At 62.0% G+C, this 450399-nt stretch carries 452 protein-coding genes, 7 tRNA genes and 3 pseudogenes (2 of these 462 running past the window's edge); 249 read left to right on the forward strand and 213 right to left on the reverse strand.

Going from position 1 to position 450399, the window contains the following annotated elements:
• Together aroB and SZ64_RS04100 are read right to left on the reverse strand one after the other, a co-directional pair.
• Positions 1–293 carry the start of a 3-dehydroquinate synthase gene (gene aroB / locus SZ64_RS04095; protein ID WP_054529648.1) on the reverse strand. Its footprint begins 814 nt before the window's first position, so only the first 293 of its 1107 coding nucleotides appear in the window; the start codon lies at positions 291–293; its stop codon lies beyond the left edge, outside the window.
• Positions 284–853: a shikimate kinase gene (locus SZ64_RS04100; protein WP_054529649.1), complete on the reverse strand. Its 570-nt coding sequence runs from the start codon at positions 851–853 to the stop codon at positions 284–286. Before SZ64_RS04100 ends, aroB begins: the two co-directional genes overlap by 10 nt.
• 96 nt (positions 854–949) lie before the next feature.
• Between SZ64_RS04100 and SZ64_RS19010 the strand changes: the two genes are divergently transcribed.
• The 5 genes from SZ64_RS19010 to SZ64_RS04120 all read left to right on the forward strand — a co-directional run bounded on the left by SZ64_RS19010 (position 950) and on the right by SZ64_RS04120 (position 6352).
• Positions 950–1084 (forward strand): hypothetical protein, encoded by a 135-nt coding sequence (locus SZ64_RS19010; protein WP_277813734.1) that lies wholly within the window; start codon positions 950–952, stop codon positions 1082–1084.
• Entirely contained in the window at positions 1081–2916 is a 1836-nt protein-coding gene (locus SZ64_RS04105; protein WP_054529650.1) for a hypothetical protein, read from the forward strand. Before SZ64_RS19010 ends, SZ64_RS04105 begins: the two co-directional genes overlap by 4 nt.
• Positions 2917–2920: 4 nt before the next feature.
• A complete protein-coding gene (locus tag SZ64_RS04110; protein WP_277813748.1) occupies positions 2921–3814 on the forward strand; it encodes a tyrosine recombinase in 894 nt (297 codons plus the stop codon).
• A gap of 10 nt (positions 3815–3824) precedes the next feature.
• Positions 3825–4766, forward strand: a complete 942-nt coding sequence (locus SZ64_RS04115; protein ID WP_054529652.1) for an acetyl-CoA carboxylase carboxyltransferase subunit alpha — start codon at positions 3825–3827, stop codon at positions 4764–4766.
• 104 nt (positions 4767–4870) lie between these two features.
• Positions 4871–6352 carry a M48 family metalloprotease gene (locus tag SZ64_RS04120; protein ID WP_054529653.1) on the forward strand — a complete coding sequence of 494 codons (1482 nt, stop codon included), beginning with the start codon at positions 4871–4873 and terminating at the stop codon, positions 6350–6352.
• Positions 6353–6461: 109 nt separating this feature from the next.
• Here the strand turns inward: SZ64_RS04120 and SZ64_RS18165 are convergent, their stop codons facing one another.
• The gene (locus tag SZ64_RS18165) at positions 6462–6629 is read right to left on the reverse strand and encodes a Flp family type IVb pilin (RefSeq protein ID WP_082384427.1); all 168 of its coding nucleotides are present in this window, start codon (positions 6627–6629) and stop codon (positions 6462–6464) included.
• Between the two features lie 99 nt (positions 6630–6728).
• Positions 6729–6923 carry a Flp family type IVb pilin gene (locus tag SZ64_RS04125; protein WP_054529654.1) on the reverse strand — a complete coding sequence of 65 codons (195 nt, stop codon included), beginning with the start codon at positions 6921–6923 and terminating at the stop codon, positions 6729–6731.
• A 32-nt stretch (positions 6924–6955) separates the two neighbouring features.
• On the opposite strand from SZ64_RS04125, the gene SZ64_RS04130 reads away from it, so the two are divergent.
• The 4 genes from SZ64_RS04130 to folE all read left to right on the forward strand — a co-directional run bounded on the left by SZ64_RS04130 (position 6956) and on the right by folE (position 8936).
• Positions 6956–7447, forward strand: a complete 492-nt coding sequence (locus SZ64_RS04130) for a (deoxy)nucleoside triphosphate pyrophosphohydrolase (RefSeq protein ID WP_082384428.1) — start codon at positions 6956–6958, stop codon at positions 7445–7447.
• A 45-nt stretch (positions 7448–7492) separates the two neighbouring features.
• Positions 7493–7569, forward strand: a tRNA-Arg gene (locus SZ64_RS04135).
• A 213-nt stretch (positions 7570–7782) separates the two neighbouring features.
• Entirely contained in the window at positions 7783–8274 is a 492-nt protein-coding gene (locus SZ64_RS04140; RefSeq protein WP_054529655.1) for a hemerythrin domain-containing protein, read from the forward strand.
• A gap of 86 nt (positions 8275–8360) precedes the next feature.
• Entirely contained in the window at positions 8361–8936 is a 576-nt protein-coding gene (gene folE, locus SZ64_RS04145; protein WP_054529656.1) for a GTP cyclohydrolase I FolE, read from the forward strand.
• Positions 8937–9020: 84 nt separating this feature from the next.
• Here the strand turns inward: folE and SZ64_RS04150 are convergent, their stop codons facing one another.
• Entirely contained in the window at positions 9021–9500 is a 480-nt protein-coding gene (locus SZ64_RS04150; protein WP_054529657.1) for a peroxiredoxin, read from the reverse strand.
• A 184-nt stretch (positions 9501–9684) separates the two neighbouring features.
• Here SZ64_RS04150 and SZ64_RS04155 point away from each other — a divergent pair, with 184 nt between their 5' ends.
• The 9 genes from SZ64_RS04155 to trxA all read left to right on the forward strand — a co-directional run bounded on the left by SZ64_RS04155 (position 9685) and on the right by trxA (position 23129).
• The gene (locus SZ64_RS04155; RefSeq protein ID WP_156313464.1) at positions 9685–10143 is read left to right on the forward strand and encodes an S-adenosyl-L-homocysteine hydrolase; all 459 of its coding nucleotides are present in this window, start codon (positions 9685–9687) and stop codon (positions 10141–10143) included.
• 135 nt (positions 10144–10278) lie between these two features.
• Positions 10279–11691, forward strand: coding sequence for an adenosylhomocysteinase (gene ahcY, locus SZ64_RS04160; RefSeq protein WP_054529659.1), 1413 nt, complete (start codon positions 10279–10281; stop codon positions 11689–11691).
• A 108-nt stretch (positions 11692–11799) separates the two neighbouring features.
• Positions 11800–14142, forward strand: a complete 2343-nt coding sequence (locus SZ64_RS04165) for a PAS domain-containing sensor histidine kinase (RefSeq protein ID WP_054529660.1) — start codon at positions 11800–11802, stop codon at positions 14140–14142.
• Positions 14139–14582: a tRNA (adenosine(37)-N6)-threonylcarbamoyltransferase complex ATPase subunit type 1 TsaE gene (tsaE, locus tag SZ64_RS04170; protein WP_054529661.1), complete on the forward strand. Its 444-nt coding sequence runs from the start codon at positions 14139–14141 to the stop codon at positions 14580–14582. Before SZ64_RS04165 ends, tsaE begins: the two co-directional genes overlap by 4 nt.
• Positions 14579–15550, forward strand: a complete 972-nt coding sequence (locus SZ64_RS04175; RefSeq protein ID WP_054529662.1) for a phosphotransferase — start codon at positions 14579–14581, stop codon at positions 15548–15550. Before tsaE ends, SZ64_RS04175 begins: the two co-directional genes overlap by 4 nt.
• On the forward strand, positions 15547–16263 hold the full coding sequence (locus tag SZ64_RS04180) for a nucleotidyltransferase family protein (protein WP_241772978.1): 717 nt from the start codon (positions 15547–15549) through the stop codon (positions 16261–16263). The genes SZ64_RS04175 and SZ64_RS04180 overlap by 4 nt, the downstream gene beginning before the upstream one ends.
• Complete coding sequence (gene addB / locus SZ64_RS04185; protein WP_054529663.1) at positions 16256–19276, forward strand: double-strand break repair protein AddB; 3021 nt, start codon at positions 16256–16258, stop codon at positions 19274–19276. The genes SZ64_RS04180 and addB overlap by 8 nt, the downstream gene beginning before the upstream one ends.
• Complete coding sequence (gene addA / locus SZ64_RS04190) at positions 19276–22731, forward strand: double-strand break repair helicase AddA (RefSeq protein WP_054529664.1); 3456 nt, start codon at positions 19276–19278, stop codon at positions 22729–22731. Before addB ends, addA begins: the two co-directional genes overlap by 1 nt.
• Before the next feature lie 77 nt (positions 22732–22808).
• Positions 22809–23129, forward strand: coding sequence for a thioredoxin (gene trxA / locus SZ64_RS04195; protein WP_054529665.1), 321 nt, complete (start codon positions 22809–22811; stop codon positions 23127–23129).
• Between the two features lie 36 nt (positions 23130–23165).
• Here the strand turns inward: trxA and SZ64_RS04200 are convergent, their stop codons facing one another.
• Both SZ64_RS04200 and argJ read right to left on the reverse strand, forming a co-directional pair.
• Positions 23166–23972: an inositol monophosphatase family protein gene (locus tag SZ64_RS04200; RefSeq protein ID WP_054529666.1), complete on the reverse strand. Its 807-nt coding sequence runs from the start codon at positions 23970–23972 to the stop codon at positions 23166–23168.
• Positions 23969–25195 carry a bifunctional glutamate N-acetyltransferase/amino-acid acetyltransferase ArgJ gene (gene argJ, locus SZ64_RS04205; protein ID WP_054532081.1) on the reverse strand — a complete coding sequence of 409 codons (1227 nt, stop codon included), beginning with the start codon at positions 25193–25195 and terminating at the stop codon, positions 23969–23971. Before argJ ends, SZ64_RS04200 begins: the two co-directional genes overlap by 4 nt.
• A gap of 80 nt (positions 25196–25275) precedes the next feature.
• Between argJ and SZ64_RS04210 the strand changes: the two genes are divergently transcribed.
• The 22 genes from SZ64_RS04210 to SZ64_RS04300 all read left to right on the forward strand — a co-directional run bounded on the left by SZ64_RS04210 (position 25276) and on the right by SZ64_RS04300 (position 39527).
• Positions 25276–25983, forward strand: coding sequence for an energy transducer TonB (locus tag SZ64_RS04210; protein ID WP_156313466.1), 708 nt, complete (start codon positions 25276–25278; stop codon positions 25981–25983).
• Between the two features lie 91 nt (positions 25984–26074).
• Positions 26075–26347: a hypothetical protein gene (locus SZ64_RS04215; RefSeq protein ID WP_054529668.1), complete on the forward strand. Its 273-nt coding sequence runs from the start codon at positions 26075–26077 to the stop codon at positions 26345–26347.
• A 106-nt stretch (positions 26348–26453) separates the two neighbouring features.
• A complete protein-coding gene (secA, locus tag SZ64_RS04220) occupies positions 26454–29201 on the forward strand; it encodes a preprotein translocase subunit SecA (RefSeq protein WP_054529669.1) in 2748 nt (915 codons plus the stop codon).
• Between the two features lie 80 nt (positions 29202–29281).
• Positions 29282–30160, forward strand: coding sequence for an SMP-30/gluconolactonase/LRE family protein (locus tag SZ64_RS04225; protein ID WP_054529670.1), 879 nt, complete (start codon positions 29282–29284; stop codon positions 30158–30160).
• 15 nt (positions 30161–30175) lie between these two features.
• Positions 30176–31363: an MFS transporter gene (locus SZ64_RS04230; protein WP_054529671.1), complete on the forward strand. Its 1188-nt coding sequence runs from the start codon at positions 30176–30178 to the stop codon at positions 31361–31363.
• 65 nt (positions 31364–31428) lie between these two features.
• Positions 31429–32160 (forward strand): methyltransferase domain-containing protein, encoded by a 732-nt coding sequence (locus tag SZ64_RS04235; RefSeq protein WP_054529672.1) that lies wholly within the window; start codon positions 31429–31431, stop codon positions 32158–32160.
• 199 nt (positions 32161–32359) lie between these two features.
• Positions 32360–33835, forward strand: coding sequence for a DNA cytosine methyltransferase (locus SZ64_RS04240; RefSeq protein ID WP_156313471.1), 1476 nt, complete (start codon positions 32360–32362; stop codon positions 33833–33835).
• Positions 33819–34016: a hypothetical protein gene (locus SZ64_RS04245; protein WP_054529674.1), complete on the forward strand. Its 198-nt coding sequence runs from the start codon at positions 33819–33821 to the stop codon at positions 34014–34016. Before SZ64_RS04240 ends, SZ64_RS04245 begins: the two co-directional genes overlap by 17 nt.
• Before the next feature lie 763 nt (positions 34017–34779).
• The gene (locus tag SZ64_RS04250) at positions 34780–35013 is read left to right on the forward strand and encodes a hypothetical protein (RefSeq protein WP_054529675.1); all 234 of its coding nucleotides are present in this window, start codon (positions 34780–34782) and stop codon (positions 35011–35013) included.
• A 127-nt stretch (positions 35014–35140) separates the two neighbouring features.
• Entirely contained in the window at positions 35141–35431 is a 291-nt protein-coding gene (locus SZ64_RS04255) for a hypothetical protein (RefSeq protein WP_054529676.1), read from the forward strand.
• An 86-nt stretch (positions 35432–35517) separates the two neighbouring features.
• On the forward strand, positions 35518–35712 hold the full coding sequence (locus SZ64_RS04260; RefSeq protein WP_054529677.1) for a hypothetical protein: 195 nt from the start codon (positions 35518–35520) through the stop codon (positions 35710–35712).
• Positions 35709–36002: a transposase gene (locus tag SZ64_RS19015; RefSeq protein ID WP_054529678.1), complete on the forward strand. Its 294-nt coding sequence runs from the start codon at positions 35709–35711 to the stop codon at positions 36000–36002. The genes SZ64_RS04260 and SZ64_RS19015 overlap by 4 nt, the downstream gene beginning before the upstream one ends.
• Positions 36002–36238 carry a hypothetical protein gene (locus tag SZ64_RS18485; protein WP_156313475.1) on the forward strand — a complete coding sequence of 79 codons (237 nt, stop codon included), beginning with the start codon at positions 36002–36004 and terminating at the stop codon, positions 36236–36238. The genes SZ64_RS19015 and SZ64_RS18485 overlap by 1 nt, the downstream gene beginning before the upstream one ends.
• A gap of 114 nt (positions 36239–36352) precedes the next feature.
• Positions 36353–36658 (forward strand): hypothetical protein, encoded by a 306-nt coding sequence (locus SZ64_RS04270; protein ID WP_054529679.1) that lies wholly within the window; start codon positions 36353–36355, stop codon positions 36656–36658.
• A complete protein-coding gene (locus SZ64_RS04275; RefSeq protein WP_054529680.1) occupies positions 36655–37329 on the forward strand; it encodes a hypothetical protein in 675 nt (224 codons plus the stop codon). Before SZ64_RS04270 ends, SZ64_RS04275 begins: the two co-directional genes overlap by 4 nt.
• On the forward strand, positions 37326–37712 hold the full coding sequence (locus SZ64_RS04280; RefSeq protein ID WP_054529681.1) for a hypothetical protein: 387 nt from the start codon (positions 37326–37328) through the stop codon (positions 37710–37712). The genes SZ64_RS04275 and SZ64_RS04280 overlap by 4 nt, the downstream gene beginning before the upstream one ends.
• Positions 37702–37890: a hypothetical protein gene (locus SZ64_RS04285; RefSeq protein WP_054529682.1), complete on the forward strand. Its 189-nt coding sequence runs from the start codon at positions 37702–37704 to the stop codon at positions 37888–37890. The genes SZ64_RS04280 and SZ64_RS04285 overlap by 11 nt, the downstream gene beginning before the upstream one ends.
• Positions 37887–38420 carry a hypothetical protein gene (locus SZ64_RS04290; RefSeq protein ID WP_156313477.1) on the forward strand — a complete coding sequence of 178 codons (534 nt, stop codon included), beginning with the start codon at positions 37887–37889 and terminating at the stop codon, positions 38418–38420. Before SZ64_RS04285 ends, SZ64_RS04290 begins: the two co-directional genes overlap by 4 nt.
• The gene (locus tag SZ64_RS04295) at positions 38417–38725 is read left to right on the forward strand and encodes a hypothetical protein (protein WP_156313479.1); all 309 of its coding nucleotides are present in this window, start codon (positions 38417–38419) and stop codon (positions 38723–38725) included. The genes SZ64_RS04290 and SZ64_RS04295 overlap by 4 nt, the downstream gene beginning before the upstream one ends.
• Positions 38726–38741: 16 nt before the next feature.
• Positions 38742–38897, forward strand: coding sequence for a hypothetical protein (locus SZ64_RS18490; protein WP_156313481.1), 156 nt, complete (start codon positions 38742–38744; stop codon positions 38895–38897).
• The gene (locus SZ64_RS18495) at positions 38890–39132 is read left to right on the forward strand and encodes a hypothetical protein (RefSeq protein WP_156313483.1); all 243 of its coding nucleotides are present in this window, start codon (positions 38890–38892) and stop codon (positions 39130–39132) included. Before SZ64_RS18490 ends, SZ64_RS18495 begins: the two co-directional genes overlap by 8 nt.
• Positions 39129–39527 carry a type II toxin-antitoxin system HicB family antitoxin gene (locus SZ64_RS04300; protein WP_054529685.1) on the forward strand — a complete coding sequence of 133 codons (399 nt, stop codon included), beginning with the start codon at positions 39129–39131 and terminating at the stop codon, positions 39525–39527. Before SZ64_RS18495 ends, SZ64_RS04300 begins: the two co-directional genes overlap by 4 nt.
• A gap of 306 nt (positions 39528–39833) precedes the next feature.
• Here the strand turns inward: SZ64_RS04300 and SZ64_RS04305 are convergent, their stop codons facing one another.
• The 50 genes from SZ64_RS04305 to SZ64_RS04520 form a co-directional block, all read right to left on the reverse strand.
• Positions 39834–40631: a hypothetical protein gene (locus tag SZ64_RS04305; protein WP_054529686.1), complete on the reverse strand. Its 798-nt coding sequence runs from the start codon at positions 40629–40631 to the stop codon at positions 39834–39836.
• A 1-nt stretch (position 40632) separates the two neighbouring features.
• The gene (locus SZ64_RS04310; RefSeq protein ID WP_054529687.1) at positions 40633–41010 is read right to left on the reverse strand and encodes a hypothetical protein; all 378 of its coding nucleotides are present in this window, start codon (positions 41008–41010) and stop codon (positions 40633–40635) included.
• Between the two features lie 3 nt (positions 41011–41013).
• A complete protein-coding gene (locus SZ64_RS04315) occupies positions 41014–41202 on the reverse strand; it encodes a hypothetical protein (RefSeq protein WP_054529688.1) in 189 nt (62 codons plus the stop codon).
• Between the two features lie 13 nt (positions 41203–41215).
• The gene (locus SZ64_RS04320; protein ID WP_054529689.1) at positions 41216–41593 is read right to left on the reverse strand and encodes a hypothetical protein; all 378 of its coding nucleotides are present in this window, start codon (positions 41591–41593) and stop codon (positions 41216–41218) included.
• On the reverse strand, positions 41593–42228 hold the full coding sequence (locus tag SZ64_RS04325) for a lysozyme (RefSeq protein ID WP_054529690.1): 636 nt from the start codon (positions 42226–42228) through the stop codon (positions 41593–41595). The genes SZ64_RS04320 and SZ64_RS04325 overlap by 1 nt, the downstream gene beginning before the upstream one ends.
• Complete coding sequence (locus tag SZ64_RS04330) at positions 42221–42463, reverse strand: hypothetical protein (RefSeq protein ID WP_054529691.1); 243 nt, start codon at positions 42461–42463, stop codon at positions 42221–42223. The genes SZ64_RS04325 and SZ64_RS04330 overlap by 8 nt, the downstream gene beginning before the upstream one ends.
• A 10-nt stretch (positions 42464–42473) precedes the next feature.
• Positions 42474–42848 carry a hypothetical protein gene (locus SZ64_RS04335; protein WP_156313487.1) on the reverse strand — a complete coding sequence of 125 codons (375 nt, stop codon included), beginning with the start codon at positions 42846–42848 and terminating at the stop codon, positions 42474–42476.
• A 122-nt stretch (positions 42849–42970) separates the two neighbouring features.
• Positions 42971–43600: a hypothetical protein gene (locus SZ64_RS18500; RefSeq protein ID WP_156313489.1), complete on the reverse strand. Its 630-nt coding sequence runs from the start codon at positions 43598–43600 to the stop codon at positions 42971–42973.
• Positions 43600–44985: a hypothetical protein gene (locus tag SZ64_RS04340; RefSeq protein ID WP_054529693.1), complete on the reverse strand. Its 1386-nt coding sequence runs from the start codon at positions 44983–44985 to the stop codon at positions 43600–43602. Before SZ64_RS04340 ends, SZ64_RS18500 begins: the two co-directional genes overlap by 1 nt.
• On the reverse strand, positions 44985–45377 hold the full coding sequence (locus SZ64_RS04345; RefSeq protein ID WP_054529694.1) for a hypothetical protein: 393 nt from the start codon (positions 45375–45377) through the stop codon (positions 44985–44987). The genes SZ64_RS04340 and SZ64_RS04345 overlap by 1 nt, the downstream gene beginning before the upstream one ends.
• A 3-nt stretch (positions 45378–45380) precedes the next feature.
• The gene (locus SZ64_RS04350; protein WP_054529695.1) at positions 45381–45908 is read right to left on the reverse strand and encodes a DUF4376 domain-containing protein; all 528 of its coding nucleotides are present in this window, start codon (positions 45906–45908) and stop codon (positions 45381–45383) included.
• Positions 45909–45921: 13 nt separating this feature from the next.
• Positions 45922–47937, reverse strand: coding sequence for a hypothetical protein (locus SZ64_RS04355; RefSeq protein WP_054529696.1), 2016 nt, complete (start codon positions 47935–47937; stop codon positions 45922–45924).
• On the reverse strand, positions 47937–51596 hold the full coding sequence (locus SZ64_RS04360; protein ID WP_162225073.1) for a phage tail length tape measure family protein: 3660 nt from the start codon (positions 51594–51596) through the stop codon (positions 47937–47939). Before SZ64_RS04360 ends, SZ64_RS04355 begins: the two co-directional genes overlap by 1 nt.
• Positions 51597–51697: 101 nt before the next feature.
• Positions 51698–52417, reverse strand: a complete 720-nt coding sequence (locus SZ64_RS04365) for a hypothetical protein (RefSeq protein ID WP_156313491.1) — start codon at positions 52415–52417, stop codon at positions 51698–51700.
• Positions 52418–52632: 215 nt separating this feature from the next.
• Positions 52633–53094 carry a hypothetical protein gene (locus tag SZ64_RS04370; protein ID WP_054529699.1) on the reverse strand — a complete coding sequence of 154 codons (462 nt, stop codon included), beginning with the start codon at positions 53092–53094 and terminating at the stop codon, positions 52633–52635.
• Entirely contained in the window at positions 53091–53672 is a 582-nt protein-coding gene (locus tag SZ64_RS04375) for a hypothetical protein (RefSeq protein WP_054529700.1), read from the reverse strand. Before SZ64_RS04375 ends, SZ64_RS04370 begins: the two co-directional genes overlap by 4 nt.
• Before the next feature lie 2 nt (positions 53673–53674).
• Positions 53675–54007: a hypothetical protein gene (locus SZ64_RS04380; RefSeq protein WP_054529701.1), complete on the reverse strand. Its 333-nt coding sequence runs from the start codon at positions 54005–54007 to the stop codon at positions 53675–53677.
• Between the two features lie 269 nt (positions 54008–54276).
• A complete protein-coding gene (locus SZ64_RS18505) occupies positions 54277–54567 on the reverse strand; it encodes a hypothetical protein (RefSeq protein ID WP_156313493.1) in 291 nt (96 codons plus the stop codon).
• Between the two features lie 30 nt (positions 54568–54597).
• Entirely contained in the window at positions 54598–54750 is a 153-nt protein-coding gene (locus SZ64_RS18510) for a hypothetical protein (RefSeq protein ID WP_156313495.1), read from the reverse strand.
• 17 nt (positions 54751–54767) lie between these two features.
• Entirely contained in the window at positions 54768–55559 is a 792-nt protein-coding gene (locus SZ64_RS04385) for a hypothetical protein (protein ID WP_054529702.1), read from the reverse strand.
• A gap of 32 nt (positions 55560–55591) precedes the next feature.
• Entirely contained in the window at positions 55592–56773 is a 1182-nt protein-coding gene (locus SZ64_RS04390) for a hypothetical protein (RefSeq protein WP_054529703.1), read from the reverse strand.
• Between the two features lie 17 nt (positions 56774–56790).
• Positions 56791–57000, reverse strand: a complete 210-nt coding sequence (locus SZ64_RS04395) for a hypothetical protein (RefSeq protein ID WP_054529704.1) — start codon at positions 56998–57000, stop codon at positions 56791–56793.
• 23 nt (positions 57001–57023) lie between these two features.
• Positions 57024–57503, reverse strand: a complete 480-nt coding sequence (locus SZ64_RS04400) for a hypothetical protein (RefSeq protein ID WP_054529705.1) — start codon at positions 57501–57503, stop codon at positions 57024–57026.
• The gene (locus SZ64_RS04405; protein ID WP_054529706.1) at positions 57496–57834 is read right to left on the reverse strand and encodes a hypothetical protein; all 339 of its coding nucleotides are present in this window, start codon (positions 57832–57834) and stop codon (positions 57496–57498) included. Before SZ64_RS04405 ends, SZ64_RS04400 begins: the two co-directional genes overlap by 8 nt.
• Positions 57835–57836: 2 nt before the next feature.
• Positions 57837–58343, reverse strand: a complete 507-nt coding sequence (locus SZ64_RS04410) for a hypothetical protein (protein ID WP_156313497.1) — start codon at positions 58341–58343, stop codon at positions 57837–57839.
• A gap of 12 nt (positions 58344–58355) precedes the next feature.
• On the reverse strand, positions 58356–59369 hold the full coding sequence (locus SZ64_RS04415; RefSeq protein ID WP_054529708.1) for a major capsid protein: 1014 nt from the start codon (positions 59367–59369) through the stop codon (positions 58356–58358).
• Positions 59370–59402: 33 nt separating this feature from the next.
• On the reverse strand, positions 59403–60086 hold the full coding sequence (locus SZ64_RS04420; protein WP_054529709.1) for a head decoration protein: 684 nt from the start codon (positions 60084–60086) through the stop codon (positions 59403–59405).
• Between the two features lie 27 nt (positions 60087–60113).
• Positions 60114–60677, reverse strand: coding sequence for a hypothetical protein (locus tag SZ64_RS04425; RefSeq protein ID WP_054529710.1), 564 nt, complete (start codon positions 60675–60677; stop codon positions 60114–60116).
• Positions 60678–60694: 17 nt separating this feature from the next.
• The gene (locus tag SZ64_RS04430; RefSeq protein ID WP_054529711.1) at positions 60695–61615 is read right to left on the reverse strand and encodes a S49 family peptidase; all 921 of its coding nucleotides are present in this window, start codon (positions 61613–61615) and stop codon (positions 60695–60697) included.
• A complete protein-coding gene (locus SZ64_RS04435) occupies positions 61612–63327 on the reverse strand; it encodes a phage portal protein (RefSeq protein WP_054529712.1) in 1716 nt (571 codons plus the stop codon). The genes SZ64_RS04430 and SZ64_RS04435 overlap by 4 nt, the downstream gene beginning before the upstream one ends.
• Positions 63327–63572 (reverse strand): gpW family head-tail joining protein, encoded by a 246-nt coding sequence (gene gpW, locus SZ64_RS04440; protein WP_054529713.1) that lies wholly within the window; start codon positions 63570–63572, stop codon positions 63327–63329. Before gpW ends, SZ64_RS04435 begins: the two co-directional genes overlap by 1 nt.
• Positions 63573–63623: 51 nt before the next feature.
• Positions 63624–65159 (reverse strand): SGNH/GDSL hydrolase family protein, encoded by a 1536-nt coding sequence (locus tag SZ64_RS04445; RefSeq protein ID WP_054529714.1) that lies wholly within the window; start codon positions 65157–65159, stop codon positions 63624–63626.
• Complete coding sequence (locus SZ64_RS04450) at positions 65159–65464, reverse strand: hypothetical protein (protein ID WP_054529715.1); 306 nt, start codon at positions 65462–65464, stop codon at positions 65159–65161. The genes SZ64_RS04445 and SZ64_RS04450 overlap by 1 nt, the downstream gene beginning before the upstream one ends.
• Positions 65465–65469: 5 nt before the next feature.
• On the reverse strand, positions 65470–67638 hold the full coding sequence (locus SZ64_RS04455; protein ID WP_054529716.1) for a terminase gpA endonuclease subunit: 2169 nt from the start codon (positions 67636–67638) through the stop codon (positions 65470–65472).
• Entirely contained in the window at positions 67622–68272 is a 651-nt protein-coding gene (locus SZ64_RS04460; RefSeq protein ID WP_054529717.1) for a hypothetical protein, read from the reverse strand. The genes SZ64_RS04455 and SZ64_RS04460 overlap by 17 nt, the downstream gene beginning before the upstream one ends.
• Before the next feature lie 121 nt (positions 68273–68393).
• Positions 68394–69026, reverse strand: coding sequence for a hypothetical protein (locus SZ64_RS04465; RefSeq protein WP_156313499.1), 633 nt, complete (start codon positions 69024–69026; stop codon positions 68394–68396).
• 88 nt (positions 69027–69114) lie between these two features.
• Entirely contained in the window at positions 69115–69330 is a 216-nt protein-coding gene (locus tag SZ64_RS18515) for a hypothetical protein (RefSeq protein WP_156313501.1), read from the reverse strand.
• Positions 69327–69515 (reverse strand): hypothetical protein, encoded by a 189-nt coding sequence (locus SZ64_RS04470; protein WP_054529719.1) that lies wholly within the window; start codon positions 69513–69515, stop codon positions 69327–69329. Before SZ64_RS04470 ends, SZ64_RS18515 begins: the two co-directional genes overlap by 4 nt.
• Complete coding sequence (locus SZ64_RS04475) at positions 69512–69721, reverse strand: hypothetical protein (RefSeq protein ID WP_054529720.1); 210 nt, start codon at positions 69719–69721, stop codon at positions 69512–69514. The genes SZ64_RS04470 and SZ64_RS04475 overlap by 4 nt, the downstream gene beginning before the upstream one ends.
• Complete coding sequence (locus SZ64_RS04480) at positions 69718–70311, reverse strand: hypothetical protein (RefSeq protein ID WP_156313503.1); 594 nt, start codon at positions 70309–70311, stop codon at positions 69718–69720. Before SZ64_RS04480 ends, SZ64_RS04475 begins: the two co-directional genes overlap by 4 nt.
• A complete protein-coding gene (locus SZ64_RS04485; RefSeq protein ID WP_054529722.1) occupies positions 70304–71128 on the reverse strand; it encodes a DUF1376 domain-containing protein in 825 nt (274 codons plus the stop codon). Before SZ64_RS04485 ends, SZ64_RS04480 begins: the two co-directional genes overlap by 8 nt.
• On the reverse strand, positions 71128–71541 hold the full coding sequence (locus SZ64_RS04490) for a hypothetical protein (protein WP_054529723.1): 414 nt from the start codon (positions 71539–71541) through the stop codon (positions 71128–71130). The genes SZ64_RS04485 and SZ64_RS04490 overlap by 1 nt, the downstream gene beginning before the upstream one ends.
• Positions 71535–72017 carry a hypothetical protein gene (locus tag SZ64_RS04495; protein ID WP_054529724.1) on the reverse strand — a complete coding sequence of 161 codons (483 nt, stop codon included), beginning with the start codon at positions 72015–72017 and terminating at the stop codon, positions 71535–71537. The genes SZ64_RS04490 and SZ64_RS04495 overlap by 7 nt, the downstream gene beginning before the upstream one ends.
• The gene (locus SZ64_RS04500) at positions 72014–72472 is read right to left on the reverse strand and encodes a hypothetical protein (RefSeq protein ID WP_156313504.1); all 459 of its coding nucleotides are present in this window, start codon (positions 72470–72472) and stop codon (positions 72014–72016) included. The genes SZ64_RS04495 and SZ64_RS04500 overlap by 4 nt, the downstream gene beginning before the upstream one ends.
• 140 nt (positions 72473–72612) lie before the next feature.
• Positions 72613–73200: an HNH endonuclease signature motif containing protein gene (locus SZ64_RS18175; RefSeq protein WP_082384430.1), complete on the reverse strand. Its 588-nt coding sequence runs from the start codon at positions 73198–73200 to the stop codon at positions 72613–72615.
• Between the two features lie 35 nt (positions 73201–73235).
• Positions 73236–73751 (reverse strand): hypothetical protein, encoded by a 516-nt coding sequence (locus SZ64_RS04505; protein ID WP_054529726.1) that lies wholly within the window; start codon positions 73749–73751, stop codon positions 73236–73238.
• Between the two features lies 1 nt (position 73752).
• Positions 73753–74361 carry an HNH endonuclease gene (locus tag SZ64_RS18180; RefSeq protein WP_162225074.1) on the reverse strand — a complete coding sequence of 203 codons (609 nt, stop codon included), beginning with the start codon at positions 74359–74361 and terminating at the stop codon, positions 73753–73755.
• A 1-nt stretch (position 74362) separates the two neighbouring features.
• Positions 74363–74623, reverse strand: a complete 261-nt coding sequence (locus SZ64_RS18720; protein ID WP_162225075.1) for a hypothetical protein — start codon at positions 74621–74623, stop codon at positions 74363–74365.
• Positions 74624–74635: 12 nt separating this feature from the next.
• Positions 74636–75055 (reverse strand): hypothetical protein, encoded by a 420-nt coding sequence (locus tag SZ64_RS04515; RefSeq protein ID WP_054529728.1) that lies wholly within the window; start codon positions 75053–75055, stop codon positions 74636–74638.
• Positions 75048–75272, reverse strand: coding sequence for a hypothetical protein (locus SZ64_RS04520; protein ID WP_054529729.1), 225 nt, complete (start codon positions 75270–75272; stop codon positions 75048–75050). Before SZ64_RS04520 ends, SZ64_RS04515 begins: the two co-directional genes overlap by 8 nt.
• Positions 75273–75348: 76 nt before the next feature.
• Between SZ64_RS04520 and SZ64_RS04525 the strand changes: the two genes are divergently transcribed.
• The 3 genes from SZ64_RS04525 (at position 75349) to SZ64_RS04535 (ending at position 76970) form a co-directional block, all read left to right on the forward strand.
• Positions 75349–75603, forward strand: coding sequence for a hypothetical protein (locus tag SZ64_RS04525; RefSeq protein ID WP_054529730.1), 255 nt, complete (start codon positions 75349–75351; stop codon positions 75601–75603).
• A gap of 46 nt (positions 75604–75649) precedes the next feature.
• Positions 75650–75913, forward strand: coding sequence for a hypothetical protein (locus SZ64_RS04530; protein WP_054529731.1), 264 nt, complete (start codon positions 75650–75652; stop codon positions 75911–75913).
• A 370-nt stretch (positions 75914–76283) separates the two neighbouring features.
• Positions 76284–76970: a helix-turn-helix transcriptional regulator gene (locus SZ64_RS04535; protein WP_206742896.1), complete on the forward strand. Its 687-nt coding sequence runs from the start codon at positions 76284–76286 to the stop codon at positions 76968–76970.
• A 450-nt stretch (positions 76971–77420) separates the two neighbouring features.
• Here SZ64_RS04535 and SZ64_RS18520 read toward each other — a convergent pair whose 3' ends face one another.
• Positions 77421–77801, reverse strand: a complete 381-nt coding sequence (locus SZ64_RS18520) for a hypothetical protein (protein ID WP_156313508.1) — start codon at positions 77799–77801, stop codon at positions 77421–77423.
• Positions 77802–77820: 19 nt separating this feature from the next.
• Here SZ64_RS18520 and SZ64_RS04545 point away from each other — a divergent pair, with 19 nt between their 5' ends.
• The 16 genes from SZ64_RS04545 (at position 77821) to SZ64_RS04610 (ending at position 86183) form a co-directional block, all read left to right on the forward strand.
• Positions 77821–78180 (forward strand): hypothetical protein, encoded by a 360-nt coding sequence (locus SZ64_RS04545; RefSeq protein ID WP_054529734.1) that lies wholly within the window; start codon positions 77821–77823, stop codon positions 78178–78180.
• A complete protein-coding gene (locus SZ64_RS04550; protein ID WP_054529735.1) occupies positions 78177–78539 on the forward strand; it encodes a hypothetical protein in 363 nt (120 codons plus the stop codon). The genes SZ64_RS04545 and SZ64_RS04550 overlap by 4 nt, the downstream gene beginning before the upstream one ends.
• Positions 78536–78796 (forward strand): hypothetical protein, encoded by a 261-nt coding sequence (locus SZ64_RS04555; protein ID WP_054529736.1) that lies wholly within the window; start codon positions 78536–78538, stop codon positions 78794–78796. Before SZ64_RS04550 ends, SZ64_RS04555 begins: the two co-directional genes overlap by 4 nt.
• Positions 78789–79118 carry a hypothetical protein gene (locus SZ64_RS04560; protein WP_054529737.1) on the forward strand — a complete coding sequence of 110 codons (330 nt, stop codon included), beginning with the start codon at positions 78789–78791 and terminating at the stop codon, positions 79116–79118. The genes SZ64_RS04555 and SZ64_RS04560 overlap by 8 nt, the downstream gene beginning before the upstream one ends.
• On the forward strand, positions 79115–79279 hold the full coding sequence (locus SZ64_RS18525; protein WP_156313510.1) for a hypothetical protein: 165 nt from the start codon (positions 79115–79117) through the stop codon (positions 79277–79279). The genes SZ64_RS04560 and SZ64_RS18525 overlap by 4 nt, the downstream gene beginning before the upstream one ends.
• The gene (locus SZ64_RS04565; RefSeq protein ID WP_054529738.1) at positions 79272–80222 is read left to right on the forward strand and encodes a phage Gp37/Gp68 family protein; all 951 of its coding nucleotides are present in this window, start codon (positions 79272–79274) and stop codon (positions 80220–80222) included. Before SZ64_RS18525 ends, SZ64_RS04565 begins: the two co-directional genes overlap by 8 nt.
• The gene (locus tag SZ64_RS04570; RefSeq protein WP_054529739.1) at positions 80219–80401 is read left to right on the forward strand and encodes a hypothetical protein; all 183 of its coding nucleotides are present in this window, start codon (positions 80219–80221) and stop codon (positions 80399–80401) included. The genes SZ64_RS04565 and SZ64_RS04570 overlap by 4 nt, the downstream gene beginning before the upstream one ends.
• Positions 80398–80790: a hypothetical protein gene (locus SZ64_RS04575; RefSeq protein ID WP_054529740.1), complete on the forward strand. Its 393-nt coding sequence runs from the start codon at positions 80398–80400 to the stop codon at positions 80788–80790. The genes SZ64_RS04570 and SZ64_RS04575 overlap by 4 nt, the downstream gene beginning before the upstream one ends.
• Before the next feature lie 14 nt (positions 80791–80804).
• Positions 80805–81602, forward strand: a complete 798-nt coding sequence (locus SZ64_RS04580; RefSeq protein ID WP_054529741.1) for a hypothetical protein — start codon at positions 80805–80807, stop codon at positions 81600–81602.
• An 11-nt stretch (positions 81603–81613) separates the two neighbouring features.
• Entirely contained in the window at positions 81614–82189 is a 576-nt protein-coding gene (locus tag SZ64_RS04585; RefSeq protein ID WP_054529742.1) for a 3'-5' exonuclease, read from the forward strand.
• Complete coding sequence (locus SZ64_RS04590) at positions 82189–83211, forward strand: recombinase RecT (protein WP_054529743.1); 1023 nt, start codon at positions 82189–82191, stop codon at positions 83209–83211. The genes SZ64_RS04585 and SZ64_RS04590 overlap by 1 nt, the downstream gene beginning before the upstream one ends.
• The gene (locus SZ64_RS04595) at positions 83208–83435 is read left to right on the forward strand and encodes a hypothetical protein (RefSeq protein WP_054529744.1); all 228 of its coding nucleotides are present in this window, start codon (positions 83208–83210) and stop codon (positions 83433–83435) included. The genes SZ64_RS04590 and SZ64_RS04595 overlap by 4 nt, the downstream gene beginning before the upstream one ends.
• Positions 83435–83653, forward strand: a complete 219-nt coding sequence (locus SZ64_RS04600) for a hypothetical protein (protein WP_054529745.1) — start codon at positions 83435–83437, stop codon at positions 83651–83653. Before SZ64_RS04595 ends, SZ64_RS04600 begins: the two co-directional genes overlap by 1 nt.
• A 506-nt stretch (positions 83654–84159) precedes the next feature.
• Complete coding sequence (locus tag SZ64_RS04605) at positions 84160–84852, forward strand: DNA methyltransferase (protein WP_054529746.1); 693 nt, start codon at positions 84160–84162, stop codon at positions 84850–84852.
• Positions 84849–85025 carry a hypothetical protein gene (locus SZ64_RS18530; protein ID WP_156313512.1) on the forward strand — a complete coding sequence of 59 codons (177 nt, stop codon included), beginning with the start codon at positions 84849–84851 and terminating at the stop codon, positions 85023–85025. The genes SZ64_RS04605 and SZ64_RS18530 overlap by 4 nt, the downstream gene beginning before the upstream one ends.
• A gap of 3 nt (positions 85026–85028) precedes the next feature.
• Positions 85029–86183 carry a tyrosine-type recombinase/integrase gene (locus SZ64_RS04610; RefSeq protein ID WP_054529747.1) on the forward strand — a complete coding sequence of 385 codons (1155 nt, stop codon included), beginning with the start codon at positions 85029–85031 and terminating at the stop codon, positions 86181–86183.
• A gap of 76 nt (positions 86184–86259) precedes the next feature.
• On the opposite strand, the gene SZ64_RS04615 is transcribed toward SZ64_RS04610, so the two are convergent.
• Positions 86260–86334: transfer RNA gene (locus SZ64_RS04615), tRNA-Asn, on the reverse strand.
• A gap of 86 nt (positions 86335–86420) precedes the next feature.
• Positions 86421–87209: an NAD kinase gene (locus tag SZ64_RS04620; protein WP_156313514.1), complete on the reverse strand. Its 789-nt coding sequence runs from the start codon at positions 87207–87209 to the stop codon at positions 86421–86423.
• Positions 87210–87340: 131 nt separating this feature from the next.
• Here SZ64_RS04620 and SZ64_RS04625 point away from each other — a divergent pair, with 131 nt between their 5' ends.
• On the forward strand, positions 87341–88672 hold the full coding sequence (locus SZ64_RS04625; RefSeq protein ID WP_054529749.1) for a GGDEF domain-containing phosphodiesterase: 1332 nt from the start codon (positions 87341–87343) through the stop codon (positions 88670–88672).
• A 14-nt stretch (positions 88673–88686) separates the two neighbouring features.
• On the opposite strand, the gene mfd is transcribed toward SZ64_RS04625, so the two are convergent.
• From mfd to SZ64_RS04640, 3 genes are all read right to left on the reverse strand, one after another.
• A complete protein-coding gene (gene mfd / locus SZ64_RS04630) occupies positions 88687–92166 on the reverse strand; it encodes a transcription-repair coupling factor (RefSeq protein WP_054529750.1) in 3480 nt (1159 codons plus the stop codon).
• A gap of 144 nt (positions 92167–92310) precedes the next feature.
• Entirely contained in the window at positions 92311–92571 is a 261-nt protein-coding gene (locus SZ64_RS04635) for a succinate dehydrogenase assembly factor 2 (RefSeq protein ID WP_054532082.1), read from the reverse strand.
• A gap of 13 nt (positions 92572–92584) precedes the next feature.
• Positions 92585–92989, reverse strand: a complete 405-nt coding sequence (locus tag SZ64_RS04640; protein WP_054529751.1) for a host attachment protein — start codon at positions 92987–92989, stop codon at positions 92585–92587.
• Between the two features lie 123 nt (positions 92990–93112).
• Between SZ64_RS04640 and recG the strand changes: the two genes are divergently transcribed.
• Positions 93113–95170: an ATP-dependent DNA helicase RecG gene (gene recG, locus SZ64_RS04645; RefSeq protein ID WP_054529752.1), complete on the forward strand. Its 2058-nt coding sequence runs from the start codon at positions 93113–93115 to the stop codon at positions 95168–95170.
• Positions 95171–95326: 156 nt separating this feature from the next.
• Here the strand turns inward: recG and SZ64_RS04650 are convergent, their stop codons facing one another.
• On the reverse strand, positions 95327–96208 hold the full coding sequence (locus SZ64_RS04650) for a hypothetical protein (protein WP_054529753.1): 882 nt from the start codon (positions 96206–96208) through the stop codon (positions 95327–95329).
• Positions 96209–96423: 215 nt separating this feature from the next.
• Here SZ64_RS04650 and SZ64_RS04655 point away from each other — a divergent pair, with 215 nt between their 5' ends.
• Together SZ64_RS04655 and SZ64_RS04660 are read left to right on the forward strand one after the other, a co-directional pair.
• Complete coding sequence (locus SZ64_RS04655; RefSeq protein WP_054529754.1) at positions 96424–97665, forward strand: lipoprotein-releasing ABC transporter permease subunit; 1242 nt, start codon at positions 96424–96426, stop codon at positions 97663–97665.
• Positions 97658–98344 (forward strand): ABC transporter ATP-binding protein, encoded by a 687-nt coding sequence (locus SZ64_RS04660; protein WP_054529755.1) that lies wholly within the window; start codon positions 97658–97660, stop codon positions 98342–98344. Before SZ64_RS04655 ends, SZ64_RS04660 begins: the two co-directional genes overlap by 8 nt.
• Positions 98345–98409: 65 nt before the next feature.
• Here SZ64_RS04660 and SZ64_RS04665 read toward each other — a convergent pair whose 3' ends face one another.
• Positions 98410–99027: a Yip1 family protein gene (locus SZ64_RS04665; protein WP_082384437.1), complete on the reverse strand. Its 618-nt coding sequence runs from the start codon at positions 99025–99027 to the stop codon at positions 98410–98412.
• A gap of 131 nt (positions 99028–99158) precedes the next feature.
• Between SZ64_RS04665 and dnaE the strand changes: the two genes are divergently transcribed.
• Positions 99159–102629 (forward strand): DNA polymerase III subunit alpha, encoded by a 3471-nt coding sequence (gene dnaE / locus SZ64_RS04670; protein WP_054529756.1) that lies wholly within the window; start codon positions 99159–99161, stop codon positions 102627–102629.
• On the opposite strand, the gene SZ64_RS04675 is transcribed toward dnaE, so the two are convergent.
• The gene (locus SZ64_RS04675) at positions 102626–102955 is read right to left on the reverse strand and encodes a hypothetical protein (RefSeq protein ID WP_054529757.1); all 330 of its coding nucleotides are present in this window, start codon (positions 102953–102955) and stop codon (positions 102626–102628) included. The two genes, dnaE and SZ64_RS04675, sit on opposite strands and share 4 nt — an antisense overlap.
• 70 nt (positions 102956–103025) lie before the next feature.
• On the opposite strand from SZ64_RS04675, the pseudogene SZ64_RS04680 reads away from it, so the two are divergent.
• Positions 103026–104611 (forward strand): annotated as a pseudogene (locus SZ64_RS04680) (long-chain fatty acid--CoA ligase).
• A 94-nt stretch (positions 104612–104705) separates the two neighbouring features.
• Here the strand turns inward: SZ64_RS04680 and SZ64_RS04685 are convergent.
• The 5 genes from SZ64_RS04685 to SZ64_RS04705 all read right to left on the reverse strand — a co-directional run bounded on the left by SZ64_RS04685 (position 104706) and on the right by SZ64_RS04705 (position 110109).
• Complete coding sequence (locus SZ64_RS04685; RefSeq protein ID WP_054532084.1) at positions 104706–105788, reverse strand: PA0069 family radical SAM protein; 1083 nt, start codon at positions 105786–105788, stop codon at positions 104706–104708.
• 160 nt (positions 105789–105948) lie between these two features.
• Positions 105949–106773, reverse strand: a complete 825-nt coding sequence (locus SZ64_RS04690; RefSeq protein ID WP_054529758.1) for a hypothetical protein — start codon at positions 106771–106773, stop codon at positions 105949–105951.
• A 230-nt stretch (positions 106774–107003) separates the two neighbouring features.
• On the reverse strand, positions 107004–107531 hold the full coding sequence (moaB, locus tag SZ64_RS04695) for a molybdenum cofactor biosynthesis protein B (protein WP_054529759.1): 528 nt from the start codon (positions 107529–107531) through the stop codon (positions 107004–107006).
• 56 nt (positions 107532–107587) lie between these two features.
• Positions 107588–109348: a lytic transglycosylase domain-containing protein gene (locus SZ64_RS04700; RefSeq protein WP_082384438.1), complete on the reverse strand. Its 1761-nt coding sequence runs from the start codon at positions 109346–109348 to the stop codon at positions 107588–107590.
• Between the two features lie 2 nt (positions 109349–109350).
• Positions 109351–110109 carry a hypothetical protein gene (locus SZ64_RS04705; protein ID WP_054529761.1) on the reverse strand — a complete coding sequence of 253 codons (759 nt, stop codon included), beginning with the start codon at positions 110107–110109 and terminating at the stop codon, positions 109351–109353.
• 91 nt (positions 110110–110200) lie between these two features.
• On the opposite strand from SZ64_RS04705, the gene SZ64_RS04710 reads away from it, so the two are divergent.
• From SZ64_RS04710 to SZ64_RS04745, 8 genes are all read left to right on the forward strand, one after another.
• Positions 110201–111847 carry an electron transfer flavoprotein-ubiquinone oxidoreductase gene (locus tag SZ64_RS04710; protein WP_054532085.1) on the forward strand — a complete coding sequence of 549 codons (1647 nt, stop codon included), beginning with the start codon at positions 110201–110203 and terminating at the stop codon, positions 111845–111847.
• A gap of 56 nt (positions 111848–111903) precedes the next feature.
• Positions 111904–112335, forward strand: coding sequence for an endonuclease domain-containing protein (locus SZ64_RS04715; RefSeq protein ID WP_054532086.1), 432 nt, complete (start codon positions 111904–111906; stop codon positions 112333–112335).
• Positions 112332–113138, forward strand: coding sequence for a 4-(cytidine 5'-diphospho)-2-C-methyl-D-erythritol kinase (locus tag SZ64_RS04720; RefSeq protein ID WP_054529762.1), 807 nt, complete (start codon positions 112332–112334; stop codon positions 113136–113138). The genes SZ64_RS04715 and SZ64_RS04720 overlap by 4 nt, the downstream gene beginning before the upstream one ends.
• Entirely contained in the window at positions 113108–113863 is a 756-nt protein-coding gene (locus SZ64_RS04725) for an N-formylglutamate amidohydrolase (protein WP_241772979.1), read from the forward strand. The genes SZ64_RS04720 and SZ64_RS04725 overlap by 31 nt, the downstream gene beginning before the upstream one ends.
• A 134-nt stretch (positions 113864–113997) precedes the next feature.
• Positions 113998–115854 carry a dihydroxy-acid dehydratase gene (gene ilvD, locus SZ64_RS04730; RefSeq protein WP_054529764.1) on the forward strand — a complete coding sequence of 619 codons (1857 nt, stop codon included), beginning with the start codon at positions 113998–114000 and terminating at the stop codon, positions 115852–115854.
• Positions 115855–115952: 98 nt separating this feature from the next.
• Positions 115953–116333 carry a hypothetical protein gene (locus SZ64_RS04735; RefSeq protein WP_241772980.1) on the forward strand — a complete coding sequence of 127 codons (381 nt, stop codon included), beginning with the start codon at positions 115953–115955 and terminating at the stop codon, positions 116331–116333.
• Positions 116317–117705: an NAD(P)H-hydrate dehydratase gene (locus tag SZ64_RS04740; RefSeq protein WP_054529765.1), complete on the forward strand. Its 1389-nt coding sequence runs from the start codon at positions 116317–116319 to the stop codon at positions 117703–117705. Before SZ64_RS04735 ends, SZ64_RS04740 begins: the two co-directional genes overlap by 17 nt.
• Positions 117702–118907 carry a class I SAM-dependent RNA methyltransferase gene (locus SZ64_RS04745; protein ID WP_054529766.1) on the forward strand — a complete coding sequence of 402 codons (1206 nt, stop codon included), beginning with the start codon at positions 117702–117704 and terminating at the stop codon, positions 118905–118907. Before SZ64_RS04740 ends, SZ64_RS04745 begins: the two co-directional genes overlap by 4 nt.
• Before the next feature lie 7 nt (positions 118908–118914).
• Here SZ64_RS04745 and SZ64_RS04750 read toward each other — a convergent pair whose 3' ends face one another.
• From SZ64_RS04750 to SZ64_RS04770, 5 genes are all read right to left on the reverse strand, one after another.
• Positions 118915–119373 (reverse strand): surface-adhesin E family protein, encoded by a 459-nt coding sequence (locus tag SZ64_RS04750; protein WP_054529767.1) that lies wholly within the window; start codon positions 119371–119373, stop codon positions 118915–118917.
• A gap of 149 nt (positions 119374–119522) precedes the next feature.
• Entirely contained in the window at positions 119523–120308 is a 786-nt protein-coding gene (locus tag SZ64_RS04755) for a hydrolase 1, exosortase A system-associated (RefSeq protein WP_054529768.1), read from the reverse strand.
• Positions 120305–120970 (reverse strand): hypothetical protein, encoded by a 666-nt coding sequence (locus SZ64_RS04760; RefSeq protein ID WP_054529769.1) that lies wholly within the window; start codon positions 120968–120970, stop codon positions 120305–120307. Before SZ64_RS04760 ends, SZ64_RS04755 begins: the two co-directional genes overlap by 4 nt.
• Positions 120971–120991: 21 nt before the next feature.
• Positions 120992–121273 carry an acyl carrier protein gene (locus SZ64_RS04765; RefSeq protein WP_054529770.1) on the reverse strand — a complete coding sequence of 94 codons (282 nt, stop codon included), beginning with the start codon at positions 121271–121273 and terminating at the stop codon, positions 120992–120994.
• Positions 121274–121316: 43 nt separating this feature from the next.
• Positions 121317–122261 carry a GNAT family N-acetyltransferase gene (locus SZ64_RS04770; RefSeq protein WP_082384715.1) on the reverse strand — a complete coding sequence of 315 codons (945 nt, stop codon included), beginning with the start codon at positions 122259–122261 and terminating at the stop codon, positions 121317–121319.
• A gap of 76 nt (positions 122262–122337) precedes the next feature.
• Here SZ64_RS04770 and SZ64_RS04775 point away from each other — a divergent pair, with 76 nt between their 5' ends.
• The 13 genes from SZ64_RS04775 to SZ64_RS04835 all read left to right on the forward strand — a co-directional run bounded on the left by SZ64_RS04775 (position 122338) and on the right by SZ64_RS04835 (position 139236).
• The gene (locus tag SZ64_RS04775) at positions 122338–123864 is read left to right on the forward strand and encodes an acyl-CoA ligase (AMP-forming), exosortase A system-associated (protein WP_054529772.1); all 1527 of its coding nucleotides are present in this window, start codon (positions 122338–122340) and stop codon (positions 123862–123864) included.
• On the forward strand, positions 123861–125087 hold the full coding sequence (locus tag SZ64_RS04780; protein ID WP_054529773.1) for a pyridoxal-dependent decarboxylase, exosortase A system-associated: 1227 nt from the start codon (positions 123861–123863) through the stop codon (positions 125085–125087). Before SZ64_RS04775 ends, SZ64_RS04780 begins: the two co-directional genes overlap by 4 nt.
• A 202-nt stretch (positions 125088–125289) precedes the next feature.
• Positions 125290–125928: an XrtA/PEP-CTERM system exopolysaccharide export protein gene (locus tag SZ64_RS04785; protein WP_054529774.1), complete on the forward strand. Its 639-nt coding sequence runs from the start codon at positions 125290–125292 to the stop codon at positions 125926–125928.
• A 19-nt stretch (positions 125929–125947) separates the two neighbouring features.
• A complete protein-coding gene (locus SZ64_RS04790) occupies positions 125948–127468 on the forward strand; it encodes an XrtA system polysaccharide chain length determinant (protein ID WP_054529775.1) in 1521 nt (506 codons plus the stop codon).
• An 11-nt stretch (positions 127469–127479) separates the two neighbouring features.
• Positions 127480–128553, forward strand: coding sequence for a capsular biosynthesis protein (locus SZ64_RS04795; RefSeq protein ID WP_054529776.1), 1074 nt, complete (start codon positions 127480–127482; stop codon positions 128551–128553).
• Position 128554: 1 nt separating this feature from the next.
• Entirely contained in the window at positions 128555–130183 is a 1629-nt protein-coding gene (locus tag SZ64_RS04800; RefSeq protein ID WP_241772981.1) for a preprotein translocase subunit YajC, read from the forward strand.
• Positions 130184–130215: 32 nt separating this feature from the next.
• Complete coding sequence (locus SZ64_RS04805; protein WP_054529777.1) at positions 130216–131415, forward strand: XrtA/PEP-CTERM system-associated ATPase; 1200 nt, start codon at positions 130216–130218, stop codon at positions 131413–131415.
• A 37-nt stretch (positions 131416–131452) separates the two neighbouring features.
• Positions 131453–132325 (forward strand): XrtA system polysaccharide deacetylase, encoded by an 873-nt coding sequence (locus SZ64_RS04810; protein ID WP_054532089.1) that lies wholly within the window; start codon positions 131453–131455, stop codon positions 132323–132325.
• On the forward strand, positions 132322–133380 hold the full coding sequence (locus SZ64_RS04815; protein ID WP_054529778.1) for a FemAB family XrtA/PEP-CTERM system-associated protein: 1059 nt from the start codon (positions 132322–132324) through the stop codon (positions 133378–133380). The genes SZ64_RS04810 and SZ64_RS04815 overlap by 4 nt, the downstream gene beginning before the upstream one ends.
• Entirely contained in the window at positions 133377–134615 is a 1239-nt protein-coding gene (locus SZ64_RS04820) for a TIGR03087 family PEP-CTERM/XrtA system glycosyltransferase (protein WP_054529779.1), read from the forward strand. Before SZ64_RS04815 ends, SZ64_RS04820 begins: the two co-directional genes overlap by 4 nt.
• Entirely contained in the window at positions 134602–136167 is a 1566-nt protein-coding gene (gene xrtA / locus SZ64_RS04825; RefSeq protein WP_241772982.1) for an exosortase A, read from the forward strand. Before SZ64_RS04820 ends, xrtA begins: the two co-directional genes overlap by 14 nt.
• 11 nt (positions 136168–136178) lie before the next feature.
• Positions 136179–138077 carry an XrtA/PEP-CTERM system amidotransferase gene (locus tag SZ64_RS04830; RefSeq protein WP_054529780.1) on the forward strand — a complete coding sequence of 633 codons (1899 nt, stop codon included), beginning with the start codon at positions 136179–136181 and terminating at the stop codon, positions 138075–138077.
• A 199-nt stretch (positions 138078–138276) separates the two neighbouring features.
• On the forward strand, positions 138277–139236 hold the full coding sequence (locus SZ64_RS04835; RefSeq protein ID WP_082384439.1) for a crotonase/enoyl-CoA hydratase family protein: 960 nt from the start codon (positions 138277–138279) through the stop codon (positions 139234–139236).
• A gap of 101 nt (positions 139237–139337) precedes the next feature.
• Here the strand turns inward: SZ64_RS04835 and zapE are convergent, their stop codons facing one another.
• The 3 genes from zapE to SZ64_RS04850 are packed head-to-tail and all read right to left on the reverse strand — an operon-like array spanning position 139338 to position 141683.
• Positions 139338–140456, reverse strand: a complete 1119-nt coding sequence (gene zapE / locus SZ64_RS04840) for a cell division protein ZapE (protein ID WP_054529782.1) — start codon at positions 140454–140456, stop codon at positions 139338–139340.
• Entirely contained in the window at positions 140456–140893 is a 438-nt protein-coding gene (locus SZ64_RS04845; protein WP_054529783.1) for a GFA family protein, read from the reverse strand. Before SZ64_RS04845 ends, zapE begins: the two co-directional genes overlap by 1 nt.
• Before the next feature lie 4 nt (positions 140894–140897).
• A complete protein-coding gene (locus SZ64_RS04850) occupies positions 140898–141683 on the reverse strand; it encodes a succinate dehydrogenase iron-sulfur subunit (RefSeq protein ID WP_054529784.1) in 786 nt (261 codons plus the stop codon).
• A 168-nt stretch (positions 141684–141851) separates the two neighbouring features.
• Between SZ64_RS04850 and SZ64_RS04855 the strand changes: the two genes are divergently transcribed.
• Genes SZ64_RS04855 through SZ64_RS04865 form a run of 3 tightly spaced genes read left to right on the forward strand, consistent with a single transcriptional unit; the run spans position 141852 to position 144251 of the window.
• Positions 141852–142487 carry a class I SAM-dependent methyltransferase gene (locus SZ64_RS04855; RefSeq protein ID WP_054529785.1) on the forward strand — a complete coding sequence of 212 codons (636 nt, stop codon included), beginning with the start codon at positions 141852–141854 and terminating at the stop codon, positions 142485–142487.
• Positions 142488–142512: 25 nt separating this feature from the next.
• Positions 142513–143802, forward strand: coding sequence for an aconitase X catalytic domain-containing protein (locus SZ64_RS04860; RefSeq protein WP_054529786.1), 1290 nt, complete (start codon positions 142513–142515; stop codon positions 143800–143802).
• Entirely contained in the window at positions 143799–144251 is a 453-nt protein-coding gene (locus SZ64_RS04865; protein ID WP_054529787.1) for a DUF126 domain-containing protein, read from the forward strand. The genes SZ64_RS04860 and SZ64_RS04865 overlap by 4 nt, the downstream gene beginning before the upstream one ends.
• A gap of 18 nt (positions 144252–144269) precedes the next feature.
• Here the strand turns inward: SZ64_RS04865 and SZ64_RS04870 are convergent, their stop codons facing one another.
• Complete coding sequence (locus SZ64_RS04870; RefSeq protein ID WP_054529788.1) at positions 144270–145547, reverse strand: amidohydrolase family protein; 1278 nt, start codon at positions 145545–145547, stop codon at positions 144270–144272.
• A 4-nt stretch (positions 145548–145551) separates the two neighbouring features.
• Positions 145552–148365: a ribonuclease E/G gene (locus SZ64_RS04875; RefSeq protein ID WP_054529789.1), complete on the reverse strand. Its 2814-nt coding sequence runs from the start codon at positions 148363–148365 to the stop codon at positions 145552–145554.
• 348 nt (positions 148366–148713) lie between these two features.
• Here SZ64_RS04875 and SZ64_RS04880 point away from each other — a divergent pair, with 348 nt between their 5' ends.
• From SZ64_RS04880 to SZ64_RS04910, 7 genes are all read left to right on the forward strand, one after another.
• Positions 148714–149808, forward strand: a complete 1095-nt coding sequence (locus SZ64_RS04880; RefSeq protein ID WP_347230254.1) for an N-acetylmuramoyl-L-alanine amidase — start codon at positions 148714–148716, stop codon at positions 149806–149808.
• Positions 149809–149860: 52 nt separating this feature from the next.
• The gene (locus SZ64_RS04885) at positions 149861–152389 is read left to right on the forward strand and encodes a transglycosylase domain-containing protein (RefSeq protein WP_054529791.1); all 2529 of its coding nucleotides are present in this window, start codon (positions 149861–149863) and stop codon (positions 152387–152389) included.
• A 39-nt stretch (positions 152390–152428) separates the two neighbouring features.
• On the forward strand, positions 152429–152977 hold the full coding sequence (locus SZ64_RS04890; RefSeq protein ID WP_054529792.1) for a redoxin domain-containing protein: 549 nt from the start codon (positions 152429–152431) through the stop codon (positions 152975–152977).
• Between the two features lie 100 nt (positions 152978–153077).
• Positions 153078–154205 carry a peptide chain release factor 2 gene (gene prfB, locus SZ64_RS04895; RefSeq protein ID WP_054529793.1) on the forward strand — a complete coding sequence of 376 codons (1128 nt, stop codon included), beginning with the start codon at positions 153078–153080 and terminating at the stop codon, positions 154203–154205.
• 29 nt (positions 154206–154234) lie between these two features.
• Complete coding sequence (locus tag SZ64_RS04900) at positions 154235–154948, forward strand: methyltransferase domain-containing protein (RefSeq protein ID WP_054532091.1); 714 nt, start codon at positions 154235–154237, stop codon at positions 154946–154948.
• 27 nt (positions 154949–154975) lie between these two features.
• Positions 154976–156382 (forward strand): nitronate monooxygenase, encoded by a 1407-nt coding sequence (locus tag SZ64_RS04905; RefSeq protein WP_054529794.1) that lies wholly within the window; start codon positions 154976–154978, stop codon positions 156380–156382.
• Positions 156383–156401: 19 nt separating this feature from the next.
• Positions 156402–157118, forward strand: coding sequence for an alpha/beta hydrolase (locus SZ64_RS04910; RefSeq protein ID WP_054529795.1), 717 nt, complete (start codon positions 156402–156404; stop codon positions 157116–157118).
• Here SZ64_RS04910 and SZ64_RS04915 read toward each other — a convergent pair.
• The 3 genes from SZ64_RS04915 to SZ64_RS04925 form a co-directional block, all read right to left on the reverse strand.
• Positions 157108–157503 (reverse strand): cupin domain-containing protein, encoded by a 396-nt coding sequence (locus SZ64_RS04915; RefSeq protein WP_054529796.1) that lies wholly within the window; start codon positions 157501–157503, stop codon positions 157108–157110. The genes SZ64_RS04910 and SZ64_RS04915 overlap by 11 nt on opposite strands.
• Before the next feature lie 39 nt (positions 157504–157542).
• Positions 157543–158841: an ammonium transporter gene (locus SZ64_RS04920; RefSeq protein WP_054529797.1), complete on the reverse strand. Its 1299-nt coding sequence runs from the start codon at positions 158839–158841 to the stop codon at positions 157543–157545.
• A gap of 144 nt (positions 158842–158985) precedes the next feature.
• Complete coding sequence (locus tag SZ64_RS04925; RefSeq protein ID WP_054529798.1) at positions 158986–160014, reverse strand: D-glycerate dehydrogenase; 1029 nt, start codon at positions 160012–160014, stop codon at positions 158986–158988.
• Positions 160015–160102: 88 nt separating this feature from the next.
• On the opposite strand from SZ64_RS04925, the gene SZ64_RS04930 reads away from it, so the two are divergent.
• Positions 160103–160573: an SH3 domain-containing protein gene (locus SZ64_RS04930; RefSeq protein ID WP_054529799.1), complete on the forward strand. Its 471-nt coding sequence runs from the start codon at positions 160103–160105 to the stop codon at positions 160571–160573.
• A 24-nt stretch (positions 160574–160597) separates the two neighbouring features.
• On the opposite strand, the gene SZ64_RS04935 is transcribed toward SZ64_RS04930, so the two are convergent.
• Together SZ64_RS04935 and SZ64_RS04940 are read right to left on the reverse strand one after the other, a co-directional pair.
• On the reverse strand, positions 160598–160972 hold the full coding sequence (locus SZ64_RS04935; protein ID WP_156313522.1) for a hypothetical protein: 375 nt from the start codon (positions 160970–160972) through the stop codon (positions 160598–160600).
• Positions 160973–161064: 92 nt separating this feature from the next.
• Complete coding sequence (locus SZ64_RS04940) at positions 161065–162261, reverse strand: acetyl-CoA C-acyltransferase (protein WP_054529801.1); 1197 nt, start codon at positions 162259–162261, stop codon at positions 161065–161067.
• 168 nt (positions 162262–162429) lie between these two features.
• Between SZ64_RS04940 and SZ64_RS04945 the strand changes: the two genes are divergently transcribed.
• The 24 genes and pseudogenes from SZ64_RS04945 to SZ64_RS05055 all read left to right on the forward strand — a co-directional run bounded on the left by SZ64_RS04945 (position 162430) and on the right by SZ64_RS05055 (position 183972).
• Positions 162430–163812 carry a coniferyl aldehyde dehydrogenase gene (locus tag SZ64_RS04945; protein WP_241773089.1) on the forward strand — a complete coding sequence of 461 codons (1383 nt, stop codon included), beginning with the start codon at positions 162430–162432 and terminating at the stop codon, positions 163810–163812.
• A gap of 147 nt (positions 163813–163959) precedes the next feature.
• The gene (locus tag SZ64_RS04950) at positions 163960–164334 is read left to right on the forward strand and encodes an NADH-quinone oxidoreductase subunit A (protein ID WP_054529802.1); all 375 of its coding nucleotides are present in this window, start codon (positions 163960–163962) and stop codon (positions 164332–164334) included.
• Positions 164325–164879 (forward strand): NADH-quinone oxidoreductase subunit B, encoded by a 555-nt coding sequence (locus tag SZ64_RS04955; RefSeq protein WP_054529803.1) that lies wholly within the window; start codon positions 164325–164327, stop codon positions 164877–164879. Before SZ64_RS04950 ends, SZ64_RS04955 begins: the two co-directional genes overlap by 10 nt.
• Before the next feature lie 2 nt (positions 164880–164881).
• Positions 164882–165496, forward strand: a pseudogene (locus tag SZ64_RS04960) (NADH-quinone oxidoreductase subunit C); the annotation flags it as partial.
• 14 nt (positions 165497–165510) lie between these two features.
• Positions 165511–166098 (forward strand): hypothetical protein, encoded by a 588-nt coding sequence (locus SZ64_RS04965; RefSeq protein WP_054529805.1) that lies wholly within the window; start codon positions 165511–165513, stop codon positions 166096–166098.
• Complete coding sequence (locus tag SZ64_RS04970; RefSeq protein ID WP_054529806.1) at positions 166095–167312, forward strand: NADH-quinone oxidoreductase subunit D; 1218 nt, start codon at positions 166095–166097, stop codon at positions 167310–167312. Before SZ64_RS04965 ends, SZ64_RS04970 begins: the two co-directional genes overlap by 4 nt.
• Positions 167309–167659, forward strand: coding sequence for a nuclear transport factor 2 family protein (locus tag SZ64_RS04975; protein ID WP_054529807.1), 351 nt, complete (start codon positions 167309–167311; stop codon positions 167657–167659). The genes SZ64_RS04970 and SZ64_RS04975 overlap by 4 nt, the downstream gene beginning before the upstream one ends.
• Complete coding sequence (locus SZ64_RS04980; RefSeq protein WP_054529808.1) at positions 167659–168327, forward strand: NAD(P)H-dependent oxidoreductase subunit E; 669 nt, start codon at positions 167659–167661, stop codon at positions 168325–168327. Before SZ64_RS04975 ends, SZ64_RS04980 begins: the two co-directional genes overlap by 1 nt.
• Positions 168327–168467 carry a hypothetical protein gene (locus tag SZ64_RS18725; RefSeq protein WP_162225043.1) on the forward strand — a complete coding sequence of 47 codons (141 nt, stop codon included), beginning with the start codon at positions 168327–168329 and terminating at the stop codon, positions 168465–168467. Before SZ64_RS04980 ends, SZ64_RS18725 begins: the two co-directional genes overlap by 1 nt.
• On the forward strand, positions 168464–169774 hold the full coding sequence (gene nuoF, locus SZ64_RS04985; RefSeq protein WP_054532093.1) for an NADH-quinone oxidoreductase subunit NuoF: 1311 nt from the start codon (positions 168464–168466) through the stop codon (positions 169772–169774). The genes SZ64_RS18725 and nuoF overlap by 4 nt, the downstream gene beginning before the upstream one ends.
• On the forward strand, positions 169771–170556 hold the full coding sequence (locus tag SZ64_RS04990) for a hypothetical protein (protein WP_054529809.1): 786 nt from the start codon (positions 169771–169773) through the stop codon (positions 170554–170556). Before nuoF ends, SZ64_RS04990 begins: the two co-directional genes overlap by 4 nt.
• The gene (gene nuoG, locus SZ64_RS04995) at positions 170556–172565 is read left to right on the forward strand and encodes an NADH-quinone oxidoreductase subunit NuoG (protein WP_054529810.1); all 2010 of its coding nucleotides are present in this window, start codon (positions 170556–170558) and stop codon (positions 172563–172565) included. The genes SZ64_RS04990 and nuoG overlap by 1 nt, the downstream gene beginning before the upstream one ends.
• A complete protein-coding gene (gene nuoH / locus SZ64_RS05000; RefSeq protein ID WP_054529811.1) occupies positions 172562–173608 on the forward strand; it encodes an NADH-quinone oxidoreductase subunit NuoH in 1047 nt (348 codons plus the stop codon). The genes nuoG and nuoH overlap by 4 nt, the downstream gene beginning before the upstream one ends.
• Positions 173605–173991 (forward strand): hypothetical protein, encoded by a 387-nt coding sequence (locus tag SZ64_RS05005; protein ID WP_082384442.1) that lies wholly within the window; start codon positions 173605–173607, stop codon positions 173989–173991. The genes nuoH and SZ64_RS05005 overlap by 4 nt, the downstream gene beginning before the upstream one ends.
• On the forward strand, positions 173988–174473 hold the full coding sequence (gene nuoI, locus SZ64_RS05010) for an NADH-quinone oxidoreductase subunit NuoI (RefSeq protein ID WP_054529813.1): 486 nt from the start codon (positions 173988–173990) through the stop codon (positions 174471–174473). The genes SZ64_RS05005 and nuoI overlap by 4 nt, the downstream gene beginning before the upstream one ends.
• A gap of 15 nt (positions 174474–174488) precedes the next feature.
• Positions 174489–175106, forward strand: coding sequence for an NADH-quinone oxidoreductase subunit J (locus tag SZ64_RS05015; protein ID WP_054529814.1), 618 nt, complete (start codon positions 174489–174491; stop codon positions 175104–175106).
• A 46-nt stretch (positions 175107–175152) separates the two neighbouring features.
• Complete coding sequence (gene nuoK, locus SZ64_RS05020) at positions 175153–175458, forward strand: NADH-quinone oxidoreductase subunit NuoK (RefSeq protein ID WP_054529815.1); 306 nt, start codon at positions 175153–175155, stop codon at positions 175456–175458.
• Between the two features lie 6 nt (positions 175459–175464).
• A complete protein-coding gene (gene nuoL, locus SZ64_RS05025) occupies positions 175465–177510 on the forward strand; it encodes an NADH-quinone oxidoreductase subunit L (RefSeq protein ID WP_054529816.1) in 2046 nt (681 codons plus the stop codon).
• Positions 177510–179042, forward strand: a complete 1533-nt coding sequence (locus SZ64_RS05030) for an NADH-quinone oxidoreductase subunit M (RefSeq protein WP_054529817.1) — start codon at positions 177510–177512, stop codon at positions 179040–179042. Before nuoL ends, SZ64_RS05030 begins: the two co-directional genes overlap by 1 nt.
• Positions 179042–180505, forward strand: a complete 1464-nt coding sequence (gene nuoN / locus SZ64_RS05035; RefSeq protein WP_054529818.1) for an NADH-quinone oxidoreductase subunit NuoN — start codon at positions 179042–179044, stop codon at positions 180503–180505. The genes SZ64_RS05030 and nuoN overlap by 1 nt, the downstream gene beginning before the upstream one ends.
• Before the next feature lie 9 nt (positions 180506–180514).
• Positions 180515–181237 carry a biotin--[acetyl-CoA-carboxylase] ligase gene (locus tag SZ64_RS05040; protein WP_054532094.1) on the forward strand — a complete coding sequence of 241 codons (723 nt, stop codon included), beginning with the start codon at positions 180515–180517 and terminating at the stop codon, positions 181235–181237.
• A complete protein-coding gene (locus SZ64_RS05045) occupies positions 181237–182031 on the forward strand; it encodes a type III pantothenate kinase (RefSeq protein WP_054529819.1) in 795 nt (264 codons plus the stop codon). The genes SZ64_RS05040 and SZ64_RS05045 overlap by 1 nt, the downstream gene beginning before the upstream one ends.
• Positions 182028–183674: a ribonuclease J gene (locus SZ64_RS05050; protein WP_241772983.1), complete on the forward strand. Its 1647-nt coding sequence runs from the start codon at positions 182028–182030 to the stop codon at positions 183672–183674. The genes SZ64_RS05045 and SZ64_RS05050 overlap by 4 nt, the downstream gene beginning before the upstream one ends.
• A gap of 4 nt (positions 183675–183678) precedes the next feature.
• Positions 183679–183972: a DUF1467 family protein gene (locus SZ64_RS05055; RefSeq protein ID WP_054529820.1), complete on the forward strand. Its 294-nt coding sequence runs from the start codon at positions 183679–183681 to the stop codon at positions 183970–183972.
• Between the two features lie 10 nt (positions 183973–183982).
• On the opposite strand, the gene SZ64_RS05060 is transcribed toward SZ64_RS05055, so the two are convergent.
• Positions 183983–186448, reverse strand: a complete 2466-nt coding sequence (locus SZ64_RS05060) for a hypothetical protein (protein ID WP_054529821.1) — start codon at positions 186446–186448, stop codon at positions 183983–183985.
• Between the two features lie 68 nt (positions 186449–186516).
• Between SZ64_RS05060 and SZ64_RS05065 the strand changes: the two genes are divergently transcribed.
• The 4 genes from SZ64_RS05065 to SZ64_RS05080 are packed head-to-tail and all read left to right on the forward strand — an operon-like array spanning position 186517 to position 190435.
• Positions 186517–186825 carry a hypothetical protein gene (locus tag SZ64_RS05065; RefSeq protein ID WP_054529822.1) on the forward strand — a complete coding sequence of 103 codons (309 nt, stop codon included), beginning with the start codon at positions 186517–186519 and terminating at the stop codon, positions 186823–186825.
• 53 nt (positions 186826–186878) lie between these two features.
• Positions 186879–188078, forward strand: coding sequence for a hypothetical protein (locus SZ64_RS05070; RefSeq protein WP_156313524.1), 1200 nt, complete (start codon positions 186879–186881; stop codon positions 188076–188078).
• 37 nt (positions 188079–188115) lie between these two features.
• Positions 188116–189063, forward strand: coding sequence for a hypothetical protein (locus tag SZ64_RS05075; protein ID WP_054529824.1), 948 nt, complete (start codon positions 188116–188118; stop codon positions 189061–189063).
• A gap of 4 nt (positions 189064–189067) precedes the next feature.
• Entirely contained in the window at positions 189068–190435 is a 1368-nt protein-coding gene (locus SZ64_RS05080) for a HAMP domain-containing sensor histidine kinase (protein WP_054529825.1), read from the forward strand.
• A gap of 5 nt (positions 190436–190440) precedes the next feature.
• Here SZ64_RS05080 and SZ64_RS05085 read toward each other — a convergent pair whose 3' ends face one another.
• From SZ64_RS05085 to gltX, 3 genes are read right to left on the reverse strand one after another with little or no spacing between them, the layout of a single operon-like run.
• On the reverse strand, positions 190441–190941 hold the full coding sequence (locus SZ64_RS05085) for a hypothetical protein (RefSeq protein WP_054529826.1): 501 nt from the start codon (positions 190939–190941) through the stop codon (positions 190441–190443).
• Positions 190942–190994: 53 nt separating this feature from the next.
• Complete coding sequence (locus SZ64_RS05090; protein ID WP_054529827.1) at positions 190995–192281, reverse strand: citrate synthase; 1287 nt, start codon at positions 192279–192281, stop codon at positions 190995–190997.
• A 12-nt stretch (positions 192282–192293) separates the two neighbouring features.
• Positions 192294–193736, reverse strand: coding sequence for a glutamate--tRNA ligase (gltX, locus tag SZ64_RS05095; protein WP_054529828.1), 1443 nt, complete (start codon positions 193734–193736; stop codon positions 192294–192296).
• 28 nt (positions 193737–193764) lie between these two features.
• Here gltX and SZ64_RS05100 point away from each other — a divergent pair, with 28 nt between their 5' ends.
• Positions 193765–195984, forward strand: a complete 2220-nt coding sequence (locus SZ64_RS05100; RefSeq protein ID WP_054532096.1) for a ComEC/Rec2 family competence protein — start codon at positions 193765–193767, stop codon at positions 195982–195984.
• A gap of 6 nt (positions 195985–195990) precedes the next feature.
• On the opposite strand, the gene lexA is transcribed toward SZ64_RS05100, so the two are convergent.
• The 6 genes from lexA to SZ64_RS05130 all read right to left on the reverse strand — a co-directional run bounded on the left by lexA (position 195991) and on the right by SZ64_RS05130 (position 200973).
• Positions 195991–196683, reverse strand: a complete 693-nt coding sequence (gene lexA / locus SZ64_RS05105; protein ID WP_054529829.1) for a transcriptional repressor LexA — start codon at positions 196681–196683, stop codon at positions 195991–195993.
• Positions 196684–196753: 70 nt separating this feature from the next.
• Entirely contained in the window at positions 196754–197950 is a 1197-nt protein-coding gene (locus SZ64_RS05110) for a molybdopterin molybdotransferase MoeA (RefSeq protein ID WP_054529830.1), read from the reverse strand.
• A gap of 4 nt (positions 197951–197954) precedes the next feature.
• Entirely contained in the window at positions 197955–198431 is a 477-nt protein-coding gene (gene moaC / locus SZ64_RS05115; protein ID WP_054529831.1) for a cyclic pyranopterin monophosphate synthase MoaC, read from the reverse strand.
• 164 nt (positions 198432–198595) lie between these two features.
• Positions 198596–199384 (reverse strand): indole-3-glycerol phosphate synthase TrpC, encoded by a 789-nt coding sequence (gene trpC / locus SZ64_RS05120; RefSeq protein ID WP_054529832.1) that lies wholly within the window; start codon positions 199382–199384, stop codon positions 198596–198598.
• Between the two features lie 15 nt (positions 199385–199399).
• Positions 199400–200392, reverse strand: coding sequence for an anthranilate phosphoribosyltransferase (gene trpD, locus SZ64_RS05125; protein ID WP_054529833.1), 993 nt, complete (start codon positions 200390–200392; stop codon positions 199400–199402).
• A complete protein-coding gene (locus SZ64_RS05130) occupies positions 200389–200973 on the reverse strand; it encodes an aminodeoxychorismate/anthranilate synthase component II (RefSeq protein ID WP_054532097.1) in 585 nt (194 codons plus the stop codon). Before SZ64_RS05130 ends, trpD begins: the two co-directional genes overlap by 4 nt.
• 152 nt (positions 200974–201125) lie before the next feature.
• Between SZ64_RS05130 and SZ64_RS05135 the strand changes: the two genes are divergently transcribed.
• Positions 201126–201935: a hypothetical protein gene (locus tag SZ64_RS05135; protein WP_156313526.1), complete on the forward strand. Its 810-nt coding sequence runs from the start codon at positions 201126–201128 to the stop codon at positions 201933–201935.
• Here SZ64_RS05135 and SZ64_RS05140 read toward each other — a convergent pair.
• Genes SZ64_RS05140 through SZ64_RS05150 form a run of 3 tightly spaced genes read right to left on the reverse strand, consistent with a single transcriptional unit; the run spans position 201932 to position 206198 of the window.
• Positions 201932–202714, reverse strand: coding sequence for a phosphodiester glycosidase family protein (locus SZ64_RS05140; RefSeq protein ID WP_241772984.1), 783 nt, complete (start codon positions 202712–202714; stop codon positions 201932–201934). The two genes, SZ64_RS05135 and SZ64_RS05140, sit on opposite strands and share 4 nt — an antisense overlap.
• Positions 202715–202740: 26 nt before the next feature.
• Positions 202741–204258 carry an anthranilate synthase component I gene (gene trpE / locus SZ64_RS05145; protein ID WP_054529836.1) on the reverse strand — a complete coding sequence of 506 codons (1518 nt, stop codon included), beginning with the start codon at positions 204256–204258 and terminating at the stop codon, positions 202741–202743.
• 5 nt (positions 204259–204263) lie between these two features.
• A complete protein-coding gene (locus SZ64_RS05150; protein WP_054529837.1) occupies positions 204264–206198 on the reverse strand; it encodes a SurA N-terminal domain-containing protein in 1935 nt (644 codons plus the stop codon).
• 209 nt (positions 206199–206407) lie between these two features.
• Between SZ64_RS05150 and tpiA the strand changes: the two genes are divergently transcribed.
• From tpiA to SZ64_RS05165, 3 genes are all read left to right on the forward strand, one after another.
• Positions 206408–207166 carry a triose-phosphate isomerase gene (tpiA, locus tag SZ64_RS05155; RefSeq protein ID WP_054529838.1) on the forward strand — a complete coding sequence of 253 codons (759 nt, stop codon included), beginning with the start codon at positions 206408–206410 and terminating at the stop codon, positions 207164–207166.
• 110 nt (positions 207167–207276) lie between these two features.
• On the forward strand, positions 207277–207681 hold the full coding sequence (gene secG, locus SZ64_RS05160; RefSeq protein ID WP_054529839.1) for a preprotein translocase subunit SecG: 405 nt from the start codon (positions 207277–207279) through the stop codon (positions 207679–207681).
• A 131-nt stretch (positions 207682–207812) separates the two neighbouring features.
• Positions 207813–209444, forward strand: a complete 1632-nt coding sequence (locus SZ64_RS05165; RefSeq protein WP_054529840.1) for a CTP synthase — start codon at positions 207813–207815, stop codon at positions 209442–209444.
• A gap of 81 nt (positions 209445–209525) precedes the next feature.
• Here the strand turns inward: SZ64_RS05165 and SZ64_RS05170 are convergent, their stop codons facing one another.
• Positions 209526–209996 carry an Hsp20 family protein gene (locus SZ64_RS05170; protein ID WP_054529841.1) on the reverse strand — a complete coding sequence of 157 codons (471 nt, stop codon included), beginning with the start codon at positions 209994–209996 and terminating at the stop codon, positions 209526–209528.
• A 175-nt stretch (positions 209997–210171) separates the two neighbouring features.
• On the opposite strand from SZ64_RS05170, the gene grxC reads away from it, so the two are divergent.
• The 5 genes from grxC (at position 210172) to SZ64_RS05195 (ending at position 213356) form a co-directional block, all read left to right on the forward strand.
• A complete protein-coding gene (gene grxC / locus SZ64_RS05175; protein WP_082384444.1) occupies positions 210172–210435 on the forward strand; it encodes a glutaredoxin 3 in 264 nt (87 codons plus the stop codon).
• Positions 210436–210456: 21 nt separating this feature from the next.
• Positions 210457–211299, forward strand: coding sequence for a carbon-nitrogen hydrolase family protein (locus SZ64_RS05180; protein ID WP_054529842.1), 843 nt, complete (start codon positions 210457–210459; stop codon positions 211297–211299).
• The gene (locus SZ64_RS05185; protein ID WP_054529843.1) at positions 211296–211772 is read left to right on the forward strand and encodes a DUF1178 family protein; all 477 of its coding nucleotides are present in this window, start codon (positions 211296–211298) and stop codon (positions 211770–211772) included. The genes SZ64_RS05180 and SZ64_RS05185 overlap by 4 nt, the downstream gene beginning before the upstream one ends.
• A 40-nt stretch (positions 211773–211812) precedes the next feature.
• Positions 211813–211889 (forward strand) — tRNA-Arg (locus tag SZ64_RS05190).
• Positions 211890–212006: 117 nt separating this feature from the next.
• A complete protein-coding gene (locus SZ64_RS05195) occupies positions 212007–213356 on the forward strand; it encodes an aldehyde dehydrogenase family protein (RefSeq protein ID WP_054529844.1) in 1350 nt (449 codons plus the stop codon).
• 95 nt (positions 213357–213451) lie between these two features.
• Here the strand turns inward: SZ64_RS05195 and SZ64_RS05200 are convergent, their stop codons facing one another.
• From SZ64_RS05200 to SZ64_RS05210, 3 genes are all read right to left on the reverse strand, one after another.
• Entirely contained in the window at positions 213452–214438 is a 987-nt protein-coding gene (locus SZ64_RS05200; RefSeq protein ID WP_054529845.1) for a zinc-dependent alcohol dehydrogenase family protein, read from the reverse strand.
• Positions 214439–214460: 22 nt separating this feature from the next.
• Entirely contained in the window at positions 214461–215390 is a 930-nt protein-coding gene (locus SZ64_RS05205; protein WP_054529846.1) for an SDR family NAD(P)-dependent oxidoreductase, read from the reverse strand.
• Positions 215391–215541: 151 nt separating this feature from the next.
• Positions 215542–218766 carry a TonB-dependent receptor gene (locus tag SZ64_RS05210; protein ID WP_241772985.1) on the reverse strand — a complete coding sequence of 1075 codons (3225 nt, stop codon included), beginning with the start codon at positions 218764–218766 and terminating at the stop codon, positions 215542–215544.
• Between the two features lie 805 nt (positions 218767–219571).
• On the opposite strand from SZ64_RS05210, the gene SZ64_RS18535 reads away from it, so the two are divergent.
• Both SZ64_RS18535 and SZ64_RS05220 read left to right on the forward strand, forming a co-directional pair.
• Positions 219572–220378, forward strand: coding sequence for a hypothetical protein (locus SZ64_RS18535; protein WP_156313529.1), 807 nt, complete (start codon positions 219572–219574; stop codon positions 220376–220378).
• The gene (locus SZ64_RS05220; protein WP_156313532.1) at positions 220329–220925 is read left to right on the forward strand and encodes a helix-turn-helix domain-containing protein; all 597 of its coding nucleotides are present in this window, start codon (positions 220329–220331) and stop codon (positions 220923–220925) included. The genes SZ64_RS18535 and SZ64_RS05220 overlap by 50 nt, the downstream gene beginning before the upstream one ends.
• Before the next feature lie 42 nt (positions 220926–220967).
• On the opposite strand, the gene SZ64_RS05225 is transcribed toward SZ64_RS05220, so the two are convergent.
• Positions 220968–221540: a hypothetical protein gene (locus tag SZ64_RS05225; RefSeq protein ID WP_054529850.1), complete on the reverse strand. Its 573-nt coding sequence runs from the start codon at positions 221538–221540 to the stop codon at positions 220968–220970.
• A 242-nt stretch (positions 221541–221782) separates the two neighbouring features.
• Between SZ64_RS05225 and SZ64_RS05230 the strand changes: the two genes are divergently transcribed.
• The 6 genes from SZ64_RS05230 to SZ64_RS05255 all read left to right on the forward strand — a co-directional run bounded on the left by SZ64_RS05230 (position 221783) and on the right by SZ64_RS05255 (position 227018).
• Positions 221783–222784 carry an aldo/keto reductase gene (locus SZ64_RS05230; protein WP_199797066.1) on the forward strand — a complete coding sequence of 334 codons (1002 nt, stop codon included), beginning with the start codon at positions 221783–221785 and terminating at the stop codon, positions 222782–222784.
• A 70-nt stretch (positions 222785–222854) separates the two neighbouring features.
• Complete coding sequence (locus SZ64_RS05235) at positions 222855–223166, forward strand: septum formation initiator family protein (protein WP_054529851.1); 312 nt, start codon at positions 222855–222857, stop codon at positions 223164–223166.
• A 272-nt stretch (positions 223167–223438) separates the two neighbouring features.
• Positions 223439–224449, forward strand: a complete 1011-nt coding sequence (pdhA, locus tag SZ64_RS05240; RefSeq protein ID WP_241773090.1) for a pyruvate dehydrogenase (acetyl-transferring) E1 component subunit alpha — start codon at positions 223439–223441, stop codon at positions 224447–224449.
• Between the two features lies 1 nt (position 224450).
• Positions 224451–225806: a pyruvate dehydrogenase complex E1 component subunit beta gene (locus SZ64_RS05245; protein WP_054529853.1), complete on the forward strand. Its 1356-nt coding sequence runs from the start codon at positions 224451–224453 to the stop codon at positions 225804–225806.
• A gap of 57 nt (positions 225807–225863) precedes the next feature.
• On the forward strand, positions 225864–226520 hold the full coding sequence (locus SZ64_RS05250) for a hypothetical protein (RefSeq protein WP_054529854.1): 657 nt from the start codon (positions 225864–225866) through the stop codon (positions 226518–226520).
• 36 nt (positions 226521–226556) lie between these two features.
• Positions 226557–227018 (forward strand): EF-hand domain-containing protein, encoded by a 462-nt coding sequence (locus tag SZ64_RS05255; protein ID WP_054529855.1) that lies wholly within the window; start codon positions 226557–226559, stop codon positions 227016–227018.
• A 43-nt stretch (positions 227019–227061) separates the two neighbouring features.
• On the opposite strand, the gene SZ64_RS05260 is transcribed toward SZ64_RS05255, so the two are convergent.
• Together SZ64_RS05260 and trmFO are read right to left on the reverse strand one after the other, a co-directional pair.
• Positions 227062–227814 (reverse strand): outer membrane beta-barrel protein, encoded by a 753-nt coding sequence (locus SZ64_RS05260; RefSeq protein WP_054529856.1) that lies wholly within the window; start codon positions 227812–227814, stop codon positions 227062–227064.
• Between the two features lie 146 nt (positions 227815–227960).
• Positions 227961–229313: a methylenetetrahydrofolate--tRNA-(uracil(54)-C(5))-methyltransferase (FADH(2)-oxidizing) TrmFO gene (gene trmFO, locus SZ64_RS05265; protein WP_054529857.1), complete on the reverse strand. Its 1353-nt coding sequence runs from the start codon at positions 229311–229313 to the stop codon at positions 227961–227963.
• 67 nt (positions 229314–229380) lie between these two features.
• On the opposite strand from trmFO, the gene SZ64_RS05270 reads away from it, so the two are divergent.
• Positions 229381–230061 (forward strand): lysoplasmalogenase, encoded by a 681-nt coding sequence (locus SZ64_RS05270; protein WP_054529858.1) that lies wholly within the window; start codon positions 229381–229383, stop codon positions 230059–230061.
• Positions 230062–230093: 32 nt separating this feature from the next.
• Positions 230094–230483 carry a VOC family protein gene (locus tag SZ64_RS05275; protein WP_054529859.1) on the forward strand — a complete coding sequence of 130 codons (390 nt, stop codon included), beginning with the start codon at positions 230094–230096 and terminating at the stop codon, positions 230481–230483.
• Positions 230484–230489: 6 nt separating this feature from the next.
• Here the strand turns inward: SZ64_RS05275 and gyrA are convergent, their stop codons facing one another.
• Positions 230490–233243, reverse strand: coding sequence for a DNA gyrase subunit A (gene gyrA / locus SZ64_RS05280; RefSeq protein ID WP_054529860.1), 2754 nt, complete (start codon positions 233241–233243; stop codon positions 230490–230492).
• 274 nt (positions 233244–233517) lie between these two features.
• Between gyrA and SZ64_RS05285 the strand changes: the two genes are divergently transcribed.
• Positions 233518–234945, forward strand: a complete 1428-nt coding sequence (locus SZ64_RS05285) for a hypothetical protein (RefSeq protein ID WP_054529861.1) — start codon at positions 233518–233520, stop codon at positions 234943–234945.
• Between the two features lie 81 nt (positions 234946–235026).
• Here the strand turns inward: SZ64_RS05285 and SZ64_RS05290 are convergent, their stop codons facing one another.
• Both SZ64_RS05290 and SZ64_RS05295 read right to left on the reverse strand, forming a co-directional pair.
• Positions 235027–235737 (reverse strand): NYN domain-containing protein, encoded by a 711-nt coding sequence (locus SZ64_RS05290; protein WP_054529862.1) that lies wholly within the window; start codon positions 235735–235737, stop codon positions 235027–235029.
• A 36-nt stretch (positions 235738–235773) separates the two neighbouring features.
• On the reverse strand, positions 235774–236427 hold the full coding sequence (locus SZ64_RS05295; RefSeq protein ID WP_054529863.1) for a carbonic anhydrase: 654 nt from the start codon (positions 236425–236427) through the stop codon (positions 235774–235776).
• Between the two features lie 57 nt (positions 236428–236484).
• On the opposite strand from SZ64_RS05295, the gene lipA reads away from it, so the two are divergent.
• Both lipA and SZ64_RS05305 read left to right on the forward strand, forming a co-directional pair.
• Complete coding sequence (gene lipA, locus SZ64_RS05300; RefSeq protein WP_054532100.1) at positions 236485–237420, forward strand: lipoyl synthase; 936 nt, start codon at positions 236485–236487, stop codon at positions 237418–237420.
• Positions 237420–237881 (forward strand): type II toxin-antitoxin system RatA family toxin, encoded by a 462-nt coding sequence (locus SZ64_RS05305; RefSeq protein ID WP_054529864.1) that lies wholly within the window; start codon positions 237420–237422, stop codon positions 237879–237881. Before lipA ends, SZ64_RS05305 begins: the two co-directional genes overlap by 1 nt.
• Here the strand turns inward: SZ64_RS05305 and SZ64_RS05310 are convergent.
• Genes SZ64_RS05310 through SZ64_RS05320 form a run of 3 tightly spaced genes read right to left on the reverse strand, consistent with a single transcriptional unit; the run spans position 237842 to position 240076 of the window.
• On the reverse strand, positions 237842–238339 hold the full coding sequence (locus tag SZ64_RS05310) for a CinA family protein (RefSeq protein WP_054529865.1): 498 nt from the start codon (positions 238337–238339) through the stop codon (positions 237842–237844). The two genes, SZ64_RS05305 and SZ64_RS05310, sit on opposite strands and share 40 nt — an antisense overlap.
• 2 nt (positions 238340–238341) lie before the next feature.
• Entirely contained in the window at positions 238342–238911 is a 570-nt protein-coding gene (locus SZ64_RS05315; RefSeq protein ID WP_156313534.1) for a hypothetical protein, read from the reverse strand.
• A 10-nt stretch (positions 238912–238921) separates the two neighbouring features.
• Positions 238922–240076, reverse strand: a complete 1155-nt coding sequence (locus SZ64_RS05320; protein ID WP_054529867.1) for a bifunctional 2-C-methyl-D-erythritol 4-phosphate cytidylyltransferase/2-C-methyl-D-erythritol 2,4-cyclodiphosphate synthase — start codon at positions 240074–240076, stop codon at positions 238922–238924.
• A gap of 77 nt (positions 240077–240153) precedes the next feature.
• Here SZ64_RS05320 and dusB point away from each other — a divergent pair, with 77 nt between their 5' ends.
• The 7 genes from dusB to hflX all read left to right on the forward strand — a co-directional run bounded on the left by dusB (position 240154) and on the right by hflX (position 249438).
• Positions 240154–241182 carry a tRNA dihydrouridine synthase DusB gene (dusB, locus tag SZ64_RS05325; protein WP_054529868.1) on the forward strand — a complete coding sequence of 343 codons (1029 nt, stop codon included), beginning with the start codon at positions 240154–240156 and terminating at the stop codon, positions 241180–241182.
• 104 nt (positions 241183–241286) lie between these two features.
• Positions 241287–242228 (forward strand): ATP-binding protein, encoded by a 942-nt coding sequence (locus SZ64_RS05330; protein WP_241772986.1) that lies wholly within the window; start codon positions 241287–241289, stop codon positions 242226–242228.
• 16 nt (positions 242229–242244) lie between these two features.
• On the forward strand, positions 242245–243660 hold the full coding sequence (locus tag SZ64_RS05335) for a sigma-54 dependent transcriptional regulator (protein ID WP_054529870.1): 1416 nt from the start codon (positions 242245–242247) through the stop codon (positions 243658–243660).
• Between the two features lie 72 nt (positions 243661–243732).
• Positions 243733–245949 carry an ATP-binding protein gene (locus SZ64_RS05340; protein WP_054529871.1) on the forward strand — a complete coding sequence of 739 codons (2217 nt, stop codon included), beginning with the start codon at positions 243733–243735 and terminating at the stop codon, positions 245947–245949.
• Between the two features lie 28 nt (positions 245950–245977).
• Positions 245978–247360: a sigma-54 dependent transcriptional regulator gene (locus tag SZ64_RS05345; protein WP_054532101.1), complete on the forward strand. Its 1383-nt coding sequence runs from the start codon at positions 245978–245980 to the stop codon at positions 247358–247360.
• Positions 247361–247558: 198 nt separating this feature from the next.
• Positions 247559–248122 (forward strand): RNA chaperone Hfq, encoded by a 564-nt coding sequence (gene hfq / locus SZ64_RS05350; protein ID WP_082384445.1) that lies wholly within the window; start codon positions 247559–247561, stop codon positions 248120–248122.
• 26 nt (positions 248123–248148) lie between these two features.
• A complete protein-coding gene (gene hflX, locus SZ64_RS05355) occupies positions 248149–249438 on the forward strand; it encodes a GTPase HflX (RefSeq protein ID WP_082384446.1) in 1290 nt (429 codons plus the stop codon).
• 17 nt (positions 249439–249455) lie between these two features.
• On the opposite strand, the gene mazG is transcribed toward hflX, so the two are convergent.
• The 10 genes from mazG to SZ64_RS05405 form a co-directional block, all read right to left on the reverse strand.
• On the reverse strand, positions 249456–250211 hold the full coding sequence (gene mazG / locus SZ64_RS05360; RefSeq protein ID WP_054529873.1) for a nucleoside triphosphate pyrophosphohydrolase: 756 nt from the start codon (positions 250209–250211) through the stop codon (positions 249456–249458).
• Positions 250212–250468: 257 nt separating this feature from the next.
• A complete protein-coding gene (locus SZ64_RS05365; RefSeq protein WP_054529874.1) occupies positions 250469–251236 on the reverse strand; it encodes an MBL fold metallo-hydrolase in 768 nt (255 codons plus the stop codon).
• Positions 251233–252009 (reverse strand): TatD family hydrolase, encoded by a 777-nt coding sequence (locus tag SZ64_RS05370; RefSeq protein ID WP_054529875.1) that lies wholly within the window; start codon positions 252007–252009, stop codon positions 251233–251235. The genes SZ64_RS05365 and SZ64_RS05370 overlap by 4 nt, the downstream gene beginning before the upstream one ends.
• Positions 252009–253559, reverse strand: coding sequence for a methionine--tRNA ligase (metG, locus tag SZ64_RS05375; protein WP_054529876.1), 1551 nt, complete (start codon positions 253557–253559; stop codon positions 252009–252011). Before metG ends, SZ64_RS05370 begins: the two co-directional genes overlap by 1 nt.
• Positions 253552–254514 carry a hypothetical protein gene (locus SZ64_RS05380; RefSeq protein ID WP_054529877.1) on the reverse strand — a complete coding sequence of 321 codons (963 nt, stop codon included), beginning with the start codon at positions 254512–254514 and terminating at the stop codon, positions 253552–253554. The genes metG and SZ64_RS05380 overlap by 8 nt, the downstream gene beginning before the upstream one ends.
• Positions 254511–255149: a dTMP kinase gene (tmk, locus tag SZ64_RS05385; RefSeq protein ID WP_054529878.1), complete on the reverse strand. Its 639-nt coding sequence runs from the start codon at positions 255147–255149 to the stop codon at positions 254511–254513. Before tmk ends, SZ64_RS05380 begins: the two co-directional genes overlap by 4 nt.
• The gene (locus SZ64_RS05390; RefSeq protein WP_241772988.1) at positions 255146–256303 is read right to left on the reverse strand and encodes a D-alanyl-D-alanine carboxypeptidase family protein; all 1158 of its coding nucleotides are present in this window, start codon (positions 256301–256303) and stop codon (positions 255146–255148) included. The genes tmk and SZ64_RS05390 overlap by 4 nt, the downstream gene beginning before the upstream one ends.
• 30 nt (positions 256304–256333) lie before the next feature.
• On the reverse strand, positions 256334–257362 hold the full coding sequence (locus SZ64_RS05395) for an SPOR domain-containing protein (RefSeq protein ID WP_082384447.1): 1029 nt from the start codon (positions 257360–257362) through the stop codon (positions 256334–256336).
• Entirely contained in the window at positions 257346–258422 is a 1077-nt protein-coding gene (locus SZ64_RS05400; protein WP_193391511.1) for a lytic murein transglycosylase, read from the reverse strand. Before SZ64_RS05400 ends, SZ64_RS05395 begins: the two co-directional genes overlap by 17 nt.
• A gap of 76 nt (positions 258423–258498) precedes the next feature.
• The gene (locus tag SZ64_RS05405) at positions 258499–259353 is read right to left on the reverse strand and encodes a hypothetical protein (RefSeq protein WP_054529881.1); all 855 of its coding nucleotides are present in this window, start codon (positions 259351–259353) and stop codon (positions 258499–258501) included.
• 205 nt (positions 259354–259558) lie between these two features.
• Between SZ64_RS05405 and SZ64_RS05410 the strand changes: the two genes are divergently transcribed.
• Positions 259559–259648: transfer RNA gene (locus SZ64_RS05410), tRNA-Ser, on the forward strand.
• An 11-nt stretch (positions 259649–259659) separates the two neighbouring features.
• Here the strand turns inward: SZ64_RS05410 and SZ64_RS05415 are convergent.
• The 5 genes from SZ64_RS05415 to SZ64_RS05435 form a co-directional block, all read right to left on the reverse strand.
• A complete protein-coding gene (locus tag SZ64_RS05415) occupies positions 259660–260202 on the reverse strand; it encodes a flavin reductase family protein (RefSeq protein ID WP_054532104.1) in 543 nt (180 codons plus the stop codon).
• Between the two features lie 12 nt (positions 260203–260214).
• A complete protein-coding gene (locus SZ64_RS05420; protein ID WP_156313538.1) occupies positions 260215–260742 on the reverse strand; it encodes a hypothetical protein in 528 nt (175 codons plus the stop codon).
• Positions 260743–260768: 26 nt separating this feature from the next.
• Positions 260769–262181, reverse strand: coding sequence for a dihydrolipoyl dehydrogenase (gene lpdA, locus SZ64_RS05425; RefSeq protein WP_054529883.1), 1413 nt, complete (start codon positions 262179–262181; stop codon positions 260769–260771).
• A 6-nt stretch (positions 262182–262187) separates the two neighbouring features.
• Positions 262188–262565: an acyl-CoA thioesterase gene (locus SZ64_RS05430; RefSeq protein ID WP_054529884.1), complete on the reverse strand. Its 378-nt coding sequence runs from the start codon at positions 262563–262565 to the stop codon at positions 262188–262190.
• Positions 262566–262758: 193 nt separating this feature from the next.
• On the reverse strand, positions 262759–264036 hold the full coding sequence (locus SZ64_RS05435; protein ID WP_054529885.1) for a pyruvate dehydrogenase complex dihydrolipoamide acetyltransferase: 1278 nt from the start codon (positions 264034–264036) through the stop codon (positions 262759–262761).
• A gap of 149 nt (positions 264037–264185) precedes the next feature.
• Between SZ64_RS05435 and SZ64_RS05440 the strand changes: the two genes are divergently transcribed.
• On the forward strand, positions 264186–264638 hold the full coding sequence (locus tag SZ64_RS05440; RefSeq protein ID WP_054529886.1) for a universal stress protein: 453 nt from the start codon (positions 264186–264188) through the stop codon (positions 264636–264638).
• Positions 264639–264796: 158 nt separating this feature from the next.
• On the opposite strand, the gene rnr is transcribed toward SZ64_RS05440, so the two are convergent.
• The gene (gene rnr, locus SZ64_RS05445) at positions 264797–267115 is read right to left on the reverse strand and encodes a ribonuclease R (RefSeq protein WP_082384717.1); all 2319 of its coding nucleotides are present in this window, start codon (positions 267113–267115) and stop codon (positions 264797–264799) included.
• Positions 267116–267300: 185 nt separating this feature from the next.
• On the opposite strand from rnr, the gene SZ64_RS05450 reads away from it, so the two are divergent.
• Entirely contained in the window at positions 267301–269328 is a 2028-nt protein-coding gene (locus SZ64_RS05450) for a M3 family metallopeptidase (protein WP_054529887.1), read from the forward strand.
• A gap of 18 nt (positions 269329–269346) precedes the next feature.
• On the opposite strand, the gene SZ64_RS05455 is transcribed toward SZ64_RS05450, so the two are convergent.
• The 8 genes from SZ64_RS05455 to radA all read right to left on the reverse strand — a co-directional run bounded on the left by SZ64_RS05455 (position 269347) and on the right by radA (position 277262).
• A complete protein-coding gene (locus tag SZ64_RS05455) occupies positions 269347–269934 on the reverse strand; it encodes a DUF805 domain-containing protein (protein ID WP_054529888.1) in 588 nt (195 codons plus the stop codon).
• Positions 269935–269960: 26 nt separating this feature from the next.
• Positions 269961–271502 (reverse strand): proline--tRNA ligase, encoded by a 1542-nt coding sequence (proS, locus tag SZ64_RS05460; protein WP_193391512.1) that lies wholly within the window; start codon positions 271500–271502, stop codon positions 269961–269963.
• A gap of 55 nt (positions 271503–271557) precedes the next feature.
• A complete protein-coding gene (gene phaR / locus SZ64_RS05465; protein ID WP_054529890.1) occupies positions 271558–272127 on the reverse strand; it encodes a polyhydroxyalkanoate synthesis repressor PhaR in 570 nt (189 codons plus the stop codon).
• A 74-nt stretch (positions 272128–272201) separates the two neighbouring features.
• Complete coding sequence (gene alr / locus SZ64_RS05470; RefSeq protein WP_241772989.1) at positions 272202–273266, reverse strand: alanine racemase; 1065 nt, start codon at positions 273264–273266, stop codon at positions 272202–272204.
• Positions 273244–274875: an MFS transporter gene (locus tag SZ64_RS05475; RefSeq protein ID WP_054529891.1), complete on the reverse strand. Its 1632-nt coding sequence runs from the start codon at positions 274873–274875 to the stop codon at positions 273244–273246. The genes alr and SZ64_RS05475 overlap by 23 nt, the downstream gene beginning before the upstream one ends.
• Positions 274876–274921: 46 nt before the next feature.
• Entirely contained in the window at positions 274922–275356 is a 435-nt protein-coding gene (locus tag SZ64_RS05480) for a hypothetical protein (protein ID WP_054529892.1), read from the reverse strand.
• A gap of 1 nt (position 275357) precedes the next feature.
• A complete protein-coding gene (locus SZ64_RS05485; protein WP_054529893.1) occupies positions 275358–275885 on the reverse strand; it encodes a CvpA family protein in 528 nt (175 codons plus the stop codon).
• A 12-nt stretch (positions 275886–275897) separates the two neighbouring features.
• Positions 275898–277262 (reverse strand): DNA repair protein RadA, encoded by a 1365-nt coding sequence (radA, locus tag SZ64_RS05490; RefSeq protein ID WP_054529894.1) that lies wholly within the window; start codon positions 277260–277262, stop codon positions 275898–275900.
• Between the two features lie 71 nt (positions 277263–277333).
• On the opposite strand from radA, the gene SZ64_RS05495 reads away from it, so the two are divergent.
• Positions 277334–279655: a patatin-like protein gene (locus SZ64_RS05495; protein WP_054529895.1), complete on the forward strand. Its 2322-nt coding sequence runs from the start codon at positions 277334–277336 to the stop codon at positions 279653–279655.
• Here SZ64_RS05495 and SZ64_RS05500 read toward each other — a convergent pair.
• The 3 genes from SZ64_RS05500 to dnaK all read right to left on the reverse strand — a co-directional run bounded on the left by SZ64_RS05500 (position 279645) and on the right by dnaK (position 283251).
• Complete coding sequence (locus SZ64_RS05500) at positions 279645–280112, reverse strand: low molecular weight protein-tyrosine-phosphatase (RefSeq protein WP_347230255.1); 468 nt, start codon at positions 280110–280112, stop codon at positions 279645–279647. The genes SZ64_RS05495 and SZ64_RS05500 overlap by 11 nt on opposite strands.
• Positions 280113–280127: 15 nt before the next feature.
• On the reverse strand, positions 280128–281258 hold the full coding sequence (dnaJ, locus tag SZ64_RS05505) for a molecular chaperone DnaJ (protein ID WP_054529896.1): 1131 nt from the start codon (positions 281256–281258) through the stop codon (positions 280128–280130).
• A gap of 73 nt (positions 281259–281331) precedes the next feature.
• Positions 281332–283251 (reverse strand): molecular chaperone DnaK, encoded by a 1920-nt coding sequence (gene dnaK / locus SZ64_RS05510; RefSeq protein WP_054529897.1) that lies wholly within the window; start codon positions 283249–283251, stop codon positions 281332–281334.
• 164 nt (positions 283252–283415) lie between these two features.
• Between dnaK and SZ64_RS05515 the strand changes: the two genes are divergently transcribed.
• Positions 283416–283922 (forward strand): copper chaperone PCu(A)C, encoded by a 507-nt coding sequence (locus SZ64_RS05515; RefSeq protein WP_054529898.1) that lies wholly within the window; start codon positions 283416–283418, stop codon positions 283920–283922.
• A 155-nt stretch (positions 283923–284077) separates the two neighbouring features.
• On the forward strand, positions 284078–284413 hold the full coding sequence (locus tag SZ64_RS05520; protein WP_347230256.1) for a vgr related protein: 336 nt from the start codon (positions 284078–284080) through the stop codon (positions 284411–284413).
• Here the strand turns inward: SZ64_RS05520 and SZ64_RS05525 are convergent.
• On the reverse strand, positions 284410–284685 hold the full coding sequence (locus SZ64_RS05525; RefSeq protein WP_054529900.1) for a hypothetical protein: 276 nt from the start codon (positions 284683–284685) through the stop codon (positions 284410–284412). The genes SZ64_RS05520 and SZ64_RS05525 overlap by 4 nt on opposite strands.
• Before the next feature lie 184 nt (positions 284686–284869).
• Between SZ64_RS05525 and SZ64_RS05530 the strand changes: the two genes are divergently transcribed.
• Together SZ64_RS05530 and SZ64_RS05535 are read left to right on the forward strand one after the other, a co-directional pair.
• Positions 284870–285547, forward strand: coding sequence for an isochorismatase family cysteine hydrolase (locus tag SZ64_RS05530; protein WP_054529901.1), 678 nt, complete (start codon positions 284870–284872; stop codon positions 285545–285547).
• Between the two features lie 47 nt (positions 285548–285594).
• The gene (locus SZ64_RS05535) at positions 285595–285993 is read left to right on the forward strand and encodes a hypothetical protein (RefSeq protein ID WP_054529902.1); all 399 of its coding nucleotides are present in this window, start codon (positions 285595–285597) and stop codon (positions 285991–285993) included.
• Between the two features lie 10 nt (positions 285994–286003).
• Here the strand turns inward: SZ64_RS05535 and grpE are convergent, their stop codons facing one another.
• The 3 genes from grpE to SZ64_RS05550 are packed head-to-tail and all read right to left on the reverse strand — an operon-like array spanning position 286004 to position 288348.
• Positions 286004–286573, reverse strand: a complete 570-nt coding sequence (gene grpE, locus SZ64_RS05540; RefSeq protein WP_054532108.1) for a nucleotide exchange factor GrpE — start codon at positions 286571–286573, stop codon at positions 286004–286006.
• An 18-nt stretch (positions 286574–286591) separates the two neighbouring features.
• A complete protein-coding gene (gene hrcA, locus SZ64_RS05545; protein WP_054529903.1) occupies positions 286592–287635 on the reverse strand; it encodes a heat-inducible transcriptional repressor HrcA in 1044 nt (347 codons plus the stop codon).
• Between the two features lie 56 nt (positions 287636–287691).
• Complete coding sequence (locus SZ64_RS05550; protein WP_162225044.1) at positions 287692–288348, reverse strand: DUF6438 domain-containing protein; 657 nt, start codon at positions 288346–288348, stop codon at positions 287692–287694.
• Here SZ64_RS05550 and rph point away from each other — a divergent pair.
• Entirely contained in the window at positions 288308–289021 is a 714-nt protein-coding gene (gene rph, locus SZ64_RS05555) for a ribonuclease PH (RefSeq protein WP_054529905.1), read from the forward strand. The two genes, SZ64_RS05550 and rph, sit on opposite strands and share 41 nt — an antisense overlap.
• Positions 289018–289644 (forward strand): RdgB/HAM1 family non-canonical purine NTP pyrophosphatase, encoded by a 627-nt coding sequence (gene rdgB / locus SZ64_RS05560; protein ID WP_054529906.1) that lies wholly within the window; start codon positions 289018–289020, stop codon positions 289642–289644. Before rph ends, rdgB begins: the two co-directional genes overlap by 4 nt.
• 13 nt (positions 289645–289657) lie before the next feature.
• On the opposite strand, the gene SZ64_RS05565 is transcribed toward rdgB, so the two are convergent.
• A complete protein-coding gene (locus SZ64_RS05565; protein ID WP_054529907.1) occupies positions 289658–290173 on the reverse strand; it encodes a CAP domain-containing protein in 516 nt (171 codons plus the stop codon).
• A gap of 45 nt (positions 290174–290218) precedes the next feature.
• On the opposite strand from SZ64_RS05565, the gene hemW reads away from it, so the two are divergent.
• Positions 290219–291370: a radical SAM family heme chaperone HemW gene (gene hemW / locus SZ64_RS05570; protein ID WP_054529908.1), complete on the forward strand. Its 1152-nt coding sequence runs from the start codon at positions 290219–290221 to the stop codon at positions 291368–291370.
• Complete coding sequence (locus SZ64_RS05575; RefSeq protein ID WP_054529909.1) at positions 291367–292266, forward strand: tyrosine recombinase XerC; 900 nt, start codon at positions 291367–291369, stop codon at positions 292264–292266. Before hemW ends, SZ64_RS05575 begins: the two co-directional genes overlap by 4 nt.
• On the opposite strand, the gene SZ64_RS05580 is transcribed toward SZ64_RS05575, so the two are convergent.
• On the reverse strand, positions 292267–292533 hold the full coding sequence (locus SZ64_RS05580; RefSeq protein ID WP_054529910.1) for a DUF1294 domain-containing protein: 267 nt from the start codon (positions 292531–292533) through the stop codon (positions 292267–292269).
• 132 nt (positions 292534–292665) lie between these two features.
• On the opposite strand from SZ64_RS05580, the gene SZ64_RS05585 reads away from it, so the two are divergent.
• A complete protein-coding gene (locus tag SZ64_RS05585; protein ID WP_054529911.1) occupies positions 292666–294096 on the forward strand; it encodes a hypothetical protein in 1431 nt (476 codons plus the stop codon).
• 154 nt (positions 294097–294250) lie between these two features.
• Here SZ64_RS05585 and SZ64_RS05590 read toward each other — a convergent pair whose 3' ends face one another.
• Positions 294251–294856, reverse strand: coding sequence for a DedA family protein (locus tag SZ64_RS05590; protein WP_054529912.1), 606 nt, complete (start codon positions 294854–294856; stop codon positions 294251–294253).
• A gap of 149 nt (positions 294857–295005) precedes the next feature.
• Between SZ64_RS05590 and SZ64_RS05595 the strand changes: the two genes are divergently transcribed.
• On the forward strand, positions 295006–295755 hold the full coding sequence (locus SZ64_RS05595; protein WP_054529913.1) for an SDR family oxidoreductase: 750 nt from the start codon (positions 295006–295008) through the stop codon (positions 295753–295755).
• A gap of 17 nt (positions 295756–295772) precedes the next feature.
• Here SZ64_RS05595 and gshB read toward each other — a convergent pair whose 3' ends face one another.
• The 3 genes from gshB to rsmI are packed head-to-tail and all read right to left on the reverse strand — an operon-like array spanning position 295773 to position 297964.
• Positions 295773–296729, reverse strand: a complete 957-nt coding sequence (gene gshB / locus SZ64_RS05600; RefSeq protein WP_054529914.1) for a glutathione synthase — start codon at positions 296727–296729, stop codon at positions 295773–295775.
• Between the two features lie 39 nt (positions 296730–296768).
• Entirely contained in the window at positions 296769–297119 is a 351-nt protein-coding gene (locus tag SZ64_RS05605; RefSeq protein ID WP_054529915.1) for a YraN family protein, read from the reverse strand.
• On the reverse strand, positions 297116–297964 hold the full coding sequence (gene rsmI, locus SZ64_RS05610) for a 16S rRNA (cytidine(1402)-2'-O)-methyltransferase (protein WP_054529916.1): 849 nt from the start codon (positions 297962–297964) through the stop codon (positions 297116–297118). The genes SZ64_RS05605 and rsmI overlap by 4 nt, the downstream gene beginning before the upstream one ends.
• Positions 297965–298000: 36 nt before the next feature.
• Between rsmI and SZ64_RS05615 the strand changes: the two genes are divergently transcribed.
• Together SZ64_RS05615 and parE are read left to right on the forward strand one after the other, a co-directional pair.
• A complete protein-coding gene (locus tag SZ64_RS05615) occupies positions 298001–299152 on the forward strand; it encodes a penicillin-binding protein activator (protein WP_054529917.1) in 1152 nt (383 codons plus the stop codon).
• A gap of 57 nt (positions 299153–299209) precedes the next feature.
• A complete protein-coding gene (gene parE / locus SZ64_RS05620; protein WP_054529918.1) occupies positions 299210–301216 on the forward strand; it encodes a DNA topoisomerase IV subunit B in 2007 nt (668 codons plus the stop codon).
• A gap of 33 nt (positions 301217–301249) precedes the next feature.
• On the opposite strand, the gene SZ64_RS05625 is transcribed toward parE, so the two are convergent.
• On the reverse strand, positions 301250–302236 hold the full coding sequence (locus SZ64_RS05625; RefSeq protein WP_054532109.1) for a TerC family protein: 987 nt from the start codon (positions 302234–302236) through the stop codon (positions 301250–301252).
• Between the two features lie 91 nt (positions 302237–302327).
• On the reverse strand, positions 302328–302510 hold the full coding sequence (locus SZ64_RS05630) for a DUF465 domain-containing protein (protein WP_054529919.1): 183 nt from the start codon (positions 302508–302510) through the stop codon (positions 302328–302330).
• Positions 302511–302792: 282 nt separating this feature from the next.
• Between SZ64_RS05630 and SZ64_RS05635 the strand changes: the two genes are divergently transcribed.
• Positions 302793–304082, forward strand: a complete 1290-nt coding sequence (locus SZ64_RS05635; RefSeq protein WP_054529920.1) for a serine hydrolase — start codon at positions 302793–302795, stop codon at positions 304080–304082.
• A gap of 2 nt (positions 304083–304084) precedes the next feature.
• Entirely contained in the window at positions 304085–304927 is an 843-nt protein-coding gene (locus tag SZ64_RS05640; protein WP_054532110.1) for a MoxR family ATPase, read from the forward strand.
• 32 nt (positions 304928–304959) lie between these two features.
• Here the strand turns inward: SZ64_RS05640 and SZ64_RS05645 are convergent, their stop codons facing one another.
• Positions 304960–305706 (reverse strand): glutathione S-transferase family protein, encoded by a 747-nt coding sequence (locus SZ64_RS05645; protein WP_054529921.1) that lies wholly within the window; start codon positions 305704–305706, stop codon positions 304960–304962.
• 240 nt (positions 305707–305946) lie between these two features.
• Here SZ64_RS05645 and SZ64_RS05650 point away from each other — a divergent pair, with 240 nt between their 5' ends.
• Genes SZ64_RS05650 through SZ64_RS05660 form a run of 3 tightly spaced genes read left to right on the forward strand, consistent with a single transcriptional unit; the run spans position 305947 to position 310596 of the window.
• Positions 305947–308511, forward strand: a complete 2565-nt coding sequence (locus SZ64_RS05650) for a TonB-dependent receptor (RefSeq protein WP_054529922.1) — start codon at positions 305947–305949, stop codon at positions 308509–308511.
• A gap of 7 nt (positions 308512–308518) precedes the next feature.
• Positions 308519–309367 carry a hypothetical protein gene (locus SZ64_RS05655; protein ID WP_241772990.1) on the forward strand — a complete coding sequence of 283 codons (849 nt, stop codon included), beginning with the start codon at positions 308519–308521 and terminating at the stop codon, positions 309365–309367.
• A 47-nt stretch (positions 309368–309414) separates the two neighbouring features.
• Positions 309415–310596, forward strand: coding sequence for a VWA domain-containing protein (locus tag SZ64_RS05660; RefSeq protein ID WP_054529923.1), 1182 nt, complete (start codon positions 309415–309417; stop codon positions 310594–310596).
• Between the two features lie 12 nt (positions 310597–310608).
• Here the strand turns inward: SZ64_RS05660 and SZ64_RS05665 are convergent, their stop codons facing one another.
• A complete protein-coding gene (locus SZ64_RS05665) occupies positions 310609–311811 on the reverse strand; it encodes a DUF1343 domain-containing protein (protein WP_054529924.1) in 1203 nt (400 codons plus the stop codon).
• A complete protein-coding gene (locus SZ64_RS05670; RefSeq protein WP_054529925.1) occupies positions 311808–312356 on the reverse strand; it encodes a DOMON-like domain-containing protein in 549 nt (182 codons plus the stop codon). Before SZ64_RS05670 ends, SZ64_RS05665 begins: the two co-directional genes overlap by 4 nt.
• 104 nt (positions 312357–312460) lie before the next feature.
• Between SZ64_RS05670 and tyrS the strand changes: the two genes are divergently transcribed.
• The 5 genes from tyrS to SZ64_RS05695 all read left to right on the forward strand — a co-directional run bounded on the left by tyrS (position 312461) and on the right by SZ64_RS05695 (position 317160).
• A complete protein-coding gene (gene tyrS / locus SZ64_RS05675) occupies positions 312461–313693 on the forward strand; it encodes a tyrosine--tRNA ligase (RefSeq protein ID WP_054529926.1) in 1233 nt (410 codons plus the stop codon).
• A gap of 156 nt (positions 313694–313849) precedes the next feature.
• Positions 313850–314155 (forward strand): PilZ domain-containing protein, encoded by a 306-nt coding sequence (locus SZ64_RS05680; RefSeq protein WP_054529927.1) that lies wholly within the window; start codon positions 313850–313852, stop codon positions 314153–314155.
• Between the two features lie 106 nt (positions 314156–314261).
• Positions 314262–315542 carry an MFS transporter gene (locus tag SZ64_RS05685; protein ID WP_054529928.1) on the forward strand — a complete coding sequence of 427 codons (1281 nt, stop codon included), beginning with the start codon at positions 314262–314264 and terminating at the stop codon, positions 315540–315542.
• Complete coding sequence (cysK, locus tag SZ64_RS05690; protein ID WP_054529929.1) at positions 315539–316456, forward strand: cysteine synthase A; 918 nt, start codon at positions 315539–315541, stop codon at positions 316454–316456. Before SZ64_RS05685 ends, cysK begins: the two co-directional genes overlap by 4 nt.
• 2 nt (positions 316457–316458) lie before the next feature.
• Positions 316459–317160, forward strand: coding sequence for a dienelactone hydrolase family protein (locus tag SZ64_RS05695; RefSeq protein ID WP_347230257.1), 702 nt, complete (start codon positions 316459–316461; stop codon positions 317158–317160).
• A 75-nt stretch (positions 317161–317235) separates the two neighbouring features.
• Here SZ64_RS05695 and SZ64_RS05700 read toward each other — a convergent pair whose 3' ends face one another.
• The 5 genes from SZ64_RS05700 to SZ64_RS05720 form a co-directional block, all read right to left on the reverse strand.
• Positions 317236–317568, reverse strand: a complete 333-nt coding sequence (locus tag SZ64_RS05700; RefSeq protein ID WP_156313540.1) for a hypothetical protein — start codon at positions 317566–317568, stop codon at positions 317236–317238.
• Positions 317569–317759: 191 nt separating this feature from the next.
• Complete coding sequence (locus SZ64_RS05705) at positions 317760–319565, reverse strand: acyl-CoA dehydrogenase C-terminal domain-containing protein (RefSeq protein WP_054529932.1); 1806 nt, start codon at positions 319563–319565, stop codon at positions 317760–317762.
• Positions 319566–319597: 32 nt separating this feature from the next.
• Positions 319598–320077: a MerR family DNA-binding transcriptional regulator gene (locus SZ64_RS05710; protein WP_054529933.1), complete on the reverse strand. Its 480-nt coding sequence runs from the start codon at positions 320075–320077 to the stop codon at positions 319598–319600.
• 31 nt (positions 320078–320108) lie between these two features.
• Entirely contained in the window at positions 320109–320492 is a 384-nt protein-coding gene (hisI, locus tag SZ64_RS05715; protein WP_054532112.1) for a phosphoribosyl-AMP cyclohydrolase, read from the reverse strand.
• 365 nt (positions 320493–320857) lie between these two features.
• Complete coding sequence (locus tag SZ64_RS05720) at positions 320858–321616, reverse strand: ComF family protein (RefSeq protein ID WP_054529934.1); 759 nt, start codon at positions 321614–321616, stop codon at positions 320858–320860.
• Positions 321617–321669: 53 nt separating this feature from the next.
• On the opposite strand from SZ64_RS05720, the gene SZ64_RS05725 reads away from it, so the two are divergent.
• Positions 321670–322419: a methyltransferase domain-containing protein gene (locus tag SZ64_RS05725; protein ID WP_054529935.1), complete on the forward strand. Its 750-nt coding sequence runs from the start codon at positions 321670–321672 to the stop codon at positions 322417–322419.
• A 126-nt stretch (positions 322420–322545) separates the two neighbouring features.
• On the opposite strand, the gene ppdK is transcribed toward SZ64_RS05725, so the two are convergent.
• The 3 genes from ppdK to SZ64_RS05740 form a co-directional block, all read right to left on the reverse strand.
• The gene (gene ppdK, locus SZ64_RS05730; protein WP_054529936.1) at positions 322546–325209 is read right to left on the reverse strand and encodes a pyruvate, phosphate dikinase; all 2664 of its coding nucleotides are present in this window, start codon (positions 325207–325209) and stop codon (positions 322546–322548) included.
• A 61-nt stretch (positions 325210–325270) separates the two neighbouring features.
• Positions 325271–327466 carry a glycine--tRNA ligase subunit beta gene (gene glyS, locus SZ64_RS05735; RefSeq protein ID WP_054532113.1) on the reverse strand — a complete coding sequence of 732 codons (2196 nt, stop codon included), beginning with the start codon at positions 327464–327466 and terminating at the stop codon, positions 325271–325273.
• The gene (locus SZ64_RS05740) at positions 327463–328374 is read right to left on the reverse strand and encodes a glycine--tRNA ligase subunit alpha (protein ID WP_054532114.1); all 912 of its coding nucleotides are present in this window, start codon (positions 328372–328374) and stop codon (positions 327463–327465) included. Before SZ64_RS05740 ends, glyS begins: the two co-directional genes overlap by 4 nt.
• 130 nt (positions 328375–328504) lie before the next feature.
• Here SZ64_RS05740 and SZ64_RS05745 point away from each other — a divergent pair, with 130 nt between their 5' ends.
• The 7 genes from SZ64_RS05745 to SZ64_RS05775 all read left to right on the forward strand — a co-directional run bounded on the left by SZ64_RS05745 (position 328505) and on the right by SZ64_RS05775 (position 334734).
• Positions 328505–329422: a TraB/GumN family protein gene (locus tag SZ64_RS05745; protein ID WP_054529937.1), complete on the forward strand. Its 918-nt coding sequence runs from the start codon at positions 328505–328507 to the stop codon at positions 329420–329422.
• A complete protein-coding gene (locus SZ64_RS05750) occupies positions 329419–330306 on the forward strand; it encodes a TraB/GumN family protein (RefSeq protein WP_162225076.1) in 888 nt (295 codons plus the stop codon). The genes SZ64_RS05745 and SZ64_RS05750 overlap by 4 nt, the downstream gene beginning before the upstream one ends.
• 139 nt (positions 330307–330445) lie before the next feature.
• On the forward strand, positions 330446–331057 hold the full coding sequence (locus SZ64_RS05755; protein WP_054529939.1) for a 50S ribosomal protein L25/general stress protein Ctc: 612 nt from the start codon (positions 330446–330448) through the stop codon (positions 331055–331057).
• A 92-nt stretch (positions 331058–331149) separates the two neighbouring features.
• A complete protein-coding gene (gene pth / locus SZ64_RS05760; RefSeq protein ID WP_054529940.1) occupies positions 331150–331719 on the forward strand; it encodes an aminoacyl-tRNA hydrolase in 570 nt (189 codons plus the stop codon).
• A 145-nt stretch (positions 331720–331864) separates the two neighbouring features.
• Entirely contained in the window at positions 331865–332125 is a 261-nt protein-coding gene (locus tag SZ64_RS05765; protein ID WP_054529941.1) for a PEP-CTERM sorting domain-containing protein, read from the forward strand.
• A 155-nt stretch (positions 332126–332280) separates the two neighbouring features.
• Positions 332281–333381 carry a redox-regulated ATPase YchF gene (gene ychF, locus SZ64_RS05770; RefSeq protein ID WP_054529942.1) on the forward strand — a complete coding sequence of 367 codons (1101 nt, stop codon included), beginning with the start codon at positions 332281–332283 and terminating at the stop codon, positions 333379–333381.
• Between the two features lie 111 nt (positions 333382–333492).
• The gene (locus SZ64_RS05775; protein WP_054529943.1) at positions 333493–334734 is read left to right on the forward strand and encodes an ectonucleotide pyrophosphatase/phosphodiesterase; all 1242 of its coding nucleotides are present in this window, start codon (positions 333493–333495) and stop codon (positions 334732–334734) included.
• Between the two features lie 9 nt (positions 334735–334743).
• Here SZ64_RS05775 and SZ64_RS05780 read toward each other — a convergent pair whose 3' ends face one another.
• Positions 334744–335139 (reverse strand): MerR family DNA-binding protein, encoded by a 396-nt coding sequence (locus SZ64_RS05780; RefSeq protein WP_054529944.1) that lies wholly within the window; start codon positions 335137–335139, stop codon positions 334744–334746.
• A gap of 45 nt (positions 335140–335184) precedes the next feature.
• Here SZ64_RS05780 and SZ64_RS05785 point away from each other — a divergent pair, with 45 nt between their 5' ends.
• Genes SZ64_RS05785 through SZ64_RS05795 form a run of 3 tightly spaced genes read left to right on the forward strand, consistent with a single transcriptional unit; the run spans position 335185 to position 337786 of the window.
• Positions 335185–335937 carry a glutaredoxin gene (locus SZ64_RS05785; protein ID WP_054529945.1) on the forward strand — a complete coding sequence of 251 codons (753 nt, stop codon included), beginning with the start codon at positions 335185–335187 and terminating at the stop codon, positions 335935–335937.
• A 20-nt stretch (positions 335938–335957) separates the two neighbouring features.
• Entirely contained in the window at positions 335958–337331 is a 1374-nt protein-coding gene (locus tag SZ64_RS05790; protein WP_156313544.1) for a hypothetical protein, read from the forward strand.
• A 5-nt stretch (positions 337332–337336) separates the two neighbouring features.
• Positions 337337–337786: a MaoC family dehydratase gene (locus tag SZ64_RS05795; RefSeq protein ID WP_054529946.1), complete on the forward strand. Its 450-nt coding sequence runs from the start codon at positions 337337–337339 to the stop codon at positions 337784–337786.
• A gap of 25 nt (positions 337787–337811) precedes the next feature.
• Here the strand turns inward: SZ64_RS05795 and SZ64_RS05800 are convergent, their stop codons facing one another.
• Positions 337812–338303: a hypothetical protein gene (locus tag SZ64_RS05800; protein WP_054529947.1), complete on the reverse strand. Its 492-nt coding sequence runs from the start codon at positions 338301–338303 to the stop codon at positions 337812–337814.
• Positions 338303–340156 carry a DNA mismatch repair endonuclease MutL gene (gene mutL, locus SZ64_RS05805; protein ID WP_054529948.1) on the reverse strand — a complete coding sequence of 618 codons (1854 nt, stop codon included), beginning with the start codon at positions 340154–340156 and terminating at the stop codon, positions 338303–338305. The genes SZ64_RS05800 and mutL overlap by 1 nt, the downstream gene beginning before the upstream one ends.
• A 187-nt stretch (positions 340157–340343) precedes the next feature.
• On the opposite strand from mutL, the gene SZ64_RS05810 reads away from it, so the two are divergent.
• The 7 genes from SZ64_RS05810 to SZ64_RS05840 all read left to right on the forward strand — a co-directional run bounded on the left by SZ64_RS05810 (position 340344) and on the right by SZ64_RS05840 (position 347356).
• Complete coding sequence (locus tag SZ64_RS05810) at positions 340344–341393, forward strand: rod shape-determining protein (RefSeq protein ID WP_054529949.1); 1050 nt, start codon at positions 340344–340346, stop codon at positions 341391–341393.
• Positions 341394–341457: 64 nt separating this feature from the next.
• Entirely contained in the window at positions 341458–342345 is an 888-nt protein-coding gene (mreC, locus tag SZ64_RS05815; protein WP_054529950.1) for a rod shape-determining protein MreC, read from the forward strand.
• On the forward strand, positions 342342–342914 hold the full coding sequence (locus tag SZ64_RS05820; RefSeq protein ID WP_241772991.1) for a rod shape-determining protein MreD: 573 nt from the start codon (positions 342342–342344) through the stop codon (positions 342912–342914). Before mreC ends, SZ64_RS05820 begins: the two co-directional genes overlap by 4 nt.
• Positions 342915–342919: 5 nt before the next feature.
• A complete protein-coding gene (gene mrdA, locus SZ64_RS05825) occupies positions 342920–345037 on the forward strand; it encodes a penicillin-binding protein 2 (RefSeq protein ID WP_054529952.1) in 2118 nt (705 codons plus the stop codon).
• Complete coding sequence (rodA, locus tag SZ64_RS05830) at positions 345037–346155, forward strand: rod shape-determining protein RodA (RefSeq protein ID WP_054529953.1); 1119 nt, start codon at positions 345037–345039, stop codon at positions 346153–346155. The genes mrdA and rodA overlap by 1 nt, the downstream gene beginning before the upstream one ends.
• Positions 346156–346540: 385 nt before the next feature.
• Positions 346541–347137 (forward strand): hypothetical protein, encoded by a 597-nt coding sequence (locus SZ64_RS05835; protein WP_156313546.1) that lies wholly within the window; start codon positions 346541–346543, stop codon positions 347135–347137.
• A gap of 143 nt (positions 347138–347280) precedes the next feature.
• Positions 347281–347356: transfer RNA gene (locus tag SZ64_RS05840), tRNA-Lys, on the forward strand.
• A 62-nt stretch (positions 347357–347418) separates the two neighbouring features.
• Here the strand turns inward: SZ64_RS05840 and SZ64_RS05845 are convergent.
• Both SZ64_RS05845 and SZ64_RS18540 read right to left on the reverse strand, forming a co-directional pair.
• Entirely contained in the window at positions 347419–349254 is a 1836-nt protein-coding gene (locus tag SZ64_RS05845) for a DUF262 domain-containing protein (protein WP_054529955.1), read from the reverse strand.
• Between the two features lie 229 nt (positions 349255–349483).
• On the reverse strand, positions 349484–349678 hold the full coding sequence (locus SZ64_RS18540; protein WP_156313548.1) for a hypothetical protein: 195 nt from the start codon (positions 349676–349678) through the stop codon (positions 349484–349486).
• A 423-nt stretch (positions 349679–350101) separates the two neighbouring features.
• Here SZ64_RS18540 and SZ64_RS05850 point away from each other — a divergent pair, with 423 nt between their 5' ends.
• The 3 genes from SZ64_RS05850 to SZ64_RS05860 all read left to right on the forward strand — a co-directional run bounded on the left by SZ64_RS05850 (position 350102) and on the right by SZ64_RS05860 (position 351504).
• Positions 350102–350722, forward strand: a complete 621-nt coding sequence (locus SZ64_RS05850; protein WP_054529956.1) for a hypothetical protein — start codon at positions 350102–350104, stop codon at positions 350720–350722.
• Between the two features lie 193 nt (positions 350723–350915).
• Positions 350916–351134: a hypothetical protein gene (locus tag SZ64_RS05855; RefSeq protein ID WP_054529957.1), complete on the forward strand. Its 219-nt coding sequence runs from the start codon at positions 350916–350918 to the stop codon at positions 351132–351134.
• Between the two features lie 79 nt (positions 351135–351213).
• Complete coding sequence (locus SZ64_RS05860; protein WP_054532116.1) at positions 351214–351504, forward strand: hypothetical protein; 291 nt, start codon at positions 351214–351216, stop codon at positions 351502–351504.
• Positions 351505–351669: 165 nt separating this feature from the next.
• On the opposite strand, the gene SZ64_RS05865 is transcribed toward SZ64_RS05860, so the two are convergent.
• Genes SZ64_RS05865 through SZ64_RS05880 form a run of 5 tightly spaced genes read right to left on the reverse strand, consistent with a single transcriptional unit; the run spans position 351670 to position 355562 of the window.
• Positions 351670–353433: a bifunctional DNA primase/polymerase gene (locus tag SZ64_RS05865; RefSeq protein WP_054529958.1), complete on the reverse strand. Its 1764-nt coding sequence runs from the start codon at positions 353431–353433 to the stop codon at positions 351670–351672.
• The gene (locus tag SZ64_RS19020; protein WP_277813736.1) at positions 353430–353561 is read right to left on the reverse strand and encodes a hypothetical protein; all 132 of its coding nucleotides are present in this window, start codon (positions 353559–353561) and stop codon (positions 353430–353432) included. Before SZ64_RS19020 ends, SZ64_RS05865 begins: the two co-directional genes overlap by 4 nt.
• 20 nt (positions 353562–353581) lie before the next feature.
• The gene (locus tag SZ64_RS05870) at positions 353582–353767 is read right to left on the reverse strand and encodes a hypothetical protein (protein ID WP_054529959.1); all 186 of its coding nucleotides are present in this window, start codon (positions 353765–353767) and stop codon (positions 353582–353584) included.
• 36 nt (positions 353768–353803) lie between these two features.
• Entirely contained in the window at positions 353804–354430 is a 627-nt protein-coding gene (locus tag SZ64_RS05875; RefSeq protein ID WP_054529960.1) for a hypothetical protein, read from the reverse strand.
• Positions 354417–355562, reverse strand: a complete 1146-nt coding sequence (locus tag SZ64_RS05880) for a site-specific integrase (RefSeq protein WP_054529961.1) — start codon at positions 355560–355562, stop codon at positions 354417–354419. The genes SZ64_RS05875 and SZ64_RS05880 overlap by 14 nt, the downstream gene beginning before the upstream one ends.
• Positions 355563–355952: 390 nt before the next feature.
• Here SZ64_RS05880 and SZ64_RS05885 point away from each other — a divergent pair, with 390 nt between their 5' ends.
• The 4 genes from SZ64_RS05885 to SZ64_RS05900 all read left to right on the forward strand — a co-directional run bounded on the left by SZ64_RS05885 (position 355953) and on the right by SZ64_RS05900 (position 360459).
• The gene (locus SZ64_RS05885; RefSeq protein WP_054529962.1) at positions 355953–356804 is read left to right on the forward strand and encodes a hypothetical protein; all 852 of its coding nucleotides are present in this window, start codon (positions 355953–355955) and stop codon (positions 356802–356804) included.
• Between the two features lie 241 nt (positions 356805–357045).
• On the forward strand, positions 357046–357711 hold the full coding sequence (locus tag SZ64_RS05890) for a hypothetical protein (protein WP_054529963.1): 666 nt from the start codon (positions 357046–357048) through the stop codon (positions 357709–357711).
• Positions 357712–357725: 14 nt separating this feature from the next.
• Positions 357726–359429: a hypothetical protein gene (locus tag SZ64_RS05895; protein ID WP_156313551.1), complete on the forward strand. Its 1704-nt coding sequence runs from the start codon at positions 357726–357728 to the stop codon at positions 359427–359429.
• Between the two features lie 409 nt (positions 359430–359838).
• On the forward strand, positions 359839–360459 hold the full coding sequence (locus tag SZ64_RS05900) for an outer membrane beta-barrel protein (protein WP_162225078.1): 621 nt from the start codon (positions 359839–359841) through the stop codon (positions 360457–360459).
• Between the two features lie 85 nt (positions 360460–360544).
• Here the strand turns inward: SZ64_RS05900 and SZ64_RS05905 are convergent, their stop codons facing one another.
• The 3 genes from SZ64_RS05905 to SZ64_RS05915 are packed head-to-tail and all read right to left on the reverse strand — an operon-like array spanning position 360545 to position 362236.
• Entirely contained in the window at positions 360545–361312 is a 768-nt protein-coding gene (locus SZ64_RS05905) for a hypothetical protein (protein WP_156313552.1), read from the reverse strand.
• Positions 361312–361677, reverse strand: coding sequence for a DUF6152 family protein (locus SZ64_RS05910; RefSeq protein WP_156313553.1), 366 nt, complete (start codon positions 361675–361677; stop codon positions 361312–361314). Before SZ64_RS05910 ends, SZ64_RS05905 begins: the two co-directional genes overlap by 1 nt.
• Before the next feature lie 55 nt (positions 361678–361732).
• Positions 361733–362236, reverse strand: coding sequence for a flavin reductase family protein (locus SZ64_RS05915; RefSeq protein ID WP_054529968.1), 504 nt, complete (start codon positions 362234–362236; stop codon positions 361733–361735).
• Between the two features lie 114 nt (positions 362237–362350).
• Between SZ64_RS05915 and ribB the strand changes: the two genes are divergently transcribed.
• From ribB to SZ64_RS05935, 4 genes are all read left to right on the forward strand, one after another.
• Positions 362351–363661, forward strand: a complete 1311-nt coding sequence (gene ribB / locus SZ64_RS05920; RefSeq protein ID WP_054529969.1) for a 3,4-dihydroxy-2-butanone-4-phosphate synthase — start codon at positions 362351–362353, stop codon at positions 363659–363661.
• A complete protein-coding gene (ribH, locus tag SZ64_RS05925; RefSeq protein WP_054529970.1) occupies positions 363661–364080 on the forward strand; it encodes a 6,7-dimethyl-8-ribityllumazine synthase in 420 nt (139 codons plus the stop codon). Before ribB ends, ribH begins: the two co-directional genes overlap by 1 nt.
• Complete coding sequence (locus SZ64_RS05930) at positions 364077–365003, forward strand: aldo/keto reductase (protein ID WP_054529971.1); 927 nt, start codon at positions 364077–364079, stop codon at positions 365001–365003. Before ribH ends, SZ64_RS05930 begins: the two co-directional genes overlap by 4 nt.
• Before the next feature lie 230 nt (positions 365004–365233).
• Positions 365234–365845 (forward strand): hypothetical protein, encoded by a 612-nt coding sequence (locus SZ64_RS05935; protein ID WP_156313554.1) that lies wholly within the window; start codon positions 365234–365236, stop codon positions 365843–365845.
• 33 nt (positions 365846–365878) lie between these two features.
• Here SZ64_RS05935 and SZ64_RS05940 read toward each other — a convergent pair whose 3' ends face one another.
• Together SZ64_RS05940 and eno are read right to left on the reverse strand one after the other, a co-directional pair.
• Positions 365879–367951 (reverse strand): M13 family metallopeptidase, encoded by a 2073-nt coding sequence (locus tag SZ64_RS05940; protein ID WP_054529973.1) that lies wholly within the window; start codon positions 367949–367951, stop codon positions 365879–365881.
• Positions 367952–368094: 143 nt separating this feature from the next.
• On the reverse strand, positions 368095–369381 hold the full coding sequence (gene eno, locus SZ64_RS05945; RefSeq protein ID WP_054529974.1) for a phosphopyruvate hydratase: 1287 nt from the start codon (positions 369379–369381) through the stop codon (positions 368095–368097).
• A gap of 167 nt (positions 369382–369548) precedes the next feature.
• Here eno and SZ64_RS05950 point away from each other — a divergent pair, with 167 nt between their 5' ends.
• From SZ64_RS05950 to SZ64_RS05970, 5 genes are all read left to right on the forward strand, one after another.
• Positions 369549–370082, forward strand: a complete 534-nt coding sequence (locus tag SZ64_RS05950; protein WP_054529975.1) for a hypothetical protein — start codon at positions 369549–369551, stop codon at positions 370080–370082.
• Positions 370083–370122: 40 nt separating this feature from the next.
• Entirely contained in the window at positions 370123–370542 is a 420-nt protein-coding gene (locus tag SZ64_RS05955; RefSeq protein ID WP_054529976.1) for a phage holin family protein, read from the forward strand.
• A complete protein-coding gene (locus SZ64_RS05960; RefSeq protein ID WP_054529977.1) occupies positions 370539–370898 on the forward strand; it encodes a hypothetical protein in 360 nt (119 codons plus the stop codon). The genes SZ64_RS05955 and SZ64_RS05960 overlap by 4 nt, the downstream gene beginning before the upstream one ends.
• Positions 370891–371322, forward strand: coding sequence for a hypothetical protein (locus SZ64_RS05965; RefSeq protein WP_054529978.1), 432 nt, complete (start codon positions 370891–370893; stop codon positions 371320–371322). The genes SZ64_RS05960 and SZ64_RS05965 overlap by 8 nt, the downstream gene beginning before the upstream one ends.
• Positions 371323–371412: 90 nt before the next feature.
• On the forward strand, positions 371413–371640 hold the full coding sequence (locus tag SZ64_RS05970; protein ID WP_054529979.1) for a DUF4170 domain-containing protein: 228 nt from the start codon (positions 371413–371415) through the stop codon (positions 371638–371640).
• A 227-nt stretch (positions 371641–371867) separates the two neighbouring features.
• On the opposite strand, the gene greA is transcribed toward SZ64_RS05970, so the two are convergent.
• The 4 genes from greA to carA form a co-directional block, all read right to left on the reverse strand.
• Positions 371868–372335 (reverse strand): transcription elongation factor GreA, encoded by a 468-nt coding sequence (greA, locus tag SZ64_RS05975; RefSeq protein WP_054529980.1) that lies wholly within the window; start codon positions 372333–372335, stop codon positions 371868–371870.
• 124 nt (positions 372336–372459) lie between these two features.
• Complete coding sequence (carB, locus tag SZ64_RS05980; protein ID WP_054529981.1) at positions 372460–375786, reverse strand: carbamoyl-phosphate synthase large subunit; 3327 nt, start codon at positions 375784–375786, stop codon at positions 372460–372462.
• A gap of 124 nt (positions 375787–375910) precedes the next feature.
• Positions 375911–376426 (reverse strand): hypothetical protein, encoded by a 516-nt coding sequence (locus SZ64_RS05985; protein ID WP_156313555.1) that lies wholly within the window; start codon positions 376424–376426, stop codon positions 375911–375913.
• The gene (carA, locus tag SZ64_RS05990) at positions 376423–377586 is read right to left on the reverse strand and encodes a glutamine-hydrolyzing carbamoyl-phosphate synthase small subunit (protein ID WP_054529983.1); all 1164 of its coding nucleotides are present in this window, start codon (positions 377584–377586) and stop codon (positions 376423–376425) included. The genes SZ64_RS05985 and carA overlap by 4 nt, the downstream gene beginning before the upstream one ends.
• A gap of 157 nt (positions 377587–377743) precedes the next feature.
• Here carA and SZ64_RS05995 point away from each other — a divergent pair, with 157 nt between their 5' ends.
• The 4 genes from SZ64_RS05995 (at position 377744) to SZ64_RS06010 (ending at position 383886) form a co-directional block, all read left to right on the forward strand.
• A complete protein-coding gene (locus SZ64_RS05995) occupies positions 377744–378196 on the forward strand; it encodes a GatB/YqeY domain-containing protein (protein WP_054529984.1) in 453 nt (150 codons plus the stop codon).
• Between the two features lie 63 nt (positions 378197–378259).
• Positions 378260–380173, forward strand: coding sequence for a DNA primase (gene dnaG / locus SZ64_RS06000; RefSeq protein ID WP_054532117.1), 1914 nt, complete (start codon positions 378260–378262; stop codon positions 380171–380173).
• A gap of 11 nt (positions 380174–380184) precedes the next feature.
• Positions 380185–382191: an RNA polymerase sigma factor RpoD gene (gene rpoD / locus SZ64_RS06005; RefSeq protein WP_054529985.1), complete on the forward strand. Its 2007-nt coding sequence runs from the start codon at positions 380185–380187 to the stop codon at positions 382189–382191.
• 66 nt (positions 382192–382257) lie between these two features.
• Positions 382258–383886 (forward strand): GMC family oxidoreductase N-terminal domain-containing protein, encoded by a 1629-nt coding sequence (locus SZ64_RS06010; protein ID WP_054529986.1) that lies wholly within the window; start codon positions 382258–382260, stop codon positions 383884–383886.
• Here the strand turns inward: SZ64_RS06010 and SZ64_RS06015 are convergent.
• Positions 383843–384262, reverse strand: coding sequence for a nuclear transport factor 2 family protein (locus tag SZ64_RS06015; RefSeq protein WP_054529987.1), 420 nt, complete (start codon positions 384260–384262; stop codon positions 383843–383845). The genes SZ64_RS06010 and SZ64_RS06015 overlap by 44 nt on opposite strands.
• A gap of 96 nt (positions 384263–384358) precedes the next feature.
• Between SZ64_RS06015 and rpiB the strand changes: the two genes are divergently transcribed.
• The 6 genes from rpiB to rpsD all read left to right on the forward strand — a co-directional run bounded on the left by rpiB (position 384359) and on the right by rpsD (position 388516).
• Entirely contained in the window at positions 384359–384799 is a 441-nt protein-coding gene (gene rpiB, locus SZ64_RS06020) for a ribose 5-phosphate isomerase B (protein WP_054529988.1), read from the forward strand.
• Between the two features lie 5 nt (positions 384800–384804).
• Positions 384805–386115: a serine hydroxymethyltransferase gene (glyA, locus tag SZ64_RS06025; protein WP_054529989.1), complete on the forward strand. Its 1311-nt coding sequence runs from the start codon at positions 384805–384807 to the stop codon at positions 386113–386115.
• Positions 386116–386126: 11 nt separating this feature from the next.
• Positions 386127–386603: a transcriptional regulator NrdR gene (nrdR, locus tag SZ64_RS06030; protein WP_054529990.1), complete on the forward strand. Its 477-nt coding sequence runs from the start codon at positions 386127–386129 to the stop codon at positions 386601–386603.
• A complete protein-coding gene (locus SZ64_RS06035) occupies positions 386593–387327 on the forward strand; it encodes an RNA methyltransferase (protein WP_054529991.1) in 735 nt (244 codons plus the stop codon). Before nrdR ends, SZ64_RS06035 begins: the two co-directional genes overlap by 11 nt.
• A gap of 95 nt (positions 387328–387422) precedes the next feature.
• Positions 387423–387701 carry a hypothetical protein gene (locus tag SZ64_RS06040; protein ID WP_054529992.1) on the forward strand — a complete coding sequence of 93 codons (279 nt, stop codon included), beginning with the start codon at positions 387423–387425 and terminating at the stop codon, positions 387699–387701.
• Positions 387702–387901: 200 nt separating this feature from the next.
• Positions 387902–388516 carry a 30S ribosomal protein S4 gene (rpsD, locus tag SZ64_RS06045; protein WP_054529993.1) on the forward strand — a complete coding sequence of 205 codons (615 nt, stop codon included), beginning with the start codon at positions 387902–387904 and terminating at the stop codon, positions 388514–388516.
• 122 nt (positions 388517–388638) lie between these two features.
• Here the strand turns inward: rpsD and SZ64_RS06050 are convergent, their stop codons facing one another.
• The 6 genes from SZ64_RS06050 to SZ64_RS06075 are packed head-to-tail and all read right to left on the reverse strand — an operon-like array spanning position 388639 to position 394386.
• Positions 388639–390261: an NAD(P)/FAD-dependent oxidoreductase gene (locus SZ64_RS06050; protein ID WP_054529994.1), complete on the reverse strand. Its 1623-nt coding sequence runs from the start codon at positions 390259–390261 to the stop codon at positions 388639–388641.
• Positions 390261–390440, reverse strand: a complete 180-nt coding sequence (locus tag SZ64_RS06055) for a hypothetical protein (protein WP_054529995.1) — start codon at positions 390438–390440, stop codon at positions 390261–390263. Before SZ64_RS06055 ends, SZ64_RS06050 begins: the two co-directional genes overlap by 1 nt.
• Before the next feature lie 55 nt (positions 390441–390495).
• On the reverse strand, positions 390496–391617 hold the full coding sequence (tgt, locus tag SZ64_RS06060; RefSeq protein WP_054529996.1) for a tRNA guanosine(34) transglycosylase Tgt: 1122 nt from the start codon (positions 391615–391617) through the stop codon (positions 390496–390498).
• A 53-nt stretch (positions 391618–391670) separates the two neighbouring features.
• A complete protein-coding gene (locus tag SZ64_RS06065; RefSeq protein ID WP_054532118.1) occupies positions 391671–392627 on the reverse strand; it encodes a DUF481 domain-containing protein in 957 nt (318 codons plus the stop codon).
• Between the two features lie 20 nt (positions 392628–392647).
• A complete protein-coding gene (locus SZ64_RS06070) occupies positions 392648–393439 on the reverse strand; it encodes an ABC transporter permease (protein ID WP_054529997.1) in 792 nt (263 codons plus the stop codon).
• A complete protein-coding gene (locus SZ64_RS06075) occupies positions 393436–394386 on the reverse strand; it encodes an ABC transporter ATP-binding protein (protein ID WP_241772992.1) in 951 nt (316 codons plus the stop codon). Before SZ64_RS06075 ends, SZ64_RS06070 begins: the two co-directional genes overlap by 4 nt.
• 238 nt (positions 394387–394624) lie before the next feature.
• Between SZ64_RS06075 and SZ64_RS06080 the strand changes: the two genes are divergently transcribed.
• Entirely contained in the window at positions 394625–396490 is a 1866-nt protein-coding gene (locus tag SZ64_RS06080) for an EAL domain-containing protein (RefSeq protein ID WP_082384451.1), read from the forward strand.
• A gap of 27 nt (positions 396491–396517) precedes the next feature.
• On the opposite strand, the gene queA is transcribed toward SZ64_RS06080, so the two are convergent.
• The 5 genes from queA to SZ64_RS06105 form a co-directional block, all read right to left on the reverse strand.
• On the reverse strand, positions 396518–397552 hold the full coding sequence (gene queA / locus SZ64_RS06085; RefSeq protein WP_054529999.1) for a tRNA preQ1(34) S-adenosylmethionine ribosyltransferase-isomerase QueA: 1035 nt from the start codon (positions 397550–397552) through the stop codon (positions 396518–396520).
• 40 nt (positions 397553–397592) lie between these two features.
• Complete coding sequence (locus SZ64_RS06090; protein WP_054530000.1) at positions 397593–398288, reverse strand: peptidylprolyl isomerase; 696 nt, start codon at positions 398286–398288, stop codon at positions 397593–397595.
• Positions 398289–398384: 96 nt separating this feature from the next.
• Positions 398385–398897 (reverse strand): pantetheine-phosphate adenylyltransferase, encoded by a 513-nt coding sequence (gene coaD, locus SZ64_RS06095; RefSeq protein WP_054530001.1) that lies wholly within the window; start codon positions 398895–398897, stop codon positions 398385–398387.
• Positions 398898–399806, reverse strand: coding sequence for a polyprenyl synthetase family protein (locus tag SZ64_RS06100; RefSeq protein WP_054530002.1), 909 nt, complete (start codon positions 399804–399806; stop codon positions 398898–398900). It abuts the gene before it with no gap.
• 3 nt (positions 399807–399809) lie between these two features.
• On the reverse strand, positions 399810–400067 hold the full coding sequence (locus SZ64_RS06105) for an exodeoxyribonuclease VII small subunit (RefSeq protein WP_054530003.1): 258 nt from the start codon (positions 400065–400067) through the stop codon (positions 399810–399812).
• A gap of 97 nt (positions 400068–400164) precedes the next feature.
• Between SZ64_RS06105 and purL the strand changes: the two genes are divergently transcribed.
• Entirely contained in the window at positions 400165–402324 is a 2160-nt protein-coding gene (purL, locus tag SZ64_RS06110; RefSeq protein WP_054530004.1) for a phosphoribosylformylglycinamidine synthase subunit PurL, read from the forward strand.
• A 33-nt stretch (positions 402325–402357) separates the two neighbouring features.
• Here the strand turns inward: purL and SZ64_RS06115 are convergent, their stop codons facing one another.
• Entirely contained in the window at positions 402358–403224 is an 867-nt protein-coding gene (locus SZ64_RS06115) for a Coq4 family protein (RefSeq protein ID WP_082384452.1), read from the reverse strand.
• 49 nt (positions 403225–403273) lie between these two features.
• Positions 403274–404155: a phosphoserine phosphatase SerB gene (gene serB, locus SZ64_RS06120; protein WP_054530005.1), complete on the reverse strand. Its 882-nt coding sequence runs from the start codon at positions 404153–404155 to the stop codon at positions 403274–403276.
• Here serB and miaA point away from each other — a divergent pair.
• The 7 genes from miaA (at position 404148) to SZ64_RS06155 (ending at position 412409) form a co-directional block, all read left to right on the forward strand.
• Entirely contained in the window at positions 404148–405107 is a 960-nt protein-coding gene (miaA, locus tag SZ64_RS06125) for a tRNA (adenosine(37)-N6)-dimethylallyltransferase MiaA (protein WP_054532120.1), read from the forward strand. The genes serB and miaA overlap by 8 nt on opposite strands.
• A 347-nt stretch (positions 405108–405454) precedes the next feature.
• Positions 405455–407203, forward strand: coding sequence for a biosynthetic-type acetolactate synthase large subunit (ilvB, locus tag SZ64_RS06130; protein WP_054530006.1), 1749 nt, complete (start codon positions 405455–405457; stop codon positions 407201–407203).
• A gap of 12 nt (positions 407204–407215) precedes the next feature.
• Positions 407216–407731: an acetolactate synthase small subunit gene (gene ilvN, locus SZ64_RS06135; RefSeq protein WP_054530007.1), complete on the forward strand. Its 516-nt coding sequence runs from the start codon at positions 407216–407218 to the stop codon at positions 407729–407731.
• Positions 407732–407854: 123 nt separating this feature from the next.
• Positions 407855–408874, forward strand: a complete 1020-nt coding sequence (ilvC, locus tag SZ64_RS06140) for a ketol-acid reductoisomerase (RefSeq protein ID WP_054530008.1) — start codon at positions 407855–407857, stop codon at positions 408872–408874.
• Positions 408875–409047: 173 nt separating this feature from the next.
• Positions 409048–409698, forward strand: a complete 651-nt coding sequence (locus tag SZ64_RS06145) for a YceI family protein (protein ID WP_054530009.1) — start codon at positions 409048–409050, stop codon at positions 409696–409698.
• Between the two features lie 354 nt (positions 409699–410052).
• The gene (gene leuA / locus SZ64_RS06150) at positions 410053–411735 is read left to right on the forward strand and encodes a 2-isopropylmalate synthase (RefSeq protein WP_054530010.1); all 1683 of its coding nucleotides are present in this window, start codon (positions 410053–410055) and stop codon (positions 411733–411735) included.
• Positions 411736–411842: 107 nt separating this feature from the next.
• Positions 411843–412409 carry a rhomboid family intramembrane serine protease gene (locus SZ64_RS06155; RefSeq protein ID WP_054530011.1) on the forward strand — a complete coding sequence of 189 codons (567 nt, stop codon included), beginning with the start codon at positions 411843–411845 and terminating at the stop codon, positions 412407–412409.
• 8 nt (positions 412410–412417) lie between these two features.
• Here the strand turns inward: SZ64_RS06155 and SZ64_RS06160 are convergent, their stop codons facing one another.
• The 4 genes from SZ64_RS06160 to SZ64_RS06175 all read right to left on the reverse strand — a co-directional run bounded on the left by SZ64_RS06160 (position 412418) and on the right by SZ64_RS06175 (position 418484).
• Positions 412418–414418 (reverse strand): S9 family peptidase, encoded by a 2001-nt coding sequence (locus SZ64_RS06160; RefSeq protein WP_054530012.1) that lies wholly within the window; start codon positions 414416–414418, stop codon positions 412418–412420.
• Positions 414419–414656: 238 nt separating this feature from the next.
• The gene (locus SZ64_RS06165) at positions 414657–416123 is read right to left on the reverse strand and encodes a carotenoid oxygenase family protein (protein WP_054530013.1); all 1467 of its coding nucleotides are present in this window, start codon (positions 416121–416123) and stop codon (positions 414657–414659) included.
• A 168-nt stretch (positions 416124–416291) separates the two neighbouring features.
• Positions 416292–418100: a VWA domain-containing protein gene (locus SZ64_RS06170; protein WP_054530014.1), complete on the reverse strand. Its 1809-nt coding sequence runs from the start codon at positions 418098–418100 to the stop codon at positions 416292–416294.
• Between the two features lie 186 nt (positions 418101–418286).
• The gene (locus SZ64_RS06175) at positions 418287–418484 is read right to left on the reverse strand and encodes a hypothetical protein (RefSeq protein ID WP_054530015.1); all 198 of its coding nucleotides are present in this window, start codon (positions 418482–418484) and stop codon (positions 418287–418289) included.
• A 146-nt stretch (positions 418485–418630) separates the two neighbouring features.
• Between SZ64_RS06175 and SZ64_RS18200 the strand changes: the two are divergent.
• A pseudogene (locus SZ64_RS18200) lies at positions 418631–418753 on the forward strand (IS5/IS1182 family transposase); the annotation flags it as partial.
• On the opposite strand, the gene SZ64_RS06180 reads toward SZ64_RS18200, so the two are convergent.
• On the reverse strand, positions 418750–419307 hold the full coding sequence (locus tag SZ64_RS06180) for an MOSC domain-containing protein (protein WP_199797068.1): 558 nt from the start codon (positions 419305–419307) through the stop codon (positions 418750–418752). The pseudogene SZ64_RS18200 and the gene SZ64_RS06180 overlap by 4 nt on opposite strands.
• 203 nt (positions 419308–419510) lie before the next feature.
• Here SZ64_RS06180 and SZ64_RS06185 point away from each other — a divergent pair, with 203 nt between their 5' ends.
• Entirely contained in the window at positions 419511–420482 is a 972-nt protein-coding gene (locus SZ64_RS06185) for a nitronate monooxygenase family protein (protein ID WP_054530016.1), read from the forward strand.
• Positions 420483–420488: 6 nt separating this feature from the next.
• Here SZ64_RS06185 and SZ64_RS06190 read toward each other — a convergent pair whose 3' ends face one another.
• Together SZ64_RS06190 and SZ64_RS06195 are read right to left on the reverse strand one after the other, a co-directional pair.
• A complete protein-coding gene (locus SZ64_RS06190; protein ID WP_054530017.1) occupies positions 420489–420962 on the reverse strand; it encodes a hypothetical protein in 474 nt (157 codons plus the stop codon).
• 148 nt (positions 420963–421110) lie between these two features.
• Positions 421111–421602 carry an NAD(P)H-dependent oxidoreductase gene (locus SZ64_RS06195; RefSeq protein WP_054530018.1) on the reverse strand — a complete coding sequence of 164 codons (492 nt, stop codon included), beginning with the start codon at positions 421600–421602 and terminating at the stop codon, positions 421111–421113.
• A gap of 63 nt (positions 421603–421665) precedes the next feature.
• Here SZ64_RS06195 and recJ point away from each other — a divergent pair, with 63 nt between their 5' ends.
• From recJ to SZ64_RS06250, 11 genes are all read left to right on the forward strand, one after another.
• Entirely contained in the window at positions 421666–423465 is a 1800-nt protein-coding gene (gene recJ, locus SZ64_RS06200; protein WP_054530019.1) for a single-stranded-DNA-specific exonuclease RecJ, read from the forward strand.
• Positions 423466–423535: 70 nt separating this feature from the next.
• Positions 423536–423610, forward strand: a tRNA-Glu gene (locus SZ64_RS06205).
• A gap of 74 nt (positions 423611–423684) precedes the next feature.
• A tRNA-Glu gene (locus tag SZ64_RS06210) sits at positions 423685–423759 on the forward strand.
• Positions 423760–423858: 99 nt separating this feature from the next.
• The gene (locus SZ64_RS06215) at positions 423859–425046 is read left to right on the forward strand and encodes an ATP-binding protein (protein ID WP_054530020.1); all 1188 of its coding nucleotides are present in this window, start codon (positions 423859–423861) and stop codon (positions 425044–425046) included.
• An 85-nt stretch (positions 425047–425131) separates the two neighbouring features.
• Positions 425132–426178 carry a substrate-binding domain-containing protein gene (locus SZ64_RS06220; protein WP_054532122.1) on the forward strand — a complete coding sequence of 349 codons (1047 nt, stop codon included), beginning with the start codon at positions 425132–425134 and terminating at the stop codon, positions 426176–426178.
• A gap of 15 nt (positions 426179–426193) precedes the next feature.
• Positions 426194–427579, forward strand: a complete 1386-nt coding sequence (pstC, locus tag SZ64_RS06225; protein ID WP_054530021.1) for a phosphate ABC transporter permease subunit PstC — start codon at positions 426194–426196, stop codon at positions 427577–427579.
• Entirely contained in the window at positions 427572–428822 is a 1251-nt protein-coding gene (gene pstA, locus SZ64_RS06230; protein ID WP_054530022.1) for a phosphate ABC transporter permease PstA, read from the forward strand. The genes pstC and pstA overlap by 8 nt, the downstream gene beginning before the upstream one ends.
• Positions 428823–428848: 26 nt before the next feature.
• On the forward strand, positions 428849–429604 hold the full coding sequence (gene pstB, locus SZ64_RS06235) for a phosphate ABC transporter ATP-binding protein PstB (protein ID WP_082384721.1): 756 nt from the start codon (positions 428849–428851) through the stop codon (positions 429602–429604).
• Complete coding sequence (gene phoU, locus SZ64_RS06240; RefSeq protein ID WP_054530024.1) at positions 429604–430293, forward strand: phosphate signaling complex protein PhoU; 690 nt, start codon at positions 429604–429606, stop codon at positions 430291–430293. Before pstB ends, phoU begins: the two co-directional genes overlap by 1 nt.
• Before the next feature lie 85 nt (positions 430294–430378).
• Positions 430379–431068, forward strand: coding sequence for a phosphate regulon transcriptional regulator PhoB (gene phoB / locus SZ64_RS06245; protein ID WP_054530025.1), 690 nt, complete (start codon positions 430379–430381; stop codon positions 431066–431068).
• Between the two features lie 127 nt (positions 431069–431195).
• Positions 431196–431645, forward strand: a complete 450-nt coding sequence (locus SZ64_RS06250) for a nuclear transport factor 2 family protein (protein ID WP_054530026.1) — start codon at positions 431196–431198, stop codon at positions 431643–431645.
• Between the two features lie 31 nt (positions 431646–431676).
• Here the strand turns inward: SZ64_RS06250 and SZ64_RS06255 are convergent, their stop codons facing one another.
• The 5 genes from SZ64_RS06255 to SZ64_RS06275 all read right to left on the reverse strand — a co-directional run bounded on the left by SZ64_RS06255 (position 431677) and on the right by SZ64_RS06275 (position 439888).
• Positions 431677–435126 carry an error-prone DNA polymerase gene (locus SZ64_RS06255; protein WP_054530027.1) on the reverse strand — a complete coding sequence of 1150 codons (3450 nt, stop codon included), beginning with the start codon at positions 435124–435126 and terminating at the stop codon, positions 431677–431679.
• Positions 435126–436793, reverse strand: coding sequence for a DUF6504 family protein (locus tag SZ64_RS06260; RefSeq protein ID WP_054530028.1), 1668 nt, complete (start codon positions 436791–436793; stop codon positions 435126–435128). Before SZ64_RS06260 ends, SZ64_RS06255 begins: the two co-directional genes overlap by 1 nt.
• Positions 436690–437427: a hypothetical protein gene (locus SZ64_RS06265; protein WP_054530029.1), complete on the reverse strand. Its 738-nt coding sequence runs from the start codon at positions 437425–437427 to the stop codon at positions 436690–436692. Before SZ64_RS06265 ends, SZ64_RS06260 begins: the two co-directional genes overlap by 104 nt.
• 83 nt (positions 437428–437510) lie before the next feature.
• Complete coding sequence (locus tag SZ64_RS06270; RefSeq protein WP_054530030.1) at positions 437511–438323, reverse strand: arylamine N-acetyltransferase; 813 nt, start codon at positions 438321–438323, stop codon at positions 437511–437513.
• A gap of 14 nt (positions 438324–438337) precedes the next feature.
• Positions 438338–439888, reverse strand: coding sequence for an amino acid permease (locus tag SZ64_RS06275; RefSeq protein WP_054530031.1), 1551 nt, complete (start codon positions 439886–439888; stop codon positions 438338–438340).
• A gap of 238 nt (positions 439889–440126) precedes the next feature.
• Between SZ64_RS06275 and panB the strand changes: the two genes are divergently transcribed.
• Positions 440127–440996 (forward strand): 3-methyl-2-oxobutanoate hydroxymethyltransferase, encoded by an 870-nt coding sequence (panB, locus tag SZ64_RS06280; RefSeq protein ID WP_054530032.1) that lies wholly within the window; start codon positions 440127–440129, stop codon positions 440994–440996.
• Positions 440997–441008: 12 nt separating this feature from the next.
• The gene (locus SZ64_RS06285) at positions 441009–442061 is read left to right on the forward strand and encodes a DUF475 domain-containing protein (protein ID WP_054530033.1); all 1053 of its coding nucleotides are present in this window, start codon (positions 441009–441011) and stop codon (positions 442059–442061) included.
• A gap of 52 nt (positions 442062–442113) precedes the next feature.
• On the opposite strand, the gene SZ64_RS06290 is transcribed toward SZ64_RS06285, so the two are convergent.
• The 6 genes from SZ64_RS06290 to SZ64_RS06315 all read right to left on the reverse strand — a co-directional run.
• Positions 442114–443091, reverse strand: coding sequence for a bile acid:sodium symporter family protein (locus SZ64_RS06290; RefSeq protein WP_054530034.1), 978 nt, complete (start codon positions 443089–443091; stop codon positions 442114–442116).
• A 204-nt stretch (positions 443092–443295) separates the two neighbouring features.
• Positions 443296–445065, reverse strand: a complete 1770-nt coding sequence (locus tag SZ64_RS06295; RefSeq protein ID WP_054530035.1) for a tetratricopeptide repeat protein — start codon at positions 445063–445065, stop codon at positions 443296–443298.
• Between the two features lie 25 nt (positions 445066–445090).
• Positions 445091–446467, reverse strand: a complete 1377-nt coding sequence (prsR, locus tag SZ64_RS06300) for a PEP-CTERM-box response regulator transcription factor (protein WP_054530036.1) — start codon at positions 446465–446467, stop codon at positions 445091–445093.
• Positions 446467–448599 (reverse strand): XrtA/PEP-CTERM system histidine kinase PrsK, encoded by a 2133-nt coding sequence (gene prsK / locus SZ64_RS06305; protein WP_054530037.1) that lies wholly within the window; start codon positions 448597–448599, stop codon positions 446467–446469. The genes prsR and prsK overlap by 1 nt, the downstream gene beginning before the upstream one ends.
• On the reverse strand, positions 448599–449984 hold the full coding sequence (locus SZ64_RS06310) for a TIGR03013 family XrtA/PEP-CTERM system glycosyltransferase (RefSeq protein WP_054530038.1): 1386 nt from the start codon (positions 449982–449984) through the stop codon (positions 448599–448601). The genes prsK and SZ64_RS06310 overlap by 1 nt, the downstream gene beginning before the upstream one ends.
• 157 nt (positions 449985–450141) lie before the next feature.
• Positions 450142–450399, reverse strand: partial view of a hypothetical protein gene (locus tag SZ64_RS06315; protein WP_054530039.1) — the 3' portion only. 240 nt of this gene lie beyond the right edge of the window; the window shows 258 of its 498 coding nt (coding positions 241–498); its start codon lies off the right edge, out of view — the gene reads right to left on this strand; it ends in the stop codon at positions 450142–450144.

Consider the following 450399-nt stretch of genomic DNA (forward strand, 5'->3'; position numbering starts at 1 on the left):
TCGCCGCGTTCCACTTCTTCCGTCAGCAACCAGTCGATAGTGCGCGAAAGCCCGTCCCAGCTCTTGGTCGCTTCGCCCGGATCGAGCACCAGCCAGCGCGGTTCCTTGCCCGCCGCCGTCAGCGATGCATCGACTGCCGCACGCCAGTGCTTCTCCACATTGGCATCGGTGACGATGGGCACGCGCTGCTTGCGCAGCATCGCGCCGCATTCCTGCGCCACATTGGCCAGCAGCCCGCTGCCGACGCGCACTTCATAGGAACGTCCCGCGAGTTCGACGGGGATCACAGCCATTGTTCGATACCTTTGAGAATACGCTGCACGGCCTGATGATGGGGGCCTGCTTCGCTCATCACATGGATGGGCGCCTGCGAGTAGAAGGGTTCACGCTCTGCCTTAAGCCGCGTGAGGATTTCGTGCGGATCGCCATTGCGTAGCAGGGGCCGGGTGTCCTTGCGGCCGACGCGCTCCACCAAAGTATCCGTATCGCAATCGAGCCAGACGCAGATCGTCTTGTCGAGCAGCAGCTGGCGCGTCTCGTCATTGACGAAAGCGCCGCCGCCCGTGGCTATGATGCTGGGGCGGTCGGCGGCAAGCCGGGCGATCACGCGGCGTTCCCCGTCGCGGAAATAGGGCTCGCCAAAGCGGGAGAAGATTTCGCTCACGCTCATCTGCGCGGCTTTTTCTATTGCTTCGTCCGCATCGATGAAGGGCAAGTGCAGCAAAGTGGCCAGCTTGCGGCCCACTGTGGACTTGCCGACGCCCATCATTCCCACCAGCGCGACCGGACGGTCGATACGCGCGGCCAGTTCCTCGATCTCGGCGTCGCTGGGCATGGGTTCGGGTTTGGTCATTGCCGCCTTGCCTATAGATGGGCTAACCGGCAGCGCAAGCGCCGCGCGAACCTTGCGCGCGGCTTGGTGTAGCTGGCGAGGACGCGACCATTGGCCATGAGTTCCAGGGGGTTTGTTGCAGCATTGGCGGTGATCGTGTTGCTGGTGCTCGCCTTGGCCTGGTACGACGGGGGCGAACAGCCATTGCGGCAGATCAGCCAGCCCGTGGCCCTGCCGGGAGATTTCAAGTGAAGCGCGCCCTTCTGATCGGCGCCGCCGCGCTGGTGTTCACCTCCGGCATCGCGCTGGCCGCCCCTGAATCGCTGCTCCCTCCGGGTTTTAACCGGCCAACGCCTACGCCCGCGGCGCGTCCGGTTGCCCCGGTTGCCGTACCCACCATTGTATCGCCGCAGGCGCCTGCTGCGCCGAGCGTATCCTCCCCCGTGGTCCAGCCGCTGCCCGGTGTGACGACGGGTGAGGCTGGAACCGGCGGCTTGCCCGCAAATTTCCCCTCGATCGCCGAGATCGAGAAGATGAGCCCCGACGAGATCGACGAGCTGCTGGGCCTCAAGCCGAAATTCGACATTCCCCCCGGTGCGCGCCGTTCGCTGCAGCGTGTGGGCGTGATCTCGCGCGATGAAGGTGGCTTTCCCGCGCGGGCCGTTGCCGGGCAGCCGGGCGCACTGGTGCGTGCCGCGCTGGACGGGACGAGGCATCCGCTGCTTTCACGTTGGGGCCACATCCTGCTGCGCCGGACGCTGGCGAGCAGGCTTGATGCGCCGCAGGGGATGGACCCGGTGGAATTCGCCGCCCTGCGCGCCGCCGCGCTCAACCGAATGGGCGAAGGTTATGCAGCCCGCGCGCTGGTGCAGGATATCGATTCGTCGAACTATAATTCCGCGCTCACCAACGCGGCCTTCGATGCCTATCTGCTGACCGGCGATATTGTCGGCCTGTGTCCGGTCGCGCGGCTGAAGGGCGACATCCGCAAGGATGGCGAATGGAAGATGGTGCAGGCCATCTGCCGCTCCTTCGCCGGAGACGGGCGTCAGGGCGCGCGCGAACTGGATCTCGCTCTGTCGCGCGGAACCGCCCCGGCAATCGACGTGCTGTTGGCCAAGCGTTACGCGGGTGCCGCCGGCGAAGGCGGCCAAGCCGTGAATATCGAGTGGGACGAGGTCAAGGAACTCAATCCCTGGCGCTATTCGCTTGCCGTCACGCTCGGCCTCGAAGTGCCGGCCAGCCTGCGCAGCGGCGCAGGAGGATGGTACGACCGGATGGGCGCCGTATCGCCCGCGCTGCCGCTGGGCATTCGGGCCGATTCGGCGGACAAGGCCGCAGGCGAGGGCATCCTGTCCAGCTCCGCTCTGGTCGATCTCTATTCGCAGATCTACTCCACGCCTGAAGTGGGCGGGGATGCCGCACAACGGGCGGGCCTGCTGCGCGAGGCCTATGTGGCGGCCGATCCGGCCGACCGGATGCAGGCCATGCGCGACCTGTGGGGCGGAACCTCGCCCGATTACGGGCGGCTCGTCCTCACGGCTTACGCTGCGGCCCGCGTCAGCCCCAGCAAGGATTTGGAGGCCGATGCGCCGCTGCTGATTTCATCCATGCTGGCTGCCGGACTCGATCGGAACGCGATGCGCTGGGCCTCGGTCGTGCCGCAGGGCAGCACTGGCTGGGCCTTGCTGGCACTGGCGCAACCCCGGCGCGAGGGTGCGGTCAGCCAATCCGCAGTCGATTCCTTCTTCGATGACGATGGCAGCAGTGGCCAGCGTAAGTCGCAATTCCTGCTGGCGGGCCTTGCGGGGCTTGGGCGGCTTGAGAGCGGTGACGCGCGCAGCCTTGCCGGTACGCTGAAGGTCAATCTCACGCGCGAAAGCGCCTGGAGCCGCATGATTACCCGCGCTGCCGATGCGAATAATCCCGCTTTGGTCTCGATGCTCGCAGGGCTGGGTATGCAGGGCGACAAGTGGGACATGATGACGGCGCGCCAGCTCTATTTCATTGTCCGCTCGCTCAACCGCGTCGGCCTCTCTGCCGAAGCGCGGATGATCGCGGCAGAGGCTGTCGCACGGGGCTGATGCCATCGCCGGGGAGATAGAATCCTTCCTGGCCATGCTCGCGGCAGAGCGTGGCGCGGCGGCCAATACGCTGGCGGCCTATCGCCGTGATCTTGAGGGCGCGGAAGAATTGCTGGGGGATCTTGTGGTGGCCGACAGGGATGCTCTGGCATCGCTCGGTGCCCGTTGGGCCTTGCTCGCGCCCGCAACAGTGGCCCGGAAAAGCTCCGCCCTGCGGCAGTTCTATGGCTTCCTGCAGGATGAAAGGCTGAGGTCGGACGATCCATCGCCGGCCCTGCCGCGCCCGCCCGCCCGCAGGCCGCTGCCGAAAATTCTGAGCCATGAAGAGGTGGATCGCCTGTTCTCCTGCGCGGAAGAAGAGGCGGAGAGCGGCCGAATGGAGGCTGTCCGCCTGCTGACGCTGCTGGAACTGCTTTATGGCTCCGGTCTGCGCGCGACGGAGCTTGTTTCCCTGCCGCTTTCCGCCGTTCCGCGCGATGCGCCATTCCTGACCGTCACCGGCAAAGGAGGCGTTTCGCGTATGGTGCCGGTTTCCAACCGGGCACGACAGGCACTGTCCCGCTGGCTTGAGGTGAGGCAGGGGGAAGGGCGTTACCTGTTCCCGTCGCGGGCCAAGCATCTCAGCCGCATCAGGCTGTATCAGATGCTCAAGGAACTGGCGGTGCGGGCAGGGCTGGCGCCGGAGAAGATCAGCCCGCATGTGCTGCGCCATGCCTTTGCCACCCATCTGCTTGAAGGCGGCGCGGATCTGCGCGTTTTGCAGACCCTGCTGGGCCATGCAGACATCGCCACGACCCAGATTTACACCCATGTGGATGCCGCAAGACTGGTCGCACTGGTGAATGAACGCCATCCTCTCGCCCGCGCCCCTCTTGCCCGAAAGCGTCAGGGCGACTAGCGCAGGGCGCATGATTTCCTATCTCGAATTCGAAAAGCCGGTCGCCGCGCTCGAAGCCCGCATTGCGGAGCTGCGCGCCGCTTCCGAAGGTGACGAGGTCGATATTTCGGCCGAGATCAAGCGGCTTGAAGCCAAGAGTGCGGAGCTGCTGGCCAGCACTTATGCCGCGCTTACGCCTTGGCAGAAGACGCAGGTGGCCCGCCACCCGATGCGGCCGCATTTCAAGGACTACGTCGAACAGATCTTCGACGATTTCGTGCCATTGGGCGGGGATCGTTATTTCGGTGAGGACGAAGCGATTATCGGCGGCTTCGCCACTCTGGATGGCCGCAAGGTCATGCTGATCGGCCACGAGAAGGGCCATGATACGCAAAGCCGCATCCGGCACAATTTCGGCATGGGCAAGCCCGAAGGCTATCGCAAGGCGGTGCGCCTGATGGAAATGGCCAGCCGCTTCGGCCTGCCCGTGGTGACACTGGTGGATACGTCCGGTGCTTTCCCGGGAATCGAGGCGGAAGAACGCGGCCAGGCGGAAGCCATCGCCCGTTCGACCGAGGCCTGCCTTGCGCTGCAGACGCCGATGGTTGCGGCCATCGTGGGCGAGGGCGGTTCCGGCGGGGCGGTTGCTTTGGCCAGTGCCGAACGCGTGCTGATGCTGGAACATGCCGTCTATTCGGTGATTTCGCCCGAAGGCTGCGCTTCCATCCTGTGGCGTACGGCCGAAAAGGCCCCGCAGGCAGCCGAAGCGATGAAGATGACCGCACAGGACTTGCTGGAACTGGGCGTGATCGACCGGATCGTGGAAGAACCGGTGGGCGGCGCCCACCGCGATCAGCGTGAAGCTGCCCTCGCCCTTGGGGCGGCAATCGCGCAGGAACTGGACGTTCTGATCAAGAAGAGCCCGGCAGCCCTGCGCAAGATGCGCGAGGATCGCTTCCTCAAGATCGGCTGATTTGCCGCACGCTTGCCCGGGCGCATGCTTGCATGGCGGCGCCGGGCAAAGCACAATGCCTTCCGTGTTGGAGCGGCCATTCGAGCCGCACGGAGGAGCATTTCATGTCTGCATTCGCGAAATTCCGCGCCCGATCCACAGCGCTGGCCGGGGTGGCCAGTCTTGCCCTGACGGGCTGCATGGCCGGCGGGCCGATTGCCTCTACCGGCAGCCCGATCACCCAGACGGAGGCCCAGCAGGGCGCAGAGGCGCATCCGCAGATCGTTTCTGAATTCGGCGGGGCGATGAGCGGCGCACAGGCCGATTATATCGGCGGGATTGGCCAGAACATCGCTTACCAGTCAGGCCTTGGCAATTCGCCGGGCTCCTTCAAGGTGACGCTGCTCAATTCCTCGGTGAACAACGCTTTCGCGATTCCCGGCGGCTATGTTTACGTCACGCGCCAGCTCGTGGCGCTGATGAACAACGAAGCGGAACTGGCGGCGGTTCTCGGCCACGAAGTGGGCCATGTGGCGGCTCGCCATTCGGCCAAGCGCCAGCAGACGGCGCAACAGAATGCGCTTCTTGGCGCGATCGGGCAGATTCTTTCCGGCGTGCTGTTGGGCGATTCGTCGCTGGGCAAGCTGGGGCAGCAGATTTCCAGCACCGTGCCGGAACTCGCCACGCTCAAATATTCGCGCGGACAGGAACTGGAGGCCGATGGGCTGGGCGTGCAATATCTTGGCACTGCCGGCTACGATAAACGCGCCATGTCCACCCTGCTGGCCAGTCTGGCGGCGCAGAATTCGTTGGATGCGCAATTGCAGGGCAGGGATGCACGTATGCCCGAATGGGCATCGACTCACCCCGATCCGGCCTCTCGCGTCCAGAACGCCCAGCAACTGGCTGGTGCGGCTAATGGTGGGGCTACGAATCGGGATACGTTCCTCACTCGCATCGGCGGCATCGTTTATGGTGACGATCCCCATCAGGGGGTGATCGAGGGCAGCCAGTTCATCCATCCCGACCTGCGGCTGAGCTTCTCTGCTCCGCAGGGCTATTACATGGTCAACGGTGCGGCGGCGGTCTCGATCAACGGCAATAGCGGGCGCGCGCAGATGGCGGGCGGTTCCTATAGTGGGAATCTGGAGACCTATGTACGTCAGGTCTTCCAGAAACTGGGCGGAACGCAGCAGACCCTTGCGCCGCAAAACCTGCGGAAGACTACGGTGAACGGCCTGCCTGCCATGGTTGGCACGGCACGGGTGCAAAGCGGTGAAAGTCAGGTGGATGTGGTTGTCTATGCCTATGAATTTTCAGGCAATCAGGCATTCCACTTCGCGGCCATTGCCCCTGCCGGGCAGGCGGCTGTGTTTGATCCGATGTTCGCTTCGATGCGGCGGATCAGCGCGAGCGAGGCGGCCTCCGTCACTCCGCGCAAGGTGGAAGTGGTGACCGTAAGGAATGGCGACACGATTGCCTCTCTGGCGAACCGGATGGCCTATAGTGACGCGAAAGAAGCGCGCTTCCGCGTGCTGAACGGGCTTGCCTCGGGAGATACGATCAAGGCCGGTCAGAAGCTGAAAATCGTGGTGAAAGGCAGCTGATTTCCGCCATTCCTTGCCAGGCTGCGGTAGTTTGGCAACGTCCGCGCAAGACAAATGAAAAGGGCGGCAGGTTTCCCTGCCGCCCTTTCCGGAAAATTGTGAAATGCGATTACTCGCCCTTCATCTTCGTTTCGACGGTGCCGAAGGTGGTGCTCAGCTGGTTGCCCAGCGAACCCATGGCGGTAACGGCAGCAACGGCGATCAGAGCAGCGATCAGGCCGTATTCGATGGCGGTGGCGCCAGCTTCGTCGCGCAGCAGCTTGTTGATGAACTTCATGGCTAGTCTCCTGGTTCAGTCTTCGGACCCGGGCCAACCCCACATGACTGGTTCGGGCAGTTTGTGATTACGTATCAAAGGTTGAAAAAGAGCTAATCCCTAGTTTGAAGAGCCCCCCATCGCGTTGGTTGCGGTCTGGCTCATCTGGCCCCACAGCCCCCCACTGCCAGCACCTACGCCTTGCAAGGCGCCGACAATCGCAATGACAATCAATGACACGATCAGTCCGTATTCGATGGCAGTAGCCCCCCTGGCATCAGCCAGGATTTCCTTGATCAGAATGGCTCTGTTCATTTCAGGTTACCCCCGTCCAATTCGGACTGACCATGCTGGTTTCGCAGAACAGTCCTAACGAAAGGTTTCCAGTGAACTCACTTCTGCAAAAAAATCCGACATGGATATTGGTTGTGGCTGCCGCGATTGCCGGAGAGGGGGTGGGGAAGGACGGCTGCGTGCTGATGCATAAACGCCCGGAGGGTAAACACCATGGGGGGCTGTGGGAGTTCCCCGGAGGCAAGGTAGAGGCCGGGGAAACCCCGGCATTGGCCTTGATTCGCGAGATTGAGGAGGAACTTGGACTCATCCTGGACCCGGCCGGGATGGCGCCTGCCGGTTTCGCCGAATCCATTCCTGAAGGTGCGAATCCAGCAATTGTCATTCTTCTTTACACTGCATCCCGTTGGACGGGGGAACCGCATGCCTATGAAGGCGGGGGCTGGGGCTGGTTCACGCTGGATGAGGCAAAGGCGCTGAACAAGCCGCCTTTGGACGTGGTTTTGCTCGATGGTTTGATCGAACTGAAAAAAGGTGTCGGATAGGGATTGCCAAGTATGAATCATCCCCCTATTGGGCGCCCTCCAAGCGCGCCCGTAGCTCAGCTGGATAGAGCATCAGACTACGAATCTGAGGGTCGGACGTTCGAATCGTTCCGGGCGCGCCAATAAACAAAAGGCCATCCCAGCAAGGGGTGGCCTTTTGTTTATCGGGCACCAGCCAGCCATCCGGAACGCCTGGAATTCGAACGGGCGATCTCTTTTCAGAATCGCGCGTGACGCGATTCCCCGCAGCCATGGCACGCTTCCCCGCGCGAGACGGAACGCCGCCCCGCCGCGATCGGTTTTTCCTGCACTGCAACAGCACAGAGAGGAAAATGATGGCTACCGACATCGACATCTTCGACCGCCTCAAGCAGGATCACGATCTTCATCGCGACCTTCTGGACCGCATTGAGCAGACGCATGGCGAGAGCGCAGAGCGTGCCGAGCTGTTCGAGCGCCTGACGCTTGAACTGAAGGGCCATGCGTCAGCGGAAGAGCAGGCGCTCTATTCAACCATGATGCGCAAGCCCGAGACCACCGACGAAACCCGCCATTCGGTTGCAGAGCATCACGAGATCGAGGAAGCGCTGAACGACATTGCCGCCACCGATATGGCCAGCGGCGCGTGGCTGGTGAAGTTCCGCCAGCTCAAGCACGATTACCTCCATCATATCGACGAGGAGGAGGAAGAGCATTTCCCCGACTTTGCCGAGCACCTCACCCGTGATGACGAGGTGCATATGGAAGAAGTGTTCGAGCGTCGGAAGTCCGCCGAAAAGGCTCAGGCCGAGGTGACTCCCGAACGCAAGGAGGATGCAAAGGAATAGGGGGCACTTGGCTAATCGGCTCAAGACTTCTAACGGACTTGCCATGGCGCTGCCTCTTCATGGCGCGCTTGGCAGGACGTTGAAGCATGAGCACCAAACCCCCCGTACCCGAAGAGGTGCAGGAAGCCATCCGCACGTTGATCCGCTGGGCGGGCGACGATCCAACCCGCGAGGGCCTGGTAGACACGCCCCAGCGCGTAGCACGCGCCTGGAGAGAGTATTGCGAAGGCTATAGTGACGATCCCGGCATCCACCTTTCCCGCGTGTTCGAGGAAGTGGGCGGCTATGACGAGATCGTGCTGCTGAAGGACATTCCCTTCCAGTCGCACTGCGAACACCATATGGCGCCGATCATCGGCAAGGCAGCGATCGCCTATCTGCCGACGGACCATGTCGTAGGCATTTCCAAGCTGGCCCGTGTGTTGCACGGTTATGCCAGGCGCCTGCAGGTTCAGGAACGCCTGACTGCCGAAGTGGCGGATTGCATCGAACGCCACCTCAAGCCGCGCGGCGTTGCCGTGGTGATCGAGGCGAGCCATTCCTGCATGACCGCACGCGGTGTGCGCACGCCCGGTGTGGGCATGGTGACCAGCCGCGTGACCGGGGTGTTCCGGAAGGATCAGCGCAGCCGTGAGGAAGTGCTCAAGCTGATGGGCTATTGATCCCCCCACGGGCATAGCTTTGCCCCAACGAAAAAAGCCCGCCTGTGAAGGCGGGCTTTTTCTTTGTCGGCCTGTGGCGGCTGCTCAGAGCTGGCCGAGGAGGTATTCCGCGCTGGAGACGTTGAAGTCGCCCGGTGCTTCGACATTCAGCTTTTCGACCACGCCGTCATTCACCAGCACAGAGAAGCGCTGGCCACGCGTGCCCATGCCGAAGCCGCTGCCGTCCATGGTAAGGCCGAGAGCCTTCACGAAGTCGCCATTGCCATCGGCCAGCATGGTCACGGCGTCGGAACCTGAAGCCTTGCCCCATGCGCCCATCACGAATGCGTCGTTCACGGCAGTGCAGGCGATCTCGTCGATACCCTTGGCCTTCAGTTCTTCTGCCTTTTCGACATAGCCCGGAAGGTGCTTGGCCGAGCAGGTGGGGGTGAAGGCACCCGGCACCGAGAACAGCGCGACCTTCTTGCCAGCGAAATATTCGCCCGACTGCACAGCTTCGGGACCGTTCGCAGTCACCTTCACCAGCTTAACGTCAGGCAGCTTGTCACCCACTGAAATCGTCATCTTGAATCCCTTTCCAGAGCCTTTTCCGTCCTGGGCGCGGGGATAGGCCGCAAGGGACGGGGCGCGCAACCGGGACTTTCTTCGCCGATGGTTAATTTCGCTTCACGACGCATGTTGAAGATCGGGTAAACGCGGTGGGCGACCTTTCGCCACAGCGGATATTTCCGCGAGTGGAGACAGGGCAATGAAACAGAACGGATGGGTAGCGGCGGCTTTGTCCGTCGCGGCACTCGTCGCTCCGGTAAAGGCGCAGGCCGCGCCGGGCGACGATGCGGAAAAAGTGCGGCGGCTGGACATCATGCTGATGGTCAGCGCTTTGCGTTGCCGGAACACGGCCGATGGCTTTCAGGACGATTACAATCGCTTCTCGTCCGAACATCTCAATGAACTCAATGCTTCGGCCGGCACGCTCAAGCGTAGTCTGGAGGCTCGCTATGGGGCAGCGGGCGCCAAACGCGAACTCGACAGGATGAGCGTCAGCATGGCCAATGCCTATGGGCAGGGGCACCCTTGGCTTGGTTGTCATGAACTGAAGGAAGCCACGCAAGGCCTTGCCGGAAACCACGCGCCGGGGGCGCTGCTTTCCGCTGCCGAAGAACTCCTGGGCGACAGCGGACGCTCATCGCTGGTGGCGGGATACTGACCGCTTCATCGATATTCCCCGAGGCCGGACTTTACCTCCGGTCCCTGCAGCGTCTAAGGGCGGCTTCCTAAGGGATGCCGCCCTCTTTTTCTTCGCGGCGCCCAGCCTTGTGTTCAAGACCCGGGAGAACGTGCAGTGGCGACCAATGTTGCGGAGATTACCGGCGATTACGTCGTGAAGGATATTTCGCTTGCCGATTATGGGCGGGCCGAAATCGCCATCGCCGAGACCGAAATGCCCGGCCTGATGGCCCTGCGCGAGGAATATGGCGCATCGCAGCCGCTCAAGGGCGCGCGGATCACCGGTTCGCTCCATATGACGATCCAGACCGCGGTGCTGATCGAAACGCTGGTCGCGCTTGGTGCCGATGTGCGCTGGGCCACCTGCAATATCTTCTCGACGCAGGATCACGCTGCCGCTGCAATTGCCGCAGCAGGCATTCCCGTCTTCGCGATCAAGGGTGAAAGCCTTGCCGAATATTGGGATTACGTCGGCAGCATCTTCGACTGGGGTGAAGACACCACCGCCAATATGATCCTCGATGACGGCGGCGATGCCACCATGTTCGCCCTGTGGGGCGCACGCGTCGAGGCTGGTGATGAGCTGCCCGAACCGGCCAATGCGGAGGAAATCGAATTCCAGCGCGCGCTGAAGGCCTTCCTCAAGGCGCGCCCCGGCTATCTCACCGAAACCGTGAAGGCTATTCGCGGCGTTTCGGAAGAAACCACCACTGGCGTCCACCGCCTCTATCACATCGCCAAGAACGGCAAACTGCCTTTCCCGGCGATCAATGTGAACGACAGCGTGACCAAGTCGAAGTTCGACAACCTCTATGGCTGCAAGGAATCGCTGGTCGACGCCATTCGCCGCGCCACTGACGTGATGCTGGCAGGCAAGGTCGCCTGCGTCGCCGGCTTCGGCGATGTGGGCAAGGGCTCGGCCGCCTCGCTGCGTCAAGGCGGCGCTCGCGTGATGGTCACCGAAATCGACCCCATCTGCGCCCTGCAGGCCGCGATGGAAGGCTATGAAGTGGTGACGATGGAAGACGCAGTGAAGCGCTGCGACATCTTCGTCACTGCTACCGGCAATGAAGATGTGATCACTGCCGAGCATATGAAGGCGATGAAGCCGATGGCGATCGTCTGCAATATCGGCCACTTCGACAGTGAGATCCAGATTTCGGCACTCGATAATTACGAGTGGACCGAGATCAAGCCGGGCACCGATCTGGTAACTTTCCCGGACGGCAAGCAGATCATCGTGCTGGCCAAGGGCCGACTGGTGAATCTGGGTTGCGCCACCGGCCATCCCAGCTTCGTGATGTCCTCCAGCTTCACCAATCAGGTGCTGGCGCAGATCGAACTGTTCACCAAGGGCGATGATTACGCCAATCAGGTCTATGTGCTGCCCAAGCATCTGGACGAGAAGGTGGCGGCGCTGCACCTCGAAAAGCTGGGCGTGAAGCTCACCACGCTTACCCCCAAGCAGGCCGACTATATCGGCGTGCCGAAGGAAGGGCCGTTCAAGCCCGAGCATTACCGTTACTGATCCTGTTCGGAGCGGCGGGGTAACCCGCCGCTCCCCAGATCGCTATCCACAGGGCGTTTGCCTGCGATACCATTGTAATCGCGGCCTGCCGGGCATAGCGAAGTCCCCATGGAATTGAGCCCGACCGCATTGGCCCTGCTCGGCCTGCTGCTGGCTGTGTGGACGCTTGGCGCCGCGTTGCTGGTGCTGCGCGCCAATGCGGCTGCACGCGGTGCGGAAGGCGCGCGGCGGGCCTCCAAGCGGCTCGCCCGGATGGTCGACGAATCGCCTGCCGTGCCCATGCTCGTGCGCGCGGATGGGCGGATCGAGGCGCCGGAGCGGCTCGCATCCTGGCTGGGGCTGGACAAGGTGCCCGGCTATCTCTCCGAACTGGATGCGCGGCTGCACGGCTTGGCGACCGACCAGTTGGCGCAGCTCGATGCGAATGTCCGCCGTGCCCAGAAGACGGCGGCGCCGTTCCACATGGTGGTCACTCCGCGAGGCACGACGCGCAGCTTGGCAGTGCAGGGCCATCTGGCCGACCCGGCTGTGTCTCCCGGCGGCGCGGCCTTGGTCTGGTTCTTCGACTTTTCCGACAGCCAGAGCGAGCTTTCGCGCCTCCGTGCCGAAGTCTCCCGCGCGCGGGACGATTTCGCCGCGCTGGTGGGCCTGATCGAGGCTGCGCCCATGCCGATGTGGTTCCGTGGGCCGGACATGAAGCTGCAATTGGTCAATTCGGCGTATGTAGATGCCGTCGGGGCTGCGAATGCCGATGCGGTGGTGGATGGCCAGGTAGAACTGATCGAATCGGTCGACGGGCTGACAGCGGCGCAGGTCGCCGGCCAAGCCCATGCGAAGGACATGCCGATTGAGCGGATCGTCTCCGCCACGGTCAATGGCCAGCGCCGGGCGTTGAGGGTCAGCGATCTGCCCTTGGGCGAGGAAGGCGTTGCCGGTTACGCCGTCGACATTGAAGACATGGAAGAACTGAGCCGCGCCTTCAAGGCGTTCAGGGAGGCACAGGTTTCCATGCTCGATCAGCTAAGCGTGGGCGTGGCGCAGTTCGATGGCAAGCGGCTCCTTACTTTTGCGAACCAGCCCTTCCAGCGCCTGTTCAAGCTGCCCGGATCGATTGCGATCGACCCGCCCGATTTCGACCGCTTCCTCGACATTGCTCGAGACGCTCATCGCGTTCCCGAAACTCGGGACTTCCCGGCGTGGCGGCGCGAGCTGGGATCATGGTTCGCTGCGGGTGCGCCGAAGGAAGATGCCTGGCCTCTGCCGGACGGCACTCATCTGCGCATGGTTGCGCAGCCCATGCCCGATGGCGGCATGGTGCTGGTCGCAGAAGACCGGACGGAGCAGCTCGCCTTGTCCGCAACGCGCGATACCTTGCTTCGCACCCGGACGGCCACTTTCGATTCGCTGTTCGAATCGCTGGCCGTGTTTGCGCCAGACGGGCGGCTGCAATTGTGGAATCGACGCTTTCTGGCGGTTTGGGGGCTGGAAGGCGAATTCCTCGATGCCCATCCTCATGTGGAGGCATTGCTCGGGCAATTGCGCAATCGTCTTGCAAGGCCGGGGCAGGCCGACGCGATTGGCGACGTCGTCCGTGCGGCCACGCTGGATCGCAAGCAGAAGGGCGGCCGCGTCTCACTGGCCGATGGGCGCACACTGGAATTCGCTGGTGTTCCTCTGCCAGACGGCAACGGCCTGCTGACCGTGCTGGACATCACGGATTCGCAGAAAGCGGAAGCTGCCCTGCTGGAACGTAACGCAGCGCTGGAAGAAGCGGACGCAGTGAAGACGCGGTTCCTGGCCAATATGTCCTATGAATTCCGCACTCCGCTCACCTCCATCGGTGGCTTTGCCGAATTGTTGCAGAGCGGCGTTGCGGGTGACTTGTCGGATCAGGGCAAGGAATATGTCTCAGCCATCCTCGAATCGGTTGCGCGACTGGGAGAGCAGATCGAGAACGTGCTGGACCTGTCGCAGAGCGAGGCCGGTATGCTGCCGCTCGATCTCGTGGATCTGGACGTGTTTCCCTTCCTCACCGGCGTGGTGCGCGACCGGGAGGGGGCGATCACCGGCAGGGGCCTGTCGCTCGAATTGCGTGGTGACCGTTCGGCGGGTCGGGTCAAGGCGGACAAACGCCGGCTCGGCCGCGCGGTCGGGCATATCGTTGACAATGCCATCGCCGCTACGCCCGAGGGCGGGAAAATCCTGGTCGATCTCTCGCGCGGCAAGAACGGCGTTCGGATCGTCGTATCCGACAATGGCGCAGGCATGACGCAGGCAGAAGCCGCGCGGGCGCTTGAAGGGTACAAGATCGCCCATGACGGGAAAACCGTTGAGCGTCGCCAAGGCCTTGGCCTGCCGCTTGCCCGGCAATTGATCGAGGCACATGGCGGGAAGCTTTCCCTGCTGTCCGAAAAGGGCGCGGGAACCACTGTGACGATCAGCCTGCCGTGATCGTGGACCTGCCCGATCTTGCCGCGATGGAGGCATTCGGCGCGCGGATTGCCGGACATTTGCGCGCGGGGGATGTCGTTGCGCTCACGGGCGGGCTGGGGGCAGGCAAAACTACTCTCGCCCGCGCGATCATTGCGGCATTGGGGCATGAGGGCGAAGTGCCTTCGCCCAGCTTTACGATCATCGAAACCTATGATCCGCCTTCGGTTCGTCTGCCCTTGGTTCATGCCGATTTCTACCGTCTGTCCCGGCCGGAAGAGGCGGAGGAACTGGGGCTGGAGGATTATCGAGAGGGCGCTGCAATGATCGCCGAATGGCCCGATCATGCGGGCGGCTTCGGTCACGAGCCGGGTTGCCTTTCCATCGCGCTGGAAATTGCGGGTGAAGGGCGCAAGGCCGTTGTCGAATCCGGGGCAGATTGGGTAGGGCGAGTTCCATGAGCCTGCCTGTCGGTATTGAAGAATTCCTCGCCAGCGCAGGCTGGCAGGGTGCGTCCATCGAACCCCTGCCGGGGGATGCGAGTTTTCGCCGCTATTTCCGCATTCGCAATGGCGACAAGGCCGCGATGCTGATGGATGCTCCACCGCCCAATGAAGATCCGGGGCCGTTTCTGGATGTTGCCCATTGGTTGACCGGCCATGGCCATCGGGCACCGGCAATCTATGCCGAAGATCGAACGCGCGGCCTCGTGCTGCTGGAAGATTTCGGCGCGGATCGTATGCGGGACTGGCTCGATCTCAATCCTTCGGCGGAACTGGAAACCTATCGCGGCGCAATTGACGCGCTGGTGAAGCTGCATCGCTCGCCGCCGGGGCCTTTCGATCCCTATGACATGGCGGTCTATCAGCGCGAGGTCGGCCTGTTTCCCGAATGGTACTGCCCCGCTGCCGGGGTGGAAGTTGACGCGCAATCCTATGCCGCGGCGTGGGATGAAGTCATGGCGCCGGTGTTCGCGCGGCAGACGCCCGGCGTTACGGTGCTGCGCGATTATCACGCGGAAAACATCATGCTGCTGCCGCAAGGGGAGCAGGGCCTGATCGATTTTCAGGACGCGCTGGTGGGCCATCCGGCCTATGACATTGTCTCGCTGCTGCAGGATGCCAGGCGCGACGTGTCGCCGCAGCTGGAGCAGGCGATGCTCGATCATTATCTGGCGCAGGTGGATGCCGGGCCGGAATTTCTGGCCGACTATGCCCGTCTCGGTGCGCAGCGGAACGCCAAGATCGTGGGTATCTTCGCGCGCCTCTGGAAGCGGGACGGCAAGCCGCGCTATCTGGCCTTCATCCCGCGTGTATGGGAGGCGCTTGAGCGTGATCTCGCTCATCCGGCGCTGGAACCTGTCGCGCGGTGGTTCGATGCCAATATCCCGCCGGAAATACGGGAAAGGCGCGGGGGAGGGTTGGGTTGACCACACTCGCAACCGACACGGCGATGGTGCTCGCGGCCGGGCTCGGCAAGCGTATGCGCCCGCTTACCGCGACTCAGCCCAAGCCGATGGTGCGGGTGGCGGGCAAGGCGCTGATCGATCATGTGCTGGACCGTTTGGGCGCCTCTGGCGTCACGAAGGCGGTGGTCAACGTCCACTACCTTGCCGATGCGCTGGAAGCCCATCTGCAGGAACGCGCGTTGCCCAAGGTCACCGTGTCTGACGAGCGCGGCTTGCTGCTCGAAACCGGAGGCGGGATGGTGAAGGCGCAGGCACTGCTGCCCGACCCGTTCTTTTCGGTGAATGCCGACAATATCTGGCTCGACGGGCCATACGATGCCTTCCGCGAATTGTCGGAAAGCTGGGACCCGGACCGGATGGATGCCCTGTTGCTGCTGGTCCCGCATACAGGGGCCTTCAATTATCGCGGCAAAGGCGACTTCCAGATGGACCCGCTCGGGCGGATCAGTCGCCGCCGTTCGGGCCGTATCGCGCCCTTCATCTATAGCGGCATCCAGTTGGTCTCGCACAGGCTGTTGCGAGACGCGCCAGAAGGACCGTTTTCGACCAATATCCTGTGGAACCGGGCCATCGAGGAAGAGCGGCTCTATGGTCTCTGCTTTGCCGGGCAGTGGTTTGAAGTGGGGGAACCGGGGGCCATCGCGCCAACCGAATCCGCGCTGAAACGTGGCTGATCGGCCCGGACCAAGCGTCTATTCCATTGCTGCCCATCGCGGGTTTGCCGATGCGCTGGTGGCAGGCCTTGTGCCGAGATATTCCGAAGGAGACTTCGGCCTTGCCCGGTTGACGCTGCTGCTGCCCAGCCGCCGCGCGATCCGCACGGTGACCGAGGCATTCATCCGCCACTATGGCGCGCAGGAAGGCCAGACCGGCCTGCTCATGCCGCGCATGGTTGTGGTTGGCGATCTCGATCTGGACGAGGCGCTGGGCGCATTGTTCGATCCCATCGGGGAAGGCGGGGACATCCCTCCCGCCGCCGATCCCACGCGCCGCTGGCTGCGTCTGGCCGAACTGGCGCGGGAGCATGGCGGAGATGCAGTGGGCAAGGGTGCCGCCACTCTGCGCCTCGCGACCCAGATGGCGCAGGCGATAGACCGCTTGTTGGTAGAGGAAGTCGCGCCGGAGCAATTGTGGAGCGACGCGGTTCTGAACGTCCTCGCCGATCTGTCCCATCACTGGACCCGCAACACGCGCCTGTTCGCAACCGTGCAGCAATATTGGCTGGCGGAACTGGGCGTGCGTGGGGAAGTGGATGCGGCGGCGCGGCGCAACATGCTGTTCCGGGCCGTGGCGCGCCGGTGGCGGGAAAAGCCGCCCGCCAGGCCAATTGTCGCGGCAGGCGTGACTAGCGCGGCACCGGCACTTGCGCGGCTGCTGAAAGTGATTGCCGGCCTGCCGCAGGGGGCGGTGATCCTGCCCGATCTCGATCTGTCGATGGACGATGCCGTTTGGGGCGAACTCGGATGTGCAGGCGCGCCGCAGGAAGTGGGCGGGCCGGTTTTTGCGCGCGGGGATGCAGTGTCTCACCCGCAATATCACCTCAAGCTGCTGCTCAACCGTATGGGCGTGGCGCGCGGCGAGGTGCAGCAGTGGCACCGCGCGGGCACGGGCAAGGGCCCGCCCGAGCGCACTCACGCCATTTCAAGCGTGTTCCTGCCGCCCGAGGCAAGCAAAAGCTGGGCGAGCCTTCCAGCCGAAGCGCGCCGCCTGACCGGGGTGCGGATCATGCAGACCGCCAATCCGGAAGAGGAAGCGCAGGCCATTGCCCTTCTGGTGCGGCAGGCATTGGAAGAGCCGGAAAAGCGCGTGGCCGTCGTTACGCCGGATCGCAGCCTGGCGGGGCGGGTTGCGGCCCATTTGCAGCGCTGGAACATTGCGGCAGACGATACGGCAGGCCGTGCCCTGTCGCAGACGGCGGCGGGCCGTGTGTTGCTGCTGCTGGCGGAAATCATGGGCGATCACGCCGCGCCGGTGCCGCTGATGGCGCTGCTCGGCCATCCGCTGGCGGGGGCAGGGGAAGGGCGCCCGGCATGGTTGGACCGCGCCCGCGCGCTGGAACGCGAATTGCGAGGGCCGCGCCCCGAACCGGGGCTTGCCATTCCGCGCCGGATCGTCACCCGGCAGGCCGAGAGAGACCCCGGTGCGCTGGCATGGTGGGAAGGGATCGAGGCAGCGCTTGCGCCCTTGCTGGAGCTTGGTGCGCGCGAAGATGCGCCGCTGGCGGAACAGCTCGACGCTTTGGCGACTGCTGGTGAGGCCCTGTGCGGAGAAGGCCTGTGGGCGCGCGAGGATGGCCGCTCGCTGGCCGCTCTGGTGGAGGAACTGCGCTTCCATGCCCGCGATGTCGGCACCGTGCTGGCGCCGCAGGATCTGCACGCGGTCCTGCGCGAAAGGATGGACGCCGTGGCGGTACGCCCGCCATGGGGCGGCCATTCGCGCGTGGCGATCTACGGCCTGCTCGAAGCGCGCATGACTCGCGCCGAACTGGTGATCTGCGCCGGGCTGAATGAGGGAAGCTGGCCGCAGATACCGGCACAGGATGCCCTGCTCGCCCCGGCAATCCTGCGCGCTCTGGGTGTGCCCGCCGCTGATTTCCGCATCGGCCTTTCCGCGCATGACCTTGCCGGCATGCTCGGCGCGCCCGAAGTGGTGCTGAGTCGGGCGGAGCGGGACAGTTCCGGCCCGGCGATCCCGTCGCGCTTCCTGCTGCGGGTGGAGGCACTGCTGGGCGAGCGGTTGCTGGCCGATCATCGCGAAACGCAGGCAGTGGAGCTTGCCCGAGCGCTGGACGCCGCGCCGCGTGCCCCCGCCTATGAACGGCCATTGCCGATGCCTTCCGAGGCTCAACGCGTAGTGCCGATCAGCGTCACCGCGCTCGACCGGCTGCGGGGCGATCCCTATCAGTTTTACGCCAATGCCATCCTCAAGCTGCGCCGGATCGACGCACTGGATGCCGAACCCACGCCTGCCTGGCGCGGCGATGCAGCACACAAGATTCTAGAGGCATGGCATGAAGAGAAGGGCGAGCTTGCCCCCATTGCAGAGCGTGTGCTGGAACAGATCAACGCCCATCCGCTGATGCGCACTCTCTGGCGCCCGCGACTGATGGCCGCGCTGGAATGGATCGAAGCGGAAGTCGGGCGGATGCCTGAACGCGAAGTTGCGGCCATTGAGGCATGGGGCGAAATGCAGGTGCGGGGGGTGACGCTGAAGGGCCGGGCAGACCGGATCGACCGCTTCCCCGACGGCACTCTGGCCATTGTCGACTACAAGACCGGTTCGCCCCCATCGGGCAAGATGGTAGAGGAAGGCTTCGCGCTGCAGCTCGGCACCTTGGGCCTGATGGCTGCTGCCGGCCGCATCAAGAACAAGGATGGTGCCGTGATCGAGGGGGAACCGACCCACTTCGAATATTGGTCATTCGGCAAGAACCCCAAGAGCGAGACCGGCTTCGGCTATCGGCAGGAGCCGATAAAGGAAGGCCGCCGCACGACGGGCCTGTTGCGCGAGGAGTTTCTGGAGCGGACGCAGGATTACCTTCACGACGCGCTGGATCGCTGGATTTTGGGAGACGAGCCTTTCACCGCGCGGCTCAATCCCGACCTGCCCAATTATGGCGAATATGATCAACTGATGCGCCTGGACGAGTGGATGGGGCTGGAAGACGACAGCGGAGAGGGCGCCTGATGAGCGGCAAGGTCTATCCGCTCAAGGGCAATCAGGCCCATGCCGTCGATCCGGAAAGGACCGTCTGGCTCTCTGCCTCGGCGGGGACGGGCAAGACGCAGGTGCTTTCGGCCCGTGTGTTGCGCCTGCTGCTGCAACCCGATGTCCAACCGTCCGAAATTCTGTGCCTTACCTTCACCAAGGCAGGTGCGGCGGAAATGGCCGTGCGGGTCAATGAGGTGCTCGCGGGCTGGGTCCGCATGGGCGAAGTGGAACTGGCCGAGGACCTCAAGGCTATCGGCGCGGATTTCGGCAGCGATACGATAGCCCGTGCCCGCACACTGTTTGCCAGCGTACTTGATTGTCCGGGCGGGGGTTTGCGGATCGATACGATCCACGCTTTCGCACAATGGTTGCTCTCTGCCTTTCCCGAAGAAGCGGGACTGACGCCCGGAACCCGCGCGATGGAAGATCGCGAGCGCAGCCTGCTGGCGCGCGAAGTGCTGGCACAGATGCTGCTGGATGCAGAGGGACGGGGCGACAATGCGACGCTGAAGGCGTTGGAGGACCTGTCGCTCAGGAAAGGCCCCGATGCGGTCGAGGCGTGGTTGATGACCTGTGCCGAAGCGCGCGAGGCTTGGTTCGGCCCCGGCGCCTGGGCCCCGCCGTTTCGTGACAGGCTGAACCTGCTGCTCGGCCTGCCTGCCGATGCGAGCGAGGCCGATCTGGCTGCTCTGTGCACCGATGCCCGGTTCGACACGCAATCCCTGCGTATGTGCATGACAGCGCAGGCGGGGTGGAGCGCCAAGACCGGGCAGGAAACCGCCGCCGCAATCGGCGCATGGCTGGCTGCCAGCCCGGCTGAGCGAGCCGAGCGGCTTGGCGATTTGCAGAGCGCCTTGTTCACCCAGAAGGGCGATCCGCGCAGCCTCAAGCAGATGCTTGGGATCGAGCCGGCCTATTCCGACTATGCCGCCCGTGTGGCGGAGCGGATTGCGGAGGTCGCCCAGTTCAAGGCAATGCTGGCGCTTGCCGCATGGCTGCATCCGGCCCTTGCGCTCGGCCGGACTTTCGCGCTCGCGTGGGACGAGGCGAAGAACCGCGAAGGCCTGATCGACTTCGACGATCAGATCCGCCGGGCATCCGATCTGCTCGGCCGGTCTGAGCTGTCGGAATGGATTCGCTACAAGCTCGACCGGCGTTTCGACCACATATTGGTGGACGAGGCGCAGGACACGAATGAAGCGCAGTGGAACATCATCAACGCGCTGACGGGTGATTTCTTCGCGGGGCTGGGCCAGCACGATGACAAGATGCGCACCCTGTTCGTGGTGGGCGACTACAAGCAAGCGATTTTCCGTTTTCAGGGCACCAGCCCGGAGAATTTCGCCAAGGCGCGGGAGCGGGTGCGGGCGGCGCTGGCAGGCGCAGTCGCCAATGCGCAGGAAGTGCGCGGGGCTACGTCTGCACGCGAATTGCTCGATCTCGGCTTGGGCCAGAGCTTCCGCACATCTCAGAAGGTGCTGTCCTTTGTGGACGAGGCGATTGGCGCCATTGGTCACACCCGCTTCGGCCTTAGGGACGAGCCTGAGCGACATATCGGGGACGACCGGCCCGGCCTTGTCGCAATGTGGCAGCCGGTCATGTCCACCGCAGACGATGCCGGGGAAGAGGAAGGCGAGCAAAGCTGGGTTTCCAGCGCCGAACGCCGCATGGCAGGCAAGATCGCGCGGCAGGTGAATGCCTGGCTCGATCACGGCTTCCCGCTGGCCAAGGGGCGCCACCGCAATGCCGGGCCGGGCGACATCATGGTGCTGGTGCGCAAGCGGCGGGAACTGGCTGGGCTGATTGTCGCGCGTCTCTATGCGGCAGGCGTGCCAGTGGCGGGGGTGGACCGGCTGAGGCTGGGCGCGCCGCTGGCAGTGAAGGATTTGATGGCGGCGCTGCGCTTCGCCGCTCAGCCGCTCGACGATCTCAATCTTGCCAATCTGCTGGTCTCTCCGCTGGTCGGATGGAGCCAGCAAGACCTGCTCGACCATGGCTGGCGCGAGGATGGCAGAGTGCGGCTCTGGGCGCATCTGCGTGCTTCGTCGGAACCGTTCGTGCGCGCCACGCTCGTCCAGCTGGGCGAATTGCTGGCCCGCGCGGATTACGAGCCGCCACAGGCGCTGCTGCACTGGATTCTCGTGGGGTCGTGGCAGGGGCGGAGCAGGCTGGTCGCCCGGCTTGGGCGCGAGGCGAACGATCCGATTGACGAATTGCTCAATGCCGCGCTCGCCTATGCCAGCGCGCTGACGCCCAGCCTGCAGGGCTTCATCCAGTGGTTCGACGCGGGCGAGGGCGAGTTGAAACGCGAGGCGGGTGCGAGCGAGGGGCTGGTGCGGGTGATGACCGTCCATGGCTCCAAGGGTTTGCAGGCGCCGATAGTCATTCTGGCGGATGCGGCGGGCAATCCGGATACTTCGCCGCCGCGCGGGCTGGAACTGACCGAAGAACTGCCGGGCGGGGATGGGCGCGTGTTGCCCCTGCCGGGCCTCTCCGGCGAGGAAAAGGCCGGGCGCATCGCCGAAGCTGAAGCGGCAGCCGCCGCCGCCGAACGCGAGGAACATTGGCGCCTGCTGTATGTCGCCATGACGCGGGCGGAAGAGGCGCTGTTCATTGGCGGCGGCTTGGGCAGCCGTGAGGAAGAGCCTGCGCCCGATAGCTGGTATGCCCAGCTTCGCCCCCTCTTCACTGAAGACGGGATCGAAGATCGGGTATGGGGTCAGCGCTGGGAACTGGGGGCACTGCCGCCACCGGTTGCGGGTGGCGCGCCGGTAATCGCACCGGAGGCGGTGGTTGCATTGCCAGATTGGGCCATTCGCCCGGTCGGCCCGGAACCGCGCCCGCCACGCCCGCTCGCGCCATCTTCTGCTGGCGAAGACCTTGGCCCGATGCCTCCCTTGCCGCCTGGCGCGATGCAGGATGCGGCCCGACGTGGCACGCTGATACATGCGCTGCTCGAACGTCTGCCAGAACTTGCTCCAGATTTGCGTGCGGATGCCGCACGGCGCTGGCTCGCCCGGCAGGCGGCGGAGCTTGGCGAGGAATTGCGCGAGGAAATGGCGGTTGCCGCACTGAAGGTGCTGGATACGCCGGACTGGGCGGAGATATTCTCTCTTGCTGCACTGGCCGAAGTGCCGTTGGCCGCGACAGTTGAGGGGCGGGTCGTTGCGGGTACGGCAGACCGGCTGCTGATCACTCCGAACCGCGTCATGGTGGTCGATTTCAAGACTGCCGCCCGGCCGCCGCGCAGCCTTGAGGATATTCCGCTCACGACCCTCCGCCAGATGTCGGCCTATGTGGCGGCGCTGGAGGTGATCTATCCGGGGCGGGAAGTCGGCGCGGCGGTGCTCTATACGCAGACACCGCAGCTTTTTGCCTTGCCAGCCGAGCTGCTGGCCGAGCACAAAGCCCACTTGTCCCCAGCGCAGTAATCCTTTCCCTGCGGGGGCGTTGCCTTCGTGCAGGGGCTGCCTAAATTACACATCAAAGACGTTTCAGGAGAATCCCGATGGCTACCAAGGCCGTTACCGACGCCAGCTTTGCTGAAGACGTGATCAATTCCGACAAGCCGGTGCTGGTCGATTTCTGGGCCGACTGGTGTGGCCCCTGCAAGATGATCGCCCCCGCGCTGGAGGAAATCAGCGAAGAACTGGGCGAACAGGTGACCATCGCCAAGATGGACATCATGGAAAACACCGAAACCGCCAGCGCCTTCGGCGTCCAGTCGATCCCGCTGATGGTGCTGTTCAAGGGCGGTCAGCCCGTGGCCCACAAGCTGGGCGCCGCACCGAAGAGCCAGCTCAAGAGCTGGATCGAAAGCGTTCTGTGATGTGAACTTCCCCTCCTCGAAAGGGGAGGGGATGGATCAGGCCCCTAGCCGATCCATCAGGCCGGCAAGCTCGTCCCACAGGGGCGGGCTCGCGGCACCCAGCAGGCCCTTGCGGCCATCGTCCACGCGATAGGGCGAACCATCGGGCCGCGCAGCTTTGCCGCCCGCCTCATTGAGAAACAGTACGCCGGCCGCATGGTCCCATGGCAGAGTGCGCTCGAAGATCGAGACGTCATTCTCACCCAGAACCAGGCGCGGATATTGCTCCGCAGCGCAATAGGGCACGTCGACGCAGCGATAATGGGGCGAAACCTGACCGTGCACCGCCTCGCGACGGGCCGGGTCCATGAAGATCAGGGAGATCGCCGCAACCGGCAGGGCTTCACCCGTTGGCCGGGCGTGGACTTTCTCGCCATTCACGAAGGCGCCCTTGCCGCGATGGGCCACGCAGAAGCGGTCTGTCAGGACATCGTAGATCCAGCCCGTGTGGCATTCACCGCCTTCCGCCATGGCCAGCAATATGCCGAACGGTGGCTTGCCCTTGGCGAAGTTGCGGGTGCCATCCAGCGGATCGACGATCCAGCAGGGGCCGGAAAGCCGGTCCATCACGGAAGGGTCTGCATGGGCGGCTTCCTCGCCCACGATGGGCAGGCCAGGAATGATCTTCGCCAGGCCTTCCGCCAGCAATTCTTCCGAGAGGTGATCGGCCACGGTGACGACATCGTCCGCCGCCTTGGCCGTCACCTGATGATCGGCCAAGGTCTGGTAATGAGGCAGGATCGCCCTTTGCGATACGTCGCGCAGCAGCGCATGGATCGCGCTGTGCAACGCGTCTGGCGTCATGAACGATAATCCGCGTTGATCGCGATGTAGCCGTGGGTGAGATCGCAGGTCCACACGGTAGCGCGGCCTTCGCCCAGCCCGATGTCGACCGAGATGTCGATTTCGCGGCCCCGCAGATGCTCGGCAACCGGGGCTTCGTTGTAATCGGCGAGGGGCTGGCCGTCCTTGGCCGCCCACACACCACCGAAACCGATGGAGAGCTTGTCGCGGTCGGCAGGCTCGCCCGCCTTGCCCACGGCCATGACTACGCGACCCCAATTGGCATCTTCGCCTGCAATCGCGGTCTTGATCAGGGGGGAGTTAGCGATGGCCAGGCCGATCTTGCGCGCGCTTTCGTCCGAAATTGCGCCGGTTACATCAACGGTGATGAACTTCTGCGCGCCTTCGCCGTCGCGCACCACGAGGTGCGAAAGCTGGCGGCAAACGTCGAGCAGGGCAGCGGCGAAGGCATCCGCGCCGGGGCTGTCCGGCCCGGTCAGCACATCGTTGCCGGCCTTGCCGGTGGCGAAGGCCAGCACCGTGTCGCTGGTGGACGTATCGCTATCCACCGTGATGCAGGAGAAAGTCTGCAAATTCGCGGCGGAAAGCACTTGCTGCAGGAAGGCGGGTGAAACAGCCGCATCAGTGAAGATATAGCCCAGCATCGTCGCCATATCGGGTGCGATCATGCCGCTGCCCTTGATGATGGCGGCCAGCGTCACAGTCTTCCCGCCAATCACGGCCTGCGCCATCGCGCCCTTGGCGAAAGTGTCGGTAGTGGCGATGGTGTTGGCTGCATCTTCCCAGCTGCAGGCATCCGCGCCCAGAACTGCCGCAACGCCGACCTGCGCCTTGTCCTTGGGCAGAGGGACGCCAATTACGCCAGTGGAGCTTACGAACACTTCCGCAGGAGCGCAGCCGAGATGGGTGGCAACCTGGCCCATGATCTGTTCCACGGCCTCGCGCCCGCGATAGCCAGTGAAGGCGTTGGAATTGCCGGCATTGACGATCAGCGCGCGTGCCGTGCCTGCCTTCACCTGTTCACGGCCCAGCTCGACCTCGGAAGAACAGCAGATGTTCTTGGTGAACACACCGGCCACGGCAGTGCCTTCCGCCAGTTCGGCATAGGTCAGGTCGCAGCGGCCCCAATCCTTGTATCCCGCGCGCGCGACGCGCAATGTCACGCCCGCTATCTGCGGCATGTCGGGGAAAGGCTTGGCGAGCGGCGAGGTTTCAAGTTCCATGATCGCCGCCATTAGGTGCCGTGCAAGGCGCGGGCAAGCGCATCGTTGCCTGCAGGGCTGCACGCCACTATGCAGGCCGCATGGGGGAGAACCACAAGATTGCCGTCGCTGCGCTGTTTGCGGTCATTTCATCTCAGGCGCTCCATGCTGCCGAGGAACAGGATCTTATGCCGCCTCCGGTTCCGGTGATGCCGGCCGTTCGGTTGGCCCCTCCCGCGCCGCTTGCGCCAGCGGGCAATGCGCAGCCGCCCAAGCCCATCACCCCGCCGAACAGGTGGATCGGCGAGGACGATTATTTGCCGATTGCAGTGCGCAACGGCACGGAAGGCACGGTTCCCGTTCGCCTGACCGTCGATCCTGAAGGTTTCGTTTCGGGCTGCCGGGTGCTCGGCACCAGCGGCAGCGCCTTGCTGGATGCCTACACGTGTGAATTGCTGCCGGAACGGGCGCGTTTCGAACCGGCGCGTGATCGTGATGGCAACCCCACTGTTGGTTATTGGTCTACCCGGGTGATCTGGCGAATGCCGCCCCGGCCGCCTGCTGATGAATTCGCCGAAGCCCCGCATGACTTGATCGTGAGTTACAGCTTCGAAATGGGTGAAGACGGGGCGGTTTCGCGCTGCCGGTTGGAACTGGCATCGGAACGCACGCGCTTGCGCGACATCTGCCCCCGTGCTGCGCGAATTCCGCCGATAATTGACAAGGATGGCAATCCGGTGCGCAAGCGCGTGACCGTTACTCTGACGACGCTGCTGAGCGATCCTGACGAGCCGGAAACCGGCGAATAGGGCGCAGCGAGGCAGCACGAGCAGGCAGGGAATGACCTCTATCAATCCGGGCCACTGGACGGGCGGCAAACTCGCGACTATCTTGCGACCGATGCTCAAGCGCATTTTGACCCTTTTTGCGATCCTTACCGGGCTAGCCGCCGTGGCGGCCCCGGCACAGGCGCGCATGACTGCGCTGGACGGCCTGGAACTTCATGCCGCTGGCGACAGCATCGTCAAATGCGCGGATAAAAGCGTTGCGCAGCAGATACTTCCGGTCGAACGGATCGGGGAGCGCAAGCCGCAGGTGCCGGGATGCCGGCCCCCTGTCATCACCATCGTGATCCCTACGGTTCAGCTTCAAGCTGACCGTGCGCGCGAATAGCGCCAGCTATCTCATAGCCTAACAGCGACCCTGCGGCGCATTCGGCGCGTGCGGGGCTTTCCATCCGGCATGCCCGGATTCCCGATACAGCTTACAGGAACCTTCCATGATCGGCTCCATTGCCAAGGCAATTTTCGGCTCGTCCAACGACCGCTACGTCAAATCCCTCGACAAGATCGTCCGCCAGATCAACGCGCTTGAGCCGCAGCTCGAGGCTTTCACTGACGAGGAACTGCAGGCGCAGACCGAGAAGTTCCGCCAGATGCTGGCTGGCGGACAGACGCTGGACGACATCCTGCCCGAAGCCTTTGCCACGGTTCGCGAAGCATCGAAGCGCGTGCTTGGCATGCGCCATTTCGATGTACAGATGATCGGCGGCATCGTGCTCCATCGCGGTGAAATCTCCGAAATGCGCACGGGCGAAGGCAAGACGCTGGTTGCCACGCTCGCCACTTATCTCAACGCGATCGAGGGCAAGGGCGTCCACGTCGTGACCGTGAACGACTATCTGGCCAAGCGCGATGCGGAATGGATGGGCCAGCTCCACCGCTGGCTGGGCCTGTCGGTGGGCGTGATCGTACCCAATATCGGCGAGTTCCAGCGCCGCGAGGCCTATTCCTCCGACATTACCTACGGCACGAATAACGAATTCGGCTTCGATTACCTGCGTGACAACATGAAGCATGAGCGCGGCCAGATGGTGCAGCGCGCCTTCAACTTCGCAATCGTGGACGAAGTCGACTCCATCCTGATCGACGAAGCACGTACGCCGCTGATCATTTCCGGTCCGACCGAAGACAAGTCCGAGCTTTACGTCGCCATCGACAAGGTCGTGAAGACGATCCCGGCCGAATGGTACGATTTCGACGAAAAGGCCCGCAGCGTTTCGTTGACGGAAGAGGGAGCGGAAGAAGTCGAAAACCTGCTGGTTGCAAGCGGGTTGCTGGCGACGGACAATCTCTACGATGTCGAAAACACGCAGGTGGTTCACCACCTCGATCAAGCTCTGAAGGCCAATGTCGTGTTCAAGCGCGACATCGATTACATCGTTAAAGACAACAAGGTTGTCATCATCGACGAATTCACCGGCCGCATGATGGACGGACGCCGCTGGTCCAATGGCCTGCATCAGGCGGTGGAAGCCAAGGAAGGCGTGAAGATCGAGCCTGAGAACCAGACGATGGCCTCGATCACGTTCCAGAACTATTTCCGCATGTATCCCAAGCTGTCGGGCATGACCGGCACCGCCGCCACCGAAGCGGCGGAATTCTATGATATCTACAAGCTCAACGTGGTGGAAATTCCCACCAACGTTTCGGTGAAGCGCATCGACGAGGAAGACGAGTTCTACAAGAACACGCAGGACAAGTTCCAGGCGATCGCCAAGCTGATCCGCGAGAAGAACGAGACCGGCCAGCCCGTGCTGGTGGGCACCGTTTCCATCGAAAAGTCGGAACTGCTGTCGGACTTCCTGCGCAAGGAAGGGGTGGCGCATAACGTGCTGAACGCCCGCTTCCACGAAAGCGAAGCCCATATCGTGGCCCAGGCGGGCCGTCTGGGCGCAGTGACCATCGCCACCAATATGGCCGGTCGCGGCACGGACATTCAGCTGGGCGGCAACCTTGAATTCCGCGCGGAAGATGAATTGCAGGACATGCCCGAAGGGCCGGAACGCGACGCCGCCATCGCCCGGATCAAACAGGAAATCGCCGCTGAAAAACAACAGGTGCTGGATGCCGGCGGGTTGTGCGTGATCGGTACGGAACGCCATGAAAGCCGCCGTATCGACAACCAGCTGCGCGGCCGTTCGGGCCGTCAGGGCGACCCGGGCCTGTCGAAGTTCTACCTCTGCCTTGAGGACGATCTACTGCGCATCTTTGGGCCGGACACGCTGTTTGCCCGCATGATGAATTCGAACCTCGCCGATGGTGAGGCTATCGGCTCCAAGTGGCTCTCCAAGGCAATCGAGACGGCGCAGAAGAAGGTCGAAGCGCGTAACTACGACGTGCGTAAGCAGGTCGTGGAATACGACAACGTGATGAACGACCAGCGCAAGGTGATCTACGAGCAGCGCGCCGAGATCATGGACAGCGAAACCGTGGACGACGTGGTGATCGACATGCGCCACGAAACCGTCAACGCGCTGGTGGCCGAAGCCTGCCCCGTTGGCTCCTATCCTGAACAGTGGAACATCGCTGGCCTGAAGGAACGCGTGGCCGATGTGCTGGCGCTCGATGCCCCGCTCGATGCGTGGATGCAGGAAGATGCGCTCGAACCGGAACTGATCGAACAGCGTCTGGTCGAAATGGCCGATGCACAGATGGAAGCCAAGGTTGCCGCTTCAGATGCGTCGATCTGGCGCCAGGTGGAAAAGCAGGTTCTGCTCGACCGGCTCGATCATCACTGGAAGGAACACCTCGCTACGCTCGACGCGCTGCGCCAGGTGGTGTTCCTGCGCGCCTATGCGCAGAAGCAACCGATCAACGAATACAAGCAGGAAGCCTTCGGCCTGTTCGAACGTATGCTGGAAACCATCCGCGAGGACGTGACCCGCATCCTGATGACCAGCGAATTGCGCATCGCGCCTCCGCCGGCCGAAGACCTGCCGGAACTTCCCTCGTTCCTCACGGGCCATATCGATCCATTCACCGGCCTTGATGACAGCAATGACGGCGATGGCTCTGCCGGGCAGGAGGCCATGTTTGGTTCGCTGGCGGGCGCTCCGCGTGCGGCTGTCGGCCCCGGCGGTGCTGCAAGCGAAGATCCGTATCGTGCGATGAATGTCAGCCGCAACGCACCGTGCCCGTGCGGTTCGGGCAACAAGTACAAGCATTGCCACGGCGCCATCGCGTGATTTCAGGCGCGGAAGGCGTCTGCGGACGCTTGCTGCAATTGTAACACCTGTTATGGTTCCTTCACGGGAGTGGAGGAACCATGCAGATACGGAAAATCGATCTGCCGCGTTGCAAGGTGGGCGAAGGCCCCGTGTGGGACGTGGCCGAGCAAGCGCTTTATTACATCGACATTGTGGACCGGAAGGTCTTCCGGTGGGATCCGGCCAGCGGCGATCACCGCGCGTGGGACGTGCCCGACATGATCGGATCGATGGCCTTGCGCGGCAAGGGCGTGAAGCCTGACGGGGCGATTGTCGCGCTCGTCACCGGCATCCATTATCTCGATTTCGCCAGTGGGGAGGTTTCACCCTTCGCGCTGATGGACCCGGCCAATCCGGAACTGCAGCTTGCCGATGGCAAGGTGGACCGGCGTGGCCGCTTCGTGTTCGGCACCAGCCATCGCGCGATGAAGGAGCCTGCGGGCGGCCTGTGGTCGCTGGGCACGGATGGGCGCCTGACGCAGCTGGATGGCGATATTCACTTGGGCAATGGCCCATGCTGGTCGCCTGACGACAAGGTGCTCTACCACGCCGACAGTCTGCGCCACATAATCTATGCCTATGATTACGACATAGAAACCGGCGCGGCGACTGGCCGCAGGGAGTTCTTCGAAACCTCGGCCTATGGTCCGATCCCGGATGGCGCCACCGTCGATACGGACGGCAATATCTGGGTGGCGATCTGCGAGGGCGGGGTGGTGCTCTGCCTTTCGCCCGAGGGGCAGGTGCTGAGGGAAGTGAGATTCCCCACCAATATTCCGGCAAGCTGCATGTTCATGGGGCCGAAGCTGGATCAGCTGTTCGTGCCGACGATTGATCCCGGCTTCCTTGGCAGGCCGTCCGAACCCGATGACGGGGCGAGTTTCCTGATCGAAGGGCTGGGGGTTACCGGCATTGCCGAGCCGCGTTACGGCGGCTGACGGGAGCATATTACAATGATCGACCGGCGCATGTTCCCGCTGATGTTCGCGGTGTTCATCAACATTGCGGGCTTCAGCCTGATTCTTCCGCTGCTGCCCTTCTACGGCCCGCTCTTCGGCGCGGGCGCCTTCGAAGTGGCCTTGCTCTTTGCGGCCTACAGCCTCGGCAATGTGTTCGGGGAAATCTACTGGGGCCGCCAGTCCGACCGATGGGGCAGGCGGGCAGTGCTTGTCTTCACCACCACTGGCGCGGCACTGACCTATGTTGCCTTTGCTTTCGCCCCGGTGCTGTGGCTGGCGATCGCGATCCGCATCGTCAACGGCTTCTTCGGCGGCACGCTCAGCGTCGCGCAGGGCTTCCTGGCCGATGCATCACCTCCGGAACAGCGGGCCAAGGCAATGGGCCTGTTCGGTTCTGCCTTCAGCCTGGGATTTGCCTTCGGCCCGGTGATCGGCGGCGTGTTTGCCGGGGCGGGCACATCGCTGGCCGATTTTCGCAGCCCGATCCTGATCGCGGCGGGGCTTTCGGCCATTGCGGCGATCTGGTCGCTAGTGGTTCTGCGCGATGTGAACCCGCCAGCAGGCAAGGCGCGGCCGCTGCCGAAATATAGCGAGGGCTTTGCCTATGTGCTGACCAGCCCGCTGCTGTTTCGCCTGTTTGTGATCTCCTTCTTCGGGATTGCCGCCTTTGCCTCCAGCGAGGCGGTCTATGGCCTGTGGAGCGAGGCCAATTTCGGGTGGACCGCGCGCGATCTGGGCTTTGCCTTCATCGCGATCGGGCTGGGCGGCCTCGTCGTGCAGCTATTCCTGCTGCATCCGCTGGTGGTGCGCTTTGGGGAAGGGCGCGTGATTACTGCCGGGTTGCTGGTGATCGCTGCCTCCATGTTGCTGCAACCGATCCTGCGCGATCCCTATGTGGCGGTTGCGCTGATGGGCATGTTGATGGTGGGGCATAGCCTTGCCTTCCCGACGGCAGGGGCGCTCACGTCGCGGACCGCGCCGGTGGAGCGGCAGGGAAGTGTGATGGGGCTGATCATGGCCTCCAACGCCTTTTCGCGCATCGTCGCGCCGCCTGCCTTCGGCCTGATCTACGAAAAGGCCGGACATGACGTGCCGTGGTTGGCCGGTGCGGCGATGATCGTGCTGTTCGCAGTGCCCTTTGCCATTCAGCTTGCAGGCCTTACCAAGAGGCGCGCTGCCTGACGGCCGGGATGGAACTACACGCTCCTCTCCGGCGTTGGGCTGAAAGACCATTGAGGGAGAGAGCCGTGAAGTCATCCATTCTGGCCGGCATTGCCGGTATCGCTCTGGCCGTTTCGGCCGCAGGCGCCGCGCAGGCGGAAACCAGCGCGGCAGCCGTTGCTGCGGTTGCCGATGCGGGCCGTCCGGCAGCCGACACGGCTCGCGATGCGGATCGCAAGCCGGGCGAGATCGTCAGCTTTGCTGGCGTGAAGCAGGGCGACATCGTGGCGGAGATTGCGCCGGGTGGCGGCTATTACACGCGTATTCTGGCGAAGACGGTCGGCCCGCAAGGCCATGTCTACGCCATGATGCCCAGCTTCTTCGCCAGCCGCCCCGGCGGGCTGGATGCAATCAACAAGCTGGCGGAAGAATATGGCAATGTCACTGTAGTGGTGGCCGATTTCGCCGATTTCACGCTGGAGAAGCCAGTGGACCTCGTCTGGACCACCGAGAATTACCACGACATGGCCAATGGTAATATCGCCGGGATCAATGCGTCGGTGTTCAAGGCATTGAAGCCCGGCGGTATCTATTTCGTGGAAGACCATTCCGCGCCCGGCACAGGTGTGTCGGCAACCTCCACGATTCACCGGATCGATCCGGCTGCAGTGAAGGAACAGGTTGCGGCTGCAGGTTTCAAGCTGGAGGCGGAATCGGACCTGCTGGTCAATCCGGCCGATCCCGGCAATATCAGCCCGCGCGATGTGAAGCCGGGCGTATCGACCAAATTCGCCCTGCGCTTCAAGAAGCCGGGCTGATCTGCACATCTGGCAGCAACCAAAGGAAAAGGGGCCGAAAGGCCCCTTTTTTATTACCCTGAAGGGTAGTGGCTCCCCGAGTAGGACAGGCACAAAATAGATATTTCAACGCCTTAGCGTTGTCTCACCCGCCTAAGCTCCCCACGGAATCCTGCGGCACCCCGAGTGGAATGTCTCACCGGAAATGGGGGAATTCGTGATGGGTTTGATCGTCGATAATTTCGCAGGTGGCGGTGGCGCCAGCACCGGGATCGAGGCCGCGCTGGGCCGGGCCGTGGATATCGCCATCAATCACGATGAACAGGCGATCCGGATGCACGAGGCCAATCATCCCGGTACCGTGCATATCCGCAACAACATCTGGCAGGTGGACCCGCGCGATGTGGTGCGACAGGCTGCCTCAAGCAGCGGCGCGGTAGGCGAGAATGGGCTTCCGCCGGTGGACCTCGCGTGGTTCAGCCCGGACTGCAAGCATTTCAGCAAGGCCAAGGGCGGGAAGCCGCGCGACAAAGGTATTCGCGATTTGGCCTGGGTGGTGGTGCTGTGGGCCAAGCGGGTGCGCCCCGCGCTGATCCTGCTGGAAAACGTGGAAGAATTCCGCACCTGGGGGCCGCTGTGCGAGCAGGGTTTCCCGATCAAGGAACGCGCCGGCGAGACGTTCGAGAAGTGGTGCAAGGAGTTGCGCAAGCTCGGCTACAAGCTGGAATTCAAGGAACTGCGCGCCTGCGACTATGGCGCGCCCACGATCCGCAAGCGGTTCTTCATGGTGGCGCGGTGCGACGGCAAGCCGATTGTCTGGCCCAAGCCGACGCATGGCAAGCCGGATAGCGCCGATGTGCAGGCGGGTCGGTTGAGGCCGTGGCGCACGGCGGCGGAAATCATCGACTGGTCGATTCCGTGCCCCAGCATCTTCGAGCGCAAGAAGCCTCTGGCCGAAAAGACCCTGCGGCGCATCGCGCACGGCATCATGAAATTCGTGGTGAACAACCCCAAGCCGTTCATCGTGCCACTGACGCATCACGGCAGCGACGGGCGGGTTTATGGGCTGGGCGATCCCCTGCAGACCGTAACGGCGGCTCACCGGGGCGAAATGGCGGTGGTGGCGCCGCATATCACCAAGTTCAGGGCTGGGGCGGTGGGCCATGGCGCAGACGAGCCGCTTTCAACCGTGGCCACCACGGGTTCGCAGCAGCGCGTCGTCACCAGCAACCTGATGAAGCTGCGCGGCACGAGAGATAGCCATATTCGCAGCAGCGCCGAGAGCGTGGAAGAGCCGCTGAGCACTATCAGCGCCGAGGGCACGCACATGGCCGAAGTGCGGGCCTTCCTGATCAAATATTACGGCAACGAGCAGGACGGCCACGGGCTGTCCAACCCGCTCGGCACCGTGACTGTGCGGGATCGTTTCGGGCTGGTGACGGTGACGATCGAGGGCGAGGAATACGTCATCGTCGATATCGGCATGCGGATGCTGACCCCGCGCGAGTTGTTCAACGCGCAGGGCTTCCCGCCTGACTACATCATCGACGTGGACGCCACGGCCCGCCCGATCACGAAAACCGCCCAGGTGGCCAAGTGCGGCAATTCGGTGTGCCCGCCGCTGGCCGAGGCGCTGGCCCGGGCGAACTGGCACGAGGCGGTGGAAGCCGAGAGGGCCGATGCCCAAGCCGCCTAAGGCCTGGTCGCGCCGCCCAGCGCCGGCACCGTGGACCCCGGAGGAAGATGACAAGATCCGCGAGATCACGCGCATCGGGCTGGGCAGCCATTTTTACGAGAGCGCGCTGCCTGGCCGGTCGTTCAGCGAGATTATTGAGCGGCGGCTGCAATTGGCTGAGCGAGGAGTGAAAAATTCTTGAGGAAGATGTGGAAGTGGCCAACCCGGACCGAATTGCAGGCCTTGCTGGATTATGATCCATCGACGGGGGCGCTGACATGGCGCGCTCGCGGAGGGAAGTTCTCTTCCAGATGGAACGCTCGCTACGCGGGAAGGCAAGCCGGGACAAAAACCCCTGAGGGCTATGTTGTCGTCAAAATCAATGATCGCAATCATGGGGCCCACAGGGTCATTTGGGCTTTAATCCACGGCTGCTGGCCAGACTGTATCGATCACATCAACGGTGATGGAACGGACAATCGTCTCTCCAATCTTAGGGCAGTTAGTAGAGCGATCAATCAGCGTAACCAGAAGCGACATCGATCAAACACTTCTGGCCGAACAGGCGTTCACTGGTTGGCGTCCCACGAGAAGTGGATTGCTCACATCAAGATTGATGGTCGCTCGATTCATCTTGGGCGCTTTGACGACAAAGATTCTGCCATTGAGGCTCGTATAGTCGCAGAAGAGAAATTCGGATTTACTGGAAGACAGTAACTTCAAACTGAATGAAATATTTGAGAAATGGTCAGGGGTAAAAAATGAGGTCCCTATGCGCTTTTCTTGACCATCTTCTACAGGGAGGACCCGCGCTTTTCTGCGCTTTTCTTTCAGTTTACTGTTGCATGTCTCGCTGATTTGACTATGTAGAAGCGCATCGGACGTGCCGCACCGATCCCGCAAGGGCTGGCAAATGGAAGGAATGACAGATGCTTTCACACTCTCAACAAATCGAGCGTTTCGGAATGACAACGGCAGAGGCGCACGCGATCCGCGACCGCGCGCAAGCGCTCCCTGGCCTCAATATCGCAGCCGCCCGCAATGCCTGGCGCGAGCTGCTGGAAGATATTCGCGGCTTGAATGATGGCCCGCATCCCGAAGCTATACGCCTTCATATGCTCAAGGCCATTTGCGACGGGGCAGGGATCGCAGGCGCGAAGGATGCGGCGCGCCAGTTCGCCGGTTTGGTGGCCGCCTGACATGCCCGCCGCCGCAACAGTCCTATTCACCCTCGCGGCCATCGTGGCGCCCGTGTGCGTGGCGCTCGACCTTTACCGCGCTGTTCAACTCTGGCGCCTGTTGAGCGCCTAAAGGGAGGCTTGAGCCATGCCTTACAACTGGACCGAAGAGGAAGCAGAGATAGCCCGACTGGGCGCGATTGCTGACGCGATAGAGGTAGCGGGTTGCCGCGACCTTGGCGACGGGGTGGAGCGTTGCGACGGTGAGCCCGGCGATATGTGGAGCGTTTACTTCCACTTCACCCCCGAATGGGCGAACGATCCGAACGAGTTGCGCGGGGCCATGTGCATCGCCGACCGCAACACATTGAAAGAGGCGGAATCCTATGCGGCCCAGCTGGCGGCCCGCTTTACCCTTCCGGTCAACCTCTTTGTATAGCCGAAACGGGGCGCCGTTGTGCGCCCCGTCGCGTGGGACCTGTCCGCCCCGCGCCCGATGATGGCAGGACATAGGGAATTGAGACGATGACACGCGAATTCACGAAAGCCGAGACGATGGCAAGGTTTGTTAAAATTGACGCTTTTGAAGGTAAGTTCTGCGTTATGATCGCTTTTGATGATGATATGGATTGCCTTGTTTTTGGCAGCGCCAAACGGGCGAAGGAAGAAGGCGAGCGCATGGCTCGCCTTCACTCGTGCGAGTTGCGAGTTGCATTATGAGCAAGTCCTCCATCAGCACATTCGAGTTGTTCCAGCGGTTCCCCGATCAGGAAAGCGCCCGTCTCTATTTCGAGGCGGCGCGCTGGCCTGACGGGGCTGCCTGCCCCGCCTGTGGCTCAAGCGCTCAATGGCCCACTGTCGATCCGGAAGACCGCCTATTCTGGCACCCGGAGCACGATGGCGAGGAATTCACCCGCGAAGAGGTGCTAGCGATCATTGGAACGCCGAAGCGCTGCACAAGAACGGCTGAATTTGACTTTGGTGCCCCTGTTCTGGCGGAGGCAGCATAATGACAAGGCAATCCGATATTATACCGCCAGAGCCTCCCCGATGGATCATCCGCGAAGGTTGCAGCGTCGCTATGCTGCGTCGGCCTGATTATGCCAGCGCCATGGAACGAGCGCGATATATCGGCTTCACCGATCCGGAAAAGGTGCGCTTGATTGACAATGGCGAGGATTGGAAAGCGATATGGGAGGCTGAAAAGGCGTTGGCGACAGGGCAGCCAATCAAGTTTCCTGCCTGACCCCCTACCGGTGAAATCCAGCGGCCGTTGCGACGCATACTCTACCCGTGATACCAATGCGGCGCCGGACATGCTCGCCCGGCCGCTGAACAGAGCAAGAGGAAGGAAATGACGATGACCGAAGAACACTGCCAGACTTGCGGTAAGGCATGGCCGATTCACCAACTCGACGCCAAGCCGCTGCTGTTGAAGCGCCGCCCCGGCTTCAAAGGCTGGATCATGCGCCGCCTGCAACTCTGGATGTTGATCAACGCCCAGGATGAGGGCGCTGAATTCGACTATCTGGAAGGGCCCTGCTGTTACGGTCCGGGATATGTCGAGGCTGAGCCAGATCCATCAGGCGAAGTCACGCGCAAGCAATGGATTGAATTGGGCCGCGAGGTAGACAACGCAGCCCTTAGCTTCGCGTTCAAGCCATGACGGCTCCAACCGAACTCTGCCAGCTCGCCAGCACATGGGCGGGATCGATCCTGCCCGGTGGCTGGATGGCCGAGGAAAAGCGTGACGGATGGCGCGCGCTCTACATGCGCGGCCTTGATGGCAAGCCCAGGCTCTACACACGCAACGGACACCCTATCGAGGGAACCGGGCACATCGTCCACCGTCTCGGCCTACTCGAGCGCGTCGCGGGCCAACCCTTGGTGATCGACGGCGAATTTCAGGTCGATGGCACGCTTGATGCGACCAAACACTGGTGCGAACGCGGATGGCGTCACGGAGGCGAGGCGGGCCTGCTCTACGCCTTCGACGTGGTGCCCATGGTCAATTGGGTGCGAGGGGGCTGGGAATGGCCACAGGAGCGCCGCAAGGCATGGCTGCAGAGCCTTGCCGCCCAGGTCGAGGCCGACGCCTCGTTGCAATGGGAATGGCGCCCCGGCAGTCGCGGCGCGGACGAGGGCCGGGAAGCGGTCAAGGTCTTGCCCCATGGCTGGGCATTCGGCGTGCATGACGTGCGCGACGCGGCTTGTCGGGTATGGGGATCAGGCGGTGAGGGGATCATGCTTAAAGACCCGGCTGCGCCCTATCTGCGCAATCGGAACGGCGCGTGGCAGAAGGTCAAGCGCGTGGAGCAATTCAGGAGGGCAGCGTGAGCGATTATCGTCAATTTCAGGACGCCCTGCTTAGCCGCATGAGTGATGCTTTCGGAATCCGATATGATTTGCTGGCGGCAGATTATCGGGCCTGTAATCCGACCATCACCGGAAAAATGCTGCGCCTTGCGATGATTGGCGAGCCGAGAAAATGGAAACGTGCTTGGCGCCTATACTTTCAGGCCAACGGCAAGAATGTAGCACGCTCGCCATTTTCGCAGGCAATTGCCGATCTTCGCTTCGAAATTATGAAGCGCCGAATGCATCAGATGCACATGCGTGTTTACGAACAATGGCTTGCCGAGAAACACGCCACCCTACCGGCTCAATCCAACACCACCCCTACCGAGGCAATCAGCGGAGGCGCGATCGATGCAGCTTAAGGGCAAATACCGGATCGTCATCGAGGGCGACACCGATGTGTTCGATCAGGGCGGCGCCGACCCGCGCCTGATCGGATACCTGATGCAGCGGCTGATGTGCGGCCATGAGGCGCATATGCCGGAACTCAAATACTGGAACATCACCGTGCGATGCGAGGAAGGGGAGGTAAGTTCGTGAGTGGCATTATTGAGGAGAATGAGACGGTTCAGGCACAGGCGGAAGCGTTGTGGGCGCGGATCTCTGGTGCGCTTGAGAAGGTATCGATGGCTTCCGCCAGTGCAGCAGTGGCCAATCCTAATGCGGTCCAGCTCATTCTAAGCAAGGCGGAAAAGAACCTCATTCGTGTTGCCACACGCGACCAAGGCGTGCCGGGGTTCGATGAGGTGGAAATCCCCCAGCCGCGCGGCCCTACCGTATGTTTCAGGGGAAGGATGCTGGCCGACACGCAATGGACCACGCGCGGCACAGATCCGCTGCTGATCTCGCTGGAGCTATGGGAGACGGAGGCCGGCGCTCTGGTGGCGGCTGCATTCAGCGAACCGGCAGGGCGCGAGGACGGCTTCGAGGACTGCCGCGTGCTGGTCGTGGACCCTACCGCTGATATCCAGGCCGCGCATTTCGCGGTGATGGAGCATTTCCAGTGGGCCGACCGGGCCAGGTCCATGGTACGCGAACTCGGCTGGGATTTGCGGCAGGAGGTGGCGTGATGTGCTGGGATTGCTGGACGCAGGAGGGCTCGCCCAAGCTGAACACCCCTGAAATCGTGCAGGCCGCAGCCATGGCGGCCGAACTCAACGAATTCGGAGCGCTGCACATCATCCTTGCCGACTTCAATATCGATGATGATGACATCGCGTTCTGCAGGTCACTTGCGGATGAACTGACCGAAGGCGACGCGAGGTTTCTCGACCTGTTTGAGCCAATGAGCATTGAAGAAAGGGCAAGCTGTTTAGGGCTTGCTGATGGCTATTGGGAGGTGCGTGATGTTCCTGATCCGAGCAACAACCGTTGAAAACGGTCTTAAGACCATGTGGGTCGCCTACGCGAAGAGCGAGGCCAATGCCGAACACATCGCGGGAATGTATCGCGCGACCGGGCATGACGATGTCCGCATCCGCGACCTTGAGGCCGAGGACGACTTCATCGCCATCCCGCGCCTTGAGAGGGAGAAGGGAAATGGGTGAAGCCAGCAAAGCCACTCAGGCTGTTCAACGTGCCTTATGCGGGTTTGGAATGGTCGAAATGGATATGAACGAGGTTGCAGGAAAAATCGGAGCGGCGCTTTCCCGAGTAGGTGCTGCAATTGAATGCGTCGGGCTTGATGAGTGCGAGCATCTCGATGAGACTGAAACAACTGCACCACCCCTATCCCGGCTTACCGAAGCGGGAAGGGGCCCTACCGGGGGAATTGAGCCGTGATCTACCACTTCGCCATCGTCCATAAAGATCCGGGCTCGGCCTACGGCGTGACGTTCCCCGGCCTGCCCGGATGCTTCTCCGCAGCCGATACGCAGGACGAGATCGTGCCGAACGCGGTCGAGGCGCTGGCGCTATGGCTTGAGGGGGAAGGGGAGCGCGTGCCCATTGGGCTCGACGAGGTGCGCGCGACACACGCCGATGATCTGGCAGCCGGAGCGTTCATCGTCTCGGTGCCGCTGATCCGCAACAGCGGAAAGATGGTGCGGGCCAATATCTCGATGGATGGAGGGGCGCTTGCGGCGATCGATGCCGCTGCAGAGGAGCGCGGGCTTACCCGCAGCGCGTTTCTGGCTCAGGCCGCGCGTAATGAGATGGCTGGGGGAGTAGTCAAGTAATTCTTGACGACTGCTGCTGGTTGCTGCGGGCCGGTCGCTACTCCGGCTCCTATCGTAACGCTATGATCACTCGCGCTATTGTCAGTCTCAGAATGGCGCCATTTCTAACATCAGCCAGCCCCGGGATATATGGCCCAAGGGCGGGAATTGCACCCGCGTTCTCCATTCCTGCGCTTCTGCCTTTCAGCGCCGCCGCAGCACCGCCCCAATACCATCGCACCCCTACCATGGCAAACAAGGGCGGCGCGCGTGCCCGTCACGCCGCCCCTGCCTCGCACCGAGGGGGAGAGGAACCCTCGGCCGATCTCAGGCCACGGAAAGGATCTGGAACTCCTGCACCATGTAGAGCGGGTGGCGGCTGCCTCGCGCGAAGGGCGGCTTTTTCATGCGGCCCAGATAGCTGTGCGCCTGCCGCGCGGTCGTGGCAGTTGGATTGAAGCAGAGGTAGACCGGCCTGCGGATGCCCAGCTTCTCCATCATGGGGCGGAACTTCGCCTCCATCTCGGTCCGCGTCTGCCATCCCAGCGTGAAATTGATGACGCGGAAGATCAGGCCATCGGTGTCGGCCGGCACGCCCCATTCCGTGAACCCGGCATTGCCCAGATCCTCCACGCCCTGCTCATAGTCGAAATTGTAGTAGTGGCTCGGCTCGATCTTCTCGCCCAGCACCAGCATCGATGCTTCGAAATCGCCGGTATGGCCAGTGACGTCGATCCGCCACCACGTCGCGGTTTCCACCGCGTCCAGTTCCAGATGGCTGTGGTAGAGCCCGTCCTCGCGCGTGATCGATGGGCTGATGAAGTCCAGCGCCGTGCTGTCATAGGGCGCGCTCGAACCGTCAACATCGTCTTGACTGTTGCCCAGCCGCAGACGGATCTTGGTGCCGGGCAAAGCGTTGGCCAGCATCACGGAGCAGAAGTCGATCGCCTTGGCCGTGCTGAAATTGCCCCGAGCCCAGACATTGCTTGCGCCGCTGGTGCGCCAGGTCAGGCCCTGATCGATATGACGGCCGAGGAACTTTGCAGGATGGCCACCGCGCGCATTGCCCGTGACGACATTTTCCAGTTCGAGCGGAACGACGAAGAAGGGTTTCCGGATCGTCATGTCAGCCCCACACCATTGCGGCGGAATCCTGCTTGGCGAAGTCGAAGCCGAATTCCGCGATCAGCACCTTGCGGCTCACATCATGCCGGTCAGAGGTGAGCCATCCATTCGGGATCGTTCCGGAGGTGTAATCAATCGCGGCCATCTCGTCGGTCCCGTTCATTTCGGCCCGGAAGCGTCGGCGCCCGATAACGCCCAGCAGTGCCTGCCTCTCATCGGCCATGATCTGCGCATCTGCAGTGCTGTCGAAGAACGTCTCGACCGGGTCTTCGCTTTCGCGCGCTGAATTGCCGAACGCGGCGCGGACATCGGCATCCTCTGAAACGACCTTGCGGTATTCCTCAAGGATGAATCCGATGCGGGTAGGGGTTGCGGGCATGGTTCAGAATACTCCCAGGAACTTGTGGCGGCTTCGCTTCACCGCCTCCCGGTCCCTTTCTTCACATCGTTCCACGATGCCCACGGCTGCGCGGTATCGGTCGTTTGCCTTGTCGAGCTGGCCGGTCTGCGCATCGCCAAAGGCGATCCAGTCGCCCACCGTTTCGCCCTGCGGAAGATCGGCGCCGGGCACTCCCTGCCGCCATTCATCGGGCAGTAGCGTGCTGCAGGCACTCGGGGCGCTCACGATAGGCGGCGCGCTTACACAGGCTGCGGATGCCAGCAGCATGGGCAGCAGGATCAACCGGCGCATTGGCACCGGGGGCATTGCGAATGTCATGGGCGTTCTCCCGCGTAAGGGCGTCTGTGGCGGCCTCTCCGGCCATTTGGGTGCCGATGGTGTTAACGGCGTCGTTTCCGCTCTGGATGGCCGCCTGAGCGGTGTTCTTACCCAAGCGGGCCTCGGTCTTGGCGGTGGCCCCGCCCAGCAGGGTGGAAACCAGCCACCAGATGCCGAGAGCGAGCAGCGCAGCAACGATGGCCCAGGCGATGGGTTTGCGCAGCAGAGTGGCCAGCCAGGTCATCACAGCACCCCCAGCCCTTCGCGGCAGACCTTCGCCTCCCGCGCGCGACGGGCGACAAGGCCTTTGACCACCCTGCCACCAGCCTTGTTCCACCACGTTATCGCGGCGCAACCACCGGATAAGTCACCAGCATTGAAGCGCGCCCTGGCAGTAGATTTGCAATAGCCGCTCGTCCCCACATTGTAAGCGAGTGAAACAGCGGCAAAGCGAGGACCTTGGCGTTGGCGCTCGGCAACCGGGCTGTCAGAAAGCGCAAGCCCAGGCGTGCAGGCCATCACGGCGCTGGCGTGTTTCACCAGTTCCTCTTCCAGCATGGCCGAGCATTCCGCCTCGGTGAAGGTCTTGCCCTGCAGCAATGGCTTACCGCGCCAGGTGGTGATCCCATCGCAGGCAGTGGGCACGCCCACCATGTCCAGATAGACCTTCAGGTACTGCTTGCCGGAAAGGTGGCGGATCTGCAGTTCCCCGCTATCAGCCACAGTCGCATCCACTTTCCGGCCGCTTTCTTCCTGCGGCACTGCAATGCCCAGCGCCACGGCCACGGCGGCACCCACGATGGATGCGAGCGTGATCTTGCCTTTCCGGGCAGCAGAGGCGCCCACAGGCAGATTGGTTTCAGCGGGGGCCTTAGCCATCGTTCGCGCCTCCTTGCTTCCACAGCCGCGCGAGCGTGGGGATAACGAACACCACCAGCGAGACGCCCGCGGCCAGCGCCGTGCGCCAGATGCCGTTCGGCAAGAAGCCGATCAAGCCCAGCAGCAGGGTAGGATGCGCGGTCAGCACACCGGCCACGATTGCGGCAATTGCGGCGATGCGGATGCTCCAGAAGCGCCACCAGCTGTGCGCTTCATCGATCAGCCATTTGCTCATTGCGTTCTCCTTAAGGTTGGCCGGCGCCGGGTGTGTGGCCGCCAAGAATTGCCCAGACGGTAGCTCCGGCACCAACGAGCCACGCCAGCGCTGGACTGCGCATGATCGCGCCCCAGACGCCCTTTTCCCCGGCGCGCGCAGCTTCCTTCAATTCGAGCGCGTGAACCTTGCTGCTGACCAGTTCGATGGCGGTGCGGTTCTCGGAACTGATCTGGGCAGAGGCGCGGATATCACTGCGAAGTCCGCCGATGGCTTCGGACAGCACCGAATGTTGATTGCCCATGTCGCGGGCCAATCCGTCCAGTCTGGCATGCACCCGGTTGATGGCTGTCGAGAGATCCGGATCATTCAGCATGCCCGCCTCCATCGCGCGCGGATTGCTCAACGCCCAGCTTCTGCTGGAACGCCTTGGGTTCGATCATCATGTCAGGTTTCCCTATCTCGGGCGGATTGCGATGGTTGCCGCGCACCAGCCGTTGTCGGCATGATGTGCGGACAATTTTTCGGTCAGTTCGGAACAAGACCCTGCAGAATACCGGTCGTGGCAGTTGGCGTTCCACCAATGGTGAAGGTCACGCTGCCAGTAGCACCAGCAGGAAAGTCCTTCTTATAGACCGAAACTGGCGGACCACCGCTCCTGACACTATTGACGAGTTCCCAAGAGGCGTCAGGTGGAGCGTGCGTCCCGGTTAATCCGGTCGATGCAATGTGAGCCAGAACCGTTCCGGCCTTGGAAAGCGTTATGCCTGGAATGACAAGAGACCCGGTTCCTGTCCTTGTTCCGGCAGTCCCTATCGCGTCATGGTTGGCGTTGCGGAACACGCAGCCAATCATGTTCTTGTTGACTGATGCGCCATAGGTGAACGTGTTCGCGGATGGAGGATAGGGCGAGGTACTGATTACGAGATCGCAGGTCTGGTTTGTCTCAAGCCGTTCCGTCCATCCACTGGGCGGCGTCCATCCAGATCCACCAGTTTCAGGAGCGAGCGAGGCAATGAGAAGATCGCCAGTGGCAGCACCGCTACCGTAACTTCCGTTGATCGTTGTTCCAGCAGCTGTATTTGAACCGGTGGAAATCAGTTCGACACCATTGGACCGCCCGGCAAAACCCTCGAACACGCAGTTCTGCAACAGCATCAGCTATCGTCCGCCGCGTCAGTGGTCAGGATGATCCGGACGCCCAGCAATTTCGCATCGGCAGCGAGCGTATCGGAACCGTTGGCCGCATCGCGGTAGAACTCGAACACCACCATGTCGCCGTTGGCCGGAGATCCGCCCACCGTAATCGCGGAGGATTGCGCCGACACCATCACGTCATTGGCCGCCGTCACGCCATCGGTCACGCTTTGCGCCGTGCCAAACGCGGCATCGATCGGATCGTCATCGGAGATCGCCACGGCGCGGCAGGCCCAGACGACATTGCCCGTTGTCGTAGCGGTCCAGATATATTGGACCTTTACCGTTCCCTTGTCCCAACGCTTCGGCATCAGGAACCGGATCTGCGCGTATTCCGCGGTCGATGCGTCGAAATCCAGCGTCTCGACCATGATCTTGTTGGTCGTGGTTTCGCTCGAACCTACAGCCGGACCATTCGTGGTGCGGCGAGTCATCGCAGTGGCCGGGATAGGGATCTCGTGAACGCCATCGGCAAAGACATATTGCCGCGTCGCGCCGTTCATGCGGTGGAACCGGCCCGCAGTGGTTGCCCATTCGTCGCCGTCCGCTGGCGATGATGGCGCGGCGCCGGCAGGCATATTGGCCGACGCGCCACCGCTCGCGGATGCCACCATGCCGAGCTTGCCTTCCATGGTGCCGCCCGATTTCAGCAGGGCATTGCTGTTCGGCAGCAGGCCGATGGTCCAGTCAGAGCGAGTACCGGAACCTGCCGATGACGTGACATTCACGGTCAGCGCGTCGGTGCCTGAATTATAGGCAGTGATCGTGCCCACCATGTAATGCGTGGTCGGATTGGCATTGCTGGTGATCACGACGCCTTGGCCCGACACGAAGGCCGCATCTGCCGTGAGCGTGAATCCCTTCGATCCGGTGCCGATTGCCACCGAACTGGTCGAAGCTGCCGTCAGCGCGGCAACCGCCGAAGCCGCCGCTGCTGCAGCGCTATTGCTTGCAGCCGTTGCGCTCCCGGACGCGGCCGTTGCAGAGCCGGCCGCTGCCGTGGCGCTGGCCGCAGCAGCTATCGCGTCATCATTCGCATCGGATGCGGACCCAGCGGCCGCGCTGGCCGAACCGGACGCGGCCGTTGCAGAGCCGGCTGCCGAAGTTGCCGAGCCAGCAGCAGCCGTTGCGCTCCCGGCTGCCGCCGTAGCGCTGCCAGCCGCTGCCGTAGCGCTGGCCTCTGCTGCATCCGCAAAGGTTTCGACGCCATCGGCGCTGGCCTCGGCTCGCGCGGCTTGCCTCGCAGCCTCAGCGACGTTCTCGCCCAACTTGACGACAGGGCGCCCTTCGCTGTTCCGGGCAAGGATGATCGGACCGCCGCGGGCGGAAAGCAGTGCGGCAGCCATCAGTCGCCCACCCCGGCCTGCACCACGAATGCGCCTTTGCAGATCAGGCGTTGCGGTGCACCGCTTGGCGTTACCAGCAGGTCATAGACGAATGAGCCTGCGCCTAGCGTTTCCATCGATGCTTCATCGATCTGGACCCGAAGGGTGGTTGCACCGACCTGCGCACCCTGTTCGTTGACGTAATTGGCGTCGTAGGACGCCGAGACGCCCTCGGACCCGGCAGCAGCGCCCGTAACGGACTTGGACGGGCTGACGCCTTCGGCAGAGGCAATTGCGAAGACATAGGTGCCCCCGCTCAGGTTCTGGCCTTCGATGATGAAGTCCCCGTCACCGGTGGCGCCTCCCCAGGGCACGCGCTTGGACGGCACGGTGATGTCGTGTTCCCAATACATGGCTTACTCCGGCCAACCTGTGTTGATGTCGATGAGGTCGAGCGCGGCCAGATCTTCCGCCGCCTCGATGCTGGAGCGCAGGGCCTGCCGATAAGCATGGCAGGCGTCAGAGTGGGCAAAGACTTCGGCGCAGATCAGGGCCGCGTCCTCGGCGCTGAGCGATACGATGGAATCGTCCGCCATGGTCCAGTCAATGGCGCGGGGCAGGGCGGCCAGCCGCTCGAAGGCAGCAAGGCTTGCCTCGCTGGTCTGCACGCGCCCAAAGCTGGTTTCGCAACCGTTATGCAGGGCTTTGGTTGCGCAGCGCTTTGCCTGCTGCCACTTGGCCGCCTTGGCCTCTTCCAGCGTTGGGACGCGCGCGACCACCGATCCGGTTTCGGGATCGACCTTGAACGCGGCCATGTCGTGGGTGCCCAGAACGGCCCCGACATCGCCGCTGGTATAGGTGGCGAAATCCTCCAGCATCTGTGCTGAAACCTGGGCGAACATTTCCCCGGTCTGCTTGTTGTAGAGGGTGGCTTGAATGCTCATTACGTCTCCCCGCTCACCGCTTCGCCAACTGGCACTGCATCGCAGTGATCAGCACGCTGGTGAGGTCATCGGAATTGATCTGGATGGTGTAGGTATTGGTAGATCCTGCGACCGGGCTGGTGTCGGTCCAGATCCATGTGGACATGCCTTCGGCATCGACGATGTCTATGTCCGGCGTCCCGGAAAGCGCAGTGACGCCGTTGCGCATGCAGCGGAACGTCGCATGGTCATTGCTGCCGCCATTGCGCTGCAGCACCATCGAAACCCTGATCTGCACCTGCTGCGAACCATCGGCGGCGGGCGTAACCGCGACAGAGGCCGCAACCCCTCCCGGTGAAATGGTCTGATACGTGCCGGTCGATGTCACGGACCAAGCTGTGCCTGAATAATAGCTGGTCCCGGCCGTGATGGCATTGTCCTGAACCGCGCCGGTCCCGACATTGTCGTCCTTGATCGTACCGTCCGGGTTCGACGTATTGTAAGGCCGTTGGTCGGCCAGCATCGGATAGGGATTTTCCCAGACGTAATTCGTCGCTCCGGGCTGCTTCTGGCCGAAGCACGCCCAGACCGGCGTGTCGCCCGCGGGCAGGCTGCCGTAATCGTCCACCCAGCCGCTCGGCACCCCGCTGCTGTCCGCTGGCTTCGCGGGCTGCGTGGCATTCTTGCGATAGACGATGTTGGTGATCACCCCATCCAACTGGCCGCTCATCAGCGCCCAATAGGTGGCATTGGGAGGCTCATGGCCGCTCGACGGCGTGGTGTTGATGTAGAGATATTTCGCGCCGTTCGGCAGGCTGACGTAATTGCCTTCGCGATAGGTCGTGCTGGCGTTGAACGCACCGAGATCGATCAATTGCGCGGTGAAGGCGATCTCGCTGGTGGTATGAACGCGCCAGGCCCGGTTCGCGCCCATCGTGGTCTTGGCATAGGGCGTGCTGACCGACTTCTCTTCGATCTTCTTGACCACGGGCAGGGCACGGCCCCGGCCTTCCAACACCACCTGTTCGGGCTGATCCAGCGCGATGCGCGCGGTGAATAACTTGCCCGCGAACGACACCCCGCTCTGCGCGTTGCAGGCCAGCGCGAGTTTCGCGGCGATCTGGCGGAACGTGGTTTGCTGTGTCAGCACAAGATTGATCGGGCGCGGCACTGCTGCGTCCAGCCCGTCGAGAGAGGCAGTTTCGAGCAGGTCCGCATCGATGCCGGCGATGGTGGCGAGCGCCTTGATGATCGCTCCGGTATAGCGCGGCGTGGAAGTGCCGACCTTGTGGCCCTTGATGTCACCCGTGATCACGCCATAGGCCGGGGCGCCCAGCCGGATCATGCCAGCGGCAAGGCAAGTGGCGTATTTCCCATTGGCGACGGTGGCCGCGACCAGTGCGGAATAGGTGCTGTAATTCGCCACGGGCGATCCGAAGCTGCTGCCGCGCTCAAACAGTTCGGTCAGTTCCTCGATCGCACCGTAGGCGCTGAACTGATAGACGTTGTTCACCGCATCGATCAGCACCGGCTCGACGTTCTTGGCATGGCCGATCACCAGCGGCTTGACCCGGTTTTTCAGGTCTGCCGAGCCTTCCGCACCGGTTGTCCCGGCATATTCCAGCGTAAGGACATCTTCGTCGAACGGCTCGGTATCGACCTCGGCCGTCAGCGTCAGCTTATCGTGGGTCCGGTCCTGCGCCGTAACCTTACCGGCGAATACCCGGCGCCACGGCCATGTCTCACCGGCTGCACCTGCGAAGATCTCCACGCCGGCACCGGCCCAGACCAGCGTGTTGATCCAGTCCATGTCCTCGCGCAGCCGGTCCAGCGCCAGCGCAAATTCCGCTGCACCGGTAGAGACGGAAGTAGACAGGTCGCCATCGAACAGTCGCATGGCAAGGGAAGGGGCCTTGGTGACGGCGGGATACCAGGTCACATCGCCAAGGCCGGTTATCTCGCGCAGGTTAGCCGTGCAGGCGCGCACCGTCACGCGCCCCCCGTCCGCGGGATATAGCGGAGTGACCCGGATCAGGCAGTGCTGGACCATCAGAAGTTCGACACCTTGGCGCTACCGCTGCCGCTGGCCAGCAGGGCGGTGAGATTGTCGAGCCGCACATTGGTGGCACCGATATTCTGGTTCACAGCGGCAAGCTGCGAATTGGTGGTGTCGATCCCGCTCACGATGGCCGAATTGTCATTCACCGGCACGGCGCTGGTCGAACTGGGGTCGGACCGATTCTCTGCCGCTTCCAGCGCGGTGCGGGTCAGGGTGGTGACTTCGTTGAGCAGGTCGAAATAGGGCTGCTGCGAGCCGTAGATTTCGCGCTCGATTTCAAGCAGCGTGCGCGCCGCATCAGCGAAGTCGTCGTAAGCCGTGGTGTCGCCAGCAGCGACCCGGGCGGCGAGGGCGTCATATTCGGCCTTGGCCAGTGATTCCCTTTCACGGAGCGAGAGGGCCGAATTGTTGACCGTCAGATCGTCCAGCAGCGATTGCATCGAGCCGACGACCGCTTGAGTAGCTTCCTCGATCGCCTTGGCCCGCTCGATGCCATAGAGTTCTTCGAGCTGGGCATATTCCTCGGCGCTGGCGCCTGCCTCGGCAAAGATCTCGCGCAGGCGGTCGAATTCCTTCTCCACCTCGTCAATCGCGGCGCCTACAGGGTCCTTGTAGGCCTTGAGCCGGGTGAAGACGCTCTGAAAATCGAGAACCTTCTGCAGTGACTTTTCGAGGTCATCGCCAAGCATCAGAAGCCGCTCTTCCGATGCCGTCAGCCCATCGATCACGCCGTCCTTGATAAGATCCATGATGGCATATCGGATCGCGGCGGCCTGATCCTGGCCGAAGTCGATCGCGCCATCCTCGATCTTGGTCAGGTTGCGGCCCGTTGGATCGACGCGCCAGCTATCCTTGCGGATACCGATAGAGACTGCACCGGCAGCGGAATTGACATCGGCACCCAGCGCTTCGGCAATGCGCTCGATCGAATCCAGCACTGAGTTCGCACCAGTCGTTGCGGCCTGGATGCGATCGTCATTGCCGCCATAGGTGCTGGTGATGTCGGCGCCGTTAATCGTGACGGTGCCCTTTTTGATCCCGCCAAGGATCTTTTCGAGGATTCCTCCTGCAATGGCTCCGATGATGTCGCCTCCGGGGATTCCCGTCAGGGCGCCAAGGGCCCCGCCGATCTGGGAGCCGGTCTGGCCAAGCTCGATACCGAACGCGCCGGCGAGGCCAGACACCATGGTTCCAGTCTGTGCGCCCTTGAGTGCAACATCCAGAGCGTCAGTGATGCCTTCGGGAAGCCCTTCGATCCCCTTGAGCGCACCAAGGATTGCGCCGACATCGCCAGCCGTGGAATAGCCGTAGAGTGCGCCGGACATGACACCCTGCAGGCTGGTGAAGAACTTGACCCCGAAGATCTCGTTGAGGCCGTCGAGTGCTGGTGCGACGATCTTCCGGGTAAGCTGTTCGAAATACTGCTCCGGCGTCAGCGACATCACGGAACCTTCGACGACGATGGCATTGCCGTTGTCGTTGGCCGGGACTGTGCCTGCCGCTTTCAGGCTCTCGACGAAAGCTGGACCGAACTCCTGCTCGAAGGTCATTGCAGTCGTGGCGGAAGGATTGAGAACCTTCTCAGTCGCGACCGCTAGCGCGTCGGCAAAGTCAGAGGCTGCGCCGCCCGCCCGCTTCGTTTCGCTGGCCAGGAAGTCGTTGGCGCTCTTCACACCGAACTCGCCCTTCACGAACTGGTCGAGTTCTTCGAGTGCGGGCCCGAAGATCTTGTCTACGAGGACCTTCGATTGAAGGTTGGAAAAGATCTTGCCGAAATTGGCGATTGAGCCTTCCCCGGAGAAGATGCCTTCCAGCTCGCCGCGGATGCTTTGCGTCGTTGAGAGGTAGGCGCCGAGCAGGTCGCGCTGCTTTTCCAGTTCCTTCGTGCGTGCATATTCGTGCGCCGCGACGTCTGCCACTTCCTGCTTCATGTCGGGATACATTGCGAGCAGCTTGGCGAGGGCTGCTGCTTCGTCCTTGCGCCCGTCCGTGATGAGTTGCTGCACCTGGGCGCGAAGGGCCTCTTCGGTGCCGAGTTGGCTTTCCAGCGCCCAGATGGCCTGCAACTGTGCGGCTTCGGCTTCCTGCCCTGCCGCGAGCAGTTCAGCGATTTGCAGGCGTCGCTCGGATTCCCGCGCCATGTCTTCGAGGGGCCGGACAAGTGCCTCCTCAACGGTCCGCTTTGCCGTTTCGGCACTCGCGATGGTCTGCTCGAAGTTCGGAGGCTTCCGTTCGGCAAGGTCGGCTATGAGCGCGTCCAACTGGCGGGTCGCCTGCGCGGCCTGGTCGATCAGGCGTGGCTGCTCGTCGAACCGCTCGTTGATCCGGGCGATCGATTCCGCGGCGCGGTCGCCGAAGTTCTCCAGCCGCTCGGCCGCGCGCGCTGCACTGGTGTCAGGCTTGCTGGGCCGATCCTTTTTCTGCGACTGATCGTAGGCCTTGAGCGCAGCGTCTTTCTGCTGCGTGACCTTGAGCAACTCGCGCTCATAAGTGGTCTGATCGATCAGGTTGCGCTTGCGGCGTTCATCGAGGCGGGCCTGCTGCTCAGAGAAGCCGATCTCGATGTTGTAGCGCTCATCCGTGGCCCGCTTGATCCGCTCGGTTCCCGCAGCCACGCCGGCGCTGGCAAGTTCCTTTTCCGCTGCGGCAATGGCGGCTTCGACGCGCGAGATATTGGTCTGCTTGAGCTGGTCACCGGTCACGACGACGCCAGGAATGCCCATGCTGGCACCGGAGACTTCACCGAAGGAACTGGCCGGCGTTGCCTGCAGCCTCGCCAGTTCCGCTTTGGCCTCCTTGAGGATCGCCGCGGCCTTGCGTTCCGTGGCGATGATGGCGGCATAGGTCAGCGCCGTGCTGCGATCCTGAGCCTTGTTGTATTCCTCGACCACGGCAGTGAGGCTGGCATAAGAGTTCCGGGACAGGTCCAGCCGATCGGTCAGCAACTCCATGGCGCCGGCTGACTTGTCGGCCGCCTCACCACTCTCGAAGAGCTTGGCCACAAACGGGCCCAGAATGGCTGTGGCCGCGAAGATGGCTGCGCCCCATGGACCGGAAAGGAACGTGGCAAAGCGACCGATTGAGGCTTGTGTGGCGTTGGCGCTGCGTTCCAGACCTGAAAGCGCGAAAGCCGCCTGCGGTGCTTGCTGAGCGAAGATCAGAAAAGCGTTCGTCCCAAGCTGGGCCTGAACAACAACATCCTGCAATTGCTGGCCGAGTTGCACATAGGCGGTGCGACTGGCGCGAATGGAGTTGATGACGTTTTGTTGTTCGGTAGTTCCTTTTCGCGTCGCTTGCTGGACCAGATCAGTTGCGCTTTTCTGACGGTTCAATTCCTGCTGAACGAGACTGGCAGCCCGAGCGTGCGCCTGCGCGGCTTGAGATGCACGTTCCTCTTCCTGCCAGAGCGCCTTTGTTGCCTGGATCGCCTGCCGGGTTTCCTGCGAATAGAGGCCTTCCGCTTGTGCTGCTCGCACCGTAGCCTCATAGACCTCCCTTGCTGCTGTGGCACGTTGCATCTGGGCCTGAGCCGCTGCATTGAGTTGATCGACACCGAGATCAAGGCTCCCGGCTGAATTGCGATTAACCGACAATGCGCGGTCCAGAATATCGCGCGTCTTCTCGGAAAAGGCGTTCAGTTTTCCGCTCATTCCACCAAGAATGCCGTCAACTTCTGCAAGAGCGGCTTGTTTGGCTTGGGGATTTTCTTCGTGCTGCATTTTAAAAATGAGCGGGAATACTGAATCACTCATCAGCGCGCAGTCCTTCCAAGAGCATCGAGATAGATTTGCGGCAGTTTTTGGCGGATGGCATATCTGACCGCAGCAATGTTCACGCGAGCGGAGCGGGAAGTCCTTGGAATGCCGATGAAGGCGACGAGGAACTTCTTCTCGATCTGGCCCTTGCGCAGAGTCCCTCGGCGGGTCAGCGACCGGGCGCTGCGCTTCCTTCCCGCAATATTGACGCCCACGTTCTTCACCACCAGCAACGGATTCCCGTTGACGGATGGAACAATCTCAAGAGGCCCAATCTTGCTGTCGAAGCCCCCATCTTTCCATTTTTGCGGAGTCATGCGGTATCGCCCGGTGACGCGAGGAATGTCGTCAGTTGCGATCCAGAGCCAGCGGCTCCGCACAGGCTTGATATCGGCGCCTTCCGTGTATGCCTCGATGGCACCTACCGTCCGGTCACTCTTGGTGCGGACATAGACGATGCCGGAGGTTGAGAACCCGCCTCCGCTCTGGCGATGCACAGTGCCTTTCCTGTAGTCGGAAGTCGCTTCAATGGCCTGCCCAAGGCGTCCCAGCCGCCCGCCTTGCATGGCGCGACGAGTCTCAGTCTTGCCCAGTTGTGCAGCACGCTCCGAGGCTATCAGTGCAGCAGCCTCCCTGCGGCGATCAAGCAACTGCTGATACTGTCGGTATGGTCCCAGATATTTCCCCAGAAACACCTGAACCTTCATTCCCGCCATCGCGTCGTTTCTCCAAATAAGAAGGGGCGCCCAGATGGACGCCCCTTCGGGGTTGGTTGCCGGCCAAGACGCTCCGCGCCTCGCCGCACCTTGCCGGACCTTAACGGGCCTGGCCTGGCCTCAACATGCCTGCCTTACCGTAACCCGCCATGCCTGAACGCGCCTGGCCACACCGTGCCATGCCTCGCCTGACCATACCTGCCATGTTTCGAGCCCTATTTGGCGGCCCGAGCCTCATCGATTGCGACAAACACGTTCGCCAGTTCAACAAGCTCTGCGTAGCGATCCCGCCACGCCTCCAACTCCCTCAGCGCGCCCAGCAGGACTTGTCGGCGCAGTTCTGGATCAGCCATCGCATGCGAGACGGACGTGTAGCTTCTGTCTTCGTCGCGAACGACCGACACAAACGCTCTGATCGGCTTTGACTCGTTATGGTCAACCACCGCCTCAATGGAGCGGATAAGATATCTGGCCTGCTCGATGCGGTATGCGTTTGCCGCTGCAGCGTCGTTCCACTGAAATTCAGAGTGAAGCGGGTTTTGTTCATCGCGAGCAGCCTCGATAACCATTTCGCTTTCAAGGCGGCCGTTGTTCCTAATGCGAATACGTTCGAGTTCTTCACCAGCAATTTGAGCATCTATCCCAATGCGAGCGCCCGATTTCCATTGGTATATCATTGCTCATCTCCGCCACCTACATGGAACCGACCATAAGATCCGTTCCGCTCCGGCCTCCATTCACCAATTCCGATGGCGAAGCCTGCGGTATTGAGCAGGTTTGCGATTTGCTCGGAGCTGATCGCATTTGCATTGAACTTGACTGTTACCGGCATTCGCCAATTCGGAAATTCCGGACGGTAACGAATATCAGCCGTGCCCATGCCGATACGAACCATATCCTCCCGAGGCCGCGGCTCTCCAATTACGGGCAGCATTTCTGCATCGATATGGAATGCCCCGCGGGCCTCAGTCATTTTCATATCAACGAAGCGGCATGCGGAAACCATCGCGGATTTCACGCCGATGGCAGGGAACCCGTAGGCACCAGTCTCAGTGCGATAGAAGCACGCTTCATAATCGGCCTCAGGATCCTTTGCCTCCTTTGCCTGCTTGGCCTTCTTCATCTGCTTTTCCAGCATCTGACGCTTGGCCTTCTCGCTCCAGGCATGAACAATGAGCGGGCTATCCCCGATCAGCATAAGCATGATTGTCTCGATCCGCAGAGCGGGGAGGGTGATTTGCTTGGCTTCGGCCATATTTACGCCCTTCGATCAGATACGGCGCCGGCAGGCTCGTTTAGCTGACTTTCCAGATACTCACGAACCGCGGCCACCTCATTGATGGGTCCGATGCTCTGGTCGATGTCATACACGGGATGAAGAATACCTATTTTAGGCTCTCCAACATCATCAGCCGCGATGTCGGGATCGTCATCTTCAAGGTCAAAGTCTCCATCGATGATGTCGATCAGGTCGATGGCGACTGTTATGAACGCTTCAAGCTGTCGCCGCTTGAAGCGAGACAGCACTTGTTCCACCGGCGAGGGCTGTGGATTCAGCACGCTCAAAGCTGTAATGGGCAATGAAGCCATGACGTTGCTCCTATTAAGCACGTTGTGGTTAGGGCGGCTTGAGAGGTGCGAACTCTCTTGCCGCCCGAACTTTATGGCGTTATAAAACCATCATGTCAACACTTGGTAGCGCTAACAAACCAAAAAAGATGGGGCGGCCCGCGGTGGACTCCGAGGCTGTGAACGTTCGCTTTGAACGATCCTTATTGGACTCAATTGATCAATATCGACGGAAACAGGACGATCTTCCGTCTCGTCCAGAAGCCGTGCGGAGACTAGTTCAAAAGGCCTTACATCTGGAACCGAATGATTGCCTTTGATGTATTCGGCGTGCCCTCTTCAATAGGCACCTCGCAGAAAGCCGTGCTTCTCAGAGGTGTGCCAAAGCTATTTTTAGCATCATATTCGATTGTGACAGAAACGTGCGGGTTTTCGTCATCATCGAAGCGGTACGATGAAGATTTGATGCGCTCGTAGGTAGAGGGGGCCTTAAGGCCATTTTTTATTTCGTCTTCGCATGCTGTTACGGCACGGTCGCAGCCAGAAAGCAAAAACGCAAAGACAAGAATCCCCCACCTCATTTGCTTATCTCTCCATGCCCAGCACCGGAGTCAATCCCTCCGATTTGTTCGCGCCCTTGCTATGGCATCCCCGATCGTGGCGAAGGCATCGAGCAGCACGCAGGGCTGATCGAGCATCGCGCCGCCATCGGGATAGACATAACCCGCCATGCCGCGATCACAGCGGGAATGGATTTTCAGCAAGTCGAAGTGTTCCCGCCTCAGTCGCTCGCGCGGGTTTTCTTCGAAGTGGCCCGCGCCGTCGATGTCCCATCCGGATTGGCCCCAGTCTTCGAATTCTGCTGGGGACTCTCGGACGGCGACGGCGATGCGCAGTTTTTTGCCTCTTCCTCGTCAAGGAACATGCGCGTGGCGCATTTCCCCAGAAGTTCGGCCCATGACAGGCCGGGCTTGAGGCCGTGCTTTTCTTCCAGTTTGGTGAGCGCAGTTTCGATCTGGCCGATGCTGTCGATGTCCAGATAACGGCGGTCGATCACCGGTTCGATATCCAGACCGGAGAAGGTCTTGACCGTAACCGCAACCATGGTTTCGAACGCCATCTGGCTGGCATAGGCGTTGCGCGCGATCATCTTGCCGAGCGGGCGCCATTCCTTGGTCAGGTCCCGGTTGAGGTCGGTGACCGCGGCTTCGATCACCGGGTCATAGGACCAGACGAGTTTGGGATCGTCCTTCTTCTGCAGGTCGAAATCCTCGCGGGCCTGCCAATAGGCTTCCAGCTTCCCCCTGTTCTGTTCGAACTGCTCCGAGCCCCACAGGACTTCGAGCCCGCGCAGGGTTTCGGCGCGAACTTCCTGCAGGGAATGACGCATGGCGCCGACTTCCACGATCAGGTTTTCCCGGAAGCGCTTGTCGCGTTCCGTGCAGGCCCGGAGAATGAATTCGGGCTTGGTGTCCAGCTTGCCCTTGTCGTGAAGCTCGGCAAACCGGGAAGGGGTGAAGGCAAGCGTCTCGCTCGCCTCCACCGGGACGATATTCTGCGCATCCTGGGGCACAACAGGATTCCTTTACGGTTAGGGATTGAGGATCAGAACGGGAAGACCAGGCAGATGCCGCGATCGATGGCATCCACCAGCAGGTCGCCGCTTTCCATGATGAGATCGCCGCCCATGTCGGGGCTGGGATGGGCAAGGCGGACCTGCGGCGCCAGCACCTGCACAATCGCGCCGGCCGCAGTGCCATACTGCGCCCAGAACGGATAATAGGCCTGCGCCTCGGCCATCGCGAGCGTGTCGATCACGGACTTGAGATAGCGCTGGCGGGTCTGCGTGATCCGGGCCGTGCTGGCCGTGACCTCCGGAGCATCGGAGCCATCGGCCTGGTTCGGGTTCGGCGGGTTGGCGCTGGTCAGGCCGAGATCGATGGTGAAGGTCGAACCGCCCACCGGGATGCGGTTCAGCATCATATTGCCGTCCTTGAACAGCGGCACGGCGCCGAGTGCAGGGATGGCCGGAGTTGCTTCGTCGGCATAGTCATCGAGAATGCCTTCGACCGTGATCTGCAATTCGGGATAGGCGGCCTGGTCGCGCGTGCTGGTCGGGAAGACGAGCTGGGCGGAAGTGACGCGCACGTCCTTGAGGTCGTAGCGCAGGCCATCGAGCCAGAACTGCATGGACAGATACGGCGGGTCGCTGGAATCGACGCTGCGCATGTAGCCGATGAAGGTCGGGATCTGGTAGTTGGCCGCAGGTGCGCCGCCCAGCGTCTCGGGCAGATGCGCCGACTTCGTGCCACCGATGTAATCGATGATCTGAGTGAGCTGGTTCTTGTAGCCCGAGCCATTATCGGAAAGGACCAGCGGGAAGCCCTTGTAGGTATCGTCGGTCGTTCCGGCACTCGAACCCAGCACAGCCACCGTAGTGGTGCTGCTCCCGACCGCTTCGGGCGAAGACGGAATCGCCGTGGCGTTGCGCACCTCGGCAAATTTGCAGGCCTGCATCAGGTAACCGAATGGCCAGTCATTCGCGGAGGGCAGCGCCGAAGGCGGCCGGATCTTCACGTTGAAACTGAACGCCTTGCGCGAGCCTGCGACTGCCGGGGCATTCTTGACGATCGAGCCGGTGTATTCGTCATTGTCCACCGTGATGGGGGTGAAGCTGGGACGAAGCTGCGAAACCGGGATCAGTTCGCCGCTATCGGGTTCGTCGAAAGTGCCCTGTGCCGCCTGCAGCGTCACAGCGACGGCGGAATTGTTGGTCTTGCCAGCCATCTATGCTGTCCTTTCTTTCAGGAATCGCCATCCGCCTTTTCGGCGGGGGCAGGGGTGGGCTTGGTCGCCTTGGTGGCGGGCTTTTCGGTTTCGGGGGTGGCCTTCGGCTCGACGTAGCTCGTCGCCTTTTCCAAGGCCTTTGCCGGGTCGGTTCCCTTCGCGAGAGCGTCGTGAAGCGCGCCCACGTCCACGCTGCCGCTGGGCAGCGGGGGCAGTTTATTGGTCATGTCAGAAGTCCTCTGCTTGAGGGTCAGAAACTCGCCCCGGCATGGCCGAGGATAGTGAAGGGGTTCCCGCGCGCGGTCAGGTATTGCAGGCGGAACTGCAGCGAGATCGCGGAAATGTCGCGGCGCTGGCCGTCGCCCGTCGCAGCGTCGATTTCCTGCATGTCCTGCAGCATCCCGCCAAGCGTCCGGTCCGCGGCCAGGGCGGTGAGGGCATGGGCAAGCCCTTCGCGGGCTCGCTTGGCCTTGATCACGCCGGCCTCCCGCGCCACGGCCTCGACATCGAGGGTCAGGGTGTTGAGGGTCTGCGCGCCCGGCTCGAAACTGTTGTCGTAATCCGGCCCCATGGTGCGGATCACAAGCGCGAGGATATCGTCACCCTCAATCGCTACATCGATGGGCTGGTCCGTGAGGATGGACCATGCCGACAAAGCGGCATAGTCGCGTAGGACCTCGGCAGCGGCGGCCTCCACCTTCGATACGGCTTCATCGACCGGGTCAGCCACTCATCGTCTCCACGTCGAATTCCCAATGGGTGCCGGCTTCGTCCTGGCCCACGTTGACGGGGCGGAAGGTCTTGCCCGGCATTTTGGCCAGCATCAGGCGGCAGGTGCCGCCCGGCTTTGCCGGCACATCGCTCTTGAGCAGGGACACGCGGATCGCCTGCACGATGGCCTGTGAGACCTCGAATGATCGCGTTGCGTCCTGATACTCCACCCGCGCCTTGACCGCGCCATAGGAGCCGCCTGCGGGCTGATACTGGATAGTCTCGTAAAGGAAGTCCCGGCAGGCCGCGTCGAGCCTGCCGGTCCAGTCATCGAGATTGGGAGTGGCCATGCCTATTCCGAAGTCGGCGGGGCATCGTCGGCGCCGACGCCGATGGAAGATGGATTGGCCAGATCATGCGCCAAATCCCCTTCGGGAATTTCCAGCGGCTCACCGTCCTCGCCCAGAACCTGCGCAAGGTCAGCCTCAGCCATCTTGGCCTCGATCTGCTCGACGCTCCACCGCGGGCCGGGGTTCTTGCCGAACATGGCGTGATAGGCCTTACGCGCCGCTGCGAGCGGACTGGCAGGCTTTTCGGCCTTGGCGGGCTTCGCCGCGCGCTTGGCCTTGGGCTTGCTGCCACCGGCCTTGCCGTCGCCGTCATGGTCGAGTTGGGGCTTGTCGGTGGTAGGCTTGGCCTTCTTGGCCCGAAACAACTCGTCCAGCGCATCGACCGGCACTTTCGGGAAGCGACTTTCTTCCTTGGGGCTGTCCGGATCGCCATGGAACTGGCCGTAGGGGCTGGTGACGGTGAAGGCCTCAAGGGCCTCCACCGTTTCCATGTCAGGGAACTTGGGCACGTCAGTTCTCCCTTATTCGTTGCCCTGCAGCAGCGCGTTGGGCGTGGTACAGAGGTGCAGGCAATAGCTGGCCACCGAGAGGTCAGCATATTCGTTCGCCACGGTCGGATCGGGAACGATCATGGAGTAGCGCTCCAGACCAAGGGTGTTGACGAAGTCGAAGCCCTCGGCCGGCGAATAGACGGCCTGAAACACATTCGGCACGCCGCGGGGGAAGATCTTGCACTTGTCGCTGGCGATCGCGATGGTCGAGTTATCGTCGGTACCGCGATAATTGATCCAGCGAACGCCCCAGGCCCGGACTTCGTCAAAGACGTTATCCTGCAACAGGGTGCGCGCCGCTTCGGTCTGCAGATAGGTGGCGCGGTATTCAGCGTTTTCCTGCAGCTTGTCGAAGAAGCTGTCACCGCACAGGGCAACGATTTCCATGCCGGTCGTGGCGCGGCCGCCCAGCGCGCGAATGATGGGACGCTTGACGTTCTCGGCAATGAACTTCTTGACGCCGGTTTTCGCGGCCCAATCGAAGTTGATTTCGCTGCCCTGTACGACGCCGAACTCGTCGTAGAAGTCGTAGATCTCGGTATCGTCGGCATCGAGCAGGATACCGTTGATGGCCGAAAGCATGTGGCGTTCGATCGTTGCAGACAGATCATTATCCAGCAGCATCTGACGCCGGGCGATTTCCGTCTGCACCGCTTCGAGTTCGGTTTCCGAACCGAATGCACGGATGCCCTGCAGTTCGTCGGCCAGAATGCGATCTTCTTCGGCCAGGCGCACCGTAGCGAAGTTACGCACATTCCGGCGATCCTTGGAACGGCGGCTCTTTGCCGAACCGCGCTCCGTCACCGGAATGATTTTCAGGGTCTGCCCGCGCTTCTCGATGAAGAAGTCCTTGGTGCGGATCGGAGTGGGAGTGAAGAGATTCAGGCTACGCAGGAAGCCCGGGACCGTTTCCATGTCCTGAATCGCAGCAGTCATGGAGAGCGCCGAGAATGCGTCCTGCTTGAACACGTTCATGCCGATCATGGCGATGTTACCTTTCTGAAAAGAGGGCCGCGCTTACGAGCGCAGAATGATGCCGAGAGCGGCAAGCTGAGTGATGGCCTTGGCCTTCTCATCGGCAGTGATGTCGGCGGGCCACACCAGAAGCCGGCCATTCACCTCGGCATCGCGCGTGACGGCAACCGCATCAGCGCCAGCAGTGGTGCCCACGACCGGACCGTAAAGGATGCCAGCCGCGATCTGCGAGCCATCCGTGCCGTCCTGGTCATACGCCTCATATTTGAGGACGGATTCGCCATCGAGATAGGCCACGTTGATCGGGATGATGTCGCCCACCAGCCAATCGTTCGAACCATCGGCCACGGTGATGTTGATCGAGCGCGTGCCGTTATAGGCCGTGCCGATCGTCAGAATGCCGTCGATGGTACCATCAGGCTTGATGACCTTGAACTTGCCCGTTGCGCCCGTGGCGGTGCATTCGAGCTGCCAGTCACCCGGCATCGCGCCAGCATCGGCGGTGGCGGCAGAAATCGTGCCATTGCCAACAGTGCCGCCAACGCCGGAAAAGGGCGTGCCGACAGTGAGAGTGGGGGTGCCGGTTTCAACAGCGCCAAGCACAGTGCACGCCTTGACGGTGGTGGAATTGTCGCCCGTCAGCAGAATCTGCTCGCGAGAACGGCGGCCCGGCGCTTCGCTGACGATGAATTCGCCAGTCCGCGGAGTTTCGGTAAGAGTCGTCATTTTCTCAATCCTTTCGGAACTGGAGGGTTACTTCCGGCCTGCCAGCTTGGCCGCCTTCGCCACAGCCTTGCTCCAGCCGTGATTTTCCTGGGCAACGGGTTCGCCCGATCCCGGCGCATCGCCCGTGTCGGGATTGCCGCCTTCGCGCATCTGGCTGAGCATCTGCTGGCCTTCATCGGCGCTGGCTGCCGGCGTGAGTTTCGGCAGCATCGCCACGATGGCCTCGGCCTTCATGTCAGAATTGCCGATCAGTTCGGCCGCCGCCATTTCGCGGCCCTTGACGTGTTCGCTGGCGAAAACATCGGTCACGCGCTGGCGCTCTTCGGCCCGCGCCTTCGACACCGCATCGGCCATGGCCTCAGCGGTCACAGTGCCGGCCGGTGCTGCGGCCTGCTGTTCCTGGTCCTTCATATTGGTGTCCTTCTTTTTGCAGGAGCCATTGGCTTCTTCTTCATCGTCATCCTCCAGATCGTCCGGATCTTCGCCGGGCTCTCCTTCGGGCATTCCATCAGGGTCGCGCATCTGCGCGCGCGGCATCTCGGCCTGGCCGCGCATGACGCCGCCAAGCCCGCCGAAACGGGGCTTGCTCATTGGATTGTCCTCGGGTGTCAGGCCGCGACGCGGCCCAGTTCGTACTGCAGGAGATCCCAGGCCTCAGCCTCGGACATCACGCCATCGACCAGCCCGAGTTCAAGGGCATCGCTGCCGCTGAACAGATCGCCTTCAAGGCCATCGACCTGATCGAAACTGAGATTGCGCCCCATGGCGACGAGGCTGCAAAAAATGTCGTGCGTCTCGTCCACCATGGACTGCAGCTTGGCGCGCGCCTTGTTGTCCAGAGGTTCGGCGCCAGTCATGCGCCCCTTGCGCGGCGCGCCGCGGATAACGCTCACATCCATGCCGTTCTTGTCGAGCGCCTTCGAGAAGTCGGTGAACATGATGTAGGAGCTGATCGAGCCCGTAATCATAGTGCGCGGGCCATAGACCCGGTCGCATACCGACGCGACGGCGTAGGCCGCGCTGGTGGCCTGTTCATTAATGAATGCCCAGATGGGCTTGGTGCCGCCTTCGCTCTGCGTTGCCCTGGCAATTTCCTCGCAGAGCGCGAAACAGCCCGCTACCTCGCCGCCCGGACTGTCGATGTCGAACCAGATCGCGCGGATTTCGCTATCGGCCAGCGCGGCGCGGAACTTGCGCGCAATGCCATCGTAGCCCGTCATGCCGGACGTGGGATCAAGCCAGCCGAACTTGTGAACCAGAGTGCCGCTAACCGGGATTACGGCAATGCCGTCATCGGCATGGTAGGGCTTCCAGTTGTCATAGTCGCGCCGGGCATCGCCGGCGAGGGCGACCATATCCGTCGCACCCAGCGTCGTGGCATCCAGCCGCTCGAAACTGCCGACGCCGAGACGTTGATGAAGCGCGGCAATAATGACCTCGGCCTTGTGTTCCGTGATCATCAGCGGGACGTTGAAAACCCGCTGCGACAGCATGGAAAGCTGGCGGCAGGGCTCGGCACGCTTCTTCATGCGTCTTCCCTCGGTTGTTTGCCCAGCGCGGCCTGATCGGCGTTATCGGGGTTGTCCTGAGCGTCACTGCCAGCATCGCCCGCGCCGGTTCCGCCTTTCGCCTTGAGCGCCTGATAGGGATCGAGCCCATATTTCTCGCGTGCCTTGGCCTCGCGCGACTGCCGGAACAGTGTCTTGTCCAGCGACCGGCCCTGTTCATTGGCGATCGAGGAAGCGTCGGTAACGCCCATGTTGTAGAAGAACTCGTTGGCCTGCCCTTCCTTGAGCGGATCGACAGTCCCCCGGCCCGGCCCCATCCATTCGCAGAGCGTCAGGGCGTTGCGCCACTTGTAGAAATTGGTCTTGCGGCCCGGCACCGGAATGATGCCCTTGGCCACGCCTTCTTCGAGCAGGGCGAGGTAGATCGGGGTGCAGAATGCCTGCGTGAACAGCCAGCGGTCATGCAGCAGGCCGCGCCAGATCTCGTTAAGCATGGCGCGCGCGCTCGAATAATTGATGTCGGCCCAGTTCTGCGACACCTGGGCATAGGACAGGCCAAGATTGGCAGAGATGGCGCGAAGCCCTGTGGCCTGGAAGTCCGGGTAGTTGCCGCTGGGATGCTCGGCCCGCTGAAAGTTCAGCTTCTCACCGGGCAGGCCATGGAACATCCGAACGCCGTTCAGGCGCACCGGGTTCTGCATGCGATAGGCCATCTGGACCTGCAGCGCCGAAGCCGAACCATCGCTGCCACTGGTCGGGGCAAGCGCCGCCGCAATATCCTCCGTCGCGGCCGGGCTCTCAACCCAGCCAGCCATCACCGAATTGAGCAGCGCCGCTTCGATCTCGGCGTCATCATAGCGATCGAACATCTTGATGCGCTTGATCGCCGCGACGAACTGGCTGATGCCCCGGCGCTGGTCTGCACGGTTGCGCTTGAAGGCGTGGACGAAGATCGGGCGGCCCGTGCGACCGTAGAACGGCACGCGCGACCATTTGAAATTGCCGGTCGCGCCGGACTGGATCGATGAGGGATGCGATACCCGGACATGCGCCGCGACGGGGGCCTTGTTCGAATTGTATTCGATGCCATCGACCAGCGTGTTGCCGTTGGTCAGCCTGGTATTGTCGGCCGCACCGTTCGGATTGGTGATGCGGTCGGGATCGATCACTTCGACGCAGGTTTCCCATTGGGCAAGCACGCGCGGGCCGGTCGGGGGCAGCATCTTGATAACGGCTGCTGCTTCGCCATCGTTCCACCAGTGGCGATAGGCCAATTCGACCATGCCGCCGAATTGCAGCGTCATTTCCGCATCGCACAGCTTGCGAGGATCGCGAGCCCACAGCTCGAATTCCTGTTCGACCTTGCGGGACCATTCATCGGCCCAATCCGGGGTCTGGCCTATCAGTTCAAACGCCGGCATGGCTTCGAGACAGAGATTGGGGCCAACAACGGCCTCGGCGCGCCGATCCGATGCCCCGGAAATGATCGGGTGATTGCGCACCAGATCGCGGGCGCGGCGCTTCACCATGTCGCGCGAGGTCAGAACCTCGTCGAGCCCAGCGGACAGGGGAGGGGACCAACTTCCCATTTCGCGGCTGTCGTAGCTCGCCGCGTCATAGGTGCGACCACCGCCGATACTCGCCATCATGGCAAGGGCGCTGCTGTTGACAGCGGTGAAGGAACTATCCCCACGCACGCGAAACCGCGGCTTTTCCGAAACAGCCTGTGTCATCAGTAGTAGAATCCTATGGCGGAGCGGCGGGGTTTGCCTGCCTCGGCGTTCACGGCTTCCTGATATTCCCGCTCAAGGTTCAGTATCGCCGTGTCGAGTTCTTCGAGCGAAACCGTAGCAAGGCGCATCCGTCTGCCGTCGCGCGACACATCCTCGATGCGTTCGCCTTTGAGCAGCGCGCTGCGAGCGGCGCGGGTATCGGCAAGATCCGCCAGAATTTCGGTCGTGGTGCGCTGGGTTGTCATGTCAGCAACTCTCCGCGTTGGACAGGCCCACGCCAGATTCGGTGATGGGGGTCATAGCCAGCCCTCTTCACGCATCGCACTTTCAAATGCGTCAGCCAGGATGCTTTGACCGGCCTCGTTCAGATGCTGGTTATTACTGGAACTGTGCCACCCGTTGTCGCCCTGAGTGTAGATGCCGTCGATGATTAGTTGGCGCATCCACTCATAAAGATCGACGTAGACCGCGCCCGCTGCCGATGCTGCCGCCTGCTGCTTGGTGCGCAGAGTAGCATTGCGGGCCAGTTCAGTATCAACTGTGTCGCCTCCGCTGGTCCAATTCCAGTAATGGTTCCCGGCGATAAGGATTTTAGAACAGCCCTTGCTCTGCGCATAAAGGGCTAGTTCTGTGAGGTTCTTCTGCGTGTCGATTGCAACCGCAGTGCCAGTTGCGGGCGCGCCGCCTGAAAGTGCAGAGGCAAGCGTGATGGTGTCACCCGATACAGATAGAATTTGCTTCTGCTCGCCGCCAACTGTGATCCAGCCGTCTGCCTTGTAATAGCTGCCTTTGCCAGTCTCTATGGCAAATGTCGTGTCAGTCGGAGTAGGCGATGCCTGCACCGTCCCTCCCGTCGATACATCATTTGTGCCGCCATAGATGATGACAATGTCGGGAGTTCCGTCAGCGATGATCTCGGTGCGGCGATTCATCATCTCGGCAGTGCTGTCGCCCTGCACCCCGGCGTTGATTGCATGAACGATACGCTCAAGCCTATCATTTAGTAGTGCCGGGTAGGCTTCGTCTTGCGTAACGTCAGCAACTACACCATGCGTCAGGCTATCGCCAATACAGGAAAGACTTAGCATGAACGGCCAGCCTGCCTTGGCCACCTCCTTCGAAATTGCCCGGTTCAAAACGATCAATGAGCGCTGATCGCCTTTTTGGGGATAGCTGTTAATAGCTCCAACTGTATTAAACGGATCGGCGCCGATGCCGTTATAAGCGGGCGGCGTGGCATTGGCGTTTAGGGCGGTGGCGTTGGTGGTTTTGACCACATCATCAACGACAACGAACGTGCCCGTGGGGCCGCTGGAGATGACGTAGGTAAACCATCCGCCTGCGGTTATGACGTTGTTTGCCGTGACGTTGGCTGAACTCCCGCCAAAGCCTACACTCGCCGTGAGATCGTCTGATCCAGCTAGAGCTATCACCTGCAAACGATCATTGCCTCCGGGGTCGATACCGAAGATTGTTCGCTGCCCGGCGTCGGTTGCGGCGTCGAAACGCACCTCGCCTGCAATAGTGATTTGAGTATTGCTGTAGGGCCATGAGGCCGCCGCGAGACGCGCAAAGTTTGAGGCGTCAAAGTGCGCCCCGTCCGTGCCATTGGTGAGCAACCCAGTTATTACCAGCTTCCCCGAAACTGGGCCGCGATAATTGTTCGCGCTGGTCGTGTGATCTTCCACCACCATCTGCGCCGTTTCAAAGTCAATGGCGAAGCCTTCTTCATGTCCGATGCTAAACAGCCTTTCGGGGCTAAAAATGCCCCGCCCCAACCCGACGCCAAAACCAGTCAGGCCGCGCAAGCCTCTGAAACCGAATGAAGACATTAGGCGGTCTTGATCGCCAGTTTGGTGCCGGGCGTGACCCAGAAATCAGCTTGCTGTTCAGCCGCGATCGGAAAACTCGTCGCATCGGCCACAGGCGCCGTTCCGAATTCGACGACAATCGGGACAGCGGGAATGATGGTAATCGCGTTGGTCGCAGCGTTGAACTCGATTGGAGTAGCCGAGCTGGTACCGGTTGCTTCGACATGCTGCTTGGCCGTGAAGGGCACGTTGCGCAGGCCGAGATGCGGCACAGCCGGGTGGCTGATTGCCTTTGTCATCTCGAAGATGCGGACGTTGTTTGCCATATCACCTATTCCTCGCTCTGGTTGAGTGCCTGATCGAACAGCGCAAACGCGCTTGCCCCGCCTGCTTTGACCTCGCCCCCGGTGGTCTTTGGATCACCTCCTTCCGGCAGGAGGGGCACAGGCCGCGCCCAGACGGGCAGGCGGGCCTCATCGGTCCAGATGTTCTTCTCATTGTCGGGCCGCAGCATCAGCCGGGCCGCCTCGTTGTACCCATAGAGGTCGAGGCTTTCGTTCGGGCCGCTGCGTTTCCACTTCCCGTCGATCAGCGTCTCACCGAAGAACTGATCGATGTAGAAACCTTCCAGCTCGCGCGGGAAGGCGCATTGGCCCGGCTTCGGAGCGCCGTCGCGGCCCGGCCTGACAGCCAGGCGTTCCAGCGTCAGTTCCTTGGCCCGGTCGGCCCCGATATTGTATTCCAGCGTCACCGGTTCGACCGGCTTGCCGTTCTCGTCCTTGTCGACCTTGCGCGGGTCGCTCAGGATCGGGCGCTTGCCGGCGAAGCCCTTGACCAGCTTTACCTTGGACCATCCGCCCCAGGCATAGCCCTTGCGCATGGCGCGACGGGCAAATTCGCGGGCCTTCCACGTCACGTTGCCGTCGCCGCTATCGATGCATGTCACCGCGACGGGCAGGGCCAGGTCCGGTCTGCCTTCGATGGGGAAGCGCCGGGCAACCACCATGTCGAGCAGGACGGACCAGTCATCGATGTTCCCGGCCAGATTGATGTCACGCCAGATTCCATCGCTGTGGAGCCGCTGACGCAGCGTCTGGCGATCGATCAGCCATGACCGGGCTTCGAGATCCCAGCCCAGCCACATCACGTCGAAATAGCGTCCGCCCGTATCCACCGCAGCGGTTACGAAGCGGACGCCTTCCGGGATCGTGCCCCGGTCGTAACCGGCTTCCCTGACACGATCCTTGAGGACCTTTGCCGAGACGCCGCCCGTAGTGGCCGCGCCTTCGAAGATTTCCCCCAGCGCCTTGCTGAGGAATTCCTTGAGTACGGACACGTCCTGCGTCCGCTCGAACTTGATCAGCGCGGCTTCGTACTCACGGGCCAGCTTGCCCACCGTCACCGATTTCAGCAGCAGGCCATGCACCCAGAAGCCGTGCGTCTCGGTGTCGGCCATTTCGCCCAGAATGCCTTCGACCGCGTCGAAGGTCTGGCCCCGGTGCAGCCAGCCAAAGGTGCCGTTCTTCTCGCCCTCGCGCAGCGCCTCATCCACCATGGCGCGGCGCTGCACATCGCTCAGTTTTGCCCCGCAATGGGGGCAGAGCATGTGGGCACTGCGTTCCGCCAAATCGATCCTCGCGTCATTGGAGAGGTTCGCGTTGCGGTTCCATGTCAGCTTGAATTCCGGGATCTCGTCCCAGAACTTCGTGGCATAGGCCGCGGCATATTTCCGGCACCGCTTCGCCGCGCAGCGCATCACGTAGATGCCCCGGCTCGAATCCTCGAAACAGGCCGCTACGCCACTGGCCCAGCCAAGGTCGGGGTGCGACATGATCGCGCCCTTGCGCCGGCTGCCCAGCAGCTTCTGGCGCCCATCCATCTGAGTCTTCGGCGTTGCGGCGTATTTTTTGGCCCAGGCGTCCGGTTCGTCCATTTCCATGAACACCGGCTGCCGGTTTCGGAACGTCGAATCCTTGGCGCTGAGCCATTCGACGGGATAGCCGTTGATGCGCTTGAACGTGTCGGTATTCTCGCCCCGTTCCTTGCCGACGCGGGCGGAAAGGTCCGGGTTCAGGTCGAACATCGGTTTCACGACATTGCGGCAGTAATCCGTCACTGCCTCATCGCTGTTCAACACCCACGACACATGGCCCATGGGACCGAGCCGGATCATCTTGAACAGGTAGTTTTCAGCAATTGCCGTCCCGCCGCTGCGAGACGGTTTCGGCATCACCAGCACGTTGCACTTGGGGTTGTCCAGCGCGTGCATCGGCCCGACATTGTAGGGCGTCAGCCAGCGGTCATACCGCACCACCGCGCCGCCCTCCGCGCCGGGCAGGAGGCGGTATTTCTCTGCGCAATCGACGGTGCTGATCTGCTCCGGTGGCTGGTATAGTTCCAGCGCTTCACCCAGCAGATCGAGCGGGTCTTTCAGGAATTCCCCGGCCGCAAGCGCCTTGACCTGGCGTTGCAGGCTTGCCGGGCTAAGCAGCGCCTCCATTCAGGCCGCTTTGCCCCATCTCACCGAGACATTCCTTGGCCGCCCGCTGCTGGGTAAGCATAAGCGAGCGGAAAGCATCTTCGACCGAACTCCTGATTTCTGCCGGCCATTGGCCGAGCGGGTCCATTTTCTGCACGGCCTGCAATCCAGCATCCTGCATCGCGGCGAACATCTTGCGCGTCGCCGTCGCGGCCTTCGTCGCGTCGATCAGGCGCCCCTGGCGCTCCTGCGCGTCCTGAACCTGTATCGACAGGCTCACCATCTCGCGGGTCTCGCGAATGTCGAAATCGTCCGGCACCGCCTCAAGCGCAGCGCCTCCCGCGATGTCCTTCATGGCGCGAGCCTTGGCCGATGCTGCATCGCGCTCGGCTTCGAAATGCCGGATCAGGAACAGGATCGTGGCGCGCGGTTCGAATTCCCATTCGATCCCGTTGCCACCGCGAACGAAGCAGCCTGCCTGTTCCATTCCGGGCACGGTATCGCACCAGCCCCGCAGGACGGGGCGGCTCACGCCCAGCAACCGCATCATCGGCTCGAAGCTGAGCTTTTCACCGCATGCGATCTGGCGCGCATTCTCGATTGCGGCATCAAGCCGTTTCAGCCTGGCAGTGAGCGATGTAGCGTTGCGGGCCATCCGTCAGAAAGTCCCGTAATTCTGCCGTTTTTTGGGCATGAAAAACCCCGCGCGGGGCGGGGCTGTCCGCTCTTGGCGGATTTGTAGATTTCGGAAAAGATGTGCTGAATTGGTCCCCATGTCAATCCTCGCCGTCACCGGCACGCTGGACAAGTCGGACACCGAAGTCCTGATAGAACCTTACCAGTGCAGTAGCAAGCGCGCTGAACAGCTTGGTTTCCTTGCCATTTCGGCAGGTTCCTGCGCGGGCTTTGCGCGGTGAATTATCTTCAAGAACGATCGCCTCGAAGAACTTGCGGTGACGGGGTTTGAAGATATCCCGCGCTGCCCGATATTCCTCGCGGGCAACTGCTTCCCATTCGGCAATAGGCATCCGCGTTGAGGGCGCCATTACGCGGCCCGGCATTGTTCCCTGGATTCCATATCGAGCAATTGCGACACGGCCATCAAGGCCAGTCAATTCATAGATCTCCCTGTAGCGCTTACAGGCCATCATGGCTTCGAAACTCAGCTTTCCGTCCGAGCAGAGCCTGACCACGACAGGGACGGCAAGCCGCTTGACGGTCTTGATGACCCGCACCGTGCCCTTGGGCTGCTTGGGAATGAATGCCGTTGTGTCGGCCTTTTCCAGCCACTCCTGCGTAGGTTCGACCACGGTTCCAGCCAGGTTGACGAACACGCCTTCCCTGACCTCCATCTCCGCCTGTTCGCGAAACGCCTCACGGTTGCGGTCGGCCTTGTCGCGCGCCAGCATGTCGCTGACCCTGCGCCGCTCAGCGGCTTGTTCCGAACGGATGCGGCGCAGGGTTCCGGCAGGTGATTTCTCTTTATATTCAGTCACTTCAAACCTTACCCTTATCCAAACCGTAAGCTTTCACGGCCAATAGATCGAGCTGCTTCTGGTCAGTCCAGTTAGACAGCCACGCCCGGTTGATCAGCACGATTTCGCCGTCACTGGCGTCGTAGGCCTCCTTGGCCTTGCGCAGGGCATTGGCCGGGTCAGGATCGCGCATCGACCCGGCAAAGCGTCCCAGAGATGATCGGATAGGGCCGCTCACCAGCACGTTCCCTTGAGGCGCTTCACGAAGGCCTTGCGGCGCTTCTCGGGCAGTTTGGCGGCGTACCGCAGCCCGGCCTTGGGGTTGGGCTTCATCAGCGCGTCGAGCCGGGCCCTAACCTCGGCCTTGCGCTGCTCGGCTTCGCTGCGCACAGGCGCACCATCGGTATGATCCGGGGTTTTCATGCGATCCTCGTCAGCAGTTCGGCGCGATAGGCCAGACCGATCCGGTTCAGCGCTGCGAACCCGTCATACATCCCGAAGCCGCGCGTCACGGTGAAGTGATCCGGAACGTCATAGGCCGGGACAAGCATTCGGCCCTGAGCATCCTCTGTGGCACCCAGGAGCGCCGCGTCGATCAGGTCCGGTTTCAGGAGTTGGGGCAGGTTCATGCAGCACCTCCATCGCGTTCGCTGGGGAACCTGTCTCCAAGCGCGGCCTTGATCTGGCCGAGGCTTTCCGGATTGCCCAGAGCGACCGGACGGCGAAGATACCGGACGATCTCGCCAGCCTCGTTCTTCTCCGGCAGGACATAGCCCTTGTCCGCGGCGTGATGCTTCCAGCGCTCCGGCAGGGCGTCGATCTGGGCCTGCTCCATCTCGCCCCATTTCAGGGCCCGCATCGCGTCGTCGTATCTGGCCTGGATTTCGTTATCGTAGAGCGATCGAGCGTAGCGCTTCGACTTGGCATCACGCCGTTCCCAGCGAGAGATGATCTCAACGCACTCAGGCGGCGAGGGCATGAACTTGCAGTGGTTCAGCGCATGATCGCGCAGGAAGCGGATGGCCGGCTTCGGATATTTCCCCAACACATGGACGTAGGCGGCGATGAGCAGTTCGCCGGTCACAACGCCAGCCTGCTTCCGAGGGAGAACGGTCAGCATCCGAAGTTCTTCCTCCAGCGCAGCCGGATCGCAGGGAGGATATTCCGGCAGGTCATATTCCGCCACCTTGCGCACCGCTGCGAGGTCCGCGTCACTCAAGCGCTTCGGAAGCGCCCGCAGCGCGTCGAGCAGCGATCCGGTTGTCGAGAGCGATCTCAAATCCGTCTCGGTTGTCGTAACGGGAAGATTGGCCTGTTCCATTGTTCCGATCCTTGAGAGGGTAAACGTCAGTCCAGTTTTTCAGGGTCGATTGGTCCAGCACGGCGCCGGGGTCGCACCCCGAGGTTCGCAGTTCGTCCAATTTCCCGATGAGCATCTTCGCTGCCCGAGCGGTGGGCATCTTGCCGAAGCGCTTCCGCATCTCGATGAACCCGTTCCACGGCTCAGTCGGAATCCACTCCGGGATCTCCGGCCAGTCCTTCCCGCGAGATTTCTTCGTGGGGGATATAGGGGGGGAAGATACGTTAGTATCTTCTATGTGGTTGTGGTTGTGGTTAGTTGAAACGGTCGTTGAAGCATCCGTCGCAACGCCCGTTGAACCTAAGTTACTGTTTTTTCTGTCATCAGGCTTGGACTTGCGGCTTTTGCTACGTGCACTGCTAAGTCCTGCGTCTCTGGCACTTCCGACCCTACTTAGGGCGTTAGTTACCTCCACATCTGCCTTCGAATTGCGGATCTGGCCGTCGCGGATGTAGAGCTTTCCGCGCTCCATCAGCACCTTCTTTATCCGCTTCCAGACGCGCAGATCGACCCGGCACCACCCGGCAATGAAGTGGTCATCGTCAGGCAAATTCCCGTCGCGGGTGTAGATGAGATCCAGAACGGTGTTGTAGGCACCGCGCTCCTCAAGGGTGAGTTCCATCATCCCGTTGAGGGCTGCATCTGGGTCGCGTTTGTACCATTTGATCTGGCCCATCAGAGAACCCTCCACCGCTTGCAGCCAAGGCGATCATGGCGGTGATAAGGGACGCCGCAGGCGATGCAGGGATCGCGGGTCTGTATGACCGGTGCGGCTTCCTCTTTGACCTGCGCTGGAGGTCTTTCCGAGCGATCACGCGGCACATGGTTCTTTGACTTGGGGACCACAGGCTTTCCGGTCCGTTTGCCCGTTTCCAGAACGGTCACAACACGCCGATTGCTGATGATCTGAACCTTGATGCGCTTTGCGATGACCAGCTTGGAGAACAGCTTCTGGACCTGCTCCGAACTGGTCAGCCCGATCGCGTCGGCAAGGCCTGTGTTACCTTCAAGAACGGTTCCAGCATCGGCTACGGCTTCGATATGGCGCAGCAGCAAATTTTCATGGGCCAAGGTGCCATAAACTACCATTGCTCCACCGCCTTGCGCACGTCATTGCCAAAGCAGGTCAGGTAGGGCCCCTTCACGGCAACGAGGCCGGAAGACCACATCTGCGGTGCCATCTTATCGCTGACGCGCCAGCAGCCAGAATTTTCAGGGTCCTTGCTGCGCCAGGCCTCTAACAGAGCGAGGACGATATTGTCCGGCAGGGTGTCAGCGAACCTTTCAGGATCGGGGAAACCGGGCTCGGAAAACTCGACCAGCAGGCTGCGCAGATAGTCAATCTCGGCCCGGCGCATCGCCTTGTCTTCGCTGCTTTTGAGGCGGTGTAACCGTTGCGGACGACGCTCGTGGGCAATGCAGCCCTCGATGTAGGTAAGCGGTATCGTCTCGCTGTAATGGTGCCGGGTGAGCTTCTGGATCTTTCCGGCGTCGCTGATGTAGGTCGCGAGATGCGCGGCGTAGCCCTGCGGGCTGACGTGATCGAGGCTTTCGTAATGGCTCACGACACAACCTCCAACGGAGGCAGCAGGATGTTCTCCATGCGCCAGGGTGGTGTGATGTGTTCATGGAAGACCAGCGCGAAGTCGCAGATTCCGATCGCGTCTGCCTCGTCGTAATTGCGCGGCGCGAAGCCGAGCTGTTTACAGCGCGACAATGTATGTTGCTTTAGAGCATCTCTGGCCGAGACCTTCTTGCCCGTCCGCTCACGTTTCGCCCGTGCTCTTCGCTGAGTGTCCTTGACGAGGTCGGATGTTACAAAATCTTTCCGCCAGGTAGAGACGTTAATGGCGTAGACGCGGCATCCGTAGGCGTGCGCAAAACTCTCGACATGAGCAGCAAGGCCAGACGCGAGGGAAAGTGCGCGAAGATTTGTATTGCCGTTGAGGTTTGCAGGCAAAATTGCCTGCTCATAGTAGATCACATCAAACCCTGCCGCAGCGTGCAGTTCGGCAAGCATTTCATGACATTTGGTGAAAACCCCGCCGTCAGTTGTGAATTCACTGCCGAGCCGCTGACTGCCGTATCTGGGGGCCAGCCAACCCTTGTGCCAGACACACCATCCTGTGTTCGACTTGGAAAGGTCGAGAGCTAAGAGCCTCATGCCGCTCGCCCATGGTTAGGATGAAAGCCATGCTCGCGTTCAGCCGCTCGACGTGCTGCAATCGCGTCGATCTTACTGGTGAAGTAACCAAGGTGAATGCGTCCAGTTTCTGATTTAATCTCTGCTCGCCACTTTCCCGCATGACGAGCCCAATAGACGCCGTGTGCGCCAGAGCGGTTGCTGGCCAAGAGACGGCGGTTTTTCGTGTTGGTTCGACGCGAGACCATCCGCAAATTTTCCAAGCGGTTGTCGCATCGGTCGCCGTTGATGTGGTCGATTTCTGTTGGCCATTCTCCGTACACGATTGCCCAAGCGATGCGATGCGCGAGGAAGCCTGTGCGCCCCATTATCGGACCCGCCTGATAACCGTGGCTGCCGCAAGTTCGGAATGTCTCCTTCCCAGCAAACTGAGAGTTCCACGCCTGGCGTTTGGAAGGTGGTGCATCCGGCCAGCTATCGGCAGTCCTTGCCAACCAATACAGCTTTCCCGTCTCCGGTTCATAACGGAGCAAACGCCGAAGCAGTGCTGGGTCGATCTGGTTTATAGGCTTGGTCAAAATCTCGCCCCCGGTGAATGTCGCCATCGTCGGGATCGGCCGAAACCGATCCCTCGGGGGCGTCACTCAGCAGCTTCGGCTTCACCGGCTGCATCCGCTTCGGCCTGTGCCGTCTCGGTGCTGGGCCGGTTCTTCTGGGCCGCCAGTTCTTCCTCGCTGGCCTCGAATCCGTCATCGGCCGGCTTGCCATGCAGGGTTGCCAGCTTGGGGCGTTCGCGTTCGCCGGTGGGAATCACCTCGTTACCGTCCTCGCCATTGGCGAGCGTCACGAGATCGCGGGGCAGGAACAGCTTGCGGTGTTTCAGGCCTTCGCTGAGCGCCAGAAGCATATGATCGCGCTTGGCGTCTTCCTGATTTTCGAGATGGACGATGAAATCCAGCACCTTGCGCGGGAAATGGCATTCGTCCTTGATCAGGGAATAGGGATCGCTCAGGTCGCCGCGCAGTTCCGCGAGCCGGGCCTGCTTGGCCTTGATCTGGTTGTCGTAGATCTCAAATGCCCGCTCGGCATCGGGCCGCGAATATTCACCGCTGATGCCGGCGCCTTCGCCGTCTTCCTTCCTGGCTGCACTGGCCATGTTATTCTCCTTTCGCTTTCAAAGTTTGCGTGAGCCAACCCCACGACTTTCCTTCTGAGATTTGCTGAATTGCAGCCTTGGTCACGCCAAACTGCGCGGCAATTTTGGACAGTGAAGTTGTGCCGATGAGGCACCAGATTGCTCTGACATCGTTCTCGGTAAGCTTGGATCGATCAGCCTTTTCACCACGAGCATCTGTTCCATGGATGAGGCGGTCAGCTTGATTTTCCGATGGAGTTGCCCAGCGAACATGCTTTGGGTTCACGCAACCAAGATGGCCATTTCCGCAGGAGTGCGCTGCAACGTGCGATGAGGTTGGAGGCGGACCGTATTTTATCTCGCAAACCAGTCTGTGAACGCTCCAGTGCCTTCCTCCGAAGGTAATCTGGCCGTAGCCACGCCCGTACTTTGAGAACGGCCAAAAAATGCAGTCATTGGAGTAGTTGAGCAGCACACTCTCAATCATGTATGCCGATGGGGCGCCGAGTGTTCGTTTATCGTGAAGCGCGTCTCCATAACGCCTCCACGCCGCATAATGCTTACGGCAGAAGCCCTTCGCATCGTGAGAGGTGGGGCAACCATCCACAGAGCAGACTTTGTTTGCTTTCATTTCAGGCGGCCTTCTCGGCGCGCTTGCGGCGATTGGCCTCGTCAGCCTTGATCCGGGCCGCTTCGCGCTGTTCGCGTGCCTTGCGGCCGATTTCAGCATCTGCGCGGAACTGGACGAATTGCGCTTCAAGGCGTCCGAGCTGGCGGGCGCGATCCTTGAGCAGGGCGCGCATCTTGATCCGATCATTGATCAGCCAGACCAGCACTATGATCGAGACAGCATAGGCCGCGCCGAGTATCAGAATTGCGGTAGTCGCTTGCATCGTTCCCTCCATTCAAGGTTTCACGGCCACCAACCGGGCCGCCTTCGCGTCCAGTTCGGCGTCTTCGTCTTCGGTGATTTCACGGCCGCCTGGGCTGTCAGGGTGATGGGCTTTCGCCTTGTGGTGCAGGTAATCCTGCATCGCCTCGCACAGCTCGTCGTGATCGAGTTCTTCCGGCACCGTGATGATGCGCCTCGTGTCGGGCAGCAGCAGCGACAGAAGATCGTCGGGCAGGATGCCGATCAGGGAAAACAACGCTGAAACCGGCATGACGGCCGGATCGCGTGAACCGGGTGCGGGCAAGTAGGAAAGCAGCGTGGCGTAAGGGATATCGCTGTCCAGCGCCGTGGCCTTGAGCGAGATACCGCGACGATCGATCTCGCGGCGCACCGCAAGCTGGCGCTCGCGTATGATCGTAGAACTGTCAGCCATGATCCTGTTGCCCCGCGCTGCTATTTCCAGCGTCATGAAAGGAGTAATCAGAAAGGCCGGGGCCCGCTGTTTCAGCGATGTCCCCGGCCACGCGACCCGCGGGCTCACCCGCATCGATCGCCGCGCGCCGTTTCGCGCCGGCGAAGAACGCGGCGCACAGCGCAGTCGTGATGAAGCTGACGCCAAGGGCGATGAATGTGATTTCCGGCCAATTCATATGGCGGCGCCCTTGCTTGACACAGGGACGCCGCCCTCCATCGTGACGTTGCGACACGACGATGGAGATTCGAGACATGAATTATCAGGACGAGTGGGACCGCAATCCGAACGGCACCTTCCAGCATCATCCGCTGACGGGCTTCCAATCGTCAGTCGGGGGCCTAGCGTTAGTGTGGCGGGTGGAATGGGCCGAGGCTCGCGGCGCGAAACGTCCACGCGCCAGAAGTGTCCAGGTATCGGTTCCGATCGAGGACGCGCGCCGGATTGCGGAGCGGATTCTGGAATCCTGCGATGCTCATCTGCCGGGCTTGCCGAAGGGGAGTGCATAGCCATTTGTGCCGCCACCGAGTTGCGACACAACGATGGAGACTGGATATGGATGAACTTGCCCAACAGGTCGCGGAACTCAGCGCCAAATGCTCGGCCTATGAACTGGTCCTGCTCGATCTCATTTTCAGCACATGGCCGCTTGAAGCCCACCGCAACGAGCGCAGGGAAAGCACTTGCCGCGCACTTGAAGCGCAAATCGAAAAGGCTGACCCTAACAGTCATTCCTACCTCCTGCTGCAGCGCGCTTTGGCAACGATCGAGGACTTGTTTCATACGCCCGGGCCACCTCGGACCGCAGAACAGCCATGATCGCGCGGAACCTATTGCGATCAGCCTCGATTGGGATCGGGCGAGAGGTCATGCCGCCCGCGAAGCCTCTGGTTGCTGCGCAGGATATATGTCCGGGCGCCATTCATGGCGCGGAATCCCAGTCACTTCCTCAGCCCTAAGGACATGCTCAGCCGGAAGCTGGCTTCGCTTCCTGATCCAATTGGAAATGTTTTGCTGGCTCGTGCCGATCGCCACAGCGAACTTGCTCTGGTTTCCCTCGAAAGGGGGTGCGGCCAATGCGCGTTGAAGGACGGTTTCAGTCATGACCCGGCTTGATACAACCGAGTTGTTATCAGGACAACCCTTTTGTGGAGGTGGTCGCGGCCCGAATTTTGTAGAATGCGAGGCCATGAAACTTCCCGACAATCCAGGAGAAGCCGGTCGCTGGTGTCAGAAAGAGCGTGATCGTAGAAAGATGTCTGCTGCTGATCTGGCAGCTCGCATCAACGGCCTAGCGCTTGAGGCAGGAGATCCGTTCAAACTCTCTCAACAGAACCTCTCGAAGTTCGAGCAGGGCAACAACAAGCGCATGCCGCCGTGGACCCGATTCATCATACCGGCGCTGCAGGCAGCAGATGGAGAAACTAGCGAAGACCCTCACCTGCATATGGGTTTGGTGGACGCGAGCGTGGAAATTCAGGTTTTGCCAACGTGGGCAGGCATGGGAATGGGCGGAACAGGTGATGATGATCCCGGCCTAATGTCCTTCTCACGAGATTTGATTGAACGTGAGTTGAAGGCTTCCCCGCAAGCACTGCTCGCAATGGCTGTTGAGGGCAATTCGATGGAGCCTGAGTTCTTTGGCGGCGATGTGCTGCTGGTGGATACGCGGCGCCGATCACTCGCCCAGCCGGGAGCGTTTTGCCTGTGGGACGGAGATGGGCACGTAATCAAATATCTCGAAAAGGTGCCTGGGAGCGATCCTCCCCTGATTCGTGTAATCAGCCGCAATTCCATGTATCAGGCCCATGAAAGGTTGGCTGACGAGATCAGCGTTATCGGGCGGGTTGTATGGTTCGGCAGGCGGATTTTATGAGGTGTGCATGGTGAGCAGGATAATCGTTGCAGCAACCTCTCTGCTGATGGTGTCAGCCTGCTCGTCAGCAGCTGAGCGCGCGGAAAGGCGTTTCGAAATCGCTGAAAAGAATGGGATTGATCCTCGGGACGCTTGCCGCGCCGCCGGCGAGGCGAAGCAGGAATGGCTGAACCAAGGCAATGAGCGGGAATACCAGAGGTGGATGATTGTCGAATACAATGCATGCTCTAAACTGCGGTAAATCCCATCTCCGCGCGCCTCGGTTGTTGATCTCGGCGTGAGTAACAAAATAGTTGTTGACCACATAACAACCGGATTGTAATTGCCGTCTCCGAAAGGAGATGGCGATGCACGACTTCCCCCCCCGCAACCGAAGGCGCCGTTCCCGATTCCCGCGGCGCTGTGCAGTGTCATCTCCTTTCACTTCGGCTGAGCAGACCGCACTGGCACTCAGCTATCCGGCATTGGGTTCTGGCTGGCTGGATCCGGCAGACGGAGAATGCCCTTCTGATATTTCCCGGACGGGACCTGAAAATGCAGGTTCATCCCACCTTCTATCTCGATCGTCAGGATCTCGGCTCCTTCTTGTGGAGAAGCCTGGAGGGCAAGTGATCGGACTATTGGAGGCTGGCAATTATGGCCCCCTCCATTCCGCGCCGCATCTGCGAGCGCCATCTGCACGACATTCTGCAAATGCTCGGCAATATGCAGCGGGAGGCGAAGAATGAACTCTTCGCCATCACTCCATGCGCATTTCACTAGGATATGCGAGCCGTCCATTGCTGCCGCTGCACCAAGCACGGCTGATACCGGATACACTTCTAGGTCCATTTCCGAATCCTCTTCGTCGTTGTCTGGAAGCACGACGATAGGCGAAGCCGGGGAGGGACGGGACAGCGCTCTCCCCGGTGGAGCCATTCCCGGCGCGGTTCCCGGAATTGATCCGGTCGATGGCTGGGTTCTCGTCGAGGACGAGGAGCAGGACGGCGACGGCTTCTGGCGCCCGGTCTATGACGCGGTGCGCGGCGATGAACGCCAGCGCCTTGGCGTCTCCCGCTGGCGCTTCACGCCTACTCAGGCCCGCTTTGCATGGATGGTGCGCAGCGGCTTCCCGATGATGTTCCGCGCCCCGAGCGGGTGCCTTGCTCCGTTCCATGACGAAGTGATCGACGCGGCCATTGCGGCTGCGGCACTGGGAGAGGCGGCATGACCGCGCCCCACGAACCCACGCTGCGCCGCGACAACGCCCTGACCGCCGATCAGCGCATCACGCGCCGGGCCCACCTGAAATGGTGCTGCGACCGCGACGAGGCGATTGAGCCAGAAATTCAGAAGCACAGGCCGGGCAACCCGGCCGCCGCGCGCACCGGTGCCCCGGTGCAACAGCATGGAACGGGGGCGATTTCGTTTCACCCGAGGGGGGCTTGCTCGACGCGCTCCCGTTCCATTCTGTCCCTGTGGACCGTGGTTCTCGTCTTTGCGGCCTTCCTGCTGCTGACCGATCCGGTCGCGGCGGGGATTGGCGCCGTCATTGCCGGCGAGATCGCGCCGGGCGGGAGGGTCAAGTGACGCCCGCAATCCGCCGCCGCGCGCTTCCTCTGGTTGCTATTCCGCCGATCCGTTGTGGCGGAAGGGTTCGCCCCATCGATCGCCGCGCCCCGGAGGGGCCACGCTTCACCATTATCGACAATCAGGCCGAGATCGTGCCGCAGGTGATCGCTGAGCGCGCCCGGCGCGAGGCGGCGCTGATCCCCGATGAAATCCGCTTTGCCGCCTACGCCGCCGATGAGCGCAGCCCGTGGGCGTGGGAGAACCGCTTTGGCTGAATTCTATATCGAGACGAACAGCTTTGCTGCTCCGTTTTTGTCCGATCCAGGTCACACCTATGTTGACGCTGAAACTCCCGAAGACGCGCTGCTGCGCGCTGCAGCAGAATATTCGCATCCCTTCGGCCTCTATGCGGCTGCGGCATATTCCTCGGCTGACGCCAAGAACAAGGGCGAGAAGCCGCTTGCACGCTGGTTGAGCAACCACGCGAAAGCTCTTGTCGGCGTCACCGGCATGATCACGTCTCTTCGTCCCGGCCTCATCGAGATCAACGGCGAGAAGGTCGAAATCGAAGATCCCAAGGGTGGGTCTGTCGAATGACGGCCGGGTCTGAAACCCCTTGGCCGGAAACCGTCCAGCGCGAGGCCGATGCCGAACCGGCGCGCCCGGTGCTGGTGATCGGCCTCATTGCGGGCGCGATCACGCTGGGCCTGATGGCGGAATACTTCCTGGGCAAGATCTGGGGAGGTCGCCGTGGCTGACGGAACCGCGATCGAATGGACCGATGCGACGTGGAACCCGGTCACGGGCTGTAGCGTCACATCCCCGGGCTGCACGAACTGCTACGCCATGAAACTGGCGGGAACGCGGCTGCGCAATGTCGCGAGCCGGGCGGGGCTGACACGGCCGAGCAAAGCCGGGCCGGTGTGGACCGGAGAGGTTCGCTTCAATGAGGCTGAATTGCTCAAGCCGCTGCGCTGGCGCCGGCCGCGCAAAATCTTCGTCTGCGCGCATGGCGATCTGTTTCACGAGAACGTGCCTGACGAATGGATCGACCGCGTTTTCGCGGTGATGGCTTTGTGCCCGCAGCACACGTTCCAGGTGCTCACGAAGCGCAGCGCGCGGATGGCAAGTTATTGTGACAGGATTACTTCTGCGACCGGAGCTGGTGCCATTGCTGATATGATGGGCTCGCTGGGCGGATCGTCAGGCGCGCAAGCAGATTTTCTCATGCGCCAAGCGGAGAATTCGTGCCTCCCTAACGTCTGGCTTGGCGTCTCGGTTGAGGATCAGGCGCGGGCAGATGAGCGCATTCCTTATTTGCTGGATACTCCTGCTGCGGTGAGGTTCCTTTCCATGGAACCACTGCTTGGGGCGGTAGATCTCGCGAATATTGAATATCACCCTGGGTTCTTCATCAATTGCCTGACCGGTGAAGACGTTGATGGCACATGGCCATGCGTACATAAGGTCAATTGGGTCATCGTCGGCGGCGAAAGCGGTCGCGCAGCCCGCATAATGCATACCGATTGGGCCAGGTCCCTACGCGATCAATGCGCTGCCGCTGGCGTGGCGTTCTTCCTGAAACAGCTTGGCGAATATGCACCCCGGCGTGGGCCGCACGGCATGGAAATGCAGCGCGTCGGCAAGAAGAGCGCCGGCCGCCTGCTGGACAACGTCGAGCACAGCGAGTTCCCGGAATGACGGACCGCCAACCCCTCCACCCCATCGACGACACGGCCCGCAACGGCAATTTCCGCCTGATCGGCAACGGCAGCGAGCAAGCCGTCGCGCGTTGGCGTGGGCGCTGGGAATACGCCAGCGGCAGGCCCGTGGCGTTTGAGCCAACCGGATATGTCGAGACGGGGGAGGGCGCGAAGTGACCCGCTCCACCACCCCCTACGCCGAGCGCACCAGTCGCCCCGTCATCGTGGAAGGCGCGCTCGAAGTCGAACGCCCCGTGGCGGGCTTCTACCGCATGAAGCTGCGCAGCGGCGGCGTGCTGGCCGGAATCCGCATCTGGTACGGCCCGCCGCACGACCCGGACACTGGTGAAGTGCTGGACCGCTCCTGGCGCTGGCAGGCCGAGGCCAATGGCGAGCCGATCGACTTCGACGACGCCTGGCCCAAGTGCGGCGGCTCACCGATCACCGAGCAGGAATACCGCCAATACTGCGGCAAGCAGGTCTGGGCCCGCGATCACGCCCCCAAGTCGGCCTTTGCCGATCCGAAGCGCCGCTACGACCCGCTCACCGCTCCACTGCCGTTCTGACGAAAGGAAACGCCGTGCCCATCACCAAGCCCGCCATCGCTGAACCCGAAGCCCCGCTGCCCGGCGAAAACCCCGTCAGCGCAGGCATCGGGCACAATCAGCCCCCGCCCGAAGAGCAGGTGAAGATCGATTTCCGCGAGGGCATGATCGAGAAGCACCCCCAGTTCGAGCAGCGCATCGCTGATTTGCGCGCCGGCGCTGACCGTGCCGTGGTGGATACCGCCGAAAAGGCCGCGCTGGCCGGTGATCTGGTGAAGCAGATCCGCGCCATGGAAGGCGCAGTCAACGATACGCACAAGACCGTCAAGCAGCCCTATCTCGATGCGGGGCGCGTGGCGGATGCCGAGAAGAACCGCCTGCTGGCTGATCTGACCGAAGCGAAGAACATCATCACGGCGAAGCAGACCGAGTTTCTGCGCGTCGAGGAAGCGAAGCGCGAGGCTGCGCGCCGCGCCGAGGAAGCGCGTGCCCGTGCCGAAGCCGAGGCGGCAGCCGAGGCCGAGCGCCAGCGTGCCGCAGCCGAAGGGCAGGGCGATGTTGAGGCCATGGAAGCCGTCGAGGTCGTTGCCGCGCCGGTGGTGATCCCCAAGGCCCCTGAGCCGATCCGCAGCGCGGATACCGGCGTCATCGTGTCGGGCCGCAAGGAATGGCAGAGCCAGGTCAACGACTACACGCTCGCCGTGATCGAGGTCCTTGATGACGAGGGCGTCCGGCAGGCCGTCGAGAAGGCCGTCGCGCGCCGCGTCAAGGCCGGTGTCCGCCAAATCGCAGGTGTCCACATCTGGCAGGCCACGAAAGCCGTCACTCGCTGAGGGAGGAAAGCATGTTTCTTGTATTCGACACTGAAACCACCGGGTTGCCGCTCTGGAACGAACCGAGCGATGATCCCCGTCAGCCACATGTCGTCGATCTGGCTTGCAGCCTGTTCGACCGCAGCGGCGTGGAAATCGACAGCTTCGATGCCATCATCAATCCTGGCATCGAGATCCCGGCTGACATGGCAGCGATCCATGGCATCACGACCGAGATTGCCCAGTCCGAAGGTATTGCCCCGGACATGGCCCTGACCCGGTTCCTGAGCCTGATCGATGAAGCCGAAGTCGTCATTGGTCACAACGTCAGCTTCTACATTCGGATGATGCGGATCATGGCGGCGCGTGTGCGCGGCGAAAAGTGGGATAATCCCCGCCCGACCTTCTGCACCATGCACCGCAGCACCAGCCACTGCAAAATCCCCAGCCCGCGCGCCCGGCATGAACGGGATTACAAATGGCCCTCGCTGGCAGAGACGATCCGCCACTTCTTTGGCGAGGAACACGCCAACGCTCACCGCGCTCGCCCGGATTGCGACGCAGCGGCCCGCATCTTCTTCCACTTCCGCGAGAAAGGACTTTCCTGATGGGAAACGCACGTTCCATGGCCGTAGCCACCGCCAACCGTGAAATCGAAGAGAGCCAGCAGCGCGCCATTGCGGCACGGCAGGCTGAGCAGAAGCCGCGCAATGCCCTTGAGGCGATGGCGGTTAAGCTGAAAATCTCTCCCCAGGCGCTGCAGAAGACCCTGCGCAGCACGGTATTTTCTGCCTGCCGGAGCGACGAGGAATTCTTCGCCCTTGTCGTGGTGGCTAATGAATACGGCCTCAATCCGCTGCTCAAGGAAATGTATGCCTTCCCGGCCAAGGGCAGCGGCATTGTGCCGATGGTTTCGGTCGATGGCTGGATCAGGATTATGAACGAGCATCCCGCATTTGACGGGATCGAGTTCGATTATCACGCCGACGAGAAGGGCGGCATCGAAGCGATCGAGGCGATCATCTATCGCAAGGATCGCCAGCACCCGGTCAAGGTCATCGAATATCTCGAAGAGTGCAAGCGCCCCACCGATCCATGGAAGACCGCACCGCGCCGCATGCTGCGCCATCGTGCGCTGATGCAGGGCGCGCGCGTCGCCTTCGGCTTCTCCGGCATCTTTGCCGAGGGTGACGAAGAAATCGAGGTCGGCAACGTCATCGACATCACTCCGCAGGCCCAGACCATGCCCGACCGTAAGACGCTGGGCGAGGAACTTGGCGATGAGATCCCGAACTTCGACCGCAACACCGGTGAACTGGTCGAGGACACGCAGACCGATGCGCGCGGCATGACCGAGGTTGACGAGGAAACCGCGCGCCAGGCCGATACCGGCGAATGGCAGGAAGGCCGCGCCGATGAGGACATGGGCGAGGCTCATTCCGATGCTGAGGAAAGCCCCTCCGATGCGAAACTGCGCCAGATCCGCGAGAGCATCGCGGCGGCAAAGAACCTCGCCGGCCTCAAGCACGTCGATAACGAGTGGGTGAATGCCCGCGCGGTCTATGACGACGACACGGCGCGCGAGGTCGATGCGGCCATTGCCGCCAAGTGGAAGGAGCTGGGCCAGTGAGCAGCTTCATTCGCCGCATCCAGCGGCAGGTCATGCCGTCGCACAAGGTCCACGCCAGCAGGAACTGGAAGGGCGAGGTTCGCCTCTATGCCAACCCGGCCCGGAAGAAGTTCTTCAACGGTCGTGGCAGCAAGCTCGGCGTCAGCAATCCGAAGGATACCGCCCTGCTGGCGCGTCAGGCGCGCGAAGCGAAGCGCGCCGCTGCCCGGAAGGGGAAGAGCTGATGAGCAGCTTCGGACAGCCGCTCAAGATCAGCTTCCGGGCAACCGGTGAAGGCTATGTCCTCTGCGAGCGCAAGAACCAGGCGGGCAAAGAGGTCGAGCCGATCCGGTATTACTCATACTCCAGCGTCCCTGAGCGCGGCGCCCTCGCTCCCGAGAAGTGGGACGAATACGTCGCCGCTTTCAAGGAAGAGTTCGGCATCGACAGGAATCAGGCCTGATGTCCGGCGCGGGAAAGATGATCACATGGCGCGTGCCTGTCCTTCGCGGACTTGATCCGGATCTACGGCGGGCACGCCTGCTCGCGGCCAGGACCTACGCACCCGGCTCTGTCCCGCGCCATGGCATTCTCGGCGGCTTCTGGGACGGTGGGAAAGTCGTCCGTCACTTCCGGGGCAAGGACTGATGCGGTGCGGCCGAACCCCGGACATTGCCCACCAGAGGCGCAAGGCAAGCGTGTGCATGTCATTCTCCGGAATGGCTACGACACGCGCGCAAAAGAGCCTGCTGGCTGGGCCGCGACGGACAAAGGAGCCTGCCGCTGGACGCTCACGGGCCACCCCTTCGACATTAAGGAATTTGAGGTGATCGGATGACCAGTCACGAACAGTTCGACAATGGCCTTGCCGAAGCGCTCTGGTGGTTTCGCGGCTTTGCGGCCGCCCAGCCGCTTGACAAGTTCGGCCGGCGTGCTGAGCCTCGCTGATCCGCTGCCGGGGGAATTCTGATGGAAGAGGCCATCACCATCGGTCAGGCAACCCTCTATCTCGGTGACGCCTACGCCATCAGACCAACGCTGGGCCGCATGGACGTGGACGTGATGGACCCGCCATATCGCTTCAACGCGGTCGGGGCCGGGAAATTCCGGGCCGCACGTCAGGCAACGCACATGCTGATCGCGGAAGGCATGGACAAGGGCTTCGATCACAGCATCATCAATCCGCTGCTGTGCGGGTCTTGCATCGTGTTTTTCCATCCCGACCAGCTTCTGGATCTGGGCGACCACCTGCGCGGAAACTTCCGCCGAATGGTGCTGTGCCAATGGATCAAGGAAAACCCGGCTCCGCACCGGAACAAGAACTACATCTTCGACAGCGAGCCCTATTTCCATGCCTGGAATGAAGGCTTACACCCGGTTGGCGCCCATGAAGACATGCACCGCTATGTCTTTGCGCCGGTGGCGCCTTCGAAGATCTACGATCACCCGACCGTGAAGCCTGACCGCGTCATGGCGAAGATCATGGCGAACGTGAACGGCCAGACGATCTGCGACCCTTTCATGGGCACAGGCAGCACCGGCGTTGCAGCGATCCGGGCGGGCAAGCGCTTCTACGGCATCGAGAAGAACCCCAAGCACTTCGAGACAGCTTGCAACCGCATAAGTGCAGCAGTGGCTGAGATGGAGGCGAGGGCGGCATGACAGCGCCGGCGCGCATCACCCAGGCCGACATTGACCGTGCCACCAAGGCTGTAGTCACGGCAGGGATTCCGCGCGCCCGCATCGTCATGGATTTGGTGAACCAGAAAATCGAGATCATCATCGGGGAGGCGCCGAACGATTCGCCGGCGCGCAACCCCTGGGATGATGAGTAGCGCATGGGCAAGCACTTGAAGTCGAACGCCTTCCTCCCCCCTCACGTCTCGCGGTTCAAGAGCCAGCACGGCTCCGAACGCTTGCGATTCCGCAAGAAGGGCCTCAAGGGCGGCTATTTCGTCGCACCGTTCGGCAGCAAGGCGTTCTGGGCCGAATACGATGCGTTCCTAAACCCTATCGAAGATGCGGCTCCGGAGACTCCGAAGCAACGCGCCGCACCGGGCACGCTCAATGACCTGGTCAATCGCTATCTCGCCGTGCCGGAAAGGCTTGGCCCATCCGATGTGACACAGGCGAAGATCCGCGCCGTGATCGAAGACTTCCGGGCGGGGCGGGGCGATAGGCCCGTGAGCCTCGTTACGTTCGAGGCGATCGACAAGATCGTTGCCAAGAAGATGATCAAGACTGGAACAGGCAATAAGGCCAAGGGCGGCATCCACGCCGCACGCAAACTCCGCAAGGAATTGATTCGCCTGTTCGATTTCGCGGTGAAGAGCGGTTTCTGCGAGAAGAACCCGGTGCGCCTCTCCGAAAAGGTCAAGCAGCCACGCGGTGAGAAGTCCACCGGCTTCCACTCATGGACCGAAGCGGAGATCGATCGATTCCGGGCGCATCACAAGCTGGGCAGCCGCGAACGTCTCGCCATGGAACTGCTTCTATGGACCGACCAGCGCCGCTCCGATGTCGTGAAGATGGGTAAGGCTCAGATCCGCGACGGGCGTATTCCGATCACGCAGGAAAAGACGGGTAAGGTTCTCTGGGTTGCGATGGCTCCGCAATTGCTCGAAGCGATCGTTGCTCTGCCGCCCGAGCATACGAGCCCGTTCTGCTTCCTGATGACGAAGCGCGGCAAGCCTTTCACGAAGGAAAGTTTCGGCAACTGGTTCAAGAAGGCCTGCATCGCTGCAGAGCTTCCACACTGCACCGCACATGGCCTGCGCAAGGCGACGTTGCGGCGCATGGCGGAACTTGAAATGGCCAACAAGACCATGAAGTCGCTGAGCGGGCAGACTCGTGACGAGACGTTGGCCCACTACATCGAAAGCGCGAACCAGAAGAGGCTGGCAGACAATGCCATAACCGCCCTGGCGCGGTGGGAAATGCACTCCCGAGAGGGAGAGAAAACGGATGAATATCGCTTCACTGCGAACGACTAGAATGTCTCACCCTCGTTTTAGGTGAGACATTCCGTTCACTGTGAGGCACAGAAAACGGAGGTTTCTGTGGTAGTAGTGGCTCCCCGAGTAGGATTCGAACCTACGGCCAAGTGATTAACAGTCACCTACTCTACCGCTGAGCTATCGGGGAGCAGCCCTGACGGGCAGGAGTGGGCCTATATGCAGGCCGGCATGGTTTGGCAAGCGGCCAAAAACAAATTTTATGCAGGTTCTTGCTCAGGCGATAAATTGTTCGGCGACAATGCGTTCGTCCAGGCTGTGGCCGGGGTCGAACAACAGGGTCAATTCCTTGTCTCGCGCGATTTCAAGATGCACCTCCGCAATGTCGCGCACTTCCTTCTGATCGGCCACTGCTGCCACGGGCCGCTTGTCCGGGTCCAGGACGCGCAGGCTGATCCGGCTGCGATCGGGCAACAAGGCGCCGCGCCAGCGGCGGGGCCGGAAGGGGCTGATCGGCGTAAGAGCCAGAAGTTGCGAATCGAGCGGCAGGATCGGTCCGCTCGCGGAAAGATTATAAGCGGTCGATCCGGCGGGCGTGGCCACCAGTACACCGTCGCAGACCAGTTCCTCGATCCGCACCTTCTCGTTCACGCTCACTTCGATCTTCGCCGTCTGGCGTGTCTCACGCAGCAGGGAGACTTCGTTGATGGCGTAATGGACCTGCGCTTCGCCGGAACGGGTGAACGCCTCCATGCGCAGCGGATCGACCGCCACGGCGCGCGAGCGGTTGATCCGCTCCACCAGCTTCCTGCCGCTTCTGAACCGGTTCATCAGGAAGCCGACCGTCCCGAGATTGAGGCCATAGGCGGGCAGCACGCGGCCCCCGTCGATCATCTGGTGCAGGGTTTGCAGCATGAAGCCGTCACCACCCAGAACCACCACAGCCTTGGCTCGCTCCATCGGCACCCAGTCCACGGCAGCGGCCAGCTCTCGCGCGGCTTCCTGAGCCTGCGGGGTGTCCGATGCCACCATGGCAAGTGCCGAGTAGGCATGTCCCTGGCTCACGATTTATTGTGCCTCCGGCTGTCGCAACGTTCTTCGTTGTGCAATTGGCTTCAACCTATGAAGCCGCAAAGACATTTGCAATCGCAAGGGTGCGAACGAATTCCTAACCATGGCGCATTAGGGCAAAGCTGATGCCAAGCGATTTAACGGAAGTGCTGGACGACAATCGCGATACGCTGACCGGCCTTGTCGGCTCTGACGGTGCGCGTGCGCGCATCGTGGCCTGGCAACAAAAGGCGGTGCTGGAAGGTGAGACGGCGCCGATCCATGCGCTGATGCTGGGCCTCCGGAGGTTCGACACAGTGAACCTCGCCTATGGTGAGGCAGCGGGAGATTCCGCCCTCGTGGCTGTTGCCGCGCGCATCCTGCGCTTTGCCGCCGATGAACTGGCGGGCGAGTGGGTGGTGGCGCGCATGGGCGGGGGCAATTTCCTGCTCGCCGCAAATGAGCCGTGCAGCCGCGAACGCTGGCAATGGCTGGCGGAAACGCTGGCGGAGAGCGTTTCCCGCCCGATTGCCAACCCAGTTGGGGCCGGCACCTTGCGCCTTTGGCCTCGCATCGCGCTGATGCGCACGCTCAAGCAGGAAAGCGCCGATGCCGTGTTCGGCCGTCTTGCCGAAACGCTGGAGCGGGCGCGGCAGGAAACCGGGCGGCGGGTCGTGTGGGTCGATGGCGATGTCAGCATTGCCGGGCGCAGCGGCGCGCAACTTGAGGCGGACCTTCTGGCTGCGCTGGACCGCGATGAGATCGAGATTCTCTATCAGCCGCAGTTCCGCGCCGATGATGACGAATTGGTCGGGGCCGAGGCTCTGGCCCGTTGGGAACATCCCCTGCTCGGGCGGATCGGGGCGGGCGCATTGTTCGCCATTGCAGAGCGGGCGGACCATGTCGCCCAGCTATCGCGCCACATCGCGGCGCGCGCCGTGGCTGAGGCGGCCCATTGGCCCGATCCATTGCGCCTGTCGCTCAATGTCACTCCGGCAGACCTTGCCGTGGGCAATTTCGCGGACGACATTGCCGGTGTGGTGAAGGCTGCGGGCCTGTGCCCGGACCGGCTGACGCTTGAGATCACCGAACAGGCCCTGCTGACCGATCTTGACCGTTCGGCGCAGGCGCTGGGCAGGCTGGTGGAACTGGGCATCCGCATCGCGCTGGACGATTTCGGCGCGGGCTTTTGCAACTTCCGCTATCTCAAGATTCTACCGCTGCATTACCTCAAGCTCGACCGGACGATGGTGGACGGGATCACTGACGATCCGCGCGATCTGGCAGTGTTCCGCGGCATCCTCGCCATGGCACATGCGCTGGAACTCGACGTGATCGCCGAAGGCATCGAAACGGAGGATCAGCGCCGCCTGATCGCGGCGGAAGGTTGCGCTTCCTATCAGGGGTTCCTGCGCGCCAAGCCAATGGACGTGGCGGAATTCCGCCTGTTCGCGGCGAGCCATTCTCCCCTTCTCTGACGGGGGAGGCCGGATCACCCAGCCTTCTTTGCCCGCTTCACGATACCTGAAAGCCCCTTGGTAAGCTGATAGAGGCCGTTGAGGCGCGACTTGGGATCGCCCCAAGCGCGTTCGATCACCAGCTTCATATCGGGCCGCAGGCGTGCCGTGCCCTGCAGGCGCTCGACATAGGCAAGCAGGCCCGCGGGATCGGGGAACGTATCCTTGTGGAACGTCACCAGCGTGCCGCGCGCCCCAACGTCCACCTTGGCGATATTGGCGACGATGGCCTGCTGCTTGATCTCGATCAGCTTGACGAGGTTCTCGGTCGCCGACGGCAGGGGGCCGAAGCGGTCGATCATTTCGGCCGCCAGCGAATCCAGCTCTTCCTTGCCCTTGGCGTCGTTCAGGCGGCGATAGAGCGCCATGCGCACGGCAAGGTCTGGCACGTAATCGTCGGGGATCATGATCGGGGCATCGACCGTGATCTGCGGGGAGAGGCCGCTGCTGTCGCGCTCCAGCCCCATGTCGCCGGCCTTGGCGGCGAGGATCGCGTCTTCCAGCATCGACTGGTAGAGTTCGAAGCCCACCTCGCGGATATGGCCGGACTGCTCGTCGCCCAGCAGATTGCCCGCGCCGCGAATGTCCAGATCGTGGCTGGCAAGCTGGAAGCCCGCGCCTAGCCCATCGAGATCGCCCAGAACCTTCAGGCGCTTTTCCGCGACTTCTGACAATTGCTGGTCCTGCGGATGGGTGAGATAGGCATAGGCGCGCAGCTTTGACCGGCCTACGCGGCCGCGCAGCTGGTAAAGCTGCGCGAGGCCGAAGCGGTCCGCCCGGTGAATGATGATCGTGTTGGCGCTGGGAATATCCAGCCCGCTCTCCACGATGGTGGTGGAAAGAAGTACATCATAGCGGCGCTCGTAGAAAGCGGCCATGCGCTCTTCCACTTCGCGTGCACCCATCTGGCCGTGGGCGGAGATATATTTCACTTCCGGCACCGTCTTGTGCAGCCAGTCCTCGATGTCAGGCAGGTCCGCGATGCGCGGCACGACGATGAAGCTCTGCCCGCCGCGATGATGCTCGCGCAGCAGGGCCTCGCGCATCACAACTTCGTCCCATTCCATCACATAGGTGCGCACCGCCAGGCGATCGACCGGCGGGGTCTGCATGGTAGTGAGTTCGCGCAGCCCGCTCATGGCCATTTGCAGAGTGCGCGGGATCGGCGTGGCAGTGAGGGTGAGCATGTGGACGTCGGCCTTCAGTTCCTTCAGCCGTTCCTTGTGTTTCACGCCGAAGCGCTGTTCCTCGTCAACGATCACAAGGCCGAGGCGTTTGAACTCCACCTGCTTGGCGATGATCGCATGGGTGCCCACCACTACGTCCACCGTGCCGTCTTCCAGCCCGTCGCGCGTTTCGGCCGCTTCCTTGGGCGGTACGAGGCGGGAGAGGCGGCCGATTTTGAGCGGGAAGCCGTTGAAGCGGGCGGAGAAGTTCTCGAAATGCTGGCGGGCAAGCAGGGTCGTAGGCGCCACGACTGCCACCTGCTGGCCTTCCATCGCGGCCACGAAGGCGGCGCGCAAGGCCACTTCGGTCTTGCCGAAACCGACATCGCCGCAGACCAGCCGGTCCATCGGCTTGCCTTCCGCAAGGTCGTTCAGAACGTCCTCGATGGCGCGTTCCTGATCTTCCGTTTCCTGCCAGGGGAAGCGTTCGACGAACTGGTTATAGCCGCTCTCATCCGGCACCAACGCAGGGGCCTTGCGCAGGGCGCGCAGGGCAGCCGTGCGCAGCAGTTCGGCTGCGATGGCCTGGATGCGTTCCTTCAGTTTGGCGCGGCGCTTCTGCCATGCTTCGCCGCCCAACCGGTCGAGCGGCAGGGCCTCGTCTGAAGAGCCGTAGCGGGTGAGGACGTCGATATTCTCGACCGGGATGTAGAGCTTATCCCCGCCGGCATATTCCAGCATCACGCAGTCATGTTGGCTCTTGCCGACGGCAATGGCTTCCAGCCCGAGATATTTGCCGATGCCGTGTTCGATATGGACGACCAGATCCCCGGCATTGAGTGCTGAGAGTTCGGCCAGAAACGCGTCGGCATCCTTGCGGCGCTTGCGGCGGCGCACGAGGCGGTCGCCCAGCATGTCCTGCTCGGTGACCACTTCCATTTCAGCATTGGCGAATCCGGTTTCCAGCGGGAGGACCACCGCGACCGGCTTGCCCTTGGCGGCGATGCCAAGCGCTTCCTGCCAGCTGTCGGCAAGGCTCGGTTCGGCGCCCTGTTCGGCAAGGATCGAGGAAATGCGCGCGCGCGAACCTTGGGAATAGGCGGCGATCAGCGGTTTCCTGCCAGCCTTGCCGATGGTGTTGAGGTGCTTGGCCACAGCCTCATACACATTGTCGCCCCGGGCGCGTTCGGGCGCGAAATCGCGCGCGCCGGAAAAGGCGAAGTCGATCACGCCCGCGCTTTCGGGCTGGGCGAAGATATCGCTCCGGTGGACGGGCCAGCCCGACAGGTGCCCGGCAAATTCGGCACGCGAGAGATAGAGCGCATCGGTGGCCAGCGGGCGATAGGAACCGGCCGCCTGCCCGGATGCTTCGACGCGGGCCTGATGATAATCTTCCACATCGCCCAGCCGCTCGTCGGCGGAACCCATGGCGCCCGTGTCGATCACGATCACATCGTCTGCGGAAAGATGGTCGAACAGGGTGGCAAGCTTGTCCTCGAACAGGGGCAGCCAATGCTCCATGCCGGCAAGGCGGCGCCCGTCGCTGACGGCCTGATAGAGCGGATCGCCCGTGGCATTGGCGCCGAACATCTCGCGATAACGTGTGCGGAAGCGCTTCACGGTGTCCTCGTCCAGCAGGGCCTCGCTGGCAGGAAGCAGCAAGTGGCCTTCCACGATGCCGGTGCTGCGCTGGGTTGAAGGATCGAACAGGCGCAGGCTTTCCAACTCGTCCCCGAAGAAATCGAGCCGCAGCCCGCCTTCGAAGCCCGAGGGGAAGATGTCGAACACCGATCCGCGCACTGCGAATTCGCCTGCGTCGATCACAGTGTCGGTACGGGAATAGCCCTGCCGCTGGAGCAGGGCGATCAGGCTTTCATGCCCGATCTGCATACCCGGCACGATCTCGCGCACGGATTCGCGAATGCGGAACGGCGTCAGGACGCGCTGGAGCAGGGCGTTGACGGTAGTGACGAGCAACTGCCCGTTCTTCTTGCCCCGCTGCAGCTTGTGAAGCGCGGACAGGCGCTGCGAACTGATGGAGAGGGCAGGGCTGGCACGGTCATAGGGGAGGCAGTCCCATGCCGGGAATTCGATGACTTCCAGTTCGGGGGCGAAGAAGGCCGCCGCATCCGCCACTGCGCGCATGGCCGCATCGTCGGGGGCGACGAAAACGGCTCGGCCCTTTGCCGCGCGCGCAAGGTCCACCAGTACCAGCGGCTGTGCCCCGCGCGCGATGGAAGCGAGCGTCAGGGGCGTTTTGGCGGAAAGGATACGTTGGAAATCGGGCATTTTTCAGCAAATCCGTCTGGTCAGCGCACGCGCGAAAACCCGTTTGCGCGTTTTGGGTGCGCAAACGGGTTCTGCGAAATCTGCTGCTCCCCTAACCGGGTGAGCCGGAAATGTCGAATGCCCTGCGGCCTTTGCTGCAGGAAGTCAGATCTTCACGTAATCGATCATCTGGAGCTGGCGCATCATCGGGCCGGCATATTTTTCCGGCACGGGCTGCGCTTCCAATGCCCAGGCCATGATCTCCACATCATCCTCGTCAAGCAGCGTCTCGAACCAGCCGAGCGCTGCCTCGTCCCAACCGGCATGATGGCGGTCGAAGAAACCGCCGATCATGTAGTCGGCCTCGCGCGTGCCGCGATGCCAAGCACGGAACTTGGCACGGGCAAGACGGGATTCGAAGGTCATGGCGCCGGGCATTTTACTTGGCCTTCATCGCTTCGAGGATGTCCTCGGGCTTGTGGCCAACCAGATCCTTGTGGAACTCGCCCAGCAGGGCATGTTCGGTCTGCTTGTGATAATGCTTGCGCAATTCGCCCAGAGTGCGCGGCGCGGCGAAGACCACCAGCTTTTCGATCTTGTGGCCAAGCACCTGGCTGTTGAGCCATGCGGCAACGCCTGCGGCGTGAGCGTCTTCTTCCTGAAGGCTGGCCTGGGGATTGCCCGCGCTGGAATAATGGCGGCCGCCCGATCCGTGATTATGCTCGTCGAGCTTGGGGGAAGGCAGGGCGGTCAGTTCGGGTTCGGCTTCATTGCCGCTGTTGCGATAGAGTTCGAACTTCGATCCGTCGGCCAGAGCGATAACGGCACCATGGGGCAGCAACATTCAGCTTCTCCTCAAAACATTGGCCCCCTCGGGGGGCGGTTGCCATATGGGCATCTGATCCAGCCAATTTAATGCGCTGTGTCAAATCTGGCGAATTTTCCGTCATTGGGGCAAGGAGCATCAATGCGGCCCGACCAGTTAAACCCGCTTTTCGTCGAATCCGATGCCCTCGATGGCGTCGGACCCAAGCTGTTCAAGCCGTTGGAAAAGCTCGGCCTGGCGCGGGTGAAGGACATTGCCTACCATCTGCCGGAGCGTTTTGTGCTGCGCCATGCGGTGGACAATCTCGATCAGGCGAGCGTAGGCGAACAGATCGTTGTTGCGCTTACTCCGGTGGATCAGCGTGCCTCGGCCGGGCGCGGGCCTTACCGGGTGATGGCACAGGATTCGCTCGGCAATATCTGCGCGCTGACCTATTTCGGCCGAGCCTCCTACACGGCGCGCAAGCAATTGCCGCTGGGGGAGAAGCGCTGGATCGCGGGGCGGCTCGATCAATATGGCCAGATGCTTCAGATCGTCCACCCAGACCATGTGGAGGAAGAAAGCAGCCGCCTCGCGGGCAAGCTGGTGGAGCCGGTCTATCGCCTGGCCGAAGGGCTGACCCAGCCGCGCGTCGCCGGGCTGGTGGCGCAGGCTTTGGCCCGAGCGCCGGAACTTCCCGAATGGATCGAGCCGAGCCTGCTCGAACGGCAGAAATGGCCTGCATGGCGCGATGCGCTGATGCTCGCCCATAAGGACGAACATGCCGCCGCGCGGGACCGGCTCGCCTATGACGAATTGCTCGCCAGCAGCCTTGCCCTGATGCTGGTGAAGGAAAGCAACCGCACGAGGCGCGGCCAGCCCCTGCAGGGCAATGGTTCGCTGCGGGCGAAGCTGCAATTGCCCTTCGGCCTGACCGGCGCGCAGAAGCGCTCCATTGGCGAGATCGAAGGGGACATGGCGCAGGGCCACCCGATGCTGCGCCTGCTGCAGGGCGATGTCGGCGCGGGCAAGACAGTGGTGGCGCTCGAATCCATGCTGGTGGCAGTGGAAGCAGGGACGCAGGCGGCCATGCTGGCACCCACGGAAATCCTCGCGCGCCAGCATTTCGAAACGATCCGCCGCCTTGCCGCGCCCACGGGAGTGAATGTCGCGCTGTTCACCGGGCGGGACAAGGGCAAGGCGCGCGAGAGTATCCTGATGGGGCTGGTCGATGGCAGCATCGACATCGTGATCGGCACCCATGCGATCTTTCAGGAGGCGGTCGCCTATCGCAATCTCGGGCTGGTGGTGATCGACGAACAGCATCGCTTCGGGGTCGGCCAGCGCCTGATGCTGACCCAGAAGGGCAGGGTGACGCCGCATTGCCTTGCCATGACGGCCACGCCGATTCCCCGCACGCTTACGCTCGCGCAATATGGCGAGATGGACGTTTCCCGCCTCGACGAGATGCCGCCGGGCCGTCAGGCGATCGACACGCGGGTCGTGTCAATCGACCGGATCGCGGACGTGGTCTCGGGGATCGAACGGCATATTGCGGGCGGGCAGCAGGCCTATTGGGTCTGCCCCATGGTGCGCGAGAATGAAGGCGAAGACCTTGCCGCGGCCGAGGCGCGCTACGCGTCGCTCAAGGAACGTTTCGGCGACGCGGTCGTGCTGGTGCACGGGCAGCTGAAGCCGGAACTGAAGGACGCGGCGATGGAACGCTTCGCCAGCGGACAGGCGAAGGTGCTGGTCGCCACGACGGTGATCGAAGTGGGCGTGGACGTGCCCAATGCCACGCTGATGGTGATCGAACAGGCGGAGCGGTTCGGCCTTGCCCAGCTTCACCAATTGCGTGGCCGGGTGGGGCGCGGTTCGGAAAAATCGGTCTGCCTGTTGCTGCGCGGGGCGGAACTGTCGGAGACGGCCAAACAAAGGCTGGCCCTGATGCGCGAGACACAGGACGGCTTCCGCATTGCCGAGGAAGACCTTGAGCTGCGCGGCGGCGGCGAGTTGCTCGGCACGCGGCAATCGGGGGAATCTGCATTCAATGTGGCTACGCTCGACCAGATTCAGCGCCTCCTGCCGCTTGCCCATGACGATGCTCGACTGCTGATCGACCGTGACGGCGGCCTTGCCAGCCCACGCGGGGAGGCGGCGCGACTTCTGCTCTATCTGTTCGAGCGGGACTGGGGCGTGCAATTGCTGCGGGGCGGATGATACCGGCCCGTGCTCAAAATCCGCCCGTCCTGAGCCTGTCGAAGGACGCGCACGACAGTTGACCCGAGGCGCGATGGTCGTTTGCGCGCTTGGTGTTTTGACTGGGCCGAAGTTGGCGCGCGTCCTTCGACAGGCTCAGGAAGGGCGGATGTGGCGCTACTCCCCCACCACATTCCCCTTCGTCGCTTCCAGCGCAATCGGCCCCACCAGCGACGCGATAATCGGCGCGCCGCCGGGAATGTCCGCCCGGCGCGCATCCATGCGCATTTCGTTCATGGCGATATGGGCCGTGACATGGCGCGTGAAGGGCAGCACGGTGCCTTCGCCCCAGTCCTGATGGACGATGTCGAATTCCAGCGTGTCGTTCTCAATGCGGAAATTCTCCAGCGCGCCAAAGGTGTAGGGATTGTCACAGCGCCCACAGGCAAGGCCGAACAGGCGCTCGCCATCTTGGCGGATCAGGAAATATTGCTTGTTCATGCCCACGCCGAAACCGAGCCACACGCCCTCGACGTCATTGGCAGAAATCGTCCGCCATGGTGACGGCTGCTGGTAGGGCGCTGGCGGCGGGCTGCCAGGGCCGGATGGCTTGAGTACAGGAACGGGCGGTGCGTCAGGCGGCAGGACGGAAACCGGATATGGCCCGGCATCGGGGCCGCGCGGATCCTTGATCGTCTCTTGCCGGAAGCTTCGCCCGCCGGTTGTCCCGGTGACGATCAGCTTGCCATTCTCCAGCCGCGCCGTGGCCTTGGTCTGGCCGTCAGGGCCGCCGTCCGCCTTCAAATGGCGGATGGTGAAGGTAATCCCGCCATCCTCGCTGAATGCGCCTTCCAGCGGGGCGAGGGTCGTCGCATCGGCGCATTGGGTGCAATAGACGCCGGTGACCTTCTCGCCCCGGATCACGAACTGATAGATGTGACTGTCTGCCCCATCGGTGCGCCAGCCGCCGCGATAATAATCGGCATTTTCGGCCGCCGCACCGGTTGCACAACCAAGCGTGATCGCCAGCCCGAAGGCGGCTTTCCTTCCAATGATCATCGGCCTCTCCCAAGCCCTTTCGCGCAGGATAGGCCGAGAGAGCCGGATTGCCTACTCCTTGTCGAAAGGGCGAATGGTGCGGTTTCGGGCAATAATTCGACCAACCGCCAACAAGGCGGGCCGGGCGTTTTCCCGTCGGGCCTTTTCCATTGCCTAGGCAGGGGCGCGCTTCTAAACCCCGGCCACTTGGACGGAAACAACGCAAAGCTACACGCTTGATCCTCTCGCCTTTCGAATGGACCATCGCCAAGCGCTACATGCTGCCCGGTAAGGGAGAAGCATTCATCGCGCTCGTGGCCGGCATCAGCCTTGTGGCGGTGATGCTGGGCGTTGCCGCGCTCGTCATCGTGATGAGCGTGATGAACGGCTTTCGTGCCGAATTGCTGGACAAGATCGTCGGCCTGAATGGCCATGCGATCATTCAGGCCTATGGCGGTCGGCTGGAAAACTGGCAGGACGTGCTGAAGGAAGTCCGCAAGACGCCCGGTGTCGTGCGTGCCTCTCCGCTGATCGAGCAGCCGCTGCTGGTCACATTCAACGGCCGTGTCGAAGGCGTGCTGGTGCGCGGCAATACCCAGCAGGATATCAACCGGCTGGAATCGCAGAAAGTATCCGGCAGCCTTGCCCAGCTGCGCCCCGGCGCCAGCAAGGTGGCCATCGGCGCAAGGCTCGCGGAAAATCTCGGCGCGCGGATCGGCGATACGATCACCATCATCAATCCGGCCGGGCGGGCCACCCCCTTCGGTACGGTGCCGCGCCAGATTGGCTATGAAGTGGGCGCCATCTTCGAAGTGGGCGTCTACGATTATGACGAGAAATTCGTCATCATGCCGATGCAGGATGCGCAGACCCTGCTGTTGATCGGCGACACGGTCGGCATGATCGAGGTGAAGACCGTCGATGCCGACAAGGTGACCGAAATTCTCGCGCCTGTTCAGCGCCAGCTGGCCGGCGTGGCCGTGATTTCTGACTGGAAGACAATCAACGCCAGCCTGTTCGAGGCGCTGGCGGTGGAACGGGTGGCGATGTTCGTCGTCCTGTCCATCATCGTGCTTGTCGCAGTGTTCAATATCCTGTCCTCGCTCATCATGCTGGTGCGCGCCAAGACGCGGGACATCGCGATCCTGCGCACCATGGGCGCCACGCGGACGAGCATGCTCAAGATCTTCGTGACGACCGGCTTCGTCATCGGCGCGATGGGCACGCTGGCCGGATTGGTGCTGGGCTTCGTGTTCCTGTTCTTCCGCCAGTCCATCGTGCGCGGGATCGAGATTATTACCGGGCAGAACCTGTGGGATCCCTCGATCCGCTTCCTGACCGAACTGCCCAGTCGCACCGATCCGGGCGAAGTGATCGGCATCAGCGTGATGGCCTTGGTGTTCAGTTTCGTCGCTACGCTCTATCCGGCCTTCCGCGCCGCCAATACCGATCCGGTACAGGTGCTGCGCTATGAGTAATGCCCATATGATGCCCGTGGTCCAGCTGACCAACCTTACCCGCAGCTTCGAACAGGGCGGCGTGAAGATTGACGTTCTGCGCGGCGTGAACCTGGCGATCCAGCCGGGCGAGATCGTGGCGCTGCTTGGCCCTTCCGGTTCGGGCAAGTCCACCATGCTGCAGGCTGTGGGTCTGCTGGAAGGCGGCTTTGGCGGGCGGATCGAGATCGCGGGCAACAATGCCAGCGCGCTTCACGGCGATCAGCGAACGGGCCTGCGTCGGGATTACATCGGCTTCGTCTATCAGTTCCACCACCTGCTGCCGGACTTCAACGCGCTGGAAAACGTCACTTTGCCGCAACTCGTGGCCGGCAAGAGCCGTGCGGAAGCGGAAGGGCGCGCGCGCGAATTGCTTACTTCGCTGGGGCTGGGCGCGCGGCTGGAGCACCGGCCTAGCCAGCTTTCGGGCGGTGAGCAGCAGCGCGTGGCGGTTGCCCGCGCATTGGCCAATCGGCCGAAAGTGGTGCTGGCGGATGAACCCACCGGCAATCTGGATGAGACCACCGCCGACAAGGTGCTGACCGAATTCGTCAAGCTGGTGCGCGGCGAGGGCAGTGCGGCGCTGGTGGCGACCCATAACGAACGGCTCGCCATGGCGATGGACCGCGTGGTGCGCCTGCATGACGGCGTGCTGGAATAGGGCCTGAAGGATTGGGTCTGAAAGGGAGCCTCCCGCAAGAAGCCCCCCTTCACTGAATTTCCGCCTTAGAGCATCATCCCCGGCGAAACGATGGTCGCAGCGACCATGTTGAGCACGATCGAGACGACAATCGCGGCGAGTACGGTAACCGCGATGTAGCCGCCCGCCTTGTCCTGCGGCACAGCCATTACCGGCGTGGCGCCCAGGAACAGCACATAGATGCTGTAGATACCGCCCACGATGGCGGCGATGCCGCCCAGCATCGGAATGATGCTGAGGAAGCCTGCAACCCATGCCGCCGTCAGCGAATAGGCAACCAGCTTGAATGCAGAGCCGAAATCATCCTTGCCGCCGAATTTGGGGCTGAGGAAATTGGCCACGAAGCTCACCACGAACAGGGCGATCACCGATTGTACCAGGCTGGAAATCGCAATGCTCAGCGAGAAGCCGAGGCTCGGCCTGAAGGTGACGATCACCGCGTTGTAGCCGAACAACTGACTGCCGACGAAGCTGCACAGCGCACCAATGGCGATCAGCGGCAATGCGTATTTGATAAGGATGCCCTGGGTGTCACCAGGTTCGGCCGCGACCGTTGGCCATTCTTCTTTGGGTTTCAGGATCATTGCCTTCGCACGTGCGATGAGCGAGGCGGTATTTTCGGAACTCAACGGATTATCCGACATGGCCAGTCTCCCCTCGGTAGCCGGGCGGCGAGTGGACCCTGTTTTGCGAGGAATCGCAAGCCGAAAGGCTTTTCCCCAGCATGTCTGTCACCGGTCTTGATCGGCGGTGCGCGGTTGCTACCTCTGTCTGCATGGCATTCGCTCCCTTCGTTCCTTTGCGGGTCTTCTCCTCTTTCTCCATGCTGGAAGGGGCCATTGATCCCAAGGCTATCGCCAAGCTGGCGAAGGAACGGAAATTCCCGGCTATCGCCATTTGCGATCGCAACGGGCTTTACGGCACGGTCGCCTTCGCCGGGGCCTGCCGGGAACAGGGCGTGCAGCCGATTATCGGCACGCTGCTGGGCGTTATCCGGGAAGACGGGAAACAGGTCGATTACCTGCCCCTGTTCGCGCAGGATACGGATGGCTGGAACAGCCTGTGCCACCTCGTCAGCCGTGCCCATCTTGACCGTCCGCTGGAACTGGAACCGCATGTCACCTTCGCCGATCTGGCCGCGCATAATGCCGGGCTGATCGCGCTTACCGGCGCTGGCGAAGGCGGGATGGCCCGCCTGTTTGCTGACGGGAAGGCCGAAGCCGCATGGGAATATGGCCAGCGACTGGAGGAATTCTTTCCCGGCCGCCTCTATATCGAACTGGCCCGCCGCGGCGACCCCGTGGAGGAAGCAGCCGAAGATGCGCTGGTGGACTATGCCTATGCGCGGGGCCTGCCACTGGTGGCGACTAACCCCGCCAATTTCGCAGAACCAGCCTTCCACGCCGCGCATGACGCGATGTTGTGCATCGCGCATTCCACCCAGATCGACGCGCCGGACCGGCCACGCTCCGCGCCAGAGGCCTTCGTCAAATCGGCCGAGCTGATGGAGGAGGAATTCGCGGACCTGCCGGAAGCGCTGGCCAATACGCTGACTATCGCCCGCCGCTGCGCCGTCGCGCCGCCAAAGCGCAAGCCGATCCTGCCCAGCCTTGCCGGCGACAAGGAAGGCGAAGCGCGGATGATGGCGGAAGATGCCCGGCGCGGCCTTGCCGCCCGTCTCGAGCCTTATGAGGACCTCACCGAGGAACAGCGCAAGGTCTATGACGAACGCCTCGAATTCGAGATCGACGTCATCAATCGCATGGGCTTCGGCGGCTACTTCCTGATCGTTGCCGACTTCATCAAATGGGCGAAGGAAAACGGCATTCCGGTGGGGCCGGGGCGCGGTTCGGGCGCAGGCTCGCTGGTGGCATGGGCGCTGACCATCACCGATCTCGATCCGATCAAGCTGGGCCTGCTGTTCGAACGCTTCCTCAACCCGGAACGCGTTTCCATGCCGGACTTCGATATCGACTTCTGCGAAACGCGGCGCGGCGAAGTGATCCGCTATGTGCAGCGGAAATATGGGCACGATCACGTGGCCCAGATCATCACATTCGGTAAGCTGAAAGCCCGCGCCGTGCTGCGCGATACGGGCCGCATCCTGCAGATGAGCTATGGCCATGTGGACCGGCTGTGCAAGATGGTGCCCAACCATCCCACCGATCCGTGGCCGCTGCCGCGCGCGCTGAACGGCGTGGCCGAGTTCAAGCGCGAATACGATTCCGATCCGGATGTGAAGCGCCTGATCGATCTGGCGATGCAGCTGGAAGGCTTCCCGCGCAATTCCTCCACCCACGCGGCGGGCGTGGTGATCGGCGACCGGCCGCTGGCGCAGCTTGTACCGCTTTATCGCGATCCGCGTTCGGACATGCCGGTGACGCAGTTCGACATGAAGTTCGTGGAGGATTCCGGGCTGGTGAAGTTCGACTTCCTCGGCCTCAAGACCCTGTCGGTTTTGCGCAAGGCGGTGGACCTGCTTGCCCGGCGCGGGATCGAGGTGAATCTCGATACGCTGCCGTGGGATGACAGGCAGGTCTACGAACTGCTCCAGCGCGGTGACACGGTGGGCGTGTTCCAGCTGGAATCGGAAGGCATGCGCCGCACTCTGGCGGCGGTGAAGCCGACCAATTTCGGCGACATCATCGCGCTCGTCTCGCTCTATCGCCCTGGCCCGATGGACAACATCCCGCTGTTCGGCAAGCGCAAGAACGGCGAGGCGGAGATCGAATATCCGCATCCCAAGCTGGAAGGCATCCTGTCCGAAACCTACGGGATTTTCGTCTATCAGGAACAGGTGATGCAGGCCGCGCAGATCCTCGCCGGATACTCGCTCGGCGATGCCGACCTTTTGCGCCGCGCCATGGGCAAGAAGATCCAGGCCGAGATGGACACCCAGCGCGCCCGCTTCGTGGAAGGGTGCAAGGAAGTATCGGACATCGACAAGGGCAAGGCCAACGAGCTGTTCGATTTGATCGACAAGTTCGCCGGCTATGGTTTCAACAAGTCCCACGCGGCGGCCTATGCGCTGTTGTCCTACCAGACTGCATGGCTGAAGACCCATTATCCGCATGAGTTCTATGCGGCCTCCATGTGCTTCGACATGCACCAGTCGGAAAAGCTCTCCGTCTTCGTGGATGATATGCGCCGGAACAAGATCGAGGTCGCCGGGCCGGACGTGAACACGTCGGAAGCGGAATTCTCGGTCGATCAGACGCATGAAGGCCACGCCGTGCGCTATGCGCTGGCCGGTATCCGCAACGTCGGTGAAAAGGCGATGGATGCCCTGGTGGCGGAACGGGAGGCAAATGGCCCGTTCGAAAGCCTGGAAGATCTGTTCCGGCGCATGCCGCCCGGGGCGATGAACCGCCGCCAGCTTGAAGGGCTGGCAGGGGCGGGGGCCTTCGATTGCCTTGAGCCGAACCGCGCCAAGGTGCTGGCCAATGCCGATATGCTGCTGGCCGTGACCGATGCCGCCAATCGCGAGCGGGAGAGCGGGCAGGCCGGGCTGTTCGGCGGCGAAGGCCATCAGGAGCAGGCCCTGCGCCTCGTCGAAACTCCTGCATGGCCCAAGGCCGAGCAGATGGCGAAGGAGCGGGAGAATTTCGGCTTCTACTTCGCCGCGCACCCGGTGCAGAGCTATCGCGAAGTCGCTTCGGCCAATGGCGCCCGCTCTTTCGCTAGCCTGATGGAAGGCGGTGTTCCCGGTGGCGGACGGACTACGGCTGTGATGGCCGCGATGGTGGAAGGCGTGAACCGGGGCCGCACGCGCAAGGGCAACGATTTCGTCCGGGCGGACTTCTCCGACAGTTCGGGCCAGTTCAGCGCCGCCTGTTTCGAGGAAAGCCTTGTCGAGCCGTTCCAGAAATGGGCGGCGGACGGCACTTGCGTGCTGCTGACGGTGGAACTCGATGCGCCCAGCCCAGACGAGCCGCCGCGCGTTACCGTGCGCGGCGCGCGGCCACTGTCCGAAGTGACCGGCTCCACCCGCATGATGCTGACGGTGGAGATCGAGACGGAGGATGCGCTGCGCCAGCTCGGCCTGGCGCTGCTGCCGGGCAATCCGGGCTGCGGCGAAGTGCTGGCGCGGCTCGATGCCGGGCTTGAGAGCAAGCCGCTGCTGCGCCTTGGCCGCGATTTCGCCCTGGATGGCGAGCTGGTGGAACGGCTTTCCAGCATCGAAGGCCTGACGGTCAGCGATTTCCGGCCGCAGGGCGGGCGCACCAATCTGCGGCTTGTCGCCTAGTCTTCGGCCCGATCTTTCCGGAAGATCCCGCTCAGCCGCGCGCTGAGCATCAGGATGGTGGGCACCATGCCCGTGTTCACCAGATCCTTGGCGCTTTCTCCCCACATCAGGGGGCAATCGTTCGCATATTGGTCGAGCAGGTCCAGCACCTCCCCGAAGGCGGCCACCAGCAGCACCGCCAGCAACGGCTTCACCTGCCATGCCTTCCAGCGGAAGATCAGGCAGGCGCCGAAGAAAACCACCAGCGAAACATAGATATGCAGCGCGTCCTTCGCGAGGCCGGTCACGTCCACAAGGGCAAGTTTGGCCTGCTGAACGGCGCTCATTCCGCGCCCGTGCCTTCGATTGCCATGGCGTGCAAGCACAGGCATGAAGGCGTGGGATGAGGAGAGGCAAATGCTGGGTGAAATGCAGGATTGGGAACTGCGCGTCAGTGCCCTGATCGACCATGCAGCGCGGGAACATGGCGCGCGCGAAATCGTCAGCCGCTGGGCCGATGGCAGTGAGACCCGTTCCAGCTGGGCCGGTGTGCGCCACGATGCGATGCGGCTGCGCCAGGCGCTGGCCCGGCTTGGCCTTGCACCGGGGGACCGGGTGGCGACGCTGGGCATGAATCACCTGCACCATCTTTCCGCCTTTTACGGCATCACCGGGGCAGGGCTGGTGCTCCACACGATCAACCCCCGCCTGTTCGATGACCAGCTGGAATATATCGCCAACCATGCCGAGGCGCGGGTGCTGTTCTACGATGCGGCCTTCACGCCAATTGTCGAACGGCTGAAGGACAAGTGGCTGACAATCACCCGCTATGTCTGCTTCGACGATGGCGACTATGCCGCGCTGCTGGATGGCGAGGATGGGCAGGGCGAATGGGCCACCGGGCCGGAGCGGGAGCCGTGCCACCTGTGCTACACCAGCGGCACCACCGGCCATCCCAAGGGCGTGCTCTATACGCACCGTTCCAGCGTGTTTCATGCCGTCAGCGCCTTGCAGCCCGCCTTGCTGGCGATCGAGCCGAAATCGGTGATGCTGCCGGTCGTGCCGATGTTCCATGCGGCCGCATGGGGCCTGCCATGGTCCTGCGCGGCGGCCGGGGCCAAGATGGTGATGAGCGCCACCAACGATGCGGCGGGGCTGTGCGAGCTGATGCGGCGCGAGAAGGTGACGCATTCGGCAGGTGTGCCGACAGTGTGGCTGGCCATGTTCAAGCATCAGGAGGAAACGGGCGAGAGCCTGCCTCATCTGCAGCAGGCCATCATCGGCGGCGCGGCTGCGCCAAGGGCCATGATCGCGCGGCTGATGGAAGCGGGCATGCGGGTGACCCATGCCTGGGGCATGACCGAAACATCGCCCATCGGCACGACCGGGGCGGAGCCTTCCAATTGGGACGAGCTGAGCTTCGAGGACAAGGTTTCCGCACAGGCGCTGCAGGGCAGGGTGCCCTTCGGCGTGAAATGCGCTGCGTCGATCTGGGCGACATGCAGACCGAATTGCCGCGTGACGGCAAGACGGCGGGCGCCCTTCAGGTGCGCGGGCCGTGGGTGGTGAAGCGCTATTTCCGGGGAAGTCACGATGCCGTGGGCAGCGATCTGTGGTTCGATACCGGCGATGTCGGCATCATCCACCCGGACGGCACGCTACAACTGACCGACCGGACCAAGGATGTGATCAAGTCCGGCGGGGAATGGATCAGTTCGGTCGATCTGGAGAATGCGGCCATCGCCCACCCCGCCGTGGCCGAGGCCGCCGCCATCGGCATTCGCCATCCCCAATGGGACGAACGGCCCATTCTGGTGGTGGTGCGCAAGCCGGGCCACCATGTGGATGCGGCGGAAATCCGCGAGTTCCTGAGCGGCAAGGTCGCCAAATGGTGGCTGCCCGACGCGGTGGAATTCGTGGAGGCGCTGCCCCATGGCGCCACCGGCAAGATCAGCAAGAAGGATTTGCGCGAGCAGTTCAAGGATTACGTTCTGGCGGGGTAGCTTCAATCCCTTCGTCATTGCGAGCGGCGAAGCAATCCAGGGCGGATCGCGCTGAGCCATGGATTGCTTCGCTACGCTCGCAATGACCGGTTTCTTACCCGAACAGGTCCATCTGCCCGTCCAGTGCGGGTGGGCGGAAGCTTGTGCAGTCAAGCCGAGTGTAATCCTGCGCGATCCCGGCGCGCTTCACTGCCAGCCGGAAACGGTCCCGCATCAGAGAAGCCCATGCACCTTCGGGCCGGAAGCGTTTGAAAAAGCGGGCATCATTGTCCTTCCCGCCGCGCATGGATCGCACGATGGACATCACCTTTTCCGCCCGGTCCGGGAAATGCGCATCCAGCCATTCACGGAAGATCGGCGCGACTTCATGGGGCAGGCGCAGCATGATCCAGCTTGCCGAACCGACGCCCGCCTGCGCCGCGCGGGCAAGGATCGCCTCCATTTCCCCATCGGTGATGGCCGGGATCACCGGGGCGACCGAAACATGGGTGGGCACGCCTGCCTGAGACAGCCGGGCCAGCGCCGCCAGCCGCTTTTCCGGAGAGGCCGCGCGCGGTTCCAGCGTGCGGGACATGCGCGGATCGAGGCTTGTGACCGAAATTGATACGGAAATCAGTTTCTTGCTGGCCATATCTGCAAGAATATCGAGATCGTACAGCACTCTGTCGGATTTGGTGGTGATCAGCGCAGGATGGCGCGTTTCCAGGCAGACCTCCAGCACTTGCCGCGTGATCCGGTATTTCGCCTCTATCGGCTGATAGGGATCGGTATTGGTGCCCATGGCAATGGGCTGCACCTTGTATCCCTTGCGCGCCAGCGTCTGCCGCAACAGCCGCGCCGCATCGGGCTTGGCATAGAGCTTCGTTTCGAAATCCAGCCCGGGTGACAGGTCCAGAAAGGCGTGGCTGGGCCTGGCATAGCAATAGGCGCAGCCATGCTCGCAGCCGCGATAGGCATTCACCGAACGGTCGAAGGCAATGTCGGGCGAACTGTTGAAGGTCAGGATCGTGCGCGGATGTTCTTCCGTCACTGTCGTGCGCAGCTTCGGCGGCGGCCCGTCGATGCTCTCCGCCTCGTCCCGCCAATCCCCGTCCGCTTCCCGCGCGGGCAGGTTGAACCGCCGCGAAAGCACGGAAGACCGGGCACCGCGGCCATTTGCAGGGGAAGGGGCGGGCATCGGGAATGCATAGAACATATGCGGAACATTGGCAAGGCGCGCCACCGCAGGAACTCGTCATCCGCTCGTGCAGAGCCTGTCGAAGCATGGGCGAAAAGCACGCCCGAGCCGCAATATGGGCGCGTGGCCTTCGACAGGCTCAGGCTGAGCGGAAGTCATACTACACGGCCTGCCTTTGTGCGCTCAGGCCCAGTCCCGAAGTTGACAAGGTTGACACTGTGCTGAGCAAAGAAGCCGAGCCTCGCAGGCGCCGGGGTGAGGCCGCTTCAGCGCAGGCGGCGGCCACGGCCGCGCTGCCACGCGCGAACCATTCGTCCCAGCGGGCGCCAGCCTCCGTCGCGGCCTCTTCGCCGGCAGCCCAGGCGGCATCTTCGCGCTGTTCGAGAGTGTCCTCGGGATAATAGCCATCCCGGCGCTCTTCCTCGTCGAACTCGCCTTCGCCGTCGGGCTGCTCGATCGGGGTCCGATAGGCCTCGCTCCAGGCGCGTTCGCGGGCCTTGGAGATGAAATCCTCGCGGGAAGGCGGCAGCGGATCGTCGGGCGATGCAAGGGAACTCTCCCCTTCAGCCAGCGCGGCCAGTAATTCCTGGAAGCGGGCCGCGTCACCTTCGCCCGGAGATTGTTCCACCAGCCGGTCGAGCCGGGCGAGGTGGGCCAGCAGCAGGCGCGTATCGTATTTGCGCCGCGTGCCGACCATTTCGCCGCGATACCAGATTTCTTCCTCCACCCCGTCCAGCGCGCGGCAGGCAAGCTCGTCCGAACCAGCCTCGCGCGCCAGCACCAGCGCGGCGGCCCAGCCCCGCGCGAACAGCGCATCGCGCCGCCTCAGGCGATAGGCTGCCTCTGCCGACATGCCGGCGGCCGCACAGGCCCCGCGCACGGTGCCTTTGGTGGCCAGATGGTCGAGGAATTTGATCTTGAGCGCCCCGCTCCACCCGTCCTTGCGGGCGGGGTGGGCCGTGCCGGTGAATGCCGTGAAGTCCATGATCCGCGTCTCCCGATGAGAACAAACAGCGAATCAGGGCTATTATGCACGATACGGCGTGTAGGACAGCACTTTGTTTGGGGGAGGGCTGCCCCCCTCATTCGTCATCCCCGCGCAGGCGGAGATCCAGTGGCGACCTGCGAGCTGGATTCCCGCCTGCGCGGGAATGACGAAGACTATTTTATAGATACTTGGCAGGCATATGTGAGAATGAATCTTAACTCGCCCGCTCACTTCTCCCTGAGGCGAGGCATCAGTTCCACGAAGTTGCAGGGCCGGTTCCGGCTGTCGAGCTGCTCGGCCAGAATGCCGTCCCATCCGTCTTTCACGGCGCCGTTCGATCCGGGCAGGGCGAAGACATAGGTTCCGCGCGAGACCACGGCGCAGGCGCGCGATTGCACGGTGGAAGTGCCGATCGTGTTGTAGCTGATCCAGCGGAACAATTCGCCGAAGCCGGGAATGTCCTTTTCCTTCACGCGGTCCAGCGCCTCAGGCGTCACGTCGCGGCCGGTCAGGCCGGTGCCGCCGGTGATGATTACCGCGTCCACGCTCTGGTCGTCGATCCAGTTGTTGAGGCGCGCCGTGATGATGCCGACATCGTCCTTTTCCAGCTCGCGGCTGACGAGCTTGTGGCCGGCCGTCCTGATGCGGTCCGCCAGAATGTCGCCCGACGTATCTTCATCTGGCCCGCGCGTGTCGGACACGGTGAGCAGGGCGATATTGATCGGCTTGAAGGTGCGTGCGGGATCGACCGCCATGGCATTGGCCCCCTGAATGTGATTGGCCTGCCGGGAATTCCGGCCGGATTGCTGAATCAGTCGCGTTTCGCGGAAAGCCAGACGCGCCCGTTCTTGGGCTGGCCCGGGAAGAGCGGCCACTGGCCTTGCGCCAGGGCAACCCGGCTGGGCGAATCGCTTTCCGCCTGCCGCTCATACATCCAGTAATTGCGCATCACGATGGCCACGTAGCCGCGCGTTTCCCAATAGGGGATGGATTCCATGTAGAGTAGCGGATCGCCCTGATCGCGCACTTCGCTGTTCCAGCGGGTCACGGGGCTGAGGCCGGCGTTATAGGCGGCCATGATCTTGGGCAGCTTGCCTTCCGTGGCGGAAGAATCGCGAAGCATTTCAAGGTTCTGTTGGCCAAATGCGAGATTGACCCGAGGATCGTCGAGATCGACGGCAGAGGCCGAGAGATTGAGGCGCGGGGCATGTTCGCGCACGGTGATCGGCGTGATCTGCATCAACCCGCGCGCATTGGCCGGGCTGACGGCGCTGGTGCGGAAGTTCGATTCCTGCAGTGCATGGGCATAGGCCAGCGCGGGATCGACTTCCCAGCCCGTAACCGGCATCCACTTGGGCGCCGGATAGGCGGAGGCCGGATCTGCCTTGCCGCCCGAAGGCGCATTGTTGGCCATGAACAATTGCGTGGAAGGCAGGCCCAGTCCGCGCGCCAGGCGGGAAAGCGGCTCGTAATCGGCGGCATCGCCGATCTTGGCCTGATGGATCAGCAATTCGCTGGCCAGATCGTCCCGCCCGATTTCGGCCAGTTCGATGGCCATGCGGACGTTTTCCTTGCCCTGCAGCCGGTCCCAGTCCTTCTGGTTGAAGTCGGGCTTCGCGAAGCGGTCGGGCAGGGTCATGCCCAGCTGTTCGGCCGCCAGCATGCCATAGAGCGTTTCGTCGGAACGGGCGGCCGCGCGCAGGTGGCTGCTGGCCTTTTCAGGCATACGGCAACGCACGGCGGCACGATTGGCCCAGTAATGGGCCGCTGCGGTCAGTTCCGGATTGGTGCTGCGCTGTGCGGCATTCTCGAAACCGAACAGCGACGTGGTGCAATCGTTGAGGCGCCATGCGGCAAGGCCGGTCACCCAATGGCCTTCGGCCACCCACGGCCCGGCACCATCCACGATAGTGAGCGACAGGGCCAGCGCATCGCTGTCGCGGTTTTCGATGTAATAGCTCCACGCCACGCGCTGGCGCCATTCGGCGCGAGCTTCGGGGCTGAGCTGGGCATCCACGCTGCCCAGTGCCTCGCGGGCGCCATCGGGATCGTCATTGGTGATGCGGTCCAGAATGCGGCTCTTCACCGCTTCGGGCATGGTGCCATCGTCAATCGCGCCGGGGCGGATACGCTTGGGGATGGAAGGCTGGCGATAGAGGCTCTGCGCGCTGGGCAAAGCGGGCGCGGCAGCAAGGCCGCGCTTGAGGCCCAGCTTCGTCATGCGATCGGCCTGCGGCAGCAATGCGCCGTCCTTCAGCCAGCTTTCGATCTGCGGCAGTTCCACCTTGGGGGATTTTGCCGCGAGATAATATTCGGCCAGCGCCACCTTGTGGAGCGGCCCGTCCTTGCGCTGGGCAAAGAGATCCTGGACCTTCTGCCAGTCTTCCTTGTCGATCGCCGTGAAGACTTCGGTGTAATATTCCCGGTCGGACTGGGGCAGCAGAGTGGGCACATTCCGGCCCGTGGCATGGGCGTGGAAATATTCGATGCTGTCCGCCATCGCCGGAGTAGCGCAGGCGAGCACCGTCGCGCCTGCCAACAGGGCCAAGGCCTTGCGTGTAGTGCGAGCCATATTCAGTTCGAGCCGTCCGTCCAATCGAGCCATCGCTGCCAGAAACCGGCCCGTGCATTCGGGCGCGCCAGCAGAAAATCGAGGCTCCGCTCCGCCAATAGCGGAAAACTCGCGCCCTGATGGTTAATATTCCGCAAAAATGCAGGGTTTTGCGCCGGATCGTGGCCGAACAGCGGCAAGATGTCGCGCCCGAAGGCGATGACGCGGCGCGGCTTAGCCAATGCGATGTGGTGCAGGGTGACTGCGCCCAACCCGTCCGCCTTGAGCGCGGGCCAGTCGGCGGCCGGAGTATGGCGGGCAAGGGCACTGGCGAGATAGACCTCCGCCGGGTCAATCCCCGCCGCGCGCAGGAAGCTGGACAGAAGCCTGCCGCGCGCGCCGGAAAGCAGGGTTTCGGCATCCTCCGCCTCAGGCTCGGGCACCAGCACCATCAGGCTGGCCCCGGCGGCACCGCGCGGCGCGATGCGCGGGCGGGCGCCTCCGATGTCGAGACTCGGCTCGGCCAGCCACCATTCGGCAAAGGCTTCCAGCGTTTGCGGCCATTGCGCCTGATCTCCGCCGATGACGGGGCGTTTCGCCACGGGTTCGGCAACGGGCATGGCGATGGGCGGGCGCACCGGCGTGTCGGGCGCTTCCTCTTCCGGCTCGCGCAGCCAGACTTCCGTAGCGTCGGCAAAGTCATGGTCCACGCCTGCTTCGCGCCACCAGTCCTGTGCGGCGGCGATCTGCTGGGCCAGAGTGAGGGGAAAGCGCGTGTCCATATCTTGGCGGCCAGTCTTGACCTCGCAGCCGCCAGCAATCAAGGCTCCTGCGCTCACGAAGACACAAGTTTCGATCAGGGAACGCCGGGAAATGAGCGAACGCGAATCCATGCCTTATGACGTTGTGGTGGTTGGGGCCGGCCCTGCCGGGCTTGCCGCCGCCATCCGTCTCAAGCAGCTCGCCCCGGATGCGACGGTCTGCATCCTTGAAAAGGGTTCGGAAGTCGGCGCCCATATTCTCTCGGGCGCGGTGGTCGATCCCAAGGCGCTGGACGAGCTGCTGCCCGACTGGCGTGACGATGGCTGCCCGATGGCGGAAGTGCCGGTGACCGACAATTGGCACTGGGTGCTTACTGCCGGCAGCAAGCTGGACATGCCGCACGCCATGATGCCCCCGCTGATGAGCAACAAGGGCTGCTATACCGGATCGCTGGGCAATCTGTGCCGCTGGCTGGCCGAAAAGGCCGAGGCACTGGGCGTGGAAGTGTTCCCCGGCTTCCCGGCCTCTGAAGTTCTGTTCGACGAGAGCGGCGCGGTGATGGGCGTCGCCACGCAGGACATGGGCGTGGCCAAGGATGGCAGCCACAAGCCGGACTATCAGCCGGGCATGGAACTCCACGCCAAATATACTCTGTTCGCCGAAGGCGCGCGCGGCCACCTGACCAAAAGGCTCAAGGCGCATTACGACCTTGAGCGCGATTGCCAGCCGCAGGTCTATGGCCTGGGCATCAAGGAATTGTGGGACATTGCGCCTGAAAAGCACGTGCCGGGCCGGGTGATCCACACGCAGGGCTGGCCGCTGAGCGAAAGCGGCAGCTGGGGCGGTGGGTTCCTTTACCATCAGGCGAACGGGCAGGTTGCGCTCGGCTTCGTCACCGCGCTCGATTACGCGAACCCCTACGTCTATCCCTTCGAGGAATTCCAGCGCTGGAAACAGCACCCGGAAATCCGCGCCGTTCTAGAAGGCGGCCGCCGCGTTTCCTATGGCGCGAGGGCGATCAACGAAGGTGGCTGGCAGTCCGTGCCGAAGCTGGAATTCCCCGGCGGCGCATTGATCGGCTGTTCGGCAGGCTTCGTGAATGTGCCGCGCATCAAGGGCAGCCACACCGCGATGAAGAGCGGGATGCTGGCTGCAGAGGCGATTGCCGAGGCTTTCCAGACGGGCCGCCAGAATGATGAGCTGTCCGGTTATGGCGCGGCCCTGCGCCAGAGCTGGATCGCCAGGGAACTGGAACTGGTGAAGAATGCCGAACCGCTGGTGGCGAAGTTCGGCGGCACTGTGGGCACGGTGCTGGCAGGCGCGGACATGTGGCTGCGCACGCTGGGCATCCGCCTGCCGTTCACCATGGAACACCATACCGATGCCTCCGCAACCGGAGAGGCGAAGAACTACAAGCCTATCGCCTATCCCAAGCCCGATGGCGTGATCAGTTTCGACCGGCTTTCCTCCGTGTTCCTGTCGAACACCAATCACGAGGAAGACCAGCCCTGCCATCTGAAGCTGAAAGACCCGCAGGTTCCGGTGACCGTGAACCTGCCGGTCTATGCCGGGCCTGAGGCACGTTATTGCCCAGCGGGCGTGTATGAATTCGTGGGCGTGGAAGAAGGCAATCCCAGCCTGGTGATCAACGCCCAGAACTGCGTCCACTGCAAGACCTGCGACATCAAGGACCCGACGCAGAACATCGAATGGGTAACGCCGGAAGGCGGCGGCGGTCCGAATTATCCGAATATGTGAAATCCTCCCCCGCCGGGGGAGGGGGACCATCCGCAGGATGGTGGAGGGGTACAGGCGTGATCACCGGACCTCGCGACACGGTCAAACGCGCACGCAAATTGCGCAGTGAAATGACCTTGCCTGAGGCGATGCTCTGGCGGGAAATGCGCAAACGCCCGCAAGGCTTGAAATTCCGCCGGCAGCATCCGGCAGGGGATTACGTGCTGGATTTCTATTGCGCAGCGGCCCGTCTGGCGATCGAGGTGGACGGTTTCGCCCACGCCGGGATACGTGCCGCGAAGGCGGATGCCGCCCGGTCCCATTTCCTCAGGTCGCAAGGTGTTGCTACATTGCGTGTCCCGGCGAAGGCTGTGCTGGACGATCTCGGGGCGGCGATGGAGCGGGTAGTTGGGGTTTGTTGTGACAGGATTGGTGCTTCGATGACCCCACATGTGCCCCTCCACCATCCTGCGGATGGTCCCCCTCCCCGGAACGGGGAGGATTTGTGAAAGAAACCGCCTACGCCAAGATCAATCTCGCCCTGCACGTCCGGCGGCGGCGGGAGGATGGGTATCATGAGCTGGAAACGCTCTTCGCCTTTGTCGATGCGGGGGATGAACTCACCGCGCGGCAGGCGGAGGAGGACAGCCTTGTCGTCACCGGAGAGTTCGGCGGGGTGCTGACCGAACCCTTCGACAATATCGTTGCTCGCGCGCTGGGCACCTTGCCGCGGGCCGATGGGCTGGCGATCAGTCTGGAAAAGAACCTGCCGGTCGCCGCCGGACTGGGCGGCGGGTCCGCCGATGCCGGGGCAGTGTTCCGTCTGGTGGAGCGCACGCACGGCCTGCCGGACGACTGGCGGCAGCGGGCCGCGCGGCTGGGCGCCGATGTGCCTGCCTGCGTGGAAAGCGTGACCTGCGTGGGGCGCGGCACCGGGACGCAGCTGGAACCCGGCCCGGCCGATCTTGCCGGAACCCCCGTGCTGCTGGTCAATCCGCGCATTCCGCTGGCCACCGGGCCGGTGTTCAAGGCATGGGACGGGCAGGATCGCGGGCCTATGCCGGAAGGCAGTGCGCGCCAGATCGCGCTGGAAGGGCGCAACGATCTGGAGGCGCCTGCCATCTCGCTCTGCCCCGAAATCGCCGATGTGTTGCGTGATCTTGAAGCCACAGGCCCATGGCTGTCGCGCATGTCGGGCAGCGGGGCGACCTGTTTTGCCCTGTTCGACAGCCCGCAGGCCTTGCGCGATGCGGCAGAGCGGCTAGCGCAGGAACATCCGCAATGGTGGCGCATGGAAGGCAGGCTGCGATGATCGAGGAAGAAGCTTACCGGATTTTGGGCACTCCGCGTTTTGGCGGTATCCTCGTCATCTCGGACCATGCTTCGAACCTCGTGCCCGCTGACATAGACCTCGGCATCGATCCGGCGCTGATGAACGATCATATCGCCATCGACATCGGTGTTGGCGCGGTGGGCGAGTTGATGGCACAAAACCCCGGCATCGCCGCCTTTCAGGGCAATGTCAGCCGCCTGGTATGCGACTTCAACCGGGACGAGGATTCCCTCGCCAGCGTTCCGGAAGTGAGCGACGGGGTGGAAATACCCGGCAATCGCGGCGGGGTGCACGAGGCGCGGCTGGCGCGTTTCTATCGCCCCTATCACAGTGCACTGGCCCACCTGCTGGTGGAAACGCCGCCATCGCTGATCCTTTCGCTCCACAGCTTCACGCCCCAACTCGCCAGCGATCCGCACAGCCATCGCCCGTGGGATTGCGGGGTGCTGTACAATCAGGATGACCGGGCATCGCGCGTGGCCATTCCCCTGCTGGATGCCGAAGGCCTGCATGTTGGCGAGAACGAGCCCTATTCGGGCAAGATCCTCAATACGACGATGAACGTCCATGCCGAGGCGGAGGGGCGGCCTTACTTCGGTGTCGAAATCCGGCAGGACAAGGTAACTACTTCCGCCCAGCAGGAAGAATGGGCCGAGCGGCTGGTGCGTATCTGCAACCGGGTGGCGATAGCCATTGGGGAATGATCCACCCTTGTCACCCCGAAACCAGTCCGGGGTGACAGCAAGAGGGGCGCTGCCCCCACTTTGTCCATTTTCTTCTTCGGCTCGCTCGCTACCTGAAGTAGAGCGCCTGCAAACCTGACTTCGGAGCCTTTGTCATGCCTGCCTATCGTTCCCGCACTTCCACCCATGGCCGCAACATGGCGGGCGCGAGGGGGCTGTGGCGTGCCACCGGCATGAAGGACAGCGATTTCGGTAAGCCGATCATCGCCGTGGTGAACAGCTTCACCCAGTTCGTGCCGGGCCATGTGCACCTGAAGGATCTTGGCCAGCTGGTCGCCGGGGAAATCCATGCGGCGGGCGGTATCGCCAAGGAATTCAACACCATCGCCGTGGATGACGGGATCGCCATGGGCCATGACGGGATGCTCTATTCGCTCCCCAGCCGCGACCTGATCGCGGACAGCGTGGAATATATGGTCAATGCCCATTGCGCCGATGCGATGGTTTGCATTTCCAATTGCGACAAGATCACGCCGGGCATGCTGATGGCTGCCATGCGCCTCAACATACCCTGCGTGTTCGTTTCCGGCGGGCCGATGGAAGCGGGCAAGGTCGTAGTGAAGGGCAAGGAAGTCGCGCTCGATTTGATCGACGCGATGGTCGCCGCGGCGGACGAATCCTACACGGATGAGGAAGTCGCCACGATCGAGCGTTCGGCATGCCCAACCTGCGGTTCCTGCTCGGGCATGTTCACCGCCAATTCGATGAACTGCCTGACCGAGGCGCTGGGCCTTTCGCTGCCGGGCAACGGTTCGCAGCTGGCCACCCATTCGGACCGCAAGCAACTGTTCGAACGCGCCGGTCGCCTCGTGGTGACGCTGGCCAAGCGCTATTACGAGGAAGAGGACGAAAGCGTCCTGCCGCGCGCCATTGCCAGCTTCGAAGCGTTTGAAAACGCGATGAGCCTGGACATTGCCATGGGCGGTTCCACCAACACCGTGCTGCACCTGCTGGCTGCCGCGCAGGAAGCAGGCGTGGACTTCACCATGGCCGATATCGACCGGCTGAGCCGCAAGGTGCCCTGCCTCTCCAAGGTCGCCCCGGCCAAGAACGACGTCCATATGGAAGACGTGCACCGCGCGGGCGGGATCATGGCGATCCTTGGCGAGCTTGACCGCGCCGGGCTGCTGCACACCGCGCTGCCCACGGTCCACAGCCCGACGCTGGGCGATGCGCTGGCCGATTGGGACATCCGTCTCACCAACAATCCCATGGTGCAGGAATTCTACAAGGCTGCACCGGGCGGCGTGCCGACCCAGACCGCCTTCAGCCAGAGCCGCCGCTGGGACGAGCTGGATACGGACCGGGAGAGCGGCGTGATCCGTTCGGCCGAACACGCTTTCTCCAAGGATGGCGGGCTTGCCGTGCTCTATGGCAATATCGCGCTGGAAGGCTGCATCGTGAAGACGGCGGGCGTGGACGATTCCATCCTGAAATTTTCCGGCCCGGCAAAGGTTTTTGAAAGCCAGGACGCTTCCGTCACCGCGATCCTTACCGGCCAGGTCGAGGCGGGCGACGTTGTCGTGATCCGTTACGAAGGGCCGAAGGGCGGGCCGGGCATGCAGGAAATGCTCTATCCCACCAGCTATCTGAAGTCGAAGGGGCTGGGCAAGGCCTGCGCCCTCATCACCGATGGCCGCTTCTCCGGCGGTACGTCGGGCCTGTCCATCGGCCATGCCTCGCCCGAAGCGGCGGAAGGCGGCGCCATCGGGCTGGTGGAAACGGGCGACATGATCGAGATCGACATCCCCAATCGCACGATCCATCTGGCCGTGACGGACGAGGAACTCGCCCATCGCCGCGCCAAGATGGAAGCGAAGGGCGCTGCTGCATGGCAGCCGGAAAAGCCGCGCGAACGCCGCGTTTCCGCTGCGCTGCAGGCCTATGCCGCGATGACCACCAGCGCCGCGCGCGGCGCGGTGCGGGACGTTTCGCAGCTCAAGCGGGGGTAACTCGCATGCGTGCTTCGACAGGCTCAGCACGGGCGGAGTTGGGATATTCCATCCAACATCCGTTCGCCCTGAGCTTGTCGAAGGGCGCGCTCCTCGCAATGACGATGCTTTTGTCCGCCTGTTCCCCCGAAGCCGCGGAGAAATCTCCCGCGGCGACCGAGGAAGCGAAGGCGGCCCCGACGCGCTCGGCCAGCGGCAATGAACTGATCGAATGTGCCATCGGCGGCGCGCAATGGTTCCTGCGCGAATGCGAGGTGGAGAAGGGCTCGGCCGAGGACGGTTCCCGCATCCTGATCGTGCGTCATCCCGATGGCGGTTTCCGCCGCTTCACTGTGTTGACCGATGGGCGCGGGCTGGAACCTGCCGACGGTGCTGAACAGGGCGAGGCGGCTCTGGTGGACGGGCGGCTGGACATGCGCGTCGGCGATGATCGCTATCGTTTCCCCGCTACGGTGAAGCCCGATGCGCAGGGCCAGTGACCAGATATTGACCGTCGCGCAGATGCGCGAGGCGGAAGAGGCGCTGATCGCAGCGGGAACCAGCGTGGATGCGCTGATGCAGATCGCCGGGCGCGGCGCGGCAGAATGGGTCTGGCGGCTTGGCTGGCCCCGGCCAGTCACTGTGCTGTGCGGCCCCGGAAACAATGGCGGGGACGGCTATGTGATCGCCGAGACCCTGCGCGAACGCGGCATGCCGGTGACGGTAGTCGCGCCGCTGGCCCCCGCGACCGACGCCGCCCGCAATGCCCGTGCGCTCTATCGCGGCGAAGTGCGGGACGCTGCCGATGGCGTAAGGGGCAGTGTGCTGGTCGATTGCCTGTTCGGCAGCGGACTGGTCCGGCCGCTGGGACAGGATTTGCTCGATCTGCTGCGCGGGCTGGCGGACAGCCATCCGCTGCGCGTTGCAATCGACCTGCCGAGCGGTGTTGAAAGCGATAGCGGGCGTCCGCTCAACGATGGTCTGCCCGATTACCGGCTGACCGTCTCGCTCGGCGCGTGGAAATATGCCCATTGGACCATGCCCGCCGCTGCCCTGATGGGGGAGCGCAGGCTGGTCCCCATCGGCGTGGCGGAAGTCCCCGGTGCGGCGCATCTGCTGGCTAAGCCGCAGGTTCACGCGCCTGCCGCCGATGCCCACAAATATACGCGCGGCCTGCTGGCGATAGTCCCCGGTGCAATGCCCGGTGCGGGCCTGCTGGCGAGCGAGGCGGCAATGCGGGGCGGGGCGGGCTATGTCCGGCTCGCTGCCGCGCAGGCGCCGATGGGCACGCCGCCCGATCTGGTGACCGATCCGCAGGCGCTTGCCGATCCGCGCCTTTCCGCCGCACTCGTCGGTCCAGGGCTGGGCCGGGGCGAGGAGGCGCACCGACTGCTGGGCGAGGTGCTGGCGCGCGAAGTGCCCATTGTGCTCGATGCCGATGCGCTGATGGTCCTTGCCCCCGCCATGCTGGCCGGACGGCGAGCGCCGATCGTCGCCACGCCGCATGAGGGCGAACTTACCCGGCTCGCCGTGAGTTTTGGCATTGCGGCACAGGGCAAACGCGCCGTGGCGCAGGAACTGGCGCGGCGCACCGGAATGGTCGTGATCGCCAAGGGGCCTGACAGCCTGATCGCCGCGCCCGATGGCCGGGTGGCGATTTCCCGCCCCGCGCCAAGCTGGCTTTCGGTGGCAGGCACGGGCGATGTGCTGGCGGGCCTCGTTGCCAGCCGTCTTGCCACCGGTGCCGATCCCTTCGTGGCCGCCTGCGAGGCGGTGTGGCTGCATGGCGAGGCCGCGCGCCTTGCCGGGCCGGTTCTTACGCCATCGGCACTTGTCACACATATCCCGGCCGCCTACGCGGCCTGCCTGTGACCGAAACCGAAGAAATCATTCGCATCGCCGCCAAGGGTGACGGCATTACCGAAAGCGGCCGCCATTCGCCTTTCGCGGCGCCCGGCGATCTGCTGCATATCGATGGCACGCTGGAACATGGGCCCCACCATGTCGATCCGGCCTGCCGCCATTTCGGCCCCTGCGGCGGTTGCCAGTTGCAGCATGTCGATGACGCGATGCTGGCGGCCTTCGTAACCGACCGGGTGGTGAACGCCGCCCAATCGCAGGGCCGGGGGCTGGTGGCGGATCATGTGCTGCCCGCCCATCTCTCGCCGTCTTACAGCCGCCGCCGGGCGACGTTGCATGCCGTGAATGGCGGGGGCAGCCCGCTGATCGGCTTTCATGAAAATGGATCGCACCGGATCGTCGGAATTTCCGAATGCCCGGTGCTGGCGCCCGAACTGTTCGATGCGGTGAACAAGCTGCGGCGCCTTCTGGCCCAGCGCAAAGGCAAATATGCCGTCGATATCGAGCTGACGCTGGCCGAACAGGGCGTGGCCTGCGGGCTGAAGGGCCTGAGCTTCGAAGGGCTGGCCGATGCCGAAGCCCTGCTGGATTTCGCCCGTGAAAGCGGCTTTGCCCGCCTGACCGTGGATGAAGGCTATGGCCCGGAGGTCCGTTGGGAGCCTGCCCCGGTCACGGTGTCGCTCGGCGGGGTATCCGTGCCGCTGCCGCCGGGCGCGTTCCTTCAGGCGACTGCCGATGGCGAGGAGGCACTGACCTCCTGCGCGCGTGAATGGCTGGACGGTACGAAATTCGTGGCCGATCTGTTTTCCGGCCTCGGCACCTTTGCCTTCGCGCTGGCAGGCCCGGCCAAGGTGCTGGCGGCGGAAGCTTCGCGCGATGCCTTCCTGGCGTCCAAGGCAGCGGCGGCCTCTTCCGGCCGTCCGGTCCATGCCCTGCATCGCGACCTGTTCCGCAACCCGCTGCAGCTTGACGAGTTGAACCGCTTTGGCGCCGTAGTGCTCGATCCGCCGCGGGCCGGTGCGCGTGAACAGGTGAAGCTGATCGCGGACAGCACCGTGGAACGCGTCGTCTATATCAGCTGCAATCCGTCAAGCTGGGCGCGTGACGGGGCGCTGCTGGCCGAGGGCGGTTACAGGCTGACCCATCTGCGCCCGGTCGGCCAGTTCCGCTGGTCAACCCATGTCGAACTGGCCAGCCTGTTCGTGAAAGGCTGATCCGGCCTCACTCGCCGTAATAATACATGTATTCCCAATATTCGTCCGCCGCGGCGAAAGGATCGGAATAGCTCATGTCAGCGCGCTCGCCATTGCAGGCCACGGCATTATAGGCCGCGCCGATCGTGCCATCGGCAAAGGTCTGCCAGGCTGTATCGAGCGGTTCGGGGGCCAACATCGCGTGGTCCATCCCATACGCGTCCATTCGCAATTCGCGCACCTTGTGATTGGTGCAATCCAGCTCGATCTGGCTCTTGGTGTAATAGGCCTTGCCGCTGGTGCCCATGCCAAGATCGAAACCCTGGAATACCATCATTGTCTTGTTGCTGCCGACATTCTGGATGCTGTCTACGTCGGCATAGACGATCACGGCGTCAGACACGCCCACTTCATTCCACGCCTCGGCCATGGCCGGTGTCGTGAGGAACGTTGAGGCAGTAAGGCCGATGAGAAAACTGGCGCGCATTCGAAATCACTCCGCAGAAGAGATGGGGAGCGACTCGTTCCTGTTTGCATTTGCCCCGTTCACCACAAAATCGCACTAAATGCCCACGCTGCAAGGGTGAATCGCGATGGGGTGTTCACTAACAGAAAATTTCATTCCTCAGCGGGGCATCACCTCTGTGAGGCAGCAGCCAGCGCTTCCAGCAACTGCGCGGTGAGCCACTGCCGGGAACCGTCTTCCACGAAAGCATGCGTCGCATTGTGGCAGCGGCGAATGCGTGGATCGCCATTGTCCCAACTTGCCGCAAAGATCTGTGCCGTGCGGTCACGCTCTGCCAGCAGGATCATGGCCGGGCCATGGAATGCGGCCAGCCCGGCGGCCACATCCTGCGCCAGCGTGGTGGGGGCGGGCCGGGGGCGCAAGGCTTGCCCGATGCCGCGCAGCAGCTTGCGCAGCGAAACCTTGCCGGTCAGCAGCCGGGCGATCTCCTTTGGATTGCGCAGTTTTTCGGAATAGCGCGCACGGATCGCCTCGGGCGGCGGGGCGCCATCGTCGGCCTCGATCGTCCAGGGGTTAGCCAGGACGAGGGCGTTCAGCCCCGCACCACAGGCCAGCATCAGCGCGCTTGCCCCGTCGCAATTGCCGAAGCCGACAATGCGCGTGATCTGCGGCGCAGCCTGACGGAAGGCGGCAAGGGCGGCGGCGATGTCGGGCGCGCTGGACAGGAAGCCGCCATTTTCTCCCTCGCTATCGCCCACGCCGCGTCGGTCGAAGCGGAATACGGGATAGGTTTCGGCGGCGATGCGCGTGGCCAAATGGGCCTGCCCGGAAAAGGCGCCCGCGCGCGTCTCGTTCCCGCCGGTTACGATCAGCAGGCCGGTGGTGCCGGGCGCATCGTCCAGCGTGCCGGTAAGCCGCGCTTCCTCGCAAGTGAAGGTCAGGTGCCGCCGGGTCAAAGAGACATTCCCATGGTGAGGAAGGCGGCCAGCATATCGGCCTGTGCGGGGCTGTAGCCGGGTTCTGCGCGCAGCCACGGGGCGGGGCCGCCGATGGTCGGCTGGCCAAGATCAACCAGCCGCCCGCTATCGGGCAGGCGCGCGGCCTCCAGATCGCGGATCATCGCGGCGCCGAGCCGGTAGCCGGCCAGTTCCAGCCCCTCTTCGCGGCCGATCTCCATCAAGCTCTCGCTCGTCTCGCTCACCCATGCCTCACGGGCGGCGATAGTGCGGGCGCGCAGCATCGCGCGCAGGATATTCGCCCCGCCGGTGGGGGCATAGCGCCAGCCGGGGAGCGCAGGCGGCGCAAGAATGGCGGAAGCGCGCACTGTCAGCAGGTGGGTCGCGCCGAAATGGGCTGCGGCGGCAGTGGCAGCCGCGCGCCAGCTTGCCAGCGTCTGTTCCTCCAGCGGGGCAAGGCTTTCGTTACAGCCGTGCAGATCGGGCAGGAAGCTGTCGATCCCGGCCCCGTCCAGCCGCCGCATGGTTTCCACCAGCGTGTGGCGCGTCTTGTTCGCCTCGTCGAACAGGGGCGTCAGGATCAGCAGGCGGCCTTTGCGGCCCGCGTCGATGGAGAGGGCATATTCCTCGCCGCCTGAGGGGCTGGGCCAGGAGGCGATCATCGCGCGCAGGCCATCCGGAGATCAGCCGTTTCCGCGCTTGCTTTCGGCAAAGGCCAGCAGCGCGCCGTAGTTTTCCAGCATGTCGCCATCGACTTCATCGTCGTCGATCACGATGTCCAGCCGATCCTCGATTTCGGTCAGCAGCCCGGCCACGGCCATGGAATCGAGTTCCGGCAAATGGCCGAACAGGCCGGTGTCGGCGGAGAACCCATCAACCCGCGAATGATCTAGCCCCAGCACGTCGCACAGGATTTCGCGCAGGATTGCGTCGGTCTGGCCAGCGGTGTCGGTGGAACTGCTCATCGCGTCTTTCGTCGGGGTGGTAAATGCCTGTTAAGCCCCAGCCTTAGTTCCTGCGCAGCAGTTTGCGCAACCCCGCGCGGACAAGGCGGGGCCAGCAGGCCGGATTGCCGGGACGCAGGCATTCGAGGCGATAGCGCTTGCGCGTCTCTTCCATCCACATGTTCTTATAGGGATCGTTGCCCGTCCCGAAATCCACGATTTCCACCTGATCCGTATCGATCACCCGTTCGAACAGGGCTGCGGTAAGGACAGTGCCGGCTGAAAGCGGAACTGCCTCTTCTACATGGGCCAGCTTGTGGATGAAGGCAGTGCCAGCTTCCACGGTCCAGAACTGGGCGGCCAGTGGCCTGCCTTCATGACGCGCGATGCCCAGCCGCAGGCGCCCGGCGGCGCCTTCCTGTTCGGCAAAGCGGCGTAGCATGGCGGGCTTGCCCTCGGCGGGCTTCCAGCTTGCGGAATAGATTTCCTGATAGGCGCCCCAGGCTGCAGGATCGAAGGCGGAATGAATTTCCACTTCCAGCTTCTTCGCCTTGCGTTTCAGCGTGGTGCGCAAGGGGCCGGGGCGGGATGCGAGATAGGCCTGATAGCTGCGACCGGAAAGGCGCAGGATGTGGTTGGTGTCGCATTCCTGTCGTATAACAACCCAGCCGGCAGCGCGGAACGCGGCGGCAAGCATGGTGGCGCTGCGATCCTCATCGGGCAGGGGCCACAGCACCATGCGACTGTTTTTCGTGGAAAGATCGCGGGCGATCGCCTCCAGCAATGCGGGCTGATTCGCACCCGGGGTGGCAAGTGGCCGCCACAGGAAACTATACCAGTTGGCCAGCGGCACCAGCGTGCCCCCCTGCTGCATAAGCGGCAGGGCTGCTGCATGGCTGCCTTCTGCCGCCAGCGCGATAAAGGGACGTAAGCCGCCTTCCTCTTCCAGCAGCGTAAACCATTCGACCCGGTCGAATGGTGCCGCGCTGGCAAGATCGAGTGCTTGCAAGACGTTAACCCTGTCGTGATAGCTGACCGCGACCAACCCAATGCTTCCCCTGTGTGGAGCCCCAGCCGGAGCCCCGATGCCTGTTGCCGCTGATCCGATTGCCAAACCGCTCGATCACCTTGCCCTGTTCGGCAAGGATGAAGCGATGGCGCTCGTTCTCCGGCAAGGCGGCCTTAACTACAAGGCCTTAAGGGAGCGTATCTCTCTGCTGGCCGCGTGGCTGGCGGACCGGGTGCCGGAGAAGGGCGCCCGCGTGGCAAGCTGGGCGGCCAAGGGCGAATTGACCTGCCTCATGCCGCTGGCGGCAGCGCGGGCAGGGCTGGTGCATGTTCCGGTCAACCCGCTGCTCAAACACGCGCAGGTCGCCCACATCCTTGCCGATAGCGGTGCGCATTTGCTGATGGGCAATAGCGCGCGGCTTGCCAGCCTTGGTGCGGGCGACGTCCCGGCAGGGTGCGCTCTGGTGGAAGAAGGGCAGGTCTGGGCAGAAGCAGAGGCTCTGGGCGGATCGCTCGGTCCGTCGCAGGCCGATCCGGGCGAACTTGCGGCGATCCTCTATACCAGCGGCTCCACCGGCAGGCCCAAGGGCGTGATGCTCAGCCATGCCAATCTCTGGCTCGGCGCGGTGAGCGTGGCGAATTATCTCGGGCTTGAGGCGGATGACGTAGTGCTGGGCGTGCTGCCGCTGTCCTTCGACTATGGCCAGAACCAGCTTCTTTCCGCGTGGCGCGCCGGGGCGAGCGTGGTGCCTATCGACTATCTCACCGCACGCGACGTAGTGAAGGCATGCGCGAAGCATGGCGTGACTACGCTGGCCGCCGTTCCGCCTCTGTGGGTGCAATTGGTGGAACTGGACTGGCCGCGGGATGCTTCCGCTCCCTTGCGGCGCCTGACCAACAGCGGCGGGGCTTTGACAGTGGAACTGGTGCAGCGCCTGCGCGCGATCTTTCCGCAGGCGCGCCTGTTCCCGATGTATGGCCTGACCGAAGCCTTCCGTTCGACCTATCTCGACCCGTCGCTGGTCGATACGCACCCCACGTCCATGGGCAAGGCAATCCCCTTTGCCGAAGTGCTGGTAGTGGGCGACGATGGCGCAGTGACAGCACCGGGCGTGGAAGGCGAACTGGTCCATTGCGGGCCGCTGGTGGCGCAGGGCTATTGGCAGGATGGCCAGCGCACAGCCGAACGGTTCAAATCCGCGCCTGCCGGATCGGCCTATGGCGGCATGGCCGTCTGGTCGGGTGACCGGGTGGTGCGCGATGCGGATGGGCTGCTCTATTTCGCCGGACGGCGCGATGCCATGATCAAGAGTGCAGGCAACCGCATTTCCCCGCAGGAGATCGAGGAAGCGGCGCTGGCTACCGGACTGGTGGCCGAAGCGGTCGCGCTGGGGGTTCCGGATGAAAGGCTGGGTCAGGCCGTCCATCTGGTGGTCCGCCCGAAGGCGGACGCAGAGGATGCGCAGGATCGGTTGCCGCGCCTGCTGGCACAGGAATTGCCCAATTTCATGCAGCCGCGTGCCTATCACTGGCGCGATGCCATGCCGCTCAATCCCAATGGCAAGATCGACCGCACGGCCTTGCAGCAGGAGCTTGCCGCATGAAGCCGCTCGGCCCCATCCCCGCTGGTTTCGAGATACTCGACGGCGAACTTGCCCTTGGTGGCAGGACGGCCAGCGCGCTTGTGGCGGAAGCGGGGGGCACGCCGTTGTTCGTCTATTCGCGTGATCGCATTGCCCGCCGCATTGCCGATCTGCGCGCCGCCATGCCGGAGAGGCTGGCGATCCACTATGCGGTGAAGGCCAATCCCTTCGCCCCGCTGCTTGGCGCAATGGCTGGCCTTGTGGACGGGTTCGACATTGCCTCTGGCGGTGAACTCGCGATGGCTCTTGCCGCCGGGATCGCGCCGGAAAAAGTCAGCTTTGCCGGGCCGGGCAAGCGCGATGACGAATTGGAAGCCGCCATCGGCGCGGGCGTGACGCTCAATCTCGAATCCGAGAATGAAGCCCGCCGGGCGTTGGCGATTGCAGAACGTCTGGGCGGGGTGCCGCGCCTTGCCATCCGGGTGAATCCCGATTTCGAACTGCGCGGTTCCGGCATGAAGATGGGCGGGGGTGCCAAGCCCTTCGGCCTCGATGCCGAGCGGGTTCCGGCCCTTGCCCGAGAATTGATCGCGGCCGGGGCTGACTGGCGCGGGTTGCATATCTTCGCGGGCAGTCAGGCGCTGGATGCGGAAGCCCTGATCGAGACGCAGGCCAATGTGCTGGACCTAGCCGCGAGGCTCTCAGGGGAAATCGGCGCCCCGCTGCCCAAGCTGAACATGGGCGGTGGTTTCGGCATTCCCTATTTCAACGGCGATGCACCGCTGGACATCGCCGCCATCGGGGCGGCACTGCGCGACCGTTTCGGATCGCTGCCGCCACTGCTGGAACAGACGCATTTCTGCATCGAACTGGGCCGCTATCTGGTGGGTGAGGCAGGCGTCTATCTGACGCGAATCGTGGACCGGAAGGAAAGCCATGGGCAGACCTATCTGATCACCGATGGCGGGCTGCATCACCAGCTCGCCGCTTCGGGAAATTTCGGCACCGTGGTGCGGCGCAATTACCCGCTGGCCATTGCCAATCGTTTCGGAATTGACGCTACGGAAGAGGCGAATGTGGTGGGGTGCCTGTGCACTCCGCTTGACCGTCTAGCCGATCAGGCTGCGCTGCCGCGCGCGGATGTGGGCGATCTGGTGGCCGTGTTCTGTGCCGGTGCCTATGGCGCCAGCGCCAGCCCGGCGATGTTCCTGGGTCAAGGGCCTGCACGAGAGATGCTCGTTTAACCTTTCCCCGCCGCCAGTCCCCATTCGGGACAGCGGCCCGAAAACCCTCCCAAAGCCGGGCATTTGCGCCTTTGGATAACGAGATGTTCACCCTTTTCGGGGAAGACGCAGGTTGGATCCAGGGGTCATGTGCACGGGGCGGGAGAGCCTTTCTTGCGCGCATGGCCAAACGAGACACCCGGTTTTCCGTGGGGACGTATCGATGCGTATGAGTGTGTTTGCCCGCATGTTTCTGGGGCTGGCCATGGCCAGTCTCTCTCTGGCCGGTTGCGCCAGCAGCGGCCCCAGATTGCCCCCGGCCCAGTTCGTGGCCATGCAGGAAGGGCCGGGCGAGGAATATGTGATCGGCCCGCTCGACGAACTGACCATCCATGTCTGGCGCAATCCGGAACTGGGCGCGAAGGTGCAGGTCCGCCCCGACGGGCGCATCACCACGCCGCTGGTTTCCGACATGCCCGCCGTGGGCAAGACGCCATCCATGCTGGCCGAGGACATCCGCCTGCAACTTTCGCAATATATCACCGATCCGCTGGTTTCGGTGATCGTGAACCAGTTCGCGGGCACCTTCAGCCAGCAGGTGCGCATCGTGGGTGCCACCGAGAAGCCTGCCTCCATCCCCTATCGCGCGAACATGACCCTGCTCGACGCGATGATCGCGGTGGGCGGCCTGTCGGAATTCGCCAGCGGCAATCGCGCCAAGCTGGTTCGCTTCGACAAGGAAACGGGCAAGCAGCAGGAATATGCCCTGCGCCTGTCAGACCTGCTCAAGAAGGGCGACAGCAAGGCCAATGTCCTCCTGATGCCGGGCGATGTGATCATCATCCCCGAAAGCATGTTCTAAGGGCAGGGCTGCGCACGGCATGAACGCCATCGTCGAAGAAATCCGCGCAGCGCTCTGGTCGGTCTGGAACCGGCGATGGCTGGCGTTGGCCGTTGCCTGGGGCCTGTGCCTCGTGGGTTGGCTGGCCGTGGCCATGGTGCCCAATGCCTATGAATCCAAGGCCCGGATCTTCGTTCAGCTGGACGATGTTCTTGCGCAGCAGATCGGCATCGGCACCGGCAGCCGCAAGAAAGACATCGAACGCGTCACCCAGACGCTGACCAGCGCGGTGAACCTTGAAAAGGTCATCCGCTCCACTCGCCTTGGCGAAACAGTGACCACTCCCCGCCAGATGGAATCCGCGGTGGAGAAGCTGGCCGAAACGATCACGGTAAAGAACACCGAGGAAAACCTGTTCGAGATCACCGCCGAAAGCGGGCGACGCGATCTTTCCGATGGCGAGAACGCGCAACTGGCTCAGGACGTGGTGCAGAAGCTGATCGACATCTTCCGCGAACAGAATCTGGGCGGATCGCGCGGGGAAATGCGCGAGACCATCGACTTCCTGGATCAGCAACTGGCAGACAGGCAGAAGCAGCTGGAAAAGGCGGAGCAGGAACGGCTCGCTTTCGAGGCATCGCACCCCGAACTGATCGGCGGCGCGGCGGCAATCTCGCAGCGGCTTGAATCGACCCGAGCGGAAATGCGCAGCGTCGATGCAGATCTTGCAGCGGCGCAAAGTGCGCTGGCGGCCACGGATGGGCAACTTGCGGGCACTCCTCGCACGATTGTTGTGCCCGGGCAGGTCGGTGGTGCGGCGGGCGCGCTGATGCAGGCCGAAGCCAATCTGTCCGATATGCGTGCCCGGGGCCTGACCGACAGCCACCCGGACGTGATTTCGATCGAGAAGCAGATAGCGTCGCTGCGTCAGCAGGCAGCGCGGCAGGGCAATGCGGGCGGCATGCCCAACCCGGCCTATTCCTCGCTGCAATCCATCCGCGCAGAACGCATTGCCAATGTCCAGGCGCTGCAATCGCGCAAGGCGGCGCTTAATTCGGAAATCATGCAGATCACTGCCAACCAGTCGCTCGAACCGGGCGTAGCGGCGGAGGCGCAGCGGATCAGCCGCGACTATGAAGTGCTGCGCGAACAATATGACAAGCTGCTGAAGGATCGCGAGGAACTTCGCCTGCGCGGTCAGGTGGAGACCGAACGCAACGCCGTGAAGTTCGAAGTGATCGACCCGCCGACCACGCCGCGCACGCCTTCCGCGCCCAATCGCCCGTTGTTGCTGTTCGGCGTGCTGGTGATGGGTATCGGCGCCGGGGCAGGGGCTGGCTGGGCAATGGGCCAGTTGCGGTCTTCCTATGCCACGGCGGGCAAGCTTGAAAACACCTTCGACCTACCGGTGATCGGCACGATTTCCCACGTCACAACCGAGGCGAGCCGGATGCTGAAGGCCAGGCGCTTCAAGCTGTTCGCGGCCGGTGCCGGGGGGCTGTGCGGGCTGTTTGTGGTGCTGCTGGCGGTGGAGTTCATCCAGCGCGGCATGGTGGCCTGAGGGAGAGGGATATGACCGAGCAGAGCAAGATCCCGGTTCCTCCCGAAGGTGAAGGCGAGAAGGGCGGCAATTCGCTGTTCGAGCGGGCCAATGGCGCGTTCGACCTTGGCGGTGCGTTCAAGCCAGCCCCGATGCCGAAGGATCTCGCCCAGATCCCCTCGCGCATCAAACGCCCCGCCATGGCGCCCGCGCCGCAGCCCAAGGCAGTTCCTGCCCCGGTGGAAACCCCGGTTGCAGCGCCGGTGGCCCAACCGGTTGCACCTGCCCCGCAGCCTGTTGCGGCAGCGGAGCCGGTCATGTCCGCTCCGGCAGCGGTTCAGGCCGCACCGGTACAGCCAATTCACTTCCAGTCCGCGCGCCATCCGGTTGACCGGGCGCGCCTGCGCGAACAGGGCCTGATCGAGCCGGAAGGTGCGGTGTCCACGCTGCTGGAGGAATTCCGCATCGTGAAGCGCGAACTGCTCCAGTCCGCGCGCGAGGCGCAGGCCAAGGGCGCGGGGGCAATGGCGCAGCGCGTGCTGGTCTGTTCGCCTCTGCCGGGGGAAGGCAAGACCTTCTGTTCCACCAATCTCGCGCTGGCAATGGCGGCGGAAAAGGACAGCGAAGTGCTGCTTGTGGATGCCGATTTCGCCAAGCCTTCGGTGCTGTCCGTACTTGGCCTGCCGGGCGGGCCGGGGCTGATGGACGCGCTGGCCGATCCTTCGATCCGCGTGGAAGACTGCGTAATCGGCACGGATATTCCCGGCCTGTGGGTGCTGCCCGCCGGGAACCAGACCACCCGCGACAGTGAATATCTCGCCTCCGGCCGCACCGTGCAGGTTCTTGACCGGCTTACGCAGGGCGTGCCCGGCCGGATGGTGATTTTCGATTCCCCGCCGGCACTTGCCGCATCGCCCGCAGCCGATCTGGCAAAGCTCGTCGGGCAGACCCTGCTGGTCGTGCGCGCGGATGCCACCGGCCAGAACGCCATCGAGGATGCGCTGCACCTGCTGTCGAATTGCGCCGACATCAAGCTGCTGCTCAACGACGCCAACTTCAGCCCGAGCGGCCGCCGCTTCGGCTCTTACTATGGATATGGAGGCTAGAATGCCCCGCCTCGTTCCCGCTCTCACGCTTGCCCTGGCGCTCGGCGCGGTTCCGGCCGTTGCCTCTGCCAAGGATGCGGGCGAGAAGCCCAAGCAGGTCGACATCGAGCCCTATATCGAAGCGGCACAGGTCGTTTCTGCCGAGCTTTCGCCGGGCGACGACGTTGTCACATACAGCCGCATTGCCGCCGGGGTCGATGCACAGGTGATCGGCCGGAATACGGCGGGCGCCCTGTCATTGCGCTATGAACGCCGCATTGGCTGGGAAGACGATGCTCCCGACGGCGATCTGATCAGCGGCATTGCCCGCGTCGGCATTGGCATTGTGCCGCAGGCCCTTACGCTGGAAGCAGGCGGCCTGGCCGCACGCACCCGCGTGGAAGGCAATGGCGCGTCTATACAAAGCCCGATTGCCGACAACGCCGGCAAGAGCAATATCTATGCTGTCTACGCCGGGCCTTCGCTCCATACCAATATGGGCAATCTGGATGTCGAAGGGCATTACCGCATCGGCTATTCCAAGGTGGAAGAGCCTGATGCTCTGGTGACGGCGCCGGGCGCAGAGCCGGTTGACGTGTTTGACGAGAGCGTGGTCCAGAACGCGCAGATCCGCGTAGGCGCACGCCCAAATGCCCTGCTGCCCGTGGGCATCGGCGTGGGCGCTGGCTGGTATCGCGAGGACATCAACAATCTCGATCAGCGCGTGGACGATCGCCATGTCCGCGCCGACGCCACTCTGCCGGTCAGCCCCTCGCTCGCGCTGGTGGGCGGCATCGGCTATGAGGATGTGGAGATTTCCGCCCGTGACGCGCTGCGTGACGAGCTGGATATGCCGGTGATTGGGGCCGATGGCCGCTATGTCACCGATCCCAATTCGGAACGCCGCATTGCCTATCATACGGACGGCCTGATCTGGGATGCCGGCGTGCTGTGGCGCCCCAGCACGCGCACGTCATTGGAAGCTCATGTGGGCCGCCGTTATGGCTCGATGAGCTATTATGGCTCGCTGTCCTACCAGCCCAGTTCGCGTTCCAGCTTCAACGTCGGTGTTTATGACACGGTGTCGGGCTTCGGCGGGCAGCTCAACAATGCGCTGGCCAACCTGCCGACCGAGTTTCAGGCGATCCGCAACCCGATTTCGGGCGACATCGGCGGCTGTGTCGACAGCCTTGAGAACGGCGTCTGCCTTGGCAGCGCTCTCAGCGCGATTCGTTCCTCCACTTTCCGCGCACGCGGCGTGATGGCTACTTATGCCCATCGTTTCGGCCGCTGGCAGACGGGGATCGGTGCGGGTTACGACAATCGCAAGTTCATCGCCGCCGACGATACGGTGCTGGCCGATGTGGACGGCAAGGCGGATGAGAACATCTGGCTGGCCGCGTTCCTCAATGGGCGCCTGGGTGACAATTCCAGCATCTCGACCAATATCTACGCCAATTGGTTCAACAGTGCTTTCGATCTTTCCGGCAGTTCCACCGGCTATGGTGCATCGGCGGCCTATTATCGTAATCTCACGCAGCGGCTTTCGGCGACTGCCGCCGTCAGCCTGGATGGCGTGAACCGCGACGAGGAAGCGCTGGACGATACTTTGTCGGCCGCTGCGCTGCTCGGCATGCGATATTCGTTCTAAACATTTCGGCCCGTGACCGGAGGTAAAAGATAATGTTCGACGATTTTTACGGGCTCAAGGGGAAGCCGTTCCAGCTTACGCCGGATCCGGCCTTCTATTTCCCCAGCGGGACGCACCGCAAGGCGCTGTCCTACCTGCGCTATGGCCTGGCGCAGGGTGAGGGCTTCATCGTCATCACCGGCGAGGTGGGCGCGGGCAAATCCACGCTGGTGGCGCATCTCGTGGCCTCGGTCGACCCGGCGCAGCTTACGGTGGGGCAGGTCGTCACCAGCAAGCTGGATGGGGAAGAAATTGTCCATGTCGTTGCGCAGAGCTTCGGCCTCGACATCAGCGGCCATGACAAGGCCAGCGCGCTGGGCGCGATCGAAGGCTTCCTGCACGAGGAAGCGCGTTCGGGCCGCCGTTGTCTGCTGATCGTCGATGAATCGCAGAACCTTTCGGTCGCCGCGCTGGAAGAGCTGCGGATGCTCTCCAACTTCCAGCTTGGTTCGCACCCGCTGCTGCAGACCCTTTTGCTCGGTCAGCCGGAATTCCGGGCCATGCTGCAATCGGAAGGCGGGCTGGAACAGCTGCGCCAGCGTGTGATCGCGGCCCACCATCTTGAGCCGATGGATGCCAGCGAGATCGAACCCTATGTGGTTCACCGCCTGAAGCATGTTGGCTGGGAAGGGACGAACCCATCTTTCGACCAGCGCGTGTTTGCGGAACTGTATCAGGCATCGGGCGGCATTCCCCGCCGGATTAACCAGATCGCCAATCGCTTGCTGCTGCTGGGCGCGGTGGAACAGCGTTCGCGCATCGATGCCGCAATGCTCCACGCCGTGCTGGCGGAAATGGACAGCGACAATGCGTTCCCGGCCGCTGCACCGGTCGTCCAGCCGCGCAGCGCTGCGCAGGTTGAACGCGCCGCACAGGCCGATGCCCAGCCCGCTGCGAGCCAGCCTGCTCCCGCGCAGCCCGCACCCGTGCCGGGCGTCCGCCCCGACGTGTTTGAGCGGGCGCTGGCGCAACGTGACGCGCAGATCGCTGAATTGCAGCAGGCGATTGTCGAATTGTCCTATTCGAAGGACGATGCGACTGCTGCGGCGGTCCAGCCGGACATTGCCGCCCTGCATGATCGCATTTCGCAGCTGGAGGCGCGCCTGATCGAACAGGAACGCACGATCCGCCACACGCTCACCATGCTGATCGAGTGGATCGAGAACGACGCAGCCGCACAGATCGCCGCCTGAGGAGCTTTAGGTGAGCGACGAGGCGGCCTCTCCGAAAATTCCCGGGAGCGGCCCGGTTAACGGCCTGTCCGTGGATGTGGAAGACTGGTTCCATGTCGGCGCGTTCGAAAACGTAATCGAGCGGAGCGAGTGGGACGGCCTGACCAGCCGCGTCGAGCGCAATGTGGACCGGATACTCGCCCTGTTTGACGAAGCGGGCGTGAAGGGCACCTTCTTCACGCTGGGCTGGGTAGCGCAGCGTAATGGCGCGCTGTTGCGGCGCATTGCCGATCACGGGCACGAGCTTGCCAGCCATGGCTGGGACCATGCCCGGGTCCACACGCTGGACCGCGTCCGCTTTGCCGACGATCTGCGCAGGGCGCAGTTGGAAATCGAGGATGCGGGCGGCATGCGGGTGGCCGGATATCGCGCGCCCAGCTTTTCCATCGATGCGCGCACGCCGTGGGCATTCGAAGTCCTGGCGGAGCAGGGCTATGCCTATTCTTCCAGCGTCGCGCCGATCGTCCACGATCATTATGGTTGGAGGGAAGCCCCGCGCTTTGCTTTCCGTCCGCTGGCGGATGCGCCGCTGGTAGAAATTCCGGTGACCACGGCGGAATTCGCGGGCAGGCGGCTTGCGGCGGGCGGTGGCGGGTTCTTCCGTGTGCTGCCCTACGGCTTTTCCCGCTGGGCAATCCGTCAGGTCAATCAGCGCGATGACCGGCCAGCCGTGTTCTATTTCCACCCGTGGGAAATCGATCCGGGCCAGCCGCGCGTGGCCAATGCGCCGCTGCGCTCGCGCCTGCGCCATTATACCAATCTGGATGCGATGGCCGGCAAGCTGGGCCGCCTGCTGCGGGATTTCCGCTGGGGGCGCATGGATGCGCTGGCCCGGCGCGAGGCGCGCCGCACGGTGGAAATGGCCGCGTGAACGCTCCCTTTGTCCATTCCGATGAAACTGTGCGCTGCGCCGATCTGCGTCAGCCGGACGAGGCGGCGCGGATCGAAGGCTTCGTGGCTGAAATGGGCGGCACTATTTTCCACCGCCCGGCCTGGCTTTCCGCGGTGGAGCAAGGCACTGGCCAGCAGGCGCTGGGCATTGTCGCGGAAAAGGGCGGGGCGCTGACGGGCTGGCTGCCGCTGACCCGTGTCTGCTCGCCGATCTTCGGGCGGGCGCTGGTTTCCAGCGGGTTCGCCGTGGGCGGCGGCGCATTGGCTCTGCGTGAAGGCACTGCCCATGCCATGGCCCATGCGGCTGAAGAACTGGCGCTGCGTAACAGCTGCACGACAATCGAACTGCGCGGCGGCGCTCTGCCCGCCGATTGGGACATCAGGACCGACAGCCATTGCGGCTTCGAATGCGATCTGGCCGGTGATGACGAGGCGCAGCTTCTGGCAATCCCGCGCAAGCAGCGCGCTGAAGTGCGGAAGGGTCTGGATGCCGATCTGACGGTCCATGTCGGAACCGGCGCGGAAGATCGCGCCGCGCATTATGCGGTCTATGCCGAAAGCGTGCGCAATCTGGGTACGCCCGTCTTCCCGCGCTCTCTGTTCGAAGCGATGCTCGACGGGTTGGACGCGGATATTCTGACGATCCGCCATCAAGGGGCGCCGGTCGCCAGCGTGCTGTCCTTCTATCACGGCGGCGCCGTGCTGCCCTATTGGGGCGGCGGGACATTCGGCGCGCGGAGCCTGCGCGCCAATGACCGGATGTATTTCGAACTGATGCTGCACGCCCGTCGGCGCGGCTGCACACGGTTCGATTTCGGCCGATCCAAGACCAACAGCGGGGCGTGGCATTTCAAGAAGAACTGGGGTTTCGATCCGCAGCCGCTCGCCTATGCCAGCTGGACGGCGCCGGGCGCGGAAAAGCGCGATGTCGATCCCACCAGCGCCCGCCATGCAGCCCGCATCGCCCTGTGGCGGCGCCTGCCGCTGGCCGTTGCCAACCGGCTCGGGCCGGTGATCGCGCGGGGGCTGGGATGAGCGGCGAGATCCTGTTTCTGGCCCATCGCATGCCGTTCCCGCCCGACCGCGGGGACAAGATCCGCTCTCACCATGTGCTCAAGGCATTGGCGGAACTCGCACCGGTGCATGTCGCCACCTTCGCGGATACGGCTGCGGATTGGGACCATGAGGGCGAACTGGCGCAGGTTGCGGCCAGCCACTGCCTTGTGAAGCGCCGGAAACCACTGGCTCTGGCCGGTGTGCAAGCTCTGCTGCGGGGGGAGCCCGTGAGCCTCACTGCTTTCAACAGCGCGCGCCTTGCCCGTTATGTCGATGACATTCTGCGCAATCGGCCGATCTCGGCGATCTACGTCTTTTCGGGGCAGATGGGGCAATATGTCCCCGTGGAGTTCGATGGCAGGCTGGTGGTCGATCTGGTGGATGTCGATTCCGCCAAATTCGATGCCTATGCGCAAGGCCGGCACGGACCGCGCGCCTGGATCGATGCGCGGGAAGGGCGGTTGCTGCGGGCGGAGGAGGAACGGCTCGCCCACCTGGCCGCCGCGACCCTGCTGGTGAGCGAGGCTGAGGCCGAATTGCTCACCTCTCGCCTTTCCGCGCCGGGGCCTGCCAATGTCCGCGCGCTGGGCAACGGGATCGACACGAGGTTCTTCAATCCCGCCGCGACCTTGCCGGCCCTGTCGATGAAGGAAGAGCCGGGGCCGCATCTCGTCTTCACCGGACAGATGGATTACGCGCCCAATGTCGAGGCGGCGCTGCGCGCGAAAAGTCACATCCTGCCGGAACTGCAGCGGGACTGGCCACAGGCGCAGTTGCACATCGTCGGCCGCGCCCCCGTGCCTGAACTGCTGGCGCTGGATGGCACCGGTGGTGTCCGCATTTGGGGCGAAGTGCCTGATGTAAGGCCGTTTCTTGCCGGTGCGGATATCGCGCTGGTGGCTCTTTCCATCGCGCGTGGCGTACAGAACAAGGTGCTGGAAGCGATGGCTATGGCCCGCCCTGTCGTGCTGACACCCGGCGCGGCAACCGGCATCGGCGGGCAGGATAATGTCCACTTCGCGATTGGTGAAAGCGATCAGGCGCTTGTCGCACGGATCAAGGGCCTGCTCGCCAGCCCTCCGGCGGCGCGGGCGATGGGCGCTGCCGCGCGGCAATTCGTGATCGAACAGCGCGGATGGAAGGCAATGCTGGCCGATCTTCCGGCGATCATGGGCATGCCCCAGCCGGGCGAGGCACGGCGTGACGCAGCGTGAGGCCGTGATGCCGGGCGGAATGGCGGGCAATCTCCTGGCGCACTTGCCGGAGGACTGGCGATTGCCCCTGCTGCGTTTGGCCATTGCCTGGGTGGGCCTGACAGCATGGTTCTGGCACGACTGGGCCGAAATGGCGGACCAGTGGTGGAACAGCTCCACCTATAATCACATTCTGTTGGTGCCCGCGATTGTGGGCTGGCTCGTCTGGCTGCGGGCAAAGGAATTGGTCAAGCTGACTCCGAGCAGTTGGTGGCCGGGGTTGATCATCGTGGCCGGGGCCATGGCGCTATGGCTGCTGGGCGCGATTTCCGGCCTCAACCTGGTGCGCCAGCTTGGTGCCGTGGTGGCAATGCAGGGCGCAGTGGTCGCGCTAATCGGTCCGCGTGCCACAGCCGGGCTGGTGTTTCCGCTCGCCTATATGTTGTTCCTCGTCCCCTTTGGCGACGAGTTGGTCCCTGCCTTGCAGATGATCACCGCCAAGCTGACCATCGCCCTTGTCCATCTCAGCGGCATCCCGGCAGAGATCGAAGGGGTGTTCATCGACACACCCATCGGCCTGTTCGAAGTGGCGGAAGCCTGTTCAGGCGTGAAATTCCTGATCGCAATGGTCGCGCTCGGCACATTGGTAGCCCATATCTGCTTTGAGCGCTGGGGCAGGCGGGCGGCGTTTCTGGCAGTAGCGATCATCCTGCCCATCCTCGCCAATGGCGTGCGTGCATGGGGCACAATCTATATCGCGCAGTTTCAGGGCATCGAGTTTGCCAAGGGCTTCGATCACATCTTCTATGGCTGGGTATTCTTCGCCATCGTAATGGCGATCCTGCTCGCGATTGGCTGGCGCTTTTTCGATCGCGCGCCGGATGATGCGCTGATTCATGCCGATGATATCGCAGCTTCACCCTTGCTCGGCAGGCTCGCGGCCTGGCGCATGAACGGGTGGGGGGCGCTCGGCGCAATTGCCGCTCTTTCACTTCTGTCTGGCGCGTGGGCCGCACGGGCGGAGCAACTCGCCGCACCGGTTCCTCCGCAGGTCGCTTTGCCAGTGGTACCGGGCTGGACCGTGGTGGATTACGCGCCGCAGGTCTGGTGGCAGCCACGCGCAAGCGGCGCCGATCACCGCCTTTTGGGCCGCTATCGGGATAGTGAAGGGCATGAGGTGGATGTGTTTTATGCCTTCTATGCAGCACAGGATGAAGGGCGCGAGGCCGGGGCCTTCGGGCAGGGCGCCTTGGTGCCCGATACGGACTGGCGCTGGCTCAAGCCCGGGCCGCCGATTGCTGACGCCCAAGCCGATCTTCTGCTCGCTCAGGGCAGCGTGACGCGGCTCGCTGCAACCTTCTACCGCACGGGCGATCTGCTGACCGGTAGCAATTCGCGCCTCAAGCTTGCCAATATGCGTGACCGGTTGCTGGTCCATGCCGAACCGACCATGACCCTGATCCTCTCCGCCGAAGAACGACCGGGCCATCCCGCAGCCGAGAGCATCGCCGCCTTCCGCCGCGCCACTGGACCTACGGGCGAGTGGATGGACGGCATCGCGCAACTTCCCTAACCGCTAAGCCCATGTGCGGAATTGCCGGTATCTTTCATTGTCAGACGCCCAAGCCGGTCGATCCTGTGCGGGTGGAACGCATGTGCGAGGCGCTGGCCCATCGCGGGCCTGACGGGTCAGGCGTGTGGACCGCGCCGGGCGTCGGGTTGGGCCACAGGCGGCTTTCGATCATTGACCTCGCCGGTTCTCCGCAGCCGATGCAATCGGGCGATGGGGGGGCGGTGATCGTCTTCAACGGCGAAATCTATAATTTCCGCGAATTGCGCCGCGAGCTTGAGGCGGGCGGGGCGGAATTTCGCACGCATGGCGATACGGAAGTGATTCTTGCCGCCTGGCGCAAATGGGGCGTCGATTGCCTTGAGCACCTGCACGGCATGTTCGCCTTCGCGCTGTACGATCTGGCGGATCGCACCCTGTTCCTGGCGCGTGACCGACTGGGCGTGAAGCCGATCTTCATGGCACAGCTCAGCGATGGCAGCCTTGCCTTTGCATCTGAATTGAAGGGCTTGCTCGCCCATCCGATGCTGCGTCGCGAGGCTGATCCGCTGGCGATCGAGGATTATCTCACTTGGGGCTATGTGCCCGATCATCGTTCGATCCTGAAGGGTGTGGAGAAGCTGCCCGCTGGCCATTACCGGCTGCTGCGGCATGATGCATCGCCCGCCGCGCCGGTGAAATGGTGGGACGTCAGCTTTGCCGAGCGTCGCCGGAGTTCCGATGCCGATCTGGGCGCGGAACTGCTGCACCATCTGCGCGAGGCGGTGACGTCTCGCATGGTGTCCGATGTGCCGCTGGGCGCGTTCCTTTCCGGCGGGGTGGATAGTTCCAGTGTCGTCGCCCTTATGGCCGAAGCGAGCCGGGAGCCGGTGCGCACATGTTCCATCGGCTTCGATGTCGCGTCGGAGGATGAGACATCCTACGCCAGCGAAGTAGCCCGGCTGTTCGCGACCGATCATCGCAGCCGCACAGTCGCAGCGGACGATTTCGCGGAGCTGGACCGGCTTGCTTCCATGTTCGACGAGCCATTTGCGGATGCATCTGCCTTGCCGACATGGCGCGTATGCCAGTTGGCGCGCGAGCATGTTACCGTGGCTCTGTCCGGTGACGGGGCTGACGAGGCATTTGCCGGTTATCGGCGGCAGATATTCCAATCGCATGAAGAACGGGTGCGCTCGGTCCTTCCTGCGGCACTGCGTGGCCCTGTCTTCGGCACTCTGGGCGCGCTCTATCCCAAGGCAGACTGGGCGCCGCGTATGCTGCGGGCCAAGGCGACGTTCCAGGCCCTGTCGGTCAATGGTGAGGAGGCCTATGCCGCCGCCCTGGCAGTGAACCGGCCGGAATTGCGCACTTTGCTCTACAGCGACGATTTGCGCGGCAAGCTGGCGGGCTACCGGGCGGAGCGTCCCTTCGTGGACATGATGCGAGCGGCCCCGGCTCGTTCCGGGCTGGACCGGGCGCAATATGCCGATCTGAAATTCTGGCTGCCGGGCGACATCCTGACCAAAGTGGATCGAACCAGCATGGCGGTAAGCCTTGAGGCGCGTGAGCCTTTGCTGGACCATCGCCTGATCGAATTTGCCGCCACCCTGCCTGAGCGGATGCGAGTGCGCGGTAAACAGGGCAAGTGGCTGATGAAGCAGACCATGCGCCGTTACCTGCCGGATTCCATTCTTTTCCGCCCCAAACAGGGCTTCGTCACACCCATCGCCCAGTGGCTGCGCGGGCCGCTGGCGAGCGAGGCGAGGGGGATCGCCACCTCTGCCATGATAGCCCGGACAGGGTGGTTCGACGGGGCACGGATCGGCCGGATTGCGGAAGATCATATTGCCGGGAGGGCGGACCATTCACGGCTGTTGTGGCAGTTGCTGATGCTCGATCGCTCGCTGAACGGACTGGGAATTTCAGGCTGAAACAAGCCTGTCGCAAACGCCGCAACTGTCGAATCTGATTGGGGTTTTCCGCCAGGTTTGTTCCGATACGGGTCATTGCCTAGCATTATGGTAAACAAAACGTTTGCCAAGGGACTCCTGCTTGACGTAGATTCTTCAATGACTTCTGCGCAGAACATAACAAAAGCGCGGAAAACGGGGGTCGCGAAAAGAGGGATCTATGGATCGACTGGCGAGCAGTCTCGACAGGAGTGAAACGGGCTCGGAAGGGGCAGAACGCCCCGTGATGGTGCTTGGTGAAGGCGAGGAACATCTCGTCACTGCCGGCGCCCGGCATCTGGCCATTCCTGACGAGTTATTCAGGCTGAATGAACTGGATGTCCTCTACGAGGATTCCCGGCAGACCCTGTGGACCTATATGCGGCCTGCAGGCAGGCCGAGCTTCTCTCCCGCAATGCTGGGCGATTTCGTCAATTGGCAGCGGCTGATTGGCGACAATTTCGGGCCGGGCAAGGTGCCGTTGCGCTATCTGGTGCTGGCCAGCCGATCTCCGGGTGTGTTCTGCTTCGGCGGCGATCTTGAGCTGTTTCAGCGCCTGATCCGCGAGCGCGATCGCGCCAGCCTTGCGCAATATGGCTACAAATGCGTGGAAATCCTCCAGCGCAACACGCAATGCCTTGATCTGCCGATGCTCACCATCGGACTGGTCGAAGGCGCTGCGCTAGGCGGCGGGTTTGAGGCGCTGCTTTCCTTCGACTATATCATTGCCGAACGTGGCGCGACCTTCGGGTTGCCGGAAGTGATGTTCGGCCTGTTCCCCGGCATGGGCGCGCATGCCTATCTGTCGCGTAAGCTAGGCACGGCAATGGCCGACCGCCTGATTGTGTCGAACGAGACCTATACGGCGGAGCAGATGTACGACCTCGGCATCGTCCACAAGCTGGCCGAGCCGGGCGAAGGCCTTAATGCCTGTCGTGAGTTCATCGACAAGTCGGAAAGGCGCCATGGCGGGCTGGTCAATGCTCGTAGGGCGATGAAAGTGGCGCAGCCAATCCGGCTTGAGGAAATGAAGCGGATCGTCGACCTGTGGGCCGATGCGGCGCTGCAATTGCGTGAGCAAGACCTCAAGGTGATGAGCCGCCTGGCTTCGGCGCAGACGCGACTGGCCCGCGTAGCCTGATCTTTTTGAATGCGTAGAAGGGCTGGATTGGCTGTGGCCAGTCCGGCCCTTTTGCTGTGCAGGTGCAGCGTACCAGCGCCGAAGTGGCTCTCTTCAGGCTTCTACTCGCCTGCGCCGTGGCCTTTGGCCAAATAGTCGGCGCTTTGCATTTCCATCAGGCGGCTGATGGTCCGATCGAATTCGAAACGTCCGTCACCAGCGGCATATAGAGCTTCTGGTTCGGCCGCAGCGGCGGCCAGCAGGATGACGTTATGCTCGTAAAGAGCATCGATCAGCGTAACGAAACGCGCGGCCTCGTTGCGTTGATCCGGCCCCATCACCGGAACGCCGACAAGGATTACCGTGTGATATGTACGGGCAATGGCCAGATAGTCCGCCGCGCCGCGAGCCTCTCCGCACAGGCGCTTGAAGCTGAACACGGCCACGCCCTTCAGGCTCTTTGGGACGAATAAAGTGCGTCCGCCGCCCACGTCCAGTTCACCGCTGGGCACATGCGCAGCGTCTTCAGGGGCATAGTCGGTCAGGCGAAAGAACGCCTCGCGCACCTGCGCGGTCGCTTCGGCCCCAAGAGGGGTGTGCCAGGTAGCCATGCCGCCGAGGCGCTGAAGCCGATAGTCGACCGGGCCATTGAGCGCCAACACGTCCATTTCCTGTTCGATCAGCGCGATGAAAGGCAGGAAATGCTCCCGATTCAGCCCGTCCTTGTAGAGTTCCGAAGGCGCGCGATTGGAGGTTGTTACAACTGTTACACCCTCATCCATCATCAGCGCCCGGAACAGGCGGCTCATGATCATCGCGTCAGCGGAATTGTTAACCACCATCTCGTCGAACGCCAGCACACGCAGGCCTTGCGCAAGCCGTGCCGCTACAAGAGGGATCGGATCTCCGCTCTCGCTCTGGCGGACCTCGCGCATCAGGGCGTGAACTTCCAGCATGAAGGCGTGAAAGTGGACACGGCGCTTTTCGGGGATCGCCAGCGTTTGGTGAAACAGATCCATCAACATGGATTTGCCCCTTCCAACGCCGCCCCAAAGATAGGCGCCGCGCGGGTTTTTGGCCTTTCGCCTTAGCAGCTTGCCCAGCAGGCCGGGCTTCTCCTGCCCCAGTTCCAACTCGCGTTGAAGTGCGTCTAGCCTGGCAGCGGCTGCGCGTTGCTCTGCATCCGGGCGCAATTCGCCAGCGGTCAGCAGTGCCTCATAGCGAGCCAGCATTCCGGTCATCAGCGGGAATGGTTCTCGCGCGGTTGCATCGCTTCGAACTTGGGGAGATCGGGATCGAAACGGTCCCAGCTTGGCGCGTCCTTCAAGTAGATCACGCTTTGCGGATTCGCCGCGCTGGGATCATCGAGCGACCCGGCCTGAACCATGATGTGCTCGCCGGGCAGGTCGCCTGAAGTGTAGAGGCGCCCGGCGCAAGTGCCGCAGAAATGCCGCGTTACGCTGCCGCCGGTTTCGCCGACATTGGTGTAGGTTGCTGGCGTGCCTTGCAGTTCGAGCTGGCTCTTGTGAATGCCGACAATCGTTGTGTGGCCAGTGCCGGTCGCCTTCTGACAATCCTTGCAGCAGCATTGCGAAACGAACAGACTGGGGCCGGTCAACCTGTAGCGGATCGCACCGCACAGGCATCCGCCTTCCAGAACCTGGCCAGCTTCAACCATGGTGTCAGGCGTGCCTTTCGGCCTGCATCTTCTTGATTTCCGCGATCGCGCGGGCCGGGCTAAGCCCCTTGGGGCAGGCATTGGCGCAATTCATGATCGTGTGGCAGCGATAGAGGCGGAAGGGATCTTCCAGCTCGTCCAGTCGCTCACCGGTCATTTCGTCGCGGCTGTCGGCCAGCCAGCGATAGGCCTGCAGCAGGATCGCCGGGCCGAGGAATTTGTCCGAATTCCACCAGTAGCTGGGGCACGAGGTGGAGCAGCAGGCGCACAGAATGCACTCATACAGACCGTCCAGCTTCTCGCGCTGTTCCGGGCTTTGCAGACGCTCCTTGCCCGAAGGGGTGGGGCTGACGGTCTGCAGCCAGGGACGGATCGAGGCATACTGGGCGTAGAAATGAGTGAAATCGGGCACGAGATCCTTCACCACTTCCATATGCGGCAGCGGGGTGATGCGGATTTCGCCCGAACCGCAATCCTCGATCGCGGTGGTGCAGGCCAGGCCGTTCTTGCCATTGATGTTCATCGCGCAGGAACCGCAGATGCCTTCGCGGCAGGAACGACGGAAGGTCAGCGTGGGATCGACCTCATTCTTGATCTTGATGAGCGCGTCCAGCACCATCGGGCCGGTCTTCTCCAGATCCAGTTCGAACGTATCGAAGCGCGGATTTTCGCCGCTGTCCGGATCGTAGCGATAGACCTTGAACTTCTTCGGCGCGGCGGCGCCTGCTGCCGAATGGTCGCGGCTCTTGCCGGTGATCTTGCTGTTCGCGGGGAGAGTGAAGGTTGCCATCGGTGCGATCCTGCTGAGTCCCGTCCTCTCTAGCGATTGTGCGGCGCGGGGCAAGGCACCGGGACGTGAAAAAGACCATTGCGTCATCGCCTTCAGCCAGCCCATTACCTTGCACAAGAGAACTGGCGGCCGGCGCAACGACGCATGGCCCGAATGAGGGGATGATGGATGGGCCTTCGGCACTGGTATGAGGAGACGATTCTCCCCAAGATCATCAAATGCGCCTGCAACGACGAGCGTATTGAGGAGCTGCGCGCCCATGTGGTGCCACTGGCGCAAGGAAGCGTGTTCGAACTGGGCTGCGGGGGCGGCCTGAACCAGAAGCTCTATGATCCCAAACGCGTGACGGCCTTCGCCGCGATCGATCCTTCACCTGCCATGCTGGACGGCGCGCTGAAGGCTGCGCAGGAGAAGGGCTGGCCCGCCGACATCCGGCAGGGCCGAGGCGAGGCCATTCCGTTTGAAAACGAAACTTTCGACACGGTTGTGTGCACCTACACCATGTGTTCGGTCGACAATCAGGAACTGGTGCTGAAGGAAATGCGGCGTATCCTCAAGCCTGGCGGCAAACTGCTGTTCCTGGAGCATGGCCGGGCGCCGGAAGTGAAGGTCTATCGTCATCAGCGGATGATCGAGCCGGTCTGGAAGCGCATGATGGGCAATTGCCACCTGACCCGCGAAGTGGCTGGCGCCGTCAGTCGCGGCGGGTTCGAAGTGCAGGACATGTCAAACACCTACATGGACAAGATGCCTCGTTGGGCCGGGTTCATGGAGTGGGGCGTGGCCGTAAAGGCGGGAAATTGAGCGGACAGGAAGGCGAGGGCGCGCGATGGTTCAACTGACGAATGAAGAACGGGCCATGCTGGACGGCGATCAGGGGATTGCTGTCCAGCGAGCGATGGAACTGCTGGTCCGCTATGCCGAGGCGCTGGATGCGGATCGCTTCGTATACACAAACAACATCGCCGGCGTGCCTGGTTCCTCGCCGCAATGGGTGAAGGACTATTACGCAGCCGATGGCGGGGATTATCGCGCGGTTTTCTGCCGGTTCGATCTGGATGCCGATGACGTGTTCGACGTGCCCCGGATGAACGCCTTTTCCTGCCATCTGCAAGGCGGAATGGACCCGGTGCTGTGGCGCGAACAGGGGATGAGTGAAGAGGCCTTCGCCAATTTCGCCTCTGACGAGCGCGAGGTTGCGGCCCATGGCATTCAGGTTCTGAAGACTTGCACGCCCTATCTGGCTGGCAATGTGCCGGTGATGGGTGAGCACTGTGCCTGGATGGAATCTTCCGCCGTGGTGCTGTGCAACTCCGTGCTGGGTGGGCGGACCAATTGCGAAGGGCGGGAATCCACCAGCGCGGCCATGCTCGCGAAACGTGTGCCCAATTGGGGTTTTCACCGGGACGAGTTCCGCCGAGGGCACCATGCAGTGCAAGTGGATTATCCCGTGGACTCGATCTTCGAATGGGGGATGCTCGGCTATTTCACCGGCGATGCGGTGCAGGATGCCATCCCCGTTCTGGACGGACGGATCGAGCAGCCCAGTCTGATCCGCCACAAGCATTTCGGTGCGGCGGCGGCATCGTCCGGCGGGGTGGAGATGTACCACATGGTGGGCATCACGCCGGAGGCGTCGAGCAGGGAATCCGCATTCGGCGGGGCGGATTGTGGGGAGCGCTTCGTCTACGATGCAGCGGCCCGCAAACGGATTTACGAGACGCTCAACAGCGTCGGTTCGTGTGAGGATGTCGATTTCGTGATGCTGGGCTGTCCGCATTACTCCATCGAACAGATCGCCGAAGTGGCTGCGCTGCTGGAGGGCCGCCGCGTGCATGAGAACTCGGCGCTGTGGGTCTTCACCAGCCGGGCAGTGAAGGCCACTGCCGATGCCAATGGCTACACTAAAGCGCTCAGGGAAGCAGGGGCCTTGCTGATGACGGACACTTGTTCCTCAATCAGCCGGATCGCCCCGCCGGGGGCGAAGGTTGCTGCACTCGATAGCGCGAAGCAGGTACACTATCTGCCTGCAATGATGGGCTTGGAAGGCTGGTACGGCACCACCGCGCAATGCGTGGACGCGGCGTGTACCAGCAAGTGGCGGGGAGGGCTGGCATGAGCGAGGCAGAAGCAATCGAGCGGCCCGCGAAGGCCGGCGGCGAGCCTCGACTGGTACTCCATGGGCGCAAGGTTGTCGGCGGAGTGGTGGAGGGCGAGGCCATCGTCACTCATGACACGATCTCGGGCTGGGGCGGAATCGATTCCATGACCGGCACGATCATCGAAAGCCGCCACGAACTTGTCGGGCAGAGCTTTGCAGGCAAGGTGCTGATCTTTCCGGGTGCCAAGGGTTCTTCGGGCTGGTCTGGCGCGTTTCATACCACGCGGATTGCCGGAGTGGCCCCGCTGGCCATGGTATTCAACATCATGACCACCAAAGCGGCACTTGGCGCGGTAGTGATGCGCGTGCCGACCGTGACTGCACTGGATGGTGACCCGTGCGAACTGATCCGCACCGGCGACTGGGTGCGCGTCGACGGCGACGCCGGGACAGTTTCGGTCTGGTAGGGGCAGTAGCTGGCGGGCTTAGTCGACCAGCTCGCCAGCTTTCACGACTTTGGCAGGATGTTCCAGCACGGTGACATCCGTCAGCGGATCCCCGCTCACCGCTACCATGTCGGCCCATGCGCCGGGCTTGAGCGTGCCGACCTGGCCGTTCTGGCCAAGGGCATCGGCAGCGTTCAGCGTGGCGGCGCGGATGGCGTCGAGCGGGGCCATCCCGTATTCGACCATGATCCTGAACTGGCCGGCGGCGGTTTCATGCGGCATCACGCCCGCATCGGTGCCGAAGGCCATTTTGACGCCAGCTTTGAATGCCTTGCGAAAATTGTCGCGCTGGATCTGGGCGACTTCGCGGTCCTTTCGCAGATTGTCTTCCAGCACGCCATTCGCCTTGCCGGTGGCCTGGGTGTATTCGGTGTTGAAAACGTCCATCACCAGATAGGTGCCGTGTTCCTTGGCGAGGCGAATGCCTTCGTCGTCGATCAGGCTGGCATGTTCGATCGTGTCGATGCCGCCTCGAATGGCGGCCTTGATACCGTTGGCGCCGTGGGCATGGGCGGCCACCTTGAGGCCCCACAGATGCGCTTCATCGGCAATGGCGCGCAATTCCGCCTCAGTCAGTTGCTGCTGGCCCGGTTCCGTATTGCGAGAGAAGACGCCGCCAGTGGCGCAGACCTTGATGACCTCAGCGCCGTATTTGCGCTGCTCGCGCACACGCTTGCGCAATTCGTCCACGCTGTCGCCCACGCCGGGGCTTTTCGCTTCGAAGCTGGGCGGCAGGAAGGTTTCATCGCAATGGCCGCCGGTTGCACCCAATGCATAATTGGCATTCACGATGCGTGGGCCACTGATCCAGCCGGCTTCGATCGCCTGATCGACCCCGGCCACATTATAGTCGGAATCGCCGACATTGCGCACGGTCGTGAAACCCGCTTTCAGCATGCGCTGCGCATTCACTACACCGATGACGGTCCAGAAGCGGTCGGTGAATTCCAGCGCGTTGTAGCCGCCATATTCCGGCCGCCCATCGAGATGGACATGCATGTCGATCAGGCCCGGCAGAACGGTGAGGCCGGACAGGTCGACCACGTCCGCACCGGCGGGCGCCTGTGCGCCGGGGGTGACAGTCTCGACCTTGCCATCGATGACCTTGATCAGTGGATCGGCGACATACTTGCCGCCTTCCACATCAAGCATCCTTGAGGCCTTGATGTAGACCGTCCCGGCCGTTGCTGGCCCCGCCAATGTTGCCGCGAGCGCGGTGGCGATGGCGAGGTTCCTGACGGCCGGGAGGATCTTCATTGGATTATTCTCCGAAAGTGCGCTGCCACCAGCCGCGACGGGGTGGGGAGGCCGGTTCGTCCGATCCGGCTTCCTCTGCCGCTGCGGGCTGAGCTTCCGGCTCCGGCGCGGGCGCCGGTTCGGCGGGGGCGGTTTCCACCGGGGCAGGGTCCGTTTCGGGAGCAGCTGCTTCGGCTTCGGCGGCAGGCTCAGCCTTCTTGCGGCGAGTGCGCTTGGGCTTGGCCGGTGCTTCCTCCGCCGGGGCTTCGACTGCTGCCGCCTCGGCGGGAGCTTCCGCTGCCTCGGCTGCAGCTGCTGCCTCGGCTTCGATGTCGGCCTTCTTACGGCGAGTGCGCTTGGGCTTGGCGGGCGCTTCTTCGGCGGCGGGGGCCGCTTCCTCGGCCGGCACAGCCTCGGTTGCGGGTTCCTCCTTCACCTTCTTTGCGCGGCTGCGGCGCGGCTTCGGCTTGGGTTCCTCGGCAGGGGCTTCTTCGGCGGGAGCCTCCGGTGCGGGCGCTTCCTCGGTTACAGGTTCGCCAGCTTCGACATCGGCGGTTTCACCGCTTTCGCCTTCGCTTCCTTCGCCGTCACTTGCTTCGTCGGAACCTTCGCCTTCGAACTCGCCATCCAGCCGCTTCTTGCGGCGGTTGCGACCGCCGCGGCGGCGACGCTTCTTGCGCGGGGCGCCTTCGCCATCCTCTTCGGAGGAGCTATCGGCCTCAGCGGCTTCACTGTCTTCAGCCTCGCTCTCGGCATCGCTATCGCCTTCTTCGGCGCTATCGTCCTCATTGCCTTCGCCCAGTTCGTCGCGGCGCTTGCGCCCACGGCCGCCACGACGGCGACGGCGGCGCTTCTTGCGATCTTCGCCTTCGGCGGTTTCTTCCTCTTCCTCTTCGTCCTCGAAGATTTCGAGTTCTTCCTCTTCCTCGATCTCGTCGATGATCGGTTCAAAGCGGGGCAGGGAAGTCGGACGCGGGCCGCCGGATGCGACACGCATCTTCGCGCCCTCGTTTTCGCCTTCCGGGATCACCTGCACGGCCACGCCATAGCGATCCTCGATCTCATGCAGATCGGCGCGCTTGGCGTTGAGCAGGTAGATCGAGGCTTCCGTGCTGGCATAGAGCGTAATGATCGTGCCCTTGCCCTTGGCGGCTTCGTCCTCGATCAGGCGCAGGGCGGAAAGGCCCGCGCTGGATGCTGTGCGGACAAGGCCGGTACCGTCGCAATGCGGGCAGGAGCGGGTGGTTGCTTCCAGCACGCCGGTGCGCAGGCGCTGGCGGCTCATTTCCATCAGGCCGAAGCTGGAGATGCGGCCCACCTGAATGCGCGCACGATCGTGCTTCAGGGCTTCCTTCATCGCGCGTTCGACTTTGCGGATGTTGGAATTGTATTCCATGTCGATGAAGTCGATCACCACCAGACCGGCCATGTCGCGCAGACGCAACTGGCGGGCGATTTCATGCGCCGCTTCCAGATTGGTGGCCAGCGCAGTCTGTTCGATCCCGTGTTCCTTGGTGGAACGGCCCGAGTTGATGTCGATCGACACCAGCGCTTCGGTCGGGTTGATGACAATGTAACCGCCGGACCGCAGCTGCACGACCGGATCGTACATCGCGGTCAACTGATCTTCCGCGCCATAGCGCTGGAACAGGGGGACCGGGTCCGAATAGGCCTTCACCCGCCGCGCATGGCTGGGCATCAGCAGCTTCATGAAGTCGCGCGCGGCCTTGTAGCCGAACTCGCCCTCGACCACGACTTCCTCGATATCGCGATTATAGATATCGCGGATCGCACGCTTCACCAGATCGCTGTCCGAATGGATCAGCGTCGGTGCGGAGCTCTTGAGCGTATTCTCGCGGATTTCGTCCCACAGGCGAGCGAGATAATCGAAGTCGCGCTTGATCTCCGGCTTGGTGCGCTGGAGACCGGCGGTGCGAACGATGCAACCCATGGTCTTGGGCAGCTTCATTTCGGCCACGATCTGCTTCAGGCGCTTGCGGTCTGCCGCATTGGAGATCTTGCGCGAAATGCCACCGCCATGGGTGGAGTTGGGCATCAGCACGCAATAGCGCCCGGCGAGGCTGAGATAAGTGGTAAGAGCGGCGCCCTTGTTGCCGCGTTCTTCCTTCACAACCTGAACCAGCAGAACCTGGCGGCGATGGATCACGTCCTGAATCTTGTAGCGGCGGCGCAGGGCCATGCGCTTGGCGCGCACTTCGTCCACTTCCTTGGCGCGGGCGCGGTTGCCGCCGCGACCCTGACGGCGGCCTCGGCCGCGACGGGGGCGGTCATTTTCCTCGGCGCCTTCGTCTTCGGCGGTTTCGCCGTCATCCTCGTCGCCAGAGGTGTCGCCATCTTCGGCATCTTCCTCGTCGCCATCGGCAATAGCGCCGCCTTCGATCGTGGCGACATCGTCCTTCTCGGACGTATCGATTTCTTCCACGCCGTCATCGCCGGCCATTTCGTCGGCAAAGCTGTCGCCCTCGCTATCGTCGGCGTAGGCGTCTTCTTCTTCCTCTTCCGCAGCGCGCAGAGCAGCTTCCTCGGCGGCGGCTTCAGCCTCTTCCGCCAGCAGTGCCTCGCGATCTTCGCGCGGAATCTGGTAATAATCGGGATGAATTTCGCTGAAAGCGAGGAACCCGTGACGGTTGCCGCCGAAATCGACGAATGCCGCCTGCAGAGAAGGTTCTACGCGAGTAACCTTGGCTAGGTAGATATTGCCTTTGATCTGCTTGTGTTCAGCAGATTCAAAGTCGAACTCTTCAATACGATTGCCCTTGAGCACCGCCACCCGCGTTTCTTCCGGGTGGCGCGCATCGATCAGCATGCGCGTTGCCATTATGAATTCTCCAGGCGCGCCTTGTTCCTGCGACCTTCTCGTCTGTGGAGGAAGCGGCGCGCACATATGCGTTGAAACCGGCGGCCCGTGGACGGTGCCTTTCGTGGCGGCCGGAAATGGAAATTTCGCCGGTCTGCAGTGCGCAGCCGGCGAAGCGGATCGTGTCTGCGGAACTGAGAATGCGCGGCCCGTTCCCGGTATGCTGCGCCACAATGCGCCGCGACATCGCAACACAGCCTTGCGGCTGCGGCGATCGTACGGGGCAAAGGATTCTCATTTCGGCATCAACCTGTATGCGGCCCGGACCTTTTTCCAGGGACATGCGTTCCCTTGGATATAGTCCGGATATTGACCGGGGGTTACTGCGCGGCGATCTCCTCCGCGGCGGTGCCTGCGCCTTGGGCTGCAGCAGCGCTGGTAGGGTCTCCACAAGGCAGGACTGCCCGGTTGGAACGTGCTAGCACTGCCTTTTTTCATCGGCAACCGCTTTGCGCACGAAAATTGCGCGAGGGTTTCGAAATTTCGCTTGTCCCCTTATTGCCTGCGCACCTAAGCGAAAGGGCGATGGCAGTGCGTGTCCAGCTCTGGCTCCTGTTTCTTGCTCCGCTGGCTGTTCTGGCGGGGTTATATGTGTTCGGGTTGACCTTGCCCGTGCCGGCCCTCGGGCGATCCTACGTTATCCGTTTCGAACTTCCGGTGGCAGGCAAGGCGATTGATTTACCGCCCGTGCAAGGCCCTCAGGACGTGACCATGCCGCTGGTTGTCATCGACGCCGGGCATGGTGGGCACGATCCGGGCGCATCTGGCGAAGGGCTGGAGGAAAAGCGTATTGTGCTTGGCCTGGCCCTGGCCTTGCGTGACCGCCTGTTGCAGCAGGGCGGCATCCGCGTCGCATTGACCCGTAGCGATGACCGTTTTCTCGTCCTGCAGGAACGCGCGGAAATCGCGCGCAGGCTCGGCGCGGACCTGTTTCTTTCAATCCACGCGGATTCCGCCGGCGACGAAAGCGCGGTTCAGGGGGCGAGCGTCTACACACTGTCCGAAAAAGCGTCGGACGAGGCAGCGGCCCGATTTGCCGCCCGTGAAAACAATGCCGACAGGCTCAACGGAATTTCCCTTTCGGGTCAGAACGACGCGGTCAGTGCGATCCTTGTCGATTTGTCGCAGCGGCGCGTGCAGGAGGAATCCTCGGAATTCGCGCAATTGATCGTGCGTGAAGGGGAGGGGGCGATCGAGTTCCATCCCGAGCCACGCCGCGCGGCGGCACTGGCGGTACTTCGTGCGCCGGATGTACCTTCGGTGTTGTTCGAAGCGGGTTTCGTGACCAATCCCAAGGATGCGGAGCGGCTTGCCTCGCCGGAGGGGCGCGTGCGCTTCGCGAGGGCAATGGAAAATGCCATCCGGGTCTATTTCGCGCGCAATTCGGCAAGCGCGGTGCAATAGAGCGCTTCCTTCTGGCATCGGGCGAACACGCCGTGCTAAGGCGCCCGCAACCATGAGCGAGACCGATCAATCCGCCCCGCAATCGATCCATTACCGGATCCGCCGCGAAGCGCACAGCGTGCTGACCTGGTGGCGCGAAAACTGGCGCCAGAGCCGTGCATTCCGCTGGGCCACCATGGCCATTGGCGCCCTGCTGCTGCTGTGGCTGCTTATCTGGCTGCTGCTGGCGCGCAATCTGCCCGACGCCAAGATGCTGCTGGAATACGAACCGCCGCTGCCCACCATGGTGCGCGGGATCGACGGTGAGATCGTCGATTCCTATGCGCGCGAGCGACGGGTGCAATTGCAGTTCCGCGATTTTCCCAAGCCGCTGATCAACGCCTATCTCGCGGCCGAGGACAAGACGTTCTGGACGCATGGCGGCGTGGACATCACCGGTTTTGCCGGGGCGGTGTTCGACTATGTCAGCAAGATCGGCAGCGGCCAACGCGCGAAGGGTGGTTCGACCATCACGCAGCAGGTGGCCAAGAACATCCTTGTGGGGGACGAATATTCGATCACCCGCAAGCTGAAGGAAATGCTGCTCGCCCGCCGCATCGAAGGGGTGCTGACCAAGCAGCAGATTCTTGAACTCTACCTCAACGAAATTCCCCTTGGCCGACGCAGCTTTGGTGTGCAGGCCGCTTCGCGCGCTTACTTCGGCAAGGACGTGAACGAGTTGCAGCTCCACGAGGCTGCCTTCCTGGCGATCCTGCCCAAGGCACCTGAACGCTATGGCCGCCCGCAATATCACGACACGGCGATCGAGCGCCGCAACTGGGTGCTGGACGAGATGGTGGAGAACGACTTCATCTCGCGCGCCCAGGCCGATGCCGCCAAGGCGCAGCCGTTGGGCCTCGTCACTCAGCGGCCGGAATATACCACGGTCGATGCCGGCTATTTCATGGAAGACGTGCGCCGCCAGTTGATCGACAAATTCGGCGAGCAGGCGAAGGATGGCCCGAACAGCGTCTATGCAGGCGGGCTGTGGGTGCGCACTTCGCTTGATCCGGAACTGCAGAAGGCGGGCAGCGATGCCTTGCGTGCGGGCCTGCTGCGCTATCAGTCGGCCAGAGGCTGGAGCGGCCCGATCGCAACTATCGACATGGCGAAGGGTGACTGGCGCGGACAGCTCCAGAGTTCCTTCCTGTCAGTCAAATATCTGAACTGGCGTGTCGGGGTGGTGACGTCCCGTTCGGGTAGTTCCGGCCGGATCGGTTTCACCGATGGCAAGGAAGCGCCTTTGGTCGGTCTGCCCGACAAGCTGAAGGAAGGCGACGTGATTGCTGCCACGCCGGAAGGCAATGGCTGGCGCGTGCGCAGCGTGCCGGAGATTTCCGGCGGCTTCCTGGCCGAGAACCCCAATACCGGTCGCGTCCTGGCAATGCAGGGCGGGTTCGATCCCCGGCTCGACAGCTTCAACCGCGCCACGCAGGCACTGCGCCAGCCCGGTTCGACCATCAAGCCATTCGTCTACGCCACTGGGCTGGATCAGGGGATGACACCGGCCACGATGGTGCCGGATGCGGAATATTGTTACTATCAGGGCGCTGCTCTGGGCGAGAAGTGCTTCCGCAACTTCGGCGGCTCTCGTGGCGGCGGCGAACATACGATGCGTTGGGGCCTCGAACAGTCGCGCAACCTGATGACCATGCATATCGCGATGGATTCAGGCATGCCCAATGTGGTCAAGACGATCGACCGGATGGGCATCGGCAAGTACGAACCTTATCCTGCGGTTTCGCTGGGCGCTGGCGAGACGACTGTAGCGCGCATGGTCAATGCCTATTCCGCGCTGGTCAATCATGGCGTGCAGTTCAACCAGACCACCATCGACTTCGTGCAGGATCGGCGCGGCAAGGTGATCTGGCGTGCGGACCAGCGTGAATGCACCGGCTGCAATATGGCGCAATGGGACGGCAAGGCGATGCCCCGTCTGAAGCCGGTGGGCAAACAGGTGCTGGATGCGCGCACCGCTTTCCAGGTGGTGCATATGCTGGAAGGCGTGGTCCAACGCGGGACGGCAGTGGTCCTGCGCGACCTCAACATGCCTTTGTTCGGCAAGACGGGCACCACTAACGGGCCGACTAATGTCTGGTTCGTGGGTGGATCGCCCGACATCGTGGCCGGGGTCTATATGGGCTTCGATAAGCCGCGTAACATGGGTGGTTATGCCCAGGGCGGCACGATCGCGGCGCCGATCTTCAAGCAGTTCGTCAAGGAAAGCCGTGATCGCTGGACCGGGCGCCCGTTCGAAGCCCCGGCAGGTATCCGCATGGTGAAGATCGACCGTGCTACCGGCCGCCGCGTGTTCGGCGCCTGGCCGACTGACGATCCCAAGGCGAGCGTGATCTGGGAGGCGTTCAAGCCCGACACCGAGCCTCGCCGCGCCGCATTGCAGGACGAGATCGACGCAATGCGCGACCTGATCATTGCCCAACTCAGAAGGCGGGAACAAGGCTCGCAGCAAGGCGTTACAGATGGCAGTTCCGAGGCCGGCCAGCCGCAGAATTTCGCAGAAGAGCAGGGCGGCCTTTATTAAGGTAAGAGCTTTGCCGCGTCGCACAGGGGAGAACAGGTGATGATCGCACGCAAATTTGCCGCTACGGCCGTAATGGCAGCCTGCCTTGCGCTTCCCGGCGCGGCTTCTGCGGAACTCAGCCAGGGCCGCAAGGCGCCGCCGTTCGTCACGCAGGGTGCTCTGGCAGGCAAGGGTTTCACCTTCGACCTCTCGAAAGAGCTGAAGAAGGGGCCGGTCGTCCTCTATTTCTTCCCCAAGGCCTTCACTCAAGGCTGTACGCTTGAAGCGAATGCATTTGCCGAAGCGATGGAGGATTTCCACAAGGCGGGTGCGACGGTGGTGGGGATGTCGGCTGACGATCTGCCCACCCTCAAGCGTTTCTCGAAGGAAGAATGCCGCAACAAGTTCCCGGTGGCGACTGCCAGCAAGGCTGTGATCAAGGCCTATGATGTCGGGTTCGTCAGAAACGGCCAGGATACTGGCCTTTCCGACCGCACCAGCTATGTGATCGGCAAGGACGGCAAGGTGAAGTTCGCCCATTCCGATCTCGACTGGCGGGAACATGTCAACCTGACGCTCGCCAAGGTGAAGGAACTCAAGGGGCGCTGAGCTGCCTTTATGGCAGGGCGCCGCCAAGTTCTGGCGGCGCAGCTTTACAATCGGCAGTCTTCCGCTAAGCGGACCGCTGGATTAGCGGAGTAAGATTGCCATGCGTGCCGAAGGGCAGGCCCAAATTGACCGGATCGAAGCTGCTCTGGCGCTTGTGCGCCGCTCGCTCGACTGGGATCGCGCCGTGAGGCGGCTCGACGAACTGAACGCGCGGGTTGAAGACCCGACGCTGTGGGACGATCCGAAGAACGCCGAGAGCGTGATGCGCGAACGCCGCCGGCTCGAAGCCTCCATTGGCACGGTGAACGAGATTTCGGCCGAAATGGCCAATGCCGTCGAATTCGTCGAACTTGGCGAGATGGAAGGTGACGAGGATGTCGTGCGCGAAGGGCTTGATGCTCTCAAGCAGCTCGCATCCCGCGCCGACGCGGACAAGGTGCAAGCCCTGCTTTCGGGTGAGGCAGACGCCAACGATACCTATCTGGAAATCCACGCCGGTGCCGGCGGCACTGAAAGCCAGGACTGGGCGGAAATGCTCCAGCGCATGTATACGCGCTGGGCGGAACGTCATGGCTACAAGGTGGAGCTTGTGGATTACCACGCTGGCGAACAGGCCGGGATCAAGAGCGCGACGCTGCTGATCAAGGGGGAAAACGCTTATGGCTATGCCAAGACCGAAAGCGGGGTTCACCGCCTGGTCCGCATCAGCCCCTATGACAGCTCCGCCCGCCGCCACACCAGCTTCAGCTCGGTGTGGGTTTATCCGGTGATTGACGACAATATCGACATCGAGATCAACCCGGCAGATCTCAGGATCGATACCTATCGTGCATCCGGTGCGGGCGGCCAGCACGTCAACACCACGGACTCGGCCGTGCGTATCACGCACGTGCCTTCGGGCATCATCGTCGCCAGTCAGGTTGACCGTTCGCAGCACAAGAACCGCGAAATCGCCATGAACATGCTGCGTGCGCGTATGTTCGAGGAAGAGATGCGCAAGCGTGAGGAGGCGGCCAGCAATGAGCATGCCTCCAAGTCCGACATCGGGTGGGGCCACCAGATCCGGTCTTACGTGCTGCAGCCCTATCAGATGGTGAAGGATTTGCGCACCGGCACGACCTCCACGGCGCCTGATGACGTGCTGGACGGTGACATCGACGATTTCATTTCCGCCGCGCTTGCCCAACGAGTGACGGGCGAAGCCGTCGAAGTGGAGGATGTTGAGTGAGATTGCGCGCCGCCTTCTGCCTTGGGGTTCTGCTGCTTGCGGGCGGCTGCAACCTGTTCAAGCAGGAGGATAAGGACAGGCCCGAAACTGCGCGCGAATTTCCGCGTGCCTATCGGCCTGTGTCCAATCTTGGCGGCAACAGTGTTTCTTCCGAGCAGGCGCGCGATGACCGGCGCGAGGCGCAGACCGTGATGGAACTGGCCAATATCAAGCCGGGCATGACCGTGGCCGACATTGGCGCGGGCGAAGGCTATTATACAGTGCGCCTTGCTGCGAAGGTGGGCGCGCGCGGCCGTGTGCTGGCACAGGACATTGACGAATCCGCGATCAAGCGCCTCGGCATTCGTGTCGAGCGTGAGAGGCTGGATAATGTCTCCATCAAGCTGGGTGCGGAAGACGATCCGCGACTGCCTGAAAACAGCTTTGACCGAGTGTTCCTGATCCACATGTATCACGAAGTTTCGGAGCCTTACGCCTTTCTGTGGCGTCTGCGCCCGTCACTTCGCCCCGGTGCGCAGGTGATCGTGGTCGACCGGGATCGTCCGGCAGATCAACACGGCATCGCGCCCAAACTGTTATTCTGTGAATTTGACCATGTGGGCTTTCGCCTCGTCGAATTTGTTCGTAAGCCCGAACTTGCTGGTTATTACGCGCAATTCGAAGCGGTGGGCGACAGGCCCGAACCATATGATATAGAACCCTGCGGCCAGCCGGGGGAGAAGGACGAAAAGAGCCCCTCGTGAGTTGGCGCGGTTAATTTAGGAACGTACATGAGCTTCAAAGGGTTGCGGCCGATCAACTATGGCGGCCGGGAAGTCTGGCCGTTGATCGAAGGCGGCAAGGGCGTTTCCGCCACGAACCACGCATCTTCGGGGGCGTGGGCTGCTGCGGGCGGCATCGGGACGGTGAGCGCGGTGAACGCCGATTCCTATGACATGGACGGCAACATCATCCCCCAGCTCTATCCGCAGCGCACGCGCGTCGAACGGCACGAGCAGCTGATCCGCTATGCGATTGACGGCGCGGTCGAACAGGTGCGCCGCGCTTATGACGTTGCCAGCGGCAAGGGCGCGATCAACATCAACGTGTTGTGGGAAATGGGCGGCGCTCAGGCCGTTCTGGAAGGCGTGCTGGAAAAGACCCGCGGGCTTGTGACGGGCGTCACCTGCGGCGCTGGCATGCCCTATAAGCTGGCCGAGATCGCCGCGCGCTTCAACGTCAATTACCTGCCGATCATCAGTTCTGCACGTGCATTCCGCGCACTGTGGAAGCGTTCCTACAGCAAGGTCAGCGAACTGATGGCTGCGGTGGTCTATGAAGATCCCTGGCTGGCCGGCGGGCATAACGGCCTGTCGAATGCCGAAGACCCGACCAAGCCGGAAGATCCCTATCCCCGCGTAAAGCTGCTGCGCGAAACCATGCGCGCGGAAGGCATTTCGGACGATGTGCCGATCATCATGGCCGGCGGTGTGTGGTTCCTTCGCGAATGGAACGACTGGATCGACAATCCCGAACTGGGCAGCATTGCTTTCCAGTACGGCACGCGTCCGCTTCTGACGCATGAAAGCCCGATCCCGCAGCAGTGGAAGGATGCACTGCGCACGCTGGAGCCGGGTGATGTGCTGCTGCACAAGTTTTCTCCCACCGGCTTCTACAGCTCGGCAGTGAAGAACCCCTTCCTGCTGAACCTCGAAGCCCGGTCTGAACGCCAGATCCCCTATTCGCGCGTCGAAGCGGGTGAGCACACGGTGCAACTCGATGTTGGCGTGAAGGGCAAGAATTTCTGGGTCGCGCCCAAGGATCTGGAGCGTGCCCGGATTTGGGCGTCGCAGGGCTTCACCGAAGCGCTCAAGACGCCGGACGATACGGTCGTGTTCGTCGGACCTGAAGAGCGGAACGAAATCAGGCAGGATCAAGCCGATTGCATGGGCTGCCTGTCGCATTGCGGTTTCTCGGCATGGAAAGACCATGACGATTACACCACTGGCCGTCTGGCCGATCCGCGTAGCTTCTGTATCCAGAAGACCTTGCAGGATATCGCCCATGGCGGTGAGGTGGATCGCAACCTGATGTTCGCTGGCCACGCGGCCTATCGGTTCAAGCAGGATCCGTTCTATTCCAACAACTTCACCCCGACGGTGAAGGAACTGGTCGACCGTATCCTGACCGGGGACTGAGGCGGAAAGGCACTACAGCGTGGATGGTGGCGCCGATGACGCCCAGCTTCCGCCGTTCTGGCGATTGCTGAACGAGGCGGCTGCCGTTGTTCCGCTTGGTCTCAGCCCTCTGCGTGAAGCGGTGGACTGCGTGGGCGAGGGCAAGGGCTGGCCAGTCATGGTTCTGCCCGGATTCACGACGGACGATCTTTCCACTGCGTTGCTGCGCCGCTCGCTCGACCGGGCGGGTTTCCACGCACATGGCTGGGATCAAGGGTTTAACCTTGGTCTGCGGCCAGGCTTGCTTGAAGCGCTTGAGGCCCGCATTGCGGCCATTGCCGGGCAGGAAGGGCGCAAGGTTATACTATTGGGGTGGAGCCTTGGCGGAATCTTCGCCCGGGCGCTGGCCCATCGTATTCCGGATCTCGTCGCGCAGGTCGTCACACTGGGTAGCCCGTTTTCCGGAAATCGCCACAGCAACCGAGCGTGGAAACTCTACAATCTCATCAACGATCACACGGTGGACGAAATACCGGAAGATCCGGAATTCGTGTCGAAGCCGCCCGTGCCGACGATAGCCGTATGGTCAGCCCATGACGGCATCGTCAGCAAGCGGGCGGCACGCGGATTGCCTGAGGAATCCGATCTGGCGGTTGAACTCGATGTGACCCATTTCGGCTATGGCGGTACGGCAGACGGTGTCCGTCAGGTTGTCGAACTACTTGCCGCCAATTTGCCCAAAGACCCTATTCGGTAGTCTTCCCGTCAAAATGCTCATGGTCCGCATGGGCATCGTCGCAGGTCTTGTGAACTGTGCCGTCGCGATGCTCGGGCGGACCGTAGATGGTGTACAGTTTCAGCGGCTCTTCACCTCGGCAGGCCACATTATGTTCAGCGCCCTGAGGAACGATGATCCCGTCATCATCCTCAACCTCATGCGCCACTCCGTCGATGGTGATGGTTCCCTTGCCGGATTCAATACGGAAGAACTGGTCACGGTCGTCATGGACTTCCAAGCCGATTTCCTCGCCCGGACGGATCGTCATCACCACCAGTTGAAGGTTATGGCCGGTATAGAGGACGCGCCGGAAATCTTGGTTTTCCAGCGTCAGTTTCTCGATGTCGTCGACAAATCCCTTCATCTTGAACCTCCTGAGTTTCCAGGTTCAAGATAGGCAGGATCAGTCGAATTCCCACCCCCGTTCGCCATGGCTTGTAATGTCCAGGCCTTCGGTTTCCTCTTCCGGGCCGACACGCATCGGCAGCAGGAACGAGACGCCCAGCGCGAGCAGGACCGTGGCGATGGCAGACCAGATCGCCACGGCGACTACGCCCACGACCTGTGCGGAAATCATCGTCACCAAGTTCAGCCCTTCCGGGAAGCCAGTGCCGCCCAGCGCGGGCGAGATGAAAATGCCGAGCAACAGCGATCCGAGCATGCCGCCGACACCGTGAACGGCGAATACGTCGAGCGAATCGTCGATCTTGAGCTTCAGCTTGGTGAGGTGGATTGCACCATAGCAGACCACGGCTGCCAGAACGCCGAAGAGGATCGCGGCACCGGGCGAGACGAAGCCCGCCGCAGGCGTGATCGTCGCCAGGCCGGCAATGGCGCCGGTGGCAAAGCCCACGCTGGTAGGCTTGCCGAATGTGTATCGTTCGATCAGCACCCAGACCAGCGCGGCGGCCGAAGCCGAGACATGGGTGTTGATGATGGCCGTGGATGCGTCATCGGTTGCCGTAAGGGCGGAGCCGCCATTGAAGCCGAACCAGCCGACCCACAGCAACATGGCACCGATCATGGTCAGGCCGGGGGCATGAGGCAGCATGGCCGTGCCGGGGAAGCCCTGCCGCTTGCCCAGCAGCAGCGCGATGACCAGCGCGGAAATGCCCGCCGTTGTGTGGACCACGATCCCGCCCGCAAAATCCAGCGTGCCCATGGTCGAAGCCAGCCAGCCGCCGCCCCAGATCCAGTGGGCCGCTGGCGCATAGACCACGAGGCTCCACAAGGCGCAGAAGCCAACCACCCAGCCGAAACGGGCGCGGTCGACCCACGCGCCGACCATCAGGGCAGGTGTGATGGCGGCAAAGGTAAGCTGGAACAGCGCGAAAGTGCTTTCGGGGATCGACAGGCCCTCGCGGACATTGCCGAGATCGATCAGCATCCAGGCATTGCCCGCGCCGATCCAGCCATTGGTGACATTGCCGAATGCCAGCGTGTAGCCGGCAACGACCCACAGCAGCGAGGCAACGGCGGCCACGGCGCCACACTGAAGCGCGACGGAAAGGAAGTTCTTGGCGCGAACGAGGCCGCCATAGAAAAGGCTGAGGCCGGGCAGGCACATGAGAAGGACGAGGGCGGAGGAAACGAGGATCCAAGCCGTATCGCCACTGTCACCAGCCGCCGCATAGGGATCCTGAGCGAAAGCTGCTGCCGGAAGGACGGCCAGTGCCATCCCCGCAAGAAGTTTGCGGATCATCCTTTTGGTACTCCCCCTGCGCCCATCCCTGTGGGCTTGCCTTACGCGTCGCCGTCTAGGACGGAATTTGTCCGGCATTCAAGCGCCGGAGCCACAAAATTGCGGATGTGTGCCGCTATCGGGCGGCACGCCGGTTTGCGGGCCCTAGCCGAGGCCAACCACGACCCGGTCCGGCGGGGAATGGCCGTCGGCCCAGCTCTGGATATTGCGGATGATCTTTTCGCCCGCGGCGGTCCGGCCTTCCAGCGTCGCGCTGCCAAGATGGGGCAGGGCCACGACATTGGGCAGATCGACGAAGCGTGGATCGATATTCGGTTCATTGAGGAACACGTCCAGTCCAGCGCCGCCCAGATGGCCGCTGCGCAGAGCGTCGATCAGGGCGTCCTCGTCGATCAGGTCGCCACGGCCGCTATTGATCACGAAGGAACCGGGCTTCATTGCCGCGATGCGCTGGGCATTGAGCATGCCCTTGGTTTCCGCAGTGACCGGGCAATTGAGCGAGAGATAGTCCGAGGCGGAAATCACTCGGTCCAGATCGGGTTCGAACTCGGCGCCAAGGATCGTTTCCAGCGCATCGGGCAGGCGGCGGCGGTTATTGTACACCACCTGCATGCCGAAGGCGCGGGCGCGGTGAGCCAGTGCCTGGCCGATGCGACCCATGCCGACAATGCCCAGAACCTTGCCGCGCAGGGTACGGCCCAGCATATGCGAGGGGGACCAGCCGGGCCATTCATTGGCCGCAACCATGCGGACACCTTCGGACAGGCGACGCGACGCACACAGGATCAGCGCCATGGTGATGTCCGCCGTATCTTCGGTGAACACACCCGGCGTATTGGTGACCATGATCTTGCGAGACTGGCAGGCATGGAGATCCAGATGGTCCACCCCGGCGCCGAAATTGGCGATCAGGCCCATCCGGTCACCCGCTGCCTCAATCATTGCCGCATCGATCTTGTCGGTAACGCAGGGCACCAGCACATCGCAATCTTGCATCGCGGCGATCAATTCGTCACGCGTGAACTGGCGATCTTCCGGGTTGAGCACGGCGTCGAACAGTTCGGCCATGCGCGGTTCAACACCGGGCAGATGGCGGGTGACGATTACGCGCGGCTTGCCGCCAACGCGGCGAGGGGAGTCGGGCGAGGCTGCTGAAGAAGTGCTGTCGGTCATGCTTAGCGCGCTATGCGCCCATAGTGGGACGGTCAAGCACCCGTTTGCACGCTTGAAGCGTTACGGCGACGGGGGTTATGGACGGTGAATGCGATTCCTCGCCAGACTTGCCTCGATTGCCTTTTTCACCGCACTTGCCGTTCCGGCCGCCGCGCAGGACAGGGATGTGCCCTATTGGGCATCCATGCGATCGAAAGAGGTCAACATGCGTGTTGGGCCAAGCGAGGAGTATCAGATCGACTGGGTCTATCGCCGGGTTCAGCTCCCGGTGAAGGTCATCCGGATCAAGGAAGGCTGGCGTCTGATCCGCGATCCCGATGGAGCGCAGGGCTGGGTGGTTGCCCGCTTGCTCAGCCCGGAACGCACCGCGCTGGTAATTGGCAAAGGCCTTGCCCCGATGCGCGACGGGCCGAGCGATAATGGCGCCTTGCTCTGGAACGCAGAGCCCGGCGTTGTGGGAACTCTGGGTGATTGCGACGGTGGCTGGTGCGAACTGGATGTCGATGGCCGCAAAGGGTGGGTCCGCCAGCAGCGCCTTTGGGGTGCCGGCGAACCCTGAGCCTTTCGTTAGATCAGGCGGAATCTAGCTGAGCTTGCGCACCTGCACCGGGTCACCATCGTCCGGTGTCGAGGTGAAGGCTCCGTCTGCGTCCGGTTCGCTGTCGGTATAACAGGCCGGCTCCTTGCCTTCTGTTTCAGGCATGAAACAGGTCTTCCCGTCCTTGATTTCCCAGCTTCCCCATTCGACGACTTCGCCGCGAATGGCATCGGTGTAGGTCCGGTCTGCGGAAATGACGGAGGTCATCTTGGTTCCGTCCGCCTGAGTGACTTCATAAGTCCCCAATGCAGCTTCTTCGGGTGTTTTAGGCGTTTCCGGGGCCGAAGTCTGACTTTCGCCATCGGTCCCGGAACAAGCGGCCAAGACGAAGGCCACGCAAAGCAACGCGATTTTTCTCATTATTGCCTCTCCCTTTTTTCAAAGAGACCGGCAAATTAACATAAATCGTCTGCTTTGGCGCAGCCCGCGCCGAAGTTCTCCCCCGATTGGGGTCAGATCAACTCAATTGCCACTGCCGTGCCCTCGCCGCCGCCGATGCAAAGCGAAGCGATGCCGCGCTTCTTCCCTTGGCTTTTCAGGGCATTGAGCAGGGTCACGATGATGCGTGTGCCGCTGGCGCCGATGGGGTGGCCAAGGGCCGTGGCGCCGCCATTCACGTTGATCTTGTCATGCGGGATGCCCAGATCGTGCATGGCGAACATGGCGACACAAGCAAAGGCTTCGTTCACTTCGAACAGATCGACGTCGTCGATCGTCCAGCCGGCCTTGTCGAGCGCCTTCTGGATCGCACCGACAGGCGCAGTGGTGAACAGGCGCGGATCATGGGCATGGGCCGCCATGGAGACAACCTTGGCGACCGGGGCAAGGCCCTTGGCCTTCGCGACGCTCTCGCGGGTCAGAACCACAGCGGCGGCGCCATCGGAAATTGAACTGGACGTTGCTGCCGTAATCGTGCCGTCCTTGGCGAATGCTGGGCGCAGTTGCGGGATCTTCTCCGGGCGGCCCTTACCGGGCTGTTCGTCAATATCCACGGTCACCTCGCCGGCGCGGGTGGAGTAGGTTACCGGAACAACTTCACCGGCAAAGGCGCCGCTGGCGATGGCGGCATTGGCGCGGCGCAGGCTTTCAATCGAATAATCGTCCATTGCTTCGCGGGTGAGCTGGTACTCATTCGCCGTGTCCTGCGCGAAGCTGCCCATGGCGGCACCCGCTTCATAGGCGTCTTCCAGACCATCGAGGAACATGTGGTCATAGGCGGTATCGTGGCCGAGGCGTGCGCCGGAGCGGTGCTTCTTAAGCAGGTACGGGGCATTGGTCATGCTCTCCATCCCGCCAGCGACGATCACGTCCACGCTGCCCGCAGCGAGAGCCTCGGACCCCATGATCACGGTTTGCATACCGGAGCCACAGACCTTGTTGACAGTGGTGGCCTGAACGGACTTGGGCAGGCCGGCCTTCAGGGCCGCCTGACGTGCTGGCGCCTGCCCAAGGCCCGCAGGCAGCACGCAGCCCATGTAGAGGCGTTCAATATCTTCGCCCGCCACGCCGGCGCGTTCGACAGCCGCCTTTACGGCCGTTGCGCCGAGGTCAGTTGCTGAAACATCTGACAGGGCGCCCTGCATCCCGCCCATCGGCGTGCGCGCATAGGAAAGGATGACGATCGGATCGTTGGCAGAAAACTCGGACATGGCAGAATATCGGCCTTTCGCTTAAGAAGACGAGGACATTTAACGATGTAATGTTGCAGTGCGGCGGAATCAAATCATTCAGCTGGCTGATTGACCGTGGCCTGGGGGTTTGGCGCGATGAACTCATTGCAAGACCATGAAATCACCGACTTGCTGAAGTTGCAGCGCATGGATTTCGAGGCGAAGCGGCCAGAATCACTCGGGGTGAGGGCGGACCGGATCAGGCGCGCGATTGCCTTGCTGGTGGATCATGGCGACGAACTCGCTGCAGCGATGAGCGCCGATTTCGGCAATCGCAGCCGCGACCTTTCCATGCTCACCGACATGCTGCCTGCCGTCAGCCTCGGCAAATATTGCCTCAAAAACCTGAAGCGCTGGACTCGGCCGGAGCGGCGCAAGGCAACCTTTCCGTTGGGACTTATCGGGGGAAGGGCAGAGGTTCGACATGAGCCCAAGGGTGTCGTTGGCGTAATTTCACCATGGAACTTTCCGGTCGGTCTTAGCTTCGGACCGATGATCCAGGCTTTTGCCGCGGGCAACCGCGTGATGCTGAAGCCCAGCGAGTTCACCGAACGCACTTCAGGATTGATGGCAGACCTTGTCGCGCGATACTTTGCCCCCGAAGAAGCCGCGGTTGTGACAGGTGGGCCTGACGTGGCCGCGGCATTTACCACAAAGCCGTTCGACCACCTGGTTTTCACTGGTTCGACAGCAACCGGGCGCAAGGTGATGGAGGCGGCCGCCAGTAACCTTGTGCCGGTTACGCTGGAACTGGGCGGTAAATCACCGGTTTTTCTGGGGCGTAGCGCGGATATAAAGCGTGCGGCCGAACGGATCGCCATCGGCAAGCTTATGAACGCCGGGCAGGTCTGTCTCGCCCCGGATTATCTGCTGGTGCCCGAAGAGCGGGAAGAGGATTTCATCGCTGTGCTCGCAGGGTGCGTCGGGGCGCTTTATCCGACAATCCTGGCGAATGAGGATTACACCACTATCGTCAATGACCAGCACTTTCAGCGCCTTGAAGGGCTGATCGCGGATGCCGCCGCGAAAGGCGCTGAAGCAATCGTGGTCAATCCTGCGGAAGAAGATTTTTCGGGCGGCAATGACCGCAAATTACCGCCGACCATCCTGCGCAATGTGAACGATGACATGGAAGTGATGCAGCAGGAAATCTTCGGCCCGGTCCTGCCGGTGATGACTTATCGTTCCACTGATGAAGCCATCGCCTATGTCAACGCGCATGACCGTCCTCTGGGACTCTATTATTTCGGCGAGGATAGGGCTGAGCAAGAGCAGGTGCTTGCCAGAACTATATCCGGCGGCGTGACCGTGAACGATGTGATCCTGCATATCGCGCAGGACGATCTGCCGTTTGGCGGCATCGGTCCTTCGGGTATGGGCAATTATCACGGCCCGGAAGGCTTTCATGCATTCAGCCATACGCGGGCGATCTATCGGCAGCCCCGATGGGATGTAGCAGCCTTGTCAGGTCTCAAGCCGCCATATGGGGCCGCAACGAGGCGGGCGCTAAAGATGTTGTTGCGCAAATGAACAGGCGGGAAGCCGCGCCTCGCGTCCAAGGCTGGGGAAGGATGGCTGATTTCAACCCGAATTTGGCCCGCTCCGGCCTTGCACCCTGCTTGGGCAAGGCCTAGAGGCGGGCCGACTCTAACTGTCTCCGCTTTACGGGAATCGTCCGTGGTCGATCTGTCTCAATATCTGCCGATCCTGATTTTCCTTGCCATCGCGCTGGGTCTGTCGGCTGCCTTCGTGTTCCTTCCCATGGGGGTCGCGCGGCTTACCGGGGCGCATAATCCCGATGCGGAAAAGCTTAGCGAATATGAATGCGGCTTCCCCGCGTTCGAAGATCCGCGAAGCCAGTTTGACGTGCGCTTCTATCTGGTGGCGATCCTGTTCATCATCTTCGACCTTGAAGCGGCGTTCCTGTTTCCCTGGGCTGTCAGCCTGGATGTGACGGGCTGGCCGGGCTGGATCACGATGATGGTGTTCCTGGGAGAACTTGTGATCGGCTTTGCCTATGCGTGGAAGAAGGGAGCGCTGGAATGGGAGTGATCGAACCCCAAAAGGCGGGACTGGCCAATGCAGGCGCGATGACCGCGCCGGATCAGGCCTTCTTCGATAGCCTGAATGCTGAAGTCAGCGACAAGGGCTTCCTTGTTACGTCGACGGAAGAATTGTTCCAGTGGGCCCGTACAGGCTCGCTGTGGTGGATGACCTTCGGTTTGGCCTGTTGCGCCGTGGAAATGATCCACGTGAACATGCCGCGCTATGACATGGAGCGGTTCGGTGCCGCACCTCGCGCCTCCCCGCGCCAGAGCGACGTGATGATCGTGGCCGGCACGCTGTGCAACAAGATGGCACCGGCGCTGCGCAAGGTTTACGACCAGATGTCGGAACCCAAATATGTGATTTCGATGGGCAGCTGCGCCAATGGCGGCGGTTATTACCATTATTCCTATTCGGTGGTGCGTGGCTGCGATCGCATTGTGCCGGTGGACATCTACGTCCCGGGCTGCCCACCGACTGCCGAGGCGCTGCTTTACGGCGTGATGCAACTGCAGCGTAAGATCCGCCGCGTCGGCACGATCGAGAGGTAAGGATGGCAAAGGTCCTGCATTCAGCCCCGAAGATCGCCCAGATCGACGGGATTGCCGACACGCTGGCTGGCGCGCTGGGCGATATGCTCATCCACGCGAAGGAAGAGCATGGCGAAATCGTGCTTTCCGTGGTGCGCGAGAAAGTGGAAGACGCCCTTCGCCTGCTGCGCGATGGTCATGAATACCAGCAGCTGATGGAAATTGCCGGTGTCGACTATCCGAGCCGTGAGGAGCGGTTCGAGGTCGTCTACATGCTGTTGTCTGTAACGAAGAACCACCGCATTCTGGTGAAGTGCCGCGCGGCCGAGAACACTCCGGTGCCGACCGTGACGACGCTTTGGCCGAATGCAGGATGGCTCGAACGCGAAGTGTTCGACATGTATGGGGTGTTGTTCGACGGCAATACCGACCTTCGCCGCATCCTCACCGATTACGGCTTCGAAGGGCATCCTTTCCGCAAGGACTTCCCGCTCACCGGCTATCAGGAACTGCGTTATTCCGAAGAGGAAAAGCGCGTTGTTTACGAACCGGTCGAGCTGGCGCAGGATTTGCGGCAATTCGATTTCATGAGCCCCTGGGAAGGCGCGAAATACGTTTTGCCGGGCGATGAGAAAGCCGAAGGGGAAGGCAAGTGACGCTTTCCGTGCTTCTTCGCAGTTCGATGCCGCTGGCGTTCATCACCCTTGGTTTGACCGGCTGCAACCTCGTCAAGAGCCAGCAGGAAGAGCCTGAAGCGGCTCCGATCGAGCTTTCCGTGCCCACCGCTTCGCCTGGCGCGGGGAGTGTGCCTTCAGCCCAGGCGGGAACGCCTGCCCGCCCCGGGCAGGTCTATGCCCCGCCGGCTCCGGCTACCATTCCGGCGGGAACCGATGTGACGAAGCTTGAGTCGTTGAGCGATGTGGCCAAGGTCAATCTTGGTCTGCGCGAGGGTGATTGCAGCTTCGTCGCTGACGGCAAGATGCTGATCAAGTCTGCTGCCATGCGCGATCCGGCCACCCGTGGCAGGGCGTTCGTGCTTCTAGGCAAAACGGTGATTACCCTCAACGGGGCGCCGGGCGGCTTCGAAGCGATCCGCGCTGGCACTACCTTCAGCGGCCAGGGCGTGACTGTCAGCGTCAAGCCGGCCGCTGGGACGGCGCAAAGCCGCCCCGCAAACGTGACGGTCGGCTCTGCCGACGGCAAGGTCCAGTCTTACTCCGGCGAATGGGTGTGTTCATGAGCACCGGCCTCCAGCTCGATGTCGCGCCGACCACCGGCGACGAGACAATCACCAATTACACGATCAATTTCGGGCCTCAGCACCCGGCGGCGCACGGCGTGCTGCGCATGGTTATGGAACTCGACGGCGAGATCATCGAACGGATCGATCCGCATGTCGGCCTGCTGCATCGCGGCACCGAAAAGTTGATCGAGCACAAGACCTATCTGCAGGCGCTGCCATACTTCGACCGGCTCGACTATTGTTCGCCGCTGGCGATGGAGCACAGCTACGTCCTGGCGATCGAGAAGCTGCTGAACGTCGAAGTTCCGCTGCGCGCCCAATATCTGCGCGTGCTGTTCGCGGAACTGACCCGCATCTGCAATCACATGCTGAACATGGGTTCGCATGTGATGGACGTGGGCGCGATGACACCGAACCTGTGGCTGTTCGAAATTCGCGAGGATTGCCTCAACTTCTTCGAACGTGCTTCGGGCGCCCGTATGCACAGCGCGTGGTTCCGCCCGGGCGGTGTTCATCAGGACGTGCCGCTCAAGCTGCTGACGGACATTGCCGACTGGCTCGACACGCGCCTGCCGGAACTGTTCGAAGATGCCATGTCGCTCGTGGTCGACAACCGCATCTTCAAGCAGCGCAATGTCGATATTGCCGTCGTCAGCAAGGAAGATGCTCTGGCCTGGGGCTTTTCCGGCCCGATGATCCGCGCTGCCGGTATCCCGTGGGATCTTCGCCGCGCGCAGCCTTACGACGTTTATGACCGGATGGATTTCGAAATCCCCGTCGGCACCAATTCGGACTGCTATGACCGGTTCATGGTCCGCGTGGAAGAAGTGCGCCAGTCGGCCCGGATCATGAAGCAGTGTCTGGCTGAAATGCCGGAAGGCCCGATCTGCTCCAGCGACCGTAAGGTCTCGCCCCCCAAGCGCGGCGAAATGAAGCAGTCGATGGAAGCACTGATCCATCACTTCAAGCTCTATACCGAAGGCTTCCATGTCCCGGCGGGCGAAGTCTATGTCGCGACGGAAAGCCCCAAGGGCGAATTCGGCGTCTATCTGGTGAGCGATGGCAGCAACAAGCCCTATCGCTGCAAGATCCGCCCGACGGCCTTCAGCCACCTTCAGGCGATGGATTTCATGAGCAAGGGCCACATGCTGCCCGACGCGACCGCCATTCTCGGCGCGATCGACGTTGTGTTCGGGGAGTGTGACCGTTGAGCAATCTTGCAACCGCCGAAGCAATGATCGCGGCCTATAACGCGCAGGACGTGGACCTCTACGTTTCCTACATGACCGACGATGCCTGCGAGGCGAATTATCGCGGCGACGTGGTGCGCGAAGGCAAGGAGGGCACGCGTTCGGGCCTTGCCGCGGCCTTCGCCCGCTGGCCTGACAACCATGCCGAGATCGTCGAGAAGCAGGCGATCGGCAGCTATGTCATCTTTCGCGAACACGTCACGCGCGGGCCGGCCACCGATGGTTCGGATATGGTCGAGCCGTTCGATGTGATTGCCGTCTATTCGTTCGAGGGCGACAAGTGCTCTCGCGTGGAGTTCATCCGCTAATGGCTGACCGTCATCTCGAACCTGATACCCCCGAACTGCGCGCGCGCTGGGGTGGTTTTGCGTGGAATGCGGAAAACGCTGAAAAGGCGAAGGAAGTGGTTGCCCGCTATCCGGCCGGCCGCCAGCGCTCTGCCGTGATGCCGCTGCTCGATCTGGCTCAGCGCCAGGTCGGTGCGGAAACGAATACGCAGGGCTGGCTGCCGATCCCGGTGATGGAATATGTCGCGGCCTATCTCGACATGCCGATCATCCGCGTAGTCGAAGTCGCGACCTTCTACACGATGTACAACCTCGTTCCGGTGGGCCGCTACCATGTGCAGGTCTGCGGCACGACGCCCTGCATGTTGCGCGGCAGCGACGATATCCTGTCGGCCTGCAAAAAGCGCGGCATGCACAAGGGCCACACCACCGATGACGGTCTGTGGACCCTCACCGAAGTGGAATGCATGGGCAATTGCGCCTCCGCACCCATGGTCCAGATCAATGACGACAATTACGAGGATCTGACGGTCGAGAGCTTCGACAAGGTTCTCGATGCGCTGGCGAAGGGCGAAACGCCCAAGGCGGGCACACAGCTTCCTGGCCGCCACACGGTGGAGCCGGTTGGCGAGCCGACTTCGCTGGCCGCGATGGTCAAGGAAAACCACGACTATCGGGGTGAATGGTAATGGCCACGGCGATTACCATCGGCGGTGCGCTTCTTGTGGGCTTTCTGGCCTGGAAGATGTTCACCGGACTTATCAAGATCGCTTCGTTCGTGATGCTGTTTGCAGTCGCGGGCGTGCTGTTCTGGCAGGGGTATATCTGATGCTGGCTGACAAGGACCGCATCTTCACCAATCTCTACGGGTTCCAGCCATGGAACCTGAAGGCTGCGCAGGCGCGCGGCGATTGGGACAATACGAAGGACATCCTCGCCAAGGGTCCGGAAGCGATCATCGAGGAAATCAAGGCCTCGGGTCTGCGCGGGCGTGGCGGTGCAGGCTTCCCCACCGGCATGAAGTGGAGCTTCATGCCCAAGGAACCGCCCAAGGATCAGAACGGCAACCCCAAGCCGAGCTTCCTCGTGATCAATGCCGACGAATCCGAACCGGGATCGTGCAAGGACCGCGAGATTATCCGCCACGATCCGCATAAGCTGATCGAAGGTGCGCTGGTGGCTGGCTTCGCGATGCGGGCGCGTGCCGCCTACATCTACATTCGCGGCGAATATATCCGCGAAGCGGAAACGCTGCAGGCCGCGCGTGACGAAGCCTATGCCGCCGGTCTGCTGGGCAAGAACGCTGCCGGTTCGGGCTATGATTTCGATGTCTTCGTCCATCGCGGCGCGGGCGCCTATATCTGCGGTGAAGAAACCGCGATGATCGAAAGCATCGAAGGCAAGAAGGGGCAGCCGCGCCTCAAGCCTCCGTTCCCGGCGGGCGCTGGTCTCTATGGCTGCCCGACCACTGTGAACAATGTGGAATCGATCGCAGTCGCTCCCACGATCATGCGCCGCGGGGCTGCGTGGTTCTCCAGCTTCGGCCGCGATAACAACAAGGGCACCAAGCTCTTCCAGATTTCCGGCCATGTCGAAAAGCCCTGCGTGGTCGAGGAAGCGATGAGCATCCCGTTCCGCGAGCTGATCGAAAAGCACTGCGGCGGCATTCGCGGCGGGTGGGACAATTTGCTCGCCGTGATCCCCGGCGGTTCGTCGGTTCCGCTGGTTCCAGCAGCCCAGATCATGGACGCGCCGATGGATTTCGACGGTCTGCGTGAACTCGGTTCGGGCCTCGGCACGGCCGCCGTGATCGTGATGGACAAGTCCACCGACATTGTCCGCGCCATTTCGCGCCTCAGCTATTTCTACAAGCATGAGAGCTGCGGCCAGTGCACGCCGTGCCGCGAAGGCACGGGCTGGATGTGGCGCGTAATGGAACGCCTGCGCACCGGCGATGCGGATGTCGAGGAAATCGACATGCTGTTCCAGGTGACCAAACAAGTTGAAGGCCACACGATCTGCGCCCTTGGCGACGCAGCAGCATGGCCGATCCAGGGCCTGATCAGGCATTTCCGCCCCGAGATCGAACGCCGGATTGTCGAACGTTCCGCCTCGATGCAGGAGGCTGCAGAGTGAAGCGGCTCCTGCTTGCTCTTGGTTGTGCGACGGTGCTGATTTCAGCGCCGGTTGCGGCGCAGTCGAACAACGACGACTTCACGCCGCTCAATTCGCGTATCAAGCGCAAGAACCAGTTTCCGCTGGAGCCGCGCAAAACCTTCGACCTGAAGAAAATGTCTCAGGTGAACAAGGATCGCAGCAAGGCGATGATGGGGCAGTTCACGCGCTGTCTCTATAATCGCTCGAACGAGAAGTCGCTCGACCTGCTGCAGAAGACCGACCTTGGGTTCCGGGATTTCAAGCAGATTGGCACCGATACCGAGAAGGCGATGCGCGTCTTCGGGTTCAGCGATTGCTTGCGTCGAGTGGCCAGCACCAACAATAGCGGTGTTTCGCTCCACTTCTATTCGGCGGGCGTGCGCCAGTGGTTGCTTCAGGAAGCCTATTTTGATCGCTATCCTGCTGAAGCGAGTTGGGTGATGCCCGGCAATGTCATTGGCGAACGGACTTTTCCGCTTTCCGAAGGCGACGCATATGTTTCCACCGTGCTGGAACTTGCCGATTGTGTCGTATCGCAAGATCCCTACAACGCCGATTTCTACTTCCGCACCCCAGCTGGTTCCGAAGATGAAAAACAGGCCATCAACGAGTTGATGCCGTCCCTGTCGGGGTGCATTCCCGAAGGGCGGCAATTGCAGATCGATCCGTCCTCGCTGCGTATCTGGTTGGGTGAAGCCCTGTGGCATGCATCCAACAACAGTGCGCCGGCCGAGGCCGATAGTTCCGAGGTTAATCAGTAATGCCCAAGCTCACCGTAGACGGCATCGAAGTGGAAGTCCCCGCAGGGGCAACCGTGCTCCAGGCCTGTGAGGCCGCGGGCAAGGAAATTCCGCGTTTCTGCTATCACGAACGGCTGTCGATTGCCGGCAATTGCCGCATGTGCCTTGTCGAAGTGAAGCCTGGGCCGCCCAAGCCGCAGGCCAGCTGTGCGCTGCCGGCAGGTGAGGGCCAGGAAATCCGCACTGACAGCGAGATGGTCAAGAAGGCGCGGGAAGGGGTGATGGAGTTCCTCCTCATCAACCACCCGCTCGATTGTCCGATCTGCGATCAGGGCGGCGAATGCGACCTGCAGGACCAGTCCGTTGCCTATGGGCGCGGCGCGTCGCGTTATGATGAGAACAAGCGCGCGGTCACCGAAAAATACATGGGTCCGCTGATCAAGACAGTGATGACCCGCTGCATTCACTGCACCCGCTGCGTGCGTTTCTCGGAAGAGATCGCCGGCGTGGACGAGATCGGCGCGCTCTATCGCGGCGAGGCGATGCAGATCTCGACCTATCTCGAACGTGCGGCCAAGCATGAGCTTTCGGCCAATGTGATCGATCTGTGTCCGGTCGGTGCACTCACCTCGCGGCCCTACGCTTTTGAAGCGCGTCCGTGGGAGCTGAAGAAGACGCTGTCGATCGACGTTTCCGACGCAGTTGGTTCCAATATCCGGATCGACAGCCGCGGCCGTGAAGCCCTGCGCATTCTCCCGCGCGTCAATGATGACGTGAATGAGGAATGGCTGAGCGACAAGGCACGCTTCCAGGTGGATGGACTCACCCGCCGCCGCCTCGACCGTGTGTGGATCCGCAAGAAGGGCAAGCTTGAACAGGCAAGCTGGGACGAAGCCTTCAAGGCAATTGCATCTGCCAAGCCGGGCAATAGCATCGCTGCCGTGGCGGGTGACATGCTCGATTGCGAGACGATGTTCGCGGCCAAGGCTTTGCTCAAGGCCAGCGGTTCTTCGCTGATCGAAAGCCGTCAGACGGGGATGGACTATGACGTGTCCAGCCTTGCCGCCGTCAACTTCAACACCACCTTCGCCGGGATCGAGAAGGCCGATGCGGTCCTGATCGTCGGCAGCCATGTGCGCTGGGAAGCTCCGCTGGTGAACGTCCGTCTGCGCAAGGCGGCCAAGAACGGCGCGAAGATATTCATCGTCGGTCCGCAATGGGAAACGACCTATCCGGCGACTTTCCTCGGCGCGGATGTTTCGGTTCTGGCCAAGTTGCCAAAGGAAGCCTCTGACGCTCTCAAGGCGGCTGAACGTCCGGCGATCATCCTTGGCGGTGCAGGCCTTGCGGCCGGCGCGCACGATGCCGCGCTTGCTCTTGCCGCCAAGTTCAAGGTCGTGAAGCAGGACTGGAACGGCTTCAATGTCCTGCATATGGCCGCCGCCCGGATGGGTGCGCTGATGCTGGGCTTTGCTCAGTCCGGTGGGATCAAGGATCTTGCGGCCGCGAAGCCTGCAGTTCTGCTTGCCCTCGGTGCCGATGAAGTCGATTTCAGTGCCTTTGAAGGCAGCCTCAAGGTCTATATCGGCCATCACGGCGACAAGGGCGCACATGCCGCAGACATCGTGCTGCCCGCAGCCGCCTTCACCGAAAAGGCCGGGACATACGTGAACACCGAAGGCCGCGTTCAGTTCGCCGACAAGGCCGTGTTCGCTCCCGGCGACGCCCGTGAGGATTGGACGATTCTGCGTGCGTTGGCCGACGCGCTGGGCGTGAGCGTTGGTTTTGACAGTTTCACCGAGCTTCAGTCCGCCATGATCGCGGAAGTTCCCGCTCTTGGTGAAGAAGGTCTTGCCGACTATGGCAGCGACCTGCCAAAGGGCGACGCGAAGGCTAAGATCGAAGGCGAAATCCGCTATCCGATCAAAGACTTCTACCTTACCAATCCGATCGCCCGCGCAAGTGAGACGATGCAGCGCTGCTCGTCCGAACTGCTCCATGGCGAAGAGTTCGCGGAGGCGGCGGAATGACCAGTTTCTTCCAGTCCTTCGGGCTGAGTTACGAATGGTCGTGGTTCATCGCCACGATCTGCGGAATTCTGCTGATTGCCTTGCCGCTTATGTTGGCCGTGGCAATGATCATCTATGTCGACCGCAAGATCTGGGCTGCCATGGCGCTGCGCAAGGGCCCGAACGTGGTCGGCCCCTTCGGCCTGTTGCAGAGCTTTGCCGACGGATTGAAGGTTTTCCTGCAGGAAACCATCATCCCTTCGGCTTCCAACAAGGGCCTGTTCCTAATCGCTCCGATCGTGACCTTCACGGTCGCGCTGATGTCGTGGGCGGTAATTCCGTTCAACTCCGGGGCGGTGCTGGCGGACATCAATGTCGGCTTGCTCTACATTCTCGCCGTCAGTTCGCTGGGCGTTTACGGCGTGGTCGTGTCGGGCTGGGCATCCAACTCCAAATACCCGTTCTTCAGCGCCATGCGTGCTGCCGCGCAGATGATTTCCTACGAAGTCTCTATCGGGTTCATCCTGGTCTGCGTGGTTCTGTGGGCGGGGACGTTCAACCTCAATGCCATTGTCGAGGCTCAGCAGGGCCATGGCTTGGGCATCGTGAACGGCTTCTTCTTCAATGTTCTGCTGTTCCCGATGTGGGTGCTGTTCCTGATTTCCGGCATGGCTGAAACGGCGCGTGCGCCGTTCGACCTTACGGAAGCGGAATCGGAGCTCGTCGCCGGTTATCAGACCGAATATTCTTCGATGGCCTTCGCCCTCTTCTGGCTCGGCGAATATGCCAACGTGCTGCTGATGTGCACGCTCAACGCTGTGCTGTTCTTCGGTGGCTGGCTCCCGCCGCTCGACATTCCGGTCCTCTATCTGATCCCAGGCTGGCTGTGGCTGTTTGCCAAGATTTTCTTCTTCTTCTTCATCTTCAGCTGGGTGAAGGCGACCGTTCCCCGGTATCGCTATGACCAACTGATGCGCCTGGGTTGGAAGATCTTCCTGCCGATGAGCTTGCTGTTCGTCGTGTTGGTTTCGGGCTGGCTGATGTTCACGAGGTACGGGGCATGAGCGCGTTTCTTGCCCTTACTGCAGCGATGGCTGGCACTGCCTTCAATTGCACTGCGGATACGGCCTATCTCACGGCTTTCGCTCCGGCAGAGGAAGTGACAGCAGATTATCGCGGCAATGTGCTCACGCTTTACTCGCTGGACGGCGATGGCGAGATCCTGCCGAAGCCATACAAGATCACGGAGGTCTTCGATGACACGCCGCATGGCCTGTTCATGGAAGTGAGTGCGGCCGAAGGGCTCGAACTTCTGATCGATATCTCGAGCGCCGACCCGTCGACGAACATGGCGGACCTCAGCATTACCGGTAAGCAGGACGGCAACACGATGGAACTCGCGGGCACCTGCACCATTACGCAAAACGACGGAAAGGAAGGCGCATGAGCGTCGCTCACCTCGTCAAGTCGTTTACCCTCTGGGAATTCGTGAAGGCGCACGCCCTCACGTTGAAGTACTTCTTCAAGCCCAAGGCGACGATCAACTATCCGTTCGAAAAGAACCCGCTCAGCCCGCGCTTCCGCGGTGAGCATGCCCTGCGTCGCTATCCCAACGGGGAAGAGCGCTGCATCGCATGCAAACTGTGCGAGGCGATCTGTCCGGCTCAGGCGATCACTATCGAAGCGGAACCGCGCGAGGACGGCAGCCGCCGTACCACGCGTTACGATATCGACATGACCAAGTGCATCTATTGCGGTTTCTGCCAGGAGGCATGCCCCGTGGATGCGATCGTCGAGGGGCCGAACTTCGAATACGCGACCGAAACGCGCGAAGAACTGCTTTACGACAAGGCTAAATTGCTGGCGAACGGGGACAAGTGGGAGCGGGCAATCGCCGCGAACCTTGAAGCCGATGCGCCCTATCGCTAGGGGGCCCGCGAACCGATGCTACAGGTCCTTGCCTTCTACCTCTTCGCGGCCCTTACGATTGCCAGCGCCACGCTGGTTATCATGGCCCGTAACCCGGTGCATTCCGTGCTCTGGCTCATTGTGGCGTTCTTCAACGCCGCAGGGCTGATGGTGCTGGTCGGTGCCGAATTCATCGCGATGCTGCTGGTGATCGTCTATGTCGGGGCGGTTGCGGTGCTGTTCCTCTTCGTGGTCATGATGCTCGACATCGACTTCGCTGAACTGCGCGCCGGATTCGTGAAGAACTTCCCGCTCGGCATGCTGATCGCGGTGATCCTCGCGGCGGAACTGGTGCTGGGCATCGGTGCCTATCGCGCCGGTTCGCTCGAACTCGGAACGCCGGATGGTTCTGCCGCTCCGCTGCTGGGCAAGAGCAACATCGAGAGCATCGGTGCGCTGCTCTACACCAAATATCTGTTCCTGTTCGAAAGCGCCGGCATCATCCTGCTGGTGGCAATGATCGGCGCCATCGTGCTGACGCACCGTGAACGCAAGGGCACGCGCCCGCAGATCATCTCGCAGCAGGTCCGTCGCCGTCCGGAGGATGCGACCGTGAATGTGAAGCCGGAAGTCGGCCAGGGGGTGCAGCTGTGACCCTTCGACAAGCTCTGGGTGAGCGGGACAGCGGAGTGCTGCGCGCATGATTGGGATCGAACATTATGTCGTCGTCAGCTCGATTCTGTTCGTGCTTGGCGTGCTCGGCATCTTCCTCAACCGCAAGAATGTGATCGTGATCCTGATGGCGATCGAACTGATCCTGCTTGCGGTGAATATCAACCTCGTCGCCTTCAGTGCCTTCCTGGGCGATCTGACGGGCCAGATCTTCGCTATGTTCGTTCTCACCGTTGCGGCGGGCGAAGCGGCAATCGGCCTTGCGATCCTGGTGATCTACTTCCGTGGCCGTGGCACGATCGCGGTCGACGATGTCAACCGGATGAAGGGATAAACAACCGTGTCCTCTTCGATCCTGATCATCGTTTTCCTGCCGCTGCTGGCATCCGCGATTGCGGGGCTGGGCAACCGTGCACTGGGCAACACTATTGCCAAGTCGATCACTACGGCGGGCCTGTTCATTTCCTGCGGGCTTTCCTGGCCGATCTTCATCAGCTTCCTTAACGGGAGTGCTGAACCTACGGTCGTGCCGGTGCTACAGTGGGTCCAGTCCGGCAGCCTGTCCTTCGACTGGGCCCTGCGCGTGGATACTCTCACCGCGATCATGCTGGTGGTGATCACCAGTGTCTCGGCGCTGGTCCACCTCTACAGTTGGGGCTACATGTCGGACGATCCCGACCAGCCGCGCTTCTTCTCTTACCTCTCGCTCTTCACCTTTGCCATGCTGATGCTGGTGACGGCCGATAACCTCGTGCAGATGTTCTTCGGTTGGGAAGGCGTGGGCCTGGCATCCTATCTGCTGATCGGTTTCTGGTTCAAGAAGCCCTCGGCCGGTGCCGCCGCGATCAAGGCTTTCGTTGTGAATCGCGTGGGCGACCTTGGCTTCATGCTGGGCATCTTCGGCACGTGGCTGGTGTTCCAGACTACTTCCATTCCCGAAATTTTGGCTGCCGCGCCTGCTCTCAAGGGTGTTTCGACCATCGGTTTCCTCGGCATGCGCGTCGATACACTGACGGTGCTGTGCCTGCTGCTGTTCATCGGCGCGATGGGCAAGTCCGCCCAGCTTGGGCTGCACACCTGGCTTCCGGACGCCATGGAAGGCCCGACCCCGGTTTCGGCCCTGATCCACGCGGCCACCATGGTCACCGCGGGCGTGTTCATGGTCTGCCGCCTGTCGCCGATGTTCCAGGCTGCACCCGATGCGTTGACCGTGGTGACCTTCGTGGGCGCTGCCACCTGCTTCTTCGCCGCAACGGTGGGCACCACTCAGTGGGATATCAAGCGCGTCATCGCCTATTCGACCTGTTCGCAGCTGGGCTACATGTTCTTTGCTGCAGGCGTCGGTGCTTATGGCGCTGCGATGTTCCACCTGTTCACGCACGCCTTCTTCAAGGCGCTGCTGTTCCTTGGTGCGGGCAGTGTGATCCATGCGATGCATCACGAACAGGACATGCGGTATTACGGCAACCTGCGTAAGCACATCCCGATCACCTTCTGGGCGATGATGGCCGGCACGCTTGCCATCACCGGCGTCGGTATTCTGGGCGTCTTCGGCTTTGCTGGCTTCTATTCGAAGGATTCGATCCTTGAAGCCGCCTTTGCCAGCGGCACCGAAATGGGCCGCACGGCGTTCTGGCTCGGCGCGTTTGCTGCTCTTCTGACCAGCTTCTACAGCTGGCGCCTGATGTTCCTGACCTTCTGGGGCAAGCCGCGCTGGTCGCAGTCGGAACATATTCAGCATGCGGTCCATGACGAGCATGGTCATGGCGATCATGCACATGGCCACGCTCATGACGATGATCACGCTCACAGTGAGCATGACGATGGCACCGCAGGTTACCATCCGCATGAAAGCCCATGGGTTATGCTGGCGCCGTTGGTAATCCTGTCGGTGGGGGCGGTGTTTGCAGGCTTCGCTTTCAGCCCGTACTTCATTGACAGCGAGCATTTCTGGCAGGGTGCGATTTATTATAATGAGCACCTGATCCATTCGATGCACGCAGTGCCCCGTTGGGTGAAGCTGACCGCAACCGCAGTAATGCTGATTGGTTTCGTGATTGCCTGGTTTGCCTACATCAAGGACACTTCGATCCCGCGCAAATTTGTGGACCAGTTCCGCAATCTGCACGCCTTCCTCTACAACAAGTGGTATTTCGACGAGCTCTACAATCTGCTCTTCGTGAAGCCTGCGTTCTGGATCGGCCGTCAGCTTTGGCTGAAGGGCGATGTGGGGGTGATCGATCGCTTCGGCCCGAACGGTGCCGCCTGGGTGGTCGAAAAGGGCGCCGCTGTCGCCAAGAAGGTGCAGTCGGGTTATCTCTATAGCTACGCGCTGATCATGTTGCTCGGCCTTGTTGCCGCGATCAGCTGGATGATGGTGCGGTGATGGGGGACTTTCCGATCCTTTCGCTCATGCTGCTGGTACCGCTCGTCGGTGCCATCGCCTGCCTGTTCGCCGAAGCGAAGACGGCGCGGATGATCGCGCTGGTTGCGACGCTGATCGATTTTGCTCTGGGCATTGTGCTCTGGCTCAATTTCGATGTCGGCGGAGCGCAGTGGCAGTTCGTCGAGAAAGTTCCGCTGTTCGCGGGCTTCAGCTACGCGCTTGGCATTGACGGTATCGCGCTGCTGCTGATCGTGTTGTCGGTGTTCCTCATGCCGATCTGTATCGGCGCAAGCTGGAATTCGATCACCAAGCGGGTCGGCGAGTATTTCGCTGCTTTCCTGCTGATGGAAGTCCTGATGATCGGCGTGTTCGCCGCGCAGGATCTGTACCTGTTCTACATCTTCTTCGAAGCAGGCCTGATCCCGATGTATTTGATCATCGGTATCTGGGGCGGGGATAACCGCATCTACGCCAGCTATAAGTTCTTCCTCTACACGCTGATCGGCTCGGTGCTGATGCTGATCGCAATGATGTGGATGGTGCACGAAGCGGGGACGACCGATATCCCGACGCTGATGGCGTATGACTTCCCGGTTCACGCACAAACCTGGCTGTTCCTGGCCTTCTTCGCCAGCTTCGCGGTGAAGATGCCGATGTGGCCGGTCCATACGTGGCTTCCCGATGCTCACGTTCAGGCGCCGACTGCCGGTTCCGTGATCCTGGCGGGCGTGCTGCTGAAGATGGGCGGTTACGGTTTCATCCGCTTCTCGCTGCCGATGTTCCCGGAGGCGAGCGCACAGTTCGCCTGGCTGATCTACGGGCTGTCGATGGCGGCAGTGGTGATCACCAGCCTGATCGCGCTCGTGCAGCACGATATCAAGAAGCTGATCGCCTACTCGTCCGTTGCGCATATGGGCATCGTCACCATTGGCCTGTTCGCCTTCAATGTGCAGGGCCTCGAAGGTTCGATGATCGTAATGCTCAGCCACGGCATCGTGGCGGGCGCGCTGTTCCTCTGCGTCGGCGTGATTTACGATCGTCTGCACACGCGTGAGATCAATCGTTACGGCGGCATTGCGATCAACATGCCGAAATATGCGATGTTCTTCCTGCTCTTTACCATGGCAAGCATTGGTCTGCCGGGTACGAGCGGCTTTGTCGGCGAATTCCTGAGCCTTGCAGGCGTCTACCAGATTTCCACCTGGGTGGCGCTGGTCTGCACCACGGGTATCATCCTTGGCGCAGCCTATATGCTGTACCTCTATCGTCGGGTCGCATTTGGTGAGCAGAAGAATGCCGATGCGGCTGCGATGCCTGACATCGATTTGCGCGAATGGCTCATGCTCGGCTCGCTGACGGCAGCTGTGCTGTGGATGGGTGTGTACCCCGAGAGCTTCCTTGCCCCCATGCGCAAGGATATTGCAGCTCTCGATGCTCGCATTGCCCGCGCTGCGCCTCATGGCGACGCAAATCTCAAGATCGGCAAACCCAAACCTGCCGAAGAACATGAAGCGCAAGAGGGAGCGCACTGATGGATTTCGCTGCTTCCCTTAAGCTGATCGCACCCGAACTGCTGATGTCTGTTTCGGGCCTGGTTCTGCTGCTTGCTTCCGCCTGGGCGGGCGACAAGGCTTCGCGCGCAATCAGCGTGGCTGCTGCCGTCGTTCTAGGCGCCTGCTTTTTCCTCGTTGCGCCCTCGGTCTGTGCCGGGGCGAGTGGCCCGGATACGCTGGCCTTTGGTGGTCAGTTTTCCGCCGATGCCTTTGCGGGCATGGCGAAGCTGATGATCTTTGCGGCCGGCGGTGCGGCACTGGTAATCGCGCCGGCTTTCTTCGAGCGCTTCAATGCGATGCGTGCGGAATATCCGGTCCTGATCCTGTTCGCCGTACTGGGCATGTCGATCATGGTTTCGGCTCGCGATCTCATTACGCTCTATATCGGCCTCGAGCTCAACAGCCTTGCGGCTTATGTGCTGGCAGCGTTCCTGCGCAATGATGACCGTTCGGCTGAAGCTGGCCTGAAGTATTTCGTCCTCGGTGCGCTGGCGTCCGGTATCCTGCTGTTCGGCATGAGCCTGACCTATGGCTTCGCTGGCACCACCAGCTTCGAAGGCATTCGTGTCGCCCTCAGCGGCGATATGGCTACCGGCGCACTGTTCGGTCTGATCTTCATGCTGGCCGGGCTTGCCTTCAAGGTGAGCGCGGTGCCGTTCCACATGTGGACGCCTGACGTTTACGAAGGCGCACCGACGCCCGTAACCGCCTTCTTCGCTTCGGCGCCCAAGGTGGCGGCGCTGGCGCTCACCATGCGCGTCACGCTTGAAGCCTTTGGTGCACAGGACGATGCATGGCGCCAGATCCTGATCTTCGCGGCCTTGGCTTCGATCGTCGTGGGCGCTCTGGGCGCAATCGGCCAGACCAATATCAAGCGACTGCTTGCCTATTCGTCGATCAACAATGTCGGCTTCATCCTGATCGGCCTTGCCGCCGGAACGCAGGCTGGCGCATCGGCAATGCTCGTCTATCTCGCGATCTATGTCGCGATGACCGTCGGCGGCTTCGTTGCGGTGCTGATGCTGAAGGATGGAAACGGCGATCAGGTTGAGGCGATTTCGGACATTGCGGGCCTTTCCCGCACCCGTCCGGCGCTGGCGTTTTGCCTGATGCTGGTGATGTTCAGTCTTGCGGGCATTCCGCCGCTGTTCGGCTTCTGGGGCAAGTTCGTCGTGTTCCAGGCCGCCGTGAATGCGGGCTTCGTCCCACTGGCGGCAATCGGTATCGCTGCCAGCGTCATCGGTGCCTTTTACTACATCAAGGTAGTGAAGGTGATGTATTTCGATGAACCCGCCGATGTGGTGAAGGGTGAGAGCGACTGGGCCCATTGGGCGCTGCTCGCAATCTCTGCCATTGCGATCTCTCCGCTTGGCTACCTCCTCACGCCGTGGCTTGGCGGTCTTGCCGACAAGGCAGCGGCAGTGCTGTTCCTTGGCCTTTAGTTGGCAGGCTTGATCGAAACCGTAACGGAGACCGGATCTACCAATGCCGACCTCGTCGCGCGTCTGCGCGCGGGGGACTCTGTGCCGGAAGGGCATTGGCTGGTCGCCGACCGGCAGAATGCCGGGCGTGGGAGGCAAGGCCGGGTCTGGACTGCCGGTGAAGGCAATTTCATGGGGTCGACGGTCGTCCGGTTGGACGGACGAGAACCGGCTGCGCAGAGCCTTGCTCTGGCCGTTGGGCTGGCTGTCTATGAGGCCGTGCTCAACCATCTGCTGGTTCCGGCCAGGCTGGAACTTAAATGGCCCAACGATTTGCTTCTAGGTGGCGGGAAACTGGCTGGCATTCTGCTCGAACGCGTCGGGAATGATGTGGTCGTCGGGATCGGTGTCAACCTTGCCAAGGCGCCACTAGTCGCCGGACAGACAAGCGTTTCCCTTGGCCAATTCGGCCTCGCGCCGGACAGAGACAGTTTCTCTCGGGATCTGGCGGCTATGTTCGCTTCGGAAATGGAGCGTTGGCGTGATTTCGGGCTGCCTCAATTACTCGCGCGTTGGACCGCTGCGGCCCATCCGGAAGGTACGCGGCTCGGCGTCCATGTGGGCGAGGAAGGTCGGATTGAAGGTGAATTCGAAGGGCTTGCTCCGGATGGCGCGTTACGCCTTCGTCTTGACGATGGAAGCCTGCGGGTCATCCATGCCGGGGATGTGTCGCTGATTGGAGGGCAGGGCTGATGTTGCTCGCTGTCGATGTCGGGAACACCAATGTTGTGTTTGCCTTGTTCGAGACGGGTGCAGGCGAAATTCCGCGTATTCGGACCCGCTGGCGGATTGCTACCGATCCGCGCCGCACGGGTGACGAATATGCCGTATGGCTCGTTCAACTCATGGCTATCGAAGGCTTTGCCCGGGATGCGGTCACGCAAGTGATCATTTCTACAGTCGTGCCGCGGGCACTGCATAATTTGCAGGTGCTCTCCAGCAAATATTTCGGTGTCGAAGCGCTCGTGGCGGGGCAGGGCAAGGCGGAATGGGGTATCGCAATTGACGTGGATGAGCCCGGTTCGCTGGGCGCCGACAGAGCCGTGAACGCCATTGCCGCGCACGCGAAATATCCCGGCGACTTGATCGTGGTCGATTTCGGGACGGCGACCACCTTCGATGTGGTGGACTTCACCGGCGCTTATAAGGGCGGAATTATCGCGGCGGGGATCAACCTGTCGCTCGACGCGTTAGTGAACAATACCGCCAAATTGCCGCGCATCGCCATTGAAAGCCCGCGCACCAATTCGGTGATCGGGCGAAATACGCAGGATCAGATGCTGATCGGCGTTTTTTGGGGTTATGTCGCGATGATGGAGGGCCTGATCGCCAAATTGCGGTCGGAAATCGGCCGACCGGCCAAGGTTATAGCAACCGGCGGGCTGGCCATTCTGTTCGATCGGCACACCGGAATTTTCGACGCGGTTGACGCGGATCTTACGCTTGAAGGGCTGGCGCTGCTGGCAGAGAGGGCCAACAGCAGGTGAAAAAGGATTTTACGCCCGAGAAGGAACTGCTCTTCCTGGCGCTGGGCGGCTCTGGCGAGATCGGCATGAACGTCAATCTCTACGGCTGCGAAGGCAAGTGGCTGATGGTCGATCTGGGGATGACCTTCGGCGGCAATGAATATCCCGGTATCGAACTGGTTTTTGCCGATCCCGCGTTCATCGAGGAACGGCTGAGGGATCTGGTCGGTATCGTGCTGACCCATGGGCATGAAGATCACATTGGCGCGGTGCCCTATTTCGCCGCCGATTTCGGCGTGCCGATTTATGCCACACCGTTCACGGCCGAACTGGTGCTGCGCAAGCTGGAAGAGGCCGGTATTGCCGATCAGGTCGAACTGAATATCGTTGAAGGGCCGGACAGCTTTGCTCTCGGACCATTCGACATTTCCTATATCCCGCTTGCCCACTCCATTGCTGAGGGCAACGCCCTGTTGATCGAGACGCCCTATGGCAGGGTGTTCCACACAGGGGACTGGAAGCTGGATGACGAACCGCTGATAGGCGAGCCGGCGACGGCAGATGAACTGACGCAACTCGGCGATGAAGGCATTCTGGCGCTGGTTTGCGATTCAACCAATGTATTCAACCCGAAGGCGTCCGGTTCGGAAGGTGATGTCGCGCGCGGGTTGCTTGAAGAAGTGCGCAAGCATTCCGGCAGGCGGGTGTTGGTGACAACCTTTGCCTCCAATGTGGCTCGCCTCCAGAGCCTTGGAGAAATCGCCCGGGCAACGGGCCGGCAGCTTTGCGTCGCAGGCCGTTCGCTGGAACGGATCATTGAGGTGTCGAAGCTAAGCGGCTATCTTACGGACTTCCCGCCGACGATCGACTTCGATACGGCGATGAACCTCCCACGCGGTGACGTGCTGGTCATCGCGACGGGCGGGCAGGGCGAGCCGCGCGCAGCGCTGGCCCGGATCGCGGAAGATACGCATCATGTCGGCCTTGTCGAAGGCGACGTGGTAATCTTCTCCAGCCGCCAGATTCCCGGCAATGAACTCGCAATCGGGGCAGTGATGAACCGCCTTGCCGAACGCGGCGTGGTGATGGTGACCGATCGCCAAAGCGTGACGCATGTTTCAGGCCATCCCGGCCGCCCCGAATTGGAGGCGCTCTACTCCTGGATCAGGCCAGAAATTCTCCTGCCGGTTCATGGTGAATTGCGTCACATGGCCGAACAGGCGCGTCTTGGGAAAGCAAGCGGCATTCCCAAACAAATCGTCCAGAAGAACGGCACTATCGTGCGCCTGGCGCCAGGCAAGCCGGGGAAGCTGGCGGAGGTCCGCTCTGGCCGCCTCGTCCTTGATGGTGACATCATAGTCCCGGCCGATGGTGATGCCATCACCATGCGACGGCGCATGGCGCGGGATGGGGTCGTGATCGTGACTCTCGACTTGCAGGGACGAGCGCAGGTTCATGGTATCGGATTGCCGCTGGACGAGGATTATGGCGAGTTCGTCCGGGAAGCGGTGAGCGACGTCGGCGATGCACTCAAGCGGTTGAAGGGTGGGGCACGCAAGGATCGCGAGGCAGTCGCGGAGGCTGCGCGGCTCGCGGCCCGGCGTGCAGCTCAGCGCTGGTGCGGCAAGAAGCCGCAGACCCGCGTTATCCTAACCGGGGAGTAGTTGGATGAAGTGGACTTCGGTCGTGGCGATTTACTGCCTGTTCTGGGTGGTCAGCGCCTTCGTGCTCCTGCCTTTCGGCGTGCGCACTCACGATGAAGCAGGGATTGAGAAGATTCCCGGACAGGCCGAAAGCGCCCCTGCCAACTTCAAGCCCGGCAAGGTTGCCATCCGTGCGACATTCCTTGCCGCAGTACTCTGTGCGGCTTTCGTCGCCAATTACATCTATGGCTGGATAGTGCCGCAGGATCTGAACATTTTCGGTGAGCCGCCGAATTTCGAAGAGCACATGAAAAACTGATCCGCCAAGATCAGTCGCGCAGCCTTTCGATGGCCTGCGCGAGCGCGACATAGAGCTTGCCCATGTCGGACGAGAGCAGGGTTACACCCAGCGCATTGCCATCCCGAGTAGAGAGCAATGTGCGCAGCATCGCTTCGAAGTCGTGGATGTAGCGGCTTACATGTTCCCGGAAGTCTGGATCGCGATCATAGATTTCCGCGATTTCCCTAGCTTCGGAATTGTCGAGCAGGCGAACCGCTCGGCGAGTGAAGATACCACGGTCGCCACGTAGATAGGCGGCCCAGGCAGTGTCCGTGACATCGTTCGACAGTGCCTTGGAAATGTCGATCGAGTTTGAATTGAGGCTTTCACTGATAAGGGCGACACGGCGGGCAAAGTCGTTATCGACCTGCTCTTCCGCACGTTGACGGGCGCGAGCGACACGGCTCTCAAGATTGCCGGTGAGTTCGTCCACCTTGGCCAGTTGATCGCGCAACTGGCGGGCAGCTTCCTTGCCCACGCCGCTAGCATGGGCCGCTGCCTGCTCGAGTTCTCCGATGGCCTCGGTCGCTCGCAGGCGAATTGCCCGTTCGATGGCCTCCGTGCTTTGCGTGCCGATCTTTTCGGACAGTTCCTCAATAGCGCTGCTATGACCGCTTCCGAGTTCGTCCAGGGTCGCTCGCAAGGCGCCGCGCAGCTTTTCGACTGCTTCGGTCATCTCGCCGCGCACCTGTTGCGATACGCCGTCGCTTTCTGCACCCAGCGCTGCGACTGCGCCGCGCAGCTGATCGATCCGCGCGGCGTGAGCGGTCTCATGTTCCGCCATGGTGCCGTGGAGCGTTTCAAGTTCGTCGATAACGCTCCGGCTGTTTTCAACGGCAGTAATGACATATCCGGACAGGGCCTCGCCCTTGCTGCCGGCATCGTCGAGCATGATTCCAAGCTCGCGCGTGCGGTTTTCGAAATTGCCCAGCCGTTGTTCGGCAAGGGCAAGCGCGGACGGCAAGTGCTCCCGGCTATGCTCGGCGCCGGCCTGAATCAGCTCAAGCAGGCGAACGCTGGAGTCAGTCAGTTCCACGACCGCGTGATCGGTCGCTTCGACCACGTCCTTGTTGTTCTTCAAGCGAACGGTGAGCAATTCAATGGCCTGTGCCAGCGCGCTGCCGACCTTTTCGCCGCGCGCAGCTGTCTCCTCCATCTGGTCGGCGACCTTGCCGACCTTGCTTGCCAGCTTTTCTCCCTGTTCAGCCAGCGTGGCGATCTGGCCGAGTTGGTTCTGCTGATGGGCTGCGATTGCCGAATCCAGAGCCGCGATCCGTTTCTCAAAAGTGAGGACTTCCTGGGCTTCGCGCGCTTCGTGTTCCGCCTTGCGCACTTCGATGGCCTCTACAAAGCTGGCCAGTCTCTGGTCGATCGAAGCGTCCACTTGCTTCGCCCATTCACTCACTGAAGTCAGGCGACTGCGCGTCTTTTCAAGAGCGGCTGCGTCGATTTCGCCAATCTCCCTGAGTGCTACCGCCAGCGTCTCGCGCATGCGCTGGATGGAGGCTTCCCACTTTCCAATTGCATCGTCCTGGCCCTCGCGCACGGATTGGGCAAAGGCGTTGCACTCCGCCTGCAGCGAATTGATCCGCTGCCCCAGGCTGACGATGACGGCGGAAGTGCTCTCGCCGATCCGGCGGGCATGGCTTTCAAATTCCTCCAGCGCTTCGCTGACCTTGCCCTTGAGGCCTTCGGTCAGCTTCATGCCGGCTTCGCCGAATGCGTTCATGCGCTGGAGCCCGTTGATCATCTCGTCCAGCTGAACCTTGGCGGTACGCCCTGCATTTCCGATCTGGCTCGTCACATCGCGCGCTGAAGTGGCAACCACGGGCAATTCATCCCGCAACTTGTCCATGTTCGAAAGGGCAGTCGTGCTTACGCTGGCTATTGCTTCAATCTGGGCGGCGTTCTTCTGCACCAGCGCGGACATGCGCTCAGCATTTTCGGACAGGCGATCGCTCGCCACGCGGCCGACGGATTCCAGATCGCGCGACTGGGCGGCAAGGAATTCCCGGGCAAGGCTCAGTTCGCGATTTACCGTAGTCAGCCTGGTTTCAAGGCGGGAGCTTTCTTCTGCCAACTGACGCGCCGTTTCACCGAAACGGAGTGCTTCCCGGCGGCTCGATCGCATCGCCAGCAGCCACAGGCCGACGACCAGCACGGTGGGAACAGCCCATTGCGCGACCCATGTGCTCCACGCATCGGGGGTTGCACCTGCCAGCATCTCGCGATGATGCGCCCAGCCGAAAAATCCGGTCCAGCCGACAACGGCCAGGATCGCAAATGCGGGCAAAACCCACTGAAAATGGCTATTCGAGCGCTGATATCCGTCTTCAGGCGAGATGACTTCTTCGACCTCCACAGACAGCTCATAGGCCTCCGCGACGGCTTCGGATTGCAGTTCAGGCGAGGTATCCCCCGGACCGAAAGCGACGATATGTGAACCCCCAGACATTTTGCTAGAATATCACGGATCGCATCACAATAAACCCCGGCTTAACCTTGAAGGCCTAGGCTGCTGTCATGGCCTATGAAAACGGTGCCCTCGATGCCACATTGGCAGCCGCTGCCGGGGACGATCCCGCGCTGCTGGCAGAGCTGCGCAATGCATTCTCGGAAAGCCTCGCCAATCAGGTGGATCTCCTGCGTCGGGCACGTTGCGACGGTAACTGGAATGTGGCGGCAATGCGCCTGAAGGGGCTGGCCGCCAGCTTCCATGCCGAAGGGCTGATCGGCCTTGCCGAGGAAGCACTGGATTCGGCGCCTGGCGAGCCGGTGGTGATCCGCAAGCTAGAGCGTTTTCTTAACGAATTTGTCCATCCGGCCGACTGACACACCGCTGCAGGGTGCTTGGCATGCTGCCATCGCTGCCCTAGACCGGCGCCGTGCGCGTCGCTCTACTCTCCTTGATCGAACGGGCCGGGGATGCCCCGGATATTCCACTGGCCATGCTTGCGCTCGCCGGACGCAGCCTTGCCGAACGCCAGTTGGAGCTTGCGCTTGAGCTGGGGTGTGAGCGGATTGTTTGCATTTCCAGCACGCTGGGCCAGAATCTCATCGCGCTTCAGCACCGGGCCGAAGGGGCCGGTGCACGGTTCAATCTGATCGCCGGACCGCGCCAGCTTGGAGGGATGGTGAATGCGGCAGACGAACTTGTCGCAATCGCACCCGGCCTGCTTCCAGCGATCGACGAGGCCAAAGCGGCTCTTGCCGGAAGTAACGGTGTGCTCGTCCTTCCGGTAGAGACCGGCATTGCGGCGGGTTTTGAAAGGATCGATCTGAATTTTGCATGGGCGGGCGTGCTTGCCATGCCCGGTGCGCTTATCGAACGCCTGAACCAGCTACCCGCCGATTGCGATACGATTTCCGCACTGCTGCGGATTGCGTTGCAGGGCAGGGTGCCAGAACGTTCTCTGCCCGACGCTGTGCTGACGGATCGGCGCTGGGCGTTGATCACTTCGCAGGCCAGATTGGCGGAACTTGAACCGGAATGGCTGCGACGCCACGTTGCACCTCCCACCGCCTTCGCGCCGGGCAGGGCAATGATGCGTATCGGGATACGCAATTTCGGCAGCAAGTTGCTGGCCAAGGGCTGGAGGCCGGCGTTCCTTGCAATTGGCGGTGTCGCTTTGGCTGGGCTTGCCCTCGTTGCCGCATGGTTCGAACATCCGGCAGCGGCAATCGCCTGTTGTGCTTTGGGTTGGCTCTCGCTTGAGGCGGGCAAGGCGCTGGAATCCCTCGCGCGCGCTGGGATAGGCGATGCGGCAGGCCCCGGCAGGCTTATGCCCATTTCTGCAATACTGATCGACATCGTGCTGATCGTCGTTCTGGCGGCAGCGCTCCCCGGCATTCGTGCGGAGCGGATATTCGCCCCACTAGTACTGATTGGCGCGATTACGCTGGTCGGTAGGCTCATTGCGCCCAAATGGGCGGAATTGGCACAGGATCGCGCCGTGCTTTGCCTGCTGTTGGCTCTGGCGAGCCTTGGCGGGGTTTTGCTGCCGGCAATTCAGCTGCTCGCGTTGGCTGCGATTGCGGCCATGCTCGGCTTTTTGCGCGGCACAGCGCAGATAACGCAGGCTTAACCAAGAACCGCTATGGCGGTACTAGGAAAATGCCGGCATGAATCACCACACCGATCAAAGCGTTGAAGACGCAATGCGCCTCGAACTGGCCGAGGGCGATGCCATGATCGGCACGCTCGGCCCGATCATGCGACATTTGCTGGCGAACGACGATCACTCTCTTTTCAGCGACGAAACCGTTGCACGGGTTCGCGGGATGATCGCCAGCATCGCGCTGCAGCTATTGCATGCGCAGGCTGATGCGGCCGGTATTGACGAGCCGGAAGACTATGTTGACCAGCGCACCGACGAGCTTGTCGACGCTTTGCAAGGCAATGGCGGCTTGCTTGGGCATCTCCACGCTCTTGCGCTCGAATGGCAACTTTCGGAACGGCTCCAGGCTCGAAACGGTCTCGATCCGGTCCTTTCCCCGCTGTTGCAGGCACTGATCGCTTCTAGCGATGTCGAGACAGCGGCTTCGGCCATGGCCGCTCTGGCAGGGCAGGCGCGTTTCGTGCAGGGCCTGCGGCGTATGGAACTGACATTGACGGAACTCCCGGGTGATCTGTTCCATTCCGCGCTCGTCACCATGCGGACTTTGGCTGGTGTAGAGGATGAACCGGCCGCGCAGGCCGCAGAGGCGGCGTTGCGGGCCGAGTTTGACGAAAGCCGTAGCCGTCTCGGTCTGCTTGCGCGCCTTGTCACAGGCATGGGCGGCGGGGCGATTGCGGCTCTTTCGCTCAGCCATGCCGGCGCGGCGATTTTCCTTTCTGCGCTTGCAATTGGCTCTGGCCAGTCACGAGATCTGGCTGTGCTCTCAACGCACGACCGCCAGCTTGCTCGCCTTGCTCTGGCCTTGCGGGCGGCGGGGCTTCAGCCTGCGGCGGTCGAGGAGCAACTGATTTATCTGCATCCCGACATCGCCCTGCCCGAAGGCTTCGAGCAATTGCGGACCGAACGGGCAGCGGCTCTGCTGACGGCGTCCGCGCCGTTCGTTGGGGTATAAGTCTATGCGGCCGGGCACATCCTATCTTGCAAGGGCGCGCAGCGATGCGGAAGACCGTTTGGTCGAGGCGGACGAGCCTTTGGCGGGCATGCAGCTTCGCAGCGGCGGCGATCTGCCTGGCACGATAGCAACGCCTGCGCTGCTCGAACTGGTCCGCAAGGCGCGCCGCTATGGGCTGAAGTTGGCGCGACCGATTTATGCGCGAGATGACCATGAGGCTGTTACTGCCTGGATCGAGGTCATTCCGGGGCCTGATGGCTGCGAGATCGGGCTGGCCAACTGGCAATCGGCACCGATCCCGATCGAGGATGCTGCGAGCATCGAACAGCGCCGCGCGGAGATTGACCGCGATCTGGCCGAGTTCAACGCCAGGCTCGATGCGCAGCAAGCTGTCCTCTCGGCTGACGCCGCTTCACCCGAGTTGCGGCCACTGGTCGACGCGATGCGAAAGGGGGTAGGGCAGCCCTGGACCGATTTCGTGCAGGTTGAAGGCAGTCAGCACCATCAGCCGCTGCATTGGCGCTTGCTTGATGGTGCTGCCGTGCGCTTACCGGGATCGAATCGCCGCTGGCGGGCTAGCCTTGTGCCATTGGGCGGCCCGGAGGCAGGGGCGAACGGCTTCGAGCTTTATCTGGTGGCAGATGAACCTCCGGCGCGTCCTGCTGCACTGGCGGAAGTAGCCGTGGCTCGCGTGGCACCCGGTGCGGCCATCGGCCGCGATGTGGCACCGGTGCTGCGTCAGCCCATCGCGCGTATCATTGCCAATGCGGAGACGATCCGCACTCGTCTGGCGGGGCCGCTGGCGGAGGAATACAGCAATTACGCTGCCGACATCGCCGCTGCCGGACAGCATCTGTTGGCATTGATCGACGATCTCTCGGATCTCGAGGTGGTTGAGGCCGACGAGTTTACCACTGCGCCTGACCATATCGACCTGGCCGATGTCGCTCGCAGGGCAGTGGGCATTCTTGGCGTTCGCGCTCAGGAGCGCGGGATACTGATCGACACACCCGGCCCTGACGAACATTTGCCGGCAATCGGCGAATTCCGCCGTGTCCTGCAGGTGTTGCTGAACCTGATCGGCAACGCGATCCGCTATACGCCGGAAGGTTCCCATGTCGCGGTGTCACTTGCCTCTGAGGGCGGCAAGGCCTGCATCGTTGTGGCGGATCAGGGGCAGGGGCTGAGCGAAGAACAGCAGGCGAAGGTCTTCGAGAAGTTCGAACGCCTTGGCCGCAGCGGTGACGGCGGTTCCGGGCTGGGCTTGTATATTTCGCGCAGACTCGCGCGCGCCATGGGCGGCGATCTGGTGGTGCGCAGTGAGCCGGGCAAAGGCGCGCGGTTTATTCTGAGCATTCCAGCGGCAGGCTGACACCTTCAGCCGAGCGCTTTGATTTCTTCCTCGCTGAATTCGAACACGCATTCCAGCCAGAACGGGGTGCCTTTCTGCCGGTGATAGCGCAGTTCGCCTGCGCCATCGGGTGCAGCGTCTTTCGCCCGGATGCAGAGCGATAACCCCGGCCCGCACAGCCCGAGGTGCCAGCTATTGGCAGCAATGATCGCCTGATCAGTTGCTGCGTCATCCGGGAAATAGGCGTTCACGGTCGCCGTGTAGGTCTTCCGCGGCGCGTTCTGGCGGGGTTCCTGCAGCTTGAAGGTTAGGCTGGTGGGCACAGCGCCAAACACCTTCGTCTCCCCGACCGCGAATTCAACCGTGTTCGACGGACCGGAGAGTAACGCCATGCCGGGGGAACTGGATTGTCTGAGAACCTCCAGCTTCCCCGCGGCATTCATTGTTGCCTGATAGGGCAGCGCGCATTCGAAAGCCTGACCGGCAGTCTGCGCATTTGCGGAAGTGGCTGAAGCGACTGCGGCCATCGCAGCTATTCCCGCGATTGGCCGCATCCGCTTCATATCAGTTCCCGGCTTACTTAGCGCTCCTCGACCGGAACGTAATCGCGCTGCGTCGGGCCGGTGTAGAGCTGGCGCGGACGGCCGATCTTCTGGCCGGGATCGCTGATCATTTCGTTCCACTGCGCCACCCAGCCCACGGTACGGGCAAGGGCGAACAAAGCGGTGAACATGGTTGTCGGGAAACCGATCGCCGAAAGGATGATGCCCGAATAGAAGTCCACGTTGGGGAACAGCTTCTTCTCGACGAAGTAATCGTCATGCAGGGCAAGTTCCTCGAGCCGCAGGGCGGTTTCGAACAGCGGATCATCCACTTTCAGCGCCTCGAACACTTCGCGGACCGTCTTCTGCATCACGGTCGCGCGCGGATCGTAGTTCTTGTAGACGCGGTGGCCGAAGCCCATCAGGCGGAACGGATCGTTCTTGTCCTTCGCGCGCTCGATATAGTGTGGAATCTTGTCCGGCGTGCCGATCTCATGCAGCATGTTGAGCGCCGCTTCGTTCGCACCGCCATGAGCAGGCCCCCACAGACAGGCGATGCCGGCCGCGATACATGCGAAGGGGTTTGCGCCCGAAGAACCGGCGAGACGCACAGTCGAGGTCGAAGCATTCTGTTCGTGGTCGGCATGGAGGATGAAGATCCGGTCCATCGCGCGTTCCACTTCGGGGATCACTTCATATTCTTCAGCCGGCACGCCGAAGGTCATGCGCAGGAAGTTGCCCGTGTAGGACAGCTTGTTGTCCGGATACATGAAGGGCTGGCCGACGGAATATTTATAAGCCATCGCCGCGATAGTGGGCATCTTGGCTATCAGGCGGTGCGAGCTGATCCGACGGTGTTCCGGGTCGGAAATGTCCGTACTGTCGTGATAGAATGCCGACAGAGCGCCGACCACGCCGCACATGATGGCCATCGGGTGCGCGTCGCGGCGGAAACCGCGGTAGAAGGTCGCCAACTGCTCGTGCAACATGGTGTGGCGAGTGATGGTGCGGGTGAAGGCGTCATATTCACCGGCATTGGGCAGTTCGCCGTTCAGCAGCAGATAGGCCACTTCCATGAAACTGGAATGTTCTGCCAGCTGGCCGATAGGATAGCCGCGATGGAGCAGAACGCCTTCCTCGCCATCGATGTAGGTCAGGGCACTTTCACACGAAGCGGTGGAGGTGAAGCCGGGATCGTAAGTGAACATGTGCGATTGGCCGTAGAGCTTGCGGATGTCGACCACATCCGGCCCAACGCTGCCTTCCAGCACCGGGAAATCGTAGCTCTTGTCTCCAACGGTAAGCTTCGCGTGCTTGTCAGCCAAGTCTCGTACTCCTCAAAGCTCTGCGGCCTGGTCGCCCGGAACGGCCTGTGCGTCGATACGCGCAAGGCTTTCGTCCTTTCCGAGCAGCACCAGGACATCGAAAATACCCGGCGAGGTGGTTTGCCCCGTGAGCGCCGCGCGCAGCGGCTGCGCGAGTTTGCCGAGGCCCAGCCCCAGCTCCTCCGCCATCGCCTTCAAACTGGCTTCCAGCGCCTCAGTTGTCCAGTTGTTTTCACCCGCCAAACGGCCAGAAATCCGCCACAAAAGCAGTTGTGCATCGCTGGTCAAAAGAGCCTGCGCCTGCTCGGTCATTTCCAGCGGGCGGGTCTTGAACAGGAAGGCGGCGCCATCGGCCAATTCGTTCATGTCGCGCGCGCGGGTTTTCAGCACGGGCATGGCGGCCACCAGCGTGTCGATGTCGGCTGCAGGGCCAAGGCGTGGGGCGATCAGCGCGGCGAGCCGGGCATTATCTGCTTCGCGAATGTAATGGCCGTTAAGGTTCAGCAGCTTCTTGAGGTCGAAGCGCGACGGGCTTTTGCCGACATCCTTGATGTCGAAAAGCTGGATCGCTTCGTCCTTGGTGAATTCCTCGCGGTCGCCATGGCCCCAGCCGAGGCGAAGCAGGTAATTCAGCAACGCTTCGGGCAGGATGCCCAGTTCGTCGCGATAATCGCCAACACCCATGGCGCCGTGGCGCTTGGAAAGCTTGGCGCCGTCCTGCCCGTGGATCAGGGGGATGTGCGCATAATGCGGTTCCGGCCAGCCCATAGCCTTGATGATGGTCAGTTGGCGGAAGGCATTGTTCAGATGATCGTCGCCGCGGATGATGTGCGTGACGCCCATGTCATGGTCGTCCACCACCACTGCAAGCATATAGGTGGGCGTACCGTCGGAACGCAGCAGGACGAAATCGTCCAGTTCCGCATTCTTCACCGTCACCTTGCCCTGAACGAGATCCTCGATCACCGTTTCGCCATCGCGCGGGGCCTTGATGCGCACCACGTAATCCTGACCTTCGGGCCAAGTGGAAGGAACGGCATCGCGCCATTCGCTTTCGATGCGGAAGGGCTTCTTTTCCTCGCGCGCCTTTTCGCGGCGGGCGGTCAGTTCTTCCTGCGTCAGATAGCAGCGATAGGCCGCGCCGCGCGCGATCAGATCATGTGCCACCTCAGCATGACGCGCTTCGAACTGCGACTGGTAATAGGTGTGCCCGTCAAAATCGAGGCCGAGCCAAGCCAGCCCGTCCAGAATGACGTCAATCGCTTCCTGCGTGGAACGGACCTTGTCCGTATCTTCGATCCGCAGCAGCGTCTTGCCGCCAAAATGCCGGGCATAGAGCCAGGAGAACAGCCCCGTGCGGGCATTGCCGATGTGAAGGAAGCCGGTGGGCGAGGGCGCAAAGCGCGTGACCACCGGGCTGCCGGTTGCCGCTGCATTGCCGCTAACGCTTGCCATGACCCACTTGATCCTTTCCATTGTTCTTATGGCAGACAGCACCCCCGTTTCCGTTCCGCTGAAAGAACTGCCACAGGATGCTGCGATGCAGCAGACGCATTGGCGAATGGAACGCCTCTTGTCCAGCGTGGGAGACAGGATCGACGCATTTTTGGACGCATCCGGATTCGACCGTGGGCCTTGGCTTGCAGTGGCATTTTCCGCGGGAATTGGGGCCTGGTTTGTACTCGCCACGGCCATCGGATGGTTATGCGCGGCTGTCGTCGGTATCCTTGGCGGCATGGCCGCACAGATGTTCTGGCGCCACAATGATCGGCGTGCCCATTTGCGGGCGGCAATATTCGGTGTGGGACTCGCCTTCTCGCTCGGAGTCGCAGTGGTCTGGGCGAAGTCGTCGCTGGTCGGAACGGAACCGATTGCACATCCCATAGCCGGGACATTCGATGCCCGGGTGCTGGAAAGGATAGAGCAGCCTGCTGACGGGCGGGCGAGGCTGGTGTTGGCAATGCGCGAGCCGGAGACTAGCCGGGCCGTGAAGGTCAGGGTGAACCTTCCGCTGGACAAGGACATCCTCGGGCTGGGCGAGGGGGCGCGGATCAGGGTCAAGGCGCGGCTCATGCCTCCCGCACCGCCGCTGCTGCCTGGCAGTTACGATTTTTCCCGTGCGGCATGGTTTGACGGGTTGGCGGCAACCGGCAGTGTGGTTGCCGCGCCCGAACTGCTGGAGCCTGCCGCGCAGCAAGGGGGTTTTGGCTCGCTTCAGCGGCGCCTTGCTGACCATGTCCGTTCACGGCTCGATGGTTCGGCGGGCACTATTGCCGCCGCATTGGCGAGCGGGGATCGCGGGGCGATTGCCGGCGAGGACGAGGCTGCGATGCGCGATGCGGGCCTTTCGCATCTGCTTTCCATCAGCGGGCTGCATGTCAGCGCGGTGATCGCGGCGGCCTATTTCATGGCAATCAGGCTGCTGGCATTGTGGCAATGGCTGGCCCTGCGGATACGTCTGCCCGTTGCCGCAGCCGCCATCGCGGCGCTGGCGGGGATTGGCTACACGCTGCTGACCGGCGCGGAAGTGCCGACAGTGCGAAGCTGTGTAGGCGCGGTGCTGGTTCTGCTGGCCTTGGCGCTGGGGCGAGAACCGCTTTCGCTGCGGCTGATCGCCGTTGCGGCGGGCTTCGTTCTGCTGCTCTGGCCCGAAGCGCTGGTGGGGCCGAGCTTCCAGATGAGCTTCTCGGCAGTGATCGCCATCGTCGCCCTGCATAGCGCAGGGCCAGTCCGCGCATTCCTTGCCTCGCGCGACGAAGGTTGGCTGGTTCCCGCATTGCGCCGGGGAACCATGTTGCTGGTGACGGGGCTGGTGATTGAATTCGCGCTGATGCCGGTGGTGATGTTCCATTTCCACCGCGCCGGGCTTTACGGTGCCTTCGCCAATGTGATCGCCATTCCGCTGACTACCTTCGTCTCCATGCCGCTGATCGCATTGGCGCTGGCGCTGGACGCAATAGGACTGGGGGCACCGGCATGGTGGCTGGCGGGTAAATCCCTCGAATTCCTGCTGGCTCTGGCGCATTTTACCGCCGATCAGCCGGGGGCGGTGAAGCTGATGCCGCAGATGGGCAAGGGGACATTCGCCTTGTTTATCGCCGGCAGCTTGTGGCTTGCCCTCTGGCGCGGGCGGGTGCGGCTCTGGGCGGTGCTGCCACTGGGAGTGGCCTGCGTCCTGCTGGCGATCACGCCGGTGCCCGATGTGCTGATTTCACGCGATGGGCGCGAAGTGGGCATCACCGGAGAGGACGAGCGGCTGCTCGTCCTGAGAGAATCCCGCAGCACCTTTGCGCGGGAGACTTTGCAGGAAATGGCCGGGGCAGAAGGCGAAGTGCTGGCGATCAGCCAGTGGTCTGGCGCACGATGCAGCGCGGATTTCTGTGTCGCCACCCTGAAACGGCAGGGGCGTGAATGGCATCTCTTGCTGGCCCTGAGCAAGGAACGGATCGACGAGCGCCAACTGGCCGCAGCCTGCGATTTGTCCGACATCGTGGTGGCGGATCGCTATCTGCCCAGATCCTGCCGCCCGCGCTGGATCAAGGCGGATCGCCGGAGCCTGGACGAGACGGGCGGACTGGCCCTCTATCTCAACCGCCATGAAATGAAGTCCGTTGCCGAAGGGCAGGGCGAACATGGCTGGTGGAGGAACGGAAAGGCGCGCCGCTACGACGGGCCGGGCGCGCCTTCCAGAACTTATCCGTGATACGCCTCAGTGATACTGGCGCAGCAGGCCTGCCAGCTTGCCCTGCACGATCACTTCATGCGGTTCGTAATATTGCGGATCATAGGCCGCATTGGCCGGATCGAGCCGGATGCGGCCACCTTCGCGGCGCAGATATTTGAGTGTCGCTTCCTCGTTCCGCACCAGAGCCACCACAATTTCACCATCGCGAGCATGGTCGGTGCGCTTCACCAGCGCGAAGTCGCCATCGAGAATGCCAGCATCGATCATCGAATCGCCCGACACTTCCAGCGCATAATGATCGCCCGCGCCCAGCAGGGCGGCGGGAACCGGCAGGGTCCGGTCACTTTCCAGCGCCTCGATCGGAACGCCTGCGGCAATCTTGCCGTGCAGCGGAAGCTCGATCACGTCATTCGCGGCAAAGACGGGCGCGCGCGGCGGCGCAGCGACGCGGCTGACCGCATCATTCGCTGGCGCTGCGGGCTTGCTGCCCTTGGCGTTCACATCCTCGGGGTTCTTGAGAACTTCCAGCGCGCGCGCCCGGTTGGGCAGGCGGCGGATGAAGCCACGTTCTTCCAGAGCGGAAATCAGCCGATGCACACCCGACTTCGACTTGAGGTCCAGCGCTTCCTTCATTTCCTCGAAACTCGGGGAAATGCCCGATTCTTCCAGACGGGTCTGGATGAACAGCAGAAGCTCATGTTGCTTGGCGGTGAGCATCGAAGCGGCCTCCTCAAATGTTCCACCTACGGAACGAATGCGGAACAACTAGGCAACTTCTCAAGCCAAGTCAAGCAACCCCGCCATTTCCGATCCAATAGGCCGGGACAATGCTTCCCGGTGGCGCCGGTGGGGCGTTGGCGGGCCGCTCTATAAGCAGTCCGGAAGAGGCCATGGCGCGCAATGCACTGGAATCGCGTTCCGTGACCGGCACGGCTTTGCCATCGACCAGAACGGCACGCAGAAACTCCATCCGGCCACCTCCGGCGGGCATTTCTCCTGCCAGACGCAGGGGGATGGGGGAGGGAAGCGGGCGACTGTTTCCTGCAAGGGCGCGCAGCAGGGGCAGCAGGAAGAAATAGGCCGTGACGAAGCTGGACACGGGATTGCCTGGCAGGCCGAGCACGACAGTGCCGCCCTTGCGCGCCACCAGCAGCGGTTTGCCCGGCTTCATGGCCACCCGCCAGAAATCGATCTGGGCACCCCATGCTTCCAGCGCGGGACGGATAAGGTCATGGTCGCCCACAGACGCGCCGCCACTGGTGACGATCACCTCGGCGTGGCCGGCAGCGTCGAGCGCGGCGGCGAGTGCATCGAGATCGTCGGGCACCGGGCCGAGGCGTTGAATGTCGGCAGCAAGCCCGCTCGCCATCGCGGCGAGCATGGCCCCATTGCTGGCCGGGATCTGGTGCAGGGCGCAATTGGCGGGATCGGCGGCCAGTTCGTCCCCGCTGTCGAGAATGGCAAGGCGCGGCAGGCCGTGGACGCTGAGCGAACTGTTCCCTGCCGAAAGCGCGAGCGCGATCTGCGCCGGGCCGACCCGGGTGCCCGGCGGAAGCAGGGCATCGCCGCTGCCGAAATCGAAGCCCGTGCGCCTGATATGGCGAGCGCTTGGCTCACCTTCGCCATTGAGGGCGAGGGTCTCTCCATCCCGATGCGCATTTTCCTGCAGCAGCACCGCGCTGGCGCCCGCAGGCATCAGCGCGCCGGTGGAAATGCGGATCGCTTCCCCGGCGCCGACAATGCCGGAATAGGGATGGCCGGCCGCGCTTTCGCCAACCACTTTCCACGGGCCATGCTCGCCCTCACGCATGGCATAGCCATCCATAGCGGAAAGATCGGCGGCGGGCTGGGTGCGGCGGGCGGTCAGCGGCGCGGCAAGGCAGCGACCGAGAGCCTGTTCCACCGGCACATCTTCCGGCGCCAGAGCATCGACTGACGCAAGCAGCCGGGCCTGAGCCTCGCTGAGGGGAAGGGGCGGCTTCATCGGCCTATTCTTCCGGCGCGTGCCATTCGCCCGATTTGCCGCCGCTCTTGGCCAGCAGGCGCACGCCTTCGATCACCATGCCTTTATCGAGCGCCTTGGCCATATCGTAAATGGTCAGCAGGGCGACGGAGGTGGCGGTCATCGCTTCCATCTCGATCCCGGTTTTCCCGGTGAGGCTGGCTGTGGCCGTGGCGCGTACGCCGTCAGCCTCGAACGCGAAGTCGACAGTCACGGCGTCCAGTGCAAGCGGGTGGCAGAGTGGGATCAGATCGCCCGTCTTCTTGGCGGCCATGATCCCGGCAATGCGCGCGGCGGCGAGCACGTCGCCCTTTGGAGCATCGCCGTCGCGGATCGCATCCAGCGCTTCGGGCGACATGCGGATGCGGCCTGTGGCAACGGCCTTGCGGGCAGTGGCTGCCTTCGCGCCGACATCCACCATGCGGGCCGCGCCCGATTCGTCGAGGTGAGTGAGCTTGGTCATCCGGCTACGCGCTTTTCCGTCGAAGTTGACAAGGTTGACACTGTACAGAGAGATCGGTTCCGGGCCTCTCCATCGAGGATGCCCGGCACGCAAATTCCCATGGTGAGCCTGTGTCCATCGCCCACCCATGCCAGAATGGGTGCCTGTAGGACAGAGGGCGGCGATCAGGCGCCCAGCAGCGCCTTCGTGGCGGCGGTAACATCGTCCTGACGCATCAGGCTTTCACCCACCAGGAAACAGCGCACGCCTGCATCGGCAAGGCGCAGGATGTCCGCATGGCTGTTGATGCCGCTTTCGCCCACCAGCAAAGTGCCTTCCGGCGCCAGCGGGGCGAGGCGTTCCGTCGTGCCGAGATCGGTGACGAAACGCTTCAGGTCGCGGTTGTTGACGCCGATGAGGCGGGATTTGAGCGCCGCGGCGCGTTCCATCTCTTCCTCATTATGGACTTCAACCAGCACATCCATGCCGCGTTCAATGGCTGCGGCCTCGATCTCGGCCATCTGGGCATCATCCAGCGCGGCAACGATGATCAGGATTGCATCGGCCCCGATGGAGCGGGCTTCCGCCACCTGCCAGGGATCGACCATGAAATCCTTGCGCAGCACCGGCAGGGCACAGGCCGAGCGGGCTTCGATCAGGAAATCCTCATGCCCCTGGAAATAGGGCGCGTCGGTCAGCACTGAAAGGCAGGCCGCGCCGCCTGCCTCATAGGATCGGGCATGGTCGGCGGGATGGAAATCCGGACGGATCAGGCCCTTGGACGGGCTGGCCTTCTTGATTTCCGCGATCAGGCCGTAACCGCCATCGATCTTCGCTTCGAGTGCCTTGCGGAAGCCGCGCGGGGCGCTCTGCCCGGCGGCGCGTGCGTCGAGATCGGCCAGCGAGGCGAGCGGTTTGCGCGCGGCGACTTCCTCGCGCTTGGTGGCGCAGATTTCGGCGAGTTTATCCATTATTCCGGCCCTGTACTCTTACTTTACCGCATCGATCCAGCAGTCGAGGATCGCCTTGGCGAGCCCCTTGTCGATTGCTTCCGCCGCTTCTTCCACGCCTTCGATCCAGCTCTGGACTTCACCCGCCACGATCAGCGCAGCGGCCGCATTCAGCAGCACGGCGTCGCGATAGGGGCCATGTTCGCCCATCAGCAGCTTGCGCAGTTCGGCGGCATTATGGACGGGATCGCCGCCCTTGATCGCCGCCAGCGGCGCGGCGGGCAGGCCTGCATCGGCAGGTTCCACCCGCTTCATCAGGATGCGGCCATCGCGTACTTCGGCAATTTCGCTGCCGCCCGCCAGGCTCAACTCGTCCAGCCCTTCATCGCCGGAAATGACCATCGAATGGTCAGTGCCCAGACGCTGCAGCGCCTCGGCATAGATCGGCACATAGGCCGGGCGGGCAATGCCGACCAGCTGGCGCTTCACATCGGCCGGATTGGCCAGCGGGCCCATCAGGTTGAAGATCGTGCGGCGGCCGATTGCCTTGCGGATCGGCATGATGCGGCCCATCGAAGGATGATGCTTGCCTGCGAAGAGGAAGCATATGCCGATATCGGCCAGAGTTTCTTCCGCCGTGGCCATTGCCCGGTCAAGGTCGAGGCCCAGCGCCTCCAGCGTATCGGCCGCACCGGCCTTGCTGCTGGCGGCGCGATTGCCGTGCTTGGCCACCGGCACGCCGCAGGCCGCGACGACCAGCGAAACCGCAGTGGAAACGTTGAGCGTGTGATGCCCGTCGCCCCCGGTACCACAAACGTCGATGGCGTTTTCCGGCGCGCGGATGGGGATCAGGCGCGCCCGCATGGCGCGGGCTGCGCCGGCGATTTCGCTCGCCGTCTCGCCCCGGTCGGACAGGCCGATGAGGAATGTCGCCACGTCCTCGTCCGCAACCTTGCCGTCAAGGATCGCGCCGAAGGCTTCTTCGGCTTCCGCTTCTTCCAGCGGAATATCGAGCACCGTGGGAAGCATCATGCCATTGCGGTGGCGTTGATGCCGCAGATCTTGAGGAAGTTGGCCAGCAGATCGTGTCCATGTTCCGTGGCGATGCTTTCCGGATGGAACTGCACGCCGTGGATCGGCAATTCGCGATGGCGGAAGCCCATCACGAATTCATCGTCTGCCGTGGCGTTCACTACCAGATCGTCGGGAATGTCAGTGACGATCAGCGAGTGATAACGCGTGGCGATGAAGGGGGAGGGCAGGCCTTCGAACACGCCGGTATTGTCATGCCGCACGGGCGAGGTCTTGCCGTGCATCAGCCCGCCGCGCACCACCTTGCCACCGAAATACTGGCCAATGGACTGGTGGCCCAGGCATACGCCCAGCAGCGGCTTCTTCGCTTCGGCACATGCCGCCACGAGATCGAGGCTGATGCCCGCTTCATTCGGCGTGCAGGGGCCGGGCGAAAGCAGGAAGCCCTGCGCACCGGTTGCCAGCGCTTCGGCTGCGGTCAGCGCATCGTTGCGGACGACCTTCACTTCGGCGCCCAGTTCCATCACGTAATGGACCAGGTTCCAGGTGAAGCTGTCATAATTGTCGATAACGAGGATCATGGTGCCGCCTTTGCGCGTTTCGTCGCCCGCGATCAAGTGGGGCCATGAGTGGCTTCGGACAAGTGGCTTGAGCGCATGGGGCCGGGAAACCATACATTCCTGCGAACAGGGGGAAATCCATGATTCGCTTGCTGCTGGTCTGTGCCGCGCTGATGGGCTGCCTTGCCTCTGTGCCGGCGCGCGCGGCAAACTGGGTCTATAGTTCCGACGACATCTACTGGCGCGTGTTGCGCAACATGGACAGCATCCGCAATGTCGGGGAAGGCGCCTATGAAGTGGACGTCTTCGCACTGTCGTTCCGCAGGGACAATTTCAGCCGCAGTGTCCGCCTGCGGGTATTCTGTCCGCAGACCTTGCGCTCAGGCAAGTATCAGCGGCCCGGCTACAGCGTGCAGCGCTGGCAGCTTTTTGACCAGAACGGCAAAGCGGTTCGTTCCGGCCCGGGCGGTGCGGGAAGCGAATGGCTTGCCGAGATTGGCTTCTTTGAAGGTGAGTATTCTCCAACGAACCTGTTCAGCGGCATTTATCTCTATGTCTGTCCTGGCGAAAATAGTGGATTCAGCCCGACCTATCCAATCCGGGAGAGCTTCCCTTTCCCCAATTTACAACGGCAGGCCACCAGCGAGGCAATTGGCAGAGCCGGCAAGTCGGTGGTGAATGCATTTGCGAATATCGATTTCCCGGTGACCATCCGCCTGCCCGGAAATGGCGGTCAGTATTTCGTGCCGAAGAAAATAACAGTCGAAGGATGCGATGCCGTCTTCACGTTGGATAGCGGCAGGCAGTTGCGCATCCAGCATCGCGCCGGGCTTGGCGTGAGCTTGCGGGAACTGGACGGAACCTACCGCCTGGGCGTGCGCAATGCCTATCTCGAATTCGTCACGGAGAAAGAGCCGGGCGATACGGTCAATCCGTTCATCGCGGTTCAGCGGCAATACGAGGCATTTGCCCGGATGTGCTAGGGCTTGGCCGGGGTTTCCGTCCGCCTTTCGACCATGATCAAGGGGCCGATGGGGAAAGTGTTGTCCAGCCGCTTGCTCTGCGGGTTCCACAATTGGGAAACCGTCCCGTCGAGGAACAGCGCGTTCCTGACTTTCAGCACATCGCGATAATAGCGGGCCAGCTTGCCGAAGCTGATGGGCTGATCCGAAATCACGAAGATCGCGCGGCCCGTATCCTCCACCCCCACGGCGTTGCGGATGCGCAGCGATGCGCCGTCATCCTGAATGCCGGGATGCAATTCGCCGTCCACCACCAGCATCGGGCCGGACTGGGTGCCGAAATCGGGGCGATTGGTGACGCTTGAGAAGAAGTCTTCCGTGCTGCGCACTTCCCACTTGCCGCCACGGCCGAAGAACACGCCATTGGGCAGCATGTGGAAATTGCCCGGACCGGCCTTCCGGCTGAGCGAATGGACCTTCTCCCCATTCTCGACATAATAGCCGATGGGCTGGCCATCGTCGTCGAACATGCCCGCATTGAAGGCGAACATGACCTGCGGCGCCTCTGGCGAGCGGTTGGCGGCAAAGGCGGCAAGGCTGCGCCAGGGCGGGCCGCCGCCGGCTTCGGTCTCAGGGGCAAGGGCGGTGCGGATCGTGTGCAGTTGGGGATCTGCGACGCAAACGGTCAGCGGCACCTCTTCGAACCGGGTTTCCTGGCAGCCGGGCTTCAGTTCGGGCGCAATATCGCCTGCGCCGGGAAGCGCGCCGCCGCAGGAGGTGAGCGCAAGCGCCGCCCCCATCAGAAAAGGGGCGGCCAGCGCCCGCATCACTGCCCGAAGTCCGGCTCGCTCGCCACGCGGGCTGCTTCGCGGGCCGCCGCGATCAGCGCGCCTGCCTTGTGCCGGCATTCCGCCTGCTCATAGGCCGGATCGCTATCGGCAACGATGCCCGCACCGGCCTGAACATGCATCACGCCGTCCTTCACCACGGCAGTGCGCAGCACAATGCAGCTGTCGATTGAGCCGTCCGGCCCGAAATAGCCGACGCCGCCTGCATAGGGCCCGCGCGATTCGGGTTCCAGTTCGGCGATGATCTCGCAGGCGCGGATCTTGGGGGCACCCGAGACGGTGCCCGCCGGGAAGCCAGCGAACAGAGCGTCGAGTGCATCGTGATCCGGGGAAAGCTTGCCCACCACATTGCTGACGATGTGCATCACATGGCTGTAGCGTTCGATGGTGAAGCTGGCCGTCACCTTCACGCTGCCCTTGCTTGCCACGCGGCCGACATCGTTGCGCCCGAGATCGAGCAGCATCAGATGTTCGGCGCGTTCCTTCGCATCCGCCAGCAGGCTTTCCTCATTCGCCCGGTCTTCCTCATCCGTCTTTCCGCGTGGACGGGTGCCGGCGATGGGACGGATCGTCACTTCGCCATGGCGCACGCGCACGAGGATTTCGGGACTCGAACCCACCACCGCGAAGCCGGGCAGGTCGAGGAAATAGAGGAAGGGCGAAGGGTTCACCCGGCGCAGCGCGCGATAAAGCGCCAGCGGCGGAAGCGGGAAGGGGCAAGTGAAGCGCTGGGCCAGCACCACCTGAAAAATGTCGCCCGCCTCGATATAGCCCTTGGCCTTGGCCACCATGCTTTCATAGAGCCCGTGCGGCATTACCGGGGTCAGCTCCATGTCGGGCAGGCTGGCGTCCTTCACCGGGCCGGGAATGGCCCCGGCCAGGCGGCGCAGGGTGCTGTCGATTTTCTCGCCGGCAAGCTCGATCGCACGGTCCGGGTCTGCGGCAGACCAGATGGGCGAGATACAGAACAATTCATCACTCAGCCGGTCGAACACCAGCGTCACCGTCGGGCGGGAGATCAGGATGTCCGGCACCGCCAGTTCGCTCTGCGGCGCGCGGGGCAGTTCTTCGACCAGGCCGATGGTTTCATAGGCGAAATAGCCGACCAGACAGGCAAGCGCCTGCGGCAGTTCCTTCGGCATCTCGATGCGGCACGTGGCCGAAAGCGTGCGCAGCTCCTCGAAACTGTCACCCGGAAGCGCCTCGAAAGCGTCGCGATCATGCTGCCACGCACGATTGACTTCGCAGGCGGCGCCGGTGGCACGGAACATCAGATCGGGGTCCAGCCCGAGCAGGCTGTAGCGCCCGCGCGTCTCGCCGGCTTCGACTGACTCCAGCAGGAAATCGCCCCGTCCCGGAACGATCAGTTTCAGCGCGGCGCCAACCGGAGTTTCCGTATCAGCGACGAGCTTGCGCCACACCAGCGCGGGCCGTCCCTCGGCAAGGGCGGCACGAGCCGATGCGGCGTTGTCAGGCAATGCTCCCGAAAGTGTCATGGTCGTCAATTGCGGCCCAGCAGTTGCTTCTTGACGGCTTCGATAGCCGCCTTGTTGCGTTCAACGCCAATTGCGTCTGTTGCTGCGCGGGCAAATTGCCCGGCATATTCATCGCCCAGCGTCTGGCCCAGCTGATCGCCAACCTGCGCCAGCAGCGGATCGTTCGGCGCGATCTGGCCTGGCTCGATGTCGTCGAGCTTCACCACGAACCAGCCATTGTCGTTCGGGGCCTCAAGCCGCTTCACCGTGCCTTCGGCCATGCTGAAGGCCAAAGCCAGCACCGGCGGCACGCGGCCACCGAGCTTGGCGAGATCCTCGCGGCTCATATTGATGGCATCGACCGGGGGCAGCTTCACCTTTTCCTTGGCGAGCGCGGCGGCAATCGTGTCGCCCTTGGCCACGGCCTTCATCACGCGGTCGGCCGCAAGCTTGGCCTGCTTGTCGCCTTCTGCCCGGCGCCAGCCATTGACGACCATTTCGCGGACCTCGGAAAGCGGTGCGGCAGCGGCCGGAACGATCTTGCTGACGTCGTAGATCAGGAAGGTCTTGCCCGGTTCGATCTCGGCAAGTTGGGGTTGCCCTTCTTCCATCTGGAATGCGGTGGACAGCGCACGGCCCAGAATCGGCGGGGCGGTCTCGCCGGGCTTCATGTAGACAGCGCCGGTGCCGATCACTTCGGGGGTAGTCTGGACCTGGACCTGCAAGGTCTTGGCCACTTCAGCAAGGCTGGAGCCACCGTCGAACTCTTCTTCGACGCCTGCGCTCAGATCGGCGATCGCCTGGCGATGCTTCTCGGCGAGCAAGGCGGTGCGAATCTCTGCGCGCACCTGGTCAATCGTGCGGCCGGGAGTGCGTTCAATGCCGTCGACACGGATGATGTAGAAGCCCAATCCGCCGCGCGTGGTCGGCGCAAGCTGGCCGTTTTGCGCGCCGAAAGCGGCCTGCGCCACGGCGGAGGAAGTCTGCGCAGAATATTCCGCCTGAGTGAATGGACCAACCTGAGCGACCTGCAGGCCCTTTTCACGCGCTGCGACATCCAGCGACTTGCCCTTGGCGATTTCGTCGCGAATGGCCTTGGCGACGGCATCTGTTGAGGCGACCAGTTGCGTAAGGCGCCGCTTTTCGGTCGGCGCATATTGCGCGGAGTCGCGCTTGTAGCGGGCAGCGATTTCCGCGTCCGTCGGCTCGGGCACGTTCTTCACTGCGCTCGCATCGAAAGTTGCATAGCGGATAACGCGCCGTTCGGGGCGCATGTAGCGGGCCTTGTTGGCGTTGTAGAATTCGCTCACCTGGGCATCGCTTGGTGCCTTTGCGGGCGCATAGGCGTCACTCAGCAGCAGGCCGATGGAACCATGGCGCTTTTCGCGCAGCAGCGCGGCGTAATGCTTCACCAGCGAAGGCGGCAGAGTGCCGTTGGACAGAACCGGGCTTATGACCTGGCGGACAAGCAGGCCGGATTCGATGTCTTCGCGTACCTGCGTGTCGGTCAGCCCCTGCTGGGCGATGGCCGCGCGATAGGCATCCTGGCTGAACTTGCCATCAGGGCCGGTGAAGGCAGGGATAAGGGCAATCTGGCTGCCGATCAGGCGCTCGCCCGAACGCAGACCTTCTTCCTTCGCGAATTCGGCCAGAACAGTCCGGTCGATCAGACGGTCCAGCACCTTTTCCACACCGCCGTTGGCGACGAAGGCCTCCATCGTCAGCGTGGGGTTGCTGCGGCGCATATTGTCGAATTCGTTGCGCACGGCCGAGTTCAACTCGGAGGTGCTGATCTTGTGCTTGCCGACGATTGCCACCCGGTCCCCGCCGGCGACGCCGCCGAAAGAGCCGGTATTGGCCACATCGCCAACGGCGAAGGCCAGCGCGATCAGCGCAAGGGCAGCCAGCGTGACAATCACGCCGGTCTTGGAATTCATGAAAGTCCGGAACAGCTGAAGCATGATTAGGCGCCGCCTGGTGTGTAGTGGTAGGGCTCTTCCGGCCCGGTCGGCAGGCGCTTTATCCCCGCTGAGGCCGGGGGGCAACAGTGGACGCGGCTTTGGCCCTATGTGGAAAAGCGGTTTTGACAAGCCGGACGCCCGGGACTAGCGGGCATCACCCCAGACGGCGCCGGAATCGCGGCGCGTCACGAGCAGCTTAAGGACAATTGATGGCCCAGCGCCCCTATATTGTCGGCAATTGGAAGATGCATGGCACGCGCGCCATGCTGGCCGAAGCCCGCGCGATCGATCGCGCGGCAGAACGCCTTATCAAGGCGGAGGTGGCGATCGCGCCGCCCTATACACTGATTCACGCAATCCGTAAGGAAGCCTCGCTGATCGGCGTTGGCGCGCAGGATTGTCACCAGGCTGAAGGCGGTGCCCACACGGGTGATATTTCAGCGGCAATGCTGAAGGATGCCGGTGCCGGATTCGTCATCGTCGGTCACAGCGAACGCCGTTCCGACCATGGTGAGACGGACGCGGTGGTGAAGGCCAAGGCCTGCGCCGGGCTCCATGCGGGGCTTCAGGTCATTCTCTGCGTCGGCGAAAGCGAAGCGGATCGCGATGCAGGCAAGGCCGAACAGGTCGTGTGCGCACAGATCGCGGCGTCCCTGCCGGAAGGCAGCGACTATGCCGAAAAGATGACCATTGCCTATGAGCCTGTCTGGGCTATCGGCACCGGCCGTACTCCTTCCCTGGAAGAAATTGGCCAGATGCACGGCGCGATCCGCAGCCAGCTGGTTGAAATCTTCGGCGCGGCAGGCGCGGAAATTCGCATCCTCTACGGCGGTTCTGTGAAGGCAGAAAACGCGGCAGACATCCTCCATGTTGCAGAAGTGGGCGGTGCACTGGTCGGTGGGGCGAGCCTTACGGCGGAAAGCTTCCTCGGCATCATCGTCGCCGCGGCGGAACGCACCGACAGCTGACGGGCAGCAGGCGCGATGGCAGGAAACGGAGCCGCTCCCTTGCGGTTACGGCCCGCCATCGCTATCTGCCGCACCAACGATAGAGACTATCAAGAAGGCCAGACCGACAGATGTCGCTTTTCCTGTTCCTTACGGTCGTTCAGGCCATTGTGGCTGCCGCGCTTGTGGGCGTGGTGCTGATGCAGCGTTCCGAAGGCGGCGGCCTCGGCATGGGTGGTGGCGGTAGCCCGGCCGGGATCATGTCGGCACGCGGCGCCGCGGATTTCCTGACCCGCGCGACGACTATTCTTGCAACTCTGTTCGTGGTGCTCAGCATCGTCCTTGCGGCACTTGCCGTTGGGACCACGTCGAACCGCGAAGTCGACGCGACGCTGGATCGCACCGTCACGCCCGAAAAGAACGCCCAGTCGGATCTGCTCGGCGCGGCGGCTGCACCTACTGCTGCTCCGTCCGATGCGGCAAGCGGTTCGGCTCAGCCTGCCAGCAGCGATCCGTTGCAGGGCGCAGCGCAGTAAGCGCAGCGCCCGCACGCCCCTCGGGGTGTGCATTTCATCGCAGAATCGGCCCACACAACTGTGGATTGCCGCATTGGGGCGCAAGCAATGGCTTGCGCCGAATCCGAAACTCGTCTTAAGGCCCGACTCCCATGGCGCGGTACATTTTTATCACCGGCGGCGTGGTCTCCTCGCTCGGAAAAGGTCTCATGGCGGCAAGCCTTGCCGCTTTGCTGCAGGCGCGTGGCTTCAAGGTCCGCATCCGCAAGTTCGACCCCTATCTCAACGTCGATCCGGGGACGATGAGCCCCTATCAGCATGGCGAAGTCTATGTGACGGATGACGGGGCGGAGACCGATCTCGATCTTGGTCACTACGAACGCTTCACCGGCGTTTCCGCCCACCAGGGTGACAACATCACTTCCGGCCGCGTCTATCGCGACATTATCGCCAAGGAACGCCGTGGCGATTATCTTGGCGCGACGGTGCAGGTGATCCCGCATGTGACCGATGCGATCAAGGAATTCGCCCTGGCGGATACCGACGATCTCGATTTCATCCTGTGCGAATTCGGCGGCACTGTGGGCGACATCGAAGGCCTGCCCTTCATCGAGGCGATCCGCCAGCTGCGTAACGAGATGGGCCGGGAACAGACCTGCGCCATTCACGTCACGCTGGTGCCCTATGTCTCGGCCGCAGGTGAGTTGAAGACCAAGCCCACCCAGCACTCCGTGCGCGAACTGACCAGCCTTGGTGTGCAGCCTGATGTGCTGCTGTGCCGCTGCGAGCATGAGCTGCCTGAAGGCGAGCGCCGCAAGATCGCGCTGTTCTGTAACGTGCGGCCAGAAGCGGTGATCCCGGCGCTGGATGCCAGTTCGATCTATGCCGTGCCGCTGCAGTATCACGGTGAAGGCCTCGACGCGGAAGTGCTCCGCCATTTCGGCCTCGAAGCACCCGCTCCGGACCTGACCCGTTGGGCGGACATCATGGACCGCTTCGAAAACCCCGAGGGCGAAGTGACCATCGGTGTCGTCGGCAAATATGTCGGCCTGCCCGATGCCTACAAGTCGCTGAACGAGGCACTGGTCCATGGCGGCATGGCCAACCGGGTGAAGGTCAACATCCGCTGGATCGACGCCGAGATTTTCGAGCAGGGCGATTCGGACATCGCCGCCCAGCTTGAACCGATGCACGGCATTCTTGTGCCCGGCGGCTTCGGCGTGCGTGGTTCCGAAGGCAAGATCGCATCTGTGCGCTTTGCGCGTGAACGCAAGGTGCCGTTCTTCGGCATTTGCCTTGGCATGCAGATGGCCTGCGTCGAAGGTGCGCGTGCGGTCGGCATCGACGGTGCCAGCTCAACCGAATTTGGCGAAACGAAGGAACCGGTGGTGGGCATCATCACCGAATGGATGAGCAAGGAAGGCCTCCAGACGCGTGGCGCCGATACCGATCTGGGCGGCACGATGCGCCTTGGCGCCTATCAGGCACAGCTTGCTGCCAACAGCCATGTCTCGACCGTCTATGGTGGCTCTACTGCCATTTCAGAACGTCACCGCCACCGTTACGAAGTGAACGGGGCCTATAAGGAACGGCTCGAAAAGGGCGGCTTGATCTTCTCCGGCATGTCGCCTGACGGGCTGCTGCCGGAAATCGTGGAACGGCCGGACCATCCATGGTTCATCGGCGTGCAGTTCCACCCCGAACTGAAAAGCAAGCCCTTCGATCCGCATCCGCTTTTCGCGAGCTTCATCGAAGCGGCAGTGCACCAGTCCCGACTGGTCTGAGGCACGTAAGCCATCCAGCTGATACAGAAAGGGCGGACCCGTTTGGGCCCGCCCTTCGTTTTTCAGTGCGTTACGCGAGCGTCAGGCAGCGTCGGCCTGATCGTCATCATTGCGGACGACTTCGAGCGCCTTTTGCCCGTTCACGAGAATTTTCTTGGGCTTCATCGCCTCGGGCACTTCGCGCACAAGGTCGATCACAAGCAGGCCGTCTGCCAGATCCGCATCATCCACGCGGACGTAATCAGCCAGTTCGAAGCGGCGTTCGAAGCCGCGATTGGCGATGCCGACATGGAGATATTCGCCTTCGCCTGCCTCTTCCTTCTTCCGGCCCTGGATCACCAGCAGGTTCTGCTGCGCAGTGATGTCCAGATCTTCCGGGCGGAAGCCGGCAACGGCAAGGGTGATGCGATAGGCATCCTGCCCGCGGCGCTCGATATTGAAGGGGGGATAATTGTCGCCGCTATTCACGCGGGCATGACCTTCGAGAAGATCGAACAGGCGATCGAAACCAACGGTGCTGCGACGGTAGGGGGAAAGGTCGAAACGGTTCATATTCCTACAAATCCTCAATTGAGCAATTTGGCCTATGGGAAGCCCGGCAAGCGGCACTTCCCCTGTTTTCGGAGCCACGCCCTTCCGGCACGCGTCTCCAATGCCTAGATATGACATCGATCCCGTGCTTCAAGGGGGTGGAGCACGCGAAATGCACAAGTGAAAGGACCCGGACGTGAGCACGCCCAAGGTTGATATCTATACCAAATTTGCCTGCCCCTATTGCATGCGCGCCAAGGCGCTTCTCGAGCGGAAGGGCGTGGAGTTCGAGGAATTCGACATCACGTTTGGCGGAGAAAAGCGCGAGGAAATGATTCAGCGCGCGCCCATGGCCCGCACCGTGCCGCAGATTTTCATCGGCGATTATCATGTCGGCGGTTCCGACGATCTCGCGGCCCTGGATCGCGAGGGCAAGCTCGATCCCTTGCTCGGCCTCTAATCTGGTACTGATTGGCCGCGAATGACCCGTATTGCGCTTTTGCAGATGACTTCCGGGATCGATCCGGAAGCCAATGCTCGAACGATTGAGGCAGCTGTTACTGACGCTGCCAAGGGCGGGGCGAGCATGTTGTTCACGCCCGAGATGTCAGGCCTTATCGACCGGGACAGGCAGCGGGCTGCGCGTCACATCGTGCCAGAAGCGCAGAATCCGGTGCTGTCCGCCGCGCGAGTGGCCGCCCATGATGCGGGAATTTGGTTGTCGCTCGGGTCGCTCGCCGTGAAGCGGGAAAGCAGCGATCCGGCCGAGACGCGCTGGGCGAACCGGACTTTCCTGATCGCGCCGGATGGCTCGATTGCCGCGCGCTACGACAAGATCCACATGTTCGACGTACAGCTTTCGACTGGTGAAAGCTGGCGTGAAAGCGCGGCATATGCGCCGGGCGAAGCCGTGGTGACTGCCGAAACACCGCTGGGCAGGCTGGGACTCGCGATCTGTTATGACATGCGGTTTCCTGCGCTTTTTGAGGAACTTGGTCAGCTTCGTTGCGATGCGATCTCAATTCCTGCGGCCTTCACCGTTCCAACCGGGCAAGCACATTGGCATTTGCTGCTGCGCACCCGGGCAGTGGAGGCCAGTGCCTATGTGATCGCAGCGGCGCAGGTGGGCGAGCATGAGGATGGCCGGCAGACCTATGGCCATTCGCTGGTCGTCGATCCCTGGGGCGAAGTCCTGCTCGACATGGGCGGCACGTCACCCGGCCTTGGCTTTGCCGACCTCGATCCGGCGCGCATCGCGGAAGTGCGTTCGCAGCTGCCAAGCCTTGCCAATCGCAGGGAAATTTCTAAATCCGCCGCATCATGATCGTGTTCGATCTCTCTTGCGGGCAGGGCCATCGCTTCGAAGGCTGGTTTTCCTCTTCAGAGGATTATGCCGGCCAGCAGGCGCGCGGGCTCGTCTCATGCCCCCATTGCGGTTCTGCCGAGATTGCCAAGGCGCCCATGGCGCCTGCTGTGCCACGCAAGGGCAACCAGCGCGCCGTCGTCACTGCAGAAGAAGAACCGCCGCAGCAGTCGGTTCCGGTCGCGGCGGGCATGCCGCCCGAAGTCACTCAGGCGCTCGAAAAGCTCGCCGAAATTCAGGCTGAAGCGCTCAAGCAGTCCAAGTGGGTTGGCGACGATTTTGCCGATGCATCGCGCGCGATGCATTATGGTGAGCGTGAGGTGCAGGTGATCCATGGCAAGGCCAGCGCCAAGCAGGCCAAGGAATTGCTGGACGAAGGCATCGCCGTTGCGCCGCTTCTTTTTCCCGTTGCCCCTCCGGACGAACTCAACTGATTGCCAGCGCTGCCAAGGGCCCTTAAAGGCTCGGATGCGTGCGCCCGTAGCTCAGCAGGATAGAGCACCAGATTCCTAATCTGGGGGCCACAGGTTCGAATCCTGTCGGGCGCACCACACTTGAATGGCCTTCGCAGGATGGCCATCTTGCCTGGCGGGTTCGCGGGATGCTTGTTGCGGTTTGGATGCCGGCAGGGCCGCGGATTTCACATCGTTCATAGACGGAAAAACCTCATGACCAGCTCCACGCAGACTGCCGCAGACCTCTCCAAGGACATTGCCCGCGTATTTGCCCTGCAACAGGCGCATCAGTGGGATGTCAAAGCCTCCACCGCAGAGCAGCGCAAGGCCAAGCTCACCAAGCTGAAGGGCGCCATCGAAGCCCATGCCGACGATATCGTTGCGGCCGTTCTGGAAGATACGCGCAAGCCCGAGGGCGAAATCCGCGTCACGGAAGTGCTCAACATTCTCGGCAATATCCAGCTCAATATCGACAGCCTCGATGACTGGATGAAGCCGACCGAAGTTACCCCGTCGAAGAACCCGGCTGACCGCGCCCAGATCGTTTATGAAGCGCGCGGCGTGTGCCTGGTCCTCGGGCCCTGGAACTTCCCGCTTGGCCTGACGCTCGGCCCGGTGGCAGCCGCCGTTGCCGCTGGCAATTGCTGCATCGTCAAGCTGACTGATCTGTGCCCTGCCACTGCCAAGATCGCCGGCACGATCATCCGCGAAGTGTTCGACGAAAACGAAGTCGCACTGTTCGAAGGCGATGTGAGCGTGGCCGAAGCCCTGCTCGAACTGCCGTTCAACCACATCTTCTTCACCGGCAGCACTCGCGTGGGCAAGATCGTGATGGCGGCTGCCGCCAAGAACCTTGCCAGCGTCACGCTGGAACTGGGCGGCAAGTCGCCGGTCATCATCGATGACGGTGCGGATATCGGCGCCATCGGGGCGGCTCTGGCCGGTGCCAAGCAGTTCAATGGCGGCCAGGCCTGCATCTGCCCTGACTATGTCTTCGTGAAGGAAGACAAGAAGGCCGAGCTGGTCGAAGCCTTCAAGACCAACGTACAGAAGAACCTCTATGACGAGGCTGGCGCGATCAATAAGCAGGCGATTGCTCAGGTCGTGAACCAGGGCAATTTCAACCGCGTGAAGGCGATGTTCGACGACGCGGTGGAGAAGGGCGCCACTGTCGCAGTTGGCGGCACTTTCGACGAGGCGGACCTGACGGTCCACCCGACCATGCTGACCGATGTGACCCCGCAGATGAAGATTCTTCAGGAGGAAATCTTCGCTCCGCTGCTGCCGGTCATGACCTATGACACGCTCGATCAGGCGATTGGCTATATCGAAGCGCGCGACAAGCCGCTGGCCCTGTATGTTTTCAGCCCTGACGATGCGAATGTGCAGAAGGTGCTGGACCGCACTTCCTCGGGCGGCGTGACGGTGAACGGCGTGTTCTCGCACTATCTGGAAAACCGCCTGCCCTTCGGCGGCGTCAATGGCAGCGGTGTCGGCAGCTATCACGGCTATTTCGGCTTCAAGGCCTTCAGCCACGAGCGCGCTGTCTATATCCACCAGTAAGGCCTGCCGGGCCGCATCGACGGCCTGATGGGACATATGAAAAGGGCCTCCCCGGCGGGAGGCCCTTTTTGATTTCCGTGTTGCGGTAGCCTTCGTCAGACCGTGACGACGACCTTGCCGATTTGCTGGTTCGATTCGAGATAGGCGTTGGCCTCGCCAATCTGATCCAGAGAGAAGACCTTGGAAATCACAGGCTTGAGGCGTCCTTCTGCCAAGCCCTGATAAATCACGCGCTGCGCCCGCTTGTAACGTTCGGGATTGTTCCAGATCTCGCTGGCCACCCAGCCGCGCATGGATGCCCCCTTCATCGCGCAGGGCCAATGTGCATAGGGTGTCTCGGTCTCGCTCAGGCCGCCATAAATGAACAGGATGCCACGTTCCGCCAGTGAAGAGGCGAGGGTGAAGACATAGGGGCCGCCCACCGGGTCGAACGCGCAGCGCGCACCCTTGTCGCCGGTGATCTGCATCACCCGTTCCACCAGATCTTCTTCCTCGGTGGCTACCACATGTGCTGCGCCCAGAGCTTTCAGCGCATCGGCCTTGGCGCTGGTGCGCGTGCAGGCAATGGAGGTAGCTCCGGCCCAGTTGGCAAGCTGGATCGCGGCCAGACCCACGCTGGATGAAGCCGCACGGATGATCGCGGCATCGCCGATGCCAACATTGGCGACTTCGATCAGCGCGAAAGCCGTGAAATATTGCATCCAGACCGAGGCCGCTTCCGCCATGGACAGGCCTTCCGGTGCAGGAAGCAGGGCATGGGCCGGCACGATCGCCTCTTCACCCCACACGCCGTATGTGCCCAGCTGGAACTTCGGGACGACCGAAACCTTGTCGCCCACCGTGAAGCCTTCCACTCCGTCGCCCAGCGCCAGAATGGTGCCGGCGGCTTCATATCCCATGAAACAGGGCAGAGTGACGGGCACGGGATAGCGCCCGGCGCGATACATCGCCTCAGAACGGTTGAGACCAATGGCTTCTACCTTGATGCGGACTTCACCCGCGCCCGGTGCGGGCAGCTCGATTTCCTCGAATTGCAGCACTTCCGGGCCGCCCTGCCGGTGCAGGCGGATGATCTTGGCCATATTCTCTCTCCCCATTTATCTCTCAGTCGAGCGGCGGCCCGTCCAGAACCTGCTGCTTGTCGTAGATTGGATTGTACAGCAACGTTCCGAACAGCTTTACGACATCGGCGCGCTGTTGGTTGATCGGTTCCACGGGCTGTGCACGAAGCAATGCATCATTCCGGGCCTTGATGCCGGGCGCGAATTCCGGATGGGTCATGATGAACAAGTCGCCCCGTCGAATACCGCGCAACACCCGCTTGCCGACTTCTTCTTTTGACATGAACACGGAGGGATCGAAGGTGAAATTGCGCGGAGGGCGTCCATCCGGGCCAACTTCCGGCTGCGGCTCGTTCTGTAGATGCTCCGGGCGGACCTCGCCGGTCGTGGCGCCAAGGTTGGTCTGAACCGGGCCGGGATAGAAGCAGGATACTCCAATCGGTGTTCCCTCAAGTTCGGTCGCGAGGGCTTCCATCATGCCGGAAATGGCGAACTTGGCAGTGCAATAGAGGCCCGCCGTGCCGACCGCCGAAAAGCCGCCGGTCGAGCTGGTGGCAACTATGTGGCACTCTTCGCCATGAGCCTGCATTCGGGGCAGGAAGGTGACGAGGCCGTTGACCACGCCATAGATGTTCACCTGTATGTTGAAATCCCAATCCTTGAAGGTGCTCGTGGCCATCGGACCGGCAATACCGACACCGGCATTGAGCGCGAGAACATGGATGTGGCCGAAGATAGCCTCGGCTTCTTCGGCAGCTTTAGACCAGCCATCGCGGTCGGTCACGTCAAGCCTGATGGGGTGAACGGCGAAATTCGTGTGAGCGAATTCGGCCATGGCCTCGTCCAGCGCCTGCTGCCGGATGTCCGCGATCACGACTTTCATGCCTGCTTCGGCAAAAGCCTTGGCCATGCCCAAACCCATGCCGCTGGCGCCGCCGGTGATGAATGCGGTCTTCCCGCGAACTTCCTTCATGGTCAGTCATCCTCTCGAGGTCAGGCGATGAAATGCGCTGGTTGGATGACTTTGTCCAGCTTCGGAGGCGGGCAAGTTGCCAAAGGAGAAAGGCAAAGAAAAAGGGCCCTCCCGTTTGGGAGAGCCCTCAGTCTTTCGGCTGCTGCCTGGATTAGAACTTGACGTTCGCACCCAGATAGAAGCGGCGGCCGTTGTCGTCGTAGAACCCGGTACCCAGGTTGCCACCGATCAGGTTGCCAGTGGCAGCCGGGTTGGTGTTGGTCGGGTTGTAACCGGTGAGCGGCGGAGCCTTGTTGAACAGGTTGTCCACACCGAAGCGGATGTTGACATTGTCCGTCAGGGCGTAGCTGCCGTTCAGATAGAAGATGTCGTAAGCCGGAGCGCCAATGGTGGCGGTACCGTTCGGAGCCTGGGGTTCCGAAGCATCTTCGATCGAGGGCAGGTGCTGCCACTGCAGGCCGAGCATGAAGTCGCCGATGCTGTAGTTCACCGAGGTGAACAGACGCCAGCGATAGTTGCCGCCGTTCACGCCATTGGCCGTCGGGCCCTGGGTGCCTGCATAATCCACGGTCGGATCGGTCGGAAGTTCGGCCGACAGGAAGTGGAGCAGGTAAGTGAACTGCGAGTTGACGCTCAGAGTGCCCGGACCAACATCGGCACCCCAGTCGAGCTGGGCGTCGATGCCTTCAACCTTGAAGCGACCGTTGTTCTTGTAGGTCAGGTTGACGTTGTCGAGGCCGCCGGTCACGGCGTTGCGCGTAATCGCCTTACAGGCAGCCGACTGGGCGGCAGCTGCAGGATCGGTCGCAACCAGCGGGTTCAGAGCCGGATCGAAGCAAGTGCGGAGCACGATGCCGACCGACTGCTGACCGATCGCGTCGTTCACAGCGATGTTGTAGTAATCGACCGTCAGGCGCAGGCGCGAAAGCAGCGGGCTTTCGAACGGCGAGCTGAGGACGATACCGGCAGTCCACGTATCGGCCTTTTCAGGCGTCAGCGCAGCATTACCGACAGCGCTCGGCCAGGCGAAGCCGAAGGTCGAGTTATCGGTCTGGCCCGGGCCACCATTATAGTAAGCCTGCGAAGCCTGGTTGTTCGGCATCATAGCCAGACAGGTCTGGTAGACCGATTCACCGTTCGCATTGTCCGGATTAGCCGAGTAAGGCATCGGGTTTGCGCGCGAGCAAAGGTCGCCCATCGTGTTGACGCCGAAGGTCTGCTGCTTGGCCAGATACAGTTCGGCGATGTTCGGAGCACGTTCTGCACGGTTGTAACCGCCACGGAAACGCAGCCAGTCGGTGACTTCCCAGTCGCCGAGCAGCTTGTAGGTGTAGCTGGTACCAGTGGTGCTGTAGTCCGAAATACGGCCGCCGAGTTCGAGGCTCAGGCTCTTGATGCCCGGGATATCGGCAAGAACCGGAACGAGCAATTCGCCGTAGGCTTCCTTCACATCGAAGTAACCGGCCGAGTTGCCGCTCGGATAAATACCCAGCGCCTGGTCATTGAACGAACGACCCTGAGTGGTGAGCGTATCGTTGGTGAATTCGAAATCGAGTTCACGATAGCTCGCACCGATAGCAGCGCGCAGATCGCCAGCGGGGAGGGTGACAACCTTGCCCTGCAGGTTGGCTTCCACGATGGTCTGGCGGGTGTAGGTCCGGTTCTTGAGGTCAGCGCGGATGGCTTCAAGGCAATCTTCCGAGTAGCCGCCGGCCGGGACGTTGAAGAAGTTCAGGCCGCTGGTGCAGGTGCCCGTCGAGGCGCCGAAGCCACCGAATGCCGAGTTGCCGGTGGACGAGAAGCCCTCGCCGAAGTGCGGCGCACGAAGCACTGCACGCAGGCGTTCCAGCGAGTAGATGCCGGTCTGCTTGGCGTGGGTCTGCGAGACACCATGGTTGACCGACAGATCCCAGGTCCAGTCAGTGCCCGGGATGTAGCCTTCGAGGCCAGCAACGAGGTTATACGTGATAACGTCGGTGAAGGTCTCGCGGTCGTCCGGAAGCAGCGTCGTGATGTTGAACGGCGCATACGGATCGTCGCGGCTCATCAGCAGGTTCCAGAGGTTGGAACCGAGGTCGCTTTCGTTCAGAACCTGGCGCATGTCCGGAGCGAAGTAATCCGGATCGGTGTCGAGGATGCCTTCCTGCGGACGGACGATATCGAGGGCGACGCCCCAACCGCCGGTGATCGGACCGGGTTCGTTGCGCGTTTCGGTGTGGACATGGCTGAACATGGCCTGGCCGAACACGCTGATCCAGTCGTTGATCTCGTAGTTGCCGCGCGCCAGGAAGTTATAGCGCGTGAGCGGCAGAACCAGCATCAGATCGGTGTTGTTCTGGACCATGGTACCGGCATCGGTGACCTTGGTGTTATAACCGTCGATCGGATCGGTGTTGCCGAAGTAGTTGATATAGCGCGTGAACGGAGCGCCATAGATGCCGTTCAGGTCGAAGAACGAACCGTTGACGAACGGATTGCCCTTGCTGTCCAGATAGACAGTGGTGCCCTGCACGTTCGGGCTGAAATGCGCGTTCGGGAACAGCGATTCCAGGCCGGAGGCATAGTTGCCGTTCGTGCCGTCGAGCAGGATGCCCGGGTTGTTGATGAAGAACTGCGAGCCGCCAGTGGTGCTCTTGTCGGCGTACAGGTCCTTGTACCACTTGCGGCTGCTGCGCAGGCTAGCCTGGCGATCGTTCATCGACATCGCGATGCTGACATTACCGCGACCATCGTCGAAGTCGGCGCCCATGATGCCCGAAATCTGGTATTCGAAGCCGTCACCATGTTCGGTGATGCCCATCTGACCGTCGAGTTCGAGACCCTGGAAGTCCTTCTTCAGAACGAAGTTGGTGACACCGGCCACAGCGTCGGCACCGTAGGTGGCCGAAGCACCGCCCGAGATCACTTCGACGCGCTGGATAGCGGCCGAGGGGATCGTCGAGATGTCGATAACGCCCGAAGCGTTGCCCGGCGTGCCGCGACGGCCGTCGAGCAGGACGAGGTTACGGTTTGCACCGATACCACGCAGCGACACGGTTGCAGCACCAGGGGTGTTGGTCGCGGTCGGCTGAATGTCGGCACCCAGGCTCGGGGTCTGGGCGGGCGTGAACTGCGGCAGCTTGTTCAGGTTGGTTTCAAGCGCGGCGGTCGACGAGTTCTGGATCAGGCCTTCATCAACCGTAACGGTCGGGCTGTTCGACTCGAAGTCCTTACGCTGAATGCGCGAACCGGTAACGATGATGGGTGCATCGCTGTCCTCGTTCGCGCCGTCATCCTGCGCATAGGCCGGCGCCGAGAACGACAGCGCAATAACGCTGGCGCCACCGGCAAGCATCAGGGCCTTCAAACCCCGTGCAGTGGTGAAAGTGGTACTCACTATTTACCCTCCCTTTAACAATCTTTGTGGCGGCGGGGCGCCGCCGGGTAGCAAACTTCTCAAAAAGCAGTGTCGAGCATGCCTGAAGCAGCCTGACCCAATTGGGCAGGAGCCTTGGAACCGGCGGCATCGATGGTTTGAGAAGGGCTAAAAGTGTAACAGACGGAAGCGCGCAGCGGCGAGCGCAGCGCACATACTCCAAATCCGTCATGAGCAGCGTGAAGCCGCACTTGCCCCATTAGTTCTCTCCCACATCGAGGCCCGTGTTCGATTCCGGCACTCTCGATCAGCCTTGTAACAATATTTGGGCATGTTGACCTTGTCTAGTCGACAATCAGCCTTTGCCGCGTAAGTTACGAACTGTGTCAGCTTGGTTACACTCGGCCACTCAAACAGGCCGCCAGCCAAGCATTGCCGTAGCGTAAAGCACTGAATTTGCCGGTCTGCGACTGGCTGCACATATGAAGCGCCGTTCACATATGTCCAGGCGTGACACGATGTGCAAATTTGTAGCCGGTTGATGTTGTCCGAACTGCAGCGGTTTGGTGTCAAAATGTAGTCGAATATTACGCCATTTGGCAGGCGTGTATCGCGAATATCCGGACAAAAGCAATGTCGTGGACAGTTCCTTCTGGGCTGCGCTGTGCATCTGCTTGAATGCCCGGGATGATCAGGCGTCGTCACCCACCGAAGCTAACGCTCTATCAATCTCCAAATTTTGCGATTAGGCTGATCTTGGGTCCGCGCATAATTTCGCCGGTAAGAGCGGCGCGGTGGGATAAACGAGGAGGGATTGCCAGCAGCCATGGGCGCGCAGGCGGATGAACAGCATCGACCGAAGGGCGCCGTTTCTGCGGTGTCCGAACGCACGGGTGGAGATTGGCAAGGACTGCTGCGCGATCACGCGCGGCGGCGCTGGGGCGAAATTCTCGACAGCCTGAAAAACGGAAAGCCCATTCCCAGGCTGGATGAGGCGGCGCTTGCGCAACTTGTCATAGTCCTTGGCCCGCAGGCCAACGAGGCGCTGCGCCTTGTCGACAGGCTTGCAATGGGCGCGGCGACCGAGGCGTTTGCTAACGACAGCGCAGATATTTCACCGGGGGAAGAGTTTTCGAGCCAGCTTGGCCGGATTCTGGAAGGGTTCACTCCCGGCAGCCCGGAATTTCCATCTGCTCCTCGCGATCACGGCCCTCCGCGCCTGTTTCAAAGCGAGCTGTGGCAGCTGCTTCACAAGGTGCGTGAAAGTGCCGAACTTTCCTATGCCCGCGAGATTGACCTTGTCGAACTGGACCGGCGCATCCTGTTCCTGCTCAAGACGCGCGGCCCGCTGGTTCCTGCCGGACTTTCCTCTGCGATCGGGGTGGACAAGGCACAGGTCAGCCGTTCGGTAAAAACGCCTGCTGGAGCTCAAGCTGGTGCAGCGCGAGCAAATTCGCAGTCCGGTGACGTTGACTCGCAAGGGCGAAGTGCTGGCCGAAAGACTGTTGCGCCTTGCCGAACTGCGCAACCGCGAACTCAGCTTCGATGTCAGCGACAAGGAATTGCAGGATTTCTTCGCTGTGATGGAGATCCTGCTGGATCGGGCGGTCTCGCTCTACGAACAGGAGCGTGACCTGGCGCATAAGGTCGGGCCGGGCGTCAATGAGGCAGAACCGGGCCATGGCTTCGAAGTGCGGCGAGTGAACGAGCCGATTGTAATCGACCGTTCGCGGATCGTCTCGCCGCTATTGACGCTCAGTGCCTATTTCTCGCGCAGCGGTGCCCTTGCGTTCAAGCGCAGCACTGGCCTGTCCAACTTCGAGGCATGGGTACTCAGCGAAATCGGGAAGGCGCCGCCGACCGACTGGTCGCAATTGGTGCGCGCACTGGAAAGAGACCATAGCCAAGCCGGGCGAACGGTGAACCACCTGATCGAACGCGGGCTGGTTGTCCGTGAAGGCAAGCCTGGCAGACGCCACGGCCGTTTCTCCCTCAGCGAGGAAGGGCAGGGCTATTACGACATCATCGTAGAGACAGGATACAAGCGGAGCAGGTTCCTTATGGAACCCGTACCGGCGCCGCAGCTTGAGGCATTCCTGGCAACGTTCGACAAAATTCGCCGCAACGCCGCAGCCCAGCTTGAGCGCGAAAAGGCCTTCGAAGAACTCGAAAGCCACTGAAAATGGCCCGCCGGCGTCGCACGCCAGCGGGCCATTCAGAGATTACTTGACGCGCTTCACGCGGACGGCGGCCTGGCCGTCAACAACCATCAGGAAGCTGCCAAGCGATGCGCGCTGCAGTTCCACGATGGCGCCCTTGCGTGGAACGCGGAAGCCGCGCGAAACAGAATCGGTGAACACCCACTGTGCGCCGCCTTCCAGCGTCAGCAAATAAATGCCGGGCTCCCGCTCGCGCACTTCGACGATCTTGGCGCGGATTTCTTCCGGGCCAACACCGCGGTCTTCAGAACTCTTGAAGCGATCGGGTGACTTCACGCTTTCGGCGCCGAAGCCCTGCACGCCATAATTTCCGCCCGAACCGACGACTGCACCGCCGCCCTGAACGCGCTCACCCGCGCCCGGCATGCGCGGCGAACCGCCGCCCGCGCGGATATTGTTGTCGTAACAGGCGAGGCGCGCGCTGGGATCGTCGATCTTGGCGCATTCGCGCATGATGTTGAGCACCGTGGATGGATCGACCTGCGCCGATGCGGGGGCGCTGATACCCAGCGTTGCCAAGGCGGCACCAGCCAGCAACATGGTGGCGCGCTGCAGGTGCTTCACGCGGTGGGCCATAATCGACAAACTCCTCTCAATTTAATCGCGACACTGGCGGGTAGGCCTCACTTTCGCAAGTGGCTTCGGCCGCGGTCGCCGTGTCGGCTTTCGCAGCGCTGCTAGCACAGCAGGGCGGGGCAGTGAACGGATTTGGAAACGCTTTTGGCTGGCAATCGCCTGCTCGCCACCTAGAGTCCGCCACCTGAACACAGAGAGGATGGACGATGGCGATGGAGATGCGGGTTCTGGGCGCAACCGGAATGAGGGTAAGCAATTTGTGCCTGGGTACGATGATGTTTGGTGCCATGGGCAATACCGATCACAGGGATTGCGTTCGGATCATGCATCGCGCCTTCGATTCCGGGATCAATTTCCTCGACACCGCCGATGTCTATTCGCGAGGCGAATCGGAAGAGATCGTCGGGCAGGGCCTTAAGGGCAGGAGAGACAAGGTCATCCTCGCCACCAAGTTCTTCAACCCGATGGGCGAAGAACCAAACATGCGCGGCGGCTCGCGCCTGTGGATCGAGCGGGCCGTGGATGAAAGCCTGCGCCGCTTGCAGACCGACTATATCGACCTTTACCAGATGCATCGCTGGGATGCGGCGACCGACATCGACGATGTGCTGTTCTCGCTCACTGAACTCGTGCGCAAGGGCAAGATTCGCAGTTTCGGCAGTTCCATGTTCCCGGCTGACCGCATTGTTGAGGCGCAATGGACCGCAGATCGTCGGAACTATTTGCCATTCCGCTGCGAACAGAGCGTCTATTCAATCTTTAATCGCGACATCGAACGCTTCGTGCTCCCAGCCTGCGCGCGCTACGGCATGGGCATGATCGTATGGAGCCCGCTCGACGGGGGCTTCCTCTCCGGCAAATACAAGGCTTCGACCGATTTTGCGGAATCGAGCAGAATTGTTGCCTTTTCCAAGCGCTTCACCGGCAAATTCGATGCTGAATCGCAAGTGATCCAGCGCAAGCTGGCCATGGTCACGGAACTGGAAAAGCTGGCGCAGGAAGCCGGGATCACGCTTGCACAGATGGCCATCTCCTTCGCCACTGAACATCCTGCTGTGACGAGTGCGATCATAGGGCCGCGTGTGATGGACCACCTCGAAACCTTGCTCGATTGCGGCGAAATGCGGCTCGATCCGGCATTGCTGGACGCTATCGACGCCATTTGCCCTCCCGGCACGTCTGCCAATCCCTTGACCGACATGCCGAGCGGGACAGGGAAGGAGAGTATCCGCCGAAGCCGCTAGCTGCGACGAATGGCGTGGAATCGCTCAAAATCCCTTGAATCCGGGGGCTATATGTGATTCATGTGACTAGATGACACGCACCGAACCAACCTTGCTGACTCGCCGCGAAAAGCTGGTGCAGATGGGTGCACTCGGTTGGCTGCTTGTGTTGGGTGGCCTGTCGCTCGCAGGGCCGAGCGGTGCGCTCGCTTGGGGTGAGAATCTGCGCCAGCTCGATAAGCGGGAAGCCCAGATCGCAGAATTGAAGGCGGAGCGGGACGAGTTGCAGAACCGCGTCGCTTTGCTCGATCCGAACAAGGCCGATCCAGACCTTGTGGGTGAATTGCTGCGCAAAAACCTGAATGTCGTGCATCAGGACGAAGTCGTCATTACGCTCGACTAACCGATGAGGTTAGTTTTGTGCGAGCCGGGCACCGGATCGCGTTTCATGCTTTTCACCTTCTGTGCATTCCGGGCGTTGCCTATGCGCTCGGCTTGCGCTTATAGGCAGCGCGAAGCTCGCGTGTGCCGTAGCGTGCACGGCACAAGCATGGGGCCAGACGAAGGGATACGATTTTGGCGAAGCCTGCCTCCAAATCCGGTACTTCCTCCAGCAAAACGAACAGCAATAAGCCCGACGCGGAACCTTCCGTAGGGGCGGGGGACAAATTTGCGCTGCACAGCCTGCAAGAGGCTCATTCGCAGCAGAAACGTTACGCAGCGAGCGACGAGGAACTGCTCGAACTGTATGAAAAGATGCTGCTCATCCGCCGCTTTGAAGAGCGCGCGGGGCAGCTTTACGGCCTCGGCCTGATCGGTGGTTTCTGCCACCTGTATATCGGCCAGGAAGCCGTTGCGGTGGGCATCCAGTCCGCGCTCGAATCCGGCAAGGACAGCGTCATTACCGGCTATCGCGACCATGGTCACATGCTCGCTTACGGCATCGATCCCAAGATCATCATGGCTGAACTGACCGGCCGCGCTGCCGGCATCAGCCGGGGCAAGGGCGGTTCGATGCATATGTTCAGCACCGAGCATGCATTTTACGGCGGCCACGGCATCGTGGGTGCGCAGGTTCCGCTCGGCGCCGGCCTCGCCTTCGGCCACAAATATCGTGAAGATGGCGGTATCTGCGTTGCCTATTTTGGCGACGGTGCAGCCAATCAGGGCCAGGTCTACGAAACCTTCAACATGGCTTCGCTGTGGAAGCTGCCGATCCTGTTCGTGATCGAAAACAACCAGTACGCCATGGGCACTTCGGTCCAGCGCAGTTCTGCCGAAACGCATTTCTATCGCCGCGGCACTGCCTTCCGCATTCCGGGCATGGATGTGAACGGCATGGACGTGCTGGAAGTGCGCCAGGCCACGGAAATCGCCGCAAAGCATGTGCGCGAAGGCCATGGCCCGGTGCTGATGGAACTCAACACCTATCGCTATCGTGGCCACTCCATGTCGGACCCGGCCAAGTATCGTACGCGCGAAGAAGTGCAGGGCGTGCGTGAAAAGAAAGACCCGATCGACCATGCGAAGGCCGAGCTGATCGAGCGCGGCATTTCGGAAGACCGCCTGAAGGAAATCGAGAAAGTGATCCGCGCACAGGTCGCCGAAGCGGCTGATTTCTCCGAAAATTCGCCCGAGCCGGACGCTGCCGAGCTTTACACCGACATTCTGGTGGGGAGCTACTGAGATGGCGATCGAACTCAAGATGCCCGCCCTTTCACCCACCATGGAGGAAGGCACGCTGGCCAAGTGGCTGGTCAAGGAAGGCGACGAAGTGCGCGCCGGTGACATTCTGGCCGAAATCGAAACCGACAAGGCGACGATGGAATTCGAAGCTGTCGACGAGGGCACGGTCGGCTCGATCCTGGTTCCCGAAGGCACCGAGAATGTGAAGGTCGGCACAGTGATCGCGCTGATCGCAGGCGAGGGCGAGGAAGTTTCCGCTTCCCCGGCTCCGGCTGCTGCTGCCGCGGAAGCCCCGGCTGAAGCATCTGTCGCCAAGGCCGCGAAGCCTGTCGCCGCCCCACGCGCAAGCGATCCGGAAATCCCGGCAGGCACCAACATGATCTCCGTCACCGTGCGCGAAGCTCTGCGCGACGCCATGGCCGAAGAAATGCGCCGCGACGACCGCGTGTTCGTGATGGGCGAGGAAGTCGCCGAATATCAGGGCGCCTACAAGGTAACGCAAGGCCTGCTCGAGGAATTCGGGCCGAAGCGCGTGATCGATACGCCGATCACCGAATATGGCTTCGCTGGTATCGGCACCGGTGCAGCCATGGGCGGCCTGCGTCCGGTCGTGGAATTCATGACCTTCAACTTCGCGATGCAGGCGATTGACCACATCATCAATTCGGCCGCGAAGACCAATTACATGTCGGGTGGCCAGATGCGCTGCCCGGTCGTGTTCCGTGGCCCGAACGGCGCGGCCAGCCGCGTTGGCGCACAGCACAGCCAGAACTACGCACCGTGGTATTCCGCAGTGCCGGGTCTGATCGTGATCGCGCCCTATGATTCGTCCGATGCGAAGGGCCTGCTCAAGGCAGCCATCCGTTGCGACGATCCGGTGGTGTTCCTCGAAAACGAGCTGCTCTACGGCCGCAGCTACGAACTCGCCCAGCTTGACGATCACGTCCTGCCCATCGGCAAGGCGCGGATCATGCGCGAAGGCAAGGACGTGACGATCGTATCCTACTCGATCGGCGTCGGCCTCGCGTTGGAAGCGGCGGACAAGCTGGCGGAAGAAGGCATCGACGCGGAAGTGATCGACCTTCGCACCCTGCGCCCGCTCGACAAGGAAACGGTGCTGGCGAGCCTCGCCAAGACCAACCGCCTTGTCGTAGCCGAAGAAGGCTGGCCACAGTGCTCCATCGCTTCGGAAATCCAGGCGATCTGCATGGAGGATGGTTTCGACCATCTCGATGCCCCCGTCCTGCGCGTTTGCGACGAAGACGTGCCGCTGCCTTACGCTGCCAATCTGGAAAAGATGGCGCTGATCGATGCTCCGCGCATCGTCGAGGCAGTGAAGAAGGTTTGCTACCGTTAAGCGATTGATGCCCGCCATGGCTTGCCATGGCGGGCGCTTTGCGCGAACCGCAGCTGCATGTCGCAAAGCCTGATCGAAACGCTCTCCGCGCCTCAGAGGCTCGCCTTGGCCTATGCGCCAAGCCGGATGAAGCCTGTTACGCTGGTGCTGTTCGCACTGGAAGCCCGCCTTGCACAAGCCGTCAGGCTGGCGAGCGAACCGATCATGGCCCAGATGCGCCTCGCCTGGTGGCGTGACCAACTGGCGCTGCCCGTGAGCAAACGGGAAAATTCCGATGAGCTGGCCGCCGCACTTGCGCTGTTCGAGGGTGAGGAACCCGCTCTTCAATCCGTTGTCGACGGTTGGGAAGGGCTGCTTTCCGAATTGATGGATATCGCATCGGTCGAGCGGATTGCGGCGGGAAGGGCTGCCGGATTTGCCGCTCTCGCGCGCCTTGGCGGGAACGCCGATGTCGTGGACGATGCCTTCCGCGCCGGGCGCCGTTTTGCACTCGCAGACCTTGCTGCGAAATTCAGCGACCCGGATGAGCGCGCGCAGGTTCTTGCGCTGGCCGGGGCCGAGCGGGATCGGGCCATCACCTTGCCCAGGTCGCTCCGCAGCCTGGCCGTGCTGGACGGCCTTGCACGTCGGAGCATTGCCAGGGATGGTGTGCCGCTGCTGGATGGCCCGGGGAGCGCACTTGCGGCGATCCGTTTGGGCCTGATCGGGCGTTAGCCTATTGTCGTCGTAAGGGTCGCAGGGGGAACGGGCATGAACCGCATTGTGCTGGGGGCAGTGGGGGCACTGGCGCTTGTCGCGTTGGGCCTTTTCTGGTGGCAGGGCCGGGCCGAAGTGGAAAAGGGTGCACCGCCGCCTTCGTCCGAAACGCTTGCGGCGGACCCGATGGCATTGCCTTCAGCCGATGTCAGCGGAATGCGCGGGCCAACTCCGCCCGAAGCGAGCGAGTTGACGAAGGAACAGCAGCGCTTCTTCCGTTATGATCGGAATCGGGATCAGCGCATCAGCCGCGCTGAAATGCTGTCCACGCGAACCGATGGCTTTAGGAAGCTCGACAAGGACGGCAATAATCTGCTCACTTTCGAGGAATGGGCCGTGACTACGGTCGACCGCTTCGAAGGTGCAGACAAGGATGGCGACGGGGAACTGACCCAGCGCGAATTCGCCGCCACCGCGCCCAAGCCCGCGCCGAAGAAGCCCGCCTGCAAGTGCTGAGCGACGACGCCTGCCGTTTCAAACAGCAGGCGCCACATCACACTCAGAAGTGGTAATTCACGCCGAGGCTCACCGTGTGCATGCGCAGATCCTGCGTCACGGTCTCGCTGTAAAGCGCGCCCGGAGGTGCAAAACTGCTGCCTTGCAGATATTCCGTGTCATAGGTCACATCGCCAAGGTCCGAGTAATTATACTCGAGCCTTGCGGAGATATGCGGGGTGAACTTGTGTTCGACACCGCCGCCGACAACATAGCCGTCCAGCCAGTCGGACGAGCCGCCAGCCTTTGCGTAATTGCCGTTTGAATGAACAGATGCCCCAAGGTCGGCCTTGGAAGTGGCCCAGCCACCCGTGGCATAGATGAGGGTGGAGCCGGTCGCGAAGCCCAGCTTGCCCTTGAGTGCGAACAGGTTCTTCAAGTCGACGCTATTGGCCAAATTGTAATTGAGCGACGGGCTGTAAGTCACTGTGCGGAAATAGGTTTTATCGCCTTCCAGAAACTGGAAGGAGGCTTCCGCACCGATCACGAAGTTACCGCCGAGTTGGGCATTATAACCAAGCTGGCCACCATAGGCGAAGCCATCGACGCTCTGGTCTGTCGACCAGCCATCGATCACCGTATCGCGCAGATCCTGGGCTTCGATGCCCCAATCGTCCGACAGAGTGACGTCTGATTGTGATTTAGCAACGCCATAACCTGCGCTGACACCGACATAGGGGCCGCTGAAATTCGCCGTTTGGGCGAATGCTGGTGTACTTGCGGCGCAGCAGAGCGCGCCGATAAGGAGAAGTTTCACGGGTTGGGTTCCTTGTCAGTTCGCGAAGCACGCCTCGCGAAAGTGATTGCTCTGAATATGTGCAGCGACCCAACGCACTGCCCGCTAATTCAGGGTCCGGAATCCAGATTGTATAAATGCGACGTCCGGGTCGATCTGTGCCCCGATCACGCCGGAACGGTGAGATTGCCGGCTATCCACTCACCGAAGTCAGCCTTGGCGCGCGCGGTATAGGCTTCCTTGCGTTCCTTCTTGCGTACATCGTGGAGCGGCGGAAACAGGCCGAAATTGACGTTCATGGGCTGGAAGTGCTCCGCTTCTGCATCGCCGGTAATGTGGGAGAGCAGGGCGCCCATGGCGCTGGTGCGGGGCGGTGCAGTCCAGTGGCGGCCTGCCAGTTCTTCCGCAGCCATGATGCCCGCAAGAAGGCCCACGGCGCTGCTTTCCACATAGCCTTCGCAGCCGGTGATCTGTCCGGCAAAGCGGATATGTTCAGCCCCTTTCAGGCGCAACTGCCGGTCCAGCAGGATGGGAGAATTCAGGAAAGTGTTGCGATGCAGCCCCCCAAGCCGGGCGAATTCGGCATTCTCCAGCCCCGGAATCGTGCGGAACAGCCGCACTTGCTCGGCATGTTTCAGCTTGGTCTGGAAACCGACCATGTTCCAGAGCGTCCCCAGCTTGTTGTCCTGCCGCAGTTGCACCACGGCATAGGGCCAGCGGCCCTTGGGAAATTCGGGTGTGGCACTGCGCGGATCGTCCAGCCCGACCGGCTTCATTGGCCCGAAACGGAGAGTTTCAACGCCACGTTCCGCCATGACTTCTATCGGCATGCAGCCATCGAAATAGGGAGTGTCAGCCTCCCATTCCTTGAAGGAAGTCTTTTCCCCATCGAGCAGGCCCTGATGGAAAGCCAGGTACTGCTCCTTCGTCATGGGGCAGTTGATGTAGTCTTTCGTCTCACCCTTGTCCCAGCGGGATGCCATCCAGCAGATTTCCATGTCGATGCTGTCGCGATGAACGATCGGGGCAATGGCATCGAAGAAGGCGAGGCTGTCGGCGCCTGTCGCGCGGCCGATGCTTTCGGCGAGCGTGGCGGCGGTCAGCGGCCCGGTAGCGACGATGGTCAGGCCCGCATCGGGTAGAGAGTCAATCCGCTCGCGATGGATCTCTACGTTGGGCAGGGCGCGCAATTCACGTTCGACCTCGGCCGAAAACACATCGCGGTCCACTGCCATGGCAGAGCCGGCCGGCACGCGGGCCACTTCTCCCGCCCGCATGACGAGGGAATCGAGCCGCCGCATTTCGTGGTGCAACAGGCCCACGGCGTTCTTCTCGTCATCGTCCGAGCGGAAGCTGTTGGAGCAGACGAGTTCCGCCAGCCCATCGCCCTGGTGGGCCGGGGTCATGCTGCCGCTGCCCCGCATTTCCGAAAGGCGGACCTTCGCCCCGCGCCGTGCAAGTTGCCAGGCCGCTTCGCTTCCCGCGAGGCCGCCGCCGATAATGTGTACGTCATGCGCCATGGTGTTGCGCCCTACTGCTTGCGCTCGGGCAAGTTCAAGGCCAAGCGTGCGGCGAGGAGATTTCCGCATGTCCCGCCATGCTCTTTACGAGAAACGGCCGTTCCTGCTGGCAAGCATCGCTTCGGCTGCTGCCTATTTCTATCTGCGCGATGCGGAAATACCGGAAATGCTGGCGGTTGCGCTCAAAGGTGCTTCGGTTGGGCTGCTGGCGATCTATGCCTATATGCGCCACGCCGGCAAGGATGCCCGGCTGTTGACCTGGGTGATGGGTCTTGGTGCTATGGGCGACATTGGGATCGAATACGATCTGCAGATCGGCGCCTTGCTGTTCTTCGCGGCGCATATTTTCGCGATCACGCTCTACCTGCGGCATCGCCGCGACGAGACCAGCCCAAGCCAGAAGGCACTGGCGGCCTGTATCCTGATCCTTACCCCGGTGATTGCCTATTGCCTTCCCGCTGACCGGGCGGGGGCGATTCAGGTGGCGCTATATGCGCTGGCTCTGGGTGGCATGGCCGCCAGTGCGTGGATGAGCACCTTTCCGCGCTATCGAGTCGGAGCAGGCGCGGTGCTATTTGTGATTTCAGACCTGCTGATCTTCGCTGAGATGGGGCCGCTGGCGAATAGTGACATTCCCCATGTCTTCATTTGGCCCACATATTATCTGGGCCAGTTCCTGATCGCGGTTGGCGTGATCCAGACCTTGCGCAAACGCGATCCGGAACTGAAGCTGGTCAGTAGCCGTTAAAGTCGCGGGACCGCTGCGAACGGGAGAATTCCATGCTCGACCACATTGGACTCGCCGTTTCCGATATTTCCCGCGCCCGGGCGTTCTACGATCAGGCGCTCCGGCCGCTGGGATACAGCCTGATCATGGAGACCGGGCCGGATGTGACGCATTCGGGCGGCACTTGGCTTGGCTATGGGCCGCATGGCAAACCCGTGCTTTGGGTTGGCGACAATATCCCGCCGGGGCGGGGCTATCACGTCGCACTTGAGGCAGAGAGCCGGGAGATGGTGCGCGCCTTCCACGCGGCGGCGCTGGCCGCCGGCGGCACCGATAACGGTGCGCCGGGGGTGCGCGAGCATTATTCGCCCAATTATTACGCGGCTTTCGTGTTCGATCCCGATGGGATCAACCTGGAAGCCGTGTGCTACGCGCCGGAATAGGCCGGATTACTCCGCGGAGGGAGTATCTCCGGCCTCGGGTGTGGCGGTGGTTTCGGCAGCTTCGGTTTCAGCAGCCTCTTCCTCGCCATCGGCTTCCTGTTCGTCGAGACGGACCGCGCTGACGATCTGCTCGTTCCCGGCAACATCGAACAGGCGCACGCCGGCGCTGGCACGGCCGATAACGCGCAGGCTCTCCAGCCCGATACGGATCAGCTTGGCCTGATCGGTCACCAGCATGAGCTGATCGGCCTGCGTGGCGCTGAAGCTGGCCACGACCGGGCCATTGCGCTTGATATTGTCGATATTGGTAATGCCCTGTCCGCCGCGGCCGGTGCGGCGGTATTCATAGGCGGAACTGAGCTTGCCATAGCCATTGGCGCAGACGGTGAGGATGAACTGCTCTCGCTCGGTCAGTTCGGTAAAGCGTTCCGCCGTCATGGACGGCTCGCCTTCCTTCTCGGCCTTCCACGGGGCGTAGCGCAGATATTCCTCACGCTCTTCCGGCAAAGTGCCGACGCGGTGAAGGATGGAGAGCGAGACGACTTCGTCCTCGCCCTTCAACGTCATGCCGCGCACGCCGGTGGAGGTGCGGCTCGTGAATTCGCGCACCTCGTCAGCAGCAAAGCGGATGGCCTTGCCCTCACGAGTGGCAAGCAGCACGTCATCGCCGGAATCCAGCAGGGCAACGCCGATCAGACGGTCTTCCGATCCATCCTCGAAACGCATGGCGAACTTGCCGTTACTCGGCACGTTGGCGAAAGCGTCCATGGAATTGCGGCGGACATTGCCCTTGGCCGTCGCGAAGACGACGCTGAGTGCGCCCCAGCTTGCCTCGTCTTCAGGAAGCGGCAACACCGTTGCGATGGTTTCGCCATCTTCCAGTGCCGGCAGCATATTGACGATCGGCCGGCCGCGCGTGGCGGGGCCACCCTCGGGAAGCTTCCACACCTTGAGGCGATAGACCTTGCCGGCGGTTGAGAAGAACAGCACCGGATTATGGGTGCTGGTGACGAACATCGCACTGACGGCATCCTCGTCCTTGGTGGACATGCCGGCTCGGCCTTTCCCGCCGCGATTCTGCGCGCGGAAGGTGGAAAGCGAAGTGCGCTTGATATAGCCATCGAGCGTTACGGTGACGACCATGTCGTCCCGCTCGATCAGGTCTTCATCCTCGATTCCGTCCCACGCCGGAGCGATCTGTGTTAGGCGAGGGGTCGCGTAAAGCTCGCGGATCTCGACAAGTTCTTCGCGCATCACTTCGTAGAGGCGCGCACGGTCACCCAGGATCGTGAGATATTCCTCGATCTTGACGGCGAGCTCTTTCAGCTCGTCGCCAATCTCGTCACGGCCAAGAGCCGTCAGGCGGTGCAGGCGCAGGTCGAGGATGGCGCGAACCTGTGTCTCGGAGAGATTGTAGGTGCCGCTATCCTGCTCCAGCGTCGGCTCGATCGCTTCTACCAAGCGGATATACTGGGCGATGTCGCCGATAGGCCATGCGCGGGCGAGCAGGCGCTGGCGAGCCTCCGCCGGATTGGACGAACCGCGGATGATCGCCACGACCTCGTCCATGTTGCTGACCGCAACCACGAGACCGAGCAAGATATGCGCCCGTTCGCGCGCCTTGTTCAATTCGAACTTGGTGCGGCGGGTAATCACTTCCTCGCGGAAAGTAATGAAGGCCTGGATGATGTCGCGCAGCGTCATCACTTCCGGGCGCCCATTGCGGATCGCCAGCATATTGGCCGGGAAGCTGGCCTGTGCGGGCGTATGCCGCCACAGCTGGTTCAGAACCACGTCGGGCGTGGCGTCGCGCTTGAGGTCTACCACCACGCGCACACCGTCGCGGTTGGACTCATCGCGGATGTCGGAAATGCCTTCGACCCGCTTGTCCTTCGCGGCCTCCGCGATCTTCTCCACCAGACCGGCCTTGCCGACCTGATAGGGAATGGAGGTGAGCACGATGGATCGCCGGTCGCCTCGGCCTTCCTCGATCTCGTGGCGGCAGCGCATCAGGATCGAACCGCGACCGGTTGTGTAGGCTGCGCGCGAGCCCGCGGAACCGAGGATCAGCGGCGAGGTCGGGAAGTCCGGCCCCGGAATGATCTCGAACAGTTCTTCACTGGTGATCCGGGGGTTTTCGATGAAGGCGAGGCAGCCATCGATCACTTCGCCCAGATTATGCGGCGGAATGTTGGTGGCCATGCCGACGGCGATACCGCCCGCACCGTTGACCAGCATGTTGGGGAAGCGCGCAGGCAGGACGGTCGGCTCATTACGCGAGGCGTCGTAGTTCGGCGTGAAATCGACAGTGTCCTTGTCGAGATCGTCGAGCAGGGCATTGGCCACACGGGCGAGGCGCGATTCCGTGTAACGCATCGCGGCCGGCGGATCGGGATCCATCGATCCGAAATTGCCCTGGCCGTCGATCAGCGGAACGCGCAGCGACCAGGGCTGCACCATGCGGGCAAGCGCATCGTAGATCGCGCTGTCGCCATGCGGGTGATATTTACCCATCACGTCGCCAACGATGTTGGCCGATTTGCGATAGGGCCGCCCAGCGACATAGCCGCCTTCCTGGGCGGCGTAGAGGATGCGACGATGAACCGGCTTGAGCCCGTCGCGCACGTCAGGCAGCGCGCGGCTGACGATCACGCTCATCGCGTAATCGAGATAGCTCGTCTTCATCTCGTCGACGATGTCGACGCGGGGAAATTCCTCGGCCGGCAAGCCCGGCTCAATGATATCGGTGGTGTCGCTCAACTGCGTTCTTCGCTTGTTGTTATCGTTTTGGGCTAATGCACTGAAGCACTAGGCCATAGCGCCTCGTTTCGCCAGCAAAAGGGGCTTCAATCCGGCGCGCGAGCCTGTTTTATCCACACATCGGAACCTGCGCAGCCAATCGCGCGTTCAAACCCGGTTCACCGCGCCATGCCTAGCAGCGGATTGCATTATGGTGAGCAACACGGCAGTAGCGCCAAGCGCCAGTGAGGCGGGGAATCCTCCCGCCATTCATTTCCTGTCAGGAGAGAGATTGATGTTTCGTGTGTCCCATCCCGCGCGCAGCTCCAATCGTGCGAGCATCGGCAAGGGATTTGTATCCGGCATCGCATTGGCGATTGCAGCCGTCGGCGGTACTGTGGCCGGGTTTTCTGCGCCCGCGCACGCACAGTCGGAAACTCCGCAATATTCGAAGAAGTTCGCCAAGGCTGCCCAGCCCGTTTCGGAGCAGCTTAACGCCGCACGCAACAGCCCGGATAACGCTACAGACATCGCCGCACTGGTTGCGGCAAGCAAGCAGCTGACTGCTGCCAAGACCGAGGCGGAGTTCAGCTCTGCCGAAGCGGCCTATCAGGCCGCTGGTCGCTCGCTTCAGGGCCGGACAAGCGCGGCTCGGGCAGCCCTCGAATCGCTGGCTGCTCAGGCTGAAGGGCCGGACGAGAAGTTCATGATCGGCGAATTCCAGACCTTCCTCGGAAGCTTCACTGGCGACATTGATCTTTCAGCCAAGGGCTTGAAGACGAAGATCAACAGCGGCGCGCTGAAGCCCGAGAAGCTCGCCTCGTCCTGGTTCGAGATAGGGCAGCTTTATTTCGACCATAATCGCTTCAACGATGCGCAGACTGCGTTCGAGGCCGCCTATCAGGCTGGCGAAGTGAACGGTGCCGTCTACGCCGCCGAATGCTTCTTCCGAGCAAATCGCGACGTGGAAGGGATCGACTATCTTCGCAAGACCATCGACGCACGCCTTGCCGCCGGACTGGACGTGCCGCTCGCATGGGCGGGAAGCGGATTGAACCACTCGCTGGAAATCCGCGATACGGAACGCGTTGCGAGCTGGGCTGGCCTCTATGCCAAGCTGGGCAAGACGCCGCAGTCCTGGCAGGCGGGCATTGCCCAGCTGATGCGCAGCCATGAATTCGAGATTCAGGAAAAGCTGGACCTCTATCGCCTGATGGATCGTACGGGTTCGCTGCTCAGCACGGCAGACTATGTCGGTTACATCGACGCTGCCGATGCCCGCAGCCTTCCGAACGAAGTGCTTCCGGCAATTGAAGACGCCATCAGCCGCGGCCTGCTCGCCACCGATGCCAGCTCCGGTCTCAGCGCTTCGGTTGCGGAGTTCACCAATAACGCTCTGCAGATGGCCAAGGGCCGCGCCGACAGCGAACGCAAGGGCGTCGTAGCCATTGCCGCCGAAGCGGAAAAGGACGCCAAAGGCGAAACGGCAAGAGACGCTGGCGAGGTTTATCAGTCGTTCGGTGATGCCGCATCGGCTGAGAAGATGTTCCAGCTTGCCCTCACCAAGGGCGGCGTGGACAGCAACCGTGTGCTGATGCGTCTTGCCATTGCGCAGGCGGATCAGGGCAAGTTCGCGGATGCGCGCGCCAATTTCGCCAAAGTCAGCGGCAATCGCGCGCCGATCGCCACGCTTTGGCTGGCCTGGCTCGACAGCAAGGGCTGATCGCCCTAACTGCGATGCGGTTTCGATACGGCGCGGGAAGGATGCTTCCCGCGCCGTTTCTTTTTGTTCGCTATGGGCAGGTCAGCGCATGCGCTTGACGTAAAGCTGGCCATCTTCCCGGCGCTTCAGCTCGAAATTGTCGATCGTGCGGAACAGCTCCGAAAGGCGTTTGAAGCCAAAATTACGCACGTCGAAGCTGGAACGGTTGCCCGCGATCTGGCCCACTTCCTGCAAGCGGGCAAATCCTTCCTCATCGCGATTGGCGGCTTTCCATGCGTCGCCGAGCAGGTCGATCAGGCTCTGGTCCACGGCCGCGCTGCTAACGGGCTTTGCCTCGTCTGCCGACGTGGTGCGGATCAGCTGGTCCACTTCGATATAACGGGTGCAGGCCGTCCGGAATGCCTCTGGCGCCTTGTCGCTGCCGAAGCCGTAGACGATCAACCCATCCTGCCTCAGCCGCGTAACGAGCGGCGTGAAGTCACTGTCCGAACTCATAATGCCGAAGCCGTCGACCTTGCCCGCAAAGAGCAGGTCCATGGCATCGATGGTCATTGCCATGTCGGTAGCGTTCTTGCCCTTGGTCAGATCGAATTGCTGATGTGGGCTGATGCCGTATCGATGCGTGATCCGGTTCCAGTTGGACAGGGCTGGTTTGGCCCAATTGCCATAGGCGCGGCGGATATTGACCTGCCCCAGTTCCGCCAGAACGGTAAGCACCGGGTCTATCCCATGGTGGCTCGCATTATCCGCGTCGATCAGCAGGGCGATGTTCTTGAGCAAGGCTTCAGACATAGAACATCTGTCGCAGTCTGGCGCCATGCGTGCAAGCTAGATGGCGGGATGGAACTCGCCGCTTGCCTCATCGAGCAGGTGCAACACGCCGTCGGAAATTGCGAAGAACCCGCCGCGCAGCACCAGTTCGCCCTTGGCTTCCTTGTGCTGCACGCAGGGGAACGTGCGCAGGTTGGCAAGGCTCACCTTGACGCCGGCCTGTTCCATCGCGCGTTCAGCGGGGCGACCTTCCGTGCCGTATTGGGCGACGATGGGGTCGCGCACATGGTCCAGCATAGCGATCCAGTCCGCAATAAAGCCGCCCTGTCCGGGTTCGGTTCCGTGCAATTCCTGTGTCAGCGCGGCCTTGCAGCCCCCGCACATGCCATGGCCCATCACGAGAATTTCGCGGACCTTGAGCACCTGCACCGCAAATTCCAGCGCGGCCGAAACACCGTGATGGCCCGGTGTCGTCTCAAAAGGCGGGACCATCGCGGCCACATTGCGGACCACGAACACTTCGCCGGGATCGACATCGAACACCTGCGCCGGATCGACACGGCTGTCCGAACAGGCGATGATCATCACCTTCGGGCTTTGCCCTTCGCGCAATTGCGCCCAGCGATCATGTTGCGGATGCCAGCGGCCCTCACGAAAACGCCGATAGCCGGCAATGAGAGCGTCGAGTTCGGGGGATTCGGGCGCGGTCATGAAATTGCCATGCCGCCTGCGCTTGCGGCTTGCAACCCTCGGGCCTAGATGGGCCGCATGAATGACCTCTCCTCGACGCCGAAGCAGGAACGCCCGCGCAAGCCAGACTGGATCAGGGTGAAGGCCCCGGTCAGCAAAGGCTATCAAGAAACGCGTGATCTGATGCGCACCCTTGGGCTGAATACGGTGTGCGAGGAAGCGGCCTGCCCCAATATCGGTGAATGCTGGACCAAGAAGCACGCCACGGTGATGATCCTGGGCGATGTCTGCACTCGGGCCTGCGCCTTCTGCAACGTGAAGACGGGCATGCCGCGCAAGGTCGATCCGATGGAGCCTGAGAACGTGGCGGTGGCCGCCGCGAAGATGGGCCTTGAACATATCGTCATCACATCAGTGGATCGCGACGATCTGCCCGATGGTGGGGCGGGGCAGTTCGTGAAGGTGATCGAAGCCCTGCGCCGCACGACGCCGAACACGACTATTGAAATTCTCACGCCCGATTTCCGCGGCAAGATGCGTGAGGCAGTGGAAGCGATCTGCGCCGCCGGGCCGGACGTCTACAACCACAATCTGGAAACCGTGCCGCGGCTTTATCCCACGATCCGGCCGGGCGCGCGCTATTACGCCTCCCTGCGCCTGCTGGAAGAAGTGAAACGCCACGATCCGCTGATCTTCACCAAGAGCGGGATCATGCTGGGCCTTGGCGAACAGCGCCTGGAAGTACATCAGGTGATGGACGACATGCGCAGCGCCGATGTCGATTTCATCACCATGGGCCAGTATCTGCAGCCCACGCCGAAGCACGCGAAGGTAGAGGAATTCGTCACTCCGCAGACCTTCGATGCCTATGGCGCGATTGCGCGGGCCAAGGGCTTCCTGCAGGTGGCGGCCACTCCGCTTACCCGTTCCAGCTATCACGCAGGGGACGATTTCGCCCAGATGCGCGCCGCGCGCGAAGCAAAGCTGGCCAAGGCGAAACCGGCGAAGGCCTGATGCCCTCAATCCGTGAAACGAAGCGTATGCCTTACAGCGTTGAACAGATGTTCGACCTGGTGGCGGATGTCGCCCGCTATGGCGAATTCCTGCCATGGGTGGTGGGCGTGCGCGTCAAATCCGACAGCGAAAGCGAGATGGTGGCGGACCTGCTGGTAGGCTTCAAGGCGCTGCGCGAAAAGTTCACTTCGCGCGTGCTGAAGGATCGGCCGAAGTCCATCGAAGTGATCTATGTCGACGGGCCGATGCGCGATCTCGACAATCGCTGGACCTTTGCACCTACCGAAGATGGCGGCTGCGAAATCCGCTTCGCCGTGGATTTCACCTTCAAGAATCGCATTTTCGAAGCACTGGCCGGCCAATATGTCGACCGGGCGTTCCATAAGATGGTTGCCGCCTTCGAGGCGCGCGCCAGCGATCTTTACGGCAGCAGCAGTTCCAGAGCCACCAGCGCGGCGTGACGGCGCACGCCGCCGCGGTCCTTCTCTTCGAAAATCCGCTGCTCGGCATCCTTCTCTTCCGAACCCCGTATGGCACGTGCGAAAACGACCGTGCCCACCGGCTTCATTTCCGTGCCGCCATCCGGCCCGGCGATCCCGCTGATTGCCACCACCACATCGGCCTCGCTACGCTCAAGCGCGCCTTGCGCCATGGCGTAGACGCAGGCGATGGAGACTGCGCCGAAGGCTTCGATGATGTCGCCCTTGACCCCAAGCATCTCCTGCTTGGCTTCGTTCGAATAGGTCACGAAACCACGGTCGAACACGGCTGAGGAACCGGGAATTTCGGTCAAAGCGGCAGATACCAGCCCGCCGGTGCAGCTCTCTGCCACGGCAACCTTGCGCCCGGCGATCGCATTTTCCTCGATCACGCGGGTAGCAAGATCGACGAGGGATTTGGGGAGGAGAGTATCAGGCATATTCAATCCACTTTGCACACGCGCAGGTTTTCCATCCCAACCAGATTGGCCACCGCGCCCAGCAGGGCGCCGGCATCACGTGGCTCGATGGGGGACATTGCGCTCAGCACCAGTTCGATCTGGCCACATTTCTCGGGCCGGACCTGTTCGGCCACTTTCTGCATGATCAATGCATCGCCCAGCGGGCGGGCAACATTGTCAGGCAAGTTCTGGAATATCTTGGCCGGGTCGAAACCCATGGCCTGCGACTGTGTGTTCGCAGGCTTCCCATTGCCATTGGCCATGGTGAACAGGGCCAGTGCGGCACGCTTGGCTTTGGGCCAGTTCTCGTCCTGCAAGGCTGCATAGCGAGCGGATAGCTTCCGGCTTCCGGTCGCCATGAAGCCGTTCGCACTCAGGCGCCCCTCGCAGCTATTGCCCACAGCCTCGATCGTCGGCGGCACGACATAGACGAACAATGCCGCGGCCTCCGCGCCGCTTACGCATGGAACGCTGTCAGCTGCCTGCGCGACAGATGCTTGCGTAAAAGCGGATAGTGTCAGCGCGGCGAGGGCTGCGCGGTATCTGGCCATGGACATGCTCCTATCGGGCCTGCCTGATCATCGTGGCGGCAGCTTGCGCGGCGATGCCTTCGCGTCGCCCGGCAAAGCCGAGCCGTTCCGTAGTTGTTGCCTTCACGCTCACACATCCAATGTCAACGCCCGCGATCTGCGCAAGTCTCCCGCGCATGGCGTCCCGATGCGGGCCGATCTTGGGCGCCTCGCAAATGATGGTGACGTCCAGATTGCCAAGGCGATAGCCCGCTTGTGCCGCAAGGTGCATGGCATGCGCCAGAAAGCGGTCGGATGAGGCGCCGCGCCATTGCGGGTCGCTGGGTGGGAAATGCTGGCCGATGTCGCCCAGTGCCAGTGCGCCCAGGATGGCGTCCACTGCGGCATGGATCGCCACATCGGCATCGCTATGCCCGGCAAGGCCCATGGAATGGTCGATCTTCACGCCGCACAGCCATAGCTCCTCGCCTTCGGCAAGGCGGTGGACGTCATAGCCGGTGCCGACCCGGATTGGAGTCAAGTCGTCCATGAAATCCTCCGCGAATGTCAGTTTGCGCAGTGTCTCATCCCCTTCGACCAGCGCAACCCTATTACCGGCTGCGCGGGCCACTTGCGCATCGTCTCCCGCATTGCTGGGGCCTGTCCATGCGCGATGGGCAGAGAGTATGTTTGCATAGCGGAACGCCTGCGGAGTCTGCACCCGGCGCAGAGCCTCCCGCGGGGCGCTGCCGGCCATAAGGCCGCCTTCGTCGAATGCGAGACTGTCCACCACGGGCAGGGCAGGAATGGCGCCGGGATGGCCTTGGAGCGCATCAAGCAGCCGCGCGATCACCTCTCGCGGAAGGTTGGGGCGAGCAGCATCGTGGATCAACACGAATTGCGGCGCTGCACTTTCCAGTGCTTCCAGTGCGCTCCGAACCGAATCCTGACGGGTTTCTCCGCCGATGACGAATTGAATTCCGGCAATTCCATGCAGCGCGGCAGTTGCGATCTCTTCAGCGCATTCGGGAATGGCGACGACAATCGGCATCGCCCCCGCAGCTGCCAAAGCTTCCGCCGAATGGCGCAGAACCGGCTTGCCCTGCCAAATGGCGAACTGCTTGGGCAGCGGCTGCCCGGCACGCAGGCCCTTGCCGGCAGCGACGATTACCGCTGCAAAAGCGGGAAGGGGGGAAGCCTGGCCCATGGGCCGGGCGGGTAGCTGCTTGCAGGCTGCTCCGCAATCCACTATGCGCTGCCCGTTTTTTAGGCACGCCAGCAAATATGACTATTCCGACCCATACTCCCCGGCTCAAGCCGATCCAGATCGGGCCTGTCACGATCGATACTCCGGTCGTGCTCGCGCCGATGACGGGCGTTACGGATATGCCGTTCCGGACGCTGGTGCGCCGCTATGGCTCGGGCCTCAACGTCACCGAGATGATCGCCAGCCCCGCCATGATCCGCGAAACGCGCCAGTCCTTGCAGAAGGCCGCATGGCATCCGGTGGAAGAGCCGGTATCGATGCAGCTGGTCGGCTGCACCCCGGCCGAAATGGGCGAAGCGGCCAAGCTCAACGAGGATCGCGGCGCCGCGATTATCGACATCAATATGGGTTGCCCGGTGAAGAAGGTCGTCAATGGGGATGCGGGCAGCGCGCTGATGCGCGATCTGCCGCTGGCCGCCCAACTGATCGAAGCGACAGTGAAGGCTGTTTCCGTGCCGGTTACGGTGAAGATGCGCATGGGCTGGGATCACACCAGCCTTAACGCGCCGGAACTGGCCCATATCGCGGAAGATCTCGGCGCGAAGATGATCACGGTCCACGGCCGCACGCGCAACCAGATGTACAAGGGCGAGGCCGACTGGGCCTTCGTGCGCAATGTGAAGGAAGCCGTTTCGCTGCCGGTGATCGTCAATGGCGACATATGCAGCGAGGAAGATGCGGCAACGGCGCTTGAACAGAGCGGCGCCGATGGCGTGATGATCGGGCGGGGCGCCTATGGCAAGCCGTGGCTGCTCGGCCAGGTAATGCATTGGCTCCAAACTGGCGAGAAAGTGCCGACGCCGGGCATTGCCGAACAATATGCGGTGATGGTTGAGCATTATAACGCCATGCTGGATCACTACGGCCGCGAAGCCGGGGTGAAGATCGCCCGCAAGCATCTGGGCTGGTACACCAAGGGCCTGCACGGATCGGCCGATTTCCGCAATTTCGTGAACTTCATCGACGATGCGGATCAGGTGCTGGGCGAACTTGAACGGTTCTATGAACCCTTCCTCGCCGCGCCCGAAGGACTGCGCGCGGCGTGAGTGGATTTCCCCAGCCTGCGGAACAATTGGCGAGCCTTTCGAGTGCCGTCCTTCTGCTCGGGCCGGGTCTCGTCATCGAAGGCGCCAATCCGGCGGCGGAGCAATTGATCGGCATCGGCGCCAAGCGCCTTGTCGGTCGCAAGCTGAACGATGTCGCGCAGTTTGAGGAAGCGCGCTTTTACGAATGGCTGGATCGGGCAGAATCCCAGATCACGGCCCTATCAGTAAAAACACGTATTGGGGCAGTAGAGCACAAGCTCGACCTGATCCTCTCGCCGGTCATCAACCATCCGGGCTGGCAGATGCTGGCGATGAACGATGTCCGCGCCACGGAAACGCTGGGGGAGGGGGACGAACCGCCCCTGCGCGCGCCGGCAATCCTTGCCCATGAGATCAAGAATCCACTTTCGGCCATTCGCGGCGCGGCACAACTCCTTGGCCGCAAGCTTTCAGACGGCGACAAGGCACTGACCCAGCTTATTGCCGACGAGGTGGACCGGATTGCCAAGCTGGTTGACCGAATGCAATCGCTCGGCCGCGAACAGCCTGAGCCAGTGGCGCCGTGTAACCTGCATGAGGCGGTCCGCCGGGCAATCAACGTCTTTCGTGCCCAAGGGGACAACGACGTTGATATTCGCGAGGAATTCGACCCTTCGCTGCCGCAGGTGCTTGGGAACGAGGATGCCCTGGTGCAGGTGCTGATCAATCTCATCTCCAATGCACGCGATGCCTGCCGTAATGTCGAACGACCCCAGATCATCATTCGCACCCGCTTCGTCTCAGGGCTCGTCCTCACGGCACTGCGCCTCGGCCGGCCGGTGAAGCTGCCGATCGAGGTGAGGGTGAGCGACAATGGTCCGGGCATCGATCCGGCGCTGCGCGATCATATTTTCGAGCCATTCGTCTCATCGAAGAAGAACGGACAGGGGCTGGGGCTCGCTCTGGTTAACAAGCTGGTGCGCGACATGGACGGCCGCATCAGCCACGAACGCGACGACACGGAAGGGTGGACCCACTTCAAGGTCCATCTACCCGTTGCGCGATAAAGAACAGGGGGCTGGAATGGCGAGGCGTGCATTGCTGGTCGAGGACGATACCTCGATCGCGCTCGTCACTACTGCGGCATTGCAGGATGACGGTTTCACGGTCGATCGTTGCGATTCCATCGCGGAGCGTGACCGGCTGCTGGCAGGTAATCGCTATGACGTGATGCTGACCGACATCATGCTGACCGATGGCGACGGGATCGAGACCTTGGGCGAAGTACGCAGCGCCTATCCCGATATGCCCGTGATAATTCTCTCTGCCCAGAACACGCTCGATACGGCGGTTCGGGCCAGCGACACCGGCGCCTTCGAATATTTCCCCAAGCCATTCGACCTGGACGAACTGGTGCGTGCAGCCCGTCAGGCCGCGGATAGCCGCGACAGCGGCGGCGACAGTGGCGCGCCAACGGGCGAGGGCTTGCCGCTGGTGGGCCGCAGTCAGGCGATGCAGGGCGTTTATCGCATGATCACGCGCGTGCTGAGGAACGACCTCACCGTGCTGATCCTTGGTGAAAGCGGAACAGGCAAGGAACTGGTTGCCGAGGCGATTCACCAGCTCGGCCATCGCTCAAAGGGGCCGTTCGTGGCCGTGAACACGGCCGCCATTCCTCGGGAATTGATCGAAAGCGAGCTGTTCGGACACGAAAAGGGCTCGTTCACCGGCGCAGTCGCGCGCAGCATCGGCAAGTTCGAGCAGGCGAGCGGTGGGACATTGTTCCTCGATGAAATCGGGGACATGCCGGCTGAAGCCCAGACGCGCCTGCTGCGCGCTCTTCAGTCTGGCCGTATTCGCCGCGTGGGCGGCCGCGAGGAAATCGACATCGATGTGCGGATCATCGCGGCTACCAATCGCGATCTGGCGCCGATGATCGCTGCCGGCCAGTTCCGTGAAGATCTGTTCTACCGGCTCAATGTCGTGCCGATCCAGCTGCCACCGCTACGCGAGCGGGCGGGGGACATCGAGGCACTGGCAAGGCACTTCCTGCTGCAGGCGACAGAGGAAGGCCTGCCTCGCCACCAATTGACTCAGGACGCGGGCGAGGTGCTGATGCGGCAGCCCTGGCGCGGTAATGTGCGCGAACTGAAGAACTTCGTGTTCCGGCTTGCGTTGCTTGCGCGCGAGGAAATGATCGATGCGCCGACAGTGCTGGCGATGCTGGAGGAACGCCCTGCCGCGCCCGCTGTCCCGCTGGAGGGGGTGACATTTGCCGGCGCGCTTGCAAACTGGCTTGCAGCAGCACTGCCTGCGGAAGGCAACCTGTATCACGCGGCGCTGGCGGCTTTCGAAAAGCCGCTGTTCGAACATGCGCTGGCCGAGACGAGCGGCAACCAGTTGCGAGCTGCTCATCTGCTGGGAATCAACCGCAATACCCTGCGCAAACGTCTCGACGAGCTTCAGATAGACCCGGAACGTTTCGTCCGGAGGGGCTGAAAGGCACGGCTCGCCGCGCCTTTGAGAAAAGTGCTTGCAAATTTGCAACAGGGCAGTTGTAACCCGGCAACGATGCCTGATGCGCATATTTCCAAGGGCCGGAGCTGGCCGCGCTGGTCACGCCGTGCGCTTGTTAGCGCGAGGCGGGCGAACATCTTCGGCATATTGGAAGTTCTCTCTGCCATAACCCTGGCAGTGATGGTGGTGTGGAGCTGGGCTAAACTGTTCGGCCAGCCAATCCGCGGGGGGCTGGTTCCCTCGGGCGAAGCGGCCGCGCTGCTGATCGGCACGCTGATCCCCGCCATGACTTTGCTGGTGCTGGTCGGCCGCCGCATCGCGATCCGCAGGGCGGGCGGCAAGACCGCGCGGCTGCATGTCCGCCTGGTGTTCTTCTTCTCGCTCGTCGCGGCGATTCCGACACTGCTCGTGTCGATCTTCGCATCGTTCCTGTTCCAGACCGGCGTGGAATTCTGGTTTTCCGACAGGCAGCGCGGCATCATCGAGACGGCGAACGAGCTTGCGCGTGGATATTACGACCAGAACCAGCGGCAACTGGCCGACAACACCACCGCCATGGCAGGTGACTTGCGCTATGTTCTGACTCGCTATTCCCTCACCAGCGCTGAGTTCCCCGAGCAATATTACCTTCAGGCCACAGCGCGCGAGATCAACCGCAGCGCAATTGTGCAAAAGCGCCCTGAAGGCGGTTTCAACATCGCGGCCATTGTCGATCCTGATGAGGACGATCTGGTCAAGCGCGTGGTGGGAGAAGCCCTGCCGAAGATCGATGCCGGCGAAGACGTGGTCGTGACCGCCAGCGAGGACCGGATCGAGGCCGTGGCGGCGATTGACCGCGGGGCAGGGGTCTATCTCTATAACGCCCGAAATTCCGATGCGCTGGCCCTGAGCCAGTGGAAGCGCGCCCAGAGCGTCGTATCCACTTACGAGGTTCTCACCTCCAGCGCCCGCAAGCTGCAATTGCGCTTCAATCTGCTGCTGTTCTTTGTTTCGCTTGGGCTGGTGGGCCTCGCAATCTGGTTCGCCCTGCGCTTCGCCGACCGGCAGGTTCGCCCGTTGACGGATCTGGTCGGCGCTGCTCGCGAAGTTGGGCAGGGCAATTACGCCCTGCGCGTGGAAGGGCGCACTGGCCCTGATGAAATCGGCCTGCTCAACCGGGCATTCAACCGCATGACTGCTCAGATCGAGCAGCAAACAACAGCGCTGATGAATGCCAACGAGCAGCTGGAGGAAAGGCGCGCCTTCATCGAAACCGTGCTGGAATCGATTACCGCCGGGATCGTTTCCGTCGATGAGCAGGGCAACGTCCTGCTGATGAACAGCTCTGCGCAGAAGCTGCTGCTGGACCGTGTCGGTCCCGCCCCGGTCGGCCTGAAACTCGCAGAGATCGGGCCGGAAATCGCGGCCATGCTGGATGCCCATCTTTCCAGCGGGCTGGTCCAGTACAACAAGAATGGGGAACTGCTTACTCTTGCTGTGAAAATTGCGCCTGCCGCCGAAGGGCAAGTCATCACCTTTGAGGACATTACCCGGCAATTGCTGGATCAGCGCCAGGCGGCCTGGTCTGACGTGGCGCGGCGCATCGCGCATGAAATCAAGAACCCGCTCACTCCGATCCAGCTTGCCACGGAACGGCTCAAGCGCCGCTATGGCCGTCAGATTCTGACCGATACCGAATTGTTCGAGGAACTGACCGCCACGATCATCCGGCAGGTAGGCGATCTGCGCAAGATGGTGGACGAGTTCTCAAGCTTCGCCCGCCTTCCCAAGCCCGTGTTCCGGCAAGAAGATCCGGTCGATCTGGTGCGCCAGTCCCTGTTCCTGCAGGAAGTTGGCCACCCCGAGATCAGCTATAGTTTCGACGCCGAGGAACAGACCCATCCCGTTGCCTGCGACCGTCACCAGTTCGGTCAGGCGATGACCAATGTGCTGAAGAACGCGGCAGAGGCAATCGAAGCGCGATCGCGCGATGCCGAACCCGATTATCGCGGCCGCATTGCCGTTTGCGCGGGCTACACCGACGATTCCTTCACCGTGACGGTTGAGGACAACGGTATCGGCCTGCCGCAAGACCGTGAACGGATCGTGGAACCTTACGTGACCACGCGCGAGAAGGGCACCGGCCTTGGTCTCGCAATCGTGAACAAGATCGTTGAAGAACATGGCGGGGAGATGAGTTTCACTTCCGCCGAAAGCGGCGGCACACGCGTAACCCTGCGATTTGCCCGCGATCCGCTTTCCGCCCGCCAAGGCAGCGAGGCGGCAGAATGACGGCCCGTTTGAAGATGGAGAAGATTTGATGGCCCTCGACATCCTCGTGGTGGACGACGAGCGGGACATTCGCGAACTGGTCGCCGGCGTGCTGAGCGACGAGGGCTACGAATGCCGCACGGCCGGTGACAGCACCTCCGCCCTCAGGGCCGTGGACGAGCGACGGCCCAGCCTCGTCCTGCTGGACGTGTGGCTCCACGGCAGCCCGATGGACGGGCTGGAAGTGCTGGACGCGATTAAGCAGCGTGAGCCGGAACTGCCGGTGATCATCTTCTCAGGCCATGGCAATATCGACACGGCCGTGTCCGCGGTCAGCCGGGGGGCGCTCGATTTCATTGAAAAGCCGTTCGAGGCAGAGCGCCTGCTCCATCTCGTTCATCGGGCGACCGAGACCGAACGCCTGCGCCGCGAAAATGCCCGCCTGAGGGAAGGGCTGATCAACAATGACGAGTTCACCGGCAATTCCAGCGCCATCAATCAGGTGCGCGCAACGCTGAAGCGGGTTGCCAATACGGGCAGCCGGGTGCTCATCAGTGGGCCTGCGGGTGCCGGCAAGGAAGTGGCCGCCCGCCTGCTCCATTCGTGGAGCCCGCGTGCCGACAAGGCTTTCGTCACAGTCAATTCCGCCCGCATCACTCCAGAACGCTTCGAACAGGAGCTGTTCGGGGAAGAGGCAGAAGGCAAACTGGTTCGGGCCGGACTTCTCGAAATGGCAGATGGCGGCACGCTCTATCTCGATGAAGTGGCCGACATGCCCGAAAGCACTCAGGCGCGTATCTTGCGTGTGCTGACCGAGCAGAGTTTCGTGCGCGTGGGCGGCACCCGGCAGATCGCCGTCGACGTCCGGGTTGTTTCGTCCAGCTCGCGCGATCTGGAAAAGGAAATCGCCGACAAGCGCTTCCGTGAGGATCTGTTTTACCGCCTCAACGTCGTGCCCGTCGGGATTCCGCCTCTGGCTGAGCGGCGGGAGGATATTCCCAGCCTGTCCGATCACTTTTTCACCCGCTATTCGGCCGAACAGGGCGTTGAAGCACCGACCGTCAGCCCTGAGGCGATGGCCGCGCTGCAGGCCTATGACTGGCCGGGCAATGTCCGCCAGTTGCGCAACGTGATCGAAAGGACAGTGATCCTGACCCCTCGCGATCGCCTGGCAAGGATCGAGCCTGATATGCTTCCGCCCGAAATCACTGGTGGGAAGATGGATGGCGGGCCGGGCATTACCTCGCTGATGGGCGTCCCCCTGAGGGAGGCACGCGAGAGCTTTGAACGGGAATATCTGCGCATCCAGATCCGCCGTTTCTCTGGCAACATCTCGAAAACAGCCGGTTTTATCGGCATGGAACGCTCGGCCCTGCACCGCAAGCTCAAGCTGCTGGGAATGGGCGAGAGGGAAGGGGAGGATCAGGGTTGAGCCGATCTCAATTTCGGCACGCCTGAACATGACAGGATTGTTCGCAGTTGCACAAAAATCTTGCCGCTGCTGATGATCTGGCATTACACTCAATTTGCTATCCGGCTGTAACGTCCGAATCCGTGTTGCGCGGTGCAAGGGCGAGGCAGCCAGAATGCGGAACCGCAATCGCGGCTGCCAACAACAGGAGTCAGTTTCATGACCGGAAGAACCCTCTCGGCACGGCCTAAGCCGGCCCCCGAACCTGCTGCCGCAAAACCTGCGGCTACTGCAGCGAAGGGAGGGCAGAGCCTTCAGGACGCATTTCTCAATCTGCTGCGCAAGAACAAGACACCGGTGACGATGTTCCTCGTCAAGGGCGTGAAGTTGCAGGGAATCGTCACCTGGTTCGACAATTTCTCGATTCTTCTTCGTCGCGATGGCCAGTCGCAGCTTGTGTACAAGCACGCGATTTCCACGATCATGCCCAGTGCGCCGGTTGATGCGGAACAATTCGCTTCGGGCGTCGACGGCGGCAAGAAGCAGCGCCTGCTTCAGGACGTGTTCCTGGGTAGCGTACGCGATGCCAGCGTAAGTGTGACCATGTTCCTGGTGAATGGCGTGATGCTGCAGGGGCGGATCGCCGCCTATGACCTGTTCTGCATGCTGCTCGAGCGTGAAGGCTTCGTACAGCTTGCATACAAGCATGCAGTCTCTACCATCCAGCCCGCTTCGCCTGTCGACCTGACCGGCGATTGGGACGGGGAAGGCGACAGCGACTGAGCTTTACCGATGAACTTGCCGGCGAGGTGACGCGCGGTGCGCGCGCCATCGTTGTGTGCCCGGACATCCGCGGACAACGTCGAAGCGAGGAACCGGAGGCCCGGCTTGAAGAAGCCAAGGGCCTCGCCCTCGCGATCGGCATTGTCGTCGCGGAAGCCTTTATCGTGCCTATTCGCGACGTGCGCGCGGCCACCCTGTTCGGCGAGGGCCAGATCGAGCGCATAGCTACGGCTTGCACGCTGGAAGAGGCCGAACTCGTCATTGTCGACGGCGCGCTCAGTGCGATCCAGCAGCGCAATCTTGAGGAAAAGCTCAAGCGCAAGGTGATCGACCGCACCGGGCTGATCCTGGAAATCTTCGGCGAACGCGCGGCAACTGCCGAAGGGCGGCTTCAGGTCGAACTGGCGCATCTCGATTATCAACAGAGCCGGCTTGTCCGCAGTTGGACTCACCTTGAACGCCAGCGGGGCGGCTTCGGCTTCCTTGGCGGCCCGGGTGAAACCCAGATCGAGGCCGACAGGCGCATGATCCGCACCCGCATGGGCCGGCTGCGCAAGGAACTCGATCAGGTCCGAAAGACCCGCGCGCTCCACCGCGAACGGCGCGGCAAGGCACCCTGGCCGGTGATCGCGCTGGTGGGGTATACAAACGCAGGAAAATCCACGCTTTTCAATCGGGTAACCGGCGCAGATGTGATGGCGGAAGATCTCCTTTTCGCCACGCTGGACCCGACGATGCGCGCAATCCGCCTGCCGGGGGTCGAAAAGGCAATCCTGTCGGACACGGTGGGGTTCATTTCCGACCTGCCGACCCAGCTTGTCGCGGCCTTTCGTGCGACGCTGGAGGAAGTAACGGCCGCGGACATCATCGTGCATGTGCGCGACATGGCCAACCCCGCAAATGGCACGCAGAAAACCCAAGTGCTCGAAATTCTCGCCGATCTTGGTGTGATCGACGGGGAAGGGGGCGAGAGCCGGATTTCCATCGTCGAAGCATGGAACAAGTGGGATTTGCTGGACGACGAACGCCGCAAGGAGCTCGGCGAAGTGGCCCAGGGTGAAGAGCGTATCGTGCCGATCTCGGCTGCAACCGGCCTGGGGTTGGAAACACTGTTTGAATTGCTCGGCAAGCAACTGACAGAAAACGCAAAAACCTACGAGTTTGTGTTGCCTGTCAGCGATGGCCAACGCCTCGCGTGGCTACACGCACACGGCGAGGTTCTGGCCGAGCAACAGGTCGAGACGGAGGAGGGGGCTCGCATGCGGATGATGGTGCGGCTCACCCCAAAGGAATTCGGGCGCTATTCGTCACTTTGAGCGGCCTTCTCCTGCCGTCAGGTGCCTTTGTGCGCCCGCTCAGCCGCTTTCACCCGCTGCCAGAGCTCTTCCTGCGTTTCAAGGTCCAACTCTTTGAATTTACCTGAAGAAAGCTCTTCCATTGCGCGAAATCTACGCTCGAACTTGTCGTTCGTGGCACGAAGGGCTTCTTCCGGCGCGATGCCATAGGCACGAACCAGATTGACGGCGGCGAACAGGACGTCGCCCGCTTCCTCAAGCTGGGATTCCGCGTCTGCCTCGCGCAATTCCGCCATTTCTTCAATCAGCTTGGCTGTCGGCCCCTCGGTGTCGGGCCAATCAAAACCCACCCGCGCAGCCCGCTTCTGCAATTTTTCTGCCCGCAACAACGCCGGCAAAGCCCGCGCAACGCCGTCCATCGCGCTTGTCGCTCCAGCAGCATCGCGTTCCTGTTCCTTGAGGGACTCCCAGCCGGGAGAATTTCCTTCGCCGAAAACATGCGGGTGGCGGGCCTCCATCTTCTCAGAGATCGACCGTGCGACATCCTCGAAGGTGAAATGACCGGCTTCCTCAGCCATACGTGCATGGAAGACAACCTGAAGCAAAAGGTCTCCCAATTCGCCGCGCAATTCCGCCATATCATTACGTTCGATTGCGTCCGCGACTTCGTAGGCTTCTTCGATCGTATAAGGAGCAATTGTCCGGAAATTCTGGGCTATGTCCCATTCGCAACCATTCTGCGGGTCGCGCAGGCGGGCCATGATACGGAGGAGGCGGTTCAATTGCTCGGACATGGCTCTCTACGCAAGAACGATAATAAGTATTATGTTAAATCAACATCAGGCCGAAGTAGGGATTTCGCCCTCATTTTGGCCTCATCCGTCATACACCGATCCATGTGATGATGGCCGCCATCGAACTGAAAATTGCGGCCCAGGTCAACGCCATAACCAAGCTCTTGCTCCAACCAAGTCGCAGGCCGGAATATGCACTGACCGCGAGTACCAACCATGCAAGCAAAGCGACGACCGATACCCAACTGCCGTACATCCTAGGCCTCCAGAACCATTCCGTCATAACCGACGAGTACGCCCGGCGGTACTTCGGACTGGAGCATGCGGTAATCCATGCTCTTGTCCAGATGCGTCAGGATTGTCGTTCCCGCACGGCAGGCGTTGCTCAGTTCAATAGCCATGGCAAGATGCGCGTGGGTTGGATGAGGCTCGCGGCGCAGGCAGTCGCTCACCAAGATGTCCACGTCCATGAACAGCTCTACCATTGGCGCAGTAATAGCACTATAATCAGTGGCATACCCAATGGACTTGCCATCGCACTCAAACCGATATGCTGTCGTCTCAGTCGGCCCATGTGGCATCTGGCACCAGCGCAGGCCAAAGCCGGCATGGCATTTCAACCGGTCCAGAACTTCCAGTTCCACGATGGTGGGATAACCGTATTGTCCGGCAAAGACATAACCGAAGCGCTGTCGCAGGCGATGCACGGTTTCCGTCGAGGCAAAGCCTGCAATTGGTCCGCCACGGCCATAACGCATGACCCGCAGGTCATCGATTCCGTGGCAATGGTCCGCGTGATCATGCGTCCAGAAGACGCCGTCGATCCGATCGATGCCGTTTGTCAGCAATTGCTGCCGCAAATCGGTCGAGGTATCCACCAGCAAGCGGTTTCCAGCGTCGTTTTCGATGAGGATCGAAACGCGTGTACGCCGGTTGCGTGGTTCCGACGGGTCGCAATCACCCCAATCATTGCCAATGCGCGGAACGCCCGTGGACGTTCCCGAACCGAGAAGCAGAACCTTCACGCCGCAGCCTTCTGGAACAAAGCATGAAAGTTGCGTGTGGTATATTCTGCCAGCTTCTCAACAGGTTCGGAGCGCAAACCGGCAACAAATGCTGCCGTATCCGCCACGAATGCCGGTTCGCAAGGCCGCCCGCGATGCGGAACGGGCGCCAGGAACGGGCTGTCAGTTTCGACAAGCAGGCGCTCCTGCGGGATCCATGCGGCGACTTCCTGTAGATCTTTGGCGTTCTTGAACGTCACGATTCCTGAAATCGAAATGCTCAGCCCCAGATCGAGAACGATCCGAGCGAAATCGGCCGAAGCAGTGAAGCAGTGGATCAGGGCCGGAAACGCGCCCTTCCCCATTTCCTCGCGCAGGATAGCGGCCGTATCTTCTTCCGCGTCACGCGTGTGGATGATCAGGGGAAGTCCGGTTTCCCGTGCTACGCCGATATGAACGCGAAACAGATCCTGCTGAACCTCTCGGTCGGATTTGTCATAATAATAGTCCAGCCCGGTTTCGCCAATGCCGATCACCTTGGGGTGTTCGGTCGCCGCAAGCAGAACAGCCGCCCCCAGATCGGCGTGACCATCCGCCTCATGGGGGTGAATGCCGACACTGGCCCAGACGTCTGGCTCGCGCGCGGCAGTGCCGACCACTCTATCCCATTCGCTCTGGCGGGTGGAGATGTTGAGAAAGCCGTGCACGCCAGCGGCACGTGCCCTTTCGAGCACGGACTGCTGTTCTTCCACCAGCCCCTTATATTCCAGGTGGCAGTGGCTATCGATCAGCATCAGGCGCCCTCCTCCACCGGCATTTCAAGCCGGGGGAAGGCCGGAGTGGGATTGTCGACGCGGATTTCACCCAATGCAGGATCGGAACTCAGTGCCGCAAAGGTCCGCGCCTCGGCCGGAACGCCAAGTGCGTCCAGGATTTTTGCGGAAGCTGCGGGTGTCACAGGCGAAACAGCGACGGCAAGATCGCGAATGCATCCGCACAGGGTTGCCAGTACGCGCTCCATCCGCTCAGGATCGGTCTTACGCAAGGCCCAAGGGGCCTGTTCGTCGATATAGGCGTTACAGGAGTAGACTGCCTGCATCCATGCTTCCAGCCCGGCTGTGAATGCCAGCTTGCCGAAGGCCTCCGGAAGATCGACGGCGCAGGCCGAATTGACCTTTGCCCGCAATTCCGCATCGGCATCCGCAACCGGGGCTACCGCGGTGAACACGCCGCCACAATTCTTGGCTATGAAGCTCATCACGCGCTGCGCCAGATTACCGAAGCTGTTTGCTAGTTCAGCATTTGCCCGAGTTACAATAGCTTCCGTAGAATAGCTACCATCCTGCCCGAAGGTAACTTCGCGCAGCAGGAAGTAGCGCAAGGTATCGACCCCGTAGCGCTCGGCCAGTTCCATAGGATCTGTTACATTGCCAAGCGACTTCGATTCCTTCTGCCCGCGATTGAGCAGGAAACCGTGCGCAAAAACCTGATGAGGCACGGCAATGCCCGCGCTGATCAGGAAGGCAGGCCAATAGACCGCATGGAAGCGGACAATGTCCTTGCCGATCAGGTGGACATTGGCAGGCCAGAACTTGCGGAATTCCTCCGTATCGTCCGGATAGCCAACCCCGGTGATGTAATTGGTGAGGGCGTCAACCCACACATACATCACATGGTCTTCATTCCTCGGCACCTTCACGCCCCAGTCAAAGCTGGTGCGGCTGACGGAAAGATCGCGCAGGCCACCTTCCACAAAGCGCATCACTTCGTTGCGGCGGCTTTCAGGCTGAATGAACTCCGGATTGTCGCGATAGAGCTGCAGCAGCGGCTCTTGATACTTCGACAAGCGGAAGAACCAGCTCTCCTCAACCGTCCACTCGACCGGCGTGTGCTGCGGCGAGAGCTTTTCGCCCCCTTCTCCTTCGACCAGCTCGCTCTCGTCGTAATAGGCTTCGTCGCGGACCGAGTACCAGCCTTCGTAGCGATCCAGATAGAGATCGCCACTGGCTTCCATCGCTTGCCAGATCGCCTGGCTGGCGCGGTGGTGGGCATCCTCCGTCGTGCGGATGAAGCGATCGTAGGAAACGTTAAGGCCATCGCACATCGCGCGGAACAGGCCGGACATCTCGCTCGCGAGTTCGAGCGGGGTCTTGCCTAGATCGCGCGCCTTCTGCGCCATCTTCAACCCGTGTTCGTCCGTCCCCGTCTGAAAGCGCACTTCGCGCCCCATCAGGCGCTGGAAACGCGCAGCGACATCGGCCGCGATCGCTTCGTAAGCGTGGCCGATATGTGGCGGGCCATTGGGATAGGAAATTGCGGTTGTGATGTAATAGGGTTCAGCCATGGGCCGGTTCCCTAGGCTGTGCTGCACCTGCGAGCAAGCTGCCGATTTCCATCACTAGCAATGCCGGATCGAAATTATAGGTCGGCGCCTGAGCCGAGAGCCGGTTCAGCTCTCCATGCGCATTCACGATGGCGGGAATGCGAGCCCGCAAGGCCATGCGCATTTCCTGTGCGATCACGGCACGTGCAAGGTCAATGGCAGCCGCTTGGCGTTCACGTGACGGGCGCTGGCCAATTGCATCGGCCAGTTTCCCGCGCAATTCGAAGCCATCGTCTCCCTGCGCGAGGATTTGCTGCATCAGCCGATGCATTGGAGCCAGATCGTGGGACAGGAATTCCAACGCCGCACCCGGTGAACCAGCGGATGCACTCGCGGCGAGGGCCCGAGCCGCAAGTTCCGCTGTCGGTGCTTCCCGCGCGAGGTAGGCCTCAACTTCCTCGGCCCTGGCCTCCCCAAAGCGGAGCACGCGGCAGCGGGAACGGATCGTCGGCAAGAGCCGTCCCGGGCGATGCGTGACGAGCAGGAAAAACGTTCCCTGCGGCGGTTCCTCAAGGCTCTTGAGCAGGGCATTGGCGCCACCCTTCTCGAGATCATCCGCCGGGGAGATGATTACTGCGCGGCGGCTGCCCAGAGTTGGGCGTGTCACGAGCCGGTGCTGCATTTCGCGAATCTGATCGATCGAGATATTTCGCTTGGCCTGCCACTCCTTGCCTTCGGCCTTTTTCTTTTCCTCTTCGGCATTGGCAGGCAGGTGTTCGAGCACGAGTATGTCTGGATGATCGCCCTTGGGCTGAGGCACTCCGGCTTCGGCCACAAGTTCCCGGGCAGCGGCCATTGCGAAGTCAAGCTTGCCGATGCCACGCTTGCCGGCAAGCATCCACGCGTGATGCAAGCGCGGGCCGGCCAGTGCCGCATGCCATGCCCGCCAGGGTTCGTCATGGCCGGAATGCCTCACGCCCGCTCCTCCAGCAGGGGAGAGAGTGCGGACATGATACGGGCATGGATTTCCCCGGGAATGCCTTCTCCGTCGATCCTCGCGAAGCGTTCGGGATTCTCCTCCGCGAAACGTGAGAAGGCGGCCGCCACACGCGCGTGATAAGCCGCATCGCGCCCGCCGATAGCGTCGGAGCCGTCAGCGTCACGCATGGCGAGGCGTTCGGCCGTGCGTTGGGGGGGAACTTCAACCAGCAAGGTGAGGTCAGGTAAAAGGCCCTCGCTTCCCACACGGTGCAGATCGAGGATGTCGCTTTCCGACAGCCCCCCGCCTCCGCCTTGATAGGCGCGACTGGAATCGATGAAACGGTCGCAAATGACCCATTGACCAGCCTCGATTGCCGGGCGGATCAGTCTTTCGACATGATCGGATCGGCCTGCCGCAAACAGCAGTGCCTCGGCGCGCGGGTTCCATCCGCTGCCGGGAGGATCGAGCAGAAGGGCGCGGATTGCCTCCGCGCCTGCTGTGCCGCCCGGTTCACGTGTTAGGACAACCGAAATTCCGCGCGCCTCCAGTGCTTCGGCCAAGAGCCGGGCCTGAGTGGACTTGCCCACCCCTTCCCCGCCTTCCAGCGCAATGAATCGCCCTATGCTCACGAAAGCCAGCCTAGCACGGCATTGACCACGCGCTGCCATGGATTGGCCTTTTCCACTGCTGTGGCTGCCTGCAACGGCACACGATAGGGCTCCATCCCCTCAATGCGCACTTCAAGCTCCGCCACGTTCTGACCGGCGGCAATCGGTGCGACGAGCGGGCCACGATAATGCAAGGAAAGCTCGATCTTTGGCCGTTCGCCAGAAGGCAGATCAGCGATTACGGGACTTGCAGTTTGCAATGGCACGGAGTCCGTTGAACCGTCCTGAACCAAGGCCGTGCCGATAGTGGTATCGGCAGGAAATATCTTGTGCGGCTCGAATGCGGCATAGCCCCATTCGACATAATTCCGGGCGATCCGCGCCCGCTCTTCCTCGCTGTCGGTTCCCGCAACCACCAGAAGCAGGCGCCTGCCATCGCGTGCCGCGCTCCCCAGGAAGTTGTAGCCTGCTTCGCGGGTGTAGCCGGTCTTGATCCCGTCCGCCCCACGAACGATGCCCACCATGGGATCATGGTTGGACTGGGCAATGCCGTTGTAGCTGAACCCGCTCTTGCCGAAATAGCGCGCATAAAGCTGCGGATGCCGGGTAATCATCGCTTTGCCCAACAGGGCCAAATCATGCGCGGAAACGAAGGTCGCCCCCTCGTCCGGCCAGCCATTGGGCGTGCCGAAATGGCTGTCATCCATTCCCAGACGCGCGGCCGTCTGGTTCATCAGCGCGACCCATTTCTCGACTGAGCCCGCAGCTCCTTCAGCCAGCAGAACCGCGCCATCATTGGCCGAGACAGTGGTGATGCCACGGATCAGCGTATCGACACTGACCTTGTCCCCTGCCTTGAGGAACAGGGTCGAGCCTGTTCCGGACCATTTCGCAGCGAGCAGGGGTGAAACGGTGAAAGTCTGGCCTGCCTTCAGCCTTCCATCGTCAAGCATCTCGAATGCGAGATAGGCGCTCATCACTTTGGTGACAGAGGCCGGCAGAAAGCGCCGGTCGTCCTCGCGCCGATGCAGCACCTGCCCGGAACCGAGATCGACAAGCAGTGCAATGGGCGCTTCGGCTTCATTGGGCGGTGCCGGGTCGGCATGGAGCGACCCTGGCATGGCGGCCAATGCCGCACCCAGCCCCAACAAGCCGATCCTGCGCGTAAACTTCAAGCTCGCTCCCGCCCCATTTGCGGTGGAAGCTTAGCCTCCCTGACCGCCCGAATAGATTCGAGCGTCGCTATAACCCGCAGCCTTCACCTTGGCGAGCGAGGCCTCTGCCGCATTGCGCGAGGCAAACGGACCGGTGCGGACCCGGTAAAGCGAACCGGTTTTGCTCACATCCCCGCCGATTGCACTAGCGACCTTATCCGCCCGTTCCCTTGTCGAGAAAGCACCGGCCTGGACGACGAAGGAACCCGCCACAGGCTTGGCGGAAGCTTTCGCTTCCGGCTTGGGGCCGGCGGCCACTGCCGGCTCGGACTTGCGCTCCACCGGCGTGGGCTGCTTCGTAGCGATCGGGGCAGGCATCGGCGCCGTGGCCACAGGCTGCGAAGGCGCTTCCGGCGCGGCTGCGATTGCCGCCGGCCCAGTGACTTGTGCCGGAGCTGCTTCCGCTTGCTGAAGCGCGGCCATTGCATCCTTTGGCAATGCCACCGACGCTGCCGGGCCGCCGTTCGGCAGCTTGAGCTTAAGAACCTCTACGAGCGACATCGGCGTATCCATCCGCTCCGGCGCACGGCTTCCGGCGCGCAGAGCCGCTCGTTCCGGTTCCTGCGGGTTCACGCGCCGCACGCGCACAGGCGTATTACGCGAAATGCCGAGCTGTTCGGCCGCCCCTGGCGACAGAGCAATCACGTCATGTGTTTCAAGCGGACCGCGCCGCTCGATGCGGACAAGGATCGTTCGGCCGGTTTCCAGCGAAGTCACCTCGACATAGCTCGGCAACGGCAGGATATGGTTCGAAGCTGTGATTGTATCGCCACCGGAATTTTCCACCGATGCGTAACCTACTTCGTCGTAATTCCAGATGTCGGTAGGGGTATAGGTGACGCCGTCCACCGTATAAGGCAATCCGACGGTCACCGGGTAGTCGGCCGCCGGGCCGTTGGCTACAGGCTTTGCAGCCACATCCGGCCGTGCCCCGCCACTCGTAGCTGCGCAACCCGCCAGAGCGGCAATCGCGCTCAGTGAGGCGAGCCCGAAGGCAATGGTCTTATTTGGCAATCTCATCAGCAAGCAGCCCGACACTCATGGCATAGTAGTTCGAGCAGTTATATTCGAGGATAACCCTATAATTCCCGGTTAAGAGCCAGGATTTCGTCCCCGGCCCATCGGGCTGGAACACGCTTGCCATCACATCGTCCCCGATGGGAGCGAGTGGAGTGACGCCCAGTTGCTTCCATTCACGCACGGTTTTCCATTGGCTGTGCCGCTCATGCACGCGCGGGCAGACAGGTGCATTGAGTTCGCCCTTATAGGCATCGACATTGAAGCCGGGCGGCAATTGCGCAGCTACGCCCCAGGGCTGGCCGGGCCGCCATCCGGCATCGCGGAAATAATTCGCGATGGAATAAAGCGTGTCTGTGCGGCTGTTCCAGATGTCCTTGCGGCCATCCCCATCCCCATCCACCGCGAGGCGCAAATAGACGCTTGGCAGGAATTGCGGATTGCCGAAGGCCCCGGCCCAGCTTCCCTTCAGCGTATCACGCGAGACTCCGCTATCCGCGATCTTGAGCAGATCGACAAATTCGGCCGCGAACAATTCACGCCGCCGGCCTTCCCATGCGAGTGTGGCAAGCGAACGCGAAAGGTCGAAATCGCCCTTATACCCGCCATAATTCGTTTCATGGCCCCAGATGGCGATCACGATCTGGGCGGGAACGCCATATTGCTGTTCCACCCGACGCACCGTGTCGGCCGCAGCCGCAAATACGCGCTGGCCGCCGGCGATCCTGTTCCGGTCGACATGAGTGGCGATATAGGGAGCAAGGGGAGAAAAGCCGCTCCCCGGAGGGCCTGCCGGCTGTGCACGATCCAGCGAGACGACGCGACTGTTGGGTGTCAGCCCCGAAGTCATCGACGCGATAGTTGCTTCGCTGACGCCTTCGGCCCTCGCCCGGGCAGCCAGAAGCTGGAGGTAGGCAGGGAAGGACAGCCCATCGACTGTCGTTTCCGCAGTGCCGTATCCGGCAGGCAAAGGCTGGACAACTTCCTGAGCGACGGCACCAGTCAACGGCGCGCACAGGCCCAGAAACGACGACAGGGTAAGAATATGGCTACGCAGGCTCATATCCTTACCCTGTCACAAAGCTTGGTCCCTTAGAAGCCCCGCCGATACGGGACGTTGGGATTTTCAGTCAGTTGGCTCAGTTGGCTTGCGGCGGCCCGGGAGGGTTGCTCCAGTCCACCGGCTTGAAGCCGCAATTCACCTCGGTGCCGCAATTGGTGACGGTGTGAACGTAGCGGATCTTGCCGTTTTCGATTCGGAACAGGTGGCTGTCAGGACGGGCCTTTTCCCCGAACTTGAGGAACACGCTGACGGTGCCGAGCGCTTCATCCACCACATATTCGCGCGAGGCGAGCTTCACGCCTGAAGGCACGCCGACATTGCAAGTGTCGTCCGCCTGACCACGGCCGGTGTAGATGCCGCCTTCAAGGCGCGCGCAGGGCGTGCCCCAGGGAACCTGCACGTTCTTGTCATTGAACAGGTCGAGATAGGCATTGGCGGCCGCGATCAACTCCTGCCGAGTGTTGCGCTGGCCTTCGGGAATCACCGACCAGTTTTCTGTCGATGCGTATTTCAGCGTGTTGGCCGCGTTGAACAGCCAGTCGCCCTCATCAGTGGCAATGTTGTTGATTGTGCCAACGCCGCCCTGCCAGCCGCGATTGATCTGCGTGGCCATGACATAGGGATGTTCCGGATCGGTCATCACCGTTTCGATGAAGACCTTGCACGCCGTGGTGTCGAGCACCTTGAGCGACCAGTCGACCTTGCGCGGCTTGGTGAACAGAGCGGACAGGGTGCCAAGCTTGAAGTTCTCGCGATAATCGACCCATTCGCCCATTTCCATTTCGAACGGGCTGCCCTTCTCCAGAGCGTTGATCCAGCTCTGCGCTGTCTCGTCCAACTGTTCGCGAGTGCAAGCGCTCTGAGCCATGGCGGGGGTAGCCATCGTGAGGGCCGTGAATCCGGCGATCGCTGCAAAAATTTGGCGTTTCATCCCAGTCTCTCCATTCAGTCCGCTGCCGCAGCACGTCAGGCCAGTCGCGGATCTAGAAATTGTCTCCCGAACGGCGCAATTGCGCTCGTTGATTTTGCCTAATGCCATCGGGCTGCAGAGTCACGGGGCAACAGGAGGAAATCGCTCCTGTTTAAGGGAAAGGCCGGTGACAAGCAGCGCAAAGGGCGCTAGCCGCATGGCCGACGGAAGAGTGGCCGAGCGGTTGAAGGCACCGGTCTTGAAAACCGGCAAGGGTGCAAGCCCTTCGTGGGTTCGAATCCCACCTCTTCCGCCAGGTTCCCGCGATCAGACCCCGGGCGGGATCTTTGCCCGCATCATTTCCCGGCGGTCGAGCACTTCGCCATCCGCGATGAATGTCCCGTCACCAACAGCGTGGACCATTCGCTTTTCCTGCCTTGTGGAATCGTGCCATGCGGCCAGGCCATCCAGCACCACGATCCCGTGACGCTCGATGATTTCCACCACCCGGCATTCCACATTGGCAAGGCATTCGGCGATCAGCGGCGCCTTCACCTTGCTGGCCTGAAGCCGCGTCAGGCCGAAGCTTGCGAATTTGTCCGTATCGGTCCCGGAACACATGCCGATGCCCACTGCGGTGTCGATCATGTCGACAGTGGGAATGGCCAGAACGCATTCGCCAGTGTCGCGCAAGGCTTCCCATGAGTGATTCCACGGGCCAGTGGTGATCGCGAAACGGGGAGAGAAATCCATCACCATGGTCCAGGTGATGGTCATCACATTATCCCGTTGCCCGTCATTAGTGGTGACCAGCACCACCGGGCCGGGTTCGATCAGCGTGAAGGCCTTGCTGAGCGGCAGAGGTTCCATGCCGCCCATCGCCTATTTCTTCGTGTAGCTGTTCTGGAGCGTAAGCCCGTCGGGCTGGGCGAGGCGAGCGGCCGCTGCGGCCTTGAGCGCCTTGTAATCAGCGAAGCTGCAATCCCCGTCATTCACGTGAACATTCGGGATCGAAGCGACCGCGGAGTCGCAGCTCGCCTCATATTCCTCCAACTTGCCGCGACCGGTCTTGAGGAAGCGATAATAGGGCTCGCCCAGAATTCCTGCCGTATCCACCGTCTGCGACTGGATGAGATACCAGTCACCCGAAATACGATCGAACCGAATCTGGCGCTTCCCGATGACAAGGCCGTCCTTGTCGACCGAGGCGTATTCGAAAAAGCCCGCCGCACTGCCTTTGGCAATCGTGACATCGCTTGCCTCGTCACCCCCTTGCGTGACCGTCGAGTATTTGCCGACGATGGATGGGGGCGCATCCGCCTCGGCCACAGGGATGAGGGGCTCCGTCGATTTCCAGCAGGCACCGAGCAGGACCATCAGAGATAGTGCAGTGAGATTACGGTAACGCATGGAAGTCAGCCCCCTGTTCCTGCAGATCAGATATGCAGCGCCCTGCCATAAGCGGCCAGCACGCTTTCATGCATGGATTCGCTGATGGTGGGATGCGGGAAGATCGTGTTCATCAGCTCGGCCTCCGTGGTTTCGAGCGTCTTGCCCACGACATAGCCCTGGATCATCTCGGTCACTTCCGCACCGACCATATGGGCGCCCAGCAATTCGCCGGTCTTGGCGTCGAACACCGTCTTCACGAAACCTTCCGGCTCGCCCAGCGCGATGGCCTTGCCGTTGCCGATGAAGGGGAACATGCCGACCTTTACGGTGTAGCCCGCTTCCTTGGCCTTCGCCTCGGTCATGCCCACACTGGCGATCTGCGGGTGGCAATAGGTGCAGCCCGGAATGTTGTTGCGATCCAGCGGGTGCGGGTGAACGTCCTTGTTACCCAGTTCCTTCGCGATGGCTTCGGCGGCGGTAACGCCTTCATGGCTGGCCTTGTGCGCCAGCCACGGGCCGGGCACGCAATCGCCAATGGCCCACAGGCCCTTCACGCCGGTGCGGCCATAGCGATCGATCTGGATGAAGCCGCGATCGAGCTTCACGCCCAGCTTGTCCAGGCCGATATTCTCGGTGTTGGGCTGGATACCGATGGCCACGATCACATGGCTGAACTGCCCATCCGTGACCTTGCCGTCCTTACCCTTGATCTTGGCGGAGACGCCCTTGTCGGAAACCTTGAGCTCTTCCAGCACGGCACCGGTCAGGATGTTCATGCCCTGCTTGGTCAGTGCCTTCTGCAGGAAGGCAGAGACGTCTGCATCTTCTACCGGCACGACCCGGTCGAGCATTTCGACCACGGTCACGTCCACGCCCATATCGTTATAGAAGCTGGCGAATTCGATGCCGATGGCGCCGCTGCCGATTACCAGCAGCTTGCCGGGCATTTCGGGCGGGGTCATCGCATGGCGATAGGTCCACACGCGCTTGCCGTCAGCCGGGGCGAAAGGCAGGTCGCGAGCGCGGGCGCCAGTGGCGACGATGATGTGCTTGGCGGTGAGCGTTTCGGTGCCCTTCTCGCCCGCCACTTCCAGCGTGTTCGGCCCCTTCAGCGTACCGGTGCCCATGTGGACCGAAATCTTGTTCTTCTTCATCAGGTGCGTCACGCCCTGATTGAGCTGCTTGGCCACGCCGCGCGAACGCTTGACGATGGCCTCCAGATCGGCGGTGATTTCCTTGGCTGCCAGCCCGTAATCCTTGGCGTGCTGCATGTAGTGGTAGATTTCAGCCGAGCGCAGCAGAGCCTTGGTGGGAATGCAGCCCCAGTTGAGGCAGATGCCGCCCAGCAATTCGCGTTCCACAATGGCTGTCTTCAGGCCAAGCTGCGCACAGCGGATCGCCGCGACATAGCCGCCGGGGCCGGAACCGAGAACGATGACGTCGTAGGCTTCTGCCACTTCGAATTACTCCTGAGCGTCTACAGGGCGCGGTTGCCCGTTATCGTCGATTGCGACGAAGGTGAACTTCGCCTGCGTAACCTTCATTGCCTGTTCCAGATGGCGCGGACGGCGCCAGGCTTCCACGGCGATGATCATGCTGGTGCGGCCCACGTGCTCGATGGTTCCGTAAACAGATACCTCGTCGCCCACCTTGACCGGCTGATGGAACTGCATCCCGTCGATAGCGACGGTGACTGCCCTGCCCTTGGCCCGCCGCGCGGCGATCAGGCCGGCGCCATTGTCCATGATGCTGACCAGCCAGCCGCCGAAGATGTCGCCATAGGCATTGGCATCGGCGGGCATGGCCGTGACTCGGATGGCGGGATCGCGCTGCTCGGTCATTCAAAACCTCGCCAAAGTTGACGCGGAACCACGTGCGAAACACCCGAATTTTGCCATTTTCTCGCAGTCTTTCCAGTCACTTGCTTCAAAAGCCGTGTGACTTTTCAAAATCGGGCTGCCGGCCCGATCCGAAAGGGAAAACTGCGAAATCATGGTGAGGAGCATATCCTCCCGGCGGGTGTGTAGGAAAGCCTCAGGCCACCAGGCCCAGCGGCTTTTCGATCAGTTCCTTGAAGACCTGCATCAGCTGCGCGCCATCCGCACCGTCGATGGCGCGATGGTCGAAGCTGCCGGTCGCGCTCATCACCGTGGCGACGCCGAGCGCGCCGTCGACGATATAGGGGCGCTTCTCACCCGAACCGATGGCCATGATCATCGCCTGCGGCGGATTGATGACCGCTTCGAACTGCTTGATGCCGAACATGCCCATGTTGGACAGGCTGGCCGTGCCGCCCTGATACTCGCTGGGAGCCAGCTTGCCTTCGCGGGCGCGGGCCGCGAGATCCTTCATCTCGGTCGAAATCTGCGAAACCGACTTCACACCGGCATCCGCGATGATCGGGGTGATGAGGCCATTGGGGATCGAGACCGCCACCGAAATATCGGCGCGCTTGAACTTGATCAGCTCGTCACCTGCAAACTGCACATTGCACACCGGCACGCGCAGCAGGGCCTTGGCGAGAGCCTTGATCAGCAGATCGTTGACGGAGAGCTTCACGCCCTCCCCTTCCAGCGCGGCATTCAGTTCGCCGCGCAGCTTGAGCAGCGCATCGAGCTGGATGTCCACCGTGAGGTAGATGTGCGGAATCTGCTGCTTCGATTCGGTCAGGCGGCGCGCAATGGTCTTGCGCATGCCGGAAAGCTTTTCGACTTCGTGCGGAATGCCGAAGTCCTGTGCCTGAACCGGTGCGGTGGCGGGAGCCGCGGTAGCGACAGGCGCCGGAGCGGCAGCACCGGGCTTCGCGCCTTCAACGTCGGCCTTCACGATGCGGCCATGCGGGCCGGTGCCCGTCACGCCCTTGAGGTCGATGCCCTTGTCGGCAGCGATGCGCTTGGCCAGCGGAGATGCGATCACGCGATCACCCGAAGCCGCAGCGGGCGCTGCAACAGGTGCGGGAGCCGGTGCGGCAGGTGCCGGGGCAGCGGCAGGAGCGGGAGCAGCCTCTGCCTTGGGGGCCGCAGCGGGCGCTGCCGCGCCACCGGCGGGCTTCACGCTGGCGGGATCCTCGCCTTCCTCGGCCAGAGTGGCGATCACTGTGCCGACCTTCACGCCTTCGGTGCCTTCGGCAATCGCGATGTCGGCAATAGTGCCTTCATCCACGGCTTCGAATTCCATCGTGGCCTTGTCGGTTTCGATTTCGGCCATGATGTCACCGGCCGAAACCTTGTCTCCAACCTTGACCAGCCAGCGGGCCAGAGTGCCCTCCTCCATGGTCGGTGACAAAGCGGGCATCTTGATCGCGATGGACATGGCGGAAAGGTTTCGTCCCTCTGGTGAATTGACGGGTGGTTCTCTGGCCAATTTGGCGCGCGGGGGCAAGTGCTCACAAGCGCAAAACAGCAAGCAGCTTGCCTGAAAGCGGCTTTAGGCGGATAGGGTTCCTTGGGGAGAGCAGAAAAATGCGCGTCTATCTGGTGATCATGGACGAAACGGAGGAAGCGCGGGTCGCCTTGCGTTTTGCCGCGCGCCGCGCCGCCAAGACGGATGGCGCAGTGCATATCCTCGCTCTCGTTCCCCCGCAGGATTTCGTCGCTTTCGGCGGGGTTCAGGCCACTATCGAGCAGGAAGCGCAGGACCGGGCGGAAATGCTGGCGGCCAGCGCCGCGGGCAGTCTGCTGACCGAAAGCGGCAAGATGCCCACTATCGCCGTGCGCCAGGGCGAAGGGGTAAAGGTTATCCGCGACTATCTTGTCGACCATCCCGAAGTGGCCGCATTGGTGCTGGGCGCCGCACATGAAGGCAATCCCGGCCCGCTGGTAACCCATTTCAGCCACGCTTCGGGCGGGCTTTCCTGCCCGGTGTTCATCGTGCCGGGGGCCTTGTCGGACGAGGACATCGACCGGTTGAGTTGATGGGCGGGCTGCCCGTCGGCCTATCCAGTCAAATCACTCACACCCGCTCAGCCTGAGCCTGTCGAAGGCCACGGGATTCAAATTGCCCCAAGTTCGTCCACCTTCCCGCGTCCTTCGACAGGCTCAGGACGAACGGATGTTTGGCGCAGCCATTCAAATTACCGCTTCTTCCCCTGATGCCGGATATTGCCCGGCCGCCCGCGCTTGCCGACCATGTGCTTGCCCTTCTTTTTCGGCTCCATCTTGGTGCCGCGCGGTTCGATGGCGGAACTTCCACCTTCGGGCAGTTCGAATTTCAGCGCACCGGTCAGCGGATTGGCTTCGGCCAGTCGCAGCTTCAGGCGATCACCCATGGCGTAGATCGTGCGGGTGCGTTCGCCCACCAGAGCCTGCGCGGAATCGTCATAGTGGTAATAATCGTTGCCCAGCGTGGAGACCGGCACCAGTCCGTCCCCGCCCAGGCCGACGATAGTGGCGAAGAAGCCGAATTTCTGGACACCGGTGATCCGCGTATCGAACACTTCGCCCACCCGGCCGGAAAGCCATGCGGCGACATAGCGGTCGATCGTCTCGCGTTCAGCTTCCATGGCACGGCGCTCTGCGCTGCTGATCGCTTCGCTCACCCGGTCGAGGTCCGTGCGGTCACGGTCCGACAGGCCGGACGTTGCGGGCAGATCGCCCTTGGGCTTGGGTTGTTCCAGTCCGAAGGCATCGACCAGCCCGCGATGCACCAGAAGGTCGGCATAGCGGCGGATCGGCGAGGTGAAGTGGGCATAGCTGCCCAGCGCGAGGCCGAAGTGCCCTGCATTGCGCGGCCCGTAATAGGCCTGCGTCTGGCTGCGCAGCACGGCCTCCATGATCAGTGCCTTCTCGCCCTCATCCGCAATGTCCTTCAACATGCGGTTGAACAGGCTGGGCGTGATGACCTGACCGAGCGAGAGCTTCTTCTCGAAGGTCTGGAGATAATCGCGCAGGGCGACCAGCTTCTCCCGGCTCGGCGGCTCGTGAATGCGGTAGACCACCGGATGGGCCTTGCTCTCCAAGGCCTTGGCCGCTGCGACATTGGCTGCGATCATGAAATCTTCCACCACGCGGTGGGCATCGAGCCGCTCCCGAATGGCGATCTCGGCAATCCGGCCCTTCTCGTCCAGCACTACGCGCCGTTCGGGCAGATCCAGATCGAGCGGGTCGCGCTTGTGGCGAGCATCTGCCAGAGCCTGCCAGCAGGACCACAGGTTCTTCAGCACATCGTCGGCAGAGCCATCGTCGATGGCGGCCTGAGCAGCCTCATAGGCGATGTTCTTCGCGATCCGCACGATGGCGCGGGTGAAGCGCCATGCCTTCACATTGCCGCTGGCATCGATGGACAGATGGCAGACCATCGCTGCGCGATCCTGCCCTTCCTTGAGCGAGCAGACATCGGCGCTGAGGATTTCAGGCAGCATCGGCACGACGCGGTCGGGGAAATAGACCGAATTGCCGCGCTTCCGGGCCTCCCGGTCCAGCTTGCTGCCGGGCCGGACATAGAAGCTGACATCGGCAATGGCGACGATGGCGTTGAACCCGCCCTTCCCGTCCGGCTCGGCCCAGATCGCGTCGTCGTGGTCACGCGCATCGGCAGGGTCGATGGCGACAATCGGGACCGCGCGCAAATCCTCGCGATGATCCTCGCTCAGCGGCAGTTTCGCTGCCTGCTTCGCCTCTTCCAGCGTCTCGCCAGTGAAATGGAAAGGGATATTGTATTTGGCGATGGCGATAAGGCTGAAGGCCTTGGGGGCCAGCGGATCGCCCAATACCTGCACCACCTTAACCCCGGCGCGCGGGGAACGTCCGGCAGGCTCCGCCAGCACAAGCTGGCCGCCCTCGGCCCCGCCAAGGTCCGCGATGGGCGAGGAATGGCGAATGCGCTTGTCCACCGGGGCAAGCCAGCCCTTGCCTGACCCGTCGATCTCCACCACGCCCATCACGCTTTCATCGGCGGAGGCGAGAACCTTCATCGGATGGGCAATCCATCCCGTCTGCGTCTCTTCCGTGCGGGCAAGAACCCGGTCGCCCATTTTCACCGCAGCCTGACGGCCCGGCCCCTTCTTGCGCTCGATCAGGCGCAGGCGCGGCGGCGGTGCGCCATCGTCGGGCGCCCAACTGTCGGGGATGGCCAGAGCCTCGCCATCGTCGATCTCCACCACGCGCAGCACGGTCACCTTGGGCACACCGCCCATGCGGTGGAATGCCGTCTTCTTCCCGTCGATCAGCCCTTCATCGGCCATGTCGGACAGCAGGCGCTTGAGCGCGATCTTCTCCTGCCCCTTGAGGCCAAAGGCGCGTGCGATCTCCCGCTTGCCTGCGGGCTGATCTGACGTTTGGATGAAATCGAGAATTTGTTCACGCGAAGGCAGGCCCGGCAATGCGGGCCTTGGGCCGCGGCGGGGCTTGTTGTGGGTCGGCGATTTTCCGGAAGGCGTTTTCTGCGCGGGCATGGCCGCGATATGGGCGGGTTTGTGCCCGCTCACAAGGGTGCGCCCCGGGGCATCCCCCGATTGGAGCCGGATCGGCTGCATGTCATTCGCCCGTCATGGCCAGCCCTTTGTCGAACGCACCTTGATTGCGGCGACGCACAATGGCCGCTAGTTGCCTTGGAAACTACTCCTCAGGGGACTGATACATGCGCAACCAGATCGCGGGCGCCCTGCTCGCAGCAACCGCCCTTTCCGCCACTCCGGCCGAGGCCAAATCGGCCAAGACCCCGTCCGTGGTAGACTTCATGGGGCCGTTGCTGGCCACCGCGCCGGATGCTGCGGCAATCGACGGCAAGTGCGACATGCTCGTCAAGGAAATCGAGCGGCGCATTACCGAACTGGAAAACGAAACCGGCCCTGCAACGGTCAACACCAGCCTTGTGCGCTATGATGAATTGGTCGCGCTGCTTGGCGGCGGAAGCGGTGAATTCACGCTCTACCAGGAAGTCATGGCCGACCAGCCCCGCCGCGATGCGGGCGGCAATTGCCAGGTGCGCCTCTCCACCCTGTCGAGCAAGATCAGCCTTTCCCGCCCGATCTATGATCGGCTGAAGGCCATCGATGCATCGCAGGAAGACGAAGCGACGCAGTTCTATCTGAAGCAGGCCCTTGCCTCGTTCGAGCGCAGCGGTGTGTCGCTCGACGAAGCGCAGCGCGCGGAAATTCAGGCGCTGCAGGAAAAGATCGCCGAGGTCGGCAATGAATTCGACGCCAACATCGCAGCGGGTCAGAAATCGCTGAAGGTGGAACCGTCAGAACTGGAGGGGCTGCCCGAAGACTTTATCGCAGCACATCAGCCCGGCGAGGACGGCTTGGTCACGATCACCACGGCCACGCCCGACTATGCCCCGGTGATGAGCTACGCCAGGAGCGACAAGCTGCGGCATGACCTGTCGGTGATCTACAACCAGCGCGCCTTCCCCGAAAATGACGAGAAGCTGCGCGAATTGCTGCGCCTGCGCCAGCAGCTTGCCGAGAAGCTCGGCCGCCGCAATTATGCGGAGCTGGTGCTTGAGGACAAGATGGTCAACACGCCCAAGAAGGTGGAGAAATTGCTGGAGGACATGGCCGAAGCCGCCCTCCCCGCCGCCAAGGGCGACTATGCCAAGAACCTGGCCGTGCTGCAGGAACTTCGCCCCGGCGCGACCGACATCAAGTTCTGGGAAACGGGCTGGCTCTCCCCCATCGTCCAGCAGCGTTATTACGATTACGACCCGCAGGAAGCGCGGAAATATTTCGCCTATAACGATGTGCGCGACGGTATCCTGAAGCTGACGCAGGATCTGTTCGACGTCGAAATCCGCCCCTGGAAAACCGCCGTGTGGGACAAGGATGTCGAGCCTTATGAAGTCTACGATCAGGGCAAGCTGATCGGGCGCTTCTATCTCGATTCCCATCCCCGCCCCGGCAAATACAGCCATGCCAACATGGTGCCGCTGCGCCCCGGTGTTCCCGGCAAGAGCGTGCCCATGGGCGCGCTGGTCATGAATATGGCCAAGGGCGATCACACCACAGGCCTGATGGAACATGGTGACGTGGAAACCTTCCTCCACGAATTCGGCCATTTGATCCACGGCATGTTCGGCGGAACGCAGCGCTGGTTCGCCCAGTCCGGCGTTGCGACCGAGTGGGACTTCGTCGAGGCCCCGTCCCAGATGCTGGAAAACTGGGTCTATGATTACGACACGCTCAAGACCTTCGCGAAGGACAAGGACGGCAACCCCATCCCGCGCGAACTGGTGGAGAAGATGAACCGCGCCCGCCTGTTCAATGCCGGCTTTGGCGACATGCGCCAGCTTGGCTATGCGAATATCTCGCTGGAGTTTCACCAACAGCCCCTGCCGGAAAATATGGGTGAAGCCGCGCGCTATTATCGCGGAGCCTATGATCTGGTCCCCACACCGGACTTCGTGGAGATGCAGGACGCCTTCGGCCATCTGAACGGCTATTCCGCGATCTATTACACCTATCGCTGGTCAAAGGTCATTGCGGACGATCTGTTCACGCGCTTCTCGGCAGAGGGCCTGCGCAACACCGCCACTGCCAAGGATTATCGCGAGAAAGTGCTCGCCATGGGCGGCACGAAGCCTGCGGCTGAACTGGTGCGCAACTTCCTTGGCCGCGATGTCAGCCTTGATGCCTATCGCGCTGAAATGGCCAAGGCGGCGCAGTAAACCGGACGCGCCCGTTCGTCAGAAGCGGACGGGCGCATCGCCATAGCGGTTCGGCCCATCGGTGGACTTCATCGCGCCGAACACGATCACGACGATTGGCCCGATCCAGCCCAACAGTGCGAGCGGATTGGACCTTTGCTCCATGGCGGCCTGCTGAAATGCGATCGGGTCCGCGGCGGACATCGCAAACATCGCCTGCACCTGACCGATCATGCTTATGCTTACGGCTGCGCCGGCCAGTCCGCTGGCAATCGCCAAGGCACACCACCAGCCTGAGCGCCCGGAATCGTGCAACCGCCGGACAAAGGCGGCTGCGGCGAGCGCCAGAGTGACGAGTTGGACCGCGACGCCGACCCAGACAGACATGGCCATCCAACCGCCCATGTCCTGCATCATCGCAGTCAACATTGCGTCTTCATCCACGCCCGCCTGCGCTTGAACAAAGGCGCGCTGCATCATCGAGATGACCATGGGGACGCTGACGGCCATGGAAATCACCAGGCGCAATGCCACCAGAAACAGGATGTAATACCAGAAGGTCTGGCGCGCATCGCGACCAGAAAAGCTTGCCAGATGCGACAGGTTATATTTGATCGAATCCAGCATGCTTTCCCCCCCCCCCCTTTTTTCCGTCAGTAAGCGCGCGCGATCAATATCCTTTCAACGGCCTTCTCGCCGGTGAAGATACAGGCGCCATCGGCAGGTTCCGCATCAATCGGCACGTTGCGGATCGTCAGCTTCAATGCCTTAAGTTGTTCCACCACCTTGTCGAGCGCTTCGCCAGTCGGCTTTGACCACTGGACCTCGACCCAGCCCGGATAGCGGGCATCGTCGGAATAGAAGGCGGCCAGATCGTCCAGCGAGGTGACGCCGCGCGTGATGTTCGCATCCCGGCGGGTCTTGGCTTCCTCGTAAAGCGACGACTGGATGTCAGCCAGCGTCGCGGCCGCCGTCGCGGAGAATTCCTCGCGCGCGGTGAAGGCAAAGGCACTCTTGGCCTGTTCGGTCCAGAGCCGGTCGCGCCGCAGCACGGCAACCTTGCCTTCGGACATATCGCGGGGGCCGACTTCCACGATGATCGGCGCGCCCTTTCGCACCCAGTCCCACCGCTTGGCAGCAGCCTTGCCCGGGCTCTTGTCGAGCAGCACGCGTACTGCCTCGCCAAGCGCATGTTGGCTGACGAGCGCCGCACGCAGTTCTTCGCAGTAAGCGATCAGCGCGGCATCGCCATCGTCTTCGCGCAACATGGGCAGGATCACGATCTGATAAGGCGCAATGGCAGGCGGGACGCGCAGCCCGTCATCGTCGCCATGGGTCATGATAACGCCGCCGATCAGACGGGTGGAAACGCCCCAGCTGGTCGTGTGGCAGAACTGCTGGCTGCCTTCACGGTCCTGATAACGGATGCCAGCGGCTTCCGCGAAATTGGTGCCGAGATAATGGCTCGTGCCGGCCTGCAGTGCTTTACCGTCCTGCATCATGGCCTCGATCGACCAGGTTTCTTCCGCACCGGGGAAACGCTCGTTCTCAGGCTTCTCACCCGCGATCACGGGAAGGGCGAGCTGGTCTTCCGCGCAGGCGCGATACATTTCCAGCGCGCGCTTGGTTTCTTCCATCGCGCTATCACGGCTTTCGTGTGCCGTATGGCCTTCCTGCCAGAGGAATTCACTGGTGCGCAGGAACATGCGGGTGCGCATTTCCCAACGCACGACATTGGCCCACTGATTGGTCAGCAGCGGCAGATCGCGCCAGCTTTGCACCCAGCGCGCCATGGCATCGCCGATGATCGTTTCCGACGTGGGGCGCACTACCAGCGGTTCTTCCAGCTTCGCCTCGGGATCGGGCACCAGCCCGCCCTTGCCGTCAGCGATCAGGCGATGATGCGTGACCACCGCCATTTCCTTGGCGAAGCCTTCGACATGTTCTGCCTCACGCTCGAAGTTCGAGAGCGGGATGAAGATCGGGAAATAGCAGTTCTGCACGCCCGCCGCCTTGATGCGGTCATCCATGAGGCGCTGGATGCGTTCCCAGATGCCATAGCCCCAGGGCTTGATGACCATGCAGCCGCGCACGCCGGATTCCTCTGCGAGGTCGGCTGCGGAAATGACTTCCTGGTACCACTGGGCGAAATCGTCGGCGCGTTTGACCGACAGGGCATGGCGGATTGCAGACACTGTTTTTTCTCGAATCGCTGATTGAAATGTGAGGGACGCGATGGCCCCTCAGCGATCAATTGCCAAGCGAGTCGAGCTTCTTCTGCATTTCGGCCATCTGCGCCCGCAGCGCGCCAAGCTCATCGTCGCCTTGCTTCGCGGGCGCCGGTGCCTCTTCCGCAGCGGCGGCAGCGGCGTTGGGCATGAAGGCAGCGGCAGCGGCCTTGAACATGGCCATGTTCGTTTCCGCCATCTTGGCGAATGTGTCACCGCCCATGGATTGCTTGAACACGTCCTGCAGCTTGCGCTGGTTGGCCTGGAAGTTTTCCATCGTAGCTTCGAGGTAATGCGGCATCAGGGCCTGCATCGAATTGCCGTACATGGCGATGAGCTGGCGCAGGAAGCTGATCGGCAGCATCTGTTCGGCGCCGTTGGCTTCTTCTTCCATGATGATCTGGGTCAGGATCGAATGAGTGATGTCGCTGCCCGTCTTCGCGTCGAGCACCTGAAATTCCACCCCCTCGCGCGTCATCTTCGCAAGATCGTCAAGCGTGATGTAGCTTGAGGAACTGGTATTGTAGAGGCGGCGGTTCGCGTATTTCTTGATAATTACCGGCTGATCCGCGCCACTTGCACCCTTGGCCATTGCATCACTCCCTGCTCCAACCCTTCAAGCACTTAGCACTTGCAGCAAGTGCAGTGCAACACGATTGCAGCAGACTAGATCCTCGCGAAACGGCGACCAAGCACGGTTAACAGTTCATATTGGGACAATCCGGTAAGGATCGCGCCTTCAGGTAGACTGTAGGGCACGTCCACCCAATCCCCTTCCTTCAGGTCTGGCGCGTTGCCCAGATCGATCACGATCATGTCCATCGAGATCTTGCCCAGCAGGGGCAGGCTCCTCCCCTCATGCTGCATCTCCCCCTTGCCCCAGCAGCGCAGGAAACCATCGGCATAGCCCAGCGAGGCGACGCCCACATGCATCTCGCGATCTGCGGTGAAAATGGCGTTATAGCCAACCGTGTCGCCAGCCTGGATCGTGCGCGTCTGGAGGATTGCCGCCTGCGGAAAGCCGACCTGCCTGATCTGACCATCCAACGCCGGGCACGGTATACCACCGTATAGCGCGAGGCCCGGCCGGGTCAGGTCGAAGCTGTAACGGGCGCCGAGCGTTATCCCGGCACTATTGGCGAGACTGCGGCGACGCGACGTAATCTGCCCGCATACTTCGGTGAAGCGGCCAAGCTGTGTCTCGTTAAGTGGGCTGACCTCGTCGGCGGAAGCAAGGTGGGATAGCAGCACGTCGATGTCGAGTGCACCGATCAGCGGATCGCCCAGTTGGTCCATCGGCAGGCCGAGCCGGTTCATCCCGGTATCGACCATCAGATCGCACAGCCCGCCCCCGGCGTCACGCCAAAGGCGCGCCTGATGGAGGCTGTTGATCACAGGTTTTATCCCTGTTTCCCGTGCATAGGCGGCATCCTGCGCCGTCAGCGGGCCGTGCAATACGGAAATCTGACCCGCGGGAACATGGGCGAGCACGGCCGGGACTTCGCACCAATGCGCCACGAAGAAATTGCGCGCACCGGCCTTGTGCAGCACGGGCACGACTTCCGCCGCACCCAGCCCGTACCCATCGGCTTTTACGGCCGCACCGGCGCTCGCAGCATCGGAGAGGCGATCGAGTGCGGTCCAGTTATGGGCGAGAGCATCCCGATCCAGGCGAAGACGCAGTGCGCGGGGCGGCTCGGCAGGGAGGTCAGGCAGTTTGGTCTTCCTCAAAATCGCGCGGCGGACCGGAAGGGATGCCCCATATCCCTACGATCAGCGCAATGAATACAAAGCCCCACGTATACCACAGCCCCGCATAGGCATCGCCGGTCTTGGCGACGATATAGCCTGCGATCACCGGCAGGAAACCGCCGAAATAGCCCGCCCCGATATGATAGGGGATCGACATGGAGCTGTACCGGATACGGGCGGGGAACATTTCAGCCAGCAGCGCGGCGACCGAGCCGTAATTCATCGCCGAGAGGAAGCCAAAGAACAAGAGCGCAGCAATGATACCGATATTGCGCAGCAAACCGGGATGCTGGACCGAGAAATCGTAACCTGCGCCAGACAGCGCCTGCTCAAGCTGAGCCTTGCGTGCGTTGCCATCGTCCCAGTCAAACCCGTCAAGCGCGATCGGCATATCGCCTGCCCGCAGTTCCAGCGCGGAAGAGGCCGAAAGTTGATATGGAACGCCCGCCGCGGTGAGATCGGAGATCAGCTTGCCGCATTGCGTCTTCTGCACATTCGCGAAAGGATCGTAATCGCAGTCCGGGCCTGACACGACCACCGGCGCGGAACGCGCGGATTCCACCAACCCGGGATTGGCGACGTGGCCCAAAGCCCAGAAAGCCGGGAAGATCGTCAGCAGGATCAGGGCATTGCCCCAGATGATCGGCTTCTTGCGCCCCACCTTATCGGACCATTTGCCCACCACAAGATAGAACCCCATGATGATCGGTCCTGCGATCAGGATCAGCGCCTCGACCGTCGTCGAATCCACCCGCATCGGCCCTTTGAGGAAGGAAAGGCTGGAGAAATAGGCGGCGTAAAAGATCGTCGTCAGGCTTCCTGTCACACCGAATAGCGCGACGAAGATGCGTTTCTTGTTGCCGGGGAAAGTGAAACTTTCCTTGAACGGGTTGGAGGAAGTGCGGTTCGCGGCCTTCATGGCACGGAAAACCGGGCTTTCGTTCAGCTTCAGGCGCATCCACAGAGAGATCGCCAGCAGCAGCAACGAAACCAGGAACGGCACGCGCCAGCCCCATTCGGCAAAGGCATCGGCCGGGATCAGCAGGCGGCAGGCCAGCACTACGCCGACGCTCAGCACGAAGCCGCCAACCACGGCGGCCTGAATGAAGCTGGTGTAATATCCCCGCTTCTCAGGCGGACAATGCTCGGCAACGTAGATCGTCGCACCGCCATATTCGCCGCCCAGCGCCAGGCCTTGAAGAATACGGAACAGCAACACGATCAGCGGCGCAGCCAGTCCGATCATTTCTGCCGTGGGGATCAGGCCGACACCGGCCGTGGCGATGCCCATCAGGGTCACAGTGACAAGGAACGTATATTTGCGGCCCAACCTGTCGCCCAGAAAACCAAACAGGATCGCGCCAAGCGGGCGGAAACCGAAACCAACCGCAAACCCGGCCCAGACGAGCAGCATTTGCAGTGTTTCATTGTCGGAGGGGAAGAACGCCTTGCCCACGAGCGAGGCGAGCGTGCCGTAAATGAAGAAATCGTACCATTCGAACACCGTCCCGGCGCTCGATGCGGCGATTACCAGGCGAACTTCCTTCGCGCTGGGTTCGCCAGCCATAGCCGCACTCACTTCTGCCATTGCCCCTGTTCCCCGTGCCGGCTGCCCCGCCAGCTTCGGCCCTGCCCTAGACGCTTGCCGGGGCCGAGGAAAGAGCCGCCAGTGCAGCCTCCCAAGGCAGCATCATCGCGCCGTGGCGGCCGGGAAAGGCGCGGGCGGCCTCAATGGCGGAAATTCCTGGCCAGTCAGGCAACGGGCCCGATCCCGCAAGCCAGCTTGCCATCGCATCATGGACGCTTTCGATTTCCGCAGCAGTCTTTCCGCTGGCCGCACCGGCGAAGATTGCCGCACTGGCCTGCCCGATCGCACATGCCCTCGCGCGGAGCCCCATCCGGTCGATCCGTCCATCGCCATCGAGAGACAGGCCCATGGCCAAAGTGCTGCCGCAACTGCGGGAACGGGCATCGCCTTTCATCGGCAAGCCGTCGTCCCACGGATATTCCGCAAGGCGCAGGGTCAGGGCAAGAAGCTCCGGCGTATAAAGCCGTTCTGCAGAACTCACCTCAGACGCCGTCGATTGCTTGAGCCGAGGATTCGATCTCCCGGTCCCGGCTGTCGATCATCTGGACCAGCGCGTCCGCCCCGGCATTTACCGCCGAATAGCTACGAGCCTGGGTAATCCAGTCCGGCCGCCCCTGAATGCCCCACACCGAGTCATAGCCGAGCACCAGCACCGAAAAGGCCAGCACGACCATGATCCCGCCTTTAACCACACCGAAGCCGAAGCCCAGCACCCGGTCTACCGGCCCGAGCAAGGAATTGCGCGAGGCCTCGCCCATCCGGCCGGCAATCAGCTTCATCGCGGCATAGGGCACCAGCAGCAACAGCGTAAAGGCCAGCACCGCGGCACCGGATTGTGTGCCGACATAGCGCAGCAATTGCACGGTCAATTGAGTGTGGAGATAGTGAATCGCGAGCAAGGCGAGAATCCACGAAGCGAGCGAGAGCACTTCCTGGACGAAACCGCGCATGAACCCGCCAATCGCGGCCACGGCGATAATTATCAGCACGATGATGTCGAAGCCCGTCATCGGCGAAGAGGATTATGCGCTCGCCATGACACGGTCAACGAGATTGGAAACGCGTTTCAGCGGTTCATAGCGCAGAGCCTTCGGACTGTCGCACCCGTCGGGGCCGAAGCCTCGATCAAAGCCAAGCTTCAACGCCTCGCGCAGGCGCAGCCCGCCATGGGCGACAGAGCGCACTTCACCTGCCAGTGAAATCTCGCCGAACCATGCGCTGCGGCCGGGAAGCGGCCTGTCTGCCAGCGCGGAAACCAGTGCTGCCGCCACAGCCATATCCGCTGCCGGATCGGCCAGGCGATAGCCGCCGGCCACGTTGAGATAGACTTCACAGGAAGAGAAACTCAGCCCGCAACGCGCCTCCAGCACTGCCAGCAACATCGCCAGCCGGCTGGAATCCCAGCCCACAACCGCCCGGCGCGGGGTGGCGCCCGATTGCAGCCGAACTATCAGCGCCTGAACTTCAACCAGTACCGGACGGGTGCCTTCGAGCGCGGGGAACACCGCACTTCCAGCCAAAGGCTCCTCATGGCCGGAAAGGAACAGCAGCGAAGGATTGGCGACTTCTTCCAGCCCCTGCCCGGCCATCGAGAAGACACCGATCTCGTCCACAGCACCGAAGCGGTTCTTCAGCGCGCGCAGGATGCGATATTGATGGCTGCGCTCCCCCTCGAAAGCCATCACCACGTCGACCATATGCTCCAGCACGCGCGGCCCAGCGATCGAGCCATCCTTGGTCACATGGCCCACCAGTACCAACGCCACGTCGTTTTCCTTGGCATAGCGGATCAGCTCGAACGCACAGCCACGAACCTGACTGACCGTGCCGGGTGCGCCTTCGATCTGGTCTGAATGCATGGTCTGGATCGAATCGATCACCAGCAACGCGGGCGGCTCCATGCTGCCAAGAGTTGTCAGAATATCCCGCACCGACGTGACCGAGGCGAGGCGGATCGGTGCATCGGCCAGTCCGAGCCGCGCCGCGCGCATCCGCACCTGCCCGGCAGCTTCCTCACCGCTGACATAGACCGTATCCTTGCCGCTGCGCGCGATCAGCGCGGCGGCCTGCAGCAACAATGTCGATTTGCCGATGCCGGGATCGCCGCCCATCAGGATCGCAGAACCTGGCACCAGCCCGCCGCCCAGCGCCCGGTCGAATTCCGCAAGTCCGGTTGCTTGCCGGACGGGCATTTCCGCAGGCGCGTCCAGTGTGACGAACTGAACCTTGCGCCCCCCGCTCGACAGATCATGTTTTTGGGAAAATACCGTCGCCGGCGCTTCTTCCGACAGCGAGTTCCATTCCCCGCAATCGGCGCATTGCCCCTGCCAGCGGTGCGTCACACTGCCGCAAGCCTGGCATACATATCGGCGTTTCGCTTTGGCCATTTGCTCCCGATATACAGAACATAAGTGGAACGCAATTGCCTTCTGCGAACCTTCCCGCCAAACAGGCTGCCATGCGCCAGAAGGAACTCCGCATCGCCCTCATCTGCTATGGCGGCGTCAGCCTCGCCGTATACATGCATGGCGTGACCAAGGAGCTGTGGAAGCTCACCCGCGCGAGCCGCGCGCTCCATGCGGGAGACGAAACGCTCAGCGGAAGCGAAGCTGTCTATCTGGAAATGCTGCAGCATTTGCGCAGCAAAAGCGACGTGATGCTGCGCGTGATGCCGGACATTCTTACCGGCGCCAGCGCTGGCGGCATCAATGCCGTATTCCTAGCCCAGGCGATCCATTCCGGACAATCGCTTGAGCCGCTGACCGAGCTGTGGCTCGAACATGCAGATGTCGACAAGCTGCTCGATCCCGAAGCACGGCTGTGGACCTGGATAGCGAAATTCTGGGCGCCGCCGGTCGTGCAATTCCTTCTCAGCCGCCCGGGCAGCGCAGTGAATGAAAGCGTCGCGCCTGAAACTCGCCGCCAGGTGCGCAAGAAGCTGGGACGGTTCGTGCGTTCCCGCTGGTTCGCCCCGCCCTTCTCCGGCATCGGATTTTCCGGCCTGATCGCAGACGCGCTAAAGGCTATGGAAGAGGCCCCTGCCGATAGGCCGCTGCTGCCACCCGGCCACCCGCTGGACCTGTTCGTCACCGCCACCGACTTTGGCGGATATATCGAATTGCTGCGCATCAACAGCCCGGCGGTGGTGCAGGAAAGCGAGCATCGCCTTCCGATAGGCTTTCGCGCGCGTACGCCCGCCGAACCGGGTCATCAATTGGCCGACCCATTGGAACTGACGCTGGCGGCGCGATCCACGGCGAGTTTTCCTGGTGCCTTCCCTCCTCTGAAGTTGGGGGAAATCGACGAACTGGCACGTCGCCGCAAACGAGAATGGACTGGGCGAGGCCAATTCATCGAACGCGTCATGCCCGGCCATATGCGGCAACAGGATGCAGACCGCGTTTCGCTGGTGGACGGCTCTGTTCTGGTCAATGCGCCCTTCTCCGAAGCAATGGGCGCGCTACAGGGGCGCCCGGCCCAGCGCGAGGTTGACCGGCGGTTCGTCTATATCGACCCCCGGCCTGACAGGATAGGCCGGCGCGCACAGGAAAAGGGCGAGGATGTCGGATTCTTCAAGGCCATCGTCGGCTCCATCTCTGCCATTCCGCGCGAACAGCCTATCCGCGACAATCTGGAGCAGATCCAGTCACTCTCGCGCGAGGCGGAACGACTACAGCAGATCGCCGCCGCACTGCGTCCGGAAGTGGAGCGGACGGTCAACAAATTGTTCGGACGGACATTCTTCATGAACCGTCCAACACCTCGGCGGTTGGCTGCCTGGCGCGCCAAGGCTCAACAGGCTGCAGCGGAGCAGGCAGGTTATGCGTTCCATTCCTATGCGCAGGCCAAGTTCACCGGGATTGTGGAGCGCCTTTCCCAGATGGTTTTCTCCAGCGCGCCGGGCCTTTTGCTGCACGATGCTGCACCTATTGCAGATGCCCTGCGCAGCGAGTTGGAACGGCGCGGACTTTCAAGTCTGATCGATCCGGCTGGTGGAGCGGCCGAGGAGGCGATCCGCTTCTTCCGCGACCATGACATAGGCTTCCGCATCCGCCGTCTGCGCTTGCTGGCCCGGCGCCTGACGCGCGACTGGGAAGGCGGACGCACCATCACGGAAGCTGACCGGGATGCCGGGCGAGACGTGATCTATCGTGCGCTGGCGATCTATTTCGACCGTGAAGGGCCGGAATCTCTGGGCGAGAGCTTCCCGGCCATTGCCGAGGGCGTGCTCACGTATCCGGGCGCCGTTCTGGATGCCATCGCCGAACGGCGTGACTTGCAGGCGCTCGATCTGAAGGTGGAAGAAATGCTGGCGGAAGCACTGGAGGCAATGCCCAAGCCCCTGCGCCGCAGGATACTGTTCGCCTATCTGGGCTTTCCTTTCCTGGATGTAGCCACCCTGCCCTTGTTTCGCAATGAAGGCTTCACTGAATTTGATCCGATCAAGGTGGATCGCATCTCCCCCGACGATGCTGTTTCCATCCGTTCCGGCGGAACCTTCGCCACCCTGCGCGGAGTGGAGTTTTTCAATTTCGGCGCGTTCTTCAGCCGTTCCTACCGCGAGAATGACTATCTATGGGGCCGCCTCCACGGTGCGGAACGGATGGTGGATCTGGTCTGTTCGACCATGGAGGGTGAGGTGGACGCGCTGGAAATCACCGCCTGCAAACGCAGGATATTCCTGGCAATCCTCGATGAGGAAGAAGGGCGGTTGAAGGCCGACCTAACCCTGATCCCCAAGATCCGCGCGGAAGTGATGGAACGTCTGGCTAACGCTTGAAGCGCTGGACCAGTGCTGCCGCGGCCGCGCTCACATCCGCCCAGGTGATGTCAAACGCATCCTGTTCGCTGAAATAGGGGTCGGCCACCGATTGCCCCTGCCGCCCCGGCACATTGTCCAGCAGCATTTCGAGGCTGGATGTGGCCCCTTGCGGCACTATCTGGCGCAGCGAATTCATCACGCCCTTGTCGATCGCGAAGATATGCGTGAACCGCATAAAATCTTCGGCCTGCACCTGGCGCGCAAAATGATCAGACAAGTCGATACCATGCTTGCGCGCCACGATCAGCGACCGCTCATCGATCGGTTTGCCGGTGTGATAGGAAGCCGTAGCCGCGGATTCGACATAAACGTCCAGCCCTGCCGCTTCTGCCTGCTGCCGCATCGCGGCTTCGGCCAAAGGCGAACGGCAGATATTTCCCAGGCACACAAACAGCAGGGCAGGACGCATCGTCATAGAAAAGCGGCACCGTTACTCGGTCAGATCATTCCAGGCGCTTTTGATCCGGGCGAAGAAGCCCGCGCTTTCGGGACATTCTTCGCCGGTTTCGGTTTCCTGAAACTCGCGCAGCAATTCCTTCTGCCGGGCACTGAGGCGGGTTGGCGTCTCGACTTGAATCTCAACAACCAGATCGCCACGCCCTCGCCCCTGCAGCACGGGCATGCCCGCACCGCGCTTGCGCAACTGTTTGCCGGACTGGATGCCGGCCGGAATGTCGATTGAGTGCCGTTCGCCATCGAGGCCAGGAATTTCCACACAGCCGCCAAGAGCAGCGGTGGTGAAACTGATCGGCATGCGGGTGAACAGCGAAGTTCCCTCACGCTCGAACACACCATGCCGCGCGACGTGGACGAAGATGTACAGATCGCCCGGAGGCGCACCCTGCGGCCCAGCCTCACCCTTGCCAGCGAGCCGGATGCGAGTGCCATTGTCCACACCCGGCGGAACGACGACTTCGAGCCGCTGGACTTGATCCACCCGGCCTTCGCCCCGGCAATGCTTGCACGGGCTTTCGATCACCTGCCCGTGGCCATGGCATGTCGGGCACGGTCGTTCGATGACGAACATGCCCTGTTGCGCGCGCACCTTGCCGCGTCCGCCGCACAGATTGCAGGTCCGCTTGCCGGTGCCCGGTTCCGCCCCGGTTCCGTCACAGGGTTCGCAAGCAACCGAAACTTCGACTTCGATTTCGGTGTCCTTGCCGTGGAATGCCTCTTCCAGGCTCACCTGCAAATCGTAACGCAGATCGGCGCCGCGGCGCGGGCGCTGCCTTGCGCCACCACCGAATGCACTGCCGAAAATCGTTTCGAAAATATCGCCTATGTCGCCGAAATCGGCACCGGGGCCAGCGCCATAGCCACCGCCGCCGCCTTGCTGGAAGGCAGCATGACCGAACCTGTCATAGGCCGCACGCTTTTGCGGGTCTTTGAGGCAGTCATAGGCTTCGTTGATTGACTTGAAGCGTGCTTCAGCCTCGGCATCTCCCGGATTGCGATCCGGGTGATATTTCATGGCGAGCTTGCGATAGGCGGCCTTGAGAACCTTCTCATCCGCCGTGCGCTCAACCTCGAGCAGCTCGTAATAATCGATCTCGGTCGACATAGCCTTGTCCCGATAAACCTAGCCGCCGCCGACGCATCTTGCATCAGCGGCGGCCGGCATTTCCATCAGGCGATCAGCCCTTGTTGTCTTCGTCGACTTCCGAGAACTCGGCGTCCACCACGTCCTCGCCAGCAGAAGAGCTGTCAGCGTCTGCAGAAGGCGACGCGGCCGAAGCCTGTTCCTTCTCGTAGATCGACTGGCCCATCTTCATGGCCACTTCGGTGAGCGCCTGCGTCTTGGCGTTGATCGCCGCAACGTCGCCGCTTTCGATCGCGGTCTTGGTTTCGGCAATTGCCGCTTCGACCTGGCCCTTCAGATCGGCGTCGATCTTGTCGCCATTGTCAGCAAGCTGCTTCTCGGTGGCGTGTACGAGGCTGTCCGCATTGTTGCGGGCCTCGGCCGCTTCGCGCCGCTTCTTGTCTTCTTCGGCGAACTTTTCGGCATCCTTGACCATCTGGTCGATGTCATTGTCCGAAAGGCCGCCCGAGGCCTGGATGCGGATCTGCTGTTCCTTGCCGGTGCCCTTGTCCTTCGCGCTGACATTCACGATGCCGTTGGCGTCGATGTCGAAGGTCACTTCGATCTGCGGCACCCCGCGCGGAGCGGAAGGAATGCCGACAAGGTCGAACTGGCCGAGCAGCTTGTTGTCCGCCGCCATTTCACGTTCGCCCTGGAAGACGCGAATGGTCACAGCCTGCTGATTGTCCTCGGCAGTCGAATAGACCTGGGTCTTCTTGGTCGGGATCGTGGTGTTGCGGTCGATCATGCGGGTGAACACGCCGCCCAGCGTTTCGATGCCCAGCGAAAGCGGGGTCACGTCGAGCAGCAGAACGTCCTTCACGTCGCCCTGAAGCACACCCGCCTGAATGGCGGCGCCCATGGCCACGACTTCATCCGGGTTCACGCCGGTGTGCGGCTTCTTGCCGAAGAACTTTTCGACGACTTCGCGCACCTTGGGCATGCGGGTCATACCGCCGACCAGCACGACTTCGTCGATCTCGGCAGCCGAAACACCCGCATCGGCCAGCGCCTTCTTGCAGGGCTCCAGCGTCCGCTGGATCAGCTTGTCGACCAGCTTTTCAAGATCGGCGCGGGTGATGGTTTCCACCAGGTGCAACGGCGTGGTGTTGCCGCCTTCCATGCGCGCGGTGATGAAGGGCTGGTTGATTTCGGTGGTCTGCGCGCTCGACAGCTCGATCTTGGCCTTTTCGGCAGCTTCCTTGAGGCGCTGCAGGGCCAGCTTGTCGCTGCGAAGGTCGATGCCTTCCTTGTCCTTGAACTTGTCGGCCAGATATTCGACGATCGCGCCGTCAAAATCTTCGCCGCCCAGGAAGGTGTCGCCATTGGTGGACTTCACCTCGAACACGCCGTCCCCGATTTCGAGCACGGAAACGTCGAAGGTGCCGCCGCCAAGGTCGTAAACGGCGATGGTCTTGCCGTCTTCCTTCTCAAGGCCATAGGCAAGCGCCGCAGCTGTCGGTTCGTTGATGATGCGCAGCACTTCGAGGCCCGCGATCTGGCCGGCATCCTTGGTTGCCTGGCGCTGCGCGTCGTTGAAGTAAGCCGGAACGGTAATCACCGCCTGGGTGACCGTTTCACCGAGATAGCTCTCGGCCGTTTCCTTCATCTTCTGGAGAATGAAGGCGGAAATCTGCGAAGGCGAATAATCCTCGCCACCGGCATTCACCCACGCGTCGCCATTCTTGCCCTTCACGATGGTGTAGGGGACAAGCTCGGTGTCCTTCTTGGTCACCGGGTCGTCAAAACGGCGGCCGATAAGGCGCTTCACCGCGAAAACGGTATTATCCGGGTTGGTCACCGCCTGGCGCTTTGCCGGCTGTCCGATCAGACGTTCGCCATCCTTGGTGAAAGCGACGATCGAGGGCGTGGTGCGCGCCCCTTCAGAGTTCTCGATAACCTTGGGCTTGCCCCCATCCATCACTGCAACGCAGCTATTGGTCGTACCCAGGTCGATCCCGATAACTTTGGCCATGTATTTCCCATCCTGTGCTTCATGTTGGACACCGCGCAGTTCGCTTCCCCCGTGAGGCAAAGCGGCTCGGCGGCTCGTTCACAGGCGCGATATAGGGTCGGTTTTCCTTGGCACAAGAGAGGGCGGCGACTAGAAATTGACGAAACTGTGTGAGGAATAACCAGATGAAATCGGTCCGTATTGCCGCCGCAGCGCTTTCGCTTGCCTCTCTGGGCCTTGCCGGGTGCCAGCAGGAAGCTGCCGAGCCGACGGCGGCAAGCGGGCAGGAAGGCGCGGAAGCCGCGCCTGAGGCACCAGCCGGTATCGAGATTTCCAACGGCAGCCTGATGCTGCCTGCCGTGAAGGGCAATCCGGGCGCGGTCTATTTCGACCTTTCGAACAAGGGCGAGAGCGACATCTCCATCGTGGGCGTCTATGTCGATGGTGCGGACAGCGCGATGATGCATCAGACGATGAAGACGGACGGCATGAATTCCATGAAGGACATGTCGGAAGTGCCGGTACCCAAGGGCGGCAGCGTCAAATTCGAACCGGGCGGCAATCACATCATGGCGATGGACCTTTCCGATACGCTGACGCCGGGCACTTCCACCGATGTCACACTGACCTTCGCCAATGGCGACAAGGCGAGCTTCACGGCCGCTGTGCGAGCCGCCGGGGACGCGCGCTGACGCCTTCGCCGCATGCCTGCCCGGCCGGCGGCGAACGACCGCTGACGCCGGGGGAGATTACCCTCGCCCGCTCGATCTTCGGCAATGCAATTGATTACGCGCCAGTGCGGATCAGGCGGCGCAAATGGTTCCCCTTTCAGCCCCGCAAGACAGTGATGGCCCCGCGCGGCCACCTGCATTTCCATCCTGACGGCCCCGCCTATTGCGACGATTTTGCCAAGGCCTCGCTCGGGGCGCAGGGCCTGTTTATCCATGAGATGGCCCATGTCTGGCAGCATCAGTCCGGCATGTTCCTGCCTTTCCGGCGGCTTCCGTTGAGCCGCTACGCTTACGCACTAAGGCCGGGATGGCCGCTCCACCGCTACGGCATAGAACAGCAGGCGGAGATCGTCCGTCATGCTTTCCTGCTGCGCAACGGCGCAAGCCTTCCCGGCGCTACCGATGCGAAAGCCTATGAGGCGCTGGTCGATTTTCCGGGCGCAAAACCCTAGCGGCGACGATGCCGGCAGCGGACCTCATATTCCCGGCCGCGATCGTCGCGACGATAGCATTTGCCATCCTTCTCGATCAGCGCGCCGCCCACTGCGCCGACGCCAGCGCCGATTGCGGCCGATTCTCCAACATTGCCGCCGCTCAGAACGCCGACACCTGCACCAACCGCCGCACCGGCCAGCGCGCCCTCGCCTGCATAATTGCTCGCACAGGCGCCGAGGGCCAGTGCCGAGGCCATCGCAGCCGGAATCAAAAGAGTTCTGCGGGTCATGTCATTCACTCCCGTTACGACCCCCGTTTGCCCTTGGAAATGAAACGCCCGGCGCGGGCCGGCGGTTGCACGGCTTGCCCTGCCGTGGAGTCAATTCACCGCGTTCGCAGAGTTTGTACCGATTGCGGCGACGCCTGCTTTGCGCCCATATTGCGCAAAACAAATCAAACCGGAGAGCCCTGAAATGCCGCATGAAGTCGATCATTCCGCGATTCTGGACCGCCTTGCCGCCACACGCGGCGGAGTGCGCAACAGCTTCGACGATCTCGACCCTGCCCGCACTGCCCACCTGATCATCGATATGCAGAACGGCTTCATGGAAGAAGGCGCGCCGGTGGAAGTGCCGATGGCGCGGGACATCGTGGAGAATATCAATCGAATCTCGGCCGTCATGCGTGAGACAGGCGGGCAGAACGTGTTCGTCCGCTTCACCACGCCGCCGCAAGGATCGCCCAGCTGGTCAAACTTCCATGTTCGCATGGGGCCCGGAGCGGAGGCGCACAGGGAGGCATTCACGCCCGGCGCACACTACTGGCAGCTATGGCCTGAGCTGGATGTACTGGACGAGGATCTGGTGATCGAAAAACAGCGGTTCAGCGCCTTTACTCCCGGGACGAGCGATCTCAACGCTGCCCTGCGGGAACGCGGGATCGACACAGTGCTGATTTCAGGAACGTTGACCAATTGCTGCTGCGAAAGCACCGCGCGCGATGCCATGCAGCACAATTATCGGGTGCTGGTGGCCGCAGATGCCAACGCCGCGCTGAGCGACGAGGAACATGCGGCCACCTTGCACAATATGGCCTTCGTGTTCGCCGATCTGTATTCTACCGACGAAATCGAGGGGTTGTTTGGCGACTAATTATCCACATTAACTGGATTTAATTCCATCAACCATATGTGAATGGGATGAAGAAGAATCCGCCGCTGCAGAATACGGACACGTTTCATAAGGTGCGAAGTCGATTGATCGACGCATTCGCCAAACTGGAACAACGCGTTGCTCTTGCGCTTCATTCAGCGGGAAAACCTGTAAAAGGAGACACGCTCGGTGCTAAATTGACTACACTGAAAGCCCAACCGGGGCACGTAGAGGCAAATTACGACCGTCTGGCTGAGTTAGTGAAGTTTCGAGCCGATCTAGTGCACGGCGTGATGACGTTCGTCGACAAAGACGGAGAACGTTTTGCTTGCTTTCGCAACGCCCGCAATGTGATTTTGCAGGTGCAACCTGCATCGCTGGTCAATTACCGTAGCCTCAAGGAGATGGCCGAGGAGATCGAACGTCTCTCCTCGGCATTCGATTAATCCAGAAACCTCAGTCCGGCTTCTTCGCCACCGCCACCATGGCCGGGCGGAGAAGCCGGTCTTTGATCATGTAGCCAGCCTGCATTTCCTGCACGATCGTGCCCGGCTCCACATCAGCGCTGGGCAGTTCGATCATGGCCTGATGCTGGTTCGGGTCGAGCGGAAGGCCGACAGCAGCAATCCGGCTGATGCCATGGGCGGCGAAGGCCTTTTCCACTTCGCGCTGGGTCGCTTCGATGCCAGTAATGAAGCTCTTGAGCTTCTCGTCCTCGCGCATATCGGGCGAGACGGCGTCAAGCGCGCGACCGAGATTGTCAGCAATGCTCAAAATGTCGCGGGCGAAACCGGTAACGGCATAGGCGCGCGCATCGGCAATGTCCTTTTCGAGGCGACGGCGCACATTCTGCGTTTCCGCCTGGGCATAGAGGACGTCGCGCTGCGTGGTGGCCAGTTCTTCCTGCAGCTTGGCCAGATCGCCAAGCACTCCATCCACTTCGCCCTGATCGAGCAATTCTTCAGGAACTCCAGCGAGTTCCGCGGCTGCCGCTTCGTCCAGCGGCTGCTTCTTGTCGTCGTTCATCGTCATTATCTGTCTGTTCTAGCCGATCAATTTACCCAGAGACTGGGCTGTGAAATCCACCATGGGGACGACGCGCGCGTAATTCAACCGCGTCGGGCCGATCACCCCCACTACGCCAACCACCCTGCCCTCACGGTCGCGATAGGGCGAGGCGATCACCGAAGAGCCCGATAGCGCGAAGAGGCGATTTTCCGAACCGATGAAAATACGGGTCGATTCCGCCTCTCGTGCACTTTCGAGCAATTGGGCGATAGATTGCTTGTTCTCAAGGTCATCCAGCAACTGACGCACACGTTCGATGTCGCCAAGCGCTGTTTCGTCCAGCAGCTTGGCCTGACCGCGCACAATCAGGACCGGGCGCCGCGCGGCATCCTCGCTCCACACCGCAAGGCCACGCTCCACCAGATCGCGGCTTGCCTCGTCGAGCGCCGACTGGCCGGAAGAAATCTCCGTCCGCATCGCCCGCACCGCTTCGGCAAGTGTGCGGCCTGCAAGGCGGGCGGTGATGAAATTGGTCGCCTGTTCCAGTGCGCCAGGCGGCATGCCCAGTGGAAGCTCCAGAAGACGGTTCTCGATCTGGCCGTCCTGACCCACCAGCACGGCCAGCGCGCTGGCGGGTGATAGGGCCACGATATTCATCTGCGCGAGGCGCGGCTCGCGGCGTGGCACCATGACCACCCCTGCAGCGGCCGAAAGATCGGACAGGACTGCGCTGGTCGCCTCCAGCGCCTGTTCAATCGGGCCGGGCTGCGTCAGGTGCCGCTCGATCGCAGCACGCTCTTCCGCAGTCGGCTCCGCCACCTGCATCATCCCGTCCACAAACAGGCGCAGGCCCATCTCGGTCGGCATCCGCCCGGCACTGGTATGCGGCGCGGCCAGCAGGCCCAGCGATTCGAGGTCAGCCAACACCGACCGGATCGAAGCAGGCGAGAGGTTCACTCCGCCTTCCGCCGCCAGCGCCTTCGAGCCAACGGGAAGCCCGCTTGTGAGGTAACCTTCCACCACAAGGCGAAAGATTTCGCGGGCACGTGTGGTCAGTTCGGTGACGGGTGAGGTCTGCATCGTGCCGCCACATCTAGGATGTGTTGGCGCATCAATCCAGAGAGAGGGCGGATTTGCTAACGGCCTTGAGGTTCATATTCGAAGCGATTTTCCTTCGTGCCAACCAGTTCATCCAGCGGCAGTTCCTTCCAGGCGCCATAAAGATCGGGCTTGATTTTCACCGCTTTCGGTTCCGCACAGCCAAGATACCAGCTGAGTGCTTCGGCGCCACCTTCTGACTGCCAGGTCACGCGGACACTGGGGCTATCAGTGCGAACCGGGACGGAGCAATTGTCATAGCCATATTCTACGATTCCCTCCGGCCGAAAGGGTTCGATCCGGGCGAGGAACGCCTTCACCTGTGCCGGTTTGGCAGTGAAGCGATGCTCTCCCTTGGCCGCAACGAACCGGGTTCCTTCAAACACGCCGCTGCCATCGGCATTGAGCGTGATCGAAAAGATCGGGCACGAACCAAAGCAGGCCGTTTCCTCAAACGTCACGCTTTCCGGCGCGGTCCGCGTCTGTTGCGGCACCGTCGCGCAACCGGCCAAGAGAATGGCAGAGAGAGGAATCGCTTGCTTCAGCACCTTGGGTTGGTCCTTTCCTGCGCGAAATCGCGCCTCGCCTTGAAATGGCGGTGGTATCGTGAACGCATGCTGGCTAGGGGAGCGGCACAGTCCAACGGAGTGATTTATGCGACCTTCCGGCCGTGCGCCCGACGAAATGCGCGCCATCGAAATCCAGACCGGTTTCACCAAGCATGCGGAAGGATCGTGCCTGATCTCCTTCGGGGAGACCAAGGTTCTCGTCACCGCCAGCGTGGAAGAACGCCTGCCGCCGTGGCTCAAGGGCAAGGGCGAAGGCTGGGTGACGGGCGAATATTCCATGCTGCCCCGCGCCACCCATACGCGCGGCCAGCGTGAAGCGGCCAAGGGCAAGCAGTCCGGCCGTACGCAGGAAATCCAGCGTCTTATCGGCCGTTCGCTGCGTGCGATCGTCGACCTCAAGAAGCTGGGCGAACGCCAGATCACGGTCGATTGCGACGTGATCCAGGCCGACGGTGGCACGCGTACCGCCTCGATCACCGGCGCCTGGGTGGCGCTGCGTCTGGCGGTCAACAAGCTGATGGCGCAGGGCCTGATCAAGGAAGACCCGATCATCGGCAAGGTCGCGGCAGTCAGTTGCGGCATCTTCAACGGGAACCCGGTGCTGGACCTCGATTATGACGAAGACAGCTCGGCCGATGCCGACGCCAATTTCGTTCTGATCGAAGGCGGCCAGATCGCGGAAGTTCAGGCAACTGCCGAAGGCGCGACCTATGACGAAGAAGGCCTGCTGCGCCTGCTGCGTCTTGCCCGCATAGGCTGCGATCAGATCTACGCCGCGCAGGAAAAGGCTGTGAAGTGACGCGCAAGCTCGCCTCTGGAAAGCTCGTCATCGCGACCCATAATGCGGGCAAGTTGCGGGAAATCTCCGCCCTGCTTGCCCCCTATGGGCTGGAATGCATCTCTGCCGGGGACCTCGGACTGCCCGAGCCGGAAGAGACCGGGACGAGCTTTGTCGAAAACGCGCTGATCAAGGCGCGTGCGGCAGCAGAGGCGAGCGGTTTTGCCGCGCTGGCCGATGACAGCGGCCTTTCGGTAGACGCGCTGGGCGGCCGCCCGGGCGTCTACACGGCCGACTGGGCGGAACGGCAGTGGTTCGAAGGCGAGCCGGGGCGCGACTGGTACATGGCGATGGGCAAGGTGGAAGGCATGCTGGCCGAAAAAGGCCCGGATGCGCCGCGCGACGCCGCATTCCATTGCGTGCTCGCGCTGGCTTGGCCCGAAGGCGAAAGCGCAGTTTACGAGGGCCGTGTCAGCGGCAGCCTCACTTGGCCGCCACGCGGTGCAATGGGCTTCGGCTACGATCCCGTTTTCGTTCCGGGCGGCTTCAGCCAGACCTTTGCCGAGATCGATCCCGAGGAAAAGCACCGCATCAGCCACCGTGCCGATGCCTTTGCCAAGCTGGTGGCGGATCAGTTCGCCTGATCCGGCCGCCCGTTCACTTCCCGACCTTGCTGCCGAACCAGTTGCCCGCAGGCCAGTAACGACAGACGAGCACGTCACGCCCCCTTGCGGTGGCAATTGCGCAGCCGACCTTGCGCGTGTCGGGCCAGATGATCTGGGTGTAATGCGCCACATCTTCCCAGCGGCCTGTGGTCGAGACATCGGGAAAGGTGCCGGGGCGGAAGTCGCGCTTCTCGCCAGTAAAGGCGCCCATCATGTGCGAATGGGAGTAGAACCCGGCGGTCCCCATCCACAAATTCTCGCCAGTCCCTTCCCGATCCGACCAGGAGGAATGGCGCAGTTTACCGTCCTTCGCGAGCTGACGCGCCCACTCATCCGCCTGTTCGGAAAGCTCCGCGCTCCATTCCAGTTTCGGCAGGCGTTCCGCATTGCGGGCCGCGTTGTGGAGCGCGAGAAACTCGCTTGCATCGCTTCCCCCAAGTGGGCTGGCCAATGCGGGAACCGCAGCCAGCAAGGCCGCCAGAAGCAGGAAGGATCGGGCCTTTTCCATGGGTGGAGCTTGACACTTCGCGCTTAATGCTTGCTGAAACACTGCATGGCGCGCGCGCTCTATATCCATTGGCCCTTCTGCCTCGCCAAGTGCCCCTATTGCGATTTCAACTCGCATGTGCGGGACCGTGTCGACGTAGAAATGTGGCAGAATTCCTTGCTTTCAGACCTGCGGCATGAGGCCGAACTGGCGGGCGGCGAGAGGCTGGAAAGCATCTTCTTCGGGGGTGGAACACCTTCGCTGATGCCGCCGCAACTGGTCGCGAAGCTGCTGGAAGAGGCCGAACGCCTGTGGGGCTTCGCACCGGGGATCGAGATCACGCTGGAAGCCAATCCCAGTTCAGTGGAAGCGAGCAAATTCAAGGACTTGTCCGCCGCCGGGGTGAACCGCGTGTCGCTCGGCCTGCAATCGCTGGACGATGAAGCGCTGAAATTCCTGGGGCGACTGCACGATGCCACAGAGGGACTGAACGCGCTCTCAACGGCACAGAGCGCATTCTCAAGGGTCACATTCGACCTGATCTACGCCCTGCCCGGGCAGACGCCGGATGCATGGCGCGCGATGCTGGAACGGGCGCTGGGTTTCGGCACTTCGCATCTGTCGCTTTACCAGCTGACCATCGAGCCGGGCACGCGCTTTGCCACCATGGTGAGGCAGGGCAATTTCACTCCGCTGGACGACGATGCCGCGGCGGACCTGTTCACACTCACCCGCGAATTGACGGCGGCGGCAGGTTTGCCTGCCTATGAAATCTCCAACCATGCCCGGCCGGGTGAAGAGAGCCGCCACAATCTGACCTATTGGCGCTATGGCGATTATGTCGGCATAGGCCCCGGCGCCCATGGCCGCCGCGGCGGCAAGGCAACCGTCCGCCACAAGAAGCCGGAGAACTGGCTGACTGCGATAGAGGCGCGGAACCACGGCATCGCGGAAGAACGGGCACTGGGCCTCAGCGAACAGGCCAGCGAGGCACTGCTGATGGGGCTGCGACTGGCCGAAGGGATCGACCTTCCCGTATTGTCCGCCCGCTTCGGCATCGCCCCGGAAGCGCTGATCGACCGGCGCAGGCTGGATTTCTACGCCGCACAGGGCCTGGTTTCACAGCAAGGCGGAAGGATCATCGTCAGCGAGGCGGGTATGCCTTTGCTCGATGCGCTGCTGGGTGAACTCGTCCCGGCGGAACTCGTTTCCGTATGACCACGCGCGGCGACATCCTCGAGGCGTGGCACGGCCACCTCGCGGAAGGCCGCCGCCGCTCTCCCCACACCGTCCGCGCCTATGTCGCCAGCGCCGCCCGCCTGCTCGATGGGCTGGGCGATACGGACTGGCCAGCCCTCGCCCGGCTGGAAGGCCCTGCCCTGCGCCAGCAGCTTGCATCACGGCGCGCCGAAGGGATCGGCAATGTCTCCGCCGCACGGGAGCTTTCGGCACTCAAGGCCTTCATCGCCTTCGCGCGTGACAAGGCCGGGCTTGCCGATGCGGCCCCTCCCCGCCTGCGCGGCCCCCGGATCAAGAAAGGCCTGCCCCGCCCGGTAACACCGGACGAAGCACTGAATCTGGCCGAGACAGTGGACGAGAACGCGAGCGAAGGCTGGATCGGCACTCGGGACCGGGCAGTGCTGCTACTGCTCTACGGCGCGGGCATGCGTATTTCAGAGGCCTTGTCGCTCACCGGCGGCGATCTGCCGCTGGGCGAGACGCTGACCATCACCGGCAAGGGCAGCAAGCAGCGCGTGGTCCCCATCCTGCCGCTGGTGCGCGAAGGAGTGGCTGCCTATGCCGCTGAATGCCCCTGGCCGCTGAGCAAGGACGAGCCGCTGTTTCGCGGCGCAAAGGGCGGCCCGCTGTCGCAAGGCATGGTGCAGAAGGCCATGGCCCGTGCGCGGCAGGCCTTGGGCTTGCCTGCCACTGCCACGCCCCATGCGCTGCGCCACAGCTTTGCCACTCACCTGTTGGGGGCCGGGGCCGATCTGAGGAGCCTGCAGGAATTGCTCGGCCACGCCAGCCTTGGTTCTACGCAGATCTACACCAAGGTGGATGCCGCCACCCTCCTCGACACTTATCGCAAGGCGCATCCGCGTGAGCGTGGCTGATCAGTAGAGATACCAGCCTACGATACCGCCGATTTGCAGCACCCCGATCAGTTGAAGATGGGTGGAGAACGGCTCCTTGCGGGTCTTGTGGCGGAACATCCGACGCGCAGCAAAGGCTGCAGGTGTCCCGCCGATCAGGGCAAGGCCCAGAAGGTCCGCTTCCGGAATGCGGCGCATGCCCGCAATCGCATACCTCTTGTCCTGCCAGAAACGCAGGACGGTCAGCAGATTGATGAGGATCAGGGCGACGAGGACGATCGTGAACATCGCGAAATGATTGGCCGAAATGCGTAAATATTCCGATTCCTGGCCCCTGCCGGAGAACCCCTAAGAATCCGCTGGCGAATTGGTAGCGCTGAGGCATAGTCCCCCAGTCATCGACATGGTGTGGGGGCACGCTTGGGACAGGAAATCAGTTCCGCAGGTTTTGAAGAGGCCGATTTTACCCGCTTTTCCGCTCAGCTTGGGCGCGAGACTGCACGGCTGATGGAGCTTCATGCGGCCAACCAACTTTCGAAGCAGGGCACCCGCATCGGGCTGGAGCTGGAAGCATGGCTGATTGACCGGAACTACTTCCCCGCCCCGCATAATCAGACTTTCCTTGAGCGGCTGGGCGATCCCTTCGTGGTGGCCGAATTGTCGCGCTTCAATGTGGAAGTGAATGCCTTTCCGGAAATGCTGGAAGGCAATGGCCTGCTGGCCATGGAACACCATCTGGACGCGACCTGGAAACGTTGCATCGCCAATGCGCATGAGGATGTGGATACGGTGGTTGCCATCGGCACTCTGCCAACCCTGCGCGAAAGCGATCTTTCGCTGGCGAACATGACCCCGTCCAACCGCTATGTGGCGCTCAACAATGAGATGATCCACTTGCGCGGCGGGCGTCCGCTGGCAATCGACATCGATTGCCACGATCCGGCGGGCGAGCATCTGAAAACCACGCATCTCGATTGCATGCTGGAAGCGGGCACCACTTCGTTCCAGCTTCACTTGCAGGTTCCGCCAGAGCGGATCGGGCCGAACCTCAATGCCTCCATGATCCTCAGTGCGCCGCTGATCGCACTGGCCGCCAATGCTCCGTTCCTGTTCGGCAAGCCTTTGTGGCACGAGACGCGCATTCCGCTGTTCGAACAGGCAATCGAGCAGGCAGGTGACGACAGGGCGCTCCACCGCGTGACTTTCGGCACTGGCTATGCGGGTTCCGATCCGACGGCGATCTTTGCCGAGAACCTCGACCGTTACCCCGCCCTGCTGCCCCTATGCGGCGACGGGGAAGACCAGTTCCCCTGCCTGCGCCTGCATAATGGCACGATCTGGCGCTGGAACCGCCCGCTGGTGGGCTTCGACGACGATGGCACACCGCATCTGCGCATCGAACAGCGCGTGATGCCCGCCGGGCCGAGCGTGATCGACATGATCGCCAATGCCGCCTTCTATTACGGCGCGGTGTTCATGCTGGCGGATCGCTGCGCTGCGCCGGAGGATGAACTGCCTTTCGAGGCGGCGCGCAGCAATTTCTACGCGGCGGCGAAACACGGCATGGAGGCGGAAATCCGCTGGTTCGACGGCGAGGTCCATCCAGTTCGCAATGTGCTGAAAAAGCTGGCTCCGCTCGCCCGCGAAGGGCTGGAAGAACAGGGCGTGCCCTCTGATCTGATCGACCGTTATCTGGACATCGTGGATCAGCGCATCGCCTCCGGCCAGAATGGCGCGGCGTGGCAGCTCGCCCATTTCCGCAAACATGGCGACCTGTTCCGCCTCACCGCCGATTATCTGGAGCATCAGCGCAGCGGCATGCCGGTGCATGAATGGCCGCTTGGGGATTGAGGGGGCGGGAGTCCGGAGTTCGATCCCGCCAGGTTGGATTCGTCATTGCGAGCGGCAAAGCCGCGCGGCAATCCAGAGTCCAATGCGCTTCCGCCCTGGATTGCCGCGGGACCGTTGGTCCCTCGCAATGACGAAAAATCCGACGTAACTGTCCCTAGCGATCCCTGCGCGGCTTCCAGGTGATGACCCGCCAGAGATAGCCGGCAAGGCCCACGGCCAGCCCCCCGATCACGATCCAGTCCAGCCATTGCTGGGATTCCTCGAAATAGCGGCCCAGCCAATGCCCGCCGCCAATCAGCAGCACGTTCCACACCCCGGCTCCGGCGAATGTGTAAGCGAGAAACCTGCCATGTTTCATATGTGCAAGCCCGGCAGGCAGCGAGATCATCGTGCGTAGCAGGGGCGAGAAACGCAGGATAAATACCACCCATTGCCCGTGACGGCGAAAGAAGAGGCTGGCCTGTTCAATGTCTTCCCATTCCACTGTCAGCCACCGGCCCCAGCGGTCCACCAGCGGTTGCAGGCGGCGATAGCCCCATTTGTCCCCGGCAAGGAACCAGACGTAATTACCGAGCGTGGAACCGATAGTGCCCGCAATCAGCAGGGGCCAGAAATCCATGGTACCGCGCGCCACGGCGACCCCGCCCAGCCCCATGATGAGTTCGGAAGGGATCGGGGGAAACACGTTCTCGATCACCATCAGGAACGCAATGCCCAGATAGCCGCCTTGCTCGATCACATGGAGGATGAATTCATTCATGATGCGGGCAGTGGAACCTTTGCGGGCGGGCCGTCCGCCAGTCCTTGGCGGCAGGCGGCCAAAAGCTTGTCTTGCCATTCGGGAGAGGTGACGCGGATCGGCACAGGCCCTAGCACTGGCGAAATTCCAGTCAAAGGTAGGATCGGATCATGGGAAGCCAAGGGCGCCTTGCAGGAAAGATCGCACTCGTCACCGGCGGATCGCGCGGGATCGGTGCGGGCATCGTCCGCCGCTTTGCCGCTGAAGGGGCGAAGGTGGCCTTCACCTATCGCGCTTCGGCGGATGCTGCGCGGCAGATCGTTGAGGAAATCGAGGTGGATGGCGGCAATGCCCTTGCGATTGAGGCCGATAGTGCCGATGCCGCTGCGGTGGAGCGCGCGGTTGCCGGCACGGCCGATCATTTCGGCGGGCTGGACATTCTGGTCAACAATGCGGGCGGCGGAACGCCCGAACTGATCGGTGAAGCAACCCTCGCCAATTACGAACATATCTTTGCCGTGCATGTTCGGGCCGCCTTTGTCGCCATGAACGAGGCTGCCAAGATCATGCCTGCGGGCGGGCGGATCATCACTATCGGCAGCATCAATGCCCGGCGGCTGCCCTTCACCTATGGCGCGCTCTATTCCGCCACCAAGGCCGCACTTGTGGGCCTGACCAAGGGCGCGGCGCGCGATCTCGGGCCGAAGGGGATCACCGTGAACGTGATCGAACCCGGCCCGATCGACACCGATCTCAATCCGGCGGACGGCCCCTGGGCGGCCCCTGCCCTCGCCGCTCTGGCAACGGGCAAGTTTGGCGAAGCCAGCGACGTGGCAGGCCTCGCAGCCTATCTCGCCAGCGAGGAAGGCCGCTTCATCACCGGCGCCGAACTGGCGATAGACGGCGGCTATTCGATCTGAGCCACTGAGCGGCAGGCTCAGCTGCGGCCGAGCCTGCCTTCGATGGCGTCCCAGATCATACCCGCAGTATCGGTGCCGTTGAACTTGTCGATGGCGACGATGCCGGTCGGCGAGGTCACGTTGATTTCGGTGAGCCACTTGCCGCCGATCACATCGATACCGACAAAGATCAGGCCCAGTTCCTTCAGGCGCGGGCCGAGCGCGGCGCAGATTTCCTCTTCACGCGGCGTCAGGCCAGTTGCTTCGGCCGAACCGCCGCGCGCCAGATTGGAACGGAACTCGCCCTCGCCCGGACGACGATTGATGGCGCCGGCCACTTCGCCGTCCACCAGCACGATGCGCTTGTCGCCTTCAGCCACTTCGGGGAGGAAGGGCTGGACCATATGGGGTTCGGGCCAGGTCTGGTTGAAGACTTCGATCAGGGCGGAAAGATTGTCCCCGCTTTCGGGCACGCGGAAGATCGCCTTGCCGCCATTGCCGTGGATCGGCTTCACCACCACCGCGCCGTGGCGCTTCTGGAACGCACGCACTTCCTCGACCGAGCGGGTGACGAGCGTGGGCGGCATGAACTGGCGGAAATCCAGCACGAAGACCTTCTCCGGCGCATTGCGAACGCTGACCGGATTGTTCACCACCAGAGTCTCTTTCTCGATCCGTTCGAGCAGGTGGGTCGCAGTGATATAGCCCATGTCGAAGGGCGGGTCCTGCCGCATCAGGATCACGTCGATGTCCTTGCCCAGATCCATGCGCCGTTCCTCGCCCGCAGTGAAATGGTTGCCCACTTCGCGCTGGACCGTCACCGGCTTCAGCATGGCATGCAGCCGGTCGTTCTCGTCCAGTGTCAGCGATCCGACATCGTAGTGGAACAGCTCATGCCCGCGCGCCTGCGCACTCAGCATCAGGGCGAAACTGGAATCGCCGGCGATATTGATGCTTTCGATAGGGTCCATCTGGACGGCGACGCGCAGGGCCATCGGCTGGTCTTTCTGTTGTCTTGTCTGGGCGGCAACCCGTCAGGGCTGCCAGGCGTTGACGATGTGGCGTGGGAAGCGCCCCGGCGCAAGGAGCAGGACGTCGATCCTGATCGAATCCTTCGACTTTTGATAGCGATGGGCTACAGCCTCCACGGCTGCAGCCACCCGGCGCAGGCGGTATTCGTCGATTGCATTATCGAGATCGTCGCCCCGCTTGCGCCACTTTACCTCGATGAAGGCCACGGTGCGGCCGCGCCGGGCGATCAGGTCGATTTCGCCGCGCGGTGTCTTCACTCGCCTGTCGAGCACCCACCAGCCATGAAGGTTGAGCCAGAGGGCAGCGCGAACTTCCGCCATGCGGCCCAGCTTTTCGGCCTGAGCGCGGCTCACCGGCTCTTCAGCTCCATGGCGCGGGCATAGAGCATCTTGCGATCCAGCCCGGTGGCCTTCGCCACCTGCGCTGCCGCCTGAGACGGCTTGTCATGCTCCAGCGCAGCGATCAGCAAGGCATCGGCATCCACCTCGCCCGCAGGCTCATCCCCCGGAGGGGCCACCATCAGCACGATCTCGCCCCTGGGCGGATGCGCCTCGTAATGGGCGATCAGTTCTGCCGGAATGCCGGTGCGGCATTCCTCATGCAGTTTGGTCAGTTCTCGAGCCACGGCGACATCGCGCCCAGGTAGAACCTCGCCAATGGCCTCCAGCGATTTGGCAAGACGGGGCGCGGTTTCGTAGAAGATCAGCGTTGCCGGAACTCCCGCCAGTTCAGCCAGTGCGTCTCCGCGCGCCTTTTCCTTCACCGGCAGGAAGCCCGCGAACAGGAAGCGATCATTAGGCAGGCCCGACAGAGTCAGCCCGACAATCGCCGCACTGGCGCCCGGCAGGCTGGTAACGGCAATACCTTCATCCCGCGCGTCCCGCACGAGGCGATAGCCGGGGTCGGAAATCAGCGGCGTGCCCGCATCGCTCACCAGTGCGATTGCCTGACTGCGCATGGTTTCGAGCAGGCGGGCGCGGTCCTTTTCACCGCTATGGTCGTCATATCGCCACAGCGGCTTGCGTATATCGAGATGTTTCAGCAGCTTGGCAGTTACGCGGGTATCCTCACACGCGATTGCATCACACCGCGCCAGCACATCGGCTGCCCGCATCGTGATGTCACCGAGATTGCCAATCGGCGTTGCAACAATATAGAGCCCCGGTGTCAGGGACGGTTCACGTTCGGCGCTGGACATTCAGGCCTTGTGGACAGGATTGCAGGGAGCGGCAAGATGTTGGGTGGAGCAATCAATCGGCGCAGGGCGCTGGCCATTGCGGCCATGGTGCTTCTGGCGGGCTGTAAGGTCATCCCCAAGGTCGAGCCGGGTCCGCCCCCAGCCCCGAAGCCCACCGAAGGCGCCCTTCCCACCGATACGGACCGCCACCGGGTTGCCCTGCTGGTTCCGCTGTCGGGCGCCAACGCCGATGTCGGCCAATCCATCGCCAATGCCGCGACGATGGCACTGCTCGATACCAATGCCGAAAACCTGCGCATAACCACTTATGACACGGCAACCGGGGCGGACAGTGCCGCCGCGCGCGCGCTGGCCGATGGCAACAAACTGATCCTCGGCCCGCTGCTTGCCGACGATGTGATGCCGATCCTGTCCCGTGCACGCCCTGCCAAAGTGCCGCTGATCGCTTTTTCGAACGACACTTCGGTCGCGACGAATGACGTGTTCGTGATGGGTGTCAGCCCGGAACAATCCATCGTACGGACGATCGACTTTGCCAAAACACTCGGCACCAGGAAGGTTGCCCTGTTGGTTCCCGAAGGCGAATATGGCGCGCGGGCCGAAAGCGCGTTCCGCTATGCCCTGTCGCAAAGCGGGCTGACACTTGCCGGCCGGGAGACTTACGACCGCGGCAACACCTCCATCGTCAGCGCTGCCAAGCGTCTGAGGGCAAAGGGCGGGTTCGACACCCTGCTGATCGCGGAAGGGCCGCGCCTGTCCATTCAGGCCGCCGGTGCCGTGCGCGCGGCCAATGCTACGTCTCCGCTGCTGCTGGGCACTGAATTGTGGGGCGGCGATGCCAGCCTCGCCAATTCCGCATCGCTGCGCGGGGCGCTCTATTCCACCATTTCCGATGGGGGCTTCGGCCAGTTCGCGGAGAGCTACAAGAGCCGCTTCGGTTCCACGCCGCACCGGATCGCCACGCTTGGATACGATTCCGTGCTGCTGACCCTGCGCGTCGCGCGCGACTGGAAACCGGGCCAGACATTCCCCCTCGCCCGGATGCGCGACAGCGGCGGCTTCCTTGGGGTGGACGGCCCCTTCCGTTTCCGTGCGGATGGCGTTGTCGAACGCGCGATGGAAGTGCGCCAGTTCAACAAGGGCAAGATCGACGTGGTGTCGCTTGCACCCGATCGGTTCGAGGACTGACGATAACCCGCGCAACCTGCTTGTGAAGGCGCGATTCCGCGCCTTATAGCTGCATCGATGTCCGACGATCTGTTCGAAAACGCGCCTGCCGTCAGCGGCGATTACAACGCTTCCTCGATCGAGGTTCTCGAAGGCCTCGAACCTGTCCGCCGTCGCCCCGGCATGTATATCGGCGGCACGGACGAACGTGCGCTGCACCACCTCGCCGCCGAAGTTCTGGACAACGCAATGGACGAAGCGGTGGCAGGCTATGCCAACCGCATCGAAGTGATGTTGGAGGAAGGGCCGGAAGGCAGCGCCGGGCGGCTGACCATCGTCGATAATGGCCGCGGCATTCCGGTTGACGAACATCCCAAGTTTCCGGGCAAATCCTCGCTGGAAGTGATCCTTTCCACGCTCCATTCCGGCGGCAAGTTCTCCGGCAAGGCCTATGCAACCTCGGGCGGCCTGCACGGCGTGGGCGTGAGTGTGGTGAACGCGCTTTCCAGCTTCACCCGCATCGAAGTGGCGCGGGAGAAGCAGCTTTACGCGCAGGAATTCGGCCGGGGCATCACTCTCGGGCCGTTGCAGAAGCTCGGCCCTACGCCCAACCGGCGCGGAACCAGCGTCAGCTTCGTGCCCGATAACGAGATTTTCGGGGATCAGAAGTTCAAGCCGCAGCGGCTGTTCAAACTCGTCCGCTCCAAGGCCTATCTGTTCGCCGGGGTTGAAATCCGCTGGAAATGCGCTGCCTCGCTCACCAGCGAAAACGTTCCGGCAGAGGCCGTGTTCCAGTTTCCCGGCGGGCTTGCCGATCATCTGGCTGAACAGGTGGAAGGCCGCGAATGTGTGACCGCGCAATTCTTCAGCGGCAGCCAGGAATTCCCGGCAGGCCCGGAAGGCGAACAGATGGGCCGGGTGGAATGGGCCATCGCGTGGCCGCTCTGGTCCGATGGTTCCTACAGCTGGTACTGTAACACCGTGCCCACGCCCGATGGCGGCACACATGAACAGGGCCTGCGCGCCGCGCTGACCAAGGGCATCCGCGCCTTCGGCGAACTCACCGGCCAAAAGAAGGCCAAGGACATTTCTGCCGACGACATCGTCACCGGCAGCGAAGTGATGTTGTCCCTCTTCATCCGCGATCCCCAGTTCCAGAGCCAGACGAAGGACCGGCTGACCTCACCAGAGGCCGCGCGGATGGTCGAAAACGCGATCCGCGACCATTTCGACCACTTCCTCACCGACAATATGGAACGCGGCCGTGCGTTGCTGGGCGCGGTGATGGAGCGGATGGACGAACGCCTGAAGCGCAAGGCCGAGCGGGAGATCAAGCGCAAGACCGCCACCAACGCCAAGAAGGTCCGCCTGCCCGGCAAGCTGACCGATTGCTCCGGCGAAGGCGATGGCGAAACTGAACTGTTCATCGTCGAAGGCGATTCCGCAGGCGGCAGCGCCAAGCAGGCGCGCGACCGCAAGACGCAGGCGATCCTGCCGATCCGCGGCAAGATTCTCAACGTGGCCAGCGCAACGGCCGACAAGATCCGTGCCAATCAGGAAATCGCCGACCTGCAACTGGCGCTGGGCTGCGGCACGAAGAAAGACTGCAACCCCGATAATCTCCGGTATGACCGCATCATCATCATGACCGACGCCGATGTGGACGGCGCCCATATCGCGACACTGCTGATGACGTTCTTCTTCCAGGAAATGGCGGAGATCGTGAAGCGCGGGCACCTCTTCCTTGCCCAGCCTCCGCTCTACAAGCTGACCGCTGGCAAGGAGAGTACTTATGCCCGCGACGAGGCCCATCGCGCGGAACTGGAAGCGACCCAGTTCAAGGGCAAGAAGGTGGAAGTCAGCCGCTTCAAAGGCCTTGGCGAAATGAACCCGCAGCAGTTGCGGGAAACCACGATGAACCCGGCCTCCCGCGGCCTGATCCGCATCACCCTGCCCGCCGAGCACGAACAGCGCTTCGCCGTGAAGGAACTGGTCGACCAGCTCATGGGCCGCAACCCCGAGCACCGCTTCAATTTCATCCAGAACAGAGCGGGCGAACTGGACCGGGACCTGATCGACGCCTGAGCGTTCGACCGGGCACCGGCCCAATTCGTCACATCAGGCGGTCGCCCCGCCTTCTTCCTTGCCCGTCTTCCAGAGTGACCAGAGCACGCCGCCAAGGATCAGGGCGAAGGTCACTCCCAGACTGAGCGCGGGAGGAACCTTGCCGCTTTCCGTCAGGAAATCGCCGATGAAGATCTTGGAGCCGATGAAGACCAGCACCAGAGCCAACGCATATTTCAGATAGTGGAAGCGGTGCACCATCGCGGCGAGCGCGAAATAGAGTGCGCGCAGGCCGAGGATGGCCATGATGTTGCTGGTGTAGACGATGAAGGTGTCTGTCGTGATCGCGAAGATCGCCGGGACGGAATCCACCGCGAACACAAGGTCGGCCAGATTGATCACCACCAGCGCCAGGAACAGGGGCGTTGCCGCGAGTGCCAACTTGCCCGTCTTCACATCTGCTTCCCGCACGAAAAAGCGCGGGCCATGCAGTTCCTTCGTGATCCGCATATGGGTGGAGAGCCATTTGATCAGCGGATTGCGCGATATGTCAGGCTCGTGGTCGGCTGCCCACAGCATCCTGATGCCGGTGAAGATCAGGAAGGCTGCGAAGATATACAGGGTCCAGTAGAATTCCTGAACCAATGCCGCGCCCACCGCGATCATCAAGCCGCGCAGCACGATCACTGCCAGGATACCCCATAGCAGCGCCCGATATTGATAGCGCGGCGGGATGGCGAAGAAGGTGAAGATCACCGAGATGATGAAGACATTGTCGATGGACAGCGCCTTCTCGATGAAAAAGCCGGTGTAGTATTTCATGCCCAGATCCGGCCCTCGCTCGAACCAGACCCACAGGCCGAACAGCAGCGCCACGCCGATATAGAAGGCGGACAGCTTGAGCGATTCCTTCACGCCCATTTCCTTGTCTTCCTTGTGCAGGAAGCCGAGGTCAAACGCGGTCAGCCCAATTACGATCACGCCAAATGACAGCCAGAACCAGACTGGCGTGCCCAGCCAGTCCGCAAACAGAAGTTCCATGATGATGTCCCCAAAATGCACGGCAGGCGCGCAAACGCATCATCGCCCGCGGCGGCCGGCGCCACGGGCGATCTGCTTCAATTTTCCTGTGTCAGCTTGCGCCTTGGCTGGCGGGCTTCCGCAACAGGCGTGCCATGCGGTCCTTCACGGCGAGCTTCAGCTTCTTGAGCCGAACCACTTCCAGTGAATTGCGGCCACGCCACTGCTCGGCAACGCGCAGGGCGTTATCCAGCTTCTGGTGCTTTTCCATCAGGCTGAACAGACGATTGGACATATCAATGCTCCCTTCGAAACGACGATTGCGTTTTGATCGGATGCACCGAGCCTGATCCGATGCTCGAGGAAGGGGGGATTGGAACCCGGACCCGGCATCGGTGCTATCCGATGCGGTCCGACATCACGCAGCTCAGCCCTTAGAGGCTGGAGCCGCGCCAGAGGGGCCCGGTCCGCAGTACCTATTTGGGGACAATCGGTTGCGGGTTCAAGGGGGATGAAAAGGAAATTGTTCAATGGGCGGCCAGATTGCATGTTGGGCGCGATCCGCTAGCGTTGCGGCATGAGGATTCTGATCGCCGCCTGTGCCCTCGCCCTGGCCATGCCCTCCATGGCATTCGCGGAAGATGATACTTCCGCGCTTGAAGATGCCAGAACTGGCCGGGCAGAGGATATTCGTGCGGTGCTGGAAGGAATTACCCCGGCGGAACGCGTCTTCTCGCCCACCTTCCTTGCCAGTGTTCCGGCCTCGCAGCTCAAGGCTATCGCCGATCAGCTCGTAGCGGGCAATGGCCCGATCCGGGCGGTGGATGAAGTATCTTACAAGGGCAATGGCGCCGCCACGTTCGATCTGGTGTTCGAAAAGGCTCGCGCATCAGCTTCGCTGCAACTCGACAGTCAGCAGCCCTATCTCGTCACCGGATTTCGCATCGGGGCAGTCACCCCCATCGGCGATACGCCGATGAAGATCATGGCCGAGATCGGTGCCTTGCAGGGCAAGACCGGCTTCGGGGTCTATATACTCGACGGGGATGAACCCCGCTCCGCACTGACCGCAAAGCCGTTCGAGCAAATGGCCATCGGTTCGGCCTTCAAGCTCTATGTCCTCTCAGCACTGGCGCAGGAGATCAGGGCGGGCAAGCGGCGGTGGAGCGATGTGGTTACGCTCGATGCACCTTCGATCCCCAGCGGGCAGATGCAGAACTGGCCCACAGGCGCGCCGGTGACATTGCAGACACTTGCGACCATGATGATCTCCATCAGCGATAACACGGCCACGGACGTGCTGATGCGCACCCTTGGGCGGGAGGCCATCGAAGCGGAACTGATCGCCTCTGGCCATGCCGAACCACCTGCCACCCTGCCCCTGCTGACCACGGTGGAATTCTTCGCCCTGAAGAGCGACCCAGTAAAAACTGCCGCCTACAGGGCTGCGGACAGTGCCGGGAAACGGGCGCTGCTGGCGCAATGGGCACCCGCGCTGACCGCGGACAATGTCGATGTCGGCAGGTTCATCGGCAGCGGCCCCACGGCTATCGACAGCATCGAATGGTTCGCTTCGGCCGAGGATATTGCCCGAATCTATCAGCGGCTGCGCGATATGGCCGATCCGACAGCGATGGCGATCCTGGGGATCAACACTACCCTGTCCCCCGCCGAAGCCGCGCGATGGGATTATGTAGCCTATAAGGGAGGTTCGGAGACCGGCGTGATCGACCTTTCCTGGATGCTGAAAGACAAGCAAGGCCGCTGGATGGTCGTCACCATGGCCTGGAACAACCCGGAACAGGCTGTAGACGATGCCGCTTTCCTTGCCCTTGGCCACCGCCTGATCGGGATTCTTCACCAATGAGCCTGCGCTTCGAAGGAACGGCGAATTACATCGCCACGCAAGATCTGAAGGTCGCCGTGAATGCAGCAGTGCTGCTGCGCCGCCCCCTGCTGGTGAAGGGGGAGCCGGGCACGGGCAAGACAGTGCTGGCGCATGAAATCGCCCGTGCCATCGACGCCCCGCTGATCGAATGGAACGTGAAGTCCACCACCAAGGCGCATCAGGGCCTCTACGAGTATGACGCTGTTGCCCGCCTGCGTGACGGTCAGCTGGGCGATCCACGCGTTCACGAGATTTCGAACTACATCAAGCGGGGCAAATTGTGGGAAGCCTTCACCTCCCCGCGCCTGCCCGTGCTGCTGATCGACGAGATCGACAAGGCAGATATCGAGTTCCCGAACGACCTGCTGCAGGAACTCGATCGCATGAGTTTCGACGTTTACGAAACGCAGGAACGGATCGAGGCGAAGGAACGGCCCATCGTGGTCATCACTTCGAACAATGAAAAGGAACTGCCAGACGCCTTCCTGCGCCGCTGCTTCTTCCACTACATCGCCTTTCCCGACCGGGAGACGATGCAGGCCATTATCGACGTCCACTTCCCCGGCATCCAGCAACGGCTGGTGAAGGAGGCGCTCGATCTGTTCTACGACATTCGCGAAGTGCCGGGGATGAAGAAGAAACCCTCGACCAGCGAGCTACTGGACTGGCTCAAGCTGCTGCTGAACGAGGATATGCCGCTGGAAGTGCTGCAGAGCCGCGACCCGGCAAAAGCGATCCCCCCGCTCCACGGCGCCCTGCTGAAGAACGAACAGGACATCATGTTGTTCGAAAGGCTCGCCTTCATGCATCGCCGGGGAAGCTGACGGCAGGTCAGCTTCCCCCGGCGCCTGCTTCCTTACTTCTTTGCGTCTTCGTGCCGGATTTCGCGCGGCACGTCGGCAAACATCTTCTGCGCCGCCGGACGTTCGTTGATCTGTTCGATCCAGCGCAGAAGGCCCGGCGTGTCTTCCTTGTTCACAAGTTCCGGATAGCCGTGCTGCATACCGTTCGCGATGGCGAAGTTGCAGATGTCGGCCAGCGTATACATGCCCGGCACCAGCCATTCGTTGTCGCGCAGGTGATCGTCCAGCTTGCGCACCGAATAGGCGATCTTGCGCATTTCCTCGTCCAGCATTTCCTGCGGGAAACCCTCGCGGGCGCGGCGCCATTTCACCTGCTGCTCCACAACGGGAATGTTCTTCACCTTCTCCTCGAATTCTTCGTCGGAAAGGCCTTTCACCATGTTGCCAACGTAACGGTGCCAACCGATGGTGGAGACACACCAGCAGAAATATTCGTCCACCCACTTGGTCCACACGCGCATATCGGCACGCTCCCAAGATGTGTCAGGACGCAGCTTCACATCGGTGGGCCATTCGTCTTCGAGATATTCGCAGATCACCGTGCTTTCGGTGATGATATGCCCGCGATCTTCCAGCGCCGGCACCTGGCCGCGCGGATTGATTTTCTTGAACCAGTCGGAATGGTGTTCGAACTTGCGCGGATCGAGCAGCACCTGCTCGTAATCCAGGCCCTTCTCATGCAGGGTCAGCATCGGCTTCAGCGAGTTGGCACCAGGGCCAAAGCTGTAGAGTTTGAGCATTTCGGGCAATCCTCCTCTTGACCCGGGCGGCTTAGACCCGCCGCCATGGCAAGAGCAAGCGCCAAGGCGGATAAAGTCAACGAAATGGCGTGAACACCGCGCTTCGTCTCAGCGAAGCGACGCCAACGGCGAAGTCTTCAAACAGTCATACAACAGACGCGAAACTGGAACATCCCGATCCTACCGCGCCTGCGAACCGGGCGCCCCCTCCCGACTCGCCCGAATGAGGGACATAATTCAATGCGTTACAAACTGTTTGCCGGCGCAAGCGCGGCAGTCCTTGCTGTGTTCAGCGCAAATCATGCTGCAGCGCAAACTGCCCCGGCCGCAGATGCCGACGCGGGCGCAGAAACTGCCATCGTGGTCACTGGCCAGCGCGCGCAACAGCTTCGCGCGATCGACGAGAAGCGCGACTCGCTCGCCATTGTCGACATCGCCTCTTCAGACGAACTCGGCCAGCTTCCGGACAAGAACGTGGCCGAGGCGATCGAACGCCTCCCCGGCGTGGGCGTGCAATACGATCAGGGCGAAGGCCGTTACGTCGCCGTGCGCGGCGTTCCCTCCAGCCTGAACGGTTATACGCTGAACGGGTTCGAGATCGGCAATCCCGACGGCAACACCCGTTCGCTGCCACTCGACATCCTGTCCGGCCAGTTGCTCAACCGGGTCGAGGTAATGAAGGTCAAGACGGCCGACCTCACCGGTCAGGGCATCGGCGGCACGATCAACCTCGTCACGCAGACCGCTTTCGACTTCAACGATCCCTTCATCGTTCAGGCCAATGCCCAGGTCGGCTATCAGGAACTTCGCGACGAAGATCTGCCGATCAAGGGCGACATCACCGTGGGCGGTCGCTTCGGTGCCGACGAGGAGTTCGGCATCCTGTTGGGCGCCAGCTATTCAGATCGCACCTTCACCAGCAACGGCATCTATCCCGACGACTGGTATCTTGATGAAGAGGCAGCGCGAGGCGCGGTGCCGACCAACATCAAATATACGGACTACCGCCTCAAGCGCGAACGACTGGGCTTTTCCGGCTCGCTCGACTGGCGCAGCGGCGCGACCGAACTGTTCTTCCGCGGTGTCTATTCCAAGTTCTCGGAAGACGAATATCGCCAGCGCTTCCGCCTCGACTTTTCAAATATCGACTGGGATGCGAATGGCGTGACCGGCATCGCCTCCACCAGCGAGCAGCGGTCCGACCTGCGTCTGGAATATAAGGAGAAGTCGATTCTCTCCTTCATGACCGGCGGCAAGACGGAATTCGCAGATAGCTGGACGGCCGATTTCGGCGGCGCCTATACCCGCAATGAGGTGATCGAACCGAACCAGGTGTGGCAGTTCCGCGGCAACCCGGGCGATGTCGCGGTCGATTTCACCGACAAGCTCTACACTGCCGTCCCGGTGGATGGGTATCTCGATGCATCCGATCTGGGCTTCCGCACCTATACGGCGCAGGACGAATACGGCCTTGAAGAAACCTGGCAGGGCCGCTTCGACATCACCGGCGAACTGCCCTCCATCGGCATGGACAGCTTCGTTAAGTTCGGGGCGAATATCCGTTCGACCGACAAGAGCTTCGATTCCGCCAATGACAGCTATGGCCGTGGCAGCGCGCCGAACCGCTTCACTCTGGCAGACCTCGCTGGCGAGAACGTCACCGTCTATCCGAAGTCAGGCCATCCCTATCTGATCGCCCCGACCATCGATGAAGACCTGATCCAGGCCTATACGGAAGGCAGGCTCGGCGGTCCGCAATTCGTGCTGAACGAGAGCACTTCGCTAGCCAACGACACCCTGTCGGACTTTAACCTGACCGAAGAAGTCTATGCCGGCTATGCCATAGCGAATCTCGACTTCGGCCAGATCGGCCTGACCGCGGGCCTGCGGGTGGAACACACCAAGCTCGACATCACCGGCTATCTGCTCGAGGGCGGCACCACGGTAGTGCCGACTTCCGGTTCGCGCGAATATACCGACTGGCTGCCCAGCGTGATCGCCCGCATCAAGCCTGCAGACGACGTGATGCTGCGCCTTGCCTATTCGCGCAGCGTCGGCCGCCCGCAATATTCGGACCTTTCGCCGGGCGGCTCCGTCACGGTTGAAAGCGAAGACGAAATCGGCGTCAGCAGCGGCAATCCGGCGCTCAAGCCCTATGTGGCCGACGCGCTGGACGCCACGGCCGAATGGTATTTCGCACCCGGAGGCATGCTGAGCGTGGGTGCCTTCACCAAGTGGATCAAGAACCCGATCTTCACCCAGAGCTTCACCGTGAATGACGGCACGTTCCTGGGCGAGACCTATGACGTGATCCACTTCAGCCAGAAGCAGAATGCCGAAAAGGGTGACATCACCGGCATCGAATTCGCCTATCAGCAGCAGTTCACCATGCTGCCCGGCCTGCTCTCCGGCTTCGGCGTGAACCTCAACCTGACGCTGATCGACGCGAATTTGACCGATCCGGCGCGCGGCGAGATCGACTTCCCCGAACAGTCCAAGCTGCTGTGGGGCGCTCAGCTCTTTTACCAGAAGGGCATCGTCGAAGCTTCGGTAGCCTATCACCACACCGGCCGCGCGATGATCTCGGCCGGCGACGAGGAACTGGCCGACCAGTATAATGACGATCTGCGCCGTCTGGACGCCAAGATCTCGCTGGATCTGACTGAAAACCTACGTGTCTTCGCTGAAGGCCAGAACCTGACTGACGAGCCGACCCGTCAGTATCAGGGCGGCGTGCGCGACTGGGTCTCCCAGACCGAGCGTTACGGCCGGACCTTCTTCGTCGGCGCTTCGGTTCGCTTTTAAGGTAAGCATGGCACTGCGTCTTCCCCGCAATGCCCTGGCGGCGCTGGCTTCGGCCGGCGCCGCCCTTTTTGCCTTGCCGCTTCAGGCGGCGGGAGCAGCAGGCATTTCCCCAGAGGCGCCCTCGCCTCCTCCCGCGCCGATCGAGCTGACGATCACCGCGCCGGAGGCGGATCAGGGCGTCGCCTCCGATGGCACCTATGTCTATGCGATCGATAATGACCGCATCGGCAAATACGAGATCGCCAGCGGCCGCAAGGTTGGCGAATGGGCCGGTGAGCCTGCCCTGTTCCCGCACATGAACAGCTGCACCGTCGCGGAAGGCGAGCTTGTCTGCGCCGCGTCGAACTATCCCAAGGTGCCTCAGACCAGCGCCATCGAGTTCTTCTCGCTCGATCCGGTGAGGCATCTCCGCACGGTCAGCCTGGGCTTCATGCCCGGATCGCTCACCGTGCTCGACAGGCATGACGGCGCATGGTGGGCCGTCTTCGCCAATTACGACGGCAAGGGCGGCGTGCCCGGCCGCGGCCATCAATATACGATGCTTGCCCGGCTGGATGAACAGTTCCGCATCGAACAGAGCTGGGCCTTCCCGCCCGAAGTGCTCGCGCGGATGGCGCCCTATAGCTGTTCCGGCATGAGCTGGGGCGACGACGGGCTGCTTTATGCCAGTGGGCATGATCGGCCGGAAGTTTACGCCCTCGCCCTGCCGGAAGCCGGCAGCACCCTGCGGCTCGTGGCCGTTCATGGAACTGCGAATGACGGGCAGGCCATAGACTGGGATCCCAAGGTGCCCCGCCGCCTGTGGTCCGTCTCGCGCGAAGGCGGCAAGGTCATCGCCAGCACGATCCAGCCCTGACACCGCGCGGAGCTTGCGCTCCGCCGGGTTTCGGGCATGGTCCGCCCATGTTCATGGGCTTCATCGAGCAATTGCGCGCGGCAGGCATCCCGGCCTCGGCCAAGGAACACCTGGTGCTGCTCGAAGCGCTGGACCGGCAGGTCATCGCGAACAGCCCGGAAGAGTTCTATTACCTCGCACGCGCAACTTTCGTAAAAGACGAAGCCCTGCTCGACCGGTTCGATCTGGTGTTCGAAAAGGTCTTCAAAGGTCTGCTCGCCGATTTCGGCCAGCAGACCGCTGAGGTTCCGGAAGACTGGCTGAAAGCCGTGGCGCGCCGTTTCCTGTCCGATGAGGAAATGGCCGCAATCGAAGCGCTCGGTTCCTGGGACGAGATCATGGCCGCGCTCAAGCAGCGGCTTGAGGAACAGCGCGAGCGCCATGAGGGCGGGTCGAAGTGGATCGGCACAGGCGGCACCAGCCCCTTCGGCAATTCAGGCTATAATCCCGAAGGCGTTCGCATCGGCGGTGAAAGCACGCATGGGCGAGCGATCAAGGTCTGGGAACAGCGCCGCTTCCGCAATCTGGACAGCACGCGCGAACTGGGCACGCGCAACATCAAGATCGCCCTGCGCCGCCTGCGTCGTTTCGCCCGGGAAGGCGCAGCGGACGAACTGGACCTCGAAGCCACAATTGACGGCACGGCAAGGCAAGGCTGGCTCGATATCCGGATGCGGCCGGAACGGCATAATGCGGTGAAGCTGCTGCTGTTCCTGGATGTCGGCGGCTCGATGGACCCACATATCCGCGTCTGCGAGGAATTGTTCAGCGCCGCGACCAGCGAGTTCAAGAACCTCGAATTCTTCTACTTCCACAATTGCCCCTACGAGGCCGTGTGGAAGGACAATCGCCGCCGTTGGGATGAACGGAGCGACATGTGGGACATCCTCCACAAATACGGCCAGGACTACAAGGTGGTGTTGGTCGGCGATGCCGCAATGAGCCCCTACGAAATCTCCCATCCGGGAGGTTCCGTGGAGCATTTCAACCCGGAGGCCGGCGCCGTGTGGCTGGAGCGGATCACGACGACCTATCCAGCCACCATCTGGCTCAATCCGGTGAAACAGGAATATTGGGACTATTCCCAATCCACCCGAATGATCCGCGATCTGATGGGCGACCGTATGTTTCCCCTCACTCTGGAAGGGCTGGACGATGCCATGCGGGAACTAAGCCGGAAGCGGAGTTGATCCCGCGACCGGTCAGTAGAGCAACAGTCCGGCAGTCCTATCCCGCCACGCCGCCTCGTCCGGCAAGGTGAGCGCATCGAGATCGGCAGGCGTCGCGGAGGGATTGTCCACCCATTCGCGGAGTGCCGGGCCACCATTGATCACGTCGATCGCAAGCCGCTCGAACTCATATTCATAAGGGAAGTCCCGCCAGATCGGATAGGTCGGGTGGAACCAGCGGATGGCCTTGAACGCCAGCGCCTGCAACCGCCAGGGGCGGAACTTCGCATGATCGTAAAACGGCCCTTCGGCATGGACCATCAACGCGTTGCACAATTCACCCTGATGCTTGTGGAAGGTTGGCGTGAACCAACACTCGCGCAGGGCGCAGCCTTCCATCCAGTGCGGCGCGATCCGTTTCATGCAGGTGTGCACGGCCGCCGCGTCGACATCGGGCGCACCAAATAGCACTTCCAGCGGGCGGGTCGTGCCTCTGCCCTCGCTCAGAGTTGTGCCTTCCAGCATCACTGTCCCGGCATAGGCCCGGGCCATGTTGAGATTGGCCGCATTGGGGCTGGGGTTGATCCAGATGCGCTCTTCCGGCCAGCCAAAGCCCGGCCCTTCTTCCGGCAACCAGCCTTCCATGGCGATGACGCGATAGTCGACGTCGAGCTTGAAGTGGTCCATGAACCAGTGGCCAATTTCGCCCAGAGTCAGTCCGTGGCGCATCGGCATGGGTCCAGCGCCGACGAAGCTTTCCTGCCCCGGAAGAAGCAAAGTGCCTTCCACGGGACGGCCGGCGGGATTGGGGCGATCAAGCACCCACACCTGCTTGCCTGTGCCACTCGCGGCTTCCAGCAGATAGAGCAGCGTGGTGACGAAGGTGTAGATACGGCAGCCCAGATCCTGCAGATCGAACAGGAAGACATCCGCGCTCGCCATCATATCCGGCGTCGGGCGGCGGACCTCGCCATAAAGGCTGAAGATCGGGATGCCGTATTGGGCATCCAGTTCGTCAGCCGTCTCCACCATATTATCCTGCTTGTCGCCCTTCAGGCCATGCTGAGGGCCAAAGGCGGCGGTGATCGAGAGGTCGTCCAACGCCATCAGCGCATCGAGCGAATGGACCAGCCCTTCCGTTACCGAAGCGGGGTGGGCAACAAGGGCAACGCGCTTGCCGTGAAGCGGCTTGCGCAGTTCAGGGTCCGCCAGCAGGCGATCAATGCCGAATTTCATGCTGCCGGAGGTGGCTCAAGCGTGGCGGCAAAGCAAGCGGGATGGTGGAAGTCTGGCTTCCCATCCGGATGAGCAAGGGCCCAATAGGAAATGCGGCCACCTTCTTCCTCGATCACGGCGCTCAACCCCAATGCGGCAGGAAGCGGCGGAAGCCCGCCTACTGGAACCGCGGCGTCGAAGATCGCCAGTTGCTCACCCTTGCGCATGGTGCACTCCGGCTCACGCGGAAAAGGGCGCTCTGCCATGCCTTCGCGATAGGCGCTGAAATCATAGGCCGCCCAGCGTTCGGAGGGGGAGAGGTTCAGTTCAACGTAGCCCTCGCCGCCTTCAGGCTTGAGGAAAGCCTCGAAGCAAGTCGTCTTCCAAAGTCCGTCCGCCCTGCCCTTGCCGCCAAAGGCCGGGACAACCAATTGTCCTGCGCCCTCGATCCTCCAGCGCAATCTGAGCCAGTTTTCATCGATCCCGATAACGCGGGCCTCGATACTTCGGATCGCGGCAGGCGGATGATCGGGATGGGCATGGAGCGAAAGGGGGGCGCTGATCATCCCAATCGCGCTAAATTAAGCCATGCGCTTGGGCAAGCGGGCGGAACGGGTTTGTTTGCCGCACCGTCGCGTGCTACGCGCCCAGCCCGCAAGAAGAGGACACCATGAGCACGTATAAATCCGAGCTGCTGCGCCTGCTGGACGAGCGCGGCTACATCCACCAGCTGACCGATGCCGAGGCGCTCGACGCTCTCGCGGTCAAGCAGGTTGTGCCCGGATATATCGGCTTCGATCCGACGGCGCCTTCGCTGCATGTCGGCAGCATGGTGCAGATCATGCTTTTGCGTCGCCTACAGCAGGCGGGCCACAAGCCGATCGTGGTGATGGGCGGCGGCACAGGCAAGATCGGCGATCCCAGCTTCAAGGATGAAGCGCGCAAGTTGATGACCACCGATGTCATTGCGGGAAACGTCGCGTCGATCCGCAAGATTTTCGATCGCTTCCTGACCTTTGGTGACGGGCCGAGCGATGCGATCATGGTCGACAACGCCGAATGGCTCGATCAACTCGAATATATTCCGTTCCTGAGGGAAGTGGGCCAGCACTTCTCGGTCAATCGGATGCTCAGCTTCGATTCCGTAAAGCAGCGCCTGGATCGGGAACAATCGTTGAGCTTCCTCGAGTTTAACTACATGATCCTGCAGGCTTACGATTTCCGCGAGCTGTCGCAGCGTTATGCCTGCCGCCTGCAGATGGGCGGATCCGACCAGTGGGGTAACATCGTCAACGGCATCGAACTGACCCGCCGCATGGACGGCGTGGAAGTGTTCGGTGTCACCACTCCGCTGCTCACCACTGCCGACGGCTCCAAGATGGGCAAGACGGCAGCCGGAGCGGTGTGGCTGAACGAAGAAGCACTGCCTGCCTACGATTTCTGGCAGTACTGGCGCAATACTGACGACCGGGATGTGGGCCGCTTCCTGCGCCTGTTCACCGATCTACCGCTGGATGAGATCGCCAGGCTGGAATCGCTGGAGGGAAGCGAAATCAACGCTGCCAAGGTGGTGCTGGCCAACGAGATCACGGCACTTGTCCGTGGTGAGGAAGCGGCACGCACTGCCGAAGCTACAGCAGCAGCGACATTTGGAGCGGGCGGCCTGGGCGAGGATTTGCCGGTGGTCGAAGTGCCTGGCGAAGGCATGACGATCACGGCGGCCTGCACGGCCATCGGCTTCACTGCCTCCAACGGAGAAGCAAAGCGCAAAATCGCCGAAGGTGCGGTGCGCGTGGACGATGAGCCGGTGAAAGATCCGACTTACCTTATCCAGCTCGCCCCCGGCAGCGAGCACAAGCTTAGCCTCGGAAAGAAGCGGCACGGTATCCTGCGCGGAATTTGAATCCGCAATGCGCCGAACCGTTCGTACGATGAGGTGAAACTTCTCGCCTAACCGTACCTTTACGATTTGGCAGAGATTTGCTGCCACAAAGTCCTCCCCGATAGTTTCAATGGAGGACGTCGCACCGTGGCTGGAGCACAACTTTCGGTGCCGGAGATGCGCCGCGCAACGCGCCACCCGGTAGATTACCCCGTGATCGCGGAGCACCGGGATCGCGGCGACCTGTCGATGCACATTGCCAATGTTTCGGCACATGGCTTCATGATCGATAATGCAGCCGAACTGCAGCGCGGCGAGCGCGTGATCATCCGTCTGCCTGTGATCGGGCGAATCGAAGCCTATGTGATCTGGGTTTCGGAAGAGCGTGCGGGGTTCCAGTTCGAACGGATCGTCCGGCTCGACGACTTCATGAAGATGATGGACATCCTCCAGCCCAATCCGCGCCTGCGCAATCGCCGTTGAGGAGTGAGGGCGGCCTGGCGCCCTCCACCTTGTTGTTAGCGCGGCTTTAAGTGCCCCAACAATCTGACTGCTTGGCAAGCGCCCCTGCGCCTGCCATTCGCCATGCGTGACTGAACCCACCTCGCCGCTCAGGATACCCGACTACCGCCGCTTCTGGATTGCGCGTTTTCTGACCGTGGCTTCCACTCTCTCGATGGTAGTCCTCATCGGGTATCAGACTTACGACATCGCCCGCGCCGATTACGGCATGACCCGGCCTGAAGCCGCCTTTCAGCTTGGCCTGCTTGGCCTGGTCCAATTCATTCCGCTGTTCTTCCTGACGCCTGTCGCGGGCCTGGCGGCCGACCGGTTCGACAGGCGCTACGTCGCCTGCGCGTCGCTAGGGATCGACATCCTGATTTCGATCATCATCGCCACGTTGACCTGGCACGGGGCTATGACGCTGCCTTTGTGCTTCATCCTGGCCGCAGCGCACGGGACTGCGCGCGTTTTCAGCGGACCGGCGATGAGTTCCATTGCACCCAATATCGTGCCGCCGGCACTGCTGCCTCGCGCCGTGGCGTTGAGTTCCATCGGCTTTACGAGCGGACAGGTCGCAGGCCCGGCCGTGGGCGGCCTGTTGTTTGCAGCGCACCCTGCGGTGCCCTACATCCTCTCTGCCAGCCTGCTCACTGTCGCGGCCCTGCTCATCGTTTCGATCCGCCCCATTCGCGCCGACCAGACGAGCGATCTCCACCCGGTGCGGCAGATGATCGAAGGCCTGCAATTCGCCTGGCGTGACCGGTTCCTGCTCGGCTGCATCACCCTGGATCTGTTCGCGGTGCTGTTTGCCGGGGCAACCGCCATGCTGCCTGTCTTCGCGCGCGACATCCTGCAGGTCGGTTCCGAAGGCCTTGGGCTGATGCGTGCGGCTCCAGCCTTCGGGGCAGGCCTTGTCGCGCTCTACCTGTCGTTCAGGCCACTATCCCATAATGTCGGCACCAAGATGCTATGGGCCGTGGCCGTATTCGGCGCCGCCACGATCGTTTTCGGCGTATCGACCTATTTCCCGCTTTCGATGGCAATGCTGGGCGTGCTCGGCGCAGCGGACATGGTTTCCGTCTTCGTGCGCAACACACTTGTCCAGCTCAACACGCCCGATACGATGCGCGGCCGGGTATCTTCCATCTCGGGCCTTGCCATCTCCGCATCCAACGAACTCGGCGAAATGCAGTCCGGCCTCGCCGCCGCACTGCTTGGCGCAACGGGGGCAGTTGTATTCGGCGGGGTGGGTGCGATAGTCGTAACCGCAATCTGGGCATGGATTTTCCCCGAACTTCGCTGGGCCAAGACCTTTGCCCCGCAATACCGCCAGAGCAGCCCCAAGGAGAGGGAGACAGCGCAATGAAAGCCGACAACGTTCTCGCCACTATCGGTAACACCCCGCATATTCGCCTTTCGCGGCTGTTCCCCGACCATGAGGTCTGGGTGAAGTCCGAACGGTCCAACCCCGGCGGTTCGATCAAGGACCGTATCGCGCTTGCCATGGTTGAGGCAGCAGAGAAGTCCGGCGACCTCAAACCGGGCGGCACCATCGTGGAGCCAACTTCCGGCAACACCGGAATCGGCCTGGCGATGGTGGCGGCCGTGAAGGGCTACAAACTGATCCTGGTCATGCCTGAAAGCATGAGCATCGAGCGGCGGCGGCTGATGCTGGCCTATGGCGCCAGCTTCGACCTTACCCCGCGCGAAAAGGGCATGAAAGGCGCCCTTGAGCGCGCGACAGAAATCCTCAACGAAACGCCGGGTGCGTGGATGCCCCAGCAGTTCGAAAATCCGGCCAATATCGCCATCCACGCCCGCACGACGGCGCAGGAAATCCTCACGGATTTCGCGGACGCACCGATTTCCGCCCTGATCACCGGCGTCGGCACCGGGGGCCACCTGACAGGCTGCGCGGAAGAGCTGAAGAAGAGCTGGCCCTCGCTCAAGGCATTCGCCGTCGAGCCGACCCTTTCGCCGGTCATCTCTGGTGGCCAGCCTGGTCCGCACCCCATTCAGGGTATCGGCGCGGGCTTCATTCCCGGCAATCTGCACACGCAGTCCATTGACGGGGCGATCCAGGTCGATCCGGAATCGGCCAAGGAAATGGCACGCAAATGCGCCCGGCTCGAAGGGCTGCTGGTGGGCATCTCCTCCGGCGCCACGCTGGCGGCCATCGCCCAGAAGCTGCCTGAACTGCCTGCCGGTTCACGCGTACTCGGCTTCAATTACGACACGGGCGAGCGCTACCTGTCTGTGCCCGACTTCCTTCCGGAATGACGATGCTGGAAAAGCTCGCCTATGCCGACGGCGACACTGCGCTGACGGGCCTGCTGGCCCGTCCGTCCGGTGCGCCGCGGGCGGTGATCGTGGTCTATCCCACGATCATGAATTCCACTCGCGTGGTTGAAGACAAGGCCGTCGCACTGGCCGAAGCGGGCTATCTGGCCCTGATCGCAGACTTCTACGGCAAGACACCGTCCAGCTTCGATGAAGCCCGCAGCTTCGCCGCAGAGATCCGACAGGATCCACATGTCTATCGCAAGCGCCTGCGTGCAGCGATCAGGGCCGCAGTGACGCTCAAGGAATCCGAAGGCCTTCCTGCTGCTGCAATCGGCTTCTGCATGGGCGGTGGCGCAGTGCTGGAACTTGCCCGCGAAGGCGCACCACTTTCCGCGGTGGTCAGCTTCCATGGCCTGCTCGGCACGGAACTGCCTGCGGAACCGGGCGCAATCCGCGCACGCATCCTTGTCTGCCATGGCGATTCTGACCCCATGGTGCCGCGCAGCCAGGTAATGCGGTTCTGGGAAGAAATGGATGAGGCCGGGGGCAACTGGCACTTTCACGCCTATTCGGGCGTGAAGCACGGCTTCACCAATCCCTATCCGGTGCAGGGCAATCCCGCCGTCGCTTATGACGAAAGCGCGGACCGCCAGAGTTGGGCCGCGATGCATTTGTTGTTCGAAGAAGTCTTCACTCAATAATCCAGGGTTGGGAGCCGGCGGAGGAGGCGATATTATCCGCCCGGTGGCCGGCTCCCGCCCTGGCGACCGTCAGGGCTAATCGCTCGGCGGGTCGGCGGCGCCGTCACTTGCGCGCGCTTCGGGCGCACCGTCGCCATCCCTGTCCCATGCATCGGGAGTGCCATCGGCGTCGGTATCCCAGGTGTCGGCAAGCCTGTTGCCGTCACTGTCCCACGCGTCCGGCTTCCCGTCGCCGTTCAGATCCCACGCATCGGCGGTGCCATCGCCATTGCTGTCGATGGTCGGCGGACTCGCCGCCACGGCGCCTGCATTTGTCTCAGCCGCCAGAAGCGGCCAAGCCGGTGTGCCGATAGTAAATACGAGCGCCAGAAAGGCGCCGCTCATGCTGTGCTTGGCTTGTGCTGACATCGGTTGTTCCTTCTCAGGCAACCCCCTGTCAGCAGCGAATATCGGCGGGCAGGCCAGCGTATGCCATCGTCATGCGATGATGCGCCCATCCTGCCCGGCAATTTGAAATGGCCGCGCAATTGAGCGCAACCAGCCTTCAATTCACGGGAATTCCCCCGGTTCAAGCAGAACCGAGGGAAACGAATCAGTCTTTAAGCGGCCGTCTCGAACTGGTCGAGCGTCAGCGTCATCATCGCATCGGCCCCGGCTTCAATCTTGCGGCGCAGTGCCCCCGCATCCGGGGTGAAGCGTTCGGCGAAGTAACGGGCCGTGACGATCTTGGCTTCGTAGAAGGCCTTGTCGTCCGATCCGCCAGCCAGCTTCTCGCCTGCGACCTTCGCCATGCGGAGCCACATCAGGCCAAGCGCGACGATACCCATGATGTGCATGTAATGATGCGCACCCGCGCCCAGGTGATTGGGATTGGCCATGGCGTTCTGCATGAACCACATGGTGGCCGCCTTCTGCTCCCCAACGGCCTTTTCCAGCCGCGATGCAATCGGTTCCAACTGAGGATCGGCCTTGCCGGCAGCGATCTCATCATCCACCAGCTTGAAGAAGGCCTGGATTGCTCGGCCACCATTGGCTGGCAGCTTGCGGCCGCACAGATCCATCGCCTGCACGCCATTGGTGCCTTCATAAATCATGGCAATGCGGGAATCGCGAACGAACTGTTCCATTCCCCATTCCTGAATATAGCCGTGCCCGCCGAACACCTGCTGCATGTTCACGGCGACATCGAAGCCCTTGTCCGTGCCATAGCCCTTGATGACCGGGGTAAGCAGACTGATCATGTCGTCAGCAGACTGCCGGTCGGCTTCTTCCGGGGCCTTGTGGCTCAAGTCCACCTGCAGCGCCCCCCACAGGATCAGTGCGCGCATGCCTTCGTTATAGGCCTTCGCATCCATCAGCATGCGGCGCACATCGGGGTGGACGATGATCGGATCGGCAGCCGCCGTAGGATCGGCACGACCGGCGATCGCACGGCCCTGACGGCGATCCTGCGCATATTGTACGGCGTTCTGATAGGCGACTTCGGCCTGGCCGAGGCCCTGCACGCCCACGCCGAGGCGGGCCGCGTTCATCATGATGAACATGGCGGCAAGGCCCTTGTTTTCCTCGCCGACGATCCAGCCCTTCGCGCCATCGTAATTCATCACGCAGGTGGCGTTGCCGTGAATGCCCATCTTGTGTTCGATCGAACCGCAGGACACCGCATTGCGCTCACCCAGCGAGCCGTCCTCGTTCACCAGGAACTTCGGCACGATGAAGAGCGAGATGCCCTTGGAGCCTTCCGGCGCGCCGGGTAGTTTGGCGAGCACGAGGTGCACGATGTTTTCGGCAAGGTCGTTCTCGCCCGCCGAAATGAATATCTTGGTGCCGCTGATGACATAGCTGCCATCGGCCTGCGGTTCGGCCTTCGTCTTGATCAGGCCGAGATCGGTACCGCAATGCGGCTCCGTCAGGTTCATCGTGCCCAGCCATTCGCCGGACACCATCTTGTGAACATATTTCTGCTTCAGCTCTTCGGAGCCGGTGGCAAGAATGGCCGAAACTGCGCCATTTGTAAGGCCCGGATACATGGCGAAGGCGTGGTTCGCGGTCGCCATATATTCCTCGAGCACGAAGCCCAGCACATGCGGCAGGCCCTGCCCGCCGAATTCCACCGGCAGCGACAGAGTGCCCCAGCCCGCTTCGCAATATTGGCGATAGGCATCCTTGAAGCCGGTCGGCGTAGTAACCGAACCGTCTTCGTGACGGGTGCAGCCCTCATGGTCGCCGGTCTGGTTCAGCGGCTGGATCACTTCGGACGTGAACTTGCCGACACCATCGACAATCGCGTCCACCATGTCAGGCGTCGCTTCTTCGAAGCCGGGAATATTCCCGTAGCTCTGCAGGTCGAGCAGTTCGTTGATGACGAAGCGCGTGTCGCGCGTCGGCGCCTTGTAGGTCGGCATGGGTCTCTCCTAAGGGGAAGCGGTCGGCAGGCTCAGTTGGCAGAGCCGGCTTTCCGCTCCAGTTCAAGCGTTTCGATATGGGTGACGAATTCGGTGAGTTCCTTGATGGAGCTTTCGATATCCGCCTTCTGTTTCTTGAGCTTCGCGATCTTCTCGCGACAACGCTGCACGGTTACGCGACGCTGCTCCACGCGGCCGTCATTGAGATCGTACAGGTCGATCATCTCGCGAATTTCGATCAGGCTGAAGCCAACATTCTTCGCCCGCATGATCCAGGCAAGCCGTGCCCTGTCCCGCTTCGAATAGATACGGTTCAGGCCCATACGTGACGGGGCGATCAACCCTTCGTCCTCGTAAAACCGCAGCGCACGGGCCGTCACGCCGAATTCGCGCGTCAGGTCGCTGATCGTAAACCGCTCCCTCTGCTCGGCATCGGGGCGATCGAGATGCGCACCGGAATGTTCCTTGAAGGAAGGATCGGCGGATGGCTTGCGGGCGGCGGCAGTTGGCATGCCCCGTTTCTAAATTCCCTTTACGTAAACGTCAATCAGGAACCCGGGCGAGATGGTCGCCATCCAGCTTGCGATAGAAGCAACTCACCGCGCCCGTGTGGCAGGCTGGCCCCGCCGGTGTTGCGCGAACAACCAGCGCATCCTGATCGCAATCGACAAGGATTTCCTCGACCTTCAGCGTATGCCCGCTCGTCTCACCCTTCATCCACAGCTTGCCCCGGCTGCGGGAATAGAAATGGGCGATGCCCGTCTCGCGTGTCTTCGCCAGCGCTTCTTCGTTCATGAAGGCCACCATCAGCACTTCGCGGGTCTGCGCGTCAGTCACGACGGCAGTCAGCAGACCTACGGCATCGAATTTGGGCAGGAAGGCAGAGCCGCTTTCGCGCTCCACAGCACTCGGACCAATCTCGGAAATAACCAGGTTCCCTTCATTACTTGCATGGCGCGCAACGACTACGCCCGTTCTTGTTGCACGATAACCACAGATCGCCGCCAAAATCCATGTGCTCTACCCTTGCCGCTTCCGAATTGAAGCTTTCAATGGGATGAACGCCTCGCGGTTCAATGAAGCCGCCCGCCAAAATCGGCGGCGTCGCAGCAGGCGCCAAGGAATAGGGGGTTTCGGCAAGGTCTTGGACGAAGGGCCTGTCGGCAAAATGAGGGATTGGGCTGTTGCCCTGGTGCCGCCACTGGCACGGGATGATCGCCCTTCACAATCGTCACGTGGACGCCCGGAGGAAACTCCGGGCGTCTTGCGTTTGGGCTTTCGGCAAGGTGCGATCACGAAACAGCATCCAGCGCTTCGTCCAGCACGCGGGCAAAGCAGGCGATCAGCACTGTGGATGCACCCGCCCGCTTGAGGGCGCTGACACAGGCCTCGCTGGTCGCGCCGCTGGTCAGCACATCGTCAACCAGCAACACCTTTGCCCCCTTGAGTGCTGATCGTCGCGCGGGATTGACGGCGATTGCCCCTTGAAGCGTCCGCGCGCGGGCCTTGCGCCCCAGCCCGCCGAGCTTGGGCGTGCGCTTGCGGCGTTGCAGGGCATCCACCAGCAGCCTCATACCACGCGCCCGTGCCAGTTCGCGCCCCAGCAAGGCCGCCTGATTGAAGCCGCGCTGCCACAGGCGCAGGCGATGCAGCGGCACGGGCACGATGATCCATTCTCCATCTATCGGTGGAAGGCGCGCCGCGATCAGCCGGGCGAGCATCGGGGCAAGCGCAATCCGGCGGCCATGCTTGAAGGCGAGGACAAGCTTGCGCGAAGCATCGTTATACAATGTGCCCGCTGCGATCCCGTCATGCCGGGGCGGAGATGCGAGGCATGGCGCACAGATGGCGCCGTGCTGCACAGAACCATCCCCGAACGGGCGGTTGCAGCTTGCACAGGCAGGCTCGCCCGGAATGGCCAGTTCGCTCCAGCAAGAAGCGCACAGGCCCGTCTGTGCCGCCAGCCCTTCGCCGCAGAGGGGGCAGCGTGGAGGAAAGACGAAATCGACCAGTGGAGCGAGCGAGGAGGAGAAACGGCGCGCGAGTGTCACCCCGCCCTCCTGCCTTGCTTGCACCACGCGGGCAAGCGGCGCATGGGGGCGCGATGAGTTCTGCCCCTCCGACGATCTTCTCCCCTCGCCGCCGCCTTGCACTGAGGCACCGGATGCGTTCGCTCCAGAGGCGGCCCGACGCCCCCCGTTACCTGATCGACGACATGATCGAAGATGTGATGGAGCGGATCGGCTTCCTGCGGCACGAACCGGAAAGCGCCCTCATCATCGGCGACTGGACCGGCGATCTTGCCCGCCAGCTTGGCGCATTGGGCTGTACGGTCACATCCGCCTCGCCGGAAGAGGATTTCGACGAGGAAGCGCCCTTCCCCACCAAGGGCTTCGGCCTGATCGCCAGCCTGGGCACGCTCGATAATGTGAACGACCTGCCCGGCGCACTGATCCATATACGCGAGGCACTGGCGCCCGGCGGCCTGATGATCGCCAGCTTCATGGGCGCAGGCAGCCTGCCGCGCCTGCGTGCCGCGATGCTGGCAGCCGATGGCGAAAGGCCAGCTGCGCGGATGCATCCGATGGTGGACGTCCGGGCGGGCGGGCAATTGCTGCAACGCTGCGGTTTTGCCCGCCCGGTGGTGGATAGCCGGGGCCTCGATGCGCGGTTCGGATCGCTCCACAGGCTGCTGGCGGACATCAGGGCGCAGGGCCTCGGCAAGGTGCTCGCCTCGCCTGCCCCAGCCCTCACCCGCACCGGCCTGAGCCGGGCGGAAGAAGCGTTCATGGGCGGCGAGGAGCGCGCCACCGAGCATTTCGAGATCCTCACCCTCAGCGGGTGGCGGATCTGACGCCGGGCAACCCCGATTTAATCGTCATTGCGAGGGGCGCAGCACCGTAGCAATCCAGCGCGAGGCGCGCTTAGTCCTGGATTGCTTCGCTACGCTCGCAATGACGATACAGAGACGTCTTCGAACCTACTTGAGCGCCGCCTGAGCTGCCGCGAGGCGCGCAATCGGCACGCGATAAGGTGAGGCCGAGACGTAATCCAGCCCGACTTCCTCGCAGAAGGCGATGCTGGCCGGATCGCCACCATGTTCGCCGCAAATGCCCAGCTTGATATCGCCGCGCGACGAGCGGCCACGCTCCGCGCCAAGACGCACAAGCTGGCCAACGCCGTCGATGTCGAGGCTGACAAACGGATCGCGCGGGAAGATGCCCTTGTCGACATAGATCGGCAGGAAGCGGCCGGCATCGTCACGGCTGAGGCCCAGAGTAGTCTGGGTCAGGTCGTTCGTGCCGAAGCTGAAGAACTCTGCCGTTTCGGCCAGTTCATTCGCCATCAGCGCCGCACGCGGCAGTTCGATCATGGTGCCGACGGTATATTCCAGCACCGTGCCCTTTTCGGCAAACACCGCTGCGGCGGCCTTGTCGATCACGTCCTTGAGAAGATCCAGCTCGCGCCTGGTCGCCGCCAGCGGGATCATCACTTCGGGCACGATGGCCTGGCCGTTCGCTGTCGCCACGTCGCAGGCGGCTTCGAAAATGGCGCGGGCCTGCATCTCGTAGATTTCCGGGAAGGTGATGCCCAGACGGCAACCGCGATGGCCCAGCATCGGGTTGAATTCCTGCAATTCCTCGGCCCGGCGCTTCAGCCGGTCCAGCCCGATACCCGTGGCATCGGCCAGTTCTTCGAAATCATGTTCCGCATGGGGCAGGAATTCATGCAGCGGCGGATCGAGCAGGCGGATCGTTACCGGCAGGCCCAGCATCACTTCGAAGATGGCCACGAAGTCCTTGCGCTGTTCCGGCAGCAGCTTGGCCAGCGCCGCACGGCGGCCGGCTTCCGTGTCCGCCATGATCATGTGGCGCACATTGGTGATGCGCGCATCGTCGAAGAACATATGTTCCGTGCGGCACAGGCCGATGCCTTCCGCCCCGAACTGGCGCGCCATCCGGCAATCCGTGGGGGTTTCCGCATTGGTGCGCACCTTCATGCGCCGGTGGCTGTCCGCCCAATCCATCAGGATGGCGAAATCGCCCACCAGTTCCGGCTCGATAGTCGGCACTTCGCCCGCGATCACCTGCCCGGTCGAACCGTCCAGCGTGATGTGATCGCCTTCCTTGAGCTGGCGATCCCCGATCCGCAGAGTGCGGGCCGCCATGTCGATCTGCACGGCTGATGCGCCCGAAACGCAGGGGCGGCCCATGCCGCGTGCCACAACGGCCGCATGGCTGGTCATCCCGCCGCGTGCGGTAAGGATGCCCTTTGCCGCATGCATGCCGTGAATGTCTTCCGGAGAGGTCTCGACACGCACCAGCACCACGGCTTCGCCGCGTGCCGAACGATGTTCGGCCGTATCGGCATCCAGCACGATCGCGCCCGAAGCCGCGCCGGGCGATGCCGGCAGGCCAGTGGTGAGAATGTCACGCGGGGCCTTGGGGTCCAAGGTGGGGTGAAGCAACTGGTCCAGCGCCATGGGATCGACGCGCAGGATCGCCGTCTTCTCGTCGATCAGGCCTTCGGCCACCATGTCTACGGCCATTTTGAGCGCGGCCTTGGCAGTGCGCTTGCCGCTGCGGGTCTGGAGCATCCACAGCTTGCCGCGTTCCACCGTGAATTCGATGTCCTGCATGTCGCGATAATGCTGTTCCAGCAGTTCGAACACGCGGGCCAGTTCGCCATAGGCTTCCGGCATTGCCTCTTCCATGGAGAGCGGCTTTGCCCCAGCGGTTTCGCGGGCCTTCTTCGTCAGATATTGCGGCGTGCGGATGCCCGCCACAACGTCTTCACCCTGGGCGTTGACCAGCCACTCGCCATAATAGGCCTTTTCGCCGGTCGCGGGATCGCGAGTGAAGGCAACGCCAGTGGCCGAAGTATCGCCCATATTGCCGAACACCATGGCCTGCACGTTTACGGCAGTGCCCCAGTCGCCCGGAATGTCGTTCAACCGGCGATAGACCTTCGCACGGTCGGAATCCCAGCTGTCGAACACGGCAGAGATCGCACCCCAAAGCTGTTCGGTAACGTCCTGCGGGAAAGGCTTGCCAAGCTCGCGCTCCACAATGCCTTCATATTCGCGGACCAGCGCCTTCCAGTCTTCAGCACCCATCTCGACATCGGCCAGGTAGCCATTGTCTTCCTTGGCGATTTCCAGTGCTTCCTCGAACAGACCGTGATCGAGGCCCAGCACCACATCCGAATACATCTGGATGAAACGGCGATAGGAGTCCCAGGCGAAACGCTCGTCGCCCGAAGTGGCGGCAAGGCCTTTCACCGTCTCGTCATTCAGGCCCAGGTTCAGCACCGTGTCCATCATGCCGGGCATGGAGACGCGAGCGCCCGAACGCACCGAGACGAGCAGCGGATCGGCGGCATTGCCGAAATTCTTGCCGACGCTCTTTTCGATGTGAGTCAGCGCGGTTGCGACTTCGGCGTGCAATTCGGCCGAAAAATCCGAACCACCGGCCAGATAGCGAACGCATTCCTCGGTCGTGATCGTAAAGCCCGGCGGAACCGGCAGGCCGATATCGGCCATCTCGGCAAGGTTCGCGCCCTTGCCGCCCACGATCGTCTTGTCCTTCGCGCGGGGATCAGCACTGACCACACCGCCGCCGAATGTATAGACCGATTTGTTCATCTAACTCCGCCGTTGCCTGTCGAAGTTGACAATGTTGACACTGTCCTGAGGGAAATATTCCCTACCCTTCGATCTTCGAGAAATCCGCGACTTTTTGCACGGCAGCGCGGAAGCGGGCAAGCAGGTCAAGCCTGCTGCTGCGCTTTTCGGGCTGCTCATCATTCACCGTCACCTCGTCAAAGAATTTGTCGATCGGTGCGCGCAAACTTGCAAGGGCCGCCATGGCGCCTTCGAAGTCTTCCGCTTCGATGGCTGCGCCTGCACGCGGCTCCGCTTCGTCCAACGCCTCGATCAGTGCCTTTTCGGCCGGTTCGGGCGTGTAGGAAAGTTCTTTTCCGTGGCGCAGGGCCATCTTGGCCGCGACGACATCCTTCAGATCGGGGTCGTCCACTTCGGCCAGCGGGTCTTCCTCACCGGTCCGGGCGATTTCACCCTCGATGCCCTGCCAGTCTTCCTTCTTCAGGATATTGGCAGCGCGCTTGTAACCCGCGAGCAGATTGGCGCCGTCTTCCGTGCCGATGAAGGACTGCAGCGCATGGACGCGGGCGAGCAGGCGAACGAGATCGTCCTCCCCACCCAGCGCGAACACCGCGTCGACCAGATCGTGACGAACGCCTGCCTCGCGCTGCTGGACCTTGAGGCGGTCGGCGAAGAAGTCGAGCAGATCGCCTTCGCCAATGCTCATGCGCAGGGCATTCGCCTGGATCAGGCGGATGATGCCGAGCGCGGCGCGACGCAGCGCAAACGGGTCTTTCGATCCGGTCGGCTTTTCGTCGATGGAGAAGAAGCTGCGAAGCGTATCCAGCTTGTCAGCCAGGCTGACCGACACCGTCACCGGAGCAGTCGGAACCTCGTCGCCCTGCCCGACCGGCTTGTAGTGATCGCGGATCGCGTCAGCCACGGCATCGGAAAGACCTTCCTCGCGGGCGTAATAACCGCCCATAAGCCCTTGCAATTCCGGGAATTCGCCGACCATTTCGGTGACGAGGTCCGCCTTGCACAGGCGTGCGGCCTGTTCGGCGAGGTCGGCCAGTTCTTCTCTTGTGAGCCCCTGCGAAGGCAGGGGCCCAGAGCCGGGTTGCGTATCATCGCCCTGGGCTCCAGCCTTCGCAGGAGCGCACGGGGTGACAATCCCTTCCTCAACCAGCCACCGCGCCAGCTTCGCCACACGCTCCACCTTGTCGGCAACGCTGCCGAGCTTCTCGTGGAACGTGATCCGCGCAAGCTTTTCCGCCTGCTTTGCCAGCGGAACCTTCTTGTCCTGCTGCCAGAAGAAACGCGCATCGGAAAGGCGGGCGGCCAGCACCTTGCGGTTGCCGTCCACGATGGCCAATCCGCCATCGGCCGGCACCACATTGGCGGTGCAGATGAAGGCATTGGCCAGCTTGCCGTCCTTGGTGCGGCAAATGAAATATTTCTGATTGGTGCGCGCGGTGAGCTGGATCACTTCGGGCGGCACTTCGAGGAATGCCTCGTCGAAGCGGCCGAGCAGCGGCACGGGCCATTCGGTCAGGCCAGCATTCTCGATGACCAGACCTTCATCTTCCACCAGCACGAGGCCCGCATCATGCGCGACATGCTTCGCGCCCTTACGGACGATATCTTCGCGCTCGGCTTGGTCCACGATCACGTGGTTGACGCGCAGGTGCCGGGCATAATCGTCCACCCCGGCGATTTCGATCTCGCCATGGGAGTGGAAACGATGGCCCATGGTCTTGCGGCCGGAAACCACGCCGCCCACTTCGCATTCGACGATCTCGCCATCGAACAGCGCCACGATGCCCGAAAGCGGACGCACCCAGCGCAGGCTCTCAGTCGAGAGCGAGGCAGCGCCCCAGCGCATGGACTTGGGCCAGGGGAAGGCGCGGATGATCGCGGGGATCGCATCGGCCAGCACATCCTTCACGGCGCGGCCGGGGATGTTGCGGACGGCGAAATAGGTCTGGCGGCCTTTCACATCGCGCAGTTCAAGCTGATCGCGCGTGACGCCATTCTTGCGGCAGAAGCCTTCGATTGCCTGATCGGGCGCGCCTTCGGGTGGGCCCTTTTCCTCTTCGCTGACAGCCTCGGTCGCCTGCGGCAGGTCGCGCACGATCAGCGCGAGGCGGCGCGGCGTAGACCATACGGTCACTTCGCCCAGCGCAACGCCTGCGCCCGACATTTCGGAACGGAACAGCTTTTCCAGATCGGCGCGGGCGCCGGCCTGCATACGCGCCGGAATTTCCTCGCAGCGCAGTTCGAGCAGGAAATCGCTCATGCCGACCACCCCGGGAACTTGGCTTCCCACCGTTCGGTTTCCTTGGCCATGTAGGCTTCGCAGCTCCCGCGGGCGAGGTCGCGGACCTGGCCCATATAGCTTGCACGCTCCTGCACGCTGATCACGCCGCGCGCCTGGAGGAGATTGAAGATGTGGCTGGCCTCAATCGCCTGCTCGTAAGCGGCGATGGGCACATCACTGGCGAGGCAGTTCTTGCACTCGGCCACGGCCTTGCGGAACAGGTCGAACAGGGCCTCTGTATCGGCGACCTCGAAGTTCCACTTGGACATCTGCTTCTCGTTTTCGAGAAACACGTCGCCATATGTCACGCCGCGACCGTTGAAATCGAGGTCGTACACATTGTCCACGCCCTGAATATACATGGCGAGGCGTTCCAGCCCGTAGGTCAGTTCACCAGCCACCGGCTTGCAGTCGAACCCGCCCATCTGCTGGAAATAGGTGAACTGGGTGACTTCCATCCCGTCGCACCACACTTCCCAGCCAAGGCCCCAGGCGCCCAGCGTGGGGCTTTCCCAGTCATCTTCCACGAAGCGGATATCGTGCTTCAGCGGATCGATTCCGATCACCTCAAGGCTCTTGAGGTAAAGCTCCTGCAAATCCGGCGGGCTGGGCTTCAGGATCACCTGATATTGGTAATAATGCTGCAGCCGGTTCGGGTTTTCGCCATAGCGGCCATCGGTCGGACGGCGCGAGGGCTGCACGAAGGCAGCATTCCACGGTTCGGGGCCAAGCGCGCGCAAGGTCGTGGCCGGGTGGAACGTGCCCGCGCCCATGCGCATATCGTAAGGTTGAAGGATCAGGCAGCCCTGCTCGCTCCAGTAATTATGGAGGGCAAGGATCATGGCCTGGAAGCTCAATACTTCCCCGGAAGAAGTGGTGCTGCTCATGCGGCGGCCCATGGCGGATGGCTCCAACGCGGTCAATGGTGCGCTGCACCTGTGCAACACGGATGCGACAATCCGCAGCTTCCCCTCGGGGTAACTTGTCCTTCACACGGGTTGCCGCAACAAGGCGGGCATGACCACAGGGTTCAGGCGAATCATCGCTTTTGCGGCCGCGCTGCTGGCATTGCAGTTTTCTGCCGCTTATGCGGCCGATGATGCGCGCCTGGTCGGCGGCGATGCGCCGCATGTCGCGCCTGCCGGGCCGGCGCTGTGGAAAGTCTCGGACCGGGACACGACGATCTACCTGTTCGGCACGATCCACTTCCTGCCCGATGGAGTGGACTGGTTTTCCGGCCCCATCGCCAAGGCGCTGGAATCGTCCACCGAAGTGGTGACGGAACTGGACCCGCAGGATGCGGAGCGCCTGCCGGTGCTGATGCAGCAGACGGCATTCCTTCCGGAAGACGAAACTCTGCGTGACATGCTCTCCCCCGATGACCGCAAGGCCTTCGAGGAACTGCTCATCACGCTGGGCATCCCTGTCGCCCAGTTCGACCGTTACAAGCCATGGTCCGCAGGACTGACCCTGTCCGTGCTGATGACCAAGCGTGCCGGGTTCGATCCCCAGAAGGGCGCGGAAGAAGTGGTGGAGGAACACCGCCAGAAGAACTCCCGGCGCAGCGCACTTGAATCGGTGGATTTCCAGGTGGACCTCTTCGCCGGCCTGCCCGAAGCCCAGCAGATCGCCTATCTCAATCAGGTGGTGGAAACCGCACCGACGCTGAAGGAAGACCTTACCGCCATGTTGAAGGACTGGCTGGAAGGCGATGCGGATTCGCTGGCCGAGCTGATCAATTCCTCCGAAGGCGATCCGGCCCTCTATCGCCGTATGCTGACCGATCGCAACGTGATCTGGGCAGGCTGGGTGAAAGACCGGCTGCGCAAGCCCGGAACCGTCTTCATCGCGGTGGGCGCAGGCCACCTTGCCGGCAAGGGCAGCGTGCAGGACCAGTTGAAGAAGCGCGGCGTTCGCAGCAAGCGGGTCCATTGATCCGCGCTCTCCCTCCATTCGCCCGCCGTTTGGCCGGGCTATGGCTGGCGTTGCTGCTGGTCGCCTGCAATTCCGCACCCGAACAACCCGAACCGGCCCCTGCCCTGTGGGAAATCACCGGTGCCAACGGCCAGCACGGCTATCTGTTCGGCACGGTCCATTCTTTGCCCGAGGGGTATCGCTGGCGGACGCAGGTGCTGGACGACGCCTTTGCCGCGTCCGACAGGCTGATGGTGGAAGTGGACCTTGCCCGCGATGGCGCGGCGATTGGCGGCATCTTCGCCAGCCTCGCCCGCAGCCCGGGACTGCCTCCGCTCAGCAGCAGGCTTTCCGGCGAAAGGCAGGCAGAGCTGAAACAGGCCATGAAGGCACGCGGGCTGAGCGACAAGGATTTTGCCGGGCTGGAAAGCTGGGCCGCCGCCCTCACTCTCGCCCAGGCTTATGACGATGGCACAGACGGCGAAGGGGCCGATCTCACGCTGATCAAGGCCGCCGGAAAACGCCCGGTGATCGAACTGGAAGGCGCCGCGCCGCAATTGCGCCTGTTCGACGCTTTGCCGGAACAGGACCAGCGCGATCTGCTGGCAGGAGTCGCGCAGGAGGCCTTGCAGGGCGAGGAACTGGGCGATGAACGTCTCAACCACTGGCTGACCGGCGATGCCGCCGCGCTGGAGAAAGAAACGCACGAGGGGATGCTGGCCGATCCCGGCCTGCGCGAGGCCTTGCTGCTGTCCCGCAACCGCGCATGGTCGGAAAAGATCGCGGAAGAACTGGCCAAAGGCGGCACGCTGTTCGTGGCGACGGGGGCAGCGCATATGGTGGGCCGCGAAGGGCTTGCGGCCCTGCTGGCGGAGCGTGGATATAGCGTAAGGCGCGTGCAATAGGGCATCCATCGCCCTGCAGACCACGCAATGCTTGCAAATGCGCGGCTTTTGCCATAGTGGCGCGCGCTTCTCAGCCATGGTCATCCCTGGAGGCGTGGCTGGAGAAGCGAACCAACCAGTAATTCGAAAGGCACGTACCATGAGCGACGCTCTGACCCTGCCGGCCGAAGCACGCGAACGGGCTGGCAAGGGAGCCTCCCGAGTACTGCGTCGCGAAGGCCGTGTCCCCGCCGTTATCTATGGCGGTAAGGAAGAACCTCTGTCGATCCACGTCGAGGAGAAGGAACTGCGCCGCCAGCTCGGCACCGGTCACTTCATGAACTCGATCGTCACTGTCGAGATCGGCGGCCAGTCGCTGCGCACCCTTCCCAAGGACGTTGCCTTCCACCCGGTTTCGGACCGTCCGCTGCACGTGGACTTCCTTCGCCTTGGCAAGGACGCCAAGGTCGAAGTGCTCGTCCCGGTGGTGTTCACCAATGAAGAAGCCTCACCGGGCCTCAAGCGCGGCGGCGTGCTGAACATCGTCCGTCACGAACTGGACCTGATCTGCGATCCGGAACTGATCCCCTCGGAAATCGAGATTGACGTGACCGGCCGCGAAGTTGGCGAATCGATCCACATCAGCAGCGTGAAGCTGCCGAAGGGTTCGGCCAGCGCGATCACCGATCGTGACTACACCATTGCCACCATCGTCGCTCCCTCGGCCCTGAAGTCGAGCGAAGGCGAAGCGGAAGCAGCCGAAGGCGAATAATCGCCCGGCATTGCTGCCAAATCAGGCGCCGGCTGTGCACAGGCACCGCCGGCGCTTTGCTTTTCTGCCTTCTGGAAGTCTAGGAAACCGCCATGCAACTCTGGGTCGGCCTTGGAAATCCCGGACCGCAATATGCGATGAACCGGCACAATGTCGGGTTCATGGCGCTGGACGTGATTGGCGATATGCACCGCTTCGGCGCCGTGCAGAAGAAATTCCAAGGCTGGGTGCAGGAAGGACGGCTCGGCACGGAAAAGATCGTGCTGCTCAAGCCCGCAACCTTCATGAACGAAAGCGGCCGCTCAGTCGGCGAAGCAATGCGCTTCTACAAGCTGGACCTGTCCGCCCTCACCGTTTTCCATGACGAGCTGGACCTTGCCCCGTTCAAGGTGAAGGTGAAGATCGGCGGCGGCATTGCCGGCCATAACGGGCTGCGTTCCATCGACCAGCATCTGGGCGCCGATTTCCGCCGCGTGCGGCTCGGCATCGGCCATCCCGGCCATAAGGATCGGGTGACCGGTTATGTGCTGGGCAATTTCGCCAAGTCCGAGGAAGACGATCTGGCCGGAATGCTCGGCGCGATCGGAGCGGAAGCTGACTGGCTGGCCAAAGGCGACGATGCCCGCTTCATGAGCGATGTAGCGCTGCGCCAGCAGGATTGACGCTGCGCCGAGATATGTCGGCAGGCTTTACAAATCGACCTCATCCGGAAAGCCGTTAACTTCCGTTATCGGCTCATATCAACGATTGGCACGCGCCTTGCGTCTGTTGTCGGTAACCATTCCGGTAGCAGAAAGGGGGACAATTATGCTCCGTAAGGCAATCATCTCGACCATCGTTCTCGGTGCACTCGCCGCGTCCGCGCCTGCCATGGCAGGCGGCTGGGGCGGCTCGACTTCGGGTGGCTGGGGCAAGCCCAAGCCGCCGTCAGGCTCCACCTCCGGCGGTTCCAGCGGAAGCAGCGGCGGCACGCAGGTTCCGGAACCCGGCATGCTGGGCATGGCCGGCGCGGGCCTGATCGGCCTGGCGCTGATCCGCCAGCGTCGCCGCAAGCAGGCTTCTCGCTAAGCCGCACCCTGTCCGCAAACCCGCTTCAGTCTTCGCGGGGTCTGCAATGGATCAGGCAATTGAACGCCCCTCCCCCCACAGGAGGGGCGTTTCGTTTGCGCAAAACCCGTGCCCCGGCTAATGGCCGCGCAACTTCCAAATCGAGGTAACATCAAATGGGTTTCCGTTGCGGGATCGTCGGCCTGCCCAATGTCGGCAAGTCGACTCTCTTCAATGCTCTCACTGAAACGCAGGCCGCACAGGCCGCGAATTATCCCTTCTGCACGATCGAGCCGAATGTCGGCCAGGTCGCGGTGCCGGACGCGCGTCTGTATGAACTCGCGAAGATCGCCGGTTCGCAGAAGATCATCGAAACCCAGCTTGCCTTCGTGGACATTGCCGGTCTGGTGAAAGGCGCCAGCAAGGGCGAAGGCCTGGGCAACCAGTTCCTGGGCAATATCCGCGAGGTTGACGCGGTGGTCCACGTGCTGCGCTGCTTCGAGAATGACGACATCCAGCATGTCGCCAACAAGGTCGATCCCATTGCGGACGCCGAAGTGGTGGAAACCGAACTTCTTCTGTCGGACCTCGAAAGCCTCGAAAAGCGCGTACCCGCCGCCGCCAAGCGCGCCACGACCGGGGACAAGGAATCCAAGCTGATCGCCAGCGTGCTGGGCCAGACGCTGGAACTGCTGCGCGAAGGCAAGCCCGCCCGGCTGACCGAGCCGAAGGACGAGGAGGAAGCCCGCGTCTTCGCACAGGCCCAGCTGCTTACCGCCAAGCCTGTGCTTTATGTCTGCAACGTCTCCGAAGACGATGCGGCCACCGGCAATGAACTGACCGAGAAGGTGTTCGCCAAGGCCAAGGCTGAAGGCGCGCAGGCCGTGATCGTTTCCGCCGCCATCGAGGCCGAACTGGTCGGCATGGCTCCGGAAGACCGGGGCGAGTTCCTTGAATCGCTCGGCCTTGAGGAAACCGGCCTCGCCCGCGTGATCCGCGCCGGATACGAGCTGCTCGGCCTGCAGACCTTCTTTACGGTCGGCCCCAAGGAAGCCCGCGCATGGACTGTCCACAAGGGCGCCAAGGCCCCACAGGCCGCTGGCGAAATCCATACCGATTTCGAAAAGGGCTTCATCCGCGCCGAAACCATCGCCTTTGACGATTACGTCTCGCTGGGCGGTGAAGCCGGTGCGCGCGAACACGGCAAGCTTCGTCAGGAAGGCAAGGAATATGTCGTCCACGATGGCGATGTGATGATGTTCAAGTTCAACGTCTGAGACAAAGGGCGTTCGCTGCGCCTTTGCGGCGAACGCCCTATCTCGTTACCCTTGGCGCATAGGGGCGCTTAGGGACTTCAAATCGACGCATCCCCCGGCAAGACTGCTGGTATGCGTTGGCCCAAACCTCTGATCGCCGCGGCATTTGCCGCCCTCGCCCTCCCCACTGCGGTTCTTGCCTCGCCAGACGGCTCCACGGTTGCGGCACAGGCGGAGGAACGGGCGCCGATCACGATCCTGATCTCGCTCGACGGGTTCCGTAAGGATTATCTCGAACGTGGACTGACCCCCAATCTCGCGGCCCTTGCAGCTGGCGGTGTTCAGGCGGGCATGTATCCCTCCTTCCCCAGCCTCACCTTCCCCAATCATCACTCGATTGCCACCGGGCTGCGCCCCGATCGCAACGGCATCATCGGCAATACGATGAGCGATCCGAACCACTCGCCGGATTTCTGGGTTGGCGGCACCGATGCCTGGTGGTGGAACGAGTCGGTTCCGATCTGGGTCGCGGCCGAAAAGGCAGGCATTCCGACCGCGACGGAAATCTGGCCCGGCACGACTGTTGCCACCAACGGCATCTTCCCCACGGACTGGCACCAGTTCGGCTTCACTATCGGCATGCGTCACCGGACGGATTCGATCATCGACTGGGCGCGGCGCCCGGCGGAAAACCGCCCGCGTTTCATGATGCTCTATATCGAGGAACTGGATCATGCCGGGCATGAGTTCGGGCCGGATTCACCCGAGGTGAACGAAACGCTCGCCGCACTGGACGTGCAACTCGGCCGCCTGCGCGATGCGCTGGCCGGGATGGGGCAGCCCGCCAATCTGGTGATCGTGTCGGATCACGGCATGGCCGCTCGCAGTGAAGAACGCGTGGTTCCGCTCTATGTAGAGATCGACGGGCTAGGCGTGGCCGTGGAACAGGGCGCCTATTCATCCATAAACCCGCTGCCGGGCAAGGATGCGGCGCTGGCCGATGTTCTGCTCAAGCCACATGAACATATGCAGTGCTGGCGCAAGGGGGAGCTTCCCGCTCGCTTCGAATATGGGAAGAACCCGCGCATTCCGGAGTTCTTCTGCCTGGGCGAAACCGGTTGGGCCGTGCGCGGCAAGGCCCCCAAGCCGGGCGACAAGCCCTGGAACGGCGGCACCCATGGCTGGGACAATCAGGACCCGCTGATGCGCGCCATCTTCATCGCCAATGGTCCGGCATTCAAGGCCGGCTCCGCCCTGCCCGATTTCGACAATGTCGATGTCGAACCGCTGCTGCGCGAACTGATCGGCCTGCCGGCGCATGATGCGGAGATCGACGGAACCGCCACCGTGTTCAGGGATGTGCTCGCCCTGTAAGGGCGCCCATCACTCGAAGGCGGCGATGATCGGGCACGGCCCGCCGCTCGAACCTGCACATTCCCTGGCCAGTTTGCGCAGCCTGTCTCGCGCAACGGTCATGTTCTCGATCTTCGCATCCAGATCGGCGATCCGTTCCGCTGCCATTTCGCGCGCGCGGGGCCGGTCATTCGTGCGATCGAGTTCGATTAGTTCGGCGATCTCGCCCAAGGTAAAGCCCGCCTCCTGAGCCGAACGGATGAAGCGCATCCGCCGCGCTTCCTCCTCGCCATAATGCTTGCGGCCCTTCGCACCGCCCAGCGCGGCGGGCTTGGGATCGTGGATCAGGCCCTTGCGCTGATAGAAGCGCACCGTCTCCACACCCACGCCGACGCTGCGGGCCAGTTCCGAGATTGTCATCGCCATCGCTTGACTCCGTACCGTGGTACGGGAGCTATAGGTCGATTCGTCATGGAACAGCAACCGACGAGACCTGTCGCCCAACTCTATCGCATGGTGATGGAGAAGCACGTTTGCCCCTGGGGCTTGCGCGCGAAATATCTGCTCGAAAAGCAAGGTTATCGCGTGGAGGACCATCACCTCACCACGCGGGAGGAAACTGACGCATTCAAGGCGAAGCACGATGTGCAGACTACGCCGCAGACCTTTATCGATGGGCAGCGGATTGGCGGCTATGACGATCTGCGCCGCTATTTCGGCCTTCCTCTGACCGATCCGAATGCGAAGACATATCGCCCGGTGCTGGCCGTGTTTGCCGTTGCCGCCGCCCTTGCCTTGGTTCTGAGCCAGAGTTTCTTCGGCAGCCCGCTCACCCTGCGGGCGCTGGAATGGTTCATCGCCTTTTCCATGGCAATCCTGGCCATGCTCAAGCTGCAGGATGTCGAAAAATTCGCAACCATGTTCCTTGGCTATGACCTGCTGGCTCGCCGCTGGGTGCCCTATGCCTATCTCTACCCCTTTGCGGAAGCGCTGGCCGGGGTGTTGATGGCCGGACGCCTGTTGCCATGGCTGTCGATCCCGATCTCGATCTTCATCGGTACGATTGGCGGCATTTCGGTATTCTACGCGGTCTACGTGCAAAAGCGCGAGCTGGAATGCGCATGTGTGGGCGGATCGGGTAAAGTACCCCTCGGGCCGGTTTCGCTTCTCGAAAACGTGATGATGGTCGCCATGGCGATCTGGATGATGTTCCCGGCGCATTGAGCCGGATTGGAGCCCCAACGATGAAATATGCAGTTTCCGCCAGCCTCGCTGCGATTGCCGTTGCAATGGCCACGCCTGCGTTTGCCCAGCACGAAGACCATGGGCAGGAAGAACCGGCACCCGACGAAGGTGCCATGGATCACGGTTCGATGGATCACGGGGCTTCAATGGATCATGGGCCAATGGATCATGGCCAGATGGACCATTCCGGCATGAACCATGGATCGATGGCCGCAATGGATATGCCTGCATCCACCGAGTGGATGCCCGCCGAAGGATCGGGCACGGCCCGTCTTCCCGCTGCGGAAGGCGCGATGCATGGCCTGCATATCGGCAGCGGTGACTGGATGGTGATGGTGCATGGCGCCGTGACTGCCCAATATTCGGACTTTTCCGGCCCGCGCGGCGACGACATGCTCTATTCCACCTCCATGCTGATGCTTGCGGGAGAGCGGCAGACCGATTGGGGCCGCATCCAGTTGCGCAGTATGCTCAGCCTCGAACCGCTGATGGATGCGCGCGGCTATCCCAACCTTTTCGCCACGGGCGAGACGGCCGATGGCGAGCCGCTGGTGGACCGCCAGCATCCGCATGACCTGTTCATGGAACTGGCCGCCCGGGTGGACGTGAACGTCTCCGACAATGCGACCCTCTTCCTTTATGGCGGCCCGGTGGGCGAGCCAGCCATCGGCCCCAGCGCTTTCATGCATCGCGGATCGGCCAGCAATAATCCCGAACCGCCAATCACCCATCACTGGTTCGATTCCACGCATATCACTTATGGCGTAGTGACGGCCGGCTATTCCTCGCGCCTGTTCCAGCTTGAAGGTTCAGCCTTCCGGGGCGCCGAGCCGGATGAGGAGCGCTGGGGGATCGAAACTCCCAAGCTCGACAGCTGGGCTGTGCGCGCCACCCTCACCCCGTCGCCCGAATGGGCGATGCAGGTAAGCCATGCGAGGATCGAGCAGCCCGAGGCATTGCACGGCAATCAGGACGAGGCACGCACCACGGCCTCGATTCAATATGCCAATGGCAAGGGCCTGTCCGCCCTCGCAGCCTTCAGCGCCAAGAACCGGGTTCCCGGCGACACGCTGACCGCCTGGTTGGGCGAAGTGAACTGGGACATCGACAAGGCCAACTCGCTCTTCGCGCGGGTCGAGAATGTCGACAATGACGAACTGATCCCGGATCATGACGATCCGCTGCATGACCAGCCTTTCCGCGTCACCAAGTTTCAGGCCGGCTATGCCCGCCACTTCCCCTTGGGTGATGCTGTGATGCTTAGCCTTGGCGGCGCGGTTTCCGCTTTTGCCAAGCCTTCCGCGCTTGATCCCTATTATGGCAATGACCCAATGGGCTACACACTGTTCGCCAAGCTATCATTGGGACACTGACGATCATGCTGTTTTACGAGGATCTTGAACCGGGCGCAGTCGTCCGCTTCGGGCACTATGAAGTCACCCGCGAGGAAGTGCTGGATTTCGCGGGCAAATACGATCCTCAGCCCTTCCATTTATCCGACGAGGCGGCGGCCCTTACCCATTTCGGCAAGGTCGCCGCCAGCGGATGGCACACCTGTTCCATGACCATGGCGATGATGGTGGAACATCACGCAATCATGCCCCGCGCCGCACTGGGAGCAATGGGGGTCGACGAATTGCGCTGGCTCCGCCCGGTCTATCCCGGCGACGTCCTGAGTTGCGAGATGGAACTGGTTGAAAAACGCCTCAGTCGCTCAAAACCCGGTATCGGCATCCTCAATACGAAGATGACGACCTTCAACCAGCACGGCCAACCGGTACTGTCGATGAAGCCGATCAGCCTGATCCGCGTGCGCGGGGACGGCTGATCCGAACATGGCCTCTGGCCGGAACCTAACCCTTATTGCACTGAATCTCACCGGGCCGGTCATAGACGACACGTTCATGCTCGTCCCGAACCGTGAGGCGCCCTGGGAAAGTCACAGTTCTGCCGCCCGGCTGCGGGGGATCGCCCAACGTGGTTTCCAACTCGAAACTGCGAGCCAACCCGTCATATTCCGTCCATGTCCCGAACGGCATTTCCGCGCTGCCCTTGTCAGCCGCAAAACGCAGCACTTCCTTGCCGACCTTCAGATAGCCGGCATCTGTCATGGCTATCGCAACTGCCGCCAGCCCGCCTCCTTCAGCGGCGAAGGCGCAACTCGTGCCGTAGATCTGGTGCTTCTCGATGTCAGGCAGGCGCAGCGGCGCAAGCTCTATCGGAACCGGCTTTCCAGCCAACGCCTTGTCCACCGTCTCACTGTCGATGGTCTGCCGCTCGCCCTGCGGTTCCTTGCTGCAGGAAGCCAGCACCATGGCTGCGAGCAGAATGGAGGTAGCGCGCATCAATGCCTCCCGAACAGTTTCTCGACCTCGGCCATGGACAGCTTCACCCAGGTAGGGCGGCCATGATTGCATTGGCCTGACCGGGGAGTGCGCTCCATCTCGCGTAGCAAGGCATTCATTTCCGCCACCGAAAGCGTGCGTCCCGCCCGCACCGAACCATGGCAGGCCATCGTTGCCAGCACGTGCTCGATCTTTTCGTCGAGCAACAGGGCATCTCCATTGAGCGCCAGATCGTCGGCCAGATCCTGCAGCAGCGCGTGCGGATCGGCCTTGCCCAGCACGCCGGGCATGGCGCGTACCAGCATCGCATTGGGGCCGAACCGTTCGATCGACAGACCCAGCTCGGCAAATTTCGCGGCGTTTTCTTCCAACCTGTCGCAGGCCGGCTCGTCCATTTCGACAACTTCGGGGATCAGCAACGCCTGACTGGCGGCGACTTTCTCTCCTGCGCCTGCCGCGCGCAGCCTTTCGAGAACGAGCCGTTCATGTGCAGCATGCTGGTCCACCAATACCAGCCCGTCCGCGGCCTCGGCCACGATATAGGTGTTGGCCACCTGCCCGCGCGCAATGCCGAGCGGATAATCCACCGCCTCATCGGGAAGATCTTCTGCGGCCTCCGCCCGCCCCATCGGCGCCGCCTCGGGAGTGGACATCGCGTCCGCCTCGAATGCGCGCCATGCCTGGCCGGCTTCGCTCACTCGCCCGATCGCGGGCCGCTGCGAAGGCGCGGTCCAGTCCCTCCCCGCGAAGATCGAGCGCAGCGCCGGAGATGGCTCATCCCGCATCGGGGCAGCCAGCGGCTCCTGCTGCCATTTCGCCATGGCGGATGCATCGGGGGCCTGCGCGCTGCGCTGATCGCCCGTGGAAAGCGCCTGACGAAGCCCGGATACGATAAAGCCGCGCACTCCCGCTGAATCGCGAAAGCGCACTTCGGTCTTCGCTGGATGGACGTTCACGTCCACATCTTCCGGTGGCAGGTCGAGGAACAGGGCAAGCACCGCGTGGCGATCCCGCGCCAGCATATCCGCATAGGCACCGCGCACCGCACCGACCAGCAGCCTGTCCTTCACGGGACGGCCATTGACGAACAGATATTGATGGTCGGCCACACCGCGATTGAACGTCGGCAGCCCTGCAACTCCGGAAAGGCGCATCGTGCCGCTTTGCACCGGGCGTTCCATGTCCAGCAGCACGGCATTTCCGGCAAGCTCGCGCGCAACAAGTTGCGCGACCCGCTCCTCCGCCGTTTCCCCGCCCTGCACCGCGAATACGCGTCGGCCATTATGCTCAAGGCTGAAAGCGACATCGGGCCGCGCCATGGCAAGCCGCCGCACGACATCGAGGCAGGCAGCATATTCGCTGCGTTCACTGCGCAGGAATTTCCGACGTGCCGGTATCTTGGCGAAAAGCTGCTCCACCCGAACGCGCGTACCCGGAGGGAGGGCCGCAGGGCCTTCTTCCGCCAGAACGCCATGATCGACCACTCTTTTCCAGCCCTGATCCTCGCCCCGCACGCGGGATTGGAGTGTCAGGCGGGCAACGCTGGCGATGGACGGCAGAGCCTCGCCCCGAAAGCCAAGAGTCGCGACCAGTTCGATCGCCTCGTCCGGCAGCTTGGAGGTCGCATGGCGCTCCAGCGCCAGTTCCATCTCCTCCGCGCTCATACCGCAGCCATCGTCCGTAACTTCGATGCGCGACAGCCCACCCTCGGCGATGCTCACCGCGATGCGGGTTGCTCCGGAATCGATGGCATTCTCCACCAGTTCCTTCAGCGCGGCGGCGGGCCGTTCGACCACTTCGCCGGCAGCAATTCGGTTAATCAGGGTCACTGGAAGGCGGCGAATTCGGGGCATGGAGCGAGCCTAACGGCGAACGGTCCCGATTTCGAGCCGAGCCGCCCAAAAATGCATCGCTTTCCTCACAAAATTTTGGCCTTTACCGGGCGCTTGGTTTAAGCAGCCGCGTCCCATCGCTGCACTGCGACAGCGAACCTCATAACAGCACCCGTCAAAGGGTTGGAAAACAATACGGATTTCCTTGATGAGTTCCTTCTTTTCGAAATTCTTCAAGCTCGGCTCCCAGAATATGGCGATCGACCTGGGCACCGCCAATACGCTGGTCTACGTGCAGGATCGCGGGATCGTGCTTAACGAGCCGTCGGTGGTAGCGATCGAAACGCTCAATGGCGTGAAGCGGGTCAAGGCCGTGGGCGACGATGCGAAAATGATGATGGGCAAGACGCCAGACAACATCGACGCAATCCGCCCGCTGCGCGATGGTGTTATTGCCGACATCGAAATCGCAGAAGAAATGATCAAGCACTTCATCCGTAAGGTGAACGGCAAGAAGACGAGCATGTTCCGTCCGCCGGAAATCGTCGTCTGCGTTCCTTCCGGCTCCACCTCGGTCGAGCGCCGCGCCATTCGCGACGCCGCTTCGAATGCGGGTGCCTCTGAAGTATTCCTGATCCTTGAGCCGATGGCTGCGGCAATCGGCGCCGATATGCCCGTTACCGAACCGGTCGGCTCGATGGTGGTGGACATCGGTGGCGGCACCACCGAAGTCGCGGTGCTTTCGCTGCGCGGCCTCGCCTATACCACTTCAGTGCGTACAGGCGGTGACAAGATGGACGAAGCCATCGTTTCCTATGTCCGCCGACACCACAATCTGCTGATCGGCGATGCCACTGCGGAGCGGATCAAGAAGGACTACGGCATCGCAGTGGTCCCGGAAGATGGCATCGGTGAAACGATCACTCTCAAGGGACGCGACCTCGTCAACGGCGTACCCAAGGAAATCACGATTAATCAGGCGAACATCGCCGAAGCGCTGTCCGAACCGATCGGCGCAATCGTGGAAGGCGTTCGCATCGCGTTGGAAAACACCGCACCGGAACTGGCTGCCGACATTGTCGACCAGGGCATCGTGCTGACCGGAGGCGGCGCCCTGATCCGCCGTCTGGACGAACATCTGCGCGAAGAAACCGGTCTTCCGGTGAGCGTGGCGGAGGATCCCCTGTCCTGCGTCGCCCTGGGCACAGGCCGGGCGATGGAAGACCCGATCTATCGCGGCGTGTTGATGACCGCCTGAGACAGTCAAACCGCCGGGGGCAGTCCATAACGGCCGTCCGTCGGCCCAATAAGGAAACAGGCGCATGGCGCCGCCGAGAAAACGCCGCACGGGCCATTCCAAGAAGGCGCAGTTCAGCGCCTTCACCGGATATCTCGTGGCCGGCATCGGCGCCTTGATCGGCGCCGGACTGCTGGCGCTTTCGGCATGGAAGCCCGAAGCAATGGCATCCCTGCGCGCAGAGGCGACCGACGTGGTCGAGCCTGCCGGCCGCGCAGGGGCGGAAGTCCGCAGCGACAGTCAGGGCCTGATCCAGGCGATCGCCGGCTATTTCGATGCCGGGAACAAGAACGCCCGGCTTCAGCGCGAAGTAGAAGAGGCTCACGTCCATCTGGCCGAAGCCAAGGCCATAGAGGCGGAAAACCAGCGGCTGAAGGCTTTGCTGGGATTGCGCGAGGAGGAAGTCAAACCCGTCGCCTATGCGCGACTGATCGGCTCCAGTTCCGCCAGCACCCGCCGCTTTGCCTATCTTTCGGCCGGGCGTGATTCAGGAGTCAAGCCGGGCATGCCGGTCCGTTCCCCCATGGGGCTGGTCGGACGCGTGTTGGAAGCTGGCGACAGCAGCGCACGCGTCATGTTGCTGACCGACACGGCCAGCATGGTACCCGTTCGGCGCAGCACGGATAATGTAATCGCCTTCGCGGAAGGTCGCGCGGACGGTTCGCTGCGGCTGCGCCTGATTAATCTCGGCATCAATCCGCTCAAGAAGGGCGACGTCTTCGTGACATCGGGCGCGGGTGGCATCTTCCGCCCGGGCATCGCCGTGGCGGTGGTGGAAAAGGTCACCAATGACGGGGCGGTCGGACTGCCATTGGCCAATCCTGCCGCGACAATCCATGTTGCAGTCGATCCCGTATGGGTGCCGCAGGCCGCCGCCGTGATTGCGCAACCTGCACCGGGAGGGCCGCAATGAGCCCTGAGCGCCGCATGGACGCACGCATGACCGCTACCCATCGCGACCGCTTCGGCAAGACGATCAACCGCGATCATTCGGTGGTGCTGGCACATGGTGTGCCGCTGCTCACAATTCTGCTCGCCTCGCTTGCGCCTCTACTTCCGGTAATTGCTGCAGGCCCGGTGATGCCGCCCTTCGGCTTCATGATGTTGCTTGCCTGGCGCATCGTGCGCCCGGGCCTGCTACCGCTATGGGTCGGGTTGCCGCTTGGCGCGTTCGACGATCTGTTCAGCGGGCAACCCTTCGGCAATGCCATCCTTCTCTGGTCGGTCGCAATGCTGGCTATGGACGCAATCGAACTCCGTTTTCCCTGGCGCGGTTTCTGGCAGGACTGGGGCACAGCATCCGGCATGATCACTGCTTATCTGTTCATTGGCGCCCTGTTTGCCGGCGGCAACTTCGAAATTGAACGATTTGGTCTTATCATTCCGCAGATATTGCTGAGTGCGCTGTTGTTCCCCATCGTGGCGCGCATGGTTTCCTTCTTCGATCGTGTCAGGCTGTTCCGCATCAAGGTGGTAGGCTGACCGCAATGGCACGGCCACGCACGACAGCCGGAACGCTGAACAATTCATTCCAGCGCCGCAGCTTCCTTATCGGCGGGATACAGGGCGGCGTAGGCCTGCTGCTGGCCGCGCGCATGGGCTACCTGGCGGTGGCGGAGAACGAGCGTTACCGCGTCCTGTCGGAATCCAACCGAGTAAACCTGTCACTGATCCCCCCTCGCCGGGGTTGGATCCTTGACCGCAATGGCGCTCCGCTTGCTTCCAATCGCGCCGATTTTCGCGTGGACGTGGTGCCCGAGCGAATGCTCAACCCGGAACGCGAGGTAGAAACGCTCGGCACTTTGCTCAATCTGTCTGCCGTGCAGGTTCAGGATCTGAAGGACAAACTGTCCGATGCGCGCGGCTTTCAACCCGTCGAAGTCGCCAGCGGCCTTGATTACGAGAAATTCGCAGCAGTCAGCGTCCGACTGCCTGACCTGCCCGGGGTCGTCCCTCAACGCGGCTTCTCGCGCCATTACCCTACTGGCCCTTCGGTAGGGCACCTGATCGGATATGTCGGGGCAGCGTCTGCCGAGGAATATGAAAAAGAGCGGATTCCGCTGCTAGTCACTCCCGGCTTCAAGATGGGCAAGGACGGGCTGGAAAAGCAGTTCGAACAGACCTTGCGGGGCGAACCGGGTGCCCGGCGCGTGGAAGTCACTGCCAGCGGCGAGATCGTCCGCGATCTTGAAACACGCGAAGATGTTCAGGGCAAGCCGATCAAGCTGACCATCGACGGCCCACTACAGGATTATGCCGCACGCCGCCTCGGTCTCGAATCCGGCTCTGTCGTAGTGCTCGATTGCCTCACCGGCGACCTGTTGTGCATGGCGTCCATGCCCAGCTTCGATCCCAACAGCTTCTCCGACGGCATCGGCCGTGTCGAATGGAAGATGCTGGCGGATGACGATCACGTGCCTTTGCGCAACAAGGTGCTCAAGGGCCTTTACCCGCCCGGCTCCACCGTCAAGCCAATGGTCTCCATGGCTTTTCTGGAAGCCGGTCTGGACCCGCATGAGACAGTGTTCTGCGGCGGCGGCCTGAAAGTGGGCAACCGCGTGTTCCACTGCTGGAATCGGCGCGGGCACGGCCAGGTCGATATGGCCAAGGGCATTTACCAGAGCTGCGATGTCTATTTCTATCACTTCGCCCAGCGGCTGGGCATGAATGTGATAGCGCCGATGGCTCGCCGTCTGGGCATGCAGGAAGAATTCCCTCTGCCGGTCTCCAGCCAGTTCTTCGGCACCGTCCCCGATCCCGAATGGCTGATGCGCAAGCACAAGCGCGAATGGCAGCCCTATGATACGGTGAATGCCACTATCGGCCAGGGCTATATGTTGGCCAATCCCCTGCAGCTCGCCGTGATGGCCACACGGCTCGCCAGCGGCAACAAGGTAATGCCGCGCCTGATCCTTGACGGGAAGAAGCCCAAATTCGAAACCATGGGCTTCCACGGCGATCACACTACGATCATCCGCAACGCCATGAACGAAGTGGTGAACGGCGCAGGCACCGCCGGGCGGGCGCGCATCCCGATCGAAGGGATTCACATGGCGGGCAAGACCGGTACCGCGCAAGTCGTTTCGCTCAACGTCTCCAGCGGCAAGGGCGGCCTGTGGAAGCATCGCGACCATGGCCTGTTCATCTTCTTCGCCCCTTTCGACAATCCGCGCTATGCCGGCGCAGTGGTGATCGAACATGGCGGCGGTTCCGGCGCGGCCTATCCTATCGCGCGTGATGTGATCACGTTCCTATACGACCCTGCTCTCGCCATGCAGAAGCTGCAGGAAATGGAGAAGGAATGGGGCGGTACGCCACGTGATCGCATGGCCCGCAAATATGCCGCCTATGCTACCGAATTCGGCATTTCCGTGCCGAAACCGCCATCCGATCCCGAAGATATAACTCGTCAGGTCGATGCCGAAGCGCGTGCCGCAGTGGCCGCGATCGAAGACTCGCCTGAAGGCGGCGCGGTCGTTACGCGGCCGGTCGAAATGGATCAGGAAATTGCGCCGCCCGGCACCGCAAATGCCGGACAGGCCGCCGCTCCGGCAGTTCCGCCTGCCTCCACGGTGTCAGTGCCGCCTGTAGCGGAGCCGAATTGATGAGCCGGTCAATCGTCCCTGCCGCTGTCGCCAGACTGCCTTGGCAAGTCATCATCCCGTTGATGGCGCTGACCACCTTCGGCGGCGCCGTGCTTTATTCGGCCGCAGGCGGAAGCATGAGTCCGTTTGCGGCGTCACACCTGGTCCGCTTCTTCGTTTTCCTCATCATGGCGCTCATCATGGCCCGCGTTCCACGCGATCTTGTGCGCTGGGCCGCCTATCCCGCCTATGCCGCGGTTCTGCTGCTTTTGATGGCGGTGGAGGCCCTTGGGGCAATTGGCGGTGGTAGCCAACGATGGCTGAACCTCGGGCCGCTTGTGCTCCAACCATCCGAACTGATGAAGCCCACTATCGTCCTGGTGCTCGCCAGCTTCTATCACACCCTGCCCGCAGGGGAGGTCGGCGGATGGCGCTCGATCATCCCAGCCGGCGGACTGATCGCACTGCCTATGGGGCTGGTGCTGTTGCAACCCGATCTGGGGACTGCATTGGCGATCGGCTTCGGTGGCGCCGTGGTGATCTTCCTTTCCGGCCTGCCGATGCGCTGGTTCGTGGGCGGCGGGCTTGCTGCTGCGGTTGCTGCGCCTTTGGCTTATTTCTTCGCATTGCACGATTATCAGCGCCGCCGCGTGACCACGTTCCTCGATCCGGAAAGCGATCCGCTCGGCGCTGGTTATCACATCACCCAATCCAAGATCGCCATCGGATCCGGCGGCATTTTCGGGAAAGGCTTCGGCAATGGCTCACAGAGTCACCTGAACTATCTGCCCGAACCGCACACAGACTTCGTCTTTGCCACGATGTCGGAAGAATGGGGACTGATCGGCGGCCTTGCCGTGCTGCTGGTGTTCGGCGTTGTGCTGCGCTGGGGCTGGGAAGTGGCTCGCCGCTCGCCTGACCGCTTCGGCGCCCTGCTGGCTGCCGGGATGACCTCCACGATCTTCTTCTATGTTGCGATCAACCTGATGATGGTGATGGGCCTCGCCCCGGTCGTTGGCATCCCCCTGCCCTTCATGAGCCACGGCGGATCGTCGATGATGACCAACATGATCTGTATCGGCACACTGATGATGGTCGATCGCTGGAACAGGCAGGGCGGACAACGCGGGCTTTCCTGAACAAATTTGCATTAGCTCTTTGCCGATAAGCTGCCAATTCATGTTGCGGAACGTCGCCGAAGGCAAAAATTTTGCGCAGAATTCTTCCGACTGAGTGGCACGATCTTTCCGTCATTCGGGGACGGTCTGGATCATTCGCAACCTTCCGCGCAGGGCCGCGGCAAGATCCTTCCACGATCACCGATACGGCACTTTCTCCGCCGCACTGTCCATCTCGCACTGCGGCAAAAGGGTTTGCATTTGAAACGGTATTCGATTAATTGCTCGATTAAATCGGAATAGACCGATCCAATCCGGCATCCCCCCGTGACCGGATTCCAGACGATCCCTGAGTTTCCTCCCAGGGCCGGGACACATCCACGAGGAGAGGCGCAAGCCGAACTTCATGGATGTGTCCCTGCTTTGCCGGGGGACGCTCGTATTTGGCCGGCCGTGGAGCAACACGCGCCGGGACGAGGTATTGTTGTCGATGAACGGTCCGTTGACCTCAGTAGATCAGGAAGAAACGCAGGAACGCGAGGGCATCTCGCTTTGGAACCTTCACCGTGACCTGACCCGCCTTGCGGACGAACTGGCCGGCGCAGCCCGCCGTGCCGACACCGGCGCCGAACACGACGCGCATGAGCTCTCGCAGGCCAGCACCAGCCCCACCGCACCCCGCGACTATTTTGAAACCTTGCTCACCCAGCGCCGCGAGCGCGAACGCTGCCTTGGCAACGAACTGTTCAGCGAACCGGCGTGGGACATCATGCTGGAACTGATGATTGCCCGGATTGATGGGCGAGAAATGCGCATCAGCGAACTCAGCGCAAGCCAGGAAAACTCCGGCAAGTTCTCGAGCTCCTATGTCGACGCATTGGTCGAGGCAATGCTGATCGAGCGGTACGAATGTTTTGAAGGCAGCAAGGACTGCTTCCTGTCGCTTTCAAGCGAAGCGGCCCGTCGAATGGCAGAACTCTACCGCGCCCGGATGCGCGGATAAGCTGCTGTCTTTTCGATTTTTTTGTCTTTCTTACAGGTTTAGGGCAATAACCCCCTTCACACCGGCGAAACAGCCTCTATATGGAGCGCCTCCGGTGAGTCGCCGGAACGGCGGAAACGGGCCAACGGCCCAGATGCCAGTGTGGACGCATAGCTCAGTTGGTAGAGCAGCTGACTCTTAATCAGCGGGTCCTAGGTTCGAGCCCTAGTGCGTCCACCATATTTTTAACGACTTAGATGCGACTTACAGGCCACGCCTTTCGGCGGGGCACCAATGGGGCATCAGATCTCAATGGGCGATGTCTTCCAGATCTCACCAGCCAGCGCGATCAAGAGCGCGTGGCGCTTGTCGATTGAGGCGGCGCTCCATGCTGGGAACGAAGCCAGTTTCTCGTTGATCCGCGAAATCGACGTATTCTGCCCCACGTTGGTCAATTCGACCAAGCTACGAGTGAGATAGTTGCTGCTCTTCCGATATTCCTCCTGCTTTTTCGCATAAAAATCGTTGCTCGCAACAATGTTGATGGGCTTTTCCAAGAGTGTGAGGTTGCCCAGCCGGTTCTTGTAATCTTCGTAAATCGAGTCCGGGTTGTCCTCGGCCCATGCCGCGCTAAGTTCCGCAGTCGGCGTGTCCGGCAGGATATGCTCGATCTCCAGCACAACATAGGGGTCAAGACTGCCAGGGCTCCTCACGCCGCTAAATGCCAAATCGACATATTGGGTGAGCCGGGCCAGCAGATAGCGCGTCCGGTATTGCTGCATGGAATAGAGCGAGTAGCGTTTGAGGGCATCGGACAACTCTTGCGCCTTGTCAGCCATGCTGGTCTCAAAACGCTCCGCAATGAAGCCGTTCAGCTTTTCCTTCTGGATTGAAAGATCGGCAGCGGCCGTGATGACACGCAGTTCATCCGCCCATAGCGAGAAACTGCGCTCCAAATCCCGCGTAGGGGTCTTGGTGAAGATGTAATAGAATAGGAAGCTCTCAAGCTGTGTCACGAAATGATCGAAGAGCGGTTTCGGCAGTGGAGCCGCCGCCATGAGCAGCACGAAGTGCAGGCTGAATGCACCGCCGGTCAGGCGCTTAAGGCCATCCATTGCGAGATTGGGCTTGCCGTCATTGCCGCATCCATTGGCAAAGGCGAGATAATGCTCGACATTGCGGATCACCTTACGGACGAACTCGAACGGCTTGTTCCCATAGTCGCAGACCGCGGCGTTGCCCTTGTCCACCAGCCAGTCGTAAATTTCATCCTCGCGGATGACGGAATCGCCCCTACTGTTCTTGATGACGTAGTTCGCCATCAGGAAGTAGCGCAGGAAACGCAGAGGCTTCTCCCGCGCCTTTTCCAGCGGCTTGGTGATCTTTTTCCATTCGTCCTTGAGCTGCGAAAACTGCATGGACTGAACCTGCGTGAACAGCAGATTCTTGAGTAGGTCCATTGGGTTGAGGCCGACGCCGCGCTCGTTGATCGTCTCGAAGATTTTCAGCGCGCTACTGACATCGGTGGAAATTTGGATGAACACCACGCTGTTTGCCAGATAGCCCCAATATTTCTTAAGCTTGGTGATGTCGTCGTAATTGTCAGTCAGATAGTGGTAGATGGTGGTGTAGGCGTTGATGATGTTTTCCAGCGAACCGAAGCTGGCGATACCAGCGGCCTGAATGCCGGTCCGCACGGTGATCGGGTCGCCGTTCACCTCGACCAGCGTCGCGATCACCTCCGCCGCGAATTCATAGCGTGGCTCCAGTTTCAGGCTGATCCGCGTTTCGCCGCTGTTGTCGGTATAGCTTGTGGAAATCAGCCCGCCGAGGGTCTGTTCCTGCGCTTCGCCTTGAAAGATGCGTCGCAGCGCGCAGAGCAGCAGGAAGAATGTCGTTAGCCGCTGCTGGCCGTCGATAACCTCGTAATGATTCTTCTGTTCGGTCGGGGAAACCAGCACCGTGCCGATGAAATATTCCCGCGCAGATCCGGCGTCGATCTGCTCGTTGATGTCCTCAAGGAGTTGATGAACTTCCTTGTCCGTCCAGACATATTCGCGCTGGTAGTCGGGAACGATATAGAAGCATTCCCGAAAGGCTTCTTCGATAGTGTATTTATGGTTTTCAATACGCGCCATGCTGCCCCCCGGCCGGATACCAATTCAGTGCCCCCCGCCATCCGAGATGGTTAGCCTCTGATCCTGCTAGGGTAAACCCGTCGAGAGGCAGGATGTTCGACATGCGTTCTGAACTTGGAGTGCCCGCAATCCCCATAGCGAAAATTTTATAGGGACCCGCAGCAGAGGTTTGCTCTCGAAGTTCGTAACTTCTTCCGCAGGCTGAAACCGGCTCATCAGTGGTACTTTGTCAGCGCTCTTTTACGCAATGGCTAGCCTCAGCATCACGCCCGGGGCAATCCCAATATGAGTAGCCGCCTTTGATCACGACAGGGGAATCGCCGTTGGTGACCCATGCATAACTGCCGCCAAAAAAATGGTCGTAAGTGAAAAGAACAACGCAAATGGCAATCACTGCAAGCAACGCTACTGAGGCCCATTTCATGGGTTTTCCCCTCGGAAGTCAATTGCGGTACGCCCCCGCTATTCGACTTCACACCATGCCCTGGTGATCGGGGAGTTAGTAAACCGAGATGAGTCGGCCCTGCGGCCTTTAGGCCCAAGAGCCCTGGACGTACGCCACAGGCTCCCCGACCATAGGTCACGGAGTGTGGCGCTGTTACGGTCAGCACCAACCGCTCATCTTGGGGTTACTAATCCCCAGAGCCGTGCGTGGCGGCTCCGCGTCCTGTATGAGGAAGTAGGCGTTTCAACTCAATTAAAAGCTGCGCTCACCTGCCCCACACCGCAGTATTTCGCAGAAAAGCCAGCTTGAGAGGCACAGAGCCGCAGTCCGGAGAGCCGGAGGTTGGGCCTGAGACGTCGCCGGTCTCGATGTATGATGCCGTCCGAGATTCAGGAGGCTTTCATGGGTGGCATCGGATCGGGCGCACGGCGTTCAACGCATATCGGCAACGTCGAAGAAATGCTGGCGCTTGATATACGCGCGTTGCGGCGGCTGGGTGTCGTCGCGCCGGGCGAATGCGTCATCGATACGTTGCGCTGGTCAATCGGCGGCCTAAGCACTGCCAGCGCGCGCCTCCGTGTCGACCTCAGCGACGTTGAACGTGGCGGCGTCATGGCGATCATCGGTCAAATGCCGGATGGTGCCATAAACCAGCCTGTCGCCATCGAAATGGTGCGGTCACGTTTCGGGGGACACCGCTGCTATTTCATCTGCCCAATCACGGCGCGGCGTTGCGAGGTCCTGTATTATGCCAAAGGCCGTTTCGGCTCACGGGCGGCACAGCGCCTAAGCTATGCAGTGCAAGGCATGAACGACGTTTCGCGTGCCCGCCGTAAGGCAGCCAAGCTTCGCAGCCGTCTGTGCGGGTCGGGTGACCAACCGCGCCCGAGGGGGCGCAATCGCATCGATATGGTGGGGCGCCTTCGCCGAGCAGAATTCGAAGCACAGGCGCTATACCTTGAACGGCTTCGCGCCCTTTCCGGTTGGTCTGGTTCCCAGCGGATACCCGGCGAAAGGCTGTAGGCGGTCCGAGAGACCGATTTCCGAGCGTTTGGGCACATCGACCATCCGATATTGAATCAGCGGGTCCTGACCGAATTTAGTGATTTGGCGTACCAGCATCCGCGCGGAAATCAGCGGGTCTCTCGTGGGTTTTTTCCTGACTTCTCCGCACCCATGATCTTATTGGGAAGATGGTCAACGAAAGAAGGCCATCATGTCCGACCACGAACCGCTCGACCGTTTGCATCTATTGTCTCATGCGCAGGCGCTATTCCCCGGTGCGGTGATCGAAGTGATCCAAACGCGCGACGAGATCATCCATATCGATGTGGACGGACACCGCTTCACGTTCGAGATCGGCAGCGACGACGACGAATATCTCTTTACCGACGGAAAAACGTCATTCTCGATCCCGCTCATGGAAATCGACTGAGATTTCTAGGATTTCTCCTGACACGCATTCCGAACCCGTCTTAATGGAAATGTCGTTCACAATGAAAGGAACGAACGACATGACTGAACCCACGAAGTCCGCCGTAGAGAACAAACCGCAGGCCAAGCCCGCGACTGATCCGAATGCAACCACCAGCAAGGCCGAAGTCATCACCCTCGACCAGCTCGCGCGTGAGATGAAGATGCCGCCCCGCGATGCCCGGATGCTCCTGCGGCTCGCCGCGAAGCAGACCAAGCTTTATCCGAACTTGGGAAAAGATCACGTTGCGAGGCAGCCGTGGCAGTGGACGCCGGGATCGAGGGCGCTGGATGAGGCGCGCAAGGCCCTGTCCGCTGCGCCGGCCGTTTGACGGGTAGCGAGGCATCGGCCTCCCCGGTGCCTCCCCTCGCCCAACTTTTCCGGTTTTCATGATTTCAACGCGGCACGCATCGTGAAAAGTGCCAGGGCGGGGGACGTGCGTAATGCGACTTTCCGCCCTCCCCGGCGATGAAACTTGGAAACTTGAAAAGTTGGATCACTCAGGCGGGAGCGACCAAAACCATTTTTTGCCCTCCTTGGCTGAGATGATGCCCAGATCCTTTCGGGCGCGGTCCATGGTGGTCGCACTGATCGCTCGCGCCTCCCCTTGCGATTTAAGTTTGGCCGCGGCCTTCCGACCGTCCGCTAGCGCACCCAGTAGGAATTGCTTTGCGACCTCTCGCTCATCTTGATCCGGTCCCCTTGTTGCGGGTGTTCCAGAGAAGAACGCATCCGCATCGATTGTCTCGAACCGATCAAAGGCAATTTTTGGTTGCTGGCCGTTTTGTCCGTCCGCGTCGCCCATCGTGAAAAGCATGGCGTCGCCGCGCTCGAAGTTCGTTTTCATGTGAAAAACGATGAACCCGCGCACATCGTCCCGGCGCCGTGCAAGGCCGAATTGGTTGCGTGAGATACCTACGAAGTCGGTCGCACCGATGCCCTTCTTCATCGCCTTGTCATGCTGCCCCTTTCCGAAATGTCGAACCACGAGGATCGCGCAGCGGCGGCGCTCTGCAATATCTTTCAGCCGCTCCATGAACTCGCGGACGTCGACATTGTTGCTAGCGTCCACGTCGCCAGTGATGAACGCCTGAATGGGGTCGAGGATCACAAGGCGTGGATCGGCCTTTGCGATTTCCCCATCCAGCCATTCGGCCATTTCCGGCGTCAGCTTAAACGTCCGCGTCTGGATGAACACTCGATCGAGGTCGGCCCCATTGGCTTCCAACCGCTTCTTGATGACCGCACCGGGTAGGTCTTCGAAATTAAACAGGAAGCAGTTGGCTGGCGGCCGTAGCTTTCCGTTGGGCAAGAGACGTCCCCGACTAATTTCAGAAACTAGCCAGCCTGTGAACTGGCTCTTGCCATCGCCGGGATCTCCATCCAGCAGTCCCAATGTCCCGAGGCAGATATAGGGATACCAGAGCCATTCCAGCTTCTCGTCGGGCACCTCGGAGAATGGACGAATGCCGGGCAAGGGCTTAACCGGGTAACGCGACACACTGCGCGCAATTTGTCGAACTTCGCGATCAGCCAAAGGCTTCTCGGACATTGTCCGGTTGAGGGTTTTCAAGGTTTCCAATACCGCTGGTTGCGGCACCCCCTTTCCATGCATGTATCCAGCGAACTTTGTGAGAGTGTCGTTACGCAGCCCAACCGGGATGGGGCCGCCCACGCCTTCTTCTGTCCGCTCGTCACGCCGTTTGCCAATTTCCGCGATGTTCTGCGGCAAGGCAGCTATCGGATTGTCCTCCCACAGCGCATAGATTGCGCCTGAGACATGAACCGAGCTTGGCCCGACGACATAGCACCCGGGCCCGCTCTTGACGTCAAGTTTGGTCTGCACACCGTTCCGGGCAGGCATTTCGCCGCGATAATAGAAGTGGAAACCACGGGTCGTTTTCACAGTGAATGTTTGCGGTAGGTGATAGGCGGAGCGGAATTCCCGCAGTGCCTCCTTACTGTCGAAGTCCATCACCGCCAGCCCTTTGGTGGCGACGGCATAGTTCATTTCTGGGTGCTTTCTATGCCATCGGCGGATTGTTTTCAGGTCGGTTGTCGCGCCCTTGACCCCGTTGAGAACCAAAGAAGTGATCGGGTGCTTTCCAGCGCTTTCGCATTCGTCGGTTCCGCATCCGCAGCGGCCCCCGACAATACCATGGACCGGCAAGACAGGAATATCCTGCCCAGCGAACCATTCCATCATGCTGAGGGCGCTGGCGCTCCGATCTAGCTGAAAGTGCAAGGTCTTGCTGCTCATTGCCCAGCCTCTTCGCTCGACGGATAATGCTCTTGCAGCCATGCTTCTGCGGCCCCGATGTCCTCAGGCGCCTCGATCTCGAATAGGAACACGCGCTCCCACTCACGCCCGGTTTCGGGATCCTGCATCGGGCGAACGAAGGCGACTATTACCGTCCCGCCTTCAGTCCCTTGATGAACTCGTCGACCTCGTCGGCCAGCCAGTATGTCTTCGCGCCGATTTTCACTCTGGTCGGCCACAGGCCTTTTGCTTCGAGCCTTAGCAGCGTCGAATTGTGCAACTTTACGCCTCGCCGACGAAGATCGGCGTGGTCGATCACGGTTGGGTTTGTCATTCAATTTACGGCTCCGTCGAATGGGAGCCAGAACAGTTAGCGGGAAATGGCCGGCGGGTCGCAACTGTCGGTTCCCGAATTCGATTTCGGGAATTCTTGTTCAAGGGTGCTGCGATAAGCCAGCAACGCACTCACGTAAGGCTGGAGCTTGCTATAGGACGGAGGCTTGCTCTCCCCCTTTTCCATTTGAGCCCTTATCGACTGAGTGATCTGATCAGCGGTTTGGTTGGTGCCGTGCTCGTCGAGATATGCGAGAATCTGCACAACGATAGGCGGCCAATCGTATCCGTTGCGCCCGCCCCTAGAAGTCAATGGTATTTGCATCGCGGACGGGAAGCGTAGTCGGCACGGCCGATAGAATTCATTCACGTCACCGACCAGCGATTCCCCGCCGTGAAAATGGCGCACCTGTTCGGCAGAAAGCGGTGCATAGTTCGCTTTAGAAATCTCGGCCTCGACGGTGACCACGCCGTCCCACACCAGCGTCAGTAACTCGCGAACCGCTGCCATGCCGCGTTGCTTGGTAGGCGGCCAAGTATTTAAACCTAGTCGCCAGTGATCGAGATACTCCTTGCCAGACCATTGTTCGGGAAAGAGACGCAATCCAATCCGATCCATCGCCTCCCTGACGCTCAAGGTTTGATAATCATCAGGCAAGGCCATTCAGAAAACTTCCCCACTTGTCCAAAGCATCACGCCGTTCGGCGTCATAGCCGTAGCGATTATATACGGCAGCCACCCCGGAAATCGTTCCCGAAATATGGTTCAAAACTTTCTCGACAACGTGAGGCGCGATCCCAGCCCTCGCCATCCCCGAAGCCGCCGTCCGGCGAAGGTCATGAAGCCGCCATTCAGAGGTCTCAGACTCCGTCTGGATATGTCGCAACGCCTTACTGAACCCGCTAATCGGCGAGCGCCGCGTTGTCGTGAACACCCAGTCGCAGTCAGGGAAGCGCGGAACTTCAGCAAGCAGTCGCAGCGCAAAGTCGTTGAGTGGGACAACGTGCGGCTTGCCGTTCTTGGACAGGTCCGCAGGGATGACCCATTGCTTTGCATCAAGATCAAAGTGGCTCCACTTCATCTGCGACACCTCGCCGCGCCGTTGTGCGGTCGCCAGCAGCAGAGGCACGAACTGGCGAAAGGGATAGGCATCCCTGGAGCAGACCTGCAGCACGGCGAGAATTTCGTCGTCCGTCAGCACCCGCTCCCGGGCCTGTTCCCGCGTGGGCGGTTTGATTCCCATGACGGGCGAAACATCAACGATGCCGCGCTCCACACACCAGTTGAAAAGCTTGCGCAAGTTTGAATGGATGCGGTTGGCCTGATAGGATGCACCTCGTTCAATGGCCCCGTCCATCAATTCAAGGATGTCGTGCCGCATGATCTCACGAATGTCGCGCTGCCCATGCACAGCGACGAACTCGCGTTGCAAAATACGCTCAGCCTCTCTCCAACTACGATTGCGCGGACGCGCATATTGACGAATGAAGTCACCGCAAATGGCTTCAACTGTCATCCCGAGCTGACGACGACGCGCGGCAGGATCAATCCCCTCATCCACCAATCGCAATGCTTCAATTGCCTTATCGCGGGCTTGAAGGAGCGAAATCCGGGGGTGGACGCCAATGGACAAACGGCGTTGTTTCAAGCCGTAGCGATACTTGACCGTGAAAACCTTCCTGCCTGTAGGGAACACCCGAAGGCTAAACCCCGGACATAGCAGATCGTGAACTTCATACCGCTTTGTCTGCGGCTTGAACGTTTCGATTGCCTTCGCGCTGAGTGCTTTCCGCACGTGCCGTTTCCTTTCAACGGCACGTCAATAATCACGGATTTCTGCCATTCTCAAAGAAAATCCTGATCGCGGACGGAATGCATCAGAAAACTATGTCCTGCGTCATCAATCGCGTGACAACCGGGGGGGTACTTAGAATCAAGCTCGGTCAAACAACCACGCATCATGTGCTGCGCAATAGGCTGCGGAAATTCGGCCCCATGTAATTTCGTGATAATCTATCTCTCAAATCGCGTCATGGCCGATGGGATCCGAGCGTCCGCGCCGGGCTGTGATCTTCGGGTCAGTCATATCTTTTTCGCAGAGCAATCACGGTCGGAGACAATTTGGATTGGACAAAACGTGAACATAATTCGTGACAAGATCCCTTAGCGATGGCAATCTTTCGACATGATAAATCTCCGCTCAATCATCGACCGCATCAACGCACTGCTTGCAGAGGACACGGAAGCCAGCGTTACCTATGCAGCGCTCGAAGCGCGGCTTGCGATAGAAAAGGTCGTGTACGATCGCCTTCGCCAGCGCCACGACTACATTTCACACGATCAGCTGAAGAGATGGCAGCCCGGCGCTGTGGTCAACACTCTGCTGGAAGAAGTTGACGCGAACGTCACTTTGACGAGCAAGCTCAGCATGGCCAAAACTCCTGTGAAAGAAGGCGTCAGGCCAGAAGATGAGGAATATGTCGAACTCGGCACAGAGATCGGTTTCAATCCCAAGCGCATAACGAAGATGTGGAATGCGCTCGCGCGACTAGCATTGCATGTGCGCCTGCCCGAACATCGTGATGACCACATATCCGCCTACGGCGATAAGGCGCAGATACGAGCTAAAGTCGCTGAGGTAGTTGAGGAGCTAGAGCGACTAGCGAAGGGCACTATCGTCACGTCCGGTTACGGCCCTGAAGTTTCCTTTGAATGTGATTGCGGTGAAACAAACAAGCGTCGGGCGGAATTACTGCGCGATGGACAACACGTTCATTGCATCAATCCCGAATGCGAGGAGACTTGGAAGGCGATCAAAAAGGATGGCGATGACATTGAATTTGAGCGCGTCACTATCCCGATTGAGTGCGCTGGCTGCAAGGTAAGGCTCGACATACCTTGGCGCTGGCTGATCACAATGAAACCCGACCAGATGGCAAATATCGGATGCCATGCATGTGGCCACAGAAATCATGTGAAGTGGCAACTCGCGCAAGCGAAGCCACCAACGGGCGAGGCGGAGGCCCGCCCGATATAGGTTTGGCATGAGAAATGAGGTCATCAGGAAACCGCCAGATCGGGCGATTAGACTGCACAATGAAACGTGCCCCTACTGCGGGACGTTGCTCACCCGAAACACAAGAACCAAAGAGCATGTTGTCGGCAGGCGATTCGTGCCGCGCGGATCACTCCATCAGCATTGGAATTTGATCGTTTGGGCCTGCGAGCCCTGCAATCGCCACAAGGCCGAGTTAGAGGATGACCTTTCGGCGATCTCAATGCAGCCCGATCCTTGGGGAGTTCATGCACGCGATGATGTTCGCCTGCGCGATGAAGCCGAGCGCAAGGCCAAGACTAAAAGCCGCCGCAGCGGAAAGCCCGTCAAAGATAGTCAGGAGCAATTCTCGATCTCGCATACGTTTGGCGGCGCAGAATTCAAATTCAGCTTCACATCAGCTCCGCAGGCAGATGAGGCTCGCGTCATTGAGCTGGTGCGAATGCAAGTCATGGCGTTCTTCTATTGGATCACGATCCAGCCAGAAGAGGTCAATGGGCGCTTCTGGCAGGGCAGTTTCTTTCCTCTCCAACCCGTTCGACGAGCTGACTGGGGCAACGAACAGGTCCAATTCTTCATGACGGAAACGAAGGGTTGGGACTGGAGAGTCCATGCCGTCACTGCCGATGGCTATTTCAAGCTAGCGATCAAAAAACACATCGACGAGCTGATTTGGTCGTTCGCCGTCGAGTGGAATGAGAGCTACCGGATCGTCGGTTTTTTCGGCGACACCGCAGGTCTAATCAAGCTGCGGGATCGGCTTCCCGAGATGGCCATGCAAACAATTCACGTGAAAGGTGATGATTGGGTTCGCCATCGCCGCGAGGTGCCGTTGTCAGATGATGATGACAAGTTGTTCGATCCACCCGATGATGTGGCCTTCGAATAGTATTGGAGCTGCTAGTGTCGCTTGCCGTGGTCGAAGAGGAAGTGCGCCGATTCCTATCGGACAAAACGCCAGAGGTGCTTTGCATCAAGGGCAAATGGGGTGTGGGCAAGACTTTCGGTTGGCGTGCGTTCTTGCGTAAAGCAAGAGACGACAAAAAGCTCGCGCTCGACAGCTATTCCTATGTTTCACTTTTTGGCCTGAATTCCCTCGATGATCTCCGCTTCGCGTTGTTTGAGCGGACGGTAACCGGGAAAAACATCGGCGAGGACCCCACGCCACTGACCTTCAAGTCGGTGATCAAGGATCGTGATATCTGGCGAAAGCTCAAGCCGATCGCCCAAGGGGCAGCAGGCGTATTCAATCTGGGCAGCGTTACAGATGCGCTCGCCAAAGGTGCGACTCTATTTGTGCGCGATCAGCTTATTTGTTTCGACGATCTGGAACGTGCTGGCACTGGTCTCGGGACGCGAGAGGTCCTAGGCCTTGCTTCGCTTCTCAAGGAAGAGCGGCATTGCAAGGTCGTGCTGCTGCTAAACGACGAAGAACATCGGGAAAAAGATGAGTTCACACTGCAGCTAGAAAAGGTCGCAGATGTCACTCTAAATTTTGTCCCGACACCTGCCGAAGCAGCGACCATCGCCCTCACTTCCGACCAACTGCTGCTCGACCTGCTCAAACCGCGGATCGAAGAGCTAGGCATCATAAACATTCGGGTCATCAGAAAGATCGAGCGGCTGGCCCAGCGCCTTGTCGCACTGCTTCAAGGCTATGATGCGGTCATTGTTAGCGAAGCTGTCGCCACTTTGGTCCTAGCCAGTTGGTCGGTTCAGCAACCGAGCCTGGCTCCGACGATCGAATTCCTACGGGGTTACAACGAATTGATGATGAGCGCCCATTTCGGCGAAAAGCCTGCCGATCCAGACACCGAGCGATTTCAAAAAATGATTGCCGATTATCCCTTCAAATGGGCCAATGACCTCGACCATGCGGTCATGGACGGGGCCGAGGCTGGATATTTTGTAGAAACCAACATCAAGGAAGCCGCTGATCGCGTTTCCATCGAACTCAAGCGCAATAATCGAAACAGCGATTACAGCCGAACTTGGCAGGAGCTATATCATGGCTCGCTTGCGACGGATGACGATGAATTCCTTGATGCTCTGCACCGAAACGCGATCAAGGACGCCGGCATCACCAATGCGGTCAACATCAACAGTGCCATCTATATGCTGCGTGACGCCGGGCGGCCCGATCAAGCTGCTGAGGTCGTCGATGCCTTCATGCTCGCACACGCAGACGAACGGCCGGAATTCTTTGATCTCTCCGACCATTTCAGCCGCAGCGACTCGATAGAAGATGGCCTGCGAGACGCTTTCGAAGCGGCGCGCGCGGAATATGTCGATCCGCGTGACCCGCTCGATGTTCTGCGAGAAATAGGTGCGCGGCAGGGCTGGGATCAACGTGATGTAATGCTGATGTCAAAGCAGAGCACTGACGATTTCGAACGCATGTTCGAAGCACTGAAAGGTGACGAAGTTCGCCAATCCATTGAAGCTATTCGCCTGCTTGCACGCAGTGAACGGCCTGAAAGTGACACGATCGAAAGAGCGACCACAGAGGCATTGAAACGGATAGCAGGGAAATCTCGGCTGCGGGCGCGGAAAGTTGCGAGGTTTGGAGTAAAGCCGGGCGACGATGAGGCTATTGATACTCCATAGTTCCTGCACTCTATCGGGCTTCCCATCCGCCTCCCCGGCGAGGACTCCAGATGAACTGCTATGGGGTCCCAATGGGGCATCAGAAGCCAACAATTAGCTGCTACAGACCGCAATGGTCTGAAACTTGTTGCAAACGTTTAGGCCGCGCGATTGCGTTGCCCGCGCAACCGATTGCAACGAATTACCAAGCTTTACCAAGACCTTAAGGCCAGCTCTTAATCAGCGGGTCCTAGGTTCGAGCCCTAGTGCGTCCACCAAACCCTTCCCTACCAGATACCGGCCTTTCTGACCAATACATCGGTCTGCGCGTCTGCGAATACGGCCAATCCCATAGGGCCAGCCTCAGCAAATCCTAATGCTGGCGAATTATTGCCCATCCTTGATCCTCGTGGGACAAGGAGACAGGACAATGAAGAAATTGGCAGGCGTCTTTGCCTGTATCGCTGGTACGATGGTGGCAATGCCCACCCATGCCGAGGAAACCCGCAAGAGCGTTGAGGTATTTGCAGGCCCGGTCATCGGCTACGATGCGGTGCGACTGGATGATACTGTTATCGCGGTCGATGATGACGGCGTGATGTACGGCTTCGTGGGCGGTGTCGACTATCAGTTCAACAACTCCTTCTTCGGCGGAATCGAAGCGGAATATGCTGATTCCGACACAGGAGACTCGGTGACTGACGTACTGGTCGCAGGAGACAAGTTCAGCCTGCTGGCCGACCGGCAGATCTATGTCGGCGCGCGTATCGGCATGCGCCTCGACGATAATTCCAAGGTCTATCTGAAGGGCGGCTATGTCAGCTCCAAGATCAAGGCCACGTATGATGACGGCATCGATCCGGTTTCCGACAGCGTCGATGTCAGCGGCTTCCTGCTGGGCGCCGGGGTTGATTTCCGCGTCACAGGCAACTTCATGTTGCGCGGGGAATATCGCTATTCAGAATTCAACAACATCAACGTCGCGGGTTACAATACCGGCATCGACGCAACCCGGCATCAGGTGGTGGGCGGGGTTCTCTACGGCTTCTGATCAATTGCACTGGCGGGTGTGCATCAGACACCCGCCAGCCTATCCAAGGGAAATACAGGGCGGCGCCCCTTGATGGCTCAGCGGATTATTCCCCGCCCTCGCCCTGTGTCCCATCGAGCTGCTGGTACTCCATGGCGATGCTGGGATCGCAATCGTATGGATAGACGTACTGATCCGGATAGCGCTTCCACTGGATGATCCGGGCACCGTTGTTATCGAGCACGTCCGGATCCTCGAACCATTGGATCGCCAGCAGCGTTCCGTCAGCCAGCTTGCGATAACGTTCGACCATGTGGATGTTCTCCGAATGGTCGAGGCCGTTATTCGTGATGGTCGAAGGCGCAATATGCGTTGTATCGATCACCAAATCGTCACCTTCCCAATGGCCAAGGGAATGCCCCATCTTGGAATGCGGGGCGTCGGCCGGCGGATGGCTGCGGCCATCCATGAAGACGATCCGAACCTGATCGAAATATTCGTATTTGAATACGATCATCGCGTCGGACTGATATATCTCGAAGGGGAACGGCCCCTGAATCGAATAGACGACCGATGGAGCCAGGCAAACACGAGACAGTTTCATCTCGTCGGTCGGCTTCCACGCCTCCGCCTTTGCCAGCGCATCGGGCTTAAGCTTCAACCCGCCATATTCGTTCTCGGGAAACTCGACGACGCCCGTATCCTCGATCACGACCGTATTGGGTGGCAACTGCCCAACCATCGCCTGCGCATCGGCAGGCGGTTTGCCAAAATCGAGGTTCCAGAATCCGCTGAAATCCGGATGGCTCTCCGCCTGCACCGGGGATGCAAAGATTGCGGCAAGAGGAAGCAATGCAGAAGTAACACGGCGCATCAGCTGTCACCCTGGCCGAAAGGAGCCGTGCCGATCAGCTTCCCGCTGGCATTAAACGCCTGCTTCAGCCGGAGATAGGGCTTACCATCGCGCGACACCCACCCTTCGATCGAGATCGTTTCGCCCGGCTTGATGACGTCCCGGCTCCACCCCCGGCGAACAAGCACTACAGGCGCGTTGGTTTCAGCGCGCCAATGCACCACTTTCCCATCCGCTCCCTTCACGTCCAGCGCGATGGTTCCGTGCGGATTGGTAAAGCGGAACTCCGTCACTGTGCCTTTGATGGTAATAATCTTGGCCGGATCGAAAAAAGCCGCGAAGGAATGATGCGCCTGCACCCCTGCGGGCACCAGCGCGGCCAGCATGGCGACAACCATGGTCCGGAATTTCAGCATCGCAATCAACTCCCCCTTTGCGCCCTTATATGTGTTGGTCGGGCGCTTCGGTGATGTCGATATACCTTCCGTCGTAATATGTCAGCGGCTTAGCGTTTTCGCGGTGCCGGGCCGAAATCAGCTCTCCGATGAAGATCGTGTGCGTGCCGAACGTATGGCGATGTGCCAGCTTGCAGACCAGGCTGGACTGCGCAGAGGCAAGCACCGGAACGCCATGTTCTTCGGTCCAGTCGCCCACGTTGAAGCGTTCTTCACCGATGCCGACCTGCATAAAGCTTTCCGCCACGTCGCGATTGCCGACGCCCAGCACATTGACGCAGAACCTGTCGGCAAAGCCGAGCGGCTCGTGCAGCGTGGATGCGCGGTTGATGCAGACCAGCAGTGAGGGCGGATCGAAACTTAGCGAACTTACCGCAGTGGCGATAATGCCGAACTTTTCGCCGCCATGCCCGGTCGTCACGGCATAGACGGTCGCCGCGACGTGGCGCATCGCGTTGCGAAAGGCACCTAGAATCTCGTCCTGACCCATGAAATCTCCATCAAGTGCGGACGGTCATGCTTCCTAATGCCGCCAAGGGCAATCGCCAACAAAATGTGAAAGGCTCAACTTGCAATCACATTATGATGTGATTACGTGGCCTGCATGAGCAACCAGACCATCACTCGCGTCCGCGAGATCGTTAGCGAAGGGCGCATGTCACGCGCTGGCCTCGCCCGCGCAGCCGGGCTTCACGCCAATACATTGCGCGACTGCACCGATCCCGGCTGGAACCCCACGGCCGATACGCTCGCCAAGCTGGAACGCTTCCTCAACGCCAATGACGACGCACCCGTGCTCGTGCCGATCGAACAGATCATCGAAGAGGCCCGCAATGGCCGCATGTACATTCTGGTTGATGACGAGGACCGGGAAAACGAGGGCGATTTGATCGTTCCCGGCCAGATGGCCACTCCGGATGCAATCAACTTCATGGCCACCTATGGCCGTGGCCTGATCTGCCTTGCCCTGACCAAGGCACGCGTGGACCAGCTCGGCCTCGAGCTGATGAGCCGCAACAACCGCACCCGACACGAGACAGCATTTACGACCTCTATCGAGGCGCGCGTGGGCGTAACCACCGGCATCAGTGCGGGCGACCGCGCACGGACCGTCTCCGTCGCTATCGACGCATCCAAGGGGCAGGAGGACATCGTCACACCCGGCCATGTCTTTCCTCTGGTGGCCAAGGATGGCGGCGTGCTGGTCCGCGCGGGCCACACCGAGGCCTCGGTCGACATTTCCCGCCTGGCTGGCCTCAACCCCTCGGGCGTGATCTGCGAGATCATGAATGAAGACGGCACCATGGCGCGGATGGATGACCTGATCCGCTTCGCCCGGCTCCACAATCTCAAGATGGGCACGATCCGCGATCTGATTGCCTATCGCCGCAAGCATGACCATCTGGTGGAGAAAACCGCCGAAACGCGCTTCACCAGCCTGTGGGGCGGTGAATGGCGTGCGGTCAGCTACTATAACAAGGCCACGAAGGCGGAAACCATGGCGCTGGTGAAGGGCAATATCGACCCTGCCCGCCCTACCCTCGTACGAATGCACGCCCTGTCCATCTTCGACGATGTCTTTGCTGACCGATGCGGCAGACACGGCCTGCTGGAAGGTGCGATGAAAGCCATCGGCGAAGACGGAGCTGGCGTGGTCGTGCTCATCAACCGCCCCACCCCTGACTTTGCGAGTCGCGCGATCCGAACCCGCGAGACACCGCCCAGCCAGCGCGACAGCAGCGACGAAATGGCGCAGGAACAGCGCGACTATGGCGTGGGCGCGCAGATCCTGGCCGAACTTGGCGTGCGCGACATGATCCTGCTCACCAACACCCAACATTCCCTCGTCGGGCTGGAAGGATACGACCTTTCCATCGTCGGCGAGCGTCCCATTGAAATCGAAGGAGCCGCCTGATGGCCAATTTCCTCATCGTCGAAGCCCGCTTCTACGATCACCTGAACGATATGCTGGTGGCAGGCGCCCGCGCCGCGCTGGAGCAAGCGGGCCACCGGGTTGAAGTGCTCACCGTACCCGGCGCGCTGGAAGTGCCCGGCGCCATCGCCCTTGCCAGCGAAAGCGGCCGGTATGACGGCTATGTCGGCATCGGCGTGGTGATCCGCGGCGAAACCTATCATTTCGAAATCGTCGCAGGAGAAAGTGCGCGTGGGATCATGGCGCTGACCATGGACGGACTTGCGATCGGCAACGGTATCCTTACCGTGGAGAACGAAGCGCAGGCTCTGGTCCGTGCCGATCCCGCCCAGAAGGACAAGGGCGGCGAAGCGGCGAAGGCAGCCATGGCCCTGCTGGCGATCAGGGAGAAATATGCATGACCTCACATCCTGCAATCGGCGGCATCCGCCTGTGTCTGGGCGGAAACGTCTTCGGCTGGACCGCCGATGAGGATGCGAGCTTCGCAGTGCTCGACAAGTTCTATGCCGCAGGCGGACGCATGGTCGATACGGCGCAAGGCTATTCCGACTGGGCGCCCGGCCATGTCGGCGGCGAAAGCGAGGCTGTGATCGGCAAGTGGCTGGAAGCGCGCGGCGTGCGCTCCGACATGCTGATCGCCACCAAGACAGGCATGCATTGCGAACCGGGCGACCTTGCCCCGGAAAAGGTGGCTGCCGAACTGGAAAAGTCGCTGGAACGCCTGCGCAGCGATTATGTCGATCTCTATTACGCCCATCGCGACGATGCGACCGTGCCGCTGGACGAAGTGGCCGCCGGCTTCGATGCGCTGGTGAAAGCCGGCAAGGCGCGTGAACTGGGCGCGTCCAACTTCACGGCCGACCGCATGATTGCCGCAATCGAAACCGCCGAGGCCGCAGGGCAGACTGCCTACAGCGTGCTGCAGAACGAATATAACCTCGTCCGGCGCAGCGATTACGAAGGGCCTGTGCAGAATCTCTGCGTGGCGCGCGGGATTGCCGCCCTGCCCTATTTCGGCCTCGCCTCCGGCTTCCTGACCGGCAAGTACCGCTCGCGCGACGATTTCGCCCAGTCGGCCCGCGGATATGGGATGGACCGGTTCTTCGAACAGGGCCAGCCGATCCTTGCCGTGATGGACGGGATTGCGGCTGAAACCGGCGCAAGCCATGCAGCCATCGCCCTCGCCTGGATCAATGCCCAGCCCGGCATTGCCGCGCCCATCGCCAGTGCCCGCACGCCTGAACAACTCGACGCGCTGCTGGAAGCGGTCACGCTGGAACTCAGCGCAGAACAGGTCGCCAAGCTTACTGCGGCAGGCGCATAATCGCCACTGGTTCACGCGGGCGAGTAGCTCACTCACCCGCGTGAACCGCACTCCATCAGGCTCGCAAATAGGCAGCCCCTTCCGGCAATTCAGCCTCGCGCTTGCGAGTCGCGCGTGGGCCGTGCGATTTGACGAAATCCAAATTGCTGAATTCAGGCTCCGAATGACCAGCCATCGACTATTCAGCAAATCAGGCGCATTTCTCTAAGTATAAATACGGGAGAAATGCCATGATACGCTTTGCTTCAATGGTATTCGGTTCGGCCCTTGCACTGGCAACCGCCACTCCAGCCCTCGCCGCCTCGGATTATCTTCTGGTGATCGACGGCGTCGACGGAGAAAGCTCCAGCGCGGCCCCGCTCGAAAGCTGGTCTTTCGGGCAGAGCAATCCCTCAAGCACGATGGCCAGCGGCAGAACAGTGGCTCCGCGCGATGCCCAGTCCGGCATGGCCACAGGCAAGCTGCGGGAATCGCCGACGAGGGCGAGCACTGGCGTTGCCTTAGCTGGCGGTGGGGATTGCGACGATACCGACTGCAAGGGCCGCCCGGACAGGGTTGCCGACGTGGATGGCGACGGTGCGCTGGATTTCGCCCAAGCCACGCGGCTCGATCAGATCGGCCCGCTCACACTGACCTTGTCCGCCACATCCGATGCGGCGCGCATGCTGTGCGGCAAGACCGGCCATCTGCGCAGCGGGCACATCGTCAAATCCGACGGGACGATCTACGATCTCAGCAACTTCGCCTTCGGCGCCTGCACCACGCAGGGCAGCTTCGTGAGGCTCGCTGCCGGCGATGGGAAGATCAAGCACAAGACGGGGCACGTCACTCTCATCAAGTGATGCACCCCGTCCGTTATTGGCGGATTTGAGGACTTACCAGACCCGCACGCGCTCTTCCGGCGTGAGATAGAGCTTGTCGCCCGGTTTCACGTCGAAGGCCGTGTACCAGGCATCCAGATTGCGCACGGTCAGAGCGCGATACATGCCCGGTGCATGGCCATCCGTCGCGATGCGCTGGCGCAGGGCGGCATCGCGCATCTTGGTGGCCCAAGCCTGCGCATAGGCGATGAAGAAGCGTTGATCGCCAGTGAAGCCGTCGATCACCGGCGCTTCCTTGCCACCCAGCGACGCACGATAGGCATCATAGGCGGCAGCAAGACCGGCCACGTCAGCAATGTTTTCGCCAAGGGTCAGCTTGCCGTTCACATGCAAGCCGGGGAACGGCTCGTATCCGTCAAACTGGGCGGCCAGCTTCATCCCTGCATCTTCGAACTTCTTGCGGTCCGCATCGGTCCACCAATTGCGCAGCGCGCCGGTGGAATCGAATTCCGCGCCATTGTTGTCGAAGCTGTGGCTGATCTCGTGGCCGATCACCGCACCGATCGCGCCGTAATTATAGGCGGGATCTGCCTTGGGATCGAAGAAGGGGCGCTGCAGGATCGCCGCAGGGAAATTGAGTGCGTTCTGCACCGGCAGGTTCACCGCGTTCACCGTCTGCGGCGTCATCCACCATTCGCCCTTGTCCATCGGCTTGCCGATCTTGGCCAGCTGGTGGGCATATTCAGCCTTCTGCGCGGCCTGCACATCGGCATAGGGGCTGGCAGCCGCGATTTTCACCTTCGAGAAATCACGCCAGTTTTCAGGATAGCCGACGCCGACCTGAATGGTCTCCACCTTCTTCAGCGCTTCCGCCTTGGTAGCAGGATCGAGCCAGTCGATCGCCTGCACCCGCACGCCGAAGGCCTGCTTGATATTGCCCACGATCCCTTCGATCTGAGCCTTGGCAGAGGCCGGGAAATATTTGGTCACGTAGAGCTGGCCCAGATCATCCCCCAGCAGATCGCTCACTACCGCCAGCGCCCGCTTGTCGCGGCTGCGCTGCTCGGGCGTGCCGGAAAGGGTCGTGCCGTAGAAGCCGAAGCGCAGCTGGTCGAACTTCGCAGGCAGCACGTCCGCACTGGTGCTGATCTGGTGGAAGGCCAGCCAGTCTTTCCAGGCATCCAGCGGCTCGCTGGCGACCAGCTTTGAAAGTCCGGTGATCGCGCCGGGGTGATAGGCGGCGAATTTGCCCTGTTTGCCCAGTTGCGCTGCATCCAGCAGCGCCGCCCAGTCGATCCCCGGAGCGTTCTTTTCCAGATTGGCGCGGGTCCACAAAGTGGCGGATTTGGTGAAGTTCTCACTCTCGTCCCGCGTGGCGTGAGCCTTGGCGATCTTCATTTCGAGATCGAACACTCTGGCCGCCTTGACCTTGGCATCCTTGTCGCCCGCGGCTGCGAACATATCCTCGATATATTTGCGATAGGCACCGCGCAACTTGGCCATCTCGGGATCGGAGGAGAGGTAATATTCCCGCTCCGGCAGTCCCAGCCCGCCTTGCAGGATATAGGGAACCACTTCCCCACCGGAGAGCGCCTGCGTCACGAAGATGCCGAACAGGTTCTCGGTATTGAAATCGGTCGCGTTGAGCGGATCGACATCGGCCCGCAACTGGCTGCCGATGACGGCGGATAGCGCCTTCTTGTCGGAGATCGCCGCAAAGCGGTCCAGATCGGGCTTGATCGGGTTCAGCCCAGCCTTCTCGATGGCCGCCGTGTCCATGTAGGATTTATAGAGATTGCGGATACGCCCTTCGGCCGCGTCATCCGCGGCATCGGAAGCGGCGATATCCTTGATCAGCGCACCGAGCTGCTTTTCCGTCTCGTTAAAGGCGATCACGAAACCGCCTATATTGGAACGGTCGGCCGGAATTTCCGTGGCCTTGTTCCAGGCGCCATTCGCAAAGGCATAGAAATCGTCCCCCGGCTTGACCGAGGTATCCATCCAGCTCTTTTCGATGCCCAGTTCGGTGCCGCTCGCGACCGTCTCGGTGCCCGTGGAGCACGCCACAGGCCCCGCAACGATTGCGGCGGTGCCCAGCAGCAATGCGGCGATCAGGCTCTTTGTCATGTCAGTCCCTTCGTCCGGCAGCGCGCACGATCCCTTGCGGCGCGCAGCATGGTTTCATGCGCAACCTGATAGGACGAAGTTTGACCGAAAAATATCCCGCTCGTCGAGAGCGGGATACGGTTAGTCGAACGAAATCGCGTGGGTCAGGCCGAAAGGCGGCCGAAACAGCCCGCGCCTGCATAGTGCGCGCTGTCGCCCAGTTCTTCCTCGATGCGGATCAGCTGGTTGTACTTCGCAAGCCGGTCAGAACGGGCAAGGCTGCCGGTCTTGATCTGCCCGCAATTGGTGGCGACGGCCAGATCGGCGATGGTCGAATCCTCGGTCTCGCCCGAACGGTGGCTCATCACGGCGGTGTAACCCGCGCGATTGGCAATGGAGACTGCTTCCAGCGTTTCGGTGAGGCTGCCGATCTGGTTCACCTTCACCAGCAGCGAATTGGCCAGGCCCTTATCGATGCCCATGACGAGACGCTTGGGGTTGGTCACGAACAGATCGTCACCCACCAGCTGAACCTTGCCGCCGATCTTGTCTGTCAGCGCCTTCCAGCCTTCGAAATCATCTTCAGCCATGCCGTCTTCGATCGAGCGGATCGGATAGGCGGCACAGAGATCGGCGAGGTAATCGGCCATCTCGCCGGGCGAGAGCGACAGGCCTTCGCCGCTGATTTCATACTTGCCGGCCTTGAAGAATTCGGTCGAAGCGCAATCAAGCGCCAGCGCCACTTCCTCGCCCGGCTTGAAACCGGCCTTGGCGATGGATTCCATCACGAAGTCCAGCGCAGCACGGGTGCTGGCAAGGTTCGGGGCAAAGCCGCCTTCATCGCCCACTGCCGTGGACAGGCCCTTTTCCGAAAGCCCCTTCTTCAGCGTGTGAAAGATTTCCGCACCCCAACGAACCGCCTCTGCGATGCTGTCCGCACCGACCGGCATGATCATGAATTCCTGGAAATCGATCGGATTGTCCGCATGTTCGCCGCCATTGATGATGTTCATCATCGGCACGGGCAGAACATGGGCCGAAACACCGCCAATATAAGAATAGAGCGGCAGGCCGCGAGCATTAGCTGCCGCCTTGGCCACCGCGAGGCTGGTGCCGAGAATGGCGTTGGCGCCCAGACGGGCCTTGTTGTCCGTGTCGTCGAGAGCGATCATGGCGAGATCGATCTCGCGCTGATCTTCGGCGTCGAGGCCCAGAAGCACCTCGGAAATCTCACCGTTCACCGCATCGACGGCCTTCAGCACGCCCTTGCCGAGATAGCGGCCCTTGTCGCCATCGCGCAATTCCACCGCTTCATGGGCACCGGTCGACGCACCGGAAGGCACTGCGGCGCGGCCGAAGCTGCCGTCTTCCAGCAGGACGTCCACTTCTACGGTGGGGTTGCCCCGGCTATCGAGGATTTCACGGCCATGGATATCGATGATTGCGGTCATGGTGAATTAAGGCTCCGACTGCTATGACGCGGTGCAATAATGGAAATGCGGGCCTCCTAGTCAGTGCGACATTGGCAAGCAAGCCACGTTTCCTATCTAAGAAGAGGCAGCATTTCGTTGCTTCGATAACATAGCCACAATCCCGAAGGGTGAAAGGACGCAATCCGATGGCACAGACCCCCGCGAAGACCGGCTCGAAATCCCCCGCCAAGCCCAAGGCTAAGCCCGCCGCCAAAGCGCCCGCCAGCCACACGGCTGAAGCGAAGCAGAAGTTCACCCGCGCACTGGAAGAAGCAAAGGCCGGAGCGGCCGCCCTCACCGCGGAAGCGCGTGATCGCGCCAGCGCCAAGTCGGGCGACTGGGTGGAAGAGGCGAAGGCCTATGGCGAACAGGCCAAGGTAAAGGCAGGCGAACTGGCCGTCGAAGGCAAGGCCCGCACCAGCGACGCAATTGCCGGGCTCGGCAAGCTGGTGGAGGATAACACCCCCACCATCGACGATCGCTTCGGCACGAAATATGGCGATTATGCCCGCACCGCTTCGCGCAAGATGAAGGAAACGGCCGAGAAGATCGACGCCAAGGATCTTGACGAACTGGGCGAGGATGCGCGCGAATTCGTCCGCAAGAGCCCCGGCCTTGCAGTTGGCATCGCGGCAGTTGCAGGCTTCCTCGTCGCCCGCCTGTTCTCCAGCTCGAAGTAATCCGTTGACAGGGGGCCACATGGACGGTTCACCCCGCCCCATGACTGCCCATTCGCCAGACGATCCGACTGCCGGTCCAGCCTCCGTGGAAGATATTCCCGAAGGTGACCGGCAGGAGGATGTCGGCGGGCCTACGTTGGTGGACGAACTGTCTTCCTTGTTCGAAGATGGCCGCACTTATGCGGAAGCAGAAATCGCCTTCCAGAAGACTCGCGCCGCCTTTGTAGGGGAACAGGCCAAAGGCATTGCCGTGACAGGCGGAATTGCCGCGCTGCTGGTGGTGCTGGCGATATTCGCGCTGGTCTTTGGGGCTATCCTGGCGCTCACGCCGCTGGTCGGCGCGTTTGGCGCGACGGGCATCGTATTTGGCGCCTTGCTGATTGCGGCATTCGTGCTGGTGCGGATTGCCCGCGCCAAGGCCAGAGCGATGATACGAGCATTCGGGAACGGGAATTCATGAGCCGCAAGCTCGAGGCCCAATTGGAGGAAGACCGGGCGTTGCGCGACGCTGCACGCGAGGTTTTCTATACCGAGCTTGCCCATGCCCGTTCAGAGGCAACGCCGGAAGCTATCGGCCAGCGGATCGCCAACCGTATCGGTGCGCGCGCCGACGAAGCAAGCAATGCGGCGATTGAATTTGCTGACCGCCACGGCACGACCATGCTGAGCGGTCTGGCCGCTGCCGCAACGGCAGCAGGTTTGTGGCTGGCGCGCAAGCCGATCCTTTCAGGCCTTGCCCGGATGACCGGGAAGCGCAATGAAAAGACAGGGGAATACGGGGCAGTGAACTCCGGCGAGGATAGTGACCATGAGTGATGCCAAGAGAATGGAACTGCGCCAACGGATCGAGGCCGGGAAGGCCCGCCAGGTTGAACGCGGCGCGCTGGCTGAAGGCGCCGCTGCTGCGCGCGACCGGCTTACTTCCGTTGCCCGCGAACATCCCTTGATGCTGATCGCAGGCGGGCTTGCCATCGGCGTGGCTCTCAGCACCCTGATCCCGCGTTCGCCAACTCGCCGCCTCAGCAAGAATGCCGTGAGCATGATCGCCGGGATCGCCGAACTCGGCATCCTGTATGGCAGGCAGGCGATGGAAGCAGCCGACGGTGCAAGCGAGCCTGCGCGCGACCGGTTGGGCCAGATTGGCGGCGTCATTTCCGATGGCGCGGCCAGGTTGAAGCGCAAGCTGGCCCCCGAAAAGCCCGCAGTCGAGGCAGAAGCAGAGATTCCCGCCTCTGAATAGGCGGAACTCTGCCTTCCAAGGCTTGCCAGCGCCCTGCAAATCTCTCTATGCGAGAGATGACCTCTCATTGCATTCTAACAGGGCGAATTGATGGCCAATCAGCTTCTTCACCTCGTCATGGGTGGACGGGTGACCGATCCCATGACTTGCGAATTCCAGGACCTCAAGGACATCCACGTCGTGGGGTTCTTTGACAATTATGCCGCCGCCGAGGAAGCCTGGCGCGGCTGGGCGCAGCGCACTGTGGACGACGCGGAAATGAAATACGTCATCGTCCATCTGCACCGCCTGCTGGAGCCTACGCTCCCCGGCCAGTAATTCGGTAATTCCGGCGCCGGCGATGGAGTGACTTTGCGCGAATTGCGCTTCGCCTCTGTCACCGGGGCCACCATTGCCCAGACGGGATTGCTTAAGCGCCACTTCCCAACCCACCTGCAAGCGCGCTGGGCACACAGCTTCGCATCGCCGCGATTCTGAAATCGGCAGCGACACGAGCGTTAATTACATCACAGGAAAATCGCTGGCGGTCTGAGCCGCCGGCGAAATCAGATGAACTCGATCTTGTCGACGAGATAGAAGCGGTCGCCCGATGGAACGGTCACTTCCACTTCCTCGCCCACCTTGCGGCCGATCAGAGCCTTGCCGAGGGGCGAATTGTACGAAATCCGGCCCTTTTTAACGTCAGCCTCTGTCTGGCCAACGATCTGGTAGCGGCTCGGTTTGTCGTCTTCATCAAGCAGCGTGACCGTCGCACCGAAAATGATGCGGTCGCCCGAAAGCGTAGCAGGATCGATGATCTGCGCACGGCTGACCTTGTCCTCAAGGTCAGCAATCTGGGCCTCAACCTGGCCCTGACGTTCCTTCGCGGCATGATATTCCGCGTTTTCCGAAAGATCGCCATGTTCGCGCGCTTCTTCGATCGCATCCACGATCTTCGGCCGTTCGGCACGCAGCAATTGCAGTTCGGCGGTCAGCATTTCGTAGCCTTCCGCCAGCATGGGGACTTTTTCCATTCAACAACCCCTGAGCCGTTATCGTCTCGTCCCCCGGATCAACCGTTAAAGCCTTCCTTCCGGCCCCACGCAGTTTGCGTGGAGACGGTTTTCTAAGGCGCTCGATTGTTTGGGGGACGCGCTTTCACGAACTGTAATAGTCTTGAAGCGAGCGCACTTCAAGCTGGCTGGATTTAAGTGCCGCAATGGCACGGGCCACGGCATCGGATGCCGCCGCCGTCGTGTAGTATGGCAGCTTCATTTCCAAGGCCGAAGCGCGGATCGACTGGGAGTCCTTCAGGCTCTGCCAACCTTCTGTAGTGTTGAAGATCAGCGCGATCTCACCATCGACGATCATGTCGACAATATTGCGCTGGCCTTCGGCCACTTTCTTCACCCGCTCCACCGCAAGGCCCTGCTCTGCAAGGTATTGCTGTGTGCCGCCGGTCGCGACGATCCGGAAACCGAGTTCGATCAGCAGCTTCACTGCCGGCACGATCACCGGCTTGTCCGTACCCTTGACCGATACGAACACCGTGCCGCCCTGCGGCAGCTTCATGCCCGCACCCATCTGGGATTTTGCAAAGGCAATCGGGAAATCCGTATCGATTCCCATGACTTCACCGGTAGATTTCATTTCCGGGCTGAGGACAGGATCGGTGCCGGGGAAGCGCGCGAAGGGGAACACAGCTTCCTTCACGGCCATATAAGGCACTTCACGCTTGATCGCAGGAAGGTCGGAAAGCTTGGTGCCGGCCATAACGCGCGCCGCCATCTTGGCGACCGGCTGACCGATGGCCTTGGCAACGAACGGCACCGTGCGGCTGGCACGCGGGTTCACCTCAATGAGGTAGACCACGCCATCCTGCACGGCGAACTGGATGTTCATCAGGCCCTTCACGCCCAGCGCCATGGCCAGAGCTTCCGCCTGGTGTTCCATGCCTGTGATGATCTCGGCCGGAAGGCTGTAAGGCGGCAGCGTGCAGGCGCTGTCGCCGGAATGGACGCCTGCCTCTTCGATGTGCTGCATCACGCCTGCCACGACGACCTTTTCGCCATCGCAGAGCGCGTCCACGTCGCATTCGATAGCGTCGCGCAGATATTGGTCGATCAGCACGGGGCTGTCGCCCGAGACGTTCACTGCCGTGGCGATATAGTCATCGAGCTGCGCTTCGCTGTCGACGATTTCCATCGCGCGGCCGCCCAGCACGTAAGACGGCCGGATCAGCACCGGGTAACCGATGCGATTGGCCACCGCCACGGCTTCATCGCGGCTACGTGCGATGCCATTGGCGGGCTGCTTGAGGCCGAGCCTGTTGACGAGGGCGGCAAAACGCTCACGATCTTCGGCAAGGTCAATGGCGTCGGGCGAAGTGCCCAGGATCGGAATGCCCGCATCTTCCAGCGCCTGCGCCAGTTTCAGCGGGGTCTGCCCGCCGAACTGCACGATAACGCCAACCAGCGTGCCGTTGGACTGCTCGACACGCAGGATTTCCAGCACGTCCTCTGCCGTCAGCGGCTCGAAATACAGGCGGTCCGACGTGTCATAGTCGGTCGAAACGGTTTCCGGGTTGCAATTGACCATGATGGTCTCAAACCCGTCTTCCGCCAGCGCGAAACAGGCGTGGCAGCAGCAATAATCGAATTCGATGCCCTGCCCGATCCGGTTCGGGCCACCACCTAGGATCACCACCTTCTTGCGATCCGAAGGCATTGCCTCGGTCTCGGGCGTTCCGAAGGTCGGCGCCTCATAGGTCGAGTACATATAGGGCGTGACTGCCTCAAACTCGGCCGCGCAGCTGTCGATGCGCTTGAACACCGGCAGGACACCCAGCTTGTGGCGCAACTCGCGCACTTCTTCCTCGCTGGTGGCACCGGCCATGGCGCGCAGTGCGTCATGCAGCAGGCCGGAACGCTTGGCCTGGGTTTCGCCCAGCCCACCCGCGACATGCACGGAGCGCACGGCCAGCGTGGCAAGGCGCTTGTCGGAAAAGCCCATCGCCTTCAGGCGGCGCAGACCCGCGGCGTCGCCGGGCAGGCCATCGGTACCGATCTTCTTTTCCTCGGCAATGATCTCTTCGATATGCCGCAGGAACCACGGATCGAAATGCGTGATCGCGTTGATTTCCTCCACGGTGAAGCCTTCGCGGAAGGCCTGCGCGATCTTGAGGATGCGATCCGGCGTCTGCTTGGAAAGGGCCGCAGTGATTTCGTCCCGCCCTGCCCCTTCGAGTTCCAGCACACGGTTGAAGCCGTCCAGCCCGGTTTCCAACCCGCGCAAGGCCTTCTGCATGCTTTCCTTGAAGTTGCGGCCAATGGCCATAACTTCGCCCACCGACTTCATCGCGGTGGAGAGCAGCGGCTCGGCACCCTTGAACTTTTCGAAGGCGAAGCGCGGAATCTTGGTGACGACATAGTCGATCGTCGGCTCGAAACTCGCCGGGGTAGCCCCGGTGATTTCGTTCATGATCTCGTCGAGCGTATAGCCCACGGCCAGCTTGGCCGCGACGCGGGCGATGGGGAAGCCAGTGGCCTTTGAGGCCAGCGCCGAAGAGCGCGACACGCGTGGATTCATTTCGATCACGATCAGGCGGCCATCGGCCGGATTGACCGCGAACTGGACGTTGGACCCGCCCGTTTCCACCCCGATCTCGCGCAGCACATCAATGCTGGCGGTGCGCATGATCTGATATTCCTTGTCGGTCAGCGTCAGCGCCGGCGCGACAGTGATGGAATCGCCCGTATGGACGCCCATCGGATCGACGTTTTCGATCGAACAGATGATGATGGCGTTGTCGTGCCTGTCGCGCACGACTTCCATCTCATACTCCTTCCAACCGAGCAGCGATTCCTCGATGAGCACTTCGGTGGTGGGAGAAGCATCGAGGCCCGAACGGACGATCTTCTCGAACTCGGCCTTGTTATAGGCCACGCCGCCGCCCGTACCGCCCAGCGTGAAGCTGGGGCGGATGATCGAAGGCAGGCCGGTGGTTTCCAGCACCTTGAACGCTTCATCCACCGTGTGCGCCACGCCCGAACGCGCGCTTTCGAGGCCGATCTTGTCCATCGCCTCGCGGAAACGCTGGCGGTCTTCCGCCTTGTCGATCGCATCGGCATTGGCGCCGATCATGGTGACACCGAACTTCTCCAGCGTGCCGTCATTGAACAGGGCCAGCGCACAGTTGAGCGCGGTCTGCCCGCCCATGGTGGGCAGCAGGGCGTCGGGCCGTTCCTTCTCGATGATCTTGGCGACGATTTCCGGCGTGATCGGCTCCACATATGTGGCGTCGGCCATTTCCGGATCGGTCATGATCGTGGCGGGGTTGGAGTTGACGAGGACCACGCGGTAGCCCTCCTCCTTCAGCGCCTTGATTGCCTGAGTGCCGGAATAGTCGAACTCGCAGGCCTGGCCGATAATGATCGGGCCGGCGCCGATGACGAGGATCGAGGAGATGTCTGTGCGTTTGGGCATTCAGCGGCCTTCTATCTGGGCGAATACGGGCAGGGGCTCGGAGAAGAATTGGGCATCCACAGCGCGGCGATGCCCGGACTGCGGGCGATCAGCGCGCCCGAAGCCCACTTGCAGGAAATAGACTTCAGCGCTGGCCACAGGCCACCTCTGACGTTTCCGCAAAAATCTCTATGTAATCTTCATCATAGGTGTCGAGTTGTGCGTCCACACCGGAAAACCTCGTCGATTTCGCGACCGAGGCAACCATGACATCCTTGTTGAACTTGTCGTCATCCTTGAGTGAAGCGAGGAAGCGCCTGAATTCGGCTTCGTTATTCACGTCGACCGCGCGCAGCAACAGATCCCCGTCGATCGGGAGCAGAGCGTCCTTGCCGCCCGCGTAGGCACTTGCCGCCTGCCTCGCCAAGGCAAGCATCCCATCATTATATTCGACGTCTTCGAACACTGCGCCGATAAAATAGCGATCCAAACTCGAGCAGGCCGGAGTGTTATACCCCGCCTTCGCAGCGTGCAGTTCCGTCGGGATTACGGGAAGCAGGCTCTCAAGCTCCCGCGCCGCAGCAGCGCCCGGAATGGCAACTGCCCCGAGGCAGGTTGCCATAATTGCCCAAAGAGCCGTTTTCACGCGAAAACTCTTCACCCCAACATCCCCACGAATTTCTCGAACAGGTAGAAGCTGTCCTGCGGGCCCGGCGAGGCTTCGGGGTGATATTGCACACCGAACGCCTTCTTGCCCTTGATCGCAATGCCGCAATTGGAGCCGTCGAACAGCGAGACGTGGGTTTCCTCCACGCTCGCCGGCAGGCTCGTGTTGTCGACCGCGAAACCGTGATTCATGCTGGTGATTTCCACCACGTCATCTGCCAGGCGCTTCACCGGATGGTTCGCGCCGCGATGGCCCTGATGCATCTTGGAAGTCTTCGCCCCGGCCGCAAGGCCAAGCATCTGATGGCCGAGGCAGATGCCGAAGATCGGCACATCACGCTCCAGCAGCCCCCTGATCACCGGCACGGCATAGGTGCCGGTCGCCGCCGGATCGCCCGGCCCGTTGGACAGGAACACGCCTGCAGGCTTGTGTGCCAGCACCTCATCCAGCGAAGTCTGCGCGGGAAGCACCGTCACATGGGCGCCAGCCTTCACCAGATTGCGGAAGATGTTGTCCTTCGCGCCGAAATCCAGCGCAACGACATGTGGGCGAGTGCCATCGGGTTCGGCAGCATAGCCCGAACCGAGCGACCATGCGCCGCCCTTCCATTCTTCCTCGCCCTGGCGGCTCACCACCTTGGCCAGATCCATCCCTTCAAGGCCCGGCCATTCCTGTGCCTGCTTCAGCAGCGCAGGAACGTCGAACTTGCCCGAAGTTTCATGCGCAATCACGGCATTGGGTGCGCCCTGCAGGCGAATTCGGCGGGTCAACGCGCGAGTATCGATACCGGCGAGACCGATCTTGCCCTGCGCGGCCAGCCAGTCGCCATATTTGCCGGTGGAACGGAAATTGGACGGCTCGGTCACGTCTTCGCGCACGATGCAGCCCACCGCGCCCTGGACATGCGATTCGACGTCTTCGTCATTCGCGCCGACATTGCCGATATGCGGGAAAGTGAAGGTCACGATCTGCCCGGCATAGGAGGGATCGGTCATCACTTCCTGATAGCCGGTCATCGCGGTGTTGAAGCACACTTCGCCTACTGCGCTGCCAGTGGCGCCGAAGCCCTTGCCCCACAGGACAGTGCCGTCCGCAAGAACGAGGACTCCGGTTGCGCCTTTAGGTTGCGCAGCAGAAGGTGCGGGGTCGGCCATGGGGCGCTCCGTTATAAGTTGTTGTCGGCGATGTCGCTAAGGCTCGGCGGCTAGACCTGCATTCCCGCCGCGTCAACCTGCTGCATGTGCGAATGTTGCATTCCATGCGACACTCCCCCATCTGGGGCGCGAAACATCCACAGGAAAGTAATACAAAATGCTCCGCGATACGATCAAATCCGCTCAGGTTTCCGCGATGAAGGGCGGCGACAAGCCTCGCCTTGCCGCCGTTCGCCTGATCCTGGCCAAGATCAAGGACCGCGATATCGAGCTGCGCACCGGCACTGCACCGGAAAATGACGATGTGCTGGTGATCGACGTTCTGCAGAAGATGGCCAAGCAGCGCCGCGAATCGATCACGCTCTACGAACAGGGCGGCCGCACCGAGCTTGCCGAGCAGGAAAAGGGCGAGTTGGCGGTAATCGAGGAATTCCTGCCCGCCCAGATGTCGGAAGAGGATACGAAGGCGGCAATCGCCGCGATCAAGGCCGAACTCGGTGCAGAAAGCATCAAGGACATGGGCAAGGTGATGGCCACGCTGAAAGAGCGCCACGGCACCGAGATCGATATGTCCAAGGCCAGCGGGCTGGTGAAGGCCAGCTTCGGCTGATCCCCCGAATTAAGCGCCCCCGCCCTCGACTCGGGCGGGGTGCAGGGGCACATTCCCCCCACCATGCTCAGTCCCCAATGGCTTGATGAATTGCGGCAACGCATCACGCTTTCGAGCGTGATTTCGCGCACCACCAAGCTGCAGCGGGCCGGACGCGAATGGAAGGCGTGCTGCCCTTTCCATAATGAGAAGTCGCCCAGCTTCACCGTCAATGACGAGAAGGGCTTTTACCACTGCTTCGGCTGTGGTGCGCATGGCGATGCCATTCGCTGGATGACCGACCAGCGCGGCCTCTCCTTCATGGATGCCGTGAAGGAATTGGCATCCGAGGCAGGCATGGAAGTGCCCGCACCTGATCCGCGCGCCGCGCGCCAGGCTGAACAGCGTGCCGGGCTGCATGACGTCACCGCCGCCGCGCAGGAATGGTTTAAAAACAATCTATTGTCGCCTGAAGGCACGAAAGCTCGCGAATATCTGAAGGGGCGCGGTTTCGATGCCCATACGATCGAGCGTTTCGGCTTCGGATATGCCCCGGAAGGCCGCCAGGCGCTCAAGACTGCAATGGGGGACAAGTTCCCGGAGGCCATGCTGATCGAGTCCGGCATGCGGATCGCAGTCGAAGGCAAGGAACCTTACGACCGCTTCCGTGGCCGCCTAACCCTTCCGATTGAAGATACGCGCGGGCGAGTGATCGGTTTTGGCGGCCGCATCCTCGAAGCGGCGAAAACAGACGCACCCAAATATCTGAATTCACCGGATACTCCTCTCTTCGACAAGGGGCGTACGCTCTATAATCTGCATCGCGCCGGACCTGCTTCACGCCAATCGCACCGCATCGTGGTGGTCGAAGGCTATATGGATGTCATCGCTCTCGCGGCGGCAGGAATCGCAGACGCCGTTGCTCCGATGGGTACGGCGCTGACCGAACAACAGATCGGCCTGCTCTGGCGCCTAGTCGATGTTCCCATCCTGTGTTTCGACGGCGATGCGGCAGGCCAGCGCGCCGCCATGCGTGCGATTTCCCGCGCCCTGCCCTTGCTCCATCCGGGTCATTCGCTCAGCATCGTACGCCTTCCGACCGGACTGGATCCTGACGATCTGATCAAGCAACAGGGCGCGGCGGCGATGGAAAAGCTGCTCGCCAATCCGCAAACCTTGCTGTATACGATCTGGGAGCATGAGCGCGATGCTCGCCCGCTCCGCACGCCGGAAGACAAGGCCGGGCTGCGTGCGCGCCTGATCGAACATGTCGAACTGATCGCGGACAAGGACATCAAGTCCCTCTATCGCCGTGAGTTGCTTGACCGCTTCTACGCCTTCGCCTTCCCCAAGCGCGAATTTACGCCCCAACGCTCCAATAGCGGAGATGCTGGCAGGCGTGGGCAATTCCCGGGCAAACAGGTACGCCCCGCCCTGTCGGACACCGCACGCACGCAGTTGCAGTCCTTCGTTTCCGGCGGCGCGCGTGACCGGCTGGCGCAGGCCGTGATTGCCGGACTTGCACGCCATCCGGGCGAGATTGCCCGCCATGCGGAAGCACTCGGCAGGCTGACTCCGGACGACATGCGTTTTGCCGCGGCAATCGATAGTTTGCTAGATATTGCCGACACGCTTGAAATAGGCGGGCAAATGCCCATATCGGCGCAAGGAGACTTCGCTCCGCCGCCGGATAAAACTCGCTTTTCCTTCCTGATGGAAGGTTCCGATCCGCAAGGCGCGCGCGAAGACCTGGCCGAAGCGGTGTCTTTGCTGGTCGAAAGGCCGGCACTTGAGGCCGCGCTCGTTGACGCAACTCGACGCTTCGAACAGACCTTCGAACAGGAGGCTTTCGAGGAGCAGCAGCGCCTGCTCAAACGAAAGCTGGAATTTGAGCGGCGACTCGGGCAAATGGCCAGCAAACGCGCCGGACAATCGGTAACGGAAACCGCTCCCGCCGAGCCTCATGCTGAGGCACGGGAGAGCAGGCAACAGGACTAGAAGCGACACATATGTCCGATAAAAAAGACGATGATGCCCCGCTGATCGACCTCAACGAAGCTTCGATCAAGAAGCTCATCGCGAAGGCGAAGCGCCGCGGCTACATCACTTATGACGAACTGAACGAGGCTCTGCCGCAGGACGAACTGTCCTCCGAGCAGATCGAGGACGTGATGTCCGCTATCTCGGAAATGGGCGTCAATATCGTCGAGAGTGATGAAGACGCGGAAGGCCAGGAAGAAGACAATAACGTCGACGAGGTAAACTCGCCTGACGAGGCCGACGAAGGCCGCAATGTTCCCGAAGCCCCACGCAAGGCCGGCACCGGCGAGCGCACCGATGACCCGGTGCGCATGTATCTGCGCGAAATGGGCGCGGTGGAACTGCTCAGCCGCGAAGGTGAAATCGCCATCGCCAAACGCATCGAAGCCGGCCGCGACACGATGATCCTGGGCCTTTGCGAAAGCCCGATCACCTTCCACGCCATTATCCAGTGGTCCGAAGCGCTCAATAATGGCGAGATGCAGCTGCGCGAGATCCTTGATCTCGACGCCATGCTCTCCAAGGAGCCTCCGGTCGAGCGCATGGAGGAAGAAGGCGACGACGACGGCGAAATCAGCGAGGAAACTGCTGGTCCTTCCTACAAGGAAGACGACGAGGTCGAGGAAGAGGAAGAGGCCGATTCCGACGAGGACGGCGAAGACGGCGAAGGCCGTTCGCGCCGCCGCGAAGAAGAGGACGAGGAAGACAACACCCTCTCCCTCGCCCAGATGGAAGCTGCGCTGAAGCCAGAGGCCCTGGAACGCTTCGCCCGCATCGCCGACCTGTTCAAGAAGTTCGAGAAGATCCAGGCGGAGCGCGTCGACGCGCTCGGTCGTGGCGAGGACTTCCCCGCCGCGAAGGAAAAGAAATACGAACAGCTGCGCGAAGACCTCACTGCCGAGGTGGAGAGCGTGCAGTTCCACGCGACCAAGATCGAATATCTGGTCGACAATCTCTACGCCTTCAATCGGCGCCTCACCGCGCTGGGCGGCCAGATGCTGCGCCTTGCGGAACGCCACAAGGTGAAGCGCGGCGACTTCCTGGAAGCCTATGTCGGCAACGAGCTGGACGATGCCTGGCTCGCCGCCATGGCGAAAAAGGACAAGAAGTGGGCGGCCTTCGCGGAGAAGGAAGCCGAGGGCGTGGAACGTATCCGTGCCGAAATTTCGGACATTGCGGCCGCGACCGGCATGAGCCTGAACGAGTTCCGCCGCATCGTGAATATGGTGCAGAAGGGCGAACGCGAAGCGCGCATCGCGAAGAAGGAGATGGTGGAAGCCAATCTCCGCCTCGTGATCTCCATAGCCAAGAAGTACACCAATCGCGGCCTGCAATTCCTCGACCTGATTCAGGAAGGAAACATCGGCCTGATGAAGGCGGTGGACAAGTTCGAGTATCGCCGCGGCTACAAGTTCAGCACCTATGCGACCTGGTGGATTCGTCAGGCGATCACCCGTTCGATCGCCGATCAGGCCCGCACGATCCGTATTCCGGTCCATATGATCGAGACGATCAACAAGCTGGTCCGCACGAGCCGCCAGTTCCTGCACGAGCAGGGCCGCGAGCCGACGCCGGAGGAAATGGCCGAGCGCCTTTCCATGCCGCTCGAAAAGGTCCGCAAGGTGATGAAGATCGCCAAGGAGCCGATCTCCCTCGAAACGCCCATCGGCGACGAGGAGGATTCGCACCTCGGCGATTTCATCGAGGACAAGAACGCGATCATCCCGGTGGATGCAGCTATCCAGTCCAACCTCAAGGAAACGGTCACCCGCGTGCTGGCCAGCCTCACCCCGCGTGAGGAACGCGTGCTGCGCATGCGTTTCGGCATCGGCATGAACACCGATCACACGCTGGAAGAAGTAGGCCAGCAGTTCTCGGTTACCCGCGAACGTATCCGCCAGATCGAGGCAAAGGCGCTGAGGAAACTCAAGCACCCGAGCCGTTCGAGGAAGATGCGCAGCTTCCTGGATCAGTAAGAGGAAAGGCCCCGCTTCGGCGGGGTTTTTCTTGTCTGCCACCCATCCCGCAGGCAGGATGCGCCGATGGGGAGAGGTTTTGACTACATCGTTATCGGTGCGGGGTCTTCCGGCGCGGTCATTGCCGCACGGCTGAGCGAAGATCCGGCGATTTCCGTGCTTCTTCTGGAAGCTGGCGGACCGAACCGGCATCCATTGCAGATCATGCCGCTCGCGTTTCCGCGCGTTGCGCTAGGCAGGATCGGTACCTGGCAGTTCGAATCCGAACCTGAGCCCGCGCTTGGCGGCCGCCGCCTCGGCATACCGCGCGGGAGGACTCTGGGCGGCACTTCATCCATCAACGCCATGATCGCGGTGCGCGGCAATCGCCGCGACTATGACGACTGGGCCGCACAGGGCCTTGTCGGGTGGAGCTTTTCCGAAGTTCTGCCTTATTTCCGCAAGCTGGAGAGCCACTGGCGCGGGGAAACCGCGTGGCATGGCGGCTCCGGCCCGGTCGGGATCAGCCTGATGGAAGGGCCGGACCTGCTATGGGACGAACACCGCGCCGCCGCCGAAGCGGCCGGAATTGGGTGGTGCGACGATCCCAACGGTGCGGAGCAGGATGGCATCAGCCACATGGAATCCACCGTGGCGGGCGGACGCCGGGCGAGCACTGCCCGCGCCTATCTGCGCCCGGCAATAGGGCGGCCCAACCTCACTATCACCACTGGCGCTCTGGTGACACGCATTGTCCTGCGTGGCGGACGGGCTGTCGCGGTGGAATATGTCCGGGGCGGACGGCAGGAAACCGCCGAGGCGGCAAGCGAGATCGTCCTGTCAGCCGGGGCCTATGGCTCCCCGCAGATATTAATGCTGTCCGGCATCGGCGCCGCGCACGAACTGCGCGGCCTGGGCATAGACCCGGTCCATGACCTGCCCGCCGTGGGACAGGGCCTGGCCGACCATCCGGTGGTCATCAACGAATGGGACCTGACAGGCGATGCGGGCCTGACCTCTTATCTCCGGCTGGACCGGGCGGCCATCGCCGCCGCGCAGTGGTATGCCGGTGGGAAGGGCCCATTCGGATGGACCGGGACATTGGCCAATATCTTCACTCGCCTTCAGCCCGGCGCAGACCGGCCAGACGTGCAGATGATGTGCCTGCCGCTGAGCGGCGATGCGCGCCTGTGGATGCCGGGCGTGCAGGCCAAGCCGGTCTCGCGCCTTTCGGTCCGCACGGGCTATCTGCCGCTCAAGTCGCGCGGCTGGGTCAGACTGCGCAGCGCCGATCCCCGCGATCCACCGCGCATCTTCCTCAACATGTTTGCCGAACCCGGCGACATGGAAGGCATGATCCAGTCGATCCGACTAACTCGCAATATCTATGAACAGGCGCCGCTCGCCAAGCTGATCGCGCGCGAGAACCTGCCGGGTTCCCGGCGCCAGACCAAGGCTGAACTGGAAGAGTTCGTCCGTGCCACGGCCACTCATCGGGCGCATCCGGCCTGTTCCTGCCGCATGGGCACCGATGACGGGGCAGTGGCAGACGGCGACCTGCGAGTGCGCGGAGTGGACGGTTTGCGGATCGCCGATGCTTCGGTGATGCCCGCCCTACCCCGCGGCAATCCCAATCTCGCCTGCATCATGATCGGCGAGAAGGCGGTCGATCTTATCCTTGGGCGGGAGCCTCCGGCACCCATACCGCTCCCTTGATGAACTGGATCTTCCCTGCCTTGTTCAGAATATAGTGGATGTAGAATTCCACATCGACCGAGACGCCTTCAGGCACCACGCTCATTCCTGAATAGCCCCTCTCGTCCAGCACATCGGCGGACAGATTCTTTATTCCGGTGAAGCGGATCACTACATTCGAGACGAAGCCGTTTCGGCCCGGGAAGAACTCCTTGAAGATCACTTCCTCGCGGCAAAATTCATGGAAGAAGGCGTAGAAGGCCCGGAATGCAGGCTTGCCCTGCACGCGGAAGCCCGCATTCTCCAGCGCGAAATCGTCGGCGAAGAAGGTCTCCAGCGCGTCGTAATCACGTGCGTTGAAGGCGTCGATATAGCGGTGATAATCTTCCTCAGTCATCCATTCCTCCCTTTTTGGCGGAGGTAAAGGCGTTCCACTGGGGAACAAAGCGCTTTTGCGGTGGCACCTTGCGAATCAAATCCCTATGTGCGCGCCATGAAGATAGCCATTGCCTCCGATCATGCAGCGGTCGAGCTCAAGGCAGAGCTTGCAAACTGGCTGCGCGAACAGGGCCATGAGGTGGACGACCTCGGCCCGGAAACGGCCGACCGGGTGGATTATCCCGATTACGGCTACAAGCTGGCGGAAGCCGTTGCATCCGGTGCGTCAGAGCGGGGCATTGCCCTGTGCGGTTCCGGCATCGGCATTTCCATCGCGGTCAACCGCCACCCCAGGCTGCGTTGCGCGCTCGTGTCAGAGCCGCTCTCGGCCTCCCTCGCGCGTGAGCATAATGATGCCAATGCGATTGCGATGGGTGCGCGGCTTACCGGCCCCGATATGGCAAGGGCATGCATCACTGCGTTCCTTGGCACCGATTTCGCTGGCGGCCGCCACGGCCCCCGCGTCGACAAGCTTACCAACCCTCCGCAGGACTGAACTACATGAGCAGCGCCAACGCCGCCACTTCCGAGGCTTTGCAGCACTTCTGGCACGATACGCTGGAACAGTCGGACCCCGAGGTTTTCGCAGCGATCCAGAAGGAACTGGGCCGCCAACGCCACAAGATCGAACTGATCGCGAGCGAGAACATCGCCTCGCCTGCCGTGCTTGAGGCAACCGGCTCGGTCTTCACCAACAAATATGCCGAAGGCTATCCGGGCAAGCGCTATTACGGCGGCTGCGAATATGCCGACATTGTCGAGAACCTGGCGATCGAACGCGCGAAGAAGCTGTTCGGCTGCGAATTCGCGAATGTTCAGCCCAATAGCGGCAGCCAGATGAACCAGGCAGTGTTCCTGGCCCTGCTCGAACCGGGCGATACTTTCATGGGCCTCAGCCTTTCGGCGGGCGGCCACCTCACGCACGGTTCGCCCGTGAATATGAGCGGCAAGTGGTTCAACGTGGTGCCCTATGGCGTGCGACAAGAAGACCAGTTGCTCGACATGGACGAGATCGCCAAGCTGGCGCGCGAGCATAAGCCGAAGCTGATCATCGCCGGGGCCACTGCCTATCCGCGCCACTGGGACTTTGCCCGCTTCCGCGAGATCGCGGATGAAGTGGGCGCTTACCTGCTGGTGGACATGTCGCACTTCTCCGGCCTCGTCGCCGGCGGCGCGCACCCCTCGCCCTTCCCCCACGCCCATGTGGTGACCACCACCACGCACAAGAGCCTGCGCGGCCCGCGTTCGGGCGTGATCCTTACCAATGACGAGGATCTGGCCAAGAAGTTCAACATGGCGGTGTTCCCCGGTATGCAGGGCGGCCCGCTGGTGCATGTGATCGCAGCCAAGGCCGTGGCTTTTCAGGAAGCCCTGCGCCCCGAGTTCAAGGCCTATGCCGCGCGCATCGTGGAAAATGCCAAGGCGCTGGCCTCCAGCCTGCAGGAACAGGGCCTCGACATCGTCTCGGGCGGGACTGACAACCACCTGATGCTGGTCGACCTCACCCGCAAGGATGTTACCGGCAAGGCGGCCGAAAAGGGCCTCGATCGCGCCTGGCTGACTTGCAACAAGAACGCCATTCCGTTCGACCAGCGCTCGCCCTTCGTCACGTCTGGCGTCCGCCTGGGCACCCCTGCCGGCACGACGCGCGGCTTCGGTCCGGAAGAATTCCGCAAGGTCGGTGAACTGATCGCCGAAGTGGTGGATGGCATGCGCAAGAATGGCGAAGATGGAGACGCGCAGGTGGAAGAAAGCGTCCGCCGTCGCGTGACCGAACTATGCGAGGCGTTCCCGGTCTATCCGGGGCGCTGAGGGACTGAGCAATGCGCTGCCCATTTTGCGCACATGACGACAGTCAGGTGAAAGATTCTCGGCCTACCGAGGACAACACGGTGATCCGGCGCCGCCGCCAATGCGAAAGCTGCGGCGCGCGGTTCACTACGTTCGAACGTGTGCAATTGCGTGAAGTCACCGTGGTAAAAAGCGACGACGAACGCGAAGCCTTCGATCGCAGCAAGATTGAGCGTTCGGTCGCCCTGGCCTGCCGCAAGCGCGGGGTCTCGCAGGAGCGGCTTGACCAGCTCGTCTCGGGCATCCAGCGCCAGATCGAAACGCTGGGCGAAGGCGAGATCGCCTCATCGCGCATTGGTGAGATGGTGATGGACGGGCTGCGCCAGCTCGATTCCGTCGCCTATATCCGCTTTGCTTCCGTTTATCGGGACTTTTCCGAAGCGCGCGATTTCGAGGAATTCGCTAGCAGCGTGCGCGATATCGGGAGCCGGGACGGCGATGGAGGCTGAACCGCCGGTCATCGTGCTCGTGCGCCCACAGCTGGGCGAGAATATCGGCAAGGCGGCACGCGCGATGCTCAATTTCGGGCTTGCCGAAATGCGCCTCGTCACGCCGCGTGACGGCTGGCCAAATCCTGCAGCTGGTCCGGCCGCATCGGGTGCGGACGTCGTTCTGGAAGGCGCGAAGGTCTACCCCAGCGTGGCGGAGGCCGTGGCGGACTGCGCGCATGTCTATGCCACCACCGTCCGCAAGCGGGGCGTGACCAAGCCCGTGCTGACGCCTGAAGAGGCCGCGCGCGAGATCGCCACTCAAGCGGGGCGCAGCGCCTATCTGTTCGGACCGGAACGGTCCGGACTGGAAACGGAAGACGTTGCAGTCGCTCGCGCCATCGTCACCGTGCCGATCAATCCCGAATTCGCATCGCTCAACCTTGCTCAGGCCGTGATCCTGTGTGCCTATGAGTGGTCCAAACACCGCAACCTTGCCGTGCCGACCCTGGAAGAACACCTTCCCCCTGCCCCGCAGGAAGAACTGGAGGGGCTGATCGGACATTTCGAGGAACTGCTCGAACCGCAAAACTACTTCTTTCCGGAGAGCCGCGCGGAGGCCACGCGGCTGACCTTGCGGAACGTACTGACCAAGCCAGCATGGAATCATCTTGAAATTCGCACTCTGCGCGGAGTTCTGTCAGCCCTATCGCGCCCGTTGAAGCGGGCGAGGCACGATGGCTGAGACAATCTGATACAAAAAGACTCCAGCGTTTACTTTGACCGTGCTGTTCGATTTGTTATCCTCAGATAAGAAATTTCCACGAACTGGAGAGGATCATGAAAAAGAGCTGTCTGCTCGCATTGCTGGTGCTGACCGCCGCAACGGGGGTTTCGGCCGCTGAAGGCGAAAGCCAGGAAGCGCCGAAGAAGGAAAAGATGATCTGCAGGAAGGACAAGGTTACCGGGTCGCGCACCAAGGTAAACCGCATCTGCATGACCAAGGCCCAATGGGACCAGCAGGCCGCTGCGACCAAGAAGGGGCTCGACGAGATGGGCCGGAACGCTGCAGGCGGTGCCAATTCATCCTTCGATCCTTCGAAGATGGGCGGCGGCTGAGCAAATCCGCCACTGGCATTGACAATTCACTCGCGAGCGGCCATTGGCGCCGCTCACTTCGGGGCCGCTGGCTTTTGTCGGCGGCTTTTCGATTGGCCCCGCACCCCGGTGAAGCGGCGGCCGCGATGGACATGAGGTCTATCGGTGCGTGCCGGGTTCAAAGACAGGCATTGGGCCTGTCCGCAAATTGGAGATGACATATGTCGAAGCGCAAGAGCGCCAAGCATAAGCTTGACCGTCGCATGGGCGAAAACATCTGGGGCCGCCCGAATAGCCCCGTGAACCGCCGTTCCTATGGCCCGGGCCAGCATGGCCAGCGCCGCAAGGGCAAGATGTCCGACTTCGGTCTGCAGCTCCGCGCCAAGCAGAAGCTGAAGGGCTATTACGGCGACGTCACCGAAAAGCAGTTCAAGCGCACCTATCAGGAAGCGTCGCGCATGAAGGGCGATACCGGTCAGAACCTGATCGGCCTGCTCGAACAGCGTCTGGACATGGTCGTCTATCGCGCCAAGTTCGCGCCGACCATCTTCGCTGCCCGCCAACTGGTGAGCCACGGCCACATCCGCGTGAATGGCGTGAAGTGCAACATCGCGTCGCGCCGCGTGACGGTTGGCGATGTGATCAGCCTGGGCAGCAAGGCCAAGGAAATGGCGCTGGTGATCGAAGCTCAGGGCCTGCCCGAGCGCGACATCCCCGACTATGTGTCGGTCGATGGCACCGACAAGGTGACCTTCACCCGCGTTCCGAGCCTGGACGAGGTACCTTACCCCGTCACCATGGAACCGAACTTGGTGGTCGAATTCTACTCGCGCTGATCCTTCCGGGGATTGCGTAGCGAAAGGGCGGTCCTGCGGGGCCGCCCTTTTCGTTTGTGCTCATGCCCCCATGCCTTTCGGGTTGGCGGCCTGTGGTAGACGATGCCCCGAGGTCGCAGAAATCAGGCGGCTACAATGCTCCTCGCCACGGCCTCGGCCACCTTAATCCCGTCAATGGCCGCCGAGAGAATCCCGCCAGCATAGCCCGCGCCTTCGCCTGCGGGGAACAGGCGCTCCGTATTGAGGCTCTGGAAATCCTTGCCGCGCGTGATCCTCACCGGAGAGGATGTGCGGGTTTCCACGCCCGTCATCACCACATCGGGATCATCGTAACGGGCAATCTGGCGCCCGAAGACCGGCAGTGCCTCGCGCATTGCCTCAATGGCGAAAGCGGGCAGGCATTGCGACAGGTCCGTCATGGTGACGCCCGGCTTGTAGGAAGGCTGCACCTGTCCAATCTCGGTCGAAGGCCGCCCGGCCAGGAAATCCCCCACCTTCTGGCCCGGCGCGGCATAGGTCGATCCGCCAGCAACGAAGGCCAGCGATTCCCAATGGCGCTGAAATTCGATGCCCGCCAGCGGACCGCCGGGATAATCGCGTTCCGGCTCGATGCCGACCACCAAGCCTGAATTGGCATTGAATTCGGCACGCGAATACTGGCTCATGCCATTGGTGACCACGCGCCCTTCCTCGGAAGTCGCGGCCACCACGCGCCCGCCCGGACACATGCAGAAACTGTAAACCGAACGGCCATTGGCGCAGTGATGCACCAGACTATAGGCTGCCGCGCCGAGGTCGGGATGGCCCGCGCAATTGCCATAGCGCGCACGGTCGACCCAGCTTTGCGGGTGTTCGATGCGGACGCCGATCGAGAACGGCTTGGCTTCCATATGGACACCCTGCCGATGGAGCATCTCGAAAGTCGGCCGCGCGCTATGGCCGATGGCGAAGACGACATGATCCGCCTCAAGGAAGCTGCCATCCTGCAGGTAAAGCCCGCGCAATTGCCGCCGCGCGTCAGGCAGATGGTCCAGCGCGATGTCGTCCACCCGTGTCTGCCAGCGATATTCGCCGCCCAGTTCCTCGATGGTGCGGCGGATGCTTTCCACCATGGTGACGAGTCGGAAGGTGCCGATATGGGGATGGGCCTCCCACAGAATGTCGTCGGGCGCACCGGCGCGAACGAATTCCTCCAGCACCTTGCGGCCGAGGAAGCGCGGGTCCTTTACCCGGCAATAGAGCTTGCCATCGGAAAAGGTGCCGGCGCCCCCTTCCCCGAACTGGACGTTGGAATCCGGGTTGAATTCGGAGCGCCGCCATAGGCCCCAGGTGTCCTTGGTGCGCTGGCGCACAACCTTGCCGCGATCCAGAATGATCGGGCGGAAACCCATCTGGGCCAGGATCAGGCCCGCAAAAAGCCCGCACGGCCCGGCCCCGATCACCACCGGCCGCTTGCCCGACCAGCCTTCCGGGGCTGTCACAGGCGGGTGGTAGGTCATATCAGGGGTCGGACGGAGGTCCTTGTCGCCCGCGAACCGTTCCAGCACTCCGCCCTCGTCCGCCAGGACGACATCCACAGTATAGACCAGCAGGATGGCGTTGCGTCGCCTTGCATCGTTGCCGCGCCGGAAGATTGTGAACTCCCGCAGATCCTCGCGCTCAATGCCCAATCGCTCGCAGATGGCAGCAGGCAGCGCGTCTGGCTCGTGGTCGAGCGGCAAGGTCAGTCCGGAAAGACGCAACATCAGCGCTTCTTCGCGATATTCAGCCCATCGGCCTTGGCACGCTGCTTCACTGACTCTTCGCTGCGCGTCAGTGCCTTGGCAATCGCCTTAAGGGCCATGCCCTTTTTCGCCAGAGTGTGGAGCTTCTGGATCTCCTCAGAGGTCCAAGCCTGTTTGTGCCGTTCAAATCGTTCCGCCATGCCGCGCCCTTAGCGCATCCGCCCGCGACCGGCGAGTGCTTCGTCCAGAACCTGATCAGCGCAAATAATCACGGCGGAAGTCGGCGGCGAAGGCAGCAAAGCGCCCCTGCCCGATTGCATCGCGCATGGCCTGCATCAATTGCTGGTAGAAGGAGAGATTATGCTCCGTCATCAACATGGCGCCCAGAATCTCGCCTGCCTTGATCAGGTGGTGGAGATAGGCGCGGCTATAGGTGCCACAGGTCGGGCAAGTGCAGCGTTCATCCAGCGGGGCGGCATCTTCCGCATATTTGGCGTTGCGCAAATTGAGGGGGCCGTTCCAGGTGAAGGCCTGTCCGTTGCGGCCCGACCGGGTGGGAAGCACGCAATCGAACATGTCTACCCCGCGCTCCACCGCACCGACCAGATCGTCGGGTTTGCCGACGCCCATCAAATAGCGCGGGCGGTCCGCAGGAAGCTGGCCCGGTGCGAAATCAAGCGTAGCGAACATCGCCTCTTGCCCCTCACCCACCGCGAGGCCACCGATCGCATAGCCGTCGAAACCAATTTCCGTCAGTGCCTCGGCGCTTTGGCGACGGAGGTCTTCGTCCAGCGCGCCCTGCTGGATGCCGAACAGGGCTGAGCGGGCAGCGTGATCTTCCCCGCTGTCGAACCCTTCCCGGCTGCGCTTGGCCCAGCGCATGGACATTTCCATGCTGCGGGCGATCACGTCACGCGACTGATCCGCGCGCGGACATTCGTCGAAGGCCATCACGATGTCCGAGCCCAGCAGGCGCTGGATTTCCATCGAGCGTTCGGGCGTGAGCATATGCTTCGAACCGTCAAGATGGCTGCGGAAGCTGACGCCTTCTTCGGTAATCTTGCGCAGGTCGGAAAGGCTCATCACCTGATAACCGCCGCTGTCGGTAAGGATCGGGCGATGCCAGTTCATGAACTTGTGAAGCCCGCCCAGCTTCGCCACCCGCTCAGCCGAAGGGCGCAACATCAGATGATAGGTATTGCCCAGGATGATGTCGGCGCCGGTCTTGCGCACATCCTCAGGCTTCATGGCCTTGACGCTGGCAGCTGTGCCCACCGGCATGAAGGCGGGCGTGCGGATTTCGCCGCGCAGCATGTTGATGCGGCCGGTACGCGCCTTGCCGTCAGTTGCGTCGATAGTGAAAGAGAAGCGGGTCATAGCTCCCCCTTGCCGCCGCCCTCGCCCGAAGTCGAGAGGGCTGTGCGGCCGGATCAGAAGCCGTAGAGCAGAGTGAAACGCGAAAGCGTATCCGTGCTGACGGAATCCGTCGGCGGATTGCTGTTGTAATCGAGATTGAATGACAGCCGCGTCGAAAGGCGTCTGCTGATCTTTGCCTCCAGCCCGGTGACCAGATTAATGGTGGTATTGGCGGAATCGACGATCACGGTCGCTTCACTGCCAGTTTCGGCCACCATATTGGTATCTTGCGTCAGCTTCAGGCGATCGGTTATCCGCCAGTCGAAATTCATGCCGGCCAGAACGGCTAGCCTGCTTTCTCCCGACCCATCGAGATATTCAGTATGGCGGAAGGCAGGGCCGAGCTTGGTTGCCAGCGTTACGCCATCGCCATCGAGCACGGTATAGCCCAGCCCGCCAGATGCGGCATAACGACCGGCGAAACCCTGAAATCGGTCTTGCTCATATTGGGTCAGGCCATAGGCGAACAGGCCGTCGTTGATCTGGTATCGCGGCTCATAGGACAGGAAATAGCGCTCGCGCGTGGTGGCGCCGTTGGAGCGCTGATAGTCCAGCGTGCCGCGCAGCTTGTGGCTCCATTCAATGCCCTTGCGCTTCAGTTCAATACCCAAGGTGACGCCGGTATTGTCACTATTGCCCGAAGCAAAGGATGCGCCCACTTCACCGCTGCCCGACCAGTTCTCGAACAGGCCGGCGGACCGGATGCGAGCCTCTTTCTCGCGTGCTTTCGCCTGCGCCAGTTCGTGCTGCTTGTGGGCAAATCCGGCCTTGATCGCATCCAGTTCCGCCGCATCATCGGGATTGGTCGCCTTTGCGATCTCGATGACGGTTGCGACCTTTGCCGCATCGCCGGTCGCGATGGCGGCATCCACCATCGCCCGCACCGGCTGCGGAATATCCGCCAGAGCAGGTGCCGGGCTTACAATGCAAAGCGCCGCTAACAGGCGGAAATATCGGGCCGAAAAAACCATGATGGACGAGGCATAGCGCCTCAGTCGCGCAGGCGCCACCCAGTGCGATAGATGATTGCGATGGTTCCTATGCAAAGTGCGAGGAACGCCATCGTCATGCCCAGCGAGACCCAGATTCCCACATCCGAATGGCCGGTGAAGGTCCAGCGCAACCCGTTCACCAGATAGACGATCGGGTTGACCAGCGCGATGGTGCGCCACGGTTCGCCCAGCATCTCGATCGAATAGAAGGTGCCGCCAAGGAAGGTCAGCGGAGTGAGAAACAACACCGGCACGATCTGCAACCGTTCCCACCCGTCGGCCCAGATGCCGAGGATGAAACCGAACAGCGAGAAGGATGCCGAAATCAGCAGGATATAGCCCAGCGCAAAAATCGGATGGGCGATCTGGTAATCGACGAAGACGGTCGCGGTCACCAGAATGATCGCAGCCAGGATAAGCGACTTCACCGCCGCAGCCCCGACAAAACCGATCAGCGTTTCGACGAAACCGACCGGAGCGGAAAGCAGCTCGTAAATCGCGCCAGTGAAGCGCGGCATATAGATGCCGAAGCTGGCGTTATTCGTGCTTTCGCTCAGCAGGGTAAGCATCAGCAGGCCGGGGACAATGAAAGCGCCGTAGGATACGCCGTTCACTTCATTGATCCGCGATCCGATCGCGGCACCAAAGACGATGAAATAGAGCGACGTCGTCAGCACAGGGGAGAAGATCGAGCCGATCCACGTACGGAAGGCACGCATCAACTCGTTGTTGAAGATCGCCCATGCCCCGCGCCAGTTAAGGATGGGGGCGCTGCCCGAATGCGCGCTCATTGGCCGGTCCCTTCCTGCTTACGCTCCACCAGATCGACAAAAATGTCTTCCAGCGATGATTCATGAATGTCGAGCGCGGTGTAGACGATGCCTTGCGCCACCAAGGCGCGGGTAAGATCCGCCACTTCGCGCTTGCCCTGCCCAGTACCGTCACCGCCGCGATAGATTATCGACTTACGGTCTTCCGCAAGATGCAGCGGGAACTCTGCCAGCGCGGAAGGAATTTCGGGCAGCGGCTCGTCCAGGCTGAACACAGCCTCGGTCCGGCCCATGCGCGCCATGAGCGTGGCGGTATCTTCCACCAGCAGGATGCGCCCCTTGTTGATCACCCCTACCCGATCAGCCATTTCCTCGGCCTCTTCGATATAGTGAGTGGTCAGGATGATGGTCGTCCCCCGTTCGCGCAACGCGCCGATCTGCTTCCACATGTCGCGCCGCAGTTCGACATCGACACCCGCAGTCGGCTCGTCGAGGAACAACAGATCGGGATCATGCGCCAGCGCCTTGGCGATCAACACACGGCGCTTCATCCCGCCCGAAAGCGCCCGGATTTGCGCATCGCGCTTGTCCCACAGGCTCAGCGAGCGCAGCACTTCCTCGATCCGATCCGGATTGGGCGGCAGGCCGAAGAGGCCTCGCGAAAAGCCGACCGTACGGCTGACCTTCTCAAACATGTCGGTTGCCAGTTCCTGCGGCACCAGCCCGATCCGCGCACGAGCCGAGCGCCAGTTGCGCAACAGGTCCGTGCCGAATGCCGTGATCGAGCCACCTGTGGGCCGCACAAGTCCGCAGACTGAGCCGATCAGCGTGGTCTTGCCCGCGCCATTAGGCCCCAGAAGCGCAAAAATCTCGCCCCTGCGGATTTGAAGATCGACGCCGTCCAGCGCCTTGAGCCCGCCCTTATAGGTCTTGGAAAGGCCCTGAATGTCTAGAATCGTATCAGTCACCGGCGAGAGATTGGCGTCCCATGGCCGCATTGCAAGAACCCGAAGCAAAGAATGCGATGCAGTCGCAAATCTGCCTCAGGATCGTCGCTGAAACCCGGTGCTAACCATTCGAACGAAGCGGCTGCGCACTCTCCAACGGTCAGAATTTACGTTGGCAGCCCGGCTGTTAATGCAAATTTTAATTGTCTGTAGAATTATGTTCGACGCCCGGTTGTAGGGTGCTGGCTGGAATCCGTCCTTGCTCAAGTTCAGGAACACTATTCTCGAGCAGATTGCCAAAGGCAGTCCGCTCAAGGAAATACTGGATCGGCTTTGCACCGGTGCCGAAGACTTCTTTTCGTCCGGGCGCTGCTCCGTCGTTTCGGTCGATCCGGCTGGAATGATCCACCCGCTAGCTGGGCCGAGCTTCCCCGACGCTTATATCAACGCTTTGGACGGGCTGCTGATCGGCCCCGATGTCGGCTCCTGTGGCAGCGCGATGTATCACAATCGTTTCATCTGCGTTGAAGACATTGAAACCGATTCCAAATGGTCCGGCTTCAAGCAGCTCGCCCTACCGCTGGGCCTGCATGCGTGCAGTTCGATGCCGGTGCGCGACGAAGCCGGCAATGCCATCGGTGCACTGGCGTTCTATTTCGAAGAGAAGCACGTGCCCACCAAGGCGGAACTCCACCTGATGGAAGTCTGCGCTGAACTGTGTGCACTGGCCCTTGCCCGCCAGCAACGCATCCTCGACCGCGAACGGCGCGCCACTATCGACGGGCTGACCGGCTTGCCCAATCGCTCAGCCTTTGACGAGGCACTGACCCAGCTTCGCTGCGAACTGCCCGGCACATGGGCCTTATTCATCGTCGACATCGATAACCTGAAGGTCACGAACGACACGTTCGGCCACGATGTGGGCGACGCGCTGCTGCGCGCGGCAGGGCAACGCATTTCGGAAACCATGCAGCCCGACAAGGTCTTCCGCACGGGTGGCGACGAGTTCACCGTCATCATTCAGGGCCAGCACTTCCTGCAGGATCTCTATCGCACAGCGGAAACCTTGCTCAATGCGATTTCAGAGCCTGTCCAGCATGACAGCCACACGTTCCTGCCGCGCGCCACCATCGGCGGCGCGGTGCTGGCGCCCACCGATGTGATGCCCGGCACAGTGCGACGTAACGCAGATTTCGCCCTGTATCACGCCAAAGAGACAATGCGCGGCGGCTTCGTTCGCTACTGGCCCGGTATCGGCACCCGCATGACTTATCGCCGAGACGCCGTGCGCGACGTGATTAATGCGCTGGGCGACAACCGGATCGACGTGCGCTATCAGCCCATCGTCAGGCTATCCACCCGCGAGATCGTGGGCTTCGAAGCGCTGAGTTGCATGAAGAATGCTTCGGGGCGCGTGCTGCCTGCGTCGCTGTTTCAGGAAGCCTTTGCCGATGCCCGCGTCTCGGCCGAACTGACCAAGCGCGTGTTGATGCTGGTGGCACAGGACATCCGGTCCTGGCTGGATATGGCCTTGCCCATTCTGCATGTCGGCGTGAACGTGACCTCTGCCGATTTTTACTTCGGCAATCTTCACGAGAAGATCGACCAATCCTTCGGCCAGTTTGCCATCCCCTTCGACCATCTGGTAATCGAGGTTACTGAAGACGCCTATCTCGGCCAGCGCGACCAGGTAGTCGCCTCTGGCATCCGCGATCTGCGGATGCGCGGGATCAAGGTCGCGCTGGACGATTTCGGTACCGGCTTTGCTGCGCTGACCCATCTGCTCACCGTGCCGATTGACATCCTGAAGGTCGATCAGTCCTTCGTGCGCAAACTGACGCCCGAACATCCCAGTTCGGCCATCGTTAAGGGTATTCTCCAGATCGCGCGCGATCTGGGCATTGCCGCGATTGCCGAAGGCGTGGAAACGCCCGAGCAGATCGAGATGCTTACCGACATGGGCTGCGCCGATGCGCAGGGTTTCATCTTCTCCCGCCCGATCAGCCGCGCCAAGGCCACCGAACTGCTGCGCCGCCACGGCCTGGGTTCACCGGGACGAACGCCGCTCTCCTTGCGCGATCACGAACAGAATACCGATACGCCTCTTACCCGCCGGGTCGCCTGACCAGCGGTTGGCTTGTCGGCTCAGGGCTTATCGCGCAGGAAACAGCAGGCTGGAATCGCCATAGCTGTAGAAGCGATAGCCATGCGCAATCGCGTGGGCATAGACCGCCTGCATCCGCTCCAGCCCCATCAGCGCGCTGACCAGCATGAACAGGGTCGATTTCGGCAAGTGAAAGTTGGTCATCAGCCCGTCGATCGCCTTGAAGCGATAGCCCGGCGTGATGAAGATCGCCGTATCGCCTTCGAACGGGCGGACGATGCCATCATCCCCGGTCGCGCTTTCCAGCAAGCGTAACGACGTGGTGCCCACGGCGACAATCCGCCCACCGGCCGCACGGGCCGCATTGAGCCGATCAGCCGTTTCGGCGTCGATCCGACCCCATTCGGCGTGCATCCTGTGCTCGTCGGTGTCGTCGGCCTTGACCGGCAGGAAGGTTCCTGCGCCGACATGGAGCGTCAGCGTCTCACGCTTTACGCCCGCCTTATCCAGTGCCCCGATCAGGTCGGGTGTGAAATGCAGCGCGGCCGTGGGGGCGGCAACGGCGCCGTCCTTTTGAGCGAACATGGTCTGATAATCGCGCCGGTCCGCCTCGTCTGTCGGGCGCTTTCCGGCGATATAGGGCGGCAGAGGCATCTGCCCTGCCCGTTCGAGCAAGACTTCTACCGGTTCTTCGCCGGCGAAAAACAGCGTCCAACTTCCATCCTCGTGCCGCTCTTCGGCCTGCGCGGTCACTCCATTTGCGAATTCAATGATATCGCCCTGCTTCAGGCGCTTGGCATTACGGACGAATGCCTGCCACCGGCGCAAATCGATCCGCTTGTGCAGGGTCGCGCCAATCTTCGCTTCACCGCGGCGCCCTTCAAGCTGCGCGGGAATGACGCGGGTATCGTTGAACACCAACACATCGCCCGCGCGCAGCAGGCTGGGCAGGTCGCTGACGATCCGGTCTTCCAGCGGAGCTGCGCCATCGGCCAGCAACAGGCGCGCGGAATCGCGCGGACGCGCTGGGCGCAACGCAATCAGTTCAGGCGGAAGCTCGAAATCAAACAGGTCAACACGCATGGCGCGCGTTTAGGCGGGCAAAACCATGAGGGGAAGCGCCTTACTGCGCCTCTTCCGAACCGGCCGCCGCATTCAGCATGTCGGCCGTGATCAGCTGTTCCTGTGCAGGCTGTGCAATCACGGGCGGGGCCTTGCGGTCCGAACCGATGGAAGCCTGCACGATCCGAGTGGGGTTGGCGGGCGGTTCGCCACGCTGAATCTCGTCCACTGCATCCATTCCCGCGATCACGCGGCCGAAATTGGTATATTTCCGGTCCAGCCCGAGGCGCGGATAGAACACGATGAAGAACTGGCTGTTCGCACTGTCTTCGCCCTGGGCACGCGCCATCGAAACGGTGCCGCGCACATGCGGCATCGGGTTGAATTCCTGCTTCAGGTCAGGAAGTTCCGATCCGCCCTGCCCGGTGCCGGTAGGGTCGCCCGTCTGTGCCATGAACCCGTCGATCACGCGGTGGAAGATGATCCCGTCGTAGAATCCCTGCCGGGTGAGCGTCTTGATCCGCTCGATATGTTCAGGCGCCCAGCTGGGCATCAGGCGAATGGTGACGCGCTTGCCGTTCGACAGATCGAGATACAGGAGATTATCCAGATCTTCCTGCGCGTTGAAATTCACCGGCATGAAAATGCGCGGAGCCGCTGCGGGCGCAGCGTCGGCTGCAGCTTCTTCGGCCGCAACAAAGGACGGCGTACCGGCAAGGACGATGGCGAGCGCCGCGGCAGTCAGGCGTTTGATCATGGAAGCTTACTGTTCTCTCGGAGCACTCTCTTCCCGCGCGGTGTAGCGGCGAAGGACTGTCGGTTCAATGAACGATGGCACCTGCACCCAAATGGGTCAAAAGTCACCCCTGCGGCCCAGTTCCTCCACGCGGGAGACAACTTCCTCGCACACTGCCGGGCTGACGAAGCGAGAAATATCGCCGCCGAACAGCGCGATTTCCTTCACGAGACGCGACGCGATGGGCTGAAGGCTGACATCGGCCATCAGGAACAGTGTCTCGATATTCGGATTGAGCTGCTGGTTCATACCGGCCATCTGGAACTCATATTCGAAGTCCGCCACGGCGCGCAGGCCGCGAATGATGACCGAGGCATTCTGGCTTTCGGCAAATTTCATCAGCAGCGCGTTGAATCCAACCACTTCGACATTGCCAAGCCCCAGCGCATCGACTTCGCGCCGGACCATGGCCATGCGCTCGTCCGGCGAGAACATCGGGTCTTTGGCAAGATTGGTGGTCACGCCGATAATCAGCCGGTCGACCAGCTTCGCACCGCGCCGGATGATGTCCGTATGGCCCAGCGTGATCGGGTCGAACGTACCCGGATAGATGCCGATGCGCTCTGTCACTCAGCGATCCCTCTCGACAATGAAGCGCGCGATGGCCCGCAGCAGATCCGCTTCCTTGCCATGCCCGGCAAGATGGCCGATTGCCTGATCGACCAGCGCATGGGCCTGATCGCGCGCGCGTTCGGGGCCGAGCAGAGAGACAAAGGTCTGCTTGCCCTGTGCATCGTCCTTGCGCAGTGCCTTGCCGGCCTTTTCAGGATCGCCCTCATGGTCGAGCAGATCGTCCACGATCTGGAATGCCAGGCCGATGTCGCGGGCGTAATTGCGCAAATGCGCCCTGCCCTCATGCGGCACCCGGCCGAGAATCGCGCCCATTTCCACTGCCGCACCCAGAAGTGCGCCGGTCTTCAGCTGTTGCAGGCGCGTGATCGTATGAAGGTCGAAAGTCTCGGTCTCGGCAGCCATGTCCATCATCTGGCCGCCTGCCATGCCATCGTGCCCACTGGCCCGCGCGAGCGTGACCACCAGTTCGGCACGCATGAAGGGATCGCCGCTCATGCGCGGGTCCGACAGGATTTCGAATGCCAGAGCATGAAGCGAATCCCCGGCAAGCACTGCCGTCGCCTCGTCGAACTTCTTGTGGAGGGTCGGCTTGCCGTGGCGCAAATCGTCATTGTCCATGCAGGGCAGATCGTCATGGATCAGCGAATAGACATGGATTGCCTCGATCGCGGCGCCCGCCCGCACCGCCTGCGCCCGGTCGACGCCATATAGGTCCGCTGTAGCAGCCAGCAACAGCGGACGAAGCCGCTTGCCGCCACCGATCGTGGCATAGCGCATGGCTTCCACAAGCCGCCGCCGCGCATCTTCAGGCAAGGGCAGCAGATCGTCGAACGCCTTGTCTATATCGATGGCGATCCGTTCAAGCCCGCGTGCAAGCACGCCGTCCTCCAAGCCGGAGATCGCCATGGCTCAGGCGCCCCTGTCGGGATCGAGCGGCACTGTGCCCGAAGGCTTGCCGTCCGGCCCGGCCACGATCTTCTCGATCCGGGCCTGCGCCGCATCGAGGCGGGCCTGGCAATGCATGCGCAATGCCTCCCCCCGCTCATAGAGCGTGATCGATTCGTCGAGCGGCACTTCACCGCTTTCGAGCTTCCTCACGACCTCTTCAAGCGCACGCAGCGCGTCTTCGAAGGTCATTCCCGCGATAGTGTCTGAGCTTTCCGCCATGTTGGGCGAGCAATGACGGGGACAAGCCGCACGGTCAAGCGCGCCAAGTGGCTTCAAGGGCTGGCGCAGGGCGATAGGCGGCGCTAAGGGCGGCTCCATGTCCCAGATCACTCCCGAAATCGTGGCCGAACACGGCCTGAGCAAAGACGAATACGCCATCATCCTCGACAGGCTGGGCCGCGAGCCCAATCTGGTGGAGCTTGGCATCTTCTCGGTCATGTGGTCGGAGCATTGCTCCTACAAATCCTCGCGCCTGCACCTGAAGAAGCTGCCGACGCAGGCCCCGTGGGTGATCCAGGGCCCGGGTGAAAATGCCGGCGTGATCGACATCGGCGACGGGCAGGCAGCCATCTTCAAGATGGAGAGCCACAACCACCCCAGCTATATCGAGCCTTATCAGGGCGCGGCCACCGGCGTTGGCGGCATTCTGCGCGACGTATTCACCATGGGCGCCCGCCCGGTGGCGAATATGAACGCGCTGCGCTTCGGCCGGCCGGACCATCCCAAGATGAAGCACCTCGTCTCCGGCGTGGTCGCGGGCATCGGCGGCTATGGCAATTGCGTGGGCGTGCCCACCGTCGGCGGCGAAACCAATTTCCACCCGGCCTATGACGGCAACATCCTGGTCAATGCGATGACCGTGGGCGTCGCCGATACGGACAAGATCTTCTATTGCGCCGCAACGGGCGTGGGTAACCCCATTGTCTATGTCGGCTCCAAGACCGGACGCGACGGCATCCACGGCGCGACCATGGCCAGCGCCGACTTCGGTGAAAACTCCGAAGAGAAGCGCCCCACCGTGCAGGTTGGCGATCCCTTCACCGAAAAGCTGCTGATCGAAGCCTGCCTCGAACTCATGTCCACTGACGCCATCGTGGCCATTCAGGACATGGGCGCCGCCGGCCTCACTTCCTCCTCGGTGGAAATGGCCAGCAAGGGCGGCGCGGGCATCCGGCTGAACATGAACAATGTGCCCTGCCGCGAAGAAGGCATGACGCCTTATGAAATGATGCTGAGCGAAAGCCAGGAGCGCATGCTCATGGTGCTCAAGCCCGGCAAGGAACCGATGGCCGAAGCCATTTTTCGCAAGTGGGAACTGGATTTCGCGGTGATCGGCGAAGTGACCGATACTGGCCACATGGTGCTGGAATTCAACGGCGAAGTGGTATGCGACATTCCGCTCGGCCCGCTGGCCGACGATGCGCCGGAATATGACCGCCCTTCCCTCAGCCGCGAGGATTATCAGGCCTGGGCCAAGCGCGGCGAAGTGGGCGATCTGCCCGCCAGCACCGATCTGGGCGCCGATCTGCTCAAGCTGATGGGCAGCGCCGATCTCGCCTCGCGCGCGTGGATCTGGCAGCAGTATGACAGCCAGGTCGGCGGCGACACGCTACAGCTTTCGGGCGGCGACGCGGCTGTGGTTCGCGTGCATGGCACGCATAAGGCGTTGGCGATCAGCACGGACTGCACCCCGCGTTATTGCTATGCCGATCCCTATGAGGGCGGCAAGCAGGCCATTGCCGAAGCCTATCGCAACATCAGCGCCGTTGGCGGCACGCCGCTGGCCGTGACCAACTGCCTCAACTTCGCCAATCCGGAACGCCCGGAAATCATGGCGCAGTTCACCGGCTGCCTCGAAGGCATGGGCGATGCCTGCCGCGCGCTCGATTTCCCGATCGTGAGCGGCAATGTCTCGCTCTACAACGAATCCAAGGCGACCGGCGGCGGCAGCGCGATCCTGCCCACCCCCGCCATTGGCGGCGTTGGCCTGCTGGACGATTATTCGAAGATGGCCACTATCGCCTTCAAGAAGGAAGGCGATGCGATCTGGCTGATCGGCGGCGAAACCGGCCATCTGGGCCAGTCGCTATGGCTGCGCGAGATGCAGGGCCGCGAAGCGGGTGCTCCTCCGCCGGTCGATCTGGCTGCAGAACGTAAATATGGCGACGAAGTCCGCGCGCTGGTGAAGGCTCAGGCCGTTACTGCCGTTCACGACATTTCCGATGGCGGCCTGCTGGTTGCCATCGCGGAAATGGCGCTGGCTGGCGACTTCGGCGCTCAGCTGGACGTGGAACTGACCGCAGCCAGCGCCTTTGGCGAAGATCAGGGCCGCTATGTCGTGACCGCGCCTGCAGGCGTGGAAATCCCGGGCGCCCAGCGCCTAGGCACAGTTGGCGGCAACGCTGTGGCAGGCGTTTCGCTGGCCGATCTGCGCGCGGCCAATGAAAGCTTCTTCAAGGACTGGATGGAAGGCTGACGAACATCCCGGCCTGACAGCCGGGAGCAGCCTTCAGGCCGCCTGTGGCCTGAGCACCTGATAGGGATCAACGCCCGCCTTCTGCCAGATGCGATGGCATTCACGGTAATAGGCGGGCGGTGCGATGTTCAGCGTCGCGCGAACCTGCTCAAGCGGAAGCGGCAGCCATTCCCGCACGGCCAGTTCCGCCACCCGTGGGCAGGCCTTGCCCAGTTTTTGCGCCTCGCGCACCGCGCGATAGACCGGCGAGGATGGCGCCCGCTTCGCAATTTCGTGCGCGCCGGCATAAGCGATCAGCAAATGGGCAGGCGCGGGCTGCTGGCTATAGGTGAAGGCCAGCACGCATTGCTCGCCCAAGGCATCGCGCCCATAGCCGGTAAGGACATGCAGCAAATCATGCGTGTCGCGCAGGCGATTCAGATACAGCGCCATCTGGTCGCGATAATCGGGCCGATCCGCCATGAAGCGATCGAATTCGTCCACCAAGCCCTGCGCCGTCAGGCCTTCGCTCTCCATGAAATCGCAATAGGCATGGGCAAGGCTGCCCGCAGGCATTGCGCGCAATGCCGCATGATCATCGAGAATCCCGACCAGCGAAGGCTCGCTCGCCATGATCGCCCTGCCCCGTTCCCCAGAAAGGAACTGGCGCGCGGCGGCGGGTAAGCCCTTCCACGGCAGAGATTCGAAAATGCGGAAGACCTCGGAAGTGTCTTCCTTGTTCTTCACCAGCTGCCGGAAGTGATGCCACGCCTTGAGCGGGCGGTACCCTATTTGCGGGCGACGTGGATCGGACAGGGGCAACGCGGCAGACGAGACGGTCCCGCCGCTACAGTTGGAGGCGGCTGGGATGTCTCCGTCGGCCCCCGATTCGAAGCCGGGCGAGTGTGCCGTAGCGTCCATTCGCCACGGATGACATTTACTTACATCAATGTCAATAATGTGGCCAAATTCAGCTTACCCATTCGCTTTCTGGAATTCCCAGCAGGCTGAGGATCGAAGTCAGATCGCCGCGATCGATCCAGCCATTGGATGCCGCGCGGGCCTTGGGCTTGGCCCGATAGGCCACGCCGTAAGTGGCGGCCTCCAGCATCGGGATGTCGTTCGCCCCATCACCGGTGGCCAGCGAGACGGCTTCTTCGCCCAGTTCCGCCATTTCTTCGAGCAGCACGGCCTTCTTCACGCCGCTATCGGTGATACCGCCGACAAGGCCGCCGGTCAGCACGCCTCCTTCAACCGCCAGGCGATTGGCCACTACACGCTCGAAGCCCAGCAATTCGGCCACCGGATCGGCAAACTGGTGGAACCCGCCGGTCACCAGCACGGTACGGCAGCCCTTGCTCTTCAACGTTTCAACCAGCACCCGCGCACCGGGCATCGGCTCGATCCGTGTATCGAGACATTCGAAGATAGCCCCTTCAGAAAGGTCGCGCAGCAGCATCACCCGCTCGCGCAGGGCGCTTTCGAAATCGAGTTCGCCCTGCATCGCGCGTTCCGTAATGGCGGCGATCTGGTGCTTGATCCCGGCAAAATCGGCCAGTTCATCGATACACTCGGCCTGGATCATGGTGGAATCCATGTCGGACACGAACAGGTTCGGAATGCGGAAATCGGCTTCGGCAACGATCAGGTCCGACGGGCGGAAATGTTCGTCCAGCACTGCACGAAGGACCACATTGTCACCTTCGGGCAGCGAAAGTTCCAGCGCACCGCCGCAGAAATCCAGCATCTGCGCCAAAGCGAGGCGCATGCCTTCGCGTTCCAGCGCGACAGTCGCCGCATCGAGACTTGCCGAAAGAGTGGCAGGGTCTGCTATCAGGCGGGCAATGAGCAAGGATCAATCTCCGAATTCGGCCGACCACTTGCCGGCGCTGGCGCTCATTGCAGGGCCGACCGCCAGCGGCAAGAGCGATCTCGCCGTAAGGCTCGCGCTCGCCCTTGGCGAAAGTGGCCGCAAGGGCGTGGTGGTGAATGCCGATGCCTCGCAGGTCTATGCCGATCTGGCAGTGCTGAGCGCGCGCCCCTCGGCAGAGGAAATGCAAGGTGTGGAGCATCGCCTGTTCGGCGCCTGGGACGGTGCGACGGCCTGCTCGGCAGCTGACTGGGCCGAGGCAGCGAAACGCGAAATAGCGGCAATTCATGCCCAAGGCGCTGTTCCGATACTGGTCGGCGGCACCGGCCTCTACATCCGCACTCTGCTGGAGGGCATCGCCCCTGTGCCGGAAATTGACGCGCAAGTGCGGGAGACAGTTCGCGCCCTGCCGGTGAGCAAGGCCTTTGCCGCATTGCAGGCCGAAGATCCCGAACGCGCCGCCCGGCTCGATGCAGCAGATTCCACTCGTGTGGCCCGCGCGCTGGAAGTCGTCCGATCCACCGGCAAGCCTCTCTCCTTCTGGCAGGCTCAGAGCGAGGGCGGGATCGCCAGCGAGGTCGATCTTCATGCAGCCGTCCTGCTGCCTCCGCGCGACGAGCTTTACCGCCGCTGCGACGCCCGGTTTGCAAAGATGCTTCAGAGTGGCGCAGTGGAGGAAGTCGACGCACTGCTCGCCCGCAATCTCGACCCCGCCCTCCCCGTCATGCGCGCCATTGGCGTACCCGAGATTGCCGCCTTTCTCCGTGGCGAATGGAGCCTTGCGGATGCGCAATCAAAAGGCTCTCAGGCGACACGAAATTACGTGAAGCGGCAATTCACATGGGCAAAGCACCAGTTTCCGCGAGATTGGCAAAGGTTCGAGTCACACGATTTCCAAGCAAAAGGCTATTTTGAAAGATTATTACCCATTTAACCCTTGACGCGTTATAAACGATCCCCTAGCTGACCCATCAAGTTTGGCTCACTGAGCCATGCAATCGGATGGAGAGGCGACCCGGCGCAGCCCACTGCGCCGGGTCGGTTTTTTAAAGGAAGACTGGCCGGCGCAGCCCACTGTGCCGGGTCGGTTTTTTTAAAGAAGGCCTGGCCGGCGCAGCACGTTGCGTAGTGCCGGTCTTCAATTGAAAGGTCAGCCACAGAGGCGAAGAACGCCCGGCCGGTCATTCAGGAGGAAGCCTCGTCGCGAAATATCGCGCCGGGGTGCGTTCAAGGAGGGGTTCCGGACAGGTCCGGCACCCGAGGAAGAAAAAGGAATTCTACGTGGCCGAGGAAAAGAGCGGCGCGGCTATTCTTGTCGAAAGCCTGGTCAAGCAGGGCGTCGAATATGTGTTCGGCTATCCCGGCGGCGCCGTGCTTCCGATCTATGACGAGCTGTTTTCCGACAAGCGCATCCGCCACATCCTCGTCCGGCATGAAGCCGGCGCGGCCCACGCAGCGGAAGGCTATGCCCGTTCTACCGGCAAGCCGGGCGTCGTGCTCGTCACGTCCGGCCCGGGCGCGACCAATGCCGTCACCGGCATTGCCGACGCATTTCTGGATTCGATCCCGCTGGTGGTCATCACCGGACAGGTCGCGACCAATCTGATCGGTTCTGACGCGTTCCAGGAAGCCGATACGGTCGGCATCACGCGCCATTGCTCCAAGCACAATTATCTCGTCAAAGACCCGGCGGACCTCGCGGCGACGATCGACGAGGCTTTCCAGATCGCCACCACCGGCCGCCCCGGCCCGGTCGTGATCGACATACCCAAGAATGTTCAGGTCGCCACTGCCACCTGGCATGACGGTGAAGTGCAGCGCAAGATCCGCTACTCGCCCCAGACGGCAGGCAGCGTCGAGGATATTGCCGAAGCAATCGATCTGATCGCCAATGCGGAACGTCCGATCCTCTACACGGGCGGCGGCATCATCAATTCCGGCCCGCTGGCCACCGAATTGCTGCGCCATTTCCAGTCGCTCACCGGTGCGCCTGTTACCAGCACCCTGATGGGCCTTGGCGCATTCCCCCATGACCATGCCGACTGGCTGGGCATGCTGGGGATGCACGGCACCTTTGAAGCCAATCTGGCAATGAACCAGTGCGACGTCATGGTCTGCATCGGCGCGCGCTTCGACGACCGCGTGACCGGCCGCCTCGACGCATTCTCGCCCGGTTCGACCAAGATCCACATCGATATCGACCGTTCTTCGATCAACAAGGTCGTCCCGGTCGATCTCGGTATCGTGGGCGATTGCGCTACCGTGCTGGAACAGCTCATCACCGTGTGGGGCAAGCGCAAGGCCGCGGATCTTTCCGAATGGAAGGCCCGGATCGAAGGCTGGCGCGCGCGGGAAAGCCTGGCCTATCCGGCCAAGAGCAAGAGCGGCGACATCATGCCGCAATATGCGATCGAGCGCCTTTTCGCCCTCACCCGCGATCACGATCCGGTCATCACCACCGAGGTTGGCCAGCACCAGATGTGGGCCGCGCAATATTTCGGCTTCGACAAGCCGAACAAGTGGCTCACTTCCGGCGGTCTGGGCACAATGGGCTATGGCCTGCCTGCCGCCATCGGCGCGCAGCTCGGCAATCCTGACACGCTGGTGATCGACATTGCGGGCGAAGCCTCGATCCAGATGAACATTCAGGAACTGGGCACTGCCAGCCAGTTCCGCCTGCCGGTGAAGGTGTTCATCCTCAACAATGAATTCATGGGCATGGTCCGCCAGTGGCAGGAACTGACCTATGAAAGCCGCTATTCGAATTCCTATTCGGACAGCCTGCCCGACTTCGTCCGCTTGGCCGAAGCCTATGGCTGGAAGGGCATCCGTATCGAGGATGAGAGCCTGCTCGACGCCGGCATCATGGCGATGATCGAGCATGACGGGCCGGTGATCGTCGATTGCCGCGTGGCGAAGGAAGCCAACTGCTTCCCGATGATCCCCTCGGGCGCCGCACATACCGAGATGCTGCTTTACGGCGACGAGGTTGCGGGCACGATGGAAGATGAAGCCAAGGCACTGGTTTAAGGGACGCCCGAAATGAAGATTCAGCAGCGAGCATCCGAACGCCACGTGCTCACCATCATCGTCGACAACGAAGCGGGGATTCTTGCCAAGATTGCCGGCCTGTTCACCGCGCGTGGCTATAATATCGATAGCCTGACCGTGGCGGACATCACCGAGAACCACGCGGTCAGCCGCATCACCATCGTCACCAACGGGCCGCCGGCCGTGATCGACCAGATCCACGCCCAGCTTGAACGTCTGGTGCCGGTGCACAAGGTGATCGACCTGAGCGAGGAAGGCCCCCATATCGAGCGCGAACTGGCGCTTATCAAGGTGGCCGGCAAGGGTGAGAACCGGGTCGAAGCCCTGCGTCTGGCCGATGTGTTCCGCGCCAATGTGGTCGACACCACAACGCAGAGCTTCATCTTCGAACTCACCGGCACGCCGGACAAGATCGACAGCTTCGTCACGCTGATGCGCGAATTGGGGCTGGTCGAAGTCGGCCGTACCGGCGTGATCGGCATGATGCGCGGGCCCGAGGGTTCCTGACGGGGGCATTTTAGGGGTCGAAATCGCGCAAGTCTGCGCGTATCGGGCTGGCCGACCGTTCTGGCCAACCCGAATTCATGGAATTGAGCCCCGCCGGGATGGGGCGACGGAAGGAATGAGAAAATGAAAGTCTATTACGACGCCGATGCGGACCTGAACCTCGTCACTGGCAAGAAGATCGCCATCCTCGGCTATGGCAGCCAGGGCCATGCCCATGCGCAGAACCTGCGCGACAGCGGCGTGAAGGAAGTGGCCATTGCGCTGCGTCCCGGCTCGGCCTCGGCCGCAAAGGCCGAAGCAGCAGGCTTCAAGGTGCTGAGCAACAAGGAAGCGGCTGAATGGGCCGACATCCTGATGATCCTCGCGCCCGACGAACATCAGGCCGCGATCTGGGAAAACGACCTGAAGGGCAACATGAAGAAGGGCGCCGCCCTTGCCTTCGCCCACGGCCTGAACATCCACTTCGGCCTGATCGAAGCCCCGTCGGACATCGACGTGATCATGATCGCGCCCAAGGGCCCGGGCCACACCGTGCGCGGCGAATATGTGAAGGGCGGCGGCGTGCCGTGCCTCATCGCCGTCCATCAGGACGCCAGCGGCAATGCGCATGACATCGCCCTTGCCTACGCTTCGGGCGTCGGCGGCGGCCGCAGCGGCATCATCGAAACCAACTTCAAGGAAGAGTGCGAAACCGACCTGTTCGGCGAGCAGGCCGTGCTTTGCGGCGGCATCACTCACCTGATCCAGGCCGGTTTCGAAACGCTGGTGGAAGCTGGCTACGCCCCGGAAATGGCCTATTTCGAATGTCTCCACGAAACCAAGCTGATTGTGGACCTGCTGTATGAAGGCGGCATCGCCAACATGCGCTATTCGATCTCCAACACGGCCGAATATGGCGACATCGTCACCGGTCCGCGCATCATCACCGAAGAAACGAAGTGGGAAATGAAGAAGGTGCTGGAAGACATCCAGTCCGGCCGCTTCGTGAAGAACTTCGTGCTCGACAACCGCGCCGGCCAGCCCGAACTGAAGGCGAGCCGCAAGGCAGCTGCCGCTCACCCGATCGAGCAGACCGGCGCCCGCCTGCGCGCCATGATGCCCTGGATCGGCGCGAACAAGCTGGTCGACCAGACCAAGAACTGATCCGCATTCCATTTTGCGGAAACATGCGCCGCCGGCGGGATCATATCCCCGCCGGCGGCGTTCTGTTATCCGTCCTGCGCGTCAGACGCATGGGCAGTAGACTTTATCAAACCGGCACGCCAAGGTGCCGGCCATCCATTCCATGGGCTAAACTCAAAGGGAGGAATTCAAGGATGCGTAAAGTTCAGATGGGTATCGCGGCGCTCACCGGCGCGGCCCTGCTCTACGTCGTGGGCGCGCAGGCGCAGAACGGCGATCTCGGCGGGCCTGGCAAAGCCGATGCTTCTCTCGTCACTGGCGGCACCTACGCGGCCGATCCGGGCCACACTCTAGTCGGGTGGAAGGTGAATCACTTCGGATTCTCCGACTATTTCGGCCTGTTCGGCAACATCAAGGGCACGCTGACCCTCGATCCCAAGAACGTCGCTGCCAGCTCGGTTGAGATGACGATCCCGGTATCCAAGGTCACCACCGCCAATCCGGGCCTGACCGCGCACCTGCTGTCGGCCGGCAAGGACGGCAAGGCTCCCGATTTCTTCGGCGCCGAAGCGGCAGACGCCACCTTCAAGTCGACTTCGGTTGCTCCTGCCGGGGCAAACAAGGCCACCATCACTGGCGATCTCACCCTCAATGGCGTGACCAAGCCGGTGACGATCAATGCCGAATTCACCGGCGCCGGCGCCAACCCCTTCAGCAAGAAGGAAACCGTCGGCTTCAAGGGCACCGCACGCATCAAGCGTTCGGAATTCAACGTGAATTATGCCGTTCCGATGGTGACCGATACGGTCGATCTGGACATCGCGGCCGCTTTCGAAAAGCAGTAAGCCTATCTCGTCATTGCGAGAGACCGAAGGTTCCGTGGCAATCCAGGGCCCATTGCGTGGCGCCCTGGATTGCTTCGCGGCTTTGCCGCTCGCAATGACGGCACTGGATGAATTTGTGCGGCCTTTCCGCCCGCCTGCGAACCTTTTCCTTGAAAAATAGCGTGCGATTGTCCATTTGCACAAATGATGACGAACCGCTCGCTCCTTAGCCTGCTTCGACTTACACGCCCTTAGGCGTGTCATCCCGCCTGCGCGCATCGCGCATGGCACCCCGCCTAAGGGCTACCCAAAAATCTGCAGTCGAAACAGCCGCGCACCTTGCCGTGCGCGCATCAGGCGATAAGGCACAATTCCATGGCGATGCTCAAAACCCCCGGCGAGAAATACCGGCCCTTCCCTCAGGTTCCGATCACGGACCGGCAATGGCCTTCGCGCACGATCACCAAGGCTCCGCGCTGGCTCTCTACCGATCTGCGCGACGGCAACCAGTCGATCATCGATCCGATGGATGCGGTGAAGAAGAACCGCTTCTTCGATACGCTGGTGGAAGTGGGCCTGAAGGAAATCGAAGTTGGCTTCCCCGCCGCGGGCAAGACCGAGTTCGACTTCATCCAGGGGCTGGTCCGTTCGGGCAAGATTCCGCAGGACGTGATGATCCAGGTGCTGACCCAGTCGCGCGAGGATCTGATCCGCACCAGCTTCGACAGTCTGGAAGGCGTGCACGCGGCTATCGTCCATCTGTATAACGCTGTGTCCCCGGCATGGCGCGACATCGTGTTCCGCATGAGCAAGGCCGAAGTGAAGGAAATCGCCATCAAGGGGGCGAAGATCCTGCGCGACGAGGCTGCCAAGCGCCCCGGGACTGACTGGTATTTCGAATATTCGCCCGAGACTTTCTCAACCGCCGAGCTGGATTTCAGCCTGGAGGTTTGCGAGGCGGTAATGGACGTGCTGCAGCCGACGGCGGATCATCAGCTGATCCTGAACCTGCCGGCCACGGTGGAGGCGGCAACCCCCAACGTCTATGCCGACCAGATCGAATATTTCTGCCGCAACATCCCCCGGCGGGAAACGGTGGCAATCAGCCTGCACACCCATAATGATCGGGGCACCGGCGTGGCCGCGGCCGAACTGGGCCTGATGGCCGGTGCGGACCGTGTGGAAGGCTGCCTGTTCGGCAATGGCGAACGCACCGGCAATTGCTGCCTGGTGACTGTCGGCCTCAACATGTACACGCAAGGAGTTGATCCGGAACTGGATTTCTCCGACATCGATTCCATCATCGAGACGGTAGAATATTGCAACCAGATCCCGGTCCACCAGCGCCACCCCTATGGCGGCGAACTGGTGTTCACCGCCTTTTCCGGCAGCCATCAGGACGCGATCAAGAAGGGCTTCGAAGCCCAGACCAAGCGCAACGACCAGCTGTGGCAGGTGCCCTACCTGCCGATCGACCCCGCCGATCTGGGCCGCAATTACGAAGCCGTGATCCGCGTGAACTCGCAGAGCGGCAAGGGCGGCTTCGCCTGGGTGCTGGAACAGGATCAGGGCCTGAAATTGCCCAAGAAGCTGCAGGCGGACTTTTCGAAGCACGTCCAGCGCATTGCCGACGAGCTGGGCCGCGAACTGAATGCTGCCGACATCTGGCAGGTCTTCCGCGAGAGCTATTTCATCAAGGTCGACAAGCGCCGCTATCGCCTTGTCGATTTCGAGGAAAACCGCGCACAGGACGGCACTCGCGTATTCGTGGGCACGGTAGAAGTAGACGGCAAGGCACAGAGCGTTTCCGGGCGCGGCAAGGGCCTGATTTCTTCCGTGCTGGCGACGCTGAAGGAAACCTTCGGCCTCGAAATGGAAGTGCTCGATTATACCGAGCACGCGCTGGGTCAGGGAACCGACGCACAGGCTGCCGCCTATGTCGAATGCGCCCTGCCCGATGGCCGCACCGTATGGGGCGTGGGCATTGACGAGGACGTGGCCTCCGCCAGTGTCCGCGCGATCCTCTCCGCCGCGAACGGCGCCGCGCGCGACGCCTGACCTTGCGGCTGGAGGACGATCCATCCCCAATAGATGAAGCCGGGGGGCAAGGCGCCTTCGCTCTGCCCCCCAGCGCTCAATGGCCCGGCTGGACACTGATCGCGATAATGGTGACGGCCTTCGTGCTTCACCTGCCCCGCGGCACGGTGATGTACGAATGGGCCATATCCGCCCAAATTCTGCGCGCGGGTTATTGGCAGAACGTGCTGCTGCACATGTTCGCCCATGCGGGCTTCATGCATATCGCCTTCAACTGCCTCGCGCTGGCCAGCCTGTCGCCGCACGTGGCCTTTCGCCTTGGGAGCGGGCCGGGCGGATGGCTGCGATATATCGCCCTGTTCATCTGCTGCGGTCTTGCCGGGCTGGCGATGTTCCTGGCGATCCATCCCAATGGCACCATCCCGATGCTTGGCGCATCAGGTGCGATCTTCGGTTTCGCCGGCTTCCTCGTGCGCTATCCGCCCGGCGCGCCCGGCACCATGCCGCTGCTCACGCGAGAAACGGGCCGCGCACTGGCCGATTTCGTGAAGACCAACCTGTTCCTGATCGCGATCCTCACCCTTCCCGCCCTGCTGGCGGGCCAATCGGGTGGCGTGGCGTGGGAGGGCCATCTGGGCGGCTTCCTGTTCGGATTGCTCGCCGCCCCGGCCTTCGTCCCGCGCCACGCGCGCTGAAGGCCCGCTTACTTCACATATTTGGCGTACCACGCCAGCCAGCGCTCCATCCGGTCGACTATGTAGCTCGGCCGGGTGAACCCGTGGGTCTGATCGGGATAGACAACCAGTTCGGTATCCACCCGGCGTGACTTGAGCGCCTGATACATCTGCTCGCTCGCCCAGGTCGGCACATTCACGTCAGCCGATCCAACCATGAACATGGTGGGCGTAGTGATCCGGTCCGCATGGAGGAAGGGATAGGAATTCCTGATCCAGACATCCGTGTTCTCCCACGGTTTGCCCAGTTCCACATCATATTCGACCACGTACTGATCCGTGCCGTAGCCGAGCAGGACGTTGCCGATGGATGCGCCCGACATGGCCGCCTTGAAGCGGTGATCCGACGTAACGAGGTAATTGGTGGACATGCCGCCATAGGACCAGCCGCCTACGACCAGCCGGTCAGGATCGGCAATGCCCCTGGCCACGGCATCGTCCACGGCGGCCAGATCGTCTTCCACGTCGACAGAACCCCAGGCGGCGTTGATCCCCGAAGCATAGGCCGTGCCCCGCCCGGTGCTGCCGCGCGGATTGGGGGTCAGCACCGCAAAGCCCGCCCCCGCAAACACCTGCTGCCACATGTCGAAGCCGTAATCATACTGGGCGGCCGGGCCGCCATGGGGATGCAGGATGGTCTTGAGTTTCTCGCCGGGCTTGGCTGCGACAGGCACCATCACGAAGCCGTGAACCTCGGTGCCATCCTTGCTCTTGTAGGAAGTGAACTTCGCATCTGCGAAGTCGATCCCCTTCATCCATTCCGCATTGTGGCTGCTGAGCGGACGCAGCTTGCCTGCATCCAGCGCATAGAGCTCGTAGGGCTTGGTCGGCGTGGAATAGGTCACGACCGTGCGGCTTCCGGTGGAGCTGAGGCTGCGCAGTACGAATTCCCCACCGGAGACAATCGAGACCTTGCCCCCGCTCGCCGCGATGGACGCCAGCTTCATCTGGCCGTCATCCTCCAGCAGGAAGCGCAGGCCCTTGCCGTCGGCGGTCCATTCCGGGCTGTAGACGTTGCGATCCTGCCCCTTGGTGAGGATCACCGCTTCACCGCCGGTGGAAGGCACGACTGCCAGATCGCTGGCGGCATACCACAGCAGCGTGGGATCGCCGCCGCGCACATAGGCGATCTTGGAGCCGTCCGGACTCCAGACGGGATAGGAACCGAAATCGGGATCGGCATCCGCACCTTCGTAAGTGGTAAGCTGCAGCGGCGCGACACCCGGCGCATCCACGCGGGCGACATAGATGTTGTAATCGTGCGACCGTTCTGCATCCGGCCCGCGGCGTGAGACGAAGGATACGCGGGTGGAATCGGGCGACCAGGCCGGGAACGCCTCGTCATAATCGCCATCGGCCATGCGCTGGGCCTTGCCGGTGGCGATGTCATACAACCACAGGCGCGAACGCTCCTTGCCCAGATAGCCGATACCGTCGGACTTGAACTGATAGCGGTCGATCACGATGGGCGACGGGATCTCCTCGCCATCGGCGGTCTTCTTCGGTTCTTCAGGCTTGTCAGCCACGATCAGCGCCAGCCGCTTGCCATCGGGCGACCAGGCGAAATCCTCCACCGATCCCTCTATCCCGTCCACCGGCTTGGCCTCACCGCCAGCCATCGGCAGCAGCCAGAGGCGCGACTGTTCCTTCTCGTCATTGCGCGAGGAGAGGAAGCCCACCTGCTTGCCGTCCGGGCTGAATTTCGGGCTGCTTTCGCTCTCCCCCTTGCGCGAGGTCAGCTGGCGCGGGCCGCTGCCGTCCCACGGGGCGAGCCAGATGTGCGACACAGGCTCATCCGCATCCACATCGGAACCGATCACCGTATAGACCGCCGCATCGCCGGACGGCGAAAGGTCCGGTTCGGCAACCGTGATTTCCTTGACCTGATCTTCCGGCGCAACCGGCCGGGCGAGCGCCGTCAGCGGCTGGAGCGATAGGACAAGCGCAGTGGCGGTGAGAAGCAGACGCATCGAAGGGTTCCCCTGTTTTCGGCCCGGTTTCAGAGGATACTTCTTACGCGTTTGAAGCCGCCGCACAATCCTGCCTGCGCAGAAGAATATGCCTATTTGCGCGGATAGCCTGGCGAATAGGCTCCTGCTCTCACAGCAGCGCAAGGCACCTCAGCAAAGTGACCTATCCGCAAGGGTGAACCCCTGCCAAAGCAGAGGCCCATCCCCGCTCCACGACCCATCCCCGCTCCACGAAAGGTCAGGCCACGCCCAATTGCTTCGCCGTGGACCAGTTGCCGTGAAGGCCCTGCCTGATCTTCACCGGCAGCTTCGCACGGGCAATCGGCCCCTGGTCGATCCGCTGCGCATCGAAGAAGCACAGGTCCGAATAATTGGCGACATGGTCGTCCACCAGGGCGACGATATAGCCCTCCCCTTCCGGCGCATTGGCGGATTTGGGGATAAAGCAGGGCTCCTGAATGCCGCTGGTCGGGCCGGGCCACCAGCTCTTGGTATCGCCAGTCGAAAGATCGATGTGGCAGAGCGTGTTGAGCGCACCCACGAATGGCCCCGGAGGGCCTTCGTAGCGGGCATGGGGATCGAAGGCGATCATCCAGCCATGGCGATAGGCCTGCCCGGCATAGCGGTCGTCGATCCGGGGGAATTCGTCGGCAATGCTGGTCATCTGCTCGACCTGCTCGAATTCCTCCCCATTGCTCGACAAATCCACTGTCCAGCGGGTGAGATAGGACAGGCCGCCGATGGGATCGAAAGGCGCGCCCGTAACGTCGGGGAAGAAGGGGAAGCTGTTCTTCGCCGCGATGGGCAGATCGAAATAGACCTTCGTGCCATCGTTGAAGGCATTCATCACATGGCCGGTGAAGCAATTGGCCGGCGCCTTGAACCAGCGCAGATCCTTCGCCGTCGCCCCCGGCTTGCGGGGAAGAACGGCCAGCCAGGTGGGCAGCGAATGGTCAAACCCGAAATAGGGCATCCGCTTTTCCAGCCGTTCCATATTCGTGATGCAGGGCATCACGTTCCACACGGCATAATCCTGCGTGATGCCGAAATCGTGCATCATGCACAGATATTTGTTCTCGAAGGGAATCTCGAACAGCAGCTCCCCTTCGGGGCTGATCTCGAAATAGCTCATGTCATAGGTCATCGGCCCCTTCGACATGTAGGAGAAGGCACACATATTGCCCGTGACCGGATCGATCTTGGGATGGGCGCAGAAGGTCTTGGCCTCAAGCCGCCCGCCGAAATCCGTATAGCCGAAACTGTCCAGCGAATTGGGGTCCATGATGAGGCAGGGACTGTCCTCCTTCATCGCGTAGAGCTTGCCCGCATGGACCATCACATTGGTGTTCGCCGTGCCGCGAATCTGCCCCGCAACGGAAGGATCGTCGGTCAAATGATTGCGGTAATGGCCGAAGAGCGAGCGCCCGGCCTTGTTCTCCAGCTTCCACTTGTCCGTATGGGCATAGCGCTGGCGGAAATCGACCTTGCCGTCATGCACTCGGAACATGCTGACCATGCCGTCGCCATTGAAGAACTGATCGTCATCGAACATTGGCGCGAACTGGTTATCCGGGTGAACGCGGTGGAACGCCCCGTTCAGTTCCGCCGGAATTTCGCCTTCGACTTCCATGTCGAGAATGTCACCCTGCAGGCGCAAGGGGCGAAGCGTTCCGGTGAAGCCCGGATTGTCTGGGAAGTGAGTCATCGCATCGTCTCTCCGCATGAGTTCTTGGACTCGTGGCAGCAGAGCGATAGCCCGCAGGCAGCCCCAGCGAATTGATCGAAGGCAAAATGCACAAACGGCGCACAGGGAATGCGCGCCGTTTGGCCGGGCGGACGCGAGGGGGGAGATACGCCCGCCCGGCCCGGCGGATCAGTCGATCCGCATGGCGATCTCCGCTTCCCCGTCGCGGGAACGCAGGGTCAGGCGATCCCCGTTGCGACGATACTGGAAGAGAAGATCCCCGCTGGGAATGTAGAGCTGGCGCGCATTGACCTGGTAGGATTGCCAGATCTCGTCACCTTCATCATTCCCGCCGGGATAGGTAATGAAGCCATTATCATTCGTGATCTCGATCACGTCGCCGCGCCGCACATCGCTGACGCCTTTGAAATAGGTGACCTTCCACCGGCCCACCAGTTCCAGCGGGCGCAGTTCTGCCGGCACCTCGCCGCTATAACCAGCCAGATAGGCCATCCGGTCACGCAGGCTGCCGATCAGTTCCTCTTCATTGCCGAAGCCCTCATGCCCGCCGGCGGACAGGCGGCTGCCCAGCCCATCCAGCGTGGCGAAGGCGCCCTTCTTGTCATTGCGCACATGATATTGATCGAGCGCCTGAGTGAGCGAGACATATTCGTCCACCAGCGCCATGGCGGCATCCAGCCGCGCTGGCGCCGGGCCCTCAGGTTGCGTCACCGTCAGCCGGTCCCCGCCCTCCTTGCCGGTAATCGCATCGACATAGGCCAGCGTGACGTCCAGCAGCGGGCTACCCGGATCGAGCGGCGCCAGCGGCAAGTGACTGCGCGTGGAATCCCGCCCGAGCGTGGCGTAGATTCCGCCGCCATTGGTCGAGAGGAAGGCCGTGCCGATCGTCACACTCACCGTGCCGTCCTGCGCCTGTGTCATCAGGCCATCGGGCACCCCGAACACGCCAGTGATCGCATAGCCTTCGGGCGGGGTCATGGAGATCGCGATATTCTGCGCGACCTCGCTGGTCATGTTGCGGAATTCCTTGTCGAACAGCTCATCTGCCCGGCGGTCCTGTTCAATGAAGAACAGATTGCCCCCCGGTGCGCTGGAAACCCTGGCGGCCAATGCGCCATCGTAATGCACGCCCACACCGATCGTGGTCAGCCCTACCCCGCGCGCGGAACCCGCACTGGCCTGAGCCATGAAGCCTTCCGCGCTGGTATTGCCGACATTGGGGTTCTCGTCCGTGAACAGCATCAGCCGGGTCTTGCCCTTGCTCTGCGGCAATTCGGCATAGGCTGTCTGGTAGCCCAGCTTCAGCCCGGCCTCGAGATAGGTCGCCCCATCGATCTGGATGGAATCGATTGCCTTCAGAATGTCGCCGCGATGGCCTGCCACATCCATCACCGGCAGGTGAACATTGGTGGCAGAGCCATACAGCACGATCCCGAAGCGATCCCCCTCACCCATTTGCGAGACGACCGAGCGCAGTGCCTCCTTCACCTTGGCGATGGGCGCCCCTTCCATCGATCCTGAACGGTCCACCACTGCGACGAGGCTGAGCGGCGCGGCCTTCCAGCTTTCGGCGTCGATATTGGAATCGAAATCCAGCCCCACGAACCACGCATCCTGCGGGCGCAGCGCCAGCTCAGCCTTCATTGCATGGCCTACGAGGCAGAAAGTCTGGCGGCATTCCCCGCTACGCGGCAGGGTCAGGTCATGTTCGCCCAACAGGCCTTCCATGGTGAGGCTGCCCAGCGGGGGCATGAATTCATTGCCGCCATCGAAGGATATTTCGCGGAAATGCCGGATATCCTGCGCCCCACCTTGCCGGAGAGTGCCGGTGACGATGATCGGAGCGTATAGCTCCACATCCTCCTGGTCCTGCTCCTCCTGCGCGAAGGCGGGTGCGGCAAATGCCCCCAACATCGCCGCCGAAACTGCGCCCGCAAATAATGCGTGGCGGATGGAATGATGGAATTTCATCGTCATGCCCCTCTCCCGTCATGCGACTCAATTTGGAGGAGGTTATACGAACTTTTCTAAAATAAGAAGGAATTTGTAATTTTGTTATTCGAGACTACAATAATTGTAAGCTCATCATACTAAATTGTATAAGGTGCTTGCTAGGCCGTGAACCTATAAACTGGGCAGTTCGCAATCGCCCAGAAGCCTCATCTAAAGATGGGCGAGGCTCGCGAGTGTACCCCAAGCCATCGCTACCAAAGCAGCAATCGCACCCGCTAATGCCAACAGGCCCCATACCATTTGGGCGCGTCGCGAACGGTGCAGGTCTGCAATAATGTGCTGACCGCAATAGATCAGGTTGCAGACGAGCAACGTAGCAGTCAGTAGAATGAAGCTAAACATCAGCATTGCAATATCATCGCCCAAATTGCCCGTGTCCGCAAATGGTCAAACGCTGACTTGTAGCTCTCATATCGCGCAGAAATCTGATTCAGCGTCTGCATGAGCCGATATGATCTGACCGACTTCGAGTGGCGCGTGATCGAACGCTTCTTTCCAGGTTGAAGCACTTCCGCCGCGTCGCCACCCGATACGACAAGCTGGCTGAGAACTTCCTCGCCATGGTCCAACTCGCATCAATGCGTCTGTGGCTCCGTGTTTATGAGTCTACAGCCTAAACCGGGCCGAGCGGAATGAGCCGTTCCGGCGCCCACTCAACTTGCACCCTGTTGCCGCGGCGCACTTCCCCGCCACGCAGAATGACTGCCATCACCCCCGCTTTGCGGATCAGCGAACCGTCTGCGGCATGGCCCAGCACCGCCGCCATGGCGCCTTGTCCGACATTTTCGTCAATCTGGCGGCACGGATTGCGCAAGCCGGTAATCTCGATCAGCGCCTCTTCGCCAAGCTTCAGGCGCGTTCCGGCCGATAGGCCCAGCAGATCCACACCGCGTGTAGTGACATTCTCGCCCAACTGGCCGGGTTCTATCTGGAAGCCCTTCTCGCCAAGTTCATCCAGCAATTCGGCATGGATCAGATGAAGCTGACGCAGATTGGGGGCCGCCGGATTCTTCGCGACCCGGGAGAGATGCTGGACCGTGCTGCCGGAATGCGCATCGCCTTCCACACCCTGCCCGGCAATCAGCCGCAGCCCGCCGCGCGGCTGCTTCGAAAAGCGATGTTCCCCATCGCTGGCAAGCGCGACGATGATCCCCTGCATGGGCTGGAGCATTACGCAGCGCCCCCTGCGGGGCAAGCCTTTCCTACACCCTATCCTGCGTGCTAGAACTGTCGCTGAATTTAGTTAAATCCATATATTTCAATATATTATTTAAACAATATCACTCTGTTACACAGCCATCCGGCAAAACGGATTTTCGTGTAACAGGTGTAACACCCCCGGCCAGATCGGCCCGAAGCTGAACGGAACGCACCATGTCCCTTCCCGCCCTGCTTTCCCATCTGCGCCTGCCGGTGATCGGTTCGCCGCTGTTCATCATCTCCAACCCGGAACTGGTGATCGCGCAATGCAAGGCGGGGATCGTGGGCAGCTTCCCCACGCTCAACGCCCGCCCTTCCGGCATGCTGGACGAATGGCTGCACCGCATCACCGAAGAACTGGCCGCGCATGATCGCGACAATCCCGACCGGCCAGCCGCCCCCTTTGCCTGCAACCTCATCGTCCACCGATCCAACCCCCGGCTGGAGGAAGACGCCATGGTGCTGGCGAAGTGGAAAGTGCCGCTGGTCATCACTTCGCTCGGCGCGATCGAGGACATCAACAAGGGCGTCCATGACTGGGGCGGCATCGTGCTGCACGACATCATCAACCAGCGCTTCGCCCACAAGGCGATTGAAAAGGGTGCGGACGGGCTGATTGCCGTCGCTGCCGGGGCAGGCGGCCATGCCGGGGCGCAATCGCCCTTCGCCCTGATGCAGGAACTGCGCGAATGGTTCGACGGGCCGATTGCCCTGTCCGGCGCGATTGCCCATGGCCGCTCCATTCTGGCCGCGCAGGCCATGGGCGCGGACCTTGCCTATATCGGCTCACCCTGGATCGCGACACCGGAAGCCAATGCCATCGACGCCTACAAGCAGGCCATCGTGGAAGGCGCTGCGGCAGACATCGTCTATTCCAACCTCTTCACCGGGGTTCACGGCAATTATCTGAAAAGCTCCATCGAGCGGGCCGGGCTTGACCCGGACCACCTGCCGGAAAGCGATCCCACCACGATGGACTTCGCCAAGGCCACCGGCAGCGAGGCCAAGGCATGGAAAGACATCTGGGGTTCCGGCCAGGGCATCGGCGCGGTCAAGGAAGTGGAGCCAGTTGCCGTGCGGGTCGCAAGGCTGGAAGCGCAATATGCCGAGGCCAGGCGCGAACTGGCGCTCAAGGCCGGGCTTTAAATCCCGTCAGGCTGCAACTTCTTCTGCAAGAAAGTCCGGCACCGGACGCCCGGCCAGCCAGCCCATGGTCGCTTCGCGGAACAGGCTCGCCCCCGTCAGGCTGCTTGCGGGCAGCCAGCAAACCGCGGCGAGGCCGGGCAGATCGCACAGCAGCACGCCCAGCAGCATCTGCGCACGAAGCACGGCCTCCATCCTCTCACCGCCGGCCAGATGCGGGCCAGGTGACAGCGTGACCGCCTCGCAGTGGGAAAGCGAAGGCAGCAGGCCGAAACGTCGCGGATGCAGCAGCAACATCCCGGGATCGCCCGGAGCGAGGCCGCGCAGATCGAAGGTCAGCCCATTGACGGCAAGTTCAAGCCAATCACCCTCGCAGCCCCGGTTGTTGCGCGAAGTTGAATCGAAAGTGATCGAGAACTCCCCGGACTTCGCGAGCGCCCGAATTGCACCGGGATCGGGCCGCGATGCGGCATCGAAGAGCAACGAAAGTACCGGCGCTGCTTGCCTGCCGCCGGTTGCGACTTCCCGTTTGATGGCCTGCCCCCTCAGTCCTGCTTATTTCTGGTGGAGGCCTATGCGCGATTTCCGGGTCAAAGACGCAGGACAACCGCGTCCACATCGGAGGAATCGCTCAGAAGATTCCAAGCCTTATCCCTTCGGCAAGAGCTGCCCCGACCTCGCGGCAGCGTTCCAGTTCGGCGGCGGGAACATGCTTGGGGGCAAGGATTGCATCCGGCGTCTGAGCGGCCAGGTTGACGATCACGGGATCGGCCACCCGGCGCAGGCGCCAACCGGTCACGATCCGGTCAATCTGTGCCTGCGCCACGGCCCCATCGGAACCGGCAGCGATAAATGTGGCATATGCGCGTCCTTCGATCCGGCCGAGCAGCGGATAATAGCAGCGATCGAACAGTTCCTTCATCTCGCCCGTCATGCTGCCCAGATTTTCGGGGCAGACGAACAGGAAACCGGCTGCCGCAAGCAGGTCTCGCGACCGGGCATCACCGGCCCGCAACAGGCGGACGTCACCGCCGGCGCCATCCGCCGCAGCTCGCGCCATGGCCTGTGCGGCGCCGGTGCGGCTATGCCACAGGATCAGCAGGTACGGGGCAGGTTCATCCATAATGCCAGCATCCGGGATGGCGCGGCATTGTCAATCGCCCCTACTCCGGGTTAGGCCGCGCGCATGGCATCCCATGGGACATCGGCAGTTTTCGGAGTGGAGCGCTCGCTCGCAGGGCGTAGCTGGCGCTGGCGTGGCGGCAATATGGATCTGGGTGAGAGCCACGCCGGCATGGCAGGGCTGGAACAGGATCTCGTCACGCAATTGCTGCTGGCTCGCGGGGTCAGCCCTGACGATATAGAACGGCACCGCACCCCAACTCTGCGCGGTTTTCTGCCTGATCCAAGCGCCTTTCGCGACATGGACGAAGCGGCTCGACGCCTGGCCGAAGCGGTGCTGGGGAATGAGACCATCACGGTCTATGGCGATTACGACGTCGATGGCGCGACCAGTGCGGCCCTGCTCATCCGCCTGCTGCGCATGCTGGGGCACGAGGCGCGCTATTACATCCCTGACAGGCTGCTGGAAGGTTATGGCCCGTCAGGCGAAGCTCTGGTTCGCCTTGCCGAGGAAGGCTCCAGCCTGATCGTGACGGTCGATTGCGGCGCGATGGCGCATCAGGCGCTTGCGATGGCCCATGACGCGGGCGTCGACGTGATCGTGGTCGATCATCACAAATGCTCCACCGAACTGCCCATCGCGGCCGCGCTGGTGAACCCCAATCGTTTGGACGAGAGCGATACCGGCGCTGCCCATGGCCATCTGGCGGCAGTAGGCGTTGCGTTCCTTCTGGCCATCGCAACCGTGCGGACCCTGCGTGATCGCGGCTATTTTGAGACCCGGCCCGAGCCGGATTTGTTTGCCCTGCTCGATCTCGTCGCCCTTGGCACCGTGGCTGATGTCGCCGCGCTGCACGGCCTCAACCGGGCGCTTGTGGCCCAGGGCCTCAAGATCATGGCAAAGCGCGAGAATACCGGCATGTCGGCCCTGATCGACGCAAGTCGCCTGAACCGCGCCCCCACATGCAGCGATCTTGGCTTTGCCCTCGGCCCACGAATCAATGCGGGCGGTCGGGTAGGCGAATCAACGCTTGGAGTCCGGCTGCTCACCACGCAAGACCCGGATGAGGCGCGCGCCATTGCCGGGCAGCTTTCCGTCCTCAACGAAGAACGCCGGGCCATCGAGGCTGCCGTGCAGGAAGCGGCGGAAGATCAGCTGGCTTCGCAGCACAATCGCTCGGTCCTGGTCCTTGCCGGCAGCGGCTGGCATCCCGGTGTGATCGGCATCGTCGCCGGAAGGATCAAGGAGAAGACCGGTAAGCCGGCCCTCGTCATCGCGCTTGATGCGGATGAGGAAGGGCGCGGCAAAGGCTCTGGTCGTTCCATCAGCGGAGTCGATCTCGGCTCTGCCATCATTGCCGCACGCGAACACGGCCTGCTGGTGGCTGGCGGCGGCCATGCCATGGCGGCAGGCCTCACCGTGGCGCCGGACAAGCTCGATTCGCTGGCGGACTGGCTGGACGAGCGCCTTTCAGGTGCAGTGGCGCGGGCGATGGAAGAACGTTCAATGTTGCTCGACCTTGCTCTGGCGCCAGGTGGACTGACGCCGAATCTTGTGGAGACACTGGAAAGCGCAGGCCCATTTGGCGTCGGCTGGCCTGCACCGCGCGTTGCAGTCGGCCCCGTCCGGCTGGTGAAGGCCGATATCGTGGGCAAGGATCATGTGAGGCTGATCGCCAGCGGACGCGACGGCGGCTCGTTCAAGGCCGTGGCCTTCAGGGCCGCAGAAACTGAGCTTGGGCAAGCCTTGCTGCACGGTTCGCGGGGTCGCAACCTGTGGCTGGCGGGGCGCGTCAAGCTGGACGATTGGGGCAGCCGTCCGCAAGCGGAACTGCACGTGGAAGACGCTGCCTGGGCAGATTGAGACAAAAGCGTTTCACAGGGCTTGACCGCACAGGAAACCACCCCTAAGTGCGCGGGCCTGCCACCGACGTGGCCCCTTCGTCTAGCGGTTAGGACGCGGCCCTTTCACGGCTGAAACACGGGTTCGATTCCCGTAGGGGTCACCACGGTGGATAAGGCTTCAAACCACGCCACCCGGTGAGTTGATTACATCTTCTCAAACCGGATTGCCGGATAGCCCGGCCCCTTCGTCTAGCGGTTAGGACGCGGCCCTTTCACGGCTGAAACACGGGTTCGATTCCCGTAGGGGTCACCAGCACGCGCCATGGCCGTGCATCAATCTCCACCGCCAGTTATGACAAGCTTCCGTTGCCTCTTGGCGACGCGCCATCTGCGCGGCTAAGCGCAAAGCGCAATGAGCGAATTCCGTTCCAAACCCTGGCCAGGCGTCTTGATCGCAATCGCCGCCGGAATCGGCATGATCGTGGCCGGAGCCGATCTGTGGCTGGTTGCCGCCGTGCTTTTGCTCTGGGTCTGCTCTCTCTGGATCGCACGCCCGGTCGAACGGATGGTGCAACCCCAGACCGATTCCGTACAACTGACGCGCGACGGGATGCGCGACATGATCGAGCAATTCAGCCTGCCCTTGCTGCTGCTTGATCGGAACCGCATCATCATTGCCAATTCGGCCGCCCGCGTCGTGTTCGGCAAGCATATCGTCGGACAGGATGCGCGCGTAGCACTGCGCCATCCTCAGGCGATTGCCTTGCTGGATCGCAAGCGTGACGGATCGGCCACGATCCAGGGCCTCACCACACCGCGCAGCATATGGAAGGTGACGCTCCATTCGATCAACGACCGCTACTGGGTGATCGAGCTTCACAACCGCACGACCGAAGCCGACATCAGTCGTGCCCATACCGATTTCGTCGCCAACGCCAGTCACGAGCTGCGCACGCCGCTCGCCTCCATCATCGGCTATGTCGAAACGCTTACGGAGGAAGGGGATTCGGTCGATCCTGCAACTTCGGCCAAATTCCTCGACACAGTCCTTCGCGAAGCACGGCGTCTGCAGAGCCTCGTCAGCGACCTGATGTCGCTTTCCCGCATCGAGGCGGAGAAACACGATCAACCGGCCGAGCAGCTCGATTTTGTCAAACTGGTGGCCAAGGCAGCACGCGATGCTGGCGCGGCAAAGGACAAGTCCAGAGTTTCGATCACTCTGCCAGAAACAGAAGTGACTGTGCGCGGCGATACCCAACAGCTGGAACAGCTCGTCCGCAATCTGGTCGACAACGCGCTCAAATACGGTGCGCAGGATCAGCCGGTGAATGTCGTCCTGAAGACCGAAGAAGGCGACCGGGCGGTTTTCACTGTGACCGACCGTGGCGAAGGCATTGATCCGGAACATATTCCGCACCTCACCCGGCGCTTCTACCGCACCGATCCAGGCCGCAGTCGCGCCGCTGGCGGAACAGGCCTCGGTCTGGCGATTGTGAAGCATATTGTGGAGCGCCATCGCGGGCGTCTCGACATCACCAGCAAGAAGGGTGAAGGCACAGTTGTGACCGTGAAGCTACCGACTATCGAACAGACTCGGTAGTCTTGTCATACATGTGTCACATAACTCCAACATCGCGCGGGCAGTCAGCCACGAGGCATCCAGCCTCCCAGTCCGGGACATGACCATGAAGACCAAAGCACTTCTCGCCCTTCCCCTGATTTCCGCCGCTCTCGCGCTGTCGGCATGCGGCAGCAGCGGCGATAACGCGACGCGCGACTCGATCCGCGCCGTGGGTTCCTCCACCGTCTATCCTTTCGCCAAGGCTGTTGCTGAGTCGCTCGCGCGCTCCAACCATGACCTCAAGTCGCCGATTATCGAATCGACCGGCACCGGCGGCGGCATGAAGCTGTTCTGCGCGGGCCTCGGCGCCAGCACTCCCGACATCACCAACGCATCGCGTCGGATGAAGAAGTCGGAGTTCGAGGAATGCCAGGCCAATGGCGTCACGAACATCATCGAAATCCAGGTCGGTCTCGACGGTATCGCATTCGCCGCCGACAAGGGCGGGATCGAGATGAACCTCACCCCGGCGCTTATCTACAAGGCTCTGGCCGCGAAGCCCTTCGGCAAGGAACAGACCGCCAAGACCTGGAAGGATGTCGATCCGTCACTGCCGGCCGACCCGATTCTGGTTTACGGCCCGCCCTCGACTTCCGGCACGCGCGACGCGCTCAAGGAACTGATCCTTGAAAAGGGTTGCGAAACCGATCCGGCGATGAAGGCCCTCAAGGAGAGCAATGAGGACCAGTTCAAGCAGATCTGCACCGAAGTCCGCGGTGACGGCGCTTATGTCGATCAGGGCGAGCAGGACAATCTGATCGTCCAGAAGATCGAGAGCAATCCGAAGGCAATCGGCGTGTTCGGCTATTCCTATCTGGAAGAAAACATCGACAAGCTGAACGGTCTGACCGTCAATGGCATCGTGCCGACCTATGACAACATCTCCAGCTTCGCCTATCCGGGCGCTCGTCCGCTCTTCATCTATGTGAAGAAGGACCATCTGGATGCGATTCCCGGCCTCAAGCAGTTCCTCGCCGAATGGGTGAAGAACTGGGGCAAGGACGGTCCGCTCGCGAAGATTGGCATGGTCGTGAGCCCGGATGATGTGCTCGCCAAGAGCACCAAGGCGGCCACTGAATACACCGTGCTCAGCGCGTCCGACTTCGAATAAGGACGAGCACGGATTATGTCGCCAGCCATTCTGCTTCTCCTCGCCCTCGGGCTCGGGCTCGCGGGATGGCTCGCGGCTCGTGCACGGGCCTGGAGCTTCCGCCGGGCAATGCCTGACCGGCGGATCGCTTCGCTGCCCTCCTATTACGGCTGGTACGTCGCCCTCTGGGTCGTCATCCCGGCGATCCTGTTCATCCTTGCCTGGGGCTTCATTGCCCCGGTGTTAGTGACCCAATCCGTTCTGGCCGATCCGGCTGCTGCGCATCTGCCGGTCTTCGGCCTGCAGCGCGAAACCATCCTGGCGGAAGCGCGCGCGGTGGCCAGCGGCGCGGCGAACGGGGTGTTCAATCCCCTCGCCCGCGAACTGGTCGAACCCTATCGCGCTGCGCTGATGCGCATGAACGCAATCGGCATCGCTGCCACGCTGGTGGTCGCCTTCCTTGGCGGCGCATGGTCCTTCACGCGCCTGCGCCCCGATTTCCGCGCCCGCACCCGAGTGGAACGGATCGTGATGCTGATCCTGCTGCTGGCTTCGCTGGTGGCGATCCTCACCACGCTCGGCATTTTCCTTTCGCTCGTATTCGAGACGATCCGCTTTTTCGGAATGATCGATCCGATCTCCTTCCTGTTCGGCACCCATTGGGGGCCGGACCCGATGAGTTCGGTCGAGGCTGCCGATCCGAGCCGGTTCGGCGCGATCCCGCTGTTCTGGGGCACGATTTATATCGGCGCGATCATCGCGATGGTGGTGGCAATTCCGCTCGGCCTGATGAGCGCAATCTACCTCACGCAATATGCCAGCCCCGCCTGGCGCAAATGGCTGAAGCCCGCGCTGGAGATTCTCGCGGGTGTGCCAACCGTGGTCTATGGCTATTTCGCTGCGCTCACGATTGCGCCTGCCATTCGCGACATGGCTGTTTCCATCGGCATCTCTAACGCCTCAAGCGAAAGTGCGCTGGCGGCCGGCCTCGTGATGGGCGTGATGATCATCCCGTTCGTGTCCTCCATGGCCGACGATTCCATCGCTGCCGTGCCGCAGGCCATGCGCGACGGCAGCCTGGCAATGGGCGCGACCACCAATGAGACGATCCGCCGCGTTCTCGTCCCGGCAGCCCTTCCCGGCATCGTCGCAGGCGTGATGCTGGCAATCAGCCGCGCGATCGGTGAGACGATGATCGTGGTGATGGCTGCAGGCTATGCCGCCAAGCTCTCCGGCAATCCGCTGGAGGCGATGACCACGGTTACTGTGCAGATCGTCGCCATGCTGACCGGTGAAGCCAGTTTCGACCATCCTGCGACGCTCAGCGCCTTTGCGCTTGGGTTTGTCCTGTTCCTTGTAACGCTGGGCCTGAACATCGTGGCCCTGCGCGTGGTGAAGAGGTTCCGTGAAGCCTATGAGTGAGGCAGTCCTCCCCACCCGCACCCCGGCATTCGAGGCGCGCATCCGCAAGCGTTATGCTGCAGAGCGCCGCTTCAAGCTGGCGGGCCTGCTGTCGATCCTGTTCTCGATCGCGGTGCTGGCCTTCCTGCTGGTCACCATGGCTTCCAATGGCATTTCGGGCTTCAAGCGCGTCGAACTCGCAGTGGAAATCGACTTCCCCGAAGCCGGCATCACTGGCGATCCCGCCGTGCTGGCTCAGCCCAATGCGATCCAGTCGCTCGAGGCGCAGGGCCTGCCTGCCGTCATCGAATTCTATGCGACCAAGTCGCTTGGTGAAGCCGGCGCGCAGCAGATCAATTCGGAAGCCTGGCGCGATGTGGCGAAGATGATCATCGCCGATCCTTCGATCCTTGGCTCGAAGAGCGAGTTGATGGTCCCTGCCTCGCACAAGCTCGCCGCAGCCTACTCCGGCGATGGCCAAGTCGACCTGCAGCCGCTTGCGAACCAGCTCAAGGCGGAAGGCAAGCTGCAGAAGAATTTCGACTTCGGCTTCCTCTCCCGATCGGACGCGACCGATCCGCAACTGGTGGGCATCTGGGGGGCGCTGAAAGGCTCGATGCTGACCATGTTGATCACACTTGCCTTCGCATTCCCCATTGGCGTGCTCGCCGCGCTCTACCTTGAGGAATATGCGCCGAAGAACCGGTGGACCGACATTATCGAAGTCTCGATCAACAATCTGGCCGCCGTGCCTTCTATTATCTTCGGTTTGCTGGGCCTCGCGGTGTTTCTCACCCTGTTCCCCAGTTATCGCTCCGCTCCACTAATCGGCGGCTTAACCCTCGCCTTGATGACGATGCCCGTGATTGTGATCGCCGGCCGCAATGCCATCAAGGCAGTGCCGCCCACAATCCGCGATGGCGCGCTGGCACTGGGCGCATCGCCGATCCAGGTGGTGTTCCACCACGTCCTGCCCTTGGCGCTTCCGGGCATTCTCACCGGCACGATCATCGGTATGGCCCGTGCGTTGGGGGAAACCGCCCCTGCCCTGATGATCGGCATGCGCGCCTTCGTGGCCACACCGCCCGATGGCTTCACTTCGCCCGCCACCCTGCTTCCGGTCCAGATTTTCCTCTGGTCCGATGAAATCGATCGCGGTTTCGTCGAACGGACTTCGGCGGCGATTATTGTGCTATTGATGTTCCTGCTGGTGATGAATGGCCTTGCCATCTACCTGCGCAACCGGTTCGAGAAGAAGTGGTGACGATAGAAAATTCCCCCGCTGCCAACATGCCGAAGATGAGCGCCAACAAGGTCTCTGTTTTCTACGGTGACAAGAAGGCCATCGACGAGGTTTCGATCGACATCGAGACCGAATTCGTGACGGCCTTCATCGGCCCATCGGGCTGCGGCAAGTCCACCTTCCTGCGCACGCTCAACCGCATGAACGACACGATCGCGGCCGCCCGCGTAGAAGGCGAGATCATGCTGGATGGCGAGGACATCTACAAATCAGGCATGGATGTGGTGCAGCTTCGCGCCCGCGTGGGCATGGTGTTCCAGAAGCCTAACCCGTTTCCGAAGTCGATCTTCGAGAACATCGCCTATGGCCCGAAGATCCATGGCCTTGCGGAAAGCAAAGCCGATCTGGACGTGATCGTGGAGCGTTCGCTCCGTCGCGCGGGCCTGTGGGATGAAGTGAAGGATCGCCTGTCCGACAGCGGAACCGCGCTTTCCGGCGGCCAGCAGCAGCGCCTGTGCATTGCCCGCGCCATTGCGGTCGACCCCGAAGTGATCCTGATGGACGAGCCCTGTTCGGCTCTCGACCCGATCGCCACGGCCCGTATCGAGGAATTGATCGACGAATTGCGCGGACGCTTCGCCATCGTGATCGTTACGCACTCGATGCAGCAGGCCGCACGCGTTTCGCAGCGCACTGCATTCTTCCATCTTGGAAAAATGGTCGAGTACGGCCAGACATCCGATATCTTCACCAATCCGCGCGAAGAACGCACCAAGGATTACATTACTGGACGGTACGGCTGATGAGCAGCGAACATACGGTCAAGGCATTCGATGAGGACATCACCCGGCTTCGCGGCCTGATCGCGGAGATGGGCGGCCTGGCTGAACTCGCTATCCAGGAATCGCTCCAGGCGCTGGTCAAGCATGACGAGAAGCTCGCCCGTGAGGTCGTGCGGCGCGACAAGAAAATCGATGCGCTGGAAATCGAGGTCGACAAGCTGGCAGTGCGGATCATTGCCCTGCGCGCGCCCATGGCGGACGATTTGCGCGAAGTGATCGCCGCGTTGAAGATCGCCGGCGTGCTGGAACGTATCGGCGATTATGCGAAGAACATCGCCAAGCGCGTGAACGAACTTCAGGCACGCAAGCATTTTGACCCGCTGACCCTGCTGCCTGCCATGGGCGAGGTTGCTTCGGAAATGGTGCACGATGTGCTGACTGCCTATGCCGCGCGCGATCCGGTGACTGCACGCGAAGTGATTGCGCGCGACGAGAAGGTCGACGCTTTCTACGAAAGCATCTTCCGCAATCTGGTCAGCCATATGATGGAAAGCCCGGCCACCATCAGCAGCGCCGCGCAATTGCTGTTCATTGCCCGCAGCATCGAACGTATCGGCGACCATGCGACCAATGTGGCCGAGATGGTCTATTATGCCGCCACCGGCACCTATGTGCCAGAACTGGACGGCGAGACAGACGGCGTAAGTTAAGCTATCGTATGACGTGAGGATGCTTGTCGCATTCCTGTAACATCTTTGTGGTGATGGGGCCCTGAAACTGACCGGAACCCAAGACGTGGCTGCACCCAAGCTTCTTCTCGTAGAAGACGATCCTGCCCTTGCCGAACTGCTGGAATATCGTTTCCAGAGTGAAGGTTACAATGTCCGCACCACTGCCGATGGTGACGAAGCCCTGATGTTCGCCGATGAGGATGTGCCGGATCTGGTCATCCTCGACTGGATGATCGAAGGCACCAGCGGGATCGAAGTCTGCCGCCGCCTGCGCCGCGACAAGGCAACTGCCCATGTCCCCATCATCATGCTCACTGCCCGCGAGGCGGAGGATGACCGGGTGCGCGGCCTGGAAACCGGTGCCGACGATTATGTGACCAAGCCTTTCTCTCCACGCGAATTGCTCGCCCGCGTCTCGGCCGTGCTGCGCCGTGTGCGCCCGGCTCTGGCGGGCGAGATGCTGGAAGTTGGCGACCTCAAGCTGGATCCGGTGGCGCACCGCGTGGAACGGCGCGGCCAGCAACTCGCTGTCGGTCCGACGGAATATCGCCTGCTCAAGTTCTTCATGGAAAGCCCCGGCCGCGTGTTCAGCCGCGGGCAACTGCTTGACGGCGTATGGGGCACGGGGAGCGAGATCGAGGAACGCACGGTGGACGTCCATATCCGCCGTCTGCGCAAGGCGATCTCCGTTGGCAATTCGCCCGATCCGATCCGCACGGTCCGCTCTGCCGGTTACGCCCTCGAAGCGATCTAACACTTCGCATTCTAACAATTTGTCGCAGGGAATGCACGGCACGCAGGCGAGAACCCGTCGCAGGGTTTCTCGCCTCGTTCCCAACGGCTACCCGCACTCCGGCGCGGGTCGCGCAGGGGAGAATGCCATGAAATTCCAGTTGCTGGGCGCGATTGCCGCCCTCTCTATCACGGGTGCGGCACAAGCGGCCGATCTCACGCCCACCGAAATCGTCAATCGCCACGTCTCTTCGGGCGGCAATGTCGATGCGATCATGGCTGATTATGCAGATGACGCGGTCGTGTTGCAGCAGGGCCGAGCGTTCCAGGGCAAGGATGCGATCCGCGGCCTGTTCGAGAACATGTTCAAGCGCCCTGCCGGCCCTGCCCCTTCCGCCCCGCCCGCTGGCGGAGCCAATGGCGGCGGCGCGCCCAAGATGAACGTCACCCGGGTGTGGGAAGAAGGCAATGTCGGCTTCATGACCTGGGAAATGGGTCCGATGAAAGCGACCGAGGAATTCATCGTTCGCGACGGCAAGATTCAGGTGCAGACGATCTTCATGTCCGGCCCGCCTGCCGGTGGCCCAGCGCCGCAGTAATCCGGCGCCCCAGAAAGGCGCCGCTGCAAAATCAGTGAAAATCGCGTGATTTCGGGATCACGCGCGCATTGCGCGGGTGGCCTGCGTGATGGTGCCCACGGCTGCCCTGCAACGGACGGTTCACGTGATCCGCCCGGTCCACTGCCGGGCTGAGCAGATCGTCCGAAAGCCGGTTAAGGTCGCCCGTGGCATCGGCAAGATGCGTCACGATCACGTGGATCACATCCTCATCATACTCCACCCGCCCCCGCACTTCGAGCAGGCGGGCACCCATGATGACCGGCCGGAACCGCGCCATCGCATCGGGCCAGACCACCAGATTGGCCACCCCCGTCTCGTCTTCGATGGTGATGAAGCACACGCCCTTGGCCGATCCGGGACGCTGGCGGATCAGCACCACACCCGCCAGTTGCACCGTCGAACGCTGTCGCCGGGCGCGCAGATCCGCGCAGGTCTGGAATCCCCGATCCTGCAGCAAGGGTCGCAGGAAGCTCAACGGATGGGCTTTCAGGCTCAGCCGCTGGGTCTGGTAATCGGCCACCACCTCTTCCGAAAGCGGCATGGCGGGCAGGTGTGTGACGTTCCGTTCCGCCCCCTCATCCCGCGCCGCCATGGCGGCGAACAGGGGCAGTTCCGGCGCGGAGACGAGCGTACGCGCATCCCACAAGGCCTGCCGACGCGGCAGGGCCAGCGAGCCGAAGCAATCGGCAGAAGCGAGCCGTTCAACCTGCGCCGGGATAAGCCCTGCCCGCTCGCGCAATTCCGCTACGTCGCGAAAGGCCCCGCCCTCCGCCCGGGCGCCTACAAGCTTTGCCGCGGCATGTTCGGGGAAACCGTCCACCTGCAGCAAGCCAAGGCGCAGGGCGATCCTGCCTCCCGCCTCTTCAAGCGTACAGTCCCATTCCGAACAGTTCACATCTACCGGCAGCACTGTAACCCCATGGTCACGCGCATCGCGCACGATCTGGGCCGGGGCGTAAAAGCCCATGGGCTGGGAATTGAGCAGTGCCGCGGCAAAGGCCGCCGGATAATGGCATTTGAGCCAGCTTGAGGCATAGACCAGCAAGGCGAAACTCGCCGCATGGCTTTCCGGGAAGCCATATTCACCGAAGCCCTTGATCTGGTTGAAGCAACGCTGGGCAAATTCGGGATCGTATCCACGCGACACCATCCGGCCGACCATTTTTTCCTCATGCTGATGCACCATCCCGCGCGAGCGGAATGTGGCCATTGCCTTGCGCAGCTGATTGGCCTCTTCCGGCGAGAATTTGGCCGCATCCATGGCGATTTTCATCGCCTGTTCCTGAAAGATCGGCACGCCGAAGGTGCGCCCCAGAATCGAGGAAAGCTCGTCTGCCGGTCCGTGTTCCGGCGCCGGCCCCGGCAAATCGAAGCCGGGCTTACCTTCCCGCGCCAGCTTGCGATGCCGGAGGTAGGGGTGAACCATGTCGCCCTGAATCGGGCCGGGCCGCACGATGGCCACTTCCACCACCAGATCGTAGAATTTGCGCGGCCGCAGGCGTGGCAACATGCTCATCTGCGCCCGGCTTTCCACCTGGAACACGCCGATAGAATCCGCCTTGCACAGCATGTCGTAAACCACCGGATCTTCGCCCGGGATCGTCGCAAGGGTGAGATCGCGCCCATGATGGCGGCGCAAGAGGTCCAGCGCCTTGCGGATACAGGTGAGCATACCCAGCGCCAGCACATCCACCTTGAAGATGCCCAGTTCCTCTATGTCGTCCTTGTCCCATTCGATGAAACTGCGATCGGGCATGGCGCCATTGCCGATGGGCACGGTTTCGGTCAGCAGATCGTTCGTGAGGATGAAGCCGCCAACATGCTGCGAAAGGTGGCGCGGCATGCCGATCATCTGTTCGGTCAGCGCCAGAACCCGCTTGAGATGCGGGTCCGAAAGGTCCAGCCCCGTCTCGCGCGCGGCATGGTCTTCAGAGATTTCCTGGCCGTAACTGCCCCACACAGTGCGGGCCAGCGCGCCGGTGACATCCTCGGAAAGGCCCATTGCCTTGCCGACTTCGCGGATCGCCATGCGCGGGCGGTAATGGATCACCGTAGCGCACAGCCCGGCATGATCCCGCCCATATTCCTGATAGATGTGCTGGATCACTTCCTCGCGCCGCTCATGCTCGAAATCGACGTCAATGTCGGGCGGCTCGTTACGTTCTTCGGACAGGAAGCGATCGAACAGCAACTGATGCTCGGCCGGATTGACCGAGGTGATCTCCAGACAATAGCACACCGCCGAATTCGCGGCCGATCCACGGCCCTGGCACAATATCGGCGGATCGCAGGAACGCGCGAAATCCACGATCTCCTTGATGGTCAGGAAATAGCGCGCAAGGTCCAGCTTGCCGATCAGCGCCAGTTCCTTGTCGATGGTTTTGCGCACGGCATCCGGCACACCTTCGGGATAGCGCCCTGCCGCCCCTGCCCAGGTGAGCACTTCCAGTTGCTGCTGCGGCGTGCGTCCTTCGGGATAGATCCGTTCGGGATAGACATATCGCAGCTCTTCCAGGCTGAACCGGCAGGCATCGGCCACTTGCCGCGCGGCTTCGATGGCATGGGGCCAGCGTTCGAACAGCTTCACCATTTCCGCCGGGCCCTTGAGGTGCCGCTCTGCATTGGCGTGGAGAAGGTATCCCGCCTGCGCCACGGTGGTCTTGTGGCGGATCGCCGTCATCACGTCCTGCAGGGGGCGGCGTTCGGGCACGTGATAATGGACATCGTTGGTGGCGAGTAGGCCAAGGCCATTCTCCCGCGCCAACCCGTCGAGCCGCTCGATCTGGGCCACATCGTCCCCGCGATAGAGATAGCTCGCCGCGATATGGCGCAGGGTAGGCAGCCGGGTAGCGAGATGGGGGAGGATTTCCTCCAGGGCTCCACAAGGCGGCAGCGGGGAAACGAGGCGGAGATTGGATGATCCGCTTTTACCTTCGTCATCCCCGCCTGCGCGGGAATGGCGAGATAGATCGAAGGTTTGAGAAATATCCTCCGGCGGCAGCAGGATCAGCTGCACGCCCTCGCTATGCTCCACCAGCATGGGAAGCGTGATCTCGCACACGCCCTTGGCCTGCCATCCTCCGTCCAGCGTGCCCATGCGCCCGGCCGAAATCAGGCGGCACAATCGGCCATAGGCCGCACGGTCGGTGGGATAGGCAAGGAAAGCCAGCCCCTCCACTGTCTCGATCCGGCAGCCGATCACCGGGCGCAGCATCAGCGCTTTGGCTTCGGTGTGAATGCGCACTACGCCCGCCATGCTGTTGGCATCGGCAATCCCGATTGCATCATAGCCGAGCCGGCGGGCTGCCATGACCAGATCGACCGGGTTCGAAGCCCCGCGCAGGAAGGAAAAACAGCTGACCAGCCCCAGTTCCACGAAAGGCGCGCGCGCAGGCGGCCTGATCCCTTCCGGGCCGGGCGAGACATGCGGGCGCGGAGGAGTGAGCGGCTTGTCCGGCATCAGGCGAACAGCCCCTGCAGGAACCATTCCGGCTCGCCCCCGCGTCCATCCCCGAACAGGCCGTGGCGATAAATCCAGTAACGGCGGCCCTGACCGTCCTCGATGCGATAATAATCGCGCAGCCGCGTGCCGGACCGTTCCCGCCACCATTCGGGTGCGATCCGTTCCGGCCCTTCCACCCGCGCGATCTCATGCACGGCGCCGCGCCAGCGGAAACGGCGCGGGAAGCCATCGGGGGTGGCATACAGCACCGCAATCGCTTCCGGCCGGTCCAGCAGTTTGAGCGGGCGGGCGTGAAAGGCGAACTCACCCTGATCGGCCGCCAGAGGGGCAAGCGGCGCGACCCAGCGCTGCGCGCGTTCGGGCAAGTGGCTGGCATGGGGATCGGGACGGCGCACGGCCCCTTCGCCTAAGCGAACGGTCAGCCGGTCGATAAAGGCCGCAAGGCTGGTGCCATCACCATCATGCTTCTCTGCCTCCAGATCGGACTGGGCCAGTGCCAATGCCTCGCACCAAGGGGCACGCAGGCGGACAAGCTCGATCCCGAATCCGGCATCCACGTCGGCCAAGCGGGCCGAGAACAGCCGCACCATATGCGCCGGATCGCGCGTGGCCGCCGCCATTTCCAGCTGGCGGAAGGCCGCATCGCCATCCACCCGCCACAGGCCGAGTTCGAGCCGCCGCGCCCCCTCCCCCCGCCGTTCAAGCAGCTGCGCCATATCGGCAGCAAGGTCGGCCAGCACCTGCTCCAGCAAGGGCAAGTGGCGGATCGGTTCGAGCAGGCTGCGCTGCACCAGAGGTACTTCCACGGCCGCAACCGGCAGCAGCGGCTCGGCAATCCGGCCCAGCAGTTGGTCGAGCCGCAGCAACGGATTGGCAAAGGGATCGCGCTGCTTGCGAAAGCGGCGGCGCAGTGCATCGCGCCCGATCATGGCCAGATCCCCGATCCGCTTCAGCCCCAGACGCCGCAAGACGAGCAGCACATCCTCCCCCAGCCGCAAGGCCGCGACGGGCAGCGGGGCGAGTGCAGCAAGGCCCTCGTCCCCTTCGTCATTGCGAGCCGCCGCAGGCGGCACGGCAATCCGGGGCGGCTGCGCGTTGGCCTCTGGATCGCCGCAGGGCTGTGCCCCTCGCGATGACGAAGCAAGATAATGTGCCAGCGCCCAGGCCGCCCCCGCGGTCGGTGCGATGGCAAGGCGTGCGGCAAGGTGGCGGGCAGCAAGGCGCGCCTGCACGTCCTCCAGCATTGCCTGTTCCCCGCCGAACAGATGCGCCACGGCGGTAACATCCACCAGCACACCATCGGGCGGGTCCACAGCGCTCCACGGCCCCCAGCGCTGCGCCCACAGGGCCAGCCTCCCGAGAAAGGCCCTGTCGCCCTGCGGGTCCGCAGGCTCAGTAAACAGATGGGGACAGATGCCGCGTGCATCGGCCAGCAGCATACCTTCACGCAGGCCCAGTGCCAGCGCAGCCGCATTCAGCGCCGCGAGCCGGGGGCCATGCGCGGTTTCCTCGATCAGGGCCAGCGGATGGGCGTCCCTCCCTTCGCCCGGCCGGCAGTTTTCAGAATGACGCCAGCGATCGATCGCCAGCCCGCTGCACCAGATCGCCATGATCCGGCGCGGCGGACGGGCTGACCCGCTGGGCGGAGAGGCGGGTGCCGTCATCGCGCAGGGTCCATTCTCCTTGCTTGAAGCCACGTGCCCGGAACAGTTCCGCGCGCCAGCCGGGCCTGCCGGGCGCCGCCGGGTTCCAGCGCGGCGGCAGTGAGGGCGCGGAACGCACATCCCAGCGCATCCGGGCAGAGGACAAGTCCCGTTCCGCATCCAGCCGCACCAGAAACAGGGGCACGCCCTGTCTCTCGGCCATCAGGCTGAGGCGGCGCGAAGCCGTGAGCCCCAGCGCGCGCGGGTTCCCGGCAATCTCCCCGATCACGCAGGCCAGATCGCGGCAGCGCAGCCCTTCCTCCAGCGCGAAGAGCGCATCTTCCGCCGTCTTGGCCGCGACATGGATCAGCCGGGTGCGCAATTCAGGCGGCAGGCCCGCACGAAAGGGCCGCCCGGAAAGCCGCAGGGCCTGCCTGTCCTGCACCCACAGCATCATGCGCCGATCCCCGGCATCGAGACCACCCGCCGCGCGCAGGCCATCCAGCGCCATGGCCAGCGCCATGCCTGCCCCGCCCGCTTCGGCGGCAGAGGCAAAAATCTCGCTATGCCGGGCAGACGCAAGGCCGGGTCGCCAGTTCTCGGCGGTCTGGAAAGCGGCGCTTCCGGGCAGGACGGATGGGGCGGACAGGCTCATGCGAATCGGAACACTTCTTGAACAATGTTCCCATTATGTTCTCATTCGTATTCCAGTGCAATTGCCCGCAAGGGCACGCCCACTCAGCCTCCGATCTTCTCCCATGCGGCGCGCAGCGCATCGTCGGACAGGCCCAGCCCGGCATCGTCGCGCATGACGCGGGCGAATTCGGCGTAGTCCGCCAACTCGCGCCGCTCCTCGCCATCCGGTGCCTCAACGGTCAGCGCGCGGTTGAACAGGCCGTAGCGAATGTTTCCGCGATAGCAGCCGAACATCAGATGGAAGCCGAAAGGCGCCTCGGGCGATGCGGCGCAGACGAAATTGGCATTGGCAATGTCGCCATCGGTCACGCGGGCATCGTCAAAGGCATAGATGTCCTGCCAGCCTTCGGCGCCCAGCCGCTGGAGCACCGTCTCGCCCCGTTCTGCGTCTTCCTGCACCCGGTAGGTGCCGTTTGGCGCTTCCTGTGCGTCCCTCAAATCCAGTTCGAGCGGCGCCAGAGGCCCCGGCCCGCCAAAGCCCGCATCGGCCAGGAAGCGGCGCCCCTCTGCCTCCACGATCAGCGCCAGATGGCTGCGCCCGCCGTCCACGCCCATCCGCATACGCACGCGGGCCATGCGGCGGGAAACGGGAAAGCCGGCCGCCTGCAGCGCCGCACCGAACAGCCCGTTCTGTTCGAAACAATAGCCCCCGCGCCGTTCCCCGACGATCTTGGCGAAGATGTCCGGCAAGCCAAGCAGAGGCACCTTGCCCAGCAGCGGATCAAAGTTCTCGAACGGCACTGCGCGCATATGCGCCTGCTGCAGATCACTCAGGCCATCACTGCCGGGCCGGACCTCTGCCAGCCCGATACGGCCAAGATAAGCAGGAAGATCGAAACTGAATTCCGCCGCCATGGCGGGCACTACCTCTATTCGTGTTCGCCCGGAGCCGGAGCGCCCGGCATCGGAGCGACGGGCATGGGCGGCACGTCAGCGTCTTCTTCCGGCACGTCCACGATGCCCCGGCCAACATGGCTGCGGCTGCGGCTGTAAGCGTAATAGACGATCAGGCCGACAATCGCCCAGCCGACGAACATCAGCTTGGTTTCGATACCCAGCTTGTAGAACAGATAGAGACAACCAAGGATCGCCACCGGCGCCGTAATGGTGATTGCAGGGGTCCGGAAGGGCCGCTTGCGATCCGGGTCGGTCTTGCGCAGCACCATCACCGCGATCGACACTGCGGCAAAGGCGAACAAGGTCCCCGAATTGGAAATATCGGCAAGGATACCGACCGGGAAAAAGGCCGCGAACAGGGCCACGAAAACGCCCGTCAGGATCGTGATCACATGCGGGGTCTTGAACTTGGGGTGGATGCGCGAGAAGGCCGCCGGAAGCAGGCCATCGCGGCTCATCACGAAGAAGATGCGGGTCTGCCCGAACATCATCATCAGAATGACCGACGGCAGGGCAAGGCCGGCAGCAAGGCCGATCAGATTGCCGATCTGCGGCCAGCCGATTTCACGCATCGTCCAGGCCAGAGCTTCCTTGGAACATACCACTGCCTGATCGGAAATGGTGGCGCAGGCATCCGCCAGTTCCTTGCTGCCCGGTGCAAGGCCCGCACCATTGGCATCCAGCAACGGGTTGGCGCCCACCGTCCCGATCACACCCGCCGCGACGAGCAGATAGAAGACGGTGCAGATGGCCAGCGAACCGATAAGGCCAATCGGCATGTTGCGTTGGGGGTCTTTGGTTTCCTCGGCAGCTGTGGAAACAGCATCGAAGCCGACATAGGCAAAGAAGATAGAGGCTGCAGCAGCACCGATACCGCCGAAGCCAAGCGGGGCGAAGGGCGTGAACTGATCCATCTGGATCACCGGCACCGCAAGCACGATGAACAGGGTAAGCGCCGCAACCTTCACCACCACCAGAATGGCGTTCACAAAGGCGCTTTCACGCGTACCGATGACCAGCAACCACGTAACCAGCAGGGCAATCGCCATGGCGGGAAGATTGACCAGCCCGCCATCGAACGGCCCGCGAACCAGCGAATTGGGTATGTCTATCCCCAGCGCATGTTCGATCAACCCGACCACATAGCCTGACCAGCCCACCGAAACCGCGCCTGCGGCCACCGCATATTCGAGGATCAGCGCCCAGCCGACCATCCAGGCGATCAGTTCGCCCATCACGGCATAGCTGTAAGTGTAAGCCGACCCGGAAACCGGCACCATCGAGGCCATTTCGGCATAGCAGAGCGCGGCCACCGCGCAGACGAAACCGGCAATGACGAAGCTGATCATCATGCCCGGCCCGGCCTTCTGGGCCGCTTCGGCAGTCAGCACGAAGATACCCGTGCCGATGACGGCGCCGACGCCGAGCATTGTCAATTGGAAGGCACCAAGCGAGCGGTGAAGCGACTTCTTTTCCGCTGTGGCAAGAATTGCGTCGAGCGGCTTGATGCGGCCAAAGATCATGCGGGAACCTCCCTTGGCCCGGAATGCGCGAACCCCTGCGCCCGTGGCCGTGTCACGCGGATTGAATATTCGCTTTTGAAACTACCGCAATCGGGAAATTGGCGACCCGTCAGCCAAATCGGGGGAAAAGCGCAGTTCAGGCGCCCTTTCACTTGATCCCGCCCGCTCCACGCGACTTGCATCGCCCGCAATGCCGCTTTGCTTTGCCCAAATCGCAGGCGGCGTTAAAAGGGCCCGCATGTCCACCACCTTCACACTCGACACTTCGACCAGCCGCGCCAACCCCACCCCGGCGCCCATGCGGCGGCTTACCGTGCCGCGGATCAGGGCGCGCAAGGTTGATGGCATTACCGAAGAACCTATCGTGGTGCTAACCGCCTATACCGCCCGGCAGGCGCAATTGCTGGATGCCCATTGCGACCTGCTGCTGGTGGGGGATTCGCTGGGTCAGGTGATCTACGGCCTGCCGTCCAGCGTGCCGGTGACGCTGGAGATGATGGCAGCCCATGGCGCTGCCGTGGTGCGCGGTTCCTATCATTCGGCAGTAATCGTCGACATGCCTTTCGGCTCTTACGAACAATCGCCTGCCCAGGCCTTCGACAGCGCATCGCGCCTGATGAAGGAAACGGGCTGCGCCGGCGTGAAGCTGGAAGGCGGGGCAGCCATGGCAGAAACCGTGGAATTCCTCGTCAGCCGGGGCATCCCTGTGATGGGCCATGTCGGCCTTACCCCACAGGCAGTGAATGTGCTGGGCGGCTATGGCCCGCGCGGCCGCAGCGAGGCCGAGGCGCAGAAGATCGTCAGCGACGCACAGGCCCTGTGCAAGGCAGGCGCCTTTGCCATCGTGGTGGAAGGCGTGATCGAACCGATTGCCATCGCAGTGACGCAGGCCGTCGCCTGTCCGACCATTGGCATCGGCGCTTCGGCACAGTGCGACGGTCAAGTCCTCGTCACTGACGATATGCTCGGCATGTTCGAGCGTGTACCCCGCTTCGTTAAGCGCTATGGCGCCATTGCCGAGGAAATCTCGACCGCCGCCGCGCAATATGCCGCGGAAGTTCGGTCGCGCGAGTTCCCTGGCCCTGACCAGACCTATCAGCCCGAATAGAAAGCCCCTGCCTTGCTGACCCATTTTCGCGGATCGATCATCTTTGCCGTCATCTGCCTTGCGCTTGGCGCATGGTATGGCTGGGAAAGCACCGGCTCGATTGCCGGCACGGCGCAGATGCTGTGGATCATCGCCGTCCTCTCGATACTCGAAGTCTCGCTGAGCTTCGACAATGCGGTGGTGAACGCCACCGTACTGAAGGACATGGACGATGTGTGGCAGAAGCGCTTCCTCACCTGGGGCATCGCCTTTGCCGTGTTCGGCATGCGCGTGGTGTTCCCCCTGGCGATCGTGGCCATCGCCGCGCATATCGGGCCGTGGGAAGCCGTGAACCTTTCGCTCAACGAACCGGCGAAATATCAGGAAATCGTCTCTTCCGCCCATGTCGGCATTGCCGGTTTCGGCGGGGCTTTCCTTGCCATGGTGGGCCTCGAATTCTTTTTCGACAATGACAAGGAAGTCCACTGGATCGGCGCAATCGAACGTTTCCTGGCGCGGGTGGCCGCCGTGGAAGCCATCGAGATCGGCGTGCTGCTGCTGGTGCTGTGGGGTGTATCCGGCCTGCTCGATCCGGCGGATGCCCACACTTTCCTCGTCGCAGGCATTCTGGGCATCGTCACCTTCATCTCGGTGGGGGCGATCAACACCTGGCTGGAAATCCGCGACCAGAAGCGCGCATTGGTGGGCGCTGCCGTGCGCAGCGGGCTTGGCGGGTTCCTTTACCTCAACGTACTCGACGCCAGCTTCAGCTTTGACGGTGTGATCGGCGCCTTTGCCCTGTCCAACAATATGATCGTGATCGCGCTTGGCCTGTCTATCGGCGCCTTCTTCGTGCGTTCGATGACGATCATGCTGGTGAAGAAGGGCACGCTGACCGAATATCGCTTCCTCGAACATGGCGCCTTCTGGGCGATCATCGCGCTGGGCGGCATCATGCTCGCTTCCGCGAAGTTCCATATTCCCGAAGCGGTCACCGGGCTGATCGGCGCGATTCTGATCGGCCTGTCGCTGTGGTGGTCCGCCCGCCACAACCGGAAATACGGCGTGGCCGAAGACAATGCCTGACAAAAGGCGGGGGCCGACCGGACATGGTCGCCCCCCGCCCTTCAAGCTGCGCTCAGACTGCGTGCCTCGACAGGCGACTGGCCAGCGGGGCAGAGAAGACGAGCTGCAGCAGGTGATAGACCAGCACCGGCAACAGCACGATCCCGGCCACTTCCGGCGGGAACAGCACTGCCGCCAGCGGCGCGCCCATGGCGATGCTCTTCTGCCCACCGGAAAACAGCATCGCCACCCGATCACCCCGGCCTAGCCCGACGATCCCGCCCAGCAGCCATGCGCCGCCGAAGGCGAAGGCGATCATCACGCAGATCCCGCCCACCAGCGCGGCCCAGGATGCCGGGCCGAGCTTGTCCCAGATGCCCTGCTCCACCGCGCCGGAGAAGGCGACATAGACGGCAATGGCAATGGACGTGCGGTCCATCCAGGTGGCGAGATGGCGGTGTTCCTTCACCAGATGGCCGAAGCGGTGCTGTGCGATCTGGCCGATGGCGAAGGGCAGCAGCAGCACGAGGCCGACCTTCACCAGCCCATCCGTATCGATCCCCACGCCCGTGCTTCCCGCCAACGCGGAAAAGAGCGGCGCCGTAACGAACACACCCATGATGTTGAGCAGCGCGGCGGCCACCACCGAACTGGCCACATTGCCGCCCGCGATGGAACTATATGCCGTGGCCGACTGCACCGTGGACGGCAGCGAGCCGAGATAGAGGAAGCCCAGCGCCACCATCGGCGGCAACAGTCCTGCCAGCGCATCGGTGAACAAATGCGCCATGCCCCAGCCCGCCAGAGCCATGGCGCCGAAGCACCAGAAAACGAGCGGCGCGAGGAACCGGAGATTGCCGATGCCCCGGATGACTTCGTCACGCGGCAGGCGCAATCCGTTCAGCAGGAACAGCAGAAATACCGCCCCATTGGAAATGAACTGCGCAACAACCCGCGCCTCACCTTTTACAGGCAGGATCGTGGCCAGCAGAATCGTGCCCAGCAGCAGCCGGACGAGCGGATCGACATAGCGCAGAACACGCTTCACCATGCGCGGATTCCCGTCGAAGTTGACAATGTTGACACTGTACAGGGGGAAGAATTTCCCACCCCCTCCGCAGCGGGATCAAGCAAGGCGGCCAGAATGATTCCGGCTGGGGGAAAGAGGTGATGCATGGCGCGCCGCTAGCAGCTTTTGCCGGTGTAGGAAAACGCTGCCGCCCGCAATCGCATGCCCTGCGCGCACAGGCACAATTTATCCGCCGGGCAGACGCTTCGCCTTGGCCAGAAGGACATCGGCCTCCCGCTTGCGTCCGGCCGCATCCAGCACCCGCGCCAAGGTCAGCACGGTGCGGCGATTGGTGCGCTGCGATGTGAAACCGGCCTCCGCATCGGCAAGCGCGGCCTGCCCGTCGCCGCGGCGCAAGGCTGCATCCGCTAGCGTGGCGTAGAGCAGCGGATCGCGTCCGCCAGCGTCGCGCTGAGCCTTCGCAAAGCGCAGCAGGCCCTCCGCGCGGGGCCACTGGCCTTCTTCCGCGGCGAGATAACCGAGATATTCGGCCGCTTCCCCATCCTGCGGATGCTGCACGAGATAGGCCCTCAGCAACTCACGCGCCTTCCTGCCCTGCCCCAGCAGGCGATGGGCCGTCACCATCCGCTCCACCAGAGAGAAGCTGCGGCGGATATTCGCGGCGGAGGAATAGAGTTCCAGCGCCCGCCCTGCCTCGCCGCGGGCCAGCGCGACATCGCCTGCCAGCACTTCAATGTCGGCAGACCCGGCGAAGCGTTCCTCCAATTGCGCGACAAATGCCTGCGCCTCATCCATCTGCCCTGCCCCGAGCAGCTTGCGCAGGCGCGGCACGGCGGCGTCCAGCCGCGCGGGATCGTCGCCCCAGCGGAACAGCGCCAGTTCGCCCGCCTCCCCCACGGCCAGCGGACGCACTCCGCCCGGCGCAGGGGCAGCCGCGCGATCCAACAGCGGGGCAGCGGCTGCGCGATCGTCCATCGCCTCATAGGCACGGCCGACCAGAGTGAGCAGATAAGGCGACGCATCGGCCTGTTCGGCTGTCAGGCCATAACGGGCGATCACCTCGCTCGCATCGCCATTTTCCAGCATCGCCCGGCCCAGCAGCAGAGTGACGCGCGGATTGTCCGGCTGGCGACGGGCAAGTTCGTCCAGCATCTCCACTGCGAGCGCCCAGTTTTCCGCCCGCATTTCCAGAATGCCTTCCAGCAACATGGCGGCGGGCACATCGTCGAACCGGTCATTCGTGCGCCACAGCAGGCGGCGCGCCAGATTGTAATTGCCGGCCCGCGCGGCAAGCACAGCCTGCAGATAGAAAGCGCGCGGATTTTCGCCGTCCAGTTCGATCATGCGGCGGGTGATGCGGAGCATATCCTTCGCCCGGCCCGCTTCACCCAGAGTAGCGGCATATTCGCCCAGCAGGGAAAGATCGTCCGGCGCGCTTTTCAGCCCCTTTTCGAACCACGGCAGGGCGGCCACCAGCCCTTCGCCATCGCGCGCCAGTTGCCCACGGAATTCCAGCGCGCGCGGATCTTTCGGGTCGCGCTTCAGTGCCTCGTCAGCAGCGGCAAGCGCCTGGTGATGCCGCCCGGTACGATAGCGCAGGCGGCCAATGTCCACCCAGAGTTCCGCCGTGCCGGGATCGCCTTTCAACGCCTTGTCAAAAGCCTCTGTGGCGGCATCCAGATTGCCTTCCGCCACTTCCAGTCGGCCAAGCATATGGAAGCCGTGGCGGCGCTGATCCGGCGCGAAATTCCCTTGGCCCAGCCATTGCCGGGCATTGGCGTAATCTTGCTGCTGCAGGTAAGCCTCGCCCAGCAAGGCGGCAACGGATTGCGGCGGCGCCCCGGCATCGAGCGCACGGCGCAGGGCCACTTCCGCCGCCACGCCGTCGCCACGTTGCAGGGCCTCCCTTCCCTCCGTCAGTTCCGTGCGCGCACCCTCTTGTGCCGCCAACAGCGGCGGCGCCATGGCGATCAGGGCCAGCGCCACAAGCGCCACCCTGCCCCGCCATCTTCGCCCGAGATCAGGCGTGGAGGTCATATTGTTTGAGGAGATCGTATAAGGTTGGCCGGCTGATCCCCAGCAGCTTGGCCGTATTGGAGATATTGCCTTCGCTGCGGGCCAGCGCATGGCGGATCACCCGCCGGTCGGACTGTTCGCGCGCGCTCTTGAGGTTGAGCGGCTGGCTTTCTTCTTCCTCGGTGCCTTCCAGATCGAGATCGGCGGCGTTGATCAGCTTGCCATCGGCCATGATCACTGCGCGCTTCACCCGGTTTTCCAGCTCGCGGACATTGCCGGGCCATTTCCAAGCGTCGATGGCGGCCAGCGCATCGGCGGCAAAGCCCTTCACCTGCGGGTTCATCTCGCGCGCGAAGCGCTTGAGGAAGGCCTTGGCCAGCAACGTGGCATCGCCGGGACGCTCGGCCAGAGCCGGGATTTTCACCACGATCTCTGCCAGACGATAGAACAGATCCTCGCGGAAGCGCCCATCGGCGATCATCGCTTCCAGATCCTGATGGGTTGCGCAAACGATACGCGTATCGACCGAGATCGACTTGCGGCCGCCGATACGCTCGATAGTGCGTTCCTGCAGGAAGCGCAGCAGCTTCACCTGCAGGGGCAGCGGGATGTCGCCCACTTCATCCAGGAACAATGTGCCGCCGCTGGCCAGTTCGATCTTGCCTTCGGTGGTTTTCACGGCCCCGGTGAAGGCGCCCTTTTCATGGCCGAAAAGCTCGCTTTCCAGCAGGTTCTCAGGGATCGCCGCGCAATTGATCGCCACGAAAGCCCCGCTCTTGCGGTCGCTCGCATCGTGCAGGCCCCGCGCCAGCAATTCCTTGCCGGTGCCGCTGGCCCCCAGCAGCATGACCGAGACGTTGGTATTCGCCACACGCTCGATCGTGCGGGCCACGCGGACCATTTCCGGCGCGGCCGTGATAAGGCCGCCCAGCACCGTGTTGCCATCCCCCGCGCGGGTTTGCAGCGCGCGGTTTTCCGCCTCGATCCGGTGGAGATTATAGGCCCGGCGCACGATCAGGCCCAGTTCCTCGATGTCAACCGGCTTCTGGTAGAAATCATAGGCCCCACGCTGGATGGCGTTGAGCGCACTCTCCCGCGCGCCATGGCCTGTGGCAACGATCACCTTGGTATCGGGCTTGATGGCCATGATCTCTTCCAGCACGGCAAAGCCTTCGCTCGTCCCATCCGGATCGGGCGGAAGGCCCAGATCAAGCGTGACCACCGGCGGTTCCTCGGCGCGCAGGGCGGCAATGGCCGCTGCCCGGTCACCCACGATGGTGACGTCGAAATCGTCATAGGCCCATTTGAGCTGCGCCTGCAGGCCCGCATCGTCTTCCACGATCAGCAGCCGGGGCAGGTTCTTGGGCTTGGTATCGGACATCATGCAACCTCGGTTCTGCCGGTCAGGTCAGTGCCCGGCCGGAATTCTTCATTGTCCAACGCGCCATCGGCCAAAGTGGCCAACGGAAGGCGGATGATAAAACGCGTACCGATCCCTTCGCGGCTTTCTACGTCCAGTCGCCCGTTCATGGATCGGATCAGTTCGCGCGCCTCGAAGGCGCCGATGCCGAAGCCGCCGGGCTTGGAGGAATGGAACGGCTTGAACAGGCGTGAACGGATGAATTCCGCGCTCATCCCGGTGCCGGAATCCAGCACTTCGATCCGGCAATTCAGCCCGTCCAGCAGCACGCTCAGCAGCACCGGCGCATCGGGTTCGCTGGCTTCGATGGCGTTCTGCACCAGATGGACCAGCGCCTGTTCGAACGCTTCGACATCGGCCAGCACCGTGCAGTTCTGGCGTTCCACCAGATGGACCGGATGCTGCCCGGAATAACGGCGCACCACCTTCTCCACCGCGGCAACCGCGTCCACCTGCTCCGGACGCTCATTTCCGTTCGCACCGTAGCGGCCCAGACGGGCGAGCAAGGCGTTGAGCTTGTCGGTGCTGTTACGTAGGGTCACGAGCATGTCGGCGCGGAATTCCGGCTTGTCCGCATGCTTTTCCGCATTGCGCGCCAGCAGGGAAAGCTGGCTGGCAAGGTTCTTGATGTCATGCATCACGAAGGCGATGCGGCGATTGAACTCGTCGAACCGATGCGCCTCGCCCAGGGCTTCCTGCCCGGCCTGTTCCGCCAGATAGCTGGCAAGCTGTTGGCCCACCACGCGCAGAAGATCGAAATCCTCCCAATCCAGCCGCCGCAGCACAGGCGGGCGGGCAAGGACCACGATTGCAATCAGGCGCTGATAATGGATCAGCGGCACGATGGCCCATGCCCGGCGGCTTTCTGCCAGCCATTCCGGCACATAGCGGCCTTCGCCATGGCTCTGCCGCCCCTGCCGCACGTCGTCGAGATCGAGGATGAAGCGATGCTCCTCGAAAAAGCGCGCGGCCTCGGCACTCAGCGCCTCGGCAGGAACGTCGATTTCAGGCCATTGCCAGCGGGAATCGAGCGTGAAGGCGCCTTCCTCACCGGGAGTAAGCAGCAGCCCCGCCGGGCTGTCGGTTATGTCCGCCACAGCCTGCACCACACGCTCATGCAGGGGCATGACCTGTTCCCCGCCGCGCGCGATGGTCTCAGTGAAGCGCAGCCATTCAGCGCGATAGTCATACCGGTGCTGGAACAGGTGCTTGGCCAGCATCACCCTGATCCAGCCGCGCAGGCGCCGCGAAGGCAGGATCAGCAGCGCCGCGATGCTCGCAGCGGCCAGAAAGGCCAACTGGATGACATGGGCAAAGTCGCTGCCGACATAGGCCAGGCCCTGCACCACCACGACCATGCCGACCAGATAGGCGCCGATCACCAGTAGCGAGAAGGACTGGAACGCGACCGAACGCGAAGGCCGCAATCTCAGCTCGTTCGCGCCGCTGGCAGTGCCGAGCGCCAGCAGCAAAACCATCACCAGCGTGACCAGCCCGCGCATCTCTGCCAGCGTTTGCGGCAGGGCGCCGAATAGATAGGCCACAGTGTAGTAATTGAGATCGTAGAGCCACATCACCGCCAGCGCGGCGGCGGGCCAGCGCAAGGTCAGTCGCCCGGCAGGCGAGGCACCGACATAAAGGTTATGCACCAGCACCAATGCCCCGACCGCGCAGAGCAGCCGGAAAGTGATCGAGGCCTGGAATACCGTCTGCGCCAGTTCAGGCACGGATGCCATGCGGCTGACCAGCAGGATCAGGCCAAGCTGCAGTGCCTCCACCAGCGCCAGAACCATCACCACCGTGCGGATCGGGCGCACGCTCTCATGCCGGCCATCGTTGGCGAACAGGCGGTAAAGCGCCCAGAACCAGGCTAGATAGGACAGGCTAAAGAACACCTGCGCGCCAATGGAAGCGATGCCGCCCAGCGCCACTGCAACCGCCCAGATGCCAGTGATCGCCAATGCGGAAAGCAGCGCATCGCCCGCCTGCCCCAGCCGCGCCCTGCGCGGATAGAGCCACAGACCAAGGCCGCACAGCGCCGTGGCACTCGCGACATGGAGCGCAACGACCAGCGTGGTCCACACTCCGTCCATCACCGCGCTCCCTCATGCCACAGCACCACACGCAGGGTCTGCAGCAGGATCAGCAAATCAAGGAACGGCGTGTAATTCTTGGCGTAGTAGAGATCATATTCCAGCTTTTGCCGCGCATCCTCGATAGACGCGCCATAGGGATAGTTGATCTGTGCCCAGCCGGTGATGCCCGGCTTCACCATGTGCCGTTCGGCATAATAGGGCACCTTGTCTTCCAGATCCTCGACGAATTGCGGGCGCTCCGGGCGCGGACCGACGAAGCTCATCTCGCCTTTCAGCACGCTCCAGGTCTGCGGCAATTCGTCGATCCGCACCTTGCGGATGAACCGGCCCACACGGGTGACGCGCGGATCGTCCGCCTGCGCCCAGATGGCTCCGTCTTTCTCTGCATCGACACGCATGGAACGCAGCTTGATCACCTCGAAAGTCTGGCCATACAGCCCCACTCGGGTCTGTCGGAAAAAGGCAGGACCGCGGCTGTCGATCTTCACGATCAGGGCGAAGAGCAGGATCAGAGGGAAAGTCAGCAGCAGCAGGATCGAACTGGCGAGAATGTCGAACATTCGCTTCGCCACACTGGAAACTGCCCGGCCAGAGCTGAAACCGTCGGAGAAGATCAGCCAGGAAGGATTGACCGTGTCGAGATCGACCCGTCCAGTCTCGCGTTCCATGAAGCTGGAAAAGTCGTTCACATGCACGCCGGCGGTCTTGATCCGCAGCAGGTCTTTCATCGGAATGGCATTGCGGCGCTCTTCCAGCGCCAGCACCACTTCGGATACGCCCAGATTTTCCACGAAACGATTGAGATCGTGGATCGCCGAGCGCGGGATCGCCTCTTCCACCACCAGTGGCGTGTCGCTCATCGCGATATAGCCGACGATGGAAAAGCCGCTTTCCGGCCGCATGCCCAGTTCGCGCAGCCTCTGCGCCCTCTTGCCCGATCCGAGCACCAGCACCCGGCGCCGGAAGGCATGGGCACCCAGAATGCCGCCAATGATCAGGCGGTTGAGCATCAGGAACAGGATCGAGATGCCCATGGCGTAGGCCAGAGTGGAACGCCAGAAGGTCTGCCCCGGCACCAGAAAGTCGATGAAGGTCAAGGCGATGACGCCAAGGCTGACCGCCACCAGCAAGCGGGCACCGGCAAAGCGCATGGAACGCAGCGATTCCGCGCCATAGACGCCTACCGAGATCATCGCCGTCAGCACCACGGCTGCCGCACCAGCCATCAGCGGCAACCGGTCGGCAAACAGGCCCATGCCAATACCGATCTGGCCTGCGCGCAGCTTCCACGCGAGTTCGCCCGCCGCAATCAACAGGCCGAAATCGAACAGGCCCAGCAGCAGGACGGCATGTGGAATGTAATGCTTGAAAAGACGGATCATCACCCAAACCGGCCAGCGCCCGCCATTCGCGGACCTGTGCAGGCATAATCGGGAGTAGTGAAATGTCGGTAAATTTTACAGCCGCAAGGGAAGCTGCCGCGATTGTTGGATTTTCCCGGTTACGGGCGGATTTACCATCTGCCCGCGCAAATCCCGATCAATGGCGGGTGACGGAAACCTTCACCCACACCTGCGGATCGTCTGCGATTTCGCCCTTTTCGATCCGGCCGATGAAGGCCAGCGCCGCCGCCTTCAGACCGTCGAGCGAAGTGAAGGAGCACGCCCCCTTTTCGCGCTTCATTCCCCGGAATTCGCCCGGCGTATCGTCGCAATCGGCTGAATACATATAGAGCCGTCCGCTTACCGCGCGCATGGGTTGGTAGAGATAGACGACTTCATCGTCCCGCTCTTCCTC

Origin of the sequence: Erythrobacter sp. SG61-1L, from assembly GCF_001305965.1 — a bacterium.
In the GTDB taxonomy this organism is placed as follows: Bacteria; Pseudomonadota; Alphaproteobacteria; order Sphingomonadales; family Sphingomonadaceae; genus Andeanibacterium.

Bases quoted from the DNA above. Each gene is read 5' to 3' on its own strand.
- glyS (WP_054532113.1), bottom strand. From the start codon at position 327,466: ATGAGCGATTTCCTGCTCGAACTGCGCTGCGAGGAAATTCCGGCGCGT.
- purL (WP_054530004.1), top strand. From the start codon at position 400,165: ATGTCCCAGATCACTCCCGAAATCGTGGCCGAACACGGCCTGAGCAAA.
- SZ64_RS04435 (WP_054529712.1), bottom strand. From the start codon at position 63,327: ATGACACAGGCTGTTTCGGAAAAGCCGCGGTTTCGCGTGCGTGGGGAT.
- SZ64_RS04935 (WP_156313522.1), bottom strand. From the start codon at position 160,972: ATGAGAAAAATCGCGTTGCTTTGCGTGGCCTTCGTCTTGGCCGCTTGT.
- SZ64_RS05045 (WP_054529819.1), top strand. From the start codon at position 181,237: ATGTTGCTCGCTGTCGATGTCGGGAACACCAATGTTGTGTTTGCCTTG.
- recJ (WP_054530019.1), top strand. From the start codon at position 421,666: ATGGCATCCCATGGGACATCGGCAGTTTTCGGAGTGGAGCGCTCGCTC.
- SZ64_RS18180 (WP_162225074.1), bottom strand. From the start codon at position 74,361: ATGAAAGCAAACAAAGTCTGCTCTGTGGATGGTTGCCCCACCTCTCAC.
- SZ64_RS05565 (WP_054529907.1), bottom strand. From the start codon at position 290,173: ATGGAAAAGGCCCGATCCTTCCTGCTTCTGGCGGCCTTGCTGGCTGCG.
- SZ64_RS04285 (WP_054529682.1), top strand. From the start codon at position 37,702: ATGCAGCTTAAGGGCAAATACCGGATCGTCATCGAGGGCGACACCGAT.
- hrcA (WP_054529903.1), bottom strand. From the start codon at position 287,635: ATGCAGACCTCACCCGTCACCGAACTGACCACACGTGCCCGCGAAATC.
- phaR (WP_054529890.1), bottom strand. From the start codon at position 272,127: ATGGCCAAGGGTGCAAGTGGCGCGGATCAGCCGGTAATTATCAAGAAA.
- SZ64_RS04255 (WP_054529676.1), top strand. From the start codon at position 35,141: ATGCCTTACAACTGGACCGAAGAGGAAGCAGAGATAGCCCGACTGGGC.
- SZ64_RS06055 (WP_054529995.1), bottom strand. From the start codon at position 390,440: ATGGCGGAACGATTTGAACGGCACAAACAGGCTTGGACCTCTGAGGAG.
- SZ64_RS05595 (WP_054529913.1), top strand. From the start codon at position 295,006: ATGGGAAGCCAAGGGCGCCTTGCAGGAAAGATCGCACTCGTCACCGGC.
- secG (WP_054529839.1), top strand. From the start codon at position 207,277: ATGTCGCTTTTCCTGTTCCTTACGGTCGTTCAGGCCATTGTGGCTGCC.
- SZ64_RS18530 (WP_156313512.1), top strand. From the start codon at position 84,849: ATGACAGCGCCGGCGCGCATCACCCAGGCCGACATTGACCGTGCCACC.
- SZ64_RS04795 (WP_054529776.1), top strand. From the start codon at position 127,480: ATGACCGAGCAGAGCAAGATCCCGGTTCCTCCCGAAGGTGAAGGCGAG.
- SZ64_RS05370 (WP_054529875.1), bottom strand. From the start codon at position 252,009: ATGCTGATCGATAGCCACTGCCACCTGGAATATAAGGGGCTGGTGGAA.
- SZ64_RS05200 (WP_054529845.1), bottom strand. From the start codon at position 214,438: ATGGCCAAGATCATCCGCCTGCACCGGCAGGGCGGCCCGGAAGTGCTG.
- SZ64_RS05575 (WP_054529909.1), top strand. From the start codon at position 291,367: ATGACCACGCGCGGCGACATCCTCGAGGCGTGGCACGGCCACCTCGCG.
- SZ64_RS05245 (WP_054529853.1), top strand. From the start codon at position 224,451: ATGGCGATCGAACTCAAGATGCCCGCCCTTTCACCCACCATGGAGGAA.
- SZ64_RS04890 (WP_054529792.1), top strand. From the start codon at position 152,429: ATGATCGCACGCAAATTTGCCGCTACGGCCGTAATGGCAGCCTGCCTT.
- SZ64_RS04455 (WP_054529716.1), bottom strand. From the start codon at position 67,638: ATGGAGGCGCTGCTTAGCCCGGCAAGCCTGCAACGCCAGGTCAAGGCG.
- SZ64_RS04115 (WP_054529652.1), top strand. From the start codon at position 3,825: ATGATTTCCTATCTCGAATTCGAAAAGCCGGTCGCCGCGCTCGAAGCC.
- SZ64_RS05005 (WP_082384442.1), top strand. From the start codon at position 173,605: ATGAGCGCGTTTCTTGCCCTTACTGCAGCGATGGCTGGCACTGCCTTC.
- dnaJ (WP_054529896.1), bottom strand. From the start codon at position 281,258: ATGTCGACCGAGATCGATTATTACGAGCTGCTCGAGGTTGAGCGCACG.
- SZ64_RS04665 (WP_082384437.1), bottom strand. From the start codon at position 99,027: ATGTCGGATAATCCGTTGAGTTCCGAAAATACCGCCTCGCTCATCGCA.
- SZ64_RS05635 (WP_054529920.1), top strand. From the start codon at position 302,793: ATGAGGATTCTGATCGCCGCCTGTGCCCTCGCCCTGGCCATGCCCTCC.
- SZ64_RS18500 (WP_156313489.1), bottom strand. From the start codon at position 43,600: ATGCTGTTGCAGAACTGCGTGTTCGAGGGTTTTGCCGGGCGGTCCAAT.
- SZ64_RS05055 (WP_054529820.1), top strand. From the start codon at position 183,679: ATGAAGTGGACTTCGGTCGTGGCGATTTACTGCCTGTTCTGGGTGGTC.
- SZ64_RS05865 (WP_054529958.1), bottom strand. From the start codon at position 353,433: ATGAGCAGCAAGACCTTGCACTTTCAGCTAGATCGGAGCGCCAGCGCC.
- SZ64_RS04215 (WP_054529668.1), top strand. From the start codon at position 26,075: ATGCTCAAGCGCATTTTGACCCTTTTTGCGATCCTTACCGGGCTAGCC.
- SZ64_RS05755 (WP_054529939.1), top strand. From the start codon at position 330,446: ATGAGCGACGCTCTGACCCTGCCGGCCGAAGCACGCGAACGGGCTGGC.
- SZ64_RS05850 (WP_054529956.1), top strand. From the start codon at position 350,102: ATGGGTGGCATCGGATCGGGCGCACGGCGTTCAACGCATATCGGCAAC.
- queA (WP_054529999.1), bottom strand. From the start codon at position 397,552: ATGCGTGTTGACCTGTTTGATTTCGAGCTTCCGCCTGAACTGATTGCG.
- SZ64_RS04590 (WP_054529743.1), top strand. From the start codon at position 82,189: ATGGGAAACGCACGTTCCATGGCCGTAGCCACCGCCAACCGTGAAATC.
- SZ64_RS04585 (WP_054529742.1), top strand. From the start codon at position 81,614: ATGTTTCTTGTATTCGACACTGAAACCACCGGGTTGCCGCTCTGGAAC.
- SZ64_RS04140 (WP_054529655.1), top strand. From the start codon at position 7,783: ATGGCTACCGACATCGACATCTTCGACCGCCTCAAGCAGGATCACGAT.
- recG (WP_054529752.1), top strand. From the start codon at position 93,113: ATGCGGCCCGACCAGTTAAACCCGCTTTTCGTCGAATCCGATGCCCTC.
- SZ64_RS06145 (WP_054530009.1), top strand. From the start codon at position 409,048: ATGCGTAAAGTTCAGATGGGTATCGCGGCGCTCACCGGCGCGGCCCTG.
- SZ64_RS05725 (WP_054529935.1), top strand. From the start codon at position 321,670: ATGAGTTCTGCCCCTCCGACGATCTTCTCCCCTCGCCGCCGCCTTGCA.
- SZ64_RS04930 (WP_054529799.1), top strand. From the start codon at position 160,103: ATGCGATTCCTCGCCAGACTTGCCTCGATTGCCTTTTTCACCGCACTT.
- SZ64_RS04320 (WP_054529689.1), bottom strand. From the start codon at position 41,593: ATGACCTGGCTGGCCACTCTGCTGCGCAAACCCATCGCCTGGGCCATC.
- carB (WP_054529981.1), bottom strand. From the start codon at position 375,786: ATGCCCAAACGCACAGACATCTCCTCGATCCTCGTCATCGGCGCCGGC.
- moaB (WP_054529759.1), bottom strand. From the start codon at position 107,531: ATGGCGGTCGATCCCGCACGCACCTTCAAGCCGATCAATATCGCCCTG.
- gpW (WP_054529713.1), bottom strand. From the start codon at position 63,572: ATGACAACCCAGCGCACCACGACCGAAATTCTGGCGGATCTTGCCGAT.
- gltX (WP_054529828.1), bottom strand. From the start codon at position 193,736: ATGGCAAGCGTTAGCGGCAATGCAGCGGCAACCGGCAGCCCGGTGGTC.
- SZ64_RS05970 (WP_054529979.1), top strand. From the start codon at position 371,413: ATGGCCAATCAGCTTCTTCACCTCGTCATGGGTGGACGGGTGACCGAT.
- SZ64_RS05150 (WP_054529837.1), bottom strand. From the start codon at position 206,198: ATGCTTCAGCTGTTCCGGACTTTCATGAATTCCAAGACCGGCGTGATT.
- SZ64_RS05415 (WP_054532104.1), bottom strand. From the start codon at position 260,202: ATGGAACCTCTGCCGCTCAGCAAGGCCTTCACGCTGATCGAACCCGGC.
- SZ64_RS05580 (WP_054529910.1), bottom strand. From the start codon at position 292,533: ATGTTCACGATCGTCCTCGTCGCCCTGATCCTCATCAATCTGCTGACC.
- SZ64_RS05015 (WP_054529814.1), top strand. From the start codon at position 174,489: ATGCTACAGGTCCTTGCCTTCTACCTCTTCGCGGCCCTTACGATTGCC.
- SZ64_RS04380 (WP_054529701.1), bottom strand. From the start codon at position 54,007: ATGGCTTCATTGCCCATTACAGCTTTGAGCGTGCTGAATCCACAGCCC.
- SZ64_RS04325 (WP_054529690.1), bottom strand. From the start codon at position 42,228: ATGGCTAAGGCCCCCGCTGAAACCAATCTGCCTGTGGGCGCCTCTGCT.
- SZ64_RS04790 (WP_054529775.1), top strand. From the start codon at position 125,948: ATGAACGCCATCGTCGAAGAAATCCGCGCAGCGCTCTGGTCGGTCTGG.
- SZ64_RS05940 (WP_054529973.1), bottom strand. From the start codon at position 367,951: ATGACAAAGAGCCTGATCGCCGCATTGCTGCTGGGCACCGCCGCAATC.
- SZ64_RS04915 (WP_054529796.1), bottom strand. From the start codon at position 157,503: ATGAAGGGATTTGTCGACGACATCGAGAAACTGACGCTGGAAAACCAA.
- SZ64_RS05255 (WP_054529855.1), top strand. From the start codon at position 226,557: ATGAACCGCATTGTGCTGGGGGCAGTGGGGGCACTGGCGCTTGTCGCG.
- moaC (WP_054529831.1), bottom strand. From the start codon at position 198,431: ATGACCAAGCTCACTCACCTCGACGAATCGGGCGCGGCCCGCATGGTG.
- grpE (WP_054532108.1), bottom strand. From the start codon at position 286,573: ATGAACGACGACAAGAAGCAGCCGCTGGACGAAGCGGCAGCCGCGGAA.
- SZ64_RS05650 (WP_054529922.1), top strand. From the start codon at position 305,947: ATGCGTTACAAACTGTTTGCCGGCGCAAGCGCGGCAGTCCTTGCTGTG.
- SZ64_RS04855 (WP_054529785.1), top strand. From the start codon at position 141,852: ATGGGCCTTCGGCACTGGTATGAGGAGACGATTCTCCCCAAGATCATC.
- SZ64_RS06255 (WP_054530027.1), bottom strand. From the start codon at position 435,126: ATGCCGGACAAGCCGCTCACTCCTCCGCGCCCGCATGTCTCGCCCGGC.
- ppdK (WP_054529936.1), bottom strand. From the start codon at position 325,209: ATGAACAAATCGGTCTATACATTCGGCGGCGGTGTGGTCAGTGCTGAT.
- SZ64_RS05875 (WP_054529960.1), bottom strand. From the start codon at position 354,430: ATGGCCTTGCCTGATGATTATCAAACCTTGAGCGTCAGGGAGGCGATG.
- SZ64_RS05435 (WP_054529885.1), bottom strand. From the start codon at position 264,036: ATGTCCATCGCGATCAAGATGCCCGCTTTGTCACCGACCATGGAGGAG.
- SZ64_RS05905 (WP_156313552.1), bottom strand. From the start codon at position 361,312: ATGCGCCGTGTTACTTCTGCATTGCTTCCTCTTGCCGCAATCTTTGCA.
- SZ64_RS05740 (WP_054532114.1), bottom strand. From the start codon at position 328,374: ATGAGCAGCACCACTTCTTCCGGGGAAGTATTGAGCTTCCAGGCCATG.
- hemW (WP_054529908.1), top strand. From the start codon at position 290,219: ATGGCGCGCGCGCTCTATATCCATTGGCCCTTCTGCCTCGCCAAGTGC.
- SZ64_RS04700 (WP_082384438.1), bottom strand. From the start codon at position 109,348: ATGGCTCGCACTACACGCAAGGCCTTGGCCCTGTTGGCAGGCGCGACG.
- trpE (WP_054529836.1), bottom strand. From the start codon at position 204,258: ATGACACTTTCGGGAGCATTGCCTGACAACGCCGCATCGGCTCGTGCC.
- SZ64_RS05765 (WP_054529941.1), top strand. From the start codon at position 331,865: ATGCTCCGTAAGGCAATCATCTCGACCATCGTTCTCGGTGCACTCGCC.
- SZ64_RS04525 (WP_054529730.1), top strand. From the start codon at position 75,349: ATGAATTATCAGGACGAGTGGGACCGCAATCCGAACGGCACCTTCCAG.
- SZ64_RS06180 (WP_199797068.1), bottom strand. From the start codon at position 419,307: ATGCTCCAGCCCATGCAGGGGATCATCGTCGCGCTTGCCAGCGATGGG.
- SZ64_RS05495 (WP_054529895.1), top strand. From the start codon at position 277,334: ATGCGCCAGAAGGAACTCCGCATCGCCCTCATCTGCTATGGCGGCGTC.
- metG (WP_054529876.1), bottom strand. From the start codon at position 253,559: ATGGCTGAACCCTATTACATCACAACCGCAATTTCCTATCCCAATGGC.
- SZ64_RS05185 (WP_054529843.1), top strand. From the start codon at position 211,296: ATGATCGTGTTCGATCTCTCTTGCGGGCAGGGCCATCGCTTCGAAGGC.
- SZ64_RS05535 (WP_054529902.1), top strand. From the start codon at position 285,595: ATGAAGAAGAATCCGCCGCTGCAGAATACGGACACGTTTCATAAGGTG.
- SZ64_RS04750 (WP_054529767.1), bottom strand. From the start codon at position 119,373: ATGCGCGCCAGTTTTCTCATCGGCCTTACTGCCTCAACGTTCCTCACG.
- SZ64_RS05275 (WP_054529859.1), top strand. From the start codon at position 230,094: ATGCTCGACCACATTGGACTCGCCGTTTCCGATATTTCCCGCGCCCGG.
- SZ64_RS05085 (WP_054529826.1), bottom strand. From the start codon at position 190,941: ATGGCCGCAGTCGCTTCAGCCACTTCCGCAAATGCGCAGACTGCCGGT.
- SZ64_RS05695 (WP_347230257.1), top strand. From the start codon at position 316,459: ATGCTGGAAAAGCTCGCCTATGCCGACGGCGACACTGCGCTGACGGGC.
- SZ64_RS04705 (WP_054529761.1), bottom strand. From the start codon at position 110,109: ATGGACACGCGCTTTCCCCTCACTCTGGCCCAGCAGATCGCCGCCGCA.
- SZ64_RS06050 (WP_054529994.1), bottom strand. From the start codon at position 390,261: ATGTTGCGTCTTTCCGGACTGACCTTGCCGCTCGACCACGAGCCAGAC.
- mfd (WP_054529750.1), bottom strand. From the start codon at position 92,166: ATGCCCGATTTCCAACGTATCCTTTCCGCCAAAACGCCCCTGACGCTC.
- SZ64_RS06165 (WP_054530013.1), bottom strand. From the start codon at position 416,123: ATGACTCACTTCCCAGACAATCCGGGCTTCACCGGAACGCTTCGCCCC.
- SZ64_RS06290 (WP_054530034.1), bottom strand. From the start codon at position 443,091: ATGGTGAAGCGTGTTCTGCGCTATGTCGATCCGCTCGTCCGGCTGCTG.
- SZ64_RS04660 (WP_054529755.1), top strand. From the start codon at position 97,658: ATGAGTAATGCCCATATGATGCCCGTGGTCCAGCTGACCAACCTTACC.
- SZ64_RS18490 (WP_156313481.1), top strand. From the start codon at position 38,742: ATGTGGGTCGCCTACGCGAAGAGCGAGGCCAATGCCGAACACATCGCG.
- SZ64_RS05890 (WP_054529963.1), top strand. From the start codon at position 357,046: ATGCAGCCCGATCCTTGGGGAGTTCATGCACGCGATGATGTTCGCCTG.
- SZ64_RS04270 (WP_054529679.1), top strand. From the start codon at position 36,353: ATGACCGAAGAACACTGCCAGACTTGCGGTAAGGCATGGCCGATTCAC.
- SZ64_RS04650 (WP_054529753.1), bottom strand. From the start codon at position 96,208: ATGATCATTGGAAGGAAAGCCGCCTTCGGGCTGGCGATCACGCTTGGT.
- SZ64_RS06250 (WP_054530026.1), top strand. From the start codon at position 431,196: ATGAAATTCCAGTTGCTGGGCGCGATTGCCGCCCTCTCTATCACGGGT.
- dnaG (WP_054532117.1), top strand. From the start codon at position 378,260: ATGCTCAGTCCCCAATGGCTTGATGAATTGCGGCAACGCATCACGCTT.
- ychF (WP_054529942.1), top strand. From the start codon at position 332,281: ATGGGTTTCCGTTGCGGGATCGTCGGCCTGCCCAATGTCGGCAAGTCG.
- rodA (WP_054529953.1), top strand. From the start codon at position 345,037: ATGAGCCGGTCAATCGTCCCTGCCGCTGTCGCCAGACTGCCTTGGCAA.
- SZ64_RS05405 (WP_054529881.1), bottom strand. From the start codon at position 259,353: ATGAAACGCCAAATTTTTGCAGCGATCGCCGGATTCACGGCCCTCACG.
- SZ64_RS05955 (WP_054529976.1), top strand. From the start codon at position 370,123: ATGACTGCCCATTCGCCAGACGATCCGACTGCCGGTCCAGCCTCCGTG.
- SZ64_RS05615 (WP_054529917.1), top strand. From the start codon at position 298,001: ATGTTGGGTGGAGCAATCAATCGGCGCAGGGCGCTGGCCATTGCGGCC.
- SZ64_RS05660 (WP_054529923.1), top strand. From the start codon at position 309,415: ATGTTCATGGGCTTCATCGAGCAATTGCGCGCGGCAGGCATCCCGGCC.
- SZ64_RS04775 (WP_054529772.1), top strand. From the start codon at position 122,338: ATGCCTGTTGCCGCTGATCCGATTGCCAAACCGCTCGATCACCTTGCC.
- SZ64_RS04370 (WP_054529699.1), bottom strand. From the start codon at position 53,094: ATGATATACCAATGGAAATCGGGCGCTCGCATTGGGATAGATGCTCAA.
- SZ64_RS04175 (WP_054529662.1), top strand. From the start codon at position 14,579: ATGAGCCTGCCTGTCGGTATTGAAGAATTCCTCGCCAGCGCAGGCTGG.
- SZ64_RS05520 (WP_347230256.1), top strand. From the start codon at position 284,078: ATGGCCCCGCGCGGCCACCTGCATTTCCATCCTGACGGCCCCGCCTAT.
- SZ64_RS04355 (WP_054529696.1), bottom strand. From the start codon at position 47,937: ATGGTCCAGCACTGCCTGATCCGGGTCACTCCGCTATATCCCGCGGAC.
- SZ64_RS05165 (WP_054529840.1), top strand. From the start codon at position 207,813: ATGGCGCGGTACATTTTTATCACCGGCGGCGTGGTCTCCTCGCTCGGA.
- SZ64_RS04150 (WP_054529657.1), bottom strand. From the start codon at position 9,500: ATGACGATTTCAGTGGGTGACAAGCTGCCTGACGTTAAGCTGGTGAAG.
- SZ64_RS04100 (WP_054529649.1), bottom strand. From the start codon at position 853: ATGACCAAACCCGAACCCATGCCCAGCGACGCCGAGATCGAGGAACTG.
- SZ64_RS05870 (WP_054529959.1), bottom strand. From the start codon at position 353,767: ATGACAAACCCAACCGTGATCGACCACGCCGATCTTCGTCGGCGAGGC.
- SZ64_RS06275 (WP_054530031.1), bottom strand. From the start codon at position 439,888: ATGATCTTTGGCCGCATCAAGCCGCTCGACGCAATTCTTGCCACAGCG.
- SZ64_RS05525 (WP_054529900.1), bottom strand. From the start codon at position 284,685: ATGACCCGCAGAACTCTTTTGATTCCGGCTGCGATGGCCTCGGCACTG.
- lexA (WP_054529829.1), bottom strand. From the start codon at position 196,683: ATGCTCACCGCCAAGCAACATGAGCTTCTGCTGTTCATCCAGACCCGT.
- SZ64_RS04780 (WP_054529773.1), top strand. From the start codon at position 123,861: ATGAAGCCGCTCGGCCCCATCCCCGCTGGTTTCGAGATACTCGACGGC.
- SZ64_RS05935 (WP_156313554.1), top strand. From the start codon at position 365,234: ATGATACGCTTTGCTTCAATGGTATTCGGTTCGGCCCTTGCACTGGCA.
- SZ64_RS04640 (WP_054529751.1), bottom strand. From the start codon at position 92,989: ATGTTGCTGCCCCATGGTGCCGTTATCGCTCTGGCCGACGGATCGAAG.
- SZ64_RS18725 (WP_162225043.1), top strand. From the start codon at position 168,327: ATGGCCACGGCGATTACCATCGGCGGTGCGCTTCTTGTGGGCTTTCTG.
- SZ64_RS06310 (WP_054530038.1), bottom strand. From the start codon at position 449,984: ATGATCCGTCTTTTCAAGCATTACATTCCACATGCCGTCCTGCTGCTG.
- SZ64_RS06010 (WP_054529986.1), top strand. From the start codon at position 382,258: ATGGGGAGAGGTTTTGACTACATCGTTATCGGTGCGGGGTCTTCCGGC.
- SZ64_RS05455 (WP_054529888.1), bottom strand. From the start codon at position 269,934: ATGCTGGATTCGATCAAATATAACCTGTCGCATCTGGCAAGCTTTTCT.
- SZ64_RS05930 (WP_054529971.1), top strand. From the start codon at position 364,077: ATGACCTCACATCCTGCAATCGGCGGCATCCGCCTGTGTCTGGGCGGA.
- nrdR (WP_054529990.1), top strand. From the start codon at position 386,127: ATGCGCTGCCCATTTTGCGCACATGACGACAGTCAGGTGAAAGATTCT.
- glyA (WP_054529989.1), top strand. From the start codon at position 384,805: ATGAGCAGCGCCAACGCCGCCACTTCCGAGGCTTTGCAGCACTTCTGG.
- SZ64_RS05670 (WP_054529925.1), bottom strand. From the start codon at position 312,356: ATGATCAGCGCCCCCCTTTCGCTCCATGCCCATCCCGATCATCCGCCT.
- ilvN (WP_054530007.1), top strand. From the start codon at position 407,216: ATGAAGATTCAGCAGCGAGCATCCGAACGCCACGTGCTCACCATCATC.
- SZ64_RS04360 (WP_162225073.1), bottom strand. From the start codon at position 51,596: ATGAGCGGAAAACTGAACGCCTTTTCCGAGAAGACGCGCGATATTCTG.
- SZ64_RS05130 (WP_054532097.1), bottom strand. From the start codon at position 200,973: ATGATCCTCGTTATCGACAATTATGACAGCTTCACCTGGAACCTGGTC.
- SZ64_RS18535 (WP_156313529.1), top strand. From the start codon at position 219,572: ATGGGCGCGCAGGCGGATGAACAGCATCGACCGAAGGGCGCCGTTTCT.
- dnaE (WP_054529756.1), top strand. From the start codon at position 99,159: ATGGCATTCGCTCCCTTCGTTCCTTTGCGGGTCTTCTCCTCTTTCTCC.
- SZ64_RS04445 (WP_054529714.1), bottom strand. From the start codon at position 65,159: ATGTCTTCATTCGGTTTCAGAGGCTTGCGCGGCCTGACTGGTTTTGGC.
- ilvD (WP_054529764.1), top strand. From the start codon at position 113,998: ATGCCTGCCTATCGTTCCCGCACTTCCACCCATGGCCGCAACATGGCG.
- SZ64_RS05140 (WP_241772984.1), bottom strand. From the start codon at position 202,714: ATGGGGGCGGCGCTTGCGCTCACCTCCTGCGGCGGCGCGCTTCCCGGC.
- SZ64_RS05705 (WP_054529932.1), bottom strand. From the start codon at position 319,565: ATGCCGACCTACAAGGCGCCGACGCGCGACACGCGCTTCGTCATCAAC.
- SZ64_RS06015 (WP_054529987.1), bottom strand. From the start codon at position 384,262: ATGACTGAGGAAGATTATCACCGCTATATCGACGCCTTCAACGCACGT.
- SZ64_RS04505 (WP_054529726.1), bottom strand. From the start codon at position 73,751: ATGGCCAGTGCAGCCAGGAAGGAAGACGGCGAAGGCGCCGGCATCAGC.
- SZ64_RS04405 (WP_054529706.1), bottom strand. From the start codon at position 57,834: ATGGCCACTCCCAATCTCGATGACTGGACCGGCAGGCTCGACGCGGCC.
- ribH (WP_054529970.1), top strand. From the start codon at position 363,661: ATGGCCAATTTCCTCATCGTCGAAGCCCGCTTCTACGATCACCTGAAC.
- mreC (WP_054529950.1), top strand. From the start codon at position 341,458: ATGGCGCCGCCGAGAAAACGCCGCACGGGCCATTCCAAGAAGGCGCAG.
- SZ64_RS05950 (WP_054529975.1), top strand. From the start codon at position 369,549: ATGGCACAGACCCCCGCGAAGACCGGCTCGAAATCCCCCGCCAAGCCC.
- rpsD (WP_054529993.1), top strand. From the start codon at position 387,902: ATGTCGAAGCGCAAGAGCGCCAAGCATAAGCTTGACCGTCGCATGGGC.
- SZ64_RS04920 (WP_054529797.1), bottom strand. From the start codon at position 158,841: ATGATCCGCAAACTTCTTGCGGGGATGGCACTGGCCGTCCTTCCGGCA.
- SZ64_RS04350 (WP_054529695.1), bottom strand. From the start codon at position 45,908: ATGAGCATTCAAGCCACCCTCTACAACAAGCAGACCGGGGAAATGTTC.
- SZ64_RS04210 (WP_156313466.1), top strand. From the start codon at position 25,276: ATGGGGGAGAACCACAAGATTGCCGTCGCTGCGCTGTTTGCGGTCATT.
- SZ64_RS05285 (WP_054529861.1), top strand. From the start codon at position 233,518: ATGTTTCGTGTGTCCCATCCCGCGCGCAGCTCCAATCGTGCGAGCATC.
- SZ64_RS04530 (WP_054529731.1), top strand. From the start codon at position 75,650: ATGGATGAACTTGCCCAACAGGTCGCGGAACTCAGCGCCAAATGCTCG.
- SZ64_RS18495 (WP_156313483.1), top strand. From the start codon at position 38,890: ATGGGTGAAGCCAGCAAAGCCACTCAGGCTGTTCAACGTGCCTTATGC.
- SZ64_RS05250 (WP_054529854.1), top strand. From the start codon at position 225,864: ATGTCGCAAAGCCTGATCGAAACGCTCTCCGCGCCTCAGAGGCTCGCC.
- SZ64_RS05135 (WP_156313526.1), top strand. From the start codon at position 201,126: ATGGGCTGCCTTGCCTCTGTGCCGGCGCGCGCGGCAAACTGGGTCTAT.
- SZ64_RS06155 (WP_054530011.1), top strand. From the start codon at position 411,843: ATGGTGACGGCCTTCGTGCTTCACCTGCCCCGCGGCACGGTGATGTAC.
- SZ64_RS04675 (WP_054529757.1), bottom strand. From the start codon at position 102,955: ATGAGCGCCGTTCAGCAGGCCAAACTTGCCCTTGTGGACGTGACCGGC.
- SZ64_RS05700 (WP_156313540.1), bottom strand. From the start codon at position 317,568: ATGTCAGCACAAGCCAAGCACAGCATGAGCGGCGCCTTTCTGGCGCTC.
- SZ64_RS04250 (WP_054529675.1), top strand. From the start codon at position 34,780: ATGACAACGGCAGAGGCGCACGCGATCCGCGACCGCGCGCAAGCGCTC.
- SZ64_RS04905 (WP_054529794.1), top strand. From the start codon at position 154,976: ATGAGCTTCAAAGGGTTGCGGCCGATCAACTATGGCGGCCGGGAAGTC.
- SZ64_RS04875 (WP_054529789.1), bottom strand. From the start codon at position 148,365: ATGGCAACGCGCATGCTGATCGATGCGCGCCACCCGGAAGAAACGCGG.
- phoU (WP_054530024.1), top strand. From the start codon at position 429,604: ATGAGCAGCGAACATACGGTCAAGGCATTCGATGAGGACATCACCCGG.
- prsR (WP_054530036.1), bottom strand. From the start codon at position 446,467: ATGTCCGATACCAAGCCCAAGAACCTGCCCCGGCTGCTGATCGTGGAA.
- SZ64_RS04275 (WP_054529680.1), top strand. From the start codon at position 36,655: ATGACGGCTCCAACCGAACTCTGCCAGCTCGCCAGCACATGGGCGGGA.
- SZ64_RS04765 (WP_054529770.1), bottom strand. From the start codon at position 121,273: ATGAGCAGTTCCACCGACACCGCTGGCCAGACCGACGCAATCCTGCGC.
- SZ64_RS06185 (WP_054530016.1), top strand. From the start codon at position 419,511: ATGTCCCTTCCCGCCCTGCTTTCCCATCTGCGCCTGCCGGTGATCGGT.
- SZ64_RS06090 (WP_054530000.1), bottom strand. From the start codon at position 398,288: ATGATCAAACGCCTGACTGCCGCGGCGCTCGCCATCGTCCTTGCCGGT.
- SZ64_RS05645 (WP_054529921.1), bottom strand. From the start codon at position 305,706: ATGCTCAAACTCTACAGCTTTGGCCCTGGTGCCAACTCGCTGAAGCCG.
- SZ64_RS04305 (WP_054529686.1), bottom strand. From the start codon at position 40,631: ATGACGATCCGGAAACCCTTCTTCGTCGTTCCGCTCGAACTGGAAAAT.
- SZ64_RS05775 (WP_054529943.1), top strand. From the start codon at position 333,493: ATGCGTTGGCCCAAACCTCTGATCGCCGCGGCATTTGCCGCCCTCGCC.
- SZ64_RS05395 (WP_082384447.1), bottom strand. From the start codon at position 257,362: ATGAGATTGCCAAATAAGACCATTGCCTTCGGGCTCGCCTCACTGAGC.
- radA (WP_054529894.1), bottom strand. From the start codon at position 277,262: ATGGCCAAAGCGAAACGCCGATATGTATGCCAGGCTTGCGGCAGTGTG.
- SZ64_RS05800 (WP_054529947.1), bottom strand. From the start codon at position 338,303: ATGCGCGCTACCTCCATTCTGCTCGCAGCCATGGTGCTGGCTTCCTGC.
- ribB (WP_054529969.1), top strand. From the start codon at position 362,351: ATGAGCAACCAGACCATCACTCGCGTCCGCGAGATCGTTAGCGAAGGG.
- SZ64_RS18175 (WP_082384430.1), bottom strand. From the start codon at position 73,200: ATGGCGACATTCACCGGGGGCGAGATTTTGACCAAGCCTATAAACCAG.
- SZ64_RS06170 (WP_054530014.1), bottom strand. From the start codon at position 418,100: ATGACGATGAAATTCCATCATTCCATCCGCCACGCATTATTTGCGGGC.
- SZ64_RS05205 (WP_054529846.1), bottom strand. From the start codon at position 215,390: ATGAAGGAAGTTCGCGGGAAGACCGCATTCATCACCGGCGGCGCCAGC.
- pstA (WP_054530022.1), top strand. From the start codon at position 427,572: ATGAGTGAGGCAGTCCTCCCCACCCGCACCCCGGCATTCGAGGCGCGC.
- SZ64_RS04760 (WP_054529769.1), bottom strand. From the start codon at position 120,970: ATGATCGCCTCCTGGCCCAGCCCCTCAGGCGGCGAGGAATATGCCCTC.
- SZ64_RS05655 (WP_241772990.1), top strand. From the start codon at position 308,519: ATGGCACTGCGTCTTCCCCGCAATGCCCTGGCGGCGCTGGCTTCGGCC.
- SZ64_RS05810 (WP_054529949.1), top strand. From the start codon at position 340,344: ATGAGTTCCTTCTTTTCGAAATTCTTCAAGCTCGGCTCCCAGAATATG.
- SZ64_RS19010 (WP_277813734.1), top strand. From the start codon at position 950: ATGAGTTCCAGGGGGTTTGTTGCAGCATTGGCGGTGATCGTGTTGCTG.
- SZ64_RS04515 (WP_054529728.1), bottom strand. From the start codon at position 75,055: ATGGCTGACAGTTCTACGATCATACGCGAGCGCCAGCTTGCGGTGCGC.
- SZ64_RS05420 (WP_156313538.1), bottom strand. From the start codon at position 260,742: ATGCGTTACCGTAATCTCACTGCACTATCTCTGATGGTCCTGCTCGGT.
- carA (WP_054529983.1), bottom strand. From the start codon at position 377,586: ATGGCCGACCCCGCACCTTCTGCTGCGCAACCTAAAGGCGCAACCGGA.
- SZ64_RS05110 (WP_054529830.1), bottom strand. From the start codon at position 197,950: ATGAAGCCGCCCCTTCCCCTCAGCGAGGCTCAGGCCCGGCTGCTTGCG.
- SZ64_RS05900 (WP_162225078.1), top strand. From the start codon at position 359,839: ATGAAGAAATTGGCAGGCGTCTTTGCCTGTATCGCTGGTACGATGGTG.
- SZ64_RS04390 (WP_054529703.1), bottom strand. From the start codon at position 56,773: ATGGCTGGCAAGACCAACAATTCCGCCGTCGCTGTGACGCTGCAGGCG.
- SZ64_RS05665 (WP_054529924.1), bottom strand. From the start codon at position 311,811: ATGAAATTCGGCATTGATCGCCTGCTGGCGGACCCTGAACTGCGCAAG.
- SZ64_RS04535 (WP_206742896.1), top strand. From the start codon at position 76,284: ATGAAACTTCCCGACAATCCAGGAGAAGCCGGTCGCTGGTGTCAGAAA.
- cysK (WP_054529929.1), top strand. From the start codon at position 315,539: ATGAAAGCCGACAACGTTCTCGCCACTATCGGTAACACCCCGCATATT.
- SZ64_RS04130 (WP_082384428.1), top strand. From the start codon at position 6,956: ATGCTGGTTTCGCAGAACAGTCCTAACGAAAGGTTTCCAGTGAACTCA.
- tpiA (WP_054529838.1), top strand. From the start codon at position 206,408: ATGGCCCAGCGCCCCTATATTGTCGGCAATTGGAAGATGCATGGCACG.
- nuoH (WP_054529811.1), top strand. From the start codon at position 172,562: ATGACCAGTTTCTTCCAGTCCTTCGGGCTGAGTTACGAATGGTCGTGG.
- SZ64_RS04885 (WP_054529791.1), top strand. From the start codon at position 149,861: ATGAGCGAGACCGATCAATCCGCCCCGCAATCGATCCATTACCGGATC.
- SZ64_RS04605 (WP_054529746.1), top strand. From the start codon at position 84,160: ATGGAAGAGGCCATCACCATCGGTCAGGCAACCCTCTATCTCGGTGAC.
- gshB (WP_054529914.1), bottom strand. From the start codon at position 296,729: ATGGCCCTGCGCGTCGCCGTCCAGATGGACCCTATCGAAAGCATCAAT.
- rsmI (WP_054529916.1), bottom strand. From the start codon at position 297,964: ATGTCCAGCGCCGAACGTGAACCGTCCCTGACACCGGGGCTCTATATT.
- ilvC (WP_054530008.1), top strand. From the start codon at position 407,855: ATGAAAGTCTATTACGACGCCGATGCGGACCTGAACCTCGTCACTGGC.
- greA (WP_054529980.1), bottom strand. From the start codon at position 372,335: ATGGAAAAAGTCCCCATGCTGGCGGAAGGCTACGAAATGCTGACCGCC.
- SZ64_RS04805 (WP_054529777.1), top strand. From the start codon at position 130,216: ATGTTCGACGATTTTTACGGGCTCAAGGGGAAGCCGTTCCAGCTTACG.
- SZ64_RS05170 (WP_054529841.1), bottom strand. From the start codon at position 209,996: ATGAACCGTTTCGACCTTTCCCCCTACCGTCGCAGCACCGTTGGTTTC.
- rph (WP_054529905.1), top strand. From the start codon at position 288,308: ATGCGACCTTCCGGCCGTGCGCCCGACGAAATGCGCGCCATCGAAATC.
- SZ64_RS05060 (WP_054529821.1), bottom strand. From the start codon at position 186,448: ATGTCTGGGGGTTCACATATCGTCGCTTTCGGTCCGGGGGATACCTCG.
- SZ64_RS06105 (WP_054530003.1), bottom strand. From the start codon at position 400,067: ATGGCGGAAAGCTCAGACACTATCGCGGGAATGACCTTCGAAGACGCG.
- SZ64_RS04375 (WP_054529700.1), bottom strand. From the start codon at position 53,672: ATGGCCGAAGCCAAGCAAATCACCCTCCCCGCTCTGCGGATCGAGACA.
- SZ64_RS05335 (WP_054529870.1), top strand. From the start codon at position 242,245: ATGGCGAGGCGTGCATTGCTGGTCGAGGACGATACCTCGATCGCGCTC.
- SZ64_RS04600 (WP_054529745.1), top strand. From the start codon at position 83,435: ATGAGCAGCTTCGGACAGCCGCTCAAGATCAGCTTCCGGGCAACCGGT.
- SZ64_RS05290 (WP_054529862.1), bottom strand. From the start codon at position 235,737: ATGTCTGAAGCCTTGCTCAAGAACATCGCCCTGCTGATCGACGCGGAT.
- prsK (WP_054530037.1), bottom strand. From the start codon at position 448,599: ATGGACGGAGTGTGGACCACGCTGGTCGTTGCGCTCCATGTCGCGAGT.
- SZ64_RS05340 (WP_054529871.1), top strand. From the start codon at position 243,733: ATGCCTGATGCGCATATTTCCAAGGGCCGGAGCTGGCCGCGCTGGTCA.
- SZ64_RS05430 (WP_054529884.1), bottom strand. From the start codon at position 262,565: ATGACCGAGCAGCGCGATCCCGCCATCCGAGTCACGGCCATGCCCGCC.
- SZ64_RS05530 (WP_054529901.1), top strand. From the start codon at position 284,870: ATGCCGCATGAAGTCGATCATTCCGCGATTCTGGACCGCCTTGCCGCC.
- SZ64_RS06220 (WP_054532122.1), top strand. From the start codon at position 425,132: ATGAAGACCAAAGCACTTCTCGCCCTTCCCCTGATTTCCGCCGCTCTC.
- SZ64_RS05515 (WP_054529898.1), top strand. From the start codon at position 283,416: ATGAAATCGGTCCGTATTGCCGCCGCAGCGCTTTCGCTTGCCTCTCTG.
- SZ64_RS04870 (WP_054529788.1), bottom strand. From the start codon at position 145,547: ATGAAGATCCTCCCGGCCGTCAGGAACCTCGCCATCGCCACCGCGCTC.
- SZ64_RS05315 (WP_156313534.1), bottom strand. From the start codon at position 238,911: ATGGCCAGATACCGCGCAGCCCTCGCCGCGCTGACACTATCCGCTTTT.
- prfB (WP_054529793.1), top strand. From the start codon at position 153,078: ATGCGTGCCGAAGGGCAGGCCCAAATTGACCGGATCGAAGCTGCTCTG.
- secA (WP_054529669.1), top strand. From the start codon at position 26,454: ATGATCGGCTCCATTGCCAAGGCAATTTTCGGCTCGTCCAACGACCGC.
- SZ64_RS05065 (WP_054529822.1), top strand. From the start codon at position 186,517: ATGGCCTATGAAAACGGTGCCCTCGATGCCACATTGGCAGCCGCTGCC.
- SZ64_RS05305 (WP_054529864.1), top strand. From the start codon at position 237,420: ATGCCCTCAATCCGTGAAACGAAGCGTATGCCTTACAGCGTTGAACAG.
- SZ64_RS19015 (WP_054529678.1), top strand. From the start codon at position 35,709: ATGAGCAAGTCCTCCATCAGCACATTCGAGTTGTTCCAGCGGTTCCCC.
- SZ64_RS04955 (WP_054529803.1), top strand. From the start codon at position 164,325: ATGGGAGTGATCGAACCCCAAAAGGCGGGACTGGCCAATGCAGGCGCG.
- rpiB (WP_054529988.1), top strand. From the start codon at position 384,359: ATGAAGATAGCCATTGCCTCCGATCATGCAGCGGTCGAGCTCAAGGCA.
- mazG (WP_054529873.1), bottom strand. From the start codon at position 250,211: ATGTCCGAGCAATTGAACCGCCTCCTCCGTATCATGGCCCGCCTGCGC.
- SZ64_RS04340 (WP_054529693.1), bottom strand. From the start codon at position 44,985: ATGGCTGCCGCACTGCTTTCCGCCCGCGGCGGTCCGATCATCCTTGCC.
- nuoK (WP_054529815.1), top strand. From the start codon at position 175,153: ATGATTGGGATCGAACATTATGTCGTCGTCAGCTCGATTCTGTTCGTG.
- SZ64_RS18505 (WP_156313493.1), bottom strand. From the start codon at position 54,567: ATGAGGTGGGGGATTCTTGTCTTTGCGTTTTTGCTTTCTGGCTGCGAC.
- SZ64_RS04625 (WP_054529749.1), top strand. From the start codon at position 87,341: ATGCCAAGCGATTTAACGGAAGTGCTGGACGACAATCGCGATACGCTG.
- nuoG (WP_054529810.1), top strand. From the start codon at position 170,556: ATGCCCAAGCTCACCGTAGACGGCATCGAAGTGGAAGTCCCCGCAGGG.
- SZ64_RS05270 (WP_054529858.1), top strand. From the start codon at position 229,381: ATGTCCCGCCATGCTCTTTACGAGAAACGGCCGTTCCTGCTGGCAAGC.
- SZ64_RS04550 (WP_054529735.1), top strand. From the start codon at position 78,177: ATGACCGCGCCCCACGAACCCACGCTGCGCCGCGACAACGCCCTGACC.
- SZ64_RS06040 (WP_054529992.1), top strand. From the start codon at position 387,423: ATGAAAAAGAGCTGTCTGCTCGCATTGCTGGTGCTGACCGCCGCAACG.
- SZ64_RS18540 (WP_156313548.1), bottom strand. From the start codon at position 349,678: ATGAAATGGGCCTCAGTAGCGTTGCTTGCAGTGATTGCCATTTGCGTT.
- SZ64_RS05625 (WP_054532109.1), bottom strand. From the start codon at position 302,236: ATGGAACTTCTGTTTGCGGACTGGCTGGGCACGCCAGTCTGGTTCTGG.
- tgt (WP_054529996.1), bottom strand. From the start codon at position 391,617: ATGACCCGCTTCTCTTTCACTATCGACGCAACTGACGGCAAGGCGCGT.
- pstB (WP_082384721.1), top strand. From the start codon at position 428,849: ATGCCGAAGATGAGCGCCAACAAGGTCTCTGTTTTCTACGGTGACAAG.
- SZ64_RS06175 (WP_054530015.1), bottom strand. From the start codon at position 418,484: ATGCTGATGTTTAGCTTCATTCTACTGACTGCTACGTTGCTCGTCTGC.
- SZ64_RS04430 (WP_054529711.1), bottom strand. From the start codon at position 61,615: ATGAAGAAGCGTGCCGAGCCCTGCCGCCAGCTTTCCATGCTGTCGCAG.
- SZ64_RS04570 (WP_054529739.1), top strand. From the start codon at position 80,219: ATGACGGACCGCCAACCCCTCCACCCCATCGACGACACGGCCCGCAAC.
- folE (WP_054529656.1), top strand. From the start codon at position 8,361: ATGAGCACCAAACCCCCCGTACCCGAAGAGGTGCAGGAAGCCATCCGC.
- SZ64_RS05195 (WP_054529844.1), top strand. From the start codon at position 212,007: ATGACCAGCTCCACGCAGACTGCCGCAGACCTCTCCAAGGACATTGCC.
- SZ64_RS18165 (WP_082384427.1), bottom strand. From the start codon at position 6,629: ATGAAGTTCATCAACAAGCTGCTGCGCGACGAAGCTGGCGCCACCGCC.
- SZ64_RS04330 (WP_054529691.1), bottom strand. From the start codon at position 42,463: ATGAGCAAATGGCTGATCGATGAAGCGCACAGCTGGTGGCGCTTCTGG.
- rpoD (WP_054529985.1), top strand. From the start codon at position 380,185: ATGTCCGATAAAAAAGACGATGATGCCCCGCTGATCGACCTCAACGAA.
- SZ64_RS04980 (WP_054529808.1), top strand. From the start codon at position 167,659: ATGGCTGACCGTCATCTCGAACCTGATACCCCCGAACTGCGCGCGCGC.
- SZ64_RS05790 (WP_156313544.1), top strand. From the start codon at position 335,958: ATGAAATATGCAGTTTCCGCCAGCCTCGCTGCGATTGCCGTTGCAATG.
- tyrS (WP_054529926.1), top strand. From the start codon at position 312,461: ATGAGCACGTATAAATCCGAGCTGCTGCGCCTGCTGGACGAGCGCGGC.
- SZ64_RS04200 (WP_054529666.1), bottom strand. From the start codon at position 23,972: ATGACGCCAGACGCGTTGCACAGCGCGATCCATGCGCTGCTGCGCGAC.
- SZ64_RS05030 (WP_054529817.1), top strand. From the start codon at position 177,510: ATGGGGGACTTTCCGATCCTTTCGCTCATGCTGCTGGTACCGCTCGTC.
- SZ64_RS18485 (WP_156313475.1), top strand. From the start codon at position 36,002: ATGACAAGGCAATCCGATATTATACCGCCAGAGCCTCCCCGATGGATC.
- hfq (WP_082384445.1), top strand. From the start codon at position 247,559: ATGACCGGAAGAACCCTCTCGGCACGGCCTAAGCCGGCCCCCGAACCT.
- SZ64_RS04945 (WP_241773089.1), top strand. From the start codon at position 162,430: ATGGATTTCGAGGCGAAGCGGCCAGAATCACTCGGGGTGAGGGCGGAC.
- rnr (WP_082384717.1), bottom strand. From the start codon at position 267,115: ATGCCCGCGCAGAAAACGCCTTCCGGAAAATCGCCGACCCACAACAAG.
- SZ64_RS04785 (WP_054529774.1), top strand. From the start codon at position 125,290: ATGCGTATGAGTGTGTTTGCCCGCATGTTTCTGGGGCTGGCCATGGCC.
- SZ64_RS05960 (WP_054529977.1), top strand. From the start codon at position 370,539: ATGAGCCGCAAGCTCGAGGCCCAATTGGAGGAAGACCGGGCGTTGCGC.
- SZ64_RS04365 (WP_156313491.1), bottom strand. From the start codon at position 52,417: ATGGCGGGAATGAAGGTTCAGGTGTTTCTGGGGAAATATCTGGGACCA.
- SZ64_RS04345 (WP_054529694.1), bottom strand. From the start codon at position 45,377: ATGTATTGGGAACACGACATCACCGTGCCGTCCAAGCGCGTGCCCTGG.
- SZ64_RS04120 (WP_054529653.1), top strand. From the start codon at position 4,871: ATGTCTGCATTCGCGAAATTCCGCGCCCGATCCACAGCGCTGGCCGGG.
- SZ64_RS19020 (WP_277813736.1), bottom strand. From the start codon at position 353,561: ATGCAGGATCCCGAAACCGGGCGTGAGTGGGAGCGCGTGTTCCTATTC.
- SZ64_RS05320 (WP_054529867.1), bottom strand. From the start codon at position 240,076: ATGGGCCAGGCTTCCCCCCTTCCCGCTTTTGCAGCGGTAATCGTCGCT.
- SZ64_RS04835 (WP_082384439.1), top strand. From the start codon at position 138,277: ATGGATCGACTGGCGAGCAGTCTCGACAGGAGTGAAACGGGCTCGGAA.
- trmFO (WP_054529857.1), bottom strand. From the start codon at position 229,313: ATGGCGCATGACGTACACATTATCGGCGGCGGCCTCGCGGGAAGCGAA.
- SZ64_RS04310 (WP_054529687.1), bottom strand. From the start codon at position 41,010: ATGCCCGCAACCCCTACCCGCATCGGATTCATCCTTGAGGAATACCGC.
- SZ64_RS05845 (WP_054529955.1), bottom strand. From the start codon at position 349,254: ATGGCGCGTATTGAAAACCATAAATACACTATCGAAGAAGCCTTTCGG.
- SZ64_RS04415 (WP_054529708.1), bottom strand. From the start codon at position 59,369: ATGATCGGCATGAACGTGTTCAAGCAGGACGCATTCTCGGCGCTCTCC.
- SZ64_RS04820 (WP_054529779.1), top strand. From the start codon at position 133,377: ATGAGCGGCGAGATCCTGTTTCTGGCCCATCGCATGCCGTTCCCGCCC.
- SZ64_RS04830 (WP_054529780.1), top strand. From the start codon at position 136,179: ATGTGCGGAATTGCCGGTATCTTTCATTGTCAGACGCCCAAGCCGGTC.
- SZ64_RS04425 (WP_054529710.1), bottom strand. From the start codon at position 60,677: ATGAGCAAGCCCCGTTTCGGCGGGCTTGGCGGCGTCATGCGCGGCCAG.
- SZ64_RS05785 (WP_054529945.1), top strand. From the start codon at position 335,185: ATGGAACAGCAACCGACGAGACCTGTCGCCCAACTCTATCGCATGGTG.
- SZ64_RS04420 (WP_054529709.1), bottom strand. From the start codon at position 60,086: ATGACGACTCTTACCGAAACTCCGCGGACTGGCGAATTCATCGTCAGC.
- SZ64_RS04465 (WP_156313499.1), bottom strand. From the start codon at position 69,026: ATGCTGGCGCGCGACAAGGCCGACCGCAACCGTGAGGCGTTTCGCGAA.
- SZ64_RS06070 (WP_054529997.1), bottom strand. From the start codon at position 393,439: ATGAGCGCGCATTCGGGCAGCGCCCCCATCCTTAACTGGCGCGGGGCA.
- SZ64_RS06035 (WP_054529991.1), top strand. From the start codon at position 386,593: ATGGAGGCTGAACCGCCGGTCATCGTGCTCGTGCGCCCACAGCTGGGC.
- SZ64_RS06215 (WP_054530020.1), top strand. From the start codon at position 423,859: ATGAGCGAATTCCGTTCCAAACCCTGGCCAGGCGTCTTGATCGCAATC.
- SZ64_RS04845 (WP_054529783.1), bottom strand. From the start codon at position 140,893: ATGGTTGAAGCTGGCCAGGTTCTGGAAGGCGGATGCCTGTGCGGTGCG.
- SZ64_RS06065 (WP_054532118.1), bottom strand. From the start codon at position 392,627: ATGGTTTTTTCGGCCCGATATTTCCGCCTGTTAGCGGCGCTTTGCATT.
- SZ64_RS06195 (WP_054530018.1), bottom strand. From the start codon at position 421,602: ATGGATGAACCTGCCCCGTACCTGCTGATCCTGTGGCATAGCCGCACC.
- SZ64_RS04865 (WP_054529787.1), top strand. From the start codon at position 143,799: ATGAGCGAGGCAGAAGCAATCGAGCGGCCCGCGAAGGCCGGCGGCGAG.
- SZ64_RS04735 (WP_241772980.1), top strand. From the start codon at position 115,953: ATGACGATGCTTTTGTCCGCCTGTTCCCCCGAAGCCGCGGAGAAATCT.
- SZ64_RS05075 (WP_054529824.1), top strand. From the start codon at position 188,116: ATGAATCACCACACCGATCAAAGCGTTGAAGACGCAATGCGCCTCGAA.
- SZ64_RS04450 (WP_054529715.1), bottom strand. From the start codon at position 65,464: ATGGCAAACAACGTCCGCATCTTCGAGATGACAAAGGCAATCAGCCAC.
- SZ64_RS05440 (WP_054529886.1), top strand. From the start codon at position 264,186: ATGCGCGTCTATCTGGTGATCATGGACGAAACGGAGGAAGCGCGGGTC.
- SZ64_RS05835 (WP_156313546.1), top strand. From the start codon at position 346,541: ATGGATGTGTCCCTGCTTTGCCGGGGGACGCTCGTATTTGGCCGGCCG.
- SZ64_RS05550 (WP_162225044.1), bottom strand. From the start codon at position 288,348: ATGGCGCGCATTTCGTCGGGCGCACGGCCGGAAGGTCGCATAAATCAC.
- SZ64_RS05500 (WP_347230255.1), bottom strand. From the start codon at position 280,112: ATGACGATGCGTCCTGCCCTGCTGTTTGTGTGCCTGGGAAATATCTGC.
- SZ64_RS04240 (WP_156313471.1), top strand. From the start codon at position 32,360: ATGGGTTTGATCGTCGATAATTTCGCAGGTGGCGGTGGCGCCAGCACC.
- SZ64_RS04500 (WP_156313504.1), bottom strand. From the start codon at position 72,472: ATGCTTGCCGAACTGCACGCTGCGGCAGGGTTTGATGTGATCTACTAT.
- lipA (WP_054532100.1), top strand. From the start codon at position 236,485: ATGAATGACCTCTCCTCGACGCCGAAGCAGGAACGCCCGCGCAAGCCA.
- SZ64_RS05450 (WP_054529887.1), top strand. From the start codon at position 267,301: ATGCGCAACCAGATCGCGGGCGCCCTGCTCGCAGCAACCGCCCTTTCC.
- SZ64_RS04520 (WP_054529729.1), bottom strand. From the start codon at position 75,272: ATGAATTGGCCGGAAATCACATTCATCGCCCTTGGCGTCAGCTTCATC.
- dusB (WP_054529868.1), top strand. From the start codon at position 240,154: ATGACTATTCCGACCCATACTCCCCGGCTCAAGCCGATCCAGATCGGG.
- SZ64_RS04850 (WP_054529784.1), bottom strand. From the start codon at position 141,683: ATGGCAACCTTCACTCTCCCCGCGAACAGCAAGATCACCGGCAAGAGC.
- SZ64_RS04155 (WP_156313464.1), top strand. From the start codon at position 9,685: ATGAAACAGAACGGATGGGTAGCGGCGGCTTTGTCCGTCGCGGCACTC.
- SZ64_RS04635 (WP_054532082.1), bottom strand. From the start codon at position 92,571: ATGACCTTCGAATCCCGTCTTGCCCGTGCCAAGTTCCGTGCTTGGCAT.
- SZ64_RS05820 (WP_241772991.1), top strand. From the start codon at position 342,342: ATGAGCCCTGAGCGCCGCATGGACGCACGCATGACCGCTACCCATCGC.
- SZ64_RS05220 (WP_156313532.1), top strand. From the start codon at position 220,329: ATGGAGATCCTGCTGGATCGGGCGGTCTCGCTCTACGAACAGGAGCGT.
- SZ64_RS04245 (WP_054529674.1), top strand. From the start codon at position 33,819: ATGCCCAAGCCGCCTAAGGCCTGGTCGCGCCGCCCAGCGCCGGCACCG.
- trpD (WP_054529833.1), bottom strand. From the start codon at position 200,392: ATGATGCTTCCCACGGTGCTCGATATTCCGCTGGAAGAAGCGGAAGCC.
- mutL (WP_054529948.1), bottom strand. From the start codon at position 340,156: ATGCCCCGAATTCGCCGCCTTCCAGTGACCCTGATTAACCGAATTGCT.
- SZ64_RS05860 (WP_054532116.1), top strand. From the start codon at position 351,214: ATGACTGAACCCACGAAGTCCGCCGTAGAGAACAAACCGCAGGCCAAG.
- SZ64_RS05310 (WP_054529865.1), bottom strand. From the start codon at position 238,339: ATGCCTGATACTCTCCTCCCCAAATCCCTCGTCGATCTTGCTACCCGC.
- mrdA (WP_054529952.1), top strand. From the start codon at position 342,920: ATGGCACGGCCACGCACGACAGCCGGAACGCTGAACAATTCATTCCAG.
- SZ64_RS04710 (WP_054532085.1), top strand. From the start codon at position 110,201: ATGAGCGAACGCGAATCCATGCCTTATGACGTTGTGGTGGTTGGGGCC.
- SZ64_RS05485 (WP_054529893.1), bottom strand. From the start codon at position 275,885: ATGACGGGCTTCGACATCATCGTGCTGATAATTATCGCCGTGGCCGCG.
- pth (WP_054529940.1), top strand. From the start codon at position 331,150: ATGCAACTCTGGGTCGGCCTTGGAAATCCCGGACCGCAATATGCGATG.
- SZ64_RS04860 (WP_054529786.1), top strand. From the start codon at position 142,513: ATGGTTCAACTGACGAATGAAGAACGGGCCATGCTGGACGGCGATCAG.
- SZ64_RS05235 (WP_054529851.1), top strand. From the start codon at position 222,855: ATGACACGCACCGAACCAACCTTGCTGACTCGCCGCGAAAAGCTGGTG.
- SZ64_RS05795 (WP_054529946.1), top strand. From the start codon at position 337,337: ATGCTGTTTTACGAGGATCTTGAACCGGGCGCAGTCGTCCGCTTCGGG.
- addA (WP_054529664.1), top strand. From the start codon at position 19,276: ATGAGCGGCAAGGTCTATCCGCTCAAGGGCAATCAGGCCCATGCCGTC.
- SZ64_RS06265 (WP_054530029.1), bottom strand. From the start codon at position 437,427: ATGAGCCTGTCCGCCCCATCCGTCCTGCCCGGAAGCGCCGCTTTCCAG.
- SZ64_RS04800 (WP_241772981.1), top strand. From the start codon at position 128,555: ATGCCCCGCCTCGTTCCCGCTCTCACGCTTGCCCTGGCGCTCGGCGCG.
- SZ64_RS05885 (WP_054529962.1), top strand. From the start codon at position 355,953: ATGATAAATCTCCGCTCAATCATCGACCGCATCAACGCACTGCTTGCA.
- SZ64_RS18525 (WP_156313510.1), top strand. From the start codon at position 79,115: ATGACGGCCGGGTCTGAAACCCCTTGGCCGGAAACCGTCCAGCGCGAG.
- SZ64_RS04610 (WP_054529747.1), top strand. From the start codon at position 85,029: ATGGGCAAGCACTTGAAGTCGAACGCCTTCCTCCCCCCTCACGTCTCG.
- SZ64_RS05780 (WP_054529944.1), bottom strand. From the start codon at position 335,139: ATGGCGATGACAATCTCGGAACTGGCCCGCAGCGTCGGCGTGGGTGTG.
- SZ64_RS04725 (WP_241772979.1), top strand. From the start codon at position 113,108: ATGGTGGCGCATGGAAGGCAGGCTGCGATGATCGAGGAAGAAGCTTAC.
- SZ64_RS06260 (WP_054530028.1), bottom strand. From the start codon at position 436,793: ATGACGGCACCCGCCTCTCCGCCCAGCGGGTCAGCCCGTCCGCCGCGC.
- argJ (WP_054532081.1), bottom strand. From the start codon at position 25,195: ATGGAACTTGAAACCTCGCCGCTCGCCAAGCCTTTCCCCGACATGCCG.
- SZ64_RS04165 (WP_054529660.1), top strand. From the start codon at position 11,800: ATGGAATTGAGCCCGACCGCATTGGCCCTGCTCGGCCTGCTGCTGGCT.
- miaA (WP_054532120.1), top strand. From the start codon at position 404,148: ATGAGCAAGGATCAATCTCCGAATTCGGCCGACCACTTGCCGGCGCTG.
- SZ64_RS04260 (WP_054529677.1), top strand. From the start codon at position 35,518: ATGACACGCGAATTCACGAAAGCCGAGACGATGGCAAGGTTTGTTAAA.
- SZ64_RS05100 (WP_054532096.1), top strand. From the start codon at position 193,765: ATGGCAGACAGCACCCCCGTTTCCGTTCCGCTGAAAGAACTGCCACAG.
- SZ64_RS04125 (WP_054529654.1), bottom strand. From the start codon at position 6,923: ATGAACAGAGCCATTCTGATCAAGGAAATCCTGGCTGATGCCAGGGGG.
- SZ64_RS04740 (WP_054529765.1), top strand. From the start codon at position 116,317: ATGCGCAGGGCCAGTGACCAGATATTGACCGTCGCGCAGATGCGCGAG.
- dnaK (WP_054529897.1), bottom strand. From the start codon at position 283,251: ATGGCCAAAGTTATCGGGATCGACCTGGGTACGACCAATAGCTGCGTT.
- SZ64_RS06270 (WP_054530030.1), bottom strand. From the start codon at position 438,323: ATGGCGGCGGAATTCAGTTTCGATCTTCCTGCTTATCTTGGCCGTATC.
- SZ64_RS05910 (WP_156313553.1), bottom strand. From the start codon at position 361,677: ATGCTGGCCGCGCTGGTGCCCGCAGGGGTGCAGGCGCATCATTCCTTC.
- SZ64_RS05295 (WP_054529863.1), bottom strand. From the start codon at position 236,427: ATGACCGCGCCCGAATCCCCCGAACTCGACGCTCTCATTGCCGGCTAT.
- SZ64_RS04925 (WP_054529798.1), bottom strand. From the start codon at position 160,014: ATGACCGACAGCACTTCTTCAGCAGCCTCGCCCGACTCCCCTCGCCGC.
- zapE (WP_054529782.1), bottom strand. From the start codon at position 140,456: ATGACCGGAATGCTGGCTCGCTATGAGGCACTGCTGACCGCTGGCGAA.
- SZ64_RS18720 (WP_162225075.1), bottom strand. From the start codon at position 74,623: ATGCAAGCGACTACCGCAATTCTGATACTCGGCGCGGCCTATGCTGTC.
- SZ64_RS05995 (WP_054529984.1), top strand. From the start codon at position 377,744: ATGCTCCGCGATACGATCAAATCCGCTCAGGTTTCCGCGATGAAGGGC.
- SZ64_RS05225 (WP_054529850.1), bottom strand. From the start codon at position 221,540: ATGGCCCACCGCGTGAAGCACCTGCAGCGCGCCACCATGTTGCTGGCT.
- SZ64_RS04485 (WP_054529722.1), bottom strand. From the start codon at position 71,128: ATGGGCCAGATCAAATGGTACAAACGCGACCCAGATGCAGCCCTCAAC.
- pstC (WP_054530021.1), top strand. From the start codon at position 426,194: ATGTCGCCAGCCATTCTGCTTCTCCTCGCCCTCGGGCTCGGGCTCGCG.
- trxA (WP_054529665.1), top strand. From the start codon at position 22,809: ATGGCTACCAAGGCCGTTACCGACGCCAGCTTTGCTGAAGACGTGATC.
- parE (WP_054529918.1), top strand. From the start codon at position 299,210: ATGTCCGACGATCTGTTCGAAAACGCGCCTGCCGTCAGCGGCGATTAC.
- SZ64_RS05475 (WP_054529891.1), bottom strand. From the start codon at position 274,875: ATGGCAGAAGTGAGTGCGGCTATGGCTGGCGAACCCAGCGCGAAGGAA.
- SZ64_RS05180 (WP_054529842.1), top strand. From the start codon at position 210,457: ATGACCCGTATTGCGCTTTTGCAGATGACTTCCGGGATCGATCCGGAA.
- SZ64_RS05855 (WP_054529957.1), top strand. From the start codon at position 350,916: ATGTCCGACCACGAACCGCTCGACCGTTTGCATCTATTGTCTCATGCG.
- SZ64_RS05230 (WP_199797066.1), top strand. From the start codon at position 221,783: ATGAGGGTAAGCAATTTGTGCCTGGGTACGATGATGTTTGGTGCCATG.
- SZ64_RS04685 (WP_054532084.1), bottom strand. From the start codon at position 105,788: ATGCCCGCCCCTTCCCCTGCAAATGGCCGCGGTGCCCGGTCTTCCGTG.
- SZ64_RS04470 (WP_054529719.1), bottom strand. From the start codon at position 69,515: ATGAAAACCCCGGATCATACCGATGGTGCGCCTGTGCGCAGCGAAGCC.
- panB (WP_054530032.1), top strand. From the start codon at position 440,127: ATGTCCACCACCTTCACACTCGACACTTCGACCAGCCGCGCCAACCCC.
- SZ64_RS06100 (WP_054530002.1), bottom strand. From the start codon at position 399,806: ATGGCGATCTCCGGCTTGGAGGACGGCGTGCTTGCACGCGGGCTTGAA.
- SZ64_RS06160 (WP_054530012.1), bottom strand. From the start codon at position 414,418: ATGCGTCTGCTTCTCACCGCCACTGCGCTTGTCCTATCGCTCCAGCCG.
- SZ64_RS05710 (WP_054529933.1), bottom strand. From the start codon at position 320,077: ATGCCAACTGCCGCCGCCCGCAAGCCATCCGCCGATCCTTCCTTCAAG.
- SZ64_RS04475 (WP_054529720.1), bottom strand. From the start codon at position 69,721: ATGAACCTGCCCCAACTCCTGAAACCGGACCTGATCGACGCGGCGCTC.
- SZ64_RS04490 (WP_054529723.1), bottom strand. From the start codon at position 71,541: ATGGTAGTTTATGGCACCTTGGCCCATGAAAATTTGCTGCTGCGCCAT.
- SZ64_RS05345 (WP_054532101.1), top strand. From the start codon at position 245,978: ATGGCCCTCGACATCCTCGTGGTGGACGACGAGCGGGACATTCGCGAA.
- SZ64_RS04225 (WP_054529670.1), top strand. From the start codon at position 29,282: ATGCAGATACGGAAAATCGATCTGCCGCGTTGCAAGGTGGGCGAAGGC.
- SZ64_RS05590 (WP_054529912.1), bottom strand. From the start codon at position 294,856: ATGAATGAATTCATCCTCCATGTGATCGAGCAAGGCGGCTATCTGGGC.
- SZ64_RS06115 (WP_082384452.1), bottom strand. From the start codon at position 403,224: ATGGACGCTACGGCACACTCGCCCGGCTTCGAATCGGGGGCCGACGGA.
- SZ64_RS05680 (WP_054529927.1), top strand. From the start codon at position 313,850: ATGCGCCGCGCAACGCGCCACCCGGTAGATTACCCCGTGATCGCGGAG.
- SZ64_RS04940 (WP_054529801.1), bottom strand. From the start codon at position 162,261: ATGTCCGAGTTTTCTGCCAACGATCCGATCGTCATCCTTTCCTATGCG.
- eno (WP_054529974.1), bottom strand. From the start codon at position 369,381: ATGACCGCAATCATCGATATCCATGGCCGTGAAATCCTCGATAGCCGG.
- SZ64_RS05745 (WP_054529937.1), top strand. From the start codon at position 328,505: ATGACCACAGGGTTCAGGCGAATCATCGCTTTTGCGGCCGCGCTGCTG.
- SZ64_RS04230 (WP_054529671.1), top strand. From the start codon at position 30,176: ATGATCGACCGGCGCATGTTCCCGCTGATGTTCGCGGTGTTCATCAAC.
- SZ64_RS05965 (WP_054529978.1), top strand. From the start codon at position 370,891: ATGAGTGATGCCAAGAGAATGGAACTGCGCCAACGGATCGAGGCCGGG.
- SZ64_RS04690 (WP_054529758.1), bottom strand. From the start codon at position 106,773: ATGGACTTCACGGCATTCACCGGCACGGCCCACCCCGCCCGCAAGGAC.
- nuoN (WP_054529818.1), top strand. From the start codon at position 179,042: ATGGATTTCGCTGCTTCCCTTAAGCTGATCGCACCCGAACTGCTGATG.
- SZ64_RS04460 (WP_054529717.1), bottom strand. From the start codon at position 68,272: ATGGCCCGCAACGCTACATCGCTCACTGCCAGGCTGAAACGGCTTGAT.
- leuA (WP_054530010.1), top strand. From the start codon at position 410,053: ATGGCGATGCTCAAAACCCCCGGCGAGAAATACCGGCCCTTCCCTCAG.
- SZ64_RS04970 (WP_054529806.1), top strand. From the start codon at position 166,095: ATGAGCACCGGCCTCCAGCTCGATGTCGCGCCGACCACCGGCGACGAG.
- SZ64_RS05630 (WP_054529919.1), bottom strand. From the start codon at position 302,510: ATGTCCAATCGTCTGTTCAGCCTGATGGAAAAGCACCAGAAGCTGGAT.
- SZ64_RS05080 (WP_054529825.1), top strand. From the start codon at position 189,068: ATGCGGCCGGGCACATCCTATCTTGCAAGGGCGCGCAGCGATGCGGAA.
- nuoI (WP_054529813.1), top strand. From the start codon at position 173,988: ATGAGCGTCGCTCACCTCGTCAAGTCGTTTACCCTCTGGGAATTCGTG.
- SZ64_RS05915 (WP_054529968.1), bottom strand. From the start codon at position 362,236: ATGGGTCAGGACGAGATTCTAGGTGCCTTTCGCAACGCGATGCGCCAC.
- SZ64_RS04395 (WP_054529704.1), bottom strand. From the start codon at position 57,000: ATGACCAATAAACTGCCCCCGCTGCCCAGCGGCAGCGTGGACGTGGGC.
- SZ64_RS18520 (WP_156313508.1), bottom strand. From the start codon at position 77,801: ATGGACCTAGAAGTGTATCCGGTATCAGCCGTGCTTGGTGCAGCGGCA.
- SZ64_RS05400 (WP_193391511.1), bottom strand. From the start codon at position 258,422: ATGAGCCTGCGTAGCCATATTCTTACCCTGTCGTCGTTTCTGGGCCTG.